Genomic DNA, 392,207 nt, shown 5'->3' with positions numbered 1-392,207 from the left:
TGTACGGTGATATCCTGGCATAGTGCTGTTGGTGCCACATTGTCTTCCACAGTTACTGTTGCAGTACAGGTAGAAGTATTTCCGTTGTTATCGGTCACAGTAAGGGTTACTGTATTAGCACCTACATCAGTACAATCAAATGTACTTGGCGATACCGCCAGTGAAGCAATTCCACAGGCATCATTCGATCCGTTATCTACATCTGCTCCTGTAATAGTAGCATTTCCTGTTACATCGAGTTGTACGGTAATATCCTGGCATAGTGCTGTTGGTGCTACATTGTCTTCCACAGTAACTGTAGAAGTACAGGTAGATGTATTTCCGTTGTTGTCGGTCACTGTTAGGGTTACTGTATTAGCACCTACATCGGTACAGTCAAATGTACTAGGTGATACAGCCAAAGAGGCAATTCCACAGGCATCATTCGATCCGTTATCTACATCTGCTCCTGTAATAGTAGCATTTCCTGTTGCATCTAATTGTACGGTAATATCCTGGCATAGTGCTGTTGGAGCCACATTGTCTTCCACAGTTACTGTAGAAGTACAGGTAGAAGTGTTTCCGTTATTATCTGTTACAGTAAGGGTTACTGTATTAGCACCTACATCAGTACAATCAAATGTACTTGGTGAAACCGCCAGTGAAGCGATCCCACAGGCATCATTTGATCCGTTATCTACATCTGCTGCTGTAATAGTAGTATTTCCTGTTGCATCTAATTGTACGGTAATATCCTGGCATAGTGCTGTTGGCGCTACATTGTCTTCCACGGTCACTGTAGCGGTACAGGTATCGATCTGTCCAGCACCATCAGTTACTGTAAGCGTTACCGTATTTGCTCCAATATTGGCACAAGTAAAACTAGAAGGACTTACAGATAGGCTCACGGGGCCTTCGGTATCCGTAGATCCACCATCTACATTGGCTCCGGTAATGGAAACATTTCCGGTAGCATCTAATTGTGCTGTGAAATTAGTACAAACTGCCGTTGGAGGATTATCAATATAAGTATATTCAAACTCCACACGACATAGGGTTCCAGATGCGGAACCAATTTCAAATACATCGATTCTCCAGTTTCCTCCGGTTTCACTAATAACTCCTGAATCGAATTGAAGACCAGGAATAACCGAAGCGTCATAAGCAGGACCTAAGTTATAGGTAGTCCCATCGGGAGCAATCACTCTCAAAATATGAGGATTGTAATTATAATTATTACTCGTGATCCTTGCTTTAAAATTGGTAATAGTACCTCCACCAGTGTTAATATTACTGGTTACCGAATCTTGACCATCAACTCCACCATTTAGGCTGGTGAAGTCAAAATTCTGTGTCGCTGTAATTTGCCCGAAAGATATGCTTACGCACAAGGCAAATAAAAACGATAACATAAATGTTATTCTTTTCATAATAAATTTGATTTGGGTTAATGCGGTAAAAGTATTTTTTTTTATAAAAAATTGTTTTTAAATTTTGCATATCATCGAAAAAATCATGCATTTAATCGATTTTTTTAATATTATAATTTATTTAATTATCTGATTTTTAGTCATTTATAAATAATTCATTTTTTTTGAAAAAAAATGAATAAATCCTTAAGAATTAGCAAATTAATTGTAGGAAATGGATTACTGAATTTATAAAAAAAAGATTTATTTTTTTATAATTAATTGAAAATCAATGTTTTAATGTATTTTGAAGAAAATAGCTTTCTTTTGTTAAAATCAAGCGAAGTTCATTGGAAGTATTTTTTATTAGGAACAATTACTGCTTTACGCTTTTCAAGCCCGATTCATCTGCTATCAAAGTACCATCATAATAGAGCGTCCATCCTATCGAATTGGTTAAAATATAGATCTTTTGTAATTCGGAAATCAATCTATTCTGTGCATTGGTTACCAGCTCTGAAGCTTCTATCTTTTTGCGAAGCGAAGTTTCAATAGTATCCTTTATCTTGTTGTAATCTGAAGCTTCAAACGGATTAAAATAATCCTGCTGTACATCATAGTACTTAATATTTGGATTAATGGATAGCTCGGGTTGCGGGATATTTGTAATGGTCACTGTTTTATTGGCTTCGTCAACTTCAGTTTTGATCTGACTTAAATCATAAGCGATACTTGCCTTTGCATTTACAACAACCAACGCTTTTTTATTTGATGAAAAGAGATCCATATAAAATTGTTTAGAATCTTCGTAAGTAAATACCTGTGCATAGTTCCCTTCGGTAACAATCAACTTACCCACATTTTCAAGCTGTTTTTGTATTAATGATGTATTGGCCTCTAACCGTTCCCGTTCTTCTTTCTGATGCTCACAATATCGCAATCCAAAGACAATGAGTACGGCAATGACAATTCCGAATAGGACTTTACGCATCTCTCGAAGTTTTATGAAAGTTACGAAAAAATTACAAGTCGTATTTTACGGTCAACATCAAAATTCTGGGTAGCACCAAATACTGTGATGTAGTATTGAATTGTTCATTGAAACTATCTGTATTGATAAGATTAGTATCCAATAAATTAGTAGCTTGTAACTGTAGCTCCCAAGGGCTGTCTCCTTTTTGATAATACAGGTTAGCATTTACAAAAGAATAGGTATTCTCAATTGTATTGGTGTTGTCACTATAATTGTAATGATCCCATTTTGCAACCAATGTAAAATCTTTTAGGAAATTGACCTCTGCGTTAATAAAAGGCTGGTGTGTATAATAGTTTTGTTTTAAGCCTCCATTATCGTAATTGTTTACTGCTAAACGATATCCTACTTCAAAATTGGGCCAATCTCTAAAATTACTCCGTACACTCCCACTGTAATTTTGTGTAAAGCTTTGACTTTCCTGAATTTCATCATTTATAATATTATTTGATGTATTCAAAGACACATTTCCGCTTAGACTGAACTGGATCTTTTTAATTGTTTTACTGAAACGTCCATTGGCAGAAAAACTCTCATCCGGAAAGTTACTATCCATATTAAAAAGACTTCCCACTTGATTGATCTCCTCAATGCTTGAATTGCTTTTATAACCATTGATACGCCTTGAATAGTTTAATGACCCACTTATATTTGTATAACTGAACATATTAAAATTGAAATAGGTTAGGTCATAAGTATGTGACAGAGCGTTTTCCAGAAAACGATTTCCTCTAAACAGACTATTGTAACTGTTAAACACATAGGCCTCGGCATAATCATTTATATCGGTATATTGCGAAGAAATACTATAATTAAACCGAAGGCTTTCACTTTTTTTCAGCTCTAAAATTGCATTAAAATCCGGTAGCACCATCCAATCGTTCTGAGTTGTAGTTATTCCCAACTGCTCATTCTTTACATCGTAATTATGTAACGTTATCCCAGGTGTAAATGTAAATTTACCCGATTTCAATTTATAATGCATTCCCAGGAAAACATCCGTAAAATTAAACTCCACATTGTTATTGAATTCGCTTTCTGTAAAATTATTTTGATTACCATTATCCAAAATCTGAAAGATCCCTGATTTAAATCTTTGATTGCTCAAAGTACTCCCCAATGTGAAATTGAAATTACTTTTTTTATTGATCACATAATAGTAGTCAATCTTTGCATCCAGTTTGTTGGTTTTTACATTCTTATCCTGATTAATATTGTAAAGGGTTGCAGGCAATAAAGGATCAAATGTTTCATTAGCGGTGTCTGTGGGATCAATTGTAGTGAAAACACCCCGAAACGGAACCGAGTCCTGAATTGCTTTATAAAAAGGATCTTCATTTTGGTATAAATGCTGTACCCGTCCTGCAAAAATATTTTTATCATTCAAAGTGTAGTAAGCATTGATGTTTTGATTGACAGAATACGGGTTGTTCTCTAATGTTTCAGAAATATTATTTGTATTACTATCTACTATAGATACAGTTGTATCGTCTTCTGTCTGCTTTGAAGTTTTTAAAAGCATATCGTAATCCAATTGGAAGTTTGAATTTGGCTTATATATGCTACTTAATTTCAACATTCCTAACCGGCTGCGTTGATCGTTCACCGCATTGGTATTCTCAGTTGCACCGGAAGCAATGTACTGCCGGATCGTATTGTTTACTATATTGGTTTTATTATCTGAAAGAATCGTAAAGCCACTCACGTCCAGTTTTGGATTTATCCTCCAACTAAAATTACCTGCTAGAAATTTTGTATCTATCTCGTTGGCACGATTGTTTTGTGCAACTGCAAAACCCAGGTCACTGTCGCGTATATTAAAACTTGTTTCTCCTGCCCTGTTAAAATTCCTGAAACCCCCGGTAAAGTTGAAATAATCCCGAAACGTAAACGGTACCTCTCCAATATTGTTAAAGTCTGTTATAAGGTTAATACTGTATTTTGGACTATAGTAAAAGAGCTTTGGATGGGTTAGGTAGCCAGCTTTATCATTACCAACAATACCTCCACCAGCTGTAACTTCGCCAAACCAAAAGTTCTTTTTACCTTCTCTGAGCTTTATATTTATAGCTATATTATCCTGGTCGTTCCCTAAACCCCGCATTTGGTCTACTTCATTGTAATTACGTAACACCTCAACTTTATCTACTGCATCAGCGGGAATATTTTTGGTTGCTAATTTTGAATCACTGTCAAAAAAATCTTTTCCCTCCACCATCACTTTGCTAACAGTTTTTCCTTCTACTTCAATTTCACCTTCATCATTTATCTCCACACCTGGAAGTTTTTTCATAACATCACCTAACTTTCGTTCGTTTCCTGTAGTGAAAGAATCTGCATTGTAGGTTATGGTGTCCCCTTTAACTGTTACCGGCATTTCATATACTAACTCCACACCATCCAATTGGTTTTCCATCTCTTTCAGAACAAAATCTTGTTGTATATCCTGCGAGTTTTCAGGAACAGTAAGGATCTGTTCTTTTGTTTCATATCCCAAAAAACTGGCTTTTAAAATATAGGTGTTATTTACCGGAAGGTTCAATTGAAAACGCCCGTCTGCATTGGTTATGCCATAGGATTCAATAGCTCCGGTCTCTTGTATGGTTGCTATAACATTGGCAAATTCTAAAGGTGTCCCAATGCTGTCTTTTATAGATCCTCTAACTTTAATGCTCTGTGCCGGCAGAGATACCGTGAAAAGCAGCAGAACTGCCCAAATTATTTTTGTCATAGCTTTTTTAAAAAATATCCTTAAAATGTTTCTCCTTGTATATCCCTTTTCCCAAAAGTCTTCACGCGCTGCCTTGCCTGTTTTGTTAATTTTCATCCAACAAAACAGGATTTACTATATGACAACTATAAAAGGGACCGGTAATAATAAGACGTACTAACCGCCTATTCTAATCTCAATGTTATTACCATCTTCTCGCCTATTAGATTGAAAGCGTTCATCCATTTCTTTCATTTTCTTTTCCATAATGACATCAAATTCTTCTTGATTCACTTTTTTGCCTTTGGTGGGTTCTTTTATAACTACACCGTCTTTAGGGTTTAAAACAAGTTTACTGCACAAGATAGTTTCCCTGCCATCACTTACTTCCAGTATGAGCCCGGGTAGCCCTCCATAATTTCCTGGGCCGTGTTTCACAGGAATCTGTGGAGTATACCATGCTGTTATGGTTAGTTCTTCTTCTACCGGTTCGGTTTCAGTTTCATCATCATCTCCGGTAGACACCGACATAACTTCGGCCATACGTGTATAAGTTGCTTTGAAACATGTATATTCTCCAATATTCTTTGTTTCCTTCCCGAGTTTCCATTCTACTTCTTCAATAGCGTCCAAGATTAAAAATTGTTTGCCAAACAGGTCGTTTTGATTCACATACCTGTTATCCTTTGTATTTTTGTATAAGATATCGCTTCCACCTGCCGTAGCAACAAAAACTTCTACAACTGCACCTCCTGAAGCAGTTGGCTTTTCTAAATTTTCAACTTCCTTATAAATAGATTCATCTTTATTGAATTGGAGTGTATATTCATTCTCGAACTGTTTCTTGAGCATTGCCATTAACTGATTTCGCATCTCATCGTTCATCTGAGTGCTGTCAAGTTCAACATTCATTTTTCGTTGTGATTTGTAGGTTGCGACGCCCTTTACATTTTGTGCAGTCATTAAAGAAGTCACCAGTAAAGAGCATAATAATGTAAGGCTGATAAAAGTTTTCATAATAGTGTGTTTTTATTTTACCATACAAATATGTGAAGTACCGGTTATTTTTAAAGTTAAGCAGTGTTAACTAGTGTTAATGCATTTGGGTAACAGGGTATTAAGTAGCTATTTTTGACATATGAATGAAATAAAGTACAGATGGTTGTTATATTTTATTAGTGGAGTGATTCTAGCTACCTTATGTATTCAGGTGTATTGGAATTATAAAAACTATGAAATAGGGAAGCAACAACTTATCAATGATGTTCAGGCAAGTTTGGATAAAGCAGTAGACGGTTATTACACAAGCTTGGCCAAAGAGAAAACATTTAGTTTTATTGCTGACTCTACCGTATCAGACTCTGTCATAATGGAGAATATTACAAGGGAATTTATTCTTAAAAGTCCCCGGATTGAATTCGACACTATTGACAATATAATGGGCCGCAAACATAACCTTATAGATACCTCCTTAAGAAAGCTATCCATTTCCAAGAGTAAAAAAAGAGACAGTATTAGCATTGAAATTAATGATAGTATTCCTCTGGATTTGAGAAATAAGTTAATAACCGAAACGGGAATCATTGCCAAATCATTAGAGAAACTTACTTCCAAAATAGTTGTTTCATTTTCTGAAGATTCACTTTCTTTAGCAATCATCGATAGTCTGGTCTCCGTAGAGTTGTTCAGAAAAAATATAGACATAGATTATGGTTTGTCCTACCAAAATTTCTATCAAAATGAGCAGGAATTACGATCAAATATTATTGACAGGTCCACTCTAAAAACAACGACGGTTTCTCCTTTTTTTTCACACGAGTCCGCGCTAACAATTCATTTTGGAAATATTACACTTCCTGTGCTTAAAAAGAACTTAGTTGGTATTCTTCTTTCTTTTTTACTCGTAGGGAGTATCATTTTCTGTTTGCTGTATCTGTTAAAAATAATTAAAGAACAAAAGCAACTTGCCGAAGTAAAGAATGATCTTATAAACAATATTACTCATGAGTTTAAAACACCAATAGCAACTATAGGTGCTGCAATGGAGGGTATTCAGGTTTTTAATAATGAAAATAATATTGAAAAGACACAGCGTTATGCGAAAATTTCGAGAGAGCAGGTCGAAAAATTAAACGGAATGGTTGAAAAATTATTGGAAACTGCCACTCTCGACAGTGAAAAGCTTTCTTTGAATTTTGAAAACCACAACCTGGTAGAGCTGCTGCGAATTGCTTCACATAAAGAAGAATTTTCAGCACTGGATAAAACCATTGATTTTACTGCTTCCAATGAAGAAATCATATATTCTATAGATATTTTTCATTTTGAAAATGCCATTAATAATATAATTGATAATGCTATAAAATATGGAGGTGAGGCTATTTCAGTAGCTATTAAAAAAGCAGAGTCTGAAATAGAAATTACTATTAGTGATACCGGGAAAAGTCTTAGTGAAGTTCATAAAAAACAAATATTCGAAAAGTTTTACAGAGTCCCAAAAGGTAATACTCACGATGTTAAAGGCTTTGGTATAGGGTTGTACTATTCCAAAAAAATAATTGAAAAACATACAGGCAGTATTTCTCTCCAGCTTAATAGACTTACTACCTTTAAAATTGTCCTCCCTTATGAGCGCTAAGATAAAAATACTTCTTGCTGAGGACGAGCCATCTTTAGGACAAATTATAAAAGAGAGTCTTGAGACCAGAGGGTTCTCCATTGTTCATTACACTAATGGTAAAGAAGCTCTGGAAGGCTATTATAAAGAAAGTCCTGAGCTTTTGGTTCTGGATGTGATGATGCCAAAAAAAGACGGATTTTCTTTGGCAAAGGAAATTAGAATGCAGGATAAGCATATTCCTATTATTTTTCTAACTGCAAAATCACAAACCCAGGATGTTATAGATGGTTTTACCTTAGGTGGTAACGACTACCTTAAAAAGCCTTTTAGCATGGAAGAGCTTATCGTGAGGATACAAAATTTACTTAGATCCAAAATAACTCCTTTAGAGCAAAAACAAATAATAATTGGGGATTATGTATTTGAATTTAAGAAACAGAGTCTTCAATTTAAAACGGAGGATCCTGTTTCACTTACACACCGGGAGGCACATTTATTATATCATTTAAGTAACAACAGAAATCAGGTATTAGACCGGTCTGTAATATTAAAAAAGCTGTGGGGGGATGATGATTTTTTTAATGCACGTAGCATGGATGTGTTTATTACAAAGCTTCGAAAAAAACTCAAAAAGGATCCTATCGTTAAAATTATCAATATTCGTGGGTACGGGTATAAATTAATTTGCTAAATACTTCCGGGCATTTTGTACCTTGTCCATACTTATGAAACAATTGTTTATCATTTCATTGATTTTTGTTCAAGTTACGATAGGGCAGGAATTGAAGCCTACTTTGTCAGTTCCACTATCAGCAGATACTTTTGTGGGTATTGACAGCTATACGAACTATTATTTTATAAAGGACGGTATATTTCACAAACAAGGTCCTGAAGGAACCTTTGTATTTAATGATTATTTGTTAGGTGAAATCACTTCAGCAGATATTATAAATCCTTTAAAAATTGTTCTGTTTTATGAAGACGTGAATACGGTCATTCTTTTAGATAATAAACTCAATGAGATGGAACGTATTAGCTTTAACACGCTCACTGATTTTATAAATATAAGAACTGCAACTAACGCCGGGAACAATAGTCTATGGGTTTTTAATATAGACTCGCAACAACTGGAGCTATTTAATTATCGCACCAATCGCAAAACAACTGTTTCACAGCCTTTTCCCGGGAAATTAATATCGCAAGCCAGTAATTTTAATTATTGTTTTATACTTACCGAAAACAAACTGCGAAAATTTAACCTCTATGGAAGTATGCTTTCCGAAAGGAATGTAAGTGGCTTTGAAAAAATCATTTTGCAAAATGAAAAATTAATAGGCCTTAAAGAAAGTGAGTTGTTTTTTATTTCTGAAAATTCCGTTGAACCCATAAAAATCCTACTTCCCGAAAACACAATAAAAGACTTGCACTTTACGCAAGATTTGCTGTATATTTATAACGGAATAAATATTCTCACATTTTCACTAACTCAACCAAAGCAGTAGATTTATGCATGTTGCGATTGCAGGAAACATAGGCTCCGGAAAGACTACTTTAACAAGATTACTGGCAAAACACTATAAATGGAAAGCTCATTTTGAAGATGTTGAAGACAATCCTTATCTCGATGATTTTTACAATCAGATGGAGCGTTGGTCATTTAATCTCCAGGTGTATTTTTTAAATAGTCGTTTTCGTCAAATTTTGGATATTCGTGAAAGTGGGAAGGATATCATTCAGGATCGTACGATCTATGAGGATGCTTATATTTTTGCACCCAATCTTCACGCCATGGGGCTCATGACCAATCGCGATTATGAAAATTACCGTTCCCTTTTTGACCTAATGGAAAGTGTTACTGAGGGACCCGATTTACTTATCTATTTACGTAGTAGCATTCCTAATCTGGTGAATCAGATTCATAAGCGCGGCCGTGAATATGAAAATTCAATAAGTATTGATTATTTAAGCAGATTGAATGAACGATATGAAGCCTGGATTCATAAATACAACAAAGGCAATATTATTATACTTGACGTGGATAATCTTGATTTTGTTGATGACCCGGAACATCTGGGCAAAGTAATTACTAAAATCGATGCCGAACTACATGGTTTGTTTTAAAATAATATGGTATAAAAAAGCCCGAGTAAATTACTCGGGCTTTTTTATTTTACACTGTTAAAAGATTACTGTTTTTTCTCTTCAATAACTTCAACTTCTTCAATTACTTTATCTCCTTTCACATGTATCGCATCTTTTAGAGCTTCTACTTGCGTGTTTACTTCTTCCTCGGTTCCCGAAAAGGTTTTGATTTCGGAAGTAGTTTCTCCATCTTTAGTGGTTTCTATAGTCACATTTGCAGTGGTGATATCACCTTCTACAGACATTTCAACTTTCATTTCTTTAGAAACTTCAGTTTTACCCGCTTCTTCCACCTGAGCAGCTTGCTTGTCTGTCAAAACCATTTTGTTACCATCTTCGTCTATAAAGATCATTTCCTCGGAAGTATTATTCATAGCTTCATCACTATGTAATCCATGACCACCTAAAATTGGAGCGATCACTAATCCAACTAAACATGTTAGCTTAATCAAAATATTCATAGAAGGTCCTGAAGTATCTTTAAATGGATCACCTACAGTATCTCCTGTAACTGCTGCTTTATGTGCATCACTACCTTTATAGGTCATCTCACCATCGATCTCCACACCTGCTTCAAATGATTTTTTAGCATTATCCCATGCTCCTCCTGCATTATTCTGGAAAATAGCCCACATAACTCCACTCACACAAACTCCGGCCATGTAACCTCCAAGAGGCTCAGCACCAAATAGTAGTCCAATAACTATTGGTGTGATAATTGTTAACAAACCAGGTAATATCATTTCTTTTAATGCGGCTTTGGTAGAAATATCAACACATTTCGCATATTCCGGAGTACCGGTACCTTCCATAATACCTGGAATTTCTTTAAATTGGCGACGTACTTCCTGTACCATTTCCATTGCTGCTTTACCAACAGATTTCATAGCCATTGCCGAGAAAACTACAGGGATCATACCCCCTACAAATAGCATTGCTAATACATCTGCTTTAAAGATGTTGATCCCGTCAATACCTGTAAAAGTAACATAGGCAGCAAATAAGGCTAATGCTGTTAACGCTGCAGATGCAATTGCAAATCCTTTCCCAACAGCAGCAGTTGTATTACCTACTGAATCTAAAATATCGGTACGTTCACGAACATGTGGTTCCAGTTCGCTCATTTCTGCAACACCACCGGCATTATCTGCAATAGGTCCAAATGCATCGATCGCTAATTGCATAGCAGTTGTTGCCATCATTGCAGAAGCTGCTAAAGCAACTCCGTAGAATCCAGCCAATTCATACGAACCATAGATAGCGGCAGCAAATAATAGAACGGATAGAAATGTAGATTTCATCCCTACAGCCAAACCAGCAATAATATTAGTAGCGGCCCCTGTAGATGAATTCTTCACAATATCCATGACCGGCTTTTTTCCTAAACTTGTATAATACGCTGTTACGGCAGAGATTAGTGCTCCAACTGCCAACCCGATACAGGCTGCATAAAATACATTGATAGAAGAGATTTCTTTAGTACCTTCTCCAAAGAAGTTCATCGTCATGGTCTCCGGTAACATCCAATCAATTAAAAAGTAGCTGGCGATCAACGTTAAGATGATTGCAGTCCAGTTACCCATATCCAATGCCTTTTGAACCTGAGATTCTTTTGCATCGTTATTTTTTATTTTTACAAGGAAAGTTCCAATGATCGAAGCTAAGACACCCACACCGGCAATTACCAACGGAAGTAAAATAGGCCCCATATTATTAAATGCATCTGTAAATTGTGACATTGAAGACATATCTCTTACCAGATAATTCCCCAGTACCATAGAAGCCAGTACTGTTGCAACATACGAACCAAACAAGTCAGCTCCCATACCCGCAACATCTCCTACATTATCTCCCACATTATCTGCAATAGTCGCAGGGTTACGAGGATCGTCTTCCGGAATACCTGCTTCAACTTTACCAACTAAATCGGCTCCTACGTCTGCAGCTTTTGTATAAATACCACCTCCCACACGAGCAAACAATGCAATAGATTCAGCTCCTAAAGAGAACCCGGCAAGGGCTTCCAAAACTATGGTCATTTGATCATAGAAATTTCCGCCTTCTGTAACAAACTGACCCACAAAGAACATGAAAAACAAACTCAGTCCCAATACTGCCAAACCGGCAACACCAAGGCCCATTACAGTACCGCCTCCAAAAGAGACTTTTAAAGCTTGAGGTAAACTTGTTTTAGCAGCTTCGGCTGTACGTGCGTTTGCTTCGGTTGCTATACGCATCCCTATGTTTCCTGCTAAAGCAGAAAAGACAGCACCAAAAATAAATGCCGGTACGATCATCCAACTGGTAGATGGCACCAGTGTAGATACTATATAGAGTAATACAGCAGCGATCACTGCAAAGATTACTAATAATCGATATTCAGCATTCAGGAAAGCCAAAGCTCCCTCTTTAATACTTTTTGAAATAAATTGCATGCGCTCACTTCCCGAGGATTGCTTTTTAACCCAACTCATTTTAATGAGCATAAAGAGTAGTCCTAAAATTGAAAGTACTATTGGTACGTAGATAATGTTTTGTTCCATTATATATTTTTGTTATTTAGAAATCATTTCAAATTTGCGACTGCAAAAGTAAGAAAATTTTACTGGGTGCGAAATAATAAAAAGAAAGAAAAAAGGCTGTCATAATTTGACAGCCTTAGGTAAAAATTAAAGTTATTATAAAATTAGTAGTTACGCGTATATCTTACATTTTCAGCTAACAAGCTATAATCACTACCATCTCCAGTTAAAAAATTTGTCTTTAATGTTCGCTTGTTGTATTGCTGTGGGAGATAGACTTCAAAATGTAAGTGAGGACTGGAAGACCAACCTACATCGCCACTATAGCCAATAGGTTTACCTTTTTCAACAATATCTCCTCGCTTAACTAAAGATCCATTTTGTTTTATATGTGAATATTCGGCAAAAGTCCCATCCGAATGATATATCAAAATATAATTTTTATTTTTTTTACAAGCTATAGTTTCACAAGATTTACTGTTGCCTTGCTCTACACTTACCACAATACCACTTCTTGCCGCATGAATTTCTGTGCCTACAGGCATTTCAAAATCTATTGCATAGATATTGTCATGGGAAGAAGAACCATTATAGCCCTGTATGATCTTATAAGATGCTCCTTTTTTAAAAGGCAAATAATATTGAAAAACAGCATCATAATTTGTATGGTTAGGATCTCCAAAATTAGTTTCTGCCGTAAAAGTAAAGCTATAATCATCAAGAGCATTGATCACTACCATGCTAGTGATCTTGTGTTTTACACTTTTTGGCGGTATAACATAATACCTTTTATATTTATCTTCTACTTGAAGATTTCTTAAAACAAAATCAAATTGTACATACACCGGGCTGACCTCATGGTTATCTGCATATAGAGCTAATCCTCTATCTGCATATTCCTGATAAAAAGTGACATTAGGCTTCGCGTATAGCGAAATAGTCAACATACAGAATACTATAATACTAATCGTTTTCATTTGATGAGTACTTTAGGTTAAACTAAAAGAGGTAAGTTGCCAGTTAGCAGGGGAAGGCTAAAGATACAAAAAAAACTAAAACGAAAAACCAAAAACACCTGTTACACCAAATTTACGTGCATCGGGGTTCTGTAAGTAGTTACCACGGAAATTAAAATCTATACGAAATATCCTAAAAATATTACCAATTCCAAAGCTATATTCGTAGTAAATATCGCCCGGAGCTTGATACTCTATCCCTGAAGCATTTAATGCAATATTTTCAGAGGAAATTTCACCATAAACTGCTCTAAAACCAATAACCTCACGCAAATTAAGCTTCCGCAGTAATGGGATACGTGAAAATAAACGTCCTCCAAAGTTATGCTGTAAATGCAAAGAAGTATAAGTGTCACTTACAAATTCGTAATAATCCAATTGTGTAAAAGAGTTATAAATACTAAAATAGGTCTGATTTCCCGGAATTGGATTCAATAGACTTAATGGCACTTCGCCAAAGGTTTTACCTACCTCAACTGTAGAATATAACCTTCCAAGTCCTCCAATATTCCATGGTTGTGTATACAATGCCTGTAATTTTTGATATTCAAAATCACCGCTCATTATTTCTTTTAATCCATAGCTATAGCCCAAATAAAAGGAAGGATAATTTCCATCATTAATTATAGTTCTTTCCACACCATAGCCTGAGGTCTTTTTATTAGGTGTATAATTAAGAGCCAGTTCAATTTCCGGTTGTGAGATTTCACTTCGTACTTCTCCTGTAAAAACTCCATTTTCTTTTACATTATAGTCAATACTGAAAGTTTCTGTAGCAGAACGTAAGGTTCTGTAAGAACCTGTTAATCTAACCACAAAATTCTTTGCAGGTTCTATAGAAAATCCCGCAGTGCTCAAATTAATTCGGGTTAATCTGTCGTTCGCACCTACCGATATTAATGAAGATGATGCTAAACTCCTTCCCAGAACATCGTTACTATTAGTAAGACTGGCTCCCGTTTGTTCAACATCTTTTCGGTTTCCTCCAAAAATAGTAAGTCGTGTTTTCCTGTCTAATAGCCATTTGGTTGAAATTCCATATTTAAATCGCTTATCCTTAAACCCGTATGCTCCAAATCCTTCTATACGCCAAGGATCGTTCTGACTAAAATAGGTACGCCCCCCCAAACGGATACGCATTCCTTCAGCTTCATTAAATCCAAAAATTGAGAATACTGGACCAACATCAAAATTATTGACCTCATAATAACCGGATGCCAGTGTAGCTCCTATATTATATAATGTTTTAAAACGTGGAACAGTCTTGAGCGTATCAAGCATCTTGTAAACACCTTTTTCATCTTTGCTTAACTGCTCCATTCGGTGCTTATCCCAAAAATCGTCCGGGCGATTATATACCTCAAATTGATATGGGTCAACCTGTTCACTATAGAACTTTTTATCTTTAGGAATATCAAATACATAATTGTCGTATAAGGTCGTTCGTTTTCCATAAATACCTCTCGCTCCTTCTTTTTTCCGAAGACTGAAATCACTTAAAAAATAATCCCGCGTAATCAAGAAAATAGAATCGTTCAATACATCAAATTCCTGTTCTATATATACTTCACGAACCCAGTTAAGGTTAGCACTTTTAGATGCTTGAAGATTTATCTCTTTAATTGCCCAGGTAGTATCATTTACCCAAAAATCTCCTTTAAAGGTAAGTTCATTTTTACGCCTTGGATAGTATACTATATTGTAGCACCATTTATTATCTCTATAGGCGCTATCCAGTAAAACATAATTGTAAACATCTATCCCTGTGCGTGACAAAGGACTCGTAAAGGCTTTATCAAAAAATTTAAGGTAGTTGTCATAGACATCATATTCACTATACAGGTCTTTAACAAAAGCTATAAGTGTTTGGTTATTTTCAAATCCGGAGTTTTTATTTCCTTCCAGGATATCTTTTTCTTCATTCAATAAATTGTCACCATATACTTTAGAAGATGCTTCATTTATAAAAATTGGCAGATAGGTATTCCCGGTAATTTTTGATGTATCTATTTGGTCAAAAACAAATTCCATCCCTCTGAATATCTTACTTTTTATAAGGGCCGAATCTATTGTGTTTAAATCAAACTCAAGCTTTTCATATTTATCGTATTGATATTGTTTAAATTTTTTCACTCCATTTTCGCGGCGATTTTCCCAGATCTTTCTAAGAATATCTATAGCAGGATTGTTCTTTTTTGATTGCTTTCCACTAATGATTACAACTTCGTTGAGTGCAGCAGCTTCTTCTTCAAGAAGAACCACCATATTATAGTTACTACGCTGGGTAAGTGTTACTTCCTTATTGGAAAAACCTATGAATGAAAAAATTACTCCGGTATAGGTATTATCGCTCTCCAAATAAAAACGTCCATCTTCATTAGAGATAGTTCCTTCATTAGAGTCTTTAAAAATAACATTAGCAAAAGCAACAGGACCTCCCGAAGCATCTTTAATAACACCACTAACTTTAGTTTGTGCCAGGAGCACACAAGTAAATAATGCAAAAAATAAAAATAATGTTTGCTTCATAGCAGGATTAAGGGAATCGATAGATTGGGAACGTTTTTTTATTGAAAAAAGTACATCCTAAACTTACTTATACATTACTTTTTTAACCGCTTTTATAACATCATTGCTATTAGGCAGCCATTCTTCTAAAAGCACAGGAGAATACGGAGCCGGAGTATCGGCAGTATTTATTTTTACAATAGGAGCATCTAAATAATCAAATGCCTGGCTCTGCACCTGGTATGTAATTTCGGTTGCAATATTGCCAAAAGGCCACGCTTCTTCAAGAATGACCAACCGATTTGTTTTTTTTACCGATTCCAAAATAGTAGCATGGTCCATTGGACGCACAGTACGCAAGTCGATCACTTCGCACTCAATACCCTCTTCAGCAAGAGCATCGGCAGCTTTATAGGCCTCTTTTATTATTTTTCCGAAAGAAACAATTGTCACGTCTTTTCCTTTTCTTTTTATTTCAGCTACACCTAAAGGAATTAAATATTCTCCTTCAGGCACATCTCCTTTATCACCATACATCTGTTCACTTTCCATAAAGATCACCGGATCATCATCCCGAATTGCACTCTTCAACAAACCCTTTGCATCTGCCGGATTACTGGGAACTACTACTTTAAGTCCCGGACAGTTGGCATACCAACTTTCAAAAGCCTGGGAATGCGTTGCTGCTAATTGCCCGGCCGAAGCTGTAGGACCACGAAACACAATTGGAATATTGATCTGCCCACCTGACATTTGGCGCATTTTTGCAGCGTTATTGATAATTTGATCAATTCCAACCAAAGAGAAGTTGAAGGTCATAAATTCAATAATGGGACGGTTTCCGTTCATTGCACTACCTACGCCAATTCCTGCAAAACCAAGCTCAGATATAGGCGTATCGATCACACGTTTGGCACCAAACTCATCCAACATTCCTTTACTGGCCTTATAGGCACCATTGTATTCGGCGACTTCTTCACCCATTAAGTAAATACTTTCATCGCGACGCATTTCTTCACTCATCGCCTCGCAAACAGCTTCTCTAAATTGTAAGGTTTTCATAAAAATCGATTCTTTTCTATTCCTGAGAATTTTTCAGGAAAAACAAAAATACTATTATTTATATGTGAAGGTATATTTTTTCTGAAGTTTTAATTGAAATTTGTTATGCATGCATAGTATAATTCATAAAATATATATGTATCTTCGTAGCCCATAAATTCACAATTATTACAAGACAATTTTTATGAAAATATTAGTGTGTATTAGTCACGTACCGGATACAACTTCCAAAATCAATTTTACAGACGGAGATACAAAATTTGACACCAATGGGGTGCAATTTGTGATCAACCCTAATGATGAATTTGGACTTACCCGTGCTATGTGGTTTAAAGAAAAACAGGGTGCTGCCGTACATGTGGTAAATGTTGGCCGACCAGAAACCGAACCCACTTTACGTAAAGCATTAGCTATAGGTGCAGATGAAGCTATTAGAGTTAATGCAACCCCTACCGATGGGTATTTCGTAGCAAAACAATTAGCAAATGTTGTTAAAGAAGGTGGTTACGACCTCGTAATTGCAGGTCGCGAATCTATCGATTACAATGGGGGAATGGTTCCCGGAATGCTTGCCAAAATGACCGGAGCCAATTTTGTAAATACGTGTATTAGCCTCGAAGTAGAAGGAAGCAATGCGACGGCAATTCGTGAAATTGATGGTGGTAAAGAAACATTAAGTACCAATTTACCTTTAGTAATAGGTGGTCAAAAAGGACTGGTACAGGAAAGTGACCTTCGTATTCCAAACATGCGTGGTATTATGCAGGCGCGCTCCAAACCCCTCCATGTAAAAGAGCCTGTAGATGCTAATACTAAAACACAGTCTGCATCTTTCGAAAAACCTGCCCCAAAAGGAGCAGTAAAGTTGGTAGATAATGTGGACGATCTAATCAATTTATTACATAACGAAGCCAAGGTTATTTAAAAGAAAAATTAAAAAATATGTCAATTTTAGTATATACAGAATCCGAAGACGGAAAATTTAAAAAAATTGCTTTTGAAGCGGTCTCCTATGCAAAAGCAATTGCAGATATGATGGGAACATCTGTTATTGCTGTCACAATAAATGGTGGCAATGTTTCAGAGCTGGGAAATTACGGTGCAACTAAAGTTTTGGAAGTTTCCAACGAGAAGTTAGCTCAATTTAATGCCGAAGCTTATGCCGACGTAGTAGCACAGGCTGCCAAAAATGAAGATGCGGCTGTAGTAGTTCTTACATCAAGTGCCAACAGTAAATTTATGGCTCCTTTAGTAGCTGTAAATCTGGAGGCAGGTTATGTTCCTAATGTAACCGAACTACCGGTAAGCACTGCTCCGTTTAAAGTAAAACATACAGTATTTACCAATAAGGCCTTTTCAACTACCGAAATCAATACCAATGTGAAAGTTGTTGGGCTGGCAAAAAATGCATTTGGATTAGAAGAAAATAATACAACTGCTACCTCTGAAAGTTTTGCTCCACAACTAAGCGATGGAGATTTTTCAATTGAAGTTGTTTCCGTAGATAAGGCAGCCGATAAAGTAACTATTGCCGATGCAGAGATCGTAGTATCCGGAGGTCGTGGATTAAAAGGCCCTGAAAATTGGGGAATGATCGAAACTTTAGCTGAAACATTAGGTGCTGCTACAGCTTGTTCAAAACCTGTAAGTGATATGGGGTGGAGGCCTCATAGCGAACACGTGGGGCAAACCGGGAAGCCGGTGGCCTCGAACCTGTATATTGCCATAGGTATAAGCGGAGCGATCCAACATCTGGCCGGTATTAACTCATCAAAAGTAAAAGTGGTCATTAATAACGATCCTGAAGCTCCTTTTTTCAAAGCAGCAGATTACGGTATTGTAGGTGATGCTTTTGAAGTAGTACCGCAACTCAACGAAAAATTAAAAGAGTTTAAAGTGCAAAACGCATAATTTTTATTACTTTGTGCCTTAGAAAAAGGGCTGTTTGGGGAAGGAAACATCCTTGTTTAAACAGCTTTTTTTATTCTGAATTATGAGTTTAGTAAGACTTAATATAAAAGGAATATCCTACAGCCAAACCCAAAATGGTGCTTATGCACTTATTTTGAGTGAAGTAGATGGTGACCGAAAACTTCCTATCGTTATTGGTGCTTTTGAAGCACAATCCATTGCCATTGCACTTGAAAAAGAAATAAAACCTCCTCGCCCACTCACACACGATCTTTTTAAAAATTTTTCAGATCGTTTTGATATCGTTGTAAAGCAGGTCATCATACATAAATTGGTAGATGGTGTATTTTACTCCAGTATTATTTGTGAACGTGATAAAATTGAGGAGATCATCGATGCCCGCACCAGTGATGCTATTGCACTGGCCTTAAGGTTTAAAGCACCTATATTTACTTACAAAAACATTCTTGATAAAGCCGGTATTTTCCTAAAAACCACTCCAAAAAAGAAAAAAGAAGAGGTCTCTAAAGAAGAGGAAGCTGTTATAGAAGAGCTTATTTTGGGAGAGGATAAAGAATCTGTTAAAATCACCAGTGAAGATTACACAAAATTTTCATCAAAAGAATTAAATCAAATGCTCGATCAGGCCGTAGCCAATGAAGATTATGAAAAAGCAGCCAGAATTAGAGACGAAATTTCAAAAAGGCAAAAATAGCGTATGCGTAATTTTCTATTCCTGGCAATTGTATTAATAGTTCAAACAGTAACTTTTGGGCAAGATATCCATAAAGACTGGCAATTTTCAACTATAGAAAATGATAGAGGTAAAGCACTTTTTCCCATTAATTCTGAAAAAGATTTCTTTCACTTAAATAACGGCACTTTTAAATATGAGCTTGAGGCCAAAGACAATTTAAAAGCATCGGGAGATTATATCTTTCAAAATAATTTACTGGTACTTTTTTACAATCAACCCAGTGATACCATCCGCCGTTATCGCGTTTCGGAAATCACCGATTCTACTTTGGTTTTTTCAGAAAATAATATACACTATTCTTTTATTGCAGCTAATGAAGTGATTACAACTGTTTCAGAAGAAAAAACAGAAGATTCCACGATCATTCCCTTACAGGGTTTTTCTATGGGTAGCCTATGGAGAGGGCTCTTAGGAATGGTCTCTTTGATCTTTATAGCATTTTTATTTAGTGCCAACAGAAAGGCCATTAATTGGAAAACAGTTGGCATAGGACTGGCAGTTCAATTACTTATTGCCATTGGAGTTTTAAAGGTGCCTTTTATACAAAACATTTTTGAAGCTATTGGTAAAGTGTTTATCAGCATTCTGGATTTCACACGTGCCGGTAGTCAATTCTTATTTGAAGGGCTAGTTGTAGATATGGATACCTTCGGGTTTATATTTGCGTTCCAGGTACTTCCTACCATTATCTTCTTCTCAGCATTGACTTCTGTTTTATTTTATACGGGAATCATACAAAAAGTAGTACAGGCAATGGGATGGTTATTGTCTAAGTTATTAAAGATCTCCGGAGCTGAGAGCCTGAGCGTTGCAGGAAATATATTTTTAGGGCAAACCGAAGCTCCTCTCTTAATTAAGGCATATTTGGAAAAGATGAATAAGTCTGAAATGCTCTTAGTAATGATTGGTGGGATGGCAACGGTTGCCGGAGCTGTATTAGCTGCCTATATTGGATTTTTAGGTGGTGACGACCCTGTTTTACGTTTAAAGTTCGCAAAGCACCTATTGGCTGCTTCAGTAATGGCTGCACCGGGAGCTATTGTTATTTCCAAGATCTTATATCCTCAAACCGAAAAGGTTAATACAGATGTAAAAGTATCTTCAGATAAAATTGGATCTAACTTATTAGATGCTATTGCAAATGGAACAACCGAAGGATTAAAACTTGCCGTAAATGTAGGTGCCATGCTTTTGGTATTTGTAGCGATGATAGCATTGGTTAATGGGGTTTTAGATTTAGTAGCAAGCTTTGATGGATTTACCATAAGCAAATTAAATATTGATTGGCACTTCACCTCACTCAATGAAATTATAGCAAGTCACACTGCTTACGACGGACTCTCATTAGAATTTATTTTAGGGTATATTTTCGCACCTCTTATGTGGCTGATTGGTGTTGCCAGGGATGATATGATGTTAATGGGGCAGCTATTAGGTATAAAACTAGCTGCAAGTGAATTTGTTGGTTATATACAATTGGCCGATCTAAAAGACGTATCTAGTGCTATTCATTTTAAGTATGAAAAATCGATAATAATGGCTACTTATATGTTATGTGGTTTTGCAAATTTTGCATCTATTGGAATACAAATAGGAGGAATAGGCTCTCTGGCTCCCGGACAACGAAAAACCTTATCCAGATTTGGAATGAAAGCCTTGATTGGAGGAACTATTGCTTCTTTAATTTCTGCCACGATTGCGGGTATGATACTTGGTTAATAACTTTTGAAATAATTTACAGACCTCATTCTCTCGGTTTACAGCTTTTTTTTACTTTAGAAACCTAATCTTGAAAAGGAATTCATGCAGCAATATCACAACCTTTTAACTCACGTACTTGAAAATGGAAATGTTAAGCAGGACCGTACCGGCACCGGCACTAAAAGTGTTTTTGGCTACCAGATGCGTTTTGACCTAAGTGAAGGTTTTCCAATGATCACCACAAAAAAATTACACTTAAAATCTATCATTTATGAATTGTTATGGTTTTTAAATGGTGACACTAATGTAAAATACCTTCAGGAAAACGGAGTGCGTATTTGGAACGAATGGGCTGATGAAAATGGTGATTTAGGGCCTGTTTATGGACGCCAGTGGCGCAATTGGAATAACGAAGAAATTGATCAGATCTCAGAGATCATTAAAACTTTAAAGAATAATCCTGATAGCCGCAGAATGTTGGTAAGTGCATGGAACCCAAGTGTATTACCCGATACATCCAAACCTTTTGCAGAAAACGTAGCGAATGGAAAAGTGGCTTTACCGCCCTGCCATGCTTTCTTTCAATTTTACGTTGCAGATGGGAAACTATCTTGTCAACTTTACCAGCGAAGTGCCGATATTTTCTTAGGAGTCCCTTTTAACATTGCGTCTTATGCACTACTCACTTTGATGATAGCTCAGGTCTGTGGTTACCAACCCGGAGATTTTGTACATACTTTTGGAGATGCCCATATCTATAGTAATCATATGGAACAAGTTGAGCTTCAATTATCACGAGAAATTAGACCTTTGCCCAAAATGTTGTTAAATCCAAATGTAAAAGATATATTTGGCTTCAAATTTGATGATTTCACACTAGTCGATTACAATCCGCATCCACACATTAAAGGAGCGGTAGCTGTGTAAAAACAATACCCTACTTATGAAAAAAGCATTTTTAATTTTAAGCATTTTATTTTCTACAACCTTATTCGCTCAAGAAGATTGGGGTGATGTTGAAAAAAATAAACTAACCATGAAAGAGATCGCTCCCATATGGCCGGGATGCGAAAAGGGCAGCATATCTGAAAAGAAAAATTGCTTCTTTAAAAAACTGTCTCAACACGTTGCCAAGAATTTTAAATATCCTCCTGAAGCCTATAAGAAGAATGAACAAGGAAGAGTAATTGTTGACTTTATTGTTAATGAAAAAGGGCTTATTGAAGTGAAGAATGTAACCGGAGGGAGTGCTTCTTTAAGAGCCGAAGCCAAAAGAAATATTCTTGCTATTCCGAAAATGGCAAAACCAGGTATGCTTGGAGGCAAACCGCGAGCTATTAAATATTCTGTTCCGTTTACTTTTAAAACTGGCAAATAGTAATGTTCAAGACAATTTTTATTCTTAGTTTTCTATGCATTTCTTCTATTGTTTTCTCACAAGATGAAGCCACCACTGTAAAAGAAAAGGAAACAGGTGAAGATGTGGGCTTCGCTATTATAGAAAATGTTCCTGTTTATCCCGGATGCAAAGGAAGTAGTAACAAAGAGTTAAAAGACTGTATGTCGCAAAAAATAACAAAGCACGTACAGAAAAAATTTAGAATTTCTATTATTAGAAAACTAGGCTTACCGGAAGGCTTGTCAAAAATTTACGTACAATTTAAGATTGACAAAAAAGGAAAAGTAGTAGATGTACACGCTCGTGCAGATCATCCAAAACTTGAAAAAGAAGCCATTCGTGTTGTTAAGTCCATTCCAAAGATGAAACCGGGAATGCAAAAAGGAAAAGCCGTTGGAGTGTTGTATTCGTTGCCCATTAATTTCAAAATTGAAAATGACACGCCCAAGAGAGGTGGCAAAAAGAAATCATAAGATTTAGCCTTTAACATTCTCTAAACATCTTTATAAAAAACGATTTGTATCTTTAAGGAGTTGGCAAAAAAACCGACTCTTTTTTTATGATCGAAACTCAAGACCTGGTTTCCTTTTTTTTGGAAACCCGTCAGCATACCGAAGACATTTGTAAACCACTGGAAATTGAAGATTATGTTGTACAACCCGTTGTAGATGTTTCTCCTCCAAAATGGCATTTAGGACATACCACATGGTTTTTTGAAGAATTTATTCTGAAATCTCATAAACCTGGTTATAAGCTATTTCATGAAGATTTTGCATTTGTTTTTAATAGCTATTACGAAAATGTTGGTAAACGTGTTGTTCGTAATGACCGTGGAAATCTCTCTCGTCCCGGTGTATCAAAAGTCTATGATTACCGTCATTATGTAACCGATGAACTTAGTGATTTTTTAGCTTCAGAAATCTCTCCAGAAGTGGAAGAATTGCTAATTATTGGGATTCATCATGAAAAACAACATCAGGAATTGTTGATAACAGATATAAAATATATCCTTGGAAACAACCCTTTGCTTCCAAGATACAACGATTCCTTTTCAGAAAACCCTATCCAAAGATCTAATACAGAATGGGTTACCATGCCCGAAGGAATTTACGAGATAGGTCACGATAATCCTGAAGCATTTTGTTTTGATAATGAATTGGGAAACCATAAAGTATATCTCCAAGAGTATCAGATCTCAAACAAACTAATTACTAACGGGGAGTATTTAAACTTTATCAGTGCCGGAGGGTATCAAGATTTTAACCTTTGGCATGCCGAAGGCTGGGATTGGATTCAGCAAAATAAAATTGCCCAGCCAATGTATTGGTATCAAATTGATGAGGAATGGCATCAATATACGTTGCAAGGCCTTAAAAAAATAGATAAGGAAGCTCCTGTTTCTCACATTTCTTATTTTGAAGCATATGCCTTCGCCCAATGGAAAGAATGTCGCCTGCCTACAGAGTTCGAATGGGAAGCAGCCCAAAATAACTTTAATTGGGGCAGTCGTTGGGAATGGACCGAAAGTGCCTACCTCCCCTACCCGGGATATGTCAAGGCTCCGGGAGCTATTGGCGAATACAACGGTAAGTTCATGGTAAACCAAAAAGTACTTCGTGGTGGGTCAATAGCCACACCGGTAAAGCATACACGGCATACGTATCGCAATTTTTTTCAGACAAATTTGCGCTGGCAATTTACCGGATTAAGGTTGGCAAAATAATTACGACTATCAGTTTATGAATTCACAAACCTCAACACTATTGGACAATGCTTTTAAAAAAGATGTTTTTGAAGGCCTAACACAGTACCCCAAATATTTGTATTCCAAATATATTTATGATAAGGCCGGAGATAAGCTATTTCAGGATATTATGGAGTTGCCGGAATATTACCTCACCAATAGCGAATTGGAGATCTTATCATTGTATAAAGATGCAATAGTTGAATTATTTTATAAAAATGAAGAGGGTTTCGATCTTATTGAACTTGGCGCTGGCGATGGAAAGAAAACAAAAGTATTATTAAAACACCTTGTTGAAAAAAAAATAGATTTTGTATACAAACCTATTGATATTAGCCAAAATGCAATCGATAATCTTTCAGAAGCTTTAGAAAAAGAAATTCCCAATGTAACCGTTAGCGGTGAAAAGGGGGAGTATTTTGAAGTTTTGGAGCGCCTTCAATCTTTAAGTTCCCGTAAAAAAATAATTCTGGTTCTGGGGTCTAACATTGGCAACTTATTACACCCACGAGCTATCGAATTTCTTACAAAATTAAAGAATACCATGACGCATGACGATCTTCTTTTTATGGGGTTTGATCAGAAAAAAAATCCACAAACTATTCTTGATGCATATAATGACCCTGCCGGAATAACTGCAGCATTCAACAAGAACCTGTTAGTGCGTATTAATCGTGAACTAGACGCAGATTTTGAAATTAAAAAATTTAAGCATTGGGAATTATATGATCCGGAAACCGGTACTGCAAAAAGTTATTTGATTGCAACCGAAGCAATGAAAGTTACTATTGAAGCACTGGAACTCACCATACATTTTGACCCCTGGGAAACCATCCATACGGAAATCTCTCAAAAATATGATGAAAAAGTGATAAAATGGCTTGCAAAAGAGTCCGGATTAGAAATTGAAACGTCTTTTAAAGATAGTAATGCCTATTATACAGACTATATTTTTAGAAAAAAACTATGAAAGCAATTTGGAACAATAAGGTTATCGCAGAAAGTAATAATACTGTTATAATAGAAAACAATCACTACTTCCCTCCTGAAACCATCCTCAAAGATTTTTTTAAAGAAAGTGTCACACATACACACTGCCCGTGGAAAGGTGAGGCTTCTTACTACTCAATAGAAGTCGATGGAAAGGTCAATACAGATGCTGCATGGTATTATCCAAAGACTTCAAATCTTGCAAAGCCTATCGAAGGTTATATTGCTTTTTGGAAAGGGGTGCAAATAGAAGAATAAGTTATAGAAACGAAATTAGTTTTTGTAAATCTTCTTCGGTATTATAAAAATGAAAACTTACTCTAATTCCTTTGTCTCGCATGGAGCAAATGATATGGTTTTCTTTTAATTTCTGAAATAATTTTGGGTCCCCTTTAATGTTAAAAATAGTAGAGTGTTGGTTTCTGTTTAAAACCATATTTTCCAATAAACCCATTTCGGAAAACTTGTTCCTTGCTTTTTGAGAAATCTCCGAAACTTTTTCTGAAATTACTTCCATTCCAATTTTTTCTAAAGAGTAAAGAGATTGCTCCAAACTTCCGTAGTTAAGAGTATCCTGATGTCCCGGCTCAAAATGTTTCATAAAACCAATGTCATCACGTTTATTATAAACCGCTTCGGCAGAATTAAAGCCAATTGTTGAAGGAAATATTTTATGCTGTGCACTTTCTTTCACCATAAATATTCCATTGCCATAGCCCGCTAATAACCATTTATAGCAACTGGCACCTAAAACATCCAATGGGCTTTCGGAAAAATTAAAATCTTCCGTACCTAAATATTGCGTGCCATCTGCTATTAGCAATAAATTGGGATGATAAGCTTTTAACTGTTTCAGAAAATCAAGATCAATTTTAATCCCGTTTAAATATTGCACCATACTGAACACAAACACGTCAGGTTGATTTTTAGCGACCGCTTCTTCAATATTTGCCTCAAGGTTTTCATCAATTTTGGCATAGCAAACTTCAAAATCACGATCTTCAATCGGCCAGTTTATAGATGGGTAATCCTTTTCCAGCAATAAAACTTTCTGCTTTTTAGGCAAACCTTCTAACAAGGTATTATAACCGAAAGAGAAATTAGGAATCAGCGAAATTTCATTTTCCTGAACTGAAAAAAACCGTCCTACTGTCTTTCGGATACTTTCCAAATGGGTTCTATGCAAATCTCTAAAAACACTACCTCCATTCATTAAATTTATATCATATTGACGCCGCCAATCTATTAAGGGTTTTGACATGAGACCACAAGAAGCAGTATTCAGGTAGGTGTATTGTGATAAAACAGGAAACTCTTTTCTTAAATCTTCCATAAGGGGAGTGCTAAACGATCAAAATTAGGTATTTTTACAAGTGACATAAAAGTAACCAACTATGTTTTCAAAAACTAAAAAAACAGAAAGAATCGACCCCGAGCAACGGGAACAATATGAATATGCGCGAGCTCGAATTAGGCAGAAAAAGGGATTGATGCGGCATTTTATTGTGTTCCTGGTAGGTTCTGTCTTGCTTATTATTATCAACCCCGTTTTAGGTATTGGCAATGACTTTTTTATCAAAAATTGGTTTGTTTGGGCAATTTTAATTTGGGTATTTCTGTTTTTAATTCATGTATTCAATGTATTTATTATGAAAAGGTTTATGGGAAAAGAATGGGAAGATCGACAGCTTGAAAAATTAAAATTGAAACAAGAAAAAAAGATAGACGAACTTCAAAAACAGGTAGATGAAGAAATACAGCCCCAGGAAGTAAAAAAAAACGATCCACACAACCCTTTACCTCCAAAAATAGAATGATTACTATAATAGCTGCAGCCGGTGAAAATAATGAACTCGGCAAAAACAATGACCTGGTTTGGCATTTGCCAAACGATTTTAAACGTTTTAAGCAACTCACCACAGGCCACCATATCATTATGGGACGTAAAACCTTCGAGTCGTTCCCAAAACCACTACCCAACAGGATACATCTTGTCATTACACGTAATACAGACTACCTAAAAGACAGTGCAGTTGTGGTCCACAGTATGGAGGAAGCATTGCAAAAATCCAAAGGAGACACCCAACCTTTCATTATAGGTGGTGGAGAAATCTATAAAATAGGGCTTGAATTTGCTGACAAAATTGAACTTACACGTGTTCACGGAACTTTTGATGCAGACACATACTTTCCTGAAATTCCTTCGGAAAAATGGCAATTGATTACAGAAGTATATCACGAAAAGGACGAACGACACAAGTACGCTTTTACCTACCAAACCTGGTTGAAAAAATAAATTACTATTGAAGAATTCTCCATAGATGAACGCCTTTCTTCAAAAAATCTCTACAACTCACAACCTCAATTTACTTGAGGCAAAACCATTGTCAGGAGGCGATATCAATGAAGTATTTTTATTGAAAAGCGCATCTCAAAATTATGTAGTGAAGGTAAACAACGCAGCCAGATTTCCTGAAATGTTTGAAGTTGAAGCCAAAGGGTTACAACTTTTAAGTTTGACCGACAGCTTTAAAATCCCACAAGTAATTGCATACGAAACTATTGAAAATTCTTCTTATTTACTTCTGGAATACATTTCAACAGGAAGTCCATTACAAAATTTTTGGGATGTATTTGGTGAAAATTTAGCCAAGCTTCACAGAACAACACAGCATACTTTTGGGTTGGATCACAACAATTATATAGGGAGTTTAGTGCAGTATAATGCTCCGGAATTTTCAGCTTCAGAATTTTATATTAATCAACGTTTGAAGCCACAATTTAAACTTGCGCACGATCAAGGTTTTCAATTTTCCGGTTTAGAACCATTTTTTAAAAATATTATGGAGATTATTCCCAACGAAGCCCCTGCCTTTGTTCATGGAGATTTATGGAGTGGAAATTACCTGATTTCAGCAAAAGGCGAACCGGTTCTCATCGATCCGGCAGTTGCATTTGCTCCTCGTGAAATGGATCTGGCTATGATGCAGTTATTTGGAGGGTTTTCCAACGAGGTCTTTTTAGTTTACGCACAGCATTTTCCATTACTACAAGAATGGGAAAAACGAATTCCTTTATGGCAATTGTACTATATTCTGGTACACCTTAATTTATTTGGCAGTAGTTATTTATCGCAAACCAAGTCGATTATCGGGCAATTTTCATAGAATTAGTTTTATTTTTGCACTACTAAATAACAAAACATGAAAGCATATATATTTCCCGGACAGGGTGCTCAATTTACAGGAATGGGATTGGACCTCTTTGAGGCTTCTGCCAAAGCCAAAGACCTTTTTAGTCATGCAAATGAAGTATTAGGTTTCGATATTACTAAAATTATGTTCGAAGGTACTGCCGATGAACTAAAAGAAACCAAAGTGACACAACCGGCCATTTTTTTACATTCTACCATTCTGGCTGAAGTAATGGGTACTTCTTTTCAACCCGATATGGTTGCCGGCCATTCTTTGGGAGAAATTTCAGCTTTAGTGGCTAATAGAACCATTGCTTTTAGTGATGGATTACAGCTTGTATATAAGCGTGCTTTGGCAATGCAAAAAGCATGTGAGCTAACACCCTCAACCATGGCAGCTGTTTTAGGATTGGATGATTCTATTGTAGAAACTATTTGTGAGAATACTCCCGGAATTGTTGTAGCTGCTAACTACAACTGTCCTGGCCAATTGGTAATTAGCGGAGAGATTGAAGCTGTCAACAAAGCATGTGAAGCTTTAAAAGAAGCTGGGGCACGTCGTGCTTTATTATTACCGGTAGGTGGTGCATTCCATAGCCCGTTGATGGAACCTGCACGGGAAGAACTTGCAGCTGCTATTGAGAATACCCAATTTACGGAACCTGCGTGTCCCATCTATCAAAACGTTAGTACTTTTGCAGTAACAGATCCGGGCGAAATTAAAATGAACCTTATCTTTCAATTAACTGCTCCTGTTAAATGGACACAAAGCATCCAAAATATGATAAAGGATGGAGCTACTCATTTTATTGAAGTAGGCCCTGGAAATGTTTTACAGGGGTTAGTGAAAAAAATTGATCGAAGTGCTGAAACTGAGAAAGCTTCTTTTTAAAACAAAACCCGGACAGTTGTCCGGGTTTTTATTTTATATCTAAAAAGTAAAGATCAGGGTTGTTTGTAAATAACCCCCTCTTTCATTACGAATATTACATTTTCCATTGTATGGATGTTTTGCGTAGGATCTTCATTTACAGCTACAATATCTGCCAGAAACCCTGAAGTGAGTTGCCCTAATTCATTTTCCATTTCCAATAATTTTGCATTGGTAATTGTTGCAGATTGAAGCGTTTCCATAGCAGGCATACCGGCTTCTACCATATAACCAAATTCTTTTCCGTTCTCTCCATGAGGAAATACACCTGCATCAGTCCCAAAAGCTATATTAACACCTTCTTTATATGCCATGGCATACATTCCCTGAATTTTAGACCCTATTTCTAAAGCCTTCGGAACAATAATGGCAGGATAAAACCCTTTAACCTTTGCTTTTTCAGCTACGTATTTCCCTGCCGAAATGGTTGGCACCAGATACGTACCATATTCCTTCATCAAGGCAGCTGTTTCCTTATCCATTAAAGAACCGTGTTCAATAGTAGCAACACCAGCTCTTATGGCTCGCTGCATACCTTCAATTCCGTGTGCATGTGCGGCCACTTTCATTCCATAGTCTCTTGCAGCAGCTACTACAGCATTCACTTCTTCTTGAGTAAATTGTGGGTTTTGTCCATTCTTCGCAACACTCAAAACACCTCCGGTTGCAGTTATTTTGATCCAATCGGCACCATTTTTATAACGTTGACGTACGGCTTTGTAAGCATCGTCAGCACTATTCACAACTCCTTCTTTGGGGCCCGGGTCTCCCATCAGGTCTTTTTTCCTTCCGTTAGAAGGATCTGCATGGCCTCCTGTAGTTCCTAAAGCTTTTTCTGCAGTAAAAATTCGCGGACCCGGTACTTTGCCCTTAGCAATAGCATTTCTAAGTGCTACATTTACACCACTACCTCCCATATCCCGAACCGTAGTAAAACCGGCCATAAGTGTCCGTTTGGCTATACTGGCAGCATTGTAAGCCACATCTGCATCGTTTAAAGTAAACCTTTCTAAATAGCGATTAGGATTGGTTTCTCCTTCTATATGTACGTGCATGTCTATTAAACCAGGAAGAACTGTTTTAGTTCTTAAATCGATAACCTTATCATTTTCTTTAGGTGAAGAAAAGCCATCTTCAATCCGAAGGATCTTTTTTCCGGAAACAACGATTGTTTTGTTCGTAAGTACTTTCCCGTTTTTAGTATCGATAATTTTTCCGCATTGTAATAAGGTTTCCTGTGCTTTGGCTCCAAAACAAATAAACAACAACGCAATAATGAGTGATTTTTTCATAATTATAACTTTCTAACTTTTTGCTCCCACTTCCACGATGAAGATAAAGCATCTTCCATAGTTTTTTCAGCCTTCCAACCTAAAACACTATTAGCTTTAGCTGTATCTGCATATACAGAAATTACATCTCCGGGGCGTCTGTCAACAATTCTGTAATTTAATTTTTGAAGGGTCACTTTTTCAAAAGCATGAACTACTTCTAATACAGAACTACCCTTCCCGGTACCCAAATTGAAAATTTCGAAATTTGATTCATTTTTTCCAAAAAGTAATCGCTGTAGTGCTACAACATGAGCCTTCGCCAGGTCCACAACATGAATATAATCACGAATGCAACTACCATCCGAAGTTGGATAATCATCTCCAAAAACCAAAAGTTCATCACGCAATCCGGCAGCAGTCTGAGTTATAAAAGGCACTAAGTTTTGTGGAACTCCTACCGGAAGTTCACCAATTTCAGCAGTATGGTGGGCTCCAATAGGATTAAAATAACGCAATGCAATTGATTTCATTTCTGAAACAGCGCAAGTATCGATAATTATTTCTTCGCTGATTTGTTTTGTATTTCCATAAGGAGAAATTGCGGCTTTTACAGGAGCATTTTCAGTGATGGGTAATGTATCCGGTTCTCCATAAACCGTACAGGAAGAGCTAAAAATAAAGTTCTCTACCTGGTGTGCTTTACATTCCTTAAGTAAATACACAAGTGTATTGATATTATTCTCGTAGTACAATAATGGATTCTCCACACTTTCTCCTACTGCTTTGCTAGCCGCAAAATGAATAACACCTGCAATATCCTTATTCCTTATATAAAAATCTGCTACGTCTGCTTTATCTCGTAGATCTAATTTTTCAAAAATGGGAGATTTCCCGGTAATATTTGTAATGCCTTCCAATACATTAATTGTTGAATTGGAAAGATTATCTATGATTACTACTTCAAAGCCTGCATTTTGTAATTCGACTACCGTATGTGAACCGATATACCCTAAACCCCCTGTAACAAGTATTTTTTTCATTATTGTGTAACGAAATTTATAACAGTTTTGGTAATAAATTCGATTTGTTCATCATCTAATTCTGTATGCATAGGTAATGAAATTACTTCATTTACCAATTGGTTGGTCACAACAAAATCTGCTTCGTTATAACGCTCATCCAGATATGCTTTTTGTAAATGCAATGGAATAGGGTAATACACTCCGCAAGGAATACCATTCTCGTTCAAATGTTTTACCAATGCATCACGGTCTTTATCTATAACCCTAAGTGTATATTGATGAAATACATGGCATTCGCAAGGATCACAAGTTGAATCGTCTCCTGTATTACAAAAATTAGTAGGTGTAATAATGTTTTCAATACCTGAAAAAGCTTGGGTATATTTTTTAGCTGCCTTTCTCCGGGCTTCATTGTACGCATCTAAATGAGGTAATTTAGCTCGTAAAATAGTTGCTTGTATAGAATCAAGACGTGAATTAACACCCACTACATCATGATGATAACGTACGTACATCCCATGGTTTACTATTCCACGAATGGTATGCGCCAGTTCATCATCATTGGTAAATATAGCCCCTCCATCTCCATAGCAACCTAAATTTTTTGATGGAAAAAACGATGTTGAAGCTACATGCCCTATAGCTCCGGCTTTCTTTTTTGAACCATCTTTACTTGTGTAAGTGGCTCCTATCCCCTGAGCATTGTCCTCAATTACATATAAATTATGAGTATTTGCAATGTCCATAATAGCATCCATATCTGCTACAAGTCCAAACAAATGTACAGGCACTATAGCTTTTGTTTTTGGAGTAATTGCTTTTTTTAAAGCTTCAATATCTATATTAAAATTAACAGGGTCCACATCAACCAAAACAGGTGTAAGTCCTAATAATGCTATTACTTCAACTGTTGCTGCAAAAGTAAAATCTGCTGTGATTACTTCATCGCCGGGTTGCAATCCCAGCCCCATCATAGCAATTTGCAATGCATCTGTACCGTTTGCACAAGGGATCACATGCTTTACTCCTAAATAAGCTTCCAACTCCTTTTGAAATTGATGTACTTCCGGTCCATTGATAAATGCAGTAGATTCGATCACATCGATCACTGATGCATTTACTCTGTCTTTTATATGTTCGTACTGACCTTTTAGGTCAACCATTTGAATTTTTTTCATATACTTTACTGAAGAAATCGTTATTATTAACTTGTGGTAAAACTACAAAAATTGAAAACGGCAAACAATGTAATTACATAAAGAAGCGTATTTTAGCGTTTCAGTATTCATTCATGCGAATTCTATATAATTTTTTAATCAGGGTTGCTTATTTCCATTTATGGATCGCACAGCTTTTCAGCAAAAAACTAAAGCTGTTTGTTCAAGGAAGGAAAAATGTCTTTGAAATTCTTTCAAAAAAAATTGGCCCCAAAGACAAAACCTTCTGGTTTCATTGTGCTTCTTTAGGTGAATTTGAACAAGGGGTTCCTATAATGGAAGCCATAAAAAAAGATTTTCCGGAATATAAAATTGTAGTTTCCTTTTTTTCTCCCTCCGGCTATGAAATAAAAAAGGATTCATCCGTTGCAGACGCAGTGGTGTATTTACCCATGGATACCCAAAGTAATGCCAAACGTTTTATTGAAATGGTACACCCTTCTTTGGTGTTTTTTATAAAGTATGAATTTTGGCCAAACTATTTATTGGAGTTAGAAAAGAACAATATTCCAACGTTACTTATTTCCGGGATATTCAGAAAAAATCAAATATTCTTTAAACCACATGGAAGCTTTATGCGGAAAGCCCTGCATAGCTTTGAACATTTTTTTGTTCAGGATACTACTTCGGAAGCATTGCTAAAACATCTTGATTTTAGTAATGTTACCATAAGCGGAGATACACGTTTTGATAGAGTTTCGCATCAAATTGAGCAGGATAATACATTGGGTTTTGTAGCCGATTTTAAGCAAGACACTATTTGTATTATTTGCGGAAGTACCTGGCCGGAAGATGAAATGGTATTGATAGATACAATGAATTCTACTTCAAAAAATGTAAAATATATTATTGCACCGCACAAAATTGATCCGCACAAAATTGAAGCTTTCAGAAAAAAACTGAATAAAGAGAGTGTTCTATTTTCAGAAAAGGAAGGGAAATCACTTTCCGAATATGCTGTACTTATAATAGATACCATTGGATTACTGGCCAAAATTTACAGCTATGCCGATATTGCATATGTAGGTGGTGCTATGGGAACTACCGGACTTCATAACATTTTAGAACCTGCCACTTTTGGAGTGCCGATTATTATTGGTAAAAACTTTTCTAATTTTCCGGAGGCAGAACGCTTACAAAAATTAGCAGGCCTATATTCTATTAGCACTCCTGAGGAATGTTCCCAAATTTTAAATAAGTTTATTGACGACAAATCTTTTCGAAGCAAAACCGGAATGATCTGTGGACATTTTATAAACAGTAATACAGGAGCTACAAAAAAAATAATGGATCATGTAATGGGGCTACACACTGACGGCTTCATTTAAATACCTTCGGAATGGCAGTAATTCCTTATAAACTTCGATCACTTTCATATCATAATTTGGCTGTTCTACTTCTTCCTGAGTAAAATAATGTACTACCGCAAACGATTTCTTTCGTAACAGGTCTATATGCTTATGATCTTGTGAAAACCCTCTTGGAGCAGTTTTTAACTGTTCATCTTCAATGAGGCCGCCAAATGTATTCTTAAAACTTTTTTTGCTTAAGATTTTTTTTAATTCTTCGCCATTATAGTCAATAGCATCTCGAATGCTTTTTAAAATTTTTGAGGAAGGATGCCAGTAGCCACCACCTATATATGATTTGTTCACTCCCAGTTCAATGTAAAAATCCCCTTGTTTACTGCGTTGATCCAATCCGGCACCAAAGTGATCTTTATAGATTGGTCTGTTTGGGTGAAACATTAAATTATTATTTATACGGTTGATTGCTTTTTTCCCGGGAGTATCGAAATAATCATCATCGATCAGAGCTAGTTTTTGATTCATCCGGTCTAACCAATCAATATAAAAATCACGGACCTCATAGTACTCCTTCCGGTGAATATCCATCCACTCTTTGGAGTTATTTTTTTGAAGTCTACTTAAGAAGTTAAACATATGCTTAAAACTCATTATCAAAAAGTTAAATAATTATATTATATAATCCATTTTAAAAAATTTAATAAAACTTTACGAATCTTAAATGTTAAAATTTGTAGTTTTGTTTAATAACATTAACTAAAATCTAATAAAATGAAAAAAATAGCAATTATTGCCTTAACTGCATTATTTATTGGAACTTCTTTTACTTCTTGTAGAGAAAAAAAAGAAGATGTTTCTGAAAGCGAAGAGCTCATTCAAGAAATGAAAGAAGATGGTGCTGATATAAAAGTTAAAAAAGACGGAGACGAAACTAAAATTAAAATGGAGACTGATGACAAAGAAGTAAAAATTAAAACAGAAGATGGAGAAACCAAGATAAAGGTAGAGACGGACGAGGGCGATGACAATTAATAATATATTTTAAAAAGTGATCCTGAACAGGATCACTTTTTTTTATGCCTTTATAGTATTGATCTGCCCTTTCAACTCTTCCATTGATTGTTGTAACTGACGTAACAACATACTATCACTTGGCTCATCAATACCAAAACTCAACTTGCTGTTGACCATCCACAATTCCTGAATCTCTCGAATTTCAACATCAATAGGCAAATAGTCCTTATTAAGAGAGATTAATCGAACCTGCTCTGAGTTTTTTGGAATTTTTTGTAGTTTTTTAACTAGAACAGAATCTTTAAGTACTACAATATATATTTTGCTGTCATCGGCTTCAGAAATACCGGATACCGCTTTTCCCAATACCCATTCATTAGGCCGGATATTAGGCAGCATACTATCTCCTTCTACCTGAAAACCTCGATACGTAGCGTTTCGATACTGTGGCAATGGAATATTAAATGCCGGAAGTGTTTCATACCATTCCACATCCTGAATATTATGTGGGTAACCTGCAGCAGCTTTTTGGTTGACCAGTAAAATAGTATCATTATCTTCTTTATCTATTGCAATTACCTTTGGGCTAACATCATCATTATCTATACTTATGTATTGTGTAAAACTTGCTCCAAACAGCCACAAAGGATTGATATTAAATTGCCGTAGTAACTCCATTACCACTTTACCGGAAATTTTTGTTTTCCCTCGTTCTATATCTGCTGTAGTATTACCAATCCCTAATAATTCTGCAAAAGATTGCTGTGTGTGATGCAATTCTTCTCGTACTTTTTTAAAACGCCTTGCTTCAATTGAAAGTTTCGTGTCCATTCTCAAATATATAAAATTTTGGAATAAATCCAATAAAAACTTGGATATATTCCTAATCAAGAGATTTACGCTTTAGAAATATTGTAATCAACTGTGAAAAACTTTAATGAAAAAGTCTAGCTATCAAAAAAATACCTATTTTTAACATCTATTAATCACTAATCTATATAGACAATGAAAAAATTAATCTTATCCTTCGCATCATTATGCCTAATAGTATCTGTATATTCTTGTAGAGATACTGAAAAAAAGGCTGAAGATGCAGCAGATTCTGTTGAAGAAGTAATGGAAGATGCAGCAGATGATACCGAAAACGCTATTGAAAATGCAGCAGACGCTGTTGAAGATGCCATGGAAGACGCGGGCGATGCTATTGAAGAGGCAGCAGAAAACACCGGCGATGCCATTGAAGAGGCAGCAGATGATGTTGAAGAAGCAGTTACCGGAGACGACAACTAATCTCTTCATTTAAAGAAAATAAAAAACCCGGCGAATGCCGGGTTTTTTATTTTCATATTATTTTTAGACACACTTAATTCTTCATCTATAAACTACAATTTATAAATTCACAGGTCAGATTCACAAAAATTATGAAAAAAATATTTGAAGAACTTATTGAAAAATTAAAAAAGGTGGAACGCAGGCGACTATATATATACCTAATAGTATATCTTATTTGGGGAGTCTTTATGAATGCTTTTGGGCAATACGCTGAAATTGCAAAATTTACGTATTGGTGGCAAATAATACCCACTTATATAATGTATATGATCCCAATTTCAATTTTATTGAGAGAGTATCCTTTTTTTACACAATATGCCTATGGCCTTGTTGCTATGGGATTGTTGGAGTTTGGCGGTTATGCAATGGGAACTTCATATATTTACCCAGATAATATACTCGACCAATTGTTTGGAGAGCATGTATTCGCCCTGGGTATGGCACTTTTTTTTGCTAGTTATTTTCCTGTAGGAAATTTCTTTGTAAATAAAATATATACAAAAATAAACGATGAAAAACAATAAAAATCGATAAAAATACTAAAAATTTAACTTTTATGCACTATTAGAAATTTTATAATAACTACATATCTTCGCTTTGAATTTAACCGAAAATCTAGTTATTATGAAAAAACTTATGTTTATTTTAGCTATACTTGCCTTAGCTGCAAGTTGCACACCAGAATCACTGACTACCGATGAACAACAAATCGACAAAAAAGAATATGAAGTTCCGCCAAACGGATAGGAACAAAAACATTATCACTGGGGTGTTGCTATCATTATTCTTGACGGCAACACCTTTTTTATTTTACATGTATAAATATGCTCCATCCGGTGTCACCGAATGGGAGACCTCATTTGGCACAATTACTTCCGGAGGTTTTGGAAGTGTGCAGGCATATCTGCATGCCTTATTTACTAAAATTACATTTGTTTCCTTAGCTGGAATTTGGTTCTTAACATCTAACAATTGGTGGAAATATGCTCTTTTGGTTCCGCTTACCATGTTCTTGTTCCAACTTTCAGGAGTTATCAATTATAAAATACAATACATTGATGAATTTGATTTTTGGTATTCACTTCCGGCAATTTTACCTATTCTCTTCTTTTTAATCTATATCTCTTACCGTATCAGTAAAAGAAGTATTGCTTCTGATGAGCTGAAAAAAGATGTAGACGAAGAAATTAAAAATATATTGAGCGACGATCTGTGATACAAAGAGTATAGTGTTTAAAAAAGCTCAGAAGTAATATAGATCAATCTTCAATAATACTACTTGGTGTTTAATCTCAGTCTTACTAGTTAAAAAGATTTAAAGGTTTTTGTTTCCGATCTTAAAAATCAAACTTATTAGCTATTTTTTTACATCGTATCGTGTTGGCAACAGTATTTATTTCTTCAAGTAATTGTTCGGCTCGATATATTCAAAATCGGGCGAGTCCGTAAAAAGTTGCCTTAATTGCCAAACGTGACCTGAGCCAGTAATTAATAAAAGTCTTTCTTCTTTGTCAAAGTCTGTTAAATCATAAGCGTTTGCAAACATTCTTAAATTCCGTCTATACCAACGCCCAACATCGTCAGCTCCAATATAATTATCTCCTGCTCCTTCTAAAATATTGTTTGTTAAATAAGCTTGATGATCTTTTAATCTGTCTTCTGGATTATTTATTAGAATTAAGTGTTCTGTTAAAGATTGTGTCATCTTTAATGAATCGTGTAATTCATAAAAAGATTTGTAATTATAACGAGTGGCTTTTTCATATTGCCCAAAAGATTTCAGAGAGGTTTCTTGGTCATAAGTATCCCAATCTAATTCAGCTCCAAACCAATTTGCTGAGGCATCTATGCAATAGATTCTATTGTGCCCTAATTTTTTAGCAAGTTTAAAACCAATTTGATAGACTTCGTTAGTTTTTTCGCTGATGTCAAAATCGCCCTTCAGGAAATTTTGGTATCTAGCATTTGCAAGACTATCAGTTTTAATTCGATTCCATTCCACAAGGATTTTAGTTGGTTTGTATTTTGCTATTTTACTCAAAAGAGTATCCAATTCTTTTTGCCTTTTTTCTCCTAAAATATTTACAGTATATTTTACTTTGTATGCGTCCAGGCCTGGATTGCTAAAATGGAAAACCCCCAAAACCATAGCTTTTGTTTTGTGTTTTCCAATAAAGAGATTTGGGTCTTCTATCGGGTTTGTTTTTCCCGATTTTTGGTTTTGTTCCGGTTTTTTTTCTACTTGTTGTTCACAAGAAGTCAATAGGGTCAAAATCGCAATTCCGCAAATCAGTTTTTTCATTTTATAATGTTTTGGTTTACTTTATAGAGTAAATCTTTGATCGATTGTTACAGTTTCTGGGATATTGTTGCTAACGGTTTGGTATGATTAGTTTCGATTACAATTTTTAAACATGTATAGATCTTAGGGTACTTCAAAAGTAATTTAGCAATAAAGAAGAGAAGGTAAAAAACACGAAAGCTCCCTATTTTAGGGAGCTTTCGCTTGTACTGAAGGCGGGACTTGAACCCGCACGGACATTACTGTCCATTGGATTTTAAGTCCAACGTGTCTACCAATTCCACCACTTCAGCTTGGTATATGACTGAGCGAAAAACGGGATTCGAACCCGCGACCTCCACCTTGGCAAGGTGGCGCTCTACCAACTGAGCTATTTTCGCGACTGTTAAGAACGATGCTTTATTGCTAAAGCGGACGCAAATTTAAAATATTTACTGCAAACACAAAGGGTTTTTTAGAAAAAATTCAAGACTGTAAAAAGCTTATTTTTTTAGCTTGACCGAAGCACTTCGTTGTAACATTCTCTTGATCTCGTTTAGCTTCATTAAAGCTTCCACAGGGGTAAGGGTATCTATATCAATATCCAGTATTTCTTCACGTAATTCTTCCAGAAGAGGATCATCCAATTTAAAAAAACTCAATTGCATTTCGTCTTTTGAAAGTGCTTTCATCTCTTCCGTGAGTTCTTCTGAAGAATGTGATCTTTCTAGACGTTTTAAAATTTTATTGGCACGATGTAATACCGCTTGTGGCATGCCCGCCATTTTTGCCACGTGAATTCCAAAACTATGATGTGATCCTCCCGGGACTAACTTCCGAAGAAACAATACAGTATCTTTCAATTCTTTTACCGAAACATTATAGTTTTTAATTCGTGAAAATGTTTCGGTCATTTCATTTAATTCATGATAATGTGTTGCAAACAAGGTTTTTGCTTTTGAAGGATGTTCGTGCAAATATTCACTAATAGCCCAGGCAATGGAAATACCATCATAGGTACTGGTCCCTCTCCCTATTTCATCCAGAAGCACAAGGCTTCTTTCCGAAATATTATTTAAAATACTCGCCGTTTCATTCATTTCTACCATAAAAGTAGATTCGCCCATAGAGATATTATCACTGGCGCCCACACGTGTAAAGATTTTGTCCACACATCCCATTCGTACTGCACTTGCAGGAACAAAACTTCCCATTTGTGCTAAGAGCACAATTAATGCTGTTTGCCTTAAAATTGCCGACTTACCACTCATATTTGGGCCGGTGATCATAATGATCTGTTGGTTTTCCCGGTCTAAAAACACATCATTGGCTATATAAGGAGCGTCCGGAGGCAATTGTTTTTCTATGACCGGATGACGACCATCTTTAATATCCAGATCAAAACTATCATCTAATAAGGGGCGTGTATAATTAGAAGCTTTAGCCTGCGCTGCAAATGAGCATAGACAATCTAACTCGGCAATAAGTGCTGCATTTTGTTGTACCACTCCTATAAAGGACAGCATCCACTGAACCAGTTTTTCATATAATTCATGCTCAAGTGCCAGTATTTTCTCTTCCGCTCCTAAGATCTTTGCTTCATATTCTTTCAATTCTTCCGTAATATAACGTTCTGCACTTACTAAAGTTTGTTTACGGATCCATTCTTCCGGGACTTTGTCTTTATGTGTGTTACGGACTTCAATATAGTATCCAAATACATTATTGGAAGCGATCTTTAAGGAAGTAATACCTGTTCGTTCTGTCTCTCGTTCTAACATTTGGTCGAGATATTCTTTTCCACAGGTTGAAACACTTCGCAGTTCATCCAGAGTTTCATGAAAACCCCTAGCAATTGTATTTCCTTTTAAAATATTTACAGGAGCTTCTTCATTGAGCGTTTCTTTTATTTTTTCTCTCAATAACTCGCAATCCTGTAATTGTTCTCCTATAATTTTAACCGACTCATTTTTGGATTGCAATGCCTGTGCTTTTACCGGAACTATAGCTTCCAATGAGTTTTTTAATTGAACCACTTCACGCGGGTTGATCTTTCCGGTAGCAACCTTGGAGATCAATCGTTCCAGATCGCCTATGCGCTTTATGTGTTGTTGGATCTTCTCCAATACATCATTATTTTCCAACAGATAACTTACAACTTCATGACGGCGTGAGATCTTTTCAGTATTTTTTAAAGGAAGTGCCATCCACCTTTTTAAGAGACGCCCTCCCATTGGTGAAATTGTCTTATCAATAACATCCAAAAGTGTCACCGCATTTTGTTGGGTAGAATGATACAACTCTAAATTTCGAATGGTAAATCTATCCATCCAGACATACTCATCTTCAGCAATGCGGGAGATCTTGGTGATATGCTGTAGTTTGTTGTGTCTTGTTTCACTTAAATAATGTAATGCAGCACCTGAAGCAATAATGCCCTCCTCCAAATGTGCCACACCAAAACCTTTCAGGTTTTTGGTCTCAAAATGCTTTTGAAGTGTTTCTAAGGCATAATCGGTTTGAAACACCCAGTCTTCCAAGTGGAACACATGAAAATTATCGCCAAATGTTTCAGAAAACAATTTTCGTTTCTGCTTACTGAACAATACTTCGGAAGGATTAAAATTTTGTAGTAACTTATCAATATATTCTGCCGAGCCCTCCGCTGTTAAAAACTCCCCTGTAGAAACATCTAAAAAAGAAATTCCTAAATTATTTTTAGTTGCTGAGCTTGTTGAAGTACCGAAATGAATTGCAGCCAAAAAATTGTTGGACTTGGACTGTAGAATATCATCGTTTAAAGCAACTCCCGGAGTTACCAACTCGGTCACCCCACGCTTCACAATAGTCTTGGTTTGCTTTGGATCCTCCAATTGATCACAAATGGCCACACGACAACCGGCCATAACCAGTTTTGGCAAATAAGTATTTAAAGAATGATGGGGGAAACCGGCCAATTCTATATCATCACCACCATTGTTACGTGCTGTAAGTGTAATATTCAAAATTCCAGCCGCTCGAACTGCGTCTTCTCCAAAAGTCTCATAAAAGTCTCCTACACGAAACAACAATAACGCATCCGGATACTTTGCCTTGATGGTATTATATTGCTTCATTAAAGGAGTGACTTTCTTCGCCATTTTTCTCTAGTTACTGAACCAGTAAAAGTAAAAAATCTCTGCTATTTTTTGAGATGGATATTGCTTGATTTATTGTGTTTTATCAACAATTTTCATCCCGATGATTCGTTTTTTGAAGCTATAGATTTTACCTTTGACCTTTCAGAAAGAGATATGCAACACCGAAAATTAAAAAACAGCGAGCTAGATCGTATTAGTCCTGATGTTTTTAAGGCTTCCCAAAAAACACCTCTTATTATTATTCTTGACAATATCAGAAGTTTAAATAATATAGGTTCTGTATTTCGAACTGCCGATGCTTTTTTAATTGAAAAAATCTACCTCTGTGGGATCACTGCCTCACCTCCACATAAGGATATCCAAAAAACAGCATTGGGAGCTACAGATAGTGTTGCCTGGGAGTATGTTGAAAATAGCTTGTCCCTTATCAGGAAATTGAAAGATGAAGGGGTTTTTGTAGCTGCGGTAGAACAAGCCGAGTTGGCAATTCCACTTCAAAATTTTTCTCTTCGGAAAGGCTTAAAATATGCTGTTATTTTTGGCAATGAAGTAAAAGGTGTACAACAGGAAGTAGTTTCAGAAAGTAATGCTGTTATTGAAATTCCACAGTATGGAACCAAGCATTCATTAAATATTTCTGTTAGTGTAGGCGTTGTTGTTTGGGATCTCTTCTGTAAACTAAATAACCTTTAGTTTATCCTACAATTTCTTTTAAAATATAAAGGAAGTCTTTTCGGTTCTTTACAAAGTCCAAGTCCGAAATATCTATGATCTTTATGTTATCGTTATGTTGTGTTTTGATAAACTCCAGATAACCGTCATTAATTTTCTGAAGATAAGATGCTTCGATCCCTTTTTCATAATCTCGACCACGGTTTTTAATATTTTCAAGTAACCTGTCTGTCTTTTGGTATAAATAGACATAGACATCGGGTTTGGGTAATTCCTTATGCATTAAATGATAAAGCTTTTTATACAACTCAAACTCCTCTTCCTGTAAGGTGACCTTTGCAAAAATAAGCGATTTATAAGCATCGTAATCTGCAACTACACAGTCTTTAAACAGGTCGAACTGTTTAATATCCTCTAACAATTGCTGGTATCTATCTGCCAGAAAAGACATCTCCAGAGGAAATGCGTATCTGTGTTGGTCTTCATAGAATTTTGGCAAAAAGGGGTTATCCTTAAAGCGTTCAAGTATTAACTTCGCATTAAAATCGTTTGCTATACAAGTTGCCAAACTGGTTTTCCCAGCACCAATATTCCCTTCGATCGCGATGTAATTATATCTGGAAACATCGTAATCTTTCTGGGGGTTTCGCAACCACTTAGACTGCTTAACGATCTCACTCTCATCCTTGGTCTCCGCTAATAATTGGATGCTTTTTTTTTGAAATCTCGGGTGTACCAACTGCGAATTAACTTCAGCTAATGGCTGTAATACAAATTTCCTGTTTTGAATTTCCGGATGAGGTATCGTCAAATTTTTTGTTTCCTTTATCAGATCGTCTACTAGTAAAATGTCTATATCGATTAACCTGGACACATATCCTTTCTGTGCTTTTCGCTCCCTCCCAATTTGTTTCTCAATACCGAGAATCGTTTTTAAAACTTGTTGTGGGGAAAGCGTGGACTGTACTAAAACCACACAGTTTAGAAAATCATCTCCTTCAAATCCCAAAGCAGGAGTTTGATATACCGAAGATATTTTACTGATATTTCCTATACTTTCAAAAATAGCATTAACCGCTTGTTGTATATGTTCAAAGCGGTTGCCCATATTACTGCCTAACGAAAGATATATGTTCTGCAATGGTTTAATAAAACTGAAATTTTAACATTTAAGACGAAATTAAGGAAAAGAAAACGACTGACCATTATCTTTGCGTGTAATCAAAAAAAATAGTGGCAGCACTTACCTTTAAAGATAAAATGTTGGCGCAACGTATCTATTTGATTTTGGGTGCGTTATTTATCGCTTCATTAGTAGTATCCAATTTAATTTTTCAGAAATTTTTTTACTGGGATTTTTTTGGGTTGTATACATTTGAAATCTCTGTGGGGATTCTACCCTATCCAATTACATTTTTAATTACTGATATTATTAGTGAAGTATATGGAAAGAAAAAAGCCAATCAAGTAGTTACCGCCGGTATTTTCGCTTCTTTCTTTTCACTATTGATCGTCTATGTTTCAAGTGCTGTACCTGCTACAGATTGGAGCCCTATTGACAATCTTTTATTCGATAAAGTCTTTGGAGCAACAGCTGTTGCGGTTTTTGCTTCAATGATGGCTTACCTATTGGCACAGTATATAGATATTTCAATCTTTCATTTCTGGAAACGACTCACCAAAGGAAAGCATCTATGGCTTCGAAATAATTTTTCAACTTTCTTATCACAATTTGTAGACACCTTTACGGTATTGTTTTTGTTGTGTAGCTTTGGAAAAATTGATTGGTCTCTGTTTGGTGCATTGTTGTTGAGCGGATTTTTATTTAAAGTATTGGTGGCCGCATTAGATACTCCTCTCCTATATGCTGCCGTTTTTGCCTTCAGAAAAAGATTCGGTTTAAAAATGGCAGAAGAATTAGATGCCCAAGTATTACTTAGCACTGATGAATCCAGTTTGTAAAAAGAAAAAAATAGCATGAAAAAAATAGTTAAAATCCTGGGGGCTTTTATACTGATAGTAATTGCTCTATTAGCATTATCTCCATTACTTTTTAAAGGAACTCTGGAAAAACTCGTTTTAAAGAATATTGATCAGAATGTCAATGCTACGGTAGCTTGGGCAGATTTTGATCTGAGCCTTTTCAGAAGCTTTCCCGATGCGGCCTTAACCATAAAGGACTTTAGTGTTATTAATAAAGCCCCTTTTGACGGAGATACGCTGGCGAGCGGTCAGCTTTTAAAACTGGATATGGGAATCACACAACTTTTTAAAAGTGGTGATAGCCCTATTAAAATTGATGCCTTCTTTCTGGACAATGCATTCATAAATATTTTGGTAGACTCTACCGGGCAAGCCAATTATGATATTGCTATAAAAGATGATACTACCAATAATGAAGTAGTCAAATCGAGTAGTGAGGGTTTTACTTTCGACCTAAAAAAATATAGCCTAAAAGATTCTCAAATTAATTATCTGGACGAAGCTTCGCAGACGTTCTTAGTTCTGAAGAACTTAAACCATGAAGGTAGCGGGGATTTTTCTTTGGCACAATCTGAACTGGAAACTAAAACAGATGCATTTGCTTCATTGCGTATTGAAAAGGTTAATTATTTAAAGAACAATACTGTTTCGCTGGACGCTGTGTTTCAACTGGATCTGGAAAACCAGAAATATACTTTTTTAGACAATGAAGTAAAGATCAATGAGCTTCCACTTACCTTTGACGGCTTCCTGAAAATAAATGAAAATAATAGTGAAATTGACCTCTCATTTAAAACCCCTTCTTCCGATTTTAAAAATTTCCTGGCAGTTATTCCGAAAGTATATGTAAAAGAATTGGACGGAGTCACCACTACCGGAAACTTTATAGTTGACGGAAAATTGAAAGGAAATATAGATGAAACTCATATTCCAAAAATGGATGTTAAAATTGCAAGTAGTAATGCTTCTTTCAAATATCCCGACCTGCCAAAAGCCGTAAAGAATATTTCTATAGATGCGCAATTGAAAAATGATACCGGCCTTTTAAAAGATACCTATCTCAACATTGGCGGTTTAACTTTTAAGATCGATGATGCGCTTTTTACTGCCAATGGAAACATTCGTAATATAACAGCAAATGCATTGGTAAATTTAGCAGTTAAAGGAACACTCAATTTAGCAAACATCGAGAAAGCCCTTCCATTAGAATTAGAACAAAGTCTAACCGGGGTTTTTAAAGCAGATATTACTACTAATTTTGATATGCGGTCTTTAGAAACGGAACAATATCAAAATATCAAAACGCTGGGATCTGCAAGCATCACTGATTTTACGTATAGTGACGAGGCCTTTAAGGATGAACTCAAAATTGCTAATGCAAACGTTACTTTCACTCCTGGAAATATTCAATTAGAAGAAATGAATGCTTCTTCCGGCCAAACTGATATAAATGCTTCGGGGACCATTAAAAATTTGATTCCATGGATCATGGCAAAGCAAGACCTGAAAGGACGCTTTAGCGTGAGATCCAATACCTTTAATGTAAATGACTTCATGACCTCTGAAGAGGAAGTTTCAGGAGAAAATGAAAGTTCTTCAGAAAGGGCTTTGGCAGATAATTCAGTTAAAATCCCAGATTTTTTAGATGCAACAATGGACTTTTCTGCTACTAAAGTAATCTACGATAATATAGTGCTGAACAATGCTAAAGGAACGGTAAGTATAAAAGATGAAACAGCAATTTTAAGTGATGTAACTTCATCAGCTTTTGGTGGAGATGTAGCTTTTTCGGGAAATGTTTCCACTAAAACCGAAACACCTTCTTTTGTTATGGATCTTGATCTAAAAAAGATCGATATTGGTCAATCCTTCAGTCAATTGGATTTGTTAAAATTTATTGCTCCTATTGCCAAAGCATTAGATGGTGACCTTAATACAACCATCAAATTAAATGGCGACCTCAATAATGATCTTACTCCAAAATTAAGTTCTCTTGCAGGTAATGCACTGGCACAAATACTAACTGCAGAGGTAAATCCTAAGAATGCACCTTTATTATCTAAATTGGGTGAACAGGTTTCATTTTTGAATCTGGATAAATTGTCTTTGCAAGATCTTAGCACTGCCATTACTTTCAATAATGGAAAAATAGAGGTAAAACCTTTTAATATTGATATTGAAGGGGTGAAAATAACAGCTGGAGGCAGCCACGGCCTGGACAAAAGCATTGATTATAATCTCACAATGGACGTTCCTGCAAAATACCTGGGGAATGATGTTACAAATCTATTGGCGAAATTAGATCCTAAAGATGCAGATGAAATGAGGGTTGCAATTCCTGTTGGAATGAACGGCACATTTACCAATCCTAAGGTCTCTTTAAATACGCAAACTGCTGTACAAACACTTACCAAAAAATTAATTGAGAAGCAAACACAAGATTTAAAGGACAAGGGTACAGATATTCTGCAAGATCTTATTGGAGGTGCCAACACACCAAAGGATTCCACTACAACTACCGGTACAACTACACAACAAACCGCTACAGATGTTGTGGAAGATATTATTGGTGGTCTTTTTGGTAAGAAGAAGAAAAAACAGGATACTACAAAAAACAACAACTAGTTTTTATTGTATGGAAATTGAAACAACGTATCCTTCGCTTCCACGAATATTGAATACGGTATTATCCTCAAAAATGAGGTACTGTCCTTTGATACCTTTTAAAACACCTTCGTAAAAAGGAGATTTATCAAGGTTTAAGCTTTTAACCTTTAACGGATATTGTAAAACAGGAAACTCAAGATTGGTTTCTGAATTGTTTTCAATATAAAACTCCGTTGCTTCTTTCGGGATAAAAGATTTCAATTTGTTGCGCCATTCTACCAGGTCTTCATCTTTTATATCATTTTTAAGCATGGTTCGCCAGTTGGTTTTATCACTTACATGTTCTTTTAAAGCAACTTCAGTAATCCCAGCCAAATAGCGATTGGGGACTTCAACTATTTCAATCGCTTCGTGGGCTCCCTGATCGATCCAACGTGTTGGAACCTGACTTTTTCGAGTAACTCCAACTTTTACATTACTACTATTCGCCAGATATACAATATGCGGTTGTAGTTGTACCTTTTTTTCAAAAGCAAGGTCTCGGTCTTCTTTGTCTAAATGTGCCGTACTTAGTTCCGGGCGCATGACCCAATCTGCTGCTTGTGGAATCTCATAAAAGCAATCATAACAAAAGCCTTGTCGATATATCTTCTTTCCCAAGCCACAATTAAGGCACTGATACCTCAAAAAATTAATTGAAATTTTTTTATCCAGTAATTGATTCACGTTTAAAAAGTCATTTTCAAAAACCAGATAATACTGAATAGGCGACCCGTTTTCGGTTTGCATTTTTGTTAAGACACCTTCGTAGTTCATTGAAAGAAAATTGTTATTTTTATTGCATAAAGATAGCTCAAAATATGCCAATCCCCATAGTAAATTCTATTGCATCGTGGTTCCTTAAAAAAAGGTTCCACCAGATCGAGTTGTTTTTAAAATATCCTATCGAAGTACAGGAAGAGTTGCTTCAAAACTTACTTCAGAAAGCAAAGAATACGGAAATTGGAAAGCAATACGATTTTGGAAGTATCAAAACTTACAGGGAGTTTGCAGACCGCGTTCCTATTTCCACTTACGAAGAAAACGAAGATCATATACAAAGAGCCCGGAAAGGTGAAAGCAATATCTTTTGGCCCACTCCTATTAAATGGTTTGCTAAATCCAGTGGCACAACAAATTCAAAAAGTAAATTTATTCCGGTGAGTAGTGATTCGTTGGAAGACTGTCATTATGCAGCTAGTAAGGATCTATTGTGTATGTATTTAAATAATAATCCCGATTCGCAATTGTTTTTGGGTAAAAGTTTACGATTGGGGGGAAGTAAGGAGCTTTATCAGGAAAATGGAACCGTTTTTGGCGACCTTTCTGCCATATTGATAGACAATATGCCTTTTTGGGCGGAGTTTAGCAGCACACCCAGTAGCGAAGTCTCTCTAATGAGTGACTGGGAAACCAAGATGCAGGCAATAGTAGATGAAACTATAAAAGAGAATGTGACCAGCCTGGCAGGAGTGCCTTCCTGGATGCTTGTCTTACTTAATAATGTAATTGAAACCACCCATAAATCTAATCTTTTTGAAGTTTGGCCCAATCTGGAAGTCTACTTTCACGGAGGTGTAAGTTTTGATCCCTATATTGAACAATACAACAAATTACTGCCTAAAAAAGATTTTAGGTATTATGAAATCTATAACGCTTCGGAAGGGTTTTTTGCTATACAGGATCGCAATGCTAATAAAGAGCTTTTATTAATGCTTGACTACGGAATTTTTTACGAATTTATTCCAATGGACACCTATGGATCCCCGGAAGAAAAAATTATTCCATTGAACGATGTGGAAGAAGGGAAAAACTATGCTATTGTTATTACAACAAATGCAGGCTTGTGGCGCTATAAAATAGGAGACACCGTGCGATTTACCTCAACCCATCCGTATCGTATTAAAGTTACTGGACGTACAAAACACCACATCAATGCCTTTGGAGAGGAATTAATTATTGAAAATGCCGAAACTGCCCTCCGGAAAACAGCCAAGCTTACTCATACTGAAATTGTGGATTATACTGCGGCTCCCATTTTTATGAAAGGAAAAGAAAAAGGTGCCCACGAATGGATTATAGAGTTTAAAACTCCTCCCGAGGATTTTAACTTTTTTGCAAAATTGTTGGACGAATCACTTCAAGAGGTAAATAGTGATTACGAAGCTAAGCGATATAACAATACTACCTTAAATGCCCCAACAATACACTTTGCCCGAGAGCGATTATTTTATGATTGGCTAAAACAAAATGATAAGTTAGGAGGGCAACACAAGGTTCCCAGACTTTCCAATTCACGTGATTATTTAGAAGAATTACTAACCTTAAACTCTTAGGTTTTGAATATTGAAGTTCATGATACCGCCTTCATGGTTGCTTATTACAGAGCACAGCATGAACATTTAAGTAAAGATTCTTTTGCAAAGTTGTGGTTACGGCCTACCGTAAAGAAATGGGCTCTAAGTTTTTTTGAAAATGTTTCTTACGAAGATGAAATATTGCATTGTATGCGCAATCGCTATTTCCATGATCAACTTCAAGAAATAGCTTCAAAAAATGAAGAGGTATTATTTATAAACTTAGGAGCCGGATTTAGTATGTATCCCTATGAATTACCCGAAAATATCGTAACTATAGAAATAGACCTGCCTACCATTTATGCCTATAAAAAACAAAAAACAGACACATTTATAGCTGAACAAAAACTACCGGAAAGAAACGTTTTACATGTAGCCGGAGATATTACCGGTCCAGAAAACAAAAAACAACTTGAAGCACTTGTTGCAAGGTTTAAAACTAAGAAAGTTGTAGTTCTAATTGAAGGTGTATTTTTCTTTTTAACGAAAGTACAAATAGCTTTCATTATGGAAATGTGCGGTAACATCCTTAAAAAAGACGATCTGTTATTTTGTGTTTCATATAATAATGAAATCACCAAAACCGAAGTTTTTAAAAAACTTACTACCTATTTTTCTGAATTCTTAAAAAGTGAAGGGAACCCTTTTACCGTAATTCCTCATTCCTATTACAGATCAGTTTCGGGATTTATCTTAAAAGATCAATTTAGTAGCCTGCAACTAGCAAAAAAATTGAAGTGCATCAACCCTTTAATTACTGAAAATGAGGTGCTAAACGAATACTTCTATACGTTACAAAAAGCATAGCTTAACGTATATCATTCATCCTTAGTATCTTACACTTAATCGATAAATTGATTTTTTAAAAACCATTTAACGAGTATTTTCCTCTATTCAACTAAAAGATTTGGTAGTCCTTTTCTTACTTTATACGTTTACACCAGTATTAATCATTTTTTGGGGCAAAATGAAAACAATAAAATATATAATAGTAACTCTTATCCTAATCATTGTTCTAACGGCAGGATTGACCTCTTGCGGGACTGCAGTTAACGTAAAAGATGACAACAGTGAAGTTGCGGGATATACCTTAAAAAATAAGGCGGAATTGATGCAACAAAAAATTCTTAATAAAAAGAAGAAAACAATTTTGGCCACTCCATGATAATTATTAGTAGTTAAGATGATATAAAAAGCCTCAGTAACTAAACATACTGAGGCTTTTTGTATTTATAGGGTTGGCTTATTTTTTAAGAAACCGCTTTCAGCTTCTTTATAGTGGACTTATTTAATTTTTCCTGAGCGTATTCTACAGTGACGGTCAGTTCTTTGTCATCGGTTCCAGGCAGTTCGTACATCGCATCGGTTAATACTGCTTCACAGAGTGAACGAAGTCCACGTGCTCCTAACTTATATTCAATGGCTTGTTCTACAATGAAGTCTAAAGCCTCTTTTGTAATCACAAAATCAATTCCGTCCATTTCAAACAACTTTTTATATTGCTTGATAATAGCATTCTTCGGCTCTGTTAAAATGGCTCTAAGGGTACCTTTATCTAATGGATTCATATAGGTTAACACCGGAAGTCTGCCAATAATTTCAGGAATCAGTCCGTAGTCTTTTAAATCCTTCGGAATTATATATTTCAACATATTATCCCGCTCCATGGTATCTTCTTTTTTAGAAGCACTAAAACCTACCGCCTGCATATTGAGCCTTTTGGAAATATGACGATTAATACCATCAAAAGCTCCTCCGGCAATAAACAATATATTTTCGGTATTTACCTCAATGAATTTTTGATCGGGATGTTTCCGACCTCCTTTTGGCGGAACATTCACAGTAGTACCTTCCAAAAGCTTTAACAGTGCTTGTTGCACTCCTTCTCCGCTCACATCGCGTGTAATAGATGGGTTATCACTCTTGCGAGCAATTTTATCAATCTCATCAATAAAAACAATCCCGTTTTGGGCTTTTTCAACATTGTAATCTGCTGCCTGTAATAAACGGGTTAAAATACTTTCCACATCTTCTCCTACATATCCGGCTTCGGTTAAAACAGTTGCATCTACAATTGCCAAAGGAACATTCAACATTCGTGCAATGGTTTTTGCCACTAAAGTTTTACCGGTTCCGGTCTGCCCAACAATAATGATATTACTTTTCTGAATTTCAATATCATCATCGGTCTTAGGTTGCAATAATCTTTTATAATGATTGTAGACAGCAACAGACATCACCTTTTTGGTATGCTCTTGCCCAATTACATAATCATCCAGAAAATTTTTAATGGATTTGGGTTTTTTAAGCATTAATTCTTTACTAAGCTCGCTGTTGGTAGAATGTAAAGCTTCTTCCACAACAATACCATGTGCCTGTTCAATACAGCGGTCACAAATGTGAGCATCCAAACCTGCAATCAACAGATTGGTTTCGGCTTTTTTACGGCCACAAAACGAACATTCTAATTCTTCTTTCGACATAATAACTGTTTCTAAGTTTTTCCAAGATTTTATCCTCGGGATAAAATCTCATCGATCATTCCGTATTCAAGTGCTTTATCTGCTTTCATCCAATAATCACGGTCACTGTCTTCGTAAACTTTATCATAAGTTTGACCGCTATGCTTTGCAATGATGTTATATAACTCTTCTTTTAAGGTAATTATTTCTTTTGCGGTAATTTCAATATCACTCGCCTGCCCTTGAGCACCTCCCATTGGCTGATGTATCATTACACGAGAATGGGTTAAACCGCTACGTTTTCCTTTTTGACCGGCACACAATAAAACTGCTGCCATAGAAGCGGCCATACCGGTACAAATAGTTGCAACATCCGGCTTGATAAATTGCATGGTATCATAAATCCCTAAGCCTGCATATACGCTACCTCCCGGAGAGTTAATATAAATTTGAATGTCTTTAGATGCATCTGTACTTTCCAAAAATAATAACTGTGCCTGTACAATATTTGCTACCTGATCGTTAATTCCTGTTCCCAGAAATATAATACGGTCCATCATCAGTCTCGAAAAAACGTCCATTGCCACCGCATTCATTTGGCGCTCTTCAATAATATTAGGGGTAAGATTTACAGGATACATGCTACTTACGATTTTATCGTAGTACATGCTATTAATCCCTTGATCCTTTGTTGCAAAGGCTTTAAATTCTTTTTCGTAGTTCATATAAAAATATTCCAGTTTTTTTTAATAAAAAAGCGTTGAATCCTTGAATTCAACGCCTAAATATAACTATTTTCTTGCTGAATTACTCGTATGCTTCTTTTATGAATTTATCATACGTAATTTCTTTAGTCTTTAATTTTGCATTTTCCTTAAAGAACTGAAGCAATTTATTAGTATTCAACTGCTCGCTTATACGCTTAACTTCTTCTTCATTAGCAAGTATTCTGGCTGCAATATTGTCCAATTCTTCTTCGGAAGGGTTTGCTTGTCCAAATTGCGCCATTTGTGCCTTGATCATAGTTTTTGAATAATCCTTTAATTCATCAAAAGTGACCTGCAAATTATTTTCTGCTCTAATTTTTCCTTCTATCAACTGATAACGCAATCCCTTCTCGCTGCGTTCATATTCTTCTTTTGCAGCCTCTTCTGTCATAGGCTTCTCTCCTGAAATTTGTATCCAGCGCTGTAAAAACTCATTGGGAAGTTCAAATTTTGTATTCTCGATCAGGGATTCTACCACATCGTTCAATAGTTTTTGGTCGCTTTGCTGCTCAAATTGTTTTTCGGCATCTTCCTTGATTTTTTGCTTCAGTTCAACTTCAGATGTTACGATCCCTTCTCCAAATAATTTATCGAATAGCTCCTGATTCAGTTCAGCCATTTCACGAGTATTCACTTCTTCAATTTTTAAGCTTACCTCAATATCTAACCCATGTGCATCATCATGAGAAACACCCAAATATTTTTGATTGTCGTGATCATCCGGGAACATTCCTTTGGTCTTCAACGTTACCGTATCACCCACTTTTGCACCAATTAAAGCAGAAAGTTGTTTCTTTCCCTTAATAGCTTCGGTAGAAAAAGTTGTTTTACTCTCTATTTCCTTTTCTTCAGCAGTAAAGGTTCCAGTTATCTCATCTTCTTTGGCAACCGTATCTTTAGCAATTAGTTTTCCGTATTGCTTACGGATAGTTTTTATTTGATTGTCCAGCATTTTATCGTCTGCTACAATTTTGTATTGAGTAATTGCCTTTTTCTTTAGGCCTACTTCAAATTTTGGAGCCAAGCCCAGGTCAAACTCAAACGAAAAATCATCTGCATTCCAATCGATCTCGACTTCATTCTTAGGTAATGGATTTCCCAAAACATCCAGCTTTTCTTCTGTTAGGAATTTATGTAAGGAATCTTGCAGTAATTTGTTCACTTCTTCTACTAAAACTGCTGTACCATATTGTTTTTTAACCATACCCATAGGTACATGTCCTTTTCTAAAGCCAGGAATATTAGCATTCTTCCGGTAATTATCCAGAACCTTACTTACCTTTTCCGAATAATCTTCTTTTGAGATTTCTACTGTAACTACAGCGTTTAAACTATCAATGTCTTTTTTTGTAATGTTCATTTTTTCTGAAAAATTTTCCGTATAAAAATCGGGTTGCAAAAGTATGGTTTTTTAAGCAACACAACAAACATTTACAAACTGTATTTCAGATAGCTATTTGTCTTTTAGCAGTGAATACAGAATAGATTGAAGGAAGGAGAGTAATAAACTGAAAATTAGTGCCCACCAAATATTGGAAACAGCAAAACCATCTATGAAGTAATCAGCCATTAAAATGATAACCGCATTGATAATCAACAAGAACAATCCCAAAGTAATAATGGTTACCGGAAGTGTTAGTATCACTAAAATTGGTTTTACGATCAATCGCAGCACTGCCAGAACAATCGCTACAATGATTGCAGAAACATAACCATCTACGGATACGCCGGGCAAAATATAAGCCAGAATAACAACGGCCAGTGCAGTAAGTAATAACCTTAAAATAAGTTTCATCTTTTTTGGATTTTTATAAAGATAAAAAAACCACCCTTAATTAAGAGTGGTTTTTTAAAATACTTAAAAAGGTGCCTTCGTTATTCATTATTTGCAGCAGTTACAGTTCCGTAATTTCCAATGTTCACCATAGGAATGGTTGCATCGTACTTTCTGTTGATCGCTTCAATAATTAAGTTAGCAGTATATGCATAACCTCTTGGTGTTGGATGTACTCCATCCAAAGAAAAGGCTCCTCCTGTTACATATGTTGATGTTAACATTCCCGCATCGTAAGGCACTCCTGTGCTTGCAACTTTTGCCAAAGCAGCTCTTGCATCTAAAAATACTAAGTCATGGGCATTTGCCAAAGCTTGTATCGTTGCATTGTATGAAGCTGTAGCAGTAGACACACGTCCTTGCTCTACAGTTGTTAAAACATATTGGTCTCCCAAAGGTATTGAAACTCCAACAACACCTAATGGGTTTGAAGGATCCGGGATAGTTCCTAATACTGAAGATGCCGGTAATACAACCAGGTCATTATCATTAGCCTGACGTAATTGGCCTAACAAGCCAGCGGTTATAGGATCCAGGTTAAATGGAGGCCCTTGAAGAATAGCACTAATATCTGTTAGATCGTCATCCGTAAGGATTGGATAATTTACACCGGCAACAAAGTTTATTTGTCTGGCAGCTGCTTCATCCGAAGTAATAACTCCGGCACCAACAAGACCAGGTAAAACCTGAGTGTTGTATAATCCAAATTGAGCATTTACTGCTCCTGCTGTTGCAGCATCCAATGGAATAGCCTGTACAGGTACGGTTGTAAAATATGGGATTGAAGTAACATCAGGAATATTTATTAAAACTCCTCCTGTACTGGTAGCGGTTAATGCATCTACTTGTGCACTATAGGCAGAAGCAAATACATTAGGGTCCGTAATATCACTTCCTCCATATGTAGATGGGTCTAAATTACCTGTTTGGTCTACACCTACTCCACCGGAAGTCGCATATCCTAAGATATCGTTATTTCCAATCCATAAGCTAAAGAACGTAGGGGTCAACGAAGCAGCATCTGCAATAACAGTAGCATTGTCACTTGTTGCGAAACGAGCAAAGTAAGGGCTAGATGCCCCTGAAGTGACTCCTGCCACATTTCCATATCCCGGAGCTACCAAATGAAAACTCTTTGCTCCCGGAACTCCCATGTTATTAAATGGGCCCGTTGCACTTGTAGTAATCTCTGTAGTTGGTGTACCTTGCAATGTTACAGGACCGGGATTTCCCTGATCGTCTACAGCCAATACTAATCTGTTTTCAGCTACTTGAGTTCCGCTTAACAATAGTCCTCCAAAGTTGTCTGCCATCAAAGGCTGTGTAAAATCTCCACCACCTGCTTTGGCAAATTGCTCTGCCATAATGTTTGGGTAAGAATTATTTTGTCCTGTAATGTATAAAGCTCCGTCTGCATATCCTGCAGTAAGTGAATTCCCTACTGCTACATAAGTTGCCAGATTTGCCGTACCGCTTGTATAAAATCCGTCTTCATCAACACGATTATCAAACTCTGCTTCACAACTTACAAATCCAATTGCCAGTATCCCTAAAAATATTTTTATTGTGTTTTTCATTTTTTCTGATTTTTTTTGAATTACATTTTATAAGTAACGCCTAAGCCAGGAACAAATGCATTCGATTTGTATTGTCCTCCAAAAGGTGCTGCTACCCCATTTTCAAAATAGTAGTCATAAGAAGCATCCACTTCTTTAAAGCGTAAGTATAAGAAAGAGGCGTCTACCTGAAAATGATCACCTACGTTAAAGGTAAGACCCGCTGTGTAGCCATTACTATCATTACGAGGTGTTTCAGGCGCAAAGTATCCCGCTTGTACCGGGGACTCATCAAAGTAGTATCCAGCCCTTAAAGTAAACATCTTTGTCGCTTCATATTGTAATCCAAAACGGTATGTTGAAGCATTTTTATAGTTACGCAGGTTTTGAGAATCAGGAATATTCTCATCTGCCCAGTCAATGTCCAGTGACTCATAAACATCCCAGAAAGCACGGTTATAGTCGAACGCAAATAGCCATTTTTCACAAAATTTATATGAAAGACCTACTGTTATTTCTGCAGGTAACGGTAAAGATGCATCAAAAGTGGTATCGGCAAAAGGAGTTAAAGGAGAATTAGGTATATTCTCGAAATCCGCATCACCGTCCTCCGCGCTTAAAATAATTTCGGAACGATAATTTGCTCCAATTGTCAGGTCCTCTGTTGGTCTGAACATAACACCAGCAGTCCATCCCCACTTAGTGATCCCAGAGGCATCAATTGTTACTTCTGACCTGTTTCCATCCAGATCTGTCAATGTTCTATTTAAGTTACGGTTGAAATTTACAGAACCAATCACATAAATAGGCCCTCCTCCAAAACTTAGGTAGTCACTTACTTTAAATGATACCGTAGGCTGAACAAAAATTGCAGCAAGCTCAATGTTATTTACCAAGTGAGAACCTGCCCAGTCATCTTCATAGGCAACTTCACTTCCAAAAGGAGTATACACTCCTAAACCAAAAGCCAACCAATCATTAGCTTGATAAGATGCATACAGATACAAAGGAGTTCCCGTTGGACTATCTGTCATTGTAGCTGCTCCTGTAGCTTCATTTTGATAAGATACATTAGAGAACACGCCACTTACCCCAGCAGATATATTCAACTTGTTTTCAAGGTATACTAACCCGGCAGGGTTAAAAAATACAAGTTCGCTACTGTTTATCACAGCAACACCTGTATGTCCCATTGCCAAGGATTTTTGCCCTTGTAAACTTACACGGTATCCTCCGGCATACATTACTGCTGTTGCTAATGCAAAAACAGTAAGAAGTAATACTTTCTTCATAATAATTAAGTTAGGTTAAATGTTTATTTTCCTGTGAACTTTTCTAAAAATACGCATTATTATTGGCTTTGCTTCCATTTATTATGCATACATAGTAAAATAGTTATGTGCAATGTTATAAAAAATCCACCACATATCGATAAAATTCACCTGGATTTTCAGCATGCAGCCAATGGCCGGCATTTAAAACAGTAGCAATTTTTGCTTTAGGGAAGTGTTTTTTGATAAGAATTTCGTCCATAGTATCTATATATCCCGATTTCTCTCCTCTTAGAAATAAAGTGTCTTTTTCAAAGATTGTATCATCAGGTAATGGCTTCCCTACCTCTTCAATAGTTTGAGTTAGTACGGGAAGGTTTATTCGTAGTGACAGCTCTCCTTTATTTTTCCAGTATAGATTCTTTAATAAAAACTGACGTACTCCTACTTCATTAATGTATTGAGAAAGCACTTTCTCTGCTGCTGCTCTTGTCTTTATTTCATAAAAATCCAGCAAAGACAGAGCTTTTAGTATATCCTGATGGTGTTGAGGATACTCCTTTGGCGAAATGTCTGCTACAATTAGTTTTGTAACGATCTCAGGATTATCTACTGCAAACAGCATCGCCGTTTTTCCACCCATAGAATGCCCTAACAAAGCAATATTTTCCAATAAATTGTGTTCACAATATCTTTTCAGATCTTCGGTCATGAGTGAGTAGCTGAAATGTTCAGAATGAAAACTTCTTCCGTGATTGCGTTGATCTATCAAATGTACTTGAAATCCTTTTTCGGTAAATCTATTGCCTAAAGTTTTCCAATTGTCACCCATTCCCAAAAATCCATGTAAGATAACAAGTGGTTTTCCTTCTCCAAAAATTTGTGAGTGTAAGAGCATTAAGACAGTTTTTGCAAATATTTTTTTATGACGGTTTCCAGCCCTAAGTAAATTGCTTCGCAAATGAGTGCATGGCCTATAGAAACTTCCAGCAGATTGGGAATATTTTCCTTAAAAAAACGAATGTTTTCCAAGGAAAGGTCATGCCCGGCATTAATACCTAATCCTAGTTTATTAGCAAGTATTGCACATTCTGAATAAGGTTTTACGGCATCCTTATTCCCTAAACTGAATTGTTTGGCAAATTCTTCGGTATATAATTCTATGCGGTCTGTACCGGTATAAGCAGCACCTTCAATCATACTTAGATCCGGGTCAACAAAAATAGATGTCCGTATTCCGTTATGTTGGCATTCCGAAATTATTTCAGCTAAATAATCTTTGTGTTTTATGGTATCCCATCCTGCATTTGATGTAATAGCATCCACAGCATCCGGCACCAAAGTGACCTGAGTTGGCTTTAATGCTAACACCATCTTCAAAAAAGATTCTATAGGATTCCCTTCAATATTATATTCGGTAACAACTACAGGTTTTAGATCGTAGGCATCTTGATATTTTATATGTCTTTCATCCGGTCGCGGATGAATAGTTACTCCTTGTGCTCCAAATTTCTGTACGTCTTTGGCTACTTCTACTACATTGGGCATATCTCCGCCTCTTGCATTGCGTAACGTAGCAATTTTATTGATGTTTACACTTAATTTAGTCATAAGCTATATTCTAAAAGACAAAAATACAAAGTTGATCCTCGGTTTTGCATCTTTATTTTAAGTAATTTGCATAAAAATTCGTAGCGTGAATACCCAAAATTATATTATCAATGACATTAAGCCTTTTGATATTTCTTCTGAAATAAAAGAAGTGCAAATAGTATTCAATCAACTTACTTATTCGCATATTCCTGTAAAAAAAGAGGACGTATATGTAGGTTGTATAAGTGAAACAGATGCTCATTGTTTTGAAAGCAGCAAATCATTGAGTGAATATCAATATGCTTTAGAGACATTTTACGTTCGAAAAAATACAAACTGGTTAGATATATTAGAAGCTTTTGCTCTTCACAACAGTAATATCATGCCAGTATTAGGAGATAACAATAAATATATAGGGTATTATGAGCTCGGTGATATTATGAACCTGTTTAACAATACCCCGTTTTTAAATGAAGCCGGAGGCATTATTGTCGTTGAAAAAGGAATTAAGGATTATTCATTTAGTGAGATATGCCAAATCGTTGAAACCAATGATGCTAAAATACTAGGTGTCTTTATTTCTAAAATTGAAAATGATGTGGTGCAAATTACACTTAAAATGGGGCATACCGGAATGAACGTTATTGTACAGACCTTTAGGCGATATAATTATACTGTGGTTTCCAATCACGAAGAAGATAAGTTTTTGGAAGATTTAAAAGAACGCTCCAATTATTTGGACAAATATCTAAATATGTAAGGAGATGAAAATTGGTATTTACGGACAATTTTATCACGAAAAGTCTGAAGCATATATTCAACTAATTTTAGACGCTCTTCAAAAAAAGAATGTAGAAATTGTTATTGAAGAGAATTTTCTCAAGATTATTAATTTACATCAGGAGATCACTAAAAACTTTTCGGGAGTTGAAACTTTTTCAGCATTAGACAATTCTTATGATCTGTTTTTCAGTATAGGTGGCGATGGCACTATACTGAAATCTGTTACGTTTGTGGGAGACCTTGGAATTCCTATTGTGGGGATCAATACAGGAAGATTAGGTTTTTTAGCTACAATTCAGAAAGAAAAAATCACCGAAAGCATTAACAAAATTCTTAATAAGGATTATTCCATCTCTAAAAGAAGTTTGTTAACCATAACTACAGAACCGCACAACGATGATATTACATCTCTAAATTTTGCTTTGAATGAAGTAGCCGTAAACCGTAAGAATACTACTTCGATGATTAAAGTAGAGACCAATGTAAATGATAAATATCTTACTTCGTATTGGAGTGATGGGCTTATTGTTTCTACTCCAACCGGTTCTACAGGTTATTCGTTAAGTTGTGGCGGCCCGGTTATTGACCCAAGCACTAACAGTATTGTTATAACACCTATTGCCCCACACAATTTAAATGCACGGCCCTTGGTATTACCAGACGACAGTACTATTACATTAAAAGTTTCAGGAAGGGAGAAATCATATTTAGTTTCTTTAGATTCCCGTATTGCTACCTTAGAGAATGAAACCACTATTATTATTAAAAAGGCATCTTTTAATGTTAATTTTGTACAGTTGTACGATGATAGTTTTATAAAAACACTTCGGGAAAAACTATTGTGGGGAGAAGACAAAAGGAATTAAACAATAAAATACCCTAAAATTTGTTAATCAACAGAGACTATTTCGCTTAGAATATGGTGAAGCGAAGTTTATTATTATATTTGCAAACTTTTAAGGCATATGAGGTATTTCACTGTCCTATTTTTTTTGATAACAACCACTTTTATGGGTCACTCACAAACTTATGAAATTGGAGGGATGATTGGTGGCGTTAATTATATAGGAGATATAGGCAAAACCAGTTATATAAACCCCAACACCGTTGGTTTTGGAGGCATTTTTAAATGGAATCGAAGTCAAAGGCATGCCTTTAGGGCTTCTATCCTAATTGCTGATATCAAGGGAGATGATGCAGACTCTAACGAAAGTAGAAGGCAACAGCGAGGATATTCTTTTAAAAACTCTATAAAAGAAGTTTCTTTAGGGATAGAATATACTTTTTGGGAATTTAACATGTATAGTGGGCAACCCGTATCAACACCTTATTTATATACCGGATTAACCTATTTTGGATATAATGCCTTGTACAAAAACGGACAAGATGTAATTGTAGATTACGATAAGGCCGGTGCTGTTGCAATACCAATGGTCGTAGGGTTTAAAGCTACTGTAGGCACCAAAATGGTTTTGGGAATGGAAATTGGTGCTCGTTATACTTTTACCGATGATCTTGACGGAAGTAACCCCATAAATGGGTTAGCCGATGAAGAAAGTCTTAAATTTGGAAATGTTAATAGTGATGATTGGTATGTATTTACAGGGGTAACGCTTACTTTTACTTTTGGAAGAAAACCCTGCTATTGTAACTTTTAGTATGAAATGAAATTACAGGACCAGATAGATTTAAACAAGTTACCCAGACATCTAGCGGTGATCATGGACGGGAATGGTCGTTGGGCTAAACAAAAAGGCTTGTTTAGAACTATGGGACATGAGAAGGGCACCAAAGCTGTCCGCGAAATTGTAGAAGCCTGTACAGAACTTAACATTTCTTATTTAACACTCTTTGCCTTTTCTACTGAAAATTGGAACAGGCCAAAGATGGAAATAAATCTGCTTATGAAACTTCTGGTTTCATCTTTAAAAAAAGAAATAGATACACTTCAGGAAAATAATATCAAACTAAATGCTATAGGTAATCTTGAATCTCTGCCAAAGAAAGCTTATAGAGAATTAATTGATGTCATTAAAAAGACGGAAAGTAATAGTAGAATGACATTAACCCTTGCATTGAGCTATGGTTCCAGAGAAGAATTAACAAAAACTATTAAAGAGATTAGTCATAAAGTTAAAAATAACCTAATTTCGCCCGAAAATATTGATGAAACGGTAATAAATAATCATCTTTACACGCAAAATTTACCAGATGTAGATTTACTAATAAGAACTAGCGGAGAACACCGTATTAGTAATTTCCTTCTTTGGCAAATAGCTTATGCTGAATTGTACTTCACGGAGACTCTTTGGCCAGATTATACAAGAACCCATCTTTTTGAAGCAATTATAAATTATCAAAATAGAGAAAGAAGATTTGGAAAAACCAGTGAACAGCTTAAAGAATAGTCCACGATTACATATTTACAAGAAGTCTTATTGTATTTTTCTTTTTACAATACTTTCGGTTTTAAATCTTGCTGCACAGCAAAAAGAACTCGATAGTGGTAGAAAATATACTATCAACAAAATTGAAGTAACTGGCGCGCAGAGTTTCAACGAACAAACCGTAATTGCTTTTACAGGTCTTAAAATAGGAGACCGTTTGTTTATTCCAGGTGAAAAATTAAGTTCGGTAACTAAAAAACTTTGGGAACAAAACCTTTTTAGTGATATTGCTTTTTATGTTACCAATATACAGGAAGATCTGGTAGATCTGGAATTATACATTGTGGAGCTTCCTAAGTTAAATAATGTAACTGTAGAAGGGCTTCGGAAAGGAAAGATAAAAGAACTCATTAAAGACAATAATCTTACCACCGGTGTTAAGATCACTAAAAACCTTATAACGACTACCAAAAATAATATCATTAACAAGAATCGTAAGAACGGCTTCTTGAACACTCAGGTTATCATTAGCACCATTCCACATTTAGATTCTACCGGAGTTGAAGTAGCTAAAAACATGTCGATCAAAATTGACAAAGGAGAACGGGTAAAAGTAACTTCTATAAATTTTGAAGGAAATCAAGCACTTTCAGATAAAAAACTTAGAGGTGCTATGAAAAATGTAAAACGTAAAAATTTTCTGCGTTTTTACAAAAGGTCAAAATATAGTGAAGACGGGTTTGAAGAAGATAAAACCTCCATTATCACTAAATATAAGTCCAATGGTTATAGAGACGCACGTATTCTAAGTGATACACTTATTGTTAAGGATGAAAGTAATATCGCTTTGCAATTAAATATTGAAGAAGGGAAAAAATATTATTTTGGGGATATTCGTTTTATAGGGAATAGTGTGTATACAGATAATGTACTACGCCAAGTCCTGGGTATTAAAAGAGGAGAATCCTATAATGGTGTTTTATTACAAGAACGCATTGAAGATAATACGAACCCGGAAGCAAATGACCTTACCAATCTGTATCAAAACAACGGGTATTTGTTCTCTAGGATCAATCCTGTTGAAGTAGCAGTAAGAAATGACACTATCGATTTTGAGATCAGAATTATTGAAGGAAAAGTTGCTTATTTTGACCATGTAACCGTAGTTGGTAATGACAAAACAAATGACCATGTTATCTACAGAGAATTAAGAACACGTCCCGGACAAAAATATAGTAAGCGTAATGTAGTTAGAACAATTCGTGAATTGGGGCAATTAGGATACTTTGATGCAGAGCAGATCGGCCCTAATTTTAAGAATGTAGATGCTAACAACGGAACTTTAGATATGGAATATTCTGTTGTTGAAAAAGGTTCCAGCCAGATAGAATTACAAGGTGGTTACGGCGGCGGAGGTTTTGTTGGAACACTTGGCCTCTCTTTCAATAACTTCTCATTAAGAAATATTTTCAATGGAGAAGCTTACAAACCACTCCCTATGGGTGACGGACAAAAACTATCCCTAAGGGCGCAAGCGAGTAGTTTCTATCAAACCTACAGTTTATCACTTGTAGAACCTTGGTTAGGAGGTAAAAAACCTGTACAATTAAGCACATCTGTATCTCATACGATACAATATTTTTATGACTTTGCTGCCAGAGAAGCTGATAAAGACCGTAGTTTTTTAATCACTGGCGGATCTGTTGGAATTGCCAAAAGATTAAAATGGCCGGATGATTATTTTACACTTTCCCAAGCGATAAGTTTTCAGCACTATAACCTAAAAAATTACAATACCGGGTTATTTACCTTTGGTGATGGTTATTCAAATAACCTAGCATATACTATTGGTATTAGCCGTAATAACACTGCTACCAACCCTATTTATCCTAAATCGGGTTCAGAGTTTAGTTTAACGGCAAAATTGACTCCTCCATATTCGGCATTCAACAGTGTGGACTATAAGGCCTTGGCAGATGAAAGAGAAATCTTAGATGATATTCCAACAACAAATGTAGATTATATTGATGCCCAAGATAGAATTGCCGAGATAGATCAAGAGCGGTTTAAATTCTTAGAATATTATAAAATAAAGTTCAAAGGAACCTGGTATACAAAACTAACAGGCGATTTGGTATTACGCACCAATACAGAATTTGGATTTTTGGGAGCCTACAATGATAATAGAGGGGTTCCCCCTTTTGAGCGTTTCTTTGTGGGAGGTGATGGACTTGGATCCTTTAGTTTAGATGGAAGAGAAGTGATTCAATTACGGGGATATCCTAACCAATCCTTATCTAACACAGATGGAAATACCATTTACAATAAATTTTCGTTAGAATTAAGATATCCAATTACTTTAAAGCAATTGGCATCTATATATGTTCTGGGATTTGCAGAAGGTGGCGGTTCTTATGATGGGTTTAGAAATTACAATCCTTTCAGTATTAATAGGTCTGCTGGCGTAGGATTGCGTATATTTATGCCTGCATTTGGATTATTGGGGATAGATTTTGGGTATGGATTTGATCCAATCCTTGGGGGATCTCAAAAAAATGGATGGGAAACTCACTTTATTATTGGACAACAATTTTAATTTTGGCACGATATTTTCTTAAACAACAACCAGCAATTATGAAAACAACTAAGTTACTTTTTTTCGCACTTATTATTTTGTGCTTTAGCTTTTCAGCAAATGCACAGAGAGGCGTTCGTATTGGATATATTGATATGGAATATATTCTTGAAAATGTTCCTGAATATACTGAAGCTTCAACCCAGTTAGAGGGAAAAGTACAACGATGGAAACAGGATATTGAGAAAAAACAAAAATCAATAGATCAAATGAAGCTCAACTTAAGCAATGAGCGAGTATTGCTTACTAAAGAGCTAATAGAAGAGCGTGAAGAAGAGATAAAAGTTGAAGAAGATGAAATGCTTAAATACCAACAAGATAGATTTGGTCCTAATGGAGATTTAATGATTCAACGGAGGCAATTAGTTCAACCTATTCAAGATCAGGTCTTCAATATTGTTCAAGAAATTGCTGAAAATAAAAAATTCGATTTCATCTTTGATAAATCTGCAGATATAGTAATGTTATTTGCCGCCGAAAGAAATGACATTAGTGACCAGGTGCTACGAAGTATTAATCGAGCCGCTAAGCGAAAAGAGGCTACCAGTAAAAGAGAAAAACGTGAAATAGAGAAGAGGGATGACCTTTCTTTAGAAGAAGATAAAGAAGTAACTGAACGTGAAAAAGCAATAGAAGAAAAGAAAGACGAACGTGAAAAAATGATGGCGGAACGCAAACGTGTTCGTGACTCTATCCGCGCTGCCAAAAAACTGGAGTTTGAAACAAGAAGACAAAGGTTACTTGATGAAAGACAACGTAGAAAAGATTCGATCTTAGAGGCAAGAAATAATCCTCCTACCGGAGGTGATGGAGAAGATGACGGAGAAGGTGATGGCGGAGGAAATTAAATTTTAATAATAAGTATAACCTTAATAATCTTAACACATAATTTAATACAATTACAATGAAAAAATTCAAATTATTTGCAGTAGCCGTATTGCTCTTTGTAGGAGCTACAAGTTTTGTAAATGCACAGTCTAAGATTGCACATATAGACACCCAGGCGCTAGTAGAGGCTATGCCAGAGATGAAAGCTGCACAAAGCCAGCTTGATAAGCTTAAAACAACCTACGATACTGAAATAAAAGCAATGGCTAAAGAACTTGACACAAAGATCAAGCAGTACGAAGGAGAAGCTGAAACAAAAACTGAAGAAGAAAACGCAAAACGTGTACAGGAAGTACAGGGAATGCAAAATAATATAGGTGCATATAGAAATCAGGCACTACAAGACCTTGATAAAAAACAAGTAGATATCTTTAAGCCTATTTTAGAAAAAGCACGTACAGCAATTCAAAAAGTTGCAAGGGCACAAGGCTTTCAATATGTATTAGATTCTACTACCGGAGCTGGTTTATTATTAGCAGACGGAACAGATTTATTACCTTCTGTTAAAAAGGAATTAGGAATTTAATATTTTATTCTTTTTTAAAAAATTATTGAAAACTGCTCGACCGTTTGGCGAGCAGTTTTTATTTTTATACAAATGAAACAGGATAGTCCAATTGGTATTTTCGATTCGGGTGTTGGCGGAACTTCTATTTGGAAGGAGATTCATCAATTATTACCTCTTGAAAGCACAATTTATCTTGCGGACAGTAAGAATGCTCCTTATGGGTATAAAACGCAGAAAGAGATTATCTCCTTGAGCATTAAAAATACAGACGCATTACTGCAAATGGGCTGTAAGATCATTGTTGTGGCCTGTAACACTGCTACAACCAATGCTATTGACCTGCTTCGTTCGCGATACGACATTCCTATTATAGGTATAGAACCTGCTATTAAACCTGCTGCTTTACAAACACATTCCAAAAGTATTGGCATATTAGCAACAAAAGGAACACTTAGCAGCGTTCTCTTTCATAAAACAATAGGAGAGTTTACCAAAGATATTTCGGTCATAGAAATTGTAGGTGAAGGATTGGTCCCTCTTATTGAAGCAGGAAAGTTAAATAGTCCGGAGTTATTTGAGTTGCTTCAAAAGTATACAAAACCTATGCTTGTGGCGAATGTAGATTATATTGTCTTAGGCTGTTCGCACTATCCGTACCTTATTCCTCAGCTTCAAAAATTGCTGCCTCAGAATGTAAAGATTATTGATTCGGGTAAAGCTGTTGCAAAACAGACCAGGAGTATTCTGAAAAAAAACAATTTGTTAAATGAAAATGTTTCAGCACCTGCATTTCAGTTCTATTCAAATGCAGAAATAAATGTCCTGGAAAAGCTTTTAAAAGATTTTTCTGAAAAGATCACAGTAATAAAAAAGGACTTTTAATTAACCAAAGTACGCAAGCAATTCTTTTTTTCTTGAAGGGCTTACCATAATTTGTTTTCCGTTGCTCAATACAACACTCCCGCCCTTTCCTTTTCTATATTCGATGATAGCATTTACATTCACCAAATAGGATTTATGTACACGCGCAAAGCCGTTTCCATTAAGCGTATCTTCAAAATATTTAAGTGTTTTACTTACCAGTTTCTTACTGTCTTTTAAGAATATATTTGTGTAATTATCATCTGCCTGACAATACAAAATATCTTCCATTTTAAGTACTTCAAAACCATTTTGTAAGGGAATGGTAATTTTACCGGTAACTTGAGCATTTACAGGACGTAATACTGTGTGCTGCAAACTGTTTTCTTTTTCTTTAATTTCTGAAACATAGTCTACAGCTTCAATTAAGTTATCTATGGAAATTGGCTTCAACAAATAGTAAGATGCATGAGCATTTAATGCATCGATCGCATAATGATTGTAGGCAGTAACAAACACTGTTTCAAATTGACGATCTCCAACTTTATCCAAAAGGTCGAAAGCATTTCCGTAGGGCATTTCTACGTCCAGAAAAACAAGATCAAGGTCATTGTTTCTTATTAAAACCAGTCCTTCTTCCACATTAGCTGCTTCACCCAATAGTTCTACTTTTGGACAATATTTAGCCAGATAATTTCGTAAGATTTCCCGGCTGTTTTCTTCATCTTCAACAATAATAGCTCGTAAGTTCATTTAATCTTTCTTTAGAATAAGTATAACCTGAGTTCCTTCTTCATTTTCAAAAACATTCTCAACCGTAACATCTACTTTATCTTTGTACATTTTATTTAAAATAGAGATTCGCTTTTGAATATTTCCCATCCCTTTGGATTTTTGTTTCTTTTGATGTTCGGTCTTTAGTTCTTTTGATTTTTTCCTGCCAATACCGTTGTCCGATATGGTGATCTTTGCAGTTTCTATATCCTGTTGCTCAAAATTGATCTCCAATAATCCTTTCTCTTCTTTATATCTAAGTCCGTGCCAAACGGCATTTTCAACATATGGTTGTAACAACATTGGTGGAATTACAAATTCTCCGATCTTTAAATTTTTATCGATCGTTATTGTATAATCAAACTTATTTTGAAAGCGGGCATGCTCCAATTGTACATACAGCTCCAGTAGTTCAATTTCCTTCGACAAGGGGATAAAATCTTCATCACTATTTTCTAAAACCGCACGCATTAGCTGTGAAAAATCACTTAAATATTTGTTTGCAGTACGCTCGTCATTACTAGCTATAAAACTATTAACAGAGTTAAGCGCATTGAATATAAAGTGTGGATTCATCTGAGTTCTTAACGATTTTAACGCCAACAGATTATTAGCATACTTTTGCTGTTTTACACTTTTGTATTGTGTATAAGCCACAAGTAATAACAAAAGAGCAATAAGAATAAGAGAGCCTATGATCCATTTTTGGACAAGATTATTCTTTTCGATTAACTCTTGGTTCTCAAAAGCAAGTTGGAATCTGCTTTCACTAAGTTCCCTTTCATTTTCAAGACTAATGATTCGATTTTGTTTTAAAGCAATCTCCTTGCTAAATCGAGCAGCCTGTGAAATTTCCTGTTCCTTTTTTATGTAGAGCTCGTCCACAACTTCTACATATCGCTCATAACTTTCAGCAGCTTTTCCATAATCACCTATATCTCTATAGATTTCTGAAAGTTTTCGAGTAGCATCTTTCTGAACCAATAAATCTTCTTTCTTATCTGCTTCATCTATACTTCTATTAAGATAGGGAATGGCTTCTTCATATTTTTCCTGCCCGACATAGGCATTGGCAATTTTATAATTTTGGCGTTGTGCAGTTAGCGGACTGTTAAGGTCTTCCTCCTCTTGTGAATCATCTAAAGACTGAATTTCATCTAATGCTTCTTCCCGAAGTTGAATTTCCTTATCAAAATCCCTGTTTTGATTATAAAAATCTGCTACTTTATTTTTTTCTGCTACTGCCCGTCTTTTGTTTTCTTTTTTAGCGAGTCCCAGTGAATTTCCAAAATATTCTTCTGCTTCTTCAATAGCACCTCCTTGCGCATAAGCCTCACCAATTTTGGAGTTTAAATCTGTGATCTTAGGAGTGATCTTATGTGTATTGGCTGCATCCAATGCTTTTTGATAATTGAAAACACTTTTAACAGGATCATCAATGGCCTTATAAGTATCTCCTAAACCTTCATAAACCTCTACCCGTTGATAATTAGAGAGTCTTTCTTTCAACAACTCTTTGTATGTTGAAATACTCTCCTGATAGTTTTTGTTTTCCATAAAGGCTTTAGCTAACTTAATACGGGTGTCATTTTTTGGGCTAAAACTAATACTGCGCTTATAATTATCAATGGCCAAATCTCCTTGCCCCCAATACGAATTAATATTACCTAGAGTCTTAAAAGCAATACTATTTTGTTGAACTGTAGCATTTTTACTCCTTACCGACTCTAATGCTCTGGTTACATATTCTATACTCTTTTGAGCATCTTTTTTTAGAAAATAATTAGATGAATCTATAAAGATCTTAAACAGATCCTGGGATTTACTTCTTGTAGAATTCTTTATTGAAAGAGTTTCTTCTCCGGCCTTTTCAACTTTTATTGTAATCCGTTGCCTATCTACAATAGTGTAATAAACCGTTATAAAATCATCGCTTCGTACAATAAGTTCGTCGCCTACTTTTGCAGAAATTGTGAACTCTCCTGCAATGTTTGTTGTCGTATAGCTGCCACCAAGAATTTCAATATTAACCCTGGAAATAGGGTCAAAGGATTCTGCTTCTATTACTTTTCCTTTAAGTGTAAATACATTTTCGGTACCACGATTGGTTTGTCCATACAAATCACATGAAGTAAATAGTATTGTTATAAAAAATAAAACTGTAATTGCTCTCATCATAGTCTTTAAAGTGTAAACATACGTACTTTACATCACTTTGTAAAATCGTGTTTAACCGAATAACGGCAGTTTTACACCCTAAAATTTGATTTATCTAAACATAACTTCTCGTTCACTAACCAAAAAGAACCATTCCCTCAAAACAGCTTTTATTAAAATTAAGTTCCGCTTAGGTTTACATCGTATTAACCCATAGAATTTAACTCAATGAAAACTTTACAAATTTTTACACTTCTATTCACTTTTATATCAATACTATCCTGTAGAGCAGATGTATCTAAACAAATAGCTGAAAATTCTCTAGCTGCTGAAAATAACGTACCACTAATTAAAGAGCATTTCATTAAAGTTGCTCTACTACTCGATACCAGCAATAGTATGGACGGCCTCATAGATCAGGCTAAAGCACAGCTTTGGGAAATTGTAAATGAGTTGTCTTATGCCAAATGTAAGAACGAAAGACCCAATCTTCAAATTGCCTTATATGAATATGGTAATGACAATTTAAACTCGCGGGATGGTTATATTCGGAAAATTTTAGGTTTTACAGAAGATCTGGACGACGTTTCAAAGGAACTGTTCTCTCTTACCACTAATGGTGGAAGTGAATACTGCGGAACTGTGATTCAAGCATCCTTAAACCAATTAGATTGGGGAAATGATGCAGATGACTTAAAAATGATCTTCATTGCCGGAAACGAGCCTTTTACACAAGGAGAGGTTAATTATAAGGACGCTGCCCTTAATGCCAAAGAAAAAGATGTTGTAGTAAACACTATCTTTTGTGGTGATTACAAACATGGTATTTCATCTTACTGGAAGGATGGAGCACAATTAGCGTATGGTGATTATATGGCAATTAATCACAATGTGGAGACTGTACATATTGCTTCTCCGTATGATGATATCATCCTACAACTCAATATTAAACTAAACGGCACCTATGTCCCCTATGGAAGACAAGGCTCAAGGAAAGTAGCTATGCAAAGGGCACAAGATGATAATGCTGCAGAATACAGTAAAGCAAATGCCGTAAGCAGAACAGTTACAAAAGGTTCGCACTTATATAAAAACAGCACTTGGGATCTCGTTGATGCAGAAGAGGAGGAAGATTTCAGTTATGATAAGTTGAAAAAAGAGGATTTGCCTGAAAATTTAAAAGGAAAAACAAAATCTGAAATTAAAGCCTATGTTTCCAAACAAAGAAGAGAAAGAGATCGTATTCAAAAAGAGATTGCCCAATTAAATGAAAAACGCAGACAGTATATTGCGGCTAACAAAAAAGAAAATTCAAACGGATTAGAAAGTGCTATGATCCAAGCCTTAAAAAAACAAGCTTTAAAGAAGAATTATTTATGGAATTAATTCTTATCACAAACAAAAAAGTCCCTAACGGGGCTTTTTTGTTTATTCTAATTAATGGCAGGGCAATTACAGTCATAAGGCTCTGGCCTTCCTCCCAGAAAATCATACCCTAAAGTAATTTGGTGAAACCCTCCACTAAATTTTATACTTCCTGTTTGATGCGAGTAGGTATATGCAAATAAGAAGTTCTTATAATTTGCTCCAACTACAGGAGTAATATGTTGTAATTTTTGGTTTTCAATTTGAGCTCCATCTAAAAATTCTGCTCCATCAAAACTTCGTCTATAAGAAAGTCCGCCCCACAATTTTCCAAAATCCATTTCTCGATAAGCTTTAAAGTTAATGTCAACCGATTGCTCTCCTGTTCTTTCATGCCATTGAAATAAGAATGAAGGCTCATAAGCCCAAGTAGAGCCATATTGTCCAATAGCATATGCTGCAGAAACTAAATAACGCCTTTGATTGTTGGGTTCAAATTTTTCCGAATAAATACTTCTATTCTGAAAAATGATATTCTTTACAGTGAAATGCCCTGAGAAATTCAAGAAATTGTAAGATAATCCCGCATCAACATTAAAATAAGAACTACTCTGTATAATTCCGGCTATAATAGGATCGAAATCGTTAGGGTCAAATTGTGTTTCATCTAATTTAGATTGAATTAACCCAGCACTTAGTCCAAACGATAATTGATTTAAATCTGCATCACTTCGCGAAAACATGATATGATGCGCATATGTTAAATAACCGCCTCCTTGTGAATGATATCCGTTCTTATCGTTGAAAATGATAGCCCCAACTCCGGATTGATCTCCTAATCTTGCATTAAAACTAAGTGTTTGCATATTAGGAGCTTCATTTTGATCGAACCATTGTTGGCGAGCAGTTAATCTAACTTGATTATTGGATGCTGCTCCTGCCATGGACGGATGTAACAGATAATAATTATCTGCAAAATAATCTGAATAAATAGGAATACCGTCTTGTGAATATGCAAATGGAGCCGCTAATATTAGTAGTGTTAAGTAGGCTTTTTTAATCTTCATAGTATTTTAGTCTGTTTTTTTAGGGTAGAGTGATTTTCAAATTCTTTTTGGGTATGATTCACTGCGTATTTCATCAGGGACTGATCATCACTCAATGATAATGGATTATTAATGTAGCTTCCATCCCAACTATATTCTAATGGGTTAAATTGCTTCAAAAATTTTCCAAATCTGTCAAATATATAAATTTTTGACGTAGGGGCACTATCGGCAGGGTCAATGATGCCATATAGGTCTTTATATTGACAATCACCTTTTTGGTTATTTATAATAACTTCTTCAGAAGAAAAGCTTGTATTGCTGCGGTTAAAATAATCACCTTTTCTCCCTGTAAAAATTGTTTGGGATGTGCTAAAGTCACTAACTACAATAGTTTGGGAGGGTCCATATACTGAAAATTGTATTACGGGGGAAGGTAAAATTTTCATCATAAAGTAGGTGTTAAAACATCAAATATATTGAATACATTGATTTTCTCTTTATTTTTTTACAAAAAAAGCCTCATATGGCTGAATTTAATCTAAATAGGTAATCCACTAACAACGGGAATATGCCATTATTATTGCTATTGTAATTATAATGAATATACACTTTGTTTACTCTTAGTGCTATAAAAAGGTGAAAACCTATAACTTTTTGACAGCAAATTAAAAACTGTTTTAATGAATCCTTTCTTTTTATCATCAACGAGTAATACTTATCTTTGCAATGTCCTAAATAGATATATATGTCCGTGTTTAGTATTACAACTCAATCCACTACAAATGATAATATTGTAAAATTTGTAGCTAATTCATTTCTAACTCAAGCAAACAGCTATGAGTTCAATAATATTGATGAAGCCAAAGCCAGCCCAATTGCACAGCAGCTTTTTCATCTTCCTTTTGTGAAAACTGTCTATATCTCACAAAATTTTATTGCTATTGAAAAATATAATATAGTAGACTGGAATACTGTTGAAAATGAAGTAGCAATGGCGATTACAGATTATTTAAATTCCGGAAAGCCAGTAATTACTCAAGAAGAAACTACTAAAAAAATTCCTGTAACCGTATATGCCGAAAGTACTCCAAACCCTGCGGTGATGAAGTTTGTTGCCAATAAACCCTTAGTTACAGGTACATTTGAGTTTAAAAATATTGATGAAGCTATACATGCTCCTTTAGCTAAGGGGTTATTTACGTTCCCTTTTGTTAAAGAGGTTTTTATTAGTGCTAATTATGTTTCGGTAATGAAATTTAATGTTGCAGAATGGCAAGAAATATCAATGGAAATACGTGAATTCATTAGAAATTATATTGAAAATGGAGGCACTGTTCTAAATGATGAGATGCTTCAAAAAAAAGAACCTTCTTCCACTTCGGCTTTCGAAGCTGAAACTAAACATAATGAAGAGTTTTCAGATATTGATAAAGAAATTATGGCCATCCTTGATGAATATGTAAAACCTGCTGTTGCCAGCGATGGTGGACATATTGCTTTTGACTCTTTTAATGAAGAAACCAAAACTGTTAGAGTGATCTTGCAAGGTGCCTGTAGCGGTTGCCCATCCTCTACACTTACACTTAAGAATGGTATCGAAACGATGCTTCAGGAGATGCTTAAAGGACGAGTTACTACTGTAGAGGCTATTAATGGTTAACCAACCCACAGCTTTTAACTGCCTTTGTGAAAATTTTTGATTTTAAAAATTGTAACTTGAAGCATTAAACTTATAATATAAAATTATGGCTGTATTAAAAGTTATAGAAGTACTTGCAAATTCTAATGAAAGCTGGGAAGATGCTACAAGAAATGCTGTTAAACATGCTGCCAAAAGTATAAAAAACATTCGCTCTGTATATGTAAATGAACAGAGCGCTACCGTAAATGGCAGTGATGTGACAGAGTTCAGGGTAAATGTTAAAATCACTTTTGAAGTAAATTAATTTCCGAAGATTTAGCAATACATACGCTTTTGATGTTTCAAAAGCATATTTTTGTTTTACTATTTTTTAAACTATGCGCTATTTTTTATATCTCACTTCAGTTATACTACTCTTCTCATGTAATACTTCAAAAAAAGAAATTTTGGAAAATCACAAATATACTAACCCATTAATTAACGAAACCAGCCCCTATTTACTCCAACACGCCCATAATCCGGTAAATTGGAATGCCTGGAATGATGAAACACTACAAAAGGCCAAAGATGAAAATAAGCTCATGATCATTAGTATTGGCTATGCAGCTTGTCACTGGTGCCATGTGATGGAGCGTGAAAGCTTTGAAGACTCTACTGTAGCAGCCGTAATGAATACAAACTTTATTTCGGTGAAAGTAGATCGGGAAGAACGCCCGGATGTTGATCAAATATATATCAATGCCGTACAGCTAATGACCGGTAGTGCAGGTTGGCCCTTGAATGTAATAACACTTCCCGATGGAAGGCCCGTTTGGGGAGGAACCTATTTTAAAAAAGAGGAATGGATCAATGCAATTGAAAGAATACAGGAAATCTATACTGAAGAACCTGAAAAACTGGAAGAATATGCCAGTCGTCTGGAAGAGGGTATTAAAAGTATGGACCTGATCACTTTTAATACTGAAGACATAGATTTTTCGATCTATCCAACAACAGATATTATTAAAAACTGGCAGAAAGGTTTTGATCATCGCTACGGTGGCTATAAACGGGCTCCAAAATTTATGATGCCCAATAACTATCATTTTTTATTACGTTATGCGGTACAAAACAACAACACTGAATTACTTGAATTTGTTAAGCTTACGCTTAATCAAATTGCTTATGGAGGTGTGTATGATCAAATTGGTGGTGGATTTTCACGATATAGTGTTGATGAAAAATGGCATATCCCCCATTTCGAAAAAATGCTATATGACAATGCCCAATTGGTAAGTTTGTATAGTGATGCCTACCTGGCTACTAAAGAGCCCTTATACAAGGAGGTCGTTCTTGAGACCTTAACTTTTATTGCCCGTGAGATGACAAGCTCCGAAGGTGCTTTCTATTCTTCGTTGGATGCCGATAGTAAAACTGATGCGGGTGAACTTGAAGAAGGCACCTATTATATTTACACCAAAGAAGAATTAGAAGAACTGCTGAAAGACGATTTCAAGCTTTTTAAAGAATACTACAATATAAATAGCTACGGAAAGTGGGAAAAGGATCACTATGTTTTGATTAGAGATAAAAGTGATTCTGAAATTATGGATGAATTCAATTTGAGCCCAGAAATATTTCAGCAGAAAAAAGAAAACTGGAAAGAGCTGCTACTTAAGTATCGAAATAAGCGACCAAAACCTCGCTTAGATGACAAAACATTAACCTCCTGGAATGGATTAATGCTCAAGGGATATGTAGATGCCTATAAGGCTTTTCAGCAAAAGGAATTTTTAGATGCTGCCCTGAAAAATGCACAGTTCATAGCATCAAAACAATTACAGGAAAACGGGGCCTTATTTCACAATTATAAAGATGGAAAAAGTACTATTAATGGGTATCTTGAAGATTATAGTGCAGTAATTGAAGGGTATATTTCACTGTATGAGGTGACCATGGATGAACAATGGCTTGACAAAGCAAAAAAGATGGCAGATTATACATTTATTCATTTTTTTGATGAAGAAAAACACATGTTTTATTTTACTTCTCAGGAAGATGCAAAACTGGTCACCCGAAATTATGAATACCGGGATAATGTCATTCCTGCTTCTAACAGTATTATGGCAAAAAATCTTTTTAAGCTTTCACATTACTTTGACAGCCCAAGGTTTTCAGAAACAAGTCAACAAATGCTTAAAAACGTACAGCCTGAAATGGAGCAATACCCTTCGGGGTTTTCAAACTGGCTGGATTTACTTGCAAATTATCAATCAAAATATTTTGAAGTGGTAGTTGTAGGGAAAAATGCTTCAGAAAAAATAAATGAAATAAACACATACTATATTCCAAATAAGCTTATTGCCGGAAGTATTCAGGATAGTAAAAGTTATCTGTTAGAAGGCCGTTATATTGAAGGTGAAACTTTTATCTACGTATGTGTAAATAATACATGTAAGCTTCCTATAAAGGAAGTGAAAAATGCAATTGAATCAATTAAAAATTATTGAGTCAGATACATGAATTCTTTTTACTATACTATTTAAAAGCGTTCAATTTAAAACTACTCATTAATTTTTTTGTATATTAATGACTAATACTATAATAAATTTTTAACACTATGAAAAAGATAATTTTAATAATCCTAACAACCTTGGTAAGTTTACCTCTATTCTCACAAAACAACACTCCTATGTTGGGTGTTCGACAAATTGATCTTGAACTGAACAAGGCATTTTTAGACCTAACTGATGCAGAGTATAAACAAATCATTGGATCTCCATATGCAATTAAAGACTTCATGCAAGGAAATATTTATCAAGGTGATAAACTAGTACAAAGTGGAATTTTTCTTAGATACAATATGTACTCTGATGAAATTGAAATTAAAAATTCGATCAATGATACAGAATATAATGCCCTGATTAAAGATTCTAATGTATTTGTGAAGATTTTTAATGATGTCTATGTATTGATTCCTTTTGAAGGGTCTGACGAAAAAGGCAGTTATTTTAAAATTGTAACTTCGGGAAAACACCTGGATCTTTACAAAAAATCAACTGTAGTGTATACTCCCCGCACTTTTGCAAAAACTAGCTATGATCGGGAAAAACCTGCAAAATTCACACAAACAGACACTTATTTTTTGGTTGAAAAAAGCGGAAAATTTGTGGAATTGCCCAACAGTAAATCAAAAATATTGAAAGTGATGAAAAATAAAGGGAAAGAAGTAAAGAGCTTCCTGAAAAAGAATAATGTAAACTTAAAAGAAGAAAAAGACCTTATAAAATTGGTAAAGTATTATAATACCTTACTATAAACTATTTGTTAAAACTCGCTACTTTTGATAATTTTGTTAATATAAAGACAGCCATAAATTATTATAACTAAAATTTAAATTATGAAAAAAGCACTTTTAACATTTGTATTGTTCGGTCTGGTTGGCTCTTTATATGCTCAATATGATTTAGCTGTAAATGAATCTACACGTATATTTGTTGAGTATGCCGAGCGTACCAGCTCTGCATCAAACTTCTTGCCCGATGATTATAATGGCACACCTTATAATAATGAAGTTTTTCTTATGGGAACTATTTATGAAAATAACAAAGCTATTGTTTCCGATTATTTTTTCCGTTTTAATGCTATTGAAGATGAAATGGAAGTAAAACAAAATCTGGAGGATCCGGATACTGAAATTAAAGTACTCACTAAATCACCGGATATTTATGTAAAAATAATGAATGACCTTTTTGTATATCATGCCAGTGAAACTACTCCTGAAGAAAACGGATATTTTCAAGTATTGGTGGTAGGAAATAGTTTTAATCTGTACAAAAAGCTTTACAAGAAATTCTATCCTGCCAAAAAGGCCAGAAATTCCTTTGAAAAGGACATTCTTGCCAGCTATAAAGATAAGCCTCTTTATTATTTAGTGAATCAGGAAGGTAATTTCCATTCTGTACCGTCTTCAAAAAATAAAAGACTTAAAACCTTTGGAAGTAAAAAGGCAGAAATATCCAAATTTATAAAACACGCTAATTTGGATATCACTAAAGAAAGTGATTTTATCAAAGTGTTTAAATACTTTGATTCTTTTAAAGATGCTAGTTTATAATAAAATTCTTTAGGTAATAAGGTTCAAAATAGGCGACATCTTCGATGTCGCTTTTTTTATACTTTAGTTCGGCAATAGATGCCATTTGATATGCTGAAGGAGATTTCCCTTCCAAAAAAATTGCATTTGTATGAAGGCAAATAGTTTTAAATTTTTCAACTCCACTGCCTATAAAAGTAACTTTTCCTTTTTCAAGATACTCTGAAAAAGAGGTCTGAGAAAGAACTTCAGCTTTTGTTTCTCTAATCTCTTTCTCTCTTGAAAATACCGTAGAATAAACTTCCATCCTCCTTGCATCCAGCATTGGGACTACAAAATCTGTTTTAGACTGTACCTGAAGGGCTAATGACCTTAAGGTTGCTATTGATATTAATGGGATATCCAAAGCAAAGCAAAGCCCCTTTGCCGCTGAAACACCAATACGTAATCCGGTATAAGATCCCGGTCCTTTACTTACAGCAATAGCATCTAATGATCCTTTTTTAATATTAGCTTCTTCCAATACTTTTTTAATAAAAGGGTGTAATTTTTCGGCATGAGAATAATTGCTGTCATTATCCTCTTGCAAAGCAATAACGCTTCCGTTTGCCGAAAGCGCTACAGAGCAATTTGTTGTTGCTGTTTCAATACATAGTATTGTTGCCATTAGTCTTCTTTACTATCGCTTCCTTCCTCTTCTGAAGAGCTTACATCAATTTTATCTCCACTTTTCAATGTCTTTGTTACGGTATTATAAGGACCGGTAATTACGACATCCTCTTCTGACAATCCGGAGGTTATTTCAATGTTAGAATCATCCTGGATCCCCGTTGTAATAACCCTCAATTTTGCTTCTTCTCCATTTTTTACAAAAACACATTCAAATTTTTCAGTCGAAGTACTTGCAGTTTCTTTTACCGAAGCTTTTTTAGCTCCGGTAGTATCTGTTTTAATAACAATAGCACTTATAGGTACTCCTATAACTTTCTCTTTTTTATTAGTGATCACATCTACAGTTGCTGTCATTCCAGGGCGGAAAGGAGAATAATAATCCGGTTTACCATCTGTTAGATCTTTATAAGATTCCGGTAAAATTCTAACCTTTACTTTGAAATTAGTTACCTGATCTACAGACAAAGCACTTTCTGCAGAGTTAGCTATTTCTGTAACCATTCCTCTAAATTCACGTTTTAAATAGGCATCCACTTCAACTATTGTTGAATCTCCTAAAGCAACTTTTACAATGTCATTCTCGTTCACATCAACTTCAACTTCCATATTATTTAGATTTGCCACTCTTACAATTTCAGTTCCTGCCATTTGAGCAGTCCCTACAACGCGTTCACCCAATTCTACAGACAATTTTGAAATTGTTCCATCCATAGGAGCGTAGATTGTGGTTCTTGACAAATTATCCCGGGATTGCTTTACATTTGCAGCCGCACTTTGCACATTGTAATAGGCAGATTCTCTATTGGCTTTTGCAACTTCGTAATCTGCTGTTGTACGATCCCAATCCGATTTTGAGATCACTCCTTTTTCAAATAAAGCTTTATTGCGATTGTAATTTAGTTCGGCATTTCGAAGACTGGCTTCTGCCTGTGATAATTGCGCTCTAATATTCTGTAAGCCTGCCTGAGATTGACTTAAAGCCGATTGTATAAGATCCGGATTGATGCGCACTAACAAGTCTCCCTGTTTCACCTGTTGTCCTTCCTTAATAGGAAGTTCAATGATCTCACCAGACACTTCCGAAGATAATTTCACTTCAACTTCAGGTTGTATTTTTCCGGTAGCAGCAACTGTTTCTATGATATCTATAGGCTCTATTTTGGTAATTTCAACTTCTTTGTAAGTACCACTTTTGCCAAACCATCCGGCTTTTTTGCCAACAAGCATTAAAATAATAAGTACTACTATTATGGAAACAATAATGATAAGTGTCTTTTTCTTCATAACTAAAATTTTAGCTCAGTTGCAGGTATTCCAAAATACAGTTCTAATACCTTTAATTTAAAAATATAATCGTATTTAGCACGGTTCACTTCAATTTGTGCATTGTCATAACGAAGTTTTGATTGGCTGAAATCAAAAGCATTCGTCAAACCTACATCATAACGGTCTTTTGCATATTGGTATGCCAGTTCTTGTGATTCTAATGCTTTTTCAGCAGCTTCATATGATTTTAAAGCTCCTTTGGCATCAACATACGCCTGATATACATTGGATTCCAGATCCAGTTTTGTTTGTGCTAGCTGATACTCGGTTCGTTTTACATTAACGGCACTTCGCTTTACACTGTTTCGGGTAGCAAATCCATTAAAAATAGGGACACTAAGCTGTAACCCATAAGAAATACCGTCATTTAAATATAACTGATCAAAAAATGGCAAAGGAGGCAGCTCTTGTAAGACAAAATTTGGAGAAGTATTGATCACAGCCTGTCCTGTTTCTTCGACTACTCCAACTTCTGTAATTTTAAGCGGGTTATCGGGATCCAAAATTTCCTCAAATCTATTTGATCCGGACTCTCGCGTATTGTAATTGAAAAATGCACTTAGTGAGGGTAAATAACTTGATCTGGCAATCTGAAGGTCCTTTTCGGCTATAGCAACATTCTGTTGTGCTATTTTAACCTCGGAACGACTTTCTTTAGCAGATTCAATGATCTCAGAAACGTTTTTCAAAAGAAATTCATCTCCAATAATTGAATATTCTTCTTCTGCAATATCAAAATTTTCGTAATCCTGTATCGCTAATAACTGTGCTAAACTTATCAATGAGATCTGTACATTGTTTTCAGCAATTGCGATTTGTTGTCTTTCGCTAGCATCTGTAGCAGTAATTTCCAATAAATCTCCTCTTGGAAGAACACCTGCATCTACCAACTCATTGGTGCGGTCAATTTGCTCCAATGTAACTATATTTTGGGCCTTGAGTACTTCAAGATTCGCCTTATTAAATAGAATCTGTAAAAAGCCATTTGCCACAAAAAGGGCAATATCATCTTCCATTTTATCAAGATTGTACTGAGATGCCAATAACGATATTTTTGCACGTTGGGATTCTCTTAAATTTCGTAAACCGTTAAAAATGTTTATCCCAGCTGTAATACTATAGGATGAGTTTCTGGAAGTTTGTGTTTGTAGAACACCTGTAGTAACATTTTGCGTTAAACCTGTATTCCAGGAATTGGATGCCGAAGCATTCAGAGAGGGTAAATAATTTCCTAACGCATCACTTTTGGCAATTTCTGCAGTTTCCAAATCCAGTTGCGATTGCTTTATCGATATATTATTTTCCAAAGCATATACAACACATTCCTGAAGAGTCCATTTTTTATTTTGGGCGGTCATTGAAAATCCTATAAAAAGGAAAAAAAATAAGGCTACTAAATTCTTCATACGATTACTAATTGCTAATTTGTCTTTTGAATACCCAAAGTGTTACAAAGTTGTTAAAAATAATCTTTTCTACACTATAAAGAGATGCTGTTCTTCTATTCTTCGGCTTTTGCTTTTTGCCTGCTTCTGTAAATAACATAGCCTATTCCTCCAATAAGCAGATAAGGAAAGATCATTAAATACATGATCCCATTGTTAATTCCTTTCGCTGCCTGACCTCCTTCTTCGTTTTCCAGAACAGCACGGCACATAGCGCATTGTGCTTCTGCAGGAAGTATCGTAAAAAGTAAGATAAGTGCGAAAAAAATTAATTTGAGTTTCATAATAATTAGTAATACGGAGAAATCATTAAATAGACGATCACACCAGTAATGGCAACATATAACCATAAAGGAAATGTTATTCTCGCGATCTTTTTATGACTGCGAAAGTTTCCGGAAATAGCTCTCACATAAGTAATCAATACAAACGGAATAACAACCACTGACAATAAGATATGACTTATGAGAATAAAATAATAGATGTATTTAATTGCACCTTCACCTCCAAAAGGAGTTGAATCTGAAGTCATATGATACATCACATACATCAATAAAAACAAAATGGAAAGGACCATACTGGTCTTCATTAGACGTTCATGGGCAATACGATTTCCTTTTTTAATTTGAAAGACTGCCAGCACCAATAAAATTGCAGTAATACCATTGATCGTTGCATAAATAGGAGGTAAAAACCCAAGTCTTTCTACCCCCGGAATGCGAATAGTAAATAACACAGCCACAGCCACAGGGATAACAATTGACAATATCCATATCCAAACAGTATACTTCTTTGATGTTCCTGAAACGTCTTGCTCCATTTTATAATAATTTTTTAATATCCTCAATTAACATTTGTATTCCTTCACTTTCTAAACCGTCATAATAAATAATTGGGTTTCCATTATCATCTATACGGGAGCGGATATATCCCTCTTGGTCAATAAGTGCAAAAAATCCTGAATGCTCAAATCCTCCTTCTACTTCGGGAGCTTCTCCTACATATAAATTAAAGCCGGTATTTGCAAGATGATGAATCTTTTCTTTGGCTCCGGTTAGTAAATGCCAATGTGGATTTGTGATTCCATAACTGGCAGCGTATTCTTTTAGTACCTTAGGCGTATCGTAATCAGGATCAATGCTAAAAGATGCAACTCCTACGTTTGGATTTCCATAAAACTCATTTTGAACCTTGACCATGTTCTGGTTCATAATCGGGCAAATAGAAGGGCAAGTGGTAAAAAAGAATTCCACGACATAAACTTTTCCTTTGTAGTTTTCATTAGTGATAACCTTCTCATTTTGATCGATAAAATTAAAATCAGGGACTTTACCTATTGTCTCTAAACCAGGATCAGATAAATGGTTTGCAATCTTATCTACCGCCCAAATGCCAAATACAAGTATTATTAACGATATACCTACGTATGAATATTTTTTTTTCTTCATTTAAATTAGATTTCTCTATCTGCATTGTATTTTTTTAATGCCAAACGATACTCTGCAAGAATCACCTTAATATCATCACTCATTTTATTATTGATCTCGGCAACATCACGAGCGTCAAAACCGTATAACAAACCTATATCTTCATCATCATCTCTACCGCGAAGATTCCGGTCTTTATCAACAATAAAAACATATGGTGTGCTATAATCGGTCGCTAAAACCAAATTACTTTGTAACGAATTAAAAACGATCTCGATATTCTCTGAAGAGCCAAATGCAAACTTCCAATTTTTTGTGTCTGTCATTTCACTAAGCTTTTCCTTTAAAACTTTCGCCTCATCCTGAGTACCATCCTGAAGTAATATTACAAATTGAAAATCTTCAAATTCGTGATTCTTTTTATAAACCTTTTGTACAAGGTTAAAGGAATTAGCTTGTTTAGATACTACTTCATTTCCGAAGAACCCCAGTACAGTAATTTTATCTTTTAGTTCTATTGAACTTCCTTCTAAGGTTGTAAAATTTGTGAGTTCGGTAACAGAATATGTAAGTACCGGAAGTTTTGCAAAATTATTCACCCCGGAGGCAAAGAAAATATAAGCGGTAATGGGAAGTAAGAACAAAACACCAAGAACTAGATATTTTTTCATTTTCTAAGCTTTCTTTTGTTTTGCAAAAATACGCCCTAAAACGGCGTTGAGCAACCTTTGATAGTTAATTTTTGATACTTCAGGGCACAAAAAAACCCTGATTTACAGGGTTCTTTCAAAATCTTTTTATTACTTAAAAGTCAAATTTTACATAATTATTCTTGTATACATCAAAAATATAGTCTCCTTCTATTAATACTATTAGTACTAAATAGCAAATTAAGAAGATAGCTGTCCAAACCACTGAACGGCGTAGCGATTTTTTCTCATCACGCATGTGCATGAAGTCCCATGTAATATAATATGCTTTTACCAAAGTAAGAATAATAAAAATCCAGTTGAGGTATTTCATTGCCAGAAAACGATTGTCTATTAGAAATTCCGGCTTTAAAATACCTAATGCAACTTCAATTATGGTAACAATGGAAAGGAAGATGAAAACACCCCAGATCTTTGCTTCATTAGACTTAAATTTTATAAGTCCTCTAAATATTTCTAATTTATGATTGTCTGCCATTTCTTAAATTTTAATACTACTACTTAAACAAGATAAAAGAATGTAAATACAAATACCCAAACTAAATCTACAAAGTGCCAATATAGCCCTACTTTTTCAACCATTTCATAATGCCCTCTTCTTTCATAAGTTCCAATGATTACATTAAAAAATATGATGATGTTAAATATTACACCAGAGAATACGTGAAATCCATGAAATCCGGTAATAAAGAAAAAGAAGTCTGCAAATAATGGTGTCCCGTACTCATTATGTTTCAAATTGGCTCCTTCAACAACTATTTTACCATCATTAACCACTTTCGCTATAGATTCTCCTCTTGACAATACTGTTGGCTCTCCATTTTCATCAAGATATTGTGTTCTTACCAGTAAATTATCATCTGCTAAAAACCCGGCTTTTACTTCTTCAAAAGTGAAAGATGTTTGAGTTTCATCTGCTGCATACCAAACCCCATTACCTTCTACATGAGATTCTCTGGCAGATGGAAGTTCTATTGCAAAATCTGCTATTGCAACCCGTTCTCCTTCAGTATTGAGAAACTGAATGATTTTACCCCCTTTTGTCTCAATCGCTCCATAATCACCCTTGATAAAAGTAGCCCATTCCCATGCCTGTGAACCTACAAAAATAGCTCCTCCAATAATGGTAAAGAACAAATATATTATCACTTTGTTCTTTTGCATTTTATGTCCGGCATCTACAGCAAGTACCATCGTTACAGATGAAAAGATAAGAATGAAGGTCATAAATGCTACATAATACATGGGTGCATCTACTCCATGCAAGAATGGAAAGTGTGTAAACACTTCATCTGCAATTGGCCAGGAATCAATAAACTTAAATCTTGAAAAGCCGTAAGAGGCAAGAAATCCTGAAAAGGTTAAGGCATCTGAAACAATGAAAAACCACATCATCATTTTCCCGTAACTGGCATTTAGCGGTCGGTTTCCACCTTCCCAGGTTTTTCCTTCGGTACCTGTTTTAACAACAGTAGCTTCCATAAAAAGAATTTGGTTTTTAATAAAGCACAAAAATAGGTATTATTTTTATCTCACGAAATAGAAAAATAAAAACAGATAAATCCACAGAAAATCAATGAAGTGCCAAAAAGTCGCAGCCAGTTCAATTCCAAGGGTTTTGCCATTTACATACTTTAGTTTATAATGATTATAAATTACTACTAAAATTGAAATAAGTCCAACAGCTATATGCGCCAAGTGCATAATAACTACCAAATAAATGAATGAGGTAGTAATTGTACTTTCACTTCCTGTGAAATAATAACCGTTTTCAATAATTTGAGAAAAACCCAAGAATTGAAGCGATACAAATACGATTCCCAATATAAATGTTGCCAATAGTAACAACATTCCATTTCTATTTTGTTCTTTCTGCACCATCTTTTTTGCAAAGTGTATAGTGATGCTACTAATTAAAATAGCGGCCAGACTAATATAAAATGCCTGTGGAATTTCAAAATCGGTCAACCAATCCGGTCGTTCTTTACTCACCACATATGCGCTTGTTAATCCGGCAAAACTCATAGAAAGGCTTACAATGCCAAACCAAAGCATCATCTTTTTAGCGCGCCGTATTTTTATTTCCTCGGTTCTTTCTGTATACTCCATTATCTTAAAAATTTATCCAACACATATATTACCTGTAATAGTGTTATATAACTCACACTTACCAACATGAGTTGTTTTGCAACTTTTTCGGTTTTTAATCTATAAAGGCGCATTGCATAATAAATAAAACCTAGGCCCAATAACCCAATGATTATTGCCGAAACCGGTGTAATATATAATTTTCCTGTTACACCTACAGCGGGTATCAATGAAGCCAAAACAGTCCAAATAGTATACAAGACTATTTGAATGGCAGTACCTTTGTCTCTTTTCCCATTAGGCAGCATATAAAATCCTCCCTTTTTATAATCTTCAAACAAAAACCACCCAATTGCCCAAAAGTGTGGGAATTGCCAAAAAAACTGGATCATAAATAAGGTTCCCGGTTCAATACCAAAATCATTTGTGGCTGCTACCCATCCCAGCATAAAGGGAATAGCACCCGGAAAGGCTCCTACGAATACTGAAAGGGGTGTCTTAGTCTTTAGAGGGGTGTACAAACTCACATACATAAATATTGAGATTGCACCAAACATAGCTGTTTTTGGATTGATGGTATACAAGACAGCTATTCCAGCTATAGTTAAGATACTGGCAAGTATAAAAGCGCTTGGGACACGCATCCTCCCTGCCGGTATTGGTCTGTTTTTTGTACGGTTCATTAACGCATCCAGATCACGTTCAATTATTTGATTGTAAACATTAGATGCTCCCACCATACAATAACCCCCAACGCATAATAACAATAAGGTATAAAAATCAATAGTCTCCGCTCCCAATAAATATCCCGCAGCCGATGAAAAAACAACACTTACGGATAAGCGAACTTTTGTAATCTCAGTAAAATTCCTGATGATGGATTGTGGAACAGATTGTGATTGAGTGATAGACAAGCTCTTTTTTTTAATCAAAACACCTAATGGTATTTGCACGGGCAAAGATACAGTACCCTCTCTTTTTTTACAATATATATTGAACAATCTTACTGTTTTATTTCAGTAATTTTATTATTTTGAACCCACATAAAAATATACATCCATGCGTTTCAAAATTTTAATTTCAATTACAGTTTGTTTCTCCTTCTTATTTACTAATGCTCAGACAGATAGCGGACGAACAGCAAACATAAAAATTACAAAAGTTAAAGATGAAATTTATATGCTTCAGGGAAAAGGAGGAAATATTGGTTTAAGTTTTGGAAATGATGGTGTCTTTATGATTGATGATCAATTTGAAGATATTACTGAATACATTCTGGAGGATATAAAAAAAATTAGTGATAAACCGATTCAGTTTTTGGTAAATACACATCATCATGGTGACCACACTGGCGGAAACGCTAATATGGCGAAGACAGGAACTACTATTATCGCTCATCAAAATGTTAGAGATCGAATATCTGAAGCTATTAATAACGCTTTGAATAATGCTAAAGTGGCCGGTGGTAAGCCAGAAGGGGTTGATCCAAAAATGCTTCCAACAATAACCTTTAGCAAAGACATGACCTTTTATTATAATGATGAAAAAATAATGGTTTTCCACGTACATAATGCTCATACAGATGGTGATGTAATTGTTTATTTTACTGAAAGTAATGTTATTCATACAGGAGATGTGTTTTTTGAGGGGAGTTATCCTTATATCGACACGGCTAGTGGTGGAACTCTACAGGGTTATATTCAAGCACTACAAGAAATAATAATGCTTGCAGATGATGAAACTAAAATTATCCCCGGACATGGATCTATCGCTTCGAAAGAAGATTTGCGCTATACAAAAAATATGCTTGGTTTACTTTATAAAAGAGTAATGTCTCATTATATGAACCTAAGAACTGAAGATGAAATAATCAGTATGCGTGACTTTACCAAAATATATGATGACAAGGGCTTTGGTGACGGTTTTATCAGTACTGAAAAAATGCTACAAACTATCTACAACGAGGTAAAAAGAGAAAAAGGTGTAATAGATGTGAGGGACATGAACGAAAGATTAAGGGAAAAATTCCGGCAACAAAAAGAGGCTCGTGAAAAAAGAGAAAAAAACAGCGGATAGTTTTTCTTCTTATTTAAAAATCGTTATACCAATTAAATAGATCTGTTCTAATGCCAAAATTTACCCAGGTAGTCTGATTGTCAAAGACACTTTCGGTATTTACTGTAGGTTTAAAGTCCCTAAAAATAACACTTCCGTACGCTTTCAAGTTAGTAGCGGGATTAATTAAATATCCCACTTGCAATTCTGTATGAAAGAAGTCTGTAGTATTTCCCTGCGTAATATCATTCCCAAGATCTGAAGGACGGTCATCTTCCGTACCATAAATATTACCCCCGTAAAAGAAAGTATCTTCCTCGGTATTAAATTCAAGCCCCCGTTTAGCAATAATTACTTTTGCATCTGCAAAAATTCTCTTGCGTTGGTAACGTGCAATAGCAATAAATTCTGAAAAGTTCGCACCCAAAGTATGCGCCATGGATTGATTGTTGTGGCCATAATTAAGTACAACACTATTATGTGAATAAGTAAATGGACGCACTCTGTTGTATTCTGCCTGTAATTGTAAATTTTTGACTCCAAAAGCATCATAATACTTAGCTCCTAATTGGTAGCCTGTTTTATTTTTATAACTACCATCCCCTCCAAGAATATCACTGGAAGAAAACTCATCTATAATTAATTGGGCATATGCATTTATTCTATCTGTAAATTTATATTTTGCACTAAGCCCTATTAAAGCATTTCCTCCACGGGAACCGGTAGAAAATTCTATAGCACGGTAAAAAATAATTGGGTTTATATAATTGAAGTCGAAACCTCTATCGTTATCGTTCTCCCAAATTACAGATTCAAAAAGGCCAATGTTAAGCCGCTTTGTGACATTATAACTTAAATAGTGATTTGCCATATACTTAGTGCGGAATGAACCGTCTAACGTCACGTCTGAACGTACATCCCTTAAAGACATCCAGGTATTGGTATATTTTAACTTCCAAAAGGTAGTATTCAATTTGAAAAACGGATATGGACTTGCGTTATCACTCACCAATAAAGAACGGTATCCATCTCCTATAAAGTTCTTACCATGCCCCAACTGAATATTGAAATACTTTGAAGGAGTAAATGAAACATGGCCTGTTGCTATTGGGTAATCGTACGAATCACTTTTAAAACTTTTAGCGATTCCCCGGCCGGGAATAATTGCAGGATTACCTCCATCAGGTTTTATTGATTCCGCATAACGATTAAAATAGTCTGCAAATCGCCCCTGGCTTTCGTAGATCACAGCAAAAAAACTTAAGTTTTTACCCAATCCTCCTTGTGTGTAAACCAAACGGGTATTGTTATAGGTATCTATATCTGCATCGGTATCTTTCCCTACTTGTAAATCGACCCCGGGATCTAAAGTAAACCAATAGCCTTCCCCTTTAAAAGTGACCATATGCTCATTCCACCATTTTCTACCTAACCAGGAAGTTTTGTTTTTAAGTAGTTTTTGGTTTTCTGTTTCAAAATTATAATACTTATTTACTTCACTGTATATAAAAGGTTTTTGTGCTGTATGATTGTTTTGCCCTACACGGTTCAGTGCTGGGTCAAATAAGCTATAATTATGATGTGATAGCGGAATGTTAATATTGCTTTTGTACTCTTCATTCGCATAAGGAAAAGCTTTAATAGAGTCGTATTCGTTTTTGAGGGTTTTTATAGTTTCTTCTTCCGAAATACTTTTTACTTCAGTAGTACTTTCTGAAAATTCTATGCCAGATGGTGCCTGCAATGGGATGCCAATTGGCAATGTAAATTGCACATAGGCAGGATTACCATTATAGGTTGCCGGAGTAATTTTAGGGAGTATTTTAAAGACACGTTTGGCTTCATCTTTTAATTCATTATAAATCCCGTCGACATATAAAACTTTAAAATCTCCTTCTTTATTTACTTCAAAAAAAACAACAACATTTCCTTTATAATTTTCTGAAAAAACAATATCTGGTGTCTTAAAATTTGCAAAAACAAATTGCTGAAGTGTATAGTTAAAACAGTTTTCAAGAGCATCTATTGATACTTCCGCACATTCAGGAAACACGGGATATTTTTCAAAACCAGAAAGTTCGTTTTGGGCAGAAATTGAATATGAGATTAATAAAACCAGAAGTGAGGCATATATCTTCATTAGCAATGGCGTTATTTTGAAGAAGGAAAGATACGGTTTTTTTATAATGCCTTTGTTGCAAAATAGAAAACCCGCCTCAAAAAGTAATAAGGCGGGTTTAACTTTATTAATTCACCAATAATGTAATTGGTACCGTGTAAAGTACCGCTACATTTTTGTCGCCTTGTTTACCTGGTTCCATTCTTGGTAATGTATTGACAACCCGGATTGCTTCTTTTTCCAGTAATTTATCCGGAGCTCTCGCCAGGATATCTTTTACAGTTCCGTTCTCATCGATCTTAAACTGTACCGTAATACGTTGCTTTTTTCCAGAATCATAATCAGAGAACTTATCTACATTGAATTTTTTTGCAATAAAGCTCTTTACTTTGGAAGACATGCAAGCTATTTTTTCTAGATTGCTTGAAAGTGATTCACATCCTGGAAAAACAGGAGCAAATTCCACATTAAGTACATTATCAAGTCCGGTTTTAACAGGTTTTTCACTTCTTGTACTTACAGAAGGAGTTATTATCGTTGGAGATACATCGATAGGGGCTATGGGAGTTTCATCCATAGTTTGTGTTGTATTTTTGATAGGATTTATGATATCTATTATTTTTTGCCGTTTTTGTTTCTTTACTTGTTTTTCAGGCTCTATTAAGGGTTTAGGAGATTCATCTTTTAAAACAATGTTATAAACATTGGGCTCTACCAGATAAAAATCTTTCTTAGCAGTATATTTTGTTGTGGTTAACCCAATGGTGCTTTCCATGATAAGAAAAACTGCCAATAAGCTTACAATGACTCCCAATTGAAAGTATAGTCTTGAATTCCAATTGAGATTAATACTCTTCTTATCCTCTCTCTTTGAAAGCATTTTTGGTTGATTGCTTTTAAAAATGTTTACAGATGGTTTCATAACATTTGTATTTAAGGATTAATAGTATTTTATATGTGCAAGGCTTATGCCAAAAAAAAGCACCGAGTAAATCACTCGGTGCTTTTCAATATATATTTATTATTATTTTACTCTACCTGGAATCTAATTGGCAAAGAATAAAGAACTCCAACTGGTTTTCCTCGCTGTTTTCCTGGAGTCATTTTAGGGAGAGACTTTACAACTCTTACTGCTTCTTGTTCTAACTTAGGGTGTGGGGCACGAGCTTGCACATCCACAACGTTTCCGTTTTTGTTAATTTTAAATCTAACAAAAATTCTTTGGATCCCTTCTAATCCCAAATCACCTGCCAGGTCTCCGTTAAATTTCTTTTTTACCCATTTGTCTATCTTTTCAGACATACATGCTTTCTTACCACTATTTCCTTTAGCTCCTTCACATCCCGGATAAATAGGTACATTTTCAATTACTGCAAAAGGAACATCTGCCAGTTCTTCTTCAACAGCTTCTTCAATTTCTTCAATCTCCATGATCTCTTCCTCTTGATTTGTTTCGGTAGATTCAATTATAGTCTCCTCAACCTCTTCTTCATCTTCTACTACTTCTATAACTTCAGGTGCAGGCGGTGGAGGTGGTGGTGGAGGTGGAGGTGTTATTTGCTGAGTGATTGGAATTTCTTCTTCTAATTCGTCGCCTACAGCTAATGTATCTGTATCAAGAGTTCGATCGTACGTTTTCCATTCAATTGCTTGCCAAGCGATTAAGAGCATTAAAATCATTCCTAACTGGAAAAATAATAAGCTTTTACGGCTTAAATCTGCTTTTGGATTTTTCTTGGATTCCATAATTGAGTATTAATGTGATTGCTAAAATATATAAAAACTATTGTAATATAAAACGAAAATTAGTTTTTAAGATTTAAATGTTCATTTTGTTTTTTAAAACTGGAGGGTACCAATAATAAAATCTAAAACGATTACCTAAATATCCAGCATATATACCTTTCTTTTCAGTAATAAACTGTTATTAAGTTACCTCAATTACTATGCCACATGAAAGCGTGATAAGAAATCAGTTATTTTCTCCTGTGTAAGTTTTCTTTTAATTTTCTACCTGAAAAACGATAGGTAATCCATACAATACTCCTACCGGGACCCCACGCTGTTCACCGGGAGTCATATGAGGAAGTGATTTTACAATCTTGACAGCTTCTTCTTCCAGTTTTATGTGAGGGGCCCGTGCACGAACATCTGCTACATCTCCATTTTTATTTATTTTAAACGTCACAAATATACGTTGACGCCCTTCCAGGCCAAGCTCGCTGGCTAATTCGGTATTAAAGTTTTTTTTGACAAACTCTTCAATTTTTTTTGACATACATTCCTTTCTGGTATTATTGTTATTTGCGCTTTCACAGCCCGGATATACTGGAACGTTTTCAATTACTGCAAATGGCACATTAATAATCTCTTCTTCTACCACTTCTTCAGCAATTTCTTCTATTTCTAAAATCTCATCATTTTGGTTTGTTTCTGTAGATTCAATTATAGACTCTTCAATTTCAGATTCATTTTCAACTTCTAAAATAACAACCGGTGTAATTGAAGGCGCCGGTGGGGGTGGGGGTGTATTGATCTGCTCTGTAATAGGAATAATTTCATCAAGAGCATCAGTTACTTCTATCTGGCTACTTTCCAGATCAGATCTATCATAAGTTTTCCATTCAAGAAGCTGCCAGGTTAAAAAAAGCATAGTTATAATTCCCAGTTGGAAGAACAGCAAGCTTCTACGACTTAGGTCGTAATCAGGGTTTTTCTTTATTTCCATTTGTAGTGAATTTAGACGTTATACGTTCATTGGATAGTTTTAACTCTAACTATCCAAAATGATAACAGCCCTATCAAGCAACCAATTCCGTTCGCTATAATATCAAACAAATCAAACTTTCTTGATAGCGTGAACCAGTGCTGCAATGCTTCAATTGATATTCCATAAAGGAAGCATATTAACAAAACTACAAATACAATTTTATTAGAAATATGATATTGGTCAGCTGAAAATGTATAGCTTAACCAAATGAAACACAGTACCCAATGTATTAATACATGGGCTAATTTGTCCAGAAAAGGAAGGTTTACTTCCGGTATTTCCGTAGCCGGAGATAAGAAGGCTACAGTGATCAATAAGGTGTAGATTATCCCTATTGACAAGAGGGTTCTAGGCTCCGATAATTTCTTTATAAGCCGCGTCATCCAATAGATCCTCTATTTCTTCAGTGTTTGAAATTTTCAATTTTATCATCCAGCCATCTCCATAAGGGTCTGAATTTACTTTTTCCGGCTCAGACTCTAGACTCTCATTAAATTCGATGATTTCCCCCGATAGCGGCAAAAATAAATCTGAAACGGTTTTTACGGCTTCAACTGTTCCAAAAACCTCTTCTCTATCTAAGGTTTCATCTACAGTTTCTACTTCAACATATACAATATCTCCCAGCTCACCTTGTGCAAAATCTGTAATTCCAATAGTAGCTATATCTCCTTCGATAAGCACCCATTCATGATCTTTTGTATATTTTAGGTTTGAAGGTACACTCATAATAAATTCTATTTAAATGGTTTTTATTTAGTTTCCAAAGTTATATCGAAGTGTGAACCCACTTCTAATAGTAGTTTGCGGGAAAGCAGTTGAGATTGCATATTCTGAGAAAGTATGGTCATAATAGAACAATGCTGTTAAATTCTTACTCAATGCGTAATCTGCGGAAAACTGAAGCCCATAAATGGTCTGCCCTGCAGTAGTTTGATTATTTTCAATATCCAAATAACGAATAATAGTTTTGTTGTCTCTTCGGGACAGGTCCATTTTAAAATTCAGGTCACTCTTTAAAATTTTCTTTTTGCCTCCAAAGTTAGTTCCTATTTTAAGATCCTTGATACGATAACCCAAACCTATAACTACCTCGTTACCTTTAATCTCGGTCAATAAATTATTGGCAAAACTTAACGATAAGGCTCTGTCTTTTCGTAACTCTGCCAAAATCTTAACAGAGTTTTTCATTTCAAAATCAACCCGGATCAATGGTGAGAATTGTTCGGTAAGGTTTACATTTGTTAAGAATACCTTACTCTTAAAGTTTCCGGCTTGATCTACTGCTTCCGGTTCATTAGGGTCATAATCTAAGTTTGTCTGAAATTGATTTACTGTATAGCCGGCTCTATACCCATGTTGTATAGAGAATCTTTTGAATCGTTTTTTAAACCAAGCTAATTTCATTAAACCTGTATATTTTAGATCCCAGTTGGGTAGCGGAATATCTCTGAATATTCCTGTTTTCTCACTGGATGCATCACTTCCTTTATAAGCAGAAAGGAAGGCCGGCAGTAAAACATCCTGGCTTGTTTTTCCAAATCCTACAGGGTATCCATCATCATCTCTTGGGAAATTTGGAGAGCCATAAAATTCTGTAGCCAATCTATTTGCAACTATCAATCTATTACTTCTAAAGTCATCAAAAGCTGCTGAGCTATTTTCATCACTGGTGCTAAACGCCGTTTTAATTAACATGGTTGAAATATTGAAGTTCCCAAATGTGCTAGGTGTTAGCGAACGGTATAATCCATTTTCAACAATATAGTTTTCAGCATAATTTTCGGCATAAATTCTGCTTCCGTTCAAATCAATTTTCAAATCCGGTATCAATTCTATATTAACCTGTGCGTCTAATTGTCTGTTTTCAACTTCGGTATATTGTTCGTTAAATTCGGGGTAAATAGTTAACCAGCCTTTTCGTGCAGCCAGATCTCTAACTTCTGCCTGACTACCAAATGTAAATCCGGCAGATGGCTTTAAAGTTCCTATAAATCCAATGGATGGTGTATAACCCGGCAAGAAAATACCGTTATTTTCCTGATAGTTCAACTGAATTTTCTTTATAGAGGTAAGCAGGCCTATTAGAGTATTAACGGCCTTATCTCCACCAGTTAAGGTCCTGGTAGGAGTTCCTCCTTTGTTTCCACCGGAAGTATTCCCCTCATTAAGTGTTTCTTTACTCCCTTTCTTTTCTTCTTCAGTTCCATTTTTTCCTCCTTTAGCACCTGCCTTCACTTCGGCTCCTGTTTTTCTTCCACCACTCTTACCATTAGGACCTCCGCCACTTCCAGATTTTATTTTGGTCAACCCTATATATCTGTAAAAATTATTCATATCCAAAGTAGAGTTGATACGGTGTGTACTTGCATTTTGGATCGAATTACCAAGATCAAATACCTGAGTGGTACCATCGGCAAGTGTTATAGGAATATTATTGAACAGATCACTACCATCCTGCCACTGGAAATCACCCGTATAAGAATAGGTAGCTCTAATAAATCTTAAAAACGGAAACTTACTAAATGGCAGATCATAATTTACCTGAAGTGATTGAAAATGTTGGTTAGGTTCTCCAACATCAAAAAAGCCATCCCAAATTCCAATAGAGTTATCCGCATTTCCCTCATTATCAATATAATTAGTCACAATTCTATTATTGGAAGAATTAAAGTTAAATCGAAGTGATTTGGTTAAATTATAATTAATTGAGTACTGCCAATCAAACAGGAAATTTCTTTGGTATAGCGTTGGGAGTCCTATATTTCCGGGCAATAAATTAAGTTCTCTAAATTTTTGCTCATTGTATTGTCTAATGATATTAGAACTTGCCGTAATATTGGTTGGTAGCACGTTGAAATTTAGATCCTTTAAAAACTGCCAGTATTTTCCGTTAAATATTGAGTCATTCTTTTTAAAAGGTTCGTAAGTAACCGGTGCAAAACTATAATTATAGGTTCCACCCACTCTCACATTTTGGTCGAGAGACTCTTCAATTTCAAAATCGTGATGGTCTACCTGATTGTAAGAATAGGAGAATGTGAAATTTTCAATATCATATGGCATTGGTTTGCCATCTCCCGTGCGGTCTTTACGAACTCCAATGAAATTAACACTTTGTCGTTTTGTATAATCGACCGACTGCTCTTTTATAATATCCTTTTCATCTTGATTATCTGTATTATCGATACGAGTATCTAATTCTATATCTTGAAATTCGGGATCATATTGAGGTGTGATCAATTCTTCTGCACGCCCATAATTAAATGGCAATTGTACGCCCCACTTTGGTGGTAACAGCTGTCCCAGATTCACATTGGTCACTACATCATATTGCTGAACATCTTCTCGACTACGTTGGTTTGGCCCTTGCTCTATAGAACCAAATCCTACTGTACTTCTCCCGGCAGTAGCACTTACTGTCGCAAAGTCTGCAATATTAGCATCCATACTAGCTACAGCAGCCCATCCTCCTTGGTTTTTAAGTTCTGAAAGACGTAGTTCATTGAACCAAACTTCCCCACAAAGTTCATTACTTGTAGGGTTTTTAAGTCCTAACATAATGGTACGGACATTTCCAAAACTCGGGTTTCCTTTTATTCCTATACGTAAATCATTTTCAGAACCTGCTGCTGAATCCGGATCAAGATCTGCCTGATTGAAGTAAGTAATTTGTGTTAGATCACTATTTGGATCTCCTAATACTTGAGTTTTTACTTCCTGAAGTAATCTTAGTGGTAAATTAAGTCTATTTTCTATAGGCCACACTACTTCGGGATTGAGAGATTCCGGTGAGATATTTAGTGGTATTTCAATTTCATAAAAGTTTTGGTCCAGGTCGGTCCCTAATCTTATAAATGCAACTAATTCTCCATCAGACGGAACTGTTTCATTATCCAGCGCTTCCGCATGAATAAACATTTCCAGGTTTTCATATTGACGCATATCAACATTGAAGTTCTTATATACAGAACGCCCATCTCCACTTTCTAATCCACATACTCTTAACAATAACGACTGTTCATTTTGACGAATGATGTTATTATTATTATTTAATTCTTCCCGAATAACACCAGGAGGTAATACATAAGAACCACTATTTTCTTCGATGCTCACAGTTTCAACTTCAAATAAAGTATCATCCATATCCGGGTCTTCCCCAGTAATATCTAACGTATTTGCATATCTTCTGTAATCTCCGCGTACCAACTCCAAGGCTCCAAGGCGTAAAATAGTAGGTTCACTAAAACCTGTCATAAACATACGCATAAAACGAATAGATCTAAAGTCTGAAATTCCGTTAACAGCTTCATCCGGTTGATCTATTGGCACTTTAAACTGAACCCATCGTACATCAACAGTCGAATTGTCCAAAAGAGTAAGTCCGGTAATTATTTTTTCATCAGTAATAAACTCATTGTTAGTACTATTCATGTCCCTTGAAATTGGAACTCTGTACTCGTAGTAACTGTTCACCGTGTTCATAGTATTATCACGGTTAATATCTTCAACATCAGGTTGCGCAGTAGACCCTCTGTTATCATTAGAAACAATTTCGGGGGAATTCCCTTCTGTTCCATTATAAGAACGATACCTCTCTACGATACCTCCTTCTGCCTGTAAGAAGTACTGGTAGTTATCACCGGCAGGGTCAGCTAACCCTGCAAATGCCGGGAATTGTAAAGCTTCTGCTGCATCATTAATACCGTCATATCCAATATCTTGATTAATTCGTTCTTGTCCTTGTGTATCAAAAGTGTAGACTAGTGATTGGTTTGTAGGAACCTTACCATAAACTGTAGGTGTTGTATTTTCTGTCCCTCCGTCTTGTGGCAATCCGTTTTCATACTGCTTTCTTCCATCTTTCAATATATCTTCTGAAATATTACCCAAATTAAAATAGAGCTCTCCATTATCATTAATAGATGAATCATGATAATAAGGATCCATAACCCAAAACTGAATATATTCCACATTAGAGCGTTCAAAATCTGTAGTGGATAGTTGCCTCATAATTCCCCCGAATCTGGTTTCCGGATTAGGAAGTGTATTTCCTCCGTTAGCTTCAGGATTGAAGTTGTAAGGCCCTCGCTCACCAGGATAGTATGATAGGTCCAGTGTAAATAATGCCTGCGTTTGCCCTTGAATAATATCTTGTTCCGGGAAGATTTCATCTCTAAAAATACGGCGTGTAAATGGTGATGACAAATCTTCATCAGAAATACCTCCGGGGCGTTGGCTACTATAAAAAATAGGGTCAATAGTATACCAGTCTAACTTTGCACGGTTATAATTGTAAGCTAGATTTGTATTATCTGCATTATTGTCAAAACGAACTGGGGTACTAGATAGAAACCATGATAACGGGCTACTAACATCCAAGGCTGTTTGCGATGCTTCAAAATCGTCAACATAAACAGTTGTTTTGCCATCAAAGTCCGAAACTTTGGGTGCACCCGGTAACAGGTAAGCAAATTCACCTCTCAGGGACACATTCGATTCAACATCTGTATCAATATTAGGAAGTTTATTTACCAATCTTGTTAGAAAAGGAACTTCGGTGGAGTAGTTTGCATTAAAACCAAAAATAGTATTGTTGATTGGCTCTACATTATAAGATGATTTTTGTGTTAACGGGCGTTCATTAAGGTTCAAATAGGTCGCACCTATTTGAAATTTATCGTTGAATTTATGTTCTACATTTAATCCTGTAAAACGTTTTGTTTGCTGTCCAAACAATGCATTATTCTCAGTGGTAATATTTATGGGTGTATTGGAATTAAGCAGTGCAGGATCTAAGATCTGGACGCGCCCTAATTGATAATTTACAGTATAATCCACACCTTCTACCAGTGTTCTTCCGTTAGCGGTTACTGTTACAGACCCTTGAGGAATATTGAAAGCACCTATAGGAATTCCGTCTGCTCCGGTAGACTTGTAACTACCTTTTAGCTGAAAAAAGTTCTTATCACTATCCTCTTGTTCTGCTTCAGTCTTCGTAGTCCTGTAGAGTGACCTGAAAACATATTTATTTTGGTTGGCGTTATAGGTTGAAGTATTATCATAGTCCTCAGAACCTCCTGTACTATCCAGCTTATTAAATAAGTATTCCCCAAATGGTTCAACGCTTGTAAAAATGATACGCCCATTTTGAGTATCTACGGTGACTCCGGGAAGAAAATCAAAAAATCCATCACCGCCTTGTTGTGGGTCATTATTAAAGTTCAATCTATCTAAATTAAATACACGTAATAAAACAGTATCTTCAACATCATCAGGCAGTGGAGTAGCAGGAAACTGTTGTGTTCCTTCTGCCGCTGTAATATAATTGAGTGGAGAAGGACTTGTATATAGAATGTTTAATCTGAAATCTTCCTGCTCTAATTGATAAGCTCCCAATGGATAGATATTTTTCATCATCAAATCCCAGATAGGCTCGGATACACTGGTAATATTGCTCTTTAAGAGCTTTACAACCAAATTCTGCGAAATTCCTTCAATAGGATCTGCATTTGGGTCTGGATTTCCGGGATCTCCACCATTAATAGTTCCTCCCGAAGCTTCCACTCCGTCATTAGCAAACTCACCTACCTGATACACTTGTCCATTTACAGTGAATTGAAAAGCTATTGCCAATACCTCATCGTTGTTCAATCGTTGATTCAAAGAGATATATCCTAACTGAGAATTCATTTGATACTCGCTTTGTGTCAAAAGTCTCGCATTTTCCAAGCTAACATAATCGACCCCTTCATTCACCGGTACGCCACTAAATCCGGCTTGTACAGAAGCAATATCCCGAATGGATTCATTTAATATGCTTTGTTCTGCAGTGTTGTTAATTCCGAAGGGGTTAAAATCGTTGTTTGAGTTATCCGGAAAAGAACCTCTTGGTTTATTAATAAATCCTCCGGGTGGATTATTCAATCCTATGTTTGTAGGATCGGATTCTCCAATATCCTGAATTGCTACAATATTTCGAACATTTTCGGTACGATTGGTACGATTGGTAATCCAAACTTCTGCCCTTGTAATTTGCACATTAGAGTTGATAAACGGGTACTGTGTTAAGGCTCTGTTGTAATTATCCCTAAAGTAATGTGCCAGGAAGAAGTGACGATTCTCATCGTATTCTGAAGCATAAATTTCAAAGTCGGTAATAGTTGCTCCTCCTTCAGCCGTAACAGATCTGGTTTCCGATTTTTGTTCAGAAAACACTCCTGTAATTGTTGTTTTTCCAAACTGAAGCTGTGTTTTCACCCCAAACAAGCTTTGTGCTCCTTGTATTAATGAACTGTTTAGCGGCATACTTACGTTCCCCACTTCTATTTTTTGAATGATATCATCCTCGGTAGGAGTGTATTCCAGTTTTATCTGATTTTGAAAATCGAATGTAGATTGTGTATCGTAATTAGCAGTAACCTGCAACCTTTCCCCTATTTTTCCTAATAAACTTAAGCTAATGCGTTGATCAAAATCGAAGGATAGGTTACTTCGGTTGTTGGGAGAAAATGCCGGATTGTCTTGTTTTGTATACAAAAGTCCTAAATCCATTTCAACACTACCCTGAGGAATTACTTCGATGGTGTTTCCTCCAAAAACAGATTCAAAAAAGTTGGAGTTCACATAAAATGTTGGAAGTAGATTTTTCTGTGCTTCTTCGGCACCTTCTTTTCTTCCATCGGCCGCATCAATTTTTTGTTTGAAGTATTCTTTCATTTGCTCCCTCATGATCAACTCACGGTATTCATCCGGAGTGAGAATGATAGGATAAGAAATATTAAACCCACCTAAGGTTTGTGTGTATATATACCTGTCTGTTATAGGGTCATAGGTATATAAATCTTCTATACTAGGAGGGTTTGGCAAGTCTATTCGTCCCATCGAAGAACCTGTTGCCGTTGTATCCTGTGCGGATACTGTGCCATAACTGCCAAAAATGATACTTAAAACTAATAAAAGCTTAAAAAAGCTATGGTTGTAATCGTAATTTTTTGCGCCCAATTTTTACAAATTTTTTAAAGCTTGTTTTATAATCGTTTCTACTGTTGCATCCGGGTCTTGCTGTACAATTTTGTCACAGACCTTTTCAGCTTGTTTTCGAGCAAAGCCTAGTGTCTCCAAAGCAGATAACGCTTCATTTTTATTCGTATTGCTCGAAACGGCAGAAACATCTTCCAAGCCGTATACTTTTAAAATTTTATCTTTCAGGTCTAACAACACTCGTTGTGCGGTTTTTAAACCTATTCCTTTTACAGATTGAATGGTAGCTACATCGTCTGCAGCAATTGCTTCGGTAACTTGTTGCGGAGATAATGATGAAAGCATTGTTCTTGCTGTACTGGCCCCAACCCCCGAAACCGAAATTAACAACCTAAAAATTTCACGCTCTGTAGGACCTGAAAACCCATATAAGGTATGGGCATCTTCACGTACCTGCAAATGCGTATATAATTTTACATTTTCACCTGGGGGAAGTTTTGAAAATGTATGTAACGAAATATGTATTAAGTAACCTACACCATTACAATCTATAACAACATCGGTCGGATTTTTTTCAACAAGTCTGCCCTGTATGTGGGTAATCATTCGCTACTAAAAAGTTAATGGTCAAATATAGCACAATTATTTATAGCTTTCGTCCTTGAAAATATGAAATATCTTTGCTATTTTTTGGTTTTCATCAGCTCTTTTTCCCGCTTTTCTTTTTGTTGTGCGTCTACTACAGAAACTGCAGCCATATTCACAATTTCTTCCACACTGGCACCCAGCTGAAGTATATGTACAGGCTTTCTCATTCCCAGCATAATTGGCCCAATAGATTCTACATTGTTGAGTTCCTTCAATAGCTTGTAATTACTATTTGCTGAATCCAGGTTTGGAAAAATTAATGCATTCACTTTTTTACCGGCCAATTTTGAGAAAGGAAAATTATTCTGAAGCATTTTAGGGTTAAGGGCAAAATCGGTTTGCATCTCACCATCCAGTATCATATCCGGGTTAGACTTATGTAGTAATTCAACTGCTTCTTTTACTTTTCTTGCATGAGGATCTTTGGAAGAGCCAAAGTTTGCATATGAGATCATTGCTAATACAGGTTTCAAACCAAACATTTTCATAGTGTAATTGGTCATCTGTGCAATCTTTGCTAATTCTTTTGCTGTGGGATCTATATTGATAGATGTGTCCGAAATAAATATAGGTCCTTTTTTGGTAAGCATTAAGTTAGTGGTAGCAACTTTACTTACTCCCTCAAACCTGCCAATAGTTTCTAACACCGGACGGATTACAGAAGGATACGATCGTGAGTAGCCCGAAATCATTGTATCTGCATCGCCTTCATTTACCATCATCGCTGCAAAATAATTACGCTCACGCATTAATTTTTGAGCATCGTACAGGGTAACCCCACTTCTTTTTCGGTTTTTCCAGAATTTTTCTGCATACTTATTTAATTCCTGCGTTTGTTCATCACTCTTCGGATCTATTATTTCTATATCTGCATCAAAATCGATTTGCTCCATGAGTTCAATAATAACCTCTTTTCGTCCTAATAAAATTGGAAAGCCTATTCCTTCTTCGTGTATGATTTGAGCAGCTTTTAATACATCCAGATGGTCTGCTTCGGCAAATACAATTCTTTTAGGATTTGTTTTGGCACGATTCATCAAAAACCTAACAATTTTATTGTCGCTTCCCATTCGTTCGTATAACTCATCTTCATAAGCCTCCCAATCTGTAATTTTTTCAGTGGCAACATCACTTTCCATAGCTGCTTTAGCTACTGCAGGAGGAATCACAGCAATTAATCTTGGGTCAAATGGTTTAGGAATTATATAATCCTTTCCAAAATTCAGTTTAGTTTCTCCATAAGCTATATTCACTTGTTCCGGTACAGGCTCTTTAGCGAGATTTGCAAGTGCTTTTACTGCAGCCTTTTTCATGGCTTCATTAATTTTAGTAGCACGTACGTCCAATGCTCCTCTAAATATGAAAGGAAATCCTAATACATTATTCACCTGATTTGGATGGTCACTACGGCCGGTAGCCATGATAATATCTTCTCTTGCCTTAACTGCTACCTTATATTCAATCTCAGGATTTGGATTTGCCAACGCAAACACTATTGGATTGGACCGCATAGATTTGAGCATTTCCGGGCTTACAATATCTGCAATAGACAAACCTACAAATACATCTGCGTTTTTCATTGCTTCTGCCAGTGTATCAATTTTTCTGGAAGTGGCAAATTCTGCTTTTTCTTCGGATAGATTTTTACGGTCTTTTCGAATAACTCCTGTGCTGTCCAGCATCACAATATTTTCAGCTTTAGCACCAAAGGATTTATACAATCGAGTACATGATACTGCCGCAGCTCCGGCACCGCTTATTACTATGGAAACGTTCTCTATCTTCTTTTTTGCAATTTCCAGTGCATTTAATAAAGCTGCCGCCGAAATGATCGCTGTCCCGTGTTGGTCGTCATGCATCACCGGGATATTCAATTCTTCTTTTAAACGTCTTTCAATTTCAAAAGCTTCAGGGGCTTTGATATCTTCCAGATTGATCCCTCCAAAAGTAGGCGCGATATTCTTTACGGTTTCTACAAATTCGTCAATGTTTTCGGTATTAACTTCAATATCAAAAACATCAATATCTGCAAAAATTTTAAAAAGCAGCCCCTTTCCTTCCATCACAGGTTTAGAAGCTTCCGGACCAATGTTCCCTAACCCTAAAACGGCTGTTCCATTAGAAATTACAGCTACTAAATTTCCTTTGTTTGTGTATTTATAAACATTATTACTGTTCTCCTCAATTTCCAGGCATGGTTCTGCCACTCCCGGGGAATATGCTAAAGAAAGATCTCTTTGAGTTGCATATTTTTTAGTGGGAACGACCTGTATCTTTCCGGGTCTGGGCTTTGCATGATATAATAAAGCCTCTCGACGTTTGCTCTCCTTACTCATAAATGATAATTAATCGTAGTTACAAAGGTAAAAGTATACCGGAAATGAAGAAATATTCCCCGTTAATCTTTCAGGAAGTTTATGTTTCGTTCTAAACCCGAAAACTTGGTGCGCTTTACTGCACTTTTCTTGAATAGTTGCTGAAATACCTCTTCTGTAATTTCTTCCCAGTCTTTTTTGGACATGTAAATTAGTTGTGGATCTGGATCAAATAAGGGTTCACTATGAGCTTTACTAAAACGGTTCCACGGGCATACATCCTGGCACACATCACATCCAAATATCCAGTCATCAAAATGTCCGTGTACATTTGAAGGGATTTCATTTTTTAGTTCAATGGTAAAATAGGAAATACATTTGCTGCCATCCACAGTATAGGGTTCAACGATTGCCTGGGTTGGACAAGCATCTATACAAGCAGTACAAGCGCCACAATGATCTGTCACAGGTGTATCATATATCAAATCGAGATCTACAATCAATTCAGCAATAAAATAGAAAGAACCAGCTTGTTTGGTCAATACATTAGTGTGTTTTCCCATCCAGCCTAAACCACTCTTTACTGCCCAGGCTTTATCCAATACCGGAGCAGAGTCTACAAAAGCCCTACCATGTACATCTCCAATTTCTTCAGAAATAAAGTGTAGTAATCGTTTTAATTTGTCCTTAATAACAAAATGGTAGTCAGTTCCGTAGGCATATTTTGAAATTTTATAACTGTTTTGGTTTTGTGTCTTAGAAGGAAAATAATTTAGTGACAGAGAAATTACACTTTTTGAATCGGGAACCAATTTTGTAGGGTCCAAACGCTTATCGAAATGATTTTCCATATAACTCATTTCGCCATGCATATTTTGCTTCAGCCATTTTTCAAGGCGCGGTGCCTCGGCCGAAAGAAATTCAGCTTTGCTAATACCGCAAGACATGAAACCAAGTCGATTGGCTTCTCCTTTGATAAGGTCTGTATGTTTTTGTTTTGAGCTCAAGGCTTTCTTTCTGAAAATATCACTTCTACTCCAACTGGTTTCAATGTAATAAGAGGATTTACTTTTACATCTGTCTGTGAGGTAGAAAATGAATATTTTTTTACAAGATATGAAATTGCCAGTACCATTTCATATATAGCAAAACCAAGGCCAATACACATTCTGGGACCTGCTCCAAAAGGATAGTACACTCCTGCTTTTTCCTTTTTATTATCACCTACAAATCGTTCCGGGTTAAAAATTTCGGGGTTTTCCCAATAGTCCGGATGACGATGTAACTCATAAAAAGAGACGCCTACTAAAGTGTTTTTTTCTATATGGAAATCTTTAATAGTATCATCTTCCAAATTTTCACGGTCGGTAATCCATGCCGGTGGATATAATCGCATAGATTCATCGATCACAGCTTTGGTGTATTCCAGTTTAGAGATTTGTTCTGAGACATTATTGGTCTCGGCAGATACCCGATTCACTTCTTCAAACACTCTTTGTTGAATCTCCGGATGTTTTGCCAATAAAAAAGTTGTAAATGTTAATGCATTGGCTGTAGTTTCATGTCCTGCCACAAAAAGAATGGAAATTTCATCGATGAGTTGTTTGGTACTCATAGGTTCTCCGGTATCTTCATATCGAGTTTCCAATAGCATGTCCAACAGATCGTCATGTTCTGCTGTTGAATTTTTCCGCTCATCAATAACATTTTTAATAATACTGCGGCTTTCTTCAGCTAATTCCTTGTGTTTTGCTACTTGTCCACTCAATTTAAACCACCAAGCTTTGTGCGGCAGTCGTACTTCTTTAACAAGAAATTCCTGTATTTGTTGAATAATTACCTGAAGACGTTGCAATATTTCTTCAGAAACAGAAATATTGAATAGTGATGTTGCTACTACTTTAAAAGCCAGTTCATTCATCACTGGAAACACCAATGTTTTTTCTTCAAGAGAAATTTCTTGTAATTCTGTTTCAATGGTTTGTTGCATCAATCCAATCAATTGCTGCATTTTTTTCTTGTGAAATGCAGGTTGAATCAATCTACGTTGTTGTAGCCAATAATCCCCATTAATAGTTAATAGTCCATGCCCTAAATATTTAGAAAGGTATTTAGTTTGTATGGATGACTTGTAGTAGTTTTTATGGTTTTTTTGAAGTATGTGCTGTACCACTTGTTTATCACGGGAGAGCAATAAATATTTTTTACGCCCTAACCTTACTGAAAAGGTATTTCCATAGGTTTCAAAAAAAGCTTTGTGAAAAGGCAATGGGTTTTTTCGAATGGTTTCTGCATTCAAAAAGAACTTAATGATTGGTAATTTTGAAGGGTAGTTATATTTTTTTGAAGGGGGCATATCCTTATTTTTAAAAAAGTCCGCCTTGGGCACCACCTTTCAATTTACCTAAGTGTTTATAAGCAGCTTCAGTAACTTCACGACCGCGAGGAGTACGCATAATAAATCCTTGCTGAATTAAAAATGGTTCGTAGACTTCTTCAATGGTTTCACTACTTTCAGAAACAGCAGTTGCTAAAGTAGTAATTCCTACAGGCCCTCCTTTAAATTTATCGATGATCGTAGTAAGTATTTTATTGTCCATTTCATCCAGACCATGAGCATCTACATGTAGTGCTTCTAAACTAAACTTTGCAATTTTAATATCTATGTTACCGTCACCTTTTATTTGAGCAAAATCCCTAACGCGACGCAATAATGCGTTAGCAATACGGGGTGTTCCACGGCTACGTCCTGCAATTTCAATTGCAGCTTCCATAGTAATAGGAACCTTTAAAATTCCTGCACTACGTTGAACGATAGTAGTAAGCAATTCGGTTGAATAGTATTGTAGTCTAGAAGATATTCCAAAACGTGCCCGCATGGGAGCCGTTAGTAAGCCTGAACGTGTAGTTGCTCCAACTAACGTAAAAGGTGCCAGGTTAATTTGCACAGAACGAGCGTTGGGCCCGGATTCTATCATAATATCAATTTTGTAATCTTCCATCGCAGAGTAGAGATATTCTTCGACGATAGGACTCAAACGATGAATCTCATCTATAAACAATACATCCCGTTCGTCCAGATTGGTAAGCAATCCCGCTAAATCTCCTGGTTTATCTAATACAGGTCCGGAAGTAACCTTAATTCCAACTTCCAGTTCATTTGCTAAAATGTGTGCGAGGGTAGTCTTTCCTAAACCGGGTGGACCATGAAACAATGTATGGTCCAGGGCTTCATCACGAAGGTTTGCCGCTTGAACAAAAATCTGTAAATTTTCCAGTGCCTGATCCTGCCCTGTAAAATCATTAAAGGAAAGTGGGCGTAATTCTTTTTCAATTTCAAGCTCTTGAGGAGATAACTCTTCTCCGGTAGGATCCAGATGTTCGTTCATAACACAAATATACGAAGTGAAAGCTTATCATAATATAAAAAAACCGTCGTCAGATATCTGACGACGGTTTTATATACCAGTATTCTCCCCGAGTACTGATATTCCTTTAACCTTATTCAAATTTAGATCAATACTGTAACAATTGCAATACGTGAAATTACGTATTCTGAATTCTTTGAAGAGATGCTTAGACTTCCACTCGTTTCCAATTTCCTCGCTTAAACCAAACTATTCCGATAACTGCGATTAATACTTCGGCAAAGGTTATAGCCATTAGTACTCCTATAACTCCAAGGTCAAAAATTATTGCTGTTAAATAAGCAAAAGGGAGTTGAAAAAGCCAGAAACAAAAGAAGTTTATTACAGTAGGGGTTTTAGTATCACCAGCTCCATTAAATGATTGGATAATTACCATGCCATAGGCATAAAAGATATATCCTGCAGCTATCACCCGAAGGCTCAATGCGCCAAATTCAATTATGGATGCATCTTCGGTAAATATTTTAATTATAGTCTCGGCAAAAAGAAGATAAAAAACAGAGACTATCCCCATGAAAACTGCATTATACTTGCCGGTCCTCCAAACGGACAACTCTGCTCTATCCGGTTTTTTTGCTCCTAAATTTTGACCTACCAAAGTAGCAGCAGCATTACTCATTCCCCAGGATGGCATTAATGTAAACATAAGTACTCGAATGGCAATAGTATATCCGGCCAATGCCTCACTGCCAAATTCAGCCATAATTCGCATTAAAAAGACCCAGCTTGATGTGCCTATGATAAATTGTCCTATTCCACCCAGGGAAACCTTTATAAGATTAAACATCATTCCGGCCTTAAAGACAAAATTCTTCCATCCTATTTTGATTCTACTCCATCCATATACCAAAATAAGAATTTGTAGTACGACCCCAGTTCCTCTACCTATAGTAGTCGCAATGGCTGCTCCTTTAACACCGAATGCCGGTATAGGGCCCCATCCAAAAATGAACAAAGGATCTAAAATTATGTTCAGGAAATTAGAAATAATCAACACTCTCATGGCTACAGAAGCATCTCCTGCTCCTCTAAAGGCAGCATTAATGATAAAAAGTAACATGATTGTAACATTCCCCCCTAACAGGATTTGTGTATATCCATAGCCTTCAGCAACCAGTTCAGGGCTTCCACCCATGAGTGTTAAGAGCTCTTTAGGGAAAAGAATCCCCAGTGCGGCAACAATGGCAGCCAGTAACACCCCCAGAATAATGGATTGTACAGTTGTTTGAGACGCTTTTTCTGTATCTCCTTCCCCTACACGTCTAGCAACAATAGCAGTAACTCCCATACTCAACCCAATAGCGATGGCATACACCAAAGTGATTATAGATTCTGTTAATCCGACCGTAGCAATAGCATTGGCTCCAAGACTTGATACAAAATAAGCATCCACTAAAAAAAATATGGATTCCATCATCATTTCAAGTATCATAGGTATTGATAACATAAAGACAGCTTTGCGAATACTTCCGGAAGTGAAATCCTGCTGTTTTCCCGCAACTGCAGCTCTGAAATGAATAAATATCTTTTTTATGGTACTCCCCATTACAAAAAATTAAGACGATAAAAGTAAAACAAAAAACCCTTTCATTACTGAAAGGGTTCTCCAAAATATTTTTATTTACAGGTTAATGATTCATTTCTTCTTCATTTTCCTGCAAAGGTATATGTTGTGGTGCGTAATCCTGTCCCGAGATTACATAATCGCTTTCGTCTTTATTCAACTTGCTATAGTCATATGCCCAACGGTGTACGTGTGGTATAGGACCGTCCCAGTTTCCATGAATATGCTTTACTTCAGCAGTCCATTCCAGCGTAGTGGATTTCCAAGGATTCTTAGGACCTTTCTTTCCATAAAATATTGAATGGATAAAGTTGTATAAGAATACCAATTGAGCAGCAGCAGTGATAATAGCAAAAATAGTGATCACTACATTCACATCTGTTAGATCATCAAAATATGGGAAACTGGTATTTGTATAATAACGTCTTGGAAGACCTGCCATCCCAATAAAGTGCATTGGGAAGAATACTCCGTAAGCCCCAATAGCTGTTATCCAAAAGTGTACATATCCAAGATTTTTGTTCATCATCCGGCTTTCGAACATCTTCGGGAACCAATGGTATACCCCTGCAAATAATCCGTATAATGCTGAAATACCCATTACCAAGTGGAAGTGAGCTACTACAAAATAAGTATCATGAACGTTAATATCTAGGGCACTATCTCCAAGAATAATACCTGTTAATCCACCAGAAATAAAAGTTGATACAAACCCTATAGAAAACAACATCGCTGTATTCATTTGAAGGTTTCCTTTCCATAATGTCGTAATCCAGTTAAATGCTTTGACCGCAGATGGAATTGCAATCAATAATGTTGTAAATGTAAATACAGATCCTAAAAATGGATTCATCCCTGTCACAAACATATGGTGTCCCCATACTATTGTTGAAAGAAATGCAATAGCTAAAATAGATGCTATCATCGCACGATATCCAAAGATCGGTTTTCGTGAATTAGTAGCCATAATTTCGGAAACAAGGCCCATTGCCGGAAGAATAACAATATACACTTCAGGGTGACCTAAGAACCAAAATAAGTGTTCAAATAGTACAGGTGAACCTCCTTGATTGTGCAATACCTCTCCGGCAATATATATGTCTGACAGGAAAAATGAAGTTCCAAAACTTCTATCCATTATTAACATTAATGCTGCAGAAAGTAATACCGGGAATGATACAACTCCAATAATTGCTGTTACAAAAAATGCCCAAATAGTTAACGGAAGGCGTGTCATTGACATCCCTTTTGTACGTAAATTAAGTACCGTAACTATATAGTTCAACGCTCCTAATAAGGAAGATGCAATAAAAATAGCCATAGAAACAAGCCATAGTGTCATTCCTGCTCCAGAACCTGGAATTGCCTGTGGCAAAGCACTCAATGGTGGATAGATGGTCCATCCTGCAGAAGCTGGTCCTGCTTCAACAAATAGTGATAAAACCATAACCACACTAGATAGGAAGAACAACCAGTACGAGATCATATTCAGGAATCCGGATGCCATATCCCGTGCTCCAATTTGTAATGGAATCAACAGATTACTGAATGTACCACTTAATCCGGCTGTCAATACAAAAAATACCATAATAGTACCATGGATGGTCACTAATGCCAAATACATATTGGGGTCCATGACGCCACCTTCTCCCCATTTACCTAAGAATACTTCATAAATGGTAAATTCTTTATCAGGCCAGGCTAATTGCAATCTAAATAAAAGAGACATAGCAATACCTATAATTCCCATAAACAAACCTGTAATCAGGTATTGTTTAGAAATCATCTTGTGATCCTGACTAAAGATATATTTAGTGATAAATGTCTCTTTATGATGATGCCCGTGATCGTCGTGGTGATCTTCTGCGTGATTCTGTACTTGTGCTGACATATCTTTATTTAAGCTATTTTATTTATTGTAGCGTTTCAGTTAAGGTAGCTTGTTGAGCTAACCAGGCTTCAAACTCTTCTTCAGATTCAACTATAATCTTCATTTGCATATTGTAGTGGTTATTTCCACAAATTTTATTACAAAGTAACAGGTAATCGAATTCATAAGGTTCCAGGGCTTCTTCGCCTTTTGCTGTTAAAGCAATACTATTTTCTCTTCGTATATCATTAATCTTTTTTACCTTATCTACAATTTCATCCTTCATGCGCATTTCCTGAGTAGTAATCGTTGGAGTAAAAGCAAATTGGGTAATCATTCCCGGAACACAGTTCATTTGTGCACGGAAGTGTGGCATATAAGCTGAATGTAACACATCTTGAGACCGCATCTTGAATAGTACTTTTCGCCCTACTGGTAAATGCAATTCGTTTACAATGATGTCATCTTTTGCATTTGGGTCTGAAGCATCAACTCCTAGTTGATTGACTCCTTCAATTAAACGAACATTTGCTTCCCCCAGAGTATTATCATTTCCACCGTAACGAGCCCTCCAATCAAATTGATAGGCATATAACTCTACTACCAGTGGGTCATCTTCGGTATCTATATTCATAATATCCGTCCATGTAAATAGGCCGTAAATAATAAGTCCAGCCAATACTATCACCGGAATAATGGTCCAGATAAATTCGAGTTTGTCGTTATCTGCATAGAAAACCGCTTTTTTATTTTTTTCTCCCTTGTATTTAAATGCAAAATAATGTAACAACCATTGTGTAATGATTCCAACAAAAAATATGATGATCATCGAAATGAGCATGAGGTTATCAATACCTACTCCATGTTCTGAGGCTGCTTCGGGCAATAGTACGTCAAACCATTTCCAAAAACATATTGCAAGAATTACATAGATAAATAATACAAACCCCAACATTAACCATCCGTTAATGTCATTGTCTTTATCCGTAGCTATTTCTGAAGTGTTGGTTTGTTTGGTTTTAGACATTTCAAATATCTTGCCCATCTGCCAAACTGCAACTCCAAAAAGAATGATTACTAATACAACTAAAAATGCGGTCATCGTTATCTGTCTCTAACTAATTAATTAATAATGAAAATGTTTGCTCTCCTTCATAAATGGGTTGTTTTTGATCAACAATGGTGCTTTTGTTAGTGCCGTAAAGACGACAAAAACAAACAACCCGAAGAAAAATGACATAGCTCCTATTTCCGGAACTCCTATAAACCAAGAAGTTCCCACAGTACCAGGTGTTATCATTAAATATACATCTATATAATGCCCGGCAAGAATTACGATTCCTGTAAGTATTACAAACCAATTGACACGCTTGTAATCACTATTCATTAACAACAATACCGGGAATACAAAGTTCATTGCAACCATTCCAAAGAATGGTAATTTAAAGTCTTCAATTCTTGTTACAAAGTAAGTAACTTCTTCAGGTATGTTTGCGTACCATATTAACATAAACTGCGAAAACCACAGATAGGTCCAGAAAATACTAAAAGCAAACATATATTTTGCCAAATCATGAATATGACTATCGTTTACAAATTCAAGATATCCTTGAGACTTTAATGTAATAGTTACCATTGCGATTACAGTAATAGCACATACCATCATCCCTGCAAATACATACCATCCAAATAAAGTACTAAACCAGTGTGGGTCGAAACTCATAATCCAATCCCATGACATTATAGACTCCGTATAGATAAAGAATACTAAAAAGGCAGCTGAAACTTTAAAGCTTTTCTTAAACCATCTGTTATCTGTCGCATCATCACTCTTTCTGGAAAACTTAACTGCAAAATGACGGTATAGCATCCAACCACCTAGAAAGATAGCAGCTCTAATTAATAATCCAGTACTATTTAACCAACCTGCTTTTCCTTGTAGTAATTTATCATGTGCAACAACTTCCGGGTCTGCCCATACAAAAAGGTGATTTATATGCAATCCCGAAAGGGCTAGTAGTACAAACATTATAATACCTCCTGGCACTAAATACGAAGTAATTGCCTCCATCACTCTAAAAAGCACCGGTGACCAGCCCGCCTGTGCAGCCCATTGGATTGCATAAAAAGCCAAACAACCAAGCGCAATCATAAAGAAGAAGAAACATGCAATGTATAAAGCAGACCAAGGCCTGTTTTGCATTTGGTGTAAAGTATGTTCCAAATGCGCTTCTTCACTATCGTGAGCATTCTCTCCATGAGCTTCAACAGCAACTTCTTCACCATTGTTATGCATTTCTTTTAAAGCATTATGGCCATTGTGGTCTTCACCGTGATGGTCTGCCATCATTTCCTTTACTTCTGCTGTGGTTCCTGGTGCGGTAAGAAAACCTGAAATGATACCAATGGCTCCAACCACCATAAAAATGATAGCAAACAGTTTTAATTTATTTGGTAGCGTATACATATCTTTAGCTATTCTCTTTATTCTTTAATTAATGTTGTTCTTCTGAAGTATTTGTGTCTTCAGAAACAATATTCTCAGTTACTACAAGTGTATCGGTACTTACAGAATCTGCTGCTACAGTTGTTAACAATGGCTCCCCTTTTAATGCAGCTTTTAAGTTCATTACGTGTTGTGTAATTTGCCAACGCTCCAGTTCACTTGTTTGTGAGGCATATGACCCCATCGAGTTCAACCCGAACATCTGTACGTGATAAGTACTTCCTTCGGTAATAGTTCGTCCGGCATCAGCATAACTGGGAATTCCCAGGAATTTTTCACGTTGTACCAAAATTCCCTGACCATCTCCTTTGTCACCGTGACAAACTGCACAATATATCCCATACAATTCTTTTCCGGCTGCTAAATTAGCCTCTGTAACCTCTAAAGGATTTTTCAATTCGGTCCGTGCCAATTCTAATCCAGCCGTAGAATTTTCATAATCGTAAGGCTGCCATCCTCTTGGTATAGAACCTTCTGCAGGCAACATAGCTTCTTGCTGTCCGGGAAATACATCGTATGCACCATTGGTTTCATATCCTACCGGTTCATACATATTAGGCATATATTGATAATTAGGCTTATTATTATTAAAACAAGAAACCAATAGTACCGATGTGATTAATGCAATACCTATGTTTATACTATTTTTCATATTAGTGGTCTTCTTCATTTTCAATTAAACTAATTTCCAATGCTCCGGTGTCATACAAAAACTTCGAAAGTTTTTCAACATCGTGGTGTCCTGCATCAATTGCCATTAAAAAATGGTCATCTGTAGTTCTTACATCAGGATTCTCTGCTTTTTTGAAAGGCCAAAGCTTACTTCGCATATAAAAGGTTATTACCATTAAATGCGCTGCAAAAAACACTGTCATCTCAAACATAATTGGAACAAATGCAGGCATATTTTCAATATAACTGAAACTTGGTTTACCTCCAATATCCTGAGGCCAATCTTCTATCATGATATAATTCATCATAACAATTGCCACAGAAAGTCCTACCAAACCGTATAAAAAGGATGTAATTGCAATACGGGTATCTGCAAGTCCCATGGCCTTTTCAAGACCATGAACAGGGAAAGGTGTGTATACCTCTTCAATATGGTAATGCTCATTACGCACTTGCTTTACTGCGTGCAATAAGATATCATCGTCGTTATAAATAGCGTGAATCACTTTCGATGCCATATTATTCGTTGTTTTTAAGTTTTGATGCTTGTCCAGCCCAATCATCACGTTTTGCTCTTCCAGGGAACTCATCGATAATGCTGTCCAATAAATCATATTCTCTATCGGTCATTCTACTTACCTGTTCAAAAGTGTAGATACCTAATTGGTGTAACTTTTCTTCCATTACAGGACCTACACCACTAATTAGTTTTAGATCATCCTGTGTTGTTTGTGTAGTTGGATCAAATGTTCCTATACTACTCAATAAACTTTCTATTTTTTCTGATTGATCACCGTCACCGGTTGGAACTTTTCTTTCTACATTTCCTCCTTCATCATAATGCTTCACATCATCTCCGTGTGTTGCCCGTAAGTTTTTATAATTGTCTCCTGAAGATTTCAATATTGATTTAACTTCTGCTTGTGCAATTACAGGAAATGTTCTGGAGTATAACAGGAACAGTACAAAGAAAAATCCAATTGTTCCAATAAATATACCCACATCAACAAAAGTTGGTGAGAACATGGTCCAGGAAGATGGAAGGTAATCACGGTGTAATGAAGTTACAATAATCACGAAACGCTCAAACCACATACCAATATTTACAACAATTGAGATGAAGAAGGAGAACATAATACTGGTACGTAATTTTTTAAACCACATAAACTGCGGTGAGAATACATTACATGTCATCATTGCCCAATATGCCCACCAGTAAGGTCCGGTAGCACGATTGAGAAACGCATATTGTTCATATTCAACACCCGAATACCAGGCAATAAAAAGTTCCGTGATATAAGCCACTCCAACAATAGAACCTGTGATCATTATAATAATGTTCATTAATTCGATGTGTTGAACGGTAATATAATCTTCCAAATTTGAAACCTTACGCATAATAATCAGTAAGGTATTTACCATTGCAAACCCTGAAAACACAGCTCCTGCAACAAAATAAGGTGGGAAGATGGTGGTATGCCATCCCGGTATTACCGAAGTAGCAAAGTCAAAGGATACAATTGTGTGTACTGAGAGTACCAAAGGAGTAGCCAAACCAGCTAAAACCAAGGAAACTTCTTCAAAACGTTGCCAGTCTTTTGCTCGTCCACTCCACCCAAAAGACAAAATGCTATACACTCTTTTTGTAAACGGTGTAATGGCACGGTCACGGATCATTGCGAAATCAGGTAATAGTCCTGTCCACCAAAATACTAATGAAACAGACAGATAGGTTGAAATTGCAAATACATCCCATAGTAATGGTGAGTTAAAGTTTACCCACAAGGATCCAAATTGGTTAGGAATAGGTAATACCCAATATGCCAACCAGGGGCGTCCCATGTGAATAATTGGAAATAGCCCTGCCTGAATTACAGAGAAGATAGTCATTGCTTCTGCCGAACGGTTAATTGCCATTCTCCATTTTTGACGGAATAATAAAAGTACTGCAGAAATCAAGGTCCCTGCGTGACCAATACCTACCCACCAAACGAAATTGGTAATATCCCAAGCCCAGTTCACAGTTTTATTTAACCCCCAGACTCCAATACCGGTGGAAATGGTATAAATAATACAACCAATTCCCCATAATAATGCAACCAAGGAAATTGTAAAAACAATCCACCATGATCTATTGGCTTTACCTTCTACAGGAGCAGCCACGTCTACAGTAACATCGTGGTAAGATTTATTTCCTGTAACTAAAGGTCTTCTAATAGGTGCTTCGTAATGCGACGCCATATCTTTATTTACTATTTCTTAGTTTGTTTAAACTTCTTTCGTATTTCTTACTTTGGTCTGGTACACCACATTTGGCTTTGTACCTACTGCTTCCAGTAAGTGATACATTCTTTTATCGTTTTTCTTCTCGAATACTAAACTATCGTGATCGTTAATATCTCCAAAAACAATTGCTCCAGACTCACATGCCGCAGAACAAGCAGTTTTGAATTCTCCGTCTTTGATTTGCCTACCTTCACGTTTTGCATCCAGAATTGTTTTTTGTGTCATTTGAATACACATAGAACATTTTTCCATTACTCCACGGGAACGAACCACAACATCCGGATTTAAGACCATTCGTCCAAGGTCGTTATTCATATTATAATCAAACTCATCATTTTCAGCATATAAGAACCAATTGAAACGACGTACTTTGTAGGGGCAGTTATTAGCACAGTAACGAGTACCTACACAGCGGTTATATGCCATATGGTTTTGACCCTGACGCCCGTGAGATGTTGCTGCAACAGGGCAAACTGTCTCACAAGGAGCATGATTACAATGCTGACACATTACGGGTTGGAAAGCTACTTGTGGATTTGCAGAGGCATTTTCCATGTCTCCATATTCAGATAAAGAACTACCTAATCCGGAAATTTCATCCTTTTTTGTAACGTCTTCAACAAACGATTCTTCACTGGAGTAGTATCGGTCAATACGCAACCAGTGCATATCGCGACTCATACGCATTTCTTCTTTACCTACTACAGGAACATTATTTTCCGCATGACAGGCAATTACACATGCACCACAACCGGTACAAGCATTTAGGTCTATAGATAAGTTAAAGTGATGCCCTATTGAACGATCAAATGAATCCCAAAGATCTGCATCCGGAGATGTCACAGGTATTTCCTGGTGATCTTTTGAGACCATTGGCACAGGATTCCATGTCTCAACATCTTTTGTATTAAATATTTCAAGGGAAGTTTCACGAATGATATCCCTTCCCATCATAGTATTATGTAACTGTACACATGCAAATTCATGAGTTCCGGCAACTTTTTCCAAAGTTACATTTTGTACTGCCGAAAAATTCTGGTACAACGCATATGCATTTACACCTGTTTGCATTTCTTCTTGAATAGCTGCTGTTTTTCCATAACCTAAGGCCAACCCAATAGAACCTTTGGCTTGTCCCGGCTGAATTAATACAGGAACATTTTCAACTACAACATCACCCATTTTTACATTTACATAGCTTCCGTTAAGGCCACCATTAGCGACATTAATATTTTCTAAGCTCATTTCTGCTGCATCAGAAGCAGATACTGTAATATAGTTGTCCCAGGACGTTCTGGTAATTGGATCCGGCATTTCCTGCAACCAGGGGTTGTTGGCTTGAGAACCATCTCCTAATGCAGTTTTTGTATATAATGTAAGTTCAAATTCACCATTTTGTATACTTGCTGAAAGTGCTCCATTAGCAGAATTGCTTTCCAAACTAACATTTCCTTCGGCAGAAGGAACTTCCTCCATTTCAACTTCGGTATCACTTACAAGAACACCATCGTGCAATGCCTGGTTCCATGATGTTCCACCTAGAACAGATGCCCAGGTTTCTTTAATATAATCGTAATAGTTTTTTGAATTTCCGGTCCATTTCAATAAACAGTCCTGAAACTGTCTTGTATTAAATAATGGACGAATTGTAGGCTGCATTAAGCTAAATGTGCCTTTCTTCATTTGAACATCACCCCAAGATTCTAGATAGTGAGGTGTAGCGGCAACCATTTGCGCTAAAGAAGCAGTAGCGTCTTGCTTCATAGAAAATGCAAGAGACATATCTAAATTCTTGTATGCTTCAGCAAAAGCAGCGCTGTTAGGAAAAGAATACACCGGATCAACACCTACAGTAATCAATCCTTTGACCGTTCCGGAAACTACATCATTCATTACACTCAAAACCTCAGCAGTATTACCCATACGAGTCATTCTGGGTTTTGCAGTATCTATCACTACACTTCCTTCATTACAGTCAAGTGCCATTTTTTGTGCAGTAACGTTTTGTAATCCGGTAATTACAACACCTTTATTCCCGGCTTTCTTTAATTGTGCTTTCGCATTGTTAACTGCTTTCGTAATATGCTCCGGTAATCCGGAAGCACTCCCGCCGGTTAAGGCCTTAAGTATTTCTAATTGTTGTGAAGGTGTAGCAGGAACTCTTTTATCCGCATTCGCTCCAGACAATGTCATATTTGCTTCAAACTGAATGTGACGTGACATTTTTCCGTTCTTTGGAACACGGCCTTGCGCGTATCCGGCATCATATCCTCCACCTTGCCAATCTCCCAGAAAATCTGCACCTACAGAAACAATTACATCAGCTTTAGAGAAATCATAATCTGCTAAGCCTCGTGTACCATATTTATCTTGAAATGCATCCAATGCTTCAGAAGAGGAGACCGTATCATAAACTACATGTCGTACATTAGGATATTTTGCTGTAAACTCTTTTATCAATTTTGAAGTAGATGGGCTGGCAAAGGTTTGTGTTAACAGGACAATATCCTTACCTGTCATTTCATTCATCTTTTGAGCTACTGCAGTATCAAATTCTTCCCAGGAAACTTCATTTCCATCTACAAGAGGAACAGGTAACCTGTTGCTATCGTATAAAGATAAGACCGATGCTTGCACACGTGCATTTACACCTCCCACTGAAGAAAGATCATTCCGCTCAATTTTAATAGGGCGTCCTTCACGTGTTTTTACCAAAACGTTGGCAAAATCGAAACCGTCAGCTATCGCAGAGGCATAATAATTTGCTACTCCCGGAACTATTTCGTCCGGAGCTACTACATAAGGAATAGATTTGATTACCGGACCTTCACAGGCAGCCAAGGAAGCGGCAGCAGTCGTAAATCCAACATATTTTAAGAAATCGCGACGTGTTGTTGAAGAAGCTTCTAAAGCTTCTTTGTCTCCAAGAAATTCGTCTGTAGGGATTTGCTCTACAAACTCATTTTGTTGTAGCGTCTCAACAATAGAGCTGTTTTCTTTTAGCTCTTCAACACTTTTCCAGTATTTCTTGTTTGATGCCATATTGTTACTTGTAATTTTCTTTTGTTTTTAATAGTGACACTTACCACATTCCAATCCTCCCATTTGAGCGATCGTTAATTTGTCAACTCCATATTTTTTTGAAAGTTCTTCATGAATTTTCGCATAGTATTCGTTTCCTTCAAGGTTTACGTTGGTCTCTCTGTGACAGTTAATACACCACCCCATGGTCAACGGTGAAAATTGCTCCAGAATTTCCATCTCTTCGACAGGTCCATGACATGTTTGACATTCAACCCCTGCAACAGTTACGTGTTGTGAGTGATTGAAATAAGCAAAATCCGGAAGATTGTGAACACGAACCCATTTCACAGGTTTTTCTTCACCGGTATAACTTTGAGTTTCCTCATCCCAGCCTACAGCTGCATATAGTTTCTGAATTTCCTTATTGTAATCAACTCCATATTCTTCTCCTTCTGCCAAAGTTTCCGGGGCAACTTCTCCAATGTTTTTATGACAATTCATACAAACATTCAAAGAAGGTATTCCTGAAGTTTTACTTTTCCTTGCCGAACTATGGCAATATTTACAGTCTATTTGATTATCTCCTGCATGTATTCTGTGAGAATAATGGATAGGTTGTACCGGCGCGTACCCCTCATCAACACCTATCTGCATCATCCAGCCGTAAGCAAAATAACCGGCAGCCAATAATAAGAATATGCTTGTCACTAAAACCAGGAACTGGTTTTGAACAAATGCTTTCCAGATTGGAATTCTTTTTTCTCCTTCTGCATATTCAACACCATTGGCCTCTGCAATTCTCTTGAGTGTATTTGTTACCAGGAATAACATTACTACCAATAGTAAGAATACCAAAGCCAGCGCTCCTAAAATAATGTCATTTGAAACACCACTGCTATCTCCACCACCTCCGGCTACAGGAGTTTCAGCTACAACGGGTTCCGGTTTTGGTTGACTTGTATAAGCCAGAATATTGTCTATGTCGGTATCGGACAATGCCGGGAAAGCGGTCATCACCGAGTTATTGTTTTCAGCAAAAATCTTTACAGCAATTGGGTCTCCGGCCTTTACTAATTCCTGGCTATTCTTTATCCATTTGTATAGCCATTCCTTATCATATTTTTGAGCTACGCCTCTTAGAGCAGGGCCAGTCGCTTTTTTGTCCAACTTGTGACAAGCGGCACAATTTGCTTTATACAATGCTTCTCCGGCAGTAACGTCAACACTTTCGTCTTGTGCATAAATAGTAGTTGAAAAAGTTAGCAAACAAGCTAACAAAAGAAGTGACAATTGAGAGGGTAGATTTCGGTAATTCACCTTTTTCATACTAATGGTTAAATTATTGTCAATAGTTTGGCACATATTTGGTTACCATTTTGTTGGTTACTTGTGTAAAAAATGTACCATAAATAACGGCACAAAAGTACGGTTTAAAGTCGATTTTCGAAATGCAAATAAAGTGTTAAGGTTAATTTATATTTATTCTAAATAATATTTTTGCAGTTCCAAAAGTTATTATAGTTTACATTTGCACAAAAGAAGGCAAAACATGAAGTTTCAATATATATTTAAACTATTAATTTTCAGTATTTTAATTACAATTTCCACTGGATGCGTCTTTGCACAACAGGCAACAGTTACTGTGCAGCAAGATGCGAAAATCCCACAGTTATTGGAGTTAAAAAAGTCTCTTGAAAAGGATAATAAATTATCCGATGGATATACGATACAGTTGTATTATGGAGAATTAAGCCGGGCTAATTCTATTATCAGAAAATACCGGAATTCTTACGGAGCCTGGGCAGCATCTATTGAATATGAAACACCAAATTATAAGGTATGGGCCGGGAACTTTGTATCTCGTATTGAAGCTGATCGTGCCTTAATAGAAATACAACGTAATTTTCCTTCGGCCTTTATCTTAAAGCCGGAACGAAGGAAGTAACTTAAAAAATACACCACAAAAAAAGGCGACTCGAATGAGTCGCCTTTTTTCTTTAAGTATCTACTCTTATTTTAATTTTTTCTTGACAGCTACTTCCTGAAAGGCTTCAATAATATCCCCTTCTTTGATGTCGTTGTAGTTCTTCACCTGGATACCACAATCGTATCCTTTTGCTACCTCTTTTACATCATCCTTAAATCGTTTTAAGGATTCCAGTTCACCTGTAAACACAACTACTCCTTCCCGTATCAATCGGATACCTGAATTTCTGAAAATCTTTCCGCTCATTACCATACAACCTGCAATGGTTCCGATCTTTGAAATCTTGAAGGTTTCACGAATTTCTGCAGTTCCGGTAATTTCTTCTTTCATTTCCGGAGACAACATTCCTTCCATCGCATCTTTCAGATCATTGATAGCGTCGTATATAATGGAATAGGTACGGATGTCGATCTCTTCTTTATCTGCAATCTGGCGTGCATTCCCCATTGGGCGTACGTTAAATCCTATAATGATCGCATCGGAAGCAGAAGCTAACAATACATCACTTTCAGTAACGGGCCCGACAGCCTTATGAATAATATTTACCTGAATTTCTTCAGTGGATAGTTTCTGGAATGAATCTGTTAACGCTTCTACCGAACCGTCCACATCACCTTTCAAGATAATATTCAACTCTTTAAAATCACCCAAGGCGATACGTCTTCCAATTTCATCCAGAGTAATATGTCGTTGTGTACGTACGGATTGCTCACGCTGTAACTGTGTACGTTTTGTAGCAATAGCTTTTGCTTCACGCTCATCTTCAAACACATTGAACTTATCTCCAGCCTGTGGTGCTCCGTCCAATCCTAAGATAGATACCGGCGTTGAAGGTCCAGCCTCTTTAATATTTTTTCCTCGTTCGTCATGCATTGCCTTTACCTTACCACTATTCTGGCCGGCCAACACATAATCTCCTATTCTCAATGTTCCTCCCTGTACCAGAATAGTAGATACATAGCCTCTTCCTTTATCGAGAAATGCTTCTACCACTGTACCGTATGCTTGTCTATTTGGGTTTGCTTTCAGTTCTAATAATTCGGCTTCCAACAATACTTTTTCCAATAATTCTGTTACGCCTTCTCCTGTTTTGGCCGAAATATCGTGCGATTGTATTTTACCTCCCCAATCTTCTACCAACAGGTTCATACCGGCAAGGCCTTCTTTGATCTTTTCAGGATTTGCGGTGGGTTTGTCAATTTTATTAATTGCGAACACAATAGGAACACCTGCTGCCTGAGCATGGCTTATAGCTTCTTTGGTTTGCGGCATTATATCATCATCTGCTGCCACTACAATAATAGCCAGGTCGGTTACCTGAGCTCCTCTTGCACGCATTGCCGTAAACGCTTCGTGACCAGGTGTGTCTAAGAAAGCTATTTTCTGGCCATTCTCCAACTGCACCCCATAGGCTCCAATATGTTGTGTAATTCCTCCGGATTCTCCGGCAATAACATTTTCTTCTCTTATATAGTCAAGTAAAGATGTTTTTCCGTGATCTACATGCCCCATTACAGTTACAATTGGTGCTCTTGCTGATAGATCTTCCGGCGCATCTTCTTCTTCCTGTACCGCCTCTTCTATATCTGCAGTCACAAATTCTACTTCGTATCCAAATTCGTCAGCAACAATGGAAAGTGTTTCTGCATCCAAACGCTGGTTCATGGTTACCATCATTCCCAAAGACATACAGGCAGAGATTACTTCGGTTACAGGAACACTCATCATGGTAGCCACTTCACTTACGGTAACAAATTCTGTTACTTTCAATAGTTTGCTGTCCGCTTCCTGTTGTGCCAGTTCATCTTCTGTTTTTTGGCGGTGAATATCTCTCTTTTCTCTTCGGTATTTTGCTCCTTTACCTTTGGACGATTTTCCTTGTAGTTTTTCTAAGGTCTCTCGCACTTGCTTTTGTACTTCTTCCTCGCTTGGCTCTTCTTTAGGCACATTTGAGCGACCTCCTTTACGGCCTCCACCTCTGTTGTCTCTAAAGTTTCCATTTTTTGGAGCTTCTTTACTTATACGGCGTCTTCTGCTCTTCTTTTCGGCAGAGGATTTGTCTTCCTTCTTTTCAACTTTTTTCTTTTCCGGTTTTTTAAACTGGGTAAGATCAATTTTTTTACCTGTAAAATTTGGCCCGTCTAATTTTTTGTAGTTGGTCTCAACTATTTTGGATTCTTTTGGAGCTTCCTCTTCCACTACCGGAGTCTCTTCCTTAGCTTCTTTTTTAGATTCTTTTTTAGGTTCTTCTTTTGGTACCCTTTCTTTTTTTGTTTTGGCTACGGGCTCTTCAACTTTAGCAGAAGTCTTCTTTGGTTTTTCTATTGTTTCTTTTGCTACAGGCTTTTCATCTTCTTTTTCAGCTTTCGCTTCACTCTTTGGCTTATCTCCTTCAAGGTCGATCTTTCCTATTTGCTTAGGACCATCTAATTTAACTTCGGCTTTAATAACTCTGGAAGCTTGCTTTTTCTCTTTTTCATCTATTTCACGCTCCCGAGCCAAACGCAGCTCTTCTTTTTCTTTACGCTTTTCTTCCCCAACTTCTTTTGAAGCTACCTTTTTGCTTTTGTCTGTTTGAAATTCTTCAAACAGTATTTGGTATTCTTCATCAGATATCTTAGTTGTTGGACGAGCCTCCACCTCGTGTCCTTTGGAACTTAAAAATTCCACGGCACGATCCAATGAGATATTGAATTCGCGTAATACTTTATTAAGCCTTATCGTTTTTACTTCAGCCATAAAAATGCTTTCTCCTGTTTATTCTCTATATAATATATAAAAGTAGTTAAACTTTCAACTACTCTTCAAATTCTTCTTTCAATATATTAATTACTTCCTGAATTGTTTCTTCTTCAAGGTCAATTCGTTTTACCAAATCTTTCATATCATGCTCCAATACACTCTTAGCAGTATCAAGCCCTATTTTATGGAATTCATCAATAATCCAAGCTTCAATTTCATCGGAGAATTCCCTCAATTCCACATCTTCTTCCGCTCCTTCTCTAAGCACATCTATTTCGTAGCCGGTTAGTTGTCCTGCTAAACGGATGTTGTGTCCTCCACGCCCAATGGCTTTAGAAACTTCTTCCGGTTTTAAGATCACTTCTGCTCTTTTAGTTTCTTCATTTATCTTTATAGAAGTGACTCTCGCAGGGCTTAAAGCACGTGTAATGAATAACTGAAGGTTATTGGTGTAATTAATAACATCTATATTTTCATTACCCAATTCACGAACGATCCCATGAATACGAGATCCTTTCATACCAACACAGGCACCCACCGGGTCAATTCGGTCATCATAAGAATCTACAGCTACTTTCGCTTTTTCTCCAGGGATACGTACTACTTTCTTAACAGTTATCAAGCCGTCAAAAACTTCAGGTATTTCCTGCTCAAATAGTTTCTCCAGGAACAACGGGTTTGCCCGCGACATTAATATTGTGGGTTTGTTACCTTTCAATTCCACACTTTCAATGATTCCTCTTACGTTGTCTCCTTTTCTGAAAAAATCTGAAGGGATTTGTTTATCTTTTGGAAGAATGATCTCATTTCCTTCATCATCCAATAAAATAACTGCGCGGTGACGAATGTGGTGTACCTCAGCCGTATAGATTTCACCTTCCAATTCCTTGAATTGCTTATAGATATTAGTATTGTCGTGCTCGTGTATCTTAGAAATTAAATTTTGTCGCAATGCTAAAATAGAGCGGCGTCCTAAGTCTATTAGTTTTACTTCTTCAGACACATCTTCACCAATTTCGAAATCGGGCTCGATCTTACGGGCTTCTGATAATGAAATTTCTTCGTTCTCATCTTCTACTTCGCCATCTGCAACAACAATACGGTTTCTCCAAATTTCCAAATCTCCTTTGTCCGGATTGATAATAATATCAAAATTATCATCGCTTCCATATTTCTTTTTTAAAGCGTTTCTAAAAACGTCTTCCAGTATCGCCATGAGCGTTACTCTGTCTATCAGTTTATCGTCTTTAAATTCTGAAAAAGAATCGATTAACGCTAAATTTTCCATATCATGCTTTAATTAAATGTTATCATCACTTTTGCATTGGCAATAGCTGCATAAGGCAGTACTGCTTCTTTTTCTACTGTTACTTTTCCTTTCCCAACAGGTTTAGGTTCACGTGCCTTCCACTGCAAAGTGATTTTTTCATCATCTGCAATTGCAAGTTGTCCCTCTACGAGATCCCCTGTTTTCGTTTTAACTTTTAGCTTTCTCCCCAGGTTTTTTTTGTATTGCCTGGGAATTTCCAAAGGCTCGGATAGACCTGCAGACATTACTTCCAGTGAAAAATCTTGTTCTTCTCTGTCGAGATTGTGTTCAATTTCACGACTTACAGTGATACAATCTTCCACAGTTACTCCATTATCACCATCCAGAATCACTCTAATTTGATTTGCTTCAGAAATACTTAAATCGATCAAAAAAAGTGATTTGTTTTTTTCTAGAGCCTGTTCCAAAAGTTTTGTTACTTTTCCCCGCATCATTTTAAGCTATAAAAAGAGGGGACTTTTTTGTCCCCTCAGCTAGTTAAGTATCAAATTCGCTGCAAATATACTATAATTTTTAATATTAAAAAAGCGAGGTGCTCACGTTTTATTTTTGTACTTTAATACTAACAAATCAAGCAAAATAAACAACCCTATGAAACGAATTTTAGTCCCTACAGATTTCTCTCCGCAAGCAGAAAATGCATTAAAAGTTGCCGTTCAATTATCGATGAAACACGATAGTGAAATCTACTTGATACATTCTCTGGAAATGCCATTACATTTAGCCAGATCAGGCGGTTCAGGAAGCTTGCCGGAATCTCTTTATTTTATAAAATTAGCAGAAAAGAATTTTGAGGAACTTTTTAAACAACCTTACTTAGAAGGAATTAAAATCAGGGAAGCTATTGGCCACGCAGAGATTTATGAAGATATCAGTGAAGCTGTGGGAAAAAATGATGTCGATCTTATAATAATGGGTTCTCACGGCTCCAGTGGTTTTAAAGAAATGTTTATTGGAAGCAATACCGAAAAAGTTGTACGTACCTCTAAAATTCCCGTCTTAGTTATAAAAAATGAACATTCCGATTTTAAAATTGATGACTTCGTTTTTGCAACAGATTTTTCTGATGAATGCCGTGAAAGTTTTAAAGATGCTCAAAAGTTTGCTGAAGCGACCGATGCTAAATTGCATCTGCTCTTTATAAATACTCCAAACGATTTTAAAACAAGTGCCGAAGCTAAAAAAATAATGACAAGCTTTGTTACTGGAACCGGTGTTGAAAATTATACTCTTAATATCTATAACGATACTTCCGTAGAGAAGGGAATTCTCAATTTCGCAAAAGATTCCAACGCACAGCTTATTGGTATGAGTACTCATGGCCGTAAAGGACTATCTCACTTTTTTAACGGAAGTATTAGTGAAGACCTGGTGAATCACGCTAACATGCCTGTAATTACCTTTAAGATCCGATGATTCGGTTTGTATGTCTTTACATAATGGTTATACTTATGGGTTGTGGCGGCTCTACCAAAAAAACACCAAAAAAGGATATTATCAGTGATTCTGCAAAGGAAGAACTTGAAAAAGAAATAAAAGAAGAGCTTTTAGCTGATGAACCTTCAATGCCTATAGGGGCAGTTTCTGCAAACTTTATAACTAACGAAGTTCCTTTCTATGCTGTTGTAGATAAAATAGATTACAACAAAAGACTTACTTTAATCGCTTTTGAAGATAATATCATTCCCAAGATTCAAATCCCGGAAAGTTATGGCGCTACTTTATCGAGTTTACGTTTTGATGAATTTGATCGGGACCTGCTTTTAGTAACCGCAAAAATCAAAGACACAAGTTTTAACAAGTACTACTTATACGTATATAGAGATACTGCCTGGCATTCTGTTACTAATGGTTTTGCCATTCATAAAAGTCACGTAACAGATACACTAACGCCCATAAAAGTTGACCCTGCAAACCCAAACAATATGTTTCGGTATTATTCGGTATTCGATCTGGATAAATCCAGTGAGTTGGGCTATACCTGGCGTTTACTTAGTGAAAGTATTCCAATAGAAAACAGATAATTAAGAAAAATACTCCGTGTAATCCATTAGCATTGTTTTAAAAGCACGCTCTCCATGAGTTCCAAGATTTTTATTTGAAAGCCCCAGATCTTCCCGCATTTCCATGAGGACTTTAGACAGCTTTGCATAATGTGTTTTTGGATTCATAGTGTCTTTTCCTAATAAGAGAGAGAAGTTATACTGTCTGTATTCTCCCATAGCGTTTATTACATCTGGAGAGGCATACAGCATATATTTTTTGTAAAAGGAGAACATGGCATCATTAACAGCTTTAAAATCTTGCTTTTCCGGTTCACTTTGAGAATGAAGGTCGTCAATGATAATATCCACAAACTGCTGATATACCTTGCGTCGTTCTATATTAACTTCGTTTTGCAATTCTTTTCTTTTTTCAATGATATGGCGGGCATAATACCCAATACCTGCTGTAAGTACCGAAAAAAACACAGTAAACCATTCGAGTGTCATAACAATCTTATTAAGATGAAACAATAACGTTTTGGGAAGTTATATAAAGATAATAAAATTTACAAAATGCTGATTATCAATTAAAAGCTAATTCCTCACCCTATAGATAAGTTTGTCCATCTTTAAATGAAGAACTTCAATATTTAGAAAACTTTATGATTTTATTTTGTAAGCTTCTTCAAAACCTTTTGACTTAGCCTCCATTAAAAAATGATAAAATGAACCGTACTATTTTTTTATTTGTAAGTCTGTTAATATTCTCCATTTATAATGCTTTTTCGCAATCTACAGATTCTTTTTTTGCTGAAGCAGATACATTTTTTAAAACCTATGTTTCCAATGGAAGGGTAGATTATAAAGCAATTAAAGATGAGCCCGAAGCATTAAATAATTTATTGCTAGTAGCTAAGGAAATGAATGTATCACCTTCAAATGCAGCCTACTACCAGGCATTTTGGATCAATGCTTATAATCTTGCTGTCATTAAAGGGATCGTTGATAACTATCCCACGAAATCTCCGCTTAATATCAAAGGGTTTTTTGATAAAACAAATTATAGTTTAGGAGGCAAGCAAACTACCTTGAACGACCTCGAAAATAAATTATTGAGAGCGGTATATCCTAAAGAAGCCCGTTTTCATTTTGTATTGGTCTGTGCCGGACTTGGATGCCCTCCAATTATAAATGAAGCATATAAGCCTTCTAACTTAGAACAACAGTTGTCACAACAAACTACGCTTGCACTTAATAATCCCGACTTTATAAAAGTAAAAGGAAAGAAAGTGCAATTGTCCAAAATTTTTGAATGGTACAAAGTAGATTTCATCCATTACGGAAATGAGATAGAATATATAAATAAGTTCCGAAAGGACCCTATTCCGGTTGATGCGAAAATTTCTTATTACGACTACGACTGGAATTTAAACACTAAATAATTTCAATAGAATTAATAATTGCCTTCCGGGCCTAAACCTGATACTATTTTCAGATTTTAGGCAAAGAAAGCACAAACCAAAAAAAATGAAAATGATGAAGAAAGTATTTTTTATAATTTTGTTATGCCTTGTTTTTTCAACAGGAATGGCGCAGGAAGAAGAGAAACAAGGTTCAGTAATACAAACTTTGACTCCCTCCAAGTTAATTGCTAAAGGACAGTTTGATATTAAATGGTTCAATAACTTATACACTCAAACCGAAAGTACTTTTAGCGATGGTCCTGAACCTCGCCAGACTTTTTTTACTTCTACTTTAGAAGGTTATACAGGGGTGGGCGATACGAAGAGAATAAACTTAGGATTGATCCTGGAACTTCGCAGCAATGTGATTGAAGACAGAGGTGCTCTTGATGTCTTCTCTTTTGACGGAGAAAGAGGAACAGCCCGAAGTGGATTTACTTCAGTAGCTCCATCGGTAAAGGTTGTGCCTTTTGCATCGGCAAGTAATTTTTCTATTCAGAGTTCTTTCTTTATCCCTTTGGCAGATAATGAAGTAGAAGATGGAGTTTTTCTGGATCAAAACGGATTTACATGGCAAAACCGTTTCTTCTACGATCATACATTTCCTGGAGATGATTGGCAAATATTTGCCGAATTAAATTCTGAGCTAAATTTTGGAGATAAAGAAAAAAGCTTTGCTAATAATAGTCTTAATTTAACTCCCGGAGTTTTCTTAAGTTATTTTCCATCTTCAAAATTTACAATATTAGCACTTGCACAACATTCCCAGAGGATTGATCTGGGCAATGAGTTCGAACAAGATTTTACAGCTGTGGGCGGAGGCGCGAAATATCAATTAACGGACGCTCTCAATTTAGAAGCCCTTTACACTAACTTTGTAAGAGGGAATAATACAGGATTGGGTGAAACCTTTAATATAGGATTACGCGCGGTTTTCTAGAATGAAATCTTTAAAAGTTCATATATTGAATACTGTTGAATAAATTTATCTACATCATTATATTTCTTTTTTGCTGGTCAGGCTTAGCCCAGACAGTTGATGAAATAGTGATTCAGGGAAATAAGAAAACCAAGGAGCGCTTCATAAAAAAACTCTCAAAATTAAGGACAGGAGCTATACTGGATTCTACTTTAATAGAGGCAGATATAATACGTTTAAAACGACTTCCCGGTATTGCTCATGCTTATTACCAGGTGTTTCCCAATGAAAATGGAAATTACAAAATAGTGTATGGAGTAGAAGAGAATTTTACCATTATTCCTTCTGCTAATGTATTTACCACTAATGATGATGAATTTGCTTATAGGTTGGGACTTTATGAGTTCAATGGCCTGGGACAAGGGATCGTCTTTGGAGGTGTTTTTCAAAGAGACGTTTATAATTCCTACGGAATTAATTTTAGAGCTCCTTATCTTTTCAGCAATAAAACTGGAATTGCTCTTAATCATAATAATCTAACTACTCTTGAACCGGTTTTTTTTAATAATACTACTGCTGACTATAAGTATAATAATACATCTTTTGAAATTTTAGGACTATACGAGTTCAACTTTAATCACCGAATAGAATTAGGGATCAATTATTTTGTAGAAGATTATGAATACAAAAGCGGTGCTACAGACCCTGATGTTCCCCAACAACTGGAAGTTCACAAAATACTCTACAAGCTCTTCTATGAATATAATAAGGTTGATAACTATTATCAGTATCTGGATGGTTTCAAAAGTAGTTTTAACTTCCAATACGTAACCAGTACAGATGCTATTATAGAGGAGTTTTTAATAGGTTTTAACGATTTCATCTATTATAAAAGGGTTGGAAAAAAAGGGAACTGGGCCAATAGGCTTCGCCTTGGTATTGCTACTAATAATGATTCTCCGTTTGCACCGTTCGCTGTAGACAATAACCTAAATATTCGTGGCGTAGGAAATACAATTGACAGAGGCACAGCAGCTATTGTTCTTAATACTGAATACAGACATACTTTATTTGAAAAAAATTGGTTTGTCCTGCAGGGAAATACCTTTATAGATGCAGGAAGCTGGCGTAACCCTGGAGGTGATTTTGGGGATTTCAGTGATACGCAAAACTTAAGGATCTACCCAGGAATTGGATTACGTTTTATACACAAACGCATATTCAATACAGTATTTAGAATCGATTACGGCTATGGTATTACACAAGATGCCACCAATGGTTTTGTTTTTGGAATTGGGCAGTATTTTTAAAAAGAAAACCCTCAGAGCATATAAACTCTAAGGGTTTAGAAGTTGGCCACTCCGCCCGAACGACTGACATTGTTCAGTCGGGCAGATAGGGCTCGTAGCCAAAGGTTTTTCCTAATTAAAGAATGAGATATTACACTCTAGTAAGACGTTCCTATTTAGTTGAGCTTTGAAAAAATTGAAAAAATGAAACTATATACCATAATTATTTTTGTCCTCCTTCTTATTCTCAAGTATACTTATTAGTCAAACCCCTACCAATGATCCACACTGGGAGATTGTATGGCAGGATAATTTTAGTACTCTTAACACAAATTTATGGGAAGTTCAAAACCATTTTGATCATTAAGGAGGAGAACCATAGAGTGTATACCAGTAGAACCGATAATGTTTTGTTTTTAACACCATATATCGAAAATAGTTATTTGGAATGTTTTAATTTAATAATAACCATTTCGTAATACTTAAACACATAAAAAAAATATACTCACACCTATTTAACACCTATAATTTTACTTCCATTGATTGATTTGACTCTACATTTGTTTTAAACTAATTTTTAACAAGAAGTATTATGAAAAATGTAATGGTACTATTAGCGTTAGCAACAGTATTAATAACAAATGGTCAAAATGAAATATATGTTATTAACAGTGCTAACCAGCTAAAAACTGTTGATCCAGACAACAACTTTTCTAGTAATAATTTATTCACTATACAATCTGCAGGACAAGTAAATGATTTAGCATTTGGCCCGGATGGAACTCTTTATGCTGTATTAGATTTTGGAACAAACAGTTCAATCAATATAATAAATCTTCTAACAGAAGAAATTACAGAAATTTTTAGCTTACCAACTGGAAGCAGATATACCGATTTGGTGTGTGATTCAGAGAATAAACTTTACTTAACAAGGTTTTCAGATCGCGAACTGTATTCTTATAATGTATTAACCCAGGAATTTTTACTCCTGAATACTAATATATCTACACCCGGTGATCTTACATTCTTTAAGGGTAACCTTCTTTGTCCGAGCACATTTCCAGGAGGAGAATTCATCAAAGCATATGATTTTAGTGAATTAACTAATATTGGTTGTCAGCCAACAAGGTTGTATGGCTTTACAAATTTATTTATTGATTGTGATGAAAATAACGTATATGGATTTGACGAAAATTCATTGGTTTATAAATATGATATAGAAAATGCATCATATAATATAGTTGCAGATTTATCAAATCTTGGTGCTATTTTCGGTGCTGCAACACAAAGTGAGTATCTGGCCTCATCTTGTACTTTAGAAAATATTGATCTCATTGATTCCTGTGATCCACTTTCAGTAAACGATAACAATATCTTAGGTGTATCCTTTTTCCCTAATCCTGTTATTGATTTGTTAAAAGTTAAATCCAATAAAAACATAGAAAATATGAGGGTAGAAATTTATAGCATTAATGGTTTTAAAGTTGATAGCCATAGCTTATCACGCAAACACAATTATGAAATTAATTTAAGTCATCTATCATCAGGCATCTATTTCCTAAAGTTTAATATTGCAAATGGAAAGACTGTGTTCTGCCAAAAAATCATAAAACAGTAACAAGTTTCTTTACGCCCAAAAAGAACTAACTGGCATAATGTGGAACACAGTTTTAATTCTAATCAATCTTCATAGGTATATAATACTTCATGTTTCGTAATAAGGCTTAAATATGCTCATGTAGCTATTATCTTCTGGTTGTCAGTAAAAAATAGTTTTTCTTAGGAAAGTTGGGACAAACTAAAAGATTTTCCATCAATCTATAATATAAAAGAAACTCCTAGTTGCTCACTTTCATAAAACTTTAAATTAGTTTCTATCTTTTTAAATACATTTAGTTAGTCTCTCATGAATTGATTCATGAGAGATTTTAGGTTGTTATACATCAATAGAAAATTATAGAGACAAAAACCCAGAGTTATTATTCATATACTCTATATATTACTATATTTATGTACATTAATAATTTATTGAATGAGATATTTAATTACCTTTTTAGTTTTTGTCTTTTATAATACTTGCTTATGCCAAATTGTATCTGTTGAAGAAAATCAAAAAGATAGTTTGGTGCTTCGTGATTATTTAGAGTTGTCAAGAGACAGTGAATTAAAAAACCCTCTAAGGTCATTACATTATCTAGAAAAATTGCAAAAGTTCAGCGAACTCAATAATTACAGCAATGGGCTTGTAATTGCAAAAATAGAAAAGAGTTATATCTATTATAGACAACGAAAATATGATAAAGCTTTTTTACAACTTAATGAAATAAATAAAAAATCCTTAAATACAGTTGATTTTAAAAATAGAGGTGGTTTTTATACTCTAAAAGGCCTTTTGTTTCAGGCAAAAGAAATACCTGACAGCTCTTTACACTACTTAAAAAGAGCACTTGAAATATACAATGAAGGAGATTATAAGGAAGGTAAGATTGCTTTATTGGTAAATATAGGAATATCACTATATCAAGAAAACCTTAAAGAAGAAGCATTAAAAAACTTCGAAAATGCATTACGATTGTCAGAAAAGTTAAATACTCGATACATGCTTCCTGCAATTTTGAATAATTATTCTGTATTACTTTCAGAAACCGGGCAAATTGAAAAAGCCGAAAATATATTTATTAGTTTGGTTAACAATCCTGAGTTAAATAACGATCCCGTTATGAAAGAAGAAATTCTTTCTAACTATGCAAATTTTAAAAAGAATACAGGCGAACTTGATGAATCTTTGAAGTTTTATGATCAAGTCATTAACTATTCTATTAAGGAAAAACTTCCCATTTCTCCAGGAAATTATATTGGAAAAGGAGAAGTATACTTAGAACTAAATAAGCCTGAAAAGGCATTAGATAACTATAGAAATGCAATTTCGTTAAATCCATTCTATACAAACAAGAAATTAGCCTATCAAGGAATGGCTAATGCATTCTTACATCTTCAAAAAAGTGATAGTGCAGTATATTATTGGAATAAATTAAATGAACTTATAGATAATCAAGAGAAAGAAAATGCAGGGAAGGCATTAGCCGAACTGCAAAATACAATAAGTGATTACAGGAAAGATATAGATATCGAACTGCTTCAAAAAGATAATATATTACTGGAAAAACAGAACACGATCAAAAAATTTATTATTGCAATATGTATAGTGTTAATAATACTAATTGTTGGATTTTTGTACTTTCTTAAAAAGCAGAAAAAGCAAAAGGAACTTTTTAATAAAAAAGAAATTGAGTTGAAAGAAAAAAGTTTACTAAACTTCACGCTTAAGGTTATTCAAAAAAATGAACTACTCAACAAACTTGAAGAAAATATTATAAACTTCGAGTACGTAGATGCCAATAGTCTTAAAGAACTGAAGAAAAAAATTAAGCGTGGTATAAATTATTCTATGAATAATGATAAGGATTGGGAACAATTTGAGCTTTATTTCAACGATTTATACAGTGGATTTTATGATAGACTTACACAAAAATCTCCAAATTTAACCGAAAATGATTTAAGAATTTGTTCGCTTGTTAAACTAAGGCTCACAATTAAAGAAATAAGCAATCTACTTTACCTTTCTACTGAAACTATTAAATCGGCACGTTATCGTATACGAAAGAAGCTAAAACTCTCTAAGGAAGAAAATCTTGCTACTTATTTAAATAATGTTTAGCATTGACCTAAAACGGCATACTACCTTTTTACAACAGACATCACACTTACTTCACACCATACAGGTGATCATCGCCTAAAAGTCAATAGTATATTTAACCATTGGAAAACACCGTATCCTGCTAAGAATATTGTTCTTATACAATTAAGTTGGATTAATTCTAAATCTTAAAATATATATGAAAAGCTTTACCTCTTTCTTTTTTGTGCTATTGGCAATTGTTAGTGTGAGTCAGAATAAAATTTCTGATGCGAGAATAACTACTTCAATTCTAAATATGCTAAAAAATAACATAGCTGAAGAAATAAAACCTGCTACTTCAACGAAGCTAAAAACAGCAACTCATAATTCAACTTTTTTGCTCCCAAAAACATTTAATAGCACACTCAAGAGTCTTGCTGATTTTATACCTATAGCAGGTTCTACTCAAACTTTTACGCCCTCGGTTGGAGATTTTTTCTTTGATCCTGGAGGACCTGGTGGTACAGCATTTGTTGACAATAATGCTCCTGGAAACTATCCCAATTGTAATTGTATTACCACCACTACACTTGAAGGTGTTACCGAAATTGAGTTCAAAGATTTTTTTGTATTTACCTTTGATTGGCTTAAAATTTATGATGGAAATGTCACAAGTGGCATTATTCTATACGACAATTCGAATGGAGGTTTAAATGATGGTGACATAAGTTTTTCAGATTTGATTTCTTCAAATGGATCCTCTGTATTTACAGGTATTTCAGGGAATATAACTTTTGAATTTAATGCATCCTTTGTCAATACTGGTTTAGGATGGGAAGTAGAGATACTTGATACTGCTACTGGTGGTGGATTCCCAGAACCGTATTGTGGTCCATTAGATTTCCTTGGTGCTGTTGAACCAATTTCATTGGTTAATGTGGCAGATATAGATAACGTTAGTGATACGACATTAAATGGTAGTCCTGCTCACGAAGATTTTACTTTGATTGTAGGAAATGTAGAGCAAGGTATTGATTATCAAATTACGTTACAGGGAAATACTGCCGGGAATTTTACGAATCGCTTCGCAGTTTTTGTTGACTGGAATCAAAACGAACTTTTGGATGATCCCGGAGAGGTCTATGAAATTACAGAAACTATCACAAATTCTACCGGAACAGATGGTCAAGAAGCAACGGGAACTATAAATGTTCCTATAAATGCCTTAGAAGGAGCTACTCGAATGCGCATTAAAAAGATTTTTGGAACAACAGACATACTAGACCCTTGTATTGGAGCAGGGTTTGGGCAAGTCGAAGATTATACCCTGAATGTAACCCTATCAACAGGTGGACCTGCAGCATGTAGTCAAAGCCAGGTAAGTAACTCATTTCAAGATGGACAATTTATAGACGAAGCAGGAGGAGTATTAGTTGCCAACGATATTCTGGTAGAGTCAGAAGTTACTTTTACTATTGATACACTATTGGTAAATATGTTTTCGCAAGGAGGAATAGAAGATATAGATATAACAATATATAATGACAATGCAGGGCTACCAGGCACCGAATTAACTTCTATCCAAGCTCTAGCTCCTGTTTCTCAACTCATTATTGGTAGTAATTTTGGTTTTGATGTACACGAATGTACATTTGATCTTTCTGCATTCCCTATTTCCTTGGAAGGAGGTACAACAGGAGCTACGTATTGGTTACAGATTGTAGCCCGTCCACTAACTTCAGGTACTATAATAGGTTGGGAAACAACAACACTTTCCCCAATTGGGTTACCGTATGCATTAGATGGAGGTGCAGGAGTTTGGAGCCAAGGTAGTGCAGATGGTGTTTTTACCGTTTTTGGAGAATGTGAACTTATACTCGATAATGATCTATGTGAAAATGCAACGACCATAGGTTGTGAACAAACATTGACAGGAAATACGCTAGATGGCAATACAGACACAAATAATGACGGTTCTGCCGATGAGTGGTTTTCATTTACCGGAGATGGTACCCCTCAAGCTGTAACAGTTTCGCTTTGTAGTTCAGATTATGATACAATTGTCACCGTATACGATAATTGTAATTTAACAAATATCGTGGCCAGTAATGATGATTTCTGCGGGCAACAATCTGAAATTACTTTTTTATCAGATGGTGCAACTATGTATTTGATTGCTGTTGATGGTTTTAATGGAGGAGCGGGAGGGTTCGAAATTGCAATTTCGTGTAATGAACCTTTAGTTAATGATAATTGTGATGGGGCACTTCCAATAGACTGTAATGAAAAAGTCACTGGAAGCACATTATTTGCTACTTCGGAATTGAACAGTATTTCCACTTGCTTAAACGAAGAACCTACCATTGGTGTATGGTACGTATACGAAGATAATACCGGGTTGATTACAAATATTAACTTATCCACATGTATTTCGGGGACGGATTTTGATACTAAAATATCAGTTTATAAAGGGACCTGTGGTGCTTTAGAGTGTGTAGCCTCTAACGATGATAATATAAATTGTATGGACGGAAAATCAGAACTTGATTTTCAAAGTGATGGAGATACTACATTTTATATATTAATACATGGTTCTGAAGAAGATAGAGGACAATTTGAACTACAAATGTCATGTGCTCCGTTACCACCACCAAATGATCTTATAGCTAATTCTATTGATGTGGATGTAATAGGTTTTCCATATACTGATTCTAATGTTGCCATGCCTTATGCTACTCTGGAAAATGGCAACCCTATTGGATGCAATATCGATGGTGCGAATGGTGTTTGGTATAACTTTACTACGGAAGTTGATGGAACAGTCATTGCGACTATTACAAATCCGCTTGGAGATAGTTCAGTTACTTTTTTTACAGCACCTAACGAAAATGCGGTAGAAGATGAATTATCTATGGTAATTCAAAGTGGAAATCAATGTATGTCAAGTTCTTCAGCAACTATCAGCACTACAGGAGGTCAACCATATTATATTTTTATACTCAATACTGAAGGGATAACAGACATTCAAATTGACAGCTCTACCTTAGGGGTAGTAGATAGTAATTTCCAAAGATTTGAGTATTATCCTAATCCAATGAATAATGAACTTAACCTTCATGCTTATAATAAAACAATAGATCGCATATACCTATATAATTTGTTAGGACAGGAAATACTTTACGAAGAGGTAAATTCTGAATCGATGATAATAGACACCTCACAAATTTCTACAGGATCTTATTTTCTGAAAGTAATTATCAATGAGGAATTTAAATTCTACAAATTATTGAAAAACTAGTTTTCATAAATGAAATTAGATTTAGTAAGTTAATGCAGAAAGGAGCGGTGGTAAATAACCGCTCCTTCTATAAATTTAATATGATATTTCTAGTATTTTCTTAGCAGGTGCCACCAAACTACCACCCCAATAAACAAACATAAACCATCAAAATTTTATACTTTCAATTTCAGACTAACACTTAATACAATACTCATGAAAAATCAAATTTTTTGCATAGTCGCTTCACTTGCACTAACTATTTCAGGATTTTCAAGCCCTAATCATACTAATGGCAAATATCAGCAGCATTTGGGTTATAATGCAGAACTACTTGTTAATTACACACCCACTGCAGGTGCCACAGAAACTTTTTCACCTGCAATAGGTGATTACTTTTTCGACCCCGGGGGTCCGGGAGGAGGAGGAGTGTCAGGAAATCCAACTCAAGGTGATTACCCAAATTGTTCTTGTGTAACCACAACCACTTTGGATAGAGTAACTTCAATTGAATTTAAAGATTTATATGTATTTAATTATGATTGGTTAAAGATTTATGATGGTGCAAATACCAATGGAGACATATTGTATGATAATTCTGAAGGAGGCCCTAACGAAGGAGATAAAACATTGGCCGACTTTATTATTTCTAATGGTTCTGCAATAGTCAATGGAGAATCCGGAGCGTTAACCTTTGAATTCAATGCGACATTCATAAATACAGCATTAGGTTGGGAAATAGAGATACTTGAATTAGCTGCACTGAATGTTATAGATTTTTCTCAACCAAATGTTGTAAAATTTTACCCAAATCCAACGTTGGATAAAGCTTATATAAATTCTAATTCACCTATAAAAAGAATAGAAATCTATAATCTTTTGGGGAAATTGGTCAGGAATAATGAGTTTAAAGATGGTGTTGTAACAGTGGTTCTTGATGTTCAATTGCTTAAGTCGGGTATTTATTTATTGAAGTTTTATACACAAGAAACAGAAGAGATTTACAAAATAATCAAACTATGATAAATAGTTTAATTATAAAAGTTCTCTACTATGAAAAGTAACAAATTATTGAATTTGGACATAAAATGTTAATTACGATTCTTACAAAGTAAAGAAGAAATATGTTAATTGAGACTTGAATAATTATTTGAGAATTCTGATTTCGGAACAATTAAAATCCTTCGAAATTATTTTAGGCATAACACTTAAATTTTAAAAAAATGAAAAAGATACTGCTCTTATTAACTCTAGGATTAACACAACTTTTGTACGCACAAGATGAAATATTCGTAGTAACATCTACGAATGCTATAAAGTCAATCAACTTACAAACATTAGATGCAACTAATATAGTAACCGTTCAAACAACAGGTTTCATTTTAGATATCGCGCTTTCCCCTTCTGGCGATCTATACGGAATCTTATCGACCGGAAACGCTTACAGTATAAATCAAATAGATTTGCAAACAGGAGCTCTTACTGAGTTGGCATTTCTCCCTCAAAATCCCATTTTCGGATTTACAGGATTGGTTTGTGATGATGAAAATAGGCTTTTCACTGCGCCAAATACTTCTACAGGAGGCAGGTATCGTTATGATATAGATTTAGACTTACTCGAATTCGAAGAGGAAGGTGTGTTTGATACCCCTGGAGATTATACGTATTTGAAAGGAAATTTAATTTGGTCAAATTTTGCCGGTCAATTTATCAAGTCTTTCGACGGAAACGAAATAAAAAACATAGGATGCCCCGTTCTAAACCTATATTCATTTGTCAATGTTTTTGAAAATTGTGATTCTAATAGAATACTAGGGATTGATAATCTTGACATGCTATATGAATTTGATTTTGAAAACAATGATTTTACTACTATTGGGGATTTATCATCTGTCGGGGAAATTTTTGGAGCAGCATCTTTTACCGAGTATATGGCTGCTGCTTGTGAAGTACAATCAATAAACAATGGGGTGAATAAAAACTGTGAATTATCTACTACCGATTTCAATCCCTTCAACATTTCTTTATATCCAAATCCCGTAGGGAGATACCTTAACCTTTCAACTAGTAAAAACATAGATGAGTACGGTTATACAATCTTTGACATGAATGGAAAAGAAGTTTTAAATGGCTCACTCAACAATAATCAAATTAATCTTACAAAACTTATTTCGAGTGTATACTTTATAAAGTTATTCAGTAAAAATGATAAGCTTGTTCTTTTTGAGAGGATAATAAAGATTTAACAGTAAATATTAAAAAAAATGATTGCGAAACAATACATAAGTCTAGTTTTATTACTAATCACGACAACTTTTTTGAGCGCACAAGAAGGGTTCTATATTTCAACATCTACAAACACTATAAAAAAGATAGAAACTGATTTCTCAATTACCAATGTTGTTTCTGTTAATACAGCAGGGCAAATTTTGGATATCGCTTTTTCTGCATCAGGTAGTTTGTATGCGTTAATAGATTTCAATGGGGGACAAATATTTACCGTAAACGAGGTCGATCTTCAGACTGGTTCGACCACAGAGGTGTTTATACTCCCCGTTACAAGTGCCGCTAATGGCTATCCCGGACTAGTATGTGATGCTGACAATAATTTATATTTTGCCACAAGGCTATCAGGAGATTTGTATACTTATAATTTAGATACTGCTGAAATTGAACAAATAGCTCCAGGACTTAACTTTAACTCTCCTGGTGATTATACCTTTTTCAAAGGTAATTTTGTTTGGCCAAACTTTAATGGAAAGTATATTAAAGCATACGATGGGGAAGAGATAAAAAATGTGAGTTGTGCAACTTTAAACCTATTTTCATTTGTAAATGTTTTTGAAGATTGCGATACCAACAAGCTTTACGGAATTGATAATAACAGTATTGTATTTGAATTTGATATCACAACAAATGAGTTTGTTCAAGTAGCAGACCTTTCGGCAGCAGGAGTAATTTTTGGAGCAGCATCGTTTACCGAATATATGGCTGCTGCTTGTGAAGTACAATCAATAAACAATGGAGTTACTAAAAACTGTGAATTATCCATCACTGACTATAATCCTTATCAAATAGCAATATATCCAAATCCGGTTCTTGAAAACTTATATCTATCAACTAGTAAAAACATAGATGAGTGCGATTATACAGTCTTTGACATGAGTGGAAAAGAAGTTTTAAATGGCTCACTCACCAATAATCAAATTAATCTAACAAAACTTATTTCGGGTATATACTCTATAAAGTTGTTTAGTAGAAATGGAAACCTTGTTTTTTTCAAGAGAACAATAAAAAGATAAAAACTATATTCCGGCTCTCTTTAGTATTATTTTTGATAACAGTCACAATAGAAGAACTAACATTAAGACTACATACAGACTATGAAAAAAGCCATTTGTATTTTTATTATAGCTTTGACCTTTTCAAGTATCGGATACTCACAAGAAAGTGAAAAGCTATTTACTATGATTTATTCTAAAGGAAAGGAATGGAATGAAAAAATATCAACTTCTGAACAAGCCTATTTTAAAGAACACACTCTTCATCTTCAAAATTTAAGAAAGCAAGACAAAATTATTATAGGTGGCAGGTATTCAGATTTAGGTTTTATGATTTTAAAAGCCAATAATATGAAAGAAGCTGAGTTGATCATACAAAAAGACTCATCAGTTATAAAGGGTACATTCAAGGTAGAATTATTTGAATTTAAGCCTTTTTACAATGGATGTATTGGAGATCAAAAACAGGAATAGAAATTCAAATACTCTTTTATACATGGTTAGTGATATAAAAAAAATCGAAAAACAATTTATTGCTATAAAAGATGAACAGAAAAGGATAGATTGTTTTCGTTTACTTGAACTTATGCAAGAAATCACAGGAGAAACCCCAACACTTTGGAGAGGAAATATGATAGGTTTTGGAAAATATCAATATGAATACGAAAGTGGTCGTAAAGGAGAATGGTTTTTGACAGGGTTTTGTCCTAGAAAACAAAATCTGGTAGTTTATATAGTCGCAGGATTTAAAAATTATGAAACTATTTTAAGCAATTTAGGAACTTATGAAACAGGTTCTTCCTGTCTTTATCTTGAAAACTTGAATGATATCAATATCCAAAAATTGAGCGACCTAATTAGAGAATCAGTAAAGCATATGAAGGAAAAACACAACATTTAAAGAAACCTATGAAGCCAACAGGATACTCGGGAAGACTATTAGCAAAGAAATTAGGATTAAAAGATGGTTTTTTAATTCAGGTTTTTAATTCCAAAGAATGATTGTTATTCAAAAAAAGAAAGTACATTTGTAACTGTATTAAGAAATAAATGAAATTTATAAAATTACATCATTACCATTCTCATATTTGCCTTCAGGCGAAGTGATAATGGTATAAAGTAATTTAAGATATCTAAAAACACCGTCTGAGTAAATCAGACGGTGTTTTTTATTCCCAAAGGTTTACTCAGACTATTAAAAACAAAAATGAGTAAACTAAAAATTGCAGTTCAAAAAAACGGAAGACTAAACGAAGATTCGTTAAAGCTCTTAAAAGATTGTGGCATTGCCATAAACAACGGGAAAGACCAGCTAAAAGTAGTAGTAGACAATTTTCCAATGGAGATTTTATATCTCCGCAATTCAGACATTCCTCAATACTTAGAAGATGGTACAGCTGATATTGCGATAGTTGGCGAAAATCTATTGGTAGAAAAGCAAAAGAAAGTTGAAGTTGTCGAGAAACTAGGATTATCCAAATGCCGAGTTTCATTAGCCATTCCAAAAGAGGTGGAAGATAATTCCATAACTTACTTAAACGGAAAAAAGATAGCAACTTCATACCCTGTTACATTACAATCGTACTTAAATAAAAACAACATTTCCGCAGAAATACACACCATTTCTGGTTCGGTAGAAATTGCACCAAACATTGGTTTAGCGGATGCTATTTGTGATATTGTGAGCTCCGGAAGTACCCTATTCAAAAACGGACTAAGAGAAACACAAGTCGTCTTAAAATCAGAAGCCGTATTGGTTAAATCCCTACAGCTTACACCAGAGAAAGAAGCAATCCTAGAAAAGTTAGTATTCAGAATTAAAGCCGTTTTAAGAGCCAAGAACAGCAAATACATCTTAATGAATGTCCCCAATGAAAACATTGATTCTGTAAGCCAAATTTTACCTGTATTAAAAAGTCCTACACTTTTACCATTGGCAGAAAAAGGCTGGAGTTCCTTACACTCAGTAATTGACGAAACACAGTTTTGGGAAGTAATAGATGAGCTAAAAGCTACAGGAGCAGAAGATATTTTAATTGTACCAATTGATAAAATGGTGATCTAATGAAAATTTACAATAACCCAAATAAAGAACAATGGTCAGAACTTACTCAGCGCCCCGTTATTAATGAAGAGGAACTTACCCAAGCAGTAAGATCAATTGTTAATGATGTAAAACAAAACGGAGACAAATCATTAACCAAATATGCAAGTATGTTTGATGGAATAGAGCTGAACAGCCTTACTGTTACAAAAGAAGAAATTAATAACGCAATTAAGCAAGTTTCTCAAGAGTTGAAAGATGCTATTCAATTGGCTTACAACAACATTACCGTTTTTCACAAAGCTCAACAAATCCAAGAGGAAGTAGTAGAGACTACTCCCGGTGTAAAGTGCTGGAGAAAATCAGTAGCCATTGAAAAAGTGGGATTGTACATCCCAGGTGGAAGTGCTCCTTTATTTTCTACCATCTTAATGTTAGGTATTCCAGCTCAAATAGTGAACTGTAAGGAGTTGGTTCTTTGTACACCTCCAAACAAAAATGAAGAAATTAATGCTGCTATTTTGTATACAGCCAATCTGGTGGGCATTAGTAAAATTTACAAAGCAGGTGGCGCACAAGCTATTGCTGCTATGGCTTATGGCACAGAGACCATACCGCAGGTTTACAAAATTTTTGGCCCTGGTAATCAATACGTAACCAAAGCCAAAGAATTGGTGCAACAAGCTGGAGTAGCTATCGATATACCAGCCGGTCCAAGTGAAGTTTTAGTAATCGCTGATGACACTTGCAAACCAGCTTTTGTAGCAGCTGATTTACTATCTCAAGCTGAGCACGGAACTGATAGTCAGGTCATCTTATTGAGCAACAATGAGAAAATCGTTGAACAATGCTTAGTTGAAGTCGAAAAACAAATAGAGCTGTTGCCAAGAAAAGAGATAGCACTAAAGGCCTTAGCTAATAGTAAAGCCATTGTTTTAAACAACATTGCCGAGTGTGCTGAATTTAGTAATAGTTATGCGCCAGAGCACTTAATAATTGCTTCGGAAAATGCAAATCAGTTTGCGAATAGAATTACCAATGCTGGTTCAGTTTTTTTAGGCAATTACAGTTGTGAATCTGCCGGAGATTACGCAAGTGGAACCAACCATACCCTGCCAACTAACGGCTTTGCAAAAAACTACAGTGGTGTTTCTTTAGACAGTTTTGTTAAGAAAATCACTTATCAAGAACTGACCAAAGAAGGCATTAACAATATTGGCAAAGCCATAGAAGTAATGGCCGAAGCTGAAGAATTAATAGCACACAAAAACGCTGTTAGTATTAGATTAAAAGAAATCAACAATGATTAATATAGAAAACATAGTTCGTTCCAACATTTTAGAAATGAAGCCCTACTCCAATGCTAGAGATGAATTTAAGGGTCAGGAAGGTATTTTCTTAGATGCCAATGAAAATCCTTATGGAGAGCTAAACCGTTATCCAGATCCTTACCAAAAGGAGCTTAAAAAAAAGTTGACAACTTTAAAAGGTGTAAATACCAACAACATTTTTATTGGCAATGGAAGTGATGAAGTAATTGATTTGGCCTTTAGAATATTCTGTAACCCAGGATTTGATAAAGCACTTACTTTCTCCCCTACTTACGGAATGTATGATGTTTCTGCTGCCATTAACAATGTGGAGTTGTTAAAAGTCACTTTAAATCAAAACTTCCAAATTGATTTGGAGAAGGTAAAGCCTTTCTTAAATGATAACAGTATTAAGTTGATTTTTATCTGTTCACCCAACAATCCTACAGGCAATTTAATGAACAAAAGGGATATTGAGTTTATCCTCAACAACTTTAATGGAATTGTGATTATTGATGAGGCCTATATTGATTTTGCTGAAGAACAATCGTTAATCGGTTCAATTAATCAATATAACAATTTAATGGTTAGTCAGACATTCAGCAAAGCTTGGGGATTAGCTGCCGCAAGAGTGGGAACAGTTTACGCAAACCAAGAAGTAATATCACTTTACAACAAAGTAAAACCACCTTACAATGTGAGTAAAATGAATCAACAAGCAGCTATTGATGTACTTGATAACTATAAAACTTATAAAGATATGTTAGCCATTATTTTAGATGAAAAAGAACGATTAAAAACCGAGCTCCAAGAAATAGACTTAGTTAAAAAAATTTATCCTTCTGACGCAAACTTCTTACTGCTGGAAGTAGATAATGCTGATAATGTGTACAGCACCTTAGTAGCTCAGCAAATCATTACCAGAAACAGAAGTAAGCAAGTACAAAACTGTATTAGAATTTCAGTGGGAACACCTGAGGATAACAATGAATTATTAAAAGCTTTAAAGAATATACAATGAAGAAAGTATTATTTATAGACAGAGACGGGACATTGGTCCAGGAACCACCTGTTAATTATCAGTTAGATAGTCTAGAAAAACTAGAGTTTTACCCTGGTGTATTTCAAGGGTTACCTAAAATAGCAGCTGAGCTAGATTATGAACTCGTAATGGTTACCAATCAAGATGGTTTAGGAACAGACTCTTTTCCTGAAGATACTTTTTGGCCTGCTCAAAATAAAATTATTCAGGCCTTTAAAAATGAAGGAGTTGAGTTCAAAGAAATCTTAATTGACAAAAGTTTTCCAGAAGATAATGCTCCTACTCGCAAACCAAGAACAGGTTTGCTCAACCAATATATTTATGGTGAATATGATTTAACAAACTCTTATGTAATTGGCGATAGAGCCACAGATATTGAATTGGCTACCAACTTAAAAGCACAAGGAATTTTTATTGGAGAAGGAAACGAAGATGCTGTATTGAGTACAATAAGCTGGACAGACATCTATAACTACTTAAAAGCAATTCCCAGAAAAGCCACTATTACCAGAAAAACCAAAGAAACTGATATTAAAATTACTGTTAACCTAGATGGGAACGGACAATCTAGATTAGATACAGGAATAGGTTTCTTTGACCATATGTTGGAACAAGTTGCCAAGCACGGAAATTTAGATTTAGAAATTGCTGCAAAAGGTGATTTGAAAATCGATGAACACCACACCATTGAGGATGTTGCTATTACTTTGGGAGATGCATTCTTAAAAGCATTGGGAAGTAAGAAAGGAATTGAGCGTTATGGTTTCTTATTACCAATGGACGATTGTCTAGCTCAAGTAGCTATTGATTTTGGAGGCAGATCCTGGTTGGTTTGGGAAGCTGATTTCAAACGTGAAATGATTGGAGAAATGCCTACAGAAATGTTCATGCACTTCTTCAAATCGTTTAGCGACTCAGCTAAATGTAACCTCAACATCAAAGGAGAGGGTGACAATGAACACCACAAAATTGAAGCTATTTTTAAAGCTTTTGCAAAAGCTTTAAAAATAGCAGTAAGTAAAACTGGCAACTATAGTATTCCAAGTACAAAAGGTGCAATATGATTGCAATAATAAAATACAATGCAGGAAACATCCTATCAGTTCAAAATGCTTTGAACAGATTGGGTTATGAGAGTGTAATTACTAATGATGTAGTAACCATTTATACTGCAGACAAAGTGATTTTTCCTGGTGTTGGTGAAGCAAGTTCTGCCATGGAATACTTAAAAGAAAGAAAATTGAACGAAATAATTGGTTCCATAACTCAACCCTTCTTAGGTATTTGTTTAGGACTACAGCTCATGTGTAAAAGCACAGAAGAAGGAAAAACAAAATGCTTAGGCATTTTTGATACGGAAGTAAAATTGTTCCCACCTGAAGAAAAAGTACCACACATGGGATGGAACAATTTTGAAAACTTTAGTGGGGAACTGTTTAAAGCTGTAAATATTAATGATGATGTTTACTATGTCCATAGTTATTATGCTGAGCAATGTAAAGACACAGTAGCTACTTGTAATTACATCAAACCATTTAGTGCAGCATTACAAAAAGATAATTTTTACGCTACTCAATTTCACCCAGAAAAATCGGCTGGAGTTGGAGAACAAATTTTGAAGAATTTTCTAGAACTATGAGAATAATACTGGCAATAGATATTATAGAAGGTAAATGTGTAAGGCTCTCTAAAGGTGATTATTATACCAAAAAGGTGTATAGCGAAAACCCTTTAGATGTTGCTAAAACACTTGAAGACAATGGAATAGAGTATTTACACTTGGTGGACTTGGACGGTGCGAAATCGCAACACATTGTAAATTACAAAGTTCTTGAAAGTATTTGTACTAGAACCAACTTGAAAGTTGATTTTGGAGGTGGTCTAAAATCTGATAAAGATTTAAGAATTGCTTTTGAAAGTGGTGCTAACCAAATAACTGGAGGTAGTATTGCTGTAAAAAAGCCAAATACTTTTAAAAAGTGGTTAGCCAAATATGGCAACGATAAAATAATATTAGGTGCCGATTGCAGCAATCGAAAAATTGTCACTTCAGGCTGGTTAGAAACATCTGAATTAGATGTAGTTGATTTTATTAAACAATACGAACAAGAAGGAGTAAGCTATATTATCTGTACCGATATTGCTAAAGATGGAATGTTACAAGGAACATCTAACGAATTGTATAATGAAATAATAACTGAAACCAACATAAAGCTAATAGCAAGTGGTGGAGTTTCTAATATCAATGATTTAATTCAATTGAAAGAAATGGGCTGTGAAGGAGCTATTATAGGCAAAGCATTTTACGAAAGAAAAATTACATTAACTCAATTACAAGAGCTATGTTAAAAAAGAGAATAATACCTTGTTTAGACATCAAAGATGAGCGAACAGTAAAAGGAATCAACTTTATAGATATCAAAGATGCAGGAGATCCCATCGAGCTAGCTAAACAATATGTTGAGCAAGGAGCGGATGAACTAGTATTTTTAGACATTACTGCAACTATTGAAAATCGTAAAACATTAATTGATTTGGTAAAGCGAATTGCTAAAGAAATTAATATTCCGTTTACCGTAGGTGGTGGAATTAGCTCAGTTAAGGACGTAAGCAATTTAATTAAAGCCGGAGCTGACAAAGTGAGTATAAATTCTTCAGCTTCTAAACGACCAAAATTGGTGAAAGAGATCGCTAAAGAGTTTGGCAGCCAATGCCTTATAATTGCTATTGATACTAAGTTTGAAGATAATAAATGGAAGGTTTTTGTAAATGGTGGAAGAACTCCTACTTCACTAAACACTGTTGAATGGGCAAAGCAAGTAGAAGATTTAGGAGCTGGTGAAATCCTCTTAACTTCTATGAATAATGATGGAACAAAGAGTGGATTTGCATTGGGTATAACTAATGAAGTCTCGGAAACGGTTAACATTCCAGTAATTGCTTCGGGTGGAGCAGGAAGCAAACAGCACTTTAAAGATGTATTTGAGAAAACTGGAGCTACAGGAGGTTTGGCAGCAAGCATTTTTCATTATGCTGAAATATCAATACCAGAATTAAAAAACTATCTAAGAATAGAAAAAATTGCAATGCGATGAACGTAGATTTTACAAAAGAAAACGGATTAGTACCAGTAGTTATTCAAAACAACAATACATTACAAGTACTTATGCTAGCGTATATGAATGAAGAAGCTTTTACCAAAACAAAAGCTGAAAACAGAGTTACTCTTTTTAGTAGAAGTAAAAACCGCCTTTGGACCAAAGGAGAAGAATCAGGTAACTTTTTAGAAGTTGTTGATATTCAAATCGACTGTGATAACGATACCATTTTGATCAAAGCTAACCCTTTAGGACCAACTTGTCATACAGGCAGTACTTCTTGTTTTAAAGAAGAAACAGTTAAAGGATTTATTTATGATTTACAAGCTACCATCAATCAAAGAATTGATAATAATGATGAGAATTCATACACCAATAAGCTTTTCAAAAGAGGTATTAATAAAGTAGCTCAAAAAGTAGGTGAAGAAGCAGTGGAGTTAGTCATTGAAGCAAAAGACAATAATGGAGATCTCTTCAAAAACGAGGCAGCAGATTTATTGTACCACTACCTGATATTGCTTAAAGCAAAAGGCTTTACATTTGAAGAGATAGAAGCCGTTTTAGAAAAAAGACGAAAAGGCACAGAAGGTTAAGCGAATAATACATGTTCACTGTATCAAAATAAGCCATATCATATCCTAATTTGTGCGACCCAACTAAATAAAAAACCCTCAGAGCATATAAACTCTAAGGGTTTCGCAGTTGGCCCACTAGGGCTCGAACCTAGACTCTTCTGGACCAAAACCAGACGTGTTGCCAGTTACACCATGGGCCAATACCATAATGCGGGTGCAAATTTAACACAAACTTTGTCTTGTACAAACATTTTTCTTCAAAAAAACCTTTTTTCAGTAGCACTCAACAAAATATGATCGCTTAAAAATACGTTAGTCATATTTCAGCCTTGGGGCTATCTATATTATTAGTAAATTCGTCCCAACTAAAATTATAAGCATATATGGGTTCCTTTAACTTCAACAAATGGAATAATATTTTAGGATGGTTTGTCTTTGCTGTGGCATTACTTACCTATTGGCTTACAGTAGAGCCTACTGCTAGTTTTTGGGATGCAGGTGAATATATTACAACAGCTAGCAATCTGGAAGTAGGACACCCCCCCGGAGCACCGTTATACCAATTGCTAGGAGCCTTCTTCTCGATTTTTGCAATGGAAGCTTCCAATATTGCGATGACCATTAATTTAATGTCTGTTTTTGCAAGTGCTTTTACCATACTATTTATGTTCTGGTCACTCACTATTTTGTTAAGGATTGTAGTATCAAAGCACCAAGAATTATCAAAAAATAATGCCGTTGCAATCTTAGGAAGTGCTGCTGTTGGTGCTCTTGCTTTTGCTTTTACCGATAGTTTTTGGTTTAATGCAGTAGAAGCTGAGGTCTATGCCGCCGCAGCCTTTATTATGTCCGTATTATTCTATTCAGCCTTGCGTTGGGAACGGGAAATGAACACCCCTCGTGGTGACCGTTGGGTAATATTAATAGCTTTTTTAATTGGATTATCTTTTGGAGTTCACTTTATGGGATTATTGACAATTCCTGCAATTGGCTTCCTGTATTATTTTAAGAATACTAAAAAAATTACTGCTAAAAATTTCATCATTGCAAATGTGGTGGTCGTGGCGATTTTACTTTTCATCTTTAAGCTATTATTGCCAATGACAATGAAGTTCTTTAGTGCTTCAGAGTTATTCTTCATTAACAGCATAGGCCTTCCTTTTAACTCCGGAACCTTTATAGCAGGCCTAATTTTTGTTGCTTTGTTTTATTTTGGATTACGTTATACCCGAAAAAAAGGCTATACTCAATTTAATACACTATTACTCTGTGTACTATTCATTTTTATAGGATTCTCCAGTTGGTTAATGCTTCCTATTCGTGCCAATGCAGGAACGGTTATTAATGAAAATAACCCGAACAATGCCCGTGAGCTTTTAGCCTATTATAATCGTGAGCAATATCCGGAAACACATTTGTTTTATGGCCCCCTATTTACTGAAACCTATGCCGGGTTAGACCCAAATAATCCATATAAGGATGACAAGCCTAAATACGAAAAAGATAAAAAAGCTGGAAAATATGTCATTGTAAACCAATACAAAAATGCAAGTCAGAATACAGATGATGCACATAAAGCTATCCTACCCCGAATGTGGAGTTTAGAACACAATGCAAACTATTTAGAATTTACCAATGGCTTAAATTTCAATATTAAAAGGGAATACCGGGGAGAACAGCGACTTATTGATGAAGTAAATGCCTTTAGAGAGGCAAATGCCAAAGGCTTGGTAGATAGTGAAGACTATAATTCATTCCTACAAGATTTTAGTCCCTTTCTAAATATTGAAAAACCTTCTTTCTGGCAAAACATAAATTTTATGTTCGAATATCAATTTGGATATATGTATTGGCGGTATTTTATGTGGAATTTCTCAGGAAGACAGGACGACGTGCAAGGACAATACACAGACCTACATGGCAACTGGATAAGCGGAATCAAATTTGTTGATGAATTACGTCTGGGGTCTCAAGATAATTTGCCAAGTGATATGGAATACAACAAAGCGCGAAATACCTACTATTTCCTCCCTCTTATTCTTGGAATTCTTGGTCTTGTATTTCATGCTAAAAACGATATGAAAAGTTTTTGGGTATTGCTGGTGTTTTTCCTTTTTACTGGCTTGGCCTTAAAAGTATATCTTAACGAAAGGCCTTTTGAGCCACGGGAAAGGGATTACGCATTGGTAGGTTCTTTTTATGTTTTTGCCATGTGGATTGGCTTTGGTGTCTATGCATTATATGAAGTTTTAAAAGATGTAATAAAACCCAAATTGGCAATCCCCATTGTTTTGGTCGTAACTACTTTGGCAGCACCTGTTCTTTTGGCAACTCAAAACTGGGATGATCATGATAGGTCTGATCGTTACACGGCGCAATCTATGGGTAAAATGTATTTAGACTCCTGTGATGAAAATGCAATACTCTTTACTATTGGCGACAACGATACCTTTGCACTATGGTATATCCAAAATATTGAAGGCTACCGGCAAGATGTCCGGATCGTGAATACCAGCCTCTTTCAAACAGATTGGTATATCGATGATATGAAAAAGAAGGCGTTCACCAGTGACCCTATCCCTTCGCAACTTACCCATGATAAGTATCGGTTCGGGACGAGAGATTTTCTTTTCTTTCAGGAAACCAAACAAGATACTATCGACATAAAGACCTGGATGAATTGGGTAGGAAATGATAGCCAGGCGACCAAAGTTGAACTACAAAGTGGACATATGGCCAACACGTTCCCTTCCAAAATTATTCGTATCCCTGTTGATAAGGAAGCGGTGTTACGAAACGGGATTGTTGCTCAAAAAGATGCAGATAAAATAGTGCCCTATATAGATATTGTCCTAAAAGGTGATGTTATTTATAAAAACCGAATGATGATGCTTGACGTTGTCGCTAATAATGATTGGGAACGCCCTATTTATTTTAGCGGTGGTGCATTTGGTGACGATGATTATTTATGGATGAAAGACTACCTTCAATTAGAAGGGGTGGTTTACAAATTGGTCCCTATTAGAACTGAAGTAGACAGAAGAAACCCATTTGATATGGGACGTATTGACAGTGATAAAATGTATGATATTGTTATGAGCTGGGATTGGGGGAACAGTGGAAACCCGGACATTTACCACGATACCGAGACGCGCCGAAATGGTATTACGTACCGAAGCAATCTTGCAAGGCTTGCCGAAACACTTATTAATGAAGGGAAAAAAGAAAAAGCCGAAAAGATCTTGGATCTGGCAATGGAAAAAATGCCTGTCGATGAATTTGAATATTATTCTCTTTTAGAACCTTATGTTTTAGGATATTATGAAGTTGACAAGCCGGAGAAAGCTAGAGAGGTATACGAAAAAGTCTCTAAAAAATATCAGGAGTTTTTGCTCTATTTCAGTGGAATGAAGATTAAAAGGCAATATTCTCTCGCCGATGAAATAATTAGCAATATGGAACGCTACCGCAGCTTGGTAGATATCTTAATTGTAATGGATACTGAAGAATACGCACGTAAAGAAGCTGCGAAATTTAATAGTAATTTAAAAATGTTCCGCCATTTCTATGATGAAAGTGAAGGTGTAGATGTCGATAAAAAAAGCCCGGCTGAAGACTCTTTACAAACCATATTAGATTCGGCACTACTAGAAGCAATTGAAGCTGAAAATTAATATGTAATGAAACCTTATTTGGTAAAAACACCCAAATTTGTACAATGGATTTTCCGTAGACGAATCTGGGCTTTTCCCAATTCCACTGACATCATTTATCTCACTTTTGACGATGGCCCTATCCCACAAGTTACCCCATGGGTCTTGAGTGTATTAGAGAAATACAACGCTAAAGCTACTTTTTTTTGTATTGGTGATAATTGTAAGAAACATACAAACATTTTGGAACAAATTATAGAAGAAGGACATTCGGTTGGGAATCATACTTTCAATCATTTAAATGGATGGAAAACAAACGTTTCACTCTATGTCAAAAATATTTTAAAAACTGAAGAGGTAATAGGGTCAATAGAAAGTCGTTCGCTCCTTTTTCGCCCTCCTTACGGAAAACTTACAACAAAACAATCCAAATCATTGCAAAAAAAGGGATACAAAATAATAATGTGGGATGTCCTCAGTGCCGATTTTGATATTTCTATTTCTGAAGAAAAGTGTTTGAAAAATGTATTAAATAACATACGGCCCGGAAGTATTGTGGTTTTTCACGACAGTTTAAAAGCCGAAAAAAAGCTGAGATTTACATTACCAAAAGTGCTGGAATATGTTTCAAATAAAGGATGGAAATGTGAAGCTATAGTATAACACTATACAAACTCTTTTACCAATCCAATTAAAGTATTGGCATCTTGCTCCCCACTTTGGCGCCATTTCATTTCACCATTCTTATAGATCATTAATGTTGGCAAGCCCTTTACCCTAAGTGCTTCAGCGAGTTCTTTGTTTTTTTCAACATCAATTTTAATCACCCTCGCTTTATCTCCCAAAGCAGCGGCAACATCCCGAAGTACTGGATGCATGCCTTCACATGCTTCATCCCATTCAGCATAAAAATCCAGCAAAACAGGAACTCGGGTTTCTATTAATTCTCCAAATTTTGACATCTATCTAAAGTGTTACTTGAACAATTGTACTACAAATATAGCATTTCCCATAAATTAAGCGATATTGCGACGTTTTTTAAGTTGGATTACTGTAATCTCAGGCCAAATTCCAACACGCCCCGGATAGCCTATAAAGCCAAATCCCCTATTTACATTAATATAGCGCCCAAACTCCTCATAAATCCCAGCCCAATTTTCATATCTGTATTTTACAGGGCTCCATTTAAACCAGCCGGGAATTTCAATGCCAAATTGCATACCATGTGTATGCCCGCTTAAAGTAAGATGAAAATTTCTATCATCTTCTTTTACTTGCGCTTGCCAATGTGATGGATCGTGGCTCATTAATATTTTAAAATCTTCTTTTGCAATATTATTACAAGCTTTATCAAGGTCTCCTGCCTTTTTAAAACCCCCTGCACCCCAGTTTTCAACACCTATCAACGCAATACGTTCTCCATTCCTTTCCAGGTATCGGCTTTCGTTTAGTAATAAGTCCCAACCCATTTCATGTTGCAAAGTTTTTAAATCTGAAAAGTTTTTAGCTTTTTCAGCTTCAGACCCCCATTGTACATAATCGCCATAATCGTGGTTCCCCAACACCGAAAAAACACCGTCCTTAGCATTTAATGTTGAAAACTCTTCTTTCCAATTATTCATTTCTTCTGCTAAATTATTTACCAGATCGCCTGTAAATAATATAACATCACTCTTTTGCTCATTTACTAAATTTACTGCATATTTTACTTTCTTAGCATTGTCAAAACTACCACTATGAATATCACTTAGTTGTGTTATAGTATATCCGTCAAAAGCTTCGGGAAGGTCATCAAACTCCAACGTATATTTCAATACTTTGTAATTATACTTTCCTTTATACATTCCATAAAGCAGTGAAGTAAAAGGAATTGCAGCAATAGTTAAGGCAAGAGTGCTTATAAATTTTCTCCGGGAAGGAAGGTAAAATCCTTCGTCACTCCCTGCGATTTTAGAAAAAGTTCCAACAGAAACTCTTACAATATCTTCTCCAAACATAAAAACGATAAGTAGTAGTTTTGGAATAAAAACCGCTAAAAAGAGACCAAACACATACATCCGCTCCGGTGACATGGTCCGTGTAGAATTACCATAAGTAATCTGATAAATAAATGCCAGAAGAATTCCTACCGAAGCAATGGCATAGATCCATTGTATCCAAGGGTTTTTAGTAATTGTTTTTAATGCCTGAAACGCATACAGGTCAATTAAAATATAAACGACAATAAAAATAATCCAACGCATAGTTCTTACTTGGTTTTAAAGATACTACCTTTCAAAAAGCTGAAAACAGGCATTCACTTTTTTTTAACGATTTTCGTATCTTTTCAGCTTTGAAAAGAGTTGCAAACAAAATGTCCATCCGTAACTCAGGTTTCCCCATTATTTATTAGTCGTTCAAATAATCAACCATTTATGAAACGTAGAAAATTTATTCAGAATGCATCACTCACCGGTTTGGGGGTAGTTGCAGGTGCTGCAACTTTAGGATGTAAAGAAACTTCTTCCGAAAAACCTTCAGAAGAAAACAATATGGCAACAATAGTTGCTAAAGAAGCATTTCCAATAGTTATTGCAACTTGGAACGTCCCTAATGCTACTGCAAAAGCCTGGGAAGTGATCCAAAACGGTAAATCTGCTCTTGATGCTGTTGAAAAAGGGTGCATGATAGAAGAAGCGAATGCCAAAGGGCAATCTGTAGGGCTTGGAGGTTTGCCGGATAGAGATGGTAATGTTACTCTTGATGCCTGTATTATGAATAAAGAAGGGAATTACGGAGCGGTAGTATGTATGCAAAATATTGTTCACCCTATTTCGGTAGCGCGTAAGGTCATGGAAGAAACCCCTCATGTAATTCTAGCAGGAAAAGGAGCAGAGGAATTTGCAATTTTGGAAGGTTTTAAAAGAGAAAACTTACTAACTGAAACTTCCAAAAAAAAGTGGGAAGAATGGAAAAAAACATCCAAATACAAACCTATTATCAATATAGAGAACCACGACACTATAGGAATGCTTGCTATTGATAAAAATGGAGATATCTCTGGAGGATGCACTACCAGTGGTCTGGCTTATAAAATGGCAGGGCGTGTAGGGGATTCTCCCATTATTGGCTCGGGTTTATTTATAGATAATGAGGTAGGAGGCGCAACTGCTACCGGTATGGGCGAAGAAGTTCTAAAAACTGTTGGGAGTTTTTTAATTGTTGAACTTATGAGGCAAGGAAAAACGCCCCAGGAAGCATGTGAAGAAGCTATAACACGTATCATTAAAAAAAGTCCAAATATTGAAGATTTTCAGGTAGGATATATTGCCATGAACAAACAGGGAGAAACAGGTGCATATTGTATTCATGAAGGGTTTTCAATAACTAAATATCAAAACAATACTAATGAGAATACCCCTGTGGATTACTATAATAAAGTGTAGTAAGTTGTCTTTGTTTTTAAATATAAAAAACTGACAGAAAGAGTTTTACAAACCTCTTGCCGACTGAAAAGAAGTCTTATAGTTTTCTTAAAAAATGGCAGCAACAAATAATTTTTGTAGTTTTGTACTACATAAGTAGGTTGATAACCTGGGTTATCGATCAAATTTGGGGCGAAGAGCCATCACTTTTGTGATGGCTCTTCTATTTTTATATCATACAGAAATTGATCTGTTGATTTAATTATTTTGCAAATACCACTTCGCCACTTGCCTCTTGTTCCTTGAACTTTGTTACGAGGTCCAATGCATCTGGAATTACATCACTGCATAGGACGATAAGTGATCCCTTTTTTGCATTATTTACAGCATAGGTAATTGCCTCTTTTTCGGAAGGAATAATAGTGGTCTTTTTACTTGGATCCTTCATTTTAATTCCATCATCCAGCATTTTAATCAATTCTTCTTCTGTTTTACCACGTAAGCGTTTATCCTGACGAATAATAATCTCATCGAACATCTCAGCAGCTATACGACCCATTTCATTATTGTCCTCTTTACGCCTATCACCTATACCTGCTATAATCCCAACTTTGACAGTACATTCCAATGAATCTGTAAACTCCTGAAGTGCTCTCATTCCGGCAGGATTGTGTGCGTAATCCAATAAGATCTTAAAATTCTCAAATTCAAATAAATTCAGCCTTCCTGGTGTTTGCGATGCTGAAGGAATAAAGGTTTCTAAAGCTGCTTTCATGTCTTCGATACTTATTCCTCTTATGTTAGCAGCCAGCACAGCAGCCAGTACGTTCTGAATCATAAATGTTGCTTTTCCTCCATACGTCAACGGAATATTTTCTGCTTTCATAATACGCATCTTCCAAGCACCCCGGCATAAAGTAACATAACCATTCTCGTAGATGGCAGTAATTCCTCCTTTACGCTGTAATGCTTGTACCCTTGGATTATTCTCATCCATGGAGAACAATGCTAAATTACAGTCAATTCCTCTTCGCATGTCATAGACCAGATCATCATCAGCATTCAAAATAGCATAGCCATCCGGTAAAACGGTTTCCGGCACAACCCCTTTTACTTTCGCTAATTGCTCAACGGTATGAATTCCCTTTAAACCTAAGTGATCTGCAGCTACATTGGTTACCACCGCAATATCACAATTGCCAAAACCTAGCCCGGCACGTAGCATTCCGCCACGGGCACATTCCAGTACGGCAAAATTCACTGTCGGGTCTTTTAGGACAAATTCTGCACTAGCGGGGCCGGTGCAATCACCTTTCATCAATAGCCTGTTTTGAATATATACACCATCGCTAGTAGTATAACCAACTCTATACCCCTTCATTTTAGCTATATGAGCGATCAATCGGCTGGTAGTAGTTTTTCCATTAGTTCCAGTCACTGCAATAATAGGAATCCTACCTGTATCTCCTTGCTGCGGAAATAATTTATCCACCACCGGGGCAGCTACATTACGTGGCAATCCTGTTGTTGGCGCCAAATGCATTCTAAATCCGGGGCCTGCATTTACTTCCAGAATAGCACCTCCTGTTTCTGAAAGTGGCTTGCTAATGTCATTTGTCATAATATCAATTCCACAAATGTCAAGGTCAATTATTTTTGAAATACGTTCTGCCATAGAAACATTTGCAGGATGTACAATATCGGTTAGATCTTCGGCAGTACCTCCAGTACTTAAATTAGCTGTGTCTTTTAAAATTAATCGCTCACCTTCTGGCAATACAGAATCTACGGTATATCCTGCATCTTTGATAATGGTTTTGGTAAGATCGTTTATAGTAATCATAGTTAAAACATTTTCATGTCCATAACCACGACGAGGGTCTTCATTCACTTTATCTACTAATTGTGTGATAGTAGATTTCCCATCTCCAACAACATGAGCCGGTGTGCGTTTTGCCGCAGCGACCAAAACATTATTGATTACTAATAACCTATGATCTTCTCCCGTTATATACTTTTCAACAATGACTCTTCGGGAGACTTCTTTTGCTGCATGAAATGCTTCCAGTGCTTCTTCGTATGTATTAATATCTACCGTGATTCCTCTACCATGATTCCCATCAATAGGTTTAATAACCAACGGATAGCCAACATAGCGACACGCTTCCTCAAGACTTCGTTCTTTACTAATAATATCCCCTCTGGGCACTTCAACCTCAGCTTGCTCCAGTAAGTATTTTGTATCTTCTTTATCACAAGCCAACTCTACTCCAATACTACTGGTTTCACTTGTCACAGTCGCCTGGATTCTTTTTTGGTTAGCACCATATCCTAACTGACACAACGAATATTTATTCAAACGAATCCATGGAATACCACGACTGGCCGCTTCTTCAACAATAGAACCTGTACTGGGGCCTAAGCGCTCTGCTTCACGTAGTTCTCTCATTTCCTGAATATCCGGCTCCAGATCATATGCTTCTCCCGAAATTAATGCTTCACAAATTCTTACTGAAGCTTTAGCGGCGTAACGGCCTACATTTTCTTCAATATAAGAGAATACAACATTATAAACGCCTTCTTCACCATAGCCGCGAGTTCTTCCAAAGCCTGTGTCCATCCCGGCAAGTGTCTGTATCTCTAATGCAATATGTTCAATAATATGCCCCATCCATGTACCTTCTTCCACACGTTGAAAAAATCCGCCGGGTTCTCCAACTGAACATCGATGCGAATACATTGTAGGAAACATAGCCTCCAATCGTTCTCTAAAACCGTCAATTTTATCAGAAGGACGGGCTTCCATTTCTTCCAGATCCAAAACCATTACAATTAGTTTGTGGCGACGAACAGACCAGTAATTTGGACCCCGCATGGCATTTATTTCTCGTATCTTCATATTGATTAGCTTTAAATTAAGAATTGTGAAAGATTATAAATATATAATTTTTTTTCAGAACAAAACTCCTATTTTTGCCATCAATAAATTACACCTTATGGAAGTAAAAGGAATATTAATTCCAATTGGAGGGAATGAAGACAAAGGGGCTGAAACCACAGAAAGTTATCACCTTGAGTTCATTGAAGAAGGAATCTTATCACGTGTAGTAAAAGAAAGTGGTGGTACAGATGCTTTGATTATTATCATTCCTACTGCTTCGAGTATCCCTGATGAAGTTGGTGAAAACTACTTAGAAGCCTTTGAGAAATTAGGATGTACCAATCTTCATGTAATGGATATTCGTGAACGTATACAGTCTGAGGACCCAAGAAACATAGAACTTATTAAAAAAGCCGACTGTATTATGTTTTCCGGAGGGAATCAGTCTAACATTACCAAAAAGATAGGCGGAACAACCATACATGATATCTTACTGGAGCGATATAAAAACGAGCCTCTTGTAATTGCAGGGACCAGTGCCGGTGCTATGTGTATGTCAGAAGAAATGATTACCGGAGGAAGTAGTACCGAAGCTTTTATTAAAGGAGCGGTTGGAATGGATAAAGGGATGGGCTTCATTTCTGACCTAGTTATAGACTCTCATTTTATCCGCCGTGGACGTTTTGGGCGTTTGGCTGAAGCTGTTGCCAGATTTCCAAAGCTAATAGGTATCGGACTTGCTGAAGACACCGGATTAGTCATTAAAAATTGTAATGTAGTAGAAGTGATAGGGTCCGGAATGGTCATTATTTTTAACCCCCGAAAATTAAAACACAATAATCAATCTTTGGTAGAAGAAGGAACCCCTATGTCTTTAACAAATTTAAAAACTCATATTCTTGCAAACGGAGATCGTTTTGACATTAAGAAGAAAAAAGTAAAAGTGTCCCCTTTAGGACTTACTGTTACAGATGCTCAATCTTTATAGATCGCAATTTCCTTTTCTCCTTCAGAATTTTTACACCCTCGATACATTCCTTCGGTATTGAACGGCATTGCTATATTGCCTTTGGCGTCCACAGCAATTAGCCCCCCGTCTCCACCAATCCTAAGAATGCGATTGTTAATCACTTCGGAAGCAGCTTCTTGCAATGAATATCCTTTATATTCCATCAAGCAGGAAACATCATAAGCTACTACACCCCGAATAAAAAATTCTCCACTGCCCGTACAACTTACTGCACAAGTCTTGTTATTGGCATAATTTCCGGCACCTATCATAGGGCTATCTCCTACACGTCCCCATTTTTTATTGGTCATACCTCCCGTAGATGTCGCCGCAGCTACATTTCCATTAACATCACACGCAACAGCACCCACCGTTCCAAACTTACCATCTTTTTTAACACTATGATCCAGTTGGAATTTATCACTGCCTTTAATTCCCTGCCATTGTTGATAACGGACTTCATCATAAAAATAATCAGCATCTTCAACAGTATAGTCATTACTTTTAGCAAATTGCATAGCTCCTTCTCCTGCCAGAAATACGTGTTCACTTTTTTCCATAACATCTCTTGCTAATGACACCGGATTTTTAATTCCGGAGATCAATGATACTGCACCGGCTTGTAGAGTTGCTCCTTCCATAATGGCAGCATCCATTTCGTGAGTTCCTTCAGCAGTAAAAACAGATCCTTTACCTGCATTGAACAGCGGGCTATCTTCCAATAGTTTTACGGAAATTTCGACAGCATCTAATGCGCTCCCACCGCCTTCTAAAATTTTATATCCTGCTTCTAAAGCATTATTCAAAGCTGCTTTATACTGTGACTCCAGATTAGTGGTCATAAGCCCTTTTATTAGGGTTCCGGCACCACCATGGATTGCAATTGAAAATCTATTCATTTCATTTTATTTACTTCGGAAAATTACAAATTGCATTTCAATTAATTTCGCTTCGCGCCAGAAGTTTTGTAGTTTTATACACTTCAATATAAAATAAAAATGGCTGATCAAAAAAGACTCTTCCTGGTTGATGCTTATGCTCTTATTTTTCGCGGGTATTATGCTTTTATAAAAAACCCCAGAATTAACTCTAAAGGAATGGATACTTCGGCCATTTTAGGCTTTACCAATTCTTTACTGGATGTTATAAAACGTGAAAGACCAGATCATTTAGCGGTTTGTTTTGATAAGGGCGGAAGTGATTCCCGCAATGAAATATTTCCAGAATACAAGGCAAACAGAGATGAAACCCCCGAAGCAATAAAAATTGCGGTCCCCTATATTCAAAAGATATTAGAAGCCATGCATATTCCTATTATGGTGAAAGAAGGTTTTGAAGCTGATGACGTGATTGGAACTCTTGCCAAAAAGGCCGAAAAAGAGGGATACCAGACTTTTATGGTAACCCCGGATAAAGATTTTGCGCAATTGGTTTCTGAAAATATCTTTATGTATCGCCCGGTCTTTGGTGGTGGTTATGAAACTTGGGGAATCCCGGAAGTAAAAGCAAAGTTTGAAGTTGAAGACCCTTTACAGGTTATAGATTTTTTAGGGATGATGGGAGATAGTGCCGATAACATTCCCGGGCTTCCCGGAGTGGGAGAAAAGACTGCTAAAAAGTTTATTGCGGCCTATGGCAGTATGGAAGGCTTGCTTGCTAACACACATGAGCTAAAAGGGAAAATGAAAGAAAAGGTAGAAGCTGCTAAAGAACTTGGATTACTTTCTAAAGAGCTTGCCAGAATCCTTCTGGATGTTCCGGTGGAATTCAATGAAAAGGATTTTGAAATGTCCGACCCGGATATAGAAGGTGTAAAAGGAATATTTCAGGAATTAGAATTTAGACGCTTAACGGATAATTTTCTGAAAACCTTTGCTGAAAGCAGTAATAATGAGGAAACACCAAAAACTTCGAAAGCAGAAACACCAAAAAAAACAACTTCACAAACTGCCGGAACTGGCCAATTTTCGCTTTTTGGAGGAGATGGAGAGCCTGCTACCGAAGCTGTAAAAACAGCTAACTCACGGAATACTATTGAAACAACAGAACATTTCTACCAAACAATTCAGCCGGGAATGGGCACCAAACTGTTCATTCAAAACCTTATGAAGCAATCCAGTGTCTGTTTTGATACTGAAACTACAGGTTTAAATCCGTTAACAGCAGAACTGGTTGGAATTGCATTCTCCTGGGATGTTGGAAAGGGGTTTTATCTTCCCTTCCCGGAAAGTAAAGAAGAAGCTCAGAAAATTATTGAGCAACTTCGCCCTTTTTTCGAAAGTCAATCAATTGAGAAAGTTGGACAGAATTTAAAGTATGATATAAAAGTACTGGCCAAGTACAATGTTTCAGTAAAAGGAAAGTTATTCGACACTATGTTGGCACATTATCTCATCAATCCCGATATGCGGCATAATATGGATGTACTGGCAGAAACCTATCTTAATTATACACCTGTTTCTATTTCAGAATTAATTGGTAAAAAAGGTAAGAATCAGTTATCGATGCGAGAGGTTCCTATTGAAAAACAAACAGAGTATGCTGTGGAAGACGCAGATATTACACTTCAGTTAAAGGAACATTTCCAAAATGAATTAGGTGAGGCCAATACTCAAAAACTGTTTGATGAAATTGAGGTTCCTTTATTGCGTGTTTTGGCCGATATGGAACTGGAAGGTATCAATCTGGATAAAGATTTTCTGAAAGGATTATCTTCAGAATTGGATAATGACATTGTCAAACTGGAAAAAGCTATTTATGAAGCTGCAGGAGTAGAATTCAACATTGCTTCTCCAAAACAATTGGGCGAAATTCTATTTGATAAAATGAAATTGGTGGATAAACCGAAGAAAACCAAGACTGGTCAATATTCTACTGCTGAGGACGTGCTTTCTTACCTTGCAAAAGATCATAAGATAATTCGTGATGTCTTAGCATATCGTGGTTTATCAAAATTAAAGAGTACCTATGTAGATGCATTACCTGAACAGGTGGATCCTGTTACAAGTCGTGTACATACCGATTATATGCAAACCGTTGCCGCTACCGGAAGGCTAAGTAGTAACAATCCTAATTTACAGAATATTCCTATCCGTACGGAACGTGGTCGTGAAGTTAGAAAAGCATTTGTTCCACGAGATAAGGACTATATTTTACTTGCTGCGGATTATTCACAAATTGAACTGCGTATCATTGCAGCATTGAGTGAAGAAGAAACCATGATAAAAGCTTTTAAAAATGGAGAAGATATTCACGCCTCTACAGCTGCAAAAGTATTTAACGTACCACTAAGTGAAGTTACCCGTGAGCAACGAGGTAATGCAAAAACAGTAAATTTTGGAATTATCTATGGGGTTTCGGCATTTGGGTTAAGTAACCAGACAGATCTTTCCAGAACCGAAGCCAAAGAGTTGATCGAGACTTATTACAAAACATATCCAAAACTTCGCAATTATATGAGCGAACTAGTAGATTTTGCACGTGACAATGGTTATGTACAAACGGTATTAGGCAGACGCAGGTATTTAAAGGATATTAATTCTCGAAATGCTGTTGTGAGAGGTGCTGCGGAGCGAAATGCCGTAAATGCACCTATTCAGGGAAGTGCCGCAGATATCATTAAGATAGCGATGATCAACATTCACAAAAAAATGACCGAAGCCGGATACAAAAGTAAAATGCTGCTTCAAGTACATGACGAATTAGTATTTGATGTCTACAAAGCTGAATTGGAAGAACTTAAAATCCTCATTAAAACTGAAATGGAAGATGCTTATCAATTGGCAGTTCCTTTGGATGTTGAGCTAGGTTTAGGAGATAATTGGCTGGAGGCACATTAATAGTATAGTAGTATAACTAAAGAAAGGTGCCTTGCACAAAACAAAACACCTTATCTATGGTTAATTAGTTGACTAATTAAAAATTTTCAAAAATTAAGTTAAATGGCGTACAATAAGAAACCAACCTTACGGTATTTTCCAACGCAGGAGGCCTGGAACTGGTTCTTACTGCTACATCGGCATTTGCCAGTGTAACATCACCACTGGTCCTTTTCACCACAACATTAATACTTTCCCCATCTTCAACCAAAACAGTTAAGTAAGCTTCCTGGTTGTCTTCTATATCAAGAATAACCTGGATGTCACGATATGATACTACAAATGAGATTAGATCTTCAACGGGTAAACAACCATTATTAGCTGTAAGATTTACAAAGGTTACCAAATGAGAGGTTCTTTCCGGTTCTTCATCATCTGTGGTCATCTCTTCATCGCAAGAATATAAAAATAGTGTAAGCAAAAAAAGAATAGAGACAGTAGTTTTCATTATTTCAGTTTTTTTAAAATGGGCTCCTTATCTCGTGACCCATAATATTTTGTTAATTACAAAACATTCGGTATAATATACTTTCAATCTGTTTACCTCTGTTTCGCTATAGGTATCACTTGGGATATTTGCACTTGCCAAGATTGCATTGCTTGAATCATCCGTATCAAAAGCAGTAACCCCAATAAATTCTCCTTTTCTCAGACTAATATTAATTTCTGTGGAACTTCCATTTATTATGTCATAACTGGTTTGAACACCTTCTTCATCAATTAAATATGTAATATTCAGCGTACGACAAACATCAAAGTTGTTGTTAATTAACTGAATATTAAATTTAATAAGTGGCCTGCTTTCTTCTAATAGATCGTCTTCATCACAAGAAAACAGCAAGACAGAAAAAATTAGTAAAATGAATAACCTTTTGAATGCGTTCATAATCATCTAATTTTATTATCAATTAAAACGGGCATTCCATAAATCCTGAGAGAGTTTCTTCTTCTCCAGTATCCATATTAACAACAGTTCCTTGAAAACGCATGGAAGAGCTTAGTCCTGAATCGGTAACATCTATTGTTCCGGAACTTCCAATATATGTTTCAATAGCAACTCCATTTTCTGCAACTTGTAAAAATAATAGTGCATTACTGGGTTGATCTAAATTATCCCTTAGATTAAAAGTGGCTGTCCTGCATAAGCCACTATGTGAAACTGAAATAGTATAACTTAACCCTCCGGTAGTATAGCCTCCAGTATAAGTACAAGAAAAATTCCCTGTTTGTGTTTCTACATTACACCCACCCTGAGCATCATTGCGTACATCAAGAAATTCAACAAAATTTTCGTTTATGGAATCTCCATCATCTGAAGAATCATCATCACAGGAACCTGTTTGTAAAAAAATAAACAACGGTAAAATAAATAGTCTTAGCTTCATAATAACATACTTTAAAAAATTAAACCTCTTGTTTTAATGTTTCATAACCAACAGAGTTTGTTCTAATTATTTGATAAAATTAGGTTGCTGCCAAATGAATCCATATACCTAATTATAGGTATATACTTTAAAAAATCTCTCCAGTAAATTTGTACTAATTGCTATAGTGGTTTTAGGAAATACCTCTTTAGCTTTAAAATAATTAGTACCTTTAAAAAGCTATCCGCTTAAACCAATTATGAAAAAAATAGTATTTCTATTACTGTTCACTTCTCCTTTATTGTTTTCTCAGAACTCAAAAATTGATAGCTTAACACAATTACTAAATACCATAAAAGACCCTTTTGAAACTGCCAAAATAGAATTGCAATTAGCGTCCTTATATGAACGTGTCGATCTCACTAAAGGAAAAATGTATGCATTAAATGCCCTTTCTTATAAAGGAAATGATTCCCTTCTGGCAGAAACAAATAACCAACTTGGACGCTTTTATTTTTTTGCGGCCCAATTGGATTCTGCTTCTTTTTATTTTGAAGAAACCAAAGAAATTTTACACAGTTTGGATAGACCTAAAGAAGTTGCTGCTGTTAACATTAGCTTAGGGGCCATACAGCTTCGCCTGGGTGATTATAACAAAACCATTAAAACATTAACCGAAAGCGCTACTTTTTTTGAAGGGGTCAATGATTCCATTAATATGGGGAAATGCTATAGTAATATTGCAACTGCTTTTGCCGAATTAGACATATATCCGAAAGCTATTGAATACAGCGAAATGGCATTAGTGATTTTTAGAAATACGAACCAACAACAGTTTGAGCTAATAACATTGCCCAATTTAGCTACCCAATATTACAAAACCGGAGATACCATTACTGCTATTAAATATAATACCGAAGCAGAAAATTTGGCTATCAAGGTTAATGACAAACGTTCTTTATCAATAATTTACAATAATCTGGGGGATATTTATCTGGATAAAGATCCTTTAAAAGCAAAGGGATACTTAGAAGAGACTTTACGGCTTAAAAATGAGTTGAAACTGGTCAAAGGAATCGAGGTCACTCAAAGTAATTTAGGATATATCCATCTTAAGAATAAAGAATATAATACTGCTATTAGTTATTTTGAAAAAGCCGAAAAACAAGTAAAAGGGAAACAGCTTGTTCCTCTTTACAATAATTTAAAAGAAGCCTATAAAGGAAAAGGGGATATGACTAAGGCATTGATGTTCTCTGAAAAATCTCAAAAGCTTAATGATAGCATCTTAACTTTTGAAAGTGAAAACAATTTTCTTGAAATACAAACCAAGTATGAGAGCGAAAAGAAAGAAAAAGAAATTCTGTCACTTAAAAGTATCAATCAAGAAACAGAATACAAAAGAAAGCAAAACAGAAACCTGCTAATTGCATCTCTATTAACATTATTAGTTACACTTGGAATTATTTATTTGCTTGCAAAAAACTCCAAACGAAAGCAAGTTATAGCCTTACAAAAAGCACAGATCAAAAATCAGGAATTTGAACAAGTTTTAAAAACTCAGGAACTTAATGGTATTGACGCTATTATTAACGCTCAAGAAAAAGAAAGAAGTAAAATTGCCGCAGACCTCCATGATAATCTGGGCAGTAAAGTAGCAACATTAAAACTCTATTTGGATAGCTTTAATGATAAGGAAGGGTTTGAAAAATTTTATGAAAAGCTAAAAAGCATCATAGAAAACACATACAATGATATTCGTAAAATTGGACAAAGTAAAAATTTTGGAGCACTTATAAACAAAGGACTTATTCCATCAACCAAGGTAATTGCTAATCAAATTTCCGAATCCAAAAAAATCAGTATTAAGGTAATTAATGTTGATGTCAATAAACGTATTGAAAATACAATAGAGATTCAGATTTTCAGAATTATTCAGGAATTGCTTACCAATATCATTAAACATTCAGGAGCAACTGAAGCCATTGTACAATTTTCTGAACATGAAAATGTGCTAAATATTATTGTTGAAGACAATGGTAAAGGATTTAATCCTCAAAATTCATCCAATGGTGTAGGCTTAACCAATATTGAAAAGAGATTGGAAAAAATAAGTGGTGATATCGTAATTGATTCTACGGAAGGAAATGGCACTACCATAATTTTAAATATTCCTTTATGACAATCAATATTATTATAGCAGACGATCATCAACTTTTTATAGATGGAATTAAATCCATTCTATCTGAAGAAATAGGAATCTCAATTATCGGTGAAGCAAATAATGGCCTGGAACTCATTCAATTTATTGAAAGTGGCATGCAACCTCATATAGTTTTAACAGACATTAGAATGCCTGTATTAGATGGAATTACAGCCACACGAATGCTAACAAAAGAGCACCCAAACATAAAAGTCCTCGCTTTAAGTATGTATGATCAAAGTGTTGATGTAATTGAAATGCTGGAAGCTGGCGCTAAAGGATACGTTACTAAAAATGTAGAGAAAAAAGAACTTGTTACTGCAATTCATACACTAATAAAAGGGGAGTTTTATTTTAGTGAAAATCTTCCAAAAGATATAAAGTCATGGTTTAACAATGAACAAAACTCGCCACAAAAAAGCTTAACCCGAAGGGAAAAGGAAATACTACTGTTACTGGCTAAAGGAAGAACCAGTATCGAAATGGCGCAGCAATTGAAAATTAGTAAATACACCATCGATACACACAGGAAAAATATTCACAAGAAGCTAGGTATTAAAAGCAATACAGGCCTTGTAAATTATGTTCTAACGAACTTATAGTCATCTACTTTCTCTTCTGGTTATATACCTACAATTAGGTATATAAATTCAAGCTTACCCTTTTTAGATTTGCCTATATAATTATTCAACTTTCGATTTAGTATACCATTAATGAGGTTATATACTTTTCGATTAAATCAATTTTAATATGAAAAACCAAAGTCTGCTTCAGCTTAAAAAAGTACTTTTTATAATAATGTTGTCCTTTGTAACACCTCATCAAGCCTTTTCATTACCAGATAATGTATTAATTTTTGGTAAAAAGAAGATAGAGTTAAGCGTTTCAGAGCAAGATGCAGATATCATAGTAGATGGTAAAGTACTGGGTAAAGGCAGTCTTACAATTACAGTACCTAACAATAGTTGTATAAATGTAAAAATTGAGAAAGTAGGTTTTTTACGATATGAAGTAGAGTTTTGTAACCGTAAAGACTTGTCAAAACCTCCAAAAAAATATTTTGTGGAAATGCAAAGAGATGATGCATATGATGCTTCGGTAAGGACAGACATAGCCAATGTGGATATTGAGATAAAGACAAGAAAAGACAAGGATGCTGCCTGGAGGCTTATTAATCAAATCGTTCTTACGTACTCAGATGTAATTGAAATAACCGATAAAGAAACTGGTTATATCCGTACCGCATGGCAGCTAAAAACCTTTAGGCAAAATACCATACGAACACGCATTATCGTAAAACAATCCAATGACAACCCATTAGCATTTAAGATAAAGTTGGTAAGTGAGGAATCCCAAAGACCACTCACAAGTGTGAAATCTGATGAATTATATAGGGAATGGGATCGGGTCCTTAGAAAGTACAAAGACTTTGTCTCTGAAGCTCAATCCAGATTACAATAAGTACTCAAAAACATAGTTTATAACACAAATCGATACGTCGCCTTGATCAAAAATGTGTTCTGAGGTTGTTGCCCCAAGATTTGATCGTCTGCAAGTGCGCTAAAATTATCTTCAATATTACCTAAACCTGTTACTCCCTGAGACCATACTAAAAATATTTCGGATCCCGGAATGTACTCCCAACGCACTACCAAATTAGAGCGGAACTGTACATAGGCAAAATTAGGGTCATCAAAATTATAGTCCTCTTTACCATCCATATTTTCATCTACAGAATATACTTCATCTTCTTCCAGTAATGATATTTGATTATTATCATACCAGATCACACGATCATACAGGTCTTCTGCAATAGGATCATTCACATAATTGAAGTTTGTGTATTTTGCTTTGAAAATGAAAGGCTGTCCATAGTACTGTATGGTAAGGTCCGGATTGATCGTATAGTTGACCCTAAGAGTGGCACTTAAAGATTCATTATCTATTTCGGCAGTAATATACCGGGGTGTTCCATTGTATGAAGCCTCAGCTACGTACTGGGTCTTGTTGGGATTATCTTCATATTCTGTAGAAAGTGAAAGGCTTAATGCATCTAGCGGTTGATACCTGAACCGAAGCACGTACCTATCCAGAGAGAAATTGTCCTGTTTTGCCCTGGAGTTTACATACCCGACCGTCATATTGAATTTTTTACGCTGGTCCGTTCCTGAAAACAGAAACCAAAAATTCTCATCAGACCACCTCCAGCGTGGCCCTCCTCTTAATACTGTATTGCTGTAAATTCTTGGTTTATGGGCAGCGCCAAACTCAGTCCACCAATTATTTTTCCAATTCAAATAACTGTTAATTTCATACTGAATTCGGTTATAATTTCCTTCAAAATCATATTGAGTAAATTGATCGAATCCAATATTCGCTTGTCTGTACCAACTTGTAGGTTTGTTGAACAAACGCCGTACATTTAAATATTGAGAAATAACATCTGCCTGGCGAAGGAAGCCCAGATCGTTTAATTCTAATTCCGGAGTTTTCCAGTTTCCACCAATATAATATCTCCAATCTCCTCCTCCTCCTTTTCCAAATTGTAATCTACCGCCAGTCCCCGTTAATGATGTTTTGGTAGTATCTACACTCACATGACTTGCATCTACTCTTTGAAAAAGGTGAACTAAACTGTTTTGAGTCTCTTCAATAGCTTCTTCGCTTCCATTTACATTACTAACAACAATATCACCTAGCACATAGTACTTGCGGTCTTTCCAGTTATGCCTAAAATCAATTCCCCCTGTATATGCATTCTTTCTGAGGAAATTAAGATTATCTTCCAGCTTTCTGTTTGTCGCAGTAAAAACCCCTCCTATAAAAGAATTTCGATCGTTAAAGTCTTTTTGTGCTCTTGCTACCATGTAATTAGTCAATGGCTCTACCAAGACTTCTTCTTCAGAACCGTCTTCATTCCTTATATCAGCATATTCCTTAGAAGTAACACTTTCTAAAAAACCTACAGACCAGCCATTTTTTGTTTTCCCACTAAATTTTGCAGCACCTAAGATCGTAGAGTTTATGGGTATGTCTGCATACTCAGTATCATCTTCATAAGGATCTCCCTGAGGGCTACGACCAATCCTGCGCGAAAAGAATAAATTATCTGCTCCTCCTCCTATTCGAAAATCAAATACATTCTTGTTTTCAACAAAAAAAGGTCTTCTTTCCTGAAAGAAAATTTCAAATCCGTCTAATGAAATTGCTCCGGGATCCGCATCTACCTGTCCAAAATCCGGATTGATAGTGAGATCTAAGGTCAGGTCATTTGTAATTCCAATTTTTGCATCAACACCTCCGGATAAGCTCGTATCACTTCCATCTCTAAAAGGATTTCCTTCTTCTTCAGGATAAGTATCTAATTGTGTTAAAAGATAAGGTTGAATTTCTAATTGTTTTTGTGGTTTTAGCCCTATTAACCCTCTCAATTCTCCAAATTCACTAACCCATCCCGGAGAATTTGGCAGCACGTGCTGCCAAAGAGAGCGCTCTTCATTTCTAAAATAACGCCTTGTAGATTGTAATCCCCAAACCTGTTCTTCTTCGTTTCCAAAGCGTAATTGACTTAAAGGAATTTTTATTTCTGCAGTCCAACCTTCAGCATCAACTTGTGTTTTTGCATACCAAATCGGGTTCCAACTGGAATCCCAATTATTTCCATTATTAGAGATAAACTCATCTCCCTTTACCCCGGCAGCTGATATTGTAAAAGAAAAGCCAGTCCGGTCATCATTATAGCTGTCAATATTAAATTCCACCCAATCCCCCTCAAAACCATCACGACGTGAAAGACGCCTCACTATTTTGTCCGGCTCAGCATCAAAACAACGTACAGCTATGTATAGGTTCTTTTCATCATATACAATTTTAAACTTGGTTTGCTCGGTAGGTGCTGTCCCATTATCTGGTTGATTCTCTACATAGTCTCCTGTCCAATCCACAATGTCCCATGTAGTTTCATCAATGATCCCATCAATTTTTGGAGCAGTATTTTGTCCTATGGTTTTGGTCGTATAACTCTTTTTTTCAGGTTGAACCTGATCTGTAGAAGAGGTATTTTCAGTTTGAGAAAAGGAAGTAAAAATAAAACACGGAAACAACAAAAAAAGTAGAGAAAGCGGATGGTTCATAGTAGTTAATTTATATTGAGTTTGAAATACTAAATTCCTTCTTTATCGCCTTTTTCATTGACGACAAGACGAATATATAAGCACGCATTTGCCAAAAAAAATGAATTGTAGTGAATTTCATATTTTATGTAGTGAATTGTAATTCACTATCCTGCCCCTGTTCCTTCAATAACTACAACCTAGTTTATAAATAGACCCATTTAACGAAATTAAGTGACAGATTTATATATATTTTAAGAGAACTTTAACTTTTTTAGCATTTGAGACTTGCCATGCATTAATGATTATCTTTATATACATTTTACCAAATTATGAGAAAATTGATTTCCAAAAAAAAACCTGCCTACAAGATTTCCGATACTTTATCTGAATACCTGACCCGTCATGGAAGAAATATAAAAATCCCCATCTATTACGATGATCTGTTAAGATTTCAGGGAGCTATATCTATTTATGACAAATATGGAAATGATACACTTTGGGTTAGCACTTATTATTCTGAATCTGAGCGCGATGAAATTGAACTTAGCTTAAAAAAAATGTATACGGTTTTACATGCAGATGGAAGTGATATTGTACTTCCCTATCTAACCATTGACAGTATTGACTATTGTACTTTTGGAAATACAAAGCCTTTTAGGGTTAAAGTTCGAAATATTTTGAACGATAACTACATTTTTTTATACATAAAGAAAGCAGATGCCTCACGTATTTATGGTCTGGAGTTAGAACATCTGTTATCTCCAAACCACATTAATTTTTTAGTGCATGGAAATACATTGATCGAAGAACATATTTCTGGGATTCCGGGAGATGATTTTATTGAAAATAATCTGGACAAGTGTTCGGACCAGGATAAAAGGGAAATAGCAAAAGAATTTGTGAAATTCAACGAACGCTGTTTTGTACGCCTTTTGGGAGACATGCGTTCGTATAATTACGTAATGGTATTGACACATGATTTTGATAGAATTCAATATAGAATCAGAGCAATAGATTTTGACCAGCAGAGCTATGAAGGAAATACGAAAGTGTACAAGCCTCAGTTTTTAAAAGAGAATAACAAGTTGGTTAAAATGACCTTAGAGTCGCTTCAAGACGAGTCCATAGAGCAATACAAACGGGAAGAGCGTTCATTATTAGCTAAGAGGGCTACCAGTGAAAAAGACCGTTTAAAAGAACTGTTGGATTGTATGACCGTAGATTCCATTTCTTCCAAAGCAAAAATAAAAGAATTAAAAACCGAATTATTTAAATTGACGGGAGATGTGAATTTCAAAAAATCATCTAACATGGGAGAAATATTGAACAGTGCTCTTGATTATATTGTTAGAAACTATAAAAATGAAAATCCTTATATCATTAAATAAGTTAAAAACTTCTCATAAATAAATCAATAAAAATTTCAAAGCGTATATACTGTTTTTTACCTTTAGGCAACAATATAATATCCCTTTTTTAACAGTAATATGACCCCATGAAAATAAAAAAAGTTCTGGTTGCCAATCGAGGTGAAATTGCCATTAGAGTTTTAAGAGCCTGTACAGAGATAAACTTAAAAACCGTAGCTGTTTTTACTTATGAAGACCGTTATTCGCAACATAGATATAAAGCAGATGAAGCCTACCAAATAGGTGAAGACAACGAGCCTCTAAAACCTTATTTAAATAGCGATCAAATTATAGCTTTAGCAAAAGAAAAGCATGTAGATGCTATACATCCCGGGTATGGGTTTCTATCTGAAAATTCTGAGTTTGCCCGAAAATGTGCTGCAAATAATATCATTTTTATAGGACCGGACCCTAAAGTAATGGATTCGTTGGGAGACAAAATTACTGCTAAAAAAATTGCGCTAAAATGTAATGTTCCCATTATAAAAAGTAACACTAAAAAATTAACCTCTTTAAAAGTTGCACTTTCCGAGGCAGCTTCCATTGGATATCCCTTAATGCTTAAAGCAGCCTCCGGTGGAGGTGGAAGAGGCATGCGGATTATAAGAAATCCTAAACATCTGGAACTTTATTTTGATTCGGCTCGTAATGAAGCATTAAATGCTTTTGGTGATGATACTATGTTTTTGGAAAAATATGTGGAAGACCCTAAACATATAGAAGTACAAATTGTAGCAGATAATCATGGAAACATTCGTCATTTATATGAGCGAGACTGTTCTGTACAAAGGCGTCATCAAAAAGTAGTTGAGATTGCCCCGTCTTTTAATGTTTCAGAAAAAGTTAAGCAGGAATTATATACCTATGCACTTGCGATTGCCAAGGAAGTAAGTTATAATAATGTAGGTACTGTTGAATTTTTAGTTGATTCAGAAGACCATGTCTATTTCATTGAAGTAAATCCACGGATTCAGGTGGAACATACTGTTACCGAAATGGTAACTGGTATCGATCTCATTAAAACCCAGATATTTGTTGCCGGCGGATATAAACTTCATGACAAGCAGATAAAAATATACGAACAGGATACACTTGCCACCTATGGTTTTGCATTACAGTGCAGGCTTACCACCGAAGACCCCGAAAATGATTTTACCCCGGATTATGGTACAATTACTACTTATCGCAGTGCTTCGGGAATGGGAATACGCCTGGACGCCGGTAGTATCTACCAATCCTATAGTGTAAGCCCTTTCTTTGATTCTATGTTGGTAAAAGTTTCTGCCCATGGAAGAACATTAGATGGTGCCGTACGTAAAATGTCCCGCGCATTAAAAGAATTTCGTATTCGTGGAGTAAAGACCAATATCCGCTTTTTACAAAATGTGATTAATCATGATACTTTTAAAGAAGGAAAAGCTTCCGTAAATTTTATACAGAATACTCCTGCTTTATTTGATATAAAATTATCCCAGGACCGTACTTCAAAAATCACGAAGTATCTGGGCGAAGTTATTGTAAATACAAATCCGGACGTAAAGTTCAAAGATGACAGTAAGATTTTCAGAAATCCGAAAGTTCCAAAATTCGATCCTTTTTCCGAATACCCTAAAGGATCTAAAGACCTACTTACAGAATTAGGACCCGAAAAATTCTGTGCCTGGCTGAAAGCTGAAAAAAAGATACATTATACCGACACCACCTTTCGAGATGCACATCAATCTTTACTGGCAACCCGAATGCGTTCACAAGATATGCTGAAAGTAGCCGAAAGTTTTGCAAAAAACCACCCAAATACTTTTAGTATAGAAATGTGGGGAGGAGCTACGTTTGATGTATGCCTTCGGTTTCTAAATGAAAGCCCCTGGACACGTTTAAGAGAATTGCGGGCCTTGATACCAAATGTTCTTTTCCAAATGCTGCTACGAGGTTCCAACGGAGTTGGTTATAAAGCATATCCTGATAATTTGATTGAAAAGTTCGTCGAGAAATCCTGGGAAAACGGAATTGATATTTTTAGAATTTTCGATTCTCTAAACTGGGTAAAGGCAATGGAGCCCAGCATTAGTTATGTACGAAATAAAACAGGTGGAATTGCTGAAGCAGCCATTAGTTATACAGGTGACATCCTGGACCCAAAAGAAACCAAATACAATTTAAAATACTACATACAACTTGCTAAAGACCTGGAAAATGCGGGTGCGCATATGATCGCTATCAAAGATATGGCAGGTTTGTTAAAACCATATGCAGCAACAGAATTGGTGAGTGCATTAAAAGATTCACTGAATATTCCTTTGCATTTGCATACACATGATACCTCATCCATCCAATCTGCAACATATCTAAAAGCCATTGAAGCTGGCGTGGATGTTGTAGATGTAGCTTTAGGAGGTCTTTCGGGCCTTACATCACAACCTAATTTTAATTCGGTGGTGGAAATGATGCAACTGCAAGAGCGAGCTCATGCCTTTGATATAGATACGCTCAATCAATTTTCAAACTACTGGGAAGATGTAAGAGAAATGTACTATCCTTTTGAATCCGGTTTAAAATCCGGTACTGCAGAGGTATACCAACATGAAATTCCTGGAGGACAATATTCCAATTTACGCCCACAAGCTATAGCACTAGGGCTAGGAGATCGTTTTGATGAAGTAAAAAAAATGTATGCCCGGGTAAATGATATGTTCGGAAATTTAATAAAAGTAACCCCCAGTTCTAAAGTAGTAGGTGATATGGCAATATTTATGGTGACCAATGACCTGTTTCCTGAAGATGTAATGGAGCGGGGCCATGAGATCTCCTTCCCGGAATCTGTGATCAATTTCTTCAAAGGTGATTTGGGACAGCCTTTGGGTGGTTTCCCGAAGGAACTTCAGAAAATAGTACTGAAAAATAACAAAGCTTATACAGACAGACCCAACGCACACCTTACCCCTATCGATTTTGATGAAGAGTATAGAGCCTTTCATAAAAAATTTCAAAAAGGGTTTACCAGGCCTATCGAATTTGAAGATTTTCTATCCTATAGTTTATATCCGCGAGTTTTTGAACAAGCCCATGAAAAGTATAAACTCTATGGAAATCTGGCTATTTTACCAACCATTAATTTCTTCTATGGAATGAAAATAGGAGAAGAAACCTTAATTGAGCTGGAACCCGGAAAGACCATTATTGTAAAGTTACTTTCGGTGGGAAATGCCGATGAAGAAGGTATTCGAATTATTTTCTTTAAAGTGAATGGAGAAAACAGGTTCGTGGAAATTAAGGATACTTCCCTCAATATTAAAAAAGAGGAAAATGTAAAAGCAGACCCTGCAGATACTAACCAAATGGGAGCTCCGTTACAAGGGATGTTATATAAAGTATTGGTGAAAAAAGGACAGGAAGTAAAAGAAAACGATCATCTTTTTATCATTGAAGCCATGAAAATGGAAACTACTGTAACTGCTACAAAAGCTGGCAAAATAAAGTCAATCACTTTAAAATCGGGCACCATGGTAATGAAGGATGATTTGATTGTTACTTTAGAGTAATAAAATTGCATTTACATATTCAAAAAATCATCCTTAAAAAACGGGATATACTTGCTAATTCCTTTCAAAAAAATAAAAGATAGACATCTTGTTTTTCAAATAAATAATAGTACATTTGCACCCCGATTTATCCAAAAGAAGGAATGTTTAACTCTGGCTGTAGGTGAAGACAGTTAGAAAAATTAATAAAAGTGGATACATTAAGTTATAAAACAGTTTCAGCGAACAAAGCCACCGTAACGAAAGAGTGGTTGCATGTAGATGCTGAAGGGCAAACATTAGGCCGTCTTGCAAGTGAAGTTGCAAAATTACTTCGCGGAAAGCACAAACCTAATTTTACCCCACACGTTGATTGCGGTGATAACGTAATTATTACTAATGCCGAAAAGATCAACCTAACAGGAAATAAATGGGAAGATAAGACATATATACGTCACACTGGCTACCCGGGCGGACAACGTAGTTTGACTGCCACTGAATTACGAAGCAAAAGACCTGAAAGAGTTATTGAAAAAGCTGTGAAAGGGATGTTGCCTAAAAACAAATTAGGAGCAGAGTTATTCAGAAATTTAAAAGTATATGCCGGTGCAACGCACGATCAAGAGGCACAAAAACCAAAAACCATTAACCTTAACAATATCAAGTAATGGAAGTTATTCACAAAATAGGTAGAAGAAAAACCGCTGTTGCCCGTGTATACCTTTCTGAAGGAAAAGGGAACATCACTGTAAACAAGCGAGACATGGAAACTTACTTTCCTACCGCTACTTTACAATATAAAGTAAGACAACCCTTAGCGTTAACAGAAAACGATAAATCCTTTGACATTAATGTAAATGTTTTTGGTGGTGGAATTACCGGACAAGCTGAAGCAATTCGTTTGGCATTATCTCGTGCTATGTGCGAAGTTAATGAAGAAAACAGATTGGTTTTAAAGCCTGAAGGTTTATTAACAAGAGACCCAAGAATGGTAGAGCGTAAGAAATTCGGTCAGAAGAAAGCTCGTAAGAAATTCCAGTTCTCTAAGCGTTAATTTTATTCTCAACTTAGTTGGGAAACTTATCCGATCCTGGAATTTTGAAAGGTCGGATCACGTTCTTAAACAAGCGTCGAATATTCGACAAATTATTAATAATCGCTGTTATCCGCCTTTGGCGGAGAGTAGTTTAGCATCTAAACCATAATTCGCCTCCGGCGGATAGGTTGCTATCTATTTACAGGAAAGTAAACTATTACAAAATGGCAAACAAAACAGACGTTAAAGACTTGCTGGACGCAGGTGTACATTTTGGTCACTTGACCAGAAAATGGAATCCAAATATGGCTCCTTACATTTATATGGAGCGCAATGGAATTCATATTTTAAATCTTTACAAGACTGCTGCAAAACTTGAAGAAGCTAATGAAGCTCTTAAAAAAATTGCAGCCAGTGGAAGAAAAATCCTTTTCGTAGCTACAAAAAAACAAGCAAAGGACATTGTTGCAGAAAAAGCAGGCAATGCCAACATGCCGTACATTACAGAAAGATGGCCCGGTGGAATGCTTACTAATTTTGTAACGATTAGAAAGGCTGTTAAAAAAATGGCTTCTATTGATCGTATGAAACAAGATGGTACTTTTAACACACTTTCAAAGAAAGAGCGTTTACAAGTAGATCGTCTTCGTGCTAAGTTGGAAAAGAACTTAGGTTCTATTAGTGATATGAGTCGTCTTCCCGGAGCATTGTTCATTGTAGATACTACACGTGAGCATATTGCTGTAAAAGAAGCTCAAAAATTGAACATTCCTATTTTCGCAATGGTAGATACTAATAGTGACCCCCGTGAAATAGACTATGTGATTCCTTCTAATGACGACGCTTCAAAATCTATCGATAAGATAATGACCTCAGTTTCCGAAGCAGTTATTGAAGGCCTTGCCGAGAGAAAGTCCGGCAAAGAAGGTAAAGAAGTTGATGCACCAAAAGCAGCTAAAGCAGCACCTAGCGCTAAGAAAGAAGAAGCTAAAGCCGTTGCAGTAGAAGCTGCTGCTACAAAAGAAGAAGAATAAGAAACATTCAAATAAAACATAAAAGTCGTTTGGTTCTTTTTCTCACTGAAAATAAATTAAACGACTTTTTTCTAATACATAACTTAAAAATTTAATACGATGGCAAACATTACAGCCGCAGAAGTAAATAAATTAAGAAAAGCAACCGGAGCCGGTATGATGGACTGCAAAAAAGCATTGGTCGAGGCAGAAGGTGACTTTGATAAAGCAATTGAGATCCTTAGAAAAAAAGGACAAAAAATAGCTGAAAAAAGAGCAGATCGTGATTCCAGTGAAGGTGCTGTGATCGCAAAAGTAAATGATGCTAAAACAAAAGGAGTGATCGTTTCTTTGAACTGTGAAACTGATTTCGTTGCTAAAAATACCGACTATGTCGCTATGGCACATAAAATGGCAGAAATTGCGTTAAATACTTCAAGCAAAGAAGAATTTTTAGCTGCTGATTTTGGAGGTATGACCGTTGATGAAAAACTTCTTGAACAAACGGGAGTTATTGGTGAGAAAATTGAAATTGGTGCTTATAAAACATTAGAAGCTCCTTTCGTAGGGTCTTATATTCATGGAAATAAAATTGCTGCTTTAGTAGGTTTATCTGCTAACATAGAAGGAGCCGAAACTCTGGCAAAAGATATTTCTATGCAAGTAGCTTCAATGGGAGCAACAACATTATCTTACAAAGATTTCGACGCAGGTTTTATTGTTTCAGAAACCGAAGCCAGAATTGCCGTTATCGAAAAAGATAATATTGAATTGGGAAGATTAGGTAAAACACTTAAAAATGTTCCTAAGTATATTTCCAGAGCACAATTAACCGATGAAGTTCTTGTACAGGCTGAAGAAGATGCAAAAGCTGAATTAAAAGCAGAAGGCAAACCCGAACAAATCTGGGATAGGATTCTACCTGGAAAATTAGAACGTTTTATTTCAGATAATACAACTCTGGATCAGGAACAATGCCTTTTAGACCAAAACTTCATTAAAGATGAAAAAAAGAGCGTCGCCGAATACGTTAAATCTGTTGGCGATGTAGAAGTTGTTTCTTTTGAAAGAGTTTCTTTAGGATAAGCAACATATAGTATATCATGAAAAAAGCCTCCAAATTATTTTGGAGGCTTTTTTATTTTAAGGCAATCATCCATAATTTTTCTTTATTTTTGCCTCAATAAACTACCACTATGCAATACAAAAGAATCCTCTTAAAACTTTCCGGAGAAGCCTTAATGGGTAACCGTCAATACGGCATTGATCCGGAACGACTTAAAGAATATGCAGATGAAATTAAAGATATCACAGCCTTGGGCGTTGAGGTTGCTATTGTAATAGGTGGTGGAAATATTTTTAGAGGAGTTGCAGGTGCCAGCCGAGGTATGGATAGGGTACAGGGAGACCACATGGGTATGTTAGCAACTGTTATTAACGGACTTGCTTTGCAAAGTGCGCTTGAGGATGAAAACATTCCAACCCGTTTACAAAGTGCCATAAAGATCAATGAAGTTGCAGAACCCTTTATACGCCGTAAAGCTATTAGGCATTTAGAAAAAGGGCGTGTGGTAATATTTGGTGGAGGAACCGGAAATCCTTATTTTACTACAGATTCAGCTGCTGTATTACGTGCTATTGAAGTTGGGGCAGATGTTATTTTAAAAGGAACACGTGTAGATGGAATCTATTCAAGTGACCCGGAAAAAGATATAGATGCAACAAAATTTGATTTTATTAGTTTTGATGATGTTCTCAAAAAAGGACTAAAAGTAATGGATACTACTGCCTTTACATTGAGTCAGGAAAATGAATTGCCTATTATTGTTTTCGATATGAATACCAAAGGCAATTTACTTAAAGTGGTTTCCGGAGAAAAAATTGGCACCAAGGTTAACTTATAGTCTTGGCCTGGTTTTTGAAAACAGATTTTAAAAATTTTTAACATGGAAGACGAAATTAAGTTTATTATTGACAGTACACGAGAAGCTATGGGTAAAGCCCTTTCTCATCTTGAAAAAAAATTAGTTAATATCCGTGCCGGTAAAGCATCCCCTTCTATGGTAGCAAGTGTTATGGTAGACTATTACGGTAGTCCAACTCCAATAAATCAAGTTGCTAATGTTAGTACTCCGGACGGGATGACTATTAGTATCCAACCATGGGAAAAAGCCTTGATTCCCGAAATTGAAAAAGGAATTCACCATGCCAATCTTGGTTTCAATCCTATGAATAATGGTGAAAGTGTTATCATTAATGTTCCTCCTTTAACTGAAGAACGAAGAATAGAATTGGCTAAGCAAGCCAAGGCTGAAGCTGAAGAAGCTAAAATTGGGGTGCGCAATGACCGTAAGCATGCTAATAACGAGGTAAAAGAATTGGATATCTCTGAGGATCTGAAAAAAAACCTGGAAATAGATATTCAGCAAATGACGGACAATCATATTACTAAAATTGAAGAAATTCTTTCTCATAAAGAAAAAGAGATCATGACAGTTTAATTGGAAAATAAGTTAAACAAAACACAATAAAAGCGGCTAAACACCGCTTTCTGTATAAATTTGCAGATATAAGTAACTCTTCCTTTTTCATGCGTAAATTATTGGTCCTTTCTTTTATTTTAATAGGATATAGTACCATTGCGCAACAACCCGCTATAGAAACCAAAAAAGATACCACAGCTTCCCGGAAGGGGAAAAAACAAAATCCTTTTAACACCGGTTTTTATCCTATTGGGTTTTTTGATGTCGATTTACGATATCTTATAAAATATAATAACTATGAAGGAATTCGATTGGGTGTTGGAGGTGTTACCAACAATCGTTTATCTGAATATATAAAGCTTGGTGGTTACGTCGCAAGGGGCTTTAAGGATAAAGATATTAAATTTAGTGCCGGAGGTAGTGTTCGGTTAAACAAAAGTGGAAAAACCTGGGTCAACCTCTATTATATTAATGATATTCGTGAGATTGGAACATTCAACTACCTTACTGATGACAGAGTATATTCTGTTTTTGAACCCCGATTGGTAAATATTACACAGTTTTACAAATACAGAACCTGGCAAACAAATATTCAATACGAATTTACCCCAAAAATACTTTCGGAAGTTCGTCTCTCAAGAGTAAAGATTAACCAAATTGAAGACTATCAATTCTTCAAAGATGGAATCACCTATAAAAACTACCATACCACAGAAGCGACTACCTCTATTAGAATTAGCCCAAAAAGTAATTTCTTTACTACAGAAGATGGAAGAGTAGAATATTTTGACGGTTTTCCAAAGATCAGTGCTCAGATCACACAAGGTATCAAAGGTATTTCAAAAAGTGATTTTACTTATACCAAGCTAGGATTAAAATTAGATTACTACATAAAAAGGACTAATCTGTCTTCTACTAATATTTTGGCAGAAGGTAATTTGGCATTTGGAGATGTTCCATTAACACATTTATTTCATGCATATCCCAACAGCCCTACTAAAGATGAAGTCTTTCAGCGTTTCTCGGTTGCGGGTAGACGTAGTTTTGAAACCATGTATTTTGGCGAGTTTTTTTCAGATAAATTGGCAACCATACAAGTGAAGCATAGCTTACGACGATTCAATATTTCACAAAAGTTGCAACCGGAACTTGTCTTTATCACCCGCCATGCCATTGGAAATTTAAAAAACCCGGAAGAACATATTGGTATTGATTTCAATACTTTGAATCAATTGTATTCTGAATCTGGTTTTGAACTTAATAAATTACTTTTTGGGTTTGGATTAAGTTTTGCCTATCGATACGGTTTCTATCACCTCCCGGACCTGGAAGACAATATTTCCTTTAAATTTACTTTTTACCTCAAAATATAGACCCACTAACCATTTAAGTCTGTGGGATTTTAATAACTTTGCGCAGCCAAAAAAAGGTTGATTTGGATAAACTTTTCAGTATAGGGTTTTGGAGTGCTGTTGCTCGTTTTATAATACGAAATCGTACGTTCATTCTTATTGTAATTGCAATTATTACTGTATTCTTTACAATGCAGTGGAAGCATATGCGCTTTACCTATACCGAAGCAAACCTTCTTCCGGATGACCATGAAATTAACGTTGAGTACAACAAATTTTTATCTGAATTTGGTGAAGAAGGAAACCTCATTGTATTAGGAGTAAAGGATTCTACATTATTTACACCATCAAATTTTAAAACCTGGAACCAACTTTCTAAAGACATAAGTCTTTCAGATGAAGTTGAGTTAACCCTTTCTATAGGAGATCTTCAAAAGCTGGAAAAAAGAACCGATAGTGCAGGCTTCCATTTGGTTCCATTCATACAAGATTCTGTTCTAAATGTTGAAAAATTAAAACAATATCAATTCGAGCTTTTTAACAAATTGCCTTTTTATAATGGTTTAATATACAGCCCTAACAAGCAATCGATACGTACAGCAATCTACCTCAACAAGGACATTGTAAATAGCCCGGCCAGAAAAGATTTTATTGATAACGACCTCATCCCTCTTATTGAAAATTTTGAAGAACAGACCGGAATTAAGATTCATACCTCCGGAATGCCTTACATCCGTACGCTTAATTCGCAAAATATTATTGACGAAATTGGAATGTTCATAGGTGCAGCTCTTCTGGTAACCTCACTTATCTTTTTCTTTTTCTTCAGGTCTTTTAGAGCCACTTTCATCTCGATGGTGACTGTGATTATCGGCGTAATGTGGGCCTTTGGAATTTTAGGATTGTTACATTACGAAATTACGGTACTTACGGCTTTGATTCCTCCCTTGATTATTGTAATTGGTATTCCCAATTGTATTTTCCTTATTAATAAATATCAACAGGAAATTAAACAGCATGGAAACCAGGCAAAATCATTACAACGTGTTATTTCAAAAGTTGGAAATGCAACTTTAATGACCAATGTAACTACTGCTTCTGGTTTTGCAACCTTTATTTTAACCAATAGCAAGCTTTTAAAAGAATTTGGTATTGTTGCCTCGATTAACATCATTGCCATCTTCTTATTAAGCCTATTCATTATTCCAATTGTCTATAGCTATATGGCAGTCCCAAAATACAAACACTTAAAGCATCTTAACAAGCAGTGGATAGGTAAGTTTGTAAGCTGGATGGAACGTATGGTAAAAGAGCATCGTATTGCTATTTATATTATGGCAGTCGCATTACTGTGTACAAGTATCATTGGAATCTTCAACATTAAACTTTCCGGAAGTCTCATTGAAGATATGCCTAAAAAGGCTGAATTCTTTCAGGATATAAAGTTCTTTGAAACTGAGTATGAAGGAATAATGCCTTTGGAAATCCTTATCGATACCAAAAGGCAAAAAGGGGTAATGAAGCTAGCTACTTTAAAAAGAATGGATGAATTACAGGAGTATTTAGAAGAAATTCCTGAGCTCTCAAAACCAATTTCTATAGTCGAATTAGTAAAATATTCTAAGCAGGCTTACTATAACAACAATCCGGAATATTACCAACTTCCTAATAGTCAGGAACGCACCTTTATACTTTCTAATGCAAAAAGTAGTGCTAAAGACTCTAATTTACTATCCAGTTATGTAGATAGTACCGGACAATATGCACGTATCACTACTTTCATGAAAGATACCAAAACAGAACGTTTTGACCGTATTGAAGAAGACTTACGCACAAAAGTCAACAAAATATTTCCAGTTGAACGTTATGATGTTTCTATTACAGGAAAAGCTTTAGTCTTTCAAAAAGGCACTAAGTATTTGGTAACAAATCTGGTAATTTCATTATCTCTTGCTATTTTCCTTATTGCATTATTAATGGCATGGATGTTTAGAAGCTTACGAATGATCTTGGTTTCTCTTATTCCTAACTTATTACCTTTAATAATCACAGCAGGGTTAATGGGGTTTTTAGGCGTTCCCATTAAACCCTCTACTATTTTGGTATTTAGTATTGCATTTGGTATTTCTGTAGATGATACCATCCATTTTTTGGCAAAATACAGACAAGAATTAATTTCTAACAACTGGAAAATTAAAAAGTCTGTGTATGCAGCTTTACGTGAAACCGGTGTTAGTATGTTCTATACTTCTATTGTCTTGTTCTTTGGGTTTTCAGTATTTACCATTTCAAGTTTTGGAGGCACTGTAGCTTTAGGAGCTTTAGTCTCTGCAACATTGTTATTTGCAATGCTTGCTAATCTGCTATTACTTCCTTCACTGTTATTATCCCTGGAAAGAAGTATTGCCAATAAGGAAACACTTAAAAAACCGGCACTTAAAATTATTCCCGATAGCGAAGAAGAAGAGTAGGTTTTGTTGCTCTTTTTGTAACTAAGAAGTATATTTACCCCTCAAAAATTTGAACCATGCAGCATACAGAAATTAATGAACTATTGCAAAGAGAACCTTCTCTTCATGAAGTTATTGTAAGAGGTTGGGTGCGCTCTTTTAGGAGTAATCGCTTTATCGCCTTAAATGATGGTTCTACAATTAATAATTTACAATGTGTTGTTGATTTTTCCACTGTTGAAGAAGAGGTCCTTAAAAAAGTTACCGTTGGTGCTGCTATTGAAGTAAATGGCCTTTTAGTAGAAAGCCAAGGGAAAGGACAAAAAGTTGAAGTTCAGGTTTCTAAAATTGAAATTTTGGGAGAAGCAGACCCCGAAGAAGTCAAATTAACTATTCTTTCTCCCAAGCGTCATACAATGGAAACCTTACGTGAGCAAGCGCATTTACGTATTCGCACCAACACCTTTGGAGCCGTAATGCGATTGCGTTCAAAACTAGCTTTTGCAGTTCATGAATACTTTCAGAAAAATGGGTTTTACTATATGCATGCACCCATTATTACCGGAAGTGATGCAGAAGGTGCCGGAGAAATGTTTCGGGTAAGTGCGTTGGATCCGGAAAATCTGCCATTAGATGAAAACGGAAACGTAAATTACAAAGAAGACTTTTTTGAAAAAGAAACCAATCTTACGGTAAGTGGCCAATTGGAAGCTGAAACCTACGCAATGGGATTGGGAAAAGTATATACCTTTGGTCCTACTTTCCGCGCTGAAAACTCAAATACTTCGCGCCATTTAGCTGAATTCTGGATGATAGAACCGGAAATTGCTTTTTGTGACTTGGATGGAAATATGGATCTGGCTGAAGATTTTATAAAATATGTAATTAAGTATGCTATAGATAATTGTGGTGATGATCTTGAGTTTTTAGAAAACAGGTTACTTCAGGAAGAAAAAAATAAACCCCAGGCAGAGCGTAGTGAAATGTCACTTAGAGAAAAGCTTCAGTTTGTTTTGGAAAATAACTTCAAACGAGTAAGCTATACTGAAGCAATTGAGATATTAAAAAGATCTAAACCTAATCAGAAGAAAAAATTTAAGTACATCATTGAAGAATGGGGAGCAGACCTGCAAAGTGAACATGAGCGTTTTCTAGTAGAAAAACATTTTAAATGTCCAGTGATCTTGTTTGATTATCCGGCTGAGATAAAGTCGTTTTATATGCGATTGAACGATGATGGAAAGACCGTTCGTGCCATGGACGTTCTTTTCCCGGGAATAGGTGAAATTGTAGGTGGCTCACAACGTGAAGAGCGTTACGATGTCTTAAAACAAAAGATGGAGACCATGGGAATTCCTCAGGACGAATTGTATTGGTATCTGGACCTTAGAAAATTTGGCACAGCAGTGCATAGTGGTTTTGGACTTGGGTTTGAACGTTTGGTACAATTTGTAACCGGAATGGGAAATATTCGTGATGTAATACCATATCCGCGTACTCCTGGAAATGCAGAATTTTAAAAGAGACCAACAAAGAAGATTTCCGGAAACCAAAAGTTTTTAAGGGTATTTACAATACTATCGCTTCTTCAGGCTTTAAAGTTTCAATTTATAGTCTTTTTTCATAAGCTTTTATTAAAACCGACAACTTCTCACTGGTAAGTAGCTGGTTTTTTTTAACTTTATATATAAGAATGTTAAAACAACAATTAAACTTTAAATTATCCCAGAAGCTTTCGCCGCAACAAATCCAGTTGATGAAGCTTATACAATTACCTACACAAGCTTTTGAGCAACGTATTTCTCAGGAAATGGAAGAAAACCCTGCATTAGAAGGAGGTAAAGATGATGCCGATACTTTTGAAGATGATTTTAATAATGATGATTCTTACGAAGATGACTATAACGACGGTTCTGAAGTCATTGAAACAGACATAAATGTCGATGATTATTTGAGTGATGATGAAACACCCAGTTATAAGCTTTCAGCAAATAACTACAGTGCAGATGACGAAGAGAAGCAAACACCATATGCTTCGGGGACTTCTTTTAACCAGTACTTGTTGCAGCAATTAAATACATACCGGTTAAATGAAGAAGAGAAAGAAATTGCCCATTTTTTGGTTGGCAGCGTAGATGAAAGTGGTTATATAAGACGTGACATACAAGACATTGTAGATGATCTGGCATTTACACAAAATGTGTATACTTCTGAAGAAAATATTGAAAAGATCTTACAAATCGTTCAAGGATTAGATCCTGCAGGAGTGGGTGCCCGTAATCTTCAGGAATGTTTATTAATTCAATTGAAAAGAAAAGAAGATAGCACTTCTATCCTACTTGCAACAGAAATTATTGAAGCATCTTTTGATCATTTTTCAAAAAAGCATTACAATAAATTACTTCAGAAATTTGATATCTCTGAAGATCAACTGCGTGAAGCTATTCACGAAATAGAATGTTTAAACCCTAAACCGGGAGGTGCCTATACCGGAAATACCAGAATGATAGAGCACGTAGTCCCGGATTTTGCCATAAAAATTATAGATGGCGAACTGGATCTTACTTTAAACGGAAGAAATGCTCCGGAACTCCATGTATCCCACGAATATACCAATATGTTAAAGAGTTATAAGGAATCTAAGGACAAATCAAAATCTCAAAAAGATGCCGTACTCTTCATCAAACAAAAATTAGATGCTGCCAAATGGTTCATTGATGCGATTAAGCAAAGGCAGCAAACGTTGTTTGTTACCATGAATGCTATTATGCACCATCAAAAGGAATATTTTTTAACAGGTGATGAACGTAAACTAAAACCTATGATCTTAAAAGATATTGCAGATACAATAGGAATGGATGTTTCAACAGTTTCTCGTGTTGCCAATAGTAAATATGTAGACACCCCTTATGGCACAAAGCTAATTAAGGAATTCTTTAGTGAATCTATGAAAAATGACCAGGGAGAAGATGTTTCTACTAAAGAGATAAAGAAAATTTTGGAGATAACCATTGGAGAAGAAGACAAAAAAAAGCCACTTACTGATGATAAACTGGCAAAAATATTGAAAGAAAAAGGATACCCTATTGCTCGTCGTACAGTAGCAAAATATCGTGAGCAACTTGATTTACCCGTAGCACGTCTCCGAAAAGAAATTTAATGAATCACTTTTTACGTATCGCTGCTTATTTGTTACATCCTCTTCTGATGCCTCTTTTGGGTACTTTTTTATATTTTATCATTACTCCCAGATATGTAGAACCAGAATTAGTCAGAGCAAAACTCTTGGCAGTCATTATCATCACTTTATTGATTCCTCTTATCACTTTTTTTTTATTAAAGAATCTAGGGGTCGTTTCGTCCATTCACTTAGAAGAAGTCAAGGAACGTAAAGTTCCATTAATGATTCAGTGCTTGTTATTACTACTTATCATTAAGATGGTTTTTGACCCATATGACAGTTTAGAAATGTATTACTTTTTTGTTGGTATTCTCTTTTCAGGGATCACAGCGCTTATGCTTGTTTTTTTTAATTTTAAAATTAGCCTGCACCAAATGGGTATTGCCGGTGTTACAATGTTTTTAATAGCATTAAGCGTGCACTTTAAAGTAAATATGTTGTTGTGGATTGGCTTTTTTTTCTTCTGTAATGGTTGGGTAGCTTCTTCACGTTTACACACTAAATCTCACAATAATACAGAACTACTTGCAGGTTTTTTTGTTGGTGTTATTCCACAACTTATTCTGATAAATTTTTGGTTATAGGATATAAAAAACCAGCCCTATCTTAATAGTTCTAAACTCTACAGCCTGGCCATTTGTTGTAACGGCATTTTTAAAAAATGGATTGATGCTATAGTAAGCGTAAAAATTGAAGGTATTGTATCCAAAGCTTAAAGTTGCTCCCAATCGCAAACGCTCAAACTCTGGAATATCTGTTTGAAAAATGTCATTATTCGTTTGTTTAAAAGTTGATCTGTACCAGTAAGTATAGCCCATTCTAAAGCCGGCATGGACTCTCCAAAATTTATAAACTTCAGGCGTTGAAGTGCGCCATCTAAACTCAACCGGAGCTTCTACTGTCGCTGTACTAAAACGATTGGTATCGTAATTTATATCATCCTCCAAAACTGTAAAAATTGTCGTTTCAGTATCTGTTTCACCAATGAAAAGGGTTTGTCCATACCTGTCAAAAGAAAAAGCCGCTCCAATAGCTATAGCAACGTTTCGTCTTTTATTGATGGGCATATCACGTAAATAGCCAAATTGTAACCCTCCGGAGAATCCTCTTGTGTTAGTACCATCTGGCACAGAACTTAAAAGGTTATAGGTTGCTCCAATAAAGAATTGGTCTTCACGGTATAAAGAGTCAACCTTTTTTGAAATTTTATCTTGTGCAAGGCTTTTTGTAGCGAGTAGCAGCAAAAAAACAGAAAAAGAAAATTTTAAGTGACGTGACATAGGTTAAAGATAAATGTATTTACGAATATCTGAAATAAAAAAGCGCCTTGAAGTTATTCAAGGCGCTTTTAAATTTTATAAAATCTCTAATTAGTTTTGCGTTTCGTTACCTGGAGTAGTAATGTAAATGATCTTTAACATATTTAACTCTCTCAATTCTTGTTTGATATCTGAAACAAGTCCTGTATTGGTATCTTCATCAACCTTTAGAGCTACCATTACTTTGTCCTGAAGCTCAGGACGTAGTTTTGCTCTTAATTCGGTCAAGGCAAACTTTATATTAGTTACATCTGTATATTTATCTCCAATTTGAATTTTACCCTCGGTTCCATACTTCTCTTGGTATCTGGAACTTGGCTTTCCTGCATAAATATATATAGAACGGTCTTTTTTAAGTTTTTCAACTTGGTCTGCTTTTGGTAATGTGTTTTGGACTAACAGGTTATTGTCTCGTAAAACGGTTACCACCATAAAGAAGAATAACAACATAAATACAATATCCGGTAAGGATGCAGTATTAACTGCTGGCACTTCACTACTTTTTTTCTTTGTGAACTTTGACATATTCTTTACTGTTTATTGTCCTTGCTTTTTAGGTTCTGCTTCAGAAAGTTTTAGAGGAAATAATTTTTGAATACTCTCTAGTTTTTCCTGTATATCATCTTCATTTCCTTTAAACCTACCTCCTCCTTCATCCAATTCTTTTTTAACTTCTGTAAATTTCCAGCCATATAAACGTTGAGATTCTCTATCTCTTAAATAATTATAAGCTGCAACTAGTTCATTTTGAACAGTTATATACATTTTATATGAAGTTAGTCGATCGTTTTGAACAGATATAACAGCTTTATCTGGATTGTCTGAAGAAGATGCGTCTCTTTTCCCTTTACAATAATTACAATATAGAGGACTTCCAGCCGGAGCACCACCATTATCTAGAAAGTCGATAGCAGCTTGACGTAAATCCTTCACATCCATGAGTTCTTCTTCAACAAGCAATTGATCACTTTTATTTACATTAACAATAAATAAATTCTTTTGCTTTATAACAACCTGTTCATCTGTTGGCGGCTCATCAGGTGGCAATTGTCTCGCAATCCCTTTGTCTTTTTCAATTGTAGTAGTTACTAAGAAAAAGATAAGAAGCAGGAATGCAATGTCTGCCATAGACCCGGCATTAACTTCGGGTGTTGCTCTTCTTGCCATTATTTAGTGATTTTTTTAATTCCGCTTAAAACCATAGCACCAATAGCCAAAATAGCCATGATGTAGAAAGTATATAATCCGGTTCCAACCCATTTTGACCCGCTTGCGGAAAGCATATCACCATCTCGCAAAGGTGTTTCTACTCCACTTGCCATGACATAAGAAATAACAACTATTAGCAAAAATGCGCCTATAGAAATGAGTGTTTTCTTAATATTTCCAGCGAATATTCCTTTCAGAACGAATAAAAGTACAAAGAGGAGAACTATTGCAAATATTATATAAGCTACGTATAAGAATCCGTCAACTCCCTCTCCGGTCGCACTAACAGCATCATCTCCCTTAGATATTATCATAGCAAGGAAAATAATTCCTGCTACGCTTAGAAGTAATGCTACAATTTTTAAAATTTTATGTAAACCCATTACGTGGTGTATTTTAAATTATCTTTTGTTTTTGTAATCAACCAACATATCTATTAATGTAATAGATGCGTCTTCCATACTGTTAACAATGCTATCAATTTTAGCAATGATATAGTTGTAGAAAATCTGAAGTATAATTGCTACGATCAAACCAAATACGGTTGTTAAAAGTGCTACTTTAATACCTCCTGCTACCAATGATGGGTTCATATCACCAGCTGCTTCAATTTTATCAAACGCCAAAATCATACCTATTACCGTTCCCATGAAACCTAGCATAGGAGCTAAGGCGATAAACAAAGATATCCAAGATACATTTTTTTCTAATTGTCCCATTTGCACTCCTCCATACGCAATTACTGCTTTTTCTGCAGCATCAATACTCTCGTCTGCACGGTCTAGTCCTTGATAATAAATAGATGCAACGGGGCCTTTTGTATTTCTACAAACTTCCTTAGCAGCTTCAATACCACCACTATTTAAGGCATCTTCCACATTTTGAGCTAATTTTTGAGTATTAGTGGTAGACAGGTTCAAATAAATAATTCTCTCAATAGCAATTGCTAAACCAAGAATTAAACATAAAAGTACAATCCCCATAAATCCAGGACCACCTTCAATGAAACGTTGTTTAAGATTTTGATGCCATCCTTGAGGCTCTTCTCCGGAGGATGCTTCCTCATCTTGAATGATTGTTACTGTTGCTGCTGTTACCAAAGTGGTAGATGCTGTTTGCGTAACTGTTGCATTTGCATTAAAGGATCCCGCAAAAACTAGTGCGGCAATTGCCATAATAGAAAATAATTTTTTCATTGCTATCGACTTAAAGTTTGATTTTAGTTAAAGGTTTAAAGATATAAAATAATTTAGTTAATCTCCAAGATTATTATTCTTGGGGTAATATTTGCCAGTATAAAGATTATCGGGGCTTACTATCATTACTTCACAATTAATTTTCAATAGAAAGCTCTTATGATAATTCATAAAATTTGGAATTGTCTCTCTTTTCCAAAAACAAATTTCGCAGAGAGGAAGGGATTCGAACCCTCGATACGCTTTTGGCGTATACACACTTTCCAGGCGTGCGCCTTCGACCACTCGGCCACCTCTCTAAAATAGATTTGACGAATGCGCCAAAAGGACGGGCAAATAACAAAAAAAAAATTAGCTGATAAAATATTTGAACAGTTTATTTATAACATTTCCCCACGCAAAGATGTTTCGAAAATTGTTTTGAGGCTTCCGGTTGAAACATCTTGCCCTAATAAATACATCAATTTTGTTAGAGCAGCTTCTGTTGTACAATCTTTTCCCGAAATTACACCCATCTTTTTTAAATCAATACTGGTTTCATACAATCCCATTATAACGCTCCCTCCGGAACACTGGGTAACATTAATAACAGGGACCCCTTTTTCAGTAAGTTTTTTTAATGCTTTTATAAACCAGGCCTCATTGGTTACATTTCCGCTTCCATAGGTCTCCAGAACCAATCCTTTTATTTGCGGATAGGCAAATAAATATTTAATTGTGGTCTCGTCTATACCGGGAAACATTTTCACAAGCAATATATTGGATTCCATTTTTTTATGGACACGTAGCTTTTTTCTGCGGTTGGACCTATAGAGTGCTTCATTATTCACTACTAAGTGTACGCCGCTTTCTGCTAATGCCGGATAATTAAGAGAGGCAAAAGCTTCAAAATGTTCAGCATTAATTTTCGTAGTTCGGTTGGCTCGATATAATTTGTATTCAAAATACAGACATACCTCAGTAATTTTAGATCGTCCTTTTTCTTTTAGTGTTGCAATTTGAATGGAAGTAATTAAATTCTCTTTAGCATCGGTCCGTAAATCACCAATAGGTAATTGAGATCCTGTAAAAACTACCGGTTTACTTAAATTTTCCAGCATGAAACTTAATGCAGAAGCTGTATAGGACATTGTATCACTCCCATGCAATACTACAAAACCATCAAAACTGTCATATCTTTTTTCTATAATTGAAGCGATATCTGCCCAGTATCTTGGGTTCATATTAGAACTATCAATAGGTTTTTTAAAACTGGTAGTAGCAATCTTACAGTCTAAGAGCTTTAATTCCGGAATATGTTTTAACAGATCTTTGAAATTGAAATTGCGCAAGGTACCTGTTTCAAAATCTTTAATCATCCCAATGGTACCACCGGTATATATAAGAAGTATACTTGCTTTTGTATTCATTTTTCTGAACTATTTATATTCCAAAAACCTCTTTTGAGTTCTTGGTTGTAATCCTTGCTATAGTTGTTTTTGAAACACCATATACCTCACTCAATTTTTCACAAACCAAAGACAGGTAACTACTCTCATTTCGTTTCCCCCGATACGGAACAGGTGAAAGATAGGGTGAATCTGTTTCCAAAACTATGTGTTTTAAATCTATTTGATGAAGAAACGTGTCGATCTTTCCATTTTTAAAAGTGACTACCCCACCAATACCTAGCTTCATATTAAAAGAAATAGCCTGTTTTGCTTGTTCTAAGGTTCCTGTAAAGCAATGAAAAATTCCGAAGAGTGCATCATCTTTTTCGGTTTCCAATACTTCAAAAATTTCGTCAAAAGCATCCCGGCAATGAATTACTATGGGAAGTTTATACTTTTTGGCTAATTGAATTTGTCTTTTAAAAGCAATCTTCTGAATCTCTAAAGTAGATGTATCCCAGTACAAATCAATTCCTATTTCTCCTACTGCCAAAAAATCTCTTTTCTTAAATTGATCCTCTACATGTTTTAATTCAGTTTCAAAATTATCCTTCACTGAAGTAGGATGTAGTCCCATCATTAAAAAAACCTGATCCGGATATTGTTTTTCCAGTGTGTACATTGCATCTGTATAATGACTATCTATCGCAGGGATAAAAAAACGTTGTATACCGGCCTCAAAAGCACGCTGCATCATAGCATCCCGGTCTTCATCAAAGGCTTCGCTATATAAATGGGTATGGGTGTCTGTCAACATAATTGCAAAGCTAACTATTTTGTTAGCTATCTTTGCAAAAAAAATCGTGTGATACAACTAAGAAATTTATTAGAAACCAGTGGATTTTATAGGGTTCCTTTAAAAAAATTGATTTCCGGCCATTATCAGCTTATAGCAAAAATTAACAATGTTAAAGGGAACTTTATTTTAGATACCGGAGCCTCAACAAGTTGTATTGGATTTGATAGCATTCAATATTTTTTTCTCAAGAATGAAGAAAGTGATATAAAAGCAGCCGGTGCAGGAGCTGTAAATATGAAAACTGAATTGGCTCGTAAAAATCATATTTCAATTGGTGCCTGGCACTCAAAAAATATGGATTTTGTTTTGTTTGACCTTTCTCATATAAACAAAGCTTTAGAGGAGGTTCATGAAGATTCTGTTCATGGAATTATTGGTGCAGATTTCTTAAAAAACACGCGAGCTGTCATTGATTATGGAAGGAATTGTGTTTATGTAAAATAGAAAAAGTAAAAATTTAACAGTGTACTTAAAAAAAAATGTTACATTTATTAATTACCTAACAACCTAACGTATTTTGAAAAAACTCCTGACCCTTTTTGTCATTAGTCTCTTATACCCCTATTTTGGGGTTTCTCAGGATATTGAGTACTATAAAACGGTTGTAGACACTACGCAAAGTCCTACTTTAAAATTAGAAGCTTTAGATTCTCTTATTACAAAATCTTTCAGAAGGGGTGACGATGATGCCTTTATTGCATATAGCCTTCAGCATATAGATTTAGCGAAAGAAATTGATAGTATTGACCAGGCTGCTAAAAAAGCTATGAATCTTCAGTTTTTATATACCAATAAAAAGGGAAGGCCCGAAAAAGCTGTTTCTATTATTAATGGAGTGCTTGCACATAAATATAAAATTAAAGACAGTTTTTTATTGGGTGGGTTATACTTAAAACGAGGTAGCGCCAATTTTAGAATAGATCTAAAAAGAGCAATTGACGATTATACTTTAGCTCTTGAAAATTTTTCAAAGAGTGATTCCATATATCTTGCAGATGCTTATTTGTTTAGAGGGCAAGCGTATTCAAATCTGGGAAATTTTGTTCCTGCAGGAGAAAGTTATCAAAAAGCTTACAGCTATTATGAAGCTCTTAAAGACTACAAATATATGGTACATGCCCAACAGGGTATCATTACCATGTTTAGTATGAATGGTTTTTACGATAAAGCAAAAGAAGAGCGTGAAAAAATAATTGAAAAATTACAACAACTAAAACTCAATGAATTTCTAGCCGTAGAGTATTATAATCAAGCTTTGGATTATAAGAAAATGGGAGACAAAAAGCTTCACTTGCAATATTTGAACATGGCAGTTGAAATATTAAATAAACCATGGGAAAAAGACAGGAATTATTCTCAATCCATATTTGTTCACTCTAAACTGGCAGAATACTTCGCTTCGGAAGGAGATATTGAAAATGCCACAAAACAAATAAACCTTGTAAAAGGATGGTCCAAAAATATCGATGACATTAACTCCCGGGTTAACTATTATGGTGCAATAGCAAAATATCATTTTGCTTTGGGAGATTACGAAACCGCATTAAAAAGTGCTCAAAAAAAATTAGAAGGTTCTAAATCTTATAATTATACAGATGCGATCCTAGAATCATACGACCTGCTGGCAGATATTTATGCAGGAAAGAAAGACTACAAGAAGAGCTTAGAGTGCAGGGAAGTATATATTTCAATAAGAGATTCTATTTATAACAGGAGTACTGCTAATTCCCTTGCTTACTTTCAAACTCTTTATGAAACCGAGAAAAAGGAAAAAGAATTGGTAGAAAAAACCACAAGTATTCAGCTTTTGGAAAAAGATAACGATTCCTTTAAAAAGGTTGTAGCATTTTCGAGTGTTGCGCTTCTGCTTTTATTTGGTGTAATTCTACTATTTAGAAACCAACAAAATCTAAAAAATAACAAAATACTTCAGGAGAAATTTAGTCAGAAATTGTTGGTTTCTCAGGAAGAGGAGCGCAAACGTATCTCTAAAGACCTGCATGATGGACTTGGACAACAGTTATTGCTTATTAAAAACAAAGTAATTTCTAATGGAGATAATCCAACAAAAAAAATGGTTGATGCTGCTATTGATGAAGTTCGAACGATCTCTCGGGACCTTCACCCCTTTCAACTACAGGAGATGGGTATTACTAAAGCTATTCAGCATACCCTTACACAAATAGACGAGAATACTACTTTATTTATCTCTTCTGAAATTGATAATATAGACAATTTATTTTCTCCGGAACAGGAGGTAAACATCTATAGAATTGTACAAGAAAGTCTTAATAATATTTTAAAACACGCTAAAGCTGAAGCCAGCAAGGTATCCATTAAAAAGCTCACACATAACATTATTATTTCCATAAAAGACAATGGAAATGGTTTTGATTTTTCAGAAAAATATCAAGATGTAAAATCACTAGGTCTGAAAACATTATTAGAACGCACTAAATTTTTAAACGGACAAATGAAAGTGCAGTCTAAAATGGATAGTGGTACTACTTTAGAATTTCAATTTCCAGTTTAATGAAGAAAGAGACTATTATAATTGCAGATGACCATCCTTTATTGTTAAAGGGGCTAAATGATTTTTTGAAGGAAAAAGATTATAACATTATTGGCAGTGGAAACAATGGCCGGGAAGCATTTAATCTAATTACAAAACTAAATCCTGATATTGCTATTTTAGATATACAGATGCCTTTTTTATCTGGTCTCGAGATTGCAAAAAAATGTAAAACAAATGGGTTTACCACAAAGATAATTCTCATTACGCTTCACAAAGAAAGAGATTTGTACCAACAGGCTCAAGATCTAAATATATTTGGGTATGTTTTAAAAGAATTTGCTTTAGAAGAAATTGAGACTTGTATTAAAACAGTATCTAAAGGAAATCCTTTTTTTAGTCCGAAAATCAAAGAATTGTTAGGTCCTAATAATCTTGAAGAAGCCTCCTTAAAGAGTTTGACCCCCTCTGAAAAAAAGATCTTAAAATTTATTGCTAATGATAAGACCAATAAAGAAATAGCATCCCTGCTATTTATCTCTTATCGTACTGTAGAAAAGCATCGAAGTAACATCATCACAAAATTAGAGTTAGAGCATAAAACAAACAGTCTTCTTATTTGGGCTAAAGAACATCAAGACAGGCTGGTATAGTTAAAAAAGGTCATTTTTGCTTCAAATTTACGTGTTAACACGTATTTCAATTTTGTCAATAATTTCTCACTTTTACAATATGAAAAATTCAGTATTGTTGAAGGAAGAAAAACATAAAAGCAATAAGATTAAAAGGATTGTTTTTATTGTAGTTACAATATCAATTATTGCGACTGTCTTGCTTAACGTACTGAATTATTTTGTTTCATATAAATAAGTCCTAAGGTTTAAATTTTCAACTAACTAATCAAAAAACCCGGCTTAAAGCCGGGTTTTTTATTCATTTTGAAAAAATTATATTACAGCTCCAGTGCTTTTTTAACATCATTGTCCATTAAAAGTGCTACAGGGTCTTCCAGGGCTTCTTTTACTGCTACCAAAAATCCTACAGATTCTCTTCCATCAATAATTCTGTGATCATAAGATAAAGCAACAAACATAATGGGTGCAACAACAATTTCACCATCGCGAACAATAGGGCGTTCCACTATATTGTGCATTCCTAAAATTCCGGACTGTGGCGGGTTAATTATTGGAGTCGACAACATACTTCCAAAAACTCCTCCGTTAGAAATAGTAAAGGTTCCTCCGGTCATTTCGTCAACAGTTATTTGTCCATCACGAGCTCTAAGGGCCAATCTTTTAACTTCTGTTTCTACTCCCCTAAATGATAGTTCTTCTGCATTTCTTATAACCGGTACCATCAATCCTTTTGGACCGGAAACAGCAATTGAAATATCTTTAAAATCATGTTTTATTTGAAAATCTCCATCAATCATTGAATTTACATCGGGATACAGATCTAAAGCTCTTACTACCGCTAAAGTAAAAAAGGACATAAACCCTAGTCCCACTCCATGCTTCTCTTTAAACTGTTCCTTGTATTGCTTTCTCAACTCAAAAATAGGGCTCATATCCACTTCGTTAAAAGTGGTCAACATTGCAGTTTCATTCTTTGCTGAAACTAAACGTTCTGCAACTTTACGGCGTAACATAGAAAGCTTTTTGCGTTCCGTACCACGGTCTGCTCCCTCTCTGGGTGTTCCCATAGATGGTTTTACATTTTCAGCATCATTCTTTGTAATACGTCCATCACGGCCAGTTCCTTTAACTTCTTTAGCTGCAACTCCTTTTTCATCTAAAATTTTCTTAGCAGCAGGAGAAGGTGTACCTGTTGCATAACTTTCCGTTTTTGGTGTTTCTTGTGATAGCTCTTTTTTATCTTCTTTAGGAGCTTTTTCTTGAGGACTTGATTTGGCATCATCTGGTTTTGATGCTTCTGTATCAATTAAACATACTACTTCCCCAACAGCCACGGCATCGCCTTCTTCGGCTTTAAGGGTAATAATCCCACTTGCTTCTGCAGGAAGTTCCAAGGTAGCTTTATCGCTATCTACTTCGGCAATGGCCTGGTCTTTTTCAACCCAATCGCCATCTTCAACTAACCACTGTGCTATTTCTACTTCGGTTATGGATTCTCCCGGTGAAGGGACTTTCATTTCTAATGCCATAGTATTTCTATTTTCCTAAAAGGAGTTTTGTTACTAGTATTACTTTTCATTTATTTTAAAAACACTTTCTATAACTTTTTCATGACGCAACTTAGAGCGCACGCTACTTCCTGATGCCGGAGCAGCATACATTTTTCTACTACAAACCCTAAAATTTTTGGCTTCTTCAAAATGCATCAAAATATGCGAATAGGCTCCCATATTCTTAGGTTCTTCCTGTGCCCAGACTATATCGTCAGCATTTTTATATTTTTTTAGTACTTCCCTCATTTGGGTTATTGGTAATGGGAATAGTTGTTCTATACGAACTAATGCAACATCGTTTCTCTTTAATTCTTCCTTCTTCTCCAATAAATCGTAATAAAATTTACCACTTACAAAAACCAATGTCTTTACTAAATTTGGTTTCACGTCTGCATCATCAATAAGCATTTGGAAACTACCATTTGCAAATTCTTCTTTTGTAGAAAGTACTCTTGGGTGTCGTAATAAGCTCTTGGGCGTAAATACAATCAATGGTTTACGATAATCCACTTTCATTTGGCGACGTAACAAATGATACATATTTGACGGTGTGGTACAATCTGCTACAAACATATTATCTACAGCACATAATTGAAGATAGCGCTCCATTCTTGCAGAAGAGTGCTCTGCTCCTTGCCCTTCATAACCATGTGGTAAAAGCATTACCAGGCCATTTTGGGTTTTCCACTTATCTTCTCCGGCAGAAATATATTGATCAATCATAATTTGAGCTCCATTACTGAAGTCTCCAAATTGTGCTTCCCAGATAGTTAGTGTTCTTGGGCTTGCCATAGCATAGCCGTAATCAAATCCTACGACTCCATATTCTGAAAGCAATGAGTTATAAATATAAAAATCCCCTTGTGTTTCTTTTAACTCATTCAACAAAATTATTTCTTCTTCACTTTCTTCTACTTTTATAACCGCATGACGGTGTGAGAAAGTTCCACGTTCCACATCTTGTCCACTCATTCTTACATCGTAACCTTCCTTCAATAAGGTTCCATATGCTAATAATTCACCCATCGCCCAATCCAATTGATTGTCTTCAAAATACATTTTATGGCGTGCGTCAATAAGCCGTGAAATTTTTCTAAGGAATTTTTTGTCTTTTGGAAGTTGTGTAATCACTTTTGCTACATCATCTAGTTTTGCCATACTTACCGTTGTATCAACATCTTCCATCATCTTATCCCCTTCGGCATAATGAAAACCTTCCCATTCGCTTTTCATAATAGCCGTAATTTCGGTCTTATCTTCTTTACGGGAATCTTCCAGATTCTCTTCGAGCTTGTTCTTATATTCCTGTTCTAATTTCTTAGTGTATTCTTCTTCAATAATACCTTGTCTGTACAATTTCTCAGCATAGATATCCCTGGGGTTTTTATGCTTGGATATGGTTTTATATAATTGAGGCTGTGTAAAACGAGGTTCATCTCCTTCATTATGTCCATATTTACGGTACCCTAGCAAATCAATAAAAACATCCCGACCAAACTCCATTCTAAAATCCAATGCAAAAAGCATCGCATGTACCACCGCTTCAGCCTCGTCAGCATTTATATGAAGTATTGGGGAAAGTGTTACCTTCCCTACATCTGTACAATAGGTAGAAGACCGACCATCCAGATAATTTGTTGTAAAACCTATTTGGTTATTTACAACAATATGTATGGTCCCTCCGGTTTTATAACCATCTAATTGCGCCATTTGTACAATCTCATACACAATACCTTGCCCGGCAATTGCCGCATCACCATGTACTATTATTGGAAGCACTTTACTGCTATTGTCTTTATAGTGACGATCCTGCTTTGCCCTTGCAATTCCTTCTACAACACTTCCTACCGTTTCTAAATGTGAAGGGTTGGGAGCAATATTTAAGTTGATTTCTTTACCAGATTTGGTTTTACGTTTGGAGGTCCAGCCTAAATGATATTTTACATCTCCATCAAAAATATCTTCTGCATAATCTTTTCCGTCAAATTCACTAAAAATATCTTTGGCACTTTTCCCAAAGATATTGACCAATGTACTTAAACGGCCTCTGTGTGCCATTCCCATCACAAATTCTTCAACACCTTTTTCTGCGGCATTTTCAATTAACGTATCCAATGCAGGAATTAAACTTTCTCCACCTTCCAGGGAAAATCGTTTTTGCCCAACGTACTTAGTATGTAAAAAGTTTTCAAAAGAAACTGCTTCGTTTAATTTTTTTAGAATGTGTTTCTTTTGAGTTTCAGGAAAGTTTGGCTGATTGTCATTAACATTCAGCTTGTTTTGTATCCATTGTATTTCTTCAGGTTTACGAATGTACATATATTCGATTCCAATAGAATCACAATAAATACTTTGAAGGTGTTTTATAATTTCTTCAAGTGTGGTTTCAGGCATTCCTAAAACATCTGCCGCTTTAAATTTTGTGGCCAGGTCGTTTTTATTTAGCCCAAAATTTTCAATATCCAGTGTTGGAGTATATTTTCTTCTTTCACGTACAGGATTGGTTTTTGTAAATAAATGACCTCTTGTTCTGTAACCGTCAATCAATTTAATTACCTGAAATTCTTTTAAGACCTTTTCAGGAATTTCCTGCCCGTTTTGCTCAATCCCAAGCGTTTCAAGAGAACCATTTTCAATTCCAAAATCAAACCCTTGAAAGAAGGCCCTCCAGCTGGGTTCTATACTATCCGGAAATTGTAAATATTTATCGTAGAGTTCTGCAATGTATGCCGGGTGAACCGCATTTAGAAATGAAAATCTATCCATAATTGGAATAAAGAGGACTATTTTTAAATAAAACGTTACAAAAATACAACAAATCCCCAAACTATGGCTTTGTGATTTTATATATTTATGATTAGTAAACTCATAAATATTTCACAATGAAATCACCCTTATCTATCCTCTTTAAAAAGTTTTTCTTTTTGGCAGCTATTAGTTTGTTTATTCAAACCGGAATTGCGCAGGAACAAAAATCTCAATTTTGGTCTAATGTTCGTTTTGGCGGGGGATTAGGGCTAAGTTTTGGCAATGAATTTTTTAGCGGAACCATTGCTCCAAGTGCTATTTATGAATTTAACGAGCAATTTGCTATGGGCCTAGGAGGAAATTTCACGTATAACAGCCAAAAGAACTTTTATAAAACTACTATTGTAGGTGGCAGCGTTTTAGGTCTCTATAATGTCATTCCGGAATTGCAACTATCCGCAGAATTTGAACAACTTTATATCTCGCGCACTTATGAATCTGACCTGCAAATATCAAATGACTACTACTGGTACCCTGCATTATTTGCAGGAGCAGGATATAGGACGGGAAATTTTACGGCAGGAATTCGGTACGATGTGTTATACGATGAGGACGAGAGTATTTATGCCTCAGCCTGGGTACCTTTTGTAAGAGTTTATTTTTAAACCGTTCGCTTCATTAACTGATTTCCAAATTGGCGGAATGCCATTTTTTTATCATCAGAAATTTTTATGTTTTCCAAAACCCTGTATGCTTTTTGAGTATAGGTCTCAATTTCATTTTGTATAGCTAATGCGGCTCCCGAAGTTTCAAAAATATTCTTTACAGCTTCAATTTTGTCTAAAGGATCGTCAGGTGAAATACTATACAAATGCTGTAATGTTTCTACTTCGGAAGGACCACTCTTTTCAATAGCTGTTAAAAAAAGGAAGGTCTTCTTGTTTGATATTATATCGCCCCCTACTTGTTTTCCGAAAGTTTCCGGATCTCCAAAAGCATCCAAATAATCATCCTGTAATTGAAACGCAATTCCCAAATTACGGCCAAACTCATAAATACTATCTCTACAACTTTCCGAAGCATTTGCTACGATAGCACCCATCTTCATTGCAGCTCCCACTAAAACTGCTGTTTTATAATTGATCATTTCAATATATTCAGATAAAGTAACATCATCTCTGGATTCAAAATCTATGTCGTACTGTTGTCCTTCACAAACTTCCAAAGCAGTTTTACTGAATAGTTTTGCTAATTGTTGAAACATTTTTGGTTCATAGTCTTCAAATAATTGATAGGCCAGGATCAACATAGCATCACCGGACAAAATACCCGTGTTCAAATCCCATTTTTCATGTACCGTTTCCTTTCCACGACGTAAAGGAGCATTATCCATTATATCATCATGAATTAATGAAAAATTGTGGAACAATTCCAAAGCAAGTGCAGCGTTCATAGCCTTTTTGAAATCGGTCTCAAAAAAATCACATGTCATCAAAGTTAGGGTTGGACGTAGTCTTTTGCCTCCCAAAGAGATGATATACCGGATAGGTTCATACAATTGTGTAGGTTTTTTTACACGTATGGTTTCTTCAAGATGTTGATGCAACGCATTATAATATGTCTCCAAAACTTTCATTAAAATTTCCAGCTAAAATACAAGTTACATGGTAAAAGGCTACTAAATAAATGATAAAAAGACTTTAGGTATTGTAAACATTTAAAAAATGTTAAAAAATTGTAAAACCTAGGAAACTTTTATTGTTTTTTAAGTTTCCTTGCTATATATTTGCACCCGATTATGAAAGAAAAAATAATTCAAAAGGCTTCAGAGCTCTTCTTACAACTTGGTTTTAAAAGTGTTACGATGGATGATATTGCTAACAATATGGGCATATCAAAAAAAACCATTTATACGCATTTTAACAATAAGACCCATCTGGTTAAAGAGGCAACTCTCGCGGTTTTTCATGAAATAACTTGTGGAATAGACCACATCCAATCTCTCAATAAAAATCCTATTGAGGAACTATATGAGATCAAGAAATTGGCCTTAGTACAATTAAAAAATGAAAAGTCTTCCCCACAATACCAATTACAAAAGTATTATCCGGAAATATTTGCAACACTAAAAGAGAAGCAATTTGAAAAAATGCGAGAATGTACCCTTTATAACCTAAAAAGAGGTATTAGCTTAGGCTTATATAGAGATAATCTTGATATAGAATTTGTATCACGTATTTATTTTATTGGTGTCATTGGAATAAAAGATGACACTCTTTTCCCTATTGAAAAATTTCCAAAAGCACAATTAATGGGAGATTATTTAGAATATCACTTACGGGGTATTGTTACAGCAGAAGGACAAAAAACACTCAATAAATTCATCAAAAAACAATCTAACTAATGAGGAAACTTATTGCAATTTTCAGCTTTACATTGCTGCCGTTTTTGGGCGTTGCACAACAACAAAAAACATACAGTTTTAATTTAGAAGAAGCCATCACTTTTGCATTGGACAGTAATTACACAGCTATCAATGCAAGGAGAGATATTGCAAAGGCTATAAAACAAAAGTGGGAAACCACCGCTACAGGATTACCGCAAATTAGTGCTGCTGCTTCGTATCAAAATAATTTAAAACAACCTGTTACATTGCTTCCTGCAGAAATCACCGGTGGTGACCCAGGCACTTTTGTTCCTGTTGTCTTCGGAACGAAACAAAATGCTTCAGCCACAGCCACTCTGGACCAATTAATATTTGATGGCAGTTATCTTGTAGGCTTACAAGCAGCCCGCGCCTTTTTAGATTTTTCTGAAAACGCAGCAGAAAAAACAAATCTCGAAGTTCGCAAGGGAGTGATCAACGCTTATGGAAGTGTATTACTTTCCAAAGAGCTCGTCGCTATTTTTGAAAAGAACAAAACCAACCTTGAGAAAAATCTCTTCGAAACCCGAAAGATCTATGAAAACGGGCTCACCGAAGAGGAAAGTGTGGAGCAACTGGAAATCACTTTATTAGATATAGAAACCCAATTAAGTAATGCACACAGGACTGAAAATATCGCACGACAAATGTTTAATGTCGCTTTGGGTATTGATGTAGAATCTACAGTAGTGTTTGAGGATACTTTAGATAGTTTAACACAGGAGAACATTCAGCTTACATTTTTAGATACTTCTTTAAATGTAGAGCAAAACGTAGATTATAAAATTGCCTATAATCTCACTGAACAACGATCTTTAGAGTTAAAGCTTGAAAAGAGCCGGGCTTTACCGACCCTTTCTGCTTTTGTAAATTATGGAACCGTCGCCAATAGTGATGATTTCACTTTTCTTGATAAAGAACAAGTCTGGTATCAATCCTCCATTCTTGGAGTAAATATGAATATTCCCATATTTAGCAGTGGAATGCGAAGTGCAAAAACGCAACGGGCTAAGATTGCTTTAGATCAGGCTGAAACCGAGTTAAAAGAAACTATTCAAAATGTGCAACTAACATTGAATACCGCAAAAAGCAACTATCAATTTGCAGTAGAGAATTATGAAAATTCAAAGAAAAACCTGGCTCTTGCAGAGCGTGTAGAAGGTAAAAACCAAGTAAAATTTACAGAAGGCCTTTCTACAAGTTTTGACCTTAGGCAGGCGCAAACTCAACTATATTCAGCACAACAGCAATATTTTCAGGCAATGCTGGATGTTATCAATAACAAAACAAATTTAGAAACTGTGTTAAACACACCTCAACTAAGAAACTAAAAATAACTAATCACTCTAGAAAACTCTATACAAATGAAAAAAGTAATCTTAATCCTCTTAATCACCTTTACTGCAGCTTCTTGTGGAGATGATTCAAAATCAGTCGATGCCATAGTCGAGTCAGGTAATCTTGAAGAGATTCGTGTAAAACGCTCAGAAATTGTAGCACAGCAACAAGCGATCAATCTGCAATTAGAAGAGATCGATAAAGCCATTTCAAAATTAGATACCTTAAAAAAAATACCCTTGGTAACTGTTTTTGCAGCAAAACAAGAAGAGTTTAATCACTTTTTAGAGTTACAGGGAAGTGTTGAGACAAAAAAGAACATTCTATTATATCCGGAATATTCCGGTCTACTCACCAGAGTCCTTGTAAAAGAAGGTCAAAAAGTATATAAAGGGCAATTATTGGCTTCTATTGATGATGGTGGGCTTTCACAACAACTTGCACAAATGGAAGTTCAGGCAAATCTTGCCAAAACTACTTTTGAAAGACAGCAACGTTTGTGGGAACAAAAAATAGGGAGTGAAATAGAATACCTTCAATCGAAAGCCAATTATGAAGGACAGCAAAAAGCTGTAAATCAAATGCGCTCTCAGGTAGCTAAGACTAATATTAGAGCTCCGTTTTCGGGAATTATAGATGATGTAATGACAGAACAAGGAACGGTAGTTTCCGCCGGGCAATCACAGGTATTTAGATTGGTTAATTTAGGTGATATGTATATTCAGGCCGATGTCCCAGAGAGCTACTTACCGGATGTTACCGCAAATAAAAGTGTAGAAGTGTACTTTCCGGTATTAGGTGAAAGTGTAGAAACCAAAGTTTCACAGGTAGGTAATTATATCAACCCAAATAATAGAACATTTAAAGTTGAACTTGATGTTCCTAATAAAAACGGAAATATTAAACCCAATTTAACCGCTAAAATTAAGATCAACGATTATACTAATGAAGAAGCGATTTTAATTCCGCAAAGTGTTATTTCTGAAAATGCCAATGGGGAGCAATATATATATGTAACCAATGGTACTGATAACCCTAAAGAAGCTATCGCAAAGCGAGTTATTGTAGAGACCGGAAAAACACAAGGAGATTTTGTAGAAATAACAAAAGGAATCACTAACGGAGATACCATCATAAAAGAAGGTGCCCGAAGTGTAAAAGACGGACAGTTAGTTGAACTTAAAAGTGTAGAGAGCAATGAGTAAAAAGCTAAAAAGTGTTGATAAAGAGTTTCGACTGTCTTCATGGGCAATTGATAACAAGACGACCATATATGTAATCATTGGTATCATTTTAATATTGGGGCTTTCTGCTTACAACAGTATGCCACGCGAAAGCTTCCCTGAAATTAAAGAGACCAAGATATACATTAGTACGCCTTATCCCGGTAATACCGCAGAAGACATTGAGCGCCTCATTGTAGATCCATTAGAAGATAAACTGAGGAATGTTAGCAATGTCGTTGAGATTATTTCTACTTCACAGGAAGATTATGGAATTATTACTGTAGAATTTGATGAAGATATTACTGTTGAAGAGGCCAAACAAAAGGTAAAAGACGAGGTAGATAGTGAAACAGCTGGTGAAGACTGGCCCACTTTTAATAATGCAAAGGTAGAACCTAATGTTTTTGATCTGAATTTTTCTGAAGAAACACCTATTAGTAATATCAATATTAAAGGGAATTATCCTACAGATAAGCTAAAAGAATTCGCCGAATATTTAGAAGATGAAATTGAAGACCTGCTGGAAATTAAGCAAGTTGACATTCGTGGAGCACAGGAAAAAGAAGTTGAGGTAGCTGTAGATATCTATAAGATGATGGCAGCTCAGGTAAGTTTCGATGATGTAATTAGTGCCATAGGAAATGGAAACGTAACTATGTCTGCCGGAAACCTGGTTACCAGTGGACAGAGAAGAACCATTCGAATTTTAGGAGAAATCGATCGCCCTGCACAGTTAGACAATTTTGTGGTCAAGTCTCAAGATGGTGCTGTTTATTTAAAAGACATTGCAACAGTTCGTTTCAAAGAAGAAGAAAAAACTACCTATGCTCGTGAATTTGGTGAGGGCGTTGTAATGCTCGATGTGAAGAAACGTGCCGGTAAGAACATGGTTGAAGCAGCTCAAAAAATTGAAAAGATTATTGAGTATGCAGAAACCAATGTGTTTCCATCAGATGTTGAAGTAACTATTGCGAATGATCAATCTGTAAAAACCATCAACCAAGTAGATGATTTGGTGAATAATATCATTTTCGGGATTATTCTGGTAGTGACCGTTTTGATGTTCTTCCTGGGCTTTAGAAATGCATTATTTGTTGGTTTTGCAATTCCTATGTCCATGTTCATGTCATTTATGATTCTTTCGGCATTAGGTTATACAATGAATACCATGATCCTCTTTGCCCTTATTATGGGACTGGGAATGTTAGTTGATAATGGTATTGTGGTAGTTGAAAACGTGTATCGCTTAATGGATGAAGAAGGTATGTCTCGTAAAGAAGCTGCTAAAAAAGGAATTGGAGAGATTGCATTTCCTATTATTATCTCTACAGCAACAACTGTTGCTGCCTTTGTCCCTCTTGGGATGTGGCCCGGAGTAATGGGAGAGTTCATGATCTATTTCCCTATTACTCTTTCCGTAGTATTAGGTTCTTCACTTTTTGTAGCAATATTTTTTAATTCGATGTTGGTTTCATCATTTATGGAAACCGGAGAGAAAGAACTGACAAGAAAACAACTTATTAGATTAAGTATCATTCTGGGAGGTTTTGGATTATTGATCAGCCTTTTTGGTGGCTCAATGAGCGCATTAGGTAACTTAATGATCTTTGTTGCCATTATGTTCTGGATCTATAAATACTTACTTAAAAAAGCGGCGAATTATTTTCAAAAAAATATACTTACCCGATTAGAAAACAGCTATAAACGCTTTTTGGGAATGGCTCTGACAGGTTGGAAATCCGGAGCATTTGTAATAGGCACCTTTTTATTATTGTTCATTGTATTTGCATTGTTTGGTGCTTCGATAGGGAGTCAACGGACAAGTGTAGAATTTTTCCCGGACAATAAGCCCAATCAAATTACAGTATATATAGAATATCCTCAGGGTACCGATATTGAAAAAACAAATGAAATAACTCTGGATATTGAAAAACGAGTCTATGAAGCTCTTAACGATCAGCAATACGTTGACGGGGGTTATAATTATATGGTAGAATCTGCCGTTTCACAAGTTGGAGAAGGTGCCGGAAACCCTCAAACCGATGGTGGCTCATCAGCAGAAATGCCACACCGTGGTAAGATCACTGCTACCATGCGGGAGTATAAATTCCGAAGAGGTCAAGACAGCGAAATACTTAGGAAAAAGGTTCAGGAATCCTTAAAAGGGATTTATCCGGGAGTAGCAATTTCAGTAGAAAAAGATCCGGTAGGACCTCCTGTGGGTTATCCTATCAATATTGAGATTGAAGGAAATAACTATGACGAATTGATTCAGGTAGCAGAGCGAATGAAAAATTTCATCAACTCACGAAACATTGCCGGAATCGATGAATTAAAGATTGATGTGAACAAAGGAAAACCTGCCATGCAAGTATATGTGGATCGTGAAAAAGCAGGCGAATTAGGTGTTGCAGCTGGTCAGGTTGGAACTCAATTACGACGTTCTTTATTTGGTGAAAAAGCAGGGGTATATAAAAAAGATGGAGAGGATTATGACATATATGTCCGTTTTAATGAAGAGAATAAGTACAACAAAAGTGCACTTTTTAACCAAAACATCACTTTTAGGGATCAGGCTTCCGGCTTAATTAAGGAAATTCCTGTTTCTGCTGTTACTTCAGAAAAGAACACTTCTTCTTTTAGTGCCATCAAGCACAGAGATACAAAACGTGTTGTAACAGTGTATTCTGCTTTAGAAGCCGGGTATACAGATGCAGGTGCTATTGTTAGTCAGATACAAACAGAAATGTCCAACTTCAATGACCTACCGGAAACCGTGTCCATAGATTATACGGGACAAATCGAAGAACAAAACAAGCAAATGGCATTTTTAATGGGAGCGTTCTTTTCCGGACTAGGGTTAATTATGTTGATCTTGATATTTCAGTTTAGTTCTATCTCAAAACCAACCATTATAATGATAGCGATATTCTTAAGCTTCATTGGTGTATTTGGAGGTATTCTAATAACAGGAGCTTCGTTTGTAATTATGATGACCATGATGGGAATAATTTCCCTAGCGGGTATTGTAGTAAATAATGGAGTTGTATTACTGGATTATACACAATTACTCATAGACAGAAGAATGGTTGAGTTGGAAATGGATGATAATGACCTGCTTTCAAAAGAAGAAGTAAAAGAAATTATTATTAGAGGAGGTAAAGCGCGTTTACGTCCGGTAATTTTAACGGCAATTACAACGGTATTAGGCCTTATCCCTTTGGCTATTGGATTTAATATCGATTTCTACTCTTTATTTTCTGAATTTGATCCAAAAATCTACTTTGGAGGAGACAATGTAATTTTCTGGGGTCCTTTGGCTTGGGCCGTTATCTATGGATTGATCATTGCTACCTTCTTAACGTTGATTATTGTTCCGGTACTATTCTATATAGTTCACAGGATGAAATTGAGAATACGAAGGTGGCGCTCCAAACCAACCGAAGATAAAGTTAAAGCCTCTTTGAAAGATGCTGCATAATAAAAAACCCCTTTCTTTTCAGAAAGGGTTTTTTTTATGTCTATTCTTTTTAGAATTTAAATGTCGCACCACCGTTTATAATAGTCCCATTAAATCCAAATTGATTTACTTCCCAAGGATACTTAAAACGACCTCCCAGATCAGTAACAAAATCTCCCTGTGTTTCTATCTCATCAGGATAAACGTCCAGTAAGTTATTAGCAGAAGCAAACATTGAAAAATTCTTACTAAAATTATACCTTATTATTAAGTCTGTAATAATTTTTCCAGCAAATGTTTGGTCATACGCTTCATCTTCTAATGGAAGATTTGCCCCGTCTGGTCCAAGTGGAGCTCCATTTAATCCATTATTAGAATGCTGCCAGGTTACTTCACCGAAGTAAGTATTATTTAAATTAAATACCCATTTAGCTATACTGTAATCAAACCCAAGAAGAACTTTTGTCTTTGGTCTTGCAGAAACAATTCTAGACTGTTCTTTACGGTTAAAAATATCGTAACCATTTTCTCCTAATAATCCGGGAGCCTCTATTTGAAGGCCATCAGTGGAAGGGTCTACATCTTCATTATCAATAGTGGTTTCATTATAATTAGCAGCTAAAATTGCTCCTAATTTACCACTACCTAATTCAATGTTACTCAAAGTAGCAACTAAATCTGCTCCTGTAGTAGTTGTGTTAACAGCATTTACAAAAAACTTCAAACTTGTAATAGAGTTATTGACTAAGATTTGTTCAACTGGGTTAACCGAATCATCATCTCCATCAAAGCCAATTTCACCTGTAAATAATACTCGGTCTTCAACCTCGACATTATAGAAATCAGCCGAAACAGATAATTTTGGAGATATTTTATAGGTAATTCCGGCAGAAATATTTTTTGAAGTTTCTGCAGATAACTGTGGTACACCCAACCCTTCTCTTATAACGGGATCTACATTATTAAAAGTACCTTGATTTGAAACTGTACCTCCAGACACTAATGTTTGAATATTACTTAAATATATCTGGTGTAATGAAGGTGCTCTAAATCCTGTACTATAAGAAGCTCTTATGGCCCCTCGATTATCTCCTAGAATATATCTTCCATTGGCTTTCCACGAAGTATTATCTCCAAAATCACTAAAATCTTCATAGCGTACAGCTCCTCCAATAAGGAGTTCGTTTGTTAGCTCCCATTCTAAATCACCATAGACACCATAGTTATTACGAGTTGCAGAAACTGCATTGGCTGGTTGCAAGCCGGGAAAAGACTGTGCTCCAGCTCCAAAATATGAGGCTGATTCACCAGCAATAGACCTAAATCGCTCTTCTTTAGCCTCTGCACCAAAAGCAATACTTACATCGCCAAACGACCTGGATACATCAAAATTTGCAAGAAGATTATTAAAAGAATATGCTCCAACATCAAATGAGGTTGGACTATTTGCTCCAAGGTCAAGGTTTATACTACTATTTACCATGTAGTCTACAGCATTTCTACCAAAAGTTCCACTTAGGTCTACATTAAAGCCAGCCAGGTCGAATTCCACTCCTACAGTAGAATTGTTATCTCTGACCTCGGTCTCAAAAGTTGGTTGAAATCCTTGATACTCTGTACCCTCATCATGTAGTAAATTAAACTCATCCATAACCCAGTAAGGAGCTCTATATAATGCAAAACTTTTTCCTTCTCTATATGTAACACCTCCAAATGCATAGACTTTTCCTTTATTATCAGAAAAAGGAAGGCCAAAGTTAAAAAACAAATCTCCTTTATAAAGCTCAGGCTGTCCTACTGTCATACCTAAATCTGGATTTTCACTTAACCAATCACCCCAATCCGGATCATCTGCCAATACACCAAAAAGTACATCTTCGCCAGGGCTTCCTGCTCTATTTGTTTCTTCTTGTTGATAATAACCAAAAGTCAAATTCAAATACCCCCCATTTTCACCAACTGCCAATCCGGTATTAACATCTGCTCCTAAATTAAATCCATCTCCTTCTGTAGTCACTCCGGAAGTTACATTGACCGTAGTTTCTCCAACATCATCTTTAAGGACCATGTTAATTACACCTGCAATTGCATCAGATCCATATTGAGCAGAAGCTCCATCACGCAATACTTCAATTCTTTTAAGAGCAGCTGCGGGAATACTTTTTAAATCTACGCCTACTTCTCCTTTTCCGGGAGTATCATTAATATATACTAATGCGCTTTGATTTTTTCGTTTTCCATTCACCAAGACTAACGTCCTACTTGGGCCTAATCCACGAAGGTCTGCAGGATCAAAATGAGCAGTAGCATCAGAAATTGTCTGGTTTGTCGAATTGAAAGATGGTACTTTATAGGTTAACATCTTATCAACTGTGGGCTGACCTGTACTTTGCAGCTCTTCTACTGAAATATTATCAATGGGAACAAGCGAAGTGAGTACTGTTCGTGGCTTAGAACGGTTACCAACAATTACCACTTCATCCAGTACATCTCCTTCAGCCATAATAACCGAAACAGGTGAAGAATTAACATTTAACTCAACAGTAGCAAACCCTACCGAGCTAAAAACCAGTACTGTTGGGAGGGATTCTACTTCTAAAGAAAAGTTCCCGTCAATATCTGACGTTGTTCCATTTGTAGTTCCTTTTTCAATAACATTCGCAAAAGGAACAGTGTCACCATTTGGATCACTGATTTTTCCGTTAAGTGTTGTCTGAGCAAACACAAAACATGGGAAAATTAACAGTAAAAGCAAGAGTTTCCTGCAATTTGTATTGTTTTGATTCATAGTTAAGAGTTTTGATTAATCTACCGAAGGTACTAAAGATTTGTCACTTTTTTATTTATTACAGTATAATATAGACAAGGATTTCGGTAAAAAGTTAACAATCACTTAGCTAAAGTCTTAAAATTTTAAAATTTCAATGTAATCCCCACTAATCTTTTTAAATTTGCAGCCTAATTTTTTCCGACATACAATATGTACAGAACACACTCTAATGGAGAATTAAGAGCCTCAGATATAAATACAGAAGTGACCTTAGCAGGATGGGTTCAAAAAACACGTGACAAAGGTTTTATGATCTGGGTTGACCTAAGGGATCGTTACGGTATCACACAACTCATTTTTGATGAAGAAAGAACTCAAAAATCGGTAATGGAAACTGCTTCAAGATTAGGGCGGGAATTTGTGATACAAGCCAAAGGAACTGTTATTGCAAGAGAATCTAAAAACCCTAATATCCCTACCGGAGATATTGAAATATTGGTTTCTGAAGTAGTTATACTCAACGAAGCATTAACTCCTCCTTTCACTATTGAAAATGAAACCGACGGTGGGGAAGATCTACGCATGAAATATCGCTACCTTGATATTAGAAGAAAACCCGTTAGAGAAAATCTTGTTTTTCGCCATAAAGTAACCATGGCTGTACGCAATTATCTTTCGGAAAAAGAATTTGTAGAAGTAGAAACTCCTTATCTAATAAAATCCACTCCTGAAGGGGCGCGTGATTTTGTAGTTCCTTCCCGTATGAATGAAGGCCAATTTTACGCACTTCCTCAATCCCCACAAACCTTTAAGCAGCTATTAATGATAGGTGGAATGGACAAATACTTTCAAATTGTAAAATGTTTCCGCGATGAGGATCTCCGTGCAGACAGGCAGCCGGAGTTTACTCAGATAGACTGTGAAATGGCATTTGTGGAGCAGGAAGATATCTTACATACTTTTGAAGGGCTAACACGCCACTTACTCAAAGAACTTAATGGTGTGGATGTAGCCGAATTTCCAAGAATGACCTATGATGATGCCATGAAAAAGTATGGGAATGATAAACCGGACATTCGTTTTGGGATGGAATTTGGCGAATTAAATGAAGTAGCACAACACAAAGATTTCAATGTTTTTAATCAAGCTGAATTAGTTGTTGGTATTGCTGTCCCGGAGGGTAACACACTTACTCGTAAAGAAATTGATAAACTAACAGATTGGGTAAAGCGTCCACAAATAGGTGCTTTAGGAATGGTATACTGTCGTTGTAATGAAGATGGAAGTTTTAAGTCTTCGGTAGACAAGTTTTACGATCAGGACGATTTAGCAAAATGGGCAGACATAACAGGAGCTAAAGCCGGTGATTTGATATGTGTTCTTTCAGGAGACACTCATAAGGTACGTACTCAGTTAAGTGCATTGCGAATGGAGTTAGCAGAAAGAAAAGGACTCCGTAAAGCAAATGAATTTGCACCACTTTGGGTAGTTGACTTTCCTTTATTGGAATGGGATGAGGAAACAGAACGATACCATGCAATGCATCATCCGTTCACATCTCCAAAACCCGGGCAACTTGATCTTCTGGAAACTAATCCTGGTGATGTAAAAGCAAATGCATATGATCTTGTTCTTAATGGAAATGAAATTGGTGGTGGTTCAATTAGAATTCACGACAAAGAAACACAGGCGTTGATGTTTGATTATTTAGGTTTTACTCCGGAAGAAGCTAAAGCGCAGTTTGGTTTTTTAATGGATGCTTTCCAATATGGAGCTCCTCCTCACGGCGGGATCGCATTTGGGCTTGACAGGCTAGTATCTATTCTGGGTGGTCAGGAAACCATTCGTGATTTTATTGCGTTTCCAAAAAACAACTCGGGTCGTGATGTAATGATCGATGCACCTGCTGTAATCGATAATGAGCAATTAAAGGAACTAGGCTTACAACTCAACTTAAAATCGTAACTTTAAAATCCTGCTCCCGCAGGATTTTTTACACATAAAGAGATGCCTGCCCAAAAGCGAACTTTGCTTACAAGATTCCTTATCTGGCGATTGAAACATATATCGCACAAGCAGTTCATTTTTATTGTGAGTATTGTCATTGGCTTTCTATCAGGAATGGTGGCAGTCCTTATTAAAAATGGCACACATTTCATTCAGTTGTTGTTGGAAGGAAAGTTGATAAAAGAATATCACAGTGCATTTTATTTTATTTTTCCAATCATTGGCTTGACTCTCACTTATTTTATTTTAAAATATGTGGTAAGAAATAAGCCTACACAAGGTATTCCCGCTACTCTATTTGCCATCTCAAAGAAAAAAGGACTTATGAAACGGTTTCAAATGTATGGGAGTTTGCTGGCCGCACCTATTACCGTAGGTTTTGGAGGTTCGGTTGGATTGGAGGGCCCCACAGTAGCTACAGGTGCAGCATTAAGTTCTAATCTGTCCCGAATGCTTCATATGAATCAGGCAACAAGAACCTTATTGATAGGATGTGCAGCAGCAGGGGCAATGGCTTCCATTTTTAAAGCTCCTATTGCCGCAATCATTTTCGCAATAGAAGTCTTCAGTCTGGATCTTACTCTAGTATCGCTGATCCCTTTATTATTAGCTTCTATCTCGGCAAGTATTACTTCGTATTTTTTCTTCGGAAATGATGTGTTGCTACCTTTTAGTATTGAAGATAAATTCTTGCTGAAAGATATTCCGCTCTATGCTCTATTGGGAATTGTGGCTGGGTTTGTATCGATCTATTTTACTGAAACCTACGAACGTTTTCAGAAATTCTTTGAAAAAATAGGGTCTCCCATAAAACGGCTACTCATTGGTGGATTAGGTATTGGGATTCTTGTATATTTTATTCCACCTCTCTATGGTGAAGGTTTTGATGTCATTAATAATTTGGTGCAAGGAAACCCGGAGAAAGCTTTAGAAAATAATATTTTTCAGTTAGAACTCAACAGTGTATGGGTACTGGTTGCCTTATTGGGTGGTCTCGTCCTTTTTAAAGTAATTGCGAGCTCACTTACATTTGGTGCCGGCGGTGTTGGAGGTATTTTTGCACCAACTCTTTTTATGGGAAGTATTATGGGGTATTGCCTGGCTAAGATCTTAAACAACATTGGTTTTTTGACGAGTCCGGTTTCCGAAAGTAATTTTACACTAGTGGGAATGACAGGATTAATGGCCGGGGTTTTACACGCACCTCTAACAGCCATCTTTTTAATTGCTGAAGTTACAGGCGGTTATGAACTGTTTTTACCTTTAATGATTACCGCTGCTATTTCATTTTCAATTACTAAATATTTTGTCCCCCACTCCGTATATGCAATGGAACTGGGCAGAAAAGGAGAACTAATCACCCATGATAAAGATCACGCCGTACTTACCCTTATGGATATAAGGTCTGTTGTAGAGCAGAACTTCATTGCATTATATCCGGATATGACCTTAGGTGAAATTGTACATCGTGCCGTAGTTAAGTCTAACCGTAATATTTTCCCCGTTATTCATCAAGATACCGAAACTTTGGAAGGTATCATTTTGTTAGATGACCTTCGGCCTGTAATGTTCGATCAGTCACTCTACAAAGAAGTTACTGCTCGAGATCTAATGCAAAACCCATCTGCAATCATTAATTTAGCTGAAGATAAAATGACAAATGTCATGAAGAAATTTCAAGATACCGGCGCATGGAATCTTCCGGTAATTTCTGAAGGCACCTATTATGGTTTTGTATCTAAATCCAAATTATTAACTGCCTACAGAAGAAAACTAATTGATTTTTCAGGAAAATGAAATACATACTCTCTATACTGCTAATTATTGTTATCATAGGAACATGTTCTGGTTTTTATATAAAATCAGAACATGAAGCCACCGGCAACCTTATTATAGGCCTTTCCGTTGTTACAGGATTTTTTGTTTTAATGCCTCTTTTTATATATCACCGTTGGAAAAACAGAAGTGTGAAAGATTATATGCTAACTAAAGAGAACATAGAAAAAATGAGAAATTACGGTAAAGACAAGAAGCTATAAATCAACGGGTTTTTCAAAAAAAAGTTTTTTTGGTAGCTTTTGACTTCATATTTTATAGTACATTTGTTCATTATTAATTTATTTTTTTATTTACAATGGAAGGAACAGTAAAGTTTTTTAACGAATCAAAAGGGTACGGATTTATCACTAATGATGAGACCCAAAAGGACATTTTTGTACATGTAACCGGTCTTAATGGCGAAGCTCTTAACGAAGGTGACAAAGTAGAATATGTAGAAGAAGAAGGACGAAAAGGAATGGTTGCCGCACAAGTGCGAGTGATCCATGACTAAGATATATATCTTATAACTGACCAGAAAAACCCGCTATGATTCTAGCGGGTTTTTTATTTAATTCAAGTTCCGTTTTTCTATAAAAAAACGTTTCAATAATTGTGAAGATTCCTTTTCTAAAATTCCACCTGTCATTTTTGTCTTAGGATGTAATTTTGTATCCATTGCAATACACCCTCGTTGTTCATCTCTCGCTCCATACACAATCTTGGAAATCTGACTCCAAAATAATGCTCCTGCACACATCTGGCAAGGTTCAATAGTAACATATAGTGTGCAATCTATTAGATATTTTCCTCCCAGATAATTCGCTGCTGCTGTAATGGCTTGCATTTCGGCATGAGCAGTGACATCATTCAAGGTTTCCGTTAAATTGTGAGCTCTGGCAATGATCTGGTTATTGATCACAATAACAGCACCAATAGGCACTTCTCCTTTTTCATAAGCGACCTCTGCCTCAGCCAAAGCACGTTTCATAAAATAAGCGTCATCATGTGGGTTTATCAAACTCATTCATCTATATTAAAGATGGTAAAAGTACAAAAGCAAAATGTATCTTTGTGATGTGCCAAAAAAGATATTAGATACTATTCTGTTTCCTAAAGACCTTCGGAAACTAACTCCACAGGAACTCCCTCAGCTTGCCCAAGAATTGCGTGACTTTATTATTAATATTGTGGCTGTAAAAGAAGGACATTTGGGTGCCAGCTTAGGCGTGGTAGAATTGACCATTGCTCTACATTACGTTTTTAACACTCCTGAAGATATCTTAGTTTGGGATGTTGGGCATCAGGCCTACGGGCATAAAATCTTAACCGGAAGAAAAGATAGTTTTCATACCAATAGACGATTAGGTGGTTTAAGCGGTTTTCCAAAAATGAAGGAAAGTGAATACGATACTTTTGGTACCGGACACAGCAGTACGGCAATCTCAGCAACGCTGGGAATGGCAATTGCCGCGCAATTGGCAGGTGATGCCGAAAGGCAGCATATTGCCGTAGTAGGTGATGCATCTATTGCCAGTGGAATGGCCTTTGAGGCCTTAAACCATGCAGGTGTAACAGATACCAATCTATTAGTGATCCTAAATGACAATGCTATTGGTATTGACCCCAGCGTAGGTGCCCTAAAGGCGTATTTAACAAAAGTAAATTTAGACGGTGCTCCGGAAACAGACAATATTTTTGAAGCACTTAATTTTGACTATTCCGGTCCAGTGGACGGACACAATATTGCTGAACTGATTTCAGAATTAAATAGGCTGAAAGAAGTTAAAAGGCCTAAACTACTCCATGTTATTACCAAAAAAGGAAAAGGACTAAAACAGGCAGAAGAAAATCAAGTAGTCTATCATGCTCCCGGAAAGTTTAATGCAGAAACCGGGGAGTTACTTCCAAAAAAAAATGAAAAACTCCCTCCTAAGTTTCAAGATGTGTTTGGAAAGACTATCGTGGAGCTTGCTTCAAAAAATAAAAAGATCATTGGAATTACTCCCGCAATGCCCACGGGAAGCTCCTTAAAATATTTAATGGAAGAATTTCCAAACCGTGCTTTTGATGTAGGGATAGCCGAACAACATGCAGTTACTTTTGCAGCAGGCCTTGCAACACAAGGGTTGCAGGTATTTTGTAATATTTACTCTACTTTTTTACAACGAGCTTACGATCAGGTAATTCACGATGTGTGCCTGCAAAAGCTCCCTGTTATCTTTTGTTTGGATCGTGCAGGAATTGTTGGGGAAGATGGTGCTACACATCACGGCATTTTTGATCTGGCTTATTTACGCTGCATCCCAAACCTAATCATTTTTGCACCTAGAGATGAAATAGAACTTCGCAATATTTTATATACCGCGCAATTAGGATTGAAATCACCAATTGCTATTAGATATCCGCGTGGAAGAGGAAGTGTCTTAAATTGGAAACAGCCATTTTCAAAAATTGAAATAGGCAAGGCTGAAGAATTAAAAAAAGGTGAAGCCATAGCGGTTTTAACAATAGGAACTTTAGCCGGTAATGTAAAAGAAGCTATTGCCGGAATTTCAGATTCTGAAAAAATAGCCTGCTATGACATGCGTTTTGTAAAACCTTTAGATGAAGAATTACTCCATAAAATTTTCAAAAAATATAGAACCGTCATTACTATAGAAGATGGAGTTGTTATAGGTGGTTTTGGAAGTGCTATTACCGAATTCTCAGCAAAAAACAAGTACTCTAATACTATTAAAATTTTTGGAATTCCAGATGTATTTCCAGAACATGGAACCGTACATGAGCTTCACGATTTAGCAGGGATCTCAACAGAAAAAATAAAACAAAGCCTGGAAAAATTACTTTCTACTGCAGAATAAATTATAAATCTCCTTTGATCTTTTTGAAAGTCTGCACTGCATTTCCATCGGTAAGTCCCGAAATAAACCCGCAACATTTCATTAAATAGGTATACACAGATTGATTTCTATCGAGGTCGTTTTCAAAACTCTTTAAAAGTAACTTATCATAATGACGCTCATTTCCATTTAAATAATTTTCAATAGATATTGTATAGGCGTCCAGTAAGGTGGAAAGAATATTATAACCTGCTATTTCTTTATCTATCACTTCGGTACTTTGGTACACTTTTTCAACACTTATTTTGATGATATCATCTATTTGCGCTTTATAATTGCTTTTATCCAAAAGAGCTTCAGAAAAAGTCCCTTTTAATATAGCCTCCTCGTTGGTAAGAAAAATAGATGTAGCTTCAGCTATCAATGTATTAATTGCTAACGACCTAAGATACGCCAGTCTATCAGAAGCTTGTGTTAATGCATTGTATTTCTTCGTATTGATACTGTCTTTCACCAGTTTAATAAAGTATTCCAGTGCAAATTCCTCCTCGATCAGGCCTAAATTAATTCCATCTTCAAAGTCAATGATCGTATAACAAATATCGTCAGCAGCTTCCACTAAAAACGCTAAAGGATGACGGTGATAGGTCAGGGGTTTTTTGTCTTCCTGTTTCAGCAATCCCAATTCCAGAGCAACTTCATTAAAAAATGCTGTTTCAGATTGAAAAAATCCATATTTTTTATCTGCAATATGGTCCGTCGGTTTTTTGGGTAATGATTCTTTTGGATACTTCATAAAAGCACCTAAAGTTGCATACGAAAGCCTCAAGCCTCCATTCACTCCATTTTTAGATTCAGTTAGTATTTTAAAACCATTGGCATTTCCTTCGAAGTCTACCAAATCCTGATATTCTTTTTGAGTTAACTGTAATTGAAATCGTTTTCCTTTTCCATTTAAAAAATAATCGCCAATTGCTTTTTCACCACTATGCCCAAAAGGAGGATTCCCTATATCGTGTGCTAAAGCGGCAGCAGCAACGATTGCACCAAAATCATTGAAATGATGACCATGTAAGGTCTGCAAATGAGGGTGTTTTTCGAGCACTGCTTTTCCAACAGTACGTCCTAAAGAACGACCCACGACAGAAACTTCCAGGCTGTGTGTTAGACGTGTATGTACAAAAGATGTTTTGGACAACGGTATTACCTGTGTTTTGTCTTGAAGGCTTCTAAAAGCTGAAGAAAAAATTACCCGGTCAAAATCTACTTCAAAACCTAAACGGGTTTCATCTTGCTCAATTCGTAATCTCTTATTTATATCACCCTGACGGCGTAAAGACAGAAGCTGTTCCCACTGCATCATAGTACTAAAAATTTGCTATGCAAGATACTATTTATAAAAACCATATCAAGAAAAATTACAATGTTAAATGATTAACATTTAGGTAACCTTCTTATGACAAATTGGTAATCTGAACTTTACAATGCCTTTACATTAACTCGGTTTCTTTGCATCAGAAATTAATACAAAAATGAAGCAATTATTTACTATTCTACTTTTATGTTTTACAGCATTTTCATTCGCTCAGGGAACTGGTTCTATTGTAGGTAAATTAACAGATAAAGACTATAACAACGATCCTCTCCCTTTTGCAAATATATTAATTAAAGATACCGGTAAAGGAGTAACATCGGATATTGATGGTTTATATGCTATTGAAAATGTAACACCTGGAGTATATACTGTAGTTTTTAGTTTTGTTGGTTATGAAACTGTAGAAATAAACAATGTAATAGTAGAAGCAAATAAAGTAACCACTGTAAATGTCCCTATGGGTGCCAGTGCAGCTGCTCTTGATGAAGTAGTCATCAAAACCTCAACAAAAAGAGAAAGTGTAGTTGCCCTTTTGATAGAACAAAAAAAGGCAGTTGAAATTAAAGAAAGTATAGGGGCCCAGGAGATGGGAAAACTGGGTATAAGTGATGCCTCTTCTGCTACTACAAAAATTTCCGGTGTCAATAAAACAGATGGTTCCGGAGATGTATTTGTTCGTGGTTTAGGAGATCGTTATTTATCCACTACTTTGAATGGATTACCCATACCGTCTGATGATATTGAAAGAAAAAATATTAACCTTAGCCTTTTCCCTACCAGACTTATCCAAAGTGTTTCGGTTAGTAAAACAACTTCTCCGCGAATTTCCGCAGATCAGTCTTCTGGAAATATAGATATTAGCTCCAAAGAACTAAATAATAGCAAGGTCTTATCAATTAGCTTAAGTGGATCGGCCAATACAAATGTAATGTCGGATGGTGTTTCCGATAACTACAAAGGATCGGCCAATAGCAGCGACCTTTCATTTGGATTTTACTCCAGTGACCTGAATGCAAGAGATGCCATTACTCAACAAAGCTGGAATCCAGAGATAATAGATACCCCTATAAATCGTTCTTTTGGATTAAGTGCAGGGACAAAAATTGGAGGGAATTTACGTGTCTTGGTTACTGCCGGACAATCTGATAACTATGAATATCGAGAAGGGGTGTTCAGGCAATATCGATCTAACTTTATTGATGATATTATTCCTGATGCGATTACGTGGTCCAGAACTATTACAACTTCGGGTTTATTTCATTCAGAATACAAAGTTGATGATAACAACGATTTACAGTTTAATACACTGTTTATTAATAAAATTCAGGATAATGTATTTGAAGGTGGCAGAGCAGGGACAGCCATTATTTTTGAAGAGACCGATCCCACAGAAGGATTATTTCAATTTATCCGTGATCAGAACCTTAAAAAGACACTACTTTCCGTTTCACAATTAAGTGGCACTCACAATATTTCAGAAAAAAATGCACTTGATTGGGCTGCCGGATACAATTTCTTGAGTGCAGATGAACCCAAAAGAATTAGAAATGAAGTAAACTTCAATGAAGATATTGTTCAATTAGGGCGTACAGGTGGTTTTCAGCAAAGAAAAAGTTTTCAAAAAATAGAAGATATAGAGTATAACGGACGCCTGGAAGATACTCACAAGTTTTATGAAACAGATACAAATTTATTCCAGGTAACAGCAGGTCTTAATTTCAGAAATAAGACAAGAGATTTTAAATCTCAATTCTTTGGTGTGGAAGAAGTATTTACCAATGCCATCAACCCGGAGTCCATTGACCTTATATCTGATATTTTTACACAATCAAGATTTGACAATGGTATTCTAAAATTAAATACACTTCGTGCAGACCTGTACGAAGGTGAATTAAAATCAATTGCCGGTTATATAGACTTCATAGGCACCATTGGTAACTTAACTGTAGAAGCAGGCGTACGTTATCAAAATGATGACATCAGCGTGAACTTTGATGTTGGAAACTTTCCCGGAAGAATAGGTAGTACCGCTAAAGAGTATCGCAGACTTTATCCTTCAATAAATTTGAAATATGCTATTAATGACGAGCATAGTATCCGTTTCGCTAATAGCACCACTACTACTTTACCCGAATTTAAGGAAATTGCTCCTTTTGAATATGTTTCTCAGGTGGGCCAGGTAACCCGTGGAAATCCAGATATTGAAGCATCTATTAATTATAACTATGACTTAAAATGGGAGTACTTTCCTTCCAGTGATCAACTGGTTTCGGTTACAGGGTTTTACAAAAAAATAGAGGATCCTATTAATAAAGTACAAGATAGAGGTTCTGCAGGAGTGTTCTCTTATTTTAATTCTGCTAATAAAGCAGAAGTTTACGGAATTGAGCTAGAAACAAGGATTAATATCTTAAACCAGGAAGGTAAACCGAGTTTAAAAACAAATCTGAATATTTCCAGAATGTGGCATGAGCAAGACTTGTTGGAGATATTTGACGAGGATGGAAATTTTGTGAGAACTTTCAGATATAAAGGGCTCACAAAAACAGACCTTCAAGGGGCATCGGACTGGATAGTGAATACCACGCTTAATTTTTCAACGAATACTGAAAATCCTTTTGAAGCTGTTATAACCGGGAACTATACTTCCGATAAAGTGTATGCGCTAGGAGCTCCCGAAATACAAACTTCCAGTGATATAAATTATAATGATGCGATTGTGGAAAAAGGTTTTATACGCTTAGACCTTCTTTTAAATAAAGAAATAAATGACCATTTAAAAGTAGGCCTTTCCGGAAAGAATTTATTAGATCCTGAAATAAAAAGAACTCAATTGATACGCCCAAGTACAACAGGAATTGAAACAGAAGAAACGGTTCTTTCCTATACAAAAGGGCTTCAAATAGGCTTTAATGTTAACTACTCTTTTTAAAATAATTAATGTTCAACTCAATTAAAAAAATCATGAAAAACTTTAAAACAATAGCGACACTATTTGCTGTTTTGGCAATGCTAATCATAACAGGTTGCAGCAGCAGTGATGATACAGTTATCGTTGATGATGAACCGACCGGAAGTTCAGACTTAAGTGGTGACTTAACTGAAGACAGAGTTCTTGACCCTTCAATAGAATATGCAATAACTGCACCTTATCTGGTAAAATCCGGTGCTAAATTAACCATACCGGCCGGAACCGTTATTGTTTCTGAAACCGGAACTGACAGATATATTGCAGTTGAGCAAGGAGGTGAAATTGATATTCAAGGTACTGCCAACCTTCCTGTTATAATGCGATCTGCAAACAGTAGCCCAGGAGACTGGGGTGGTTTGCTTATTTGCGGTGAAGCAAGAACTACAGAAGGCGTAGACGCTACAGCCGAAGTTGGCGGCCTTATCTATGGCGGAACCAACGATGGTGATAGTTCAGGAAATATTGATTATCTAATTATAAAAGGTGCAGGAGCTCAAATAAATAATGATTCTCAATACAACGGATTAACACTTTATTCTGTTGGTTCTGGTACTACTATTGACAATGTTGCTCTTGTTGACGGAGCGGATGACGGTGTTGAATTCTTTGGAGGAACCGTTTCCGTAAATAACCTCTATCTTGAAAATAACGAGGATGATGCTGTGGATTGGACCGAAGGATGGAACGGAACTGTTACCAATACTTATGTACTTCATACAATCGACGGTTTCTCTACTGCTGTTGAAGCTGACGGCGACAATAATAATCCAAAACTTGTAAATTTCACTGCCAGCTCCACTACAGGAGGTACTGCTTTGCAATTTAAAAAGGAATCCGGTGCTACTATTACAGGACTTTCATTAACAGGTTACGAAACCTCAATTGACATGAAAGATGATGGCCCGCTTACCAATGTGGTCATTGATGGTGAAGCTGGAGATCCAAACGCAACTTATATTGCTCCTCCAACTGTTGATGTAGCTATTTTTAGTTGGGTAAATTCCAACCAATCCGGCCAGGAATTTACTATCCTTGAAGGTAGTGTTACCGAAACTGTAACTTTGGACCCAAATACAAAATACCTTCTTAACAATTCATATATAGTGCAAGATGGTGGAAAATTGATCATTCCTGCCGGGACTAAAATAACGGCACGTGATGCAGGGACAGAAGTATACATTGCTGTATTAAAAGGAGGTAAAATTGAAATAAACGGTACAAGCTCAAATCCAGTTGTCATGTCTTCTCAAGCTGCTCAACCAGGAGATTGGGGTGGTTTAACCATCTGCGGTGATGCCCCAACAACCGAAGGTGTAAACGCTACTGCCGAAGTAGGTGGTTTCATCTACGGGGGTAACAACCCTAATGATGATTCCGGTAATATAGACTATCTGGTTATTTTAGGAACAGGAGCTCAAATTAACTCTGACTCTCAATACAATGGAGTTTCACTATATGCAGTTGGAGATCAAACATCTATAAACAACCTGGCCGTAATTAACGGTGCTGATGATGGTATTGAATTTTTTGGTGGGACTGTTAGTGCTACTAATCTGTATTTTGAAAACAATGAAGATGATTCTGTGGACTGGACCGAAGGATGGAACGGAGGTATCACTAATACTTATGTTTTGCACGAGATCGATGGTTTCTCTACTGCTATTGAAGCCGATGGTGATAATAACAACCCTTCTATTACTAATTTCACTGCCATGTCATCTACAGGTGGTACAGCTTTACAATTCAAAAAAGAGTCCGGAGCTACTTTAACAAATGTTCTACTTACAAGTTATGATACAAATGTAGATATGAAAGATGATGGGCCAATAGGCAATATAATTGTGGATGGTACCCCAATGACCTCTCCTGTTGATGATGTATTTAACGGCACTGCTGTAGATATCTCCGGTTGGGACTGGATCAATACTAGATTATAATCATAAGATTTTCTTATAATTTATTCTATTAGCCAAAAAGAGCTTCTTTATAAGAAGCTCTTTTTTATTGTAGTGTGTTTTAAAATTATTTTGCTCTTAACAATGAAAAGTTTAAACATCAAATGATACACTACCGTTACTAATATCGTACATAGCACCAACAATCATTATCTCGTTATTTCTTTCCATTTCAGATAAAATAGGGCTTTCCTTCCGAATGTTATCTATGGTTAATTGTACATTTTTTGTAGCAACAGTGTCTACAAAATCCAAATTATTTGAATTCCTGAGAGCGGCATCTTTAGGTTCTGTAACTGCCTCTACTGCCGGTTCAATCTTTTCGATCAATTTTGTAAGATTTCCAAGTCGGGCATGGTCACATGCACCCTTCACTGCACCACAACTGGTATGACCCATTACTACTATTAGCTTAGTTCCTGCCAGTTTACATGCAAATTCCATACTACCTAAAATATCTTCATTTACAAAATTCCCTGCAATACGAATACTAAATATATCTCCAATCCCCTGGTCAAAAACCAATTCTGCAGAGACTCTGGAATCGATGCAGCTTAAAACTGTAGCAAATGGGAACTGCCCTTCGGTAGTCTCATTTACCTGCTGTAATAAATTTCTATTTGCACTTAAATTGCTTTGAAACCTTTGGTTTCCATCTTTTAAATATTGCAATGACCTTTTAGGAGTCATTGTCGCTTGTGTTTCTTTTGTATGTGCTTTCATTCTTTTTTCTTTTATAATTTTTAATCTAGATATTTGTCTTTTACATTTTTATTAATCCATACCAGGCAATCTTTAAAGTTTTTAAAAATATGCTCCGGTGGAATAAGGTCCGGTATAATATCGATACGCTCCAACATATACCTAGGCTGTTTTAGTACATCTACTAACAGTACATTTATGCCTCTTCTTGAAAGGTCTACCAGAATGTCTTCCATAGCGTATAGCCCAGATTGATCAATATATTGCATTCTGTCCATTCTTATGATTACCGCAGAAGCGGTTTCAGGAATTTGAGAAGCTAATTGCTGGAACTCGCTTGTAGAACCAAAAAATAAAGGTCCTTTTATATGCTTAATGAACACTTCTTCTTTTAGTTCTTCAGGGAAATTATGTTCATCGTCCCATGCTTTTTCTTTCAGCAATGTTTTCACATCAGATCTTTCTGCTGTAAGATCTCCCATCTTCTTCATAAACATAAGAGATGCAATCACCAATCCTATCCCTACTGCATATACCAAATTCCAAACAGAAGACAGAATCAATACCGTAAGCATAATTATCACTTCGGCTCTTGGCATGTTAGGGATCGCTCTTAATCCTTTGTAGTCCATTACACCAATTCCTACCGTAATCAATATTCCTGCTAATACTGCTGCAGGAATTTGTGATGCTACAGGCCCTAATGACAACAAAATAATGAACAACAAAACACCAGCAATCATTCCGGATAATCTTGTTTTCCCACCAGATTTTATATTTACTACCGTTCTAATAGTAGCCCCTGCTCCGGGAATTCCTCCAAAAAACGCTCCAATACTATTTCCAATTCCTTGCCCTACAAGTTCTTTATTAGGCTTATGTTTAGTTTTGGTCATATTATCTGCTACCACAGAAGTTAATAATGAGTCAATAGCGCCAAGTAAAGCGAGTGTAAGTGCCGTAAATATATACGGTGTAACACTTGCTAAGCTGAAATCGGTGAATATTTCCAAATTAGGAATTGGCAATCCACTGGGAATCTCCTCTATAGGGCGATAGTTTAATTTAAATCCATAGGCAATTCCGGACATAACCAATAAAGCTACCAATGTACTTGGCACTACTGTAGTAATCCGTTTAAAACCATAAATAATTAAAATAGTCCCTAACGCTAATAGCAGTTCTAACCAATTGATGTTATTCAAGGCTTTCGGGAGCATTTTAATTGCTCCTATTACTCCGGAAGCATCAGCTGCTGCCAGCGTTTGAGATTCTTTAAGGATATCTTCCTGACTAATAGTTTTTGCCCTTTTAATGGTTTCTTTAAAGTCTTCCAATACCAATATCCCTTCACCAGCCTCTTCTTTTAAAATATTATCCAATATGATCTCTTCAGCCATAGGCTTATATTGATTTACATATTCGGAATCCTCTTTCGGATAGTATCCAATTGACGGAAGAATTTGTGTCACCAAAATAATGATCCCAATAGCTGTCATAAATCCTGAAACAACAGGATAGGGTATATACTTAATATATTTCCCCAAACCAATGGCTCCTAGCCCTATTTGCATTAATCCGGCTAACAGGAATACTGTTAAAATAACCGGTAGTGCTTTATTTACATCTCCATCATTAAGAGCAATTATCCCAGCTATTACTACCATACTAACAGCAGTCATAGGTGCGGTTGGGCCGGAGATTTGGGTATTGGTACCACCAAATAGGGCGGCAAAGAAACTTACAAAAATTGCCCCATATAACCCTGCGCTTGGGCCTAATCCAGAGCTTACTCCAAAAGCTAATGCCAGAGGCAAGGCTACAATTCCAGCTGTAATTCCTCCAAATAAATCACCCCTAAAGTATTTTAAATTAAATAGATTTTTCATTGTATTTATAATAAATAAATTTTTAATCAACCTCTATTTTGTAATAAAGGCTAAGTTATAAGTTGAAATAAATATTTTTAAAAAAATTAAATAATAAACTCCGGAGGGGGGAGATGTATTTTTGAAGTATAAGTGGATGAATCCTCCAAATAAAAAATAAAATGAATATTCTCTTTAAGGCAATGATTTAAAGAAACCTCCGAAAATGGATTTATAAGTATTTTATTCTCTTCAATGCCTTTTTCGGTCTTATTTTGAGATTCTTCTTCAGCAAAATCTATTAAAACTATTACATCCGGTTCCAGGTCCAGCATATTCAAAAATGAAGGGGCCAGCATTGAAAACAGTAATGAAAATGAAAATAAAATTACCGTAAAAGATTTCAACATATTATTTATCCGGTTTCAGCAAATATAATTGCAAATATCCTTTTTAGATATTGAATATTTGTTAAAAAACCTTTAAAATAGATGTTCTAATGAATTAGGTTTTATTTTTCAACTAAAGGCTAACAATGTTTAGTAAATAGCAAAGAAGTGTATATGATGTAATAAGTTATGGATAAAAAAAGCGCCAATATTGGCGCTTCTATATAAAAAAGAATGTTTTTAATTAATTGGAAACAATACGGGTGTCTGTCACCTCCCATGTTTTAACTTCGTTGATTTTAGCACTTTCATATGTTACTTCTTTCATAACGTCTCCCTGATAAAAAAACCATGTCCCTACTTTTTCACCATTATCATATTGAGCTACTGCTGTTTTATTACCTAAGGTATCATAACTAATCCATTCACCTTGAAGTTTATTGTCTTTAGTATAAAAGCCGGTCTGAGAAATAGTGCCATTTTCATGATAAAGTGTCGCTTCTATGACATCATCATTTAGAATATACGTATCCTTTTTTGTTTCTTGTCCAAAAGCTATTCCTACAGTAAGAAGGGTCACTAAGATCACAATTATTTTTTTCATATCAAATAGCATTTTCATTAATAACTCAAAGATACAAAATACGTAACAATTACGAAAGGTTTACATAACATTAAATTTACATTAGCCTTATAACTTATTGATAATTAATTATATATAGATTAAGATTTAACATTGGGAATTGTAAAAACTATATTATATTCTTAATGTTTTTTTAATATTCTCTTTACTATAACACCATGTAAGTGTATTTTATTTGTAGCACATCTTTTAAATATCGTTTAGTTTTTGTCAACTAGATTTTAAAAGTGTAGGGCTATCCTTTGGGGTAGCCTTTCTTGTTAAAATATGGATCTTCACAGCATTACAACTAAAATTTTCTTTTTTATTTACCTGGTCTTAACGTTAACTTAACATTAGTGTTGGTTATTTGTAGCGACAAAAACTTTAAACGATTTTTAATGAGACTACATTACTTAGTCTTTGCAGTAGTATTTCTTTCTTTATTCACTGCAAATTCACAAGAAATTACTGAAACAAAATTTGGAAAAGGAATGCTTAATCTGGTTGCTAAGGACAGCTCCTGGAGTGTTAAGTTTGCACCTCGTATTCAATTTAGAGCTATGTCTCAATGGGATCATGATGGAGACACATATGGAAAGCCTGAACAAAACTTTTTAATTCGGAGAGCCCGTCTAAAATTTAATGGTTTTGCTTTTTCCCCAAAACTAAAATACAAACTGGAATTAGGTTTATCGAATAGAGATATTTCCGGAGCCAATCAGTTTAACAGTAACGCCCCCAAGTATATATTAGATGCTGTTATCATGTGGAATTTTTACGAAAATTTTGAATTATGGGCAGGACAGACAAAACTTCCGGGGAATGTGGAGCGTGTGGTCTCTTCGGGGAATCTTCAGTTAATTGACCGTTCTTTACTTAATAGCCGTTTCAATATTGATCGTGATTTAGGAATACAAATACGCCACCATACAATGCTTTCAGAAAAATTCATGATCCGTGAAAAATTGGCTCTTTCTCAGGGGGAAGGACGCAACATAACTACTGGAAACTTAGGCGGCCATCAATATACCGCAAGATTAGAATTGCTTCCTTTTGGGAAGTTTAAAAGCAAAGGAGATTATACTCAAAGTGATCTAAAACGCGAACAAACTCCCAAACTGATGTTAGGAGTTACATACGACTACAATCAAGATGCTGTAAAAACCCGCAGCAACCAAGGTTCTTATATGTTTACCTCCACAGGGTTTTACGAAACAAATATCACTACACTTTTTATTGATGCTGTATTTAAATACAAAGGGTTCTCTTTTATGGGAGAATTTGCCAATCGCGATGCGGACGCTCCTATTGCCGTTGAGACAGACGGAACCCCGGCAGTAGATGATGATGGAAATCCAACTGATGACATTGTAGTAATAGGGAATGCTGTCAACCTTCAAGCTGGTTATTTGTTTAGCAATAACTATGAGGTGGCAGGGAGGTTCACTAGCTTAGATTTTGACAATGTTACCGGAAGGGCAATGCAAGAACAATACACCTTAGGTGTTTCAAAATATATCGTAGGTCATAAATTGAAAGTTCAATCTGATGTCAATTATACTACCGTAGGTGGTGATCAGGACAGCATTGAATTTAGGTTAGGTTTTGACCTGCATTTTTAAATGATAATAGATAACAATTTGGTAACAATCAAACTCATTTTAATTGAGACATTTGCACCACAATTAACTACTAATTACAATGGATAATATTTATTTATTAATGCTTGTTGCCCTTGCTGCACTAGCTGTTGCCGACCTTGTTGTTGGCGTAAGTAATGATGCTGTTAACTTTTTAAATTCTGCAATTGGTTCTAAAGCAATCTCTTTTAGAACTATCATGATTGTAGCCAGTTTAGGTATTTTTATAGGAGCGGTTTTCTCCAGTGGAATGATGGAGGTGGCCCGTAAAGGTATCTTTATACCCGGGGAATTCTATTTTGAAGAGATCATGATCATCTTTATGGCAGTAATGATAACCGATATATTGCTGTTAGATTTCTTTAACACCTTAGGCATGCCAACTTCAACAACAGTTTCTATTGTTTTTGAATTACTGGGAGCAGCCGTTGTTATGGCCTTGATAAAAATTAGTGCTTCAGATTCTCAAACGTTTGCTGATCTTGGAAGTTATATAAATACTGCTAAAGCCACTGAAATTATTACCGGCATACTTCTTTCGGTAGTTATTGCATTTAGTGTCGGAGCTCTGGTACAATGGTTATCTCGTTTGATTTTTACATTTCACTATGAGAAAAAGATTAAAAACTTTGGGGCTTTATTTGGTGGCGTAGCTTTAACTGCTATTGGGTACTTCATATTTATGAAAGGACTAAAAGGAACGCCATATTATGGTGACTTTAAAAATATTTTAGAAGAGCAAACGCTATTACTTGTTGCCGGAAGTTTTGTTTTCTGGACATTGTTCTCTTTCCTCTTCATGAAAGTTTTCAAAAAAAGCATTCTTATATTTGTTATTGCTGTCGGGACCTTTGGTTTAGCTCTGGCTTTCTCCGGGAATGACCTGGTAAACTTTATAGGTGTCCCTATGGCAGCATACCACTCTTATGAAGCATGGGCTGCATCAGGTGAATCTGCTATGGCATTTTCAATGGATGTACTTGATAAAAAAGTGCCGGCAGAGCCATTACTATTATTTATTGCCGGAGGGGTAATGGTAGTTACACTTTGGTTCTCCAAAAAGGCCCGTACCGTAGCTGATACTGAAATTGGCTTGTCCAGACAAGGAGAAGCCTATGAAAAGTTTAATCCTAATATGTTGTCACGTACTGTTGTTAGGGGAAGTACAAAACTAGTTTCTCTACTTGGTGCTGTCATTCCACAAGCAACACAAGATAAAATCAACTCCAGTTTTGAAAAACCTGTGGTTAACTTACCGAAGCATAAAACGTATGAGTTGCCAGCATTCGATATGATTCGTGCTTCCATCAACTTGATGGTGGCAGGTGTGCTTATCTCTATTGCAACATCTATGAAATTACCCCTGTCTACCACCTATGTAACTTTTATGGTAGCCATGGGAACCTCGTTAGCAGACAGGGCCTGGGGTAGAGAAAGCGCTGTATATCGGGTGGCAGGTGTATTGAATGTAATTGGAGGGTGGTTCTTTACTGCCTTTAGTGCTTTTGTTGCTGCTGGAACATTAGCTTATATTATTTATCTGGGAAAAGGTGTTGCAATTGCAATATTACTGTTATTAGCTATAGCGTTGTTGATTAGAAATTATATTTCGCACAAAAAGAAATCTAATGCTAATGCAATTATTCCTGCGGATGGATTGAAAAAAGCAGAAAGTAATACGGTACAAGGAATCATTGAAGAGAGTGCTGACAATGTTTCCAAAGCAGTTTCAAGAACCAATAAAATCTATTCTTCGATTATTAGCGGGTTAGCAAAACAGGATGCCGGCAAGTTGAAAAAGAGTAAAGAACGTGTTACCAAATTAAGTGATGAAGTTGATGAATTACGCGATAACATTTTCTATTTTATTAAAAATCTTGACGAGACCAGCGTACGAGGTAGTAACTTCTATATACTAATATTGGGTTACCTCACAGATGTAACTCAATCTTTAGAATATATTGCCAAGGTAAGCTATAAACACATTAATAATAACCATAAAGCCTTACGATTTAATCAAATTAAAGACCTACAGGAAATTGATTCTTCCTTTGAGCATCTTTTAAAAGATATTGAGTCAATCTTCGACAACCGTGAATTTGAAAAACTAGATGACATTCTTGTTAGGAAAAGCAGAGCGTTTGATGATCTATCTGAAATGATCGAAAAGCAAATTACCAGAACCAGAACAGAAGAGTCCAGTCCTAAAAACACAACACTCTACTTTAGTCTCTTATTAGAGACTAAAGATTTGGTTACTGCGCTAATGAATTTAATGGAAGAATACTATAAGAGCTATAACAAAGACTAGTAGTTTTCTTTAAAGCAATCAAGCCCTCACAATTTTCAGTAATAGGAAATTGTGGGGGTTGTTTTATTTATCTCCATTCTCCAAAAGGGTATCTCGTTGACCGTATAATAGCTCTGCAATAGCAATGAGCTTCTTGATAGTGTCATTTACATTGTCGTTATCATTTACCAATGAAGACCCCATATCTACAGTAATAAGATTATCCCTAATCAATGTATCAATAGACTCATTTGTTTGATGTATTTCATTTCGAGCTTCTTCTTTCAAAGCAATCAACTTAATATAATATTCTTCTTTTTCTTCTTGTGTTCTGAACAAGTAAATAACACGTAAGACTTTTGCAATTTTCTTTCTGAATTTATCGTATTCTTTTCGAATATATTTATTATCAGAGTTTAGATAAGTAGAAGCATTTCTTCCTAATGCATCAACATTTCTAATGATTTCAACCATCTTTCTGTTAGCAATCTTTATTTCAGAAACCTGATTGTTTTGACTTTCGCTTAATTTTAGCATGCTTTGCCCTCTTGTTGCATAACTGATTATTTCACCATAAATTTTCTTAACCTTAGTATAATACAATTCATCAACATTGGCCTTTAGGTCTTCTTTAGAATGCTTCACAATTTTTTTGATCTTCACATCAGATTTAATATCCTCCCTATGGATATTAAGTGCGTGTGCGACAATTTCAAATATGGCATTTTTATATAGGTATTTAGACTCGTTTATCAATGAAGCGATAAGCGTTTCAGGGTATTTTAATACTTCTTTTGTTAAAAATTTAGGCTCATCAATTTCTTTTGCAGGTTCAAGTTTAAACGGGACCATTCTTTCAACAACTTTTGCTATTGGCTTAATAAACCACAGTAATAAAAATGTATTTGAGATATTAAAAATGGTATGAAATAAAGAAATAGCTACCGGTATAGCTCCTGCGCTTACATAAGGTGAGTTAGACCCTGTTTGTATGACGACCCACGTCACTAACTTTAAAAAAGGGTAGAATAAGATCAACACCCATAGTACGCCTACAATATTAAATAACAGGTGCGCCCTTGCTGTTCGTTTCGCATGAAAATTTGCAACTACTGCTGCTAGGTTCGCTGTGATTGTCGTACCTATATTCTCTCCCAAGACCATAGCTGCGGCCAACTCAAAAGGAATCCATCCCTGTGCGGTCATGATAAGTGTAAGTGCCATAGTCGCACTGGAAGACTGTATAATTACTGTTAATAATGTTCCTATTAATAGAAAAATCAAAACCGACCAAAACCCCAGATCCGTATAATGAGTTAGAAATTCAAGAATCTCCGGGTTTTGTTTTATATCCGGTACGGCATCTTTTAAAAACTGAAGTCCAATGAAAAGTACCGAAAAACCAATAATGAAGATCCCCCAATTCTTAATACTTTCTTTTTTTGCAAATGTAAATGCAAATCCAAACCCTACGAGGGGTAATGCAATTGCACTCATACTTACTTTAAACCCCAATATTGTAATAAGCCAGGCCGTTATAGTAGTTCCTATATTGGCACCCATAATAACACTTATTGACTCTGTAAGTGTAAGTAATGAAGCATTAGAAAAGCTTACCACCATGAGGGTTGTTGCAGAAGAAGATTGAATTATTGACGTAATAAAAAACCCTGTGAATATCCCCAAAAACCTATTAGAGGTCATGGTGGCAAGTATCTTTCTCATTCTGTCACCTGCCAAGTTCATGAGTGCATCACTCATCACTTTCATTCCAAAAAGAAATAGCCCTAATGATCCAAACAATTGTAATAAATCAGTAAAGCCATAGTTCATATATCGTAGTTTTTGTCACTATAAATGTATTGATTATCTTATACTTCAAAATGATAAATATCATATAATGAGGGCTATATTCTATATCATAACACTTTTTACTGCTTTTTGTTCAATAGGTCAAAATTTAACCGGCCCCAAATTACTTGCTAAAAGTATTGAGTATCATGACCCAAACGGAAACTGGAATTCATTTAATGGTGTTTTATTTGTCACTATGGAAACCCCTAAGAACTCCAATAGAGATAATGAAATAATAATCAATCTTCCTAAAGAATATTTCTACCTTAAAGCAACAAGAGATACTATCATTACAGAATATACTTTAGAGAAAGATATTTGCACTATAGGTTTCAACGGAAATACAAATCCTTCCGAAGCAATTCTAAAAGAACATAACTTAAGTTGTGACAGAGCAACTTTATACAAGAATTATTATACCTATTTGTACGGCCTACCTATGAAACTGAAAGATCCGGGAACTATCGTTCATGAAAAAATAGAGCAAAAGAAATTTAAAGGAAAAGATTATCTTGTTTTGAAGGTAACTTATGACGAAGCTACAGGTAAGGACGTTTGGTTCTTTTATTTTAATCCTAAAACCTATGCGATGGAAGTCTATCAATTCTTCAAAGGAGATCCTTCTAAGGAGGGAAAGGATACGGGAGAATATATATTACTTACTGAAGAAGTTATTATTAATGAAATCAAAATGCCAAAAAACAGAGCATGGTACTATAATAAAGGTGATAAATATTTAGGGATTGATAAATTGAAGCAATAAAAAAGGAAGGCGATTTGCCTTCCTTTTTATAATTAAAACACTTAAAAATTTAAGACCCACACATCAAGCAATCATCATCTTCATCTGCAGTACGAGACTTAGTTAACATTTCACGTAGTTCCTGAGGCGTCAACGGTTTGTTGGATACGGCTGAAGTCGCATCTACCGTAGTAGCTTCAGCTGTGGCAACGGGTTCTTTCTTTGTTTCACTTTTAAGTGTAAACTTAATAGCATCCACAGCACTCTTGGTACGTAAGTAATACATTCCTGTTTTTAAACCGCTCTTCCATGCATAAAAATGCATCGAGGTTAACTTTGCAAAGTTTGCATTTTCCATAAACAGATTCAATGATTGTGACTGGTCTATGAAATATCCTCTATGGCGAGACATATCAATAATGTCTTTCATACTTAATTCCCAGACGGTCTTATACAACTCTTTTAAGTCCTGTGGTATAATATCTACATTTTGGATAGAACCATTAGCCCGCATGATTTCTTCTTTCAAGTCATCGTTCCATAGCCCTAATTTCACCAAATCTTCCAATAAATGTTTGTTCACAACAATAAACTCTCCGGAAAGTACTCTACGCGTGTAGATGTTTGAAGTATAAGGTTCAAAAGCTTCATTATTCCCTAAAATTTGTGAAGTTGAGGCTGTTGGCATAGGTGCTACCAATAAAGAATTACGCACTCCATGTTTTTTCACATCTTTTCTCAATTTGGTCCAATCCCATCGACCACTCAATTCTTCATCTTTAACACCCCATAGGTTGTGTTGGAACAATCCTTCAGAGATAGGAGATCCTTTGTAGGTCTCATACTTTCCATCTGCTTTGGCCTCTTCCATAGAAGCAGAAACTGCAGCAAAATAAAGAGTCTCAAATATCTCTTGGTTTAGTTTTTTTGCTTCGTCACTTGTAAACGGCAGACGCATTAAAATAAAAGTATCTGCCAATCCTTGTACCCCCAAACCTACCGGACGGTGACGGAAGTTTGAATTTTGTGCTTCGATGACAGGATAGTAATTTCTATCAATTACGCGGTTTAGGTTTTTAGTCACCCGTTTTGTTACACGGAATAATTCTTTATGATCAAACTCCCCGTTCTTTACAAACATAGGCAATGCGATAGATGCCAGATTACATACAGCAACTTCATCCGGAGAAGTGTACTCCATAATTTCGGTACACAAGTTGGAAGAGCGAATGGTTCCTAAATTCTTTTGGTTACTCTTTCGGTTCGCAGCATCTTTATATAACATGTATGGAGTCCCTGTTTCAATCTGAGATTCCATAATTTTTTCCCAAAGTTCACGTGCTTTGATGGTTTTACGTCCTTTGTTCTCAGCTTCATATTTTTCATACAATGTTTCAAACTCGTCTCCGTGACAATCAAACAAGCCCGGACATTCGTTGGGGCACATTAAGGTCCAATCACCATCTTCCTGTACACGCTTCATAAACAGATCCGGAATCCACATCGCATAGAATAGATCACGGGCACGCATTTCTTCTTTTCCGTGGTTTTTCTTTAAATCCAAAAAGTCGAAAATATCTGCATGCCAAGGTTCTACATAAATAGCGAAAGAACCTTTGCGCTTTCCTCCTCCTTGATCTACATAACGCGCGGTATCATTAAACACACGAAGCATAGGAACAATTCCGTTAGATGTTCCATTGGTTCCCGAAATGTAGGAACCGGTTGCGCGGATGTTATGGATAGACAATCCAATACCTCCGGCAGATTGTGAGATTTTTGCAGTCTGCTTCAGTGTGTCATAGATACCGTCAATGCTATCGTCTTTCATTGTTAATAAGAAACAAGAAGACATTTGTGGCTTTGGAGTTCCACTGTTGAATAAAGTAGGTGTTGCGTGTGTGAAGAATTTCTTCGACATTAATTCGTAAGTTTCTTTTACCGCTGCCAAATCGTCTAAGTGAATTCCCACAGAAACACGCATTAACATATGTTGAGGCCGCTCAACAATGTTGCCATTCAATTTCAATAAGTAAGAGCGTTCTAAAGTTTTAAAGCCAAAATAGTCGTACCCAAAATCGCGATTGTATATAATAGTAGAATCCAGATCATCTGCATTTTCCTTGATCACGTTGTATACTTCATCACTTAATAATGGTGCTTTTTTACCCGTACGAGGATTTACATATTCGTACAGATCTGTCATTACTTCAGAAAACGTTTTCTTCGTATTCTTATGCAAGTTAGAGACTGAGATACGTGCAGCAAGGCGTGCATAATCCGGGTGTGAAGTAGTCATGGTAGCAGCAACCTCAGCTGCTAAATTATCCAGTTCGCTTGTAGTTACACCATCGTACAAGCCTTCAATAACGCGCATTGAAATTTTTACAGGATCTACCAATTCGTTAAGCCCATAGCATAGTTTGCGTACCCTTGCTGTGATCTTATCGAACATTATGGGTTCTTTGCGGCCGTCTCTCTTAATTACATTCATTCTGTTCTTTCTTTATGAGGTTATTCAATTTTTTCAAAAAAAAGCTGAGGCGAAGTTGTTAAACAACACACTATCAGCAATATGTTATAAAAAGCCCGCCTCTTTGGGGAGGAAGCGAAAGCTTTTTTAAAAATCTGCGTCGAAACTAATCTTGTTAGACTCTTTGTCTTTGTTGGTTACACCGGCTTTTTGATATTCGGAAACACGTTTCTCAAAGAAGTTCGTCTTTCCTTGTAGGGATATCATATCCATAAAGTCAAATGGATTGGTGGCGTTAAATTCTTTTTCACATTCCAGTTCCACCAAAAGGCGGTCTGTTACAAACTCTAGATACTGAGTCATGAGTTTTGCATTCATTCCGATAAGGCTAGCAGGAAGTGATTCGGTAATAAATTCTCGTTCAATATTTAGTGAATCCACAATAATTTCACGGATACGCTCTTTTGGTACTTTATTTACCAAATGGTTATTGTGAAGATGTACAGCAAAATCACAATGTACACCTTCGTCGCGGGATATCAATTCGTTAGAGAATGTTAATCCAGGCATTAGCCCTCTTTTTTTCAACCAGAAAATTGAGCAGAAAGCACCGCTAAAGAAAATCCCTTCTACTGCTGCAAAAGCGATTAAACGTTCGGCAAAACTTGGACTTTCAATCCATTTAAGTGCCCAATCTGCTTTCTTTTTAATAGCTGGAAAGTTTTCAATGGCATTAAAAAGCTGGTCTTTTTCTTTGTCATCCTTTACATAAGTATCAATAAGTAAAGAATAGGTTTCGCTATGGATGTTTTCCATCATGATCTGGAAACCGTAGAAAAATTTAGCTTCACTATACTGCACTTCATTCACGAAATTTTCAGCCAAATTTTCATTTACAATACCATCACTGGCAGCAAAAAATGCGAGAATATGTTTAATAAAATAGCGTTCGTCATCATTCAATTTAGTGGCCCAATCTGTAAGGTCCTGATGTAAATCTATCTCTTCTGCCGTCCAAAAACTGGCTTCAGATTTTTTGTACCAATCCCAAATATCATGATGTTGAATGGGGAAGATGACAAATCTATTCTTATTCTCTTGTAAAATGGGTTCCACTGCGCTCATTGTCCTTAGTTTTAAAATTTTTAATTGGTTTCTCCTTACTAGGGACTAACAAATATGGAAAAATTAAAAGGCAAAAACTGAAAAATTGAGTTTAGGTTTTCAACAAAGTTTTCAACACGTATATTTTATAAGTGTTCTTATAATTTCGTTAAAAAATATGATTAATTATTTGATTATTAGATGTTTACATTTTTTGAAAAAGATTATGAACAATATTGAGTTTAGTCGTTGAAAACCTCCTAAGCATTCCATTTTATAGTATGTGAACAAAGATTTTAGTAACCTTTTCATAACATTAATTTTCAACAAAAATATGGAAGCATTTTTTGAATTATTTAAAATTTATTCGGCAGATTTTATTTTTTTAAAGCAAAAAACCGTCTCTAAAAATTTCAGAAACGGTTCTTAAAAAATAATTCTAAAATATTTTACCCCAAATCTTCTGTGTTTAGTTCATTAATAGCGTCCCATGTCTCATCTACATCCATATTGGTTCCTGTAGCCTTTATATAAAAACGCTCTTCCCTCATAAAGTCTATAGTGCTTCGGCTATTGTCTTTTCGATATTCTTCAATAGCTTTTACTCCATTCTTTTTGACAGTTCTTCGAGTTTTATATTCATCTTCTTCCTCAAATTCCTGCGAGAATAACATACGCATCCCTGCAGTGGCAGCTGCTCCCATTTGACCTGCGCCATCGATCACTTCAACTTTGAACTTTTTAGATTTGTCTTCATTGGCATAGGTTGCTTCTATTGAAGCTATTTGAACCATCCCCATCTGGCCGGCTTTAAAACTAATACGCTTCATTCCATCAATTTCGTCCGGAAGCCATTCTTTTAATTCTTCATTGGTAAGCGGTTCCACCTTTTGAAGTTCTTTAATGTCGTCCTGCATTTTATTTAATTCCTTTACTGCTTTAGTAGTATTGGAAACATTTTCTTTGGTCTCTTTTATTTTTTTTGTTACCGGATTTTCACAGGCAATAAGCGTTGCGAATACAAACACTGCAAAGAGTAGTTTTTTCATAATTGTTGTTATTGGTTAATGATTGTTTTAATCAAACACTAAGATATTAATTATCAATGAACTAATTATCCCCCAAATGGGTAATTTTCCAGCCACGGATAGTGTAAAAGTAAAACAGGGTATCTTTTTATATCATCACAATTGTAACAAATGATAGAAGATTTGTAACAAATAGCTAAAACAACTTTAGGAAATAGGTTTTTAAGAGCTTATTATTTAATTGCAACCTTCTCTAATTCGGCATACCAGTTTTCACCGAACTTCCGTATAAGCGCTTCTTTTACAAATTTGTAAACCGGAACTTTTAATTCTTTACCTAGCGAACAGGCGTCACTACAGATAGGCCATCTATGATAGTTTACAGCAGCGAACTCACTATAGTCTTGTACTCTTACAGGATACAAATGGCAAGAAATTGGCTTTCTAAAATCTACTTCGCCAGCATTATATGCATCTTCAATTCCACAACTCGCAATCCCGTTCTCGGTAAAAGTCACATAAGCACACTCTTTCCCATTAACCAAGGGGGTTTCCAATTCGTCCCGTTGAGAAACAATGTGTGTTCCCTGAACCTCGATAGCTGCAACACCTTCTTCCCGAAGAAATGGTTTAACTTTGGGATAAATCTCTTTGAGAATTTCGACTTCTTCGTGTGTTATGGGTGCTCCGGCTTCCCCTTCAATACAACATGCACCTTTACAAGCACTCAAATTACACACAAAATCTTTTTCGATAATGTCTTCAGAAACGATTGTTTTACCCAGTTGAAACATTTGGCAAATATAGTTTGTTTTTAATATTAATTTCTGAAGTGATTCAGATATAATTTAACCACACAACATAGTAATAAGCTGAAGTATAATTCCTAATTTTGTCGTTTGAAAATGTACTACAAATGAGTTTTAGCTTCAAAGAAATAGCGACTGCCACTATGGTGCTTTTTGCAGTAATTGATATTGTTGGAAACATTCCCATAATTATATCACTACGCGAAAAAGCAGGACATATTCATAGTGAAAAAGCATCTATTGTTGCGGCAGTGGTTATGATCATCTTTTTATTTTTAGGAGAACGGATTTTAAGCCTTATAGGTATAAATGTTAATGAATTTGCCGTGGCAGGTGCTTTCATCCTCTTTTTTCTTGCTTTAGAAATGATATTGGGTGTAACATTGTTCAAAGAAGAGGATAGTAGTCCGGACCTTGCCGCTATTTTTCCATTAGCATTCCCTATGCTTGCGGGGCCGGGTAGTTTAACCACATTACTTTCATTAAGAGCAGAATACAGTATTGAAAATATAATTGTTGCAATTATTGTAAACGTTACGGTAATTTATATTGTGCTTAAGACCTCAGCAAAATTACAGAAGATTCTGGGAAAGAACGGTATTACCATCATTAGAAAAGTTTTTGGAGTAGTACTTCTTGCTATCGCAGTAAAGCTTTTTGCATCTAATATTCAGGAATTATTTAATTAAATTGTATGAAAATCTTTACTTACGTACTTATTATAATCGCTGTAGGACTCATTATTTTTAATGCAACAAAACTCAATTTTGACAACCTCTTTGAAGGAGACAGCACCATAGCTGTCATTACTATTCTGGCAGCTGCTTGTGCCATCTTGTTACTTTTAATTTTAAGGACGTCACAACGTATAGCCAAAAAGAAAAAGTAGTGCTTTTGTGAAACTTATCTGGTTTCCAGTTCCAATACTTTTGAAAGCATTGGATCACCTTCATTTAAAATATGCTCATATGCATTTGGCCCAAACAATTGCTGAGCTATATTAGCTTTGAGTGCTTTTTTAAGTTCATTTGAGTATTCACTCATATCGATCTGCGCTTCATTGAATCTGGAATACACAATGAAGTCTTCAGCCAAAGCATTTTCTATATTATAATTATCAACAAAATCTTTAAAAGTCATGCCTTCAAAAATCTTTCTGTTCTTTTCAAGGAATTCGAAAATAAAATAGCTCATAAAACCACTTCGGGAAAGGTATTGAAGCGTCTCATTTTCAACACTTGTGTCTTTAGATACGAACACATCCGGAATAATCCCTCCTCCTCCATACACTACTTTTCCTTTTGCAGTCACAAACTTTAAAGAATCTGCTACTTTAATACTATCTGCATTTCTTAACTCTCCATTTCTATACCGCTTTTCATAATCTTTGTAATAGGCTTCGTTTCCATTTCCATAGGGTTTTTGAATGGAACGCCCTGTTGGAGTGTAATAGCGGGCAATGGTCAATCTCACAGCACTGCCATCTCCTAAAGACATTTCGCGCTGCACCAGTCCTTTTCCAAAAGAACGGCGCCCAATAATAATCCCCTTATCATTATCCTGCAAGGCTCCTGCAACAATCTCACTCGCTGAAGCTGAGTTTTCATTAATTAGAACATACAATTTTCCATCTTCAAATTCACCTCGCCTTGTTGCATAGGTTCTGTTCTCTTCACCACTTTTGTTTCGGGTGATAAGAATTAATTTATCATCTTCTAAAAACTCATCTATTATTCTTTCGGCAGTAGAAATATATCCTCCGGGATTATTCCGAAGGTCCAGTACCAGCTTTGAAATTCCATCGTCTGTTAATGCTTCAAGGGCTTTTTTAAATTCGTTGTAGGTAGTTTCAGAAAAACGATTGATCTTTATATAACCAATATCGTCTGTTAATTTATAGGAAGCGTCAACACTCACTAACGGAACTTCCTTTCGCTTCACTCTAAAGTCAAGCAGCTGCTCCTCACCCTCACGGTATACTTTTAAATTGACCTTGGTATTTATTTCGCCCTTCAGATAGGCTGTAATACTATCTCTTTCCAGGTTTTCTCCAAATAATTTTTTCCCGTCGGCATATAAAATCCTGTCTCCTCCCCTGATTCCAACTTTCGCTGCCGGCCCACCTTCAATGGCCCGAATCACCGCGATAGAATCTTTATACGTATAAAAACTAATCCCGATCCCAACAAAGTTACCACGCATATCATCTGCATTTTCCTCATAATCATCTACAGGGATATATACCGAGTGCGGATCCAGATTCTCCAGTATTCCATTTACAGTCACGTCCACAATGCTGTCTGTATTTACATTATCGACATATTCGTAATCTATATAATCAATAAGACGGTTGAGCTTGTCTTTTTTTGAGTTTGTTGCGAATATTTTTTCGGTAGTATCGTTAAAATTGAGTTTGGAGCCAATAAAAACACCTGTTGCAACTGCAACACCCACAATTAACGGTACGTATTTTTTTTGAAATCCCATCCTGTGTTTATAATTCTTTAATATGTGTAATATTAACTCCGGCTTTCTCTAAAAATTTTACGCCGGAATTATCTTTATACTCCTGCAAATATACCAAACGCTTTATCCCTGCCTGATGTATCAACTTACTACATTGCTGGCAAGGCGACATGGTTATGTACAAGGTTGCGCCGTGACAAGATTGTGTCGAAGAAGCTACTTTCGATATGGCATTGGCCTCGGCATGAAGTACATACCATTTGGTGTATCCTTCTTCATCTTCACAAAAATTTTCAAAACCTGTTGGAGTTCCGTTGTATCCGTCGCTAATAATCATTTTATCTTTCACAATAAGTGCGCCAACTTGTTTCCTTTTACAATAAGAAAGTTTACTCCACTCCTGTGCCATACGCAAATAAGCGACATCGTATTTTTGTTGTTTCTTCTGGCTCATACATATTAATAAGTTGCGAAATTAAGCGGAAGTTACACCCTATCAAAAAATGTAGGTGTTAAATGTATACAAAAATTTGTGCTTTTTCAGAAAAACCAATTTTCAATTAGCATGGGAATTACCATTCCTATTACTATGGAAGACACTACCAGCACCCAATCTCTCTTGTTAAAACGGAATAGCATCTGAAAAATAAATGCAAAGATCAATACCAGAAAGACCACAATAATTTGTGCAAGTTCAACTCCTAAAGCAAATTCAATTAATGGAAGCACTTCATTACTTTCATTTATCATTTTATAGTAAGTGGCAAATCCAAAGCCGTGAATTAGCCCAAAAAATATGGTTACTATGTAAAATAATCCAAGTTTTTCAGCTCGTTGCTCTCTGCCTGTAGTAAACAAGTTAAATATAGCTGTTGCCAAAATAGTTACAGGGATCAATAGTTCGATCCATTGGCTGGATACATTAACTACATTATAATTAGCCAATACTAAAGAAACGGTATGCCCTAAAGTAAAAAGTGTTACCAGTAATAGTAGTCGTTTCCATGAATCAAATGTATAAGCAGCACATAACACTACTAAAAATAGGATGTGGTCGTAGGCATTCCAATCAAGTACGTGTTCTAAGCCTAGTTTAAAGTATAACCAGAAGTCAGACATTGTGGTTGGGGAATTAGATTTTTGTAAAGGTAGGAAAATCCTTCAAATGTTTATAAAAGATTATTATTACATGAAGTATTATCTAAAAACAACAAATGAGTATTTTTGATTTATTTACTTTTAACATATCCAATTGCAACTATTGTTACAAAAATTATAGGAGGAAAATTGTAGTTTTCAACTTTTATAAATTTTTCTGAAGTCTATGAAAAGACGCCAATTTATTAAGAAAACAACCTTGTCATCTTTAACAGCATTGATAGGTGCTGAGATCGTCTTTGGAAAAGTAATACCATTAGGCTATGAGCCATTGGCCCTGCAGGACCCTGACCCATTTAAAATGTTCCATAAGAATAAAGAAATGGTCGTGCTAAACAACATGCCCTGGAATATAGAAGCCAAAGCACATCTTCTGGACGAAAAAATTACGTCCAACGAATATATGTTTATACGTAACAATGGAAAGATCCCTAAGCATATTGATGTTAAAAACTGGAACGTTACTTTTGACGGAGAATCCGTAAAACAGACTAAAACATTTACACTTCAGGAGCTCAAAACCAAATTTAAACAATATACCTATCAACTTACATTGGAGTGTGGAGGCAATGGACGAAGTGAATTCGATCCTCCTGCCAAAGGAAATCAATGGACCGTTGGTGCTGTTTCCTGTGCTACCTGGACCGGAGTACGTTTACGGGATGTTCTTGAAGATATAGGAATAAAAAATGATGCTGTTTATATTGGATACCATGCGGCAGACACACACCTAAGTGGCGACCCAAAAAAAGAACCTATATCGCGAGGAGTTCCCATGGCAAAAGCATATCAGGATGAAACTCTTTTAGCCTTTAAAATGAACGGCAAAGATATTCCGCTTGCCCATGGATATCCCTTGAGACTGGTAGCCGGTGGCTGGCCGGCATCGGCTTCAGGAAAATGGATCAAGGGCATTAGTGTTCGCAATAAAGTTCATGATGGTACTAAAATGACAGGAACCGCATATCGAGTACCTTGTGAGCCGGTAGCTCCCGGGAAAAAGGTTAAAGATGAGAATATGTGTATAATCGAATCCATGCCAGTAAAATCATTGATCACCTATCCAAAGTCAGGTGCTATGATTAATCAATGTCAAAATTTGAATATCCGGGGACACGCCTGGGCAGGAGAATTAGAAGTAACCCAAGTGGAATATTCTATCGATTTTGGGTCGAGTTGGAGTAAATGTTTCGTAGAAAAAGCTTCAAACAGATTAGCCTGGCAGCATTTTTCTGCTTCTATTAATTTTCCGAAGAAAGGATATTATGAAATTTGGGCAAGAGCAACAGATTCGCAAGGAATAAGACAACCCATGGTATTGCCCGGTTGGAATCCGAAAGGATATTTAAATAATGCCTGCCACCGTATCGCTATAAAAGTGAAATAAATGGACAAAGATGACAAGTTTAAAAAAAGTGTAAAGGTAATCCACAAGGGGTTTTTAGTGATCTTTTCTCTCTTGAGCGTTATTACCGGTATCTTATTCTATGCCATGATAGATCCAACTTTTCTTACATTTCATTCTACTGATGCTTCTGATTACTCAATCATTGAAGAAATAGATGAGGATCTTATTGAAAATGGGATTCATGTACGAACCGGGTTGATTGATGCCAAAGGACTTATGGTGGTTGTAAATAACTGTACCAATTGTCACTCGTCAAAACTGGTAACTCAGAATAGAATGAATAAAGAACGCTGGGAAGCTACCATAGATTGGATGCAGAAAACTCAAAACTTATGGGATCTGGGCAAAAATGAAGAGATTATTGTAAATTATTTGGTCACAAATTACCCACCACAAAAAAAAGGGCGAAGACTGGCTCTAACAAATATTGAATGGTATGAATTGGAAGATTAAAATATTTGGAGTCATGAGTTTGCTATTATTGTCCTGCAATTTTAGTGTTAAAACAAAAAAAATCGAGGCGATCCCTACTGAAAAAGGGAGCGAATATCATAGTACCAAACATATCATAGAAGCAGAAGAGCTTTTAGACTTACAAGACCATAAGAATATTAAAATTGTCGACTTCAGAAAAAAGGAAGCTTACGAAAGTGGCCATATTGAAGGGGCCATTAATATATGGCGAACAGACATAGAGGATAGTACTTATCCTTTTGGAGGAATGATTGCTTCCAAAGAGCAGATAGAGGTGCTTTTTAGTCAACTGGGGATTGAAAATGATGATACATTGATAGCATATGACGACAGGGGCTCCTGTGATGCTGCACGTTTATGGTGGGTCTTGAAAAATTATAATTTTCATGCTGTGAAAATATTAAATGGCGGACTTCAAGCCTGGAAGACTGTTAAAGGTGGTATATCCAATTCAACACCAAAATCAGAACCCTCAAATTTCAGTTTAGCCGAAAATAGTCTAATGGAATCCTATATAAACAAGGAAGGAGTCTTGCAGATCATTGAAAATTCCGGTAACGAAATTATCATCGACACACGGACTGTTGATGAATATTCAGGAAAGCGACAAAAAAAGGGAGCTTCCAAGGGAGGAAGAATTCCTCAAAGCTATCTTTTGGATTGGGCAGAATCCATTGATTATGACAACACGAAAAAATTCAAATCATTTAAAGAACTACAAGCGATCTATGCAAAATTTGGTGCAACAGAAGATGGCCCTATTATTACGTATTGTCATACAGGTGTTCGTTCTGCACATACCACTTTTGTTTTAACAGAATTATTAGGTTACAAAAATGTAAGGAATTACGACGGCTCCTGGACCGAATGGAGCTACTTTAAAGATTATCCTGTTAAAAAGGATAGTATAACAACAATATTTCAATAGCTATGGAAAAATATTTGGAAGCATTTAAAACTGCATTTTCAGGAACTCTGGAATGGACATGGAAGTCAATTATCTTTGACGTCCCCTGGTATACCAATTATTTTTGGGGATTAATTGCCATATCACTCTTTATATGGGTTCTCGAAATCGCATTCCCCTGGCGGAAGCAACAATCTATTTTTAGAAAAGACTTTTGGTTAGACGGATTTTATATGTTTTTCAACTTTTTTATTTTCGCCATTGCGATTAGTGGGATTTATAAGATATTGGAAGTAGTCTTTGGCGATCTTGGAATAACTGCAAAAAGTCTGGCATTGGTCGATATTGCAAGTTGGCCTTTGTGGGCACAGTTGTTTATCTTTTTTATAGTACTCGATTTTGTTCAGTGGTTTACACATATATTATTGCATAAATATCCTTTTTTATGGCAGTACCATAAAGTACATCACAGTGTTAAAGAGATGGGGTTTGCGGCACATCTAAGATATCATTGGATGGAAAATATTCTTTACAAACCACTTAAAACCTTTGGGGTTATGTTATTGGGTGGTTTTGAACCTGAACAGGCCTATATAGTACACTTTCTGGCTATAGCCATAGGACACCTTAATCATTCTAATATCAAAATTACATGGGGTCCTTTTAAGTATATTCTCAACAATCCGGTAATGCATTTGTATCACCACTCTTATGTTTTGCCTGAAGGCAAATACGGTGTTAATTTTGGTATTAGCCTTAGCCTGTGGGATTATATATTTGGGACAAATTATATCCCCGAAGATAGCGGAACACTAAAACTTGGCTTCCCCGGAGATGAAAAATTACCCAAAGGTTTTTTAGGACAACTCTTTTATGGTTTTGGTTTTTCAAAGAAGTAATATTTTTTTAAATCTTAATAATTTGACTACTAAGCAAATACTTCTTTTTCATTGCATTTCTTCAAATAATTATATCATATTTTACAAATTGAGGTAGGGTAATTTAAAAGATGGCTGTTTTACACTTAGAATAGCCTTTAATGCTATAGAGACTATTCCGGTTAAAATTCTTTATGAAAAAGAAAAGAGAAACAGAGCCTTTTTGAATTTGCCATTCGTTGCCCTAACTATGTTCCGTTTGATTAGGCTCTATTCTTTTTAACAAGATTGCAAAAAATTTAAGAAAAAGAAAAATTGTTCATAGAAAACAAAAAGCCCCAGCAATCCAGCTGAGGCTTTTGTATCTTGGGCGGATGTCTAGGTATTACTAAATCCAACTATTCAGGAGTTAATTTTACTGATGAATTAGGCAATAATATTCAACCCTCTTTGCGCTACACAAAAAACAAAAATCTATTTACTAGAGAAGTACTTCCTTCCTATCCAATCTAACTTTGTGCTATTCACAAATTAAAAATTTAAAGACATGAAAGAGAACAATACATTTTTGGTAATTACAGCAATTGTTAATAAACAAAGTATTACCGAAGTACCTCTCTATTTGTAAGTCTTTTCTTGTTGCTGTTAAATATATTATTTGTCGTTTTTATTTGATATAGGGACCCTTAATTTGACCCATTACCAAATCAATGCGCACTCAATTTATTGATAGAGTTTATTCCCCTGTTTATATTTTCCTTCTGTACAAGGACAGTCACTTAATGATTGTAGTAGGTCAAACCCAATAGTAACTGCATGCGTACCGGTATTATACCCTGTTAAATCGTTCAGCGTTATTTGGTAAGCATAAGAGATATAGAATACAGACTTTTTAAGACCCGCCATGGGACCAATATTTAAAGGTAACATGATCTGGTCATTCAAAAAACGAACGGAGGCTCCTACCCAATAGAAATCATCATTTCCGTTGTATTTTCTATACTTAAGATTGAAATCAGTACTTGATCTTCCATCACTTGCAAATAACTGGAAATAAACAGAGGGTTCAATATCAGAATAGTTGGAACTCTTTATAACATAACCTGAATATAATTGAAGATTGAGAAGTGATTGCGGTTCCCCCCCCGTAAAAGAATCTATATCCTTTTGCAAAATATTATTTGCATTGGCGCTAAACCAAAAATCACCAATTCTATAAAGGGCCCCTACGTCGAAGTTGTGATTTGATACCGAGCGATCATCGGTAACAAATGGATCAATGATTGGGTTCTCAAAGTTTGTATCAAAATCTTCAATAGCAATCCTAAAACTATTGACGTTATAAGACAAGCCAAAAGATAAATACTGCTGTGACTTATAATCTAAAACAAGGTGATGTGCAAAAGAAAATTTTACTCCGTGTTGGCGGGTATTTCCATTTCTATCACCATAGACAGATATTCCAGCACCAGAACGGTTTCCCAATCTAATATCTGCATACGCTGCCAGATTTTGTGGTGCATTTTTTATTCCCACCCATTGTGTTAATCCATTGGCTCTAATTCTGAAATTATCACCAATTCCAGCAAAAGTGGGAGATATAACGAAATCATTGTCTGCCAAATATTGTGTAAACACAGGTAAGTTAAGTTCTTGACCGTAGCTCTGGGCTACTAGTATTATGAGTAGGTATCGTAATATTTTTTTCATGGGACTAAGTTTAGGGTGACAATTAAGTTCATAGGCGACTTTATTATCTGTACAGCGTAAAATGGCCTACAAAATCACGCATTTCGCCTGTTTTATCGGTTTCAACAATAAACCAATAATCTCCGGAAGGCAGCTCAGTGTTTTTATAAGTTCCATCCCATTTCTCACCGGCGGGTAAGGTGGCAATTTTACGGCCATAGCGATCATATATGGAAAATACAAGATTCGGGTATGGAGAACATCCTATGGTCCAGCCATCTTGAACGCCATCACCGTTGGGTGTAAAATAATTGGGAATACATAAATCGATAAAATCTTTTTCAATTATGGCAACAGCCCTACAGCCGCTACTATCCGTTACTATGACTTCAAAGGTTCCAGATTCGGTGATTGTAAATATATTTGTACTGCCAAAATCAACCCCATTGAAAGTATAAACATAATTTCCTGTACCACCAGATGGGAGGGCTATGATTTCATTTAGCTCACCTACAAATAGGGTGAGCCCCACAGGAGCAAACGCTTCAATATCAAAAAACTCCGTAATCTTAGAACAACCATTTGTGTGTCTTACGGTGATATAATTATCTGTACTTGGAGATAAGTTGGTAAACACATTACTGGATTGGTAAGGACCTCCATTTAATGAATAGTCCAATTGTGAGGTGTCGACAAGGGTCTCATCTACAGTTACGGTAACTGAATTAATTGATACATTATCAACACAAAGGATCTCTACATCAGCAATTGGTTCTATAAATACGGATTCAGGAAAAGTAATGTTCCATTCAGACTCACATCCTGCACTATCACGAACGTAGACAATATGATCTCCACCACTTAAGTTGTCAAAATCAAATATAGTTTGGCCTAGCTCTCCAGTGGTATAAGGTCCATCATAATTATCCAGACTTACGCTATATGGCAGAGTTCCTCCATCAATGTCTATGCTAAAAAAGCCATCTTGATCTCCTTCGCAAATTTCTGGAATAATAGTGTTAGGATCGATTAAAATTAAAACAGCTGGTGGTTCTTCAACTTCAAAACTGAATGTTAAAAAACAGCCGAGTTCATCTTGAACTATTGCATCGTAAACTCCAGGAGTGAGATTTTCGAAGGTGTGGGTTTCAAAAAACTGATCTAGGTTAGGTGAAATTGCATATAGAATAATACCAGAACCGCCATTAGCTATTATTTCCAATCTACCGTTATTTTCGCCATGGCAAAGCACATTTGTAACCTCAAAAGTGACATCTAGCACAGTGTCGGGTTCTGTAATAGTAATTACTTCTGAAGTAGTTAAACAATCACCACTTTCAACTTGGACTACGTAAGTACCTGCAATTAATCCTGTAAATACGCCAGGACTGTTTTGGTCTGCAGGAATTGTGTTTCCTGATGTATCTTGCAAAGTATAGATGTAATCACCAAGTCCTCCTTGTGCTGTAGCAACTATAACTCCCGTATTATCACCATTACAGTTTATCTGCGGATTGATAGTAAGTAAGTCTATCTCTAAATCGGGAAGTGGGTCTATAGTGATTTCATTGGAAACATTGGCAATACATCCATTTGCATCCCTAACATAATAATTATAAGTGCCTGAAGTAACAGGAAATGTTATCGAAGTTGTAAATGTTCCTAATATCACAGCAAAATCCAATGTATTACTGTACTCAAAAGTCCCTGTTCCGCCTACTGCACTTAAGGTAAGTTCTGCTTCTGTTAAACAAGTAGGTGTCGTGTTAACTACCAAATTTGAAATGATTGGATCTGGTTGATTAATTGTAACAGGCAATGAAGTAAGCAGGCAATTAAATGCATCACTAATGGTTACAGAATAGACACCGGCACCTAATCCTTCAAATACGTTTGAAGTCTGAGGCCCCGAGCTTGAAGACACTGGTGAAATGGTGGTCAGCGTATAACTATAATTGCCTGTTTGCCCACCTGTTATATTAAGAACAGTTATTGATGCATCGTTGTCATCAAAACACGTTAATAGGGTTGTGCTAGGAACAAAATCAGCATCAATTGGATCTGGCTCCATAAGTGTGATCGTATCTGTTTCAATACATCCATTTGCGTCTCTGGTATTTACCGTATAGGTTCCGGCACTTAGGTCCGTAAATACATTATTGGCTGAATAGGGAACAATGGCATCTCCCGTTAGTTCATATTCATACGGACTTGTTCCGCCACTTGCTATTGCTACAATTACACCTTGGTTGTTGAAACAGGTTACATTGGATGTTTCAGAAACCTCTAATGTTAATTCGATAAGTGAGTTAAAGGTTACAACGTTTGAAGTTGTTGAACAGAAAGGTGTTTCAAGTTCCTCAATTTCTACGGAATAACTACCGGAAGGTAATCCGGTAATAAGCTGAGGATTTGTTGATGTATTGGCCGTAACCGGGCCTCCAATAGGTGCACCTAATCCATCCAGTAGTTGGTATATATATGCGCCACTATATCCGGTAATGGTTAGTGCTAATTCTCCATTGGAGTCTCCAAAACAGTCGTTTTGTTCGGTTACGGTTAATATGGCATCAATTTCATCAAAAGGTGGGACTACAAATGGACCGGTTAAAAAATAACAATTGGTATCCAAATCATTTACTTGATAATAGTAGGTGCCTGGTCCTGGTATATCAAAAATATTGGAAGTTTGTAGGAGACCATCGGGCAACAATTGGTACTCGAAGTTTCCTGAACCACCCGTTACGTTAATAGCAACAGATCCTGTTTGGTTACAATCAATAGGTGTGACAATAGCCACGTCTGCAGCTGTAATAGTTGGCAACGGATCTATGGTTACCGTATTTGTAGCAATACAATTATTCGCATCCCTAACATAAACGGTAATCACCTGAGTGACTCCTGTATCAAGAACTTCGAACACATTGGTGCTAAAATAATTCGTACCATCAATACTATAGGTATAGGACGCTGTTCCTCCCGTTTCAGTAATAGTTATGATGGATGAAGTCGGTATATTATCTATTGTACATGCAAAGTCGGTAGCGGTTCCTGTTACTTCGAGCAATACCGGTTCCCCTATAGGTACATCTGCAGTTGCAACACAACCTCTTCCTGAAGTTACCTGCACGGTATACGTAGCCGCGGACAATCCTGTAAAAATAGTACTGGTTTGCGGTGGAACTAAAATAGGAGCTATAATTTCATAGGTATAAACAGGGTTGTCATTACCGGGAAGTAATTCTACTATAATTTGACCATCGCTACCTGCTTGGCAACTTACGTCGGTTACTTCGGTATTGAAAGTAACAGGTATAGCATTATCTAAAGTAACCGAAATGTCTTCTGTACATAAAGTAACAGTATCGGTAACCGTCACGGTATAGGTTCCGGAAGGAACACCGGAAAATACATTTCCTGTCAATACTATGGTAGGTGGATTAGGAGCAATCGTATAAGCGTAGTTACCGGTACCTCCTGTAGCGGTTATCGTAATTTCTCCGTCATCATCATCACAACTTGGCAAGGCTGTTACTTCCGGAGTCAAACCTATTGGGGCTTCAATATCTACTGTTACCAGATTTCCACATCCATTGGCATCAACCACCTCCACAGTATGAGTACCCGAAGACAAACCTGAAATTGTAAATGGGAACGTTTGGGCCTGAGAACCACCACCATCAATACTTACGCTATAAGGAGGGATTCCTGCTGTTGTTAAGGTAACATCTATTTCAAACTGTCCCTGTGCAGTCGAACATTGATTCGTAGTAACGGCATCAATTACAGGTTCAGGATCCATATCCACAACTTGTACAGGGCTTGTGATAATACACTCGTAAGCGTCCATTACATGAACATAATAACTCCCGGCGTTTACGTTGAACGTACTGGAAGGATCCCAGGAAGGATCTGTAGGAGCCGGAGCTCCGGGGGTTGTGGTTATTTGGAATACATAAGGTGCTGTTCCATTTTGGGCAACGGCACTAACAACTCCAGAATTTGGATTACAATTGGCATTTTGATCCACTGAAGCGGTCAGACTCAATAAAATGGCAGATTCCGTAATTGAAAATGGGGCTGTCACCACTCCACAACCTGCGTTAGGTCCTGTAGTTTCTTCTATCAATACAAAATAATTGCCAAAAGGTAGCGGTCCTAAATCCGATACAGTTAATGACCCTCCTGCCGTTACAACTCCGGTTCCAGAGATTCCGGTTGTAATTAATGTAAGGGAATCGAAAATTTCATAATTCACCGTCACCGGTATTGCGTATACACTATTTACGGTGAAAGACACATCTCCATCGTCACTTCCGGTACAGGTAATATTGTCCGAACTCTCCGCCGTAGTAGTTAATGTGGAGTTGGTAGGTATGGCCGTGGTAGCAGGTTCATAGTAACTACAAAGAGTAGATTCGTCATATACTATAAATGTGTAGGTAATACCCGGTGTTAAGCCAGTAAATGTAGCTGATTGACTTCCAGGAGTATCTTCAGGTATCCATGATCCGGGTGGATTAGGATACACAGAGATAGGTCCCTGATAAATGGTAAACCAAAATGGTCCTGTGCTTCCCAAAGCTGAGCTAACAGTTACAACGGCCTGCCCCCCTGTTGTACAATCTACCGTGCTCGACACGTTGATATCAAGGTCATCAGGAGGAGATGCAATTAGCACATCTTGGAAAAGTACAGAACATCCGTTGGAATCAACAATATTGATTTCATACAAACCAAAGTCGATCACATTAAAGGTAACCGAAGTGGATCCTGTGGCATTAAATTCAGAAGCTGAATATCCATTGGATCCGGTAACAAAGTAATTGTAAGGAGCAACGCCCCCTACGACACTGTTAATAATGATGGATCCCTGTGAGATACCACCAGGAACACAGGTAATATCAATAGTAGTAAAATCTACAACAATAGGGTCTGGTTCGCTTATAACAATAGTCTCCGAATCTGAACAAGAATTGGCATCGGTAACGGTTACGGTATATGTGCCTGCTGGCAATCCGGTAGTCTGGGTTCCGTAGTCTGTACCAGTAGTATCGTTATGAACATTAATCAGAAATGGGGGCGTACCCATCGTAGGGTCAAAAGTAATATCAATAGCTCCATTTTCATCACCATTACACAAAATAGGCTGGGTTATAGTAACAAGATCTAATAGAGGTGGTGAAATGGGGTTAATAACAATTATAGGTGAGGTAGCAGTACATCCGTTGGCATCGGTTATTTCAAATTGATAGGTTCCAGCCGTTGAAGCAGTGTAAGTAAAAGGTGAGCCTGTTGCACCTAACGGGTTAAAAGGTCCCCCGTCAATAGCAACCGCATTGGTATAGGGTGCTGTACCTCCTACAAAGGTTCCTGTTATCTCAGCATCCGGCGTAGCAGTACAATCTAAACCACTCGTTACGCCTGCATCGACTAATAGCTCCGGGGCAATAATTTCTGCAGGCAATATGGTTTCACAGCCAAAAGCATCTCTCACCGTAATGATGTAGTTGCCTGGACCTAAGTTTGAAAATATGTTACTCGACTGAAAAGGGCCTCCATTGATATTATATTCAAAAGGTGCTTCACCGGAAATAACATCAATAATTATCGTTGCATTATTACCCGTGTCAAAGCAAATATCTGATGTAGTACTAATAGTTGCCACAGGCGGATTAGGAATCGTGAGCGTAAATGTGTCAGTAACAACACAACCATTAGCATCTTCGACAGAAATTGAATAGCTTCCGGATTGAGTCAAGTTTAAAAATGTATTACTCGATTGTGTGGGTAAGGTTGTTGTATCCGGTAGTGTAAGCGTATAGGTATACCCTCCCCAGCCACCTGAAGCAGTAATGATAGCACTACCACTTGTAATACAGGTAATTGGAGATGTTTCTATTGAGATTGCTAAAGGGTTTGTGGGCTCATCCACTACAGCGGTCGCGGTAGCCTCACAGTTTGTTATTAGATCTCTAACAACTATAGTATAACTACCTGCAGTTAGTCCCGTTAAAACAACCGGAGAGACTCCAGATATAAAAGGACCTCCATTGATCTGATATTCAAAAGATGTTGTTCCTGAAACTGTAAATCGAACGGTTCCATCTGCTGCACTAACACAACTAACATCATTTATAGTTTCGCCAAAAATATCGATTATTGGCAGTGGTTCTATTGCATAGGATTCACTATATGTACAATCATTAGCGTCCTTCACCTGGAACGTATAGACACCTGGTGCTAATCCAGAAAAAACATTTGACGTTTGATAGGGGGTAGCCGCTGCAGCCGGTGCAATAATTTGAAATTCTAAAGGCGCAACTCCTCCTGTTATTCCTACTATAGTTACCGTAGTAAGATTGGTGGGACAAGTAATTGGAGAATTGATAAAAATTAGATCAGTAGGCGGATCTAATGGTGGGATTGTAATATCATTAGTAACAAAAGTACAATCATTGGCGTCCATAATAGTAACTGCGTAAGTACCTGGCGTTAAGCCAGAAAAAACAGGACTCGATTGATACGTTATACCGTCAATACTATACATGTATGGTGGAGTACCACCCGTAACATTTGTAACGGTAATAGTACCATTTGATGTACAAGTATATGGTGCCGTTAATTCGGCGACACCAGAAATAGCAGTATTAGTATTAATGGTAACGGTTTGTGGTTGCGTTACACATACAGAAGGACCAAAGGTGTATTCTACTACTACATCATAATTGCCAACGGCAAGTCCCGTAAATACATTTGAGCTGGTAAACGTAGCCCCACCATCAATACTATATTGTAGGCTATTTCCATTAGGATTGGTTACATCGATGGTAATGACTCCAGTATCGCCAGCACTAGCACATAATATATCTTCAGTTATTACATTGAATTCCGGTTCAGGAGTTGCGTCAATGGTAATCGAGGTAACTGCACTACAGTTATTAGAATCAACAACTGTAATATTAAAGACACCGGGGGCAGAAACTACAATCTCCGGAACCGTTTGAAAAACGGTCGTACTATTTACAAAATAAAAATAGGGAGGTGTGCCACCTAAAGGATATACTGTGATTTCACCATCGGTACAAGTTAATGGAATAGTAATTGCTGCTGTGGCTGTAAGTAATGAAGGCTCAACAAGTATAATGTTTTCCGAATACGTACATCCATCTTCAGTTTCTACAACGGCCGTATAGGTGCCAGGATTAAGGTTTTCGAAACTATAGTTATTCTGAATAATGGGGCCTACACTATTCACTAAAGTCGCACCGGAATAGAGATAAAAGAAATACTGTGGCTCTGCATCATTAGCTGATAAATGAATACTACCCTTGTCGCCATTACAAAGTGGTTGTTCAACAATGGTTGAAACCGTAAAGTCGCGCTCTCTCACCAATACATCCGGAACGGTAAACACACATGCATTTGCCGGAACGCCTACTTGCCGTATGTAAATTGTATACAAGCCTGGTGTGGTAACTGAAAAAACATTACTGCTTTGATAGGTTATTCCGTCAAGACTAAATTCATAATTACTGGGAACATTGTTCACAGTTATTGTTCCTGGCGTAGTACAAATAATATCTGTTGCAGTAACTGTTGGATCGAGTAGATTTTGATATACATTAAAATAAAATTGGTTGAAACATCCGCCATCATAATTTATCGTTAACCTATATTGACCTGCTATATTCGCTGTGAAATTGGAGCCGGTACCCACTTGATTCCAAGTACATGTACTGTCTTCATTAGCGCAATCAGTATTACCCACAGGAGGACAGCTAGATTCATCTAGTTTTTCCCAAATAATTGTAACTGCTCCAGCAATGTCAATTGTTATCTCTCTGAAATCGTTTTCGCCACATAAAAATATATTAGGTAATAACTTACCATCATTTGGGCAGGTAACAACTTCGTCAGCAAAAGGTATTACAGGATTTGAAACACTACCGCCATGTAGTGTTACAATATATTCTTGAACGATGGATCGACACGGGGCAAGCGCTGTATTGAATGAGTAATAAGTTCCTGTTTGTGTAACGGTTATCGTTTGTGTCGTTCCTATAACCGGAGTTCCGGTTGGACTTGTAGACCAAGAGTAAGAATCGTATCCATCGGCAGCAGTCAGGTCTATGCTTTCGCCACAAAGAATCTCGTTTTGGGTAAATACACAATCGTCAAGGTCGGCTAAAAAATTAGTAGCCTGAGGTGTAAGAAGACAACCTGTATTTGAACTGATACTGGGATCATCTGTTATGATAAAAGTAGGATTGAGCGTTCCTTGATACGTAGCAAATGCCTGGTTGCTGATAATATCTGAACAGGCCTCTACTAACTGCTGGCAGGTTTCTACGACCTGAACCTCAATTCGGATTTCACTGAGTGGGTCATTTTCTTCAACTAAATAATCTTCAATATCAAAAATTAATTCTCGGGTGACAGGATCATAACTCGATACTGTTACCCCTGCTGGCAGCGTTAAATCGGCCGGGAAGTCGAAAATAATATTAATAGGTAATATATCTCGTATTGTAAAATTAGTGGCATTATCGTTTCCTGTATTTTGAAAACCTATCACATAATTTAATTCTTGACCAAGGTTGACCACTTGCCCTCCAATGTTAGTACCAAACTCATCTTCAACAATTTTGGTGAGTACAATATTTGGTTCAATTATCTCTACGGCAAAGGCAAGAAAGTATTGAAAATAGGTGTCTCCGCTAGTCTCGAATCGTAAGGTGGCAGAGGTAGCACCATTGGCAATTACTGTATTCCCTGGGTTTGGAACACTCATCACACCTGTATCAAATCCAAGTGTATTGGTGCTATTTGGGACTCTATTATTAACAGGTGTTGCGCTTAATTGAGTTACTGAACTATTGAAATAGTTATTTGCAAGCCTATCAACTGTGGAAAGCGTAGTTCCATTGAGTTTTAAGCGATCGCCAAGTATTGGTTTATCTCCTTCTAAGGTGGCAAATGCAAAATTGGCTCGTACCGGAGCAGGTGCAGGAACAGTTCTGAACCCGGAAACAGGGACATCTAAGTTTGGATTATTTCCAGGAACACTAATGGCACTAAAGCCATCAAAGCTTGTGATCGACTTTCCTGGAAGCGTCGGGTCTTCATACACCACAAAAAGAGACCAACCAGCAGAATGTCCCGTATTATTAGGTGGATTAAACGTACCGGTTTCACCCAAAGCACTCGATACATTGGCCAGTGTATAAGTTCCTAAATTGTTTGCTAAACTAGTTACAATGGAAGTGACATCGGCATAACAAGCGTAAGGAAAACTATCCCCGCCGTCTACAGAAGTTCCGCCCGCATCAAATATTACTGTCCCTGTAATATCATGATATCCTCCAGTAGGCCCTTTAAATTTTACATTTGTAAAAGGTTGAGCGCCTTTTGTAACTGCTCCCCAATACAGGCTAGCATGCTTTATTTCGTAACAGTTTGGATTCGGTATTTCTAAATCGGCACTAGATGAACTAAAGGTTGAAGGATCCCCGTCAATATCGATATATTGCATATCCACATTGTGATTATAGACTGTATTATCATTGAAAGGGTTATTGTTAGGTCCCAAAATGTTATTTCCTATCAGAACGATATCACCCTTAAGATCCTCATTGAATCTAGGCGTAAAGGGGACAAAATTTTGGGCATAGCACTGTATTCCAAAAAATAGGACTATAAGAAGTATGGGGACTCTTTTAATAGTAGGTTTGTTCATGACGACTAGTTTTTAGTTTGATGTCTCCTAAATCAATTTTTAGAAGGCCGGGGACTAAATATTACTTCTTATGTCATGCTAATTTTCGATTTTAATTATGGTAATATTTTTATTATATGGTTTGTCTAATTTTGTTCTTAATGCACGTTCAGCATCGCTGATAGCATTGAATTTTTTGGAATAGATATAATATTCACTGGTGTTTACATCATAGAAGAAGTTAACTTCTTTATATCCTGACGAAATTACCTGGACTAAAAATACATCTCGTTTATTTACATCACTGTGCACCGCAAGAACTAAATAATAGCCACTTTCGGCATGACGTATATTTTTAAGAATTTGAATATTGTTGCTACGTTCTCGACCAAAATCTAAATCTTCAACGGCTAATGGAGTTTCTCTTAATGAGACATTTTCCCTCAAGCTATTTAGCATTTTTCTGTCTTGTGTATACCTGTCCTGATCATTATCGTAGGCTGCCCGTTTGATACGTCGTTTGCGCTCAATACCCGTAGCAATATCTATTTGCTCTAAAGAAGACACCAAAAACTCACGGTTTCTAATGGATTTTTCCTGTTCAGATTTTAGTGTGGTTATTATATCTTGATAGTATAGGTTTGTTTCATCACCAGGGTCATTAAAAGCAATTTCTCGTTCCTTTAATAAGGATTCTAAGAGCTTAATCTTTTTCTTATTTCTAATTATAACTGTATCCAAATTTATTATTAGAAACTCAATTTTCTTATTTTCTTCACTAATACTCTTGAATGGTTTTGGTTTTGGTTCCACAAAAATGTTTTGCTCACTGAGATCATTTTCCTCTTTCAATTCTTTCAAGTCTTTTTCCTTAATAGCAACTGCGGTTTCCAATTCTTTCAATAATTGGGTTTGTGCGATACCAGACTCTTCAGTTTGCATTACCAATTCTTTCATGGACTTGCCAATATCGTCTGCTGGATCTTTAATTATTTCCTCTTCGTCGTTAGACTTTTCCTGTGATTCAGCAATCTCTTTCTTTTCCGAAGTGAATAAATCTGTCGCAGTAGTTATTTGTTCTAAAGAAGACATCAACGCTTCACGGTTTCTAATGGATTTTTCCTGTTCAGATTTTAGTGTGGTTATTATATTTTGGTAGTATAGGTTTGTTTCATCGCCAGGGTCATTAAAAGCAATTTCTCGTTCCTTTAATAAGGATTCTAAGAGCTTAATTTTTTTCTTATTTCTAATTATAACCGTATCCAGGCTTATTATCAGAAGCTCAATATTCTTATTTTCTTCACTAATACTCTGGGCCGTTTTAGGCTCATCAAAGTTGTTTTCTTCCTTCAAATCTTTCAAGTATCTTTCCTTAATGGCAACTGCGGTTTCCAACTCTTTTATTAATTGGTTTTGTGAGATGTTAGATGCTTCAGTTTGCAATGCCAATTCTTTGATGGACTTGCCAATATCGTCTATTGGATTTTTAATTAAACGCTCTCTGGCATCCTTTTCCGCTTTCAATTTTGCTTCCTCTTCAGCGGCTAACCTTGCTTGTTCCTCTGCAAACAGTCTTGCTTCTTCTTCAGCTTCTAGCCTAGCTTCTTCCTCTGCAAGCAGTCTCGCTTGTTTTTCGGCTTCCAGTCTGGCTTGCTCTTCAGCAAGTAACCTCACTCGTTCCTCTTCAGCCAATTTTGCCTTTATTTCAGCTTCCTGTCTGGCTTGCTCTTCGGTGTTAGATTTTTCTTGTGCTTTAGCAATCACTTTCTTTTTAGTACGTTTTTTTTCAAAAGTGAATAAACCTGCTAAATCATCATCTCTGCTATACTCATAGTAATTAGTGTTCTTAAATTTGTAGGCAAGCGTAATCTCATGTGAAGCACCTAAATTGGTAAGTCCTACAAATGGTTTTTCATAATTATATTCTATCGCAATTTGTTTGGTCAGATTAATGCCAAGTCCCCCAGATGCTCCATACATGGTGTTATACCCTACTTGCGCCCAAATACCTTTAGGAACTGTTAGCATCATTACTCCCGAGATAATAGTGTCATCTTTTTGGAATTCAGACTTTGTCAGGGCAGAGAACCTGCTTTCTCCAAAAAAACCATACCCGCCAAAATAGCCCGTATACATCAAATGACCTAGTATACCTTGCTTTGGGTTATCCTCTACTAATCCAGAAGTGTTGAAGTTGTAAGTCACAATATTATTAAGGGAAATTCCAAAATCTATAAATCCAGCACCATAATTAAAGCCTGGATTTGCAGTAAGCAGGAAGTTTGAGGGAATATTATTGAGGGCCGGATCGTCAAAATTAGTCACCACTTTACCACTATTCAGGCCACTTTTATAGGCCCCAATATTTAAACCAAATGTAAAATTACTGTCTTCTTGTACTCGAATGTTATACGCAAAGTTTGCAATCCCTCCAAAGGTGGTAAGTACTCCATAATTTTGTTGATATACTCCAATACCAGCTCCAATATTTTCCTTTATGCGCCCAGAATAATTAAAAAAATAGGTGAGCGGGGCGTCTTCGACTCCTAACAGTTCTCTTTTGTTTGTTACTGTTATGTACTTGTTTTGCTCCCTTACGAAACTAAACGTAGGCTGCACTACAAATCTGTTGAACATTAATGAGTTTCTAGCGGGAATATTAAGCGCAACCACACCGTCCTCGGCCTGAGAATGGCCAATCACCTGTACGAAACAGAACAATAGGATGGTATGGTTGGTTATTGCTTTCAATTTATTTAACTATCGTTATAGAGCCTTTTTTAGGTTGCATGCCTTGGGGTATAATCATGTAATAAAAGACTTGGTTTACACTACTTGTACTAAGTTGATTTTCCGGCCAATTGTTTAAATAATCTTTTGTATTCAATACTATTTCTCCCTGACTTGAATATATTACTACCTCTGTATTACTACCACTCACGTAGAGTGTTGGAATCACCCAAGTGTCATTGATACCGTCGCCATTGGGACTTATTAGATTTGGGATGTTTTCTACTTCTGGAAAAGGATTTATAAATTCTTCCACCTGAAAGTAGTGTTCATTTGAAATATTGCATTCATTGGTTTGTTTTATAATCACACTATAAAAACCAAAATCGGATACATTAAATGTGCTTTGCGTTGCATTGGGGATTACTTCATCATTTAATAGCCATTGAAATTCGGGATTGACCGCATCAGTCGTAACTGAAACGACAAGCACATCTCCGGCCTCTAACATATTGACATTTGGAACATCGATGCTACTTGTAAAACTTCCTGATTGTAATTCAATACTTCCTGTGGCTTCACAGCTCCCAAAATTTACTACTACTGAATAAGACCCCGAGACGGCTGTCTCGTAAGTCTGGTTCGTTTCTCCAGGTATAGGAGTTCCTTCTTTAAACCATTGGTAACTATTTCCCTGAACGGTGCTCAATGTTGTAGGGCCTTCTGCTGCGCAAAAGGGATTTCCTAAGCTGGATGTTATGTTTGCAAATACGTCATCTGCAGAGGTGGCTTTTAATACCGTCACTCGGTTCGAAAAAGAATCGGAGGTACAGGTACCGTAATTGGTTTCAACAAAATACACTCCCTCTTCGGTTACGGATAGCGTTGGGCCTTGGGCTACCAAAACTGATGTTGTAGGATTAATTTCTTTAAACCAGTTAAAGGTGAGGGATGGATAATTTAAGGGGGAGTCATTTCCGTCTGAACCGGGATTGTCAATTGTCAAGAGATAACTTCCGCCGGGGCAAAAATGCGACATTGCAATAAAATCATTAATGGAAAAAGGACTATCCTGTATTTTGTAATAGGCTGAAAAACTTGTAGATGGGGTACTAGAAGCTGCTGGGTGGGTGCTTCTTATTCTAATTTTATACCCTTCACCTGCAGTGGTTGTTGGTAAGGAAAAGTTGACTGACGCAGGAGAGGTACTAATGGCTCCGGGGTTGGAGGTAAAAACAATGTTTGACACAGAGAAATCACCTTCAGGGTCGGACATTTCGATAATAAATTGGTTGGATGAATTTATCCCGGTTTCCGGATTAAAAACAAAGTTGACTCCAAACGTGTTAAAGTCTTCATTTGCACACGCCTGTGTGAACTGAAGATCTGGAGTGCCAATAACTATCTGAGCTCCCATTTTTATGGTGTGCGACATCATAAAAAAGGCAACTAAGAAGTATAAAAATTTTAGAAAAGTAGTTTTTGCCATCCAGATATTTTTAATATGTAACTCTTTTTATTAGTTATAGCCTTACATCCATAAGATAAGAGAGAAAATATTTTGGTATGTGTTATTATTCTTCTTCGGGAAGACTGCTGGCTATAATTCTATTGATTCTTAATCTAAAATCCGGGTTCTCCAGGTTTTTAACATCAATAAAGGTTTCAGAATCCGATCCATAGGAATATACATTGTCAAAGATCCTATTACCATACCAATTCTCCAGATCTTCATTATTGGGTACGTTTTCAGTAAAAATATTTCCGCTACAGTTATTGAAATACATATTGGTGAATTGCATCTTTTGGAGATTTTCATTATTTATGAAAATATTATTATTGAGATTCACCGCAGGATTGTAGCCGGAAAAAACACTTTTATCTATTGAAAATGATGTTCCTTCTTTAACATACATCGCTTCATGTACAAGTCCAACTTTCGTGTCTGCCTCTAAGTTATTACTCAAAACCATGAGCGTAAGATTCTTGGCGATAAGATTTGATCCTTTTTTAGTTGGATCTACTTCCTCTTTTTCGTTGTAGGATGCCAGATAAATGCTGCTTGCTGCACTTGAGGCAGTATGATAAGGGGATTTAACGACTAATGAATTGGTTAGTAAAGATTGGGCTCCGTAGTTGAATACAAAGTCGTTTCTTTTTGATCTAAACGATACCAGTTGCGATAGCCTTGTATTTCCTCCCAGAACATAGAAAGAGCTTCCTTCACAATAAGACACCATTACATTTTCTATCACTGTTTCGTCACCAACTGCAGCTAATGTAAGGCCGTTAAAATTCCCGAAACCCTTCGTTCTTTTACCTGCATATTCAATTCTAACATATTTTAAAATTCCTGAATTACTTTTTATATCGTCTCCGCCATAACTCAATATCTTCGAGTATGAGGCCGTATGTCCATAATCCAACAACTCCCATTTTTCACCTATTTTATTAACCGGTGCGCTACCTAAGATAAAAATTCCACCCCAATCTCCCTTTTTCCTAATATCTCTATTAGATGAGAAAACAATAGGATCTGTTTGGGTGCCTTCTGCCATTATCTTTGAGCCATCGCTTATAATCAGTGAAGCTTTAGACTTGTAATCTGCAAGAATGACTGTACCAGCTTCAATTAAGAGCGTTGTACTATCAGTAACAAATACATCCCCAAGCAAAAGATATGTTTCTTTTTTGAACAACTTAGTGTCCTCCGTGATGGTTCCGGAAAGTATTTGTGTCGGTTCGGGGTACTGTTTGGAACTCAAATTAAATTCAGTCCAAATATTTAACCAATTTTCATTGCCGTATATTCCTTTTTCCTGTTGAGAAAACACACAGAGAAAGGGGAAAAGGAGCAAAAAAATAACAAGAAAGTAGTTTTTAGTCATACACAGGGGTTATAATGTTAAATACTTCATAAAATATTCCATAAATATACAATATAATCTATGTAATGCAAATAAATCCGATGAAATGCACAAAATTTAACATAGCGTAGTTATTATCCAGGAAATTGTACGTTAAAGTGCTAAATTTTTAAAATGCGGGCACACTCCACTAATTAAAGTCTTCGTAGGTGTGTAATGCCTTCAAAGTTTCTTCGTAAAATAATATGGCAGAGATCAAGTCATTCTTGTCTGAATATGGCAATACAATTTTTTGAAACTCTACAGTGTTTTCAAAGTATGTGGTGGTGGCCTCCATATTATCATTGAGTGCAGCGCGATTTTTTTTGGTATCCGGAATCCCTAAAGAAGCCATGGTAACCCCAGGTTTAGTAGCGAATGCAATATTTGGTAAAATCCTGATGATTACTTCAATACGTTTATTATATAGTTGCAATAGTGAACCTTTTTGCATTTCTTCAAGTTCTTCGCGATCGTGATATTTATTAATTGCGACATCTCCTGAAATAATTGACGGCTGGGATCCTCTTTTTTGAGCAATAGAGGCGGTTGTAAATAGCAATACGACAATTGTAAGTAGGCTATATTTAGATTTTAAAGTCATAATATCAAGATTATTGGTTAGGGGGCAATATGCCTTTATTTATGGTTCAATTCTACAATTAATATCTATAAAATGCAAATATCATCGATAAAATGTGTTTTTTCAACATCAACTGACTTAAAAAAATATGGGAAAGTTATCTGCTTACCAAATAGCAATGGAGGAGAAATTCTTAGATGTTTTAGTATATGCTTCTACTTATTAATGACATGAAGAGAGGGGCGCAGGGAAAAATTCATGAATTACGGGCCGAAAAAAGGGAAGATTAGCCCTTAACGCGGGTTTAGCACCTCCTTAATAAAAAAAGCCTCAGCAATTCTGCTGAGGCTTTTGTACCTTGGGTGGGAATCGAACCCACACGACCGAAGTCACTGGATTTTGAATCCAGCGCGTCTACCAATTCCGCCACCAAGGCAAACGGGAGGCAAAAATAAACAATTAATTATAAATTGTTAGTAAATCTTCTCGGCATTTTTTTTTAAACGCTATCTATTAATTTACATTTGTAGCCAACCAACTATTATACATCTTAAAATGTCAACGCAAGCTCCAGAACCAAAAATTTTTGCCTGTAAACAAAGTCAAGCTCTTGCAGAAGATATCGCCAAAGCATTTGGTATTTCCTTAGGAAATGTGATCACCTCAACTTATAGTGATGGTGAGTTTCAACCTTCTTTTGAAGAGTCGGTTCGTGGAAGACGTGTTTTTATAATCGGTTCTACTTTTCCCAACAGTGACCATCTCATGGAAATGCTGTTAATGCTGGACGCAGCCAAACGTTCTTCAGCAAGGCATATTACCGCCGTTCTACCTTATTTTGGGTGGGCTCGGCAAGATAGAAAAGACAAGCCTCGTGTTCCCATTGCGGCAAAACTGGTTGCTAAAATGTTGGAAACCGCCGGTGCTACACGTATCATTACCATGGACCTGCACGCAGATCAAATTCAAGGTTTCTTTGAAAAACCGGTAGACCACCTATTTGCTTCTACCATCTTCCTTCCCTATTTAAGGAAATTGGATTTAAATAACCTTACCATTGCATCTCCAGATATGGGTGGTTCTAAGAGGGCATATGCCTATTCCAAAGCTTTAGAAAGTGATGTTGTAATTTGCTACAAGCAAAGAGCTAAAGCCAATGTAATTTCCCATATGGAGTTGATTGGCGACGTAAAAGGTAAAAACGTAGTGTTGGTAGATGATATGGTAGATACTGCCGGAACACTTACCAAAGCAGCGGATCTAATGATAGAACGCGGTGCCTTGAGTGTTCGGGCCATTTGTACACATCCTATTCTTTCAGGAAATGCTTACGAAAAACTTGAAAGTTCTAAATTGGAAGAATTGATCGTTACAGATTCTATTCCTCTGAAGAAACAAACCAATAAGGTAAGAGTGCTTACCTGTGCCAACTTGTTTGCAGATGTGATGTTAAGTGTCAATGCGAACAAATCTATCAGCTCTAAGTTTTTAATGTAATCTTCGGGAAAACAGCAAGAAAGGACCTTTAAAAAAACCGCTTTTTTTGCTTGATGTCTTCAAAAAATTCCGCATCTTTGCACCCGCTTTACCTAAAAAGGTAAGCTTAAGAATTTAAAATCATTAAAAATTTCAAATGAAATCAATTACAATCAACGGATCTCAAAGAGAAAGCGTAGGCAAGGTAGCTACCAAAGCCTTACGTAATGCTGGAAAGATTCCTTGCGTAGTATACGGAGGGGATAAGCCAATTCACTTTTCAGCAGAAGAACTGGCATTTAGAAACTTAGTGTACACCCCGGACGTACATACAGTTGTAATTGCCTTAGAAGATGGTACAAAAATAAACGCCATCCTTCAAGACATTCAGTTTCACCCCGTGCATGACCGCATCTTACACATAGACTTCTATCAAATTTATGATGACAAAGAAGTAATGTTAGAAATCCCTGTACGAGTTACAGGAAATTCTAAAGGAGTGCGTAATGGTGGTGTTTTACGTATTGTGACACGTAAACTTCGAATAAAAGCATTACCGACAAATCTTCCGGATTTTATTGAAGCAGATATTACCGAGATGAAGATCGGCCACAAGATGTATATTACCGATATCGATACTGAAAACTTTAGAATCCTTCACCCGGACAATACTGTGATTTGCCAGGTGAGAACTTCGCGTACAGCAATCGTGGATGAAGTGGATGAAGATGAAGAAGGAATTGAAGGAGAAGAAGGTGCTGAGGGTACTGAAGGAGAAGCTGCTCCTGCTGAAGGTGCTGCTGCTGAAGCTCCTGCAGAAGAATAAGTCTTCTATTTTCAAGATAATTAAAAAGCATTCCGGTTTTCGGGATGCTTTTTTTATTTTTACTGAAGTTAAACCACATATATGTTTGCGTTTTTCAAGAAGCTATTTGCTTCAAAATCTAACATACAAATTACCGAAAGTGACCCTATGAAAAAATTTCTCATTGCCGGACTAGGCAATATTGGTCCAAAATATGAAAATACCCGGCATAATATTGGCTTTAAAATGCTAGATTTTTTAGCTGAAAAAGAATCGCTTACATGGGAAACTTTAAAACTGGGCGACATTACAATTCACAAGAAAAAAGGACGAACTTTTTTATTACTAAAGCCTAGCACCTATATGAACCTAAGTGGGAAAGCTGTTAAATACTGGCTGGAAAAAGAAAAGATTCCATTGGAAAACCTCCTGGTCATTACAGACGATCTAAATTTACCTTTTGGAACTATTCGCATAAAGACCAAAGGAAGTGATGGTGGGCACAATGGCTTAAAAGATATACAACATACATTGCAAACAACAAATTATAACAGATTCAGGTTTGGGATCAGTGATGAATTCTCTAAAGGAAGGCAAGTTGATTATGTATTAAGCGAATGGAATGAAGAAGAACAGAAAAATTTAGAAGAACGGTTGAAAAAAGGATCTCAGATTATCGAATCTTTTGGTCTTGCCGGCATAAATATTACTATGAATACCTTTAACGGAAAATAACGTGAACGAATATAACTCCGCGGCATCTTATGAAAACACACGTTCTTGTGTAGTAACCATCGGTACTTTTGATGGTGTGCATATTGGACATAAAGCTATTTTAAAGCGTTTGGTGGATGCTGCAGAAAAAGAAGAGCTCGACTCGGTGTTATTGACATTTTTTCCACACCCCAGAATGGTTTTGCAGAAGAATTCAAGTATAAAACTTATCAATACTATTCAAGAAAAAAAGGAATTGTTAGAAGAAATAGGATTGGATCATTTAATTATACATCCTTTTACACATGCTTTTTCACGGTTGACCGCTGTAGAATATGTTCGGGATATTTTGGTGAACCGGTTAAAGGCCAAAAATATTATTATTGGTTACGATCATCGTTTTGGAAGAAATAGAACTGCCACTATTGAAGATTTGCACGAATTTGGAAAAACCTATCATTTTGAAGTGGAAGAAATCTCAGCTCAAGAGCTAGACGAAGTTGCCATAAGTTCCACAAAAATTAGAAAAGCCTTACTGGCAGGAGATATCACCACGGCAAACAATTACTTGGGGTATCCGTTTATGCTTACAGGAAAAGTTGTTAAAGGGAAAGGTATTGGCCGAACTTTGGAATATCCTACTGCAAACCTGCAAATTGAGGAATCCTACAAGCTTATCCCAAAAAATGGAGTGTATGTTGTTGAAGCAAAAATAAATGGCAATAAAGTCTATGGGATTACAAGCATTGGCACCAACCCAACCGTAGGCGGAAAAAACAAAACCATTGAAACCTATTTTCTGGATACAAATGAAGACCTATATGAAAAGCCTCTTCGGATAGCATTTTTAACTCATATTCGCGATGAAGAAACTTTTAAAGATATCAAAGCCTTAAAAGAAGCTATTAAAAAGGATGAATATTTTGCCCGGGAGTTTTTAAATAACCATGAATAAATTTCTTTTCAAAAATATTGATAATTCTGGGCTTGTACTCTTTAGGGCGGCTTTTGGATTACTTATTACCCTAGAAGCCTTTGGCGCAATTGCTACTGGTTGGGTAAAACGCACCTTAGTAGATCCGGATTTTACATTCAATTTTATAGGTTTTGATTTTTTACAACCGCTCCCTGGTAATGGAATGTACTTCTATTTTGCAATTATGGGAATCTTTGGAATATGTGTGATGCTGGGATATAAATATCGCTATAGCATGTTAGCTTATGCCGTAATGTGGTCTGCTGTGTATTTAATGCAAAAAACCTCCTACAACAATCATTATTATCTAATGATGCTATTGTGTTGGTTAATGGTATTTCTTCCTGCAAACCGTTGGTTTTCATTAGATGCAAAATATAATTCATCCATTAGATCATCTGCTATGCCACAATGGGTATTATGGATATTGATATTACAGGTATGGATCGTATATACATATGCTTCCGTAGCAAAACTATATCCGGACTGGATCAATGCAACAGTCCCTGCCGTACTTATGAGCGGTAAGAAACATTATTGGCTTATTGGTGATTTTTTACAACACAACTGGGTTCATTGGTGCATTGCATACGTTGGTATTTTATTTGATCTACTTATAGTCCCTTTATTGCTTTGGAAAAGAACCCGCCTTTTTGGTTTTATTGTTTCAGTATTTTTCCACTTATTTAATTCTATCGTTTTTCAAATAGGGATCTTTCCATATATGTCTATCGCTTTTGCTCTTTTTTTCTTTTCCCCGGAATTGCTTCAAAAGCGTTTTCTTCCCAAAAAACTACTGTATACTGCCGGAGAGGTTATTGTCCCAAAATATAAAAAACTTCTTGTAGAAATCTTTTCGATATACTTTATTATTCAAATTGGGTTACCATTGCGTCATTGGTTTTTTAAGGATGATGTCTTATGGACCGAAGAAGGTCACCGCCTTAGTTGGCGCATGATGCTTCGTACCAAATCCGGTATGCTTGCTGTCTGGGTGGAAGACAAGGAAACGGGCAAGCGGATTCAATACCCATATAACAAACTTATTGCAAATAAACAGCGTCGCTCGGTAAAGACCAAGCCAGATCTATTATGGCAACTCGCTCAACATATTAAGAAAGCTGAGGCTGAAGAAGGCAGAGATGTTGCTATTTTTGTGGACGCAAGAGTTAAAGTAAATAATGGAGAATACCATCAATTTATTGACCCTGACGTTGATCTGGCTTCGGAAAAATGGTATCCTTTTAAGCACCACGATTGGATTTTGCCTTCTCCCGAGGATTATCATAAAAAGACTACAAAGAAATAGTGGGATTTCCGTAAATTTGCTGCCTTAATACACATACGCGATGTTACAGGTTCACGAGATAAGAGACCACAAAGAAGCATATATCAATGCCCTTGCTAAAAGAGGGGTTGATGTTAAAGAAGTACTTGAACAAGTATTGCAAGCCGATGAAGAACGCAGAAGTACACAGTTACAACTGGACGATACTCTGGCACAATCCAACACTCTTTCAAAAGAAATTGGGAAGTTGTTTCAAAATGGCGAAACACAAAAAGCCAACTTACTAAAAGAAAAAACAAGTCAGTTAAAAGAAACTTCCAAGTCTTTAACAGAACAACTCAATACTGCTTCAGAAAAATTACAACAACTGTTGTATACTATTCCTAATATTCCGAATGAGTTGGTCCCTGCGGGAACAGATGAAAATGATAATGAAGAAACTTTTCGTGAAGGTGATATCCCCAAACTAGACAGCGAAGCGCTTCCGCATTGGGAATTGGCAAAAAAATATGATCTAATTGACTTTGAATTAGGTGTAAAAATTACCGGTGCCGGATTCCCTGTTTACAAAGGAAAAGGTGCTCGTTTGCAAAGGGCATTGATCGCTTATTTCTTAGACAAGAACACAAACGCAGGTTATACCGAATATCAGGTCCCGCATCTGGTCAATGAAGCATCGGGATTTGGAACAGGGCAATTGCCGGATAAAGAAGGACAAATGTATCATGTTACAGGCGATGACCTGTATCTCATTCCAACAGCCGAAGTTCCTGTAACCAATCTATTTCGGGGAGATTTGTTGGCACATACCGAACTACCTATTACCTGTACCGGGTATACACCATGTTTTAGAAGAGAAGCCGGTAGTTATGGAGCGCATGTAAGAGGGCTAAATCGCCTACATCAATTTGACAAAGTGGAAATTGTACGTATAGAGCACCCTGATAATAGTTATGGAGCACTTAACGGAATGGTGGAACATGTAAAAGAGATCTTACGGGAATTAAAATTGCCATATCGTATTTTAAGGTTATGCGGCGGTGACCTGGGATTTGCTTCAGCGTTAACATACGATTTTGAAGTATTTTCAACCGCACAGGACAGATGGTTGGAAATTTCTTCGGTTTCAAATTTCGAAACCTTTCAATCTAATAGATTAAAACTTCGTTTTAAAGACAAAGACGGGGAAAATAAATTAGTGCATACTCTTAACGGAAGTGCTTTGGCATTACCTCGTGTATTAGCCGGAATCCTTGAAAATTATCAAACTCCGGATGGCATTAAGGTGCCTGAAGTATTGGTGCCATATTGCGGGTTCGACATTATAGATTAGTGGCTATACAAGTGACTTCATTATTGCGCGTGAATACAAATAATTTGTATGGAGTGTATCGCTAAGTAAACAATAAACCCTTCGAGTTTTATATTAAACAAATATGCGTTGAGATTTTATACATCTGTAACTTAGGTGCGTTATAAGAGCGCTTTTAAAGTTTCTTAGTGGAAAATATATTATCATATAAGGTCCTTAGTGCTAATAATGACTTAAAGTAGATTTTAGATTTATTTGTTATATTGCAAAAGTTCTCCCCCTTTTTATTTCTTTAAATATTTAATATTATGAAACACGAGGTTAATATCAACTATCGTATAAAATACGTTTGGATTGGAATAATGTTCATGTTATTAGGAGGCGGGTTATTATTTTATCTATTATATTCTTACGGGATTGATTTTGGAGTTATAGAAGTAATTGCCTATATCACTGGAACAACAGCCACGTTAACGTTAATTTATCATTCTTTTAGTTTAGAATATCAAATTAATACTCAAAAGCAGAATAATGACTTGTATAGAGCTAAGTATACATACGATTTAATTTCAGAATGGGCTAAACCGAGTATGAAGAAGTGTATTAGAGATACCCGTGAATTACTTAAAAATCCAGACAGGGTAAAAGAGCTTACGAATCCAGCAAAGATAGAGGAGTTTGCAAATTATTTAGCAGATAATCATAGACAAAGAAGTCATTTAGTTCTTACACTGAATTATTTTGAAAATATAGCTACAATGATAGAAACTAACCATATAGATAAGGATATTGTAAAAAAAGCCTTTAAGTCTTTATTTGTAAGCTATTATTTGGTTTTAAGGAATTATATAGACTTTCGACAAAAAGAATATCCTGATAGTTGGATGTTTTATGAAAAGATTACCAAAGCTTGGATTGAAGACAATAAACTGGCATAAGAATTGTTTATCTTATTGTAATATAAAATTTTTTATATATTTACATAGTTAACACTTAAAAATTAAACATTTGAATATGAGACATCTTAGCACACAAAGCGCTAATCCCAAAGGCGTTGACGGACTTTAAGAAGATTATTAACCCCTAAAATATTATAAATGAGGAACAGTAGTTGTTCCTCGTTTTGTTTTGTAATATGTCGTTATGTCAGGATTGGCTATTATTTAACAAATCTAATAAGCTTTGACTCTACATTACTGGATAAGAATTAATGGATACTAGCTTCTTTAAAGCAGAAATACTTTATCTATAAAAATCATAGAAATTTCTTCGTAATCCTTTAATTTAGGCCTCTCCTAACACATGTACAAGTGTCAAGAAACAATAAACAAACAACGGCTTCATTTTTGATGTATAGTTTCAAGAATCAAATCGTTATATTTACGAAATGCGTAACATCTTTTTCATACTATTTCTATTTACAGCATCTATAGTCACAGCTCAGACCGAGCTATTGGCAAAAAATTATTTCGAACAAGGAGAATATGAAAAAGCACTTTCTATCTACAATAAATTGTATGAAAAGAACCCTGGCCGACTTGATTATTTTACAATGGTCGTCCATTCAAATCAGCAACTGGAAAATTTTTCTGAGGCTGAAAAGCTGCTTTTAGGGAAATTAAAAGGGCGCAGAGTAAACCCGAAATTCTATATAGAGCTAGGGTACAATTATTCACTTCAGAATAGGGAAATTGAAGCAACACAGTATTACGATAAGGCTGTACAGTTTACTATAGAAAATCCTAATTATGCTTTTTCTGTAGGTGACATTTTTTCGAAATACAGCTTGCTTGATAAGGCGGTAGAAGTTTATGAAAAGGCAATGAAATTAGACGCCGAAAAAGATTTTAATTTACAATTAGCCCGAATATATGGAGAACAGGGCAAGTTGGAAAAGATGTTTTCGAAGTACATCGATCTTATGAAAAGTAATATAGGCTATAAAGGGGCCGCACAGCGAAGTTTTAGCCAATATGTTACTGAAGATCCAACTAACGAAGCCAATATTATATTACGAAAAACACTCCTTCAAAAATTACAGGAACATCCTGAGGTTTTATACAACGAATTATTAAGCTGGTTGTTCATTCAGCAAAAAGAATTCAAAAAGGCATTTACGCAGGAAAAAGCCATTTACAAGAGGCTTGAGGAAGAAGACTTGGGTGGAATTACAGATTTAGCCATTATTGCCATTGCTGAAGAAGATTATGAAAATGCGACAGATATTGTCAATTTTATTATTGAAAACTCTTCCACACCTGAAGCGAAGTTACAAGGACATCAATACTTAATGAAAATTGCGCTGGCAACAGCTACTGTTAAGGACTATCCAAAAGTAGAACAACAATTTAAAGATCTATTTGAAACCTATGGCCATGGAGCAAGAACTTATTTACTTCAAATAGATTATAATCACTTTTTGGCATTTTCAGCAGGAAAAAAGGAAAATGCCATTGCAAACCTTAAGGTATTGCTGAAAGAAAAATTGACACTATACCAGCAAGCAAGGGTAAAGATGGAGCTTTCAGACATCTTGGTATTTGATGAAAAATTCAATCAGGCGTTAATTTACTATTCTCAAATTCAGAAAAAAATAAAAAGTGATATCCTGGCCCAGGAAGCGCGTTTTAAAGTAGCGAGAACCAGCTATTATAAAGGTGATTTTCAGTGGGCACAAGTGCAATTGGATGTCTTGAAAAAATCTGCATCACAATTGATCGCAAATGATGCCATGCAGCTAAGTTTAATGATCCGGGACAATTCTCTGGAAGATTCTACCCAAACCGCCATTAAAAAATATGCCCGTGCCGATTTGTTAGCACTTCAAAACAAGGACATAGAGGCTATCACCGCTTTGGAAGAAATTTTGCATAATCACAAAGGTGAAAAGATCGAAGATGAAGCCCTATTAAAACAAGGTCAATTGTATGAAAAAACAGGACAGTTTGACAAAGCCGAGGCAAATTACCTCAAACTGATCGAATTCTACAAAGAAGACATTCTTGCAGATGACGCATATTATCGGCTTGCAAAACTCTACGAAAACCAATTACAGGCACCCAAAAAGGCAAAAGAGTTCTACGAACAGATCATTTTCAATTTTGCCGATAGCATTTATTTTGTAGAAGCCCGCAAAAAGTACCGGACACTTCGGGGAGATGCCATTAATTAAAAAGATCACATATGTACATCTACAATGTTACCATAAATATTGATGATTCTATCCACGATGATTGGCTCGAATGGATGAAGTCTAAACATATTCCGGCAATGTTGGATACCGGAAAATTCAATAAGGCCCTAATGACACGTGTTAAAATTGAAGAAGAGATGGGTGGGGTAACCTATTCTGTTCAATATCGTACAGATAGCAAAGCTACATTAGAAAAATACTATGCCGAAGATGCCGAAAAGTTGCGCTCTCAAAGCAAGCCTTTTGAAGGAAAGTTTGTAGCTTTCAGAACCGAACTGGAAATTGTTTGCGAACAATAATGGGAAAGCAAGTACGCGCCAAAAAACACTTAGGCCAGCATTTTTTGAACGATGAGAATATCGCTCAAAAAATTAGTGATACACTTAGCTTGAAAGATTATAAAAATGTACTGGAAATTGGCCCCGGAATGGGTGTATTGACCAAATATCTTATTGAAAAGGATATTAATATAATTGCAATGGACCTCGATAGTGAATCCATTACCTATCTCAAAGAAAATTATCCAGATAAAAATTTACAGCTTCTGGAAGGGGATTTTTTAAAATATGACCTTTCGCTACTTTTTGGAGATGATCCCTTCGCAATAACTGGTAATTTTCCTTATAATATTTCTACACAAATAGTTTTTAAACTGTTGGAATGGCGATCACAGATTCCGGAATTTACCGGAATGTTCCAGAAAGAAGTAGCGCAGCGTATTTGCTCTTCAGAAGGCAGTAAAGTCTATGGAATTCTTTCTGTTTTAACACAGGCATTTTACGATGCAGACTACCTTTTTACTGTGCCTCCTTCAGTTTTCAATCCTCCGCCAAAAGTGGATAGTGGAGTACTTCGATTGCGGAGAAAGGATGATAATATGCTCCCGTGTAGTGAAAAAATGTTGTTCAGAGTAGTAAAAACAGCATTTCAGCAAAGGCGTAAAACACTTCGAAATAGTTTAAAATCGTTCAATATTTCAGATAAATTAAAAGAAGATACTATCTTTGGCCAGCGCCCGGAGCAACTTTCAGTCACTCAATTTATTGCGCTAACACAAAAACTGGAGAACGATGCAATTTCAACTCACAACTGATTTTATAGAAAAAGTTGAGTTACTCATTACCCAAAAAGACGGGAATGCGTTACGCGAGCTATTGCATGAATTTCACTTTGCAGACATTGCTGAAATACTTGAAGAATTAAAAAGTGATGATGCCATTTATCTCATTAAAATATTAGAAAGTGACCTTACTTCTGAAGCTTTAATGGAGCTGGACGAAGATGTTCGTGAAAAAATTCTGGATCGCCTTTCTCCAAAAGAAATTGCCAAAGAACTTGAAGAACTTGATACCGATGATGCAGCTGATATTGTCGCTGAACTGGATGAGGACATTCAACAAAAGGTAATTGATAAAATTGAAGATGAAGTACATGCCGCAGATATTGTGGAACTTCTTAACTATGAGGAAGATACGGCGGGCGCCCTGATGGCAAAAGAATTGGTAAAGGTGAAAGAAACCTGGTCTGTAGCGGGCTGTGTCCGTGAGATGCGCCGTCAGGCTGAAAATGTCACAAGGGTCCATTCTATTTATGTGACCGATAAAAGCGGAAAATTAACAGGAAGACTTTCACTAAAAGACCTTTTAACTGCTTCTGAAAAAGCTAAGATTAGTGAGGTTTTTATCCCAAAAGTAGATTATGTTACCGTGCATACCGAAAATGAAGAAGTGGCTAGAATTATGCAGAAATATGATCTGGAAGCAATCCCTGTTGTTGATGAAGAAGGTGTTTTGGTTGGGCGCATTACGATCGATGATATTGTCGATTTTATAAAAGACGAAGCTGAAAAGGACTACCAATTGGCTGCAGGTATTTCACAAGATGTTGAAGCAGATGACAGTGTTTGGGAATTAACTCGTGCTCGGCTGCCATGGTTGGTATTAGGGCTTATAGGAGGACTGGGTAGTGTATACATTATGCAAGGTTTTGAAGAGGCATTGGAACGCTTCCCTATTCTATTTTTCTTTACGCCACTTATAGCTGCGATGGCAGGTAATGTAGGTGTACAATCCAGTGCAATTATTGTTCAGGGTCTGGCAAATGACAATGTTAAAGGAAGCCTTTTTAAAAGATTACTGAAAGAAGTTGGTTTAGCACTTATTAACGGAGTTGCTTTAGGAATATTAGTTATTCTTTTTGGATTTATTGCCGGGCAAGATCAACTGGTGAGCATTACAATTGCAATCTCCATGCTTTCGGTTATTATTGTAGCAGCACTTGTAGGTACCTTTGTCCCTATTATCTTAGAACGAAAAGGTATCGATCCTGCCATAGCAACCGGGCCATTTATTACTACAAGCAATGACATCTTTGGGATTTTTCTTTTCTTCTATATTTCTAAAATTGTGTTAGGTTTCTAATACCCTTCTTTGAAGAAAAAACGATTAGAATTTAGTACATTGTTTCTTTAAAAAAACTAGTTTGGAAAAGATAAACATTCAACAAAAATTTTCAAGTTTCAGTAAATATTGGCACCCACATCAGATCGCAATAGTAGATGATATGCAGGTATTACTGGCAAAGATCAAAGATGAGTTTGTATGGCATAAGCATGAGGAAGAAGATGAATTGTTTTTTGTTCAGAAAGGAACCTTAGAGATGCATTTTCGCAACAAAGTAGAAGTTGTTTCTGAAGGAGAGATTATTGTAGTCCCAAAAGGCGTTGAGCATTGTCCTAAAACCCGCAATGGAGAAGAAGTACACCTATTGCTTTTTGAAAAATTATCTACAGCACATACAGGTAGTGTTATCGATGAAAAGACGGTAAACAAATACCCGAAAATTTAAAAGACTTCTCAATATTTCCAGCTATTCTATTTACTGTCTGGTATTTTTAAAATGGTGACCACCTGCTCTTCAGTATTCATCATTTCAAAAGTGAAATCTCCTTCATAGAGTGTGTCAAGTCGAGACAGTACATTACTAATTCCGGTTCCATAGGTTAGTTCCTCTTCATTTATTGGTTTACCATTATTAATAATTTTAAAAACTGTATAATTTTCTTCTGCAGTTATCTCTAAACCAATGTCTATAGTGTCATGCTGATAAGAGAATCCGTGTTTTACAGAATTTTCAACAATAGGCTGTAATAATAAAGGCGGCATACTTCGCTTCAGTAGTACTTCTGAAGCTAAAATTGTAAAATTCAATTTGTCCTGAAATCGTATCTTTTCTATATCAAGGTATTTTTTAAGCAGTGTGATCTCATCAGCAACAGGTATGAATTTGGTGTTTTTAATGGTTAAAGTTTGCCTTAATAACTCACTTAAGTCTGCAATGGCATCCTGTGATTTCTCATGACTTATGTCTATTAATGACGAGATATCATTGAGCGCGTTAAATAAAAAATGAGGTTGCAACTGTGATTGTAATGCATTGATCTTCGAATCCAGCAGCTGTGCTTTCAAATTTGACTCTTTTAACTCATAGTCTTTTTGTTTCTGAAAAAAATAATAAGCATACACAATAGCGATCATACAGAAATAGAGGAAGAAATTATAATCTGTCCCTAAAATTGCTCGGGTATAAATGTAATCCCAGGAAAAATCATCTGTACTGCCCATAAACCATTTTGATGCGAGAACTTGAAAAAATATTGAATAAAAAGCTAGTAGTATCGCAAAAATAAAATGCAAAAATATTCGCATCCAACCAGTTATGATCTTTTTCAGAAAAAGAAAGCGGACAAGAATAATTGCAAAAAAGATAAATGCGAATTTTGAAACATATCTAACAATGAGATTAACAAAAAGTTCCTGCCAACTAAAAGATGCATAGGCAATACCCTCCCACTTAGCTATTACTACACTTACGGTTGAAAGTAAGATCGACACCAAAAAAAAGAGCAATAGATATTTGACAAGCTTCCTGTCTAATGTATGTTTTAATACAGTTGTCATCGAATCCCTATTTTTTTTAGTACATCCTGCTTGTAGTTTTTACTTAATGAAAATGAGGCGCCGTCTATCATTTTAATACTAAAATCCCCTAATCCTTCACTTATAACTTCTTTAATGTTCTTTACGGCAACTATAGCAGACCTGTTTATCCTCGAAAAATCATTTGGGTCTAACTGTTCAATGAATTGACTCATAGAGATTCTGTGCACATGTTTTTGTCCTTTTACAGTATAGATCTCGGCATAATATCCTGAAGACTTTATATACAATATTTCATTTGTTTTTATAAAATAATACTTCTTCTTTTTTCTGAGTACTACCGAATCTAAATAGGCCGTTTTATTGTATTCGCCTTTCTTTTTTTCTTCGTTAAAAAACTGTATGAATTGCGACATTTTATTCTGAAACTTTCTCCTGCCGGTTAACTCTAACTGGTTAACGGCCCTATCCAAAGCTTCAATAAAACGCTGTTTTTTATATGGTTTTAATAAAAAATCGATCGCCTGAACTTCAAAAGCTTTTATCGCAAATACATCAAAAGCGGTTACGAAAATAATAATGGGAATAATTTCTGACGGAACTTGTTGCAAAACATCAAACCCGGTCATATCTGTCATTTTAATATCAAGAAATACAATGTCCGGTTTATTGGTGTTTAAAATTTTTATAGCCTCTTTTCCATTGGTAGCTTCAAATATTTCTGAATCAATGTGACTTTCACTCAAAAACTTTACAATGCGTTTTCTTGCCAGAGATTCATCATCTGCAATTAAAATTTTTATCTTTTTTGAAGCAACTGCCTCCATTTCTTATTCTTTTTATAATAACATTCGCTGCGAAATAAAGATACCAAGATTTTATCTATGGTAAAATGATACCAATTATTCAAATTTAGATACAGGATGGTTATAAAGTGATATAAACAAAAAAGCCTTTTTACAACAGGTTCTTTATAAAAAGATCTTCCTTTATATGTGCTTTATATCAAAACTTAACCTCTTTATATCATTTTAGCTTTTACACGTATTTCTTTTCAAAATATTTGTTCTAAATCCAGCCGTATAAGCGGTAAAAAATCATTGATATTACATTAAATCTTCATGCTATGAATATAAAAACACTATCTATTTTTATGTTACTGGGAATAGTTTGCACCCCTGTAACATTTTCTCAATCTTTTGAAGAAGTTTTCTTTCCGGATATATCTGATACGCCCTCGGCATCCAGAAGTGCGAATTTTATAGATGTTAACAAAGATGGTTGGGATGATATATTTATTACCAATGGCCCTTTGGGTGGACAAAACAATATGTTATACTTAAACAATCGAAATGGAACTTTTACAACAGTCACCAATGATATTATTGTAAATGATAACGACCGTAGTGATGGTGCAAGCTTTGCCGATGCAGATAACGATGGAGACCTGGATGCTTTCGTCGTTACTTACGGCGCTAATGGGCAAGGGAAAAAGAACTATTTCTACCGTAATAATGGTGACGGTACTTTTACCTACGAGCCAACTATTGCAATGGGGTTACCTCTTACCTATTCAGAAACAGCAAATTGGATAGACGTCAATAATGACCAAGACCTGGACCTGTATTTTACCAATAGTCTTCAAAGCTTGAATAACAGATATTTTGAAAACCTTGGAGATGGTTCTTTTCAAGCTATAACAAATCTATCTATTACCAGTGAAAGTTTGCCCTCCCGGTCTATTGACTGGGTAGACTACGATGGAGACGGAGACAATGACCTTTTTATTACTAATGAAGGAAATCAAAAGAACTCATTATTTAGAAATGATGGAGCAAATAATTTTACACAAATCACCAATTTGGCAATTGTACAAGATTTAAGAAACTCTATGGGTAGTTCCTGGGAGGACATTGATAATGATGGAGATTTCGACCTGTTTGTGGCAAATTTTGCAAACAATGGTCAGGCAAATCAACTTTTTATAAACAACAACGGAACATTTACAGAAGATGTTGGCTCTGTAATTGCTTCAGTAGCTACCAATTCATTTGGATCTTCTTTTGGAGATGTGGATAATGACGGTGATCTGGACCTATTGGTCTGTAATGCTTATCTAAATAGTCAAAATACAAACTTTTTATATCTCAATAACGGATTTGGAGACTTCAGTTTAGATACTACAAGTGACCTTGCCAATCATCAGGGACGGTCCTTTGGTTGTGCATTTGGAGATTATGATAATGATGGCTGGTTGGATGTTCTTTTGGCAAATAATTTAAATGAGAATCAAAACAATTCGGTATTTCGTAACACAGGTACCGGCAACAATTGGGTTAAAATATATTTTGTAGGAACACAGTCTAATTATTCGGCTGTAGGGGCTAAGATCAGATTGCGAAGTACGATCAACGGGAATGAAACCTGGCAAACCCGAAAGATAACAGCAGCATCGGGTTATTGTAGTCAAAATAGTTATACCGTACATTTTGGATTGGGAAATGCAACTATAATTGATGAAATTGTAGTAAGCTGGCCCTCCGGGTTAGTTGAAACGTACTCTAACACAGCTGTCAATGGAATCTATACTGCTGTAGAAGGCGACGGAGTTTTGGGAAATGAAGAAATTGAATTCTCAAAATTTACTATTGTCCCTAATCCGGTTATTGACTCAGTAACTATAAGCGGACCTGCCTCCAGAGAATTTGATATGCTAACATTTGAGATCTATTCTATGCAAGGAATGCTTATCAAAAAAAGATCCATAAACAGTAAAGAGAAAAATGTCATAGACCTTCCTTCATTAGCTTCCGGAACATATTTGTATGTTATAAAAGATGAAAATATTGTTGTAGATTCAGGCAAATTTTTGAAAGAATGAAAAGTCGATTAATTAGTTTTTTTCTTGTATTAACTCTTCTTGCGTGTAACCAAAAAAACTCTTTAGATACTGAAGCGATTGAGATTGAATCAGATAATATTCCTAAAATATCAATTTTAGGAATATTTCACTTTGCAGGCACGAGTGACTATTCATCTGTTTCTTTTGACAACTTAGAATCGGAAAAACGTCAAAATGAGATCTTTGAAATCATAGAAAAGATAGAAAAGTTTAAACCTACAAAAATACTTGTCGAGTATCCTTCCAATAAATCCGGCAAACTTGATAGTCTATACAACTCTTATCTAAATGATGAATATCAATTATCTATTAACGAAATTGATCAAATAGGGTTTAGAATTGCAAAAAAACTAAACCATAAAAATATCTATGCTATAGATTATACCTTACCACTCCCCTTTAATGACCTTATTAAATTTGCCGAAAAGTATGATGAAGAACGATTAAATAATTTTTTAAAATCTGTAAAGGAACAGGACAAATTAGAGTCTGAATACTTAGCAAAAACCACGCTCTTGAATTATTTAATTTTTAGAAATTCAGAAAAAGAAGACATAAGAAATAAGGATCAATACCTGAATCAAACAGCAAAGTTTGTTAATGATTCCACCTATATTGGGGCAGAATTTGTTTCCAAATGGTGGGAGCGAAACTTTATGATCATGTCTAATATTGATATGATCACAGAAAAAGAGGACAGAATATTTGTGATCATTGGAGCTGCACACAGAGCGGTTTTAAAAGATTTCTTTGAGGATAGAACAGACATAGAATATGTAGAAGTCCAAAAGTTCTTAAAAGATGAGAGGTAAAAGAGTATCATAAATAAAACTTATCTATATAACCTGTAAAAAATATTCAGGTTTTATATCTTTAGAAGATATTCCATACCATTGAAAATACTTCACCTAGATACCAATCACCCTTTACTTTTAGAGAAGCTGGAAGCAGCCGGATTTGTGAATGATGAGAACTATACCTCTTCAGAACAAGACATCAAAAGAATAATCCATTCTTATGAAGGTATTGTAATACGCAGCAGGTTTAAAATTGACCGTAATTTTCTTGATGCTGCTTCCAAATTAAAATTTATTGCTCGCGTAGGGGCGGGTTTGGAAAGTATTGATATTGAATATGCTGAAAAAAAAGGAGTACACCTTATTTCGGCACCGGAAGGAAATCGAAACGCAGTTGGAGAACATGCTCTGGGAATGCTGCTTTCCCTATTTAATAAGCTCAATAAAGCAGATGCCGAAATTCGTAAAGGCCTCTGGAATAGAGAAGAAAATCGTGGTATTGAGTTAGATGGAAAAACTGTCGGGATTGTAGGTTATGGAAATATGGGAAATGCGTTCGCAAAAAAGCTACGTGGTTTTAATTGTACGGTGATTTGTTATGATATTAAAGAAAATGTCGGTAATGAAAATGCGCAGCAAGTATCATTAGAAATGCTTCAGCAGCGAGCAGATATATTGAGTTTACATACACCCTGGACTCCTTTGACCGATAAAATGGTCAATTCTGAATTCATTCAAAGATTTCATAAGCCCTTCTGGTTAATTAATACGGCACGTGGTAAAAGTGTGGTTACTGCAGATCTTGTTTTGGCTTTAAGAACTGGAAAGATACTTGGTGCAGGGTTAGATGTTTTGGAATATGAAAAAAGTTCGTTCGAATCGCTTTTTGATGCTGAACAACTCCCTGAGGCCTTAAAAGAAATACTCACTATGGACAATGTGATCTTAAGCCCTCATATTGCCGGATGGACGTTTGAGAGCAAAGAGAAATTAGCAAAGGTAATTGCCGATAAAATAATTCGTAATTTTTCAAAGCTTTAAAAAGAATCTGCACACTTCGATGAAAAAGACAGTTCTCCTTTTCGGTATTTTAATTCTGGCAATTTTAACGCTCTTTCAACTTAGCAAATATTCTGTGCTAACAGGAGACCTGTCCATAGAAATTATTATTGCAATTATGGCAATTGTGTTCTTTTTTATTGGAATTTATGTCAACAAGAAAGTATTTAAGGCTTCCGTAAAAAAGAAGATTGAGGTCGATTCAAAAAAAATTCAGGAGCTTCAAATTAGTCCTCGAGAATATGAGGTACTTTGTGAAATTGTTAAAGGAGCTTCCAATAAAGAAATTGCGGATACTCTTTTTGTTTCAGAAAGCACTGTAAAAACACATGTTTCTAATGTTCTTTTAAAGCTAAATGCAAGGCGGCGTACGCAAGCCATTCAAATTGCTAAAGAGTTAAATATCATCCCCGAATTTTAAAATCATACGAAAGTTTAAGGTATTTGGTACTTTAGTATGAGTATCGTTTTGCTTACATCTTGTACGTTTGGATAAAATTAAAGCACTCATCAATATGAAAACGACAGTAATTAAATTTGGCATGTATGGCCTTCTCTCCGCCGCATTACTCTTTCTGGCAGCTTTGAGTTTAGGAAAAGAATTGAGCTTTAGTACTCAAGAAGTTATTGGGTACGTATCTATAGTAGTTTCGCTTTCTTTCGTTTTCTTCGGAATTAAAAGCTATAGAGATAAGGTAAACAATGGCAGTGTTTCATTTGGAAAAGCTTTTGCCATTGGAATTCTAATAAGTCTTTTTGCCGGACTTGGTTTTGGCATAGTAGATTATATTTATACAACAGTAATTAATCCCGATTTTATGGAACAATATATTGAAACCATGAAATCACAGGGATATGAAGATGAAATCCCAACATATAGCAGTGGGTTTTTGGCGTTAATCATGTTCTTGACAGTAGTCATCATTGGAATTATTATCTCTTTACTTTCTGCTTTAGTATTGAAGAAAAATTAAATAAATAACAACATATGAAAAACAGAGTTACAGGATTAGGTGGGTTTTTCTTTAAAACAAAGGACCCCGATGGAATAAAAAACTGGTATAAAAATCACTTAGGTCTAAATACAGATGCGTATGGTTGTACTTTTTGGTGGAAAGATGATGAAGGTAACAAATGCTCTACGCAGTGGAGCCCCTTTAAAGAAGACACTCAGTACTTTGCGCCAAGTAAAAAGGAGTTCATGATGAATTTTCGTGTTGAAAATTTAGTTGAAATGTTAGCTGTTCTAAAGAAGGAAGGAGTTACAGTAGTAGGAGAGGTTGAAGAGTATGAATATGGTAAATTTGGATGGATCGTTGATCCCGAAGGAAATAAGATAGAGCTTTGGGAGCCTGTTGATAGTGCTTTCCAGTAAAGCACATGAGTTGATCATTAAATTTATGGGAATTCAGGTATATTCACTTGAAAAAATTTTATACATTTAACATTCAACTAAATACAATCAACGATTATGGAAGAAAATAATAATAACGAAGGTTACGACAGCACTAAGGATAATACGGAAGATGCTGCTGAAAATGTTAAGCAGGAAGCAAAAAATACTGCTGAAGAATTCAAAGAGGGCTGGAACCAGGCTACATCAAGCGGTGATAATAAAAAGATCATGGCCGGGATATTAGGTATTGTACTGGGTGCCTTTGGAGTTCATAAATTCATTCTGGGATATAATAAAGAAGGAATTATCCTGTTGGCATTAACTTTGGTTGGAATTGCTACTTCATGCCTGTTTTTTGGAGTTTTTCTTTATATGGCCGCAGGTATAGTTGGCTTAATTGAAGGAATTATATACCTCACTAAAAGTGACGAAGAGTTTTACGAAACCTATCAAGTAGGTAAAAAACCTTGGTTCTAAAAAACTAAAGCCTTTGAAAAAAATGATCAAAGGCTTTTTTATTACATATATTCATCGTAATATTGCAATATATAAATACAATATTATGGGTGTTTCAAAAAGACATATACATTCGGTTAGTGTAAATCAACTGGCAGACTTAGCAAAGGTGCTTTCGCATCCGGCGCGGATTTCTATCCTTAATTACATTGGTGATTGTGAAGGGTGTTTGTGTAAAGATATTTCAGAGAAAATAAGGCTTTCACAGCCCACAACTTCACAGCACTTGCAGGTGATCAAAAAAGCAGGCTTGTTAAAAAGTAAATATGAAGGTAAAAGTCAGTATTATACTATTAATAAAGATCGGTTAACGACTTTAAAAGAACTATTTCATGACTTTTTTGAAACTACCGAACAAAAATGCTGTTAACTAAACTATAACTCTTATGAAAACGCAGGAATTATTACAACTACTGGAAACAAATAAAGACAAAGCATTACTATTTGAATATGCCCCTAGCCAATTGGTGGGTGCCAACTACCATATTACCGAGGTAAAACACATTGCCATCGACTCCGTAGACTGTGGTGCCCGAGTAGATGCCTGGAACGAGACCATAGTGCAGTTATGGGAAAGCCCGTCAGAGATCGGCAAAACAGAATACATGACTACTTACAAGGCATTGAGCATTTTTAAAAAAGTAGGAACTATGAAGCCTTTCGACCTGGATTCTGAAGTAAAATTTGAATACGGTAATTCGTTATTTCATACAGCGCAACTATTTGTTAACGATTACGAAATACAAAACAACCAGTTACTATTTAAATTGGCAGTGGAAAAAACCGATTGTAAAGCAAAAGAAACCTGTGGTGTGCCGGAAACTGAAGCGGTAACCGCTGATGCTTCATGTTGTACTCCTGAAAGCGGATGTTGTTAAAATGAAAATAATCAAGTTACAAAAGGAGCATTACCCGGTAGTCTCAAAAATATATTTGGAAGGTTTAGCCACGGGTATTGCTTCTTTTGAAACCAAAGTACCGTCTTGGGAAGAGTGGAATGAAAAGTTTCTCAAAGCATGTAGGTATGTGGCTATTGTAAATAATGAAGTGGTTGCCTGGTGTGCATTAAGTGCAGTTTCCAAACGGGACGTTTATAAAGGAGTTGTTGAAGACACTATTTATGTAGCTTCAGGATTTCAGGGAAAAGGAATTGGAAAAATATTATTACAATATTTGATTTCTGAAAGTGAAGCTAATGGATTCTGGACCTTACAAGCTGGAATTTTTTCGCAGAACAAAGCAAGTATTAAATTACATGAGGAGTGTGGATTTAGAGTCATGGGATTTCGCGAAAAGATCGCAGAAAGAGATGGAGATTGGCACGATAATATCCTCATGGAACGTCGAAGTAAAAAAGTAAATTATATGAAAAACATCTTGGTCCTTTGTACCGGAAATAGTTGTAGAAGTCAGATAGCTCATGGCTACTTAAAGTATTTTTCCAAAAGAACCGCCACTATCTACAGTGCCGGGATTGAAACACATGGGCTAAATCCGGGCGCTGTAAAAACCATGGCAGATGATGGTATCGATATTTCAGATTATACATCCAATCATGTAGATGAGTACCAAGGAATAAACTGGGACTATATCATTACCGTCTGCGACCATGCCAATGAAAACTGTCCTTTTATACCTGCTCCCAATGCAAAACGATTGCATCAAAACTTCAGTGACCCTTCAAAAGTAAGTGGTACAGATAAAGAAATTGCTGAAGCTTTTGTGAAAACCCGCGATGAAATAAAGAAGTATTGTAAGGACTTTGTCGCTCAATATTTGGTATAAGTATGCTGTAATATATTGTGAAGCAATACGGATCTTATTAGAGGTTTTCTATTATTCCTTTTAGCAATGATGTAAAGAATTAGTAGTCTAAATTTTATATATTTAGAGAAACTAATTAGCTTCACATGATTAAATTCTTCCGTAAGATTCGCCAAACTTTTCTCTCTGAAAATAAATTCAGCAAATACCTTCTCTATGCAATTGGTGAAATTGCTTTGGTAATGATTGGAATCTTATTGGCCCTCCAGGTAAACAATTGGAATACACAAAGAATTCAGAAAAACGAAATTTCTGCTAAATATGAGCGTATTCTTGAAGAGTTGCAGTTTGGTAAAATGGTTGTATCACAGAAAATAAAAGTTATAGATTCTGCGGTCATTCGTTCGAACAAGCAAACACTTGAACTACTAAGGCAAAAAAATGAAGATTCCGTTCCTGCCATTTATAAAAAACTTAAGTTTCTGGCTTTTGTAGTAGTAATTAATCACGACATGCCTACTACAAACGAGTTTATGAATGAAGGTTATCTTTCTAAGGTCGACAATTCACAGTTGAAAGATCAGTTTCTGGACCTAAAGAACAAATTAAGTTTTAGCACTACAATTGATGATTATGCCAAGTCTCAATTAAATAGCCTTATAGAACCCTATATAATAAAGAATTTGAATTACGCCCAAGTAGTAAACCTGCCGGATATGGTAGCAATTAATCCCGTTCAAGACCATTCTTTCTTTTTTGGCAATCGCGAGCTTGAAAATCTGATCAATTTAAAAATAGAAACTGACCAAACTAAAATAGATCATCTTGAATCTTTAAAAAAAGCCCTGGAAAAAGTTTCAAAAGAGATTGAACAGGAGTTAACAAACCACCCATGAATACCTTCGATGTAATAACAGTAATTGCCATAATACTTTTTGCCAGATTGGGAGTTAGGTTATATTTCCGGTATAGAAAATTGAAAAATGATTCTAAAAATCCTAAAAACGATTCTTGAATTGAAAAATATAGTTTTGTTCTCCTTCTTAATGATTTTCTCTCTTGGATGTCAAGAAAAAAAAGAGTTGCAACAAAGTAAAAAACCTTTTTCTCACAATAGTGTCACTAAGACTTCATTGGTAATTCTGGGCACGATCCAAGATGCAGGGTCTCCGCATATTGCCTGTAAAAAAGAATGCTGTTCCTCCCTTTTTGAAAACCCGGATCCAAATAGAAAAGTTGTTTCGTTGGGCCTTATCGACCCACAAAACAGAAAAACCTTTCTTTTTGAAGCAACACCGGATATTTCTGAACAAACAAAAAAGTTGCAGCAACTTTCCAATTCAAAAAATGAGCTTCCGGACGGAATTTTTGTTACTCATGCACATATTGGTCATTACACCGGTTTGATGTATTTGGGTAAAGAAGCTACCAATGCCAATGCTATTCCTGTTTATGCCATGCCAGGAATGAAAAGTTTTCTGGAAGAAAATGGCCCGTGGAGTCAATTGATCACCAATAATAATATTGCTATTTCTGAAATGGAGGATATGCAAGAAATTACACTTACTTCAAACTTAAAAATAACACCATTTACAGTACCGCATCGGGATGAGTTTTCAGAAACCGTTGGATTTAGTATTGAAGGGCCTAATAAAACAGCTCTTTTTATTCCGGATATCGATAAGTGGGAGAAATGGGATACATCCATAATCGAAGCTATTTCAAAAGTAGATTATGCTTTCCTGGATGCTACATTTTATAATGGTGTAGAAATTAACAATAGAGATATTTCCCAAATTCCTCATCCTTTTATTATTGAAAGTATGAAACTATTTAAGGATTTACCTCTTTCAGAAAAACAAAAAGTTCACTTCATTCATTTTAATCATACCAATCCTGTTATAAATGCCGGTAGTAACGCATACAAAACTGTGATCGAAAATAAATTCAACATTGCTCAGTTTAATTCTGTTATTGAATTATAGCTCCTTTAGATAAAGAGCTATTTACCAGAAAAGATGCTTTTTTTGAGTTCTTATCGAAAAGAAATTTTTCCGTACCGTGAAAAAGTTCAAATTTTACAAAATTGTAGGGTTTGCGATATATTTTGGTAAAACTGCTTACTGTTACCTCTACTTCTTTCCAACTCTTTGAGCTATTGAGTAAACTAAATTCTATAGTTGCATCATGCCGATCCAAATTTGAACTTACAATTACAAGCGCTACCAACTCACCGTTAACACATAGCTCGATATTCTCATTGAAGTAATCTGCATATTCCTCCTGATAATCCTCCAATTTAATAGTTGAAAGTTTTTTCATTTCTGGATCAAGGTACTGCAACAGGTCAATGATAGACTTTGTAGTACAATGTATGGTTAATGTCTCTGTTCTTTGCTGAAAAACATAGCTTATTTCACCGGGATTGTGGGCCGCAAGCGGCCCTACAACTCCGACAACCATCACTAATGAAGCATAAATAAGTTGTTTATAAAAATTCATATCACTATTGAAATCTAAAATCATTACTTGGAGTGCCTGAAAAGCATAAAGGAGATGAAGGAAAATTATCGGTAATTACATAATAATACTCATTGTCGCTTTCAGGCGTTTTTCCAAAACGGCCATTACATTGGTCTAACACAGAAATTCCGGAAACATATTCATAATCCTGAAAATAAGTGCCGTCATAACAACCATCCGGTGCTGTTGCACCGTCTCCTCCTCTGGAACCTTCTTTTAACTCATATCCGCTTGTTAAAGCAACTATATTGGTGCCCACCTCATCATAACCATATTTATAATAGATTGGAAAACCGTCAGCGGCATATCCCACTTTAACCATCTCACTTCCATCAATGTTCATATCTGATGTTAACGCATTAGGTGTACCATGATAGTGGTATTTACCTGTAGGTTGTACATGAGCATTATTACAATCCAATCCTAAATCTACAGTTGTGGTTAAAGTGGTGATATTCCATTCCATATTAGTGCCGCCGCTACCAACAAAAAATTCTGCTGTATAAGGGTCCACAGAAACTCCGCTAAAAAGAATTCCAAATTCATAACCCTGACCTGATGTTATATTTGTTGCTTGCTGTGGAGTTAGATCTACCGTATAGGTATTATTTTGTTCACTTACGGTATTTGGATTTCCGGAATTTGGGAACTCTCCTACTAAATGTTCCGGGATACCATTAAAGGTAATGGTCCGGGTATCTGCTCCGGCATCAACTACTTCCTGGTAAATACTATTGAAAGCAAGGTCTATGTCACATCCATCTGTGGTAAGGTTAATGGTAAATGTGCTGTTTACGCTGGTACAATCTGTTGTATTTTGATCATCTGTAATTACGCTGTCATCATTAGATGAACAGGCAATAAAAACAAATCCAAAGATTTTAAAAACCGGGAGAAGCTTCTTAATATTCATGAAATTGTTCTTAATAGTTAATACTACTATGACAACAACTTATGCGAAAGGTTTAATCACTAAAAAGATTCTTTTTGTAACTCACTATAAATGAATATTTTAAAAACCTAATGTTTATATAAACCTGAAGAAGAAAAAGTTATAAAATATAAGGAGTAACATTTATTTGAAACGCTATTTTTTTACTAGCTTCGTACAAAACCACTGTATATAATTATCAATGAATTCGTTTTTCAAATATATTGCCACAGTTGTCACAAAATTGCGACTTAAAAACAGGAAAGGTTCACTCCCCACTAAAGTATTTGAAAAAGAGTTTAAGGAAACCAAAGTTGAATTGTCTCACCTTTTTAAAGACAGTTTCCTGATCTTACTAGGTATTGTATCTGCTAGTATTGGACTTAAGGGGTTTTTGTTACCCAACGCATTTATTGATGGTGGAGTGACGGGGATATCGCTTATTTTAACTGAAATTACCGGCCTCTCGCTAGCCATTTTTATAGTCCTGGTAAATGTCCCTTTTATTATATTAGGATTTTCAACTATTGGCAGGCAGTTTGCATTTCGAAGTTTGATTGCAATTGCCGTACTTGCCGTTTCGGTACACTTTTTTGAAGTTCCCATTGTAACGGACGATAAATTACTCATTGCAGTGTTTGGCGGTTTTTTTCTGGGAGCGGGTATAGGATTGGCAATTCGTGGTGGAGCAGTGATCGATGGTACCGAGGTATTGGCAATTTTTATAAGTAAAAAAACAGCTTTGACAATTGGGGATGTTATTTTGCTTTTTAACATTCTGATTTTTAGTATAGCTGCCTATATATTTACTATTGAAACATCTCTCTATGCTATGTTGACCTATCTTGCTGCTTCAAAAACCGTTGATTTTGTAGTTTCCGGTATTGAAGAATATGTAGGAGTTACCATTATTTCAGATCATAGTGAAGACATAAGACTTGCAGTAATAGAAAAAATGGGGCGAGGTTGTACCATTTATACTGGAAAAAGAGGTTTTGGTAAACGCGGTGACAGATTGAAAGAAACAGATATTATTTACACATTGATTACACGTTTAGAATTAGCAAAACTACAAACCGAAGTAGATAAAATTGACAAAAATGCTTTTCTTGTAATGCATAGTATTAAAGATGCGAAGGGTGGAATGATCAAGAAACGGCCTATGAAGTAAATACCTACTCCTCTTCATTTCGCTGCCCTCCTGTATATCGCTTTTCCAGCTCGGCCTGAAATTCTTCCATAACAGGTTTTACTGTACTTTCCGGGAGGTCTGCAATACGAATATACATTAAACCATCAACCGCATTGTTGAAGAGTGGGTCGACGTTGAACGCAATTACTTTGGCGTTTTGCTTAATATATTTTTTGATGAGTACCGGAAGTCGTAAGCTTCCCGGTTCTACCTCATCGATGATCTTGTCAAACTTATTAAGATCGGCTTCACTCGCATCAAAAATGAAGTCTTTATCAGCATCTTTCAATTTTACTTTAAACTCCTTTTTTGGGTTAATGTATTGTGCCACATAAGGGTCGTAGTAATTGGATTTCATAAACTCGATCATCAGCGACTTAGAGAATTCAGAAAATTTATTACTTATACTCACACCGCCAATTAGAAACTTATGCTCCGGATAACGTAATGTAGTATGCACAATACCTTTCCAAAGCAGAAACAAAGGCATAGGACGTTGTTGGTATTCTTTAATAATGAATGCGCGCCCCATTTCAATGGATTTACTCATCATGGAGTATAATTCCGGTTCAAACCTAAAGAGGTCCTGCAAGTAGAATCCGTCTATACCATACTGTGAAAAGATCTTCGATCCTAAGCCCATCCTATAGGCCCCGGCTAATTTCTTGGCTTCATTATCCCACAAAAACATATGGTGGTAATAGCTGTCAAATTTATCCAGATCGGTAGCATTGTTTGTCCCTTCTCCAACTTCACGAAATGTAATTTCCCGTAATCGCCCAATTTCCTGTAATATTTTTGGGATTTGCATTGCCGGAGCCAAAAACACCTCATAATTTTTACTAATCAACAATCGTTTGTCATCTTTACGAAGTGCTTCAATTTCGGCTTCCATTATTTCCATGGAAATAGGGCCGGCAATTTTTTTGGGGGGCTTTGGAATTTTCAAATTCTTTGGAATGTTTTCGAGCAGTTTTTTCTTCTGAAATGGGTTTGCCAGCACATAAGTTTTCTTCCGAAGAAATTCAGTAAAGTCATCCAATGATTCATGTTCGGCCTGGTCTGCTGCCGAAATAGGATTACCAATACGAACCTTTATAATACGTTCTTTTTGAGTTAAAAGTTCTGAAGGTAATTTTGCCGTACGCAATGTATCGCTCAACTTTGCCAAACGGTAAAAGAACTTGCTGTTTTTAGCATGAAAATATATAGGGACAACAGGGACTTCGGCCTTTTTTATCAGTTTCATTGCTGCTACTTCCCATGGTTTGTCCACCACCAGTTTATCATCCCTGTAAGTAGAAACTTCTCCGGCAGGAAATATCCCCAAAGGATGCTCTTCCCGTAAATGTGTAATTGCTGCTTTGAAACCCATCATGCTACTTTTCACATCTTTCCGGTTCTCAAAAGGGTTCACTGGCATCACATAGGGTTTAAGTGGTTCTATACGATGCAACAAAAAATTAGCAATGATCTTAAAATCCGGGCGGTGTTCCAAAAGCAGTTTTAATAAAAGAATTCCATCGATACCACCTAAAGGGTGATTGGAAATAGTAATAAATGCGCCCGTTTTTGGGATACGCTTTAAATCTTCTTCGGGAATTTCAAAATTAATTTCAAATTCATCCAACAGCGCATTAATAAATTCGAGGTCGTTTAAATGCTTATTTCTATCATAAATTTTATTCATGGTAGAAATATTAAGCAACTTCATTAGCACCCACCCCATAGACGTGCCCAAAAAGCCGAATTTATCAACATTGATAGCCTTCGCTACTTCTTTGGCATTAACTAGTCCCATGAGCTGTATTGGTTATTACGAAACACAAATATAGCGAAACAATCCTTACTATTCTTTCACTATCAACTGTACTGTTTCCCTGCTTTCTTGCTTTAAAAGCACCGTTTTATTTTCGGTAAGTGCCTTAATTTCTGAAGGTTTTGAATGGCGAATAGTGTATAGGGTCACACCCTCATTCCATTTTACTTTGAATTGCTCCCGAAGCTTTGCCAGTAATGCCTCCAGATTATTGTACTTATTATCTATACATACCGAAAAGCTAATAGCAGAATTCTGAATCAGTTCCACCTTCATCTTATATTCATGCAACCATTTAAAAACATTGCTAATATGGTCTTCCATTATAAAGCTGAAATCCAGCGAAGAAAGTGAAATGAGTACTTGGTTTTTTTTCAGAATAAAACATGAGGTCATAGGGTCCAATTGTACCCCTTTACCTACACAGGTTCCCGGTTCCTGAGAGTTTAAAAATGATTTTACGTATAACGGAATTTCTTTTCGCTGCAAGGGTTGCAGGGTCTTTGGATGAATCACAGAAGCTCCGTAAAATGCCAGCTCAATAGCTTCTTTATATGAAATATGATGCAACAATCTGGTCTTGGAAAAATAGCGCGGATCTGCATTTAGAACCCCGGGGACATCTTTCCAGATAGTTACACTTTCGGCATTCAAGCAATAGGCAAAAATTGCTGCCGTATAGTCACTTCCTTCAAGGCCTAATGTTGTTGTAAAATTATTGCTGTTTTCAGCTCCCAAAAATCCTTGTGTAATGGTAATCCCCTCCGGGTTTACTTTTTCTGAAATGTTTTGTTGCGTAACTTTCCAATTTACGTTAGCTCCCCGATAATTGGAATCTGTTGCTACACAAGACCGGGCATCAAGATATGTGTTCTTTATTCCTATTTCCAAAAGATAAGATGAAACGATCGTAGTAGAGATCAATTCACCAAATGACACTACCTGGTCATACACAAAAGCATGATTTTTAGATCTTGAAGTTTTCAAAAAATCATTTAGTTCTTTAAAAAGGGTATTTACATTGGTAAAGACCGAATGGGAATCGTTAGGGAATAAATTTGATACAATTCTATAATGAAAATCATATATCGAACTCACAGAAGCTTCAACTTCTGAAGGGTTTAAAAAATAATTGGACACAACCTTTCCTAAGGCACTAGTCATCTTCCCCATTGCTGAAACAACTACCACTAAATCCGGTTCGTTGGTTTTTTGTAAAACAACTACTAAATTTTTAACCCCTTCAGCATCTTTTACCGATGCTCCTCCAAATTTGAAGATTTTCATTTATAGATTTTCTATATAGTTTTTAATTCCTTGTTCGTCCATTTCTACCAACTGCCAATCTCTTAGGACCTTTGCACCGCTGCGTTCATAAAATTTAACAGCACCCTTGTTCCAATCCAGTACTACCCATTGTACGCGTTTTACCCCTTGAGATTTCGCATAACGCATAACTTCGGTATACAAAGCTTCTCCTACTCCTTTTCCTCTCATATGCTCTTTTACGATCAGGTCTTCCAGATGTACTGTGCGTCCTTTCCATGTCGAAAAACGAAAATATAGCAATGACATTCCAACAACTTCATTGTCAACTTCGGCAATAAGGCAAGTAAACATAGGAGATGCTCCAAACCCTTCCTGTTGTAATTCTTCTACTGTTACTTCTACGGCATCGGGTTCTTTTTCAAAAACAGCAAGTTCAACAATAAGCTCCAATACCTGTGGCATGTCTTCTTCTGTTGCTTTTCGAATATTTATTTTCATAAGATTGGTTTTGCTTCGCAAATATCGGTTCATTTTCTTAAAAAACCCGATATTTGCATCAAATTCAAGACAACTTGACCTCATGGCAAAACAAAATCAGACTTTAGGCGAATTTATAATTGGAAATCAGAGTGAATTTCAGTATTCCAGTGGTGAACTTTCCCGACTCATTAATTCCATTCGCCTGGCAGCTAAAGTGGTAAATCACGAAGTGAATAAAGCCGGTTTAGTTGATATTCTAGGTGCAGTGGGTGATACTAATATTCAAGGAGAAAATCAGCAAAAACTGGATGTTTATGCCAATGATGCTTTTATCAAAACATTGACCAATCGAGAGATTGTTTGTGGGATTGCCAGTGAAGAAGAAGATGATTTTATAACCATTAGAGGTCGCAATAAGAAGAATGATAATAAATATGTTGTATTGATCGATCCTTTGGATGGTTCTTCAAATATAGATGTGAACGTTTCTGTTGGAACTATTTTCTCAATTTATAGAAGAGTTACTTCAGAAGGAACTCCTGTTACTTTAGAAGATTTTCTACAGCCGGGAAATCGTCAGGTAGCAGCAGGATATATTGTATATGGAACCTCAACAATGATTGTTTACACTACAGGTCACGGTGTAAATGGATTTACTTTGAATCCTGCCATTGGCACCTACTATTTGTCACATCCAAATATGAAATTTCCCGAAACAGGGAATATCTATTCGGTAAACGAAGGGAATTATGTTCATTTCCCACAGGGTGTTAAGGATTATATCAAATATTGTCAGCGAGAAGAGGAAGATCGTCCGTATACATCGCGGTATATTGGTTCTTTAGTTTCAGATTTTCACAGAAACATGATTAAAGGAGGTATTTATATTTATCCAAATACTTCAAAAAATCCGGATGGTAAATTACGTTTACTTTATGAATGTAATCCTATGGCATATATTGCCGAACAGGCCGGGGGTAAAGCAAGTAATGGTTTTCAGCGTATTTTAGATATTCAACCTACCAAATTACACCAACGTGTACCTTTCTTCTGCGGAAGTAAATTGATGGTTGAAAAAGCTGAGGAATTTATGCAAAGCTCCTAAATATCATTTTTTCAATTGCGTTATTCAATTTTTTTCTAAATTTATACAAACAGAACATATGGCAAAGAGAAAGACTAATGAGCCTGCCAACGAGCAAGTTGATTCTGCTTCAAAGATAGAAGCTATTAAAAACCTTATTTTTGGGGAAAATATAGAGCAATACGATAGTGAGTTTACTACCCTCAAAAAAGATATTGAAAAGAAAAAAGAATTACTTGAAAATTACATAGATGAAGTTCGCAACGAACTTATGCAATCTATTGATTCCCTAAGCACAGATGTAAACATTCGCATTACTGATCTTGAAGATGCCGTAAATGCAAAAACCGAAGCGCTTACCGAAGAAAAAGTTGACCGCAAAGAGTTAGGGAAACTCCTTATAAATCTAGGAGAAAAAATTAGCGCTAAATAATACTATTAAAATTTGGTAATGCTTGATGAAGAGGAAAAATTACAACTTCTTAGAGATATTCTGTTAATTGATGACAGAGAGGTGGCTCGTGCTGTAAATCAGCGTCTTGACACCATCACTGAACTGCTTGAAAAAAGGGATAAACTTTCAGAAAAGGTAGATCCTATCATCGACAAAAAAATAAAAGTTTTTATTGACGAAATTCCTGTTACTTTAGGACCCACCATTACTAAAGCCCTTAAAGAACAAATTGAAAATTCTAAAGAACAGGTTGTAGAAGCATTATACCCTATTATGGGTAAAATGATTAAGCGGTATATACAAAATGAAATACAATTACTTTCAGAAAACGTGAATAAAAAAGTTAACAATGCTTTTTCATTTAGTTCAATTAAACGCAGGTTGCAGGCTCGTTTCACCGGTGTAAAAGAAAGTGATTTAATGTTAAGTGAATTAGATGCACCACAGATCAACGAAATATTTGTAATACAAAAAGGATCTGGAATTCTATTAGGTAATTACAGTACTACTTCTACTGTAGACAAAGATATGGTCTCCGGAATGCTAACAGCAATTAAAAGCTTTGTTGAAGATGCCTTTGAAGGAGGAAATCAAAATCTGGAAGCTATTGAATACGAATTATACAAAATTCACATTCAAAATTTTCATAGTTACTATATAGCAGTTGTTGCATCCGGGAACTATACCCGGGCTTTTGAAAGTAAGATTGAAAATAAATTATTGAAACTCTCAAATAGGCTTTCCTCACAAATTTCCTCCCTAAAAAAAGAAGAAGTCGATCGTATTTTAAAAGATTTCTTTAGACAATGGAGCCATTAAAAAGAAAAGGCTTCACAACTACATAAAATTATTAAGATTATTGAAAAGAATATTGGTATCTTGCAGCTTGAATTCTTCAGGTTGAGGAGGGCTTGAAATAGATTTCAATTAAATAATTTTGTAATTATTAAAAAATAATTTAATGGCCCGATCTAAAAAAATCGTACTCCTTGGTCACTTTGGTGTTGGTAAAACCAGCCTTGTACGACGCTATGTCGATAGTCTTTTTAGTGAAGATTATCTGGTTACCGTTGGCGTTCATGTAAAGAAAAAAGATATTGATCTCAATGGTGAAACCATTTCACTTATCATTTGGGATATTGAAGGAAATAGCGCCATTTCTAAAGCCAGAAAATCATACTTGCTAGGAACACATGGTTTTATATACGTCTTTGATGTAACGCGCCCTGAAACTTTTGAGAATATTGGAGAGGAAATAATCTATCTGAAAAGTGAATTTCCCAATATTCCTTTCTGTATTGCCGGGAATAAAGTGGATTTAATACAAACACAAAGCTCAAAGGATTTCTTTGAAAAAGAAGAATTTAAAGATTGCATTTTTACAAGTGCCAAAGAAGGTGAAAATGTAGAGAAAATCTTCCTTGATATTGCTAAGCAAATGATATAATATGGAATTTGCAAACATCAAAAATGATATTTATAATTCTAAAATTCAGGTTGTTGAATTAAATAGAAAAGGAATTGTTCAGGAAAGTGAAAATACTATCTTTTCAATATCCAAAAAAAAGTCCATCACAGAGATACATCCTTTTTTTATCGGAATCGAACCTCTGCTACCTCAAATAACTAAAAAAATACATTTCCCTTGTGTTAATTTAGACATTGCTCCAAAGCTACTAATCGCAGATGTAGATATTATCCCTGACAAAGACAAGGTATATCTTCTCATTTTCGATTTTACCGAACACTACAAAGATTCTCACCCATTAGTACAAGAAAAAAATGAGGCGTCCATTGCCAAAGAAAAACTTGCTTTTGAGAGACAATTGCTTATTGCTAAAGAAGAGTTTAAAAATAAGTTTCTGGCAAACCTTAATCATGAAATAAGAAATCCCCTGAACAGCCTTTTAGGGTTTATGGATGTTTTAAGGAAAACCAAACTATCCTATGAGCAAAAAGAGGCCCTTAACGTAATGCACGAAACGGGAATGCATATTAAAATCCTCATGGAGGATTTGTTGGATATCTCAAGAATAGAAAATGGAATTACAGACATCAAAAATATTCCTTTTAGTATTAATAAGACCCTACATGGACTTATCAGGCATTTTAGCTTAAAATATAATGAAAAAAGCATTGACCTTCATCTCAAAATACACAAAGATGTTCCTGTAAGAGTTTTGGGAGACCCTACAAAACTTAATCAAATACTATTTAATTTATTGGAAAATGCTTTTAGGAACACCAAAGAAGGAACTATTTCTGTAGCGGTTCTTTTAAAAGAAAAAAAGGAAGGGAAAGTATACATTACCTTTATTATTAAAGATACCGGCTCAGGGATTTCAAAAGATAATCTACCTAAAGTTTTTGACTCCTATCTCCAATTAGAACTAAACAAAGTTAAACCACTTGGAGAAGGCTTGGGCCTTAGAATTGTCAAAGAGCTTACCAGTTTATTGGGTGGTTCTGTTACAGTGGATAGTGTTTTGGGAGAAGGCTCTTCTTTTAGTATTACCCTCCCTTTTGACAAAAAAATCAAAACCAATAAAAAAAGTAAAACAGTGCCTAAAGGGACTGGTATTGTACTTAGCAAACGTATTTTAATTGTTGAGGATGACGAAATGAACCAAATGCTCTTTATGAAAACTTTTATCAATAATGAAAAGGCGTTCTATATTGAAATTGCTCAAAGTGGAAAACAGGCTATTGATCTACTAAACAAAAAGAAGTACAATCTGGTTATCACAAAAATGAAGCTTCCGGATATGGATTGTTTTAATATGATACATCACTTACGTGAAAACCCTGATTTAAATATAAGAGAACTTCCTGTTCTGGTTGTAAGTGGAAGAACAATGGTTGAAGAACAGAAAAAAATAAAAGAGTCAGGTGCCACTTCTTTTTTAAGTAAGCCATACTCCAAAAAAGAGCTATTTAAAAAAATTGGTGCCTTAATAAACTAGATAACTATTTCCTATTTAAAAGATAACGATAATCCTCAAAGTCAAGACCCCCTTGATAAATATCTATAGAACGTCTGATCAATTTTTCAGCAAGCTTTTCAGAATACCCCAAACCAATAGCATATTTTTCAATTAAAAAGCGTTCATCATCATCAATAAAGTGATCAGCAAAAATCATTTCAAACAGATCGTGCATTCGTTCCAAGCGCTTATCTGCAGAATTTGGTGGGTTGATAGGGTATTTAGAAGGGTTTTTAAGAACTTCTATATACTCAGATTCGTCTATATCCAGTTTTCTGGCAAAACGCTTTAACATAATTTCTTCTGCTTCATTCAAGGTTCCGTCAACTGAGGCCATACTAACTATTGACGCAAAATGACCGAGGTTTCTTTTGTGTTCTCCGCTTTCAAATAAATCTGTAAATGACATAGTTTAATTTTATACTGCAAATATAAAACTAGTATTTATTTTTTCGTTGAATTTCCCCCGGAAAAAACACTTTTGATAAAGTTTTCTTTTTCCAAAAAAAATCCGCTAAAAATATTAACTTGAAAGCATGATTTCCAATCAAAAACATCTTTTTAGTTTACCCGAAGGAGTTACGTATCTCAACGGAGCTTACATGTCCCCTCAATTAAAGTCTGTCGAAAGAATTGGTGTCGAAAACCTTCAAAGAAAAGCTACTCCATTTTTAATTTCTGAAAGTGATTTCTTTTCAAAAAAAATAATTCTGAAAAAAAGATTTGCCCAATTAATTGATGCAACAGATCCCGAATGTATTGCGATTATTCCTTCCGTTTCATATGGAATTGCAACAGCCATAAAGAACATTTCATTTGAAAAAGGGAATGAAATTATAGTCTTGGAAGAACAATTCCCCAGTAATTACTATTCATGGAAACAATTGGAAAATGAAAAAGAGGCAATTGTGAAAATCATCAAAGCTCCTCCCATTGTTAAAGGGAGAGCACAACGTTGGAATGAAATGATTCTAGAAGCCATTTCTCCAAAGACAAAAGTAGTCGCCCTACCCTATGTTCATTGGGCAGATGGAACTATTTTTGACTTACAGGCTATTAGAGAAAGAACCAATGATGTAGATGCTTTTTTAATTATTGATGGTACTCAAAGTGTTGGTGCGATGCCTTTTTCTGTCACAAAAATTCAACCCGATGCTTTAATATGTGGTGGTTATAAGTGGTTATTAGGAGCCTATGGTTTGGGTGTCGCATATTATGGTGAGAAGTTTTATCACGGAACTCCCATCGAAAATAATTGGATAAATCATGAAGGAAGTGATGATTTTTCGAATTTGGTAAAATATAACGAGAACTTCAGGCCAAAAGCCGCACGTTATGATGTAGGCGAATCGAGTAATTTTATCCTCACCCCAATGCTATCCGAGTCCATTAGGCAATTATTGGAATGGACCCCTGATGCAATACAGAAATATTGCAGGAATATTACAGAAGATGTTTTGAAATCCCTTCCCGAAAATGACTATTTTATAGAAAGTTCTCCTTTTAGAGCGCATCACTTGTTTGGGATTTATATTACAAATGGAAAGCCTGTTGAAGAATTGAAGGAGAATATTTCTGCTAAAAATATGTATGTTTCTTATCGCGGAGATGCCATTCGGGTAGCGCCTAATGTCTATAATACTAAACAAGAAATAGAAAAACTTATTTCTTGTTTCATTTAAAATATTGCTGTACTATCTTTGCCCTCCATGAGCAAAGCTCTTGTTTCTTCACTTTTTGCACAGTCTTCGAATATTCGAAAACTAGGGGATGCTATTGCCAATTCTGAAAAAGATATTTGTATTTCGGGGCTGGTTGGATCTGCAGTTTCCTTGGTAATCGCCGAAACTTTCAAACAATCGCAATTGCCCTTTCTGTTAATTTTGAACGACAAAGAAGAAGCTGCCTACCACCTTAACGATCTTGAAAATTTATTGGGTGATCAAAATGTACTTTTCTATCCTGGAAGCTATCGGCGTCCTTACCAAATTGAAGAAACAGATAATGCCAATATATTGCTACGCTCTGAAGTATTGAATAGAATAAATTCCCGAAAAAAACCGGCTCTTATTGTTACGTATCCCGAAGCATTATTCGAAAAAGTTGTAACCCGTAAAGAGCTGGAAAAAAATACTTTGAAAATCTCGGTAAATGACGAACTATCCATTGACTTTGTGAATGAAGTGCTTTTTGCCTACAATTTTAAGCGTACAGATTTTGTTACCGAACCAGGGGAATTCTCAGTTCGTGGTGGGATTTTAGACGTGTTTTCTTTTAGTAATGATATCCCTTATCGCATTGAATTCTTTGGAGATGATGTAGATAGCATTAGAACATTCGATGTTGAAACACAATTATCTTTAGAGCAAGTAAAAAAGATTTCTATCATTCCAAATGTGGAAAATAAAATGATGGAAGAAAATCGGGAGAGTTTCCTGAAATACATTGCTTCAAAAACCGTGATCTTCTTAAAAAATGAAGAGCTTCTAAGTAGTAGTATCGAAAAACTATTTAAAAAAGCGGTCTATGCTTTTAACGAAACAAAAGGGGAGGTGAAAATGAATGAACCTGCCGAGTTGTTCTGTACAGCTTCATTACTTTTGAAGCAACTTTCAGAATTTATATCAGTGAAGTTAAGCAATAGTAGTGCTTTAACGTATAATTGCAATATTACATTTAATACAAAACCACAACCTTCATTCAACAAGCAATTTAATTTACTTATTGAAAACCTAAATGCCAATGTATTGGAAGGTTATACAAATTATGTTTTCTGTAGCAGTGAACAACAGGCAAAACGTTTTCACGATATTTTTGAAGATGCTCAACAAAAAGTAGAACAGTTTGAAACGATTGTATTTCCGTTATACCAAGGTTTTATAGATCATGAAAATAGGAATGTATGTTATACCGATCATCAAATCTTTGAACGCTATCACAAGTTTCAGCTTAAAAACGGTTATGCTAAAAAACAAGCTATTACACTTAAAGAGCTAACAAATCTTGAAGTTGGCGATTATGTAACCCATATTGATCACGGGATAGGCAAATTTGGCGGACTTCAAAAAATTGATGTGGAAGGCAGGCAACAAGAAGCCATTAAGTTGATCTATGGAGAACGTGATATTTTGTACCTCAGCATTCATTCACTGCACAAGATTTCAAAATACAATGGTAAAGACGGTGCAATACCTAAGATTTACAAATTAGGAAGTGCTGCCTGGAAAAAACTGAAGCAAAAAACAAAGACTCGTGTAAAAGAAATTGCTTTCAACCTTATTGAGTTGTATGCAAAACGTCGCCTCCAAAAAGGATTTGCCTATGATCCGGATTCGTATTTACAACTGGAGCTTGAATCTTCTTTTATATACGAAGATACTCCGGACCAGATAACTTCAACTGAAGATGTTAAGCGCGATATGGAGAGTGAAAGGCCTATGGACAGATTGGTATGTGGTGACGTAGGTTTTGGAAAGACCGAAGTTGCTGTTCGTGCTGCTTTTAAAGCTGTGGACAATGGAAAACAGGTGGCCATCCTCGTTCCTACTACTGTTTTAGCATTTCAGCATCACAAAACCTTTTCGGAAAGACTCGCCGAAATGCCTGTAAATATAGATTATCTTAATAGGTTCCGTACAGCAAAAGAACGTAGAATTGTTTTAGAAGACCTTAAAAGCGGCAAGCTTGATATTGTAATAGGAACACATCAATTGGTAAATAAATCGGTAGAATTCAAAGACCTTGGGTTACTTATCATTGACGAAGAACAAAAATTTGGCGTAGCAGTTAAAGATAAATTGAAAACTATTAAAGAAAATGTGGATACCCTTACACTAACTGCAACGCCTATTCCCAGGACGCTTCAGTTTAGTTTGATGGCAGCCCGGGATTTGTCAGTCATTACTACACCCCCTCCCAATCGTTATCCGGTAGAGACCAATGTGATTAGATTTTCCGAAGAAATTATTCGAGATGCCATTCGGTATGAGATTTCACGAAGAGGACAAGTCTTCTTTGTACACAATCGTATTGAAAATATAAAAGAGGTTGCCGGAATGATTCAACGACTGGTCCCCGATGCGAAAATTGGGATTGGCCATGGGCAAATGAAAGGAAAAAAACTTGAGCAACTAATGCTTGCTTTTATGAACAATGAGTTTGATATTCTCGTTTCCACTACTATTATTGAAAGTGGACTGGATGTCCCAAATGCAAATACAATTTTTATCAATAATGCCAATAACTTTGGATTGTCAGACCTACACCAAATGCGAGGCCGTGTAGGCCGAAGTAATAAAAAAGCGTTTTGTTATTTTATTACACCTCCATATTCTGCCATGACCGATGATGCCAGAAAAAGAATTACTGCTTTAGAACAGTTCAGTGAATTAGGAAGTGGACTAAATATTGCTATGAAAGATCTGGAAATTCGAGGTGCAGGAGATTTGTTGGGGGGCGAGCAAAGTGGTTTCATCAATGAAATTGGTTTTGAAACCTATCAAAAAATATTGGCAGAAGCGATTGATGAATTAAAAGAAAAAGAATTTAAAGATCTATATGCAGGTACCGAACATGAAAAAAAAGGTTTTGTAAAAGAAGCTGTAATTGACACAGATTTTGAACTCTTGTTCCCAGACGATTATGTAAATAATATCACAGAAAGATTGAATCTTTATACCAAATTAAATGAGTTAAAAGATGAAATGGAACTTCAAAAATTTGAAAAAGAACTTACAGATCGTTTTGGAGCATTACCTTACCAAGCTGTTGACCTTTTAAACAGTGTTCGTATTAAGTGGATTGCCATTGCAATGGGTCTGGAACGTATTGTCATGAAAAAAGGAAAGCTTGTGGGTTACTTTGTGAGTGATCAGCAAAGCCCATTTTACCAAAGTAAGGCTTTTGGCAATGTGCTTGAGTATGTGCAAAACAACTCTCAGGCTGTAAAAATGAAAGAGAAACAAACACGTAATGGGCTTCGGTTGTTGTTAACTTTTGAAAAGATTTCTTCTGTAGACACAGCTTTAAACTCTTTAAAAAGCTTTTCAACATAGAATTACTTGTGGTTGTTTTTTAAAAGTCAGGTAAACTAATTTTAACTAGCTTTACTGTAAATAGATATTTAGATGTATGGCATTCTTCAATGGTAAAAATCCAGATTTTTATAAAGAACCTTCAATGCTGAAGGTTCCAGATCTTGTTTCTTGGAAGAGAGCTCGCAATGTCTATAATTTTGAAAGACTTCCAAAGAAGGCCATCATTTCTATAAAAAAAGAAGGGTATTCCAAAGTTGTCTCTCCACTTACAAAAAAAGCAAAAGGTATCAATGGTGTCCATTATGTTTATAAATCCAAGGTTCTTTTATGTTCGGAGTTTGGTTCCGGTGCTCCTGCCATGTTAATGCTTCTGGAAGAGCTTAGAGAACTTGGAGTTGAGCAATTTATTTTTGTTGGTGTGGCTGGAATATTGCATGATTCTGTTAAAGAAAGGCAGGCTTCTATTATCTCTACTGTATATTCATCTACAGGGGCTTCTTTCTTTTATACAGATAGCGAGAAGATTGATTGTTACGATAAAAAATGGTTTGAAAAAATAAAGAATGATTGTGATCTTCAAGAAAAGACTGCCTGGAGTACAGACTGTCCTTTTAGAGAAGTTTCTTCCCTGCTTAGTTATTACAAATCCAAAAATTGCACTTTGGTTGAGATGGAAAGCGCTGCAGTATATTCGTTTTCTCAATTCTATAAGGTATCAGCCGTATGTATTTTAATAGGTGCAGACCTTTTAACCTCTTCTCGATGGAAAGCTCCGGATAATGTATCCCAATTATTAGAGGTTCAGCAAAAATTAGTATCTCAACTTATTAATCTATAATTTATATGCATCCCCCTCTGGTAAGTATTATCATTCCTTTTTATAATGAAGAAGTTTGTTTACACAGGGCGATTGAATCTACATTAGATCAAAGTTATTCCAATATTGAAATTATTTTAGTGAATGACGGTTCAACGGATACTTCTAAAGATATTGCAGAAAAATACTGTGACCAATTTGATAATATTCATCTTATTAATTCTTCAAATGACAGTCTTGGTGCTGCCCGAAACAAAGGCATTGTTTTAGCAAAAGGAAGATATTTAACTTTCTTAGATGCCGATGATGAGCTGATTCCGGAAATGCTGGAAATCTGTGTCCCACAGATTCTCAATAGTCAAAGCGATGTTGTTATTACAAGGTTTACCCTTATTGATGAAAATGGAAAAACATTAAAAGTTTCAGGGTGGAAACAAATGCCAGACAACATAGCTCCAATTGAAGGAATAAAAGGTATCTATTCTAACAAAATTGTTCCTACTGCCTGGGGTAAACTTTACAAGTCCGAAATTGTAAAAAAATTAAAATTCCCGGAAAAGATATGGTTTGAAGATAATCCATTTCTACTTGAGTTCTTTTTTAATTCCAAAAGAATACATTTCATAGATAAAAGCTTGTTGAAAATATATTCCCGAAAAAAGTCCATCACCAGAAGTACTATTTCCACTAAACGAATAATAGATATCAATAAGGCATTTTCTATCGAATTGAAAGTAGTTGAAAAATATAGTGCCAATTCTTTTGAAAAACAGGAAATTGATAAAATGATTTTTACAAATCATTTTAATGCGATGCTGGATACTTTTATAGTATATATAATTGACAAACCTAAGATTAGCCAAGAGGAAAAAAATGCTATCCGGGAATGTTATTTGAAACATATCCTTGAAATTAAAAATCTTTTTAAAGAAAGAGGCTTGAGATTTTCTCTTAAAAAAAAGTTGTTGTTTTCCTTTCTAGCTTCGCCAAAATTAATTGGATGGGGAGTCCCTGAACAACTTATCTATTTATTGAAATACAAAAAGATTACATACCTTAAAAAGCTAAAAGGATAATTTTCAAATTAAAAATCATTTTTAACAATACAATTATATCCCGGTTTGTAAAAAACTTTACGTGGCTATTTTTATTAAATAGCCTGGGTTATTTATTCTCTTTTATTAGTTTTCCTGTGCTCATCAATAAATATGGCCTTAAAGAGGTAGGCATTATATTTACAGTTCAGGCATTGGTTCTGGCTATGGCTTCTATTGCAAACTATAGTTTTGTCTATTATATCCCAACGGTTTCTAAACGTATTAGTAACAGTAAATCCTTTTTTATAAAATTATGGAATCTAGTCGTTTACATTAGAACTTCTTTCTCCTTATTTCTTGCCTTGTTATCCACTATTGTAGTTTACTTTTTATATCCTCAATATCTTGTATTATGGGTTTTAAGTTTGCCATTGTTGATCCCTAAAATTGTAAATCCTGCATTGTTTTGTAACGCAATGGAAGTCAATAAGTTTGTATTCCTTATTGGTTTTTTCTCTAAACTATTATTTCTAATACTTATTTGCATTAGCAACAATAGTATCCTTGTCAATTGTTTCTTTGCTTTTTCAGAATTGATTGCCATACTTTTTTATTTAAAGAGAATCCATATTGGTTTTTCCAAAATTCATCGGATTTCATTTTTGGAGATAAAAGAGTTTTTAAGTGAAACGTTTAATTTGTTCTGGGTAAATTTCTTTTCTTTATTAAAGCCGCATTCTATTTTACCCATTATCAGTTACGTATTGGGAAATCAATTTGCAGCTCTTTTTGCTTTAGCAGAAAAAGTGATTAATGTTATAAAAGGAATTTCAGGAACTATGTTCGTAAGCTTTTTCCCTATTTATAATAAAAGAGGAGTTGAAAAAAGTCTACTTACTCCTAAAAGAATAGTTTTGGCAGTGATTATATCTGTAGCATTTGTTATTGGTATCTGGTTTGTTAGTCCTTATATAATCTATTATCTTAATGACTTCAACAATAATCTTTTAGCAACTAAAGCGCTACAAATATTATCTTTATCTATTCCTATATTCTTTATAATCATACCACTATTTAGTTATTTACTACAACATAAAAAATGGAACTTCATTTTGTATTTTGCCATTATTCAGTTACTTGTATTAATTATTATGCTTTATTTTCTAATCGACCAAAATATCATAGGAGTTGCTAAAAGTCTTGTAGTGGCTGAATATGCTCTGTTTATATGTTATGTTGTTTTTATTATAAAACAAGGTTGGTTATCAAAAAAACTTAGATCCAACTAAAAATCATCCGTTTACATTTTTACTTTTTTTTCGCAGAAATAATATAATAGTCTCCATAGCCTCTCAAAAAACGTATTTTATTGCTTAGTGTGTCAAAACTGCTTAGAATTTTAAATAGAAAAGGGTGCTTTTCATAAAAATGAATATGATTACCGGTAGGTCCTAAAAAACAAATGTTTTCTATTCTAAAATCTGTGAAATCTCCTTTAAGTAATCCTTTAATTTTTCTGGCACTATGATAATATGTTCGAACTTTTTCTCCCTTTATATTTGCCAAAATGCCCTTTTTTTTAAGTCTTCTAAAAGCAGTAGTATCTCCTTTGAAAATTTTCAAAAACTCCCATAAACATATCCTTGGCATAATTACCAGTGTTACAGTTCCGTGAGGTTCTAAAGTTTCTTTAAATGAATTAAATACCTTTTCCAGTTCACCAAGAGGACTACAGTTTAATCCTCCAAAATTTGAAAAAATATGAGAATACCGTTTACCTTCCAACTTATACAGGTCTTTAAAGGAAAGTATCTCAGAAGTCAAATAACGCTCCAGTTTTTCCGAAACAATTTTCGATCTAACATAATCTATCATTCCTTCAGCAATATCTGTAGCATGCACTTTATATCCATTTTTAGCAAAAAAAACAGCATCTATCCCGGAACCACAATTAATTTCTAAAATACTACTGTTTGTATCCAGTGTTTTTATGAAATGTTTCCTTATTCTATTGCGCATCCAGTGAATCAATCCAGAAGTTTTATCTAACGACTCATAGTCATATGCAATATTGGAAAACCCTTTTTTTATACTATCATTAGCTGTCTCATTGAACAAACATACCCATAAAAAAGGGGTGCCTTTAGCTCCAAAAAAATTATGCCAGAAATTATTTTTGGGACGATACATAATTTTAAAATTCTTTATATCATCAATAGAATGGTGAAAATAATATTGAGCCATTTCCGGAAAGCCCAGCTGATCATAATACTTTTCTGTCCTCTTTTTTGCATTGGAAAGTTCACTATCATGATAAAAAGGACTATCGATAATATGTATTTCGCCTGTAGCGCTAAGAAATGTTTTTAGTTTGGCAATTAAAGCATTTAAATTTTCAAAATATTGAACACTTGCATTGAGGACAATGATATCGAATTGACCTTTAAATGGCTCATTTATCTTAAATATGTCACCATACATAAACTGAAGTTTATCTTTTTCAAAAACTCTTGCAGCCTGCTCCAATTCCGGAACATTGATGTCGATTCCTATAACACTATTAGTATTTAAGGTCATTAAATTGCTTAGCCAGCCATTACCACAGCCAATATCCAGAATTGAACAATTAGGTTTGGTTTTCAAATAATCAATAAACCGATTTGAAGTGTTTTTTCTCAGCAGCCACTCTGCGGCATTAGCATTGCTCTTTGAAACTTCCGGTAGTATGAAAACTTCTTTATCACTTAATATCCTGCCTTCTTTATGTCTTACATCTAAATATTGAGAGCTAAATTTAGATTCTTCTTCAGTAAGATAAGCAACACTGTTTTTTATTTTATGAGGTTGAATTAAGATCACTTTAGTTACTGTTATGCTGAATATGTAGTAATTGAAAACGACTTAAATATGCACTTGGGGCATAATAAATATAAAGTATTATAGACCTTAATTTTGAAAGAGACATCTTATACGGTTTTCTGAAAAGCTCTTTAAATAAGTAAATTGCCTGGCTTTTACGATATTCTTTGTGCACGTATCTATGCAGTTTTTTATAATACTTAGAATTAAAAGTTCCTTTAAACATCATGGCCAAATCATCAGAATCGGTCCAATTCGCTTTTAATTTTAAATCATCTTTGACCTTATCGTAAAATTTGGTTCCGGGAAGTGGATAAGAGACTGATATCCCTAAATTATCAGGCACTAATTCTTTAATCATTTTTATAGTTTTGGCAATATCTTCTTTGGTCTCTCCCAAGTAACCAAATTGAATAAAGAATGCAACGCGAACCTCTTTTTCTTTAAGCAGTTGTGTTGCCTTATAAATCTGTTCTACGGTTGTTCCTTTATCCATAGCATCTAAGATAGCTTGAGAACCACTCTCAGCTCCAACCCAAACTTCCTCCAATCCACTTTCAGATAGGGCGTCAATGGTATCATCTTTTAAAAGTAGATCAACCCTACTTTGAATATAATAGGATATTTCAAGATTCTCTTCTTTAAGTTCTTTATTAAATTGTTGTACCCAATTTGGTTTTAATCCAAAAATATCATCACACATCCAAAAACGGGAAACATTATAATTGAGTTTCAAATGCTTAATGTGCTTTGTGATATATTCAGGAGAATGTGAGTTATATCGGTTGCCATAGATTGGTTTTGCACACCAATTGCACTTATAAGGGCAGCCACGGGTCGTAACCAAATTAAGAGTAAATTCATTCCCCCCAGATTCCCATACATTCCTGTAAGAATCTATATCCACTAAATCCCATGCAGGTAAAGGCAGTTCATCTAAATCTCTTAGTACTGCACGTTTAGGGTTTACAATAACCTCATCACTGTTTTTATAAACAAGTCCTTGAATATTTGAGGTATCTCCTCCATTTTTAAGTGTATCTACTAATTCTTTAAGTGTTATTTCACCTTCGCCCTGAATTACAAAATCACCTCCTGCATCCAAATATTTTTTATAATGATCTGTTGAGTCCGAACTACAAATCACCACTGTACAACTTAAATCTTTGGCAATCTTGATCATTTTAAAAGCAGCCTCTCTCATGGTCGTTAAACACATTTTGGTGAGATAATTGAAACCATCATCGTATAAGACAAATATTTTTGGCCGATGCAATTCTAAATACGATTTTATCCCTAAAGGACTATCCAAAAGATTTGTGTCATATAACCCCGTTTTATATCCGTTTTCTCTAAGATAGGATGCGGCATAAATAGTGCCTAATGGAGGATAAGGTGTTCTATTCTTCCATTGCTTGAGGTCGAACTTGTAGAAGTACGAATGAGAAAAAACAATATCAAGCATGTTCCTGTTCTAAGGTTATATTATGTATACTTTCCATTTTAGAATATTTTTCATTTAATGTATCAATAACTTTCTTCTGAAAATTCTGAGGATGATGTTTCGATACATTTTTGGTGGATTTCATTGCTATATCAAAATCCGCTTTGTCAATAAACCTAAACTTTCGCTTCCATTTATAATAGGTCAATTTCAAAAAAATTCGATCTGCAAAAGCTCCAAAAGAAGTTTTTAATATTGCTTCAACAAATTTGCTTAGTAAAGGCTTTTTAACATTGCTGATTTGATATCCATTTTTACTGTGATTGGGAAAGTACTCCTGTGTCCAATGGTTCTTATAGTAAAAAGTTTGAAATACTTTTTCTCCATACATAGGAATAAGTGTAATTAACTCAGTTGCTGTAAACTTATTTTTTTCATCTATTTCCAGAGTATTGCTGGCAATAAAATAGTTGACACAAAAATGTTTTCTTGAGTTCAATAAAAAAACCTTTTTATATAAAACCAAGAGTGTCCGGGCAATCCACAACCTTTGAGGTGTGGTAATAATAAAAAAGTCGATATCGCTGTTTTCATCATGATATCCTTTTGATAAAGCCCCTGAAATACCTACGCCCTCTACGAATGGAAATTTTGCAATGAATTTTGACATTCTTCTTGCTTTAGGGAATATTTCCTCTGCCATTTTATTGCCGAGTGCTCTCCTTCTAACCAAACTCTCTTTTTTTAAACACAAATAATAATCATCTATTTTAAAGATAACTTCATTTTCTAAGAGATGAGAAAGTTCTGATTCTAAGGTGATTTTGTTTTCCAGAGAAGAAAAAGTATATATTTCATCCTTCTTTAAGGGGTAGTTAAAGATTGAAAAATATAGTAATGTTTTAAGAGAATCCATATAAGGGGCAATCTTTAGCGATAAGTTACTAAAAATACGAATATACCTTACTTTATTATCATACAGTAAAGTTAAATTAATTACATCTCGATTTTATTACCTAACTTACATCATATACTACTTATTTTAGTCTTTATGGATGTGCTAAAAACTTTTCATAAATAAAAAAAGCCAAAGAATAAATCCTTTGGCCTTTCATATTGAACTAACCCACTACTTTACCATTTTTTTTGCGATTGTATAGTTGTCAAATCTAATTTCCACGAGATAAGTTCCTCTGCTCCATCTACTCACGTTAATTGTTTCCGAAATTTGATTAGTTCCGGATGCTATATTCTTTTTAAATATTTCTTTTCCTGAAACATCATAAACTATGATACCATAACTTGCCGGTTGTGGCAATGAAGCGCGAATATTCAATATTTCTTTTGACGGATTTGGGAAAAGCCTAACCTCACTTTTTTTTAACATAATTTCTTCTACCTCTAAAACAACATCTGAGATTATCCGAAGGTTTTTTGTTCCAAAATCAGTGATAAACATAGTATTTCCACTTGCGTCAAATGCAATTCCATTTGGCGTGTTAAATGTAGCCACACCAATATCACCATCCATACTCCCTTGTGTACTCCCGGCAAAAAGAAAGATTTCATCTTTTGCGTTAGGATTCACGGCATAGATCTTATCACTTCCCATGGTGGTTCCCCAAATCATCCCCTGTGCGTAAGCTATAAAGCCAAGGTTTGGAAAAGAACCTCCATCTGTTGGAAGCTGTGCAATATATTCCAGATCACCATTGGCAAGAACCCTGTATATTTCACGATTATTATAGTTCCCTACATACAACACCCCATTTTCATCAATTGCCAGCCCCACCGGACCACTCAATTCAGGAGCTGAAGAAATTGGGGTAATTGTTCCATCAGGAGCCAGACCGCTAATTTTGTTTCCTGTGAATTCAGAAAAGATCATAGTATCACTGCCAAGTGATTTGGCGATGCCAGATGGGTGGTTTAAAACACCGGGGCCACCATAAGATTCTAATTGAATGCCATTAATGTCATATTTGTATATGGTATTTCCTTGCCCATCACAAACATACAGCTCATCATTAGAGTTAAAAGCAAGCCCATTGGGGGTAACCAAGCCCGTAATAAACGGAGTCCCAACTCCGGAAGGCGTAAATTTGAAAACGGTATCACCTACATAGTTGGAGCAGTAAATATTTCCATTGGAGTCTATGGCAATATCATCATCCGGGGTGCCGTCCGTAAAGGTAGTAACAGTTTGTGCAAAATGGGAAATTGTTACTAAAAAGCAAACTAATAAGGTGATTGTATTCTTTTTCATGATTCTAAAATTTAAAGTTTAACTCCAAAACTAGTTTTAGAAATCATTTAAATCGACCGTCTGGATACATCAATACGTAAAACTTATGCGGCCCGATACTTCTTTATATAATTGCTGGGAGTGTCCTTCATATTTAATTTAAAAGCTTTGTTAAAAGTAGATTTAGAATTAAAGCCAACATCCATTGATAAAGCTAAAATAGTACGGTTTAGATATTCTTTGTTCTGCACTTTAAAAACAAACTCTTTAACGCGATACCCATTAATAAAATCATAAAAAGTGGTGTTATATACATTATTTAAAAGCCAGGAAACATTATTTGTAGACGTTTTTAGTATCTCTGCTACATCTACGAGCGTTAGATCATTCCGAAGAAATAGTTTTTCATTGATCATTAAGCTATCCATTTTTTCTTTAAGAATCATAGATTCCTGTTCTGAAAGCCTGTCTTTTTTCTCCTTCGGTTTTACTTCAAAAGGAATTCTGAAAAGTTCTGGTTGTTTCAGACTAAAATAGCCAATAACATATATAAATAATGGAATAGCCACCCAAATACTATCATAATTTATATAGGTAAAATAGGTGTCCAAAAAAGTACTGTTAATAAAACTTAAAAGCCAGGCTACAATGCAAAGGGTAAAGGCAATTAAAAAGGAATAGAGATAAAGTAACGGATTCTGATCAAATGATAAGGTATGCTTTTCTGCCTTTTTAAATTTCTTCACTAATAGAAATGAGAAAACTATATATACACTATTAAAGGCAATCATACAAAAGGCTATAATGTTAAAGAGCTTCATTATATTATTTTCAATAAAAAATTGATAGTATCCTTCCGCTGTGTAAGCAAAAACAAAATACAGGGATAAGATGAGTAATGCGAAAAAAGGAATAAAATGATAAAAAGGTAAAAAATTATTTTTTTCAGATTTAAAAAGAAAGCGTTTAATGTATAGGTATAGCAAAGGGCCAAAAAGAAAAACAATAGAATCTACTACCAAACTCCATTGAAAAATAACATAACTTAAATGTCTTACATATAAAAAACGCCCTATAAGCATAACCATTGCAAATAATAAAATAACCGATAAGATAATATTTGCCTTGCGATTGGTATTTGAAATAAATTGAAGCGTTATTGAGAGAAAAAGCCCTTGAGAAATCCCCAGAAGTAGTATAATATCTATAAGTTGGAAAGTATTAGACATTTCTCAATTTTATTGTAAATATATTCTTTGACGACAGGAATATCGTCTTAATGTATACAAACGTACTTATTAAACCCTTAAAAATGATAAAATGCATTTTCAAAATGTTCTACCTGTTCCATGGTTTTATTTTTTAAGACCGAAATGATATCAAAACGTACTTCCAGATCAATATTATTCTCAATAATATATTCATTTGCCGCTTTTATAAGGAGTTTTATCTTCCCTTTAGTAACAAAATCTTGTGGATCTCCAAAATAAGCACTGTTTCTGGTCTTTACCTCAACAATAACAATTTGGTTAACTTTTTTAGCGATTATGTCAATTTCCGCCTTGTTAAAAACAAAATTGCGATCCAAAATTTCATATCCTTTACTACATAGGTAATCTACTGCCAGTTGTTCCCCTATTTTTCCTAATTCGTTGTGATAAGCCATTTAAGAAAATTTGAGGTGACCTCTTTTTGCATTAACCACTAAGATTATATCTCCTCCCAATGTTAAAGCTCTATTATCTTTTACATGTCCTGCCGGAAAGTCAAAACACACAGGAAAGTCAAAGTCCGAAACTACATCCAATATGATCTCTTCTGCAGTTTTTCCAAAAGGGATAGTATTATCATTCATCTCGGTCATTCCACCAACAATAAGCCCAGAAAGACCTTCAAACATTCCATTGCGTTTTAGGTTTTGCAACATACGGTCTATGTGATATAAATATTCATCAAGGTCTTCAATAAAAAGTATTTTCCCACCTGTATTAATTGCTGAATTACTTCCGCAAAGCGAATACAGGATAGAAAGGTTTCCGCCTACCAATTGTCCGGTTGCTTTCCCACTCCGGTTTAATTTCCCTTCTGTGATAAAACTAATCTCATAGGGCTCTTCAAAAAGAGCTCTTTTAATACTCATCGCTGTTTCTTTACTTTTCATTTCAATCTGTAAAGGCATTTGAGCATGCAAGGTTTTAATATGAAAATTGTGAATGTGTGAATGTAAAACGGTAACATCACTATAACCAATAATCCATTTCGGATTTTTTTTAAATTCTGAAAAATCCAGCGAATCAATAATACGTACTGTACCATAACCTCCCCGGGCACACCAAATAGCTTTAATACCGGGGTCATCTAACATTTGCTGAAGGTCATTTGACCGCAACAGGTCATCTCCTGCAAATTGATTAAGTTCGGCTTCAATTGTTTTTCCCAAAACAACATTTAATCCCCAATTGCTTAATAAATCCAAAGCAGGTTGTAGTTCCTTTTTAGAGATTTTTCGTGCTGTAGCCACAACTGCGACAGTATCTCCGGGTTTTAAATATGGAGGCGTAATCATCCGTTAAATGTACATGTCAAAAGATAAAATTTTAAACTTTTTAGTTAAAATTATGCTCAAAACTTTGTAAATAGCTATAATTCAGTATTTTTAAGTGCCACAAACCCTGTAAAACCATAACCTATGGAAACAATTGCGAATACTTCTTGCAATACTTCTACACTTGCTCCCTATGTCCCTTCAGGTCCAAATCCGTGGAATACCAGCAAAATTAAGCATGTTTATCGCCGTCTTGGTTTTGGTGCATCACAAGCCGATGTAGATACTGCGCTTGCACTCACTCCTGGTCAATTCATTGACAATCTAGTAGATGCTGCTTTTAATCTCCCCCCTACACCAGCTCCTTTTTGGGGTAATTATGTTGTAAGTGATTTTACAGATTTTGAGCCTGAAAATGAACAATATATAGCTGAATGGCGTTTACAAAGTGGAAACGATCTCATTTCAGAAAAGCTTAGAGGCAGGCTCATCTCCTTTTGGATGAATCACTTTGTTACCGAACTGGAGGTCTATTTCTATTCTCCATATTTATACCAGTATTATAATATTTTACAAACCCATGCATTAGGCAACTTCAAAGACTTTGTACATGCTATTGGTATAAATTCTACAATGCTTTTATACCTAAACGGATTTGAAAACACCAACTTCAACCCCAATGAAAATTATGCTCGTGAATTGTATGAATTATTTACTTTGGGTGAAGGAAACGGTTATACCGAAACCGATATCACAGAAACTGCACGGGCACTGACCGGATACAACCATTGGACAGAAGCCGGAGCTCAAATTTATTTTGACAGCAGCACTCACGATGCAGGAGAAAAGACCATTTTTAATCAAACTGGGTTTTGGGGGTATGATGATGTGATAAACATATTATTTCAAGAAAGAACCAACGAAATTGCAGTTTATATCTGCACCAAGCTCTACAAGTTTTTTGTAAGCCCCGAGGTTGATGCTACAATAGAACAGGATATTATTCAGCCATTAGCGCAAACATTGGTCAACAATAATTTTGAATTGGTCCCTGTCCTAAAAGAATTATTTAAAAGCGAACACTTTTTTGATGAACGTGCTTTAGGCGTAGTAGTAAAAAGCCCTTTCGATGTGATCTTTAGTTTTGTAAATGAAACCGGATTCTTTTACGATAATACTTTAATGGATGCCTTTATTTATGCTTCCAGCCTCATAGGACAAGATATTTTTGACCCTCCCGATGTTTCCGGCTGGCAACGTGATGAAACCTGGATTAACTCCTCTACATTAACCGGACGCTGGCAGCTTATGGAGCTATATGTAAACTTTCTGTTTGATAATGGTTTTGAATTTACATTAGTTGACCTTGCACGTGATCTAACCAATGATAGTAATGACCCGGAATTCATAACACAAGTATTGGTCGATCATTTTATGGCTAAAGAATTGCATAGCCCCGGAGATTATGTGATCGCAACAGATATTTTTAAATGGGATATCCCCCAGAACTACTACGATCAGGGTTTGTGGAATTTAAGTTGGTCCGAAGCTCCTTATCAGGTTCTATTACTATTAAAGCATATTGCCAGAATGCCAGAATTTCAACTTAAATAAAAGTCGCTATGTGTAACAATCACCATATTCCAAAAAATTCATCTTCTTCAAAAGAAGATAAAAATATACATGACCAAGAGCATTCTACATGGAACCGACGTTCTTTTATTCAGGCTTTAGGCTTAGCCGGGGCAGGAAGTATGATGCTTGCCAATAATGCAATATCTGCAACGAAGCCTTCACCTCTTTCTGTAGCACTTTCGCAAAGTGACAATGAAAATATTTTGGTTATTGTCAGATTAAAAGGAGGAAATGATGGTTTAAACACCATTGTTCCTGTTTATGATTATGCAACCTATGCAAATTTACGCCCTACTATCAGGCACCAACAAAATAATCTTATAAATCTCAATGCAGATTTTGCCATCCCTGACTATATGAGTAGTTTAGAGTCGGTATGGGGTGATGGAAACATGAAAGTGATACATGGAGTAGGTTATCCTCAGCAAAATTTATCACATTTCCGGTCTTCAGAAATATGGGCATCTACAGATGATATCAATTTTGAACCTACCGGTTGGTGGGGGCGATATTTTGAAGATTTGTATCCGGATTATTTGATCAATCCGCCCGAGATTCCACCTGCTATTCAAATTGGTAGTATAGGAAATCTTGTTTTTGACGGAGTAGAGACTAATTACGCTTTTTCTGTAGCTAACCCGGACCAATTGGCTAATGTCGCCGTAAATGGGGCTTTGCATGATATTAATAACCTTCCTGATTGCGTTTACGGAGATAAATTATTTTTTATGCGCTCCACGGCAAATACTACTTTTACCTATGCCGGGGTAATTCACGATGCCTATGTAGCATCCAATAATGCTGTTTCTTATTCTAACGAAGAATTGGCAAGTCAAATGGCAATTGTAGCGCGAATGATCAAAGGAGGTCTTGGTACCAAAGTATATATGGTTACTTTAAATGGTTTTGATACCCACGCTAATCAGGCAGACGATCATCGTATACTCTTAGAGGACCTTGCGGATACTATGAAAAACTTTTACGATGACCTTACTGCCTCCGGTATACAAAACAAAGTCCTGTCAATGACAATTTCAGAATTTGGCCGACGTCCCTATGAAAATGGTTCAAATGGAACAGATCATGGAGCTGCATCCCCTGTAATGCTTTTTGGCCCGGGACTTAACGGAAGTGATTTTGTAGGATCGCATCCGGACTTAAGTACTTGGGATGCCAATGACAACCTAATCCCTTCTACAGATTTTAGGAATGTATACTCAAGTGTATTAACAGATTGGTTTTGCCTGGACCCGTCTGTAGTAAATATGATATTATTGAATCAAAATTATGAAAATTTAGAGCTTGGGTTATCCTGTGAAACACTTTCTGTAGCAGATTTCAATGATGTGACCCGTTTGTCTCATGTAGCTGTTTATAAAAACGACAGAACGTATATCGAGCTACAAATGCCCATCACAGGTCACGTAGATATAAAGCTGTATGATATACTAGGAAAGGAAATTGGAACTCTTAAAAATGAGGTGCTATTTTCTGGCAGACATAGTATTGATGTAAAAGCTGCGATTAGAAACCGTTTAAGTTATGGGCAATACATTTACAGAATTGCCTTAGGCGGACAGTTCTATAGTAAATCGATTCTTATTAAATAAAATTATATTGTTTTCTGAAAAGTCTTGCGATATTGGAAGACTTTTCTTTTTTATAGATGTCTGCTTCCGAAGATAAAATCCCTATTTTTGTGCTTTCGGAAAAACTATGAGCCTGAACCCTAAACGTTATACTATTACTGCTGCATTGCCTTATACCAACGGCCCGGTACACATTGGGCATTTGGCAGGAGTGTATGTCCCCGCAGATATCTATGCACGTTACCAGCGTATGCAAGGAAAAGACGTTGCCTTTGTTTGCGGTAGTGATGAACACGGTGTCCCTATTACCCTTAAAGCAAAAAAAGAAGGAATTACTCCACAACAGGTGGTTGATAAATACCATGCTGTCATTAAACAATCGTTTCAAGATTTTGGAATCTCTTTTGATAACTATTCCCGTACTTCTGCGAAAGTTCATCATGAAACAGCTTCTCATTTTTTTAAGAAATTATACGAAGATGGAAAATTCATTGAAAAAATAACAGAGCAACTTTACGATAAAGAAGCCGGACAATTTTTAGCTGACCGTTTTGTTATAGGAACCTGTCCTAAATGTGGATTTGAAGAAAGTTATGGTGATCAATGTGAAAACTGCGGTACTTCACATAATGCAACAGATCTAATTAACCCTAAAAGTGCCATTAGCGGTGCAATACCAACATTAAAAGAAACCAAACACTGGTTTTTACCTTTAGACCAATATCAAAACTGGTTGCAGAAATGGATCATTAAAGGGCATAAAAAAGATTGGAAAACCAATGTGTATGGACAATGTAAGTCCTGGATCGATGATGGTTTGCGTCCCCGTGCCGTAACTCGTGACCTGGATTGGGGAATTCCGGTCCCGGTTGAAGGCGCTGAAGGAAAAGTACTTTACGTTTGGTTTGATGCACCTATTGGTTACATTTCGGCAACTAAAGAATGGGCAAAACTTAAAGGCAAAGACTGGGAGCCCTATTGGAAAGATGAAGACACAAAATTGTTGCACTTCATAGGAAAGGACAACATTGTGTTTCACTGTATTATTTTTCCAAGCATGCTCAAAGCAGAAGGCAGTTATATAGTACCGGACAATGTCCCGGCTAATGAATTTTTAAATTTAGAAGGCAACAAAATATCAACCAGTAAAAACTGGGCCGTATGGTTACATGAGTACCTCGAAGAATTTCCTAACCAACAGGATGTATTGCGCTATGTATTAACAGCAAATGCTCCTGAGACCAAAGACAATGATTTTACTTGGGCTGACTTTCAGGCGCGCAACAATAATGAGTTAGTTGCCATTTTTGGAAACTTTATCAATCGTGTGGTAGTATTGACCAACAAATATTATGATGGGGTAATTCCGAAACATTCAGAATTCTCTGAAGCAGACTGGCAAACTCTAAAGGAATTACAAGCCTATCCTAATGTAATAGCAAGTTCTATCGAACGGTATCGTTTCCGCGAAGCACAAATGGAGTTAATGAATGTAGCTCGATTAGGAAACAAATACCTGGCAGATGAAGAACCTTGGAAAACTATCAAAACCGATGAAGGCAGAACCAAAACGGTCATGTATATCGCTTTGCAAATTGCTTCGGCATTAGCAGTATTATGTGAACCATTTCTTCCGTTTACTTCAGAAAAACTAAAAAAAATATTGAATCATTCTCAACTTGAAGTAAAACCAACTTGGAATGACATTACTTTAAAAACAGAACTGCTTCCAACAGGTCATACCATTGGAAAAGGAGTGTTATTGTTCAGTAAAATAGAAGAAGAGCAAATTTCTAAACAATTAGATAAATTACAAGCCAGTAAAAAAGCCAATGAAGCTATGAATGCAACTGTAGCACCTCAAAAAGATACTATCCAATTTGATGACTTCACTAAACTCGATATGCGGGTAGGTACTATCATTGAAGCCGAAAAAATGCCAAAAACTAAGAAATTATTGGTCTTGAAGGTAGATACAGGTATTGATGTGCGTACCATTGTTTCGGGGATTGCCGAAAGTTTTAGCCCTGAAGAAGTTATTGGCAAGAAAGTAACCGTTTTGGTAAACCTGGCACCCAGAGCTTTGCGTGGTGTAGATAGTGAAGGAATGATCCTAATGACTGAAACACCGGATGGTAAATTGGTTTTTGTAAACCCTGATACCGATGACGTGAACAATGGAGCGACTATAAATTAAATGGTAGTTTAGCAATACTTCTTATAAACTGAAAAAGCCTCATTAAAAAACTTCAAAGCCGTCTCCTCATCAATATCTTTTACCGGTAAGATAGCGGCTTTATAGTTCCCTGTTTTCCACTCTCCAATACTTAAATCTTTAAAGGCAGAAGTATCTAAACTTTCATGTCCTTGATAACCACTTATATATAAATAATGTTCATCACAAATACTATCGGGAACAGCAAGCCCTAATCCAATGGAAATTCCTGAGCTATCCTCCAAAGTAACAAAAACACCTGTATCAAAATGATGTGGCCAGACTCTAATTTCAGATTTGAGGCTGTGTTCTTCAATAAAAGATTCTAAAACCATTTGAGCTAAAGTTCTGAAATGTAGTAACTCTTGTAATCTATTTCCATTCAATAATTTGAAAGTAAAGTTCTTTTCAATTGAATATGGCAGGTCATAATGAAATTCATAAGTATATGGCCTACTGAAGCCAGACAAAGATGTAACCTCCTTTAGCCATTTAAGTGCCTCTTCATGAGTAGCTCCATCAAGTCTGAAAATTGTTCGGGTATCAAATGAATTCCATTCCAAAGTAAATCGTTCATAATTTAAAGAAAGTGTATCTGCCATATCATTTAACGGACGTGTATACATGTTTCCTTCTTCCACTGAAAAGCCAATATTGGTATGACTATCGTCTTCTTTCTTATCTAAGAAACTTATCCCTGCTGCTGCAAGGTATTGTGCAGCAAGATGTAACATTTTCTCCATAGGTTAATTATTTTAGGGGTTAGTTCCGGCATAATTAATCCCGGTTAAATGATTCATATCCAAACTAAAGGTGGAAAGGTCGTTATGATTAAATTTTGAAATATTATCATAACCACAAGCTCTTGAGATTACTTTGATTAAATTATTTGTAGCATCAAAGTAATTGTGAAGTTGTTTCGCTGAAGAATCAATCATCAACCTACTTCTAAGCGATTCTTTTTGCGTAGCAATTCCTACCGGACAATTGTTACTTCCGCAGGCACGCATTCCCAAACAACCAATAGCCTGTAAAGCCGAATTAGATACAGCAATAGCATCTGCTCCTAGCATTAATGCTTTTGCAAAATCTTCTGCTATACGAAGGCCTCCTGTAATGACCAAAGTAATATCTGCTGCTCCTACCTTATCAAGATATTTTCTTGCACGGGCCAATGCCGGAATGGTTGGCACATTAATATTGTCGCGTAAAATAGTAGGTGCAGAACCTGTTCCACCACCACGTCCGTCCAGAATGATATAATCTACGCCTACATCCAGGGCGAATTGAATATCATTCTCTATATGACTTGCAGCAATCTTAAATCCAATTGGGATTCCTCCTGTGTATTCCCTTACTTTTTCTGCAAATACCTTAAAATCTTTTACCCCGTGAAAATCGGGGAAAGTTGCTGGTGATATCGCCGTTTCTCCTTCGGAAAGCCCTCTAACTGAAGCGATCTCTTTACTTACCTTATTCCCCGGCAAATGCCCTCCTGTTCCTGTTTTAGCTCCCTGGCCACCCTTAAAATGAAAAGCCTGTACATGATCTAACTTATCCCAGGAGAACCCAAATTGCGCAGAAGCTAACTCATAAAAATATTTGCTGTTATTCTCTTGTTCCTGCGGAAGCATTCCTCCTTCCCCCGAACAAATTCCTGTTCCGGCTAACTCTGCCCCTTTAGATAAAGCAATTTTTGCTTCTCGTGAAAGAGCACCAAAACTCATATCACTTACAAACAATGGGATATCGATCACAAGCGGTTTTTTAGCCTTTGGGCCAATAACAACTTTTGTTGCAACTTCTTCATGGTCTAACAACGGCCTACTAGCTAATTGTGCAGGTAAGAACTGAATATCACTCCACTTGGGTAAAGTATTTCTGTCTACTCCCATAGAGGCTGAAAAACCATGATGGCCTAAATTCTTCAACCCATTCTTTGCCAGTTCCTTTATATATCCTGTATAAGGTTCAGTGTCTTCCGGATGTGTATCTGCATAGGCTCCTAAATATTCATCCCGGTTAAAAGGTTGAGGTTGGTCTGTTAAAAATTGTTCAATTTCAACTTCATCTACATATAAATTGTCTCCTTCTATTTTAGTACTAAACTTATGTAGTATCTCTTTGTTGTTATATTCTGAAACACCGGTATCGTAACGATAATCCCATCCATGAACTCCACAAATAATATTATGTCCATCAATATAACCGTCTGCCATAAGAGCTCCACGGTGCAGGCACCTTCCAAACAATACCGAAACTTCATCATCAAACTTAACAATGACCAGATCAAGATTATTTACAAGTGCATGTGTAGGTTGCCTGTCTTTTAAACTACTAAGCTGAGTAATAATTAACGGTTTTTCCATAGTGTTGGTTATTGTGTTTTAAACTACAAAAAATTAAGCTCTTCACAGAATTGATAATTTTTTCAGAATGATATTCCAATTGTCCATCCATTCGTAGTAAACTAAGTGTATTACTTACAGTTCGTTTTGAAGTGTTAGTCAAATTAGCAATATCTATAGAAATAATAGACGGACCTTTATCTATATTTTTCATCATCGTTGGTTTGCCTAATTTTCTAAAGAGATTTACATTGTTACTCCTAAAAGTACTCTTTTTTATGTTGGAATGATCAATCATAATTTTTATTGGTTCTATAAATTTCACAAAAAAAAGATCGGTAACTGGCTTATTTCAGCTTCAACTATAACACCAAATTAAAATATATGAAAGAGTAGTTTTGTTTTATAAAACTCCTTTTTTGGCGATCTGTTTAGCTATTATAAAATTGGTTTTTAGTTGGTTTTTAATAAATTACGTATAAATACCTATTTGATTTTTCTGAGTTTCTTTCTAATCTTATTATCTCAAATCTATCTACAAAAACATATACTGTTTCGAAAGTAGAATCTGGCAATTTGTTGTTGTTCTTTTTGATTATTGCTCAAGTATTTTGATTTAAAAAAAAGTATTAATGCATTTATACCCAAAAATAAAATCCGTGGTATTGTATACTCTTCTAACAATTTGTTGGAGTGGCTCTCTTGGGAATGAAATCTTCTGCCAGGAAGATTCAACTAAAACAGCTAAAAAAGAGGTGAGTACTTTTAAAAAAGATCTTACTGCAATTGAAAAGTTATTGTCTTTTAAAAATTTCTTCCACAATGACAATCCTGCTGCATTGGCCAGAAAGTATGTACGGCGGCATAAAAGAATTCTTAGAGGAAAGTACGACTATCGCAACTCAATTAATAAGAATGGACCAAGTACAGGACCATACAAACGGATCAATAATAATAAATTAAACTATGAAGTTCTTGGATGGTATCCTTCATGGGATAAAAATTTGCATAAAAATTTAAATTATTCTCTACTTAAGACCATTGCCTACTTCTCATACGAGCTTGATCCTCATACCGGAAATCCAAAAACAATTCATGATTGGGAAACCACACCGGTAATCGATTCGGCTAAAGTTCACGGAAATAATGTGTTACTAACGGTTACCAATTTTGGAAATTCAAATAATAAAAAATTTCTGAAAAATAACTCAGCGATCCTAACGCTTATCGATCAAATAAAACAGTTATTGAAAAATCAAAACGCACAAGGAGTTTGTATTGATTTTGAAGGAGTTTTAAAGTCTCAGAAAAATGATTTCTCAAGTTTTATCACATTACTTAATCAGGAATTAAAAAAAGTCAATAAGAATTATTTGATTTATTTAACTGTACCCGCTGTAGATTGGGAAAAATATCTCGATTTTGAAGTATTAATTCCTATTGTGGATCAGTTCGCCATTATGGGATATGATTACTATGGTATCTCCAGCAAAGCAGCTGGTCCGGTGGCTCCTTTAAACAGTGGGAAAATTTGGGACCCATATAACCTTACAACATCTGTAGATTTTTATTTGGCAAATAAAGTTCCTCCATCCCAATTGATTTTGGCGCTCCCTTTCTATGGATATATGTGGAATACAAAAAGTGGGGAAAGGGGTTCTAAAGTAGAAAAAAATATTGGCCCGAGAACTTTCGACTACATAAAAACTGAAATGACCAATGCCAATGCAACTCCCAGATATGATTCTATTAGTCAAAGTGTATGGTATAGCTATATCATAGATGATAATGGAAAAAACCAATTCAGGCAATGTTGGGTAGATAGTGAATATAGCATGTCTGCAAAACTCAATTTAATTAAAGATAAAGGGATCAATGGAATGGGTATTTGGGCACTGGGCTACGATAAAGGATATCCCGATTTTTGGAGGGCAATTGAAGTTAGTTTCTGCCGTGTCACACCTCCTCCAAATAGAAATGAAACAGAAGGACACACCGGCGATACTAAAGGAAATACAGACGTTTCAGAACGGGTACCGGATACTAATACAGATGCGAGTGCAACAACACCTCCTAAAGATACTCCGCCTGGCAATCCTCCGGAAGAGCAAAGCTTTTTAAGTAAGGTTTGGGCAATGTTCACAAACTTGGAAGGTTTGCTGGAAAAAATTTCAGATTATAAAAGCCTTCTAATTTTCGCTATGGCATTTGTGGTGCTATTTGGAGGTGCTGGATTTATCATATCCATGTTCAAACCCGACACTCGAATGTTCTTCTTTGGCAATACCGCTTTTACTGTGTATTACACAGCAATTGTATTGGTTTTTCTTCTGGTAATTTTAAGATGGGAAGGTATTATTGTAGAAAAATCAACGGCACTTATAGTAGGTTTTATTGTCGGTGCCATTGTCCTTTATTTTATAAGTAAAACGATCACTAAAATTCATAAAGATTTGCCATGAGTAGCGCACTAGCAAAAGAAAAAGAGGCTTTGGCCAAGGAAGAAGGAAAGTTGAAAAAACTTTTAGCTGCCATTAAAAAATTTATGGCAAAAGAATTTTTATGGATTCTATTTGCGGGATTATTGGCTATACCAATCGCATTAATAATGACCTATATATTGGAAAGATATGCTGAGGATATCGTCACATATCTTAATGAATTATTAAAAGAAAAACCACTGTTCATAGCTTCTTATGTTTTAAGTATAGCCGGCATCTATTTTACAAGAACCGTTGTCGGGGCTATCGAAACTATGGTTAAAAAAGATAAAAGCAAGTAATATGATTACAAAAGCACTTACATTCTTAACAGATTTTCTAAACCAAGCGGTCAAAACCTCTCTTGGCTTGGATAAAAACACTGTAATTGCTAGTAGTTTAATTAATCCCGATGGAACAATAGCAGAAAATGTTGAAAACAAGGTTGTTATTTCTGTTATCAATATGGAGCATGAAACTTATAGAAAATCACTTGACAATTACAAAAAGGGTGAAAATAATACTTATGGGAAAGTAGCGCCTCCCGTATACCTCAATCTATACCTGTTGATATCGGCAAATTTCGATTCTGACAACTATCTGGAAGCATTTAAAAGGCTTTCAGCTGTAATTACCGCCCTGCAGGCTAACCCCTATTTTACAAAACAAGAAAACCCGTCGATGCAAAGTCCGTTAACAAAACTGACCTTAGAGATATTCAATATTCCTATCACAGAACTCAGCCATATCTGGAGCGGAATAGGTGCAAAATATGTTCCATCCATTGTTTATAAAATGCGGATGATTACGATACAGGACGATGTCATTAAAAAAGAGACCCCGGCGATTACAGGTTTAGGCAAAAAATTAAACCCAAAACGGAATTAAGATGAACGTACACTATCATAATTGGTTAAATATTGAAGTATTAAACAACTACTTCGATGAAGGTGTGTGTCCGGTTACTAAACTCGTTCCATTTTCTGAAACTTCTAAAAAGCTACGTAATTATGATATTTTAATTCAGAAAAAGAAAAATCTGTTTTCTTTTTATTCCGGTGGTCCTGAGCAAGCAAACCTTGATGCTACCACTCAATTTTCAAACCTGAATGACCTCTATTTTCAATTGGAAATAGAAGATCCTTTATTTTTAAATTATACCAACTTACCTCCAATTCCAACACAGCAGATGTATTATTTTAAAAATTCTAAAAATAGTGCTACACTTCAGGTTGGTGAAAACGTAACTGCTGAAGATCTGGTTCCAATAAGGCAAACAGTATTGCCAATTTCACCTCCCGATGACAACAATTTGGTTGAAATAAAGAATGATCAGGGAGTTACTATTCAGAAGGAACCGGATTCAGAAAAAAAATATCCGCCTGTCAATCCAGCTCACCTAGTAAATGGCAGTTACCAACTTTGGGTAAATGGAAAACAAATTGAAACATTTTATCATTTTGACACGGTCTTTTCAGAAAAGTGTATTGGAGTAGTACATATCAATGTGCCTCAAATAATCGATACCGTACAAGAAGCTGTTAAACTAACACTTCAGTTTAAAACAAGACTAGTATACTGGCAGTATCAGGTTGTTCTTCCAAATTCATGGACAGTGACAAAGAAAACCGTGAATTTGACTGTTCTAAATGAAGAAAAGTTTGCAGCTCCTCCCATTGAAGAACAGATTACAAGCGGACAGACAGCAAGTGTATTTACATCATCTACTCCCCTACAATTAGAAAAGAACCTTACTACTCATCCTCAACTATCCTTAACCTATATTGATAGTCGGGTGAATCGAAAAACCGATTTGTCAATCGACCTCCCCAACCCCAGCGCAGAACAATTAAAAACAATTAATTCTGAAGAGAATGAAAATACATTCTGTTCAACAACTATAATATATGTCTAACTTAAAATAGAAAATTATGTCAGCACCTATGAAAACACCCGGAGTATACATCAAAGAATTGGATGCTTTTGGAAACTCTGTAGTACCCGTGCCAACAGCCATACCGGTGTTCATTGGGTATACGCAAATGACTTCCTTTAAAGGAAAAAGTCTGCTTAAAAAAGCACAAAGAATTGGCTCTTTAGCTGATTTTCAATCCATTTATGTGGACCCGGACCCTACCAAACGTCCAAATATTTCTTTTAAGGTTTTACCGCCACAAAGTACATCTTTCAATAGTACTGATTTATACACAGGAGCATCCTCTCCTAGTGATAAGTTGGGTGCGCCTGGTAATCTATATATCAATACTACCGAAAATAAAATATTCACCAAGGCTGATTACTCATGGGCGGAAGCACCTATTATTATTACAGGAACAGATACTAAAGCGCCTGTAGCGAATACACCGGGTGATGATGGCTCATATTTTATTGATACTACCGGGAAAAAGATCTACGGCCCCAAAACAGGGGGAGTATGGCCTTCTGCCGGAATTACTTTGGCAACAGGTACTGCAACACCTACTGCAGCTACAAATGCAACTGTTGGCCAATACTTTTATGATACAAGTGGTAAAAAGATCTATGGTCCAAAAACAACGGGAGCATGGCCTTCCGTAGGTGTTCCTCTTGTGACAGGTACAGCTGCACCAACAGCTGCTATAAAAGGAAAAAAAGATGATTTTTACTTTGATACGGCAGCAACAACCATTTATGGGCCTATAAAGACTGGTACAACCTTTCCAACTGCAGGCACCAGTTTAGATGTTAAAGCAGCAGATTTTAAAATCAACGAAATAGAATATACCATACCTCCCTCTACCCAGATCAATAGATTGCATAGTGCAGTTAAATTTTTCTATGCTAATGGAGGCGGAGATTGCTATATTTTGAGCATTGGGGATTATAGTGCAACACCTTTCGATTTAAAACTCTTTAATGCAGCTATTGATTTACTTAAAAAGGAATCGGAGCCTACCATGTTGGTTATCCCGGATGCTGTTGAACTTAATGTTAATGATGCTTTTTCCTTACAAAGTAAAATGATCAATCATTGTGGCGAGGATATGCCTAGCAGAGTAGCTATTTTGGATATTCCCAATGGATTTAACGAACCCGAAGACGACCCAACTGCAAGTGTAAATGCCTTTAGGTCCAATGTGAACCCCACGCTTCCTAAATCCAATAGTTACGCAGCAGCTTATTATCCATGGTTACATACAACCATTTACCAAGACTCTGATCTAACATACAAAAATATCGACTCCGGTTCTTATCAAACCATTGCAAGTATATTAAAAGATGAGTTTGCAGATAATAAAGAAATTAAAAAAGAGGAAGTTGAAAACATCATTTCTTGTTTTACAAATAATGGCAATAGTGATGACGGTAAAGTAAGTATTGATACAGCAGATTCTATTTTAAAGAAATTAAGTAAGCAGTACGCATTTATTCTGGGAAAACTAAAAAGAAAGTTAAACCTTATGCCTCCCAGTGCTGCTATGGCAGGAATCTATACCTCTGTAGATAACAACATTGGTGTTTGGAAAGCTCCAGCCAATGTGGGGGTACAAAATGTCATTGCTCCTGCTGTTAAAATAGATCACGAAATGCAGGAAGACCTAAACAAACCCATAAACGGTAAATCCGTCTGTGCCATCCGTGCATTTAAAGGTATGGGAAATCTAGTATGGGGAGCCAGAACTCTCGATGGAAACTCAAACGACTGGAGATATATCAATGTACGGAGAACACTCATATACATCGAACAATCCATTAAAGATGCAGCAAAAGCATATGTCTTTGACCCTAACGATGCAAATACATGGGTCACAGTCCAAAGTATGATCAGCAATTTCCTGACCGGACTCTGGAAGCAAGGAGGACTCGTTGGTCCTAAACCTGCAGATGCATTTTCTGTAAGCGTTGGACTGGGAACTACAATGAGTAATGATGACATTCAAAACGGAATCATGAGAATATCAGTCAAAGTTGCACTGTCTCATCCAGCCGAATTCATCGAAATTACATTCCAACAACAACAGCAAAAAGCTTAATTAAAACAATTTGTATAACATTTAAAAACATAAAATCATGGCAGGAGAAGCTCAAGATAATGTGTGGCCCTTATCGAAGTTTTATTTCACAGTAAAATTAGGATCACAAGATGATACCGTTTCATTCCAAGAAATATCCGGATTAGAAACAGAAACACAACCCATAGAATACAGACACGGCGATAGCAAACTGTTCTCGACCATTAAAATGCCGGGAATTGCTAAAACAGGAAACGTAACCCTGAAAAAAGGAATCTTTGTCAATGACAATAATTTCTGGAAATGGTATGATGCCATTAAAATGAATACCATTAAAAGGGAAACAGTAGTAATACAACTATTGGACGAATCAGCAAAACCAACCATGACATGGACACTCTCCAATGCATGGCCCACTAAAATAACAGGAACCGACCTGAAATCCGATGCAAACGAAGTTGCAGTGGAAACACTCGAACTCGCTCACGAAGGACTAACAATCGCTAATGGTGGGTAGCCCATAAAACAAATTCATTTGAATACAATATTAACTTAAAATAGAACATTATGTCAAAACCAATGAAAACTCCTGGAGTATATATCCAGGAACTGGATGCCTTTGGAAATTCCGTGGTGCCAGTACCAACAGCTATTCCTGTCTTTATAGGGTATACTAAAGAAACTGTCTTCAAAGGAGAAAGTTTAATAAACGAAGCCGTACGGGTTACCTCTTTAGCAGATTTTCAAACCTTTTTCGGTAAGGAACCTCCACAGGTTGAATTTAACCTTTCCAAAACCACAGCTCCGGCTGTTCCGGATCTAACTTATGAAGGCCAGGGGTATTCAATAAGCCCTGCTACAACTAATTTCAGAATGCATAGTGCAATCCAGTTTTTTTATGCCAATGGAGGCTCAACATGTTATGTTATGAGCATTGGAGATTACAATTCAACACTTGATAAAAACCATGTTACGAAGGCTATCGATTTACTCAAGAAAGAAACGGAGCCTACCATGCTGGTTATCCCGGATCTTGTAGAATTTTCAACGAACAATGCCAGTGATCCGTTAGCTACAAAATATGCCAATGCTTATTCTATTCAAGGCAAAATGATCAATCATTGTGGTGAGGATATGCCTAGCAGGGTAGCTATTTTGGATATTCCCGGAGGGTATAATGAGCCGGAAAGTGACCCAACTGCAAGTGTAGAAGCTTTCAGGTCCAACGTAAACCCTACGCTTCCTAAATCCAATAGTTATGCAGCGGCATATTACCCTTGGTTACATACAACCATTTACCAAGGTTCTGATGTTTCCAGTAACAATTTGACAAGCGCATCATTAACTGTATTGAAGGGAGTTCTTACAAGCGAATTTGCAAATGAGAAAGACCCAAAAAAGAAAGCTGCTTTGAATGATATGACTTCATATCTAACAAATGCTACATTTCTTCCTACAGGTGTAACCAGTCTTACACCAGAACAAAGAGCTATCGAAGTGGGAAAAGCAGATGCTGCAATGAAGAAGCAGAGCAAATTCTATGAATTAGCATTGAATGCTATTCTGGAACAATTAAATCTTATGCCTCCCAGTGCTGCCATGGCAGGAATCTATACCTCTGTAGATAACAACATTGGTGTTTGGAAAGCTCCAGCCAATGTGGGGGTACAAAATGTCATTGCTCCTGCTGTTAAAATAGATCACGAAATGCAGGAAGACCTAAACAAACCCATAAACGGTAAATCCGTCTGTGCCATCCGTGCATTTAAAGGTATGGGAAATCTAGTATGGGGAGCCAGAACTCTCGATGGAAACTCAAACGACTGGAGATATATCAATGTACGGAGAACACTCATATACATCGAACAATCCATTAAAGATGCAGCAAAAGCATATGTCTTTGACCCTAACGATGCAAATACATGGGTCACAGTCCAAAGTATGATCAGCAATTTCCTGACCGGACTCTGGAAGCAAGGAGGACTCGTTGGTCCTAAACCTGCAGATGCATTTTCTGTAAGCGTTGGACTGGGAACTACAATGAGTAATGATGACATTCAAAACGGAATCATGAGAATATCAGTCAAAGTTGCACTGTCTCATCCAGCCGAATTTATCGAAATTACATTCCAACAACAACAGCAAAAAGCTTAATTAAAACAATTTGTATAACATTTAAAAACATAAAATCATGGCAGGAGAAGCTCAAGATAATGTGTGGCCCTTATCGAAGTTTTATTTCACAGTAAAATTAGGATCACAAGATGATACCGTTTCATTTCAGGAAATATCCGGATTAGAAACAGAAACACAACCCATAGAATACAGACACGGCGATAGCAAACTGTTCTCGACCATTAAAATGCCGGGAATTGCTAAAACAGGAAACGTAACCCTGAAAAAAGGAATCTTTGTCAATGACAATAATTTCTGGAAATGGTATGATGCCATTAAAATGAATACCATTAAAAGGGAAACCGTAGTAATTCAACTATTGGACGAATCAGCAAAACCAACCATGACATGGACACTCTCCAATGCATGGCCCACTAAAATAACAGGAACCGACCTGAAATCCGATGCAAACGAAGTCGCAGTGGAAACACTCGAACTCGCTCATGAAGGACTAACAATCGCTAATGGCGGATAATGGATTTTATTTATCCTCCAGTAGCCTTTTACTTTAAACTAAGTTTTGGTGGTGTATCTAGTTTGGTAGATGCTTCGTTCAAAGAAGTTTCAGGGATTTCTATGGAGATGGATACAGAAGAAATTTCAGAAGGTGGAAACAATTATTACAAGCATCGGGTTCCTACCTCTGTAAAATACTCAAACTTAGTGCTTAAGCGGGGTTTGGTGCCAAAAACTTCAACTCTGATTTCATGGTGTGAAGATACTTTTAGCGGTGGGCTTTCAACTTATATAAGGCCAAAAACTATAGTTGTTTCACTACTAAATGCCAATGGTTTACCGCTTAAGTCGTGGAACTTTGTGGATGCCTGGCCGGTTAAATGGTCAGCATCTGACCTGAACTCTATGAATAATGAGGTCCTTATTGAAACTTTAGAATTTTCGTATAGCTATTTTGAAGCTGTAAAAGTGATTTAAAATCAAATTTGCTAATCTATTTGACTACTAATTATGCCTATTGAAATTAGAGAACTCCTTATAAAAGTAAAAATTGAAGAGCCTTTACAAGGCAATTCTGAAAATTTGGATATACACCAAATAAGACAATCACTTTTAAGGGAATGTAAAAAGGAAATTAAAAAACAACTGAATAATTATAAAGAAAGGTGATATGGGTTTGAACAAGATGAAGATAGTTGCTTATAAGAATAACAAATATCTGGGGAAGGGTTATAAATCATGTACAGTCGAGATCAATCCTGCCTCATATAGTCATAACCATAAGGTAAATTATAACAATATGACCTCTGAAGGTGCTCCGGGTACACCTTTAAAATTTAAAGGTATTCCTCCGGAGTCTGTCTCTTTTGAAATCTATTTTGACGCCACAGGTACCATTAAAACCAGTATGACACCTATTTTAGTTCAAATACAACGGTTTAAAAAGGTTTGTTTTGACTACAACGGAGATATTCATGAACCTAACTATTTAATTCTTTCCTGGGGGTCTTTGGTCTTTAAATGTAAATTAACATCCCTCGATATTAATTATACATTATTTAAACCCGACGGAACACCTCTAAGAGCAAAAACCTCTGTGAAATTTGAAGAAGCCAGTGATGCCAATACCATTGCCAAAGAAGCCAATAAAAAATCTCCGGACCTAACACATATGATGGTAGTAAAAGAAGGGGATACCTTGCCTCTTATTTGTTATAACGTCTATGGAGATTGTAATTATTATTTAGAAGTTGCAGAAGCTAATAATATCGTTAACTTTAGAAACCTGGTTCCCGGGACACAATTATATCTACCACCCTTAAAATAAACCTTATGCCAATTTCGCCTTTAATAGAAGAAACCAATCTTATTTCATTCAGCATCCTGTCCGGAGGTACTGAAATACCATCCACTTATGAAGTAACAGGGATTCGGGTGGAACAACATGTTAATAAGATTGCTGAAGCTGAAATTACCATACGTGACGGAAATACTGCAAAACAAACTTTTGATGTAACCGACTCCGATACTTTTAAGCCTGGTGCAAAAATAGAAATCAAACTGGGGTATCATAGTAAAAATGATAGTGTTTTTAAGGGCGTTGTTGTTAAACAAAGTATAAAAGTGGATAGCTCAAGCGGATCAATGCTACATATTGTTTGCAAGGACGAAGCATTGAAATTAACTGTCAATAGGAAGAACGCGATCTTTACGAACATAAAGGACAGTGCCCTAATGGAGCAAATAGCAGGAGGTTATGGGCTTAGTACTTCTGTATCATCCACAAAAGCAGAGCATAAAGAAATTGTTCAATACTATGCAACAGACTGGGATTTTATTATCAATAGAGCAGAAATCAATGGGATGATCGTTATCACAGACAGCGGTAAGTTAACAGTAGACAAACCAGATGTTTCCAAATCTCCGGCCTTACAAGTTCAATTTGGTTATGATATCATTGAGTTCGATGGTGAAATTGATGCTACCTATCAATATACCGGTGTTCAAGGGAATGCGTGGGATATGTCTACACAAAAGATTATTAATGCATCAGCCAGTGAACCTTCCGTTAATGAACAAGGTGATCTTTCCGGTTCTACATTAGCAGATGTTCTGGGAACCGAAGCCAATAATTTAAATACATCGGTTGCAATTACACAGGACGATATTCAGGCATGGGCGGACGCAGCCCTCCTTAAATCAAGGTTATCCCGATTTAAAGGGTCTATAACATTTCAGGGATCTTCAAAAGCAAAAATTAATTCCACGATCAAGTTATTATGTTTAGGCAAACGATTTAACGGAAACGCATATATATCCGGAGTAACACATACTATTAATGATGGTGCCTGGAATACAGAGGTTAAAATAGGATTATCTCCCGAATGGTTTGTTGAGAATCATACCGTTGTTGCTCCGGCAGCTTCAGGCTTGATTCCCGGTATAAAAGGACTACAAACAGGAATTGTAAAAAAGATATATGAAGACCCTGATAACGAATTTAGGGTTCAGGTTGAAATTCCAATTTTAGGAACAGATGGTGAAGCTGTCTGGGCAAGGCTTTCCACCTTCTATGCAGGAAATACCTTTGGTGCTTATTTCATGCCGGAGGTAAATGATGAAGTGATCCTTGGTTTTATGAACGATGACCCCAGGTTTCCAATCATTCTGGGAAGTGTGTTTAGCAGTTCCATTCCGGCACCGGAAACACCGGATGAAAAAAACACCATCAAAACTCTTATTACACAAAGTAAAATGCAATTGAAATTTGATGAAGAAAAGAAAATAATAACCATTCTTACGCCCGGTGGCAACACTATGGTTTTTAGTGATGAGGATAAAGGCATAACTGTTACTGACCAGAATAATAATAAGATAGAAATGAATGATAGCGGTATTGTTGTGGAAAGCCAGTCTGACCTAACATTAAAAGCATCCCAAGAAGTTAAGATCGAAGGAGCAACTGTTTCTGTAAATGGCAGCCAGTCAATCAGTAATACCGGAGGTTCGGTTTCCATTACCGGAAATCAATCCACCAGTATTACAGGAAGTGCTTCATGTTCTATTTCCAGTGATGGACAAATGAGTGTAAAAGGAACAATAGTAAATATAAACTAATGGATGATGCAAGCTACATAAACAAATCGTTTCTAGGAAGAGGCTGGAGCTTTCCACCCACATTTCATGCCAGTGAGAATGTTGGTGTTGAAATGGTGGAAAAAGAGAATGATATTAAGCAATCTTTAGAGATATTATTTAATACCAATCTGGGTGAACGTGTCATGCTACCAGAATATGGTTGTGGTTTACTGCGGTATTTGTTCGATCCTATTTCAAACACCAAGATGCATTTCTTGAAAGAATACATTCGGTCTGCTATCATCAAATACGAACCCAGAATTGAAGTCAATGATATACTTATCGATATTGAAAATCAATTAGACGGTATCATAAATATTCATATAGATTATTCGGTCCAAAAAACCAATACCCGCTTCAATCTCGTATTTCCTTATTATAAAATTGAAGGAACAGATATCCCTCATGTTTATTACAAACACGTTACACAAACCCAGAAAAAGGACCTATTGTAATGGAAAGAAGAAATGGCATTATAAGAAGTAAACGATGGAACAGTGATCTCCTGGATAGTCCATTTCAGGTCGATCAAAGGTCGTTTGCCGAAATAATGGGATATATAACTTCCTTTCTTGAAAAAATCAATTATTACAACCTTCAAAATGAAATAGATGGAAACTGGAGAAAACTGATAGAAGATGATCCGGTTTTGTACATGGTTTCTATCATCAATGAGCCAACTTCAAAGTTAGATAGTATGATCGAAGACTATCAGGATACAACCAAGAAAGAATACATTGCTCCAGAACTTATCAATGACCTATTGGAGTGGTACAATAAAATAAATACCTGGCACGACAGGCTTATAAAGTTTGGAGAAATAAAACTCGCTCATAAAATAAAAAATGCTTTGACACACGTTTTGGATGATCAAAAACCGATCATTGAAAAATTAAATACACAATGGCTAAAAGATTATGGTCACATGATGGCCCGTTTTGCCTCAACGTTTACCCTAACTCCGGTAATGCTTAAAATGAGTAATGAATTGGATTTTAAAAGAATATTACACCTGTTTAAGAAAGTGATTGTTCATATTCAAATTGCTGCTGAAGAATCTCTGGAAAAAAATTTAGTTTCAGAAAATACCCATATGCCTCACAATGCTATGTATATAGCATTTGGCATACTCTTCAAGGCGGTTCAGGAAAAATTAAATACATTATCTCAAAGACATCTGGACTTCTATTACAAAGATATTCTGAAACAAACCCACGTTGCTTCACAACCTACAAAAACTACGGTTAGTTTTAAACTACTCCCAACAATAGAAAACCCTTCACTAGTTCCCAAGGGAACACAATTATCTGCCGGTAAACTTTTTGGCAGCAAGACAGAAGTTCTTTTTGAAACAGACGATGACCTGATCGCTCATAATATAGAATTGATGGAAATGGAAACATTTTTCTTTAATTCGAGTCCATACATTAGAGTTGGAACTAAAGAACCCATAATTTCTTCTGTGTCTAAAAATAAATTGATTGCATTAGGCAAAGACATAAAGGAAACAAGAAACGATTGGTTTGTTTTTGGAGCAAATAAAGAGAGTCTTCAAGATTCCCATGTTGATCCTGAGCACATTGCAAAGATTGGATTTATTGCAGGATCCCCGGTGCTTATTTTAAGTGAAGGTAAAAGGGAGATAACAATCCAGGTAAATCTTGAAGAGAATACATCCAGAAAATCTTTTTGGAAGTTATTGGCAGAAATACAGGATAAAGAGAAACTCTCCCTTGAAACGGTTATTTCCAAGGTATTTGATGATAGTCTGAATATATCTTATACCAATAAAAAAGGATGGCTGGATTTTGAAACTTATACCGTGAGCTATGATGAGCAGAAGAATTATTTCTCTATTCATCTGGTATTGGAAAATACAGCTCCTTCCTTGGAAAAAAGCCCTGTTATTGAAGAAAATCTATCATGGCCTTCTATTAAAGTAGAATTAAACAACTACGCACCTGTTTACCTATATTCTTTTTTAAAAGATGTTGAAATTAACTCCATTAAAATTGATGTTGACGTACAAAGGATACGTAATCTTTCATTGTACAATAATTTGGGGAAAATGCCCTTAGGAAAATCATTTGACCTTTTTGGTCCTTTTCCAGCTAGGGGCTCTTATTTAATGGTTGGTAAACCCGAATTGTTTCAAAAGCAGGTGAATTCTGTGGAGGTACATTTAGAGTGGGAGAATACACCATTAGATTTTGGAGGTTTTGACACCTATTATGACGGATATTCCGAAGCCATTACCAATGATTCTTTCAAGATTCAGTTTACGGCTTTGTCAAATAACTTTTGGTTGCCTTTAGAACTAAAAAATGTGCCTGATCATAACCTTTTCAATACTACCAAATGTTTAAGCCCGGAAGGGTATGAAAGTGTTCAATTAGATGCTTCCAGCTGTATAGAATTTGAAGGGTTTAACACCTTAGGAATGCCTGAAGACCCTGAATTGAAAGATCCTTTGGAATACAATGTTAATACACAAAGTGGCTTTGTTAAACTTACTCTTTCCGAACCTTCAATTGGTTTTGGCCATGACCTTTACCAAAAAGATTTTACAGAGATAGCGACCTATAATGCAAAAAATAACCGAAATGTTCCTTATCCAAATAAGCCTTTCGTTCCCAAAGTGAGCGGAGTTTCTGTTAATTATAAGGCAACGGACACATTGTTTTTTAACGTAGGTGATTCTATAAAAAACAAAGGAGAATTACTACATATCAGGCCTTTTTGGATCGATCCGGCGATTATCGGTGACCAGGTAACTAAATATACTCTATTTCCTAAATATGACAGTGAAGGATATCTTGTCATGGGCCTAAAAGGTATTGAAGAAACACTTGTAGTTACCATGTTCTTTTATTTTTTACGCTCCGGGTCAACAAACAATATCCCTGACGATACCACATTGAAATGGGAATATTTTGACTTGAATAAATGGGTGCCTCTCGAAAATGAAGAAGTCTTAAAAGATGGCACCAACGGTTTAACAAAATCCGGAACTATTGAGTTCCGGCTTCCAAAAGTAGAAAAACCCGAGGAAGAACTGTATTGGATACGCATCTCTGCCAAAAAAAATGCAGAGCATTATCCCAGAATAAAAGGTATTTATTTTAACACAGTACGCGTCACCTGTACAAGTGATGATCCCCTTGTAATAGGTAAAAACCTGGAACCGGGAAGTATTAATAAGGTTATGGGTAAGCTTCCGGATATTAAAAACGTTGTGCAGCCCGGATCTTCTTTCGGTGGAACTTTTGAAGAAACCAAAGAAGAGTTTTATGGACGTGTTAGTGAGCGCCTAAGACATAAATCCAGATCTGTATGTACGTGGGATTACGAACGATTGCTTCTGGAGAAATTTAACACTATTGCGGTGGTTAAATGTACTAATCTGGACAAACATTTTCATCCGGTTCCCGGTAAAGTGAAGGTGATTGTTTTAAATTCGAAATGGTCTACGGATGAACGGTATTATTTTAAAAAGGCTACTCTTAATTATATGAGAGATTACTTAAAAAAACTTGCCAGTCCGTTTATTAATATTGAGGTTGTAAATCCAAGTGTGGAATACTTGTTGGTAAACTGTGTTATAAACTTAAAACGAGAAGATAATGCAGGGTATTTTTTAGACCTTATCAATGATGAAATATTAAATTTCCTGTCTCCAATTTCAAATATTGACAATAAAATGGGAGGTATTGGAGGGCAGGTAATTCCAAGAATGGTAACTAATTTTATTGAAAAATTAGACTATGTGAAAAGTGTTGAGCGTCTGTCTATTGAGCATATTATTCGTAACCGCACAAATGATTATTCTTTAGGAGTCTATATAGATGCTCAAAAAATAAAAGCCACCACCCCCTGGTCAATCCTCAATCCTGTTAAGAAGCACAACGTGATGAGTTCTGTAGTTAAGAACCAAAGTATTAAAAATGTCTTTAATATAGGGATCGCCAATATGGAAATAGGAACCGATTTCATTTTGCAACCAAAGCCCAAAAAATCAAGTTCTAAACCGGGTGAATTGCATCAGGTTTTAGAATATCCCAGCAATGCTGTTTTTGAATTTAAGAACAAATCCCAGAACCAATGAGTCAAAAACCATTAAATAGACAAAGTTTGAAATCCCTCTTTAGTGATGGTAAAAGACCCAATGCAAGCAACTTTGGCAGCCTAATTGATTCTATGCTGAACAAGGCTGACGATGGTATTTCTAAAAATTTTAAAGATGGGCTTACTCTTTCACCTGAAGGGAAAGATATTACCGATAAAGATGCAACCCGTGTTATAAGTTTCAAAGAAAAAATACAGGATTTTCTACCTAAATGGGGTATTGAAATTATAAAAGACGGCGCGCAAGGCCTAGGTTTTGTAGAACCTGTTTCAGAGACAGAGACAGAAACCCGTCTGTTCTTTGAAAAGGGTGGAAACATTGGTGTAGGGACTACAAAGCCTCAAACCAATTTCGATGTAAATGGAATTTTGGGTAGTAACAGTAGGATTGGGACCTATAAACTTTCAACAATACCCGCAGATGGAAAATGGCATGATATCATTACGGGACTTGACGGCTGTTCTGCTTTTGAAATAATGGCTCAGGTTGGGAAAGAAAAAGCGGGAAGGTATGCCTTATTACATGCCCACGCATTGAGCACTTTTGGAAGGTCCAGAAATAGAATTAGAAAAACACAGGCACATTATGGATGGTGGTGGAATAAGCTTTCCTTAAGATGGGTAGGCAATACCTATAATTATGGGCTACAATTAAAAACGCGAACAAATTATGGGTCTGGCCAAAAAGTTAAGTTTTATGTTACCAAACTTTGGGATAATGAAATAATGTCTCTTTTTAATGAAGAAGAATAATGTCTAAAATTGTAAAAAAAGCATACATAGATAAAAAGGACAAGGGTGCCGGGGAGTACGAAGACCTCTATCTGGAAGGTATTGAATTATTACAAAAACTTTCCGGGGCTAATTGGACAGATTACAATGAACATGACCCGGGGGTCACTATACTGGAGAATGTTGCCTATACAATGACCAACCTTTCCTATAAAACAAACCTCCATATAAAAGACATCTTAACAGAATCCAAAGGTGAAAAATTAGTCTCCGGAGATAACGGGTTTTTCATCCCTTCAGATATTTTGACTACGTCTCCAACAACCTTAAGCGATTTCAGAAAAATATTTATTTCCTACATTAAAAATGTCAAAAATGTTTGGATAAAGCCACAAAATGGTTCCCACTTCGATACCAAAAAAAACAAACAAAAAAGCCTCAATGGATTGTATACGATGTTCGTTGAAATGACCGATTATGACCAAGACCCTGCAAAGCTATCTGATGAAAAAGAAAAGATAACCACAGAAATAAAAAACTTATTTCAAGCAAACAGAAACCTTTGTGAAGATCTTTATGACGTTACAATACTAAATCCAATTGAATTTCATATGGAATTACATTTGACCATAGAAAATTCTGCAGATGGAGAGGAGTTATTGGCTAATATTTATTACAGGATAAATGATTATTTAGCACCCCAAATAAAGTTTCATTCCTTTTGGGAATTACAGGCAGAAAAAAAGGATATAAATTCAATATTTAATGGTCCTTATTTAAAAAATGGTTTTATTCAAAATTCAGAATTATTTGAAAAAAGAGATTACATTAAATATCATGAAATCCTCAGGCTCATTGTTAAAGAGAAAGGGGTTATTAGTGTTGAAGACCTAAGGTTTACATATGTGAAAAATGGTATTGAACAACCAGTCATTTTTGTAAATGACAAATTCCCTATCCCAGAAAACACAACTCCGGTATTATTATTGGCTAAAACCAATGAAAACCTGGTAATAAGAGACAGTGAAATAGAATTCAATCCAAATATGCATCTATTACGTAATCAATATTCCTATATCGTTGCCAAAAATCATGGTAGTTTTAAATCGGTTTCTCAATTTCAAAATACCGTAGAGATTCCCAAAGGGGCTAATTTGGAGGTTTCTCAATACTACCCTATTAGAGAACAGTTTCCTGCGATTTACGGAATAGGTAATTACGGACTTCCGGACAAGCTTCCTGTTTCCAGATATGCACAGGCAAATCAACTTAAAGCGTACTTATTACCGTTTGATCAATTATTGAAGAACTTTTTGGCCCAGCTTACCAGCATCTATGCAATTTACGACCCAACAAGTTTAGATATTCAATCCTATTTTTATGAAAACCTCGAAGACATGCCTAATCTTGTGGAACTTATTAAAAGTAACGAAGATGTTCATAACGAGGATGAAATAGAGCAATGGAGAAAAACCTTGGAGGGACTAAACACTCAGTTTGATACCAGAGCTATTGAGCGGTTAAGTGAAGTAGCCGATAATCTGTTAGCAAGGTTTAACGAAGTCTTCCCTGTCAATGCACTAAGAAAGATCCATATGGACAGCTACGGTAAACAACAAAATCCGGATTTTGAAAAAGATTTACTTCAATATAAAAGAAAGTTCATTGCCAGATATGGTGAGCTAAGTTATAACAGGTCTAAAGGCTATGATTATACGCAATACTCAAATGACAATAATGGTCTAAAAGCTAATCTGGAAAGAAGTGAAGTACCAGGGATTGTTCAAAAAGTGGGGATTCTTATGGGGATTCAAAATTTTGAAACGAGATCATTGTCAAAAGTAATTTATGATTCCGGAATACGTGTAATTCCAAAAGAAGATGAAGATCCTCGTTTACAAACCGAATTTGTAGAAATTAGCTATTCACAGGAAGAAATTGAAGAAATCGATATCGAGCAAATTGATATTTCAGATAGAAAAAAAGCCCGATTACGTGATACCTTTAATTATGAGGGATATTCAGGAACTATTTTCAAAGATGTCTTTAAAAAAGGAGTTTTAGAAGAAAGTTACCGCATCGAGCAAAACACGAAAAAAAAGGATTCTTATCATATAAAATATTCTAAAAGTGAAGAAGATAGTACTATTGTACATATTTCTAATTCTGAAGCAGCAGCAAAACTTGCTATCAAAAATTCGATAGATGGCTTAGTTGAGATCAGTAAAAAAAGTGAAGGGATTCACCTAATTGAACATCTTTTATTGGCTCCTCCTTATCATGGGAATCATTTTGGATTTACCTTCCTTATCAGATTAGAAAATAGCAGAACACTTCTCTTTAAACAAAACGAACTAAAATCTTATGCTAAGAGGAATCAATGTTTGCAGCAAATTATAGATGGCCTTTCGGTAGAGGAAGCTTTAACGATAGATTATAAGAAGGTTCAAAATGGATACATCCTCCATATATTAAGTGAGAAGGACAGTAGCTTATTGGCTGTTAGTGAGTTAATTTCTGATAGCGATTCACAGGCCAAAAAAGATCTGGATATACTAAATGCGTTAAGTTTCAGTGGTTTTTTAGGGAAGTATTTTAAGAAATCACGTTATTATTCTTATTATGGAAATAAGAAAGTTAATGAAGAGTTCTTCTCCTTCAATTTAAGTTTTGTGCTTCCCTCATGGCCTGCAAGATTTCAGCATAAAGGCTTCAAAACTAAATTTGATGCAATTGTATATGAACATATTCCTGCACATATAGCTTTTCATTCGTATTGGTTGGATCTTCCTGATATGTACGACTTTGAAAAAGATTATTTTGATTGGTTGAAAGCTTTTACCCATGATGAAAAGAAAATGGAATTTGCTTATAGGCTTATTAAAAAGTTAGAATTATACCATAAACATTATCATAATTGAGCTCTGTAAAGAATCATATTATAAAAGCACAGGAGTATCTAATTGAATTGGATGATCGAAAAGAAGTACATCAGGTTCAATCCAACATTAGTGCTTTACAAGCAACAAGAATCAATACTTTACTGAATACTATCTTAAATAAATACGACACCGAAGATTGTATCTATCAATTTCCGAAAATAGAATTGGATCTGGGCGTGCTAAGCAAATCTAATTATGAGAATGAACTTGTTTACAGATTGGAAGAAGAATTAATACGCTTTTTTAATTCAAACATCTTAGAAAATGGCACTTTACGGAACGGAAAGAAGATCAAACTCAATAACTCTAAGATCGAACATTTTGAGCATTTCCTTTTACGAGGATATACTCCCTGGAACTCCAATACAAAACAATCTCCTTCCTCACTTTTAAAAGAGCTAATAACCAACAACAAAGAAGAGGTTGTTACCCTGCTTAAAAAACATGGGAAAAAGGAAACCATTCGTAAAAGAATGATCTTTCAATTTTCTGAAGAATTGCTTGAAAGGGTTGTTACGGCAGTGGCCGGAAATGAAGGTAAATATATTATTAATTATAAAAAGAATATTGTCAAACAACAAGAAGAGCAGAGAGTTGTTGAAGCCAGTTCTAATAATTTTAAAAATGTTATCTGGGAAGTCATCCTTGCATATCTGTTTGTAGCATCCAATGGTTATTATAATAAAAAGGCTTTTTTAAAATTTCTAATAAAGAAAATTTCCGAGAAGTATAATATCTCTTATCATTCGCTACTAAAATTAATCGCCCAAGGTGTAAGGTCTGAAGACAAGATAGCTAGTAGTTCTTTAGAGTTTAAAAAAATAATTATAGAACTTGAAACCCAAGAAGAGTTGCATTCTGGCCCGGAAGCATCTAACGACACTTTAGAAAAGGAATCTGTCCTGGAATGGATCAAAGAGGTCGATCATTTTCTAAGGTCCGGAAGATTCTCTACTGAATTTTCAACTATTTCTCAGAAGAAGTTTACTACACAACTCAAACAATTATTACAGTCAAAAAACAGCACAGTTATAAATTATGTGAAAAACTGGATCGCTACGCCTTCAAAAAAAGAGCGATTGCTTTCTTTTGCAGATATTACCCTGCTAGATGAAGTTGTAAAAATTTCCCCTTCTTTTTTTGAGAAGGCAATTATTCAGTTCATAAAAGATATTGAAAAAAACAGAAGTACTCTTTCTTCCGGTTCTGCAAAGTTATTGACTAAAATCACTACTTTAAAATCAAAGCTGATTTTAAAAGCTTTCTGGCAACGTTCACATTCTGAAAAAGAAATTATTCGCAGCTTTTTAAATGGTATTTTACAAGAATTCAATAAGGATGAAGCTACTGTTTTTCAATTACTTTATGAAGTAAAAGAAAAATTGCCAAAGAAGTATCACAAAGCTATTACTCAGTTTTTATCCAGATTTTACCAAAAGGTTGGGCGCAAGGTTCTATACCAAATCTCCGAAGAGGTCCTATATTTTATAAAAGGGAATGATCAAAGTTTATGGCCATATTGGGCAGAAAAGCAGTGGAAACGTTGGAGTAAAAAGACCGGGCTTACAAAACTTCAATTGCTTGAACAATTAAAAAAACATTATTTAAAAAACAAGGCCCTGACCTCTCTTAGCACTTTTATTGAAAATGTAAATAGTCCACAAGAAAATATAGAACTAAATGATAAAAAAACTAGTACCTCTATTGTTACTACACCTGCTCAAAATATAGAAGGTGTCGTATTCTCTGTCATCCAAAAAGGTAAGTTGCCCTGGTGGTCTAAGGGATATACTATTGAAAATTTCAAAGACGATTTTAAGAAACTTTGGAAATCAACAAATGATAGAAAAAAAATACTACAGCTTTTAAAATCGGAACGGTTTGATTTTCAGTTCATAGAATTATTGGAAGAAGATAGCTTATTTAAATTATGGAATGAAATACTGCCTTCTTCAGAAAATAAATCTATCGATTTTTTTAAGGAAATGATTCCTTTTTTAGATACAAACTATGCCTCCATTGGGATTATTCCCAAAACTGAAATGAATATTTTAAAGTTGCAGATCACTAAACAACTTCTACAAGGAAATGCGAATGAAATTGATTTGCTTTTGCTTCAATTTTTTCAAAAATGGGTTGCAACTTCAAAAATTTTAACACATAAAAGTTCTTTACAACTTTTAATGCAAAAAATAGATTCAGTAAAAAATATAAAGAGTTATACTTCTCTATTAAAAGAATGGAGCTCTATCCTTGAAAATAATTTTGTTTCAAAAAAAGATCTTAAAGAGACTCAATATATTTCTGAAATTTCCCTTTCTCAATTTATAAAACTTCAGTACGATACAATTACAAAAGAATCTTCTTCAGAAACCACCCCTTTGATGATTCAACTGGAAAATATCTATAAAACTTCTCCAAAGCTTATCAATTCCTGGCTCATAGAAGCAAATTTTAGGAATAAGCTTTTGCTGGAAGCAGAAGAAAAGGAATTGCATAAATTTATTGGTTTAACATTGAATGCTTCTCAACAGGAATTATTTAAAAACTCTTTTACTCTTTTACAGGAATTGACCCATTCGCTTTCGGTAAAAGAAATGAAAGAAGTAAAGAAATTATATTTTAGATTGATTTTATTAAAACTAAGTGCCGGAGGTGTTGCTTCTTGGAATACAGAACATTGGAATTATTTTTTATTAAATTGTTTGTATGACCGTATAGGAAAAAAGAAAAGCCTAAAACTTCTATTTGAAGTAAAAAGTGAAAAACCGGTTAATAAAAGCAATCGTAAGTTCTTAGACAATATATTTGAAAGCGTAACAAGTAAAAAAGTAATGCCCCTAAAAAAGAGCAGTGAAGACAGAGACTATAAAAAGTTAGGTGAAAAAGAACCCAGAAGATTTACTGATCCTATTTTTATAAAGAATGCAGGGCTAATCATCATATCCCCTTTTCTGGGTATGTTGTTCGAAAAATGCGGCCTGCTTAAAGATTCCGAATTTATAGATGAAGAAAGTAAATACAAAGCCGTTCATCTATTGGAATTTGCTGCAACCGGTAAAAATGTAATACAAGAAAATGAGTTGGTTTTAAACAAACTAATGTGCGGAATGGAGGTCATAGACCCCATAGATGTTACAATAGTTCTTACCGAAAAAGAAAAAGAAACAGTACATAGCTTATTAACAGCTATAACAGAGCATTGGAAAGCATTAAACGGATCTTCTATAGATGCTTTGCGGAGTACTTTTTTAGAAAGAGATGGAAAGCTGGAAGAAGATACTAATGAATACTATTTAAGAGTAGAGCAAAAAGCATTTGATATGTTACTGGATCAAATTCCATGGAATATTAGCAAAATTAAACTGAGTTGGATGAAAAAATTACTACAGGTAGAATGGAGATAATTGAAAAACTGGCAAAGACGATCGATCAAGAAGTCGAATGGTTTCAAAAAGTAACAGATACGGCACTTACATTGTATTTTAAAAATGAAAGTGACGTAGATTCTGTTTACTCCATAACACCTCCCGAAATTATTGGAGATGATTCTCCCTATGCCAGTTTAATAACAGAATTACAATTGGGTTTTGAAGAAAGGCTTGTTTTAATTTTGGCATTGATCCCTTATATAAAACCAAACTATCTGGACGTTTTTCTTATAAAAAATCAAAACCTGAATTGTGACTTTTCAGAATTTGGCGGCGTTAAAGACCCCAACCAATTGGGTTTTCTTCCAACCTTAGAAACTGCATGCTTTGTCTTAGGTGGCCATGACCTAAAAACTCGGTTTCGTTTCCTTTCTTTAATCCCCAGCGATCATATATTATATAAAAGGGGAATACTGGCAGATGACCCTGAGCAAGAATTTGGAATTCATCAAAAACTAAAGATCTCTTCAGAATATCTAGGTCTGTTTACAATTGGGAAAAGGGAATTACCGCAGTACAGTACTAAATTTCCTGCTAAGGAAATCACAACAGATATGGAATGGAAACATCTTATTGTTGAAGATAAAGTAGCTGAAGACCTTACCGAAATAAAAGAGTGGTTAATACATAGCGACCGTATCTTAAAAGACTGGAATTTGGAGAAGAATTTAAAAGCAGGATATCGTTCGTTGTTTTACGGATCTCCCGGAACCGGAAAAACGCTTGCAGCTACTTTATTAGGAAAAGAAACCAAACGTCCGGTTTTTAGAGTAGATCTGTCATTGGTCGTTTCAAAATACATAGGAGAAACCGAAAAGAACCTGGGACGTCTTTTTGATGAAGCAGAACACAAAGACTGGATCTTATTTTTTGATGAAGCTGATGCTCTTTTTGGAAAAAGAACACAAACCAAAGGTGCCAATGATCGGTATGCCAATCAGGAAGTAGCCTACCTATTACAACGTATTGAAGATTTTTCAGGCTTAGTGATCCTTGCTACTAACATACAAGCCAATATCGACCAAGCCTTTTCAAGGCGCTTTCAAAGCATGGTACATTTCCCAAAACCGGATATTAAACAACGAAAAATGCTATGGAATACCTTATTTAATGGAAATTTTGAATTAGAACCCAGTATTGACCTTGATGAACTTGCTATAAACTACGAGCTCACCGGAGGTGAAATGATCAATATTCTACGCTATTGTGCACTGGAAGCCGCCAAAAGAAACAAAAGGAAATTAATACTGAAAGATATCACAACTGCTATTCGCAGAGAATATAGTAAACAAAATAAAACCATTTAGTTATGCCACAACAAGTATGTATGGGAGCTATGATGACCTGCTCCTTTGGAGTTGCGCCCTCCTCTTTGATCGTTTTACCACAAAACAAAGTAATGACCAGCAATATGCCGGCAGCCAATATTATGGACAATAAACCTATTGTAAATATCCCTCCCTTTGGGATGTGTTCTTCACTTGCTAATCCAACGGTAGCAGCTGCTACTACGGCAGCTCTGGGTGTACTAACACCCATGCCTTGTGTACCTGTAACAGTTGCACCGTGGGCTCCCGGAAGTCCAACAGTGATGTTAGCTAATATGCCAACTTTAAACAATACCTGTACGCTTAACTGTACATGGGGGGGAGTAATTACTATTTCGCAACCCGGACAGATGCAATGTGAAGTGGCTTAGTGATTAGTACAAAGGAGAACAGCTATTTTTATTATAGAGATAGCCTTTATTTTTTCTTAAAAGCTAGAAGGGCTCGATAAAATGCCAAGGCTATTTCTCCAGCCTTGACCAGGCCTTCTTTTTTTTCAAGTGAGTCCCTTTGATCTTTTTCTTTTACAGCTCCTTCAACCATTTCAACTCCAACTGCAATCCTTTTAGAAATATGATAACGGCAATGAATTGGCATTTTTTCATCCCATTGCTCTATACTGGTTATTCCAGAATGAATGGTCACATGAGCTCCGCCGGCCTTATTATTTTTTCCTTCGGTTTCATACATTAATTGGACGCCCAGCTTGGGGACCAAGTTCAATTTGAAATTCCCACACATAAAGCTCGTTGGAAGATTCATTTGCTGTACTTGGGCTTGAGGGGCAACTTGCATTGCATTAGCAGCCCTTCCTGTCAATTCAGGCAATTCAGCTTCATACCCAGCTTTTATAAATATCTGTATAGTATTCTCCTTTCCAAATTTCTCTTCCATTTGAGAAAAAACATCTCCTAAATGAAGTGCTTCTTTGTTAGAGTTAACTGGCATATTTTTAACAAGTTCTCTAAACAATGTAAAAAATAACTCCTGTTGTTTCAAAACCCAGAGTTTTTGAAGTATCGTTATAGCCCAATTATCTTCATTTGTATCTATAGTAATTCCAAGCTCTTTTAATTTATCAATAATGGATAAGACATATTTTTTCGCATCAATCTCCTGCCTTTGAATAGGTTGTGAGTTTGCAAAATCATTTGCCATTCCCTGAAATTTTAGTTGGGTAACAGCTTCAGGGCGGTTGTCAATATAATATGGTGTAGTTTTAGTATAATGTTGGTTTTTTAAAGGGTTTTTCTTCAATGTTTTTGAAACATTTTTTTGTGTTTTTTCAATTCGTAGTGACATGCTGCATTTCTTACATTTAACCAGATACTATTAGTATTTAAAATTCAACCTCAACTATACATAGGGCGCCATTCTTTCATACTCTGCGACACTTGACGGAATATAACCAAGAGAGGCTTCAAAAGCATCAATATCTTCTTGAGAAATTCCAGCTTCGAGCAATACATCTGTACTGTGAGATTCTTTTTTACTTGCAGCTACTGCTGCTTTTTTCTCTCTCTTTTTCTCTTTATGGCCCTCTACTTCTGCCGCCGAAGGTCTATAACTTGATCGGGAAGAACCTGCAGAACTTGATGCAGCCGGATGCCCGGCGGCCCATCTTATCAAGAAATTTTTACACTCTTGTATACGTGTATCTGTATCTCCTTGCTTTCCACTGCTATCATCGCCTGTACCGTGCGCCCATTTTTGAGCCCCAAAACCGTTCTCGCTCATTATGCGGAGTATCAATGTTTTTAGTTTCATGTCGGCAACATATCCCGCCTTTGTAAAAGCTGCAACAACTTCTTTACCCGCAGTTCCACTATTGTAAGTTCCCATAGTTCTCCAATTTGCAGCAGATTCATTTCTCTGAAGAACTTTGCTCGTAGATGTCATTTTGGGTTGACCTATTTCTTTAAATTCATTCTGGATTTCTGTAGCGATCCGGTTCTCCGAAACTTTGTCTTTTTTTTGAATTAGGCTTACAGCTGGTTTTCCTTCAATCAAATCATTATTCTTTTTTTTTAGCTGTGTCGCTTTACTCCCCATGGTGTCAGCTTCCTTTTCTAAGCTGATATCATCGTTAATATTTTCTCCTTTCACCTGCAGGGTAGGTTTCACTCTCCCTTGTTTTTGCTGTACCACATGCCAGGCTTCATGAGGCAAATGCTTTTCCTGCCCTGAAGCCAGATGTATATTGGTTCCTTGTGCATAAGCATGTGCTTGTAGTTGGGATGGTTTTGGTGAATTGTAATGTACCTTTACATCATCCATAGAATGACCAGAAAGGTTTTCGATCCCGGTTTTCAGTTGATCTGGTAAGCCTGTTTTATTTTCTTTTTTCTGAATAGTTTTAGACGCCGTAAACTCATCTGCATTCTCCTGGTGTTTTTTTAATTGTATATTCTCCGGGCGATTGTCCTTAAATGCATACAACTGATGTGTTATTTCTTGTTGAGAATTTTTAACTGATTTTGGAGTTTTTATCTTTTTACGGTCACGATTATTCATGGTTACCTATTTTATCTTGTTAATTTTAACTAACCATTTCAATTTAACCACAAAGCCTTTAGAATCAAATACGTATAACTACTTAATTTTTTATGAATTATCTCCAAGGACTATCTTTTGTAACACTAGAAAAGGATTTACCGTCATAACGAAATAACCCTCCCCATCCACCAAGCCAGAATCGTCCTTCATTATCTTCAAAAAAGCATAGTATTCCATTAGTGTTAAGGCCATCCTTTGAGTGGAGATTGGTAAATGCTTTCCCGTCGTAACGATAGACACCATGGTTCTCAGCAGCAAACCAAATATTTCTGTTTTTATCTTCATAAAAGCCTCCAACTTCGACACCGTTAATAATCCTGTCTTGGGTAAAATTGGTAAAAGACTTGCCATTATATAAACTTACCCCTCCAAACATGGTTCCAATCCAAATATTCCCATTCCTATCTTCCATAAGATCATAAATATTATTATCCGGGAGCCCATCTTCCTTTGTAATATGAGTAAAGGATTCTCCATCATATATACAAATACCAAAGCCTTCGGTTCCAAACCACAGCATTCCATTTTTGTCTTCCAGAATACTTGTAATCCTATTTTCTGAATATAATATTGTAGTATCTTTTACCTTTGCTTTTGGAATAGGAAATGGGGTAAACTCTTCTCCATTAAAACGAACTACACCTTGTGCAGTACCTATCCAGAATATGCCTTTACGGTCTATTGTTAAACTCCAGATATCATTGTTAATTTTACCTTCCTGCACATTAAAATTGATAAAAGATTCTCCATCATATTTGGTAAGTCCTCCATGGTTACCAAACCATACATTACCTTCTTTATCTTCCACAATTCCTGTTATCCTGCCGCCACCAAGCCCGTCTTTTTCAGAGAAATACTCCAACGAATCTCCATTGTAGCGCATAAGGCCGTATACATTAGTGCCAAACCAGAGATTTCCTTTTTTATCTTGGAATATCTCGCGTAAGTGCTGACATAGTTGTCCATCAATAAAAAATAAAGGATCTGTCTTTGGCGCCTGTAAATATGGGTTAAATGGTAGATTTTCTTTTGGTAACATATCCTCAAGAATGGTATCTGGTTTTACAGTGTTTTCTTGAGTTATACTAGATTTATCCTGGCCCTTACAAGAGGCGATAAAAATGAAGAGTAGGGTATAAATGATCTTAATATATGTGTATTTATTCTTCATTTCAATTATATGTATACTAACTGTTTTGATCATTTTTTAGACATCTATTACTTATTTCCCTAAGTAAATTTTGTATTGTCTTTCTTTTCTGTTTAAATTGAAAACCAATTTAACAAAAAAGGAGAGAAGTATTATTAAATACCTAAACAATGAATTATATACATTGTTGTCACTAATTTATTTTTCCATCATGGAATCCAGCTCTTTTCCATTTCCCATTAACATTTACCCAAAGATTAGTGATTCTATATTCATTTTTTTTAATCTCTCCTTTTTCCTTATTTGAAACAACTACTTTTCCAGTTACTATAGCCATGTTTTTATGGAATTGAATTTCTATTTCCTCCATTTTATATTCAACAACTTCAAGACTTCCTGATTTGATTTTCTTTTCTCTTTTATTCAAATAATTAAGCCAATCCTTCTTCCTTATCGATTTTGAATTTCCATTTGTGTGAACATAGTTATCAGTAATTAGTGATTTTATGATGTCAACATCTCCTGTTTGAAAAGCTTTATTGAATTTATCAATTGTTTGTAATAATTCTTCATTGTCGACTTTCGCTTCTTCATTTGTAGTATCTCCGTTTGAACAATTAAATAGATTAAAAGCAATAATAAATGTCAAAAGTATTTTAAATAACCTCATATGTTTTAATTTAGTTTTGTCTTAATTCAGGTAACGGTTTGAATAAGAATAGTAATAAGGCGAATTTACCTTTTATAAGATTAGACCTTATTGAAAAGCCCAATAACCTGAAATTAGTATTATTTTGATTCTGTTTTCAAAAAATATCAAGTCACTAAAGTTGATAAATTTTACTCTGCATAGCCATTCTTTAAAGCATATACCGCCAAACCGACCCTGGATTTAAGTTCTAGTTTTTCGAATAGGCTGTCCCGATAATTTTCTACGGTTCTTGGACTACAAAACATTTTTTTTGAAATTTCTTTATAGTTCATTTCAGTCACAACATATTTTAGAAATTCGATTTCGCGTTCAGATAAATTTAGCTTCGAACTTGCATCAATAGTATCTTCACGGATGCTTGTAAATACCTTGCTTGCTGCCCATTCCGGGAAAAAATGTCCATTTTCTACGAGACCGTTAAGAGCTTTTTCTAAATCTGCAGGATGCACATTTTTAAGCATATATCCTTTGGATCCATTCTTAATCATTTTAATCAAACTCTGTTCATCCTCTTGCATACTTAGGGCCATTATCAATATATTAGGATAGGCCTCTTTAATCCATTTAGCTGTTTCAAACCCATTCATAATTGGCATACTGATATCTAACAATACAATATCGGGAACTGGTTTTGTCTTGAGCTTTTCCTGAAAATCCAAACCATTTTCACAAGTATATAATACCTCAAATTGATTGAAATTTGAAATAATACTACTAAGTGCATTCGCAATTAAGGTATGATCGTCTATGATGACAATGGTATGTTTCATTTACATTGGAATTTCTATGGTTAATTTAGTTCCTTGATTACGTTGACTTTCCATTTTACAGTTTCCTCCCATTAATTCGGTTCTTTTTTGAATATTCTTTAGCCCAATTCCATTCGCTCTCGATTTTTTAATATCAAAACCTCTTCCATCATCTTTCAGCGTTAATATCATTTCATTTTGATATTTGCTTAATGAAACCTTAATATTCTTACAATTGGAATGTTTTATACTGTTTTGTAAAAACTCCTGAGTAATTCTGAATAAGATACTTTTAATTGAATAAGATTTAATATCAATTTTATCATCATTTGTATAACTAACCTTACATTTTTTTAGATCATTAATCTTATTACATTCATTTTCAATTAATGTTGAAATTGAAGTATTCTCTATAGAGTTATCTGTCAATGATTTCGACAATTCCCGCAATTCTGTTAGTGACTGATTAATAATTTTGCCAATGTTTTCTATATTTTTATTAATCTGTGGCGCTTTATTTTCGAATGCCAATTGTTGAGTATATAGGCTTGCAAGCGTAAGTTTTTGACCAATATTATCGTGGATTTCCCTGCCAATATGCTTCATTGTTTGGGTTTGAATCTCAATTTCTGTCTCCAAAAGTTCCTTTTTATGAACCTCATCAATATTCTGTATTTCTGCTAAATGTGCTTTCTTCTTAATTCGGTACTGTCTAACAAAAATTACTATTGCACTCATAAAGGCAATGAAAATTATATTAAACAGTATTAACGATACTATGAATGTTGTTTCCCCCATATAAACGAAGCTGCAAATAATAAATACATAATACAATTAGCTATCAAAAAATAGATATAATACATATTCCAGATTCCCGGGTAGTCTTTATAAAATAAATCACCAAAAACATGAAATGGGTAGGTTCCTATATAAAATAGCACCACTGCAATATTTATATAGAACATCTTATTTTCTTTAAATTTAAGAATATTATCATTCTTAATTTGTTTGATAAATTCTAGAACAACTAATACTGTAAGTATAAGTGTGCCGATAGTTGTACTCAAGGAGTAAGCTGAATTTAGTTCAGCAAAATAGGCCACCGCATATATCGTAATTAAATAAGCAGCAGAACTTAGTAAGAACAATTTTTTATTTCTGAGTGACTTAAAAGCATAAAGCCAATAAAGAAAAATATACTGTAGTGGTACACCAAAAAAAGCATAATATTGGAGAACCGAGATGTAATACTCTTTGTTATTACCAATCCAGAAATATTCCTGAATAAATACTAAAACCAAATAGATGGAGAACCACTTCCAGTAACTGTTCCTTAATTTATATAGATAAAGAACACCAACTAGGGCAGAAAAAAATTCTGCCCCTAATAAGACGTCATTTAATATGGCCTGAAATTCTTGCATATCTGTATCCTTAAAAGCCCATTCCAATATCTGTCCTCGGCGGATACAAACCTCCGTGATTTTGAGCTCCAGTAGGCAGCGAGGTATCATTTTCTAGTCTACCCGATAATGCCGAAACGGTCTTTGGGTTAGAAGTTTCACTATTTTCATACTCAAGGATTACTCCAAGTCCATTGGCATAGGTTTCATTATCAAGAGGATTAAAATCAACATCTATGGTATCCTTGCGCAATGTAGGTATCATCATAACTGTATGGCGTCCTTCATAACCATCATCTTTTAGGTCATCTAGCTCTGGATAATATGGCCAACTACTTTTGTCAGGATAACTGGCATAATAAATACGCACCCCTAATTCTTCCGAATTTATAGTACTATCTCTACGCTTAGTATTCCACTCTAAATGATAAAGAAAAGTTTTTAAAGTCTCCAAATCGAACCAAATGGCTTCGGCATCTCTCATTCCAAATTTTTCTTGTATAGCCGTCCCTTGATATTTTCTATATCCTCTAGCCATCTTGTGTACCAAAGCTACTTTAAGTTCACTCATGGGGACGCTTGAATAATCGTTACAAATAAGATCTTTAGTAATCTTATCTATTTCTTTTTCAACCTCCGGCGGGTAATTATAAACATAAATTCCAAAGGTCAATAAAATGGCTGCTATTGTCAATGTTAAAAGTCGAGTTCTCATAATAGTTAGTTTTAATTGATTAAAGTTACTTTTTACTATTGCCAAAGTAACCATAACTCCCTGATTTTCTTATAAGTATAAACACCTAAATACCTAAGGTTAAACAACCTAAATAAAATCCGTTGATTGTTCTTTAGCTTTTAGGTTGATAGCTCATCGATTGTAAATAAGCATGTTACGAGATTTGTAAAATAAAAACAGGGAAGCTGAAAACTGTAAAATAGAGTAGGTGGAAATTAATATTTATATCATGAAAACTAATAATCTAATTCTAAGAATCTTAGCATTATTCATTTTGACAACGATAATTTCCTGTGATTCAAAAGATGATTCAACGTACATTTCATTTGAAAATGTTTCTACAACCTATTCGCCTTATGTCTATGTAATGGATTCGCATTTTAGCAGGGAATCTTGTGCTACAGGTCCCGGGGTCTGCTTTATAAACGAGGATGGGGACATTTGGGATTATGTATGGAGCCAAAAAGAGCAAACTCAAACTGTCTCTGAAATTCAAAATAACTTTGACCGATTTAACTATGAAAGTACAGCAGAAAATGGTGTTATTGCCTTTCACATAGAGGGGGAATTTCTTAGAATGGTATTTTCAAAGGACCTTGAAGAACCTACACTTATTGTTCCTGATAATACTGAACTGAATCGAAAAACAACTGTCGCACTAGGGAAGTCAAAAATTATGTTGGAACAAGGGTCATATGTATTGGATTATTCGAATTTCAAATACGGAGAAGCTCTTGTGCCAATTTCAACATATGACATTATTCTGGACTATCATGAGGACTACGGCTATATTGGTAAAAACGAATATCAAATGAATAAAGGGTTCAATTTAGACGATTTCATACAAGACCTTGGCTTGGAACAAACTGATTTGGAAGACTATAATTTGATAGAAGGTAAATTTAGCGGAATAGCCATGGCTGAACATCTGATTGAAGGTAAAACTATTTATGTATGGCATAAGTATACGGAAGAATCAGTAACTGTTTTTGAAGGCCTAATGACTAACGGTAAAGCTAGAACTATGTCTAGGTTGCATGTATGTGGTAACCAATTTGGGAGTTATAATAGTTTTGATTTTTTCTGGGCTTTTATTGATTATGGTTGTTGGTGGTGTGATTAGTATTATAATTTATCCGACTGTTAGCCCCTCTTTTAGAGACATATTTATTCCCTTCCAGCTTTAAATAAATAAACGATTTAAACCATAGTTGAGAGTTGATGAACGTCATAAACTTTGTGATGACCAAGAAGGAGAAAGCCGAAAATCCTTTAAAAAGAGTAGGAAAAAACTTAAATTATATATTATGGCAACAAAAAAACAAAGAAAAAAAGCAGAAAACAAAAAGGCGACTGCCTTACCTCTACCTGTTAAACTATTAGCAGATAAAGAAAAGTTAGATTGTAAAGAATGGACTGCTAAAACCAATTCAATTCTTGAAGAATTAGTAACGTCAAAAGTGAATGGTCTTTTACACTGTAATGATGAAGATGATGGCTGTGGGTGTAGTGGCTCCACATCAAAAGGGACAAGGATAGACTTAATTGTTTTAATTGATACTAGTAGCTCCGTTTCATCTTCGGCTACTGCTGTGTCAGATGCTGTTTCCTTAGCAATTAAAGATGCAAAATCTTCTTGTGAACCAGACTTGAAGATTACTTTTTTAGGATTGGACGGAATTTGGGCAGGAACTGTTTTTACTCAAAGTCATCGAGATTACATCTATGGAATTCACGGAACCATACCTTTATCAAGTACAGCACCAACAAGCGCATGGGATTGGAAACCAATGGAGCAAGGGGCAAACGGAATTAAGGATTTGTCTAAATATGCAGAATGGCGAGAAGATGCTTGTAGAGCAATTTTTTATATTAGTGATGAAGAATTAGATAGCTCCGTTCCTAGAAATGATTTTGCAAATGAAACAGCTAAAACCAATGCAGCTATTACTGAGGCAAATTCCAACAATGTTACAGTTTTTGCACATCATCTTACTTACCAACACCTAAATACTTCTATTTTGGAGAATTATAGAGATTTGTGTCATAAAACGGGAGGTGAAGTTTATTTTAGTAATGCACCTAGCCAAAAAGAATACGTAACACTGTTAACAGAGGTTATTTGTAATTCTTGTGGGACTAATAAATGTAAAGAAATTGATCTTTCTGGAATAGAGCCTTGTATTTCAATAAGATGGGGTGACAGTGAGTGTGATTGTTTAGAATCATCAGATTATGAAATAATGACACTAACAGTATGCAATTGTTTTTCAAATATCAAATTCTCTAATTTTAAAATTTCTATGATTGAAGTCATAGATAAAAATGGTAAGCCAGTAAAAATGCTCCCTAACGGGACTCCATCTGTCAAAGTACATCCAATAGGAGTATTTTGTTTTGGAGATATTGAACCTTGTTCTTGTGTGACAAGAGAATTTGTTTTAATCAGCGAGGGTGCAAAGAATGGTGAATATCAAATAAATCTAAAAGGTATTTGTTATGATATTACCAAATCTATACATACAGAGCAGTGCTTTAAATTCAACATCTGCAAAGACTAAAAGTGGTATTTAAATACTGTTAAATAAAATTGAGGCTACCCTTTGTGGTAGCCTCAATTCAAATATTATTATTTCCCCAACATCAACAATTCGTTCACCACTACCTCGGTAATGTATCGCTTTTGTCCTTCCTTATCTTCATAACTCCGCGAAGTTAACTTACCTTCAATGGCAATCTCTTTTCCTTTAGTTACATATTGCTCCACAATCTCTGCGGTCTTGTTCCAGGCAATTACATTATGCCATTGCGTATCGGTTACTTTCTCACCCTCAGCATTTTTGTAGGTATCATTGGTAGCAATGCTAAATTTTGCCAATTTCTTTCCGGACTCTAGTGTGATAATTTCCGGATCATTTCCTAAGTTTCCAATCAACTGTACTTTGTTTCTAAGTGTGTTCATACTAATTAAATTTTAATACCTGCCCGGCGGCAGGCGGGTTAAACAGTTAAGATCATTGAACCTCGATGATTCAACAGTGCAAATATGAAGTGGTCCGAAAGAACGAACCGGTTGTTACCTACTTACTATCGTTTATAATCACTTGCAAATGTTTGTAGTCGTTTGGAAATATATAAACACCCTATAAGCTGGAACTTATATACGTGTTACCACAAGAGTAATTAGAATTTCTATATTAAATCGGAGTGATTTTTTTGAAGATTGAAAAGCTTGAATTTCATAGACGGTATCACGCCTAAACCCTCCGGGGATAAATGTCAAAATTCAATATTTCTATTACAATGAACATTTTACACTTGGTAGTGATTGTCACATATTTCCCCTACCGTACGCCCATAAACGCAGTGTAATGCCTTTAATTGTTTCTTACCCCGTTGCCATTTTTATCTTTGGACTTGGGTACGGAAACCTTTAGAACATCGTCAAGAGAGCCTTCTATCTTTAAAGGCTTTTCTTTGGGCTGTTCTTTTTTATACTTTTTATCCATATAATAAAGATATTACTTTATTTCCATAAAGCTGGTATGATTGCAGTATCAGACCCGTCTTTCTTTACAACAGTATCTGGCATAAAAGCATTTTCAAATTTTTTGTAGTTATCCCTTAACAATATAACTCTTTTATTAGGGTTTGCATGTGCAAGATCATTGCTAAAACTTGAAGGAGGAAAGTATATTTTAATTTTTTTATCTGTAAAATTACTTTTAATAAACTCTATGGGAGGAATTAAATCGCTATCGGCGGTAACTAAAACAATTTTGTCAACAATATCTAAAGCACAATCTCCCAAGAGGTGTGTTGCTATGTTTACATCGGTTCTTTTTTCTTCTGGCTTTGTGAAATGAGTTTTACAATTTTGACAATGTATATCCTTTTCAATATATTTCCCTCTTATAATCTGGAAGATATCGCCATTAATAAGATCATTAGCTTTAAATAGTGCGCTTTGCCTAGAGTTTTTGCCGGGACTCAATGGAGAAGCAGTAAAATACTTTACTCTAACTAAATCATCTTCTGGACCCAAAAATTGGGAAAATAGCTTGATAAAATCAATCCAATAACATTTTCGCCATTTGGCGTCCATTCTTGTTTGATTTTTTAATCCGTAATAAAAATTAAAACCATCTACGTAAAATATTGTTCTCATATTTTTATATAAAAAAAAAGCTGTCTCTAGGAGACAGCCGAACTCTACCTAACGATAGAGCGATGCTTTATGTGAGCAAAAGTACAATAATTGAGCCATTTTCCAAAATTTTCATATAAAATTTTTTATAATTATCAAAATTTTAACAAGCTAATCTATTAACATTCAGAGGTTAAAGTTTTATAAGTCAACACTCTCTCACTCTGCCCTAGGAACAATTCAAAACGCTCTTGGCTTGTTAAATTTCTAGTATTATAACGGTTTGCATACTCGTCTAAATAACGCTCGAAATGCTTATCACTTACTTGGTGATACAAACCGAACAGTTTTTAATAATACCGAAATCTAAATCCCATTTTAAAGCTTACCATCATCTTTCATGCTGTAATAGGCTGTTTTGTCACTAATGATTATGTGATCCAAAAGTTCAATATTAAGTACATCTGCACCTTTTTTTATCGCTTCAGTGATTTTAATATCAGCTTTACTAGGGGTTACATCTCCGGAAGGGTGGTTATGACATAGAATTACTTTTTTACATTTTTTGGACACCGCAAAGTTAAATACCTCCACAGGGTCTAAAATAGCTTGATTGAGTACTCCTAAGACTAACAGTTCTATATATTCTATATCATTTTTTGTGTTTAACCCTAGTACCCAAAAATATTCCTTCTTCCTATGTAATCTGTTTTGCCTAAGGAGTATTTTCCTCATGATCTTTGCCACATCCAATGAATTGGCAATACGTATATTTTCATCTCCGGGTAGGGTAACATCCATATTTGATAGTATTTACTTCAACAAATATAACATTAAAATAAATGTTGAAAGTTGTATAAGCTACTTCTGTAAAACTGAAATAAAACACATAAAAAGCCTAATACTATTCTAACTATATTTGTGTGAAAAGTATTAAAACACAAATGATATTAATAGTTTATAATGAACTTCAATTTTGATACAGACTATACGTTAGAAAACAAAGTGGTGTTACTCCGGCCATTAACTATGGAAGACATGGAACATTTGTCTGTATATTCTATTTATGAACCACAGATCTGGGACTATTCCATAACCCCTGCTAGTGGACTCGAAAACTTAAAAAAGTATATGGAATTAGCTTTACAGGGACGTGCTACAAAAACAGCCTATCCTTTTATTGTTTTCGACAAGCGTGCCCAAAAATATGTTGGCAGTACGCGTTTCTATGACATTCAGGAATCTCACAATACCACTCAATTAGGATTTACATGGTATGGAAATGAATTTCAGGGAACAGGTTTAAACAAGAATTGTAAATATCTTTTATTAGAATTTGCTTTTGAAAAAATAGGCTGGGAACGAGTTGAATTTAGGGCCGATGCAACAAATCAACGCAGTATCGCTGCTATGAAAAGTATTGGCTGTACCGTAGAAGGTATTTTAAGAAGTAATTATAAAAACCCAACAGGAAGAAGAGATAGTATTGTTTTAAGTATCCTTCAAAAAGAATGGTTTGCCAATGTAAAAAGTGATCTTGCTAAAAAACTGCTTCGTTATGAATCTTGAAACAGAACGATTGTTAATTTCTGAAATCACTTCAGAAGATATTAAGGATATTCATCATATAAATAGTTATGAAGCCGTAGCACAATTCAATACCATTGGTATTCCTGAAGAGCTCTCGGTTACTCAAAAATTATTACAACCTATTTTTGATGATCAATCAAAGAAAGAGAGGACATGGTACTTATGGGTGGTCAGGAAAAAAGATACTTCCGCACTTATTGGCCAAATTGGGATGATTATGTCCACAAAAAAATATAATAAGGCAGAGATCTATTATAGCTTGCTTCCCTCTCAATGGAGAAAGGGGTATGCCACCGAAACAGTTAAAGAGATCATTAGATTTGGGTTTAACACATTACAATTGCACCGTATTGAAGCTGGTGTTGCTACAGAAAATGTTGCTTCCATCAAAATTTTGGAAAAGATTGGAATGACCCGGGAAGGACTACACAGAAAAATACTACCCCTAAAATCCGGATGGACAGATAATTATGAATATGCTATCTTAGAGGAAGACAAAAGAAGGTATTAAAATATGAGTGATTACCACATAAAAAGCCTGGAAGAGTACTTTCAAGTCTATAGAAAATCGGTTCAAGATCCCGAATTATTTTGGTCAGCAATAGCAGAAGAGTATTTTGTTTGGCAGAAGAAATGGAACAAAGTGCTTTCCTGGGATTTCACCAAGCCTGAAATAAAATGGTTTGAAGGGGCTCAACTTAATATTACCAATAATTGTATTGACCGCCATCTAGCAACCAGAGGAGATAAAACAGCAATAATTTTTGAGCCTAACAATCCAAATGAAGAAGCTCAACACATAAGTTACCGGGAATTGCACGATAATGTATGCAAATTTGCCAATGTATTGCGGTCACAAGGAATTTCTAAAGGTGACCGCGTATGTATCTACTTGCCTATGATTCCTGAGCTGGCCTTTTCAGTGCTGGCTTGTGCTCGTATTGGCGCTATTCATTCGGTAGTATTTGCGGGTTTTTCTGCAACAGCACTTGCCACACGCATTAATGATTCAGATTGTAAAATAGTGATCACCAGTGATGGTTCTTTCAGAGGAAATAAAACGATAGACCTTAAAGGAATTGTAGACGAGGCTTTAAAAAATTGTCCCTGCGTAGAGACCGTTCTGGTAGCTAAACGTATTAATTCTAATATACAACTAAAAGAAGGCCGTGATAAATGGTTGCACCCTTTATTGAATACAGCCTCTAAAGAATGTATCCCTGAAACGATGGCGGCTGAAGATCCACTCTTTATTTTATATACTTCAGGCTCTACCGGAACCCCTAAAGGAATGGTCCATACCTCTGCAGGCTATATGGTCTATACCGCCTATACGTTTAAAAATGTTTTTCAGTATACAGAGGATGACGTATATTGGTGTACCGCAGATATTGGCTGGATTACCGGACACAGTTACATTATATACGGGCCTCTGGCTAATGGTGCTACAACAATTATATTTGAAGGTATTCCTTCATATCCGGATTGGGGGCGTTTTTGGCAGATTGTTGAGAAGCATCGGGTAAATCAATTCTATACAGCGCCTACGGCCATTCGTGCACTTGCCAAAGAAAATCTCAGCTTTGTGCAAAAACACAACCTTTCTTCTCTAAAAGTATTGGGTACTGTAGGAGAGCCCATCAACGAAGAAGCCTGGCACTGGTACAATGACAATATTGGAAAAAAGAAGAGCCCGATTGTTGACACCTGGTGGCAAACAGAGACTGGTGGTATTCTGATCTCTCCCATCCCTTTTGCAACACCTACTATTCCTACTTTTGCAACCTTACCGCTCCCCGGCATCCAGCCTTGCTTAATGGACGAAAAAGGCCTAGAAATGGATGGCCTTCAAGTAGACGGGCGTTTGTGCATTAAATTTCCCTGGCCGTCAATGGCACGTACCATCTGGGGGAACCACCAACGATATAAAGACACCTACTTCTCGGCTTTTGAAAACAAATACTTCACCGGTGATGGTGCTTTACGGGATACTACAGGTTATTATCGAATTACCGGCCGTGTAGATGATGTAATTATTGTTTCCGGGCACAATCTTGGGACTGCTCCTATTGAAGATGCTATTAACGAACATCCTGCTGTAGCAGAAAGCGCTATTGTAGGTTTCCCTCATGATGTGAAGGGAAACGCGCTCTATGGTTATGTGATTTTAAAAGAAACAGGTGAAGACAGGGATCATGACAATGTGCGTAAAGAGATCAACCAGATCATTACAGAACATATAGGACCCATTGCTAAATTGGATAAAATTCAGTTTACTCCCGGGTTGCCAAAAACCCGTTCCGGAAAGATCATGCGACGTATTCTTAGAAAAATAGCCTGTAAGGACACTTCTAATTTAGGAGACACCAGTACTTTGTTAAATCCCGAAGTTGTAGAGGATATTATAAAGAATGCATTATAATTATACCCTCATTTCTTTTCTGAAATGTTTTTTGACTACAAAAAAGTCACCGTTTAGAATATATAATTGGCAGATACAATCAAATTACGCCCTGCCGAAGCGATCCCCGAAGAATATGTTCTATACCTTTGGTTGGTAATATTCTCTAGAATAGCATTAAGCTGTATCGTTTCTGTAAGGCTGTATTGTGCTCCAAAGTTTACTGTATACCATCGCGGTGAATAGGGATTCCCATTCTCATCTTTAGCATAAAGATAATCGTTCGCTATCTGACTGGGAGCTAAATCTTCAAAATCAAATTGTCCGTTGTATTCGGCAAAAGCATCCAGCTTCCATTTGTCTTTGGTAAAACGTAAGTGAGTATTTCCAAACTGAGGTGCTGCATGGCGTACTGGAGCCGTAGAGCCATCATCTTCCTCTTGATAACCGTCTGTGATATTGTATTGTGACGTGAGTTGCCATGCTTCGCAGAAATTCACTTCCAACCCTGCTTCCAAGCCATAGATCTCTGCCTTTCCGGCATTTTGTATCGCCTGGACATTACTAAGTTCGCCCTGGTATTCAATTTCAGTTTTGCCATCCAAACTAAAATCACGACGTACCAACGCATCGTTCAAAACAGTATAAAAAGATGCGACATCCAGTTTCACAACATTGTCAAAATTAAGTGAAGCAGCAATTTCACCATTGTAAGCATATTCATGTTTCAGGTCGGGATTGGGTACCACAACACTTCCGGGTTCACTGTCAAAGATCTTTCCTATATCGTCTACATTAGGGGCTCTAAAAGCAGTAGATAAATTTGCTTTTAACCCTAATATATCACTTGCCCGAAATGCTAATCCGGCACTTCCTGTAAGGGCTCCGGTATCGATATTTGCTTCTGAAAAAGGAAAATCAAAAAAAGCATCGTCAAAAAAAGCATCCACTAAAATATGATTGTAGCGTAGTCCTCCCTGAAAGGAAAGACGTTCTGCAAATTTCCACTGCAAACTACTATAGGCAGCTATACTCTGCCAGGTCGCCCCATCCGGATAACGGGATGCATCAGGTTGAGATGTTCCATTAGTGATATCTGTCTGGGCTCCAACGCTACCTACGCTATTAAAAACATATTCTACACCATAAAACAACAGGTTTTTCTTTCCTAATTTCTTTTCAAAATCCCAGGCCGCACTATAAGCATCTACTGTTTCATTGGTTTCAAATAAAACGGTGTCTCCAAAATCACGATCATTCCGGCTTTCTTTAAAACGCTGGTAGGATAGCGTTACAATGCTTTCATCATAAATTCCGGTATTTGAAGGCTTATTTCTGGCTTGTAAATTGCCTGCAAGCCATTCTTGTGGCCCATAATACCATTCGGCTGCCCTTAAATTGTCATTTCTTTTTCTAATCAATCGATCATAACGTGGGTAATTTCCCGTAGTGGTATAAAACACTCCAAGGTCAAAATTCCAATTGTCTGAAGGCATATAACGTACTTTTTGCATCGCATTGATCTGGTTATATCCTGTAGGAACTTGTACACGAGGGTCCGGGTTAGTGACCACTACATCTTCTCCATTAACAGTTGTTGCATATTCCGGGCGCAGGTAATCATCCGGCCCATGTTTTCCCATTTTCAAATCACCAAAATCACTATAGGTTACACTCGTTAAAAATGCCCACTCTTTGGCTCCGAAATTAAAATCAACATGTCCTGTTTTTTCCTCATTAGCAGTAGCATAACGTGCATTCACATTTCCACTAAAAGTGATTCCATCTTCAAAAGAAAATTTAGGTTTTTTGGTATAAAAGTTCATCACCCCTCCTATTGCATCACTTCCATAGACAACACTTCCGGGGCCTAAGATCACTTCGGTTCTTTCTATAGAAAAAGGATCAATAGAAATCACATTTTGCACATTCCCACTTCTATAGATAGCCGTATTAAAGCGTATTCCATCGACAGTAATTAACAGCCTATTCGTGGAAAACCCACGTATCAAAGGACTCCCTCCTCCTAATTGGCTCTTTTGCACATAAATCTGTCCGCTACTTTCCAAAAGGTCTGCTGCTGTTTGCGGATTTGCAAATTGAATATCTGCAGAGGTAAGGCTTGCTATTTGCTGCGGAAGGTCTTTCTTTTGTTGCCCAAATTTTGCTACAGAAAGCACCACTTCTTCCAATGTGCTGGCGTCTGTCACCATAAAGACAATATTTCCGGCAGCAACAATTTCTTGTTTACTAAAAGCAATATTTATGTGTGAGATATGCTGAAAGTTAATAGTTTCAGTATCCGAAAAATTTGAAATATCTATATACCCATCAAAATCGGTCACCCCACTTTTGGTTTTTTCATTGTTATAGACTGCTACTCCAAGGATGGGTTCCCGGGTGTCTTCTTCTAAAACTTGAATGGTTTGGGATATTACTGCGTTGCATGAAAAGATTAACACGATGAGTAATAAGGGTAAGCGCATAGTAGTTAAAATAGTTGATGAAGTACCAAAAGAGACTTCGGTTTTTTATAGCCCTGCAAATGTAATTGATAATACACTAAAAGCAAATTTAGCGTAGCTAAACGTACTTTTTTTGTCAATTTAATTTGCAGAATTGCATCAAAATCTATGCCGAAAAACCCTTTGAATGCCTCTACAGCTTCTCCTTCTTCGCAGTAATTTCCCAACGAATTTTGCTGAAAATTACCCTCCAATAAGTTAAAGTACTGATCCTTAATATTTGATGCATCTGGATAAAAACCTAAATAAGCTGTTAATTTCAAAAGAAAAAGAATGTGAAAATTAGCAATATCATCATGATGGTCTAACCAATGTAAAGATTGTTCTAAATACTGATACAATTCTGTATTGACCTCTCCTTCTTTAACAGAATTTTTAAGCATTTCAGCCAAAAATAATACCATCCCCGATTTTATAACATTGGTATGAAGTGTTTGGTAGGGGTGTAATATTTTCGCTTCCCGAATACTTTCTAATGTTCCCTTATTTCTGTGTATGGCTATAAGCTCAAGCTGAGTAAGTGGCTGGAAGAAGGAAGCTCTGAGTTTTCCTTTTTTCGATTTTAAAACATTGCGTAGTAAATAGCTCTTTAAGCCCTCTTTTTCTGTAAAACAACTAACTATAAGGTCTGCTTCTCCATATTTAATGGTTGAAAAAACCAATGCCCTAGTTGTGACCAGCATTAGCGAATGATCATTATTTTAGAGACTTTAGTTTCCAAAGCATCATCTGTAGTGATTAGCACCAAATAGACTCCCGAAGCGACCCGATATTTCCCAAAAGCAGTAGTATCCCATAATATGCTCCCTCCTTCACTGGTATCTTCAAAAACGAGATTCCCTTCAATGTCTGTTATCTTTACATTGGCTCTGGCGGTTAATCCATCTATCGTAACATTTCCGGTAAAGCCGGGCCGTACAGGATTGGGAAAAGCATATACTTCTTCCAAATTCTCACGTGGAGCCGTTGAAGTGCCATTGTAAGCCACCAAACCGTTAGTTGTAGCAAAATATACGGTACCGCTTAAATCATCAATAGTGATATCCTGTACATTGTTGGAAGGTAAAGGCGAATTATCTTTTGTAAAACGCAATAGTGTTTCCTGACCGTTAGATGATAAATAAAATACTCCGGAGGTTGCTGTAGAAATCCATTTATTGTTTGACCCATCTACTTCAATATCGGTAATAGATTGTTGAAACAAGAGTTCCTGAGCTACATCGCCATCCAGGATAATAATTGCTTGCGTATCTGTATTGGCTCCTTCTTCAAAAAAACTTCCGGTACTAAATAATACCCGCAAGCCTTTTAAAGATCCTATCCACAATCTATTTTGATTGTCAAAAGCCAAGGCTCTAATATTATTTGATACCAGATTTCCGTTTCCAATATCTTCTCCTATTAAATTGAAATCACCTGATGTAGGATTATACCCTACTAACCCGCTTTCAGTTGCACCAAAAAACACATAACCCTCTCTACTAACCGCAACTTCACTTAATGCAATCTCACTTTCGGCATCAATGACGGCAGAGATATCAATTCTTTGAAACTGCCCGGAAGGGGATAGTTTGACAAGGCCTTCGTTAATCCTGGATTGCACAAACCATAAATTACCCTCCCTGTCGTAATCAGATCCGTAGATTCTAATCTCCGCTCCCGGATTGTTTGGCGGAACCTCTAATGGACTGGTATTTTCATTTAAAAGAACACTAGGAACCTGCCCGTCAATTTTAAGTAATCCTTTTTGAAAAGAACTCATGTATACCTCATCGGGGTTCTCCGGATTGATACTTACATTTACAATATCTGTCACTTCTGCTCCTACAGCAGCCTCCAGGTCTTCATACATTATATTGGTCCATGCTTCATCCTTCAAATTACTAATCCCCCGTTTACTTAAGGGAAAAGGGTTAAAATTTACATCTACATCTCCAAATCCCACCCATAATTGCCCCGGAGTAGCATCAATTGCAAAAGGAGTATTTAAAAGAGGCCCATCCGGAAGAATTTGTTGCGCTTGATTGGTTCCAAAAGGTACAATGAGCATTCCCAACTCTGTCGTCCCCATATAAAATGTATTATTGAACGCCAACCCAGACTGCAATTCATACTCAAAATCAGATGTTGAAGTCACCAATGCTTGCTGTACATACCCTTCCGCATAAGATTGAATCGTATTGGGTGTTGTGATCGTAAGAAAGTTGTTTTCGACATTGAAATCTACAACAGTTTCATTAAAATTTTCAACAGCGGTTGTAATCCCATCAGGAGTAAAGCGTGATACGGTATTACTTCTGTTAACTGTATATAATTCTTCATTTAATGTCTGGACCCCTCTCCAGCCTCCACCAATAATGGTCGTCCATTGCTCAAAATCTATAAGATTATCGTCTGCAACTAATGCTCGTCTCATTCCATTGGAAGAAGATGCTGCAAAAATATATGGCTCTTGAACGGTGGTTTGTACAATATCTATTTGAGTACCCAGATCTCCAATAAAATAGGTGTCTCCAAATTCCAAGGCAGCTAAATCGAATACTGAAACTCCAAATTCGGTAGCTATATATAAATTGCCTTCGTATTCGTTAAAATGATTAATTCGTTTTTTATCCGGGGGAATGGTTTGTTTATCAAGAATATCTACCACTGTTAAGATATCTTCATCACCGTCAATAACTATTTCTATAAGTCCGTTTTCGTAACCTATTACCAATAGATCAAAGTTTTCACTGTAATAAATGGTAGAGATTAATTCTCCGGAAAGCCCATTGATAGAAGAAATAGTATTTAACTCCTGTGTACTTAGATCATATGTAAAAATGGAATTTTCAGCGGCTGCATAAACACGATCATTCCCGTGAGAAATACTTTTTACTGAAGTATAAGAAAAAAATCCAGACCATTGGTTTTCAAAATTTTGAGCTGTAATCCCAAAGGATATTAATAAAAAGAATAAAGATGATCTTAACTTCATACAATGAACCGTTTTTCAAGTAGTATAACATGCTAAAATAGTATTTATTGCAGGAATGGAATGAAAAAAGGCTGCCTTTTTAAAGCAGCCTTTTTTAGTCTTAAATTGTTTTACTATTTCTGTTTAGAAAAGAGCAAAAATGCATCTATGGGCACTATACTACTCCCTGTGCCAACATAGCATCTGCTACTTTAACAAAACCGGCAATATTCGCTCCTTTTACATAATCTACATAACCGTCACCATCTTTCCCATACTTCACACAAGCAGCATGGATGTCCGCCATAATTCCATACAGTTTTTCGTCTACTTCTTTCGCTGTCCAGTTTAAACGAAGTGAGTTTTGAGACATTTCTAATCCTGATGTTGCTACTCCTCCGGCATTAGAAGCTTTTCCAGGAGAGAAAAGAATTTTTGCTTCCTGAAATACCGTAATAGCTTCAGGTGTACAAGGCATATTAGCTCCTTCCCCTACACACATACAGTTATTGTTAACCAATATTTTGGCTTCATCTTCATTTAATTCATTTTGAGTTGCACATGGTAAAGCAATATCACAAGGGACAGTCCATGGGCGTTCGCCTTCAAAGTATTTTGCTGCAGGATATTTATCAACATATTCTTTGATACGTCCCCGTTTTACATTTTTAAGCTCCATCACAAAAGCCAGTTTTTCTTCATCGACCCCTTCTTCATCAAGAATATATCCGGAAGAATCTGAAAAAGTAACCACTTTACCACCAAATTCCATAGTTTTCTCCGCTGCATATTGCGCTACATTCCCGGAGCCGGAAATAACTACTGTTTTCCCTTTAAAGCTCTCGCCCCGGGTTTCTAGCATATTTTTGGCAAAATATACATTCCCATATCCTGTAGCTTCCGGGCGGATCAAAGAACCTCCGTAGGAATATCCTTTTCCAGTCAATACACCGGTAAATTCATTGCAAAGACGTTTGTATTGCCCAAACATATACCCTATTTCTCTTCCTCCAACACCTATATCTCCTGCCGGCACATCTGTATTTGGGCCGATATGCCTTGATAATTCGGTCATAAAACTTTGACAAAAGCGCATTACTTCTTTATCACTTTTCCCTTTAGGGTTAAAATCTGACCCTCCTTTGCCACCACCCATGGGTAATGTAGTTAAACTGTTTTTGAAGGTTTGTTCAAAACCCAAAAACTTCAAGATGCTTAAGTTCACAGATGGGTGAAACCGAAGGCCTCCTTTGTATGGCCCGATCGCAGAGTTAAATTCTACACGATACCCTCTGTTTACCTGTATTTCTCCATTATCATCGGTCCATGGCACACGGAATATGATAGTACGTTCCGGTTCTACCATACGCTCAAGAAGTTTTTTATTTTGGTATCTTTCGTTTTCTTCAATAAAAGGAAGTACCGTTTCGGCTACTTCTGTAACTGCCTGCATAAATTCAGGCTCATTTGGGTTTGTGGTTTCAACTTGAGAAATGAAGTCTTTAATACTCTGTTTCATCTGTATTTTTTTGTTGTTTTATAAAAAATTATTTGAATAAGGAATTGCCATAAATAATGGGCTTTAGAATCATTAATAAGTAAGAATATACTTATTACAATTCATTTTCGTTATTTAGGGAACAAATATAGTTTATATAGCAAAATTGTTCACGTTTTTTTTACGAATACACTAAAAAACAATAGAATATTTCGCTGTTAGATATGTTTTTATATATTTGTTACGTCTCAATCTAAACTTAAAATACAATGAATACCAGAATTTTGTTATTGGTATTTTTCTTTCTGATATGTTCTAAACAGGAAGTTTATAGCCAATTTGGTTTCTCTCACGAAGTTGGAATTATCACTGGTCCTGTCGCTTTTTATTCGGATTATGGAGTGCGGAATGATTTTGAAACCAATTCTGGAAATGTTGGCTTTGGTGTTGGATTGATTCACTACATTAACTTTTCATATAGAGCAGATTGTAACTGTTATACTCGTGATACTTTTTTTAACGACCATTTTAAGGTTCGTAATGAAATTGACTATCATAAAACCAATCTGGAGCATTTAGGTAAATGGGTTGATCCGGACCGTACTTCAATTACCGCAGACCAATTACGGGCCATGAAAGGATCTACTACTGTTTTTGATATTGGTTCTCAATTGGAGTATTTTCCGTTAAGTATTCGTGATTTTTCTGCCGGAGCTTTTAAAATAGCTCCTTTTATGAGTTTTGGAATACATTGGGTGAATTATGACCCTGAAGTATACAGTGAATTAGGCGCATTGAACACTCCTATTACGACACCTCCAAAATATATCAATTCTTTTCAGCAAGAGGGAGATTCAACCTGGTCTGTCGTAGGAAGTATAGGAATACGTTATAAATTAACTCCTTTAAGTGATTTGATGCTGGATAGCCGCTGGCAATATTATTTTTCCAACTGGGTGGATGGCTTAAATCCTTCCTTAGAGAATAATGGAACCGTTCCGGTTCCCGAAAACAAAGCAAACGACTGGATATACTGGTTGAATATTGGATACATTTATTATCTGGATTAAAAAACTCTATAGTATATAAATAAGAAAAGCCCGAATCATATGATTCGGGCTTTTCTTTAACAATTATCTTAGGGTTTATCCTATTGCTTGTCTTAAATCTTCTATTAGATCATCAATATCTTCAATACCTACACTTAAACGGATCAATGAATCTACTACACCGGTTTTTTCACGTTCTTCTTTTGGAATACTTGCATGCGTCATACTTGCAGGATGTCCGGAAAGGCTTTCCACACCACCCAAACTTTCTGCTAAAGTGAAAATTTTTAGGTTTTCTACAATTTTAACAGCCTCATTATAATCATTCCCTTTGGTTACAAAAGAAATCATTCCACCAAAATCGTCCATTTGTTCTTTGGCAATTTCATGATTTGGATGACTTGGGAAACCTGGCCAATAAACTTTATCAATTTTAGGGTGGTTTCGAAGATATTCTGCCACTTTTTTCCCATTCTCACAATGGCGTTGCATACGTACATGTAATGTCTTTATTCCACGTAGCATTAAAAAACTATCCTGAGGACCACAAATGGCTCCGCTTGCATTTTGAATGAAGTATAGTTTGTCTGCTAGGTCTTTGTCACTTACAACCAAAGCTCCCATTACCACATCGCTATGCCCACCAAGGTATTTGGTAGCACTATGCATCACTATATCTGCTCCCAAATCTAAAGGTCTTTGCAAGTAAGGAGTTGCAAATGTATTGTCAACTGCCAATAGAATGTTATGTTTTTTAGCAATAGCAGCAGTCTCCTTAATATCTATAATATTCATCATGGGGTTTGTAGGAGTCTCTACCCAAATAAGCTTTGTGTTTGTATTCACATAGTCTTTGATCTTAGCTGCATTTTCCATTCCTATAAAATGGAACTTCACCCCAAAATCTTCATAAACCTTTGTAAACAAACGATAACTACCTCCATAAAGGTCATTTGTAGAAATAACTTCATCTCCTGGCTTTAACAGTTTGATCACAGCATCTATAGCAGCCAGACCACTACCAAAGGCCAAACCGAAATTTCCATTTTCTAAACTTGCAAAAGAGCGTTCTAAGGCAGCCCTTGTTGGATTATGTGTTCTGGAATATTCAAATCCCTTGTGCCCTCCCGGAGTAGATTGAGCATAGGTAGAGGTTTGATAAATTGGAGGCATTACAGCTCCATATGCCTTATCGTGTTCTTGACCACCATGGATGGTTTTGGTATTAAATTTCATCTGCATTAATTTTTGAGAAACAAAAGTAAGTGTTTACTTTTTTATAACTAAATCTATAGTATTTTTAACGTATGAATAACAAAATTTCTATTCTATTTATATTTCTATGCTTTGCTATTGGATGCAAAAAAGAAGTCTCTTTAGTTTTTGTTTCGGAAAACCTAACTGATGCTGATCTGGAGATTTGCAAAACGATTTCCTGCCCCGAAGTGACAGTTGCTTATGTTGAAGCCATTGGAGATGAAGTCGTTTCAGAGGAAATCAATTCAAAAATAAAAGGGTATATTATTGAATCCCTATATATAGGAGATGAAGAGAAATCACCTACAGCCCTTACCATTTCTGAAGCTATTAGCAGCTTTATAAAAATGTATAGAACTCATAGTGCAGAATTTCCCGATATGTCTGCAGAATATTTTGCCGAAGTTTCTGTAAATGAAACCTATATTTCAAAAGATTTGATGGGTTTTGAATTGAGAAACTATCTTTATACAGGTGGTGCACACGGATACGGATCGGTCACTTTTTTGAATCTTCATTCCTCAAACGGGAAAGAAATTACTTCAGAACAGCTTTTCAAGGAGTTTTCGGCATTTACAAAATTTGCAGAAGAAAAATTTCGGGAAGCTCATGAAATACCAAAAGAAGATCCTATTAATTCAACCGGATTTTGGTTTGAAAATGATACTTTTTCATTACCTGAAAGTATCGGTATTACTAAAGAAAGTATTGTTTTAAGGTATAACCCCTACGATATTGCAAGTTATGCTACAGGCCCGGTAGAATTGGAAATTCCGATGGGAGAAGCTAAACCATTTTTAAATTTTAATTAAAATGAAAAAAATATACTACCTATCTACATGTGATACCTGTAAACGTATTATAAAAGAGGTTGACCTTCCTTCTTCCTTTATAAAACAAGACATAAAACATGAAGAAATTACTGTAAAACAATTAGAGGAATTAAAAGAGTTGGCAGCGAGTTATGAAGCGCTTTTTAGTAAGCGGGCAAAACTGTATAAAGAGCGAGGGTTGAAAGATGAAAATCTAAAGGAGCGTGATTTTAAAAGACTATTGTTGGAACACTATACTTTTTTACAGCGACCTGTTATTGTACATAATAACCAAATTTTTATTGGAAATAGTAAAAAAACTGTAGAAGCACTTAAAACCTCTCTTCTGAACAGCTAATGAATAAAAGAGCCTTAGCTTTATTAGCAGCCACTGCAGCCAGTGCCATATACGGAACCAATCACACCATTGCCAAAGGGCTGATGCCAGATGTAATACAACCTTATGGTTTTATTCTACTTCGTGTATTGGGAGCGGCTTTGTTGTTTTGGATAATTGGTTTCTTTTTTCCTTCTGAAAAAATTGAACGAAGAGATTGGTGGCGTATTATCCTTTGTTCCTTTTTTGGAATGGCGCTCAATATGCTTATGTTTTTTAAAGGCTTAAGCCTTTCCTCTCCAATAAACAGCTCTGTAGTTATAACGCTAGTTCCTGTGCTATTGTTAATTCTTTCAGCAGTTTTTCTGAAAGAAAGGATCACTTGGTTAAAATCTATTGGAATTGGTTTAGGGCTGGCAGGGGCTCTCATACTTATTCTTTTTGGAATTAAAATACAAGCTAATGCACCTAATATTCCGTTAGGAAACATTCTGTTTATTGTTAATGCTGCTTCGTATTCTGCCTATCTTATTCTTGTAAAACCATTAGTAGCTAAATACAGCTCAATTACATTGATGAAGTTGTTTTTCCTTTTTGCTGTATTTATGAATTTACCTATCGGTATTCAGGAACTTACTCAAGTTGAATGGCCTCTATTGAACTTCGATGCTATTTGGAAACTGTCTTTTGTAGTGATAGCAACAACCGTATTAACCTATCTTTTTAATATTTATGCCCTTAAACAACTAAGCCCCTCTACTATTGGAGCCTTTATTTATTTACAACCTTTATTGGCTGTAGTTTTTGCTATTATGGCAGGGGCCGATACTCTTACACCTTTGCGTGCAGGTGCTGCTGCACTTATTTTTATTGGCGTATTTCTTTCTACTCGAAAACCTAAAAATACTTAGCATTTTCTTTGTATCTTTTCTGTCCTAATTTTTAAAATTTATCGTTATGAAAACTGAAGAGATTGCAAATAATCTGGTAACCTGGTGCAACCAAGGAGAATGGCAACGTTGTTATCAAGAGCTATACAGCCCAAAAATTGTTAGTATTGAACCAGAAGGAACACCAAATAATGTTTCCAATGGTATGCAAGAAGTAGCAAAAAAAGGAGAGTGGTGGCAAGAAACCTTCGAGGTACACAATAGCAAAGCAAGTGACCCCGTAGTTGCCGACAACTGGTTTAGTGTAAAGTTTGAAATGGATACAACCCACAAACCCAGTGGCCAACGATCGCAATCATCAGAAATTGGAGTGTATCAGGTAGAAGATGGAAAAATTGTGCGAGAACAATTTTTTTACAACCAAATGTAAAAAATAAAACCCCGAATATTGTCGGGGTTTTATTTATATATCTTTTGGGGTCTGGCCAAATTTACGCGTGTCTTCCTTAGTGAAGACCTTAAAATTCTCCGTTTTTAATATACTGTTTAGGTTATTATATAACTCTTCCGGCAATTCTCTTAATTTTCTTTCTTTTAGGTCTATCCAGCCACCCATCATTTCACAACGCGCAACATTTTTGCCTTTATAATCATAAAAGTTATGCAAAAACTGAAAATACATCCCTTTTTCAGAAAGCCCCTTTAGTTGTAATGAAACACGAATAGGTTTTCCGGGGAATACCTCTTTAAAATAAAACATGTGCTCATAAAAAACAACGGGGCCAATATTATGCTCCATCATTTTAGCCTGACCAAAACCATTTTCATGCATATAACTCAATCGTGTATGGCTCATATAGTTTATATAAGCACTATTTTCCAAATGCCTGTTGGCATCTAAATCATTCCAACGAACCTCAAATTCTTTTGTATACATCTTCAAAAATTTTTCACAAATTTAAATTACTTTCGCTGAATACAAATCCTGCTTATGTTTGATTTCTATTAAAATTCTTTAATCTTTATGCCCATTATAGAAAGTACATATTCACCTCCCTATATTTTTAAAAACGGGCATTTTTCTACTATCTATTCTGCCAAGCTGCGCCCTTCTCCAAAATTATTGCAAGAACGGGAACGTATCTCTCTACCTGATAGCGATTTTCTGGATGTAGACTGGTCCTTTTCAAAAAAGAAAGCTCATAAAGTTGCTATTTTACTTCACGGGCTCGAAGGCGATGCACAACGAACCTATATGAAAGGACAAGGCAAATTATTAATAAAGAATAACTGGGATGTAGCCGCTGTAAATTACAGGGGGTGTAGTGGTGATATGAATATGTGCTATTCATCTTATAATGCAGGCAAAACAGATGATCTGGAGGCTGTTATAAATTTTATTCTGAAAAAGGATCAGTACAGTGAGATCGTGCTTATTGGTTTTAGTCTGGGTGGTAATTTATTACTGAAATACCTGGGAGAACGGGAGTTGCTTCCGAAGCAGATAAAAAAAGGGATTGCTATTTCTTCGCCTCTTAGTTTAAAAGGTTCCCTCGAATCACTTACTTACTATTATAATTGGGTCTACCGCACTTCTTTTTTATATACTATGAAGAAAAAATACAAAGCGAAAATGATTCAATTTCCCGAACAAATGAATGTTTCCGATCTAAAAAAAATAAAGTCATTGTTGGATTTTGATAACATTTATACTGCACCGGCACATGGATTTAGCGATGCTTTTGATTACTATCAAAAAAACAGTAGCGGTCAATTTCTTCCAAATATTAAGATTCCTGTACTTATATTAAATGCTAAAAATGACACTTTTTTATCTCCCGAATGTTATCCTTTAAAACTTGCTTCAAAAAGTAAAAATATCTATCTCGAAATGCCTAAATATGGCGGACATGTTGGATTTCATCAAAATAACAAGCTTTACTACAATGAACAACGTACTTTAGATTTCATGAAGAAAGTGTAAACCATGATTATTGTAAAGATATGGGTATTATTAACTTCCGGAAACCTGTCGTAACAAACCCGCCAACAAAAAAGTATACTCCCCTAATTTTACTACCTTTACCACAATTTTAACATGAGCATATGATTCAATCCATGACTGGATATGGTAAGTCTATAATACAATTGCCTTCCAAAAAAATAACGGTAGAAATTAAATCGTTAAACAGCAAAAATCTCGACCTTAATACAAGAGTGCCATCCTCTTATCGCGAAAAAGAATTAGCCATGAGGGATAAGCTGGCTAAGTCTTTGGTTAGAGGAAAAGTAGATTTTAATTTATTTGTTGAAATTACGGGAGAGACCACCAATACTCAAATCAACGAAACCATTGTAAAACAATATATAAAACAACTCTCTTCTGTCGTTGACGGAGATCCGGTTGAACTACTGAAAATGGCAGTGCGCATGCCGGATTCCTTAAAAACAGAGCGAGATGAAATTGATGAAGCTGAGTACGATGCTATCCTTAAAGCAATTGATGAAGCATTGTTAGCTGTTACAAATTATCGTAATGACGAGGGAAAAGTTCTGGAGAATGACTTTGTGAAACGCATCGAAAACATATCAACTTTACTTGACCAGGTAATTGAAATGGATGGAGAACGTATAGATAATGTAAAAGAAAGATTGAGGAAAGCAGTGAATGAATTAAAGGAATCTGTTGACGAAAATCGCTTTGAGCAGGAACTTATCTACTATCTTGAAAAATATGACATTACCGAAGAAAAAGTACGACTTAAAAATCATCTGGAATATTTTACTGAAGCTATTCAATCAAAAGATTCTAATGGGAAAAAATTAGGTTTTATTTCCCAGGAGATCGGTCGTGAAATTAACACTATTGGCTCTAAATCTAACTTTGCTCCCATGCAACAATTAGTAGTACAAATGAAGGATGAGCTGGAAAAAATTAAGGAACAAGCCTTAAATGTACTATAATGAAGAAAGGCGGAAAATTAATTGTTTTTTCAGCACCTTCCGGAAGTGGAAAAACAACCATTGTGCAATATTTACTACAACAGGAAGATTTAAATTTAGATTTTTCGGTATCTGTGACTTCTCGTGAACCACGGGGAGATGAAAAGCATGGTGAAGACTACTATTTTATTACTCTGAAAGAATTTAAGCAGCACATAAAAAATGGCGATTTTCTGGAATGGGAAGAAGTCTATCGAGACAATTTCTATGGAACCTTAAAAAATGAAGTAGAGCGTATTTGGGCCACTGAAAAAAATGTGATCTTTGATATTGATGTTGCAGGAGGACTACGTATTAAAAAAAAATACCCGGAAAAAACGCTGGCAGTTTTTGTAAAGCCGCCAAGTATTGATGAACTTAAAATACGGTTGAAAAAACGCAAGACAGAAAGTGATGACCGCATCAACATGCGTATTGCTAAAGCTTCTGTCGAACTGGCTACAGCCCCACAATTTGATTATATTATTGAAAACAATAATTTGGATGAGGCTCTTAAGCAATCTCATGATCTGGTTGCCGATTTCATTCAGAAAAAAGAAGACTCCAAAGAAAAGGAATAATGACTTCCAATAAACGTATCGGTTTGTATTTTGGCACATTTAATCCTATACATGTAGGACATTTAATCATTGCCAATCATCTGGTGGAGTTTAGTGACCTCGATGAGGTATGGATGGTAGTTACTCCTCACAATCCACATAAAAAAAAATCTACTTTATTGGAAGATATCCATCGCCTTACAATGGTGCGTATTGCGTTGGAAGATTATCCAAAATTAAAAGCAAGTACTATAGAGTTCGATCTTCCACAACCCAATTATACAGTAAACACGCTAACACATTTAGAAGAAATTCATCCCAATATGGATTTTTGCCTTATCATGGGTGAAGACAATTTAAAGAGTTTTCATAAATGGAAAAACTATCAGGTCATCCTGGACCGATATGCTATTTATTGTTATCCCAGAATTTCTGAAGGAGTTTTAGAAACACAGTTCAGTGATCACCCAAAGATTACAAAAGTAAATGCTCCTGTTATGGAGGTTTCATCAACTTTTATAAGAAACAGTATTAAATTGGGTAAAAACATTCGTCCAATGCTGCCTTACGAAGTTTGGAAATATATTGACGAGATGAATTTCTATAAATAAAACCGCCCCGACAAGTAAGATACTAGTGGAGCGGTTTCAACTAAATAACCAACCAAAAAATTATTATGTTTTTTAGAAGTTGCTGATTTTTTTCATCTGCTTAGCAATGGTAGCTTTAGATTCTCTCAACTTCCCTTCTTTATTTTTATATTGAATATATCCTCGCCCCGTGAAACGATATAGCGTCCCGGATGCATTATGGAACAATTCTATCTTGTTGTCATTAATAACGCTCAAGTCAAAGTATTCATTGCCCAAAAAATCATAGTCCAATGTTAAATATTTCAAATATTGATCTCCCGGAACATCATCAACATTATATACTCCGGTATAATCCCAGTAAATACTATATGGATTGGTCCCATTAGGATCCTGAGAGCTTTGAAAATTTCCATCACCTCCGCCAGGTAGAAACTGTACAAAGTTTTCATTATCAAACTCGTTCAAAACACCATATTCACTGGTATAGGTTTTTTCCCATGTAACAAATTCCTGAAGAAAATAATGGATATTGTCATAGAAGAGCTTGTTATAATCAAACGTACTTCGCTGATAACCTTCTAAAATATAGGACAGGTTCTGCTGTGGAAAATACAACTCAATTTCATTGTTACTTAATTGAATAACATCAAAAGAATAGAATCCATCAATATCATGCGAAATATCCAGTATAAAATCGAAGGTATCGTAATACCCTACAGCGATTCCAAAGCCTCCACCCTGATCACCAATACCAGAAAGGTTATTATTAGCCATCAATGTTCCGTTTCTAAATGAAACTGTAAATGCTTTTTGTAAAAATGGAATGTATCCGCTTCCGGTTGTTCTATCAATATCCACATACCATAACTCATAAGAACTTACTAATTCCTCTAATGTTATAGAAGGTACTTGATCAATATAATTATCTTCTACGATCACTTCGGTATAGCAAGAAGCAAATAATGTTACAGTTAATGTAAATCCGAATAAAAGTCTAACTATTTTCATAACCTTTGGTTTTATTATTCTAATAATAAGATTCCAAAAGCTATGCCAAAAACATATATGCCTGATTTATAGAAATATACAATCCATTTTTATTCGTTATTTTTGAAATGACTAAAATAAATCTATGTCCAATACACCTAAATTTGCTGTTTTTGGAGGCGGAAGCTGGGCAACAGCCATTGTAAAAATGCTTTGCGAGAATCTAAATGAAGTAGGCTGGTATATGCGAAGTATTCCTGCTTTAGAACACATTAAAAAAGAGAAACACAACCCTAATTATTTGAGTTCGGTAGAATTCAATGTAGATCAACTCAAATTAAGTAATAATATTAATGAGCTGGTGGATTATGCAGATTATCTCATTTTTGTTATCCCATCCGCATTTTTGGAGACAGAACTAAAAAAAATTACATCCTCTCTTAAAAGCAAAATAATCTTTTCTGCCATTAAAGGAATTGTCCCTGAAAGTAGTTTGATTGTGGGTGATCATTTTTATACTAATTACAACATTCCATTTAAAGACATCGGTGTAATTACAGGGCCCTGTCATGCAGAAGAAGTAGCTCTGGAACGACTTTCCTATTTAACCATTGCTTGTGCAGATGAAAATAAAGCAAACATAGTAGCCAAAAATTTAAGTAGTAATTATATTAAATGTTCCACAAGTGATGATATAAAAGGAACAGAATATGCAGCTATGTTGAAAAATATCTATGCTATTGCCGCCGGTATTGCTCATGGTTTAGGGTACGGAGATAATTTTCAAAGCGTCTTAATGAGTAATGCCATTCGGGAAATGAAACGTTATGTTAAGAAAGTACATAAAATGAAACGTGACATTAATGGCTCTGCTTATTTGGGAGATCTATTGGTAACCGGATATTCTACCTTTAGCCGAAACAGAATGTTTGGTACTATGATCGGAAAAGGATATACCGTAAAGAGTGCCCAAATGGAAATGAGTATGATAGCAGAAGGATACTATGCTACTAAAAGTGCTTATGAACTCAATCAGTTAAAAAACAGAAAAAAAGCTAAAACACCTATTATAAATGCTGTATACAACATTCTTTACAAAAACAAAAATCCAAAAGAAGTCTTCAAAAAATTAACGGAAAAATTGAACTAACCAACTTTTTTGTTTTAAAAACTATTTCTACTCTCTTCTATACTTTGCATAGAAATAATTTCACATCTGATATAACAGATAACCCAGGTATTTTATCGAAAACTTTTATTAGAAATCTTCCGATTCATTAAAAAAAGAACCTCCCTAAAGGTAATTCAACAATATTAAATTGTGCTTCATCGAAAATAGTTTTCTGATGTGGTACCCTACCACATTTCAAGTAAATGTAGTCGCTTAGTTTTGACCTGTTCTAAAATGAATAGTATGCAAAGATGGCTGATACATATGAATACAACTCAATTTTTAATCTATTAAAAAAATAAAAACACTCAGTTATAGTGTGTGTTTCTCTCTTTTAAAAATCTCCCCAGCTAAATTTTATTATTAACTAAACTAATTTTACAATGAAGAAGATTACTTTGACTATTTTAACATTTCTTGTCACCTGTTGTTTGTGGCAAGTTAATGCTCAAACCCCTCCTGTCATAACTTGCGATGCAAATATGACACAAAACACAGATGCCGGATTATGTACCGCAGTTGTTAATTATTTAGATGCAACTGCTACAGACCCGGATACAGGAATGGCCGTAGCAACGACATTAATTTCCGGACTACCCAGCGGTAGTGCTTTCCCTCTAGGTATTAATACCATTACGTATTCTGCTGCAGATGCAGATGGTACTTCAACCTGTTCTTTTACTATTATTATAAGTGATAGCGAAGCTCCGGTTGTAACTTGTGTTGCAGATGATACAAGAGGCACAGATGCAGGAGTCTGTACCTATACAGTAGTAGGGGCCGAGTTTGATGCCACTTTTACAGACAACTGTACTGGTGCCACAATTACAAACGACCTGAATGCATCAGCTTCAATTGCAGGGGAAGTTTTACCAGTGGGCGTAACTACTGTAAATTGGACCGTTGATGATGGAAATGGACAAATAGTTAGCTGTGCGACTATAATTACGGTAGAAGACAATGAAGTTCCGGTTATTACATGTGCTGCAGATGCTACCAGAGATACAGATGCAGGAGTTTGTACATACACCGTAGCAGGAAATGAATTTGATGCCACTTTTACTGAAAACTGTACCGGCGTGACTATCACCAATGACCTGAACGCATCAGCTTCAATTGCAGGGGAAGTTTTACCAGTGGGTGTAACTACCGTGAATTGGACCGTTGATGATGGAAACGGACAAACAGCTACCTGTGCTACAGTTATTACTGTTGAAGACAATGAAGTCCCGGTTATTGCATGTGTTGTTGATGATAGCAGAGATACAGATGCAGGAGTTTGTACCTATACCATAGTAGGAACTGAATTTGATGCCCCTTTTACAGACAACTGCACCAGTGCTACAATTACAAACGACCTGAACGCATCAGCTTCAATTGCAGGGGAAGTTTTACCTCTGGAAGATACTACCGTAAACTGGACCGTTGATGATGGAAACGGACAAATAGTTACTTGTGCAACAGTAATTACTGTAGAAGACAATGAAGCTCCGGTTATTACTTGTGTAGCTGATGATAGCAGAGATACAGATGCCGGAGGCTGTACTTATACAGTAACAGGAACTGAATTTGATGCTACTTTTACTGATAACTGTACCGGTGCGACTATCACCAATGACCTGAACGCTTCAGCTTCAATTGCAGGGGAAGTTTTACCAGTGGGTTTAACTACTGTGAATTGGACCGTTGATGATGGAAATGGACAAATAGTTACCTGTGCTACAGTTATTACTGTTGAAGACAATGAAGTCCCGGTTATTGCATGTGTTGTTGATGATAGCAGAGATACAGATGCAGGAGTTTGTACCTATACCATAGTAGGAACTGAATTTGATGCCACTTTTACAGACAACTGCACCAGCGCTACTATTACCAATGACCTGAACGCTAGTGCTTCCATCAAAGGAGAAGTTTTACCAGTGGGAATAACTACTGTAAATTGGACCGTTGACGATGGAAATGGACAAATAGCTACCTGTGCTACTGTAATTACAGTTGAAGATAATGAAGTTCCGGTTATTTCTTGTGTTATTGATGATAGCAGAGATACCGATGCAGGAGTTTGTACCTACACCGTAGTAGGAACTGAATTTGATGCTACTTTTACTGATAACTGTACCGGCGCGACTATCACCAATGACCTGAACGCTTCAGCTTCTATTGCTGGTGAAACTTTACCTATAGGTGTAACTACCGTGAATTGGACCGTTGATGATGGAAATGGGCAAACTGCTACCTGTACTACTGTAATTACAGTTGAAGACAATGAAGATCCTATTGTTAACTGTGTAGTAGATGATACAAGAGATACAGATGCAGGAGTTTGTACCTATACCATAGTAGGAACTGAATTTGATGCCACTTTTACAGACAACTGTACTGGTGCTACAATCACAAACGACTTAAATACTTCTGCTTCAATAGCAGGTGAGGTTTTACCTCTGGGAGATACTACCGTAAACTGGACCGTTGATGATGGAAACGGACAAATAGTTAGCTGTACTACAGTAATTACAGTTGAAGACAATGAAGCTCCTATTGTTAACTGTGTAGCAGATGATACAAGAGATGTGGATACCGGAGGCTGTACTTATACAGTAATAGGAAATGAATTTGATGCTACTTTTACTGATAACTGTACCGGTGCTATTATTACCAACGACCTGAATGCTACTGCTTCTATTAATGGAGAAATTTTACCAATAGGAGATACTACTGTAACTTGGACCGTTGATGATGGAAATGGACAAACAGTTAGCTGTACTACAGTAATTACAGTTGAAGACAATGAAGTTCCGGTTATTACTTGTGTAGCCGATGACACCAGAAATGTTGATGTTGGATTCTGTGACTATTTGGTAGTAGGGACCGAGTTTGATGCTACATTTACTGATAACTGTACCGGGGCTACTATTACAAACGACCTGAATGCTACTGCTTCTATTGCCGGAGAAATTTTACCCGTAGGTGATACCACAGTGAATTGGACTGTTGATGATGGAAATGGACAAACAGTTAGCTGTTCTACTGTAATTACAGTAGTAGATAATATACTGCCTACTGCACTTTGCCAGGATATTACTGTGTATGTGGAAGCTACAGGGACTGTAACAATAACAGGAACAGATATTGACAATGGTTCTTCAGACAACTGTGGAATTGCATCTATGTCTGTGACTCCTGATTCTTTTGATGCTACAAATGTTGGTCCTAATACAGTAACTCTTACAGTTATCGATACCAATGGGAATGTTTCTACTTGTTTATCAACTGTGACTGTAGAAATTAACACAGCACCTAATCTTTCTTGTCCAACAGATGTTATGATGGTAGATAGTGATCCTGATGCGTGTGGTGCAGTAGTTCATTTTGCAGACGCAGTAGCAATTGATCTGGAAGACGGTTCCATCCCTACAACACAAACCTTGGGATTACCTTCAGGAAGCTTATTCCCTGTTGGAGATACTATTATTGAATTTTCTGCAACCGATAGTGTAGGAATTACCGTTACATGCCAGTTTATAATAACTGTAGAAGACCGTATCGCTCCTGAACTTACCTGTCCTTTGGATCAAACCGTAGATCCGGGAGCAGGAGTATTGCTCTATGAAGTCCCTGATTATTTTGCAATAGGTGAAGCTACAGCAGATGATAATTGCACAGACCCAGTAGTGATCACTACTCAGGATCCCGTAGCAGGAACATTGCTACCTGACGGAGTACACACAGTAACTATTACAGCAGAAGATGAGTATGGTAATATATCTACTTGTACTTTCCAGCTTACCGTAGAAACTAGATTAGGAGTAGATGATATTGCATTAGAGGCTTCTATCAACATGTATCCAAATCCTGCAAAAAACAATCTAACTTTTGCAAATAGTTCTAACATCCAGTTAGAAAAAGCAATGGTCTATGATATTAGTGGAAGACTAGTTGACACTTTCAACCTTATAGATATGCAAGGTGAGAAGATGGTTGATATATCCGGTTTATCATCCGGAGTATATGTAGTACAGATTATTGGTGAAGGGTCTAGTACTATAAAGAAATTGATTAAGGATTAAAGTCTGTTTCTTCATAAATTTTTATTTAATCTTAATCATAAGCCCCTCCGTAAAGGAGGGGTTCTTTTTTTATGATAAGTTGATAAATAAGATAGATATTACTCTAAAATCTTATATGTCTTATTTGTTAACTCTTTAGTATAATTTACGGAAAAACTAAATTGGCTATTTTGCCAAAACTCCTTCAGAGTCCAGTAAAGGAATTGCTACTGTATTTTCTTCAGAAATAGTATTTGCATCAAATATAAAACGGCGTTCAAAAAGTTTCCCTTCGGCGAAAAAAGTAACCAGATACTCATTTGTAAAACCTAACACATCTTCATTAATCATTTCAACTTTTGCAGTTGTCAAAGATCCCATATTACCCAGACCGTGTCGAAGTGTGGATGTTTTTCTATCATCACTATTCCCACGAGACATGATCAATACGGCTTCAATAGTATCTTCTCGATTGTTAATGAAGTACACATTCCAGTTTTGAGATAAAAAATCTTTATCCCATTCTTTTATTGCTACGATTTGAATTTTTTCACCAACGTGGAAATCAATGTCCTTTTTCATAGAATAACGTCTTCTTTCTCGTTAATCAGTACTTTTAAATTGATCTAAAAATCGGATATCGTTTTCGCTAAACATTCTAATATCCGGAATTTGATGCAATAGTAATGTGATACGGTCAATCCCCATTCCAAAAGCAAAACCCGAATACTCTGTAGCATCTATCCCACAATTTTCCAAAACATTAGGGTCTACCATTCCACAACCCATAATTTCCAGCCATCCGGTCCCTTTTGTCATTTTATAATCTGTTTCGGTTTCAAGCCCCCAATATACATCCACCTCGGCACTCGGCTCGGTAAACGGAAAATAAGAAGGGCGTAGTCTGATTTTAGACTTCCCAAACATTTCAGTAGTGAAATATTGAAGTGTTTGTTTTAAGTCGGCAAAGCTTACACCTTTATCTACATACAGTCCTTCTACCTGATGAAAAAAACAATGTGACCTGGCTGAAATTGCTTCATTACGGTATACACGCCCGGGGGATATCGTACGTATAGGTGGTTTGTTGTTTTCCATATAGCGTACCTGAACAGATGAAGTGTGTGTTCGCAGCAACACATCCGGATCGGTTTGAATAAAAAATGTATCCTGCATATCGCGTGCCGGATGATATTCAGGTAAGTTTAAAGCTGTAAAATTATGCCAGTCATCTTCTATTTCAGGGCCTTCAGATACGTTAAAGCCAATACGGGAAAAAACTTCAATGATCTTATTCTTTACAATAGATATAGGGTGGCGAGCACCTAAAAGAACAGGTTCTCCAGGACGTGAGAGGTCGCCGTAGTTACCTTCAGAGCCTTCAGAAGAATCTAAGGCAGTCTTTAGCACATTCACTTTTTCCTGAGCTACATTTTTGAGCGTATTTACAACTTGCCCAAATTCCTTTTTCTGCTCTTTAGGAACATTCTTAAACTCAGCAAAAAAATCATTTAGCAAACCTTTTTTACCCAAATACTTGATTCGGAATGTCTCTATTTCTTCCTTTTTTGTTGAAGTAAAAGCTTCAACTTCATTAATATGCTTTTTAATCTTGTCTATCATATTCAATAAAAATGCTTTGGCAGCGCAAAACTACATATTTTCTATTCAATCACTTCTTTTTCTAAGAAATACTGTACAATGGCCTCTTTCATTAAAACACTTTGTTCTCCTGCCTTTAAAGGAGGTAATTGCTCAACAATCTTATAATGTGGCCAGCCTTGTTCGTCAAAATATTCAAACTCATAATACCCAAAAGGCTCCAGTAAACGGCAAATGGCTATATGCATTAAGTTTATTTTCTCATCTTTCTTAAACTTTCTGTGTAATTGTCCTAATTCTTGAACTCCCACTAAATAAATTACAGCGTCTAAATCTAACGCTTCCCCATCGGCAAAACGATTGCTAAGTAGTGCAACTACTTGTCCCCAGCGTTGTTTTAATTGTTCGTCTCTAGCCATAATTCTTCTAGGACACAAAGATACATTTCTTGACAAACACTTTTAGTATCTTTACGCTAAATACTTTGTATAAATATGGTAGATATTGCTTTAGGAATTATTTTATTGATAGGCTTTTACGCCGGTTTTAAAAAAGGGTTTTTTGTAGCTTTAGCTTCGCTCATAGGCTTAATTGCCGGAGTATACGGAGCTTTGTATTTTTCAGATTATGCAGCAGGTTATATTTCCAATTGGTTTGATTGGGGTGAACAAACTACGCAACTCGTTGCATTTGGAGTGACCTTTTTAGGAATTATTTTTCTTGTTTCCATGGCAGGAAAACTTCTTACAAAAGTAGCAGACTTTGCCATGCTTGGAATCATCAACAAATTATTAGGAGGTGTTTTTAGCGCAATTACTTATGCTTTTATTATTAGTGTTATTTTTATGTTTATAAATGCTTCTTCAAGTATGAGTGGTTATATAATTTCTGAAGAAAAGAAAACTGAGTCTGTTTTATATGCTCCCATAGCTTCCTTAGCTCCAATTGTACTTCCGCATATCTTAAAAGAAGTAGATAAGTACGAAACTTATAAAGATGAAACTGAAGAACGGGAAAAATAATTTATAGTTCTTTTAGTTCAGATATAGGAATCCATCCGTCTTTGCCATCAGCAATAACAATACGATACCATTCATCATCTTGATCTAATATTAAGACTTTAGTGCCTTCATGGAGTACAAAAGCTGCTTCGCTTCCTAGGGTAGGTTCGCTTTTAACTTCGGTGCTTTCTGCAAAAATAATAGCGGGACGATTATTTGTGAAATCGTTATAAGTTTTAAAGGCAACTACTAATGTAAACAACAGTAGAAAAATACTTATAGCCGAACCGGTAAACAACAATCGCTTTTTTCTTTCCGAAGCTGAAAAATAGTACAATAAAAAGAGTGCCACGAACAACATTGAGAATATAGTTGATGCTAAGGCCCAGCCATCAAAAGTTAATATTCCTGAAACAGATTTGTACCATCGCTTGAAAATGGTCTCAGGAAGTGGTTCTATAGCATCTATTTTAGCATTTTCGGCAAAAGAAAGATTGTTTCGAATGTCATTGTCATTAGGCGCTAATTGTAGCGCTTTTTCATAATAGTAGATGCTTGGTCCCACATTATTTAATTTATAATGTGCATTCCCAAGATTATAATATAAAGCTGCCGAATGTTCATCGCTTTCTAAAATCTTCATCCAGGTATTCAATGCTTCCTGATATTTTTCGGCTTTATACAATTCTTTTCCTTCCTCAAACAATTTCTCATTTTGAGCAACTGCAATGATTCCAGTTAATAAGACCAGTATGAAGAATATTTTTTTCATTTTCTTTTCCGAAAAAGTTATTGTATCTGTTTATCGATAGCGGTTATCGTTTCAACCGCCTTGTTATAATCTTGTTGAATGGTCACATTGGAAGCGGGTGTATAACGGGCAAACTCACAACTTTTAAGTAAGCCTTTAAATTGATCGATATTGGTTCCTGAAACGTTTCGTTCTTCCAACAATACAGCAATACGGTCTTTGGACATTTCGGAAGTTTCGATATTTAGTTTTGCTTTCAAATAATTATGCAATGCTCTTTCCAGAGCTTCGTAAAATAAAGCCTTGTCTGTCAAATTTTTCTTTGCTTCACTCAAATATTTTTTTGCCAGACGATCTGCCTTCCTAAGTTTATTTCCCTGTATATCTGCTAATCTTTCTTTTCTTTTCTTGCCTCCTATAATGAACAGCGGGATAAGTAGTAAAGGGGCTCCTAACAGCGTCCAAAACAAAGTCGATTTGAAATACGATTCTTGAGCTACAACTTCTAAATTGCTATCCAATTTTATGTATTTGAATTGATCTTTGGAGAGTACTACTGCTTTTTTATTTCCATTATTTTCTGTAGCTGAATCATTCTCTGAACTAATCGGACCGTTTTCAACATTCAAAATAATCTCTTCTGAAGATAATGTTGAATATTTTTCGGTTTTAGGATTGAAATATGAAAAAGTAATAGGCCTAATAGGAAAGTTTCCTTTTAACTGAGGTATTACAGTATATGTCTCTTTTACTTCTCCACTCATCCCGGCTCGATTGGTACGTACATTTTCCTTACGTTCCGGTTCATACATTTCTAACGAATTGGGCAGTTTTATCCCCGGTAAATCGAATAATTTTATGTTTCCTTTTCCCGATACTTTTACACTTAGTTGTAATGCTTCATCTGCATCTAAAGTGGTTTTATTTGTAGTAACATCAAACTCAAAACTTCCTACAGCACCGGTAAAATTATCGGGGCGGCCTTCAACAGGCAGTGGTTTTACATCAATAGTTCTATTTCCGGCAGAAATTGTTTTATTAACACGTGTCATTAGTCTTCGCCCAAAAATATCCCGGCGATTCCCTTGTACATCAATAGGAACATCAAGCGTTAAAGGTTCAATATTTAATTTTCCTGTTTTTTGAGGGTACAATACTGTGGTTCGTAGCACTACATAACGATAGTCTTCTCCTTGATACTTCCCTTCATAAATCTTAAAATTTCCTTGGTTGTCAATATTCTGACTCCAAAAATCGGCATATTTTGGTGTGTCAATTTCTCTCCAGCTACTGGTAATGCTTACATTATGAGAAACGTACATTTTATAAACTACTGTAATTGCTTCATTTATATAAGGAGTGGTATTTGATATCTCTGCAACCAAGTGTACATTCTCACTTGCTACGTATTCGGCATTATTTCCGTCTTTAGGTTTGTCTACAGCAGATGTGACCTCAACCTGTATTGGGGTCGTTTTATATATCTGTCCTTCAATTTCAATGGTTGCCTGGCCAATTGTATATTTTCCTCGGGATTGAGGTGATAAAAAATAGGAATATGTTTTCGAATAACTTCGTTTTCCATTAATATATGAATTGCTAATCGCCTGGTTAGGGCCACCCACAACACGAAATCCCTGGAAATCCGGTGGGCTAAAATTATCCCCGTCATGATTCATTTCAAAATCTACACGTAAGCGTTCATTAATACCTAATCGCTTCTTGCTCAATTTAACCTCAAATTGAACCTGTGCTTGCATTAAATTACAGCTTACAATAAAAAACAGTGCATATATGAAATGTTTTAGCTTCATTAATTACCAGTCTTTATTAGATTTTATTTTAGCTCCTTTTTGTTTTTTAGCATTGATCTTATCCTGGACTTTTTTCTCTTCGTTATTCATTGCTTCCAGTAAAT

The 392,207-nt window shown here is 35.8% G+C and carries 333 protein-coding genes, 5 tRNA genes and 1 pseudogene (1 of these 339 only partly in view); 186 read left to right on the top strand and 153 right to left on the bottom strand.

Annotation, left to right across the window (positions count from 1 at the left end; translation table 11 throughout):
• The 4 genes and pseudogenes from ACY2RT_RS10020 to ACY2RT_RS10005 all read right to left on the bottom strand — a co-directional run.
• Positions 1 to 1,409, bottom strand: a pseudogene (locus ACY2RT_RS10020) (hypothetical protein); the annotation flags it as partial.
• A gap of 355 nt (positions 1,410 to 1,764) precedes the next feature.
• Complete coding sequence (locus tag ACY2RT_RS10015; RefSeq protein ID WP_490155772.1) at positions 1,765 to 2,379, bottom strand: DUF4230 domain-containing protein; 615 nt, start codon at positions 2,377 to 2,379, stop codon at positions 1,765 to 1,767.
• A gap of 31 nt (positions 2,380 to 2,410) precedes the next feature.
• Positions 2,411 to 5,152 (bottom strand): carboxypeptidase-like regulatory domain-containing protein, encoded by a 2,742-nt coding sequence (locus ACY2RT_RS10010; RefSeq protein ID WP_490155771.1) that lies wholly within the window; start codon positions 5,150 to 5,152, stop codon positions 2,411 to 2,413.
• 156 nt (positions 5,153 to 5,308) lie between these two features.
• Positions 5,309 to 6,148 carry a GLPGLI family protein gene (locus tag ACY2RT_RS10005; RefSeq protein ID WP_490155770.1) on the bottom strand — a complete coding sequence of 280 codons (840 nt, stop codon included), beginning with the start codon at positions 6,146 to 6,148 and terminating at the stop codon, positions 5,309 to 5,311.
• Between the two features lie 121 nt (positions 6,149 to 6,269).
• Between ACY2RT_RS10005 and ACY2RT_RS10000 the strand changes: the two genes are divergently transcribed.
• Genes ACY2RT_RS10000 through ACY2RT_RS09985 form a run of 4 tightly spaced genes read left to right on the top strand, consistent with a single transcriptional unit; the run spans position 6,270 to position 9,872 of the window.
• Entirely contained in the window at positions 6,270 to 7,769 is a 1,500-nt protein-coding gene (locus ACY2RT_RS10000; protein WP_490155769.1) for a sensor histidine kinase, read from the top strand.
• Positions 7,759 to 8,442, top strand: coding sequence for a response regulator transcription factor (locus ACY2RT_RS09995; RefSeq protein WP_490155768.1), 684 nt, complete (start codon positions 7,759 to 7,761; stop codon positions 8,440 to 8,442). The genes ACY2RT_RS10000 and ACY2RT_RS09995 overlap by 11 nt, the downstream gene beginning before the upstream one ends.
• Positions 8,443 to 8,476: 34 nt before the next feature.
• Entirely contained in the window at positions 8,477 to 9,253 is a 777-nt protein-coding gene (locus tag ACY2RT_RS09990; RefSeq protein ID WP_490155767.1) for a hypothetical protein, read from the top strand.
• 4 nt (positions 9,254 to 9,257) lie between these two features.
• Positions 9,258 to 9,872 (top strand): deoxynucleoside kinase, encoded by a 615-nt coding sequence (locus ACY2RT_RS09985; protein WP_490155766.1) that lies wholly within the window; start codon positions 9,258 to 9,260, stop codon positions 9,870 to 9,872.
• 65 nt (positions 9,873 to 9,937) lie between these two features.
• On the opposite strand, the gene ACY2RT_RS09980 is transcribed toward ACY2RT_RS09985, so the two are convergent.
• The 4 genes from ACY2RT_RS09980 to ACY2RT_RS09965 form a co-directional block, all read right to left on the bottom strand.
• Complete coding sequence (locus tag ACY2RT_RS09980; RefSeq protein WP_490155765.1) at positions 9,938 to 12,436, bottom strand: sodium-translocating pyrophosphatase; 2,499 nt, start codon at positions 12,434 to 12,436, stop codon at positions 9,938 to 9,940.
• Positions 12,437 to 12,579: 143 nt separating this feature from the next.
• On the bottom strand, positions 12,580 to 13,392 hold the full coding sequence (locus tag ACY2RT_RS09975; RefSeq protein WP_490155764.1) for a M23 family metallopeptidase: 813 nt from the start codon (positions 13,390 to 13,392) through the stop codon (positions 12,580 to 12,582).
• A gap of 75 nt (positions 13,393 to 13,467) precedes the next feature.
• Entirely contained in the window at positions 13,468 to 15,960 is a 2,493-nt protein-coding gene (locus tag ACY2RT_RS09970; RefSeq protein WP_490155763.1) for a DUF5686 and carboxypeptidase-like regulatory domain-containing protein, read from the bottom strand.
• A gap of 63 nt (positions 15,961 to 16,023) precedes the next feature.
• Entirely contained in the window at positions 16,024 to 17,001 is a 978-nt protein-coding gene (locus ACY2RT_RS09965; protein ID WP_490155762.1) for a pyruvate dehydrogenase complex E1 component subunit beta, read from the bottom strand.
• A gap of 184 nt (positions 17,002 to 17,185) precedes the next feature.
• Between ACY2RT_RS09965 and ACY2RT_RS09960 the strand changes: the two genes are divergently transcribed.
• The 10 genes from ACY2RT_RS09960 (at position 17,186) to ACY2RT_RS09915 (ending at position 25,761) form a co-directional block, all read left to right on the top strand.
• The gene (locus ACY2RT_RS09960; RefSeq protein ID WP_490155761.1) at positions 17,186 to 17,926 is read left to right on the top strand and encodes an electron transfer flavoprotein subunit beta/FixA family protein; all 741 of its coding nucleotides are present in this window, start codon (positions 17,186 to 17,188) and stop codon (positions 17,924 to 17,926) included.
• Between the two features lie 17 nt (positions 17,927 to 17,943).
• Positions 17,944 to 18,912, top strand: a complete 969-nt coding sequence (locus ACY2RT_RS09955; RefSeq protein ID WP_490155760.1) for an electron transfer flavoprotein subunit alpha/FixB family protein — start codon at positions 17,944 to 17,946, stop codon at positions 18,910 to 18,912.
• An 82-nt stretch (positions 18,913 to 18,994) separates the two neighbouring features.
• Complete coding sequence (locus ACY2RT_RS09950) at positions 18,995 to 19,627, top strand: bifunctional nuclease family protein (RefSeq protein WP_490155759.1); 633 nt, start codon at positions 18,995 to 18,997, stop codon at positions 19,625 to 19,627.
• A gap of 3 nt (positions 19,628 to 19,630) precedes the next feature.
• Positions 19,631 to 21,388: a nucleoside transporter C-terminal domain-containing protein gene (locus ACY2RT_RS09945; RefSeq protein ID WP_490155758.1), complete on the top strand. Its 1,758-nt coding sequence runs from the start codon at positions 19,631 to 19,633 to the stop codon at positions 21,386 to 21,388.
• A gap of 84 nt (positions 21,389 to 21,472) precedes the next feature.
• On the top strand, positions 21,473 to 22,297 hold the full coding sequence (locus ACY2RT_RS09940) for a thymidylate synthase (protein WP_490155757.1): 825 nt from the start codon (positions 21,473 to 21,475) through the stop codon (positions 22,295 to 22,297).
• Between the two features lie 16 nt (positions 22,298 to 22,313).
• A complete protein-coding gene (locus ACY2RT_RS09935; protein ID WP_490155756.1) occupies positions 22,314 to 22,748 on the top strand; it encodes an energy transducer TonB in 435 nt (144 codons plus the stop codon).
• Between the two features lie 2 nt (positions 22,749 to 22,750).
• Positions 22,751 to 23,242, top strand: coding sequence for an energy transducer TonB (locus ACY2RT_RS09930; protein ID WP_490155755.1), 492 nt, complete (start codon positions 22,751 to 22,753; stop codon positions 23,240 to 23,242).
• A gap of 86 nt (positions 23,243 to 23,328) precedes the next feature.
• A complete protein-coding gene (egtB, locus tag ACY2RT_RS09925; RefSeq protein WP_490155754.1) occupies positions 23,329 to 24,492 on the top strand; it encodes an ergothioneine biosynthesis protein EgtB in 1,164 nt (387 codons plus the stop codon).
• Positions 24,493 to 24,508: 16 nt separating this feature from the next.
• The gene (locus ACY2RT_RS09920) at positions 24,509 to 25,483 is read left to right on the top strand and encodes an L-histidine N(alpha)-methyltransferase (RefSeq protein WP_490155753.1); all 975 of its coding nucleotides are present in this window, start codon (positions 24,509 to 24,511) and stop codon (positions 25,481 to 25,483) included.
• A complete protein-coding gene (locus ACY2RT_RS09915; RefSeq protein ID WP_490155752.1) occupies positions 25,480 to 25,761 on the top strand; it encodes a DUF427 domain-containing protein in 282 nt (93 codons plus the stop codon). The genes ACY2RT_RS09920 and ACY2RT_RS09915 overlap by 4 nt, the downstream gene beginning before the upstream one ends.
• A 1-nt stretch (position 25,762) precedes the next feature.
• Here ACY2RT_RS09915 and ACY2RT_RS09910 read toward each other — a convergent pair whose 3' ends face one another.
• Positions 25,763 to 26,836 (bottom strand): aminotransferase class V-fold PLP-dependent enzyme, encoded by a 1,074-nt coding sequence (locus ACY2RT_RS09910; protein ID WP_490155751.1) that lies wholly within the window; start codon positions 26,834 to 26,836, stop codon positions 25,763 to 25,765.
• Positions 26,837 to 26,897: 61 nt separating this feature from the next.
• Here ACY2RT_RS09910 and ACY2RT_RS09905 point away from each other — a divergent pair, with 61 nt between their 5' ends.
• From ACY2RT_RS09905 to fabD, 4 genes are read left to right on the top strand one after another with little or no spacing between them, the layout of a single operon-like run.
• Entirely contained in the window at positions 26,898 to 27,320 is a 423-nt protein-coding gene (locus tag ACY2RT_RS09905) for a 2TM domain-containing protein (protein ID WP_490155750.1), read from the top strand.
• Positions 27,317 to 27,799, top strand: a complete 483-nt coding sequence (locus tag ACY2RT_RS09900; RefSeq protein WP_490155749.1) for a dihydrofolate reductase — start codon at positions 27,317 to 27,319, stop codon at positions 27,797 to 27,799. Before ACY2RT_RS09905 ends, ACY2RT_RS09900 begins: the two co-directional genes overlap by 4 nt.
• Before the next feature lie 25 nt (positions 27,800 to 27,824).
• On the top strand, positions 27,825 to 28,670 hold the full coding sequence (locus ACY2RT_RS09895) for a fructosamine kinase family protein (protein WP_490155748.1): 846 nt from the start codon (positions 27,825 to 27,827) through the stop codon (positions 28,668 to 28,670).
• Between the two features lie 36 nt (positions 28,671 to 28,706).
• Positions 28,707 to 29,588, top strand: coding sequence for an ACP S-malonyltransferase (gene fabD, locus ACY2RT_RS09890; protein WP_490155747.1), 882 nt, complete (start codon positions 28,707 to 28,709; stop codon positions 29,586 to 29,588).
• 53 nt (positions 29,589 to 29,641) lie between these two features.
• Here the strand turns inward: fabD and ACY2RT_RS09885 are convergent, their stop codons facing one another.
• Genes ACY2RT_RS09885 through ACY2RT_RS09875 form a run of 3 tightly spaced genes read right to left on the bottom strand, consistent with a single transcriptional unit; the run spans position 29,642 to position 33,101 of the window.
• The gene (locus ACY2RT_RS09885) at positions 29,642 to 30,919 is read right to left on the bottom strand and encodes a metal-dependent hydrolase family protein (RefSeq protein WP_490155746.1); all 1,278 of its coding nucleotides are present in this window, start codon (positions 30,917 to 30,919) and stop codon (positions 29,642 to 29,644) included.
• A 2-nt stretch (positions 30,920 to 30,921) separates the two neighbouring features.
• Positions 30,922 to 31,941 carry a UDP-glucose 4-epimerase GalE gene (galE, locus tag ACY2RT_RS09880; protein ID WP_490155745.1) on the bottom strand — a complete coding sequence of 340 codons (1,020 nt, stop codon included), beginning with the start codon at positions 31,939 to 31,941 and terminating at the stop codon, positions 30,922 to 30,924.
• Positions 31,941 to 33,101: a DegT/DnrJ/EryC1/StrS family aminotransferase gene (locus ACY2RT_RS09875; RefSeq protein WP_490155744.1), complete on the bottom strand. Its 1,161-nt coding sequence runs from the start codon at positions 33,099 to 33,101 to the stop codon at positions 31,941 to 31,943. Before ACY2RT_RS09875 ends, galE begins: the two co-directional genes overlap by 1 nt.
• Positions 33,102 to 33,214: 113 nt before the next feature.
• Here ACY2RT_RS09875 and ACY2RT_RS09870 point away from each other — a divergent pair, with 113 nt between their 5' ends.
• Positions 33,215 to 34,468: a 3-deoxy-D-manno-octulosonic acid transferase gene (locus tag ACY2RT_RS09870; protein ID WP_490155743.1), complete on the top strand. Its 1,254-nt coding sequence runs from the start codon at positions 33,215 to 33,217 to the stop codon at positions 34,466 to 34,468.
• On the opposite strand, the gene ACY2RT_RS09865 is transcribed toward ACY2RT_RS09870, so the two are convergent.
• Positions 34,445 to 35,098 (bottom strand): DUF2461 domain-containing protein, encoded by a 654-nt coding sequence (locus ACY2RT_RS09865; RefSeq protein ID WP_490155742.1) that lies wholly within the window; start codon positions 35,096 to 35,098, stop codon positions 34,445 to 34,447. The genes ACY2RT_RS09870 and ACY2RT_RS09865 overlap by 24 nt on opposite strands.
• Positions 35,099 to 35,218: 120 nt before the next feature.
• Here ACY2RT_RS09865 and ACY2RT_RS09860 point away from each other — a divergent pair, with 120 nt between their 5' ends.
• Positions 35,219 to 35,479, top strand: coding sequence for a hypothetical protein (locus tag ACY2RT_RS09860; protein WP_490155741.1), 261 nt, complete (start codon positions 35,219 to 35,221; stop codon positions 35,477 to 35,479).
• Positions 35,480 to 35,521: 42 nt separating this feature from the next.
• On the opposite strand, the gene ACY2RT_RS09855 is transcribed toward ACY2RT_RS09860, so the two are convergent.
• Positions 35,522 to 36,292 (bottom strand): XRE family transcriptional regulator, encoded by a 771-nt coding sequence (locus ACY2RT_RS09855; RefSeq protein ID WP_490155740.1) that lies wholly within the window; start codon positions 36,290 to 36,292, stop codon positions 35,522 to 35,524.
• Positions 36,293 to 36,466: 174 nt separating this feature from the next.
• On the opposite strand from ACY2RT_RS09855, the gene ACY2RT_RS09850 reads away from it, so the two are divergent.
• The 4 genes from ACY2RT_RS09850 (at position 36,467) to ACY2RT_RS09835 (ending at position 38,009) form a co-directional block, all read left to right on the top strand.
• Entirely contained in the window at positions 36,467 to 36,751 is a 285-nt protein-coding gene (locus ACY2RT_RS09850) for a hypothetical protein (RefSeq protein ID WP_490155739.1), read from the top strand.
• A 131-nt stretch (positions 36,752 to 36,882) separates the two neighbouring features.
• Positions 36,883 to 37,317, top strand: coding sequence for a hypothetical protein (locus ACY2RT_RS09845; protein WP_490155738.1), 435 nt, complete (start codon positions 36,883 to 36,885; stop codon positions 37,315 to 37,317).
• 100 nt (positions 37,318 to 37,417) lie between these two features.
• Complete coding sequence (locus ACY2RT_RS09840; RefSeq protein ID WP_490155737.1) at positions 37,418 to 37,540, top strand: hypothetical protein; 123 nt, start codon at positions 37,418 to 37,420, stop codon at positions 37,538 to 37,540.
• Positions 37,541 to 37,607: 67 nt separating this feature from the next.
• Positions 37,608 to 38,009, top strand: coding sequence for a hypothetical protein (locus ACY2RT_RS09835; RefSeq protein WP_490155736.1), 402 nt, complete (start codon positions 37,608 to 37,610; stop codon positions 38,007 to 38,009).
• A 177-nt stretch (positions 38,010 to 38,186) separates the two neighbouring features.
• On the opposite strand, the gene ACY2RT_RS09830 is transcribed toward ACY2RT_RS09835, so the two are convergent.
• The 4 genes from ACY2RT_RS09830 to mutS all read right to left on the bottom strand — a co-directional run bounded on the left by ACY2RT_RS09830 (position 38,187) and on the right by mutS (position 42,214).
• Positions 38,187 to 39,095, bottom strand: a complete 909-nt coding sequence (locus ACY2RT_RS09830; protein WP_490155735.1) for a DUF5694 domain-containing protein — start codon at positions 39,093 to 39,095, stop codon at positions 38,187 to 38,189.
• 207 nt (positions 39,096 to 39,302) lie between these two features.
• A tRNA-Leu gene (locus tag ACY2RT_RS09825) sits at positions 39,303 to 39,388 on the bottom strand.
• Positions 39,389 to 39,402: 14 nt separating this feature from the next.
• Positions 39,403 to 39,475: transfer RNA gene (locus ACY2RT_RS09820), tRNA-Gly, on the bottom strand.
• Positions 39,476 to 39,577: 102 nt separating this feature from the next.
• Positions 39,578 to 42,214 (bottom strand): DNA mismatch repair protein MutS, encoded by a 2,637-nt coding sequence (mutS, locus tag ACY2RT_RS09815; RefSeq protein ID WP_490155734.1) that lies wholly within the window; start codon positions 42,212 to 42,214, stop codon positions 39,578 to 39,580.
• Between the two features lie 153 nt (positions 42,215 to 42,367).
• On the opposite strand from mutS, the gene ACY2RT_RS09810 reads away from it, so the two are divergent.
• Entirely contained in the window at positions 42,368 to 42,907 is a 540-nt protein-coding gene (locus ACY2RT_RS09810) for an RNA methyltransferase (protein ID WP_490155781.1), read from the top strand.
• Between the two features lies 1 nt (position 42,908).
• Here ACY2RT_RS09810 and folK read toward each other — a convergent pair whose 3' ends face one another.
• Complete coding sequence (folK, locus tag ACY2RT_RS09805) at positions 42,909 to 44,036, bottom strand: 2-amino-4-hydroxy-6-hydroxymethyldihydropteridine diphosphokinase (RefSeq protein ID WP_490155780.1); 1,128 nt, start codon at positions 44,034 to 44,036, stop codon at positions 42,909 to 42,911.
• 110 nt (positions 44,037 to 44,146) lie between these two features.
• Between folK and ACY2RT_RS09800 the strand changes: the two genes are divergently transcribed.
• Positions 44,147 to 44,848, top strand: coding sequence for a queuosine precursor transporter (locus ACY2RT_RS09800; protein ID WP_490155779.1), 702 nt, complete (start codon positions 44,147 to 44,149; stop codon positions 44,846 to 44,848).
• Positions 44,849 to 44,863: 15 nt separating this feature from the next.
• The gene (locus ACY2RT_RS09795; protein ID WP_490155733.1) at positions 44,864 to 47,494 is read left to right on the top strand and encodes an AsmA family protein; all 2,631 of its coding nucleotides are present in this window, start codon (positions 44,864 to 44,866) and stop codon (positions 47,492 to 47,494) included.
• Between the two features lie 3 nt (positions 47,495 to 47,497).
• Here the strand turns inward: ACY2RT_RS09795 and ACY2RT_RS09790 are convergent, their stop codons facing one another.
• Positions 47,498 to 48,292, bottom strand: a complete 795-nt coding sequence (locus ACY2RT_RS09790; protein WP_490155732.1) for a DUF2797 domain-containing protein — start codon at positions 48,290 to 48,292, stop codon at positions 47,498 to 47,500.
• A gap of 44 nt (positions 48,293 to 48,336) precedes the next feature.
• On the opposite strand from ACY2RT_RS09790, the gene ACY2RT_RS09785 reads away from it, so the two are divergent.
• The 3 genes from ACY2RT_RS09785 (at position 48,337) to ACY2RT_RS09775 (ending at position 51,037) form a co-directional block, all read left to right on the top strand.
• Positions 48,337 to 49,851 (top strand): GH3 auxin-responsive promoter family protein, encoded by a 1,515-nt coding sequence (locus tag ACY2RT_RS09785; protein ID WP_490155731.1) that lies wholly within the window; start codon positions 48,337 to 48,339, stop codon positions 49,849 to 49,851.
• Between the two features lie 3 nt (positions 49,852 to 49,854).
• Complete coding sequence (locus ACY2RT_RS09780; RefSeq protein WP_490155730.1) at positions 49,855 to 50,679, top strand: class I SAM-dependent methyltransferase; 825 nt, start codon at positions 49,855 to 49,857, stop codon at positions 50,677 to 50,679.
• Between the two features lie 160 nt (positions 50,680 to 50,839).
• Entirely contained in the window at positions 50,840 to 51,037 is a 198-nt protein-coding gene (locus ACY2RT_RS09775) for a hypothetical protein (protein WP_490155729.1), read from the top strand.
• 85 nt (positions 51,038 to 51,122) lie between these two features.
• Here ACY2RT_RS09775 and clpX read toward each other — a convergent pair whose 3' ends face one another.
• From clpX to ACY2RT_RS09735, 8 genes are all read right to left on the bottom strand, one after another.
• Complete coding sequence (gene clpX / locus ACY2RT_RS09770; protein WP_490155728.1) at positions 51,123 to 52,355, bottom strand: ATP-dependent Clp protease ATP-binding subunit ClpX; 1,233 nt, start codon at positions 52,353 to 52,355, stop codon at positions 51,123 to 51,125.
• Between the two features lie 29 nt (positions 52,356 to 52,384).
• Positions 52,385 to 53,059, bottom strand: a complete 675-nt coding sequence (clpP, locus tag ACY2RT_RS09765; protein WP_490155727.1) for an ATP-dependent Clp endopeptidase proteolytic subunit ClpP — start codon at positions 53,057 to 53,059, stop codon at positions 52,385 to 52,387.
• A gap of 82 nt (positions 53,060 to 53,141) precedes the next feature.
• Positions 53,142 to 54,461 (bottom strand): trigger factor, encoded by a 1,320-nt coding sequence (gene tig, locus ACY2RT_RS09760; RefSeq protein ID WP_490155726.1) that lies wholly within the window; start codon positions 54,459 to 54,461, stop codon positions 53,142 to 53,144.
• Between the two features lie 93 nt (positions 54,462 to 54,554).
• Entirely contained in the window at positions 54,555 to 54,896 is a 342-nt protein-coding gene (locus ACY2RT_RS09755) for a phage holin family protein (RefSeq protein ID WP_490155725.1), read from the bottom strand.
• Between the two features lie 80 nt (positions 54,897 to 54,976).
• The gene (locus ACY2RT_RS09750) at positions 54,977 to 56,512 is read right to left on the bottom strand and encodes a G-D-S-L family lipolytic protein (protein WP_490155724.1); all 1,536 of its coding nucleotides are present in this window, start codon (positions 56,510 to 56,512) and stop codon (positions 54,977 to 54,979) included.
• Positions 56,513 to 56,532: 20 nt separating this feature from the next.
• Positions 56,533 to 57,783 carry an OmpP1/FadL family transporter gene (locus ACY2RT_RS09745; RefSeq protein ID WP_490155723.1) on the bottom strand — a complete coding sequence of 417 codons (1,251 nt, stop codon included), beginning with the start codon at positions 57,781 to 57,783 and terminating at the stop codon, positions 56,533 to 56,535.
• Positions 57,784 to 57,898: 115 nt separating this feature from the next.
• The gene (locus ACY2RT_RS09740; protein WP_490155722.1) at positions 57,899 to 58,660 is read right to left on the bottom strand and encodes an alpha/beta fold hydrolase; all 762 of its coding nucleotides are present in this window, start codon (positions 58,658 to 58,660) and stop codon (positions 57,899 to 57,901) included.
• On the bottom strand, positions 58,660 to 59,373 hold the full coding sequence (locus ACY2RT_RS09735; RefSeq protein ID WP_490155721.1) for a pyridoxine 5'-phosphate synthase: 714 nt from the start codon (positions 59,371 to 59,373) through the stop codon (positions 58,660 to 58,662). Before ACY2RT_RS09735 ends, ACY2RT_RS09740 begins: the two co-directional genes overlap by 1 nt.
• An 85-nt stretch (positions 59,374 to 59,458) precedes the next feature.
• Here ACY2RT_RS09735 and ACY2RT_RS09730 point away from each other — a divergent pair, with 85 nt between their 5' ends.
• The 8 genes from ACY2RT_RS09730 to murI all read left to right on the top strand — a co-directional run bounded on the left by ACY2RT_RS09730 (position 59,459) and on the right by murI (position 67,438).
• Positions 59,459 to 60,115 carry an acetoin utilization protein acuB gene (locus tag ACY2RT_RS09730; protein WP_490155720.1) on the top strand — a complete coding sequence of 219 codons (657 nt, stop codon included), beginning with the start codon at positions 59,459 to 59,461 and terminating at the stop codon, positions 60,113 to 60,115.
• A 4-nt stretch (positions 60,116 to 60,119) separates the two neighbouring features.
• On the top strand, positions 60,120 to 61,004 hold the full coding sequence (locus tag ACY2RT_RS09725; protein WP_490155719.1) for an NAD kinase: 885 nt from the start codon (positions 60,120 to 60,122) through the stop codon (positions 61,002 to 61,004).
• A gap of 99 nt (positions 61,005 to 61,103) precedes the next feature.
• Positions 61,104 to 61,796 (top strand): type IX secretion system protein PorG, encoded by a 693-nt coding sequence (porG, locus tag ACY2RT_RS09720; protein WP_490155718.1) that lies wholly within the window; start codon positions 61,104 to 61,106, stop codon positions 61,794 to 61,796.
• Between the two features lie 6 nt (positions 61,797 to 61,802).
• Entirely contained in the window at positions 61,803 to 62,546 is a 744-nt protein-coding gene (uppS, locus tag ACY2RT_RS09715) for an undecaprenyl pyrophosphate synthase (protein WP_490155717.1), read from the top strand.
• A complete protein-coding gene (locus ACY2RT_RS09710; protein ID WP_490155716.1) occupies positions 62,515 to 65,121 on the top strand; it encodes a BamA/OMP85 family outer membrane protein in 2,607 nt (868 codons plus the stop codon). The genes uppS and ACY2RT_RS09710 overlap by 32 nt, the downstream gene beginning before the upstream one ends.
• 38 nt (positions 65,122 to 65,159) lie before the next feature.
• The gene (locus ACY2RT_RS09705) at positions 65,160 to 66,008 is read left to right on the top strand and encodes an OmpH/Skp family outer membrane protein (protein ID WP_490155715.1); all 849 of its coding nucleotides are present in this window, start codon (positions 65,160 to 65,162) and stop codon (positions 66,006 to 66,008) included.
• A gap of 56 nt (positions 66,009 to 66,064) precedes the next feature.
• Positions 66,065 to 66,574, top strand: a complete 510-nt coding sequence (locus ACY2RT_RS09700; protein ID WP_490155714.1) for an OmpH/Skp family outer membrane protein — start codon at positions 66,065 to 66,067, stop codon at positions 66,572 to 66,574.
• A 72-nt stretch (positions 66,575 to 66,646) separates the two neighbouring features.
• Positions 66,647 to 67,438: a glutamate racemase gene (murI, locus tag ACY2RT_RS09695; protein ID WP_490155713.1), complete on the top strand. Its 792-nt coding sequence runs from the start codon at positions 66,647 to 66,649 to the stop codon at positions 67,436 to 67,438.
• Here murI and ACY2RT_RS09690 read toward each other — a convergent pair whose 3' ends face one another.
• Complete coding sequence (locus ACY2RT_RS09690; protein ID WP_490155712.1) at positions 67,439 to 68,170, bottom strand: LytR/AlgR family response regulator transcription factor; 732 nt, start codon at positions 68,168 to 68,170, stop codon at positions 67,439 to 67,441.
• On the bottom strand, positions 68,171 to 70,369 hold the full coding sequence (locus tag ACY2RT_RS09685; RefSeq protein ID WP_490155711.1) for a tetratricopeptide repeat-containing sensor histidine kinase: 2,199 nt from the start codon (positions 70,367 to 70,369) through the stop codon (positions 68,171 to 68,173).
• A gap of 207 nt (positions 70,370 to 70,576) precedes the next feature.
• On the opposite strand from ACY2RT_RS09685, the gene ACY2RT_RS09680 reads away from it, so the two are divergent.
• Positions 70,577 to 71,734 (top strand): vWA domain-containing protein, encoded by a 1,158-nt coding sequence (locus tag ACY2RT_RS09680; RefSeq protein WP_490155710.1) that lies wholly within the window; start codon positions 70,577 to 70,579, stop codon positions 71,732 to 71,734.
• A gap of 47 nt (positions 71,735 to 71,781) precedes the next feature.
• Here ACY2RT_RS09680 and ACY2RT_RS09675 read toward each other — a convergent pair whose 3' ends face one another.
• Together ACY2RT_RS09675 and ACY2RT_RS09670 are read right to left on the bottom strand one after the other, a co-directional pair.
• Positions 71,782 to 72,780 (bottom strand): PorP/SprF family type IX secretion system membrane protein, encoded by a 999-nt coding sequence (locus ACY2RT_RS09675; protein ID WP_490155709.1) that lies wholly within the window; start codon positions 72,778 to 72,780, stop codon positions 71,782 to 71,784.
• Positions 72,777 to 73,211 carry a T9SS type B sorting domain-containing protein gene (locus ACY2RT_RS09670; RefSeq protein ID WP_490155708.1) on the bottom strand — a complete coding sequence of 145 codons (435 nt, stop codon included), beginning with the start codon at positions 73,209 to 73,211 and terminating at the stop codon, positions 72,777 to 72,779. The genes ACY2RT_RS09675 and ACY2RT_RS09670 overlap by 4 nt, the downstream gene beginning before the upstream one ends.
• Before the next feature lie 296 nt (positions 73,212 to 73,507).
• Here ACY2RT_RS09670 and ACY2RT_RS09665 point away from each other — a divergent pair, with 296 nt between their 5' ends.
• The 5 genes from ACY2RT_RS09665 (at position 73,508) to ACY2RT_RS09645 (ending at position 78,500) form a co-directional block, all read left to right on the top strand.
• Positions 73,508 to 74,422, top strand: coding sequence for a NifU family protein (locus ACY2RT_RS09665; RefSeq protein ID WP_490155707.1), 915 nt, complete (start codon positions 73,508 to 73,510; stop codon positions 74,420 to 74,422).
• 85 nt (positions 74,423 to 74,507) lie between these two features.
• Positions 74,508 to 74,708 (top strand): dodecin family protein, encoded by a 201-nt coding sequence (locus ACY2RT_RS09660; RefSeq protein WP_490155706.1) that lies wholly within the window; start codon positions 74,508 to 74,510, stop codon positions 74,706 to 74,708.
• A 73-nt stretch (positions 74,709 to 74,781) separates the two neighbouring features.
• The gene (locus ACY2RT_RS09655; protein WP_490155705.1) at positions 74,782 to 76,893 is read left to right on the top strand and encodes a thioredoxin domain-containing protein; all 2,112 of its coding nucleotides are present in this window, start codon (positions 74,782 to 74,784) and stop codon (positions 76,891 to 76,893) included.
• A 110-nt stretch (positions 76,894 to 77,003) separates the two neighbouring features.
• A complete protein-coding gene (locus ACY2RT_RS09650; RefSeq protein WP_490155704.1) occupies positions 77,004 to 77,702 on the top strand; it encodes a hypothetical protein in 699 nt (232 codons plus the stop codon).
• Between the two features lie 81 nt (positions 77,703 to 77,783).
• The gene (locus tag ACY2RT_RS09645; RefSeq protein ID WP_490155703.1) at positions 77,784 to 78,500 is read left to right on the top strand and encodes a hypothetical protein; all 717 of its coding nucleotides are present in this window, start codon (positions 77,784 to 77,786) and stop codon (positions 78,498 to 78,500) included.
• Here the strand turns inward: ACY2RT_RS09645 and tsaB are convergent.
• The 11 genes from tsaB to cyoE all read right to left on the bottom strand — a co-directional run bounded on the left by tsaB (position 78,490) and on the right by cyoE (position 87,061).
• The gene (gene tsaB, locus ACY2RT_RS09640; RefSeq protein WP_490155702.1) at positions 78,490 to 79,146 is read right to left on the bottom strand and encodes a tRNA (adenosine(37)-N6)-threonylcarbamoyltransferase complex dimerization subunit type 1 TsaB; all 657 of its coding nucleotides are present in this window, start codon (positions 79,144 to 79,146) and stop codon (positions 78,490 to 78,492) included. The two genes, ACY2RT_RS09645 and tsaB, sit on opposite strands and share 11 nt — an antisense overlap.
• Positions 79,146 to 80,435 (bottom strand): efflux RND transporter periplasmic adaptor subunit, encoded by a 1,290-nt coding sequence (locus ACY2RT_RS09635; RefSeq protein WP_490155701.1) that lies wholly within the window; start codon positions 80,433 to 80,435, stop codon positions 79,146 to 79,148. Before ACY2RT_RS09635 ends, tsaB begins: the two co-directional genes overlap by 1 nt.
• Before the next feature lie 2 nt (positions 80,436 to 80,437).
• Positions 80,438 to 81,883 (bottom strand): TolC family protein, encoded by a 1,446-nt coding sequence (locus ACY2RT_RS09630; protein ID WP_490155700.1) that lies wholly within the window; start codon positions 81,881 to 81,883, stop codon positions 80,438 to 80,440.
• Positions 81,884 to 81,978: 95 nt separating this feature from the next.
• The gene (locus tag ACY2RT_RS09625; RefSeq protein WP_490155699.1) at positions 81,979 to 82,206 is read right to left on the bottom strand and encodes a hypothetical protein; all 228 of its coding nucleotides are present in this window, start codon (positions 82,204 to 82,206) and stop codon (positions 81,979 to 81,981) included.
• A 5-nt stretch (positions 82,207 to 82,211) separates the two neighbouring features.
• Entirely contained in the window at positions 82,212 to 82,742 is a 531-nt protein-coding gene (locus ACY2RT_RS09620) for a DUF420 domain-containing protein (protein ID WP_490155698.1), read from the bottom strand.
• A 1-nt stretch (position 82,743) separates the two neighbouring features.
• Positions 82,744 to 83,370, bottom strand: a complete 627-nt coding sequence (locus ACY2RT_RS09615; RefSeq protein ID WP_490155697.1) for an SCO family protein — start codon at positions 83,368 to 83,370, stop codon at positions 82,744 to 82,746.
• Between the two features lie 5 nt (positions 83,371 to 83,375).
• Positions 83,376 to 84,020, bottom strand: a complete 645-nt coding sequence (locus tag ACY2RT_RS09610; protein WP_490155696.1) for a hypothetical protein — start codon at positions 84,018 to 84,020, stop codon at positions 83,376 to 83,378.
• Positions 84,021 to 84,153: 133 nt separating this feature from the next.
• Positions 84,154 to 84,537: a cytochrome C oxidase subunit IV family protein gene (locus tag ACY2RT_RS09605; protein ID WP_490155695.1), complete on the bottom strand. Its 384-nt coding sequence runs from the start codon at positions 84,535 to 84,537 to the stop codon at positions 84,154 to 84,156.
• Between the two features lie 23 nt (positions 84,538 to 84,560).
• A complete protein-coding gene (locus tag ACY2RT_RS09600; RefSeq protein ID WP_490155694.1) occupies positions 84,561 to 85,541 on the bottom strand; it encodes a cytochrome c oxidase subunit 3 in 981 nt (326 codons plus the stop codon).
• Positions 85,542 to 85,586: 45 nt separating this feature from the next.
• Positions 85,587 to 86,168: a cytochrome c oxidase subunit 3 gene (locus tag ACY2RT_RS09595; RefSeq protein WP_490155693.1), complete on the bottom strand. Its 582-nt coding sequence runs from the start codon at positions 86,166 to 86,168 to the stop codon at positions 85,587 to 85,589.
• Complete coding sequence (gene cyoE, locus ACY2RT_RS09590) at positions 86,168 to 87,061, bottom strand: heme o synthase (RefSeq protein WP_490155692.1); 894 nt, start codon at positions 87,059 to 87,061, stop codon at positions 86,168 to 86,170. Before cyoE ends, ACY2RT_RS09595 begins: the two co-directional genes overlap by 1 nt.
• Before the next feature lie 145 nt (positions 87,062 to 87,206).
• Here cyoE and ACY2RT_RS09585 point away from each other — a divergent pair, with 145 nt between their 5' ends.
• A complete protein-coding gene (locus tag ACY2RT_RS09585) occupies positions 87,207 to 88,223 on the top strand; it encodes an MBL fold metallo-hydrolase (protein ID WP_490155691.1) in 1,017 nt (338 codons plus the stop codon).
• Positions 88,224 to 88,236: 13 nt separating this feature from the next.
• Here the strand turns inward: ACY2RT_RS09585 and ACY2RT_RS09580 are convergent, their stop codons facing one another.
• From ACY2RT_RS09580 to ACY2RT_RS09480, 21 genes are all read right to left on the bottom strand, one after another.
• Complete coding sequence (locus ACY2RT_RS09580) at positions 88,237 to 90,342, bottom strand: gliding motility protein RemB (RefSeq protein WP_490155690.1); 2,106 nt, start codon at positions 90,340 to 90,342, stop codon at positions 88,237 to 88,239.
• 106 nt (positions 90,343 to 90,448) lie between these two features.
• Positions 90,449 to 91,243: an energy transducer TonB gene (locus ACY2RT_RS09575; RefSeq protein WP_490155689.1), complete on the bottom strand. Its 795-nt coding sequence runs from the start codon at positions 91,241 to 91,243 to the stop codon at positions 90,449 to 90,451.
• Positions 91,244 to 91,350: 107 nt separating this feature from the next.
• Positions 91,351 to 92,067, bottom strand: coding sequence for an energy transducer TonB (locus ACY2RT_RS09570; protein WP_490155688.1), 717 nt, complete (start codon positions 92,065 to 92,067; stop codon positions 91,351 to 91,353).
• Positions 92,068 to 92,323: 256 nt separating this feature from the next.
• A complete protein-coding gene (locus tag ACY2RT_RS09565; protein WP_490155687.1) occupies positions 92,324 to 93,049 on the bottom strand; it encodes an energy transducer TonB in 726 nt (241 codons plus the stop codon).
• Between the two features lie 26 nt (positions 93,050 to 93,075).
• Positions 93,076 to 93,300 (bottom strand): VanZ family protein, encoded by a 225-nt coding sequence (locus ACY2RT_RS09560; RefSeq protein ID WP_490155778.1) that lies wholly within the window; start codon positions 93,298 to 93,300, stop codon positions 93,076 to 93,078.
• A gap of 139 nt (positions 93,301 to 93,439) precedes the next feature.
• Positions 93,440 to 93,820, bottom strand: coding sequence for a glycine cleavage system protein GcvH (gene gcvH, locus ACY2RT_RS09555; protein ID WP_490155686.1), 381 nt, complete (start codon positions 93,818 to 93,820; stop codon positions 93,440 to 93,442).
• A 27-nt stretch (positions 93,821 to 93,847) separates the two neighbouring features.
• Positions 93,848 to 101,095: a T9SS outer membrane translocon Sov/SprA gene (sov, locus tag ACY2RT_RS09550; protein ID WP_490155685.1), complete on the bottom strand. Its 7,248-nt coding sequence runs from the start codon at positions 101,093 to 101,095 to the stop codon at positions 93,848 to 93,850.
• Positions 101,096 to 101,098: 3 nt separating this feature from the next.
• Positions 101,099 to 101,680 (bottom strand): Holliday junction branch migration protein RuvA, encoded by a 582-nt coding sequence (ruvA, locus tag ACY2RT_RS09545; protein ID WP_490155684.1) that lies wholly within the window; start codon positions 101,678 to 101,680, stop codon positions 101,099 to 101,101.
• A 77-nt stretch (positions 101,681 to 101,757) separates the two neighbouring features.
• Entirely contained in the window at positions 101,758 to 104,058 is a 2,301-nt protein-coding gene (locus tag ACY2RT_RS09540) for an NADP-dependent malic enzyme (RefSeq protein ID WP_490155683.1), read from the bottom strand.
• 62 nt (positions 104,059 to 104,120) lie between these two features.
• Positions 104,121 to 105,044, bottom strand: a complete 924-nt coding sequence (queG, locus tag ACY2RT_RS09535; RefSeq protein WP_490155682.1) for a tRNA epoxyqueuosine(34) reductase QueG — start codon at positions 105,042 to 105,044, stop codon at positions 104,121 to 104,123.
• On the bottom strand, positions 105,041 to 106,393 hold the full coding sequence (locus tag ACY2RT_RS09530) for a cytochrome P450 (RefSeq protein WP_490155681.1): 1,353 nt from the start codon (positions 106,391 to 106,393) through the stop codon (positions 105,041 to 105,043). Before ACY2RT_RS09530 ends, queG begins: the two co-directional genes overlap by 4 nt.
• 10 nt (positions 106,394 to 106,403) lie before the next feature.
• A complete protein-coding gene (ruvB, locus tag ACY2RT_RS09525) occupies positions 106,404 to 107,426 on the bottom strand; it encodes a Holliday junction branch migration DNA helicase RuvB (RefSeq protein WP_490155680.1) in 1,023 nt (340 codons plus the stop codon).
• Between the two features lie 187 nt (positions 107,427 to 107,613).
• Positions 107,614 to 109,011 carry an MATE family efflux transporter gene (locus tag ACY2RT_RS09520; RefSeq protein ID WP_490155679.1) on the bottom strand — a complete coding sequence of 466 codons (1,398 nt, stop codon included), beginning with the start codon at positions 109,009 to 109,011 and terminating at the stop codon, positions 107,614 to 107,616.
• A gap of 82 nt (positions 109,012 to 109,093) precedes the next feature.
• Entirely contained in the window at positions 109,094 to 110,920 is a 1,827-nt protein-coding gene (locus ACY2RT_RS09515; protein ID WP_490155678.1) for a cytochrome c oxidase subunit I, read from the bottom strand.
• A 22-nt stretch (positions 110,921 to 110,942) separates the two neighbouring features.
• Positions 110,943 to 112,001, bottom strand: a complete 1,059-nt coding sequence (locus ACY2RT_RS09510; RefSeq protein ID WP_490155677.1) for a cytochrome c oxidase subunit II — start codon at positions 111,999 to 112,001, stop codon at positions 110,943 to 110,945.
• Between the two features lie 24 nt (positions 112,002 to 112,025).
• The gene (locus ACY2RT_RS09505) at positions 112,026 to 113,366 is read right to left on the bottom strand and encodes a quinol:cytochrome C oxidoreductase (protein WP_490155676.1); all 1,341 of its coding nucleotides are present in this window, start codon (positions 113,364 to 113,366) and stop codon (positions 112,026 to 112,028) included.
• Between the two features lie 28 nt (positions 113,367 to 113,394).
• Positions 113,395 to 114,057: a c-type cytochrome gene (locus tag ACY2RT_RS09500; protein WP_490155675.1), complete on the bottom strand. Its 663-nt coding sequence runs from the start codon at positions 114,055 to 114,057 to the stop codon at positions 113,395 to 113,397.
• Position 114,058: 1 nt separating this feature from the next.
• Positions 114,059 to 114,595: a DUF3341 domain-containing protein gene (locus ACY2RT_RS09495; RefSeq protein ID WP_490155674.1), complete on the bottom strand. Its 537-nt coding sequence runs from the start codon at positions 114,593 to 114,595 to the stop codon at positions 114,059 to 114,061.
• A gap of 1 nt (position 114,596) precedes the next feature.
• A complete protein-coding gene (locus ACY2RT_RS09490) occupies positions 114,597 to 116,318 on the bottom strand; it encodes a helix-hairpin-helix domain-containing protein (RefSeq protein ID WP_490155673.1) in 1,722 nt (573 codons plus the stop codon).
• 27 nt (positions 116,319 to 116,345) lie between these two features.
• Positions 116,346 to 119,405: a TAT-variant-translocated molybdopterin oxidoreductase gene (locus tag ACY2RT_RS09485; RefSeq protein ID WP_490155672.1), complete on the bottom strand. Its 3,060-nt coding sequence runs from the start codon at positions 119,403 to 119,405 to the stop codon at positions 116,346 to 116,348.
• Between the two features lie 27 nt (positions 119,406 to 119,432).
• A complete protein-coding gene (locus tag ACY2RT_RS09480) occupies positions 119,433 to 120,713 on the bottom strand; it encodes a c-type cytochrome (RefSeq protein WP_490155777.1) in 1,281 nt (426 codons plus the stop codon).
• A gap of 223 nt (positions 120,714 to 120,936) precedes the next feature.
• Here ACY2RT_RS09480 and ACY2RT_RS09475 point away from each other — a divergent pair, with 223 nt between their 5' ends.
• On the top strand, positions 120,937 to 121,332 hold the full coding sequence (locus ACY2RT_RS09475) for an SPOR domain-containing protein (RefSeq protein ID WP_490155671.1): 396 nt from the start codon (positions 120,937 to 120,939) through the stop codon (positions 121,330 to 121,332).
• A gap of 66 nt (positions 121,333 to 121,398) precedes the next feature.
• Here the strand turns inward: ACY2RT_RS09475 and infB are convergent, their stop codons facing one another.
• Genes infB through rimP form a run of 3 tightly spaced genes read right to left on the bottom strand, consistent with a single transcriptional unit; the run spans position 121,399 to position 125,880 of the window.
• On the bottom strand, positions 121,399 to 124,113 hold the full coding sequence (infB, locus tag ACY2RT_RS09470; RefSeq protein ID WP_490155670.1) for a translation initiation factor IF-2: 2,715 nt from the start codon (positions 124,111 to 124,113) through the stop codon (positions 121,399 to 121,401).
• 58 nt (positions 124,114 to 124,171) lie between these two features.
• Positions 124,172 to 125,404: a transcription termination factor NusA gene (gene nusA, locus ACY2RT_RS09465; protein ID WP_490155669.1), complete on the bottom strand. Its 1,233-nt coding sequence runs from the start codon at positions 125,402 to 125,404 to the stop codon at positions 124,172 to 124,174.
• A gap of 8 nt (positions 125,405 to 125,412) precedes the next feature.
• The gene (gene rimP, locus ACY2RT_RS09460) at positions 125,413 to 125,880 is read right to left on the bottom strand and encodes a ribosome assembly cofactor RimP (protein WP_490155668.1); all 468 of its coding nucleotides are present in this window, start codon (positions 125,878 to 125,880) and stop codon (positions 125,413 to 125,415) included.
• A gap of 157 nt (positions 125,881 to 126,037) precedes the next feature.
• Between rimP and ACY2RT_RS09455 the strand changes: the two genes are divergently transcribed.
• Entirely contained in the window at positions 126,038 to 126,862 is an 825-nt protein-coding gene (locus tag ACY2RT_RS09455; protein WP_490155667.1) for a universal stress protein, read from the top strand.
• Between the two features lie 23 nt (positions 126,863 to 126,885).
• Positions 126,886 to 127,470 (top strand): hypothetical protein, encoded by a 585-nt coding sequence (locus ACY2RT_RS09450; protein WP_490155666.1) that lies wholly within the window; start codon positions 126,886 to 126,888, stop codon positions 127,468 to 127,470.
• On the opposite strand, the gene ACY2RT_RS09445 is transcribed toward ACY2RT_RS09450, so the two are convergent.
• Positions 127,471 to 127,938 (bottom strand): hypothetical protein, encoded by a 468-nt coding sequence (locus ACY2RT_RS09445; RefSeq protein ID WP_490155665.1) that lies wholly within the window; start codon positions 127,936 to 127,938, stop codon positions 127,471 to 127,473.
• Between the two features lie 218 nt (positions 127,939 to 128,156).
• Between ACY2RT_RS09445 and ACY2RT_RS09440 the strand changes: the two genes are divergently transcribed.
• The 19 genes from ACY2RT_RS09440 to hisIE all read left to right on the top strand — a co-directional run bounded on the left by ACY2RT_RS09440 (position 128,157) and on the right by hisIE (position 149,426).
• Positions 128,157 to 128,873: a DUF547 domain-containing protein gene (locus ACY2RT_RS09440; protein WP_490155664.1), complete on the top strand. Its 717-nt coding sequence runs from the start codon at positions 128,157 to 128,159 to the stop codon at positions 128,871 to 128,873.
• Between the two features lie 94 nt (positions 128,874 to 128,967).
• Entirely contained in the window at positions 128,968 to 129,834 is an 867-nt protein-coding gene (locus tag ACY2RT_RS09435) for a hypothetical protein (protein ID WP_490155663.1), read from the top strand.
• 35 nt (positions 129,835 to 129,869) lie between these two features.
• Positions 129,870 to 131,123, top strand: a complete 1,254-nt coding sequence (locus tag ACY2RT_RS09430) for a POTRA domain-containing protein (RefSeq protein ID WP_490155662.1) — start codon at positions 129,870 to 129,872, stop codon at positions 131,121 to 131,123.
• 571 nt (positions 131,124 to 131,694) lie between these two features.
• Positions 131,695 to 132,720 (top strand): T9SS type A sorting domain-containing protein, encoded by a 1,026-nt coding sequence (locus ACY2RT_RS09425; protein ID WP_490155661.1) that lies wholly within the window; start codon positions 131,695 to 131,697, stop codon positions 132,718 to 132,720.
• A 414-nt stretch (positions 132,721 to 133,134) separates the two neighbouring features.
• Complete coding sequence (locus ACY2RT_RS09420; RefSeq protein WP_490155660.1) at positions 133,135 to 134,820, top strand: hypothetical protein; 1,686 nt, start codon at positions 133,135 to 133,137, stop codon at positions 134,818 to 134,820.
• A gap of 178 nt (positions 134,821 to 134,998) precedes the next feature.
• A complete protein-coding gene (locus tag ACY2RT_RS09415; protein ID WP_490155659.1) occupies positions 134,999 to 138,079 on the top strand; it encodes a GEVED domain-containing protein in 3,081 nt (1,026 codons plus the stop codon).
• A gap of 195 nt (positions 138,080 to 138,274) precedes the next feature.
• Positions 138,275 to 139,081, top strand: a complete 807-nt coding sequence (locus tag ACY2RT_RS09410; RefSeq protein WP_490155658.1) for a T9SS type A sorting domain-containing protein — start codon at positions 138,275 to 138,277, stop codon at positions 139,079 to 139,081.
• A 200-nt stretch (positions 139,082 to 139,281) separates the two neighbouring features.
• Positions 139,282 to 140,304: a T9SS type A sorting domain-containing protein gene (locus tag ACY2RT_RS09405; RefSeq protein WP_490155657.1), complete on the top strand. Its 1,023-nt coding sequence runs from the start codon at positions 139,282 to 139,284 to the stop codon at positions 140,302 to 140,304.
• Positions 140,305 to 140,376: 72 nt separating this feature from the next.
• Complete coding sequence (locus ACY2RT_RS09400) at positions 140,377 to 141,360, top strand: T9SS type A sorting domain-containing protein (RefSeq protein WP_490155656.1); 984 nt, start codon at positions 140,377 to 140,379, stop codon at positions 141,358 to 141,360.
• Positions 141,361 to 141,441: 81 nt separating this feature from the next.
• Positions 141,442 to 141,813 (top strand): YciI family protein, encoded by a 372-nt coding sequence (locus tag ACY2RT_RS09395; protein WP_490155655.1) that lies wholly within the window; start codon positions 141,442 to 141,444, stop codon positions 141,811 to 141,813.
• On the top strand, positions 141,782 to 142,240 hold the full coding sequence (locus ACY2RT_RS09390) for a DUF1801 domain-containing protein (RefSeq protein ID WP_490155654.1): 459 nt from the start codon (positions 141,782 to 141,784) through the stop codon (positions 142,238 to 142,240). The genes ACY2RT_RS09395 and ACY2RT_RS09390 overlap by 32 nt, the downstream gene beginning before the upstream one ends.
• Positions 142,241 to 142,546: 306 nt before the next feature.
• Positions 142,547 to 143,404 (top strand): ATP phosphoribosyltransferase, encoded by an 858-nt coding sequence (hisG, locus tag ACY2RT_RS09385; protein WP_490155653.1) that lies wholly within the window; start codon positions 142,547 to 142,549, stop codon positions 143,402 to 143,404.
• Positions 143,404 to 144,693, top strand: a complete 1,290-nt coding sequence (gene hisD, locus ACY2RT_RS09380; RefSeq protein WP_490155652.1) for a histidinol dehydrogenase — start codon at positions 143,404 to 143,406, stop codon at positions 144,691 to 144,693. The genes hisG and hisD overlap by 1 nt, the downstream gene beginning before the upstream one ends.
• Entirely contained in the window at positions 144,686 to 145,714 is a 1,029-nt protein-coding gene (gene hisC / locus ACY2RT_RS09375) for a histidinol-phosphate transaminase (RefSeq protein ID WP_490155651.1), read from the top strand. The genes hisD and hisC overlap by 8 nt, the downstream gene beginning before the upstream one ends.
• Complete coding sequence (gene hisB / locus ACY2RT_RS09370) at positions 145,711 to 146,799, top strand: bifunctional histidinol-phosphatase/imidazoleglycerol-phosphate dehydratase HisB (protein WP_490155650.1); 1,089 nt, start codon at positions 145,711 to 145,713, stop codon at positions 146,797 to 146,799. Before hisC ends, hisB begins: the two co-directional genes overlap by 4 nt.
• Positions 146,796 to 147,374 carry an imidazole glycerol phosphate synthase subunit HisH gene (gene hisH / locus ACY2RT_RS09365; RefSeq protein ID WP_490155649.1) on the top strand — a complete coding sequence of 193 codons (579 nt, stop codon included), beginning with the start codon at positions 146,796 to 146,798 and terminating at the stop codon, positions 147,372 to 147,374. The genes hisB and hisH overlap by 4 nt, the downstream gene beginning before the upstream one ends.
• A complete protein-coding gene (hisA, locus tag ACY2RT_RS09360) occupies positions 147,371 to 148,084 on the top strand; it encodes a 1-(5-phosphoribosyl)-5-[(5-phosphoribosylamino)methylideneamino]imidazole-4-carboxamide isomerase (RefSeq protein ID WP_490155648.1) in 714 nt (237 codons plus the stop codon). The genes hisH and hisA overlap by 4 nt, the downstream gene beginning before the upstream one ends.
• Positions 148,078 to 148,830 carry an imidazole glycerol phosphate synthase subunit HisF gene (gene hisF / locus ACY2RT_RS09355; RefSeq protein WP_490155647.1) on the top strand — a complete coding sequence of 251 codons (753 nt, stop codon included), beginning with the start codon at positions 148,078 to 148,080 and terminating at the stop codon, positions 148,828 to 148,830. Before hisA ends, hisF begins: the two co-directional genes overlap by 7 nt.
• Complete coding sequence (hisIE, locus tag ACY2RT_RS09350; protein ID WP_490155646.1) at positions 148,827 to 149,426, top strand: bifunctional phosphoribosyl-AMP cyclohydrolase/phosphoribosyl-ATP diphosphatase HisIE; 600 nt, start codon at positions 148,827 to 148,829, stop codon at positions 149,424 to 149,426. The genes hisF and hisIE overlap by 4 nt, the downstream gene beginning before the upstream one ends.
• A gap of 109 nt (positions 149,427 to 149,535) precedes the next feature.
• Here the strand turns inward: hisIE and ACY2RT_RS09345 are convergent.
• Positions 149,536 to 149,608, bottom strand: a tRNA-Gln gene (locus tag ACY2RT_RS09345).
• Positions 149,609 to 149,791: 183 nt separating this feature from the next.
• Here ACY2RT_RS09345 and ACY2RT_RS09340 point away from each other — a divergent pair.
• Both ACY2RT_RS09340 and ACY2RT_RS09335 read left to right on the top strand, forming a co-directional pair.
• Positions 149,792 to 153,082 (top strand): protein O-mannosyl-transferase family, encoded by a 3,291-nt coding sequence (locus tag ACY2RT_RS09340; RefSeq protein WP_490155645.1) that lies wholly within the window; start codon positions 149,792 to 149,794, stop codon positions 153,080 to 153,082.
• 6 nt (positions 153,083 to 153,088) lie between these two features.
• Positions 153,089 to 153,724, top strand: coding sequence for a polysaccharide deacetylase family protein (locus ACY2RT_RS09335; RefSeq protein WP_490155644.1), 636 nt, complete (start codon positions 153,089 to 153,091; stop codon positions 153,722 to 153,724).
• A 2-nt stretch (positions 153,725 to 153,726) separates the two neighbouring features.
• Here the strand turns inward: ACY2RT_RS09335 and ACY2RT_RS09330 are convergent, their stop codons facing one another.
• Positions 153,727 to 154,023 (bottom strand): thioredoxin family protein, encoded by a 297-nt coding sequence (locus tag ACY2RT_RS09330; protein WP_490155643.1) that lies wholly within the window; start codon positions 154,021 to 154,023, stop codon positions 153,727 to 153,729.
• Between the two features lie 54 nt (positions 154,024 to 154,077).
• Positions 154,078 to 155,304: a metallophosphoesterase gene (locus ACY2RT_RS09325; protein WP_490155642.1), complete on the bottom strand. Its 1,227-nt coding sequence runs from the start codon at positions 155,302 to 155,304 to the stop codon at positions 154,078 to 154,080.
• A gap of 171 nt (positions 155,305 to 155,475) precedes the next feature.
• Between ACY2RT_RS09325 and ACY2RT_RS09320 the strand changes: the two genes are divergently transcribed.
• Positions 155,476 to 156,486, top strand: a complete 1,011-nt coding sequence (locus ACY2RT_RS09320) for a glycosylasparaginase (protein ID WP_490155641.1) — start codon at positions 155,476 to 155,478, stop codon at positions 156,484 to 156,486.
• 241 nt (positions 156,487 to 156,727) lie between these two features.
• Here ACY2RT_RS09320 and cphA read toward each other — a convergent pair whose 3' ends face one another.
• A complete protein-coding gene (gene cphA, locus ACY2RT_RS09315; protein ID WP_490155640.1) occupies positions 156,728 to 159,364 on the bottom strand; it encodes a cyanophycin synthetase in 2,637 nt (878 codons plus the stop codon).
• A gap of 97 nt (positions 159,365 to 159,461) precedes the next feature.
• Here cphA and ACY2RT_RS09310 point away from each other — a divergent pair, with 97 nt between their 5' ends.
• Positions 159,462 to 160,334 (top strand): cyanophycinase, encoded by an 873-nt coding sequence (locus ACY2RT_RS09310; RefSeq protein ID WP_490155776.1) that lies wholly within the window; start codon positions 159,462 to 159,464, stop codon positions 160,332 to 160,334.
• Here ACY2RT_RS09310 and ACY2RT_RS09305 read toward each other — a convergent pair.
• Entirely contained in the window at positions 160,322 to 161,254 is a 933-nt protein-coding gene (locus tag ACY2RT_RS09305) for an isoaspartyl peptidase/L-asparaginase family protein (protein ID WP_490155639.1), read from the bottom strand. The genes ACY2RT_RS09310 and ACY2RT_RS09305 overlap by 13 nt on opposite strands.
• A gap of 99 nt (positions 161,255 to 161,353) precedes the next feature.
• Here ACY2RT_RS09305 and polA point away from each other — a divergent pair, with 99 nt between their 5' ends.
• On the top strand, positions 161,354 to 164,194 hold the full coding sequence (polA, locus tag ACY2RT_RS09300; protein ID WP_490155638.1) for a DNA polymerase I: 2,841 nt from the start codon (positions 161,354 to 161,356) through the stop codon (positions 164,192 to 164,194).
• A gap of 76 nt (positions 164,195 to 164,270) precedes the next feature.
• Here the strand turns inward: polA and ACY2RT_RS09295 are convergent, their stop codons facing one another.
• From ACY2RT_RS09295 to ACY2RT_RS09285, 3 genes are read right to left on the bottom strand one after another with little or no spacing between them, the layout of a single operon-like run.
• Positions 164,271 to 164,681, bottom strand: coding sequence for a hypothetical protein (locus ACY2RT_RS09295; protein WP_490155637.1), 411 nt, complete (start codon positions 164,679 to 164,681; stop codon positions 164,271 to 164,273).
• Positions 164,682 to 164,708: 27 nt separating this feature from the next.
• Complete coding sequence (locus ACY2RT_RS09290) at positions 164,709 to 165,119, bottom strand: hypothetical protein (RefSeq protein ID WP_490155636.1); 411 nt, start codon at positions 165,117 to 165,119, stop codon at positions 164,709 to 164,711.
• A gap of 22 nt (positions 165,120 to 165,141) precedes the next feature.
• Complete coding sequence (locus tag ACY2RT_RS09285; protein WP_490155635.1) at positions 165,142 to 165,618, bottom strand: hypothetical protein; 477 nt, start codon at positions 165,616 to 165,618, stop codon at positions 165,142 to 165,144.
• 238 nt (positions 165,619 to 165,856) lie between these two features.
• Between ACY2RT_RS09285 and ACY2RT_RS09280 the strand changes: the two genes are divergently transcribed.
• From ACY2RT_RS09280 to ACY2RT_RS09270, 3 genes are all read left to right on the top strand, one after another.
• Positions 165,857 to 167,779 (top strand): ATP-binding protein, encoded by a 1,923-nt coding sequence (locus ACY2RT_RS09280; RefSeq protein ID WP_490155634.1) that lies wholly within the window; start codon positions 165,857 to 165,859, stop codon positions 167,777 to 167,779.
• Complete coding sequence (locus ACY2RT_RS09275) at positions 167,776 to 168,402, top strand: response regulator (RefSeq protein ID WP_490155633.1); 627 nt, start codon at positions 167,776 to 167,778, stop codon at positions 168,400 to 168,402. The genes ACY2RT_RS09280 and ACY2RT_RS09275 overlap by 4 nt, the downstream gene beginning before the upstream one ends.
• Positions 168,403 to 168,550: 148 nt before the next feature.
• Positions 168,551 to 169,261, top strand: a complete 711-nt coding sequence (locus tag ACY2RT_RS09270; RefSeq protein WP_490155632.1) for a hypothetical protein — start codon at positions 168,551 to 168,553, stop codon at positions 169,259 to 169,261.
• 17 nt (positions 169,262 to 169,278) lie between these two features.
• Here the strand turns inward: ACY2RT_RS09270 and ACY2RT_RS09265 are convergent, their stop codons facing one another.
• Complete coding sequence (locus ACY2RT_RS09265) at positions 169,279 to 171,933, bottom strand: DUF5916 domain-containing protein (RefSeq protein WP_490155631.1); 2,655 nt, start codon at positions 171,931 to 171,933, stop codon at positions 169,279 to 169,281.
• Between the two features lie 311 nt (positions 171,934 to 172,244).
• On the opposite strand from ACY2RT_RS09265, the gene ACY2RT_RS09260 reads away from it, so the two are divergent.
• From ACY2RT_RS09260 to ACY2RT_RS09200, 13 genes are all read left to right on the top strand, one after another.
• A complete protein-coding gene (locus ACY2RT_RS09260; RefSeq protein WP_490155630.1) occupies positions 172,245 to 173,303 on the top strand; it encodes a hypothetical protein in 1,059 nt (352 codons plus the stop codon).
• Positions 173,304 to 173,410: 107 nt separating this feature from the next.
• Positions 173,411 to 176,863: a pyruvate carboxylase gene (locus ACY2RT_RS09255; protein WP_490155629.1), complete on the top strand. Its 3,453-nt coding sequence runs from the start codon at positions 173,411 to 173,413 to the stop codon at positions 176,861 to 176,863.
• Positions 176,864 to 177,054: 191 nt separating this feature from the next.
• Positions 177,055 to 177,510, top strand: coding sequence for a 50S ribosomal protein L13 (gene rplM, locus ACY2RT_RS09250; protein ID WP_490155628.1), 456 nt, complete (start codon positions 177,055 to 177,057; stop codon positions 177,508 to 177,510).
• Entirely contained in the window at positions 177,510 to 177,896 is a 387-nt protein-coding gene (gene rpsI, locus ACY2RT_RS09245; protein ID WP_490155627.1) for a 30S ribosomal protein S9, read from the top strand. Before rplM ends, rpsI begins: the two co-directional genes overlap by 1 nt.
• Before the next feature lie 206 nt (positions 177,897 to 178,102).
• Positions 178,103 to 178,912, top strand: a complete 810-nt coding sequence (rpsB, locus tag ACY2RT_RS09240; RefSeq protein WP_490155626.1) for a 30S ribosomal protein S2 — start codon at positions 178,103 to 178,105, stop codon at positions 178,910 to 178,912.
• A 99-nt stretch (positions 178,913 to 179,011) separates the two neighbouring features.
• Positions 179,012 to 179,977 (top strand): translation elongation factor Ts, encoded by a 966-nt coding sequence (tsf, locus tag ACY2RT_RS09235; RefSeq protein ID WP_490155625.1) that lies wholly within the window; start codon positions 179,012 to 179,014, stop codon positions 179,975 to 179,977.
• Positions 179,978 to 180,087: 110 nt separating this feature from the next.
• The gene (pyrH, locus tag ACY2RT_RS09230) at positions 180,088 to 180,795 is read left to right on the top strand and encodes a UMP kinase (protein ID WP_490155624.1); all 708 of its coding nucleotides are present in this window, start codon (positions 180,088 to 180,090) and stop codon (positions 180,793 to 180,795) included.
• Between the two features lie 42 nt (positions 180,796 to 180,837).
• On the top strand, positions 180,838 to 181,392 hold the full coding sequence (gene frr, locus ACY2RT_RS09225; RefSeq protein WP_490155623.1) for a ribosome recycling factor: 555 nt from the start codon (positions 180,838 to 180,840) through the stop codon (positions 181,390 to 181,392).
• An 89-nt stretch (positions 181,393 to 181,481) separates the two neighbouring features.
• Positions 181,482 to 182,747: a DUF5686 family C-terminal domain-containing protein gene (locus ACY2RT_RS09220; protein WP_490155622.1), complete on the top strand. Its 1,266-nt coding sequence runs from the start codon at positions 181,482 to 181,484 to the stop codon at positions 182,745 to 182,747.
• Positions 182,748 to 182,809: 62 nt separating this feature from the next.
• Positions 182,810 to 185,197: an efflux RND transporter permease subunit gene (locus ACY2RT_RS09215; protein ID WP_490155621.1), complete on the top strand. Its 2,388-nt coding sequence runs from the start codon at positions 182,810 to 182,812 to the stop codon at positions 185,195 to 185,197.
• 56 nt (positions 185,198 to 185,253) lie between these two features.
• Positions 185,254 to 186,696, top strand: coding sequence for an asparagine--tRNA ligase (gene asnS / locus ACY2RT_RS09210; protein ID WP_490155620.1), 1,443 nt, complete (start codon positions 185,254 to 185,256; stop codon positions 186,694 to 186,696).
• Positions 186,697 to 186,869: 173 nt separating this feature from the next.
• The gene (gene rpoN / locus ACY2RT_RS09205; protein WP_490155619.1) at positions 186,870 to 188,336 is read left to right on the top strand and encodes an RNA polymerase factor sigma-54; all 1,467 of its coding nucleotides are present in this window, start codon (positions 186,870 to 186,872) and stop codon (positions 188,334 to 188,336) included.
• Complete coding sequence (locus ACY2RT_RS09200) at positions 188,336 to 188,941, top strand: hypothetical protein (RefSeq protein ID WP_490155618.1); 606 nt, start codon at positions 188,336 to 188,338, stop codon at positions 188,939 to 188,941. The genes rpoN and ACY2RT_RS09200 overlap by 1 nt, the downstream gene beginning before the upstream one ends.
• On the opposite strand, the gene ACY2RT_RS09195 is transcribed toward ACY2RT_RS09200, so the two are convergent.
• The 8 genes from ACY2RT_RS09195 to ACY2RT_RS09160 all read right to left on the bottom strand — a co-directional run bounded on the left by ACY2RT_RS09195 (position 188,936) and on the right by ACY2RT_RS09160 (position 194,268).
• Positions 188,936 to 189,637 carry an outer membrane beta-barrel protein gene (locus tag ACY2RT_RS09195; protein WP_490155617.1) on the bottom strand — a complete coding sequence of 234 codons (702 nt, stop codon included), beginning with the start codon at positions 189,635 to 189,637 and terminating at the stop codon, positions 188,936 to 188,938. The two genes, ACY2RT_RS09200 and ACY2RT_RS09195, sit on opposite strands and share 6 nt — an antisense overlap.
• A gap of 90 nt (positions 189,638 to 189,727) precedes the next feature.
• Positions 189,728 to 190,201: an ExbD/TolR family protein gene (locus tag ACY2RT_RS09190; RefSeq protein ID WP_490155616.1), complete on the bottom strand. Its 474-nt coding sequence runs from the start codon at positions 190,199 to 190,201 to the stop codon at positions 189,728 to 189,730.
• Positions 190,202 to 190,213: 12 nt separating this feature from the next.
• Positions 190,214 to 190,843, bottom strand: a complete 630-nt coding sequence (locus ACY2RT_RS09185; protein ID WP_490155615.1) for an ExbD/TolR family protein — start codon at positions 190,841 to 190,843, stop codon at positions 190,214 to 190,216.
• Positions 190,843 to 191,268: a hypothetical protein gene (locus ACY2RT_RS09180; protein ID WP_490155614.1), complete on the bottom strand. Its 426-nt coding sequence runs from the start codon at positions 191,266 to 191,268 to the stop codon at positions 190,843 to 190,845. Before ACY2RT_RS09180 ends, ACY2RT_RS09185 begins: the two co-directional genes overlap by 1 nt.
• Before the next feature lie 18 nt (positions 191,269 to 191,286).
• A complete protein-coding gene (locus ACY2RT_RS09175) occupies positions 191,287 to 192,081 on the bottom strand; it encodes a MotA/TolQ/ExbB proton channel family protein (protein ID WP_490155613.1) in 795 nt (264 codons plus the stop codon).
• A gap of 211 nt (positions 192,082 to 192,292) precedes the next feature.
• Positions 192,293 to 192,380, bottom strand: a tRNA-Ser gene (locus ACY2RT_RS09170).
• An 81-nt stretch (positions 192,381 to 192,461) separates the two neighbouring features.
• Positions 192,462 to 193,490, bottom strand: coding sequence for an asparaginase (locus tag ACY2RT_RS09165; protein ID WP_490155612.1), 1,029 nt, complete (start codon positions 193,488 to 193,490; stop codon positions 192,462 to 192,464).
• Positions 193,491 to 193,503: 13 nt separating this feature from the next.
• The gene (locus ACY2RT_RS09160; RefSeq protein ID WP_490155611.1) at positions 193,504 to 194,268 is read right to left on the bottom strand and encodes a TatD family hydrolase; all 765 of its coding nucleotides are present in this window, start codon (positions 194,266 to 194,268) and stop codon (positions 193,504 to 193,506) included.
• Positions 194,269 to 194,316: 48 nt separating this feature from the next.
• Between ACY2RT_RS09160 and ACY2RT_RS09155 the strand changes: the two genes are divergently transcribed.
• From ACY2RT_RS09155 to ACY2RT_RS09145, 3 genes are all read left to right on the top strand, one after another.
• Positions 194,317 to 194,754 carry a retropepsin-like aspartic protease family protein gene (locus ACY2RT_RS09155; RefSeq protein WP_490155610.1) on the top strand — a complete coding sequence of 146 codons (438 nt, stop codon included), beginning with the start codon at positions 194,317 to 194,319 and terminating at the stop codon, positions 194,752 to 194,754.
• Between the two features lie 73 nt (positions 194,755 to 194,827).
• Positions 194,828 to 196,843, top strand: a complete 2,016-nt coding sequence (locus ACY2RT_RS09150; RefSeq protein WP_490155609.1) for a tetratricopeptide repeat-containing sensor histidine kinase — start codon at positions 194,828 to 194,830, stop codon at positions 196,841 to 196,843.
• The gene (locus ACY2RT_RS09145) at positions 196,843 to 197,475 is read left to right on the top strand and encodes a response regulator (protein ID WP_490155608.1); all 633 of its coding nucleotides are present in this window, start codon (positions 196,843 to 196,845) and stop codon (positions 197,473 to 197,475) included. The genes ACY2RT_RS09150 and ACY2RT_RS09145 overlap by 1 nt, the downstream gene beginning before the upstream one ends.
• A gap of 299 nt (positions 197,476 to 197,774) precedes the next feature.
• Here ACY2RT_RS09145 and odhB read toward each other — a convergent pair whose 3' ends face one another.
• Positions 197,775 to 198,986 carry a 2-oxoglutarate dehydrogenase complex dihydrolipoyllysine-residue succinyltransferase gene (odhB, locus tag ACY2RT_RS09140; protein WP_490155607.1) on the bottom strand — a complete coding sequence of 404 codons (1,212 nt, stop codon included), beginning with the start codon at positions 198,984 to 198,986 and terminating at the stop codon, positions 197,775 to 197,777.
• Positions 198,987 to 199,025: 39 nt separating this feature from the next.
• Positions 199,026 to 201,776 carry a 2-oxoglutarate dehydrogenase E1 component gene (locus ACY2RT_RS09135; RefSeq protein ID WP_490155606.1) on the bottom strand — a complete coding sequence of 917 codons (2,751 nt, stop codon included), beginning with the start codon at positions 201,774 to 201,776 and terminating at the stop codon, positions 199,026 to 199,028.
• A 116-nt stretch (positions 201,777 to 201,892) separates the two neighbouring features.
• Between ACY2RT_RS09135 and ACY2RT_RS09130 the strand changes: the two genes are divergently transcribed.
• A complete protein-coding gene (locus tag ACY2RT_RS09130) occupies positions 201,893 to 202,423 on the top strand; it encodes an alpha-ketoglutarate decarboxylase (protein ID WP_490155605.1) in 531 nt (176 codons plus the stop codon).
• On the opposite strand, the gene ACY2RT_RS09125 is transcribed toward ACY2RT_RS09130, so the two are convergent.
• Positions 202,420 to 203,394, bottom strand: a complete 975-nt coding sequence (locus ACY2RT_RS09125; RefSeq protein WP_490155604.1) for a polyprenyl synthetase family protein — start codon at positions 203,392 to 203,394, stop codon at positions 202,420 to 202,422. The two genes, ACY2RT_RS09130 and ACY2RT_RS09125, sit on opposite strands and share 4 nt — an antisense overlap.
• A 162-nt stretch (positions 203,395 to 203,556) precedes the next feature.
• Here ACY2RT_RS09125 and ACY2RT_RS09120 point away from each other — a divergent pair, with 162 nt between their 5' ends.
• The 4 genes from ACY2RT_RS09120 to ACY2RT_RS09105 are packed head-to-tail and all read left to right on the top strand — an operon-like array spanning position 203,557 to position 210,228.
• The gene (locus ACY2RT_RS09120; RefSeq protein ID WP_490155603.1) at positions 203,557 to 204,162 is read left to right on the top strand and encodes a TetR/AcrR family transcriptional regulator; all 606 of its coding nucleotides are present in this window, start codon (positions 203,557 to 203,559) and stop codon (positions 204,160 to 204,162) included.
• Complete coding sequence (locus tag ACY2RT_RS09115; RefSeq protein WP_490155602.1) at positions 204,162 to 205,514, top strand: TolC family protein; 1,353 nt, start codon at positions 204,162 to 204,164, stop codon at positions 205,512 to 205,514. Before ACY2RT_RS09120 ends, ACY2RT_RS09115 begins: the two co-directional genes overlap by 1 nt.
• Before the next feature lie 33 nt (positions 205,515 to 205,547).
• Positions 205,548 to 206,726 (top strand): efflux RND transporter periplasmic adaptor subunit, encoded by a 1,179-nt coding sequence (locus ACY2RT_RS09110; protein ID WP_490155601.1) that lies wholly within the window; start codon positions 205,548 to 205,550, stop codon positions 206,724 to 206,726.
• Complete coding sequence (locus tag ACY2RT_RS09105) at positions 206,719 to 210,228, top strand: efflux RND transporter permease subunit (RefSeq protein ID WP_490155600.1); 3,510 nt, start codon at positions 206,719 to 206,721, stop codon at positions 210,226 to 210,228. Before ACY2RT_RS09110 ends, ACY2RT_RS09105 begins: the two co-directional genes overlap by 8 nt.
• 49 nt (positions 210,229 to 210,277) lie before the next feature.
• Here the strand turns inward: ACY2RT_RS09105 and ACY2RT_RS09100 are convergent, their stop codons facing one another.
• On the bottom strand, positions 210,278 to 212,995 hold the full coding sequence (locus ACY2RT_RS09100; protein WP_490155599.1) for a TonB-dependent receptor: 2,718 nt from the start codon (positions 212,993 to 212,995) through the stop codon (positions 210,278 to 210,280).
• A gap of 192 nt (positions 212,996 to 213,187) precedes the next feature.
• Between ACY2RT_RS09100 and aspS the strand changes: the two genes are divergently transcribed.
• From aspS to ACY2RT_RS09080, 4 genes are all read left to right on the top strand, one after another.
• Complete coding sequence (gene aspS / locus ACY2RT_RS09095; RefSeq protein ID WP_490155598.1) at positions 213,188 to 214,942, top strand: aspartate--tRNA ligase; 1,755 nt, start codon at positions 213,188 to 213,190, stop codon at positions 214,940 to 214,942.
• 42 nt (positions 214,943 to 214,984) lie between these two features.
• Positions 214,985 to 216,781: a chloride channel protein gene (locus ACY2RT_RS09090; protein ID WP_490155597.1), complete on the top strand. Its 1,797-nt coding sequence runs from the start codon at positions 214,985 to 214,987 to the stop codon at positions 216,779 to 216,781.
• Positions 216,778 to 217,023 carry a hypothetical protein gene (locus tag ACY2RT_RS09085; RefSeq protein ID WP_490155596.1) on the top strand — a complete coding sequence of 82 codons (246 nt, stop codon included), beginning with the start codon at positions 216,778 to 216,780 and terminating at the stop codon, positions 217,021 to 217,023. Before ACY2RT_RS09090 ends, ACY2RT_RS09085 begins: the two co-directional genes overlap by 4 nt.
• Positions 217,024 to 217,118: 95 nt before the next feature.
• Positions 217,119 to 217,316: a cold-shock protein gene (locus ACY2RT_RS09080; protein WP_490155595.1), complete on the top strand. Its 198-nt coding sequence runs from the start codon at positions 217,119 to 217,121 to the stop codon at positions 217,314 to 217,316.
• A gap of 57 nt (positions 217,317 to 217,373) precedes the next feature.
• On the opposite strand, the gene ACY2RT_RS09075 is transcribed toward ACY2RT_RS09080, so the two are convergent.
• Positions 217,374 to 217,823: a nucleoside deaminase gene (locus ACY2RT_RS09075; protein ID WP_490155775.1), complete on the bottom strand. Its 450-nt coding sequence runs from the start codon at positions 217,821 to 217,823 to the stop codon at positions 217,374 to 217,376.
• A gap of 43 nt (positions 217,824 to 217,866) precedes the next feature.
• Here ACY2RT_RS09075 and dxs point away from each other — a divergent pair, with 43 nt between their 5' ends.
• Complete coding sequence (gene dxs / locus ACY2RT_RS09070) at positions 217,867 to 219,666, top strand: 1-deoxy-D-xylulose-5-phosphate synthase (protein WP_490155594.1); 1,800 nt, start codon at positions 217,867 to 217,869, stop codon at positions 219,664 to 219,666.
• Between the two features lies 1 nt (position 219,667).
• Here the strand turns inward: dxs and dgt are convergent, their stop codons facing one another.
• Positions 219,668 to 221,005 carry a dGTP triphosphohydrolase gene (gene dgt, locus ACY2RT_RS09065; RefSeq protein WP_490155774.1) on the bottom strand — a complete coding sequence of 446 codons (1,338 nt, stop codon included), beginning with the start codon at positions 221,003 to 221,005 and terminating at the stop codon, positions 219,668 to 219,670.
• A gap of 172 nt (positions 221,006 to 221,177) precedes the next feature.
• Between dgt and ACY2RT_RS09060 the strand changes: the two genes are divergently transcribed.
• A complete protein-coding gene (locus ACY2RT_RS09060) occupies positions 221,178 to 223,952 on the top strand; it encodes a TonB-dependent receptor (RefSeq protein WP_490155593.1) in 2,775 nt (924 codons plus the stop codon).
• A 32-nt stretch (positions 223,953 to 223,984) separates the two neighbouring features.
• The gene (locus tag ACY2RT_RS09055) at positions 223,985 to 225,928 is read left to right on the top strand and encodes a hypothetical protein (RefSeq protein WP_490155592.1); all 1,944 of its coding nucleotides are present in this window, start codon (positions 223,985 to 223,987) and stop codon (positions 225,926 to 225,928) included.
• Between the two features lie 111 nt (positions 225,929 to 226,039).
• On the opposite strand, the gene ACY2RT_RS09050 is transcribed toward ACY2RT_RS09055, so the two are convergent.
• The 4 genes from ACY2RT_RS09050 to ACY2RT_RS09035 all read right to left on the bottom strand — a co-directional run bounded on the left by ACY2RT_RS09050 (position 226,040) and on the right by ACY2RT_RS09035 (position 229,509).
• Positions 226,040 to 226,669, bottom strand: a complete 630-nt coding sequence (locus ACY2RT_RS09050) for a carbonic anhydrase family protein (protein WP_490155591.1) — start codon at positions 226,667 to 226,669, stop codon at positions 226,040 to 226,042.
• A gap of 20 nt (positions 226,670 to 226,689) precedes the next feature.
• Positions 226,690 to 228,537: a SulP family inorganic anion transporter gene (locus ACY2RT_RS09045; protein ID WP_490155590.1), complete on the bottom strand. Its 1,848-nt coding sequence runs from the start codon at positions 228,535 to 228,537 to the stop codon at positions 226,690 to 226,692.
• Between the two features lie 86 nt (positions 228,538 to 228,623).
• On the bottom strand, positions 228,624 to 228,926 hold the full coding sequence (locus tag ACY2RT_RS09040; protein WP_490155589.1) for a hypothetical protein: 303 nt from the start codon (positions 228,924 to 228,926) through the stop codon (positions 228,624 to 228,626).
• 223 nt (positions 228,927 to 229,149) lie between these two features.
• Positions 229,150 to 229,509, bottom strand: coding sequence for a toxin-antitoxin system YwqK family antitoxin (locus tag ACY2RT_RS09035; protein WP_490155588.1), 360 nt, complete (start codon positions 229,507 to 229,509; stop codon positions 229,150 to 229,152).
• A 419-nt stretch (positions 229,510 to 229,928) separates the two neighbouring features.
• Here ACY2RT_RS09035 and ACY2RT_RS09030 point away from each other — a divergent pair, with 419 nt between their 5' ends.
• Positions 229,929 to 231,152 carry a porin gene (locus ACY2RT_RS09030; RefSeq protein ID WP_490155587.1) on the top strand — a complete coding sequence of 408 codons (1,224 nt, stop codon included), beginning with the start codon at positions 229,929 to 229,931 and terminating at the stop codon, positions 231,150 to 231,152.
• Positions 231,153 to 231,231: 79 nt separating this feature from the next.
• Positions 231,232 to 233,481: an inorganic phosphate transporter gene (locus ACY2RT_RS09025; RefSeq protein WP_490155586.1), complete on the top strand. Its 2,250-nt coding sequence runs from the start codon at positions 231,232 to 231,234 to the stop codon at positions 233,479 to 233,481.
• 63 nt (positions 233,482 to 233,544) lie between these two features.
• Here ACY2RT_RS09025 and ACY2RT_RS09020 read toward each other — a convergent pair whose 3' ends face one another.
• The gene (locus ACY2RT_RS09020; protein WP_490155585.1) at positions 233,545 to 235,293 is read right to left on the bottom strand and encodes a Na/Pi cotransporter family protein; all 1,749 of its coding nucleotides are present in this window, start codon (positions 235,291 to 235,293) and stop codon (positions 233,545 to 233,547) included.
• A 67-nt stretch (positions 235,294 to 235,360) separates the two neighbouring features.
• Between ACY2RT_RS09020 and ACY2RT_RS09015 the strand changes: the two genes are divergently transcribed.
• Positions 235,361 to 236,077, top strand: coding sequence for a DUF6503 family protein (locus ACY2RT_RS09015; protein ID WP_490155584.1), 717 nt, complete (start codon positions 235,361 to 235,363; stop codon positions 236,075 to 236,077).
• Positions 236,078 to 236,126: 49 nt separating this feature from the next.
• Here ACY2RT_RS09015 and ACY2RT_RS09010 read toward each other — a convergent pair whose 3' ends face one another.
• The 4 genes from ACY2RT_RS09010 to ACY2RT_RS08995 all read right to left on the bottom strand — a co-directional run bounded on the left by ACY2RT_RS09010 (position 236,127) and on the right by ACY2RT_RS08995 (position 241,455).
• The gene (locus tag ACY2RT_RS09010; protein WP_490155583.1) at positions 236,127 to 238,550 is read right to left on the bottom strand and encodes a ribonucleoside-diphosphate reductase subunit alpha; all 2,424 of its coding nucleotides are present in this window, start codon (positions 238,548 to 238,550) and stop codon (positions 236,127 to 236,129) included.
• Between the two features lie 126 nt (positions 238,551 to 238,676).
• Positions 238,677 to 239,654 carry a ribonucleotide-diphosphate reductase subunit beta gene (locus tag ACY2RT_RS09005; RefSeq protein WP_490155582.1) on the bottom strand — a complete coding sequence of 326 codons (978 nt, stop codon included), beginning with the start codon at positions 239,652 to 239,654 and terminating at the stop codon, positions 238,677 to 238,679.
• Between the two features lie 428 nt (positions 239,655 to 240,082).
• Complete coding sequence (locus ACY2RT_RS09000; protein ID WP_490155581.1) at positions 240,083 to 240,682, bottom strand: hypothetical protein; 600 nt, start codon at positions 240,680 to 240,682, stop codon at positions 240,083 to 240,085.
• 212 nt (positions 240,683 to 240,894) lie between these two features.
• Positions 240,895 to 241,455 carry a DUF3109 family protein gene (locus ACY2RT_RS08995; RefSeq protein WP_490155580.1) on the bottom strand — a complete coding sequence of 187 codons (561 nt, stop codon included), beginning with the start codon at positions 241,453 to 241,455 and terminating at the stop codon, positions 240,895 to 240,897.
• Positions 241,456 to 241,577: 122 nt separating this feature from the next.
• On the opposite strand from ACY2RT_RS08995, the gene ACY2RT_RS08990 reads away from it, so the two are divergent.
• Together ACY2RT_RS08990 and ACY2RT_RS08985 are read left to right on the top strand one after the other, a co-directional pair.
• Entirely contained in the window at positions 241,578 to 242,159 is a 582-nt protein-coding gene (locus tag ACY2RT_RS08990; RefSeq protein ID WP_490155579.1) for a MarC family protein, read from the top strand.
• Between the two features lie 5 nt (positions 242,160 to 242,164).
• A complete protein-coding gene (locus ACY2RT_RS08985; protein WP_490155578.1) occupies positions 242,165 to 242,359 on the top strand; it encodes a hypothetical protein in 195 nt (64 codons plus the stop codon).
• Between the two features lie 14 nt (positions 242,360 to 242,373).
• On the opposite strand, the gene ACY2RT_RS08980 is transcribed toward ACY2RT_RS08985, so the two are convergent.
• From ACY2RT_RS08980 to ACY2RT_RS08970, 3 genes are all read right to left on the bottom strand, one after another.
• Positions 242,374 to 243,957 (bottom strand): S41 family peptidase, encoded by a 1,584-nt coding sequence (locus tag ACY2RT_RS08980; RefSeq protein WP_490155577.1) that lies wholly within the window; start codon positions 243,955 to 243,957, stop codon positions 242,374 to 242,376.
• A 7-nt stretch (positions 243,958 to 243,964) separates the two neighbouring features.
• Positions 243,965 to 244,390 (bottom strand): deoxycytidylate deaminase, encoded by a 426-nt coding sequence (locus ACY2RT_RS08975; protein WP_490155576.1) that lies wholly within the window; start codon positions 244,388 to 244,390, stop codon positions 243,965 to 243,967.
• Between the two features lie 86 nt (positions 244,391 to 244,476).
• Positions 244,477 to 245,055 carry a HupE/UreJ family protein gene (locus ACY2RT_RS08970; protein ID WP_490155575.1) on the bottom strand — a complete coding sequence of 193 codons (579 nt, stop codon included), beginning with the start codon at positions 245,053 to 245,055 and terminating at the stop codon, positions 244,477 to 244,479.
• Between the two features lie 205 nt (positions 245,056 to 245,260).
• On the opposite strand from ACY2RT_RS08970, the gene ACY2RT_RS08965 reads away from it, so the two are divergent.
• The 4 genes from ACY2RT_RS08965 to ACY2RT_RS08950 are packed head-to-tail and all read left to right on the top strand — an operon-like array spanning position 245,261 to position 248,782.
• Positions 245,261 to 246,481 (top strand): sulfite oxidase, encoded by a 1,221-nt coding sequence (locus tag ACY2RT_RS08965; RefSeq protein ID WP_490155574.1) that lies wholly within the window; start codon positions 245,261 to 245,263, stop codon positions 246,479 to 246,481.
• A complete protein-coding gene (locus ACY2RT_RS08960; protein WP_490155573.1) occupies positions 246,482 to 246,955 on the top strand; it encodes a monoheme cytochrome C in 474 nt (157 codons plus the stop codon). It begins immediately after the preceding gene.
• A complete protein-coding gene (locus tag ACY2RT_RS08955; protein ID WP_490155572.1) occupies positions 246,939 to 247,904 on the top strand; it encodes a sulfurtransferase in 966 nt (321 codons plus the stop codon). Before ACY2RT_RS08960 ends, ACY2RT_RS08955 begins: the two co-directional genes overlap by 17 nt.
• A 2-nt stretch (positions 247,905 to 247,906) precedes the next feature.
• Entirely contained in the window at positions 247,907 to 248,782 is an 876-nt protein-coding gene (locus tag ACY2RT_RS08950; RefSeq protein WP_490155571.1) for a sterol desaturase family protein, read from the top strand.
• Positions 248,783 to 249,484: 702 nt separating this feature from the next.
• Here the strand turns inward: ACY2RT_RS08950 and ACY2RT_RS08945 are convergent.
• From ACY2RT_RS08945 to ACY2RT_RS08915, 7 genes are all read right to left on the bottom strand, one after another.
• Positions 249,485 to 250,471 (bottom strand): PorP/SprF family type IX secretion system membrane protein, encoded by a 987-nt coding sequence (locus tag ACY2RT_RS08945; protein WP_490155570.1) that lies wholly within the window; start codon positions 250,469 to 250,471, stop codon positions 249,485 to 249,487.
• Between the two features lie 43 nt (positions 250,472 to 250,514).
• Positions 250,515 to 260,189, bottom strand: a complete 9,675-nt coding sequence (locus ACY2RT_RS08940) for a T9SS type B sorting domain-containing protein (RefSeq protein ID WP_490155569.1) — start codon at positions 260,187 to 260,189, stop codon at positions 250,515 to 250,517.
• A gap of 78 nt (positions 260,190 to 260,267) precedes the next feature.
• Entirely contained in the window at positions 260,268 to 262,919 is a 2,652-nt protein-coding gene (locus ACY2RT_RS08935) for a PorP/SprF family type IX secretion system membrane protein (protein ID WP_490155568.1), read from the bottom strand.
• Between the two features lies 1 nt (position 262,920).
• On the bottom strand, positions 262,921 to 264,387 hold the full coding sequence (locus ACY2RT_RS08930; RefSeq protein ID WP_490155567.1) for a T9SS type B sorting domain-containing protein: 1,467 nt from the start codon (positions 264,385 to 264,387) through the stop codon (positions 262,921 to 262,923).
• Between the two features lie 85 nt (positions 264,388 to 264,472).
• The gene (locus ACY2RT_RS08925) at positions 264,473 to 265,663 is read right to left on the bottom strand and encodes a hypothetical protein (RefSeq protein ID WP_490155566.1); all 1,191 of its coding nucleotides are present in this window, start codon (positions 265,661 to 265,663) and stop codon (positions 264,473 to 264,475) included.
• A 292-nt stretch (positions 265,664 to 265,955) separates the two neighbouring features.
• On the bottom strand, positions 265,956 to 266,408 hold the full coding sequence (locus tag ACY2RT_RS08920) for a hypothetical protein (RefSeq protein WP_490155565.1): 453 nt from the start codon (positions 266,406 to 266,408) through the stop codon (positions 265,956 to 265,958).
• A gap of 333 nt (positions 266,409 to 266,741) precedes the next feature.
• A tRNA-Leu gene (locus ACY2RT_RS08915) sits at positions 266,742 to 266,823 on the bottom strand.
• Between the two features lie 119 nt (positions 266,824 to 266,942).
• Here ACY2RT_RS08915 and ACY2RT_RS08910 point away from each other — a divergent pair.
• The 12 genes from ACY2RT_RS08910 (at position 266,943) to ACY2RT_RS08855 (ending at position 278,998) form a co-directional block, all read left to right on the top strand.
• Positions 266,943 to 267,884 (top strand): ribose-phosphate pyrophosphokinase, encoded by a 942-nt coding sequence (locus tag ACY2RT_RS08910; RefSeq protein WP_490155564.1) that lies wholly within the window; start codon positions 266,943 to 266,945, stop codon positions 267,882 to 267,884.
• A 136-nt stretch (positions 267,885 to 268,020) separates the two neighbouring features.
• On the top strand, positions 268,021 to 268,689 hold the full coding sequence (locus ACY2RT_RS08905) for a 50S ribosomal protein L25/general stress protein Ctc (protein WP_490155563.1): 669 nt from the start codon (positions 268,021 to 268,023) through the stop codon (positions 268,687 to 268,689).
• A gap of 81 nt (positions 268,690 to 268,770) precedes the next feature.
• A complete protein-coding gene (pth, locus tag ACY2RT_RS08900) occupies positions 268,771 to 269,403 on the top strand; it encodes an aminoacyl-tRNA hydrolase (RefSeq protein WP_490155562.1) in 633 nt (210 codons plus the stop codon).
• Position 269,404: 1 nt separating this feature from the next.
• Entirely contained in the window at positions 269,405 to 270,337 is a 933-nt protein-coding gene (locus ACY2RT_RS08895; protein WP_490155561.1) for a bifunctional riboflavin kinase/FAD synthetase, read from the top strand.
• Positions 270,330 to 271,667 carry an HTTM domain-containing protein gene (locus ACY2RT_RS08890; RefSeq protein WP_490155560.1) on the top strand — a complete coding sequence of 446 codons (1,338 nt, stop codon included), beginning with the start codon at positions 270,330 to 270,332 and terminating at the stop codon, positions 271,665 to 271,667. The genes ACY2RT_RS08895 and ACY2RT_RS08890 overlap by 8 nt, the downstream gene beginning before the upstream one ends.
• 40 nt (positions 271,668 to 271,707) lie before the next feature.
• Entirely contained in the window at positions 271,708 to 272,979 is a 1,272-nt protein-coding gene (gene serS / locus ACY2RT_RS08885; protein ID WP_490155559.1) for a serine--tRNA ligase, read from the top strand.
• A 287-nt stretch (positions 272,980 to 273,266) separates the two neighbouring features.
• Positions 273,267 to 273,896 (top strand): DUF4760 domain-containing protein, encoded by a 630-nt coding sequence (locus ACY2RT_RS08880; protein WP_490155558.1) that lies wholly within the window; start codon positions 273,267 to 273,269, stop codon positions 273,894 to 273,896.
• A gap of 449 nt (positions 273,897 to 274,345) precedes the next feature.
• A complete protein-coding gene (locus ACY2RT_RS08875) occupies positions 274,346 to 276,130 on the top strand; it encodes a tetratricopeptide repeat protein (RefSeq protein WP_490155557.1) in 1,785 nt (594 codons plus the stop codon).
• Between the two features lie 11 nt (positions 276,131 to 276,141).
• A complete protein-coding gene (locus ACY2RT_RS08870; protein WP_490155556.1) occupies positions 276,142 to 276,450 on the top strand; it encodes a DUF4286 family protein in 309 nt (102 codons plus the stop codon).
• Positions 276,450 to 277,244 carry a 16S rRNA (adenine(1518)-N(6)/adenine(1519)-N(6))-dimethyltransferase RsmA gene (rsmA, locus tag ACY2RT_RS08865; protein ID WP_490155555.1) on the top strand — a complete coding sequence of 265 codons (795 nt, stop codon included), beginning with the start codon at positions 276,450 to 276,452 and terminating at the stop codon, positions 277,242 to 277,244. Before ACY2RT_RS08870 ends, rsmA begins: the two co-directional genes overlap by 1 nt.
• Positions 277,222 to 278,571, top strand: coding sequence for a magnesium transporter (mgtE, locus tag ACY2RT_RS08860; RefSeq protein ID WP_490155554.1), 1,350 nt, complete (start codon positions 277,222 to 277,224; stop codon positions 278,569 to 278,571). Before rsmA ends, mgtE begins: the two co-directional genes overlap by 23 nt.
• Positions 278,572 to 278,632: 61 nt before the next feature.
• The gene (locus tag ACY2RT_RS08855; RefSeq protein ID WP_490155553.1) at positions 278,633 to 278,998 is read left to right on the top strand and encodes a cupin domain-containing protein; all 366 of its coding nucleotides are present in this window, start codon (positions 278,633 to 278,635) and stop codon (positions 278,996 to 278,998) included.
• Between the two features lie 26 nt (positions 278,999 to 279,024).
• Here the strand turns inward: ACY2RT_RS08855 and ACY2RT_RS08850 are convergent, their stop codons facing one another.
• Together ACY2RT_RS08850 and ACY2RT_RS08845 are read right to left on the bottom strand one after the other, a co-directional pair.
• A complete protein-coding gene (locus ACY2RT_RS08850) occupies positions 279,025 to 280,110 on the bottom strand; it encodes a sensor histidine kinase (RefSeq protein ID WP_490155552.1) in 1,086 nt (361 codons plus the stop codon).
• Positions 280,107 to 280,916, bottom strand: coding sequence for a LytR/AlgR family response regulator transcription factor (locus ACY2RT_RS08845; protein ID WP_490155551.1), 810 nt, complete (start codon positions 280,914 to 280,916; stop codon positions 280,107 to 280,109). Before ACY2RT_RS08845 ends, ACY2RT_RS08850 begins: the two co-directional genes overlap by 4 nt.
• 299 nt (positions 280,917 to 281,215) lie before the next feature.
• Between ACY2RT_RS08845 and ACY2RT_RS08840 the strand changes: the two genes are divergently transcribed.
• The 12 genes from ACY2RT_RS08840 to ACY2RT_RS08785 all read left to right on the top strand — a co-directional run bounded on the left by ACY2RT_RS08840 (position 281,216) and on the right by ACY2RT_RS08785 (position 290,508).
• Positions 281,216 to 282,970: an FG-GAP-like repeat-containing protein gene (locus tag ACY2RT_RS08840; RefSeq protein ID WP_490155550.1), complete on the top strand. Its 1,755-nt coding sequence runs from the start codon at positions 281,216 to 281,218 to the stop codon at positions 282,968 to 282,970.
• A complete protein-coding gene (locus ACY2RT_RS08835) occupies positions 282,967 to 283,803 on the top strand; it encodes a DUF5694 domain-containing protein (RefSeq protein ID WP_490155549.1) in 837 nt (278 codons plus the stop codon). The genes ACY2RT_RS08840 and ACY2RT_RS08835 overlap by 4 nt, the downstream gene beginning before the upstream one ends.
• Positions 283,804 to 283,884: 81 nt before the next feature.
• The gene (locus tag ACY2RT_RS08830; RefSeq protein ID WP_490155548.1) at positions 283,885 to 284,829 is read left to right on the top strand and encodes a 2-hydroxyacid dehydrogenase; all 945 of its coding nucleotides are present in this window, start codon (positions 283,885 to 283,887) and stop codon (positions 284,827 to 284,829) included.
• Positions 284,830 to 284,848: 19 nt separating this feature from the next.
• On the top strand, positions 284,849 to 285,268 hold the full coding sequence (locus ACY2RT_RS08825; protein ID WP_490155547.1) for a response regulator transcription factor: 420 nt from the start codon (positions 284,849 to 284,851) through the stop codon (positions 285,266 to 285,268).
• A gap of 94 nt (positions 285,269 to 285,362) precedes the next feature.
• Positions 285,363 to 285,821: a DUF4199 domain-containing protein gene (locus ACY2RT_RS08820; RefSeq protein ID WP_490155546.1), complete on the top strand. Its 459-nt coding sequence runs from the start codon at positions 285,363 to 285,365 to the stop codon at positions 285,819 to 285,821.
• 14 nt (positions 285,822 to 285,835) lie between these two features.
• Positions 285,836 to 286,222, top strand: a complete 387-nt coding sequence (locus tag ACY2RT_RS08815; protein ID WP_490155545.1) for a VOC family protein — start codon at positions 285,836 to 285,838, stop codon at positions 286,220 to 286,222.
• Positions 286,223 to 286,318: 96 nt separating this feature from the next.
• Positions 286,319 to 286,720, top strand: coding sequence for a TM2 domain-containing protein (locus tag ACY2RT_RS08810; protein ID WP_490155544.1), 402 nt, complete (start codon positions 286,319 to 286,321; stop codon positions 286,718 to 286,720).
• Between the two features lie 22 nt (positions 286,721 to 286,742).
• A complete protein-coding gene (locus ACY2RT_RS08805) occupies positions 286,743 to 287,129 on the top strand; it encodes an ArsR/SmtB family transcription factor (RefSeq protein ID WP_490155543.1) in 387 nt (128 codons plus the stop codon).
• A gap of 16 nt (positions 287,130 to 287,145) precedes the next feature.
• Positions 287,146 to 287,637, top strand: coding sequence for a DUF6428 family protein (locus ACY2RT_RS08800; protein WP_490155542.1), 492 nt, complete (start codon positions 287,146 to 287,148; stop codon positions 287,635 to 287,637).
• 1 nt (position 287,638) lies between these two features.
• The gene (locus ACY2RT_RS08795; protein ID WP_490155541.1) at positions 287,639 to 288,544 is read left to right on the top strand and encodes a GNAT family N-acetyltransferase; all 906 of its coding nucleotides are present in this window, start codon (positions 287,639 to 287,641) and stop codon (positions 288,542 to 288,544) included.
• Between the two features lie 125 nt (positions 288,545 to 288,669).
• Positions 288,670 to 289,419, top strand: coding sequence for a hypothetical protein (locus ACY2RT_RS08790; RefSeq protein WP_490155540.1), 750 nt, complete (start codon positions 288,670 to 288,672; stop codon positions 289,417 to 289,419).
• Positions 289,420 to 289,539: 120 nt separating this feature from the next.
• Entirely contained in the window at positions 289,540 to 290,508 is a 969-nt protein-coding gene (locus ACY2RT_RS08785; protein ID WP_490155539.1) for an MBL fold metallo-hydrolase, read from the top strand.
• Here ACY2RT_RS08785 and ACY2RT_RS08780 read toward each other — a convergent pair.
• Positions 290,495 to 291,049: a DUF6702 family protein gene (locus ACY2RT_RS08780; RefSeq protein ID WP_490155538.1), complete on the bottom strand. Its 555-nt coding sequence runs from the start codon at positions 291,047 to 291,049 to the stop codon at positions 290,495 to 290,497. The genes ACY2RT_RS08785 and ACY2RT_RS08780 overlap by 14 nt on opposite strands.
• The gene (locus tag ACY2RT_RS08775; RefSeq protein WP_490155537.1) at positions 291,030 to 291,959 is read right to left on the bottom strand and encodes a YHYH protein; all 930 of its coding nucleotides are present in this window, start codon (positions 291,957 to 291,959) and stop codon (positions 291,030 to 291,032) included. The genes ACY2RT_RS08780 and ACY2RT_RS08775 overlap by 20 nt, the downstream gene beginning before the upstream one ends.
• 220 nt (positions 291,960 to 292,179) lie before the next feature.
• Between ACY2RT_RS08775 and ACY2RT_RS08770 the strand changes: the two genes are divergently transcribed.
• Complete coding sequence (locus tag ACY2RT_RS08770; RefSeq protein ID WP_490155536.1) at positions 292,180 to 293,148, top strand: YitT family protein; 969 nt, start codon at positions 292,180 to 292,182, stop codon at positions 293,146 to 293,148.
• A gap of 4 nt (positions 293,149 to 293,152) precedes the next feature.
• Here the strand turns inward: ACY2RT_RS08770 and ACY2RT_RS08765 are convergent, their stop codons facing one another.
• From ACY2RT_RS08765 to ACY2RT_RS08755, 3 genes are read right to left on the bottom strand one after another with little or no spacing between them, the layout of a single operon-like run.
• The gene (locus tag ACY2RT_RS08765) at positions 293,153 to 294,970 is read right to left on the bottom strand and encodes a GNAT family N-acyltransferase (protein WP_490155535.1); all 1,818 of its coding nucleotides are present in this window, start codon (positions 294,968 to 294,970) and stop codon (positions 293,153 to 293,155) included.
• Between the two features lie 48 nt (positions 294,971 to 295,018).
• Positions 295,019 to 296,275 carry an aspartate kinase gene (locus ACY2RT_RS08760; protein WP_490155534.1) on the bottom strand — a complete coding sequence of 419 codons (1,257 nt, stop codon included), beginning with the start codon at positions 296,273 to 296,275 and terminating at the stop codon, positions 295,019 to 295,021.
• Positions 296,276 to 296,755 (bottom strand): GNAT family N-acetyltransferase, encoded by a 480-nt coding sequence (locus ACY2RT_RS08755; protein ID WP_490155533.1) that lies wholly within the window; start codon positions 296,753 to 296,755, stop codon positions 296,276 to 296,278. It lies immediately after the preceding gene.
• An 82-nt stretch (positions 296,756 to 296,837) separates the two neighbouring features.
• Between ACY2RT_RS08755 and fbp the strand changes: the two genes are divergently transcribed.
• The 5 genes from fbp to ACY2RT_RS08730 all read left to right on the top strand — a co-directional run bounded on the left by fbp (position 296,838) and on the right by ACY2RT_RS08730 (position 301,238).
• Entirely contained in the window at positions 296,838 to 297,842 is a 1,005-nt protein-coding gene (gene fbp / locus ACY2RT_RS08750) for a class 1 fructose-bisphosphatase (RefSeq protein WP_490155532.1), read from the top strand.
• A gap of 58 nt (positions 297,843 to 297,900) precedes the next feature.
• Positions 297,901 to 298,254 (top strand): fructose 1,6-bisphosphatase, encoded by a 354-nt coding sequence (locus ACY2RT_RS08745; protein ID WP_490155531.1) that lies wholly within the window; start codon positions 297,901 to 297,903, stop codon positions 298,252 to 298,254.
• Positions 298,255 to 298,272: 18 nt separating this feature from the next.
• Positions 298,273 to 299,094, top strand: a complete 822-nt coding sequence (locus tag ACY2RT_RS08740; RefSeq protein ID WP_490155530.1) for a cell envelope biogenesis protein OmpA — start codon at positions 298,273 to 298,275, stop codon at positions 299,092 to 299,094.
• Positions 299,095 to 299,236: 142 nt separating this feature from the next.
• On the top strand, positions 299,237 to 299,722 hold the full coding sequence (locus tag ACY2RT_RS08735) for a Rab family GTPase (RefSeq protein WP_490155529.1): 486 nt from the start codon (positions 299,237 to 299,239) through the stop codon (positions 299,720 to 299,722).
• Between the two features lies 1 nt (position 299,723).
• Positions 299,724 to 301,238 carry an ATP-binding response regulator gene (locus tag ACY2RT_RS08730; RefSeq protein ID WP_490155528.1) on the top strand — a complete coding sequence of 505 codons (1,515 nt, stop codon included), beginning with the start codon at positions 299,724 to 299,726 and terminating at the stop codon, positions 301,236 to 301,238.
• Between the two features lie 4 nt (positions 301,239 to 301,242).
• Here the strand turns inward: ACY2RT_RS08730 and ACY2RT_RS08725 are convergent, their stop codons facing one another.
• Positions 301,243 to 301,668 carry a tellurite resistance TerB family protein gene (locus ACY2RT_RS08725; RefSeq protein ID WP_490155527.1) on the bottom strand — a complete coding sequence of 142 codons (426 nt, stop codon included), beginning with the start codon at positions 301,666 to 301,668 and terminating at the stop codon, positions 301,243 to 301,245.
• Positions 301,669 to 301,795: 127 nt separating this feature from the next.
• On the opposite strand from ACY2RT_RS08725, the gene ACY2RT_RS08720 reads away from it, so the two are divergent.
• From ACY2RT_RS08720 to ACY2RT_RS08700, 5 genes are all read left to right on the top strand, one after another.
• Positions 301,796 to 302,941 carry an aminotransferase class V-fold PLP-dependent enzyme gene (locus ACY2RT_RS08720; RefSeq protein WP_490155526.1) on the top strand — a complete coding sequence of 382 codons (1,146 nt, stop codon included), beginning with the start codon at positions 301,796 to 301,798 and terminating at the stop codon, positions 302,939 to 302,941.
• A gap of 27 nt (positions 302,942 to 302,968) precedes the next feature.
• Complete coding sequence (gene mfd, locus ACY2RT_RS08715) at positions 302,969 to 306,313, top strand: transcription-repair coupling factor (RefSeq protein WP_490155525.1); 3,345 nt, start codon at positions 302,969 to 302,971, stop codon at positions 306,311 to 306,313.
• Positions 306,314 to 306,389: 76 nt separating this feature from the next.
• Positions 306,390 to 307,133 (top strand): phosphorylase family protein, encoded by a 744-nt coding sequence (locus tag ACY2RT_RS08710; protein ID WP_490155524.1) that lies wholly within the window; start codon positions 306,390 to 306,392, stop codon positions 307,131 to 307,133.
• Positions 307,134 to 307,138: 5 nt separating this feature from the next.
• Positions 307,139 to 308,188 (top strand): glycosyltransferase family 2 protein, encoded by a 1,050-nt coding sequence (locus ACY2RT_RS08705; protein WP_490155523.1) that lies wholly within the window; start codon positions 307,139 to 307,141, stop codon positions 308,186 to 308,188.
• Positions 308,189 to 308,373: 185 nt separating this feature from the next.
• Positions 308,374 to 309,438, top strand: coding sequence for an MATE family efflux transporter (locus tag ACY2RT_RS08700; RefSeq protein ID WP_490155522.1), 1,065 nt, complete (start codon positions 308,374 to 308,376; stop codon positions 309,436 to 309,438).
• A 19-nt stretch (positions 309,439 to 309,457) separates the two neighbouring features.
• On the opposite strand, the gene ACY2RT_RS08695 is transcribed toward ACY2RT_RS08700, so the two are convergent.
• From ACY2RT_RS08695 to ACY2RT_RS08665, 7 genes are all read right to left on the bottom strand, one after another.
• Entirely contained in the window at positions 309,458 to 311,008 is a 1,551-nt protein-coding gene (locus ACY2RT_RS08695) for a class I SAM-dependent methyltransferase (protein WP_490155521.1), read from the bottom strand.
• 1 nt (position 311,009) lies between these two features.
• Positions 311,010 to 312,473, bottom strand: coding sequence for a B12-binding domain-containing radical SAM protein (locus tag ACY2RT_RS08690; protein WP_490155520.1), 1,464 nt, complete (start codon positions 312,471 to 312,473; stop codon positions 311,010 to 311,012).
• Entirely contained in the window at positions 312,466 to 313,368 is a 903-nt protein-coding gene (locus ACY2RT_RS08685; protein ID WP_490155519.1) for a nucleotidyltransferase domain-containing protein, read from the bottom strand. The genes ACY2RT_RS08690 and ACY2RT_RS08685 overlap by 8 nt, the downstream gene beginning before the upstream one ends.
• A gap of 213 nt (positions 313,369 to 313,581) precedes the next feature.
• Positions 313,582 to 314,718, bottom strand: coding sequence for a T9SS type A sorting domain-containing protein (locus tag ACY2RT_RS08680; protein WP_490155518.1), 1,137 nt, complete (start codon positions 314,716 to 314,718; stop codon positions 313,582 to 313,584).
• An 83-nt stretch (positions 314,719 to 314,801) separates the two neighbouring features.
• Positions 314,802 to 315,926, bottom strand: coding sequence for a helix-turn-helix domain-containing protein (locus ACY2RT_RS08675; protein ID WP_490155517.1), 1,125 nt, complete (start codon positions 315,924 to 315,926; stop codon positions 314,802 to 314,804).
• 77 nt (positions 315,927 to 316,003) lie between these two features.
• Positions 316,004 to 316,363, bottom strand: a complete 360-nt coding sequence (locus ACY2RT_RS08670) for a YraN family protein (protein ID WP_490155516.1) — start codon at positions 316,361 to 316,363, stop codon at positions 316,004 to 316,006.
• Positions 316,364 to 317,263, bottom strand: coding sequence for a S66 peptidase family protein (locus tag ACY2RT_RS08665; protein ID WP_490155515.1), 900 nt, complete (start codon positions 317,261 to 317,263; stop codon positions 316,364 to 316,366).
• Positions 317,264 to 317,386: 123 nt separating this feature from the next.
• On the opposite strand from ACY2RT_RS08665, the gene ACY2RT_RS08660 reads away from it, so the two are divergent.
• The 3 genes from ACY2RT_RS08660 (at position 317,387) to metG (ending at position 322,663) form a co-directional block, all read left to right on the top strand.
• Positions 317,387 to 318,856: a DUF1800 domain-containing protein gene (locus ACY2RT_RS08660; RefSeq protein ID WP_490155514.1), complete on the top strand. Its 1,470-nt coding sequence runs from the start codon at positions 317,387 to 317,389 to the stop codon at positions 318,854 to 318,856.
• 8 nt (positions 318,857 to 318,864) lie between these two features.
• A complete protein-coding gene (locus ACY2RT_RS08655; RefSeq protein WP_490155513.1) occupies positions 318,865 to 320,487 on the top strand; it encodes a DUF1501 domain-containing protein in 1,623 nt (540 codons plus the stop codon).
• Between the two features lie 106 nt (positions 320,488 to 320,593).
• Positions 320,594 to 322,663, top strand: coding sequence for a methionine--tRNA ligase (gene metG / locus ACY2RT_RS08650; protein WP_490155512.1), 2,070 nt, complete (start codon positions 320,594 to 320,596; stop codon positions 322,661 to 322,663).
• Between the two features lie 8 nt (positions 322,664 to 322,671).
• Here metG and ACY2RT_RS08645 read toward each other — a convergent pair whose 3' ends face one another.
• The 3 genes from ACY2RT_RS08645 to ACY2RT_RS08635 are packed head-to-tail and all read right to left on the bottom strand — an operon-like array spanning position 322,672 to position 325,327.
• Positions 322,672 to 323,424, bottom strand: a complete 753-nt coding sequence (locus ACY2RT_RS08645; RefSeq protein WP_490155511.1) for a hypothetical protein — start codon at positions 323,422 to 323,424, stop codon at positions 322,672 to 322,674.
• Between the two features lie 12 nt (positions 323,425 to 323,436).
• The gene (locus ACY2RT_RS08640) at positions 323,437 to 325,050 is read right to left on the bottom strand and encodes a glutamate synthase-related protein (protein ID WP_490155510.1); all 1,614 of its coding nucleotides are present in this window, start codon (positions 325,048 to 325,050) and stop codon (positions 323,437 to 323,439) included.
• Positions 325,019 to 325,327: a hypothetical protein gene (locus ACY2RT_RS08635; protein ID WP_490155509.1), complete on the bottom strand. Its 309-nt coding sequence runs from the start codon at positions 325,325 to 325,327 to the stop codon at positions 325,019 to 325,021. Before ACY2RT_RS08635 ends, ACY2RT_RS08640 begins: the two co-directional genes overlap by 32 nt.
• 367 nt (positions 325,328 to 325,694) lie before the next feature.
• On the opposite strand from ACY2RT_RS08635, the gene ACY2RT_RS08630 reads away from it, so the two are divergent.
• The 19 genes from ACY2RT_RS08630 to ACY2RT_RS08540 are packed head-to-tail and all read left to right on the top strand — an operon-like array spanning position 325,695 to position 350,199.
• Complete coding sequence (locus tag ACY2RT_RS08630; protein WP_490155508.1) at positions 325,695 to 327,491, top strand: glycosyl hydrolase family 18 protein; 1,797 nt, start codon at positions 325,695 to 325,697, stop codon at positions 327,489 to 327,491.
• A complete protein-coding gene (locus tag ACY2RT_RS08625; protein WP_490155507.1) occupies positions 327,488 to 327,811 on the top strand; it encodes a hypothetical protein in 324 nt (107 codons plus the stop codon). Before ACY2RT_RS08630 ends, ACY2RT_RS08625 begins: the two co-directional genes overlap by 4 nt.
• A 1-nt stretch (position 327,812) precedes the next feature.
• Positions 327,813 to 328,397 carry a Pvc16 family protein gene (locus ACY2RT_RS08620; RefSeq protein ID WP_490155506.1) on the top strand — a complete coding sequence of 195 codons (585 nt, stop codon included), beginning with the start codon at positions 327,813 to 327,815 and terminating at the stop codon, positions 328,395 to 328,397.
• Position 328,398: 1 nt separating this feature from the next.
• Positions 328,399 to 329,424, top strand: coding sequence for a hypothetical protein (locus ACY2RT_RS08615; protein ID WP_490155505.1), 1,026 nt, complete (start codon positions 328,399 to 328,401; stop codon positions 329,422 to 329,424).
• 16 nt (positions 329,425 to 329,440) lie between these two features.
• The gene (locus ACY2RT_RS08610) at positions 329,441 to 331,522 is read left to right on the top strand and encodes a phage tail sheath family protein (protein WP_490155504.1); all 2,082 of its coding nucleotides are present in this window, start codon (positions 329,441 to 329,443) and stop codon (positions 331,520 to 331,522) included.
• 37 nt (positions 331,523 to 331,559) lie between these two features.
• Complete coding sequence (locus ACY2RT_RS08605; protein WP_490155502.1) at positions 331,560 to 332,018, top strand: phage tail protein; 459 nt, start codon at positions 331,560 to 331,562, stop codon at positions 332,016 to 332,018.
• Positions 332,019 to 332,068: 50 nt separating this feature from the next.
• A complete protein-coding gene (locus ACY2RT_RS08600; protein ID WP_490155503.1) occupies positions 332,069 to 333,655 on the top strand; it encodes a phage tail sheath family protein in 1,587 nt (528 codons plus the stop codon).
• Positions 333,656 to 333,692: 37 nt separating this feature from the next.
• Positions 333,693 to 334,151, top strand: coding sequence for a phage tail protein (locus ACY2RT_RS08595; RefSeq protein ID WP_490155502.1), 459 nt, complete (start codon positions 333,693 to 333,695; stop codon positions 334,149 to 334,151).
• On the top strand, positions 334,151 to 334,609 hold the full coding sequence (locus tag ACY2RT_RS08590; protein ID WP_490155501.1) for a phage tail protein: 459 nt from the start codon (positions 334,151 to 334,153) through the stop codon (positions 334,607 to 334,609). The genes ACY2RT_RS08595 and ACY2RT_RS08590 overlap by 1 nt, the downstream gene beginning before the upstream one ends.
• A 33-nt stretch (positions 334,610 to 334,642) precedes the next feature.
• Entirely contained in the window at positions 334,643 to 334,801 is a 159-nt protein-coding gene (locus ACY2RT_RS08585) for a DUF5908 family protein (RefSeq protein WP_490155500.1), read from the top strand.
• A gap of 1 nt (position 334,802) precedes the next feature.
• A complete protein-coding gene (locus ACY2RT_RS08580) occupies positions 334,803 to 335,459 on the top strand; it encodes a CIS tube protein (RefSeq protein WP_490155499.1) in 657 nt (218 codons plus the stop codon).
• 5 nt (positions 335,460 to 335,464) lie between these two features.
• Positions 335,465 to 337,249: a type VI secretion system tip protein VgrG gene (vgrG, locus tag ACY2RT_RS08575; RefSeq protein WP_490155498.1), complete on the top strand. Its 1,785-nt coding sequence runs from the start codon at positions 335,465 to 335,467 to the stop codon at positions 337,247 to 337,249.
• Positions 337,249 to 337,725, top strand: coding sequence for a GPW/gp25 family protein (locus ACY2RT_RS08570; protein ID WP_490155497.1), 477 nt, complete (start codon positions 337,249 to 337,251; stop codon positions 337,723 to 337,725). Before vgrG ends, ACY2RT_RS08570 begins: the two co-directional genes overlap by 1 nt.
• Positions 337,725 to 341,375 (top strand): hypothetical protein, encoded by a 3,651-nt coding sequence (locus ACY2RT_RS08565; RefSeq protein WP_490155496.1) that lies wholly within the window; start codon positions 337,725 to 337,727, stop codon positions 341,373 to 341,375. Before ACY2RT_RS08570 ends, ACY2RT_RS08565 begins: the two co-directional genes overlap by 1 nt.
• Before the next feature lie 26 nt (positions 341,376 to 341,401).
• Positions 341,402 to 342,148 carry a hypothetical protein gene (locus tag ACY2RT_RS08560; protein ID WP_490155495.1) on the top strand — a complete coding sequence of 249 codons (747 nt, stop codon included), beginning with the start codon at positions 341,402 to 341,404 and terminating at the stop codon, positions 342,146 to 342,148.
• The gene (locus ACY2RT_RS08555; protein ID WP_490155494.1) at positions 342,148 to 345,048 is read left to right on the top strand and encodes a hypothetical protein; all 2,901 of its coding nucleotides are present in this window, start codon (positions 342,148 to 342,150) and stop codon (positions 345,046 to 345,048) included. Before ACY2RT_RS08560 ends, ACY2RT_RS08555 begins: the two co-directional genes overlap by 1 nt.
• On the top strand, positions 345,045 to 348,476 hold the full coding sequence (locus ACY2RT_RS08550) for a contractile injection system tape measure protein (RefSeq protein WP_490155493.1): 3,432 nt from the start codon (positions 345,045 to 345,047) through the stop codon (positions 348,474 to 348,476). The genes ACY2RT_RS08555 and ACY2RT_RS08550 overlap by 4 nt, the downstream gene beginning before the upstream one ends.
• On the top strand, positions 348,440 to 349,807 hold the full coding sequence (locus ACY2RT_RS08545; RefSeq protein ID WP_490155492.1) for an ATP-binding protein: 1,368 nt from the start codon (positions 348,440 to 348,442) through the stop codon (positions 349,805 to 349,807). The genes ACY2RT_RS08550 and ACY2RT_RS08545 overlap by 37 nt, the downstream gene beginning before the upstream one ends.
• Before the next feature lie 2 nt (positions 349,808 to 349,809).
• Positions 349,810 to 350,199 (top strand): DUF4280 domain-containing protein, encoded by a 390-nt coding sequence (locus ACY2RT_RS08540; protein ID WP_490155491.1) that lies wholly within the window; start codon positions 349,810 to 349,812, stop codon positions 350,197 to 350,199.
• A gap of 46 nt (positions 350,200 to 350,245) precedes the next feature.
• On the opposite strand, the gene ACY2RT_RS08535 is transcribed toward ACY2RT_RS08540, so the two are convergent.
• The 8 genes from ACY2RT_RS08535 to ACY2RT_RS08500 form a co-directional block, all read right to left on the bottom strand.
• Entirely contained in the window at positions 350,246 to 351,130 is an 885-nt protein-coding gene (locus tag ACY2RT_RS08535) for a hypothetical protein (protein WP_490155490.1), read from the bottom strand.
• A 54-nt stretch (positions 351,131 to 351,184) separates the two neighbouring features.
• A complete protein-coding gene (locus tag ACY2RT_RS08530) occupies positions 351,185 to 352,342 on the bottom strand; it encodes an eCIS core domain-containing protein (protein ID WP_490155489.1) in 1,158 nt (385 codons plus the stop codon).
• Between the two features lie 97 nt (positions 352,343 to 352,439).
• Positions 352,440 to 353,588, bottom strand: a complete 1,149-nt coding sequence (locus ACY2RT_RS08525; protein WP_490155488.1) for a ligand-binding sensor domain-containing protein — start codon at positions 353,586 to 353,588, stop codon at positions 352,440 to 352,442.
• Positions 353,589 to 353,727: 139 nt separating this feature from the next.
• Entirely contained in the window at positions 353,728 to 354,204 is a 477-nt protein-coding gene (locus tag ACY2RT_RS08520) for a nuclear transport factor 2 family protein (RefSeq protein ID WP_490155487.1), read from the bottom strand.
• Between the two features lie 170 nt (positions 354,205 to 354,374).
• Complete coding sequence (locus ACY2RT_RS08515; protein ID WP_490155486.1) at positions 354,375 to 355,016, bottom strand: response regulator transcription factor; 642 nt, start codon at positions 355,014 to 355,016, stop codon at positions 354,375 to 354,377.
• Positions 355,017 to 355,733, bottom strand: coding sequence for a sensor histidine kinase (locus tag ACY2RT_RS08510; protein WP_490155485.1), 717 nt, complete (start codon positions 355,731 to 355,733; stop codon positions 355,017 to 355,019).
• 38 nt (positions 355,734 to 355,771) lie between these two features.
• Entirely contained in the window at positions 355,772 to 356,419 is a 648-nt protein-coding gene (locus ACY2RT_RS08505) for a hypothetical protein (RefSeq protein ID WP_490155484.1), read from the bottom strand.
• Between the two features lie 10 nt (positions 356,420 to 356,429).
• The gene (locus ACY2RT_RS08500; RefSeq protein WP_490155483.1) at positions 356,430 to 357,113 is read right to left on the bottom strand and encodes a hypothetical protein; all 684 of its coding nucleotides are present in this window, start codon (positions 357,111 to 357,113) and stop codon (positions 356,430 to 356,432) included.
• A 250-nt stretch (positions 357,114 to 357,363) separates the two neighbouring features.
• On the opposite strand from ACY2RT_RS08500, the gene ACY2RT_RS08495 reads away from it, so the two are divergent.
• The gene (locus ACY2RT_RS08495) at positions 357,364 to 358,257 is read left to right on the top strand and encodes a hypothetical protein (RefSeq protein ID WP_490155482.1); all 894 of its coding nucleotides are present in this window, start codon (positions 357,364 to 357,366) and stop codon (positions 358,255 to 358,257) included.
• A gap of 184 nt (positions 358,258 to 358,441) precedes the next feature.
• On the top strand, positions 358,442 to 359,695 hold the full coding sequence (locus tag ACY2RT_RS08490) for a hypothetical protein (protein WP_490155481.1): 1,254 nt from the start codon (positions 358,442 to 358,444) through the stop codon (positions 359,693 to 359,695).
• Between the two features lie 68 nt (positions 359,696 to 359,763).
• Here ACY2RT_RS08490 and ACY2RT_RS08485 read toward each other — a convergent pair whose 3' ends face one another.
• The 4 genes from ACY2RT_RS08485 to ACY2RT_RS08470 form a co-directional block, all read right to left on the bottom strand.
• Entirely contained in the window at positions 359,764 to 360,096 is a 333-nt protein-coding gene (locus tag ACY2RT_RS08485; protein ID WP_490155480.1) for a single-stranded DNA-binding protein, read from the bottom strand.
• A 415-nt stretch (positions 360,097 to 360,511) separates the two neighbouring features.
• On the bottom strand, positions 360,512 to 360,643 hold the full coding sequence (locus tag ACY2RT_RS08480; RefSeq protein WP_490155479.1) for a hypothetical protein: 132 nt from the start codon (positions 360,641 to 360,643) through the stop codon (positions 360,512 to 360,514).
• 17 nt (positions 360,644 to 360,660) lie between these two features.
• On the bottom strand, positions 360,661 to 361,302 hold the full coding sequence (locus ACY2RT_RS08475) for an NYN domain-containing protein (RefSeq protein ID WP_490155478.1): 642 nt from the start codon (positions 361,300 to 361,302) through the stop codon (positions 360,661 to 360,663).
• Positions 361,303 to 361,659: 357 nt separating this feature from the next.
• Positions 361,660 to 362,082 carry a JAB domain-containing protein gene (locus ACY2RT_RS08470; RefSeq protein ID WP_490155477.1) on the bottom strand — a complete coding sequence of 141 codons (423 nt, stop codon included), beginning with the start codon at positions 362,080 to 362,082 and terminating at the stop codon, positions 361,660 to 361,662.
• A gap of 162 nt (positions 362,083 to 362,244) precedes the next feature.
• On the opposite strand from ACY2RT_RS08470, the gene ACY2RT_RS08465 reads away from it, so the two are divergent.
• Genes ACY2RT_RS08465 through acs form a run of 3 tightly spaced genes read left to right on the top strand, consistent with a single transcriptional unit; the run spans position 362,245 to position 365,293 of the window.
• Positions 362,245 to 362,850, top strand: a complete 606-nt coding sequence (locus ACY2RT_RS08465; protein ID WP_490155476.1) for a GNAT family N-acetyltransferase — start codon at positions 362,245 to 362,247, stop codon at positions 362,848 to 362,850.
• The gene (locus tag ACY2RT_RS08460) at positions 362,840 to 363,382 is read left to right on the top strand and encodes a GNAT family N-acetyltransferase (RefSeq protein WP_490155475.1); all 543 of its coding nucleotides are present in this window, start codon (positions 362,840 to 362,842) and stop codon (positions 363,380 to 363,382) included. The genes ACY2RT_RS08465 and ACY2RT_RS08460 overlap by 11 nt, the downstream gene beginning before the upstream one ends.
• Positions 363,383 to 363,385: 3 nt before the next feature.
• Complete coding sequence (acs, locus tag ACY2RT_RS08455; RefSeq protein WP_490155474.1) at positions 363,386 to 365,293, top strand: acetate--CoA ligase; 1,908 nt, start codon at positions 363,386 to 363,388, stop codon at positions 365,291 to 365,293.
• A 53-nt stretch (positions 365,294 to 365,346) separates the two neighbouring features.
• Here the strand turns inward: acs and ACY2RT_RS08450 are convergent, their stop codons facing one another.
• The 4 genes from ACY2RT_RS08450 to gdhA form a co-directional block, all read right to left on the bottom strand.
• Complete coding sequence (locus tag ACY2RT_RS08450; RefSeq protein WP_490155473.1) at positions 365,347 to 367,758, bottom strand: TonB-dependent receptor; 2,412 nt, start codon at positions 367,756 to 367,758, stop codon at positions 365,347 to 365,349.
• Between the two features lie 5 nt (positions 367,759 to 367,763).
• Positions 367,764 to 368,480: a DNA repair protein RecO gene (recO, locus tag ACY2RT_RS08445; protein WP_490155472.1), complete on the bottom strand. Its 717-nt coding sequence runs from the start codon at positions 368,478 to 368,480 to the stop codon at positions 367,764 to 367,766.
• Positions 368,480 to 370,774: a type IX secretion system anionic LPS delivery protein PorZ gene (porZ, locus tag ACY2RT_RS08440; RefSeq protein WP_490155471.1), complete on the bottom strand. Its 2,295-nt coding sequence runs from the start codon at positions 370,772 to 370,774 to the stop codon at positions 368,480 to 368,482. The genes recO and porZ overlap by 1 nt, the downstream gene beginning before the upstream one ends.
• A gap of 154 nt (positions 370,775 to 370,928) precedes the next feature.
• A complete protein-coding gene (gdhA, locus tag ACY2RT_RS08435) occupies positions 370,929 to 372,272 on the bottom strand; it encodes an NADP-specific glutamate dehydrogenase (RefSeq protein WP_490155470.1) in 1,344 nt (447 codons plus the stop codon).
• Positions 372,273 to 372,520: 248 nt separating this feature from the next.
• Between gdhA and ACY2RT_RS08430 the strand changes: the two genes are divergently transcribed.
• Positions 372,521 to 373,321 carry a THC0290_0291 family protein gene (locus tag ACY2RT_RS08430; protein WP_490155469.1) on the top strand — a complete coding sequence of 267 codons (801 nt, stop codon included), beginning with the start codon at positions 372,521 to 372,523 and terminating at the stop codon, positions 373,319 to 373,321.
• 75 nt (positions 373,322 to 373,396) lie between these two features.
• Here the strand turns inward: ACY2RT_RS08430 and ACY2RT_RS08425 are convergent, their stop codons facing one another.
• Positions 373,397 to 374,542, bottom strand: coding sequence for a cystathionine gamma-synthase (locus ACY2RT_RS08425; RefSeq protein ID WP_490155468.1), 1,146 nt, complete (start codon positions 374,540 to 374,542; stop codon positions 373,397 to 373,399).
• A 65-nt stretch (positions 374,543 to 374,607) separates the two neighbouring features.
• On the opposite strand from ACY2RT_RS08425, the gene ACY2RT_RS08420 reads away from it, so the two are divergent.
• Genes ACY2RT_RS08420 through ACY2RT_RS08405 form a run of 4 tightly spaced genes read left to right on the top strand, consistent with a single transcriptional unit; the run spans position 374,608 to position 377,026 of the window.
• Positions 374,608 to 375,369 (top strand): RsiV family protein, encoded by a 762-nt coding sequence (locus tag ACY2RT_RS08420; RefSeq protein ID WP_490155467.1) that lies wholly within the window; start codon positions 374,608 to 374,610, stop codon positions 375,367 to 375,369.
• Between the two features lies 1 nt (position 375,370).
• A complete protein-coding gene (locus ACY2RT_RS08415) occupies positions 375,371 to 375,727 on the top strand; it encodes an arsenate reductase family protein (RefSeq protein ID WP_490155466.1) in 357 nt (118 codons plus the stop codon).
• On the top strand, positions 375,727 to 376,617 hold the full coding sequence (locus tag ACY2RT_RS08410) for a DMT family transporter (RefSeq protein ID WP_490155465.1): 891 nt from the start codon (positions 375,727 to 375,729) through the stop codon (positions 376,615 to 376,617). Before ACY2RT_RS08415 ends, ACY2RT_RS08410 begins: the two co-directional genes overlap by 1 nt.
• A 46-nt stretch (positions 376,618 to 376,663) precedes the next feature.
• Complete coding sequence (locus ACY2RT_RS08405; RefSeq protein WP_490155464.1) at positions 376,664 to 377,026, top strand: SnoaL-like domain-containing protein; 363 nt, start codon at positions 376,664 to 376,666, stop codon at positions 377,024 to 377,026.
• A gap of 33 nt (positions 377,027 to 377,059) precedes the next feature.
• Here the strand turns inward: ACY2RT_RS08405 and ACY2RT_RS08400 are convergent, their stop codons facing one another.
• Positions 377,060 to 377,533 (bottom strand): acyl-CoA thioesterase, encoded by a 474-nt coding sequence (locus tag ACY2RT_RS08400; RefSeq protein WP_490155463.1) that lies wholly within the window; start codon positions 377,531 to 377,533, stop codon positions 377,060 to 377,062.
• Positions 377,534 to 377,620: 87 nt separating this feature from the next.
• On the opposite strand from ACY2RT_RS08400, the gene ACY2RT_RS08395 reads away from it, so the two are divergent.
• The 4 genes from ACY2RT_RS08395 (at position 377,621) to nadD (ending at position 380,749) form a co-directional block, all read left to right on the top strand.
• Entirely contained in the window at positions 377,621 to 378,580 is a 960-nt protein-coding gene (locus ACY2RT_RS08395) for a YheT family hydrolase (protein WP_490155462.1), read from the top strand.
• 122 nt (positions 378,581 to 378,702) lie between these two features.
• Positions 378,703 to 379,560 carry a YicC/YloC family endoribonuclease gene (locus tag ACY2RT_RS08390; protein WP_490155461.1) on the top strand — a complete coding sequence of 286 codons (858 nt, stop codon included), beginning with the start codon at positions 378,703 to 378,705 and terminating at the stop codon, positions 379,558 to 379,560.
• Complete coding sequence (gene gmk, locus ACY2RT_RS08385) at positions 379,560 to 380,159, top strand: guanylate kinase (RefSeq protein ID WP_490155460.1); 600 nt, start codon at positions 379,560 to 379,562, stop codon at positions 380,157 to 380,159. The genes ACY2RT_RS08390 and gmk overlap by 1 nt, the downstream gene beginning before the upstream one ends.
• Positions 380,159 to 380,749 (top strand): nicotinate (nicotinamide) nucleotide adenylyltransferase, encoded by a 591-nt coding sequence (nadD, locus tag ACY2RT_RS08380; RefSeq protein WP_490155459.1) that lies wholly within the window; start codon positions 380,159 to 380,161, stop codon positions 380,747 to 380,749. Before gmk ends, nadD begins: the two co-directional genes overlap by 1 nt.
• Positions 380,750 to 380,821: 72 nt before the next feature.
• On the opposite strand, the gene ACY2RT_RS08375 is transcribed toward nadD, so the two are convergent.
• Entirely contained in the window at positions 380,822 to 381,739 is a 918-nt protein-coding gene (locus ACY2RT_RS08375; protein WP_490155458.1) for a nicotinic acid mononucleotide adenyltransferase, read from the bottom strand.
• Positions 381,740 to 381,863: 124 nt separating this feature from the next.
• On the opposite strand from ACY2RT_RS08375, the gene ACY2RT_RS08370 reads away from it, so the two are divergent.
• Both ACY2RT_RS08370 and ACY2RT_RS08365 read left to right on the top strand, forming a co-directional pair.
• Positions 381,864 to 382,868: an NAD(P)H-dependent glycerol-3-phosphate dehydrogenase gene (locus tag ACY2RT_RS08370; protein WP_490155457.1), complete on the top strand. Its 1,005-nt coding sequence runs from the start codon at positions 381,864 to 381,866 to the stop codon at positions 382,866 to 382,868.
• 404 nt (positions 382,869 to 383,272) lie between these two features.
• Positions 383,273 to 386,956: an HYR domain-containing protein gene (locus tag ACY2RT_RS08365; RefSeq protein WP_490155456.1), complete on the top strand. Its 3,684-nt coding sequence runs from the start codon at positions 383,273 to 383,275 to the stop codon at positions 386,954 to 386,956.
• A 165-nt stretch (positions 386,957 to 387,121) separates the two neighbouring features.
• Here ACY2RT_RS08365 and ACY2RT_RS08360 read toward each other — a convergent pair whose 3' ends face one another.
• The 3 genes from ACY2RT_RS08360 to ACY2RT_RS08350 are packed head-to-tail and all read right to left on the bottom strand — an operon-like array spanning position 387,122 to position 388,956.
• Positions 387,122 to 387,517 (bottom strand): hypothetical protein, encoded by a 396-nt coding sequence (locus ACY2RT_RS08360; RefSeq protein ID WP_490155455.1) that lies wholly within the window; start codon positions 387,515 to 387,517, stop codon positions 387,122 to 387,124.
• A gap of 21 nt (positions 387,518 to 387,538) precedes the next feature.
• Positions 387,539 to 388,558 (bottom strand): phenylalanine--tRNA ligase subunit alpha, encoded by a 1,020-nt coding sequence (pheS, locus tag ACY2RT_RS08355; RefSeq protein WP_490155454.1) that lies wholly within the window; start codon positions 388,556 to 388,558, stop codon positions 387,539 to 387,541.
• A 41-nt stretch (positions 388,559 to 388,599) separates the two neighbouring features.
• Positions 388,600 to 388,956, bottom strand: a complete 357-nt coding sequence (locus ACY2RT_RS08350; protein ID WP_490155453.1) for a hypothetical protein — start codon at positions 388,954 to 388,956, stop codon at positions 388,600 to 388,602.
• A 75-nt stretch (positions 388,957 to 389,031) separates the two neighbouring features.
• Here ACY2RT_RS08350 and ACY2RT_RS08345 point away from each other — a divergent pair, with 75 nt between their 5' ends.
• The gene (locus ACY2RT_RS08345) at positions 389,032 to 389,559 is read left to right on the top strand and encodes a CvpA family protein (protein WP_490155452.1); all 528 of its coding nucleotides are present in this window, start codon (positions 389,032 to 389,034) and stop codon (positions 389,557 to 389,559) included.
• Position 389,560: 1 nt separating this feature from the next.
• Here ACY2RT_RS08345 and ACY2RT_RS08340 read toward each other — a convergent pair whose 3' ends face one another.
• The 3 genes in view from ACY2RT_RS08340 to ACY2RT_RS08330 are tightly spaced (at most 17 nt apart) and all read right to left on the bottom strand, a layout consistent with a single transcriptional unit that may run on beyond the window.
• Positions 389,561 to 390,310: an SH3 domain-containing protein gene (locus tag ACY2RT_RS08340; RefSeq protein WP_490155451.1), complete on the bottom strand. Its 750-nt coding sequence runs from the start codon at positions 390,308 to 390,310 to the stop codon at positions 389,561 to 389,563.
• Between the two features lie 17 nt (positions 390,311 to 390,327).
• The gene (locus ACY2RT_RS08335; protein WP_490155450.1) at positions 390,328 to 392,103 is read right to left on the bottom strand and encodes a BatD family protein; all 1,776 of its coding nucleotides are present in this window, start codon (positions 392,101 to 392,103) and stop codon (positions 390,328 to 390,330) included.
• A 3-nt stretch (positions 392,104 to 392,106) separates the two neighbouring features.
• Positions 392,107 to 392,207, bottom strand: partial view of a tetratricopeptide repeat protein gene (locus ACY2RT_RS08330; protein ID WP_490155449.1) — the final stretch only. It continues 769 nt past the right edge of the window; the window shows 101 of its 870 coding nt (coding positions 770-870); its start codon lies off the right edge, out of view; the stop codon is at positions 392,107 to 392,109.

The organism is Ulvibacter sp. 2210JD10-4 (assembly GCF_058148525.1).
This window is presented reverse-complemented; position numbering and strand designations above follow the sequence as displayed.

Coding starts and splice junctions, on each gene's coding strand:
- ACY2RT_RS10015 (WP_490155772.1), bottom strand. CDS start 2,379: ATGCGTAAAGTCCTATTCGGAATTGTCATTGCCGTACTCATTGTCTTT.
- ACY2RT_RS10010 (WP_490155771.1), bottom strand. CDS start 5,152: ATGACAAAAATAATTTGGGCAGTTCTGCTGCTTTTCACGGTATCTCTG.
- ACY2RT_RS10005 (WP_490155770.1), bottom strand. CDS start 6,148: ATGAAAACTTTTATCAGCCTTACATTATTATGCTCTTTACTGGTGACT.
- ACY2RT_RS10000 (WP_490155769.1), top strand. CDS start 6,270: ATGAATGAAATAAAGTACAGATGGTTGTTATATTTTATTAGTGGAGTG.
- ACY2RT_RS09995 (WP_490155768.1), top strand. CDS start 7,759: ATGAGCGCTAAGATAAAAATACTTCTTGCTGAGGACGAGCCATCTTTA.
- ACY2RT_RS09990 (WP_490155767.1), top strand. CDS start 8,477: ATGAAACAATTGTTTATCATTTCATTGATTTTTGTTCAAGTTACGATA.
- ACY2RT_RS09985 (WP_490155766.1), top strand. CDS start 9,258: ATGCATGTTGCGATTGCAGGAAACATAGGCTCCGGAAAGACTACTTTA.
- ACY2RT_RS09980 (WP_490155765.1), bottom strand. CDS start 12,436: ATGGAACAAAACATTATCTACGTACCAATAGTACTTTCAATTTTAGGA.
- ACY2RT_RS09975 (WP_490155764.1), bottom strand. CDS start 13,392: ATGAAAACGATTAGTATTATAGTATTCTGTATGTTGACTATTTCGCTA.
- ACY2RT_RS09970 (WP_490155763.1), bottom strand. CDS start 15,960: ATGAAGCAAACATTATTTTTATTTTTTGCATTATTTACTTGTGTGCTC.
- ACY2RT_RS09965 (WP_490155762.1), bottom strand. CDS start 17,001: ATGAAAACCTTACAATTTAGAGAAGCTGTTTGCGAGGCGATGAGTGAA.
- ACY2RT_RS09960 (WP_490155761.1), top strand. CDS start 17,186: ATGAAAATATTAGTGTGTATTAGTCACGTACCGGATACAACTTCCAAA.
- ACY2RT_RS09955 (WP_490155760.1), top strand. CDS start 17,944: ATGTCAATTTTAGTATATACAGAATCCGAAGACGGAAAATTTAAAAAA.
- ACY2RT_RS09950 (WP_490155759.1), top strand. CDS start 18,995: ATGAGTTTAGTAAGACTTAATATAAAAGGAATATCCTACAGCCAAACC.
- ACY2RT_RS09945 (WP_490155758.1), top strand. CDS start 19,631: ATGCGTAATTTTCTATTCCTGGCAATTGTATTAATAGTTCAAACAGTA.
- ACY2RT_RS09940 (WP_490155757.1), top strand. CDS start 21,473: ATGCAGCAATATCACAACCTTTTAACTCACGTACTTGAAAATGGAAAT.
- ACY2RT_RS09935 (WP_490155756.1), top strand. CDS start 22,314: ATGAAAAAAGCATTTTTAATTTTAAGCATTTTATTTTCTACAACCTTA.
- ACY2RT_RS09930 (WP_490155755.1), top strand. CDS start 22,751: ATGTTCAAGACAATTTTTATTCTTAGTTTTCTATGCATTTCTTCTATT.
- egtB (WP_490155754.1), top strand. CDS start 23,329: ATGATCGAAACTCAAGACCTGGTTTCCTTTTTTTTGGAAACCCGTCAG.
- ACY2RT_RS09920 (WP_490155753.1), top strand. CDS start 24,509: ATGAATTCACAAACCTCAACACTATTGGACAATGCTTTTAAAAAAGAT.
- ACY2RT_RS09915 (WP_490155752.1), top strand. CDS start 25,480: ATGAAAGCAATTTGGAACAATAAGGTTATCGCAGAAAGTAATAATACT.
- ACY2RT_RS09910 (WP_490155751.1), bottom strand. CDS start 26,836: ATGGAAGATTTAAGAAAAGAGTTTCCTGTTTTATCACAATACACCTAC.
- ACY2RT_RS09905 (WP_490155750.1), top strand. CDS start 26,898: ATGTTTTCAAAAACTAAAAAAACAGAAAGAATCGACCCCGAGCAACGG.
- ACY2RT_RS09900 (WP_490155749.1), top strand. CDS start 27,317: ATGATTACTATAATAGCTGCAGCCGGTGAAAATAATGAACTCGGCAAA.
- ACY2RT_RS09895 (WP_490155748.1), top strand. CDS start 27,825: ATGAACGCCTTTCTTCAAAAAATCTCTACAACTCACAACCTCAATTTA.
- fabD (WP_490155747.1), top strand. CDS start 28,707: ATGAAAGCATATATATTTCCCGGACAGGGTGCTCAATTTACAGGAATG.
- ACY2RT_RS09885 (WP_490155746.1), bottom strand. CDS start 30,919: ATGAAAAAATCACTCATTATTGCGTTGTTGTTTATTTGTTTTGGAGCC.
- galE (WP_490155745.1), bottom strand. CDS start 31,941: ATGAAAAAAATACTTGTTACAGGGGGTTTAGGGTATATCGGTTCACAT.
- ACY2RT_RS09875 (WP_490155744.1), bottom strand. CDS start 33,101: ATGAAAAAAATTCAAATGGTTGACCTAAAAGGTCAGTACGAACATATA.
- ACY2RT_RS09870 (WP_490155743.1), top strand. CDS start 33,215: ATGCGAATTCTATATAATTTTTTAATCAGGGTTGCTTATTTCCATTTA.
- ACY2RT_RS09865 (WP_490155742.1), bottom strand. CDS start 35,098: ATGAGTTTTAAGCATATGTTTAACTTCTTAAGTAGACTTCAAAAAAAT.
- ACY2RT_RS09860 (WP_490155741.1), top strand. CDS start 35,219: ATGAAAAAAATAGCAATTATTGCCTTAACTGCATTATTTATTGGAACT.
- ACY2RT_RS09855 (WP_490155740.1), bottom strand. CDS start 36,292: ATGGACACGAAACTTTCAATTGAAGCAAGGCGTTTTAAAAAAGTACGA.
- ACY2RT_RS09850 (WP_490155739.1), top strand. CDS start 36,467: ATGAAAAAATTAATCTTATCCTTCGCATCATTATGCCTAATAGTATCT.
- ACY2RT_RS09845 (WP_490155738.1), top strand. CDS start 36,883: ATGAAAAAAATATTTGAAGAACTTATTGAAAAATTAAAAAAGGTGGAA.
- ACY2RT_RS09840 (WP_490155737.1), top strand. CDS start 37,418: ATGAAAAAACTTATGTTTATTTTAGCTATACTTGCCTTAGCTGCAAGT.
- ACY2RT_RS09835 (WP_490155736.1), top strand. CDS start 37,608: ATGTATAAATATGCTCCATCCGGTGTCACCGAATGGGAGACCTCATTT.
- ACY2RT_RS09830 (WP_490155735.1), bottom strand. CDS start 39,095: ATGAAAAAACTGATTTGCGGAATTGCGATTTTGACCCTATTGACTTCT.
- mutS (WP_490155734.1), bottom strand. CDS start 42,214: ATGGCGAAGAAAGTCACTCCTTTAATGAAGCAATATAATACCATCAAG.
- ACY2RT_RS09810 (WP_490155781.1), top strand. CDS start 42,368: ATGCAACACCGAAAATTAAAAAACAGCGAGCTAGATCGTATTAGTCCT.
- ACY2RT_RS09800 (WP_490155779.1), top strand. CDS start 44,147: ATGTTGGCGCAACGTATCTATTTGATTTTGGGTGCGTTATTTATCGCT.
- ACY2RT_RS09795 (WP_490155733.1), top strand. CDS start 44,864: ATGAAAAAAATAGTTAAAATCCTGGGGGCTTTTATACTGATAGTAATT.
- ACY2RT_RS09790 (WP_490155732.1), bottom strand. CDS start 48,292: ATGAACTACGAAGGTGTCTTAACAAAAATGCAAACCGAAAACGGGTCG.
- ACY2RT_RS09785 (WP_490155731.1), top strand. CDS start 48,337: ATGCCAATCCCCATAGTAAATTCTATTGCATCGTGGTTCCTTAAAAAA.
- ACY2RT_RS09775 (WP_490155729.1), top strand. CDS start 50,840: ATGAAAACAATAAAATATATAATAGTAACTCTTATCCTAATCATTGTT.
- clpX (WP_490155728.1), bottom strand. CDS start 52,355: ATGTCGAAAGAAGAATTAGAATGTTCGTTTTGTGGCCGTAAAAAAGCC.
- clpP (WP_490155727.1), bottom strand. CDS start 53,059: ATGAACTACGAAAAAGAATTTAAAGCCTTTGCAACAAAGGATCAAGGG.
- tig (WP_490155726.1), bottom strand. CDS start 54,461: ATGAACATTACAAAAAAAGACATTGATAGTTTAAACGCTGTAGTTACA.
- ACY2RT_RS09755 (WP_490155725.1), bottom strand. CDS start 54,896: ATGAAACTTATTTTAAGGTTATTACTTACTGCACTGGCCGTTGTTATT.
- ACY2RT_RS09750 (WP_490155724.1), bottom strand. CDS start 56,512: ATGAAAAACACAATAAAAATATTTTTAGGGATACTGGCAATTGGATTT.
- ACY2RT_RS09745 (WP_490155723.1), bottom strand. CDS start 57,783: ATGAAGAAAGTATTACTTCTTACTGTTTTTGCATTAGCAACAGCAGTA.
- ACY2RT_RS09740 (WP_490155722.1), bottom strand. CDS start 58,660: ATGCTCTTACACTCACAAATTTTTGGAGAAGGAAAACCACTTGTTATC.
- ACY2RT_RS09735 (WP_490155721.1), bottom strand. CDS start 59,373: ATGACTAAATTAAGTGTAAACATCAATAAAATTGCTACGTTACGCAAT.
- ACY2RT_RS09725 (WP_490155719.1), top strand. CDS start 60,120: ATGAAAATTGGTATTTACGGACAATTTTATCACGAAAAGTCTGAAGCA.
- porG (WP_490155718.1), top strand. CDS start 61,104: ATGAGGTATTTCACTGTCCTATTTTTTTTGATAACAACCACTTTTATG.
- uppS (WP_490155717.1), top strand. CDS start 61,803: ATGAAATTACAGGACCAGATAGATTTAAACAAGTTACCCAGACATCTA.
- ACY2RT_RS09705 (WP_490155715.1), top strand. CDS start 65,160: ATGAAAACAACTAAGTTACTTTTTTTCGCACTTATTATTTTGTGCTTT.
- ACY2RT_RS09700 (WP_490155714.1), top strand. CDS start 66,065: ATGAAAAAATTCAAATTATTTGCAGTAGCCGTATTGCTCTTTGTAGGA.
- murI (WP_490155713.1), top strand. CDS start 66,647: ATGAAACAGGATAGTCCAATTGGTATTTTCGATTCGGGTGTTGGCGGA.
- ACY2RT_RS09690 (WP_490155712.1), bottom strand. CDS start 68,170: ATGAACTTACGAGCTATTATTGTTGAAGATGAAGAAAACAGCCGGGAA.
- ACY2RT_RS09685 (WP_490155711.1), bottom strand. CDS start 70,369: ATGATGAGAGCAATTACAGTTTTATTTTTTATAACAATACTATTTACT.
- ACY2RT_RS09680 (WP_490155710.1), top strand. CDS start 70,577: ATGAAAACTTTACAAATTTTTACACTTCTATTCACTTTTATATCAATA.
- ACY2RT_RS09675 (WP_490155709.1), bottom strand. CDS start 72,780: ATGAAGATTAAAAAAGCCTACTTAACACTACTAATATTAGCGGCTCCA.
- ACY2RT_RS09670 (WP_490155708.1), bottom strand. CDS start 73,211: ATGATGAAAATTTTACCTTCCCCCGTAATACAATTTTCAGTATATGGA.
- ACY2RT_RS09665 (WP_490155707.1), top strand. CDS start 73,508: ATGTCCGTGTTTAGTATTACAACTCAATCCACTACAAATGATAATATT.
- ACY2RT_RS09660 (WP_490155706.1), top strand. CDS start 74,508: ATGGCTGTATTAAAAGTTATAGAAGTACTTGCAAATTCTAATGAAAGC.
- ACY2RT_RS09655 (WP_490155705.1), top strand. CDS start 74,782: ATGCGCTATTTTTTATATCTCACTTCAGTTATACTACTCTTCTCATGT.
- ACY2RT_RS09650 (WP_490155704.1), top strand. CDS start 77,004: ATGAAAAAGATAATTTTAATAATCCTAACAACCTTGGTAAGTTTACCT.
- ACY2RT_RS09645 (WP_490155703.1), top strand. CDS start 77,784: ATGAAAAAAGCACTTTTAACATTTGTATTGTTCGGTCTGGTTGGCTCT.
- tsaB (WP_490155702.1), bottom strand. CDS start 79,146: ATGGCAACAATACTATGTATTGAAACAGCAACAACAAATTGCTCTGTA.
- ACY2RT_RS09635 (WP_490155701.1), bottom strand. CDS start 80,435: ATGAAGAAAAAGACACTTATCATTATTGTTTCCATAATAGTAGTACTT.
- ACY2RT_RS09630 (WP_490155700.1), bottom strand. CDS start 81,883: ATGAAGAATTTAGTAGCCTTATTTTTTTTCCTTTTTATAGGATTTTCA.
- ACY2RT_RS09625 (WP_490155699.1), bottom strand. CDS start 82,206: ATGAAACTCAAATTAATTTTTTTCGCACTTATCTTACTTTTTACGATA.
- ACY2RT_RS09620 (WP_490155698.1), bottom strand. CDS start 82,742: ATGGAGCAAGACGTTTCAGGAACATCAAAGAAGTATACTGTTTGGATA.
- ACY2RT_RS09615 (WP_490155697.1), bottom strand. CDS start 83,370: ATGAAGAAAAAAAAATATTCATACGTAGGTATATCGTTAATAATACTT.
- ACY2RT_RS09610 (WP_490155696.1), bottom strand. CDS start 84,020: ATGAAAAAATATCTAGTTCTTGGTGTTTTGTTCTTACTTCCCATTACC.
- ACY2RT_RS09605 (WP_490155695.1), bottom strand. CDS start 84,537: ATGGCAGACAATCATAAATTAGAAATATTTAGAGGACTTATAAAATTT.
- ACY2RT_RS09600 (WP_490155694.1), bottom strand. CDS start 85,541: ATGGAAGCTACTGTTGTTAAAACAGGTACCGAAGGAAAAACCTGGGAA.
- ACY2RT_RS09595 (WP_490155693.1), bottom strand. CDS start 86,168: ATGGAGTATACAGAAAGAACCGAGGAAATAAAAATACGGCGCGCTAAA.
- ACY2RT_RS09585 (WP_490155691.1), top strand. CDS start 87,207: ATGCGTTTCAAAATTTTAATTTCAATTACAGTTTGTTTCTCCTTCTTA.
- ACY2RT_RS09580 (WP_490155690.1), bottom strand. CDS start 90,342: ATGAAGATATATGCCTCACTTCTGGTTTTATTAATCTCATATTCAATT.
- ACY2RT_RS09575 (WP_490155689.1), bottom strand. CDS start 91,243: ATGAAACCATCTGTAAACATTTTTAAAAGCAATCAACCAAAAATGCTT.
- ACY2RT_RS09570 (WP_490155688.1), bottom strand. CDS start 92,067: ATGGAATCCAAGAAAAATCCAAAAGCAGATTTAAGCCGTAAAAGCTTA.
- ACY2RT_RS09565 (WP_490155687.1), bottom strand. CDS start 93,049: ATGGAAATAAAGAAAAACCCTGATTACGACCTAAGTCGTAGAAGCTTG.
- gcvH (WP_490155686.1), bottom strand. CDS start 93,820: ATGAGTGTACCTTCAAACCTAAAATATACAAAAGATCATGAATGGGTG.
- ruvA (WP_490155684.1), bottom strand. CDS start 101,680: ATGATTACCCACATACAGGGCAGACTTGTTGAAAAAAATCCGACCGAT.
- ACY2RT_RS09540 (WP_490155683.1), bottom strand. CDS start 104,058: ATGAGTAAGGAGAGCAAACGTCGAGAGGCTTTATTATATCATGCAAAG.
- ACY2RT_RS09530 (WP_490155681.1), bottom strand. CDS start 106,393: ATGCCCCCTTCAAAAAAATATAACTACCCTTCAAAATTACCAATCATT.
- ruvB (WP_490155680.1), bottom strand. CDS start 107,426: ATGAACGAACATCTGGATCCTACCGGAGAAGAGTTATCTCCTCAAGAG.
- ACY2RT_RS09520 (WP_490155679.1), bottom strand. CDS start 109,011: ATGGGGAGTACCATAAAAAAGATATTTATTCATTTCAGAGCTGCAGTT.
- ACY2RT_RS09515 (WP_490155678.1), bottom strand. CDS start 110,920: ATGTCAGCACAAGTACAGAATCACGCAGAAGATCACCACGACGATCAC.
- ACY2RT_RS09510 (WP_490155677.1), bottom strand. CDS start 112,001: ATGACCGCATTTTTAGTTGTATTAGTAATCATTCTTTTTGGAGTTGCA.
- ACY2RT_RS09505 (WP_490155676.1), bottom strand. CDS start 113,366: ATGTATACGCTACCAAATAAATTAAAACTGTTTGCTATCATTTTTATG.
- ACY2RT_RS09500 (WP_490155675.1), bottom strand. CDS start 114,057: ATGAAAAATAGTATAAACATAGGTATTGCATTAATCACATCGGTACTA.
- ACY2RT_RS09495 (WP_490155674.1), bottom strand. CDS start 114,595: ATGGCATCGAAAGTGATTCACGCTATTTATAACGACGATGATATCTTA.
- ACY2RT_RS09490 (WP_490155673.1), bottom strand. CDS start 116,318: ATGGCGTCGCATTACGAAGCACCTATTAGAAGACCTTTAGTTACAGGA.
- ACY2RT_RS09485 (WP_490155672.1), bottom strand. CDS start 119,405: ATGGCATCAAACAAGAAATACTGGAAAAGTGTTGAAGAGCTAAAAGAA.
- ACY2RT_RS09480 (WP_490155777.1), bottom strand. CDS start 120,713: ATGAAAAAGGTGAATTACCGAAATCTACCCTCTCAATTGTCACTTCTT.
- ACY2RT_RS09475 (WP_490155671.1), top strand. CDS start 120,937: ATGAAGTTTCAATATATATTTAAACTATTAATTTTCAGTATTTTAATT.
- infB (WP_490155670.1), bottom strand. CDS start 124,113: ATGGCTGAAGTAAAAACGATAAGGCTTAATAAAGTATTACGCGAATTC.
- nusA (WP_490155669.1), bottom strand. CDS start 125,404: ATGGAAAATTTAGCGTTAATCGATTCTTTTTCAGAATTTAAAGACGAT.
- rimP (WP_490155668.1), bottom strand. CDS start 125,880: ATGATGCGGGGAAAAGTAACAAAACTTTTGGAACAGGCTCTAGAAAAA.
- ACY2RT_RS09455 (WP_490155667.1), top strand. CDS start 126,038: ATGAAACGAATTTTAGTCCCTACAGATTTCTCTCCGCAAGCAGAAAAT.
- ACY2RT_RS09450 (WP_490155666.1), top strand. CDS start 126,886: ATGGTTATACTTATGGGTTGTGGCGGCTCTACCAAAAAAACACCAAAA.
- ACY2RT_RS09445 (WP_490155665.1), bottom strand. CDS start 127,938: ATGACACTCGAATGGTTTACTGTGTTTTTTTCGGTACTTACAGCAGGT.
- ACY2RT_RS09440 (WP_490155664.1), top strand. CDS start 128,157: ATGAACCGTACTATTTTTTTATTTGTAAGTCTGTTAATATTCTCCATT.
- ACY2RT_RS09435 (WP_490155663.1), top strand. CDS start 128,968: ATGAAGAAAGTATTTTTTATAATTTTGTTATGCCTTGTTTTTTCAACA.
- ACY2RT_RS09425 (WP_490155661.1), top strand. CDS start 131,695: ATGAAAAATGTAATGGTACTATTAGCGTTAGCAACAGTATTAATAACA.
- ACY2RT_RS09420 (WP_490155660.1), top strand. CDS start 133,135: ATGAGATATTTAATTACCTTTTTAGTTTTTGTCTTTTATAATACTTGC.
- ACY2RT_RS09415 (WP_490155659.1), top strand. CDS start 134,999: ATGAAAAGCTTTACCTCTTTCTTTTTTGTGCTATTGGCAATTGTTAGT.
- ACY2RT_RS09410 (WP_490155658.1), top strand. CDS start 138,275: ATGAAAAATCAAATTTTTTGCATAGTCGCTTCACTTGCACTAACTATT.
- ACY2RT_RS09405 (WP_490155657.1), top strand. CDS start 139,282: ATGAAAAAGATACTGCTCTTATTAACTCTAGGATTAACACAACTTTTG.
- ACY2RT_RS09395 (WP_490155655.1), top strand. CDS start 141,442: ATGAAAAAAGCCATTTGTATTTTTATTATAGCTTTGACCTTTTCAAGT.
- ACY2RT_RS09390 (WP_490155654.1), top strand. CDS start 141,782: ATGGATGTATTGGAGATCAAAAACAGGAATAGAAATTCAAATACTCTT.
- hisG (WP_490155653.1), top strand. CDS start 142,547: ATGAGTAAACTAAAAATTGCAGTTCAAAAAAACGGAAGACTAAACGAA.
- hisD (WP_490155652.1), top strand. CDS start 143,404: ATGAAAATTTACAATAACCCAAATAAAGAACAATGGTCAGAACTTACT.
- hisC (WP_490155651.1), top strand. CDS start 144,686: ATGATTAATATAGAAAACATAGTTCGTTCCAACATTTTAGAAATGAAG.
- hisB (WP_490155650.1), top strand. CDS start 145,711: ATGAAGAAAGTATTATTTATAGACAGAGACGGGACATTGGTCCAGGAA.
- hisH (WP_490155649.1), top strand. CDS start 146,796: ATGATTGCAATAATAAAATACAATGCAGGAAACATCCTATCAGTTCAA.
- hisA (WP_490155648.1), top strand. CDS start 147,371: ATGAGAATAATACTGGCAATAGATATTATAGAAGGTAAATGTGTAAGG.
- hisF (WP_490155647.1), top strand. CDS start 148,078: ATGTTAAAAAAGAGAATAATACCTTGTTTAGACATCAAAGATGAGCGA.
- hisIE (WP_490155646.1), top strand. CDS start 148,827: ATGAACGTAGATTTTACAAAAGAAAACGGATTAGTACCAGTAGTTATT.
- ACY2RT_RS09340 (WP_490155645.1), top strand. CDS start 149,792: ATGGGTTCCTTTAACTTCAACAAATGGAATAATATTTTAGGATGGTTT.
- ACY2RT_RS09335 (WP_490155644.1), top strand. CDS start 153,089: ATGAAACCTTATTTGGTAAAAACACCCAAATTTGTACAATGGATTTTC.
- ACY2RT_RS09330 (WP_490155643.1), bottom strand. CDS start 154,023: ATGTCAAAATTTGGAGAATTAATAGAAACCCGAGTTCCTGTTTTGCTG.
- ACY2RT_RS09325 (WP_490155642.1), bottom strand. CDS start 155,304: ATGCGTTGGATTATTTTTATTGTCGTTTATATTTTAATTGACCTGTAT.
- ACY2RT_RS09320 (WP_490155641.1), top strand. CDS start 155,476: ATGAAACGTAGAAAATTTATTCAGAATGCATCACTCACCGGTTTGGGG.
- cphA (WP_490155640.1), bottom strand. CDS start 159,364: ATGAAGATACGAGAAATAAATGCCATGCGGGGTCCAAATTACTGGTCT.
- ACY2RT_RS09310 (WP_490155776.1), top strand. CDS start 159,462: ATGGAAGTAAAAGGAATATTAATTCCAATTGGAGGGAATGAAGACAAA.
- ACY2RT_RS09305 (WP_490155639.1), bottom strand. CDS start 161,254: ATGAATAGATTTTCAATTGCAATCCATGGTGGTGCCGGAACCCTAATA.
- polA (WP_490155638.1), top strand. CDS start 161,354: ATGGCTGATCAAAAAAGACTCTTCCTGGTTGATGCTTATGCTCTTATT.
- ACY2RT_RS09295 (WP_490155637.1), bottom strand. CDS start 164,681: ATGAAAACTACTGTCTCTATTCTTTTTTTGCTTACACTATTTTTATAT.
- ACY2RT_RS09290 (WP_490155636.1), bottom strand. CDS start 165,119: ATGAACGCATTCAAAAGGTTATTCATTTTACTAATTTTTTCTGTCTTG.
- ACY2RT_RS09285 (WP_490155635.1), bottom strand. CDS start 165,618: ATGAAGCTAAGACTATTTATTTTACCGTTGTTTATTTTTTTACAAACA.
- ACY2RT_RS09280 (WP_490155634.1), top strand. CDS start 165,857: ATGAAAAAAATAGTATTTCTATTACTGTTCACTTCTCCTTTATTGTTT.
- ACY2RT_RS09275 (WP_490155633.1), top strand. CDS start 167,776: ATGACAATCAATATTATTATAGCAGACGATCATCAACTTTTTATAGAT.
- ACY2RT_RS09270 (WP_490155632.1), top strand. CDS start 168,551: ATGAAAAACCAAAGTCTGCTTCAGCTTAAAAAAGTACTTTTTATAATA.
- ACY2RT_RS09265 (WP_490155631.1), bottom strand. CDS start 171,933: ATGAACCATCCGCTTTCTCTACTTTTTTTGTTGTTTCCGTGTTTTATT.
- ACY2RT_RS09260 (WP_490155630.1), top strand. CDS start 172,245: ATGAGAAAATTGATTTCCAAAAAAAAACCTGCCTACAAGATTTCCGAT.
- ACY2RT_RS09255 (WP_490155629.1), top strand. CDS start 173,411: ATGAAAATAAAAAAAGTTCTGGTTGCCAATCGAGGTGAAATTGCCATT.
- rpsI (WP_490155627.1), top strand. CDS start 177,510: ATGGAAGTTATTCACAAAATAGGTAGAAGAAAAACCGCTGTTGCCCGT.
- rpsB (WP_490155626.1), top strand. CDS start 178,103: ATGGCAAACAAAACAGACGTTAAAGACTTGCTGGACGCAGGTGTACAT.
- tsf (WP_490155625.1), top strand. CDS start 179,012: ATGGCAAACATTACAGCCGCAGAAGTAAATAAATTAAGAAAAGCAACC.
- pyrH (WP_490155624.1), top strand. CDS start 180,088: ATGCAATACAAAAGAATCCTCTTAAAACTTTCCGGAGAAGCCTTAATG.
- frr (WP_490155623.1), top strand. CDS start 180,838: ATGGAAGACGAAATTAAGTTTATTATTGACAGTACACGAGAAGCTATG.
- ACY2RT_RS09220 (WP_490155622.1), top strand. CDS start 181,482: ATGCGTAAATTATTGGTCCTTTCTTTTATTTTAATAGGATATAGTACC.
- asnS (WP_490155620.1), top strand. CDS start 185,254: ATGCAGCATACAGAAATTAATGAACTATTGCAAAGAGAACCTTCTCTT.
- rpoN (WP_490155619.1), top strand. CDS start 186,870: ATGTTAAAACAACAATTAAACTTTAAATTATCCCAGAAGCTTTCGCCG.
- ACY2RT_RS09200 (WP_490155618.1), top strand. CDS start 188,336: ATGAATCACTTTTTACGTATCGCTGCTTATTTGTTACATCCTCTTCTG.
- ACY2RT_RS09195 (WP_490155617.1), bottom strand. CDS start 189,637: ATGTCACGTCACTTAAAATTTTCTTTTTCTGTTTTTTTGCTGCTACTC.
- ACY2RT_RS09190 (WP_490155616.1), bottom strand. CDS start 190,201: ATGTCAAAGTTCACAAAGAAAAAAAGTAGTGAAGTGCCAGCAGTTAAT.
- ACY2RT_RS09185 (WP_490155615.1), bottom strand. CDS start 190,843: ATGGCAAGAAGAGCAACACCCGAAGTTAATGCCGGGTCTATGGCAGAC.
- ACY2RT_RS09180 (WP_490155614.1), bottom strand. CDS start 191,268: ATGGGTTTACATAAAATTTTAAAAATTGTAGCATTACTTCTAAGCGTA.
- ACY2RT_RS09175 (WP_490155613.1), bottom strand. CDS start 192,081: ATGAAAAAATTATTTTCTATTATGGCAATTGCCGCACTAGTTTTTGCG.
- ACY2RT_RS09165 (WP_490155612.1), bottom strand. CDS start 193,490: ATGAATACAAAAGCAAGTATACTTCTTATATATACCGGTGGTACCATT.
- ACY2RT_RS09160 (WP_490155611.1), bottom strand. CDS start 194,268: ATGTTGACAGACACCCATACCCATTTATATAGCGAAGCCTTTGATGAA.
- ACY2RT_RS09145 (WP_490155608.1), top strand. CDS start 196,843: ATGAAGAAAGAGACTATTATAATTGCAGATGACCATCCTTTATTGTTA.
- odhB (WP_490155607.1), bottom strand. CDS start 198,986: ATGGCATTAGAAATGAAAGTCCCTTCACCGGGAGAATCCATAACCGAA.
- ACY2RT_RS09135 (WP_490155606.1), bottom strand. CDS start 201,776: ATGGATAGATTTTCATTTCTAAATGCGGTTCACCCGGCATACATTGCA.
- ACY2RT_RS09130 (WP_490155605.1), top strand. CDS start 201,893: ATGAAATCACCCTTATCTATCCTCTTTAAAAAGTTTTTCTTTTTGGCA.
- ACY2RT_RS09125 (WP_490155604.1), bottom strand. CDS start 203,394: ATGAAAGTTTTGGAGACATATTATAATGCGTTGCATCAACATCTTGAA.
- ACY2RT_RS09120 (WP_490155603.1), top strand. CDS start 203,557: ATGAAAGAAAAAATAATTCAAAAGGCTTCAGAGCTCTTCTTACAACTT.
- ACY2RT_RS09115 (WP_490155602.1), top strand. CDS start 204,162: ATGAGGAAACTTATTGCAATTTTCAGCTTTACATTGCTGCCGTTTTTG.
- ACY2RT_RS09110 (WP_490155601.1), top strand. CDS start 205,548: ATGAAAAAAGTAATCTTAATCCTCTTAATCACCTTTACTGCAGCTTCT.
- ACY2RT_RS09105 (WP_490155600.1), top strand. CDS start 206,719: ATGAGTAAAAAGCTAAAAAGTGTTGATAAAGAGTTTCGACTGTCTTCA.
- ACY2RT_RS09100 (WP_490155599.1), bottom strand. CDS start 212,995: ATGAATCAAAACAATACAAATTGCAGGAAACTCTTGCTTTTACTGTTA.
- aspS (WP_490155598.1), top strand. CDS start 213,188: ATGTACAGAACACACTCTAATGGAGAATTAAGAGCCTCAGATATAAAT.
- ACY2RT_RS09090 (WP_490155597.1), top strand. CDS start 214,985: ATGCCTGCCCAAAAGCGAACTTTGCTTACAAGATTCCTTATCTGGCGA.
- ACY2RT_RS09085 (WP_490155596.1), top strand. CDS start 216,778: ATGAAATACATACTCTCTATACTGCTAATTATTGTTATCATAGGAACA.
- ACY2RT_RS09080 (WP_490155595.1), top strand. CDS start 217,119: ATGGAAGGAACAGTAAAGTTTTTTAACGAATCAAAAGGGTACGGATTT.
- dxs (WP_490155594.1), top strand. CDS start 217,867: ATGTATCTTTGTGATGTGCCAAAAAAGATATTAGATACTATTCTGTTT.
- dgt (WP_490155774.1), bottom strand. CDS start 221,005: ATGCAGTGGGAACAGCTTCTGTCTTTACGCCGTCAGGGTGATATAAAT.
- ACY2RT_RS09060 (WP_490155593.1), top strand. CDS start 221,178: ATGAAGCAATTATTTACTATTCTACTTTTATGTTTTACAGCATTTTCA.
- ACY2RT_RS09055 (WP_490155592.1), top strand. CDS start 223,985: ATGAAAAACTTTAAAACAATAGCGACACTATTTGCTGTTTTGGCAATG.
- ACY2RT_RS09050 (WP_490155591.1), bottom strand. CDS start 226,669: ATGAAAGCACATACAAAAGAAACACAAGCGACAATGACTCCTAAAAGG.
- ACY2RT_RS09045 (WP_490155590.1), bottom strand. CDS start 228,537: ATGAAAAATCTATTTAATTTAAAATACTTTAGGGGTGATTTATTTGGA.
- ACY2RT_RS09040 (WP_490155589.1), bottom strand. CDS start 228,926: ATGTTGAAATCTTTTACGGTAATTTTATTTTCATTTTCATTACTGTTT.
- ACY2RT_RS09035 (WP_490155588.1), bottom strand. CDS start 229,509: ATGAAAAAAATAATTGTGATCTTAGTGACCCTTCTTACTGTAGGAATA.
- ACY2RT_RS09030 (WP_490155587.1), top strand. CDS start 229,929: ATGAGACTACATTACTTAGTCTTTGCAGTAGTATTTCTTTCTTTATTC.
- ACY2RT_RS09025 (WP_490155586.1), top strand. CDS start 231,232: ATGGATAATATTTATTTATTAATGCTTGTTGCCCTTGCTGCACTAGCT.
- ACY2RT_RS09020 (WP_490155585.1), bottom strand. CDS start 235,293: ATGAACTATGGCTTTACTGATTTATTACAATTGTTTGGATCATTAGGG.
- ACY2RT_RS09015 (WP_490155584.1), top strand. CDS start 235,361: ATGAGGGCTATATTCTATATCATAACACTTTTTACTGCTTTTTGTTCA.
- ACY2RT_RS09010 (WP_490155583.1), bottom strand. CDS start 238,550: ATGAATGTAATTAAGAGAGACGGCCGCAAAGAACCCATAATGTTCGAT.
- ACY2RT_RS09005 (WP_490155582.1), bottom strand. CDS start 239,654: ATGAGCGCAGTGGAACCCATTTTACAAGAGAATAAGAATAGATTTGTC.
- ACY2RT_RS09000 (WP_490155581.1), bottom strand. CDS start 240,682: ATGAAAAAACTACTCTTTGCAGTGTTTGTATTCGCAACGCTTATTGCC.
- ACY2RT_RS08995 (WP_490155580.1), bottom strand. CDS start 241,455: ATGTTTCAACTGGGTAAAACAATCGTTTCTGAAGACATTATCGAAAAA.
- ACY2RT_RS08990 (WP_490155579.1), top strand. CDS start 241,578: ATGAGTTTTAGCTTCAAAGAAATAGCGACTGCCACTATGGTGCTTTTT.
- ACY2RT_RS08985 (WP_490155578.1), top strand. CDS start 242,165: ATGAAAATCTTTACTTACGTACTTATTATAATCGCTGTAGGACTCATT.
- ACY2RT_RS08980 (WP_490155577.1), bottom strand. CDS start 243,957: ATGGGATTTCAAAAAAAATACGTACCGTTAATTGTGGGTGTTGCAGTT.
- ACY2RT_RS08975 (WP_490155576.1), bottom strand. CDS start 244,390: ATGAGCCAGAAGAAACAACAAAAATACGATGTCGCTTATTTGCGTATG.
- ACY2RT_RS08970 (WP_490155575.1), bottom strand. CDS start 245,055: ATGTCTGACTTCTGGTTATACTTTAAACTAGGCTTAGAACACGTACTT.
- ACY2RT_RS08965 (WP_490155574.1), top strand. CDS start 245,261: ATGAAAAGACGCCAATTTATTAAGAAAACAACCTTGTCATCTTTAACA.
- ACY2RT_RS08960 (WP_490155573.1), top strand. CDS start 246,482: ATGGACAAAGATGACAAGTTTAAAAAAAGTGTAAAGGTAATCCACAAG.
- ACY2RT_RS08955 (WP_490155572.1), top strand. CDS start 246,939: ATGAATTGGAAGATTAAAATATTTGGAGTCATGAGTTTGCTATTATTG.
- ACY2RT_RS08950 (WP_490155571.1), top strand. CDS start 247,907: ATGGAAAAATATTTGGAAGCATTTAAAACTGCATTTTCAGGAACTCTG.
- ACY2RT_RS08945 (WP_490155570.1), bottom strand. CDS start 250,471: ATGAAAAAAATATTACGATACCTACTCATAATACTAGTAGCCCAGAGC.
- ACY2RT_RS08940 (WP_490155569.1), bottom strand. CDS start 260,189: ATGAACAAACCTACTATTAAAAGAGTCCCCATACTTCTTATAGTCCTA.
- ACY2RT_RS08930 (WP_490155567.1), bottom strand. CDS start 264,387: ATGGCAAAAACTACTTTTCTAAAATTTTTATACTTCTTAGTTGCCTTT.
- ACY2RT_RS08920 (WP_490155565.1), bottom strand. CDS start 266,408: ATGACTTTAAAATCTAAATATAGCCTACTTACAATTGTCGTATTGCTA.
- ACY2RT_RS08910 (WP_490155564.1), top strand. CDS start 266,943: ATGTCAACGCAAGCTCCAGAACCAAAAATTTTTGCCTGTAAACAAAGT.
- ACY2RT_RS08905 (WP_490155563.1), top strand. CDS start 268,021: ATGAAATCAATTACAATCAACGGATCTCAAAGAGAAAGCGTAGGCAAG.
- pth (WP_490155562.1), top strand. CDS start 268,771: ATGTTTGCGTTTTTCAAGAAGCTATTTGCTTCAAAATCTAACATACAA.
- ACY2RT_RS08890 (WP_490155560.1), top strand. CDS start 270,330: ATGAATAAATTTCTTTTCAAAAATATTGATAATTCTGGGCTTGTACTC.
- serS (WP_490155559.1), top strand. CDS start 271,708: ATGTTACAGGTTCACGAGATAAGAGACCACAAAGAAGCATATATCAAT.
- ACY2RT_RS08880 (WP_490155558.1), top strand. CDS start 273,267: ATGAAACACGAGGTTAATATCAACTATCGTATAAAATACGTTTGGATT.
- ACY2RT_RS08875 (WP_490155557.1), top strand. CDS start 274,346: ATGCGTAACATCTTTTTCATACTATTTCTATTTACAGCATCTATAGTC.
- ACY2RT_RS08870 (WP_490155556.1), top strand. CDS start 276,142: ATGTACATCTACAATGTTACCATAAATATTGATGATTCTATCCACGAT.
- rsmA (WP_490155555.1), top strand. CDS start 276,450: ATGGGAAAGCAAGTACGCGCCAAAAAACACTTAGGCCAGCATTTTTTG.
- mgtE (WP_490155554.1), top strand. CDS start 277,222: ATGCAATTTCAACTCACAACTGATTTTATAGAAAAAGTTGAGTTACTC.
- ACY2RT_RS08850 (WP_490155552.1), bottom strand. CDS start 280,110: ATGACAACTGTATTAAAACATACATTAGACAGGAAGCTTGTCAAATAT.
- ACY2RT_RS08845 (WP_490155551.1), bottom strand. CDS start 280,916: ATGGAGGCAGTTGCTTCAAAAAAGATAAAAATTTTAATTGCAGATGAT.
- ACY2RT_RS08840 (WP_490155550.1), top strand. CDS start 281,216: ATGAATATAAAAACACTATCTATTTTTATGTTACTGGGAATAGTTTGC.
- ACY2RT_RS08835 (WP_490155549.1), top strand. CDS start 282,967: ATGAAAAGTCGATTAATTAGTTTTTTTCTTGTATTAACTCTTCTTGCG.
- ACY2RT_RS08825 (WP_490155547.1), top strand. CDS start 284,849: ATGAAAAAGACAGTTCTCCTTTTCGGTATTTTAATTCTGGCAATTTTA.
- ACY2RT_RS08820 (WP_490155546.1), top strand. CDS start 285,363: ATGAAAACGACAGTAATTAAATTTGGCATGTATGGCCTTCTCTCCGCC.
- ACY2RT_RS08815 (WP_490155545.1), top strand. CDS start 285,836: ATGAAAAACAGAGTTACAGGATTAGGTGGGTTTTTCTTTAAAACAAAG.
- ACY2RT_RS08810 (WP_490155544.1), top strand. CDS start 286,319: ATGGAAGAAAATAATAATAACGAAGGTTACGACAGCACTAAGGATAAT.
- ACY2RT_RS08805 (WP_490155543.1), top strand. CDS start 286,743: ATGATCAAAGGCTTTTTTATTACATATATTCATCGTAATATTGCAATA.
- ACY2RT_RS08800 (WP_490155542.1), top strand. CDS start 287,146: ATGAAAACGCAGGAATTATTACAACTACTGGAAACAAATAAAGACAAA.
- ACY2RT_RS08795 (WP_490155541.1), top strand. CDS start 287,639: ATGAAAATAATCAAGTTACAAAAGGAGCATTACCCGGTAGTCTCAAAA.
- ACY2RT_RS08790 (WP_490155540.1), top strand. CDS start 288,670: ATGATTAAATTCTTCCGTAAGATTCGCCAAACTTTTCTCTCTGAAAAT.
- ACY2RT_RS08780 (WP_490155538.1), bottom strand. CDS start 291,049: ATGATTTTAGATTTCAATAGTGATATGAATTTTTATAAACAACTTATT.
- ACY2RT_RS08775 (WP_490155537.1), bottom strand. CDS start 291,959: ATGAATATTAAGAAGCTTCTCCCGGTTTTTAAAATCTTTGGATTTGTT.
- ACY2RT_RS08770 (WP_490155536.1), top strand. CDS start 292,180: ATGAATTCGTTTTTCAAATATATTGCCACAGTTGTCACAAAATTGCGA.
- ACY2RT_RS08765 (WP_490155535.1), bottom strand. CDS start 294,970: ATGGGACTAGTTAATGCCAAAGAAGTAGCGAAGGCTATCAATGTTGAT.
- ACY2RT_RS08760 (WP_490155534.1), bottom strand. CDS start 296,275: ATGAAAATCTTCAAATTTGGAGGAGCATCGGTAAAAGATGCTGAAGGG.
- ACY2RT_RS08755 (WP_490155533.1), bottom strand. CDS start 296,755: ATGAAAATAAATATTCGAAAAGCAACAGAAGAAGACATGCCACAGGTA.
- fbp (WP_490155532.1), top strand. CDS start 296,838: ATGGCAAAACAAAATCAGACTTTAGGCGAATTTATAATTGGAAATCAG.
- ACY2RT_RS08745 (WP_490155531.1), top strand. CDS start 297,901: ATGGCAAAGAGAAAGACTAATGAGCCTGCCAACGAGCAAGTTGATTCT.
- ACY2RT_RS08740 (WP_490155530.1), top strand. CDS start 298,273: ATGCTTGATGAAGAGGAAAAATTACAACTTCTTAGAGATATTCTGTTA.
- ACY2RT_RS08735 (WP_490155529.1), top strand. CDS start 299,237: ATGGCCCGATCTAAAAAAATCGTACTCCTTGGTCACTTTGGTGTTGGT.
- ACY2RT_RS08730 (WP_490155528.1), top strand. CDS start 299,724: ATGGAATTTGCAAACATCAAAAATGATATTTATAATTCTAAAATTCAG.
- ACY2RT_RS08725 (WP_490155527.1), bottom strand. CDS start 301,668: ATGTCATTTACAGATTTATTTGAAAGCGGAGAACACAAAAGAAACCTC.
- ACY2RT_RS08720 (WP_490155526.1), top strand. CDS start 301,796: ATGATTTCCAATCAAAAACATCTTTTTAGTTTACCCGAAGGAGTTACG.
- mfd (WP_490155525.1), top strand. CDS start 302,969: ATGAGCAAAGCTCTTGTTTCTTCACTTTTTGCACAGTCTTCGAATATT.
- ACY2RT_RS08710 (WP_490155524.1), top strand. CDS start 306,390: ATGGCATTCTTCAATGGTAAAAATCCAGATTTTTATAAAGAACCTTCA.
- ACY2RT_RS08705 (WP_490155523.1), top strand. CDS start 307,139: ATGCATCCCCCTCTGGTAAGTATTATCATTCCTTTTTATAATGAAGAA.
- ACY2RT_RS08700 (WP_490155522.1), top strand. CDS start 308,374: ATGGCTTCTATTGCAAACTATAGTTTTGTCTATTATATCCCAACGGTT.
- ACY2RT_RS08690 (WP_490155520.1), bottom strand. CDS start 312,473: ATGCTTGATATTGTTTTTTCTCATTCGTACTTCTACAAGTTCGACCTC.
- ACY2RT_RS08685 (WP_490155519.1), bottom strand. CDS start 313,368: ATGGATTCTCTTAAAACATTACTATATTTTTCAATCTTTAACTACCCC.
- ACY2RT_RS08680 (WP_490155518.1), bottom strand. CDS start 314,718: ATGAAAAAGAATACAATCACCTTATTAGTTTGCTTTTTAGTAACAATT.
- ACY2RT_RS08675 (WP_490155517.1), bottom strand. CDS start 315,926: ATGTCTAATACTTTCCAACTTATAGATATTATACTACTTCTGGGGATT.
- ACY2RT_RS08670 (WP_490155516.1), bottom strand. CDS start 316,363: ATGGCTTATCACAACGAATTAGGAAAAATAGGGGAACAACTGGCAGTA.
- ACY2RT_RS08665 (WP_490155515.1), bottom strand. CDS start 317,263: ATGATTACGCCTCCATATTTAAAACCCGGAGATACTGTCGCAGTTGTG.
- ACY2RT_RS08660 (WP_490155514.1), top strand. CDS start 317,387: ATGGAAACAATTGCGAATACTTCTTGCAATACTTCTACACTTGCTCCC.
- ACY2RT_RS08655 (WP_490155513.1), top strand. CDS start 318,865: ATGTGTAACAATCACCATATTCCAAAAAATTCATCTTCTTCAAAAGAA.
- metG (WP_490155512.1), top strand. CDS start 320,594: ATGAGCCTGAACCCTAAACGTTATACTATTACTGCTGCATTGCCTTAT.
- ACY2RT_RS08645 (WP_490155511.1), bottom strand. CDS start 323,424: ATGGAGAAAATGTTACATCTTGCTGCACAATACCTTGCAGCAGCAGGG.
- ACY2RT_RS08640 (WP_490155510.1), bottom strand. CDS start 325,050: ATGGAAAAACCGTTAATTATTACTCAGCTTAGTAGTTTAAAAGACAGG.
- ACY2RT_RS08635 (WP_490155509.1), bottom strand. CDS start 325,327: ATGATTGATCATTCCAACATAAAAAAGAGTACTTTTAGGAGTAACAAT.
- ACY2RT_RS08625 (WP_490155507.1), top strand. CDS start 327,488: ATGAGTAGCGCACTAGCAAAAGAAAAAGAGGCTTTGGCCAAGGAAGAA.
- ACY2RT_RS08620 (WP_490155506.1), top strand. CDS start 327,813: ATGATTACAAAAGCACTTACATTCTTAACAGATTTTCTAAACCAAGCG.
- ACY2RT_RS08615 (WP_490155505.1), top strand. CDS start 328,399: ATGAACGTACACTATCATAATTGGTTAAATATTGAAGTATTAAACAAC.
- ACY2RT_RS08610 (WP_490155504.1), top strand. CDS start 329,441: ATGTCAGCACCTATGAAAACACCCGGAGTATACATCAAAGAATTGGAT.
- ACY2RT_RS08605 (WP_490155502.1), top strand. CDS start 331,560: ATGGCAGGAGAAGCTCAAGATAATGTGTGGCCCTTATCGAAGTTTTAT.
- ACY2RT_RS08600 (WP_490155503.1), top strand. CDS start 332,069: ATGTCAAAACCAATGAAAACTCCTGGAGTATATATCCAGGAACTGGAT.
- ACY2RT_RS08595 (WP_490155502.1), top strand. CDS start 333,693: ATGGCAGGAGAAGCTCAAGATAATGTGTGGCCCTTATCGAAGTTTTAT.
- ACY2RT_RS08590 (WP_490155501.1), top strand. CDS start 334,151: ATGGATTTTATTTATCCTCCAGTAGCCTTTTACTTTAAACTAAGTTTT.
- ACY2RT_RS08585 (WP_490155500.1), top strand. CDS start 334,643: ATGCCTATTGAAATTAGAGAACTCCTTATAAAAGTAAAAATTGAAGAG.
- ACY2RT_RS08580 (WP_490155499.1), top strand. CDS start 334,803: ATGGGTTTGAACAAGATGAAGATAGTTGCTTATAAGAATAACAAATAT.
- vgrG (WP_490155498.1), top strand. CDS start 335,465: ATGCCAATTTCGCCTTTAATAGAAGAAACCAATCTTATTTCATTCAGC.
- ACY2RT_RS08570 (WP_490155497.1), top strand. CDS start 337,249: ATGGATGATGCAAGCTACATAAACAAATCGTTTCTAGGAAGAGGCTGG.
- ACY2RT_RS08565 (WP_490155496.1), top strand. CDS start 337,725: ATGGAAAGAAGAAATGGCATTATAAGAAGTAAACGATGGAACAGTGAT.
- ACY2RT_RS08555 (WP_490155494.1), top strand. CDS start 342,148: ATGTCTAAAATTGTAAAAAAAGCATACATAGATAAAAAGGACAAGGGT.
- ACY2RT_RS08540 (WP_490155491.1), top strand. CDS start 349,810: ATGCCACAACAAGTATGTATGGGAGCTATGATGACCTGCTCCTTTGGA.
- ACY2RT_RS08535 (WP_490155490.1), bottom strand. CDS start 351,130: ATGTCACTACGAATTGAAAAAACACAAAAAAATGTTTCAAAAACATTG.
- ACY2RT_RS08530 (WP_490155489.1), bottom strand. CDS start 352,342: ATGAATAATCGTGACCGTAAAAAGATAAAAACTCCAAAATCAGTTAAA.
- ACY2RT_RS08525 (WP_490155488.1), bottom strand. CDS start 353,588: ATGATCAAAACAGTTAGTATACATATAATTGAAATGAAGAATAAATAC.
- ACY2RT_RS08520 (WP_490155487.1), bottom strand. CDS start 354,204: ATGAGGTTATTTAAAATACTTTTGACATTTATTATTGCTTTTAATCTA.
- ACY2RT_RS08515 (WP_490155486.1), bottom strand. CDS start 355,016: ATGAAACATACCATTGTCATCATAGACGATCATACCTTAATTGCGAAT.
- ACY2RT_RS08510 (WP_490155485.1), bottom strand. CDS start 355,733: ATGAGTGCAATAGTAATTTTTGTTAGACAGTACCGAATTAAGAAGAAA.
- ACY2RT_RS08505 (WP_490155484.1), bottom strand. CDS start 356,419: ATGCAAGAATTTCAGGCCATATTAAATGACGTCTTATTAGGGGCAGAA.
- ACY2RT_RS08500 (WP_490155483.1), bottom strand. CDS start 357,113: ATGAGAACTCGACTTTTAACATTGACAATAGCAGCCATTTTATTGACC.
- ACY2RT_RS08495 (WP_490155482.1), top strand. CDS start 357,364: ATGAAAACTAATAATCTAATTCTAAGAATCTTAGCATTATTCATTTTG.
- ACY2RT_RS08490 (WP_490155481.1), top strand. CDS start 358,442: ATGGCAACAAAAAAACAAAGAAAAAAAGCAGAAAACAAAAAGGCGACT.
- ACY2RT_RS08485 (WP_490155480.1), bottom strand. CDS start 360,096: ATGAACACACTTAGAAACAAAGTACAGTTGATTGGAAACTTAGGAAAT.
- ACY2RT_RS08480 (WP_490155479.1), bottom strand. CDS start 360,643: ATGGATAAAAAGTATAAAAAAGAACAGCCCAAAGAAAAGCCTTTAAAG.
- ACY2RT_RS08475 (WP_490155478.1), bottom strand. CDS start 361,302: ATGAGAACAATATTTTACGTAGATGGTTTTAATTTTTATTACGGATTA.
- ACY2RT_RS08470 (WP_490155477.1), bottom strand. CDS start 362,082: ATGGATGTTACCCTACCCGGAGATGAAAATATACGTATTGCCAATTCA.
- ACY2RT_RS08465 (WP_490155476.1), top strand. CDS start 362,245: ATGAACTTCAATTTTGATACAGACTATACGTTAGAAAACAAAGTGGTG.
- ACY2RT_RS08460 (WP_490155475.1), top strand. CDS start 362,840: ATGAATCTTGAAACAGAACGATTGTTAATTTCTGAAATCACTTCAGAA.
- acs (WP_490155474.1), top strand. CDS start 363,386: ATGAGTGATTACCACATAAAAAGCCTGGAAGAGTACTTTCAAGTCTAT.
- ACY2RT_RS08450 (WP_490155473.1), bottom strand. CDS start 367,758: ATGCGCTTACCCTTATTACTCATCGTGTTAATCTTTTCATGCAACGCA.
- recO (WP_490155472.1), bottom strand. CDS start 368,480: ATGCTGGTCACAACTAGGGCATTGGTTTTTTCAACCATTAAATATGGA.
- porZ (WP_490155471.1), bottom strand. CDS start 370,774: ATGAAGTTAAGATCATCTTTATTCTTTTTATTAATATCCTTTGGGATT.
- gdhA (WP_490155470.1), bottom strand. CDS start 372,272: ATGAAACAGAGTATTAAAGACTTCATTTCTCAAGTTGAAACCACAAAC.
- ACY2RT_RS08430 (WP_490155469.1), top strand. CDS start 372,521: ATGAATACCAGAATTTTGTTATTGGTATTTTTCTTTCTGATATGTTCT.
- ACY2RT_RS08425 (WP_490155468.1), bottom strand. CDS start 374,542: ATGCAGATGAAATTTAATACCAAAACCATCCATGGTGGTCAAGAACAC.
- ACY2RT_RS08420 (WP_490155467.1), top strand. CDS start 374,608: ATGAATAACAAAATTTCTATTCTATTTATATTTCTATGCTTTGCTATT.
- ACY2RT_RS08415 (WP_490155466.1), top strand. CDS start 375,371: ATGAAAAAAATATACTACCTATCTACATGTGATACCTGTAAACGTATT.
- ACY2RT_RS08410 (WP_490155465.1), top strand. CDS start 375,727: ATGAATAAAAGAGCCTTAGCTTTATTAGCAGCCACTGCAGCCAGTGCC.
- ACY2RT_RS08405 (WP_490155464.1), top strand. CDS start 376,664: ATGAAAACTGAAGAGATTGCAAATAATCTGGTAACCTGGTGCAACCAA.
- ACY2RT_RS08400 (WP_490155463.1), bottom strand. CDS start 377,533: ATGTATACAAAAGAATTTGAGGTTCGTTGGAATGATTTAGATGCCAAC.
- ACY2RT_RS08395 (WP_490155462.1), top strand. CDS start 377,621: ATGCCCATTATAGAAAGTACATATTCACCTCCCTATATTTTTAAAAAC.
- ACY2RT_RS08390 (WP_490155461.1), top strand. CDS start 378,703: ATGATTCAATCCATGACTGGATATGGTAAGTCTATAATACAATTGCCT.
- gmk (WP_490155460.1), top strand. CDS start 379,560: ATGAAGAAAGGCGGAAAATTAATTGTTTTTTCAGCACCTTCCGGAAGT.
- nadD (WP_490155459.1), top strand. CDS start 380,159: ATGACTTCCAATAAACGTATCGGTTTGTATTTTGGCACATTTAATCCT.
- ACY2RT_RS08375 (WP_490155458.1), bottom strand. CDS start 381,739: ATGAAAATAGTTAGACTTTTATTCGGATTTACATTAACTGTAACATTA.
- ACY2RT_RS08370 (WP_490155457.1), top strand. CDS start 381,864: ATGTCCAATACACCTAAATTTGCTGTTTTTGGAGGCGGAAGCTGGGCA.
- ACY2RT_RS08365 (WP_490155456.1), top strand. CDS start 383,273: ATGAAGAAGATTACTTTGACTATTTTAACATTTCTTGTCACCTGTTGT.
- ACY2RT_RS08360 (WP_490155455.1), bottom strand. CDS start 387,517: ATGAAAAAGGACATTGATTTCCACGTTGGTGAAAAAATTCAAATCGTA.
- pheS (WP_490155454.1), bottom strand. CDS start 388,558: ATGATAGACAAGATTAAAAAGCATATTAATGAAGTTGAAGCTTTTACT.
- ACY2RT_RS08350 (WP_490155453.1), bottom strand. CDS start 388,956: ATGGCTAGAGACGAACAATTAAAACAACGCTGGGGACAAGTAGTTGCA.
- ACY2RT_RS08345 (WP_490155452.1), top strand. CDS start 389,032: ATGGTAGATATTGCTTTAGGAATTATTTTATTGATAGGCTTTTACGCC.
- ACY2RT_RS08340 (WP_490155451.1), bottom strand. CDS start 390,310: ATGAAAAAAATATTCTTCATACTGGTCTTATTAACTGGAATCATTGCA.
- ACY2RT_RS08335 (WP_490155450.1), bottom strand. CDS start 392,103: ATGAAGCTAAAACATTTCATATATGCACTGTTTTTTATTGTAAGCTGT.